Source organism: Pseudomonas sp. Marseille-Q7302 (genome assembly GCF_965111925.1).
Window position 1 is genome coordinate 1849417 of sequence record NZ_CBCOPK010000001.1, and the last position, 448482, is coordinate 2297898.

General features: G+C 64.0%; 416 protein-coding genes, 20 tRNA genes, 3 rRNA genes, 1 other RNA gene and 11 pseudogenes (2 of these 451 cut by a window edge). 243 read left to right on the top strand and 208 right to left on the bottom strand.

Features of this window, described 5'->3' with window-relative positions:
• A protein-coding gene (gene ydiJ / locus ACWPW1_RS08565) for a D-2-hydroxyglutarate dehydrogenase YdiJ (protein WP_454253908.1) crosses the window boundary here: on the bottom strand, window positions 1–2951 show its 5' portion. The gene continues 79 nt to the left of window position 1, outside the view; only the first 2951 of its 3030 coding nucleotides appear in the window; the start codon lies at window positions 2949–2951; its stop codon lies beyond the left edge, outside the window.
• Between the two features lie 151 nt (window positions 2952–3102).
• Here ydiJ and ACWPW1_RS08570 point away from each other — a divergent pair, with 151 nt between their 5' ends.
• Both ACWPW1_RS08570 and ACWPW1_RS08575 read left to right on the top strand, forming a co-directional pair.
• Window positions 3103–4008 carry a LysR substrate-binding domain-containing protein gene (locus ACWPW1_RS08570; protein ID WP_184291129.1) on the top strand — a complete coding sequence of 302 codons (906 nt, stop codon included), beginning with the start codon at window positions 3103–3105 and terminating at the stop codon, window positions 4006–4008.
• Window positions 4005–4712 (top strand): GntR family transcriptional regulator, encoded by a 708-nt coding sequence (locus ACWPW1_RS08575; RefSeq protein ID WP_184291127.1) that lies wholly within the window; start codon window positions 4005–4007, stop codon window positions 4710–4712. Before ACWPW1_RS08570 ends, ACWPW1_RS08575 begins: the two co-directional genes overlap by 4 nt.
• Before the next feature lie 64 nt (window positions 4713–4776).
• Here the strand turns inward: ACWPW1_RS08575 and ACWPW1_RS08580 are convergent, their stop codons facing one another.
• Window positions 4777–5730: a PDR/VanB family oxidoreductase gene (locus ACWPW1_RS08580; RefSeq protein WP_454252781.1), complete on the bottom strand. Its 954-nt coding sequence runs from the start codon at window positions 5728–5730 to the stop codon at window positions 4777–4779.
• A 9-nt stretch (window positions 5731–5739) separates the two neighbouring features.
• Window positions 5740–6798, bottom strand: a complete 1059-nt coding sequence (locus ACWPW1_RS08585) for an aromatic ring-hydroxylating dioxygenase subunit alpha (protein ID WP_059314320.1) — start codon at window positions 6796–6798, stop codon at window positions 5740–5742.
• A gap of 389 nt (window positions 6799–7187) precedes the next feature.
• Here ACWPW1_RS08585 and ACWPW1_RS08590 point away from each other — a divergent pair, with 389 nt between their 5' ends.
• From ACWPW1_RS08590 to ACWPW1_RS08615, 6 genes are all read left to right on the top strand, one after another.
• The gene (locus tag ACWPW1_RS08590) at window positions 7188–8531 is read left to right on the top strand and encodes an MFS transporter (protein ID WP_059314321.1); all 1344 of its coding nucleotides are present in this window, start codon (window positions 7188–7190) and stop codon (window positions 8529–8531) included.
• A gap of 106 nt (window positions 8532–8637) precedes the next feature.
• Window positions 8638–9468 (top strand): p-hydroxycinnamoyl CoA hydratase/lyase, encoded by an 831-nt coding sequence (locus ACWPW1_RS08595; protein ID WP_017638769.1) that lies wholly within the window; start codon window positions 8638–8640, stop codon window positions 9466–9468.
• A 40-nt stretch (window positions 9469–9508) separates the two neighbouring features.
• Window positions 9509–10957 carry an aldehyde dehydrogenase gene (locus tag ACWPW1_RS08600; protein WP_454252782.1) on the top strand — a complete coding sequence of 483 codons (1449 nt, stop codon included), beginning with the start codon at window positions 9509–9511 and terminating at the stop codon, window positions 10955–10957.
• 79 nt (window positions 10958–11036) lie between these two features.
• A complete protein-coding gene (locus ACWPW1_RS08605; protein WP_454252783.1) occupies window positions 11037–12905 on the top strand; it encodes a feruloyl-CoA synthase in 1869 nt (622 codons plus the stop codon).
• A 450-nt stretch (window positions 12906–13355) separates the two neighbouring features.
• Window positions 13356–14276: an SMP-30/gluconolactonase/LRE family protein gene (locus ACWPW1_RS08610; RefSeq protein ID WP_454252784.1), complete on the top strand. Its 921-nt coding sequence runs from the start codon at window positions 13356–13358 to the stop codon at window positions 14274–14276.
• A 48-nt stretch (window positions 14277–14324) separates the two neighbouring features.
• A complete protein-coding gene (locus ACWPW1_RS08615; RefSeq protein WP_454252785.1) occupies window positions 14325–15680 on the top strand; it encodes an MFS transporter in 1356 nt (451 codons plus the stop codon).
• A 181-nt stretch (window positions 15681–15861) separates the two neighbouring features.
• Here ACWPW1_RS08615 and ACWPW1_RS08620 read toward each other — a convergent pair whose 3' ends face one another.
• Window positions 15862–16536 carry an RraA family protein gene (locus tag ACWPW1_RS08620; RefSeq protein ID WP_313649221.1) on the bottom strand — a complete coding sequence of 225 codons (675 nt, stop codon included), beginning with the start codon at window positions 16534–16536 and terminating at the stop codon, window positions 15862–15864.
• Window positions 16537–16748: 212 nt separating this feature from the next.
• Here ACWPW1_RS08620 and ACWPW1_RS08625 point away from each other — a divergent pair, with 212 nt between their 5' ends.
• The 3 genes from ACWPW1_RS08625 to ACWPW1_RS08635 all read left to right on the top strand — a co-directional run bounded on the left by ACWPW1_RS08625 (window position 16749) and on the right by ACWPW1_RS08635 (window position 20115).
• Entirely contained in the window at window positions 16749–17726 is a 978-nt protein-coding gene (locus ACWPW1_RS08625) for a hydroxyacid dehydrogenase (protein WP_454252786.1), read from the top strand.
• 73 nt (window positions 17727–17799) lie between these two features.
• Window positions 17800–19131, top strand: a complete 1332-nt coding sequence (locus ACWPW1_RS08630; RefSeq protein ID WP_454252787.1) for an MFS transporter — start codon at window positions 17800–17802, stop codon at window positions 19129–19131.
• A 51-nt stretch (window positions 19132–19182) separates the two neighbouring features.
• The gene (locus ACWPW1_RS08635; RefSeq protein ID WP_454252788.1) at window positions 19183–20115 is read left to right on the top strand and encodes an amidohydrolase family protein; all 933 of its coding nucleotides are present in this window, start codon (window positions 19183–19185) and stop codon (window positions 20113–20115) included.
• Here ACWPW1_RS08635 and ACWPW1_RS08640 read toward each other — a convergent pair.
• From ACWPW1_RS08640 to ACWPW1_RS08655, 4 genes are all read right to left on the bottom strand, one after another.
• Window positions 20096–20818 carry an IclR family transcriptional regulator gene (locus ACWPW1_RS08640; protein WP_454252789.1) on the bottom strand — a complete coding sequence of 241 codons (723 nt, stop codon included), beginning with the start codon at window positions 20816–20818 and terminating at the stop codon, window positions 20096–20098. The genes ACWPW1_RS08635 and ACWPW1_RS08640 overlap by 20 nt on opposite strands.
• Window positions 20819–21009: 191 nt before the next feature.
• On the bottom strand, window positions 21010–21474 hold the full coding sequence (locus ACWPW1_RS08645) for a MarR family winged helix-turn-helix transcriptional regulator (protein WP_454252790.1): 465 nt from the start codon (window positions 21472–21474) through the stop codon (window positions 21010–21012).
• A gap of 54 nt (window positions 21475–21528) precedes the next feature.
• Window positions 21529–21693, bottom strand: coding sequence for a helix-turn-helix domain-containing protein (locus tag ACWPW1_RS08650; protein ID WP_082696301.1), 165 nt, complete (start codon window positions 21691–21693; stop codon window positions 21529–21531).
• Window positions 21694–21940: 247 nt separating this feature from the next.
• Window positions 21941–22426: a DUF4124 domain-containing protein gene (locus ACWPW1_RS08655; protein ID WP_434776252.1), complete on the bottom strand. Its 486-nt coding sequence runs from the start codon at window positions 22424–22426 to the stop codon at window positions 21941–21943.
• 167 nt (window positions 22427–22593) lie between these two features.
• On the opposite strand from ACWPW1_RS08655, the gene lpxO reads away from it, so the two are divergent.
• The 4 genes from lpxO to ACWPW1_RS08675 all read left to right on the top strand — a co-directional run bounded on the left by lpxO (window position 22594) and on the right by ACWPW1_RS08675 (window position 28718).
• On the top strand, window positions 22594–23493 hold the full coding sequence (gene lpxO / locus ACWPW1_RS08660) for a lipid A hydroxylase LpxO (protein WP_059314334.1): 900 nt from the start codon (window positions 22594–22596) through the stop codon (window positions 23491–23493).
• Window positions 23494–23615: 122 nt separating this feature from the next.
• Entirely contained in the window at window positions 23616–24230 is a 615-nt protein-coding gene (imuA, locus tag ACWPW1_RS08665; protein ID WP_454252791.1) for a translesion DNA synthesis-associated protein ImuA, read from the top strand.
• A gap of 7 nt (window positions 24231–24237) precedes the next feature.
• Window positions 24238–25647, top strand: coding sequence for a Y-family DNA polymerase (locus ACWPW1_RS08670; protein ID WP_271654425.1), 1410 nt, complete (start codon window positions 24238–24240; stop codon window positions 25645–25647).
• Window positions 25644–28718: an error-prone DNA polymerase gene (locus tag ACWPW1_RS08675; RefSeq protein WP_454253909.1), complete on the top strand. Its 3075-nt coding sequence runs from the start codon at window positions 25644–25646 to the stop codon at window positions 28716–28718. Before ACWPW1_RS08670 ends, ACWPW1_RS08675 begins: the two co-directional genes overlap by 4 nt.
• 94 nt (window positions 28719–28812) lie before the next feature.
• Here the strand turns inward: ACWPW1_RS08675 and ACWPW1_RS08680 are convergent, their stop codons facing one another.
• The 3 genes from ACWPW1_RS08680 to ACWPW1_RS08690 all read right to left on the bottom strand — a co-directional run bounded on the left by ACWPW1_RS08680 (window position 28813) and on the right by ACWPW1_RS08690 (window position 30896).
• Window positions 28813–29085 (bottom strand): HU family DNA-binding protein, encoded by a 273-nt coding sequence (locus ACWPW1_RS08680; protein ID WP_007159052.1) that lies wholly within the window; start codon window positions 29083–29085, stop codon window positions 28813–28815.
• 424 nt (window positions 29086–29509) lie between these two features.
• On the bottom strand, window positions 29510–29881 hold the full coding sequence (locus ACWPW1_RS08685; RefSeq protein ID WP_454252792.1) for a YkgJ family cysteine cluster protein: 372 nt from the start codon (window positions 29879–29881) through the stop codon (window positions 29510–29512).
• 106 nt (window positions 29882–29987) lie between these two features.
• On the bottom strand, window positions 29988–30896 hold the full coding sequence (locus ACWPW1_RS08690; RefSeq protein WP_323148646.1) for a LysR family transcriptional regulator: 909 nt from the start codon (window positions 30894–30896) through the stop codon (window positions 29988–29990).
• Window positions 30897–30995: 99 nt separating this feature from the next.
• Here ACWPW1_RS08690 and ACWPW1_RS08695 point away from each other — a divergent pair, with 99 nt between their 5' ends.
• Window positions 30996–31394: a DoxX family protein gene (locus ACWPW1_RS08695; RefSeq protein WP_454252793.1), complete on the top strand. Its 399-nt coding sequence runs from the start codon at window positions 30996–30998 to the stop codon at window positions 31392–31394.
• Between the two features lie 21 nt (window positions 31395–31415).
• Entirely contained in the window at window positions 31416–32192 is a 777-nt protein-coding gene (locus ACWPW1_RS08700) for a DODA-type extradiol aromatic ring-opening family dioxygenase (RefSeq protein ID WP_454252794.1), read from the top strand.
• An 82-nt stretch (window positions 32193–32274) separates the two neighbouring features.
• Here ACWPW1_RS08700 and ACWPW1_RS08705 read toward each other — a convergent pair whose 3' ends face one another.
• The gene (locus ACWPW1_RS08705) at window positions 32275–32868 is read right to left on the bottom strand and encodes a Yip1 family protein (RefSeq protein ID WP_007159047.1); all 594 of its coding nucleotides are present in this window, start codon (window positions 32866–32868) and stop codon (window positions 32275–32277) included.
• Window positions 32869–33160: 292 nt separating this feature from the next.
• Here ACWPW1_RS08705 and hpxO point away from each other — a divergent pair, with 292 nt between their 5' ends.
• The 3 genes from hpxO to ACWPW1_RS08720 all read left to right on the top strand — a co-directional run bounded on the left by hpxO (window position 33161) and on the right by ACWPW1_RS08720 (window position 36236).
• Window positions 33161–34318, top strand: a complete 1158-nt coding sequence (gene hpxO / locus ACWPW1_RS08710; RefSeq protein ID WP_454252795.1) for an FAD-dependent urate hydroxylase HpxO — start codon at window positions 33161–33163, stop codon at window positions 34316–34318.
• Window positions 34319–34393: 75 nt separating this feature from the next.
• Window positions 34394–35407, top strand: a complete 1014-nt coding sequence (locus ACWPW1_RS08715) for an ABC transporter substrate-binding protein (protein ID WP_454252796.1) — start codon at window positions 34394–34396, stop codon at window positions 35405–35407.
• Between the two features lie 46 nt (window positions 35408–35453).
• Window positions 35454–36236 (top strand): phosphate/phosphite/phosphonate ABC transporter substrate-binding protein, encoded by a 783-nt coding sequence (locus tag ACWPW1_RS08720; protein WP_454252797.1) that lies wholly within the window; start codon window positions 35454–35456, stop codon window positions 36234–36236.
• A 540-nt stretch (window positions 36237–36776) separates the two neighbouring features.
• On the opposite strand, the gene ACWPW1_RS08725 is transcribed toward ACWPW1_RS08720, so the two are convergent.
• Entirely contained in the window at window positions 36777–37613 is an 837-nt protein-coding gene (locus ACWPW1_RS08725; protein WP_454252798.1) for an MBL fold metallo-hydrolase, read from the bottom strand.
• 158 nt (window positions 37614–37771) lie between these two features.
• Between ACWPW1_RS08725 and ACWPW1_RS08730 the strand changes: the two genes are divergently transcribed.
• The 6 genes from ACWPW1_RS08730 (at window position 37772) to ACWPW1_RS08755 (ending at window position 42380) form a co-directional block, all read left to right on the top strand.
• Entirely contained in the window at window positions 37772–38449 is a 678-nt protein-coding gene (locus ACWPW1_RS08730; protein ID WP_454252799.1) for a class I SAM-dependent methyltransferase, read from the top strand.
• An 87-nt stretch (window positions 38450–38536) separates the two neighbouring features.
• Entirely contained in the window at window positions 38537–39496 is a 960-nt protein-coding gene (locus tag ACWPW1_RS08735; RefSeq protein ID WP_059314346.1) for an ABC transporter substrate-binding protein, read from the top strand.
• Between the two features lies 1 nt (window position 39497).
• Window positions 39498–40349 (top strand): ABC transporter permease, encoded by an 852-nt coding sequence (locus ACWPW1_RS08740; protein WP_059314347.1) that lies wholly within the window; start codon window positions 39498–39500, stop codon window positions 40347–40349.
• On the top strand, window positions 40346–41161 hold the full coding sequence (locus tag ACWPW1_RS08745) for a quaternary amine ABC transporter ATP-binding protein (protein WP_454252800.1): 816 nt from the start codon (window positions 40346–40348) through the stop codon (window positions 41159–41161). Before ACWPW1_RS08740 ends, ACWPW1_RS08745 begins: the two co-directional genes overlap by 4 nt.
• A 111-nt stretch (window positions 41162–41272) precedes the next feature.
• Window positions 41273–42025 (top strand): TerC family protein, encoded by a 753-nt coding sequence (locus tag ACWPW1_RS08750; RefSeq protein ID WP_059314349.1) that lies wholly within the window; start codon window positions 41273–41275, stop codon window positions 42023–42025.
• Between the two features lie 130 nt (window positions 42026–42155).
• Complete coding sequence (locus tag ACWPW1_RS08755) at window positions 42156–42380, top strand: hypothetical protein (RefSeq protein ID WP_059314350.1); 225 nt, start codon at window positions 42156–42158, stop codon at window positions 42378–42380.
• A gap of 56 nt (window positions 42381–42436) precedes the next feature.
• Here the strand turns inward: ACWPW1_RS08755 and ACWPW1_RS08760 are convergent, their stop codons facing one another.
• The 8 genes from ACWPW1_RS08760 to ACWPW1_RS08795 form a co-directional block, all read right to left on the bottom strand.
• Window positions 42437–43858: a short-chain fatty acid transporter gene (locus tag ACWPW1_RS08760; RefSeq protein WP_271654435.1), complete on the bottom strand. Its 1422-nt coding sequence runs from the start codon at window positions 43856–43858 to the stop codon at window positions 42437–42439.
• A 155-nt stretch (window positions 43859–44013) separates the two neighbouring features.
• Window positions 44014–45195, bottom strand: a complete 1182-nt coding sequence (locus ACWPW1_RS08765; RefSeq protein WP_454252801.1) for an acetyl-CoA C-acetyltransferase — start codon at window positions 45193–45195, stop codon at window positions 44014–44016.
• Window positions 45196–45208: 13 nt separating this feature from the next.
• Window positions 45209–45835, bottom strand: coding sequence for a CoA transferase subunit B (locus tag ACWPW1_RS08770; RefSeq protein ID WP_271654437.1), 627 nt, complete (start codon window positions 45833–45835; stop codon window positions 45209–45211).
• Between the two features lies 1 nt (window position 45836).
• Window positions 45837–46538: a CoA transferase subunit A gene (locus ACWPW1_RS08775; RefSeq protein WP_271654438.1), complete on the bottom strand. Its 702-nt coding sequence runs from the start codon at window positions 46536–46538 to the stop codon at window positions 45837–45839.
• A 19-nt stretch (window positions 46539–46557) separates the two neighbouring features.
• On the bottom strand, window positions 46558–47310 hold the full coding sequence (locus ACWPW1_RS08780; protein WP_454252802.1) for a 3-hydroxybutyrate dehydrogenase: 753 nt from the start codon (window positions 47308–47310) through the stop codon (window positions 46558–46560).
• Window positions 47311–47321: 11 nt separating this feature from the next.
• Window positions 47322–48716: a GntP family permease gene (locus ACWPW1_RS08785; protein WP_454252803.1), complete on the bottom strand. Its 1395-nt coding sequence runs from the start codon at window positions 48714–48716 to the stop codon at window positions 47322–47324.
• Window positions 48717–49079: 363 nt separating this feature from the next.
• Entirely contained in the window at window positions 49080–50522 is a 1443-nt protein-coding gene (locus ACWPW1_RS08790; protein WP_454252804.1) for a sigma-54 interaction domain-containing protein, read from the bottom strand.
• Complete coding sequence (locus ACWPW1_RS08795) at window positions 50519–51436, bottom strand: 3-hydroxyacyl-CoA dehydrogenase family protein (protein ID WP_454252805.1); 918 nt, start codon at window positions 51434–51436, stop codon at window positions 50519–50521. Before ACWPW1_RS08795 ends, ACWPW1_RS08790 begins: the two co-directional genes overlap by 4 nt.
• Window positions 51437–51662: 226 nt before the next feature.
• On the opposite strand from ACWPW1_RS08795, the gene codA reads away from it, so the two are divergent.
• The gene (gene codA / locus ACWPW1_RS08800; RefSeq protein WP_454252806.1) at window positions 51663–52904 is read left to right on the top strand and encodes a cytosine deaminase; all 1242 of its coding nucleotides are present in this window, start codon (window positions 51663–51665) and stop codon (window positions 52902–52904) included.
• Between the two features lie 659 nt (window positions 52905–53563).
• Here the strand turns inward: codA and ACWPW1_RS08805 are convergent.
• The 4 genes from ACWPW1_RS08805 to ACWPW1_RS08820 all read right to left on the bottom strand — a co-directional run bounded on the left by ACWPW1_RS08805 (window position 53564) and on the right by ACWPW1_RS08820 (window position 59545).
• Window positions 53564–54049, bottom strand: a complete 486-nt coding sequence (locus ACWPW1_RS08805) for a GNAT family N-acetyltransferase (protein ID WP_059314360.1) — start codon at window positions 54047–54049, stop codon at window positions 53564–53566.
• Window positions 54050–54085: 36 nt separating this feature from the next.
• The gene (locus ACWPW1_RS08810) at window positions 54086–56188 is read right to left on the bottom strand and encodes an ATP-binding protein (RefSeq protein ID WP_454252807.1); all 2103 of its coding nucleotides are present in this window, start codon (window positions 56186–56188) and stop codon (window positions 54086–54088) included.
• Window positions 56185–57678 carry an ATPase domain-containing protein gene (locus tag ACWPW1_RS08815; RefSeq protein ID WP_454252808.1) on the bottom strand — a complete coding sequence of 498 codons (1494 nt, stop codon included), beginning with the start codon at window positions 57676–57678 and terminating at the stop codon, window positions 56185–56187. The genes ACWPW1_RS08810 and ACWPW1_RS08815 overlap by 4 nt, the downstream gene beginning before the upstream one ends.
• A gap of 262 nt (window positions 57679–57940) precedes the next feature.
• Complete coding sequence (locus ACWPW1_RS08820) at window positions 57941–59545, bottom strand: histidine kinase famiy protein (RefSeq protein WP_271654444.1); 1605 nt, start codon at window positions 59543–59545, stop codon at window positions 57941–57943.
• A 241-nt stretch (window positions 59546–59786) separates the two neighbouring features.
• On the opposite strand from ACWPW1_RS08820, the gene ACWPW1_RS08825 reads away from it, so the two are divergent.
• The 3 genes and pseudogenes from ACWPW1_RS08825 (at window position 59787) to ACWPW1_RS08835 (ending at window position 63078) form a co-directional block, all read left to right on the top strand.
• Window positions 59787–60173 (top strand): response regulator, encoded by a 387-nt coding sequence (locus ACWPW1_RS08825; RefSeq protein WP_059314364.1) that lies wholly within the window; start codon window positions 59787–59789, stop codon window positions 60171–60173.
• Between the two features lie 216 nt (window positions 60174–60389).
• The gene (locus ACWPW1_RS08830) at window positions 60390–60878 is read left to right on the top strand and encodes a hypothetical protein (protein ID WP_271654445.1); all 489 of its coding nucleotides are present in this window, start codon (window positions 60390–60392) and stop codon (window positions 60876–60878) included.
• Between the two features lie 1106 nt (window positions 60879–61984).
• A pseudogene (locus tag ACWPW1_RS08835) lies at window positions 61985–63078 on the top strand (type I restriction endonuclease).
• A 331-nt stretch (window positions 63079–63409) separates the two neighbouring features.
• Here the strand turns inward: ACWPW1_RS08835 and ACWPW1_RS08840 are convergent.
• Together ACWPW1_RS08840 and ACWPW1_RS08845 are read right to left on the bottom strand one after the other, a co-directional pair.
• Window positions 63410–64240 (bottom strand): annotated as a pseudogene (locus ACWPW1_RS08840) (GTP pyrophosphokinase); the annotation flags it as partial.
• A 30-nt stretch (window positions 64241–64270) separates the two neighbouring features.
• Window positions 64271–64438, bottom strand: a complete 168-nt coding sequence (locus ACWPW1_RS08845) for a hypothetical protein (RefSeq protein WP_454252809.1) — start codon at window positions 64436–64438, stop codon at window positions 64271–64273.
• A gap of 325 nt (window positions 64439–64763) precedes the next feature.
• Here ACWPW1_RS08845 and ACWPW1_RS08850 point away from each other — a divergent pair, with 325 nt between their 5' ends.
• On the top strand, window positions 64764–65222 hold the full coding sequence (locus ACWPW1_RS08850) for a hypothetical protein (RefSeq protein WP_454252810.1): 459 nt from the start codon (window positions 64764–64766) through the stop codon (window positions 65220–65222).
• A gap of 197 nt (window positions 65223–65419) precedes the next feature.
• Here ACWPW1_RS08850 and ACWPW1_RS08855 read toward each other — a convergent pair.
• The 3 genes from ACWPW1_RS08855 to mobA all read right to left on the bottom strand — a co-directional run bounded on the left by ACWPW1_RS08855 (window position 65420) and on the right by mobA (window position 66479).
• Window positions 65420–65496, bottom strand: a tRNA-Pro gene (locus ACWPW1_RS08855).
• A 76-nt stretch (window positions 65497–65572) separates the two neighbouring features.
• A complete protein-coding gene (locus ACWPW1_RS08860; protein WP_059314378.1) occupies window positions 65573–65794 on the bottom strand; it encodes a YgdI/YgdR family lipoprotein in 222 nt (73 codons plus the stop codon).
• A gap of 109 nt (window positions 65795–65903) precedes the next feature.
• Window positions 65904–66479 (bottom strand): molybdenum cofactor guanylyltransferase MobA, encoded by a 576-nt coding sequence (gene mobA / locus ACWPW1_RS08865; RefSeq protein ID WP_434776274.1) that lies wholly within the window; start codon window positions 66477–66479, stop codon window positions 65904–65906.
• A gap of 215 nt (window positions 66480–66694) precedes the next feature.
• Between mobA and ACWPW1_RS08870 the strand changes: the two genes are divergently transcribed.
• The 5 genes from ACWPW1_RS08870 to ACWPW1_RS08890 all read left to right on the top strand — a co-directional run bounded on the left by ACWPW1_RS08870 (window position 66695) and on the right by ACWPW1_RS08890 (window position 70938).
• Window positions 66695–67186, top strand: a complete 492-nt coding sequence (locus ACWPW1_RS08870; RefSeq protein ID WP_454252811.1) for a hypothetical protein — start codon at window positions 66695–66697, stop codon at window positions 67184–67186.
• Window positions 67187–67425: 239 nt separating this feature from the next.
• Complete coding sequence (moaB, locus tag ACWPW1_RS08875) at window positions 67426–67965, top strand: molybdenum cofactor biosynthesis protein B (protein ID WP_059314381.1); 540 nt, start codon at window positions 67426–67428, stop codon at window positions 67963–67965.
• Window positions 67962–69158: a molybdopterin molybdotransferase MoeA gene (locus ACWPW1_RS08880; RefSeq protein WP_454252812.1), complete on the top strand. Its 1197-nt coding sequence runs from the start codon at window positions 67962–67964 to the stop codon at window positions 69156–69158. The genes moaB and ACWPW1_RS08880 overlap by 4 nt, the downstream gene beginning before the upstream one ends.
• 126 nt (window positions 69159–69284) lie before the next feature.
• Window positions 69285–70229 (top strand): lipid kinase YegS, encoded by a 945-nt coding sequence (gene yegS, locus ACWPW1_RS08885; protein WP_059314383.1) that lies wholly within the window; start codon window positions 69285–69287, stop codon window positions 70227–70229.
• Between the two features lie 181 nt (window positions 70230–70410).
• Window positions 70411–70938, top strand: coding sequence for a sterol desaturase family protein (locus ACWPW1_RS08890; RefSeq protein ID WP_082696304.1), 528 nt, complete (start codon window positions 70411–70413; stop codon window positions 70936–70938).
• A gap of 37 nt (window positions 70939–70975) precedes the next feature.
• Here ACWPW1_RS08890 and ACWPW1_RS08895 read toward each other — a convergent pair whose 3' ends face one another.
• The 6 genes from ACWPW1_RS08895 to fni form a co-directional block, all read right to left on the bottom strand.
• Window positions 70976–71506 (bottom strand): gluconate 2-dehydrogenase subunit 3 family protein, encoded by a 531-nt coding sequence (locus ACWPW1_RS08895; protein WP_271654449.1) that lies wholly within the window; start codon window positions 71504–71506, stop codon window positions 70976–70978.
• Window positions 71507–71678: 172 nt separating this feature from the next.
• Complete coding sequence (locus ACWPW1_RS08900) at window positions 71679–72614, bottom strand: phytoene/squalene synthase family protein (RefSeq protein WP_454252813.1); 936 nt, start codon at window positions 72612–72614, stop codon at window positions 71679–71681.
• A 2-nt stretch (window positions 72615–72616) separates the two neighbouring features.
• Window positions 72617–74113 carry a phytoene desaturase gene (locus tag ACWPW1_RS08905; protein ID WP_454252814.1) on the bottom strand — a complete coding sequence of 499 codons (1497 nt, stop codon included), beginning with the start codon at window positions 74111–74113 and terminating at the stop codon, window positions 72617–72619.
• Window positions 74110–75276, bottom strand: a complete 1167-nt coding sequence (gene crtY / locus ACWPW1_RS08910; RefSeq protein WP_454252815.1) for a lycopene beta-cyclase CrtY — start codon at window positions 75274–75276, stop codon at window positions 74110–74112. Before crtY ends, ACWPW1_RS08905 begins: the two co-directional genes overlap by 4 nt.
• Complete coding sequence (locus ACWPW1_RS08915) at window positions 75266–76534, bottom strand: nucleotide disphospho-sugar-binding domain-containing protein (protein WP_454252816.1); 1269 nt, start codon at window positions 76532–76534, stop codon at window positions 75266–75268. The genes crtY and ACWPW1_RS08915 overlap by 11 nt, the downstream gene beginning before the upstream one ends.
• A 26-nt stretch (window positions 76535–76560) precedes the next feature.
• On the bottom strand, window positions 76561–77610 hold the full coding sequence (gene fni / locus ACWPW1_RS08920) for a type 2 isopentenyl-diphosphate Delta-isomerase (RefSeq protein WP_454252817.1): 1050 nt from the start codon (window positions 77608–77610) through the stop codon (window positions 76561–76563).
• Between the two features lie 135 nt (window positions 77611–77745).
• Between fni and ACWPW1_RS08925 the strand changes: the two genes are divergently transcribed.
• Both ACWPW1_RS08925 and ACWPW1_RS08930 read left to right on the top strand, forming a co-directional pair.
• Complete coding sequence (locus ACWPW1_RS08925) at window positions 77746–78627, top strand: polyprenyl synthetase family protein (RefSeq protein ID WP_059314388.1); 882 nt, start codon at window positions 77746–77748, stop codon at window positions 78625–78627.
• Window positions 78628–78694: 67 nt separating this feature from the next.
• A complete protein-coding gene (locus ACWPW1_RS08930; protein WP_454252818.1) occupies window positions 78695–78919 on the top strand; it encodes a hypothetical protein in 225 nt (74 codons plus the stop codon).
• 18 nt (window positions 78920–78937) lie between these two features.
• On the opposite strand, the gene pdeM is transcribed toward ACWPW1_RS08930, so the two are convergent.
• Window positions 78938–79597: a ligase-associated DNA damage response endonuclease PdeM gene (gene pdeM / locus ACWPW1_RS08935; RefSeq protein WP_160923015.1), complete on the bottom strand. Its 660-nt coding sequence runs from the start codon at window positions 79595–79597 to the stop codon at window positions 78938–78940.
• Between the two features lie 296 nt (window positions 79598–79893).
• Between pdeM and ACWPW1_RS08940 the strand changes: the two genes are divergently transcribed.
• From ACWPW1_RS08940 to ACWPW1_RS08965, 6 genes are all read left to right on the top strand, one after another.
• Window positions 79894–80157, top strand: a complete 264-nt coding sequence (locus ACWPW1_RS08940) for a YeaC family protein (RefSeq protein ID WP_059314391.1) — start codon at window positions 79894–79896, stop codon at window positions 80155–80157.
• 226 nt (window positions 80158–80383) lie between these two features.
• Window positions 80384–81217, top strand: coding sequence for a DUF2797 domain-containing protein (locus ACWPW1_RS08945; RefSeq protein WP_184291842.1), 834 nt, complete (start codon window positions 80384–80386; stop codon window positions 81215–81217).
• A gap of 12 nt (window positions 81218–81229) precedes the next feature.
• Window positions 81230–83869, top strand: a complete 2640-nt coding sequence (gene pepN, locus ACWPW1_RS08950) for an aminopeptidase N (RefSeq protein WP_454252819.1) — start codon at window positions 81230–81232, stop codon at window positions 83867–83869.
• A 344-nt stretch (window positions 83870–84213) separates the two neighbouring features.
• On the top strand, window positions 84214–84822 hold the full coding sequence (locus ACWPW1_RS08955) for a hypothetical protein (protein WP_454252820.1): 609 nt from the start codon (window positions 84214–84216) through the stop codon (window positions 84820–84822).
• Between the two features lie 548 nt (window positions 84823–85370).
• Window positions 85371–86273, top strand: a complete 903-nt coding sequence (locus tag ACWPW1_RS08960) for a response regulator (protein ID WP_454252821.1) — start codon at window positions 85371–85373, stop codon at window positions 86271–86273.
• Between the two features lie 3 nt (window positions 86274–86276).
• Window positions 86277–87110, top strand: coding sequence for a hypothetical protein (locus ACWPW1_RS08965; RefSeq protein WP_454252822.1), 834 nt, complete (start codon window positions 86277–86279; stop codon window positions 87108–87110).
• On the opposite strand, the gene ACWPW1_RS08970 is transcribed toward ACWPW1_RS08965, so the two are convergent.
• Entirely contained in the window at window positions 87101–88291 is a 1191-nt protein-coding gene (locus tag ACWPW1_RS08970) for a serine hydrolase domain-containing protein (RefSeq protein ID WP_454252823.1), read from the bottom strand. The two genes, ACWPW1_RS08965 and ACWPW1_RS08970, sit on opposite strands and share 10 nt — an antisense overlap.
• Before the next feature lie 58 nt (window positions 88292–88349).
• Between ACWPW1_RS08970 and def the strand changes: the two genes are divergently transcribed.
• The gene (def, locus tag ACWPW1_RS08975) at window positions 88350–88889 is read left to right on the top strand and encodes a peptide deformylase (RefSeq protein WP_434776291.1); all 540 of its coding nucleotides are present in this window, start codon (window positions 88350–88352) and stop codon (window positions 88887–88889) included.
• A gap of 4 nt (window positions 88890–88893) precedes the next feature.
• On the opposite strand, the gene ACWPW1_RS08980 is transcribed toward def, so the two are convergent.
• Complete coding sequence (locus ACWPW1_RS08980; protein ID WP_454252824.1) at window positions 88894–89523, bottom strand: DsbA family oxidoreductase; 630 nt, start codon at window positions 89521–89523, stop codon at window positions 88894–88896.
• A gap of 259 nt (window positions 89524–89782) precedes the next feature.
• Here ACWPW1_RS08980 and ACWPW1_RS08985 point away from each other — a divergent pair, with 259 nt between their 5' ends.
• A complete protein-coding gene (locus ACWPW1_RS08985; RefSeq protein WP_313648727.1) occupies window positions 89783–90721 on the top strand; it encodes a bestrophin family protein in 939 nt (312 codons plus the stop codon).
• Between the two features lie 52 nt (window positions 90722–90773).
• Here the strand turns inward: ACWPW1_RS08985 and cprA are convergent, their stop codons facing one another.
• A complete protein-coding gene (gene cprA / locus ACWPW1_RS08990; protein WP_454252825.1) occupies window positions 90774–91925 on the bottom strand; it encodes a cationic peptide resistance protein CprA in 1152 nt (383 codons plus the stop codon).
• A 141-nt stretch (window positions 91926–92066) separates the two neighbouring features.
• Here cprA and ACWPW1_RS08995 point away from each other — a divergent pair, with 141 nt between their 5' ends.
• The 13 genes from ACWPW1_RS08995 (at window position 92067) to ACWPW1_RS09055 (ending at window position 98162) form a co-directional block, all read left to right on the top strand.
• The gene (locus ACWPW1_RS08995) at window positions 92067–92306 is read left to right on the top strand and encodes a DUF2789 domain-containing protein (RefSeq protein ID WP_017641794.1); all 240 of its coding nucleotides are present in this window, start codon (window positions 92067–92069) and stop codon (window positions 92304–92306) included.
• A 61-nt stretch (window positions 92307–92367) separates the two neighbouring features.
• Complete coding sequence (locus tag ACWPW1_RS09000; RefSeq protein ID WP_257721112.1) at window positions 92368–92499, top strand: hypothetical protein; 132 nt, start codon at window positions 92368–92370, stop codon at window positions 92497–92499.
• Between the two features lie 185 nt (window positions 92500–92684).
• On the top strand, window positions 92685–93674 hold the full coding sequence (locus ACWPW1_RS09005; protein ID WP_454252826.1) for a DctP family TRAP transporter solute-binding subunit: 990 nt from the start codon (window positions 92685–92687) through the stop codon (window positions 93672–93674).
• A gap of 72 nt (window positions 93675–93746) precedes the next feature.
• Window positions 93747–94868: a beta-ketoacyl-ACP synthase III gene (locus tag ACWPW1_RS09010; RefSeq protein WP_454252827.1), complete on the top strand. Its 1122-nt coding sequence runs from the start codon at window positions 93747–93749 to the stop codon at window positions 94866–94868.
• Window positions 94869–94938: 70 nt separating this feature from the next.
• Entirely contained in the window at window positions 94939–95817 is an 879-nt protein-coding gene (locus tag ACWPW1_RS09015; protein ID WP_082696307.1) for a ParB/Srx family N-terminal domain-containing protein, read from the top strand.
• Window positions 95818–95916: 99 nt separating this feature from the next.
• Window positions 95917–95992 (top strand) — tRNA-Ala (locus ACWPW1_RS09020).
• A 42-nt stretch (window positions 95993–96034) separates the two neighbouring features.
• Window positions 96035–96110 (top strand) — tRNA-Glu (locus ACWPW1_RS09025).
• A 40-nt stretch (window positions 96111–96150) separates the two neighbouring features.
• Window positions 96151–96226 (top strand) — tRNA-Ala (locus tag ACWPW1_RS09030).
• 34 nt (window positions 96227–96260) lie between these two features.
• Window positions 96261–96336 (top strand) — tRNA-Glu (locus tag ACWPW1_RS09035).
• Window positions 96337–96376: 40 nt separating this feature from the next.
• Window positions 96377–96452, top strand: a tRNA-Ala gene (locus ACWPW1_RS09040).
• Window positions 96453–96486: 34 nt separating this feature from the next.
• Window positions 96487–96562: transfer RNA gene (locus ACWPW1_RS09045), tRNA-Glu, on the top strand.
• 134 nt (window positions 96563–96696) lie between these two features.
• A complete protein-coding gene (locus ACWPW1_RS09050) occupies window positions 96697–97839 on the top strand; it encodes a GNAT family N-acetyltransferase (RefSeq protein ID WP_454252828.1) in 1143 nt (380 codons plus the stop codon).
• Window positions 97833–98162, top strand: coding sequence for a YnfA family protein (locus ACWPW1_RS09055; RefSeq protein WP_059314405.1), 330 nt, complete (start codon window positions 97833–97835; stop codon window positions 98160–98162). Before ACWPW1_RS09050 ends, ACWPW1_RS09055 begins: the two co-directional genes overlap by 7 nt.
• 15 nt (window positions 98163–98177) lie before the next feature.
• Here the strand turns inward: ACWPW1_RS09055 and ACWPW1_RS09060 are convergent, their stop codons facing one another.
• The 4 genes from ACWPW1_RS09060 to ACWPW1_RS09075 are packed head-to-tail and all read right to left on the bottom strand — an operon-like array spanning window position 98178 to window position 103172.
• Window positions 98178–98408, bottom strand: coding sequence for a YheU family protein (locus tag ACWPW1_RS09060; RefSeq protein WP_454252829.1), 231 nt, complete (start codon window positions 98406–98408; stop codon window positions 98178–98180).
• A gap of 54 nt (window positions 98409–98462) precedes the next feature.
• Window positions 98463–99650, bottom strand: coding sequence for an osmoprotectant NAGGN system M42 family peptidase (locus ACWPW1_RS09065; protein WP_059314406.1), 1188 nt, complete (start codon window positions 99648–99650; stop codon window positions 98463–98465).
• The gene (gene ngg, locus ACWPW1_RS09070; RefSeq protein WP_313648885.1) at window positions 99647–101386 is read right to left on the bottom strand and encodes an N-acetylglutaminylglutamine synthetase; all 1740 of its coding nucleotides are present in this window, start codon (window positions 101384–101386) and stop codon (window positions 99647–99649) included. The genes ACWPW1_RS09065 and ngg overlap by 4 nt, the downstream gene beginning before the upstream one ends.
• Window positions 101387–101399: 13 nt before the next feature.
• A complete protein-coding gene (locus ACWPW1_RS09075) occupies window positions 101400–103172 on the bottom strand; it encodes an N-acetylglutaminylglutamine amidotransferase (protein ID WP_454252830.1) in 1773 nt (590 codons plus the stop codon).
• Between the two features lie 393 nt (window positions 103173–103565).
• Between ACWPW1_RS09075 and ACWPW1_RS09080 the strand changes: the two genes are divergently transcribed.
• A complete protein-coding gene (locus ACWPW1_RS09080) occupies window positions 103566–103826 on the top strand; it encodes a type B 50S ribosomal protein L31 (protein WP_059314409.1) in 261 nt (86 codons plus the stop codon).
• A gap of 24 nt (window positions 103827–103850) precedes the next feature.
• On the opposite strand, the gene metR is transcribed toward ACWPW1_RS09080, so the two are convergent.
• The 5 genes from metR to ACWPW1_RS09105 all read right to left on the bottom strand — a co-directional run bounded on the left by metR (window position 103851) and on the right by ACWPW1_RS09105 (window position 109893).
• Window positions 103851–104768, bottom strand: coding sequence for a transcriptional regulator MetR (gene metR, locus ACWPW1_RS09085; RefSeq protein WP_323148952.1), 918 nt, complete (start codon window positions 104766–104768; stop codon window positions 103851–103853).
• A 148-nt stretch (window positions 104769–104916) separates the two neighbouring features.
• Window positions 104917–106446: a glycerol-3-phosphate dehydrogenase gene (gene glpD / locus ACWPW1_RS09090; RefSeq protein WP_454252831.1), complete on the bottom strand. Its 1530-nt coding sequence runs from the start codon at window positions 106444–106446 to the stop codon at window positions 104917–104919.
• Window positions 106447–106599: 153 nt separating this feature from the next.
• A complete protein-coding gene (locus ACWPW1_RS09095) occupies window positions 106600–107364 on the bottom strand; it encodes a DeoR/GlpR family DNA-binding transcription regulator (RefSeq protein ID WP_454252832.1) in 765 nt (254 codons plus the stop codon).
• Between the two features lie 117 nt (window positions 107365–107481).
• Window positions 107482–108990, bottom strand: coding sequence for a glycerol kinase GlpK (glpK, locus tag ACWPW1_RS09100; protein WP_059314412.1), 1509 nt, complete (start codon window positions 108988–108990; stop codon window positions 107482–107484).
• Between the two features lie 30 nt (window positions 108991–109020).
• Window positions 109021–109893, bottom strand: coding sequence for an MIP/aquaporin family protein (locus ACWPW1_RS09105; protein WP_059314413.1), 873 nt, complete (start codon window positions 109891–109893; stop codon window positions 109021–109023).
• 293 nt (window positions 109894–110186) lie between these two features.
• On the opposite strand from ACWPW1_RS09105, the gene ACWPW1_RS09110 reads away from it, so the two are divergent.
• Window positions 110187–110969 carry a PhzF family phenazine biosynthesis protein gene (locus ACWPW1_RS09110; protein ID WP_059314414.1) on the top strand — a complete coding sequence of 261 codons (783 nt, stop codon included), beginning with the start codon at window positions 110187–110189 and terminating at the stop codon, window positions 110967–110969.
• A 45-nt stretch (window positions 110970–111014) separates the two neighbouring features.
• On the opposite strand, the gene argF is transcribed toward ACWPW1_RS09110, so the two are convergent.
• Together argF and ACWPW1_RS09120 are read right to left on the bottom strand one after the other, a co-directional pair.
• Window positions 111015–111932 carry an ornithine carbamoyltransferase gene (gene argF, locus ACWPW1_RS09115; RefSeq protein ID WP_059314415.1) on the bottom strand — a complete coding sequence of 306 codons (918 nt, stop codon included), beginning with the start codon at window positions 111930–111932 and terminating at the stop codon, window positions 111015–111017.
• A gap of 215 nt (window positions 111933–112147) precedes the next feature.
• Window positions 112148–112552, bottom strand: a complete 405-nt coding sequence (locus ACWPW1_RS09120) for a DUF3597 domain-containing protein (protein ID WP_059314416.1) — start codon at window positions 112550–112552, stop codon at window positions 112148–112150.
• A gap of 244 nt (window positions 112553–112796) precedes the next feature.
• On the opposite strand from ACWPW1_RS09120, the gene grxD reads away from it, so the two are divergent.
• On the top strand, window positions 112797–113123 hold the full coding sequence (gene grxD, locus ACWPW1_RS09125; RefSeq protein WP_059314417.1) for a Grx4 family monothiol glutaredoxin: 327 nt from the start codon (window positions 112797–112799) through the stop codon (window positions 113121–113123).
• A gap of 58 nt (window positions 113124–113181) precedes the next feature.
• Here grxD and bfr read toward each other — a convergent pair whose 3' ends face one another.
• The 4 genes from bfr to pyrC all read right to left on the bottom strand — a co-directional run bounded on the left by bfr (window position 113182) and on the right by pyrC (window position 115902).
• Complete coding sequence (bfr, locus tag ACWPW1_RS09130) at window positions 113182–113658, bottom strand: bacterioferritin (protein ID WP_017640309.1); 477 nt, start codon at window positions 113656–113658, stop codon at window positions 113182–113184.
• A 192-nt stretch (window positions 113659–113850) separates the two neighbouring features.
• Window positions 113851–114066 carry a bacterioferritin-associated ferredoxin gene (locus ACWPW1_RS09135; RefSeq protein ID WP_026083759.1) on the bottom strand — a complete coding sequence of 72 codons (216 nt, stop codon included), beginning with the start codon at window positions 114064–114066 and terminating at the stop codon, window positions 113851–113853.
• Between the two features lie 118 nt (window positions 114067–114184).
• Entirely contained in the window at window positions 114185–114856 is a 672-nt protein-coding gene (rnt, locus tag ACWPW1_RS09140; RefSeq protein ID WP_420480510.1) for a ribonuclease T, read from the bottom strand.
• Between the two features lie 2 nt (window positions 114857–114858).
• Window positions 114859–115902 carry a dihydroorotase gene (gene pyrC / locus ACWPW1_RS09145; RefSeq protein ID WP_434776301.1) on the bottom strand — a complete coding sequence of 348 codons (1044 nt, stop codon included), beginning with the start codon at window positions 115900–115902 and terminating at the stop codon, window positions 114859–114861.
• Window positions 115903–116044: 142 nt separating this feature from the next.
• Here pyrC and ACWPW1_RS09150 point away from each other — a divergent pair, with 142 nt between their 5' ends.
• Both ACWPW1_RS09150 and ACWPW1_RS09155 read left to right on the top strand, forming a co-directional pair.
• Complete coding sequence (locus tag ACWPW1_RS09150; RefSeq protein WP_454252833.1) at window positions 116045–116995, top strand: flagellar protein MotY; 951 nt, start codon at window positions 116045–116047, stop codon at window positions 116993–116995.
• 117 nt (window positions 116996–117112) lie between these two features.
• Complete coding sequence (locus tag ACWPW1_RS09155) at window positions 117113–118330, top strand: argininosuccinate synthase (RefSeq protein ID WP_454252834.1); 1218 nt, start codon at window positions 117113–117115, stop codon at window positions 118328–118330.
• Between the two features lie 51 nt (window positions 118331–118381).
• On the opposite strand, the gene ACWPW1_RS09160 is transcribed toward ACWPW1_RS09155, so the two are convergent.
• The 5 genes from ACWPW1_RS09160 to ACWPW1_RS09180 all read right to left on the bottom strand — a co-directional run bounded on the left by ACWPW1_RS09160 (window position 118382) and on the right by ACWPW1_RS09180 (window position 123778).
• Window positions 118382–118561 (bottom strand): PA3496 family putative envelope integrity protein, encoded by a 180-nt coding sequence (locus ACWPW1_RS09160; RefSeq protein ID WP_059314422.1) that lies wholly within the window; start codon window positions 118559–118561, stop codon window positions 118382–118384.
• Window positions 118562–118703: 142 nt separating this feature from the next.
• Complete coding sequence (nth, locus tag ACWPW1_RS09165) at window positions 118704–119342, bottom strand: endonuclease III (RefSeq protein ID WP_313648901.1); 639 nt, start codon at window positions 119340–119342, stop codon at window positions 118704–118706.
• Window positions 119339–120313: an RnfABCDGE type electron transport complex subunit B gene (locus ACWPW1_RS09170; protein WP_434776304.1), complete on the bottom strand. Its 975-nt coding sequence runs from the start codon at window positions 120311–120313 to the stop codon at window positions 119339–119341. Before ACWPW1_RS09170 ends, nth begins: the two co-directional genes overlap by 4 nt.
• A 49-nt stretch (window positions 120314–120362) precedes the next feature.
• Window positions 120363–122402, bottom strand: a complete 2040-nt coding sequence (metG, locus tag ACWPW1_RS09175) for a methionine--tRNA ligase (RefSeq protein ID WP_434776305.1) — start codon at window positions 122400–122402, stop codon at window positions 120363–120365.
• Window positions 122403–122623: 221 nt separating this feature from the next.
• Entirely contained in the window at window positions 122624–123778 is a 1155-nt protein-coding gene (locus ACWPW1_RS09180) for a M14 family metallopeptidase (protein WP_454252835.1), read from the bottom strand.
• 122 nt (window positions 123779–123900) lie between these two features.
• Here ACWPW1_RS09180 and apbC point away from each other — a divergent pair, with 122 nt between their 5' ends.
• The 5 genes from apbC to ACWPW1_RS09205 all read left to right on the top strand — a co-directional run bounded on the left by apbC (window position 123901) and on the right by ACWPW1_RS09205 (window position 128452).
• Window positions 123901–124995, top strand: coding sequence for an iron-sulfur cluster carrier protein ApbC (apbC, locus tag ACWPW1_RS09185; RefSeq protein WP_454252836.1), 1095 nt, complete (start codon window positions 123901–123903; stop codon window positions 124993–124995).
• Between the two features lie 82 nt (window positions 124996–125077).
• Window positions 125078–125644 (top strand): dCTP deaminase, encoded by a 567-nt coding sequence (dcd, locus tag ACWPW1_RS09190; protein WP_007162761.1) that lies wholly within the window; start codon window positions 125078–125080, stop codon window positions 125642–125644.
• A gap of 115 nt (window positions 125645–125759) precedes the next feature.
• Window positions 125760–126689: a chemotaxis protein CheV gene (locus ACWPW1_RS09195; RefSeq protein WP_017640322.1), complete on the top strand. Its 930-nt coding sequence runs from the start codon at window positions 125760–125762 to the stop codon at window positions 126687–126689.
• A gap of 72 nt (window positions 126690–126761) precedes the next feature.
• Window positions 126762–127565, top strand: coding sequence for an MOSC domain-containing protein (locus tag ACWPW1_RS09200; protein ID WP_059314427.1), 804 nt, complete (start codon window positions 126762–126764; stop codon window positions 127563–127565).
• Window positions 127562–128452, top strand: a complete 891-nt coding sequence (locus ACWPW1_RS09205) for a S66 peptidase family protein (protein WP_454252837.1) — start codon at window positions 127562–127564, stop codon at window positions 128450–128452. Before ACWPW1_RS09200 ends, ACWPW1_RS09205 begins: the two co-directional genes overlap by 4 nt.
• 21 nt (window positions 128453–128473) lie before the next feature.
• On the opposite strand, the gene ACWPW1_RS09210 is transcribed toward ACWPW1_RS09205, so the two are convergent.
• The gene (locus ACWPW1_RS09210; RefSeq protein WP_454252838.1) at window positions 128474–130327 is read right to left on the bottom strand and encodes a pyruvate kinase; all 1854 of its coding nucleotides are present in this window, start codon (window positions 130325–130327) and stop codon (window positions 128474–128476) included.
• 213 nt (window positions 130328–130540) lie between these two features.
• Between ACWPW1_RS09210 and nadA the strand changes: the two genes are divergently transcribed.
• Window positions 130541–131599 (top strand): quinolinate synthase NadA, encoded by a 1059-nt coding sequence (gene nadA / locus ACWPW1_RS09215; protein WP_059316854.1) that lies wholly within the window; start codon window positions 130541–130543, stop codon window positions 131597–131599.
• Here nadA and ACWPW1_RS09220 read toward each other — a convergent pair.
• Window positions 131596–133035, bottom strand: a complete 1440-nt coding sequence (locus ACWPW1_RS09220; protein WP_059314430.1) for a M48 family metalloprotease — start codon at window positions 133033–133035, stop codon at window positions 131596–131598. The genes nadA and ACWPW1_RS09220 overlap by 4 nt on opposite strands.
• Window positions 133036–133131: 96 nt before the next feature.
• Between ACWPW1_RS09220 and ACWPW1_RS09225 the strand changes: the two genes are divergently transcribed.
• Complete coding sequence (locus ACWPW1_RS09225; protein ID WP_059314431.1) at window positions 133132–133386, top strand: sulfurtransferase TusA family protein; 255 nt, start codon at window positions 133132–133134, stop codon at window positions 133384–133386.
• Here ACWPW1_RS09225 and ACWPW1_RS09230 read toward each other — a convergent pair whose 3' ends face one another.
• Window positions 133387–133860 carry a peroxiredoxin gene (locus ACWPW1_RS09230; protein ID WP_059314432.1) on the bottom strand — a complete coding sequence of 158 codons (474 nt, stop codon included), beginning with the start codon at window positions 133858–133860 and terminating at the stop codon, window positions 133387–133389. It lies immediately after the preceding gene.
• Between the two features lie 24 nt (window positions 133861–133884).
• The gene (locus ACWPW1_RS09235) at window positions 133885–134445 is read right to left on the bottom strand and encodes a glycine cleavage system protein R (protein WP_059314433.1); all 561 of its coding nucleotides are present in this window, start codon (window positions 134443–134445) and stop codon (window positions 133885–133887) included.
• Window positions 134446–134738: 293 nt separating this feature from the next.
• Here ACWPW1_RS09235 and dapA point away from each other — a divergent pair, with 293 nt between their 5' ends.
• The 5 genes from dapA (at window position 134739) to ACWPW1_RS09260 (ending at window position 138551) form a co-directional block, all read left to right on the top strand.
• Complete coding sequence (gene dapA / locus ACWPW1_RS09240) at window positions 134739–135617, top strand: 4-hydroxy-tetrahydrodipicolinate synthase (protein WP_271654486.1); 879 nt, start codon at window positions 134739–134741, stop codon at window positions 135615–135617.
• 14 nt (window positions 135618–135631) lie between these two features.
• Window positions 135632–136816, top strand: coding sequence for an outer membrane protein assembly factor BamC (gene bamC / locus ACWPW1_RS09245; protein ID WP_434776310.1), 1185 nt, complete (start codon window positions 135632–135634; stop codon window positions 136814–136816).
• Complete coding sequence (locus tag ACWPW1_RS09250; protein ID WP_059314436.1) at window positions 136755–137513, top strand: MBL fold metallo-hydrolase; 759 nt, start codon at window positions 136755–136757, stop codon at window positions 137511–137513. Before bamC ends, ACWPW1_RS09250 begins: the two co-directional genes overlap by 62 nt.
• A gap of 157 nt (window positions 137514–137670) precedes the next feature.
• Complete coding sequence (gene purC / locus ACWPW1_RS09255) at window positions 137671–138381, top strand: phosphoribosylaminoimidazolesuccinocarboxamide synthase (RefSeq protein ID WP_007162774.1); 711 nt, start codon at window positions 137671–137673, stop codon at window positions 138379–138381.
• A gap of 80 nt (window positions 138382–138461) precedes the next feature.
• Window positions 138462–138551, top strand: a tRNA-Ser gene (locus tag ACWPW1_RS09260).
• Window positions 138552–138864: 313 nt separating this feature from the next.
• On the opposite strand, the gene ACWPW1_RS09265 is transcribed toward ACWPW1_RS09260, so the two are convergent.
• Together ACWPW1_RS09265 and ACWPW1_RS09270 are read right to left on the bottom strand one after the other, a co-directional pair.
• Window positions 138865–139065, bottom strand: coding sequence for a hypothetical protein (locus ACWPW1_RS09265; RefSeq protein WP_132833030.1), 201 nt, complete (start codon window positions 139063–139065; stop codon window positions 138865–138867).
• Window positions 139066–140049: 984 nt separating this feature from the next.
• The gene (locus ACWPW1_RS09270) at window positions 140050–140262 is read right to left on the bottom strand and encodes a hypothetical protein (RefSeq protein WP_454252839.1); all 213 of its coding nucleotides are present in this window, start codon (window positions 140260–140262) and stop codon (window positions 140050–140052) included.
• 132 nt (window positions 140263–140394) lie between these two features.
• Between ACWPW1_RS09270 and ACWPW1_RS09275 the strand changes: the two genes are divergently transcribed.
• The 9 genes from ACWPW1_RS09275 to ACWPW1_RS09315 all read left to right on the top strand — a co-directional run bounded on the left by ACWPW1_RS09275 (window position 140395) and on the right by ACWPW1_RS09315 (window position 146059).
• Complete coding sequence (locus tag ACWPW1_RS09275) at window positions 140395–141477, top strand: hypothetical protein (protein WP_454252840.1); 1083 nt, start codon at window positions 140395–140397, stop codon at window positions 141475–141477.
• A 12-nt stretch (window positions 141478–141489) separates the two neighbouring features.
• Window positions 141490–142020: a hypothetical protein gene (locus tag ACWPW1_RS09280; RefSeq protein ID WP_454252841.1), complete on the top strand. Its 531-nt coding sequence runs from the start codon at window positions 141490–141492 to the stop codon at window positions 142018–142020.
• A gap of 44 nt (window positions 142021–142064) precedes the next feature.
• On the top strand, window positions 142065–142475 hold the full coding sequence (locus tag ACWPW1_RS09285) for a hypothetical protein (RefSeq protein WP_454252842.1): 411 nt from the start codon (window positions 142065–142067) through the stop codon (window positions 142473–142475).
• Between the two features lie 147 nt (window positions 142476–142622).
• Window positions 142623–143024, top strand: a complete 402-nt coding sequence (locus tag ACWPW1_RS09290; RefSeq protein ID WP_454252843.1) for a hypothetical protein — start codon at window positions 142623–142625, stop codon at window positions 143022–143024.
• Between the two features lie 72 nt (window positions 143025–143096).
• A complete protein-coding gene (locus ACWPW1_RS09295; RefSeq protein WP_454252844.1) occupies window positions 143097–143585 on the top strand; it encodes a hypothetical protein in 489 nt (162 codons plus the stop codon).
• A 49-nt stretch (window positions 143586–143634) separates the two neighbouring features.
• The gene (locus ACWPW1_RS09300; RefSeq protein ID WP_454252845.1) at window positions 143635–144156 is read left to right on the top strand and encodes a hypothetical protein; all 522 of its coding nucleotides are present in this window, start codon (window positions 143635–143637) and stop codon (window positions 144154–144156) included.
• Between the two features lie 154 nt (window positions 144157–144310).
• On the top strand, window positions 144311–144451 hold the full coding sequence (locus ACWPW1_RS09305; RefSeq protein WP_454252846.1) for a hypothetical protein: 141 nt from the start codon (window positions 144311–144313) through the stop codon (window positions 144449–144451).
• Window positions 144452–144828: 377 nt separating this feature from the next.
• Window positions 144829–145371 (top strand): hypothetical protein, encoded by a 543-nt coding sequence (locus tag ACWPW1_RS09310; protein WP_454252847.1) that lies wholly within the window; start codon window positions 144829–144831, stop codon window positions 145369–145371.
• Window positions 145372–145375: 4 nt separating this feature from the next.
• A complete protein-coding gene (locus ACWPW1_RS09315; RefSeq protein ID WP_454252848.1) occupies window positions 145376–146059 on the top strand; it encodes a hypothetical protein in 684 nt (227 codons plus the stop codon).
• Window positions 146060–147019: 960 nt separating this feature from the next.
• Here the strand turns inward: ACWPW1_RS09315 and ACWPW1_RS09320 are convergent.
• The 20 genes from ACWPW1_RS09320 to ACWPW1_RS09415 all read right to left on the bottom strand — a co-directional run bounded on the left by ACWPW1_RS09320 (window position 147020) and on the right by ACWPW1_RS09415 (window position 162409).
• A complete protein-coding gene (locus ACWPW1_RS09320) occupies window positions 147020–147259 on the bottom strand; it encodes a hypothetical protein (RefSeq protein WP_454252849.1) in 240 nt (79 codons plus the stop codon).
• A gap of 12 nt (window positions 147260–147271) precedes the next feature.
• Window positions 147272–147976: a recombinase family protein gene (locus ACWPW1_RS09325; RefSeq protein ID WP_454252850.1), complete on the bottom strand. Its 705-nt coding sequence runs from the start codon at window positions 147974–147976 to the stop codon at window positions 147272–147274.
• A 962-nt stretch (window positions 147977–148938) separates the two neighbouring features.
• Window positions 148939–149388: a hypothetical protein gene (locus ACWPW1_RS09330; RefSeq protein ID WP_173146898.1), complete on the bottom strand. Its 450-nt coding sequence runs from the start codon at window positions 149386–149388 to the stop codon at window positions 148939–148941.
• Window positions 149385–150110, bottom strand: a complete 726-nt coding sequence (locus ACWPW1_RS09335; protein WP_454252851.1) for a Gp138 family membrane-puncturing spike protein — start codon at window positions 150108–150110, stop codon at window positions 149385–149387. Before ACWPW1_RS09335 ends, ACWPW1_RS09330 begins: the two co-directional genes overlap by 4 nt.
• 2 nt (window positions 150111–150112) lie before the next feature.
• Window positions 150113–150463 carry a hypothetical protein gene (locus ACWPW1_RS09340; RefSeq protein WP_173146902.1) on the bottom strand — a complete coding sequence of 117 codons (351 nt, stop codon included), beginning with the start codon at window positions 150461–150463 and terminating at the stop codon, window positions 150113–150115.
• 41 nt (window positions 150464–150504) lie between these two features.
• Complete coding sequence (locus ACWPW1_RS09345) at window positions 150505–151419, bottom strand: baseplate hub protein (protein WP_173146904.1); 915 nt, start codon at window positions 151417–151419, stop codon at window positions 150505–150507.
• A complete protein-coding gene (locus ACWPW1_RS09350) occupies window positions 151419–151775 on the bottom strand; it encodes a phage baseplate plug family protein (protein WP_173146906.1) in 357 nt (118 codons plus the stop codon). The genes ACWPW1_RS09345 and ACWPW1_RS09350 overlap by 1 nt, the downstream gene beginning before the upstream one ends.
• Window positions 151772–152575, bottom strand: a complete 804-nt coding sequence (locus ACWPW1_RS09355; protein ID WP_173146908.1) for a phage baseplate protein — start codon at window positions 152573–152575, stop codon at window positions 151772–151774. Before ACWPW1_RS09355 ends, ACWPW1_RS09350 begins: the two co-directional genes overlap by 4 nt.
• A gap of 148 nt (window positions 152576–152723) precedes the next feature.
• The gene (locus ACWPW1_RS09360; RefSeq protein ID WP_454252852.1) at window positions 152724–154961 is read right to left on the bottom strand and encodes a tape measure protein; all 2238 of its coding nucleotides are present in this window, start codon (window positions 154959–154961) and stop codon (window positions 152724–152726) included.
• Window positions 154962–154983: 22 nt separating this feature from the next.
• Window positions 154984–155406, bottom strand: a complete 423-nt coding sequence (locus ACWPW1_RS09365) for a hypothetical protein (protein ID WP_173146912.1) — start codon at window positions 155404–155406, stop codon at window positions 154984–154986.
• Between the two features lie 39 nt (window positions 155407–155445).
• Window positions 155446–155607 (bottom strand): hypothetical protein, encoded by a 162-nt coding sequence (locus ACWPW1_RS09370; RefSeq protein ID WP_173146914.1) that lies wholly within the window; start codon window positions 155605–155607, stop codon window positions 155446–155448.
• Window positions 155604–156098 carry a hypothetical protein gene (locus ACWPW1_RS09375; protein ID WP_173146916.1) on the bottom strand — a complete coding sequence of 165 codons (495 nt, stop codon included), beginning with the start codon at window positions 156096–156098 and terminating at the stop codon, window positions 155604–155606. Before ACWPW1_RS09375 ends, ACWPW1_RS09370 begins: the two co-directional genes overlap by 4 nt.
• Window positions 156088–156447 (bottom strand): hypothetical protein, encoded by a 360-nt coding sequence (locus ACWPW1_RS09380; protein ID WP_173146918.1) that lies wholly within the window; start codon window positions 156445–156447, stop codon window positions 156088–156090. Before ACWPW1_RS09380 ends, ACWPW1_RS09375 begins: the two co-directional genes overlap by 11 nt.
• 37 nt (window positions 156448–156484) lie before the next feature.
• On the bottom strand, window positions 156485–156787 hold the full coding sequence (locus tag ACWPW1_RS09385) for a hypothetical protein (RefSeq protein ID WP_173146919.1): 303 nt from the start codon (window positions 156785–156787) through the stop codon (window positions 156485–156487).
• Window positions 156784–156981, bottom strand: a complete 198-nt coding sequence (locus ACWPW1_RS09390) for a hypothetical protein (RefSeq protein WP_173146921.1) — start codon at window positions 156979–156981, stop codon at window positions 156784–156786. The genes ACWPW1_RS09385 and ACWPW1_RS09390 overlap by 4 nt, the downstream gene beginning before the upstream one ends.
• A complete protein-coding gene (locus ACWPW1_RS09395; protein ID WP_173146923.1) occupies window positions 156978–157343 on the bottom strand; it encodes a hypothetical protein in 366 nt (121 codons plus the stop codon). Before ACWPW1_RS09395 ends, ACWPW1_RS09390 begins: the two co-directional genes overlap by 4 nt.
• A gap of 12 nt (window positions 157344–157355) precedes the next feature.
• The gene (locus tag ACWPW1_RS09400) at window positions 157356–158012 is read right to left on the bottom strand and encodes a hypothetical protein (protein WP_454252853.1); all 657 of its coding nucleotides are present in this window, start codon (window positions 158010–158012) and stop codon (window positions 157356–157358) included.
• Window positions 158013–158512: 500 nt separating this feature from the next.
• A complete protein-coding gene (locus tag ACWPW1_RS09405; protein WP_173146927.1) occupies window positions 158513–158803 on the bottom strand; it encodes a hypothetical protein in 291 nt (96 codons plus the stop codon).
• A 748-nt stretch (window positions 158804–159551) separates the two neighbouring features.
• Entirely contained in the window at window positions 159552–161033 is a 1482-nt protein-coding gene (locus tag ACWPW1_RS09410; protein WP_454252854.1) for a tyrosine-type recombinase/integrase, read from the bottom strand.
• Window positions 161034–162118: 1085 nt separating this feature from the next.
• Window positions 162119–162409, bottom strand: a complete 291-nt coding sequence (locus ACWPW1_RS09415) for a hypothetical protein (RefSeq protein ID WP_454252855.1) — start codon at window positions 162407–162409, stop codon at window positions 162119–162121.
• Between the two features lie 583 nt (window positions 162410–162992).
• Between ACWPW1_RS09415 and ACWPW1_RS09420 the strand changes: the two genes are divergently transcribed.
• Window positions 162993–163454: a hypothetical protein gene (locus ACWPW1_RS09420; protein ID WP_434776313.1), complete on the top strand. Its 462-nt coding sequence runs from the start codon at window positions 162993–162995 to the stop codon at window positions 163452–163454.
• 27 nt (window positions 163455–163481) lie between these two features.
• On the opposite strand, the gene ACWPW1_RS09425 is transcribed toward ACWPW1_RS09420, so the two are convergent.
• The 4 genes from ACWPW1_RS09425 to ACWPW1_RS09440 form a co-directional block, all read right to left on the bottom strand.
• Window positions 163482–163688, bottom strand: coding sequence for a carbon storage regulator (locus ACWPW1_RS09425; RefSeq protein WP_434776314.1), 207 nt, complete (start codon window positions 163686–163688; stop codon window positions 163482–163484).
• Window positions 163689–163769: 81 nt separating this feature from the next.
• Window positions 163770–164036 (bottom strand): hypothetical protein, encoded by a 267-nt coding sequence (locus ACWPW1_RS09430; protein WP_434776315.1) that lies wholly within the window; start codon window positions 164034–164036, stop codon window positions 163770–163772.
• Window positions 164037–164321: 285 nt separating this feature from the next.
• Window positions 164322–165206, bottom strand: coding sequence for a dTDP-4-dehydrorhamnose reductase (rfbD, locus tag ACWPW1_RS09435; RefSeq protein ID WP_313649562.1), 885 nt, complete (start codon window positions 165204–165206; stop codon window positions 164322–164324).
• Between the two features lie 250 nt (window positions 165207–165456).
• On the bottom strand, window positions 165457–166281 hold the full coding sequence (locus tag ACWPW1_RS09440; RefSeq protein ID WP_434776316.1) for a sigma 54-interacting transcriptional regulator: 825 nt from the start codon (window positions 166279–166281) through the stop codon (window positions 165457–165459).
• Between the two features lie 293 nt (window positions 166282–166574).
• On the opposite strand from ACWPW1_RS09440, the gene ACWPW1_RS09445 reads away from it, so the two are divergent.
• Complete coding sequence (locus ACWPW1_RS09445) at window positions 166575–166967, top strand: hypothetical protein (protein WP_434776317.1); 393 nt, start codon at window positions 166575–166577, stop codon at window positions 166965–166967.
• Between the two features lie 6 nt (window positions 166968–166973).
• On the opposite strand, the gene xth is transcribed toward ACWPW1_RS09445, so the two are convergent.
• A complete protein-coding gene (gene xth / locus ACWPW1_RS09450) occupies window positions 166974–167762 on the bottom strand; it encodes an exodeoxyribonuclease III (protein WP_454252856.1) in 789 nt (262 codons plus the stop codon).
• 448 nt (window positions 167763–168210) lie between these two features.
• On the opposite strand from xth, the gene ACWPW1_RS09455 reads away from it, so the two are divergent.
• Entirely contained in the window at window positions 168211–170895 is a 2685-nt protein-coding gene (locus ACWPW1_RS09455) for a glycoside hydrolase family 5 protein (RefSeq protein ID WP_454252857.1), read from the top strand.
• 227 nt (window positions 170896–171122) lie between these two features.
• On the top strand, window positions 171123–171311 hold the full coding sequence (locus ACWPW1_RS09460) for a hypothetical protein (RefSeq protein WP_059314448.1): 189 nt from the start codon (window positions 171123–171125) through the stop codon (window positions 171309–171311).
• A 23-nt stretch (window positions 171312–171334) separates the two neighbouring features.
• Here ACWPW1_RS09460 and ACWPW1_RS09465 read toward each other — a convergent pair whose 3' ends face one another.
• From ACWPW1_RS09465 to ACWPW1_RS09480, 4 genes are all read right to left on the bottom strand, one after another.
• Window positions 171335–171676, bottom strand: a complete 342-nt coding sequence (locus tag ACWPW1_RS09465) for an FKBP-type peptidyl-prolyl cis-trans isomerase (protein WP_454252858.1) — start codon at window positions 171674–171676, stop codon at window positions 171335–171337.
• 59 nt (window positions 171677–171735) lie between these two features.
• A complete protein-coding gene (locus tag ACWPW1_RS09470; RefSeq protein WP_434776321.1) occupies window positions 171736–172596 on the bottom strand; it encodes a pirin family protein in 861 nt (286 codons plus the stop codon).
• A gap of 76 nt (window positions 172597–172672) precedes the next feature.
• Window positions 172673–173758, bottom strand: coding sequence for a sigma-54 interaction domain-containing protein (locus ACWPW1_RS09475; protein ID WP_454252859.1), 1086 nt, complete (start codon window positions 173756–173758; stop codon window positions 172673–172675).
• Between the two features lie 10 nt (window positions 173759–173768).
• The gene (locus tag ACWPW1_RS09480; protein ID WP_454252860.1) at window positions 173769–174935 is read right to left on the bottom strand and encodes an acyl-CoA dehydrogenase family protein; all 1167 of its coding nucleotides are present in this window, start codon (window positions 174933–174935) and stop codon (window positions 173769–173771) included.
• 299 nt (window positions 174936–175234) lie between these two features.
• Here ACWPW1_RS09480 and ACWPW1_RS09485 point away from each other — a divergent pair.
• Window positions 175235–175921, top strand: a pseudogene (locus ACWPW1_RS09485) (PAS domain-containing protein); the annotation flags it as partial.
• A 129-nt stretch (window positions 175922–176050) separates the two neighbouring features.
• Window positions 176051–176461, top strand: a complete 411-nt coding sequence (locus tag ACWPW1_RS09490) for a methyl-accepting chemotaxis protein (RefSeq protein ID WP_423815135.1) — start codon at window positions 176051–176053, stop codon at window positions 176459–176461.
• Window positions 176462–176519: 58 nt separating this feature from the next.
• Here the strand turns inward: ACWPW1_RS09490 and ACWPW1_RS09495 are convergent, their stop codons facing one another.
• A complete protein-coding gene (locus ACWPW1_RS09495; protein WP_454252861.1) occupies window positions 176520–177764 on the bottom strand; it encodes an acyl-CoA dehydrogenase family protein in 1245 nt (414 codons plus the stop codon).
• Window positions 177765–177950: 186 nt separating this feature from the next.
• Between ACWPW1_RS09495 and ACWPW1_RS09500 the strand changes: the two genes are divergently transcribed.
• From ACWPW1_RS09500 to ACWPW1_RS09510, 3 genes are all read left to right on the top strand, one after another.
• Window positions 177951–178943, top strand: a complete 993-nt coding sequence (locus tag ACWPW1_RS09500; protein WP_454252862.1) for an MBL fold metallo-hydrolase — start codon at window positions 177951–177953, stop codon at window positions 178941–178943.
• A 114-nt stretch (window positions 178944–179057) separates the two neighbouring features.
• The gene (locus tag ACWPW1_RS09505) at window positions 179058–180179 is read left to right on the top strand and encodes a YncE family protein (RefSeq protein WP_059314456.1); all 1122 of its coding nucleotides are present in this window, start codon (window positions 179058–179060) and stop codon (window positions 180177–180179) included.
• A 105-nt stretch (window positions 180180–180284) separates the two neighbouring features.
• On the top strand, window positions 180285–180755 hold the full coding sequence (locus ACWPW1_RS09510; RefSeq protein ID WP_434776325.1) for an MEKHLA domain-containing protein: 471 nt from the start codon (window positions 180285–180287) through the stop codon (window positions 180753–180755).
• Between the two features lie 180 nt (window positions 180756–180935).
• Here the strand turns inward: ACWPW1_RS09510 and ACWPW1_RS09515 are convergent, their stop codons facing one another.
• From ACWPW1_RS09515 to ACWPW1_RS09530, 4 genes are all read right to left on the bottom strand, one after another.
• Complete coding sequence (locus tag ACWPW1_RS09515; protein ID WP_434776326.1) at window positions 180936–181604, bottom strand: LUD domain-containing protein; 669 nt, start codon at window positions 181602–181604, stop codon at window positions 180936–180938.
• Complete coding sequence (locus ACWPW1_RS09520; RefSeq protein WP_434776327.1) at window positions 181601–183055, bottom strand: LutB/LldF family L-lactate oxidation iron-sulfur protein; 1455 nt, start codon at window positions 183053–183055, stop codon at window positions 181601–181603. The genes ACWPW1_RS09515 and ACWPW1_RS09520 overlap by 4 nt, the downstream gene beginning before the upstream one ends.
• Window positions 183052–183876, bottom strand: a complete 825-nt coding sequence (locus ACWPW1_RS09525; RefSeq protein ID WP_434776328.1) for a heterodisulfide reductase-related iron-sulfur binding cluster — start codon at window positions 183874–183876, stop codon at window positions 183052–183054. Before ACWPW1_RS09525 ends, ACWPW1_RS09520 begins: the two co-directional genes overlap by 4 nt.
• A 72-nt stretch (window positions 183877–183948) precedes the next feature.
• A complete protein-coding gene (locus ACWPW1_RS09530) occupies window positions 183949–185646 on the bottom strand; it encodes a lactate permease LctP family transporter (protein WP_434776329.1) in 1698 nt (565 codons plus the stop codon).
• A gap of 218 nt (window positions 185647–185864) precedes the next feature.
• On the opposite strand from ACWPW1_RS09530, the gene ACWPW1_RS09535 reads away from it, so the two are divergent.
• The 15 genes and pseudogenes from ACWPW1_RS09535 (at window position 185865) to ACWPW1_RS09605 (ending at window position 201246) form a co-directional block, all read left to right on the top strand.
• Window positions 185865–186632: an FCD domain-containing protein gene (locus tag ACWPW1_RS09535; RefSeq protein WP_434776330.1), complete on the top strand. Its 768-nt coding sequence runs from the start codon at window positions 185865–185867 to the stop codon at window positions 186630–186632.
• Window positions 186633–187197: 565 nt separating this feature from the next.
• On the top strand, window positions 187198–187944 hold the full coding sequence (locus ACWPW1_RS09540; protein ID WP_434776610.1) for a methyl-accepting chemotaxis protein: 747 nt from the start codon (window positions 187198–187200) through the stop codon (window positions 187942–187944).
• 10 nt (window positions 187945–187954) lie between these two features.
• Window positions 187955–188326, top strand: coding sequence for a response regulator (locus ACWPW1_RS09545; RefSeq protein ID WP_007162125.1), 372 nt, complete (start codon window positions 187955–187957; stop codon window positions 188324–188326).
• A 19-nt stretch (window positions 188327–188345) separates the two neighbouring features.
• Complete coding sequence (locus ACWPW1_RS09550; protein ID WP_059314464.1) at window positions 188346–188648, top strand: STAS domain-containing protein; 303 nt, start codon at window positions 188346–188348, stop codon at window positions 188646–188648.
• The gene (locus ACWPW1_RS09555; RefSeq protein WP_434776331.1) at window positions 188645–190810 is read left to right on the top strand and encodes a chemotaxis protein CheW; all 2166 of its coding nucleotides are present in this window, start codon (window positions 188645–188647) and stop codon (window positions 190808–190810) included. The genes ACWPW1_RS09550 and ACWPW1_RS09555 overlap by 4 nt, the downstream gene beginning before the upstream one ends.
• Before the next feature lie 21 nt (window positions 190811–190831).
• A pseudogene (locus ACWPW1_RS09560) lies at window positions 190832–191329 on the top strand (MCP four helix bundle domain-containing protein); the annotation flags it as partial.
• Window positions 191330–191566: 237 nt separating this feature from the next.
• On the top strand, window positions 191567–193270 hold the full coding sequence (locus ACWPW1_RS09565; RefSeq protein ID WP_454253910.1) for a methyl-accepting chemotaxis protein: 1704 nt from the start codon (window positions 191567–191569) through the stop codon (window positions 193268–193270).
• A 48-nt stretch (window positions 193271–193318) separates the two neighbouring features.
• Entirely contained in the window at window positions 193319–195493 is a 2175-nt protein-coding gene (locus ACWPW1_RS09570) for a HAMP domain-containing methyl-accepting chemotaxis protein (RefSeq protein ID WP_454252863.1), read from the top strand.
• Window positions 195494–195499: 6 nt separating this feature from the next.
• The gene (locus tag ACWPW1_RS09575; RefSeq protein ID WP_271654562.1) at window positions 195500–196003 is read left to right on the top strand and encodes a chemotaxis protein CheW; all 504 of its coding nucleotides are present in this window, start codon (window positions 195500–195502) and stop codon (window positions 196001–196003) included.
• A gap of 89 nt (window positions 196004–196092) precedes the next feature.
• Window positions 196093–197748, top strand: a complete 1656-nt coding sequence (locus ACWPW1_RS09580; protein WP_434776334.1) for a methyl-accepting chemotaxis protein — start codon at window positions 196093–196095, stop codon at window positions 197746–197748.
• Window positions 197748–198218 carry a chemotaxis protein CheW gene (locus ACWPW1_RS09585; protein WP_059314469.1) on the top strand — a complete coding sequence of 157 codons (471 nt, stop codon included), beginning with the start codon at window positions 197748–197750 and terminating at the stop codon, window positions 198216–198218. The genes ACWPW1_RS09580 and ACWPW1_RS09585 overlap by 1 nt, the downstream gene beginning before the upstream one ends.
• Before the next feature lie 10 nt (window positions 198219–198228).
• The gene (locus ACWPW1_RS09590) at window positions 198229–199032 is read left to right on the top strand and encodes a CheR family methyltransferase (RefSeq protein ID WP_454252864.1); all 804 of its coding nucleotides are present in this window, start codon (window positions 198229–198231) and stop codon (window positions 199030–199032) included.
• Window positions 199033–199034: 2 nt separating this feature from the next.
• The gene (locus ACWPW1_RS09595; protein ID WP_434776336.1) at window positions 199035–199550 is read left to right on the top strand and encodes a chemotaxis protein CheD; all 516 of its coding nucleotides are present in this window, start codon (window positions 199035–199037) and stop codon (window positions 199548–199550) included.
• Complete coding sequence (locus tag ACWPW1_RS09600) at window positions 199547–200617, top strand: protein-glutamate methylesterase/protein-glutamine glutaminase (protein ID WP_059314472.1); 1071 nt, start codon at window positions 199547–199549, stop codon at window positions 200615–200617. The genes ACWPW1_RS09595 and ACWPW1_RS09600 overlap by 4 nt, the downstream gene beginning before the upstream one ends.
• Before the next feature lie 53 nt (window positions 200618–200670).
• Window positions 200671–201246: a DUF1349 domain-containing protein gene (locus ACWPW1_RS09605; RefSeq protein ID WP_434776337.1), complete on the top strand. Its 576-nt coding sequence runs from the start codon at window positions 200671–200673 to the stop codon at window positions 201244–201246.
• 15 nt (window positions 201247–201261) lie between these two features.
• Here the strand turns inward: ACWPW1_RS09605 and ACWPW1_RS09610 are convergent, their stop codons facing one another.
• On the bottom strand, window positions 201262–201732 hold the full coding sequence (locus tag ACWPW1_RS09610; protein WP_059314474.1) for a MaoC family dehydratase: 471 nt from the start codon (window positions 201730–201732) through the stop codon (window positions 201262–201264).
• Between the two features lie 259 nt (window positions 201733–201991).
• On the opposite strand from ACWPW1_RS09610, the gene ACWPW1_RS09615 reads away from it, so the two are divergent.
• The 4 genes from ACWPW1_RS09615 (at window position 201992) to ACWPW1_RS09630 (ending at window position 209561) form a co-directional block, all read left to right on the top strand.
• The gene (locus ACWPW1_RS09615) at window positions 201992–203671 is read left to right on the top strand and encodes an AMP-binding protein (protein ID WP_454252865.1); all 1680 of its coding nucleotides are present in this window, start codon (window positions 201992–201994) and stop codon (window positions 203669–203671) included.
• Between the two features lie 152 nt (window positions 203672–203823).
• Window positions 203824–204603 carry an SGNH/GDSL hydrolase family protein gene (locus ACWPW1_RS09620; RefSeq protein ID WP_323148617.1) on the top strand — a complete coding sequence of 260 codons (780 nt, stop codon included), beginning with the start codon at window positions 203824–203826 and terminating at the stop codon, window positions 204601–204603.
• A 143-nt stretch (window positions 204604–204746) separates the two neighbouring features.
• Window positions 204747–208772 carry an ATP-dependent RNA helicase HrpA gene (gene hrpA, locus ACWPW1_RS09625; protein ID WP_434776339.1) on the top strand — a complete coding sequence of 1342 codons (4026 nt, stop codon included), beginning with the start codon at window positions 204747–204749 and terminating at the stop codon, window positions 208770–208772.
• 57 nt (window positions 208773–208829) lie between these two features.
• The gene (locus ACWPW1_RS09630) at window positions 208830–209561 is read left to right on the top strand and encodes a Mut7-C RNAse domain-containing protein (protein ID WP_434776340.1); all 732 of its coding nucleotides are present in this window, start codon (window positions 208830–208832) and stop codon (window positions 209559–209561) included.
• Between the two features lies 1 nt (window position 209562).
• On the opposite strand, the gene ACWPW1_RS09635 is transcribed toward ACWPW1_RS09630, so the two are convergent.
• On the bottom strand, window positions 209563–210396 hold the full coding sequence (locus ACWPW1_RS09635) for a DUF1206 domain-containing protein (protein WP_434776341.1): 834 nt from the start codon (window positions 210394–210396) through the stop codon (window positions 209563–209565).
• Window positions 210397–210537: 141 nt separating this feature from the next.
• Here ACWPW1_RS09635 and ACWPW1_RS09640 point away from each other — a divergent pair, with 141 nt between their 5' ends.
• Window positions 210538–211011 (top strand): GreA/GreB family elongation factor, encoded by a 474-nt coding sequence (locus ACWPW1_RS09640; RefSeq protein ID WP_313648771.1) that lies wholly within the window; start codon window positions 210538–210540, stop codon window positions 211009–211011.
• A gap of 180 nt (window positions 211012–211191) precedes the next feature.
• On the opposite strand, the gene ACWPW1_RS09645 is transcribed toward ACWPW1_RS09640, so the two are convergent.
• The 6 genes from ACWPW1_RS09645 to ACWPW1_RS09670 all read right to left on the bottom strand — a co-directional run bounded on the left by ACWPW1_RS09645 (window position 211192) and on the right by ACWPW1_RS09670 (window position 215947).
• Window positions 211192–212172, bottom strand: a complete 981-nt coding sequence (locus tag ACWPW1_RS09645) for an IS110 family transposase (RefSeq protein WP_454252866.1) — start codon at window positions 212170–212172, stop codon at window positions 211192–211194.
• Between the two features lie 416 nt (window positions 212173–212588).
• On the bottom strand, window positions 212589–212876 hold the full coding sequence (locus ACWPW1_RS09650; protein WP_323148620.1) for a hypothetical protein: 288 nt from the start codon (window positions 212874–212876) through the stop codon (window positions 212589–212591).
• A gap of 13 nt (window positions 212877–212889) precedes the next feature.
• Window positions 212890–213915 carry a TerC family protein gene (locus tag ACWPW1_RS09655; RefSeq protein ID WP_454252867.1) on the bottom strand — a complete coding sequence of 342 codons (1026 nt, stop codon included), beginning with the start codon at window positions 213913–213915 and terminating at the stop codon, window positions 212890–212892.
• Between the two features lie 143 nt (window positions 213916–214058).
• A complete protein-coding gene (locus tag ACWPW1_RS09660) occupies window positions 214059–214481 on the bottom strand; it encodes a DUF4440 domain-containing protein (RefSeq protein ID WP_323148622.1) in 423 nt (140 codons plus the stop codon).
• A gap of 163 nt (window positions 214482–214644) precedes the next feature.
• Window positions 214645–214956: a DUF6482 family protein gene (locus tag ACWPW1_RS09665; protein WP_059314484.1), complete on the bottom strand. Its 312-nt coding sequence runs from the start codon at window positions 214954–214956 to the stop codon at window positions 214645–214647.
• Between the two features lie 88 nt (window positions 214957–215044).
• Window positions 215045–215947 (bottom strand): LysR substrate-binding domain-containing protein, encoded by a 903-nt coding sequence (locus ACWPW1_RS09670; RefSeq protein WP_434776343.1) that lies wholly within the window; start codon window positions 215945–215947, stop codon window positions 215045–215047.
• A gap of 196 nt (window positions 215948–216143) precedes the next feature.
• Between ACWPW1_RS09670 and ACWPW1_RS09675 the strand changes: the two genes are divergently transcribed.
• From ACWPW1_RS09675 to ACWPW1_RS09695, 5 genes are read left to right on the top strand one after another with little or no spacing between them, the layout of a single operon-like run.
• Window positions 216144–216971 carry a transporter substrate-binding domain-containing protein gene (locus ACWPW1_RS09675; RefSeq protein WP_434776344.1) on the top strand — a complete coding sequence of 276 codons (828 nt, stop codon included), beginning with the start codon at window positions 216144–216146 and terminating at the stop codon, window positions 216969–216971.
• A gap of 10 nt (window positions 216972–216981) precedes the next feature.
• On the top strand, window positions 216982–217644 hold the full coding sequence (locus ACWPW1_RS09680) for an ABC transporter permease subunit (protein WP_434776345.1): 663 nt from the start codon (window positions 216982–216984) through the stop codon (window positions 217642–217644).
• Window positions 217645–217651: 7 nt separating this feature from the next.
• Window positions 217652–218329: an ABC transporter permease subunit gene (locus tag ACWPW1_RS09685; RefSeq protein WP_313648757.1), complete on the top strand. Its 678-nt coding sequence runs from the start codon at window positions 217652–217654 to the stop codon at window positions 218327–218329.
• An 11-nt stretch (window positions 218330–218340) separates the two neighbouring features.
• Window positions 218341–219840: an argininosuccinate lyase gene (gene argH / locus ACWPW1_RS09690; RefSeq protein WP_434776346.1), complete on the top strand. Its 1500-nt coding sequence runs from the start codon at window positions 218341–218343 to the stop codon at window positions 219838–219840.
• A 5-nt stretch (window positions 219841–219845) separates the two neighbouring features.
• Complete coding sequence (locus ACWPW1_RS09695; RefSeq protein ID WP_434776611.1) at window positions 219846–220574, top strand: ATP-binding cassette domain-containing protein; 729 nt, start codon at window positions 219846–219848, stop codon at window positions 220572–220574.
• Here ACWPW1_RS09695 and ACWPW1_RS09700 read toward each other — a convergent pair.
• The 4 genes from ACWPW1_RS09700 to ACWPW1_RS09715 form a co-directional block, all read right to left on the bottom strand.
• Complete coding sequence (locus ACWPW1_RS09700; RefSeq protein ID WP_454252868.1) at window positions 220571–221623, bottom strand: lipocalin-like domain-containing protein; 1053 nt, start codon at window positions 221621–221623, stop codon at window positions 220571–220573. The genes ACWPW1_RS09695 and ACWPW1_RS09700 overlap by 4 nt on opposite strands.
• Window positions 221613–224072 carry an FtsX-like permease family protein gene (locus ACWPW1_RS09705; protein ID WP_434776348.1) on the bottom strand — a complete coding sequence of 820 codons (2460 nt, stop codon included), beginning with the start codon at window positions 224070–224072 and terminating at the stop codon, window positions 221613–221615. Before ACWPW1_RS09705 ends, ACWPW1_RS09700 begins: the two co-directional genes overlap by 11 nt.
• Entirely contained in the window at window positions 224069–224743 is a 675-nt protein-coding gene (locus ACWPW1_RS09710) for an ATP-binding cassette domain-containing protein (protein ID WP_434776349.1), read from the bottom strand. Before ACWPW1_RS09710 ends, ACWPW1_RS09705 begins: the two co-directional genes overlap by 4 nt.
• A 63-nt stretch (window positions 224744–224806) precedes the next feature.
• Window positions 224807–225097 carry a hypothetical protein gene (locus tag ACWPW1_RS09715; RefSeq protein WP_271654576.1) on the bottom strand — a complete coding sequence of 97 codons (291 nt, stop codon included), beginning with the start codon at window positions 225095–225097 and terminating at the stop codon, window positions 224807–224809.
• Window positions 225098–225353: 256 nt separating this feature from the next.
• Here ACWPW1_RS09715 and ACWPW1_RS09720 point away from each other — a divergent pair, with 256 nt between their 5' ends.
• From ACWPW1_RS09720 to ACWPW1_RS09730, 3 genes are all read left to right on the top strand, one after another.
• Window positions 225354–226127 (top strand): FKBP-type peptidyl-prolyl cis-trans isomerase, encoded by a 774-nt coding sequence (locus ACWPW1_RS09720; protein ID WP_313648743.1) that lies wholly within the window; start codon window positions 225354–225356, stop codon window positions 226125–226127.
• 149 nt (window positions 226128–226276) lie between these two features.
• Window positions 226277–226741 (top strand): YkvA family protein, encoded by a 465-nt coding sequence (locus ACWPW1_RS09725; protein WP_059314495.1) that lies wholly within the window; start codon window positions 226277–226279, stop codon window positions 226739–226741.
• A 6-nt stretch (window positions 226742–226747) separates the two neighbouring features.
• Window positions 226748–227119 (top strand): hypothetical protein, encoded by a 372-nt coding sequence (locus tag ACWPW1_RS09730; RefSeq protein ID WP_434776351.1) that lies wholly within the window; start codon window positions 226748–226750, stop codon window positions 227117–227119.
• A 3-nt stretch (window positions 227120–227122) separates the two neighbouring features.
• Here ACWPW1_RS09730 and ACWPW1_RS09735 read toward each other — a convergent pair whose 3' ends face one another.
• Both ACWPW1_RS09735 and ACWPW1_RS09740 read right to left on the bottom strand, forming a co-directional pair.
• A complete protein-coding gene (locus ACWPW1_RS09735) occupies window positions 227123–228868 on the bottom strand; it encodes a bifunctional diguanylate cyclase/phosphodiesterase (protein ID WP_059314497.1) in 1746 nt (581 codons plus the stop codon).
• A gap of 92 nt (window positions 228869–228960) precedes the next feature.
• Window positions 228961–231042, bottom strand: a complete 2082-nt coding sequence (locus ACWPW1_RS09740) for a carboxy terminal-processing peptidase (RefSeq protein ID WP_059314498.1) — start codon at window positions 231040–231042, stop codon at window positions 228961–228963.
• A 241-nt stretch (window positions 231043–231283) separates the two neighbouring features.
• On the opposite strand from ACWPW1_RS09740, the gene ACWPW1_RS09745 reads away from it, so the two are divergent.
• Together ACWPW1_RS09745 and ACWPW1_RS09750 are read left to right on the top strand one after the other, a co-directional pair.
• Window positions 231284–232246, top strand: coding sequence for an NAD(P)H-quinone oxidoreductase (locus ACWPW1_RS09745; protein WP_454252869.1), 963 nt, complete (start codon window positions 231284–231286; stop codon window positions 232244–232246).
• Between the two features lie 400 nt (window positions 232247–232646).
• The gene (locus ACWPW1_RS09750) at window positions 232647–233618 is read left to right on the top strand and encodes an IS110 family transposase (protein ID WP_454252870.1); all 972 of its coding nucleotides are present in this window, start codon (window positions 232647–232649) and stop codon (window positions 233616–233618) included.
• Between the two features lie 28 nt (window positions 233619–233646).
• Here the strand turns inward: ACWPW1_RS09750 and ACWPW1_RS09755 are convergent, their stop codons facing one another.
• The 6 genes from ACWPW1_RS09755 to ACWPW1_RS09780 are packed head-to-tail and all read right to left on the bottom strand — an operon-like array spanning window position 233647 to window position 238748.
• A complete protein-coding gene (locus ACWPW1_RS09755) occupies window positions 233647–234300 on the bottom strand; it encodes an HAD family hydrolase (RefSeq protein WP_059314500.1) in 654 nt (217 codons plus the stop codon).
• The gene (locus ACWPW1_RS09760; protein WP_454252871.1) at window positions 234297–235286 is read right to left on the bottom strand and encodes an ABC transporter ATP-binding protein; all 990 of its coding nucleotides are present in this window, start codon (window positions 235284–235286) and stop codon (window positions 234297–234299) included. Before ACWPW1_RS09760 ends, ACWPW1_RS09755 begins: the two co-directional genes overlap by 4 nt.
• Window positions 235283–236068: an ABC transporter permease gene (locus ACWPW1_RS09765; RefSeq protein WP_454252872.1), complete on the bottom strand. Its 786-nt coding sequence runs from the start codon at window positions 236066–236068 to the stop codon at window positions 235283–235285. The genes ACWPW1_RS09760 and ACWPW1_RS09765 overlap by 4 nt, the downstream gene beginning before the upstream one ends.
• Window positions 236055–236888, bottom strand: coding sequence for an ABC transporter permease (locus tag ACWPW1_RS09770; RefSeq protein ID WP_454252873.1), 834 nt, complete (start codon window positions 236886–236888; stop codon window positions 236055–236057). Before ACWPW1_RS09770 ends, ACWPW1_RS09765 begins: the two co-directional genes overlap by 14 nt.
• On the bottom strand, window positions 236885–237682 hold the full coding sequence (locus ACWPW1_RS09775) for an alkaline phosphatase family protein (RefSeq protein ID WP_454252874.1): 798 nt from the start codon (window positions 237680–237682) through the stop codon (window positions 236885–236887). Before ACWPW1_RS09775 ends, ACWPW1_RS09770 begins: the two co-directional genes overlap by 4 nt.
• Before the next feature lie 4 nt (window positions 237683–237686).
• Complete coding sequence (locus ACWPW1_RS09780; protein WP_454252875.1) at window positions 237687–238748, bottom strand: ABC transporter substrate-binding protein; 1062 nt, start codon at window positions 238746–238748, stop codon at window positions 237687–237689.
• A 181-nt stretch (window positions 238749–238929) separates the two neighbouring features.
• Here ACWPW1_RS09780 and ACWPW1_RS09785 point away from each other — a divergent pair, with 181 nt between their 5' ends.
• Window positions 238930–239667, top strand: a complete 738-nt coding sequence (locus ACWPW1_RS09785) for a UTRA domain-containing protein (protein WP_454252876.1) — start codon at window positions 238930–238932, stop codon at window positions 239665–239667.
• 7 nt (window positions 239668–239674) lie between these two features.
• Here the strand turns inward: ACWPW1_RS09785 and ACWPW1_RS09790 are convergent, their stop codons facing one another.
• From ACWPW1_RS09790 to minC, 7 genes are all read right to left on the bottom strand, one after another.
• On the bottom strand, window positions 239675–240964 hold the full coding sequence (locus tag ACWPW1_RS09790) for a M18 family aminopeptidase (RefSeq protein ID WP_059314507.1): 1290 nt from the start codon (window positions 240962–240964) through the stop codon (window positions 239675–239677).
• 86 nt (window positions 240965–241050) lie between these two features.
• Complete coding sequence (locus ACWPW1_RS09795) at window positions 241051–241197, bottom strand: hypothetical protein (RefSeq protein ID WP_454252877.1); 147 nt, start codon at window positions 241195–241197, stop codon at window positions 241051–241053.
• 273 nt (window positions 241198–241470) lie between these two features.
• Window positions 241471–241629, bottom strand: coding sequence for a hypothetical protein (locus ACWPW1_RS09800; RefSeq protein ID WP_454252878.1), 159 nt, complete (start codon window positions 241627–241629; stop codon window positions 241471–241473).
• A gap of 46 nt (window positions 241630–241675) precedes the next feature.
• Window positions 241676–242311, bottom strand: coding sequence for an RluA family pseudouridine synthase (locus ACWPW1_RS09805; RefSeq protein ID WP_323148779.1), 636 nt, complete (start codon window positions 242309–242311; stop codon window positions 241676–241678).
• 117 nt (window positions 242312–242428) lie between these two features.
• Window positions 242429–242683 (bottom strand): cell division topological specificity factor MinE, encoded by a 255-nt coding sequence (minE, locus tag ACWPW1_RS09810; protein ID WP_017642793.1) that lies wholly within the window; start codon window positions 242681–242683, stop codon window positions 242429–242431.
• A complete protein-coding gene (gene minD / locus ACWPW1_RS09815; RefSeq protein ID WP_017642794.1) occupies window positions 242680–243498 on the bottom strand; it encodes a septum site-determining protein MinD in 819 nt (272 codons plus the stop codon). The genes minE and minD overlap by 4 nt, the downstream gene beginning before the upstream one ends.
• 134 nt (window positions 243499–243632) lie before the next feature.
• On the bottom strand, window positions 243633–244379 hold the full coding sequence (minC, locus tag ACWPW1_RS09820) for a septum site-determining protein MinC (protein ID WP_059314510.1): 747 nt from the start codon (window positions 244377–244379) through the stop codon (window positions 243633–243635).
• Window positions 244380–244530: 151 nt separating this feature from the next.
• On the opposite strand from minC, the gene ACWPW1_RS09825 reads away from it, so the two are divergent.
• Window positions 244531–245466, top strand: coding sequence for a lipid A biosynthesis lauroyl acyltransferase (locus ACWPW1_RS09825; RefSeq protein WP_313647916.1), 936 nt, complete (start codon window positions 244531–244533; stop codon window positions 245464–245466).
• Window positions 245467–246603 (top strand): patatin-like phospholipase family protein, encoded by a 1137-nt coding sequence (locus tag ACWPW1_RS09830; RefSeq protein ID WP_434776363.1) that lies wholly within the window; start codon window positions 245467–245469, stop codon window positions 246601–246603.
• Window positions 246604–246606: 3 nt separating this feature from the next.
• On the opposite strand, the gene ACWPW1_RS09835 is transcribed toward ACWPW1_RS09830, so the two are convergent.
• Together ACWPW1_RS09835 and ACWPW1_RS09840 are read right to left on the bottom strand one after the other, a co-directional pair.
• The gene (locus ACWPW1_RS09835) at window positions 246607–247323 is read right to left on the bottom strand and encodes an MlaA family lipoprotein (protein ID WP_420480512.1); all 717 of its coding nucleotides are present in this window, start codon (window positions 247321–247323) and stop codon (window positions 246607–246609) included.
• Window positions 247324–247420: 97 nt separating this feature from the next.
• Window positions 247421–248731 (bottom strand): alpha/beta fold hydrolase family protein, encoded by a 1311-nt coding sequence (locus ACWPW1_RS09840; RefSeq protein WP_059314514.1) that lies wholly within the window; start codon window positions 248729–248731, stop codon window positions 247421–247423.
• Between the two features lie 262 nt (window positions 248732–248993).
• Between ACWPW1_RS09840 and ACWPW1_RS09845 the strand changes: the two genes are divergently transcribed.
• Entirely contained in the window at window positions 248994–249845 is an 852-nt protein-coding gene (locus tag ACWPW1_RS09845) for a glycine betaine ABC transporter substrate-binding protein (protein ID WP_313647921.1), read from the top strand.
• A gap of 42 nt (window positions 249846–249887) precedes the next feature.
• On the opposite strand, the gene folD is transcribed toward ACWPW1_RS09845, so the two are convergent.
• Complete coding sequence (folD, locus tag ACWPW1_RS09850; protein WP_059314516.1) at window positions 249888–250742, bottom strand: bifunctional methylenetetrahydrofolate dehydrogenase/methenyltetrahydrofolate cyclohydrolase FolD; 855 nt, start codon at window positions 250740–250742, stop codon at window positions 249888–249890.
• 249 nt (window positions 250743–250991) lie between these two features.
• On the opposite strand from folD, the gene ACWPW1_RS09855 reads away from it, so the two are divergent.
• The 3 genes from ACWPW1_RS09855 (at window position 250992) to ACWPW1_RS09865 (ending at window position 251315) form a co-directional block, all read left to right on the top strand.
• Window positions 250992–251068: transfer RNA gene (locus tag ACWPW1_RS09855), tRNA-Arg, on the top strand.
• A gap of 35 nt (window positions 251069–251103) precedes the next feature.
• A tRNA-His gene (locus tag ACWPW1_RS09860) sits at window positions 251104–251179 on the top strand.
• Between the two features lie 51 nt (window positions 251180–251230).
• Window positions 251231–251315, top strand: a tRNA-Leu gene (locus ACWPW1_RS09865).
• Between the two features lie 118 nt (window positions 251316–251433).
• Here ACWPW1_RS09865 and ACWPW1_RS09870 read toward each other — a convergent pair.
• From ACWPW1_RS09870 to ACWPW1_RS09880, 3 genes are all read right to left on the bottom strand, one after another.
• Window positions 251434–251628 (bottom strand): hypothetical protein, encoded by a 195-nt coding sequence (locus tag ACWPW1_RS09870; protein ID WP_454252879.1) that lies wholly within the window; start codon window positions 251626–251628, stop codon window positions 251434–251436.
• 179 nt (window positions 251629–251807) lie between these two features.
• Window positions 251808–251936 (bottom strand): hypothetical protein, encoded by a 129-nt coding sequence (locus ACWPW1_RS09875; RefSeq protein ID WP_257721113.1) that lies wholly within the window; start codon window positions 251934–251936, stop codon window positions 251808–251810.
• Window positions 251937–252025: 89 nt separating this feature from the next.
• On the bottom strand, window positions 252026–252229 hold the full coding sequence (locus ACWPW1_RS09880; RefSeq protein WP_059314518.1) for a hypothetical protein: 204 nt from the start codon (window positions 252227–252229) through the stop codon (window positions 252026–252028).
• Window positions 252230–252395: 166 nt separating this feature from the next.
• Between ACWPW1_RS09880 and ACWPW1_RS09885 the strand changes: the two genes are divergently transcribed.
• The 7 genes and pseudogenes from ACWPW1_RS09885 to ACWPW1_RS09915 form a co-directional block, all read left to right on the top strand.
• Complete coding sequence (locus ACWPW1_RS09885; protein ID WP_271654595.1) at window positions 252396–252758, top strand: hypothetical protein; 363 nt, start codon at window positions 252396–252398, stop codon at window positions 252756–252758.
• Window positions 252759–252876: 118 nt separating this feature from the next.
• Complete coding sequence (locus tag ACWPW1_RS09890) at window positions 252877–253662, top strand: sulfite exporter TauE/SafE family protein (protein ID WP_059314520.1); 786 nt, start codon at window positions 252877–252879, stop codon at window positions 253660–253662.
• Window positions 253663–253806: 144 nt separating this feature from the next.
• Window positions 253807–255669, top strand: a pseudogene (locus ACWPW1_RS09895) (PAS domain-containing protein); the annotation flags it as partial.
• 165 nt (window positions 255670–255834) lie between these two features.
• A pseudogene (locus ACWPW1_RS09900) lies at window positions 255835–256281 on the top strand (methyl-accepting chemotaxis protein); the annotation flags it as partial.
• Entirely contained in the window at window positions 256278–257744 is a 1467-nt protein-coding gene (locus ACWPW1_RS09905) for a chemotaxis protein CheW (RefSeq protein ID WP_454252880.1), read from the top strand. The pseudogene ACWPW1_RS09900 and the gene ACWPW1_RS09905, both read left to right, overlap by 4 nt.
• A gap of 249 nt (window positions 257745–257993) precedes the next feature.
• Window positions 257994–258764, top strand: a pseudogene (locus tag ACWPW1_RS09910) (PAS domain-containing protein); the annotation flags it as partial.
• A 105-nt stretch (window positions 258765–258869) separates the two neighbouring features.
• Window positions 258870–259307: pseudogene (locus ACWPW1_RS09915) on the top strand (methyl-accepting chemotaxis protein); the annotation flags it as partial.
• Here ACWPW1_RS09915 and ACWPW1_RS09920 read toward each other — a convergent pair.
• Both ACWPW1_RS09920 and ACWPW1_RS09925 read right to left on the bottom strand, forming a co-directional pair.
• A complete protein-coding gene (locus ACWPW1_RS09920) occupies window positions 259304–259921 on the bottom strand; it encodes a histidine phosphatase family protein (protein WP_454252881.1) in 618 nt (205 codons plus the stop codon). The pseudogene ACWPW1_RS09915 and the gene ACWPW1_RS09920 overlap by 4 nt on opposite strands.
• 5 nt (window positions 259922–259926) lie before the next feature.
• Window positions 259927–261084, bottom strand: a complete 1158-nt coding sequence (locus ACWPW1_RS09925; protein ID WP_434776366.1) for a GAF domain-containing protein — start codon at window positions 261082–261084, stop codon at window positions 259927–259929.
• Between the two features lie 595 nt (window positions 261085–261679).
• Here ACWPW1_RS09925 and tyrS point away from each other — a divergent pair.
• From tyrS to ACWPW1_RS09955, 6 genes are all read left to right on the top strand, one after another.
• Window positions 261680–262924, top strand: coding sequence for a tyrosine--tRNA ligase (gene tyrS / locus ACWPW1_RS09930; protein WP_454252882.1), 1245 nt, complete (start codon window positions 261680–261682; stop codon window positions 262922–262924).
• A gap of 10 nt (window positions 262925–262934) precedes the next feature.
• Window positions 262935–263612 carry an SDR family oxidoreductase gene (locus ACWPW1_RS09935; RefSeq protein ID WP_454252883.1) on the top strand — a complete coding sequence of 226 codons (678 nt, stop codon included), beginning with the start codon at window positions 262935–262937 and terminating at the stop codon, window positions 263610–263612.
• A 99-nt stretch (window positions 263613–263711) separates the two neighbouring features.
• Entirely contained in the window at window positions 263712–264479 is a 768-nt protein-coding gene (locus ACWPW1_RS09940) for an SDR family NAD(P)-dependent oxidoreductase (protein ID WP_434776369.1), read from the top strand.
• 10 nt (window positions 264480–264489) lie between these two features.
• Window positions 264490–265674 carry an acetyl-CoA C-acyltransferase gene (locus ACWPW1_RS09945; protein WP_434776370.1) on the top strand — a complete coding sequence of 395 codons (1185 nt, stop codon included), beginning with the start codon at window positions 264490–264492 and terminating at the stop codon, window positions 265672–265674.
• Window positions 265675–265688: 14 nt separating this feature from the next.
• Window positions 265689–266474, top strand: coding sequence for an enoyl-CoA hydratase (locus tag ACWPW1_RS09950; protein WP_434776371.1), 786 nt, complete (start codon window positions 265689–265691; stop codon window positions 266472–266474).
• Window positions 266475–266496: 22 nt separating this feature from the next.
• Window positions 266497–266892: an ester cyclase gene (locus tag ACWPW1_RS09955; RefSeq protein WP_434776372.1), complete on the top strand. Its 396-nt coding sequence runs from the start codon at window positions 266497–266499 to the stop codon at window positions 266890–266892.
• On the opposite strand, the gene ACWPW1_RS09960 is transcribed toward ACWPW1_RS09955, so the two are convergent.
• Genes ACWPW1_RS09960 through ACWPW1_RS09980 form a run of 5 tightly spaced genes read right to left on the bottom strand, consistent with a single transcriptional unit; the run spans window position 266889 to window position 272873 of the window.
• Window positions 266889–267914: an AraC family transcriptional regulator ligand-binding domain-containing protein gene (locus ACWPW1_RS09960; protein ID WP_434776373.1), complete on the bottom strand. Its 1026-nt coding sequence runs from the start codon at window positions 267912–267914 to the stop codon at window positions 266889–266891. The genes ACWPW1_RS09955 and ACWPW1_RS09960 overlap by 4 nt on opposite strands.
• Window positions 267911–269293 (bottom strand): dihydrolipoyl dehydrogenase, encoded by a 1383-nt coding sequence (gene lpdA / locus ACWPW1_RS09965; RefSeq protein ID WP_434776374.1) that lies wholly within the window; start codon window positions 269291–269293, stop codon window positions 267911–267913. The genes ACWPW1_RS09960 and lpdA overlap by 4 nt, the downstream gene beginning before the upstream one ends.
• 2 nt (window positions 269294–269295) lie before the next feature.
• Entirely contained in the window at window positions 269296–270576 is a 1281-nt protein-coding gene (locus tag ACWPW1_RS09970; RefSeq protein WP_454252884.1) for a dihydrolipoamide acetyltransferase family protein, read from the bottom strand.
• 1 nt (window position 270577) lies between these two features.
• The gene (locus tag ACWPW1_RS09975) at window positions 270578–271636 is read right to left on the bottom strand and encodes a transketolase C-terminal domain-containing protein (RefSeq protein ID WP_434776376.1); all 1059 of its coding nucleotides are present in this window, start codon (window positions 271634–271636) and stop codon (window positions 270578–270580) included.
• Between the two features lie 4 nt (window positions 271637–271640).
• Window positions 271641–272873, bottom strand: coding sequence for a thiamine pyrophosphate-dependent enzyme (locus ACWPW1_RS09980; RefSeq protein WP_434776377.1), 1233 nt, complete (start codon window positions 272871–272873; stop codon window positions 271641–271643).
• A gap of 223 nt (window positions 272874–273096) precedes the next feature.
• Between ACWPW1_RS09980 and ACWPW1_RS09985 the strand changes: the two genes are divergently transcribed.
• Window positions 273097–273558, top strand: coding sequence for an Lrp/AsnC family transcriptional regulator (locus ACWPW1_RS09985; RefSeq protein ID WP_059314535.1), 462 nt, complete (start codon window positions 273097–273099; stop codon window positions 273556–273558).
• 14 nt (window positions 273559–273572) lie between these two features.
• Here ACWPW1_RS09985 and ACWPW1_RS09990 read toward each other — a convergent pair whose 3' ends face one another.
• Together ACWPW1_RS09990 and ACWPW1_RS09995 are read right to left on the bottom strand one after the other, a co-directional pair.
• A complete protein-coding gene (locus ACWPW1_RS09990; protein WP_059314536.1) occupies window positions 273573–273782 on the bottom strand; it encodes a hypothetical protein in 210 nt (69 codons plus the stop codon).
• Between the two features lie 64 nt (window positions 273783–273846).
• On the bottom strand, window positions 273847–274254 hold the full coding sequence (locus ACWPW1_RS09995; RefSeq protein WP_059314537.1) for a response regulator: 408 nt from the start codon (window positions 274252–274254) through the stop codon (window positions 273847–273849).
• A 395-nt stretch (window positions 274255–274649) separates the two neighbouring features.
• Here ACWPW1_RS09995 and ACWPW1_RS10000 point away from each other — a divergent pair, with 395 nt between their 5' ends.
• Entirely contained in the window at window positions 274650–276416 is a 1767-nt protein-coding gene (locus ACWPW1_RS10000; RefSeq protein WP_454252885.1) for a glycoside hydrolase family 5 protein, read from the top strand.
• A 64-nt stretch (window positions 276417–276480) separates the two neighbouring features.
• Here the strand turns inward: ACWPW1_RS10000 and ACWPW1_RS10005 are convergent, their stop codons facing one another.
• From ACWPW1_RS10005 to ACWPW1_RS10035, 7 genes are all read right to left on the bottom strand, one after another.
• Window positions 276481–277032 (bottom strand): ATP-dependent Clp protease proteolytic subunit, encoded by a 552-nt coding sequence (locus tag ACWPW1_RS10005; protein ID WP_271654611.1) that lies wholly within the window; start codon window positions 277030–277032, stop codon window positions 276481–276483.
• A 133-nt stretch (window positions 277033–277165) separates the two neighbouring features.
• Window positions 277166–277966, bottom strand: coding sequence for a universal stress protein (locus ACWPW1_RS10010; protein ID WP_059314540.1), 801 nt, complete (start codon window positions 277964–277966; stop codon window positions 277166–277168).
• A 136-nt stretch (window positions 277967–278102) separates the two neighbouring features.
• Window positions 278103–279254, bottom strand: a complete 1152-nt coding sequence (locus ACWPW1_RS10015) for an acyl-CoA dehydrogenase family protein (protein ID WP_313647962.1) — start codon at window positions 279252–279254, stop codon at window positions 278103–278105.
• 11 nt (window positions 279255–279265) lie between these two features.
• On the bottom strand, window positions 279266–280318 hold the full coding sequence (locus ACWPW1_RS10020) for an enoyl-CoA hydratase/isomerase family protein (RefSeq protein ID WP_454252886.1): 1053 nt from the start codon (window positions 280316–280318) through the stop codon (window positions 279266–279268).
• A complete protein-coding gene (gene mmsB / locus ACWPW1_RS10025) occupies window positions 280315–281211 on the bottom strand; it encodes a 3-hydroxyisobutyrate dehydrogenase (protein WP_434776380.1) in 897 nt (298 codons plus the stop codon). Before mmsB ends, ACWPW1_RS10020 begins: the two co-directional genes overlap by 4 nt.
• A gap of 14 nt (window positions 281212–281225) precedes the next feature.
• Entirely contained in the window at window positions 281226–282740 is a 1515-nt protein-coding gene (locus tag ACWPW1_RS10030) for a CoA-acylating methylmalonate-semialdehyde dehydrogenase (protein ID WP_434776381.1), read from the bottom strand.
• Complete coding sequence (locus ACWPW1_RS10035) at window positions 282737–284470, bottom strand: AMP-binding protein (RefSeq protein ID WP_434776382.1); 1734 nt, start codon at window positions 284468–284470, stop codon at window positions 282737–282739. Before ACWPW1_RS10035 ends, ACWPW1_RS10030 begins: the two co-directional genes overlap by 4 nt.
• 208 nt (window positions 284471–284678) lie before the next feature.
• On the opposite strand from ACWPW1_RS10035, the gene ACWPW1_RS10040 reads away from it, so the two are divergent.
• The gene (locus ACWPW1_RS10040; RefSeq protein WP_271654618.1) at window positions 284679–285635 is read left to right on the top strand and encodes a LysR family transcriptional regulator; all 957 of its coding nucleotides are present in this window, start codon (window positions 284679–284681) and stop codon (window positions 285633–285635) included.
• 98 nt (window positions 285636–285733) lie between these two features.
• Window positions 285734–286180, top strand: a complete 447-nt coding sequence (locus ACWPW1_RS10045) for a hypothetical protein (RefSeq protein ID WP_174523133.1) — start codon at window positions 285734–285736, stop codon at window positions 286178–286180.
• Between the two features lie 29 nt (window positions 286181–286209).
• Here the strand turns inward: ACWPW1_RS10045 and ACWPW1_RS10050 are convergent, their stop codons facing one another.
• Both ACWPW1_RS10050 and ACWPW1_RS10055 read right to left on the bottom strand, forming a co-directional pair.
• A complete protein-coding gene (locus tag ACWPW1_RS10050; protein ID WP_434776383.1) occupies window positions 286210–287160 on the bottom strand; it encodes a 2-hydroxyacid dehydrogenase in 951 nt (316 codons plus the stop codon).
• Between the two features lie 56 nt (window positions 287161–287216).
• Window positions 287217–288524 carry an Nramp family divalent metal transporter gene (locus ACWPW1_RS10055; RefSeq protein WP_271654621.1) on the bottom strand — a complete coding sequence of 436 codons (1308 nt, stop codon included), beginning with the start codon at window positions 288522–288524 and terminating at the stop codon, window positions 287217–287219.
• 281 nt (window positions 288525–288805) lie between these two features.
• Here ACWPW1_RS10055 and tig point away from each other — a divergent pair, with 281 nt between their 5' ends.
• The 5 genes from tig to ACWPW1_RS10080 all read left to right on the top strand — a co-directional run bounded on the left by tig (window position 288806) and on the right by ACWPW1_RS10080 (window position 296793).
• A complete protein-coding gene (tig, locus tag ACWPW1_RS10060) occupies window positions 288806–290116 on the top strand; it encodes a trigger factor (protein WP_059314550.1) in 1311 nt (436 codons plus the stop codon).
• Window positions 290117–290206: 90 nt separating this feature from the next.
• Window positions 290207–290848, top strand: a complete 642-nt coding sequence (gene clpP, locus ACWPW1_RS10065) for an ATP-dependent Clp endopeptidase proteolytic subunit ClpP (protein WP_007162222.1) — start codon at window positions 290207–290209, stop codon at window positions 290846–290848.
• A 110-nt stretch (window positions 290849–290958) separates the two neighbouring features.
• A complete protein-coding gene (clpX, locus tag ACWPW1_RS10070) occupies window positions 290959–292239 on the top strand; it encodes an ATP-dependent Clp protease ATP-binding subunit ClpX (protein WP_059314551.1) in 1281 nt (426 codons plus the stop codon).
• Window positions 292240–292365: 126 nt separating this feature from the next.
• Window positions 292366–294762 carry an endopeptidase La gene (lon, locus tag ACWPW1_RS10075; protein WP_059314552.1) on the top strand — a complete coding sequence of 799 codons (2397 nt, stop codon included), beginning with the start codon at window positions 292366–292368 and terminating at the stop codon, window positions 294760–294762.
• A gap of 174 nt (window positions 294763–294936) precedes the next feature.
• Entirely contained in the window at window positions 294937–296793 is a 1857-nt protein-coding gene (locus ACWPW1_RS10080) for a SurA N-terminal domain-containing protein (RefSeq protein ID WP_434776384.1), read from the top strand.
• A gap of 116 nt (window positions 296794–296909) precedes the next feature.
• On the opposite strand, the gene cysK is transcribed toward ACWPW1_RS10080, so the two are convergent.
• Window positions 296910–297884, bottom strand: a complete 975-nt coding sequence (gene cysK, locus ACWPW1_RS10085) for a cysteine synthase A (protein WP_313647982.1) — start codon at window positions 297882–297884, stop codon at window positions 296910–296912.
• Between the two features lie 111 nt (window positions 297885–297995).
• Here cysK and ACWPW1_RS10090 point away from each other — a divergent pair, with 111 nt between their 5' ends.
• Both ACWPW1_RS10090 and ACWPW1_RS10095 read left to right on the top strand, forming a co-directional pair.
• Window positions 297996–298829: an AAA family ATPase gene (locus ACWPW1_RS10090; protein WP_434776612.1), complete on the top strand. Its 834-nt coding sequence runs from the start codon at window positions 297996–297998 to the stop codon at window positions 298827–298829.
• An 8-nt stretch (window positions 298830–298837) separates the two neighbouring features.
• Window positions 298838–300013 carry a VWA domain-containing protein gene (locus ACWPW1_RS10095; protein WP_434776385.1) on the top strand — a complete coding sequence of 392 codons (1176 nt, stop codon included), beginning with the start codon at window positions 298838–298840 and terminating at the stop codon, window positions 300011–300013.
• Window positions 300014–300052: 39 nt separating this feature from the next.
• Here the strand turns inward: ACWPW1_RS10095 and htpX are convergent, their stop codons facing one another.
• Both htpX and ACWPW1_RS10105 read right to left on the bottom strand, forming a co-directional pair.
• The gene (htpX, locus tag ACWPW1_RS10100; protein WP_059314556.1) at window positions 300053–300931 is read right to left on the bottom strand and encodes a protease HtpX; all 879 of its coding nucleotides are present in this window, start codon (window positions 300929–300931) and stop codon (window positions 300053–300055) included.
• A 181-nt stretch (window positions 300932–301112) separates the two neighbouring features.
• Window positions 301113–302324, bottom strand: coding sequence for a pyridoxal phosphate-dependent aminotransferase (locus tag ACWPW1_RS10105; protein ID WP_313647987.1), 1212 nt, complete (start codon window positions 302322–302324; stop codon window positions 301113–301115).
• A 155-nt stretch (window positions 302325–302479) separates the two neighbouring features.
• On the opposite strand from ACWPW1_RS10105, the gene msrB reads away from it, so the two are divergent.
• From msrB to ACWPW1_RS10125, 4 genes are all read left to right on the top strand, one after another.
• Window positions 302480–302881, top strand: coding sequence for a peptide-methionine (R)-S-oxide reductase MsrB (msrB, locus tag ACWPW1_RS10110; protein ID WP_059314558.1), 402 nt, complete (start codon window positions 302480–302482; stop codon window positions 302879–302881).
• The gene (locus ACWPW1_RS10115) at window positions 302878–303363 is read left to right on the top strand and encodes a glutathione peroxidase (RefSeq protein ID WP_271654626.1); all 486 of its coding nucleotides are present in this window, start codon (window positions 302878–302880) and stop codon (window positions 303361–303363) included. Before msrB ends, ACWPW1_RS10115 begins: the two co-directional genes overlap by 4 nt.
• 102 nt (window positions 303364–303465) lie before the next feature.
• On the top strand, window positions 303466–304362 hold the full coding sequence (locus ACWPW1_RS10120) for an ATP-binding protein (RefSeq protein ID WP_434776386.1): 897 nt from the start codon (window positions 303466–303468) through the stop codon (window positions 304360–304362).
• The gene (locus ACWPW1_RS10125) at window positions 304359–304847 is read left to right on the top strand and encodes a GAF domain-containing protein (RefSeq protein WP_059314561.1); all 489 of its coding nucleotides are present in this window, start codon (window positions 304359–304361) and stop codon (window positions 304845–304847) included. Before ACWPW1_RS10120 ends, ACWPW1_RS10125 begins: the two co-directional genes overlap by 4 nt.
• A gap of 24 nt (window positions 304848–304871) precedes the next feature.
• Here ACWPW1_RS10125 and ACWPW1_RS10130 read toward each other — a convergent pair whose 3' ends face one another.
• Window positions 304872–305639: a hypothetical protein gene (locus ACWPW1_RS10130; protein ID WP_434776387.1), complete on the bottom strand. Its 768-nt coding sequence runs from the start codon at window positions 305637–305639 to the stop codon at window positions 304872–304874.
• Window positions 305640–305810: 171 nt separating this feature from the next.
• Between ACWPW1_RS10130 and ACWPW1_RS10135 the strand changes: the two genes are divergently transcribed.
• The 6 genes from ACWPW1_RS10135 (at window position 305811) to ACWPW1_RS10160 (ending at window position 306407) form a co-directional block, all read left to right on the top strand.
• Window positions 305811–305886: transfer RNA gene (locus ACWPW1_RS10135), tRNA-Glu, on the top strand.
• Between the two features lie 5 nt (window positions 305887–305891).
• A tRNA-Gly gene (locus ACWPW1_RS10140) sits at window positions 305892–305967 on the top strand.
• 64 nt (window positions 305968–306031) lie between these two features.
• A tRNA-Glu gene (locus ACWPW1_RS10145) sits at window positions 306032–306107 on the top strand.
• A 4-nt stretch (window positions 306108–306111) separates the two neighbouring features.
• Window positions 306112–306187: transfer RNA gene (locus tag ACWPW1_RS10150), tRNA-Gly, on the top strand.
• A gap of 64 nt (window positions 306188–306251) precedes the next feature.
• Window positions 306252–306327 (top strand) — tRNA-Glu (locus ACWPW1_RS10155).
• Between the two features lie 4 nt (window positions 306328–306331).
• Window positions 306332–306407 (top strand) — tRNA-Gly (locus tag ACWPW1_RS10160).
• A gap of 91 nt (window positions 306408–306498) precedes the next feature.
• Here ACWPW1_RS10160 and ACWPW1_RS10165 read toward each other — a convergent pair.
• Window positions 306499–307491: a sulfate ABC transporter substrate-binding protein gene (locus ACWPW1_RS10165; RefSeq protein ID WP_271654630.1), complete on the bottom strand. Its 993-nt coding sequence runs from the start codon at window positions 307489–307491 to the stop codon at window positions 306499–306501.
• A gap of 166 nt (window positions 307492–307657) precedes the next feature.
• On the opposite strand from ACWPW1_RS10165, the gene smc reads away from it, so the two are divergent.
• From smc to ACWPW1_RS10220, 11 genes are all read left to right on the top strand, one after another.
• Window positions 307658–311143, top strand: coding sequence for a chromosome segregation protein SMC (gene smc / locus ACWPW1_RS10170; RefSeq protein ID WP_454252887.1), 3486 nt, complete (start codon window positions 307658–307660; stop codon window positions 311141–311143).
• A gap of 204 nt (window positions 311144–311347) precedes the next feature.
• A complete protein-coding gene (zipA, locus tag ACWPW1_RS10175; RefSeq protein ID WP_313649755.1) occupies window positions 311348–312247 on the top strand; it encodes a cell division protein ZipA in 900 nt (299 codons plus the stop codon).
• Window positions 312248–312361: 114 nt separating this feature from the next.
• Window positions 312362–314743, top strand: a complete 2382-nt coding sequence (gene ligA / locus ACWPW1_RS10180) for an NAD-dependent DNA ligase LigA (protein ID WP_434776390.1) — start codon at window positions 312362–312364, stop codon at window positions 314741–314743.
• A gap of 146 nt (window positions 314744–314889) precedes the next feature.
• Window positions 314890–314986, top strand: an RNA gene (gene ffs / locus ACWPW1_RS10185) — signal recognition particle sRNA small type.
• 191 nt (window positions 314987–315177) lie between these two features.
• Complete coding sequence (locus ACWPW1_RS10190) at window positions 315178–315459, top strand: hypothetical protein (protein ID WP_434776391.1); 282 nt, start codon at window positions 315178–315180, stop codon at window positions 315457–315459.
• 178 nt (window positions 315460–315637) lie between these two features.
• On the top strand, window positions 315638–317623 hold the full coding sequence (gene dnaX, locus ACWPW1_RS10195; RefSeq protein ID WP_434776392.1) for a DNA polymerase III subunit gamma/tau: 1986 nt from the start codon (window positions 315638–315640) through the stop codon (window positions 317621–317623).
• A gap of 33 nt (window positions 317624–317656) precedes the next feature.
• Window positions 317657–317983, top strand: a complete 327-nt coding sequence (locus tag ACWPW1_RS10200; protein ID WP_007162246.1) for a YbaB/EbfC family nucleoid-associated protein — start codon at window positions 317657–317659, stop codon at window positions 317981–317983.
• Window positions 317984–318045: 62 nt separating this feature from the next.
• On the top strand, window positions 318046–318645 hold the full coding sequence (recR, locus tag ACWPW1_RS10205) for a recombination mediator RecR (RefSeq protein WP_271654636.1): 600 nt from the start codon (window positions 318046–318048) through the stop codon (window positions 318643–318645).
• Window positions 318646–318743: 98 nt separating this feature from the next.
• A complete protein-coding gene (locus tag ACWPW1_RS10210) occupies window positions 318744–319253 on the top strand; it encodes a sigma-70 family RNA polymerase sigma factor (protein ID WP_271654637.1) in 510 nt (169 codons plus the stop codon).
• Entirely contained in the window at window positions 319250–320179 is a 930-nt protein-coding gene (locus ACWPW1_RS10215; protein ID WP_434776393.1) for a DUF4880 domain-containing protein, read from the top strand. Before ACWPW1_RS10210 ends, ACWPW1_RS10215 begins: the two co-directional genes overlap by 4 nt.
• Before the next feature lie 75 nt (window positions 320180–320254).
• Window positions 320255–322672: a TonB-dependent siderophore receptor gene (locus tag ACWPW1_RS10220; RefSeq protein ID WP_454252888.1), complete on the top strand. Its 2418-nt coding sequence runs from the start codon at window positions 320255–320257 to the stop codon at window positions 322670–322672.
• A 44-nt stretch (window positions 322673–322716) separates the two neighbouring features.
• Here ACWPW1_RS10220 and fnr read toward each other — a convergent pair whose 3' ends face one another.
• A complete protein-coding gene (fnr, locus tag ACWPW1_RS10225; protein ID WP_017639628.1) occupies window positions 322717–323448 on the bottom strand; it encodes a fumarate/nitrate reduction transcriptional regulator Fnr in 732 nt (243 codons plus the stop codon).
• 63 nt (window positions 323449–323511) lie between these two features.
• A complete protein-coding gene (gene hemN / locus ACWPW1_RS10230) occupies window positions 323512–324894 on the bottom strand; it encodes an oxygen-independent coproporphyrinogen III oxidase (RefSeq protein ID WP_434776395.1) in 1383 nt (460 codons plus the stop codon).
• A 111-nt stretch (window positions 324895–325005) separates the two neighbouring features.
• On the opposite strand from hemN, the gene ACWPW1_RS10235 reads away from it, so the two are divergent.
• From ACWPW1_RS10235 to ACWPW1_RS10255, 5 genes are all read left to right on the top strand, one after another.
• Entirely contained in the window at window positions 325006–325671 is a 666-nt protein-coding gene (locus tag ACWPW1_RS10235; protein ID WP_454252889.1) for an alpha/beta family hydrolase, read from the top strand.
• A 145-nt stretch (window positions 325672–325816) separates the two neighbouring features.
• The gene (locus ACWPW1_RS10240) at window positions 325817–326068 is read left to right on the top strand and encodes a hypothetical protein (RefSeq protein ID WP_454252890.1); all 252 of its coding nucleotides are present in this window, start codon (window positions 325817–325819) and stop codon (window positions 326066–326068) included.
• Window positions 326069–326128: 60 nt separating this feature from the next.
• Window positions 326129–326971, top strand: coding sequence for a MetQ/NlpA family ABC transporter substrate-binding protein (locus ACWPW1_RS10245; protein ID WP_434776397.1), 843 nt, complete (start codon window positions 326129–326131; stop codon window positions 326969–326971).
• Window positions 326968–328062, top strand: coding sequence for a methionine ABC transporter ATP-binding protein (locus ACWPW1_RS10250; protein WP_454252891.1), 1095 nt, complete (start codon window positions 326968–326970; stop codon window positions 328060–328062). The genes ACWPW1_RS10245 and ACWPW1_RS10250 overlap by 4 nt, the downstream gene beginning before the upstream one ends.
• Window positions 328055–328708, top strand: a complete 654-nt coding sequence (locus ACWPW1_RS10255) for an ABC transporter permease subunit (protein WP_434776399.1) — start codon at window positions 328055–328057, stop codon at window positions 328706–328708. The genes ACWPW1_RS10250 and ACWPW1_RS10255 overlap by 8 nt, the downstream gene beginning before the upstream one ends.
• On the opposite strand, the gene ACWPW1_RS10260 is transcribed toward ACWPW1_RS10255, so the two are convergent.
• Window positions 328705–329718 (bottom strand): GntR family transcriptional regulator, encoded by a 1014-nt coding sequence (locus ACWPW1_RS10260; RefSeq protein ID WP_271654645.1) that lies wholly within the window; start codon window positions 329716–329718, stop codon window positions 328705–328707. The genes ACWPW1_RS10255 and ACWPW1_RS10260 overlap by 4 nt on opposite strands.
• A 282-nt stretch (window positions 329719–330000) precedes the next feature.
• Between ACWPW1_RS10260 and ACWPW1_RS10265 the strand changes: the two genes are divergently transcribed.
• The 10 genes from ACWPW1_RS10265 to ACWPW1_RS10310 all read left to right on the top strand — a co-directional run bounded on the left by ACWPW1_RS10265 (window position 330001) and on the right by ACWPW1_RS10310 (window position 339811).
• Window positions 330001–331359, top strand: coding sequence for an amidase (locus ACWPW1_RS10265; protein WP_454252892.1), 1359 nt, complete (start codon window positions 330001–330003; stop codon window positions 331357–331359).
• A 72-nt stretch (window positions 331360–331431) separates the two neighbouring features.
• The gene (locus ACWPW1_RS10270; RefSeq protein WP_059314588.1) at window positions 331432–332313 is read left to right on the top strand and encodes a polysaccharide deacetylase family protein; all 882 of its coding nucleotides are present in this window, start codon (window positions 331432–331434) and stop codon (window positions 332311–332313) included.
• 25 nt (window positions 332314–332338) lie between these two features.
• Window positions 332339–333694 (top strand): MFS transporter, encoded by a 1356-nt coding sequence (locus ACWPW1_RS10275; protein ID WP_434776402.1) that lies wholly within the window; start codon window positions 332339–332341, stop codon window positions 333692–333694.
• Window positions 333695–333705: 11 nt separating this feature from the next.
• Window positions 333706–334476, top strand: coding sequence for an SDR family oxidoreductase (locus ACWPW1_RS10280; protein WP_434776403.1), 771 nt, complete (start codon window positions 333706–333708; stop codon window positions 334474–334476).
• A gap of 10 nt (window positions 334477–334486) precedes the next feature.
• A complete protein-coding gene (locus ACWPW1_RS10285) occupies window positions 334487–335236 on the top strand; it encodes an SDR family NAD(P)-dependent oxidoreductase (protein WP_434776404.1) in 750 nt (249 codons plus the stop codon).
• A gap of 9 nt (window positions 335237–335245) precedes the next feature.
• On the top strand, window positions 335246–335545 hold the full coding sequence (locus ACWPW1_RS10290) for a hypothetical protein (RefSeq protein ID WP_059314592.1): 300 nt from the start codon (window positions 335246–335248) through the stop codon (window positions 335543–335545).
• Window positions 335542–336531, top strand: coding sequence for a GTP-binding protein (locus tag ACWPW1_RS10295; protein WP_434776405.1), 990 nt, complete (start codon window positions 335542–335544; stop codon window positions 336529–336531). The genes ACWPW1_RS10290 and ACWPW1_RS10295 overlap by 4 nt, the downstream gene beginning before the upstream one ends.
• Complete coding sequence (locus tag ACWPW1_RS10300) at window positions 336528–337712, top strand: ABC transporter substrate-binding protein (protein WP_434776406.1); 1185 nt, start codon at window positions 336528–336530, stop codon at window positions 337710–337712. The genes ACWPW1_RS10295 and ACWPW1_RS10300 overlap by 4 nt, the downstream gene beginning before the upstream one ends.
• Before the next feature lie 223 nt (window positions 337713–337935).
• The gene (sfnG, locus tag ACWPW1_RS10305; protein WP_434776407.1) at window positions 337936–339027 is read left to right on the top strand and encodes a dimethylsulfone monooxygenase SfnG; all 1092 of its coding nucleotides are present in this window, start codon (window positions 337936–337938) and stop codon (window positions 339025–339027) included.
• 181 nt (window positions 339028–339208) lie between these two features.
• Window positions 339209–339811 (top strand): class I SAM-dependent methyltransferase, encoded by a 603-nt coding sequence (locus ACWPW1_RS10310; RefSeq protein ID WP_271654653.1) that lies wholly within the window; start codon window positions 339209–339211, stop codon window positions 339809–339811.
• Between the two features lie 15 nt (window positions 339812–339826).
• Here ACWPW1_RS10310 and ACWPW1_RS10315 read toward each other — a convergent pair whose 3' ends face one another.
• Both ACWPW1_RS10315 and ACWPW1_RS10320 read right to left on the bottom strand, forming a co-directional pair.
• Window positions 339827–340612, bottom strand: coding sequence for a MetQ/NlpA family ABC transporter substrate-binding protein (locus ACWPW1_RS10315; protein WP_454252893.1), 786 nt, complete (start codon window positions 340610–340612; stop codon window positions 339827–339829).
• 17 nt (window positions 340613–340629) lie between these two features.
• Window positions 340630–341997 (bottom strand): LLM class flavin-dependent oxidoreductase, encoded by a 1368-nt coding sequence (locus tag ACWPW1_RS10320; protein ID WP_454252894.1) that lies wholly within the window; start codon window positions 341995–341997, stop codon window positions 340630–340632.
• A gap of 269 nt (window positions 341998–342266) precedes the next feature.
• Between ACWPW1_RS10320 and ACWPW1_RS10325 the strand changes: the two genes are divergently transcribed.
• The 7 genes from ACWPW1_RS10325 (at window position 342267) to ACWPW1_RS10355 (ending at window position 348752) form a co-directional block, all read left to right on the top strand.
• Window positions 342267–342938 carry an ABC transporter substrate-binding protein gene (locus tag ACWPW1_RS10325; RefSeq protein WP_454253911.1) on the top strand — a complete coding sequence of 224 codons (672 nt, stop codon included), beginning with the start codon at window positions 342267–342269 and terminating at the stop codon, window positions 342936–342938.
• Between the two features lie 481 nt (window positions 342939–343419).
• Window positions 343420–344790, top strand: a complete 1371-nt coding sequence (locus ACWPW1_RS10330; protein ID WP_454252895.1) for an NAD-dependent succinate-semialdehyde dehydrogenase — start codon at window positions 343420–343422, stop codon at window positions 344788–344790.
• 15 nt (window positions 344791–344805) lie between these two features.
• Complete coding sequence (locus tag ACWPW1_RS10335; protein ID WP_059314599.1) at window positions 344806–345219, top strand: cupin domain-containing protein; 414 nt, start codon at window positions 344806–344808, stop codon at window positions 345217–345219.
• 15 nt (window positions 345220–345234) lie between these two features.
• On the top strand, window positions 345235–345420 hold the full coding sequence (locus ACWPW1_RS10340; RefSeq protein ID WP_059314600.1) for a tautomerase family protein: 186 nt from the start codon (window positions 345235–345237) through the stop codon (window positions 345418–345420).
• A 155-nt stretch (window positions 345421–345575) separates the two neighbouring features.
• Entirely contained in the window at window positions 345576–346619 is a 1044-nt protein-coding gene (locus ACWPW1_RS10345) for a beta-propeller fold lactonase family protein (protein WP_434776411.1), read from the top strand.
• Window positions 346620–346682: 63 nt separating this feature from the next.
• Entirely contained in the window at window positions 346683–347999 is a 1317-nt protein-coding gene (locus tag ACWPW1_RS10350; protein ID WP_434776412.1) for an MFS transporter, read from the top strand.
• 18 nt (window positions 348000–348017) lie between these two features.
• Entirely contained in the window at window positions 348018–348752 is a 735-nt protein-coding gene (locus tag ACWPW1_RS10355; RefSeq protein ID WP_434776413.1) for a transporter substrate-binding domain-containing protein, read from the top strand.
• A 90-nt stretch (window positions 348753–348842) separates the two neighbouring features.
• Here ACWPW1_RS10355 and ACWPW1_RS10360 read toward each other — a convergent pair whose 3' ends face one another.
• From ACWPW1_RS10360 to acnA (ACWPW1_RS10395), 8 genes are all read right to left on the bottom strand, one after another.
• Window positions 348843–349904 (bottom strand): AbrB family transcriptional regulator, encoded by a 1062-nt coding sequence (locus ACWPW1_RS10360; RefSeq protein WP_434776414.1) that lies wholly within the window; start codon window positions 349902–349904, stop codon window positions 348843–348845.
• Between the two features lie 29 nt (window positions 349905–349933).
• Window positions 349934–350830, bottom strand: a complete 897-nt coding sequence (locus ACWPW1_RS10365) for a LysR family transcriptional regulator (RefSeq protein WP_059314605.1) — start codon at window positions 350828–350830, stop codon at window positions 349934–349936.
• Between the two features lie 18 nt (window positions 350831–350848).
• Window positions 350849–352120: a 3-oxo-tetronate kinase gene (gene otnK / locus ACWPW1_RS10370; RefSeq protein ID WP_434776415.1), complete on the bottom strand. Its 1272-nt coding sequence runs from the start codon at window positions 352118–352120 to the stop codon at window positions 350849–350851.
• A 67-nt stretch (window positions 352121–352187) separates the two neighbouring features.
• Window positions 352188–353258, bottom strand: coding sequence for an isocitrate/isopropylmalate dehydrogenase family protein (locus ACWPW1_RS10375; RefSeq protein WP_059232449.1), 1071 nt, complete (start codon window positions 353256–353258; stop codon window positions 352188–352190).
• Between the two features lie 225 nt (window positions 353259–353483).
• On the bottom strand, window positions 353484–354404 hold the full coding sequence (locus tag ACWPW1_RS10380) for a GntR family transcriptional regulator (protein WP_059314608.1): 921 nt from the start codon (window positions 354402–354404) through the stop codon (window positions 353484–353486).
• 140 nt (window positions 354405–354544) lie between these two features.
• Entirely contained in the window at window positions 354545–355882 is a 1338-nt protein-coding gene (locus ACWPW1_RS10385; RefSeq protein WP_434776416.1) for a citrate:proton symporter, read from the bottom strand.
• A gap of 69 nt (window positions 355883–355951) precedes the next feature.
• Window positions 355952–356695, bottom strand: a complete 744-nt coding sequence (phbB, locus tag ACWPW1_RS10390) for an acetoacetyl-CoA reductase (protein ID WP_454252896.1) — start codon at window positions 356693–356695, stop codon at window positions 355952–355954.
• A gap of 152 nt (window positions 356696–356847) precedes the next feature.
• Window positions 356848–359538: an aconitate hydratase AcnA gene (gene acnA / locus ACWPW1_RS10395; protein ID WP_434776417.1), complete on the bottom strand. Its 2691-nt coding sequence runs from the start codon at window positions 359536–359538 to the stop codon at window positions 356848–356850.
• Window positions 359539–359768: 230 nt separating this feature from the next.
• On the opposite strand from acnA (ACWPW1_RS10395), the gene ACWPW1_RS10400 reads away from it, so the two are divergent.
• The 8 genes and pseudogenes from ACWPW1_RS10400 to ACWPW1_RS10435 all read left to right on the top strand — a co-directional run.
• The gene (locus tag ACWPW1_RS10400; protein WP_434776418.1) at window positions 359769–360452 is read left to right on the top strand and encodes a YjbE family putative metal transport protein; all 684 of its coding nucleotides are present in this window, start codon (window positions 359769–359771) and stop codon (window positions 360450–360452) included.
• A 30-nt stretch (window positions 360453–360482) separates the two neighbouring features.
• The gene (gene rraA / locus ACWPW1_RS10405) at window positions 360483–360956 is read left to right on the top strand and encodes a ribonuclease E activity regulator RraA (RefSeq protein ID WP_059314613.1); all 474 of its coding nucleotides are present in this window, start codon (window positions 360483–360485) and stop codon (window positions 360954–360956) included.
• 57 nt (window positions 360957–361013) lie between these two features.
• A complete protein-coding gene (locus ACWPW1_RS10410) occupies window positions 361014–361679 on the top strand; it encodes an aspartate/glutamate racemase family protein (RefSeq protein ID WP_434776419.1) in 666 nt (221 codons plus the stop codon).
• 140 nt (window positions 361680–361819) lie between these two features.
• On the top strand, window positions 361820–362827 hold the full coding sequence (locus tag ACWPW1_RS10415; protein WP_434776420.1) for an ABC transporter substrate-binding protein: 1008 nt from the start codon (window positions 361820–361822) through the stop codon (window positions 362825–362827).
• Window positions 362828–362853: 26 nt separating this feature from the next.
• On the top strand, window positions 362854–363735 hold the full coding sequence (locus ACWPW1_RS10420; RefSeq protein ID WP_434776421.1) for a TauD/TfdA family dioxygenase: 882 nt from the start codon (window positions 362854–362856) through the stop codon (window positions 363733–363735).
• Between the two features lie 158 nt (window positions 363736–363893).
• Window positions 363894–364775, top strand: coding sequence for an ATP-binding cassette domain-containing protein (locus ACWPW1_RS10425; RefSeq protein WP_434776422.1), 882 nt, complete (start codon window positions 363894–363896; stop codon window positions 364773–364775).
• A gap of 14 nt (window positions 364776–364789) precedes the next feature.
• Window positions 364790–365656, top strand: a complete 867-nt coding sequence (locus tag ACWPW1_RS10430) for an ABC transporter permease subunit (RefSeq protein ID WP_434776423.1) — start codon at window positions 364790–364792, stop codon at window positions 365654–365656.
• A gap of 132 nt (window positions 365657–365788) precedes the next feature.
• Window positions 365789–366568: pseudogene (locus tag ACWPW1_RS10435) on the top strand (LysR family transcriptional regulator); the annotation flags it as partial.
• A gap of 48 nt (window positions 366569–366616) precedes the next feature.
• Here ACWPW1_RS10435 and acnA (ACWPW1_RS10440) read toward each other — a convergent pair.
• Complete coding sequence (acnA, locus tag ACWPW1_RS10440; protein WP_434776424.1) at window positions 366617–369316, bottom strand: aconitate hydratase AcnA; 2700 nt, start codon at window positions 369314–369316, stop codon at window positions 366617–366619.
• Between the two features lie 197 nt (window positions 369317–369513).
• Between acnA (ACWPW1_RS10440) and rlmM the strand changes: the two genes are divergently transcribed.
• The 3 genes from rlmM (at window position 369514) to ACWPW1_RS10455 (ending at window position 371727) form a co-directional block, all read left to right on the top strand.
• Complete coding sequence (gene rlmM, locus ACWPW1_RS10445) at window positions 369514–370575, top strand: 23S rRNA (cytidine(2498)-2'-O)-methyltransferase RlmM (RefSeq protein WP_454252897.1); 1062 nt, start codon at window positions 369514–369516, stop codon at window positions 370573–370575.
• A 256-nt stretch (window positions 370576–370831) separates the two neighbouring features.
• Complete coding sequence (gene tusA, locus ACWPW1_RS10450) at window positions 370832–371071, top strand: sulfurtransferase TusA (RefSeq protein ID WP_027597771.1); 240 nt, start codon at window positions 370832–370834, stop codon at window positions 371069–371071.
• 74 nt (window positions 371072–371145) lie between these two features.
• Entirely contained in the window at window positions 371146–371727 is a 582-nt protein-coding gene (locus ACWPW1_RS10455) for an Sbal_3080 family lipoprotein (protein WP_434776426.1), read from the top strand.
• Between the two features lie 464 nt (window positions 371728–372191).
• Here the strand turns inward: ACWPW1_RS10455 and ACWPW1_RS10460 are convergent, their stop codons facing one another.
• The 3 genes from ACWPW1_RS10460 to ACWPW1_RS10470 form a co-directional block, all read right to left on the bottom strand.
• Entirely contained in the window at window positions 372192–372848 is a 657-nt protein-coding gene (locus tag ACWPW1_RS10460) for an SGNH/GDSL hydrolase family protein (RefSeq protein WP_434776427.1), read from the bottom strand.
• Between the two features lie 84 nt (window positions 372849–372932).
• A complete protein-coding gene (locus ACWPW1_RS10465; RefSeq protein ID WP_434776428.1) occupies window positions 372933–375086 on the bottom strand; it encodes a mechanosensitive ion channel domain-containing protein in 2154 nt (717 codons plus the stop codon).
• Window positions 375087–375154: 68 nt separating this feature from the next.
• The gene (locus ACWPW1_RS10470; RefSeq protein WP_059314627.1) at window positions 375155–376531 is read right to left on the bottom strand and encodes an MATE family efflux transporter; all 1377 of its coding nucleotides are present in this window, start codon (window positions 376529–376531) and stop codon (window positions 375155–375157) included.
• Window positions 376532–376661: 130 nt separating this feature from the next.
• Here ACWPW1_RS10470 and pdxB point away from each other — a divergent pair, with 130 nt between their 5' ends.
• A complete protein-coding gene (gene pdxB, locus ACWPW1_RS10475; RefSeq protein WP_434776429.1) occupies window positions 376662–377825 on the top strand; it encodes a 4-phosphoerythronate dehydrogenase PdxB in 1164 nt (387 codons plus the stop codon).
• 83 nt (window positions 377826–377908) lie between these two features.
• Here the strand turns inward: pdxB and ppnP are convergent, their stop codons facing one another.
• Window positions 377909–378190, bottom strand: coding sequence for a pyrimidine/purine nucleoside phosphorylase (ppnP, locus tag ACWPW1_RS10480; protein WP_027597776.1), 282 nt, complete (start codon window positions 378188–378190; stop codon window positions 377909–377911).
• Window positions 378191–378273: 83 nt separating this feature from the next.
• Window positions 378274–378825, bottom strand: a complete 552-nt coding sequence (locus ACWPW1_RS10485; RefSeq protein ID WP_059314629.1) for an exonuclease domain-containing protein — start codon at window positions 378823–378825, stop codon at window positions 378274–378276.
• Window positions 378826–379009: 184 nt separating this feature from the next.
• Here ACWPW1_RS10485 and ACWPW1_RS10490 point away from each other — a divergent pair, with 184 nt between their 5' ends.
• Both ACWPW1_RS10490 and ACWPW1_RS10495 read left to right on the top strand, forming a co-directional pair.
• A complete protein-coding gene (locus ACWPW1_RS10490) occupies window positions 379010–379264 on the top strand; it encodes a YkgJ family cysteine cluster protein (protein WP_434776430.1) in 255 nt (84 codons plus the stop codon).
• Between the two features lie 51 nt (window positions 379265–379315).
• On the top strand, window positions 379316–379915 hold the full coding sequence (locus tag ACWPW1_RS10495) for an START domain-containing protein (protein ID WP_434776431.1): 600 nt from the start codon (window positions 379316–379318) through the stop codon (window positions 379913–379915).
• A gap of 107 nt (window positions 379916–380022) precedes the next feature.
• Here ACWPW1_RS10495 and msrQ read toward each other — a convergent pair whose 3' ends face one another.
• From msrQ to ACWPW1_RS10510, 3 genes are all read right to left on the bottom strand, one after another.
• Window positions 380023–380634, bottom strand: a complete 612-nt coding sequence (msrQ, locus tag ACWPW1_RS10500) for a protein-methionine-sulfoxide reductase heme-binding subunit MsrQ (protein WP_434776432.1) — start codon at window positions 380632–380634, stop codon at window positions 380023–380025.
• Window positions 380634–381644 carry a protein-methionine-sulfoxide reductase catalytic subunit MsrP gene (msrP, locus tag ACWPW1_RS10505; RefSeq protein ID WP_434776433.1) on the bottom strand — a complete coding sequence of 337 codons (1011 nt, stop codon included), beginning with the start codon at window positions 381642–381644 and terminating at the stop codon, window positions 380634–380636. The genes msrQ and msrP overlap by 1 nt, the downstream gene beginning before the upstream one ends.
• A 125-nt stretch (window positions 381645–381769) precedes the next feature.
• Entirely contained in the window at window positions 381770–384019 is a 2250-nt protein-coding gene (locus tag ACWPW1_RS10510; protein WP_434776434.1) for a molybdopterin cofactor-binding domain-containing protein, read from the bottom strand.
• Between the two features lie 109 nt (window positions 384020–384128).
• Between ACWPW1_RS10510 and ACWPW1_RS10515 the strand changes: the two genes are divergently transcribed.
• Window positions 384129–385826 carry a dihydroxyacetone kinase family protein gene (locus ACWPW1_RS10515; RefSeq protein WP_454252898.1) on the top strand — a complete coding sequence of 566 codons (1698 nt, stop codon included), beginning with the start codon at window positions 384129–384131 and terminating at the stop codon, window positions 385824–385826.
• Here ACWPW1_RS10515 and ACWPW1_RS10520 read toward each other — a convergent pair.
• The 5 genes from ACWPW1_RS10520 to speB form a co-directional block, all read right to left on the bottom strand.
• Window positions 385823–386536: a DUF2238 domain-containing protein gene (locus tag ACWPW1_RS10520; protein ID WP_454252899.1), complete on the bottom strand. Its 714-nt coding sequence runs from the start codon at window positions 386534–386536 to the stop codon at window positions 385823–385825. The genes ACWPW1_RS10515 and ACWPW1_RS10520 overlap by 4 nt on opposite strands.
• A gap of 282 nt (window positions 386537–386818) precedes the next feature.
• Window positions 386819–388423, bottom strand: coding sequence for a 5-guanidino-2-oxopentanoate decarboxylase (locus tag ACWPW1_RS10525; RefSeq protein WP_434776437.1), 1605 nt, complete (start codon window positions 388421–388423; stop codon window positions 386819–386821).
• Window positions 388424–388445: 22 nt separating this feature from the next.
• Window positions 388446–389825 (bottom strand): sodium:solute symporter, encoded by a 1380-nt coding sequence (locus ACWPW1_RS10530; protein ID WP_323150085.1) that lies wholly within the window; start codon window positions 389823–389825, stop codon window positions 388446–388448.
• A 62-nt stretch (window positions 389826–389887) separates the two neighbouring features.
• Window positions 389888–391393 (bottom strand): cytosine permease, encoded by a 1506-nt coding sequence (locus tag ACWPW1_RS10535; RefSeq protein ID WP_434776438.1) that lies wholly within the window; start codon window positions 391391–391393, stop codon window positions 389888–389890.
• 135 nt (window positions 391394–391528) lie between these two features.
• Entirely contained in the window at window positions 391529–392479 is a 951-nt protein-coding gene (gene speB, locus ACWPW1_RS10540) for an agmatinase (protein ID WP_434776439.1), read from the bottom strand.
• A 136-nt stretch (window positions 392480–392615) separates the two neighbouring features.
• Between speB and ACWPW1_RS10545 the strand changes: the two genes are divergently transcribed.
• The 5 genes and pseudogenes from ACWPW1_RS10545 (at window position 392616) to ACWPW1_RS10565 (ending at window position 396096) form a co-directional block, all read left to right on the top strand.
• On the top strand, window positions 392616–393518 hold the full coding sequence (locus tag ACWPW1_RS10545) for a LysR family transcriptional regulator (RefSeq protein ID WP_017641749.1): 903 nt from the start codon (window positions 392616–392618) through the stop codon (window positions 393516–393518).
• 104 nt (window positions 393519–393622) lie between these two features.
• Window positions 393623–393904 (top strand): annotated as a pseudogene (locus ACWPW1_RS10550) (PAS domain-containing protein); the annotation flags it as partial.
• 153 nt (window positions 393905–394057) lie between these two features.
• Window positions 394058–395188: a methyl-accepting chemotaxis protein gene (locus ACWPW1_RS10555; RefSeq protein WP_434776613.1), complete on the top strand. Its 1131-nt coding sequence runs from the start codon at window positions 394058–394060 to the stop codon at window positions 395186–395188.
• A gap of 62 nt (window positions 395189–395250) precedes the next feature.
• Entirely contained in the window at window positions 395251–395862 is a 612-nt protein-coding gene (locus ACWPW1_RS10560) for a DTW domain-containing protein (RefSeq protein ID WP_434776440.1), read from the top strand.
• 57 nt (window positions 395863–395919) lie between these two features.
• On the top strand, window positions 395920–396096 hold the full coding sequence (locus tag ACWPW1_RS10565) for a hypothetical protein (RefSeq protein WP_271654676.1): 177 nt from the start codon (window positions 395920–395922) through the stop codon (window positions 396094–396096).
• A 67-nt stretch (window positions 396097–396163) separates the two neighbouring features.
• Here the strand turns inward: ACWPW1_RS10565 and ACWPW1_RS10570 are convergent, their stop codons facing one another.
• Complete coding sequence (locus tag ACWPW1_RS10570; RefSeq protein WP_323148712.1) at window positions 396164–396562, bottom strand: YbaN family protein; 399 nt, start codon at window positions 396560–396562, stop codon at window positions 396164–396166.
• A gap of 3 nt (window positions 396563–396565) precedes the next feature.
• Window positions 396566–397150 (bottom strand): UPF0149 family protein, encoded by a 585-nt coding sequence (locus ACWPW1_RS10575; RefSeq protein ID WP_059314643.1) that lies wholly within the window; start codon window positions 397148–397150, stop codon window positions 396566–396568.
• 162 nt (window positions 397151–397312) lie between these two features.
• Between ACWPW1_RS10575 and recQ the strand changes: the two genes are divergently transcribed.
• The 3 genes from recQ to ACWPW1_RS10590 all read left to right on the top strand — a co-directional run bounded on the left by recQ (window position 397313) and on the right by ACWPW1_RS10590 (window position 402401).
• Window positions 397313–399451: a DNA helicase RecQ gene (recQ, locus tag ACWPW1_RS10580; RefSeq protein WP_434776441.1), complete on the top strand. Its 2139-nt coding sequence runs from the start codon at window positions 397313–397315 to the stop codon at window positions 399449–399451.
• 73 nt (window positions 399452–399524) lie between these two features.
• A complete protein-coding gene (locus ACWPW1_RS10585) occupies window positions 399525–399962 on the top strand; it encodes a MarR family transcriptional regulator (protein WP_059314645.1) in 438 nt (145 codons plus the stop codon).
• A 240-nt stretch (window positions 399963–400202) separates the two neighbouring features.
• Window positions 400203–402401 (top strand): FimV/HubP family polar landmark protein, encoded by a 2199-nt coding sequence (locus tag ACWPW1_RS10590; protein WP_454252900.1) that lies wholly within the window; start codon window positions 400203–400205, stop codon window positions 402399–402401.
• On the opposite strand, the gene ACWPW1_RS10595 is transcribed toward ACWPW1_RS10590, so the two are convergent.
• On the bottom strand, window positions 402402–404600 hold the full coding sequence (locus ACWPW1_RS10595) for a patatin-like phospholipase family protein (protein ID WP_434776443.1): 2199 nt from the start codon (window positions 404598–404600) through the stop codon (window positions 402402–402404).
• A 71-nt stretch (window positions 404601–404671) separates the two neighbouring features.
• Here ACWPW1_RS10595 and ACWPW1_RS10600 point away from each other — a divergent pair, with 71 nt between their 5' ends.
• On the top strand, window positions 404672–404992 hold the full coding sequence (locus tag ACWPW1_RS10600) for a SelT/SelW/SelH family protein (protein WP_271654680.1): 321 nt from the start codon (window positions 404672–404674) through the stop codon (window positions 404990–404992).
• A 2-nt stretch (window positions 404993–404994) separates the two neighbouring features.
• Here ACWPW1_RS10600 and cspD read toward each other — a convergent pair whose 3' ends face one another.
• The gene (gene cspD, locus ACWPW1_RS10605) at window positions 404995–405270 is read right to left on the bottom strand and encodes a cold shock domain-containing protein CspD (RefSeq protein WP_271654681.1); all 276 of its coding nucleotides are present in this window, start codon (window positions 405268–405270) and stop codon (window positions 404995–404997) included.
• A gap of 221 nt (window positions 405271–405491) precedes the next feature.
• On the opposite strand from cspD, the gene clpS reads away from it, so the two are divergent.
• Both clpS and clpA read left to right on the top strand, forming a co-directional pair.
• Window positions 405492–405848, top strand: a complete 357-nt coding sequence (gene clpS / locus ACWPW1_RS10610) for an ATP-dependent Clp protease adapter ClpS (protein ID WP_059314650.1) — start codon at window positions 405492–405494, stop codon at window positions 405846–405848.
• A gap of 48 nt (window positions 405849–405896) precedes the next feature.
• A complete protein-coding gene (gene clpA, locus ACWPW1_RS10615) occupies window positions 405897–408167 on the top strand; it encodes an ATP-dependent Clp protease ATP-binding subunit ClpA (protein ID WP_059314651.1) in 2271 nt (756 codons plus the stop codon).
• A 72-nt stretch (window positions 408168–408239) separates the two neighbouring features.
• Here clpA and infA read toward each other — a convergent pair whose 3' ends face one another.
• The 3 genes from infA to aat form a co-directional block, all read right to left on the bottom strand.
• On the bottom strand, window positions 408240–408458 hold the full coding sequence (gene infA / locus ACWPW1_RS10620) for a translation initiation factor IF-1 (RefSeq protein ID WP_002553999.1): 219 nt from the start codon (window positions 408456–408458) through the stop codon (window positions 408240–408242).
• A 95-nt stretch (window positions 408459–408553) separates the two neighbouring features.
• A complete protein-coding gene (locus ACWPW1_RS10625) occupies window positions 408554–409261 on the bottom strand; it encodes an arginyltransferase (RefSeq protein WP_059314652.1) in 708 nt (235 codons plus the stop codon).
• Between the two features lie 35 nt (window positions 409262–409296).
• Window positions 409297–409986 carry a leucyl/phenylalanyl-tRNA--protein transferase gene (gene aat / locus ACWPW1_RS10630; RefSeq protein ID WP_434776444.1) on the bottom strand — a complete coding sequence of 230 codons (690 nt, stop codon included), beginning with the start codon at window positions 409984–409986 and terminating at the stop codon, window positions 409297–409299.
• 256 nt (window positions 409987–410242) lie between these two features.
• Between aat and ACWPW1_RS10635 the strand changes: the two genes are divergently transcribed.
• The 5 genes from ACWPW1_RS10635 to cysG are packed head-to-tail and all read left to right on the top strand — an operon-like array spanning window position 410243 to window position 417425.
• Entirely contained in the window at window positions 410243–412726 is a 2484-nt protein-coding gene (locus tag ACWPW1_RS10635) for a DNA translocase FtsK 4TM domain-containing protein (RefSeq protein ID WP_434776445.1), read from the top strand.
• Window positions 412727–412743: 17 nt separating this feature from the next.
• Entirely contained in the window at window positions 412744–413367 is a 624-nt protein-coding gene (gene lolA / locus ACWPW1_RS10640; protein WP_271654685.1) for an outer membrane lipoprotein chaperone LolA, read from the top strand.
• 10 nt (window positions 413368–413377) lie between these two features.
• Window positions 413378–414706: an AAA family ATPase gene (locus ACWPW1_RS10645; protein WP_434776446.1), complete on the top strand. Its 1329-nt coding sequence runs from the start codon at window positions 413378–413380 to the stop codon at window positions 414704–414706.
• A 47-nt stretch (window positions 414707–414753) separates the two neighbouring features.
• Window positions 414754–416031: a serine--tRNA ligase gene (serS, locus tag ACWPW1_RS10650; RefSeq protein WP_434776447.1), complete on the top strand. Its 1278-nt coding sequence runs from the start codon at window positions 414754–414756 to the stop codon at window positions 416029–416031.
• Window positions 416031–417425, top strand: a complete 1395-nt coding sequence (gene cysG / locus ACWPW1_RS10655; RefSeq protein ID WP_059314658.1) for a siroheme synthase CysG — start codon at window positions 416031–416033, stop codon at window positions 417423–417425. Before serS ends, cysG begins: the two co-directional genes overlap by 1 nt.
• Before the next feature lie 3 nt (window positions 417426–417428).
• Here cysG and ACWPW1_RS10660 read toward each other — a convergent pair whose 3' ends face one another.
• The 7 genes from ACWPW1_RS10660 to ACWPW1_RS10690 all read right to left on the bottom strand — a co-directional run bounded on the left by ACWPW1_RS10660 (window position 417429) and on the right by ACWPW1_RS10690 (window position 421559).
• Window positions 417429–418430 carry a glutathione S-transferase C-terminal domain-containing protein gene (locus ACWPW1_RS10660; protein ID WP_434776448.1) on the bottom strand — a complete coding sequence of 334 codons (1002 nt, stop codon included), beginning with the start codon at window positions 418428–418430 and terminating at the stop codon, window positions 417429–417431.
• 65 nt (window positions 418431–418495) lie between these two features.
• Window positions 418496–419479: a glycosyl transferase family protein gene (locus tag ACWPW1_RS10665; protein WP_434776449.1), complete on the bottom strand. Its 984-nt coding sequence runs from the start codon at window positions 419477–419479 to the stop codon at window positions 418496–418498.
• Window positions 419476–419790, bottom strand: a complete 315-nt coding sequence (locus ACWPW1_RS10670; protein WP_271654691.1) for a TusE/DsrC/DsvC family sulfur relay protein — start codon at window positions 419788–419790, stop codon at window positions 419476–419478. Before ACWPW1_RS10670 ends, ACWPW1_RS10665 begins: the two co-directional genes overlap by 4 nt.
• 1 nt (window position 419791) lies before the next feature.
• Window positions 419792–420091: a sulfurtransferase complex subunit TusB gene (gene tusB, locus ACWPW1_RS10675; RefSeq protein WP_434776450.1), complete on the bottom strand. Its 300-nt coding sequence runs from the start codon at window positions 420089–420091 to the stop codon at window positions 419792–419794.
• Complete coding sequence (gene tusC, locus ACWPW1_RS10680) at window positions 420088–420444, bottom strand: sulfurtransferase complex subunit TusC (RefSeq protein WP_434776451.1); 357 nt, start codon at window positions 420442–420444, stop codon at window positions 420088–420090. Before tusC ends, tusB begins: the two co-directional genes overlap by 4 nt.
• Before the next feature lies 1 nt (window position 420445).
• Window positions 420446–420841, bottom strand: a complete 396-nt coding sequence (tusD, locus tag ACWPW1_RS10685) for a sulfurtransferase complex subunit TusD (RefSeq protein ID WP_434776452.1) — start codon at window positions 420839–420841, stop codon at window positions 420446–420448.
• A 49-nt stretch (window positions 420842–420890) separates the two neighbouring features.
• A complete protein-coding gene (locus ACWPW1_RS10690; protein WP_271654694.1) occupies window positions 420891–421559 on the bottom strand; it encodes a Bax inhibitor-1/YccA family protein in 669 nt (222 codons plus the stop codon).
• Window positions 421560–421686: 127 nt separating this feature from the next.
• Between ACWPW1_RS10690 and ACWPW1_RS10695 the strand changes: the two genes are divergently transcribed.
• A tRNA-Ser gene (locus ACWPW1_RS10695) sits at window positions 421687–421774 on the top strand.
• A gap of 1034 nt (window positions 421775–422808) precedes the next feature.
• On the opposite strand, the gene ACWPW1_RS10700 is transcribed toward ACWPW1_RS10695, so the two are convergent.
• The 8 genes from ACWPW1_RS10700 to ACWPW1_RS10735 all read right to left on the bottom strand — a co-directional run bounded on the left by ACWPW1_RS10700 (window position 422809) and on the right by ACWPW1_RS10735 (window position 430544).
• Entirely contained in the window at window positions 422809–423072 is a 264-nt protein-coding gene (locus tag ACWPW1_RS10700) for a hypothetical protein (protein WP_434776453.1), read from the bottom strand.
• Between the two features lie 143 nt (window positions 423073–423215).
• Entirely contained in the window at window positions 423216–424118 is a 903-nt protein-coding gene (gene folE2 / locus ACWPW1_RS10705) for a GTP cyclohydrolase FolE2 (RefSeq protein ID WP_434776454.1), read from the bottom strand.
• 14 nt (window positions 424119–424132) lie between these two features.
• Window positions 424133–425368 carry a zinc metallochaperone GTPase ZigA gene (zigA, locus tag ACWPW1_RS10710; RefSeq protein ID WP_434776455.1) on the bottom strand — a complete coding sequence of 412 codons (1236 nt, stop codon included), beginning with the start codon at window positions 425366–425368 and terminating at the stop codon, window positions 424133–424135.
• A 198-nt stretch (window positions 425369–425566) separates the two neighbouring features.
• The gene (locus ACWPW1_RS10715) at window positions 425567–426301 is read right to left on the bottom strand and encodes an SDR family oxidoreductase (protein ID WP_434776456.1); all 735 of its coding nucleotides are present in this window, start codon (window positions 426299–426301) and stop codon (window positions 425567–425569) included.
• A 134-nt stretch (window positions 426302–426435) separates the two neighbouring features.
• Window positions 426436–427389, bottom strand: a complete 954-nt coding sequence (locus tag ACWPW1_RS10720) for a LysR family transcriptional regulator (protein ID WP_059314726.1) — start codon at window positions 427387–427389, stop codon at window positions 426436–426438.
• Window positions 427390–427481: 92 nt separating this feature from the next.
• Complete coding sequence (locus ACWPW1_RS10725; protein ID WP_059314727.1) at window positions 427482–429002, bottom strand: tripartite tricarboxylate transporter permease; 1521 nt, start codon at window positions 429000–429002, stop codon at window positions 427482–427484.
• Window positions 428999–429517: a tripartite tricarboxylate transporter TctB family protein gene (locus tag ACWPW1_RS10730; RefSeq protein ID WP_434776457.1), complete on the bottom strand. Its 519-nt coding sequence runs from the start codon at window positions 429515–429517 to the stop codon at window positions 428999–429001. Before ACWPW1_RS10730 ends, ACWPW1_RS10725 begins: the two co-directional genes overlap by 4 nt.
• Window positions 429518–429545: 28 nt before the next feature.
• A complete protein-coding gene (locus ACWPW1_RS10735) occupies window positions 429546–430544 on the bottom strand; it encodes a tripartite tricarboxylate transporter substrate-binding protein (RefSeq protein ID WP_434776458.1) in 999 nt (332 codons plus the stop codon).
• Window positions 430545–430835: 291 nt separating this feature from the next.
• Here ACWPW1_RS10735 and ACWPW1_RS10740 point away from each other — a divergent pair, with 291 nt between their 5' ends.
• The 4 genes from ACWPW1_RS10740 (at window position 430836) to ACWPW1_RS10755 (ending at window position 435381) form a co-directional block, all read left to right on the top strand.
• Window positions 430836–432158 carry an MFS transporter gene (locus ACWPW1_RS10740; RefSeq protein ID WP_434776459.1) on the top strand — a complete coding sequence of 441 codons (1323 nt, stop codon included), beginning with the start codon at window positions 430836–430838 and terminating at the stop codon, window positions 432156–432158.
• A complete protein-coding gene (locus ACWPW1_RS10745) occupies window positions 432151–433101 on the top strand; it encodes an amidohydrolase family protein (protein ID WP_434776460.1) in 951 nt (316 codons plus the stop codon). The genes ACWPW1_RS10740 and ACWPW1_RS10745 overlap by 8 nt, the downstream gene beginning before the upstream one ends.
• Window positions 433098–434111 (top strand): 4-hydroxythreonine-4-phosphate dehydrogenase PdxA, encoded by a 1014-nt coding sequence (locus ACWPW1_RS10750; RefSeq protein WP_434776461.1) that lies wholly within the window; start codon window positions 433098–433100, stop codon window positions 434109–434111. The genes ACWPW1_RS10745 and ACWPW1_RS10750 overlap by 4 nt, the downstream gene beginning before the upstream one ends.
• 94 nt (window positions 434112–434205) lie before the next feature.
• A complete protein-coding gene (locus tag ACWPW1_RS10755) occupies window positions 434206–435381 on the top strand; it encodes an L-rhamnonate dehydratase (protein ID WP_434776462.1) in 1176 nt (391 codons plus the stop codon).
• 48 nt (window positions 435382–435429) lie between these two features.
• Here the strand turns inward: ACWPW1_RS10755 and ACWPW1_RS10760 are convergent, their stop codons facing one another.
• Complete coding sequence (locus ACWPW1_RS10760; protein ID WP_059314734.1) at window positions 435430–435828, bottom strand: tautomerase family protein; 399 nt, start codon at window positions 435826–435828, stop codon at window positions 435430–435432.
• Window positions 435829–435929: 101 nt separating this feature from the next.
• Between ACWPW1_RS10760 and ACWPW1_RS10765 the strand changes: the two genes are divergently transcribed.
• Complete coding sequence (locus tag ACWPW1_RS10765; RefSeq protein ID WP_434776463.1) at window positions 435930–436820, top strand: LysR substrate-binding domain-containing protein; 891 nt, start codon at window positions 435930–435932, stop codon at window positions 436818–436820.
• A 99-nt stretch (window positions 436821–436919) separates the two neighbouring features.
• Here the strand turns inward: ACWPW1_RS10765 and ACWPW1_RS10770 are convergent, their stop codons facing one another.
• Window positions 436920–438842 (bottom strand): UvrD-helicase domain-containing protein, encoded by a 1923-nt coding sequence (locus ACWPW1_RS10770; RefSeq protein WP_454252901.1) that lies wholly within the window; start codon window positions 438840–438842, stop codon window positions 436920–436922.
• A 593-nt stretch (window positions 438843–439435) separates the two neighbouring features.
• On the opposite strand from ACWPW1_RS10770, the gene ACWPW1_RS10775 reads away from it, so the two are divergent.
• The 5 genes from ACWPW1_RS10775 (at window position 439436) to rrf (ending at window position 444689) form a co-directional block, all read left to right on the top strand.
• Window positions 439436–440972: ribosomal RNA gene (locus ACWPW1_RS10775) — 16S ribosomal RNA — on the top strand.
• A 97-nt stretch (window positions 440973–441069) separates the two neighbouring features.
• A tRNA-Ile gene (locus ACWPW1_RS10780) sits at window positions 441070–441146 on the top strand.
• 6 nt (window positions 441147–441152) lie between these two features.
• Window positions 441153–441228, top strand: a tRNA-Ala gene (locus tag ACWPW1_RS10785).
• Window positions 441229–441521: 293 nt separating this feature from the next.
• A 23S ribosomal RNA gene (locus ACWPW1_RS10790) occupies window positions 441522–444414 on the top strand.
• 159 nt (window positions 444415–444573) lie between these two features.
• Window positions 444574–444689, top strand: a 5S ribosomal RNA gene (rrf, locus tag ACWPW1_RS10795).
• Together the 16S, 23S and 5S rRNA genes with 2 tRNA genes alongside form the textbook arrangement of a ribosomal RNA operon.
• A gap of 363 nt (window positions 444690–445052) precedes the next feature.
• Here the strand turns inward: rrf and ACWPW1_RS10800 are convergent.
• A pseudogene (locus ACWPW1_RS10800) lies at window positions 445053–445208 on the bottom strand (DUF1698 domain-containing protein); the annotation flags it as partial.
• Window positions 445209–445563: 355 nt separating this feature from the next.
• Between ACWPW1_RS10800 and gacA the strand changes: the two are divergent.
• The 3 genes in view from gacA to pgsA are tightly spaced (at most 31 nt apart) and all read left to right on the top strand, a layout consistent with a single transcriptional unit that may run on beyond the window.
• Window positions 445564–446208: a response regulator transcription factor GacA gene (gene gacA / locus ACWPW1_RS10805; protein WP_059316865.1), complete on the top strand. Its 645-nt coding sequence runs from the start codon at window positions 445564–445566 to the stop codon at window positions 446206–446208.
• A gap of 1 nt (window position 446209) precedes the next feature.
• On the top strand, window positions 446210–448036 hold the full coding sequence (gene uvrC / locus ACWPW1_RS10810) for an excinuclease ABC subunit UvrC (RefSeq protein ID WP_434776465.1): 1827 nt from the start codon (window positions 446210–446212) through the stop codon (window positions 448034–448036).
• Between the two features lie 31 nt (window positions 448037–448067).
• Window positions 448068–448482: the 5' portion of a CDP-diacylglycerol--glycerol-3-phosphate 3-phosphatidyltransferase gene (gene pgsA, locus ACWPW1_RS10815; RefSeq protein ID WP_434776466.1), read on the top strand. 146 nt of this gene lie beyond the right edge of the window; the window shows 415 of its 561 coding nt (coding positions 1–415); its start codon is at window positions 448068–448070; the stop codon falls past the right edge of the window.

Below are 448482 nucleotides of genomic sequence, written 5' to 3' on the forward strand. Positions count from 1 at the left end.
CAGGAGTAGCCGGTGGCCAGGGCTTCGCCCTGTTCGGCCGGTACCGCCAGGGCGCGGGCCCAGGACTGGTCGTAGATCACCTTGGAGGTCGCCAGATTGCGCGCCTCGTGGCCGTAGGTGCCGGACATGCCGCAGCATCCGGTGCTTTCCGGCTTGAGGCCCAGGCCCAGGCGCTCGAACACCTGCTGCCATTGGCTGACGCTGGCCGGGGCGTTGGTCTTTTCGGTGCAATGGCCGAGCAGGCGATAGACCTTGTCACCGACCACCTGCTTCTCTTTCGGCAACACCTGCAGCAGCCACTCCTGGGGCAGGAGCACCTCGGGCATCCGGGCGATGCCGGGGACCTTGGGGTATTCCTGGCGATAGACCAGGGTCATGGCCGGATCCAGGCCCACCAGCTTGACGCCGAAGCCGGCCAGGCTGGCGAGCCCCGCCGCGTTGCGCCGCGCCGTGCGTTCGAAGGCGCCGAGGAAGCCCTGCACCTGCAACGGCTTGCCGTTGGCGCGATAGGGCGCGAGAAAGACGCGTTGGCCGAGCCGCGCGGCTAGTTCGAGGAAAGCGGCGGTGAGCGGGGTCTCGAAATAGCGGGTGAAGGCGTCCTGCACCACCACGATGGTCTTGGCGCGCTCTTCCTCGCTCAGGGCCAGCAGCCGCTCGGGGGTGGCAATCTGTACCTGCCATTGATGCATGACCGGCACCAGGTCGAAACGGCTGAGCAGGGGGCTGTCGACCATGCCGATGCGCTCGGCGAATAGCCGCTGAATGGGCGTGGCGCCCATGGCGGCGTTGTAGAGGCCGGGTGCACGGGCGAACGCCGGCAGGCTGAATTCCAGCGAACCGATCAGGTAGTCGCGCAGCGGGCGCAGGTAGCGACGGTGATAGAGCTCGAGAAAGCGCGAGCGGAATTCCGGCACATTGACCTTGATCGGGCACAGGCCCGCGCAGGACTTGCAGGCCAAACAGCCAGCCATGGCGTCATAGACCTCATGGGAGAAGTCCGCCTCGGCCTGACGGCCATTGCGCCAGCGCTGCGGCAGGGCCTTGAGCCAGTTCAGGACGCCACGCGGGGCCGGAGCCAGGACGTCGATGCCGGCCTGGCCCTGCAGGCGCAGCCATTCGCGGATCAGCGAGGCACGGCCCTTGGGGGAGTGGATGCGCTGGCGGGTGGCCTTCCAGGACGGGCACATGGCGTCGTCGGGATCATAGTTGTAGCAGGCGCCGTTACCGTTGCAGTGCATGGCAGTGCCGTAGCTCTGCCAGACGCGCTCGTCGAGGGTGCGGTCCAGTTCGCCTCTCAGGGTCACGCCATCGACCTTGAGCAGTTCGGCGCCGCTGGCGAGCGGGGTGGCGATCTTGCCGGGATTGAGCTGGTTGTGCGGGTCGAAGGCGCCCTTGAGCGCCTGCAGGGCGGGATAGAGATCGCCAAAGAAGGCCGGCGCATATTCCGAGCGCACGCCCTTGCCGTGTTCACCCCAGAGCAGGCCGCCGTATTTCTGCGTCAAGGCGGCCACCTGGTCGGAGATCGGCCGCACCAGCGCCGTCTGGCGCGGGTCCTTGAGGTCCAGCGCCGGACGCACGTGCAGCACCCCGGCGTCGACATGGCCGAACATGCCGTATTGCAGGTTGTGGCCGTCGAGCAGGGCGCGGAATTCGGCGATGAAGTCGGCCAGGCGCTCCGGCGGCACCGCGGTGTCCTCGACGAAGGGCTGCGGGCGGATCTCGCCCTGGACATTGCCCAGGAGGCCCACGGCGCGCTTGCGCATGGTGTAGACGCGGGTCACGGCATTGCGCCCGATGGCCAGGGTGTGGCCCAGGCGCTCGACGGTGGGGTCCTGGCGCAGGTGCTCCAGGAAGCCCTGGACGCGGGCGTCCACTGCCTCGGGATCGTCGCCGCTGAATTCCACCAGGTTGATGCCCAGGGTGGGACGCTCCACGTCCTCGGGAAAGTATTCCGCCACGCTGTGCCAGACGATGTCCTGCATGGCCAGCAGCAGTACTTTGGAATCCACCGTCTCGATGGACAGCGGTTTCAATTCGATCAGGGCGCGGGCGTCGCGCAGGGCGTCCATGAAGCTGCCATAGCGGACGTTGACCAGCACCGAGTACTTGGGAATCGGCAGGACATTGAGCTTGGCTTCGGCGATGAAGGCCAGGGAGCCTTCGGCGCCGCAGAGCACGCTGTTGAGGTTGAACCGGCCATCCGGCTCGACCAGGTGCGCCAGGTCATAGCCGGTCAGGCAGCGGTTGAGCTTGGGAAAGCGCGCCTCGATCAGTTCGGCCTGATTCTCGGCGATGTCCCGGGCGCAGCGGTAAACCGCGCCGGTGCGGTCCTGGCGGGCGCAAAGGGCGTCCAGCTCGGCGCTGTCCACCGGGCGACTCTGCAGGCGTTCCCCACCGATCAGGTAGGCGTCCAGTTCCAGTACGTGGTTACGGGTCTTGCCGTAGGTCACGCTGCCCTGGCCGCTGGCATCGGTGTTGATCATGCCGCCGAGGGTGGCGCGGTTGGAGGTGGACAACTCCGGGGCGAAGAACAGCCCGTGGAGCCTGAGCGCGGCATTGAGCTGGTCCTTGACCACTCCAGCCTGGACCCGAACCCAGCCCTCTGCGGCATTGATTTCCAGGATCCGGTTCAGGTGGCGGGAGAGGTCGACCACGATGCCGTCGGTGAGCGACTGGCCATTGGTGCCGGTGCCGCCGCCGCGCGGGGTGAGGACCACGCCCTGGAAGCGCGACTCGCCCATCAGTTGGGCCAGGCGCTGGACGTCGGCGCTGTCCTTGGGAAACACCGCCGCCTGGGGCAGGCGCTGGTAGATGGAGTTGTCGGTGGCCATGACCGTACGGCTGGCATGGTCCGGTGCGATCTCACCCTGGAAACCGCTGGCGGCGAGGGCGCTGAGGAAGTCGGTGTAGGCGGCGGCGAGGGGTGCCGGGGCCGGCAGGCGGGCGATCATGTTCATCAGGCGGGCTCTCTGGCGGCGGATGGCCGTCTCCTTCAGCGAACGAAGGAATGGCATCGACCTTTTCTGGCTATAGTAGGCATTCTCACCACAGCGCGCCGGGGCCACAACCGAAGATTCCGCCGCCTATGCCGGAAGATCCTGAATGAATCACCGTCGCCTGACGCCCTCCATGTCGCTGCTGCTGGCCTTCGAGGCGGCGGCGCGCCACGAGAGCTATACCCGGGCGGCCGAAGAGCTGTCCTTGACTCAGAGTGCCGTAGGGCGCCAGGTGCAGGCGCTGGAACAGTTGCTGGGTCTGACGCTGTTTCGCCGCGAGGGCCGGCAGATCGTGCTTACCGACGTGGGCCGCGCCTATAGCCGTGAGCTGGGCCTGGCCCTGGGGCAGATCCGCAGCGCCACCCTGCAGGCCATGGCCTTCGCCTCCGGGCAGGGCACGCTGCGCCTGGCGGTGCTGCCGACCTTTGGTTCCAAGTGGCTGTTGCCACGCCTGGGCGACTTCTACGCTGCCCATCCCGGCATGCTGGTGCACTTGCATTCGCGGATCCAGGCGGTGGACTTCGCCGCCAGCGAGATCGATGCGGCTATCAGCGTCGGCAGCGGTAACTGGCCAGGGCTTTGTGCTCATCCGCTGCAGGCCGAGCAGCTTGTGGTGATTGCCAGCCCGACGACGCTGGCCGAGTTGCCGGATGCGACGCCGGCGACCCTGGCTGGCCAGCTGCTCCTGGGCGTGGCCAACAATCCCCAGGCCTGGGGTGAATGGTTCCGCCACCATGAGCTGCCCCATCGGGCCATGCGCCCGGGGCCGAGTTTCGAGCTGACCTCGCACCTGATCCAGGCGGTGCGCGCCGGCATCGGCATCGGGTTGGTGCCGCGGGTACTGGTGGAGGACGAACTGGCCCAGGGCGAGCTGCTGGCCTGCGGTCCGGCGCTGGTCAGTCGGCGCAGCTATTACCTGGTCTATCCACCACGCAACGAAGGGCTGCCGTCGCTGCAGGCCTTTCGCCAGTGGCTGCTGGCCGAGATCAACGAAGGAGAGGGACTGTCATGAGCAAGCCGGGACAGCGGGTACTGGCCGCGCTGCGGCAGATGATTCTGTCCGGCGAACTCACGGCGGGCGAGCGGCTGGCGGAGATTCCCACCGCCGAGCGCTTCGCCGTGTCACGCATGCCGGTGCGCCTGGCCCTGCGCACCCTGGCCCAGGAGGGCTTGCTGGAGCGCAGCGGCGCCCGGGGCTATCAGGTGCGCGCGCTGACGGGCGCCGATCTGGAAGGCGCGGTGGAGGTGCGCGGCGTGCTGGAAGGCCTGGCCGCGCGCCAGGCGGCCGAGCGCGGCCTGGATGCGGCCACGCGCGCCACGCTGGAAGACTGCCTGCGCCGTGGCGATCGGCTGTTCGCCAAAGGGCATGTGCGGTTGGAGGACCTGGAGGACTATCACGATCTCAATCGGGCGTTCCACCAGGCCATCGTCGCGGCCAGTGGCAATCCGGCCATCGCCGTGGCCCTGGGGCGTCACGAGCACCTGCCCTTTGCCTCGGTGAGCGCCCTGGCGGTGGATGCCGAGGATCTCGACCGCGAGTACCGTCGCTTCAATTTCGCCCACCTGCAGCACCACGCGGTGTTCGACGCCCTGGTGCGCGGCCAGGGCGCCCGCGCCGAGGGCATCATGCGCGAGCATGCCCAGGCGACCCTGGGGTATGCGCGGTGGTTTGGTGGGGAAGAGGGCGAGGCGGGGGCGATGAAGGTGCTGGTGTAGAGCGGACCCTCACCCCGGCCCTCTCCCAAGGGGAGAGGGCCGGGGTGAGGGCGGGCTCGGTTTGTCAGAGATCCAGCACCAACCGCTCGCCCTTGGCGCGCGAGCAGCAGGGGGTGAAGCGATCGTTGGCGGCGTGCTCGGCTTCGGAAAGAAAGAGATCGCGGTGCTCGGGTTCACCGGCCAGCACTGGGGTCAGGCAGGTGCCGCAGAGGCCCTGGCCACAGGAGACCGGCAGGACGATTCCGAGGTCGGCCAGTACCTCGACCACGCTGCGCTCGGCCGGTACCTCCACGCGGCGTCCGCTGCGCGCCAGCTCCACCTCGAAGGGCCGTTGCTCGCCCTGGGCGGCGGGGTCGGCGGCGAAGTATTCGCGGTGGATCTGCCCGGGTTGCCAGCCCTGGGCCTGGGCGGCGTCCACCACGGCGGCCATGAAGCCCGCCGGTCCGCAGACATAGAGGTGGTCGTCCGGCGCCGCCGGGCCGAGCAGGTGCTGGAAGTTGGGTCGCAGCGCCGGGTCGTGCTGGTCGAAGTGGACCCTGACCTGGTCGGCATAGGGCCGCGCCTTGAGCCAGGGGATGAAGGCGGCGTGCTCGCGATCCCGCACCAGGTAGCGCAGGTTGAAGCGCGCGCCCTGCTGATGGAGCTGCTCGGCCATGGCCAGGATCGGGGTGATGCCGATACCACCGGCCAGCAGCTGGGTGCGGCGCGCAGTGGGGACCAGCGCGAAGAGGTTGCGCGGCTCGCTCACCTGCAGGCGATCACCTACCTCCAGTTCATGCATGGCCTGGGAGCCGCCGCGGGAGTCGGCGACGAGGAGCACCGCGATGCGATAGCGAGTCGGGGCGGGCTCGGGTGCGGTGCAGAGCGAATAGTGGCGGACCAGGCCGTCGCCCAGAGTGATCTCCAGGTGAGCGCCGGCGCTGAAGCCGGGCAGCGGGCCGCCGTCGGCGCGGGCCAGGTCGAAGGCCAGGATGGTGGGGGCTTCACGTTGCACGGCGGTGACGATCAGATCGAGCATGACTGTCTCCTAGGCGATCTGCCGGACCGGGATGCCGGTGGCGGCCTGTTCGGCGGCCAGCAGGCGGTCGATGATCTGCCGCGACTGCACGCCGCCGGCATCGATATTGAGCTTGAGCAGCCCGCGTTCGGGATAGCGCAAGAGGTTCTGCTGCTGGCGTTCGAGCATCTCCAGGTCTTCGCCGAAAATCTTGCCCTGGCCTTCGCGGATGCTGGCGGTGAGTTCGGCGTCCTCCGCCTTGAAGTTGCGTGCCATCCCCCAGAAGTACCAGATGGAGGTCTCGGTCTCGGGGGTGATGAAGTCCACCACCACGCTGGCGGCCTTGACCGCAGCCGGCGCGTCGTAGCCGCCATGGCCGGCATGGGCCACGCCCACCTCGATCATCACGTGGCTGGGCGGAGTGAAGCGGCAGATCTGCCAGCGATCCACCGGGACGTCGTCGGCCAGGCCATTGCCGCGCAGGGCCATGCGCCAGAAGGGCGGGGCGGAAATGTTTTCCATGTGTCGGCTGGTGATGACCTCGTCCCCCTCGACGCGGGTGGCTGGCGGCGCCTCGTCGATCTCCTTCTGGCCAATGCTGGAGGCGTGGACGTAGGTCTCGTGGGTGAGGTCCATGAGGTTATCGATCATCAGTCGGTAGTCGCACTGGATGTGATACAGGCCGCCGCCATAGGCCCAGTCGGGGCTTTCGGCCCATTCCAGATAGGGAATCAGGGCCGGATCGGCCTTGGCCTGATCACCTGGCCAGACCCAGATGAAGCCGTGCCGCTCCACGGCGGCATAGGGGCGTACCGCGGGAAAGACGCCGACCCTCTGGCCTGGCATGCCCAGGGTCTTGCCGCCGCAGCCCATTTCCAGGCCGTGATAGCCACAGACCAGGGTGCCGTCGCGGACGAAGCCCAGCGACAGCGGCGCACCACGGTGCGGGCAGAAGTCTTCCAGCGCCACCACCTGGCCATTGGCGTCGCGATAGAAGACCAAGGGCTCGCCGCAGATCTGCCGGCCGAGGGGCTTGTCTTGGACTTCATCGGGGGTGCAGGCGACGTACCAGGCGTTCTTCGGGTACATGATTGGAACCTCTTGTTGTTGTCTATTGGATCCAATAATTGATTGGGGTACCCAAGGGTGTCAATGCGGTTAGGCCCGGTAGGGTAGCGGTTGCTGGTCGATAATCGCCCGGTAAATTGCGGCTGTATTCGGTGTAGTGAAGCCCGAATAGCCTTGATTGTCCTGGTATTTCCTCTGGTTGGTACCTGGGTGAAGGTCAGGCGTGAGTTCAGTCTGAGGCAGACACCATCTTGTGAATTGGATCCATTTTTGCCAGCCTTTTCGAGCTGTGATTCCAACAACAAGAATTCAAGGATGCTTGCCATGTCAGAGCGCTTCGCTGTCTTTTCGTCTGGGGCCAGGAGCACCGTGCTCCGTTTCCGTTCTCCTTCCTGCACCGGAGGTGGGCGATGAGCGATCTGCGCGAGATCGTCGACCAGGGCCCCATGCGCGGTTTCCAGTACCTGGCGGTGCTGGTCTGCATCCTGCTCAACATGATCGATGGCTTCGACGTGCTGGTGATGGCCTTTACCGCGGCCTCGGTATCTCGCGAATGGGGCCTCTCCGGATCCCAGATGGGGATGTTGCTCAGCGCCGGTCTGGTGGGGATGGCCGCCGGTTCGCTGTTGCTGGCGCCGTTGGCCGATCACTGGGGGCGCCGGCGCCTGATCCTGTTCTGCCTGCTGCTCTCGGGCGCCGGCATGCTGCTGTCGGCGCTGGCTGGCTCACCTCTGCAACTGGCGTTGCTGCGGGGTCTGACCGGACTGGGCGTAGGCGGGGTGCTAGCCAGCAGCAACGTGATCGCCAGCGAGTATTCGGCGCGCCGCTGGCGCGGCCTGGCGGTCAGCCTGCAGGGCATGGGCTATGCCCTGGGCGCTACCCTGGGAGGACTACTGGCGGTCTGGCTGCTGTCGCACTGGGGCTGGCGCGCGGTCTTCTGCGCCGGCGGCCTCATCACCCTGGGAGCCATTCCCCTGGTGCTCATCGGTCTGCCCGAGTCGCTGGATTTCCTCCTCACGCGACGCCCGGCCGGGGCCCTGGTACGGATCAACCGGTTGGCCCGACGCCTGGGTCAGCCGCCACTGGCAGCGCTGCCACCCCGGACCGAGGCCCGAGCGGCGGGCGGTACCGTCGGCCGGCTGCTGGCGCCCGCGCTACGGCGGACCACGCTGCTGGTGTGGACGCTGTTCTTCCTGGCCATGTTCGGCTTCTACTTCATCATGAGCTGGACGCCCAAGCTGCTGACCACCCTGGGGCTGTCCGAGCAGCAGGGGGTGGCTGGTGGCGTGCTGCTTAGCGTAGGCGGCATCTTTGGCGCCGCCCTGGTCGGCCTGCTGTTCGCCCGCTTGCCCCTGTCACGCGCGCTGGGCGGCTTCATGCTGACCACCGCGCTGCTGCTGGTGGCCTTCGCCCAGATGGGTAGTTCCTACCTGGGTGCCCTGGCCATGGGCCTGCTGATCGGACTGTTCGCCAATGGTTGCGTCGCCGGACTCTATGCGCTGCCAGCGCTGGCCTATGCCGCCGAAGTCAGGGCCACCGGGGTGGGCTGGGGCATCGGCATCGGCCGTCTTGGCGCCATCCTCTCACCGGTGGTGGCCGGGCTGCTGCTCGACAACGGGTGGCCCCCGCTGCGCCTGTATCTGGTCTTTGCCGGGGTGTTCGTGGCGGCAGGTCTGCTGCTCCTGCTGACTCGTCCCGAGCAGCGACCTACGGCCACGGAGGTGAGTCGGCGGCAGGGCGAGGCGCTGGGCTAGCCGCTTTTGGCAAGGTCATCCTTTTGCCTAAAATAGTTAATTGACTTAACTAATTCCCTGGCGTAGCTTCGGCTCCATACCCACCCAACAACAAGAGGCACACGCCATGGGCAGTTACGACGGACGCTGGCAGACAGTCAAAGTGGACATCGAGGACGGTATCGCCTGGGTGACGCTCAATCGTCCCGAGAAACGCAACGCCATGAGTCCCACCCTCAACCGCGAGATGGTCGAGGTGCTGGAGACCCTGGAGCAGGACGCCAGCGCCGGCGTGCTGGTGCTGACCGGTGCCGGCGATGCCTGGACCGCGGGCATGGATCTCAAGGAATACTTCCGCGAGACCGATGCCGGCCCCGAAATCCTGCAGGAAAAGATTCGTCGCGAGGCCTCCCAGTGGCAGTGGAAGCTTTTGCGCATGTACGCCAAGCCGACCATCGCCATGGTCAACGGCTGGTGCTTTGGCGGCGGCTTCAGCCCGCTGGTGGCCTGCGACCTGGCCATCACCGCCGACGAGGCCACCTTCGGCCTGTCCGAGATCAACTGGGGCATTCCTCCGGGCAACCTGGTGAGCAAGGCCCTGGCCGACACCGTGGGCCACCGCACCGCGCTCTACTATGTGATGACCGGCAAGACCTTCAGCGGTCCCGAGGCCGCCGCCATGGGGCTGGTCAACCAGAGCGTGCCACGTGAACAGTTGCGTGAGGTGACCACCGCCCTGGCACGTGAGCTGCTGGACAAGAATCCGGTGGTACTGCGGGCCGCCAAGGTCGGCTTCAAGCGCTGCCGCGAACTGACCTGGGAGCAGAACGAGGACTACCTCTATGCCAAGCTCGACCAGTCGCGTCTGCAAGATCCGGAAGGCGGTCGCGAGCAGGGCATGAAGCAGTTCCTCGACGACAAGAGCATCAAGCCCGGTCTGCAGACCTACAAACGCTAGATCGCCACCGCCCACCCGTACAACAACAAGAGGTAGCGTCATGGTCGAGGTATCCCTGCTTATCGGCGGCGCCAGCCGCCCGGCCGGCAACGGTCGCAGCTATCAGCGTTGCCATCCGGTGACCGGCGCGGTGGTCTCCACGGTGGCCGCCGCCACCCCGGAGGATGCCGACGCCGCCGTCGCCGCGGCCCAGGCCGCCTTTCCCGCCTGGGCCGCGCTACCGCCGGGCGAGCGGCGCCGCCGGCTGCTGGCCGCGGCCGACGGGTTGGCCGCACGCAGTGACGAATTCGTCGCCCTGGCCGGGGAGACCGGCGCCATGGCCAACTGGTACGGCTTCAATGTCCATTTGGCGGCCAACATGCTGCGCGAGGCGGCGGCCATGACCACCCAGATCCAGGGCGAGGTCATTCCTTCCGATGTGCCTGGCAGCTTCGCCATGGCGCTGCGCCAGCCCTGCGGCGTGGTGCTGGGCATCGCCCCCTGGAACGCCCCGGTGATCCTGGGCACCCGCGCCCTGGCCATGCCGCTGGCCTGCGGCAACACCGTGGTGCTCAAGGCCTCGGAGCAGAGCCCGGGCGTGCACCGGTTGATCGGCCAGGTGCTGCAGGATGCCGGCCTGGGCGACGGCGTGGTCAACGTCGTCACCAATGCTCCGGAAGATGCCCCGGCCATCGTCGAGCGGCTGATCGCCAACCCGGCGGTGCGGCGCGTCAACTTCACCGGTTCCACCCGGGTCGGTCGTATCGTCGGTGAGCTGTCGGCGCGCCACCTCAAGCCGGCCGTGCTGGAGCTGGGCGGCAAGGCACCGCTGCTGGTGCTGGAGGACGCCGATCTGGATGCCGCGGTCGCTGCGGCGGCCTTCGGTGCCTACTTCAACCAGGGGCAGATCTGCATGTCCACCGAGCGCCTGCTGGTGGACAGCCGCATCGCCGACGCCTTCGTCGAGCGCCTGGCGGCCAAGGTGTGCACCCTCAAGGCCGGTGATCCGAGTGCACCCGACTCCGTCCTGGGCTCCCTGATCGACGCCAGCGCCGGCACCCGCATCAAGGCCATGATCGACGACGCCGTGGGCAAGGGCGCGCGCCTGGTCTGCGGTGGCGAGCTGGAGGGCAGCATCCTGCAGCCGACGCTGCTGGATGGCGTCACCGCCGAGATGCAGCTCTATGCCGAGGAGTCCTTCGGCCCGGTGGCGGTGGTGATCCGAGCCGAGGGCGACGAGGCTCTGCTGCGCCTGGCCAACGATTCCGAGTTCGGCCTCTCGTCGGCCATCTTCAGCCGCGACACCGCCCGTGCCCTGGCGCTGGCGCAGCGGGTGGAGAGCGGCATCTGCCACATCAACGGCCCCACTGTGCACGACGAGGCGCAGATGCCCTTTGGCGGCGTCAAGTCGAGCGGCTACGGCAGCTTCGGCTCGCGTGCTTCCATCGAGCACTTCACCCAGTTGCGCTGGGTGACGCTGCAGACGGGGCCGCGCCACTACCCGATCTGATCAGCGTCCGCCGTCCCTCGCTCCTGTCGCGACAACAATAAGAGGCGCCTTCGGGCGCCAGCCCAGAGGAGAATTCAAGGTGAGTCACGTCACGCACACCCGCGCGCCCGCCGATCAGCCGCTGCGCTATCGCCCGGTGACCCTGGGACAACCCGGCGTCACCGTGGAAGAGCGGGGTGGACTGCTCTACATGGCCTCCCAGGAAGCCCTGACGCCACCGCCGCCGCGACTGTTGGACCGGCTGCTGCACTGGGCCGAGGTGGCACCGAACCGCACCTTCTTCGCTGCCCGGGACACGGGCGGTGCCTGGCGCGAATTCTCCTATGCCGAGATGCTGCAACGGGTGCGCCAGCTGGCCGCCGCGCTGTTGGAGTTCGGCCTCTCCGCCGAGCGCCCGCTGGCGATCCTCTCCGGCAACGATCCCGAACACCTGCAATTGGCCATGGCGGCACTCTACGCCGGCATTCCCTTCTGCCCGGTGTCGCCCGGCTATGCACTACTGTCCCAGGATCACGCCAAGCTGCGCCATGTCTGCGGCCTGCTGCAGCCGGGACTGGTGTTCGTCAGCGATGGCCCGGCCTTCCAGAAGGCGCTGGAAGCCGTGCTGCCGGCCGACGTACCGGTGATCGCGGCTCGCGGTCAGGTACAGGGCCGTATCACCCTGGCCTTCGCGGCGCTGCTCGCTCGCGGTGAACTGGCCGCGGCCGAACGCGCCTTCGCTGCGACCGGCCCGGACAGCATCGCCAAGTTCCTTTTCACTTCCGGCTCCACCAAGCTGCCCAAGGCGGTGACCACCACCCAGCGCATGCTCTGCGCCAACCAGCAGATGCTGTTGCAGACCTTTCCGGTGTTTGGCGAGGAGCCGCCGGTGCTGGTGGACTGGCTGCCCTGGAACCACACCTTTGGTGGCAGTCACAACCTGGGTATCGTGCTCTACAATGGCGGCACCTTCTATCTCGACGAAGGCAAGCCGACGCCCCAGGGCTTCGGCGAAACCCTGCGCAATCTGCGCGAGGTATCACCCACCGCCTATCTCACGGTTCCGCGCGGCTGGGAAGAGCTGGCCAATGCCCTGGAGCGCGATGCCGAGTTGCGCGAGCGCTTCTTTGCCCGCATGCGGCTGTTCTTCTTTGCCGCGGCGGGGCTGTCGCAAAGTGTCTGGGATCGCCTGGATCGCATCGCCGAGGCCCACTGCGGTGAGCGCATCCGCATGATGGCCGGCCTGGGCATGACCGAGGCCTCGCCCAGCTGCACCTTCACCACCGGCCCGCTGTCGGTGGCCGGCTACGTCGGGGTGCCGGCGCCGGGGTGCGAACTCAAGCTGGTGCCGGTGGATGGCAAGTTGGAAGGGCGCTTCCGCGGGCCGCACATCATGCCCGGCTACTGGCGTGATGCCGGCCAGACCGCCGCCTGCTTCGACGAAGAGGGGTTCTACTGCTCGGGCGATGCCCTCAAGCTCGCCGACCCTGCCAATCCGCAACTGGGCCTGATGTTCGATGGCCGCATCGCCGAGGACTTCAAGCTGTCGTCCGGGGTGTTCGTCAGCGTCGGTCCCTTGCGCAACCGCGCGGTGCTGGAGGGCACGCCGCTGGTGCAGGACGTGGTGGTGGCGGCGCCGGATCGCGAGTGTCTGGGACTGCTGGTCTTTCCACGCCTGGCGGACTGCCGGCAACTGGCCAGGCTGGGCGAGAGCGCCGATGCCGCCACGGTGCTGGCCAGCGCGCCGGTACGGGACTGGTTCGCCGCCTGGCTCAAGCGCCTCAATCGCGAGGCCTCGGGCAACGCCAGCCGCCTGGAATGGATCGCCCTGCAGGAGGAGCCGCCGTCCGCCGACCGTGGCGAGATCACCGACAAGGGCTCGCTCAACCAGCGCAGCGTCCTGACCCATCGCGCGGAACGGTTGGAGGCCTGCTATCGCGGAACGGCGCCGCTGTTGATCCGGGCCTGAGGTGCAATCCAGAGGATCAGGCGACACGGTGCAATGCCGGCTGTTCCTGTCCTCGCGGTCTTGGCCGAAAGGATATCTCGACCCATGCGGTTCCTGTTTGAGAAACGCCTGACACCCTGAGTGGTGTCAGGCGTTTTCATTTCTACCTTCTGCGAATTGGGCTGGCGCCAACAGCGAGGCCCGCCGTATCTGCCGCTTCCGTCTGGTCCGCCGTTCACCTGGGCTTCGTCATCTCATCCGCGCATCGGATCTGGGGGGTGGTTGTTCAATACGGCGATTCCTGTCTCTCATTCTGATTTTTAGACTACTTAATCCATTCTTGGCTGAGATTTTGGATTTTTACTGCTTGCATTTGGCTATTCATCCTTTATTTTGAAATAGCGTTTCATAAATACAAGGGTAAAACCCCTCCGCTAGCCGGCGTAATTCGCCTTCCAAAGGTCTCTGTGCATGAGCTTCTTCGCTGCGCCCCCGACGCTGGAAACCTCCGTCTTCACTCGCCTGCCCGAGCGCTATCGTCAGCCACGACGTACGGCATGGGCCGATGCCAATCGCCAGGGCAGGGCCATCGATTCCTTTCTGGAAGGGCCCTCCTTCGATCGACAGGGCAATCTCTATGTGACCGACATCCCCTATGGGCGCATCTTTCGCATCGACCCCAAGGGCGAGTGGGAGCTGGTCTGCGAATACGACGGCTGGCCCAATGGGCTGAAGATCCACCGCGACGGGCGAATCTTCATCGCCGACTACAAGCGCGGCATCCTGCAACTCGAGCCACGGCGTGGCGAGGTGGAGACGGTGCTGGGCAGCGCCGGCTCGGAAGGCTTCAAGGGCGTCAACGACCTGGTGTTCTCGCCGAGCGGTGATCTCTATTTCACCGACCAGGGACAGACCGGTCTGCAGGATCCCAGTGGGCGCGTCTATCGCCTGGGCGCCGATGGCCAGCTCAGTTGCCTGCTGGGGACGGTGCCCAGTCCCAACGGCATCGTCTTCGATCCACGCCTCAACCATCTGCTGATAGCGGTCACCCGGGCCCAGCAGGTCTGGCGCATTCCGCTGGGCAACGGTCCGCTGATCGGCAAGGTCGGTGTCTTCGCTCAGCTGCATGGCGGCCTGGGTGGCCCCGACGGTCTGGCGCTGGACGAGGAGAGCAATCTCTATATCGCCCACACCGGCTTCGGCTCGGTGTGGCAACTCTCCCCGGTCGCCGAACCCCTGGCGCGCCTGCGCTCCTGCGCCGGCATCAGCAACACCAACCTGGCCTTCGGCGGTCCCGAGGGTCGCAGCCTGTTCATCACCGAATCCGAGACCGGCAGCATCCTGCGCGTCGAGACCCCGGTGCGCGGACTCCCCCTGTATTCCCATCTCTGACCGGCGCGGCCGCGCTTGCCCAGACAACAATTACAAGAGAGGTCATCCATGAACCAGACGAGTACTGGCGCCCAGGCGCCGCTGACCGATGCCGAGGGCGAGCAGCTTCTGCGGCGCGCCCTGTGGCGCATCCTGCCGTTCATCTTTGCCTGCTATGTGGTCAGCTACCTGGATCGCACCAACGTGGGATTCGCCGCCCTGAGCATGAACCAGGACCTGGGGCTTACGGCGACGATGTTCGGCTGGGCAGCGGGTCTGTTCTTCTTCGGCTATTTCCTCTTCGAGGTACCAAGCAATCTGCTGTTGCAGCGCTTTGGCGCGCGGGTGTGGATCGCGCGGATCATGATCAGCTGGGGGCTGATCTCCATGGCCACGGCCTTCGCCACCGGCCCGGTCAGCTTCAGCATCCTGCGCTTCCTGCTGGGGGTAGCCGAGGCCGGCTTTACCCCAGGGGTCTACCTTTACTTCACCTACTGGTTTCCGGGTAAATGGCGCGCCAAGGCCACTGCGGCCTTCCTGCTGGGCATTCCCACCGCCAACATCATCGGCTCGCCGCTGTCGGGGCTGCTGCTGGACGTGCATGACTTCATGGGGCTGAGGAACTGGCAATTCCTGCTGGTGGCGGAAGCCCTGCCGGCGGTGCTGCTCGGCATCCTCTGTCTCTTCGTGCTGGTGGATATGCCGGCCAAGGCGCGCTGGCTGTCGACCCGCGAGCGCACCTGGCTGACCGAGCGCCTGGCACGCGAGCAGCGCGAGATCGGCTCGACCCATGGCTCCACGCTGCGCCACGCCTTCACCAATTCCAAGGTATTCATGCTGGCCGCCATCAACTTCTGTGGCATCGTGGGCTCCGTTGGCATCGGCATCTGGATGCCGCAGATCATCAAGAGCCTGGGCATGCAAAACACCACCGTGGGGCTGGTGGCCACCATTCCCTATGTGCTCGGTGCCGTCGCCATGACGCTCTGGGCACGCCAGGCCAACCGGAGTGCCCAGCGTCTGCCCTATGTGGCGGGCGCCCTGGCGCTGGCTGCCCTTGGCCTGGTGGGCGCCGCACTCTCGGCGGATCCGCTGCTGCGCATGACCTGTATCAGCGTGACGGTAGCCAGCATCCTGTCCTTCCAGGCGACCTTCTGGGCCATTCCCTCCACCTTCCTGACCGGCAGGGCGGCGGCGGGCGGGCTGGCGCTGATCGTCTCCATCGGCAACCTGGGCGGCTTCGTCGGGCCCTTCGCCATCGGCCTGGTGAAGGATGCGACCCAGAGTTTCTCCGGGCCCTTCTATGTGGTGGCCTCGGTGCTGGCGCTGGGCGTCGCCCTGATGCTCTGGCTGGGTGATCCGAGTCGGCGGGCGCCGGTACGGCCAGTGGGCGAGGCTGCATTGCAGGGCGCTGGTCGGACCTGAAGGGGGCGGCAGGGAAGGCGCCCACGCGGCGCCTTCCTTTCTTGGCCAAGGCCTGATGGCTGTGAGAGATGTGGCACCACCAGGCACCCTTCAGGCGAGGTGCGGTTATAGAACAGCCTGGAGGAAGATGCAGACATGAAAAAGGCAGCCCTTGGCTGCCTTTTTCATGTCTGAGCGCGGGCTAGGGTAGGGCACAGCCCTTTTCCTTGAGCGCCGCCAGTACCCAGCTGCGGTCGTTCTTGCCTTCGGCGATCTGCTGCATCTGCTTTTCTTCGGCGGCGTGCTTGGCGGCGGCGCGGTCATAGACCTCGGCGACGTGGTCATAGGGCACGCAGAGCAGACCGTCGTCATCACCGATCACCAGGTCACCCGGCTCGATGACCATGCCATCGATGGCGATGGGCACGTTGATCTCGCCGGGGCCGTCCTTGTACGGACCGCGGTGGGAGACGCCGGCGGCGAACAGCGGGAAGTCACCGGCGCCGATGTTGGCGGCATCGCGGATGGCGCCGTTGATGACGATGCCGGCCACGCCGCGCTTGATCGCGTAGGCCACCATCATCTCGCCGATCAGAGCGTTGCTCAGATCGCCGCCGGCATCCACCACGATGACGTCACCCGGTTCGGCGATGTCCAGGGCGTAATGCAGCATGAGGTTGTCGCCCGGGCGCGCCTTGACGGTCAGCGCCGGGCCGGCTAGCACGCCCTGGCGGTGCATGGGGCGCAGCCGCGAACCGCCGGCGGTCATGCGGTGCATGGAGTCGCTGACGTTGGCGACCGGGATATCGCGGTAACGCGCGACCCAGTCGGCCGCGACCTTGCGTTGGGCATTGAGCACTCTGAAGCCGATGGTCATGGGCATTTCTCTTGTAGGGATTGTCGGATGCCGCCACGTGTTAGCTGGCTAAATTCAGAATTGCATTTCGTTTTAATGGATTCAAGTCCCTTGGTCGACCGATTTAGCGAGCGCTTCAATAAAATTTGCAATGGCGTTTCATTATGATAGGTTCTGAATCAGATCGCTCGCCCTAGGCGCTGTGCCCGTCCATAACAACAAGGGGTACCTCGATGACCCGCAAGATTCTGCTCACCGGTCCGGCATTGGCTCCCGAAGCCATGGCCCTGGCCGCCGCCCACGACGTTCAGGTCATCCCGACCGAGCCCTACATGCCCCATGACGACCTGCTCGCCCTGATCCGCCAGGAGCAGCCGGACGCCATCATCGTGCGCCAGGGCAAGCTGACCCGCGCCCTGATCGAGGCGTCGGCCAGGCTGGCGATCATCGCCAAGCACGGCGTGGGCTACGACACCATCGACCTGCAGGCCGCGGCCGACCGGGGGATTCCGGTCACCATCGCCCTGGGCGCCAATGCCCAGTCGGTGGCCGAACACGCCTTCGCCCTGATGTTCAGCGTGGCGCGACAGACCGCCTGGCTGGATGCGCGGATGCGCGCCGGGCACTGGGACAAGGCCCAGGCCAACGGCACTGAACTCTTCGGCAAGACCCTGGGCCTGGTGGGGCTGGGTGCCATCGGCAGCGTGCTGATGGACCTGGTGGCACCGCTGCGGATGCAGGTCCGCGTTTATGATCCCTATCTCAAGAACCTGCCCGCGCGCGATCATGTGCAGCGTGAAGAGAGCTTCGACAACCTGTTGGCCGAGTGCGACGTCATCAGCCTGCATTGCCCTCTGACCGAAGCCAACCGCCACCTGTTCAGCACCGCTCAGTTCGCCCGCATGCGTCCGGGCAGCCTGCTGATCAACACCGCCCGTGGCGAGCTGATCGATACCCAGGCCCTGGTGACGGCGCTGCGCGAAGGTCAGATCGGTGGCGCCGGCCTGGACACCTTCCATCCCGAACCGCCGCCGGCTGACAGCGACCTGTGGGGACTCGCCAACCTGGTGGCCACGCCCCACGTCGGCGCCAACACCACCGAGGCGCGCGACCGCGTCGGCCTGGTGGCGGTGCAGCAGATTCTCGATTGCTGGCACGGCAAGACGGTGGAGTCACGCGCGGTGGTCAACCGCCACCTGACGGCCGCCTAGACCCGGCTGCGACGCGGCAGCCTGCAGCCCGGCTGCCGCGTCTTTCTCCACAACAATAAGACGGAGAGCTCTCATGACTACCTCAACGCCCCCGATCAGCGAGCTGGAACGCACGACGATGCGTCGCGTCGCCTGGCGCATCCTGCCGTTCCTGATCGTCTGTTACCTGATCGCCATCATCGATCGCGGCAACATCGGCATGGCCTCGCTGCAGATGAACAAGGACCTGGGCCTAACCCCTGCGATCTTCGGCTTTGCCAGCAGCCTGTTCTTCTTTTCCTATTTCCTGGTGGAGGTGCCGAGCAACCTGGCCCTGCAACGCTTCGGCGCGCGGATCTGGATCGCCCGGATCATGATCACCTGGGGTCTGATCTCGGCCGGTACCGCCTTCGTGCAGGGGGCCAACTCGCTGTACGTGATGCGCTTCCTGCTCGGCGCCGCGGAAGCGGGCTTCTTTCCCGGGGTGCTGCTGTACCTCACCTACTGGCTACCCTCCAACTATAGAGCGCGGATGGTCGCTATCTTCATGGTGGCGATACCAGGCGCCAACTTCCTCGGCTCACCGCTTTCCGGACTGCTGCTGAGCATGGACGGCTGGCTGGGCATGCGCGGCTGGCACTGGCTGTTCATCCTCGAAGGTATCCCCGCCGCGCTGCTGGGTATCGCCTGCCTGTTCGTACTGACCGATCGCCCGGAGCAGGCCAGGTGGCTGAGCGATGAGCAACGCAACTGGCTGACGCTCAAGCTGGCCGAGGAGCGCGGGCGCAAGACCAGCATCGGTCATATATCCCTGTGGCAGCTGCTCAAGCACAAGGACATCTGGGTAATGGCGCTGATCTACTCGGGCGCCTCGGCGGCCGGCAGCACCATGAGCGTCTGGGCGCCGCAATTGCTCAAGTCCTTTGGCCTGTCCAATCTGGAGGTCGGCCTCACCAATGCCATTCCCTATGGCCTGGCCTCCGTGGCGATGGTCCTCTGGGGCCGCAGCTCGGATCGGACCGGCGAACGTCGCTGGCACACCTCGCTCACCATGCTGCTGATCGCCGTGGGCCTCCTGCTGGGTATGTTCACCTCGTCCCTGGCGGCCACGGTGATCCTGTTGAGCCTAGTGCTGATCGGTGCCTACTCGATGAAGGGGCCGTTCTGGGCACTCGCGTCGGGCTGGTTGTCGTCTTCCACCGCCGCGGCGGGTCTGGCCGCCATCGGCGCCCTGGCCAACCTGATCGGCGGCGGCGTGATGGTCAACGTCTATGGTGCCATCCACGGCGCTACCCACAGCCATGCGCTGGCCGTGCTGCCGCTGGCCACCCTGTGCGCCATCAGCGGCCTGCTGGTGCTGGTCATGGGGCGTAAGGCCGCCCGCGCCAAGGCCGAAGCCCAGGCCGCAACCGCTAACGCCAGCTAGTGGCGACCGCTGCCGGTCCGCTCGGGCCGGCAGCCTCACGAGGACTCCATCATGACTTTCACGCGTCGGCGCTTCCTGCATGCGAGCGCCCAGGCAAGTGCCGCCCTGTGCCTGTTCAATACCCTCGGCGCCCAGGCCGCCACGCCCTTTTCCGGTATCCAGACAGCACCAACGCTCAAGGCTCCGGCTGGCAGTGTCGACTGCCACATGCACCTCTACGACGACCGCTATCCGGCCGCGCCAGGCGCCAAGTTGCTACCGCCCAATGCCTCCCTGGACGACTACCGCCAGTTGCAGGCGCTGCTGGGGCTGCAACGCCTGGTGATCGTCACGCCGTCCACCTATGGCACCAACAATGGTTGCCTGCTCGATGGCCTGGCGCGCTGCGGAGGGCAGGCCCGGGGTGTGGCGGTCATCGACCGGACCATCACGGATACCGAACTGCAGAAGTTGCATCAGGCCGGGGTGCGCGGTATCCGCTTCAATCTCAGCTATGGCGGCGCCGATCTGGCGGATCTTGAGCACCTGGCCGCACGGGTGAACGAATGGGGCTGGAACGTCCAGGTGGTCGCTCCTGGCAACCAGCTGGTGGAACTCGAAAGCCGCCTGCAACGCCTGCCGGCGCGACTGGTGATCGACCACCTGGGTCATGTGCCCCAGCCGGAAGGGGTGAACTCGGCGGCCTTCGCCGTGCTGGGTCGGCTGTTGGACGGCGGCCGTACCTGGGTGAAGCTGTCGGGGCCCTACATCAGATCGCGCAGTGGTCCGCCGGACTATGCTGACGTCGGCGCCGTGGCGCGGGAGCTGGTGCGGCGCCATCCCGAACGGCTGCTGTGGGGCAGCGACTGGCCGCACCCCACGATGCCGGCCAGCAACAAACCGGACGACGGACACATCTTCGACCTGCTGGCCGAGTGGGCCCCCGATGACCAGACGCGTACCGCCATCCTGCGTGACAACCCGGTCAGTCTGTACGGCTTTTGACCGTTGAGCCGTACAGCGGCTTGCCGCCCAGGCTGCGGGTCAGTTCGTCGGCGGTGGCACCCAGTACCCCATGCAAGGCGCGAGCGCGTTCCTGGGTGAGGCGATTGGCCGGGCCGGAGATGACCAGGGCGCCGAGCAGTTCTTCCTGGGCACCATAGATCGGCAGCGCCAGGGACGCGGCATGGGGATCGGTGACACCACAGGAGTAGTAGGGCGTCAGACCGGCCTTGGCGACCTCATGGGAGGTCTGCAGGGCCTGGGCGCTGGCCGCTTCGTCCATGGGGCGCATGTCGCCGGGCTGCAGGTGCAGGCGCAGGCGATGTGGCGAATTCACCCGGTACTGGCAGAGTCGATAGGCGCCGTGGCGCACATAGAAGGAAGCGGTCTCGCCACTCTCTTCGGTCAGCTGGTGCAGGCGCGGCATGATGTGGCGCTCCACGTCGTGGGCGTCCTGGTAGATGGCATTCAGCCTCACCACTTCGCTGGCCAGCATGTAGCGGCCATCGGCGAGGCGCGTGACCAGGCCAAAGGTCTCCAGCGAGACCAGCAGGCGCATGATGGTGCTCTTGATCAGCTCGGTGCGGGTGGTGAGCTCGGCCAGGCTCAGGGCCGAATCGCCGATACGAAAGGCGGTGAGCACGGTCAGGACGCGGTCGGCGGAGGCGACGCCGGCAACCTCCGGGCGTGGACGAGGGGTGTTCAACCTGGATGTCTCCTGAGCGGGCGGGAAGCGCATTATCCGCGAGCGAGCCAGAAGCGCCTAGGGTTTGCTTGGCCCTCACCCCAGCTCTCTCCCTGAGGGAGAGGGTGTATTCGAGCGTAGGTTGGCTTTCGTAGGTTGCGGCTGAGCGCAGCGAAGCCCAGCACGGAACACCGCTATCAACCGTCAGCCCTTCAGCCCAACTCCCCATTGAGCTTGCGCAGCAGGCGCAACAGCTCGGCCCGTTCGGTATCGTCCAACTGGGCGGTGGCGGCGCGGTCGCTGGCGGCGGCGCGGTCCTTGAGTTCACCGACCAGGGCGCGACCCTGGTCGGTAAGGTGCAGGGCGTAGGCGCGGCGGTCCTGAGTATCGCGCACCCGGGCGGCCAGGCCCTGGCGTTCCAGCTTGTTCAGCAGCAGGACCAGTTGCGGCGGCTCGATGGCCAGGCGCCGGGCCAGGTCGGCCTGCATCAGGCCCGGCTCCTGTTCGAGGATCACCAGGGCGGTGAACTGGGCAGGGCGCAGGTCGTAGCTCGCCAGGCTGTCCACCAGGTGCTGGAACATCTTCATCTGGGCGCGGCGCAGGGCATAGCCTACGGCGGTGTCCAGCCAGGGGGTGGTGGCAGGGTCTAGGGGCGTGGTGTCGTCGAGGGAACTCATCGGCGGGAGGGGCTTCCGTCGGAGATGGCGAGAGGAGGGTATCGAGGGGGCATTCTAGTCCAGATCCCGTCTCGCGCGTCGATGGCGATAGGCGAACTGGGCGCGGCTCAGGCCAAGCAGCCGCGCGGCGGCGGCCACATTGCCGCGGCTGCGCACCAGGGCTTCGTCCAGCAGCTCGGCTTCGAGCTGACCCAGATGCAACGAGCGTTCGTCATCCACGCCGAGGCGCTCCAGCCAAAGTGACGCTCTGCCAACGCTTCCACGAGATCGGTCGGTAGCGGCTCACCGTGAAGCAGGGGGAGGTCGTTAAATTCGTTAGGGGCGCTAACGCCCACCCGTGCTCCATGGGTTCTGCAGTTCGCGTACATCGCCGGGGAAAATGTAGTCGCCGACAATCAATTCGAACAGGCCAGAACCGCACCGAAGGGCGCAAGTTCGTCGTCAACTTCCTGCACAAGCGCTAGCGCTAGCGATCGATCGGGATGCCCCGGTTCGGTGGCGGCGTAGGCGCCGGCGGCTGGGGCTGCTGGGCCTGAGGGTGGGGCACCATATGCCAGCTCTCGTCACGCGGACGGCGGTCGATGTAGACCGGTACCGGCTGATAGAGGATGCCTGATCCGCGTACCTGGGTTTCCTGCCGAAAGCTGGAGGAAGAGGACGAGCCACCAACCACGGTGATGTCATCGACCGGGCGCTGGCGGGTGGAGGTCGGCGCCGGTACCACGGTGACTTCGCGCGGCGCGGCGGCCGGCGGAGGCGTGGCGGGTTTGGGCGGAGGGGTGAAGCCGTTGCTGTCGGGCAGACTCTGCAGCGGAATGGTGGTGATCTGACTATTGGTCGGGCAAGCGCCCTGGGTATAGGTCGTCCGGCCCTGGGCATCCACGCATTTGTAGACATCCTGAGCGGCCACGACGCCACTGGCGAACAGCAGGCCATAGAGCAGCGAACGCATGATGAGGCCCTCCGGGCACTCGAAGTGTCACCTGCAGGATACAAGATGACCGCGACGGCTCCCAGTATCGAGAATAAGCCTGCGGCTAATCGTCAGACCTTAAAGGCTAGGCCTGGTCTGCTGTGAGCGTATAACATCCTGAAACATTCTTTCCAGGACAGCGGCGCGTGAAGTGGTTCGTTATCGGCGGTTTTTTTCTCTGCGTTTTGTATGTGCACTTCCGCGGTCGGGTGCGCCATCGCTTCCTGCGTCAGCTCAGTGATCATTCGACGGTGCTGGCACCGCTGAACACCTTCATGTTCCTGACGTCGCGGGTACCCAATCAGCCCTATCACCCGGTGGAGCGCTTTCCCGAACTCCAGGTGCTGCAGGACAACTGGCAGCTTATCCGCGACGAGGCCCTGGACCTGCTGCGCGCCGGCCAGATCAAGAAAGCCGCCGAGCACAACGATGCCGGCTTCAACTCCTTCTTCAAGAGCGGCTGGAAGCGCTTCTATCTGAAGTGGTACGGCGACAGCCATCCTTCCGCCATGCAGCTGTGCCCGCAGACCACCGAACTGCTGCGGGGCATCGGCACGGTCAAGGCCGCCATGTTCGCCGAGCTGCCGCCCGGTTCGCGGCTGGTGCGCCATCGGGATCCCTACGGTGGCTCCCTGCGCTATCACCTGGGCTTGAACACGCCCAACGATCCGCGCTGCTTCATCGAGGTGGACGGCCAGCGCTATCACTGGCGCGATGGCCAGGCGGTGGTGTTCGACGAAACCTTCATCCACTACGCCGAGAACACCACCGAGCAGGATCGCATCATCCTGTTCTGCGACATCGAGCGGCCCCTGCGCTATCGCTGGGCCGGCGCCTTCAACCGCTGGGTCAGCGGCACCCTGCTGGCCTCCGCGGCCTCGCCCAATGACGCCAGCGACAGAACCGGCGGCCTCAACCGCGCCTTCCGGCATCTCTATCGCATCCGCCAGCGCGGCAAGGCGCTGAAAAAGCGCAACCGCTTCCGCTACTACCTCGAACAGTGGCTGCTGTTGGCGGCGCTGATCGGCGTGGTCATCTGGATCTGACGGTCGCCTTCGTCAGCCAAGACAGCGGTTCGACTTGACCCCGACGCGAATCGCCTCTAATACTGTATAAATATACAGATAGAGGCGATAGCCATGGACAACACCCCTGCAGGTCTGGCGGCATGAGCGGCGGCGCCAGCCTGGCCCGGCTGTTCGAGGAGCGGCGGCTCTGGAAGGGGCAGACCAGTCCCGAGGCCCGGCGTAGCCGGCAGCCCACCGGCGTCGCGGCCCTCGATGCCCATCTGCCCGGGGCAGGGTGGCCCGAAGCGGCCCTTACCGAATTGCTGCTCGCCGGGCCTGGCCACGGTGAGTTGCGCCTGCTCTGGCCGACCCTGGCCCGTCTGAGCCAGGCCGCCGAACGCATCGCCCTGATCGGCCCGCCGCTGTTGCCCTATCCCTTGGCCTGGCAGGCGGCCGGCGTGGTGCTGGAATCCCTGGTGGTGATCCGCGCCCAGGGCGCCGAGGTGCTCTGGGCCGCCGAACAGTGCCTGCGTTCGGGATGCTTCGGCGCGGTGCTCTGCTGGCCCGAGCGGGCCGATGATCGCCAGTTGCGCCGGTTGCAGGTCGCCGCCGAGAGCGGTCGTACCCTGGCCTTTGCCCTGCGCCCGGCCGCCGCCCTGGACAATCCCTCGCCAGCGGCCTTGCGCCTGGAACTCAAGGCGCCTCTCGAACGGGTCCACATCCGCAAATGCCGGGGTGGTCAGCCCGGTTCTCTCAGCCTGGCCGGCGGCGCTTGAGCAGGCCATGCGCTGGGCCTGCATCCTCTTTCCGCAGCTGGCACTGGATGCCGTGCTGCGCCGCCATCCGCAGCCGGAGCAGCCGCTGGTGCTGCTGGCCGGACCGCCACACCGACGCCTGCTGCAAGCCGTCAATCCGGCTGCGCGGGCCCTGGGGCTGCGTCCCGGCCTGACCCTGGCCGCTGCCCAGGCACTGACCCGCGACTTCGAGCAGCAGGAGCACGATCCGGCGCTCATCGAGACGGCCGAAGCGTTGCTGGCGGCCTGGGGTTATGGCTTCAGCTCCCAGGTCAGCCGCCACTATCCCCGGGCGCTGTTGCTGGAGGTGCAGTCCAGCCTGCCGCTGCTGGGACCCTGGCCGCGTCTTGAGCGGCGCCTACGGCAGGAACTCGAGGCCCTGGGCTTTCGTCATCGACTGGCCCTGGCGCCCAACCCGGTGGCGGCGCGGATGCTGACCAATGTCGCCGATGGTCTGGTCGCGTCCCCCGAAGATCTGCCGCACCTGCTCGACCGCCTGCCCGTGGAGCGGGCCGGTTTCGCCCCCCAGCAGGCCCAGGCACTGGTACGCATGGGCATCCGCCGCCTGGAGCAGCTCAAGGCCCTGCCCAGGGCTGCCCTGGCCCGGCGTTTCGCGCCCGAGCTCCTGCAGCAGCTGGATCTGCTGTGCGGCAGTCGCAGCCTGGCGCTGGAGTTCTATCGGCCGCCCGATCGCTTCGTGGCGCGGGTGGAACTCAACTTCGAGGTGGAGTCCCACCAGGCGCTGCTGTTCCCGCTGCGCCGCCTCACCGCCGACCTGGCCGCCTGGCTGGCCAGTCGCGACCGCGGCGTGCAGCGTTTCCTCCTGTGGCTGGAGCATCGCCAGGGCCCGGCCAGCACCCTCACCATCGGCCTGCTGGCGCCCGAGCGGGATGCAGCCCTGCTGTTCGAATTCGCCCGTGGCCGTCTCGAACAACTGCAGGTGGTGGCGCCGGTCCTGGCGCTGCGTCTGGAAAGTGAGGAGTTGCCGCTTTTCGTACCCGAGCGCCACGGGCTGTTCGACGAGCGACCGGATCAGGCCGTGGGGTGGGAGGTACTGCGCGAGCGCCTGCGCGCGCGGCTGGGCGAGGAGGCGGTGCTCGGCCTTGGCATTCAGGCGGATCACCGCCCCGAGCGGGCCCTGGTCTGGCGTCACGAACGGCGCCCGGAAACCGCCTTGCCTGGCCTGCGTCCGGGCTGGCTGCTGCACGAACCGCGCCCTCTCGACGGTCAGCCAAGACGGGTCCTGGCCGGTCCTGAACGCATCGAAAGTGGCTGGTGGGACGGCGGCGACCAGCGCCGTGACTACTACCGCATCGAGGTGGCCGACGGACGCCAGGCCTGGGCCTTCCGACGCTATGGCGAAGAGGCGCCCTGGTGGATCCAGGGCTGGTTCGCATGAGCGGCTATGCCGAGTTGCACTGCCTGTCGAATTTCAGTTTCCAGCGCGGTGCCTCCAGTGCCCTCGAATTGTTCGAGCGGGCCAAGGCGCTGGGCTACGGGGCGCTGGCCATTACCGACGAATGCACCCTGAGCGGCATCGTCCGGGCCTGGCAGGCGGCGCGCCAGGTCGGGCTGCCCCTCGTCGTCGGCAGCGAGATGACCCTGGACGACGGCCTGCGCCTGGTGCTGCTGGTGGAGGATCTCCAGGGCTATGCAAGTCTCTGCGCCCTGATCACCCGGGCGCGCCGCCGTGCCCCCAAGGGGCGCTACCAGCTAGGTCGCGCGGATCTGCAGCAATCCTTGCCCGGCCTGCTGGCCATCTGGTTGCCGGGCAGCGAGCCCCTGGTCGAGGAGGGCGCCTGGCTCAAGCAGGTCTTCGCCAAGCGGCTGTGGATAGGCGTCGAGTTGCTGCGCCAGGCCGACGATGCCGCCCGGCTCGCCCAGCTGCAGGCGCTGGGTACGCAGCTGGATCTGCCTGGGGTGGCCTGCGGTGACGTGCACATGCACACCCGGGGGCGACGCGCTCTGCAGGATGTGCTCACCGCCATCCGCCATCATCTGCCGGTGGCCCAGGCCGGTTACCGGTTGCACCCCAATGGCGAGCGCCATCTGCGGCCGCTGGCGGTGTTGGAAGGCCTCTATCCTGAAGCCCTGCGCGGCGAAACCCTGAAGATCGCCACCCGCTGCCGCTTCGACCTGGGTGAGTTGCGCTACCACTACCCCCATGAGGTGGTACCCGCTGGCGAAACGGCCCATTCCTGGCTCGCCGAACTGACCCGTCGCGGCCTGGCCTGGCGCTGGCCGGAAGGGCCGCCAGACAGGGTCACCCAGCAGGTAGCGCTGGAGCTGGCGCTGATCGCCGAGAAGGGCTACGAGAACTACTTTCTTACCGTGCACGACATCGTCGACTACGCCCGCCGCCAGCACATCCTCTGCCAGGGCCGTGGTTCGGCGGCCAACTCGGTGGTCTGCTACGTGCTGGGGATCACCGAGCTGAATCCGCTCACCGGCCATCTGCTGTTCGAGCGCTTCATCTCCCGCGAGCGCGACGAGCCGCCCGACATCGACGTCGACTTCGAGCACGAGCGACGCGAAGAGGTCATCCAGTACGTCTTTCGCCGCTATAGTCGCGAGCGAGCCGCGCTTACCGCGGTGGTCAGTACCTATCACGCCGCCGGCGCCCTGCGCGATGTCGGCAAGGCCCTGGGCCTGCCGGGTGACCAGCTCGATGCCCTGTCCGGCTGCGCCGGGCGCTGGACCGACGAGATCCCGGGCCCGCAGCGCCTGCGCGAAGCGGGTTTCGACCCGGACAGCCCGCTGCTGCAGCGGGTGCTCATCCTCGCTGGTCAGCTGATCGGGTTTCCCCGGCATCTCTCCCAGCACCCCGGCGGCTTCGTCATCTCCCAGGCTCCCCTGGCGACGCTGGTGCCGGTCGAGAATGCCGTCATGCCCGAGCGCACCCTGATCCAGTGGGACAAGGACGACCTCGATGCCGTGGGCCTGCTCAAGGTCGACATCCTCGCCCTGGGCATGCTCAGCGCCCTGCGCCGCTGCTTTGACCTGGTCGCCGACTGGCGCGACCAGCGCTGGACCCTGGCCAGCCTGCCCCAGGAGGATGGGCCTACCTACGCCATGATCTCCCGTGCCGATACGGTGGGGGTGTTTCAGATCGAATCCCGCGCCCAGATGGCCATGCTGCCGCGCCTCAGGCCTCAGACCCTCTACGACCTGGTGATCGAGGTGGCCATTGTGCGGCCCGGCCCCATCCAGGGCGACATGGTGCATCCCTACCTGCGCCGCCGGAATGGAGAGGAAGAGGCGGACTATCCCCATGACGAGCTACGCCCGGCTCTGGAACGTACCCTGGGGGTGCCGCTGTTCCAGGAGCAGGTGATGCAGATCGCCATGGTCGCCGCCGAATACACCCCAGGCGAGGCCGATCAGCTGCGGCGGTCCATGGCGGCCTGGAAGCGTCATGGTGGCCTCGAACCCCACCGTGAGCGGCTGCACAGGCGCATGGTCGAGCGCGGCTATAGCCCGGCATTCGCCGCGCGGCTCTTCGAACAGATCAAGGGCTTTGGCAGCTACGGTTTTCCCGAATCCCATGCCGCCAGCTTCGCCCTGCTGACCTATGCCAGCTCCTGGCTCAAGTGCCATGAACCGGCGGCCTTCGCCTGTGCCCTGGTCAACAGCTGGCCCATGGGGTTCTACAGCCCCGACCAGGTCCTTCAGGACGCCCGGCGCCATGGTATCGAGGTGCGCGCCGTGACCGTGCAGGCCAGCGACTGGGACTGCCGGCTGGAGGCGGGCGCTGGCCATCAGCCGGCGATCCGCCTGGGCTTGCGACTGGTGCAGGGGCTGGCGGAAGCGGTCGGCCGGCGTCTGGTGGCCGCACGAGGCACGCAGCCTTTCCGCGATGTCGAGGATCTCTGCCGGCGGGCAGAGCTGGATGCCCGGGCGCGCGGGCAACTGGCCGAGGCTGGCGCCCTGGCGGAGCTCGCCGGCGATCGCCATCAGGCGCGCTGGGCCATGGCCGGGGTGGAGCGCCAGCTGCCGCTGTTCGAGGCGGCCGGCAGCGCCGCCGAGGAGCGCCCGGTCTTGCCCGCGCCCAGTGTCGCCGAAGAGGTCCACGCCGACTATCGCATGCTGGGTACCACCCTGGGTCCGCATCCGCTGTCCCTGCTCAGGGGCGAACTCCAGGCGCGGCGTTGCCGGGATTTTCGCCAACTGGCCGAGATCGAGCCAGGCACCCTGGTGCGGGTAGCAGGCCTGGTGCGCGGACGGCAGCGACCTGGCACCGCCAGCGGGGTGATCTTCGTGACCCTGGAAGACGAGCACGGCATGCTCAATGTGGTGGTCTGGCGCGCGGTGGGCGAGCAGCAGCGACGACCGCTGTTGCAGGCTCGGCTGCTACAGGTCGAGGGGCATCTGGAGCGCGAGGCGGGGGTACAGCACCTGATCGCCGGTCGCTTGACCGACCTGAGTCCACTGCTCGACGAACTCATGGTGTCGAGTCGGGATTTTCACTAGGGCGAGGAGAGGGTAGAGCGGGAGGGGTGAAGCGGAGGACTGTCTTCCGAAGCGCTCTTGAGCGCCCGGAAGACAAGAATCGACCAACGCAGTCTTAGCTGACGGCGTCTTTCAGGCCTTTGCCGGGCTTGAAGCCGGGCAGCTTGGCAGCGGCGATCTTGATGGTGGCACCGGTCTGCGGGTTGCGGCCTTCGCGAGCAGCGCGCTCTTTTACTGCGAAAGTTCCGAAACCGACCAGGCTGACGCTGTCGCCTTGCTTCAGGGCGTCGGTCACCGCAGTGGTGAAGGCGTCCAGGGCTTTGGCAGCGGTGGCCTTGGGCAGGTCGGCAGACGCGGCAATGGCGTCGATCAGCTCAGCTTTATTCATGTAAAAACTCCATGTGTGAGTATTGGCCAGGCAGTATAGCGGCAGCTTTGCCTTGCGTAGAGCCTTTGTGAGCCTCTACGTGGCCGGTTGAAGCAGCCTTGTTGTTCGGCGCTACAGGATACGCATAGCGGGCGAAAGAACGATAGGGTATTCGATCTGGCAGGGGCGTGAAAACCTGATCCGCACTGCATTTTCCACGCTTCACAGCCCAGCCGTCGCCTTTTTGGGCAGCGCCGATGGCCGTTTGGTTTCCTCCAGGCGCTGAACGAAAAGTCGCGAGCGAGGGTGAGGCGAGGCGAAAACGCTGCGCAAGCGAGGTTCACGCATGGTGAATGAGCACGGCGACGGGGCCACCCTTACCGCGCTGGCGCCCAGCGGTTTTGCAGCGAAGCATCACCCAGCGCTGCTGGTTTTGGTACAGCGCCTAGGCTACCCGGTCAGGAGAAAGCTGGGGCTGCAGCGGTGGCGTAAGAGGTGGTAGACCATAGGCGGCGCGGGCAGCATCGCAGTGGGGATTGGCTTCGCCGTTCTCCCAGGCGGCGGTGAACTCGCGGCAGGTGCTAGAGCGGTTCTCGTAGACGGTACAGCGGGTACCGCAGCCCACCTCGCCCAGCAGCGCCACGCAGCGTACCGGCTTCTGCTCGGTGCCCTGCATGGCCGCCAGATGGGGGCTGACCGCGACGGTCAGGTAGTCGGGTACCAGGCCGCCTGCCGACTGGCATTCGCCCCAATAGAAAGACACGCGGAAATGGGCGCAGCAAGCGCCACAGCTGAGGCAGGGATTCTCGGTCGACATGGACGAACGCCATCGCAGAAACCGGCAGCGCCGGCGGGACAGACGCGGATTCTAGGCAAGCCCCAGCAAGCTGCGAAGCCCCCCGCAACGACCGTTCGGCGGCGACCTACGGCAGTCTTTTCAGGTGTCCGGGTGTGACCAGATGTCGCTGCAGCCAGGCGATGAACAGCCGTACCTTGGCCGGTACCAGTCGCCGATGAGGATAGAGGGCGTGGATGGCGATGGCCTGGGTATGCCAGGGGGTGAACAAGCGCTCCAGCCGACCTGTCGCCAAGTCGGCACTTACCAGGAAATCCGGCTGGCGAATGATGCCGTGGCCGTCCAGCGCCGCCTGGTGCAGGACACTGCCATTGTTGGCGCGCAGATGCCCGCTGACCTTGACCTGCAGACGCTCTCCCTCCCGCTGGAATTCCCAGTCGTCGCCATCGCTGGCGTAGCTGTAGAGCAGGCAGCGATGCTGGCGCAATTCGGCGGGATGCTCAGGACGCCCATGGCGCTGCAGATAGGCGGGCGCGGCGCAGATGAACAATTCCACCGCCCCCAGCGGCTGTGCCACCAGGCTCGAGTCACTCAACTCGCCGATGCGCACGGCCAGATCGAAACCTTCCTCGACCAGGCGCACCTGCCGATCACTCAGCTCCAGGTCGATGGAGACGTCCGGGTACTCATGCAGGAAGCTGCTCACCAGGGGCGCTAGGTGGCGCACACCGAAGGTGAGGGGGGCACTGACCCTGAGCCGTCCGCGAGGGCGCTCGTGGCCCTCCTGCAGGCGCTGCTCCAGCACGTCCAGATCGCCCAGCAGCGGCACGAGCCCTTCATAGAGTGTACGACCGGCCTCGGTCAGGCTCAGGGTACGGGTGGTACGTTGCAACAGGCGGGTGCCGTAGTGCCGTTCCAGGGCGGCCAGGTGCTTGGTGAGCGCCGAGCGAGACAGCTCCAGACGCTCGGCCGCGGCTGTCAGGCTGCCCAGTTCGACGATCTTGATGAAGGCCTGCAGGGATCTCAACGTATCCAAAGATTGTTTCCAATACGTGCACAGTTCATTCCCAGGGTGCGCCTTTATTCGCTGCTTGGAAACAGGACAATAGGCTCATCTTCCTGTCCGAGAATCATCATGACCGACCGCACCTCGTCCTATGCCGCCCTGTTGCTGCGCCTCGCCCTGGGCGCCATGTTCCTTGCCCATGGCCTGACCAAGTTGCTGGTGTTTACCCTGCCGGGCACGGCGGGCTTCTTCGCCTCGGTGGGTTTTCCTGGCTGGATGGCGTATCCGGTCACCTTCTTCGAACTGGGCGCGGGCGTGCTCTTGATCTTGGGCGCCTGGGTGCGTCCGGTCGCGGCAGTGGCCGCCGTCCAACTGTTCGTTGCCGCGACGGTCCATTTCGGCAACGGCTGGTCCTTCTCCAATCCCAGCGGCGGCTGGGAATATCCGATCTTCCTTGCCGTGACCGCCGCTGCCCTGGCCCTGCTGGGCGCAGGTCGGCTCTCCTGGGATGCCCGCAAGCACGCCTGATCACCCTACGAGGTCGCCACCATGTCGCTTCCCACCTTGTTCGTTTCCCACGGCTCGCCCATGGAGGCGCTCGATGCTGGCGCGGCGGGCGAGGCCTGGCGCGCCTTGGGGCACGCCCTGCCGACCCCGGCGGCCATCGTCATGGTGTCGGCGCACTTCGATACCCGGATACCGGTATTCGGCAACGCCAAGCGGCCGGCCACCGTCCATGACTTCCATGGCTTTCCCGAGGCCCTCTACCGGCTGGATTATCCTGCGCCTGGCGCTCCGGCACTGGCCGACCAGCTGGCTCAGGGGCTACGTGACCAGGGCTGGGAGGCCGAAACCGGTGAGCAGGGACTGGACCATGGCGCCTGGGTGCCTTTGCGCTATCTCTATCCCGACGCTCGGATCCCCGTGGTACCCCTGTCGATGAGCGCCGCTCGCGGACCGGAGTACCATTTCGCCTTGGGTCAGGCGCTGACCCGGGTGCTACCCGCCGATACCCTGCTGATCGGCTCCGGCAGCCTGACCCACAACCTGGGTGATTTCCGCCGTGGCGGTGACGAGTCACCTGGCTATGTGCGGGACTTCCAGCAGTGGATCCAGGGCCGTCTGCGCGAGCGGGACCTGGAGGCCTTGCTCGATTACCGGCGCCAGGCACCGGGTGCCCGCCAGGCGCATCCTACCGACGAGCACCTGTTGCCGCTCTTCGTCGCCCTCGGTGCAGCGGATCCGCAAGGCAGCTTCCAGGTCCATCACGACGGCATCGCCCATCGCATCCTGGCCATGGATCTCTACGGCTTTTCCCGCCACTAGCCGATCAAAAAGAAGGCCCGGGTCAATAGCTGACCCGGGCCCTTGTCTTTCGGACGAAACTGTTCGCTGCAGGCATCGCTCCTCAGCCGAACAGCTCCGGACCGTAGCCCCACATCAGCACCGTGGTAGCCATCAGCACTTCCAGCACCAGCACCCCGATGGCCAGGGTGGAGCCGGACATGATGAAGCCTTCCCGCTGGTCGATGTTGAGGAAGGAGGGGATGCCGGTGTAGAGCAGGTAGGCCGAATAGGCCAGGCCGACGATCCCGGCGATTGCGCACAACCACACCAGTGGATAGAAGCCCACCAGCCCGCTCAGCAACATGGGCGTGGCTACATAGCCGGCGAAGAGAATGCAGCGATTGGCACTGGGCCGATCCGGATAGCGCCGCGCCAGCCAATGGATCACGTGCCCCATGGCCACCACCGCAGCCATGATCAGCGCATAGCTGATGACCGCCAACACCACGGCGGTAGGTAGATCCAGTACATGGGCCTCGCCGCCGCCGAAGCGCCAGCCGAAGGTGGTGGTACCCACCAGCGAGGCGACGACGGGAATGGCGGCCAGGAAGGCGACGTGATGGGCAAAGAAGTGCCCGACCGTTTCCCCTTCGCGACGAATCTGTTGCCACTCGCGATCGGGATGGGCCAGCAGGCCCCAGACATGATTGATCATGATTCTGCTCCTCACCCGCTGTGGTCGCCGCAAGCGGGCCTCTATGGGATGGCGAACGCTGTGTCTCACGCAACTGGCGACTACCTTTGGAGTATAGAAGAGCTCTGCAATGCGTCATGCGAGCCGACGAAGGGCAGTCTGCCTGGAAACGAAGCGACCAATGGTCATGGGGCACCAGTCCGGTGCACTTTTTCATGCGGTATCGCTCGTTGGTGCCCTACGCTCAATACCTGACCACCTGGACAGGATATTGCTTGCTCAAGGCATCTGTTACCGCCATGCGAGGCCCGCCATGCCATCTCTCGACATTATCATCGCCGGTGCCGGCATGGGCGGCCTCACTGCCGCCCTGGCGCTCGGTCAGGCCGGGCATCGGGTCCGCCTGTTCGAGCGGGCGCAGGACCTAGCCCCCATCGGCGCGGCTCTCTCCATCTGGCCAAACGGCGTCAAGGTGCTCGAACGCCTCGGCCTCGGACCGGCTATCGCGGCGGTGAGCGGCGATATGCAGACCATGAGCTATCACGATCGCGAGGGGCGGTTGCTCACCCGCTTCAGCCTGCTGCCTCTCTATAAGGCGGTCGACCGCCCGGCGCGTCCCATCGCCCGCGCCCACCTGCAGCGACTGCTACTGGACGCCGTGGGGGCCGAACGGGTGACCCTGGGCGTCGCTTGCGAGGATTTCGCACAGGACGCGGACGGCGTGACCGTGCGGCTCAGCGACGGTCGTCGCGAGCGAGCCGATCTGCTGATCGCCGCCGATGGCACCCACTCGCGCTTGCGGGATCGGGTGGTGGGGCAGGCGATCACCCGGGAATACTGTGGCTACGTGAATTGGAATGGCCGGGTCGCCATCGCGCCGGAGCTGGCGGACGAGCACGAATGGGCGCAATTCGTCGGGGATCACCAGCGCGTCTCGCTGATGCCCATGGGCGGCGGCGAATTCTATTTCTTCTTCGATGTGCCCCTGCCCAAGGGCACGCCCAACGAGCGCGATCTGTACCACGCGGAGCTGGCCGCGCACTTCGCCGGCTGGGCACCGCCGGTGCAGCGCCTCATCGAGCGCCTGGATCCTCAGGGCGTGGCTCGTGTGGAAATCTACGATACCCGTCCGCTGCCGACGCTGGTACGGGGGCGGGTGGCCTTGCTGGGCGATTCCGCCCATGCCATGGCGCCGGATCTGGGGCAGGGCGGTTGCCAGGCCATGGAAGACGCCTGGGTGCTGGCGCGGTGCCTGGAGGCAGACGCCGATCCGCGCGTGGCACTCCAGGCCTATGAGCAGGCGCGCCTGGAGCGGGTCGCCGGGATCGTCGAGCGAGCACGCAAGCGCTGCGAGATCACCCATGGCCACGAGCCCTTGGCTACCCAGGCCTGGTACGCTGAATTGGCCCGCGAAACCGGGGAGACGGTGATCGCCGGCCTGCGCAAGACCGCCGATGGCGGCCCGCTGTGAATTAGCCCTGGCCCACGGTGACGATTGGCAGTGCCGGGGGTCGAAAAGCCCACGTCCTCGTCGGAGAGTTAGCCCATGCGTCTGCGTCTCGCCCTGACCCTCGCCAGCTTCGCCATCGCTCCGCTGGCCTTCGCCGCCGATGGCGGCTGCCCCTATCCGCAAACGGTGAAATTCGCCGGGCCCAACTGGGAAAGCGGCATGTTCACCACCGAGGTCCTGCGCCTGCTGGTGGAGAAGGGCTACGGTTGCCAGACCGACAGCGTGCCGGGCAATACCGTGACGCTGGAAAACGCCCTGGCACAAAACGACATCCAGGTCACCGGCGAGCAGTGGGCCGGGCGCAGCCCGGCCTGGCGCGCGGCGGAAAAGGCCGGCAAGGTCTTTGCCGTGGGCGAGACGGTCAAGGGCGCCACCGAAGGCTGGTGGGTGCCGGAATACCTGGTCAAGGGCGATCCCGCTCGCGGTATCAAGGCCAAGGCGCCGGATCTGAAGAGCGTGGCCGATCTGCCCCGCTATAAAGAGCTGTTCCGCGATCCGGAAGAGCCGGGCAAGGGCCGCTTCCTCAACTGCCCGACCGGCTGGACCTGCGAGATCGTCAACAGCCAGAAGCTCAAGGCCTACAAGCTCACCGACAGCTACACCAACTTCCGCACCGGCACCGGCCCTGCGCTGGATGCGGCCATCGCCACCGCCATGCGCCGGGGTGAGCCGGTGCTCTTCTACTATTGGTCGCCGACCCCCTTGATGGGCCGCTACAAGCTGGTTCAGCTGGAAGAACCGCCCTTCAGCGAGAAAGCCTGGGCGACGCTGTCGGATCCCAAGAATCCCGATCCGCTGCCATCGCGCTCGCTGCCGGCCAAGATCACCATCGGCGTCTCCCGCGACCTGCATGACAAGGCGCCAGCTTTGGTGGCGCTGTTCGAAAAGGTCGAATTCCCCCTCGACCAGTTCAACGGCATCCTCGCGGGCATGGCGGAGAAGCGTGAAGACGCCCAGATGGTGGCCAAGCGTTTCCTCAAGGAGCATCCGGAGGTCTGGACATCCTGGCTGCCGGCGGAAAACGCCGAGCGGGTGAAGGCGGCGCTCTAAGTGCAGTGATAGAGGATAATGGCGGTTTTCCGTGCTGGAGCCGCCCATGACCGTTGCCGCCCTTACCATGTACGTCGAGCCCGCCGAGGTGCGCGATGCCTATCGCCAGCTCGCCGAGGCTGTGGCACTACGCCTGGGGACGACGCTCGAACCTGCGCCCGAAGAGCTGCCTGCGCTCTGGAGCCATCCCGAGCTGCTGCTGGCCCAGACCTGCGGCTATCCCTGGGCCACCCGACTGCGCGGCCAGGTGCGCCTGGTGGCTGCGCCGCGTTACCGCTTCGATGGCTGCGAAGGTGCCGAGCATTGCGCCTTCATCCTGGTACCCGAAACCCTCGAAGCGAGCAGCCTCGCGGACCTGCGCGGTAAGCGCGTGGCGCTCAACAGCCTGGATTCCAACACCGGCATGAATCTCCTGCGCCAGGCCGTGGCCCCCCTGACCGAGCGCGGGCGCTTTTTTGGCGAAGTGATCGTCAGCGAGAGCCATGCCAACAGCCTGGCGCTGTTGCAGCAGGGGCACGCCGACGTGGCTGCGGTGGACGCCGTGACCTATGGCTACCTGCAGCGCGCTGAACCCGAGCGAGTGGCCGGTCTGCGCCCGCTGCAGCGTACCCGCCGGAGTCCGGCGCTGCCCTTTATCACCGCGGCCAGTCGTTCCGATGCAGAGGTTCAGGCTTTGCGTGAGGCACTAAGCGACAGCCTGGCCGCCGATCCCAAGCTGGCCGAACGCCTCGCCATCGAGGGCTTCACCGCAGTAGACGAGACGACCTATCTGCCCCTGCTGGACTGGCGCCGCGAGGCGGTGGAGCAGGGCTATCCGGTGATTGCGTAGGTGGGGATGAGACAGCGCCATCATCGAAGCCCAAACATGAAGGATCCAGGCCTGGCACCGTTGCTGCCGCGTTCCGACCCATCGCGGCCATGGGCCGCTCCTACAGGACAGCATGCCTTTGTAGGAGCGACCCATGACCGCGATGAACGCCGTAGGTTGGGTTGAGACGGCTCCATCGTCGAAGCCCAAACATGAAGGGGCCAGGCCTGGCACCGTTGGCGCTACGTTCCGACCCATCGCGGCCATGGGCCGCTCCTACGGGACAGCATGCCTTTGTAGGAGCGGCCCATGGCCGCGATGAGCATCGTAGGTTGGTTGAGACGGCTCCATCGTCGAAGCCCAAACGTGAAGGTGCCAGGCCTGGCACCGTTGCTGCTGCGTTCCGACCCATCGCGGCCATGGGCCGCTCCTACGGGACAGCATGCCTTTGTAGGAGCGGCCCATGGCCGCGATGAGCGTCGTAGGTTGGGCTGAGGCAGCTCCACCGTCGAAGCCCAACATGAGGACTCCGCCCTTTGGGCTTCGCTGCCCTCAGCCAACCTACGCCGGCACTCCCTCCTGCAGCCGCCGAAACTCCATCAGGTCATGGCTGCAGAACAGTGTCAGCCCCAGATCCTGGCGCAGGGAGAGTTCGCGCAGGCGGGCCTGGTTGTCCAGGCGGCTGGCGCGGTCGTCTTCCATCAGGCGCTGGTAGAACCTCAGACCCGGCGTGCAGTGACGCTCGGGGCGGCCCATCTCATCGCGGTAGAAGTAGGCGTCACCGGCGTGCAGCAGCCAGCCGCCCTCATGCTGGATGGCGATGCCGGCATGGCCCGGGGTATGGCCGGGCAGCGGGATCATCAGGATCTCCGGTGGCAGCCCAGGTAGGTCACGCACGCTGGCGAAGCCGTTCCACTGCTCGCCCCGGGGTTCATGGAAATTCCAGTTACGGATCCCTTCCCACTGCGCCGGGCTGTAGCGGCGGCGGCCGATGAAGCCGTGGCGCTGGCGCTGGGCGTCCCACTCACGCTGGAGCACATGGACCTGGGCCTGGGGAAAGTCATCCAGGCCGCCGGCGTGATCGAAATCCAGGTGGGTCAGCACGATATGGCGAACATCGCCCGGACGAAAACCCAGGCGGCGAATCTGCGCCAGGGCGCTGAGCTCGGGGTCGTACTGGATGCGATTCATCAGCCGGAAGAAGGGACTCAGCCGCCGACCGCGCTCCTTGAGGTCGGCTTCACCGAAACCGGTATCCACCAGCACCAGACCGGAGTGGTCCGTCTCCACCAGCAGGCAATGGCAGGCGAGGTGCGCGGCGAGGCCACGGCTGAAACCGTCGTACAGCGCCCCACCCAAGGGGCACATGCAGCCACAGTTGAGGTGATGGATACGCATGGTGGGCTCCGTGAGAATGTTCTCCGGTAGAAGAGGCGAGGGCGGACAAAGTTCGAGCGCAACGGCCGTCCGCTCAGGCGACCCTGCTGGCGCTGATGCTTGCCAGCAAGGGCCGGCAGGCCTAGGGTGGCGACGATCAATCGACCGGAGTACGACTCTTGGGTAGCGACAGCCAGGCGGGCGCCGCCGTCTATTCGCCTCTTACCCTGCGCCTCTACGACGCCTGGGTACTGGGGATTTCCAATCGGTACGCCTGGGGCTGTCCCACCGGCGAGGTCCTGTTGCCGTTCTTCCGCCAGCACGTCGGTCGACGTCATCTTGAGGTGGGCGTGGGCACCGGCTACTACCTGGCCAAGGCGGATCTGCCGGCCGACACCGAGGTCACCCTGCTGGATCTCAATCCCGCCAGTCTCACCGCCGCCCGCGCGCGTCTAGGGCGGCCGGCCCGGACCCTGCGCCACGATGTGCTGGAGCCGCTGGACGCTGCGGTTGGCCCCTTCGATTCCATCGCCCTGTTCTATCTGCTGCACTGCCTGCCGGGCAGCCTGGCGCAGAAGGGGCGGGTGCTCGCCCAGCTCGCACCAGTACTGGCACCCGGTGGCGTGGTATTCGGCGCCACCATCCTGGGCGACGCCGCGGGCCACAACGGCTTCGGCCAACGGCTGATGACCCTGTACAACCGCAAGGGCATCTTCGGCAACGCGGGCGATACCCTGGCGGATCTCGAGCGTGAGTTGCGTCGGCATTTCGGCCAGGTCGAGTTGCGCCAAGTGGGTCGGGTGGCGCTGTTCAGCGCCCGTGAGCCCCACGCAGGCAGTGCCAGAGCCTTCGGCTGAACCCTGAGCCTTCGGCGCTGACCAAGGTAGGATCGCCAGCGGAACGGCTCTGCCGTCCTGGCCCTCCCAGTGCAGACGGAGCCTCTCATGCCCACAGCCTTTCCCCGCCGTTCCCTCCTGGCCGCCGGCCTCTCCCTTGGCCTGCTGGCCGCCGGCACTGCCCAGGCCGACAGCTGGTGCGCCAGCAAGCCGGTGAAGTTCGCCGGGGTGAACTGGGAAAGCGGCATGCTGCTCACCGAACTGATGGGCTTCGTCCTGCAGCACGGCTATGACTGCAAGGTGGACAGCATCCCCGGCAACTCCATCACCCTGGAGCAGGCCCTGGGCAACAACGACATTCAGGTATTCGCCGAGGAGTGGATCGGCCGCAGCGAGGTCTGGAACAAGGCCGCCGCAGCCGGCAAGGTGGTTGGCGTAGGCGCCCCCATCGAAGGCGCCACCGAGGGCTGGTACGTACCGCGCTACCTGGTGGAAGGCAAGGGTGCCAAGGCGCCCAACCTGAAGAGCATCGCCGACCTGGGTCAGTACGCCGAGCTGTTCCGCGATCCGGAAGAGCCTGGCAAGGGGCGCTTCTACAATTGCCCGGCCGGCTGGACCTGCGAGCTGGAAAACACCCAGATGCTGCAGAGCTACGGCCTGAGCGACAAGTACACCAACTTCCGCCCCGGTACCGGACCTGCGCTGGACGCCGCCATCGTCTCGGCCACCCGCCGCAAGCAGCCTATCCTCACCTACTATTGGTCGCCGACGCCGCTGCTGGGCCGGGTCGATATGGTGCAGCTCAAGCCGCGCGACGGCGAGGAGAAGCACATCCAGGTGCAGGCCGGACTCTCCAAACCCTTCCACGACGGCGCTCCTGAACTGGTCGCCGTGCTGAGCCGCGTCAATGTGCCCATCGACCTGCTCAACCGCACCCTGGCCGAACAGGCCGAAGCCAAGCAGGACGCGCCTGCCGCCGCCAAGGCGCTGCTCAAGGCCCATCCCGAACTCTGGCAGGCCTGGGTGACCGACGCGGCAGCGCGCAGCAAGATCCAGGCGGCGCTCTAGGATGTTTCCCGAAGGCCTGACCTTTTCCTTCGCCGACGCCGTCAATCGCGGCGTCGACTGGCTGGTGACCCGCTACGGCGATGTCTTCCGCACCGTCTCCGACACCCTGCTGCAGGCCATCGTCTGGCTCGAAGGCCTGCTGCGCAGCACCCCCTGGTGGGCGCTGTTGCTGATCGTCGCGGCCCTGGCCGCCCATGCCACCCGGCGGGTACTGCCGACCCTGCTGATCACCGGTCTGCTGTTCCTGGTCGGCGCCCTGGGGCTCTGGGACAAGCTGATGCAGACCCTGGCCCTGGTGCTGGTGGCCACCGCCATCGCGGTGATCATCGGCATACCCCTGGGTATCCTCTGCGCCCGCAGCGCCCGCCTGCGCCTGGTGTTGATGCCGCTGCTGGACATCATGCAGACCATGCCCAGCTTCGTGTACCTGATCCCGGTGCTGATGCTGTTCGGCCTGGGCAAGGTGCCGGCGATCTTCGCCACGGTGATCTATGCCGCACCACCCTTGATCCGCCTCACCGACCTGGGTATCCGCCAGGTCGATCGCGAGGTCATGGAAGCGGTCAACGCCTTTGGCGCCAGTCGCTGGCAGCAGCTGTTCGGCGTCCAGTTGCCGCTGGCGCTGCCGAGCATCATGGCCGGCATCAACCAGACCACCATGATGGCGCTGTCCATGGTGGTGATCGCCTCCATGATCGGCGCCCGCGGCCTCGGTGAGGAGGTGCTGGTGGGCATCCAGACGTTGGACGTGGGCAAGGGCCTGCAGGCGGGCCTGGCCATCGTCATCCTGGCCGTGGTGATCGACCGCATCACCCAGGCCTACGGTCGCCAGCGCCACGAGGTAGAGCGATGAAAATCGTCGTCGAACGGGTCTCCAAGATCTTCGGCAAGCGCGAACAGGCGGCCCTGGCGCTGCTCCGCGAGGGGCACGACAAGGCCGAGATCCTCGCGCGCACCGGTTGCGTGGTGGGCGTGGACGACCTGTCCCTGGAGATCGCCGAGGGCGAGATCTTCGTCATCATGGGACTGTCTGGGTCCGGCAAGTCGACCCTGGTGCGTCACTTCAACCGGCTGATCGACCCTAGCAGCGGGCGCATCCTCATCGATGGTCAGGACATCCTGCAGCTACCGCTGCCGGCCCTGCGCGAGTTGCGGCGTCAGCGCATCAGCATGGTGTTCCAGAGCTTTGGCCTCTTGCCGCACCGACGGGTGCTGGACAACGTCGCCTACGGCCTCAAGGTCCGCGGCGAGCCCAAGGCGGTCTGCCGGGAACGGGCACTGCACTGGCTGGAGGTAGTCGGCCTGGCCGGCTACGAAGGCAAGTGGCCGCATCAGCTCTCCGGTGGCATGCGCCAGCGGGTCGGCCTGGCTCGCGCCCTGGCCACGGATACCGAGATCATCCTGATGGACGAGGCCTTTTCCGCCCTCGATCCGCTGATCCGTGCCGAGATGCAGGAACAACTGCTGGAATTGCAACAGCGGCTGCACAAGACCATCGTCTTCATCACCCATGACCTGGACGAGGCACTGCGCCTGGGCAATCGCATCGCCATCCTGCGCGACGGTCGCCTGGTGCAGGTGGGTACTCCCGCGGACATCCTCGGCCAGCCGGCCGACGACTACGTGGCCCGCTTCGTCCAGCGGCGTACCGCTGCGACAGTTTGAAACAATTGTGGCAGAGGCCTTCACGAGCATTTCACAGGCGTGACGCTCTGATGGTGAGACCTGCGGCCTGACCCTGTCAGGCCTTTCTCTTCCCACTGGAACCGCGCCGCAATGGACTATCTGCTACAACTCGCCGCTGACCCTACCGTCTGGGCCGCGCTGGCCACCCTGATCGTGATGGAGGTGGTGCTCGGCATCGACAACCTGATCTTCATCTCCATCCTGACCAACAAGCTGCCTGTCCACCAACAGCAGAAGGGCCGTCGCATCGGCATCAGCCTGGCGCTGGTCCTGCGTCTGGGTCTACTCGGTACCGTGGCCTGGATCGTCCAGCTCACCGAGCCGATCATCGAGGTCTTCGGCAAGAGCTTTTCCTGGAAAGACCTGATCCTCATCGCCGGTGGCCTGTTCCTGTTGTGGAAGGCGACCAAGGAGATCCATCACAACGTCGACCCCGAGCCCGACAGCGCCCTGACCAAGGGCGGCGAGACGGCGACCCTGGCGTTCGGCTCCGCCATCGTGCAGATCCTCTTGCTGGACCTGGTGTTCTCGGTGGACAGCATCATCACCGCCGTGGGCATGACCGAGCACCTGCCGGTGATGGTGATCGCGGTGGTGGTGGCGGTGACCGTCATGTTGCTGGCGGCCGACCCCCTGGCCAAGTTCATCGACAGGAACCCCACTGTCGTGATGCTGGCGCTGGGTTTCCTGATCATGATCGGCATGACCCTGATCGCCGAAGGCTTCGGCGCCCATGTACCCAAGGGCTACATCTATGCAGCCATGGCCTTCTCGGCGCTGATCGAAGGTCTGAACATGCTGTCGCGGCGGGCCAAGCGTCGCCAGCAGCCAGCTGGCAAATGAGAAAAAGGCGTGCCGGAAGGCTTTGTTACATTCCGGCACGTCTATTGCTAACTATAACTTGAGAACCTAGGCACTATCGTTCTAGCCCCTTGTCATAGCAGCGTCACACGTGAGGTTTACAACTGAAGTCATGAACATACAAGCCCAAGCCCAGAACGCCATGCATGCCCTCAGCGCCGCCTTCGCGCCGATGAGCTGCGTCATCGACGCCCCCAGCAAGCGTGGTTTTTCCTTCATCGTCGTCAACGAGCATGGCGTGGCCAAGCACACCCGCCGGATCTACCGCGACGAATACAGCACCCCGAGCCGCCTGCAGGCCATCATCGACAGTACCCGTCTGGCCATCGCCGGCTGAGATTCAGCCGGCTTCCGCTTTACCCTTCCCGCCTCATCTTCTGCGCCCCACCCGGGCTACGGGTGTACCGGCGGCAGATACGCCAGCGTTCCCCCCAACAGCCACAGCAGCACCAGCACCAGGGGTGCATGGACCAGCAGCTGCACGAAGGAAAAGCCGACCAGGTCGCGCGCCTTTAGCCCCAGCACGCCCAGCAGCGGCAGCATGTAGAAGGGATTGATCAGATTCGGCAGTGCCTCGGCGGCGTTGTAGATCTGTACCGCCCAGCCCAGGTGATACTGCAGGTCGTTGGCTACCTGCATCACATAGGGCGCCTCGATGATCCACTTGCCCCCGCCCGAGGGGATGAAGAACCCCAGCAGCGCCGAATAGACCCCCATCAACAGGGCGTAGGTGTCGTGGGTGGCGATCTGGGTGAAGAACGCGGCGATATGGTGCGCCAGGGTCTGGCCGTCGGTGCCGTTGACCTTGGTCAGGATGGCGGCGATGGACCCGTACAGCGGGAACTGGATCAGCACCCCGGTGGTGGCGGGCACGGCCCGGGCCACGGCGTCGAGGAAATGCCGCGGCCGCCAGTGCAGTAGGGCCCCCACGCTGATGAACAGCAGGTTGTAGGTGTTCAGCCCGGAGATGGCTTCGATGGCCGGCTTGCTGGCGAATTCCTGTACCAGCCAGCCGGCGGCCAGCAAGACCAGCAGCACAATCAAGATCGGACTGTATTCGAGCCATTCGCCCGGACGGGTCGGCTTGTCGGCGGCCTTGGGCGCCGGGGTGACATCGACGCCACAGGCGCGGGCATCGCGCGCGCTGTCCGGACCCGGTGCGGTGACATAGGCGATCACCGCCGAGACCACCAGCAGCACCAGCAGCAGGGCCCCGGATTGCCAGAGGAACAGCGTCTGGCTGAAGGGGATCACCCCGGTAATGGCCAGGATCGACGGGGGCAGACTGGCCGGGTTGGCCTGCAGCTGCGCCGCCGAAGACGACAGCCCCAGGGCCCAGACCGCGCCCAGGCCGAGGTAGGCGGCGGCACCGGCGGCACGATAGTCCATCTTGAGTTCTTCACGTCGCGCCAAGGCGCGCACCAGCAGGCCGCCGAACACCAGGCTCAGGCCCCAGTTGAGCAGGGAGGCGAGCATGGCGACCAGGGCCACCCAGCACACCGCACCACGCCCGGTCCGGGGCACCCGCGCCAGCCGCTCGATTAGCCGCGCCGCCGGCCCGGAGCTGGCGACCACATAGCCGCCGATGACCACGAAGGCCATCTGCATGGTGAAGGGAATCAGGCTCCAGAAACCGTCGCCGAAGGCCTTGGCGGTCTTGGCCGCCGGCGCCCCCATGCCAAGGGCGGCCAGGGCCACCACGGCCACGGCGAGCACGGCGAACACCCAGGAATCGGGAAACCAGCGTTCGGCCCAGTTGGAACAGGCCAGGGCGAACCGCGCGCTGCGCGAGTCGCGGGAAGGGGTTGAGCTCATGGTGGATCCTTTTGTTGTTGTTTTGGACAGGGACATCAGGCGTAGGGTGGAAAACGGCGCAGCCTTTTCCACGCGTTGAGGTCATATCGCGGCCATGGGCCGCTCCTACAGGAACTTTCGACCTGTAGGAGCGGCCCATGGCCGCGATCAACCCACTACCGCCGCTCCACCGCCAGGGCCACACCCTGGCCACCACCGATGCATAGAGTCGCCAGACCCCTCCGCCCCTCACGGCGACGCAGTTCGTGGAGCAGGGTTACCAGCACCCGGCAACCGGAGGCGCCGATGGGGTGGCCCAGGGCGATGGCGCCGCCGTTGACGTTGACCTTCTCGCCATCCCAGCCCAGCTCCTGACCTACGGCCAGGGCCTGGGCGGCGAAGGCTTCGTTGGCTTCGATCAAATCGACGTCGGCCAGCTGCCAGCCGGCTTTTTCCAGCGTCTTCCGGGTCGCCGACACCGGGCCGATGCCCATGATCGCCGGGTCTACCCCGGCGCTGGCATAGGCGGCGATATGGGCGAGCGGCGTGAGCCCCAGGGCAGTGGCCTTGGCGGCGCTCATCACCAGCACCGCAGCGGCACCGTCGTTGAGACTGGAGGCGTTGCCCGCAGTGACGCTGCCGTCCTTGGTGAAAGCCGGCCGGAGGCGCGCCAGCCCCTCGGCGGTCGTATCGGCGCGGATACCCTCGTCGGTGGCGAACAGCAGCGGCTCGCCCCTGCGCTGGGGAATGGAAATCGGCGTGATCTCCTCCTGGAAACGCCCGGATTCCACCGCTGCCGCCGCGCGCTGCTGGGAGCGGGCGGCAAAGGCGTCCTGGGCCTCGCGGCTGATCTGGTACTGCTGCACCAGATTCTCGGCGGTCTGGCCCATGTGGTAGTCGTTGAAGGCATCCCACAGGCCATCGCTGAGCATGGTGTCGACCAGCTCGGCATGGCCCAGCCGCAAGCCGGTGCGCACCTTGGGCAGCACATAGGGCGCCAGGCTCATGTTCTCCATGCCGCCGGCGACAACGATCTCGGCGTCGCCGCAGCGGATCGCCTGGACGGCCAGTTGCACCGCCTTTAGGCCGGAGCCGCAGACCTTGTTCAGGGTCAGGGCCGGCACCTCATGGGGCAGGCCGGCCTTAACCGCCGCCTGGCGCGCCGGATTCTGGCCCGCACCGGCGGTGAGCACCTGGCCAAGGATCACCTCGTCAACCTGGGCCGGGTCTACGCCGGTCTGCTCCAGTAGAGCCCGGATCACCTGGGCGCCCAGTTCCACCGCGGGCACATTGGCCAGGGAGCCCTGAAAACTGCCGACCGCGGTGCGGGTAGCGGCGACGATGACGACGTCTTGCATGATGGGGGTCTCCTCAAGCCTGGATGGGGGCGCCGGTGGCGGCGCGCAGTTCATCGAGGCTCACGCCGTCGGCTAGTTCCACCAGCCTGAGGCCGCCTTCGGTCACCTCCAGTACGGCCAGGTCGGTGATGATCAGGTCGACCACGCCGACCCCGGTCAGCGGCAGGTCGCAGGCGGGCAGGATCTTGTGGGCGCCCTTGGCGGTGTGCTCCATCAGCACCACCACGCGCTGCACGCCGGCCACCAGGTCCATGGCGCCGCCCATGCCCTTGACCATCTTGCCGGGGATCATCCAGTTGGCCAGATCGCCTTTTTCCGACACCTGCATGGCGCCCAGGATGGCCAGGTTCACATGGCCGCCGCGGATCATGCCGAAGCTGGTGGCGCTGTCGAAATAGCTGCTGCCGGGCAGGGCGGTGACGGTCTGCTTGCCGGCGTTGATCAGGTCCGGATCGACCGTCTCGGCGGTGGGGAAGGGGCCGATGCCGAGCAGGCCGTTTTCCGACTGCAGCCAGACGTCCATGCCGGCAGGGATGTAGTTGGCGACGAGGGTCGGCAAGCCGATGCCGAGGTTGACGTAGAAGCCGTCCTGCAGCTCCCGGGCGGCGCGTTGCGCCATCTGTTCGCGGGTCCAGGCCATCTTACTTCTCCTCGCTCAGGGTGCGTTTCTCGATGCGTTTCTCGGGGCTTGCGTTGACCACCAGGCGCTGCACGAAGATGCCGGGCAGGTGGATCTGGTCGGGATCCAGCTCGCCGACTTCCACCAGCTCTTCCACCTCGGCGATGCAGACGCGACCGGCCATGGCGCACAGCGGGTTGAAGTTGCGCGCGGTCTTGTTGAACACCAGGTTGCCGGCCTTGTCGGCGCGCAGCGCCTTGACCAGGGCTACGTCGGCGGTCAGCGCCAGTTCCATGACATGGGGCTGGCCATTGAAGTCGCGCACCTCCTTGCCCTCGGCCACCAGGGTGCCGTAGCCGGTACGGGTATAGAACGCCGGAATGCCCGCGCCACCGGCGCGCAGCTTCTCGGCCAGGGTCCCCTGGGGCGTGAATTCCAGTTCCAGCTCACCGGCCAGGTACTGGCGCTCGAACTCCTTGTTCTCGCCCACGTAGGAGGAAATCATCTTGCGGATCTGCCGGGTCTCCAGCAGTTGGCCGAGCCCGAAGCCGTCCACCCCGGCGTTGTTGCTGATGGCGGTCAGCTCGCGGGCACCGGTATCGCGCAGGGCGGCGATCAGCGCCTCGGGGATACCGCAGAGGCCGAAGCCGCCCACGGCCAGGGTAATGCCGTCGCTGACCAGCCCGTCGAGGGCAGCCGCGGCGTTGGGGTAGAGCTTGTTCATGGCAGAAATCCTCTTGTCGTTATTGAGCGGTCCAGCCGCCGTCCATGGTCCAGGCGGCGCCGCGCACCTGGGCGGCGGTGTCGCTGCACAGGAAAAGTGCCAGCTCGCCCAGCTGGTCGGTGGTGACGAATTCCTGCGACGGCTGCTTCTCGCTGAGCAGGTCGCGACGGGCCTGGTCCGGGTCGCTGCCCCGGCTGTCCAGCTGCTGCTGGATCAGCGGGGTGAGCACGAAACCCGGACAGAGCGCGTTGCAGGTGATACCGGTGCGGGCGGTCTCCAGGGCGGTGACCTTGGTCAGGCCCACCACCCCGTGCTTGGCGGCGACGTAGGCGGCCTTGCCGGTGGAGGCGACCAGGCCGTGCACCGAGGAGATGTTGACGATGCGGCCCCAGTCGCGCTCGCGCATGCTCGGCAGCGCCAGGCGGGTGGTGTGGAAGACCGCCGAGAGATTGAGGGCGATCACCGCGTCCCAGCGCTCCACCGGAAAGTCTTCCACCGGTGCCACGTGTTGGATGCCGGCGTTGTTGACCAGGATATCCACGCCGCCGAAGTCGCGGCTGGCGTAGGTGAAAAGGTCTGCTATCTCGTCCGGCTTGGACAGGTCGGCGGCGTGGAAGCCAGTACGGCCGGCGATGCTGGCTTGCGCGGGCGCAGGGTCGCCGAAGCCGTTGAGAATGAGCGTGGCGCCCGCGGCAGCCAGGCGCTGGGCGATGCCCAGGCCGATGCCGCTGGTGGAGCCGGTGACCAGGGCGGTCTTGCCGGTAAGGTCCATGAGCTGTCTCCTTAGACGAGGCCGGTCAGGTAGTAGAGGGCGATGACGAAGAACACCGCCACGGTCTTGATCAGAGTGATCTTGAACACGCCGCCATAGGCTTCGCGGTGGGTAAGGCCGGTGACCGCCAGCAGGGTGATGACCGCGCCGTTATGCGGCAGGGTGTCCATGCCGCCACTGGCCATGGCCGCGACCCGGTGTAGGACTTCCAGTGGGATGCCCGCGCCATTGGCGGCGGCGATGAAGGTGTCGCTCATGGCCGCCAGGGCGATGCTCATGCCGCCCGAGGCGGAACCGGTGATGCCGGCCAGCAGGGTCACGCTCACCGCCTCGTTGATCAACGGATTGGGGATGGCCTTGAGACCCTGGGCGAAGAGCACGAAGCCGGGCAGGGCGGCGATCACCGCGCCAAAGCCGTATTCGGACGCCGTGTTCATCCCGGCCAGCAGCGCGCCGGAGACGGCGGTCTTGCTGCCCTCGGCCAACCGGCCGCGGATGGCGCCGAAGCCGGTCGCCAGCACCAGCAGGATGCCCGCCAGCAGCGCGCCTTCCACCGCCCAGATGCCGGTCAGCTTGGCTACCTCCTGGGTCACCGGCTTGGCCATGCCCGGCAGCGCCAAGTTGTGGTTGGCGCCGTACCAGTCGGGAATCCAGCGGGTCAGCAGGAGGTTGAGCACGCCCACCAGCACCAGCGGCGCCAGGGCCAGCCAGGGGTTGGGCAGCGGCAGGTCGGCGGAGGTCTCCGGCTCGTTGCGCAACGGCACGCTGGCATAGCCTTCGCCGCTGTTGCGAGCCTTGCGCCGGGCGCTGCCAAGATAGGTCAGGCCCACGGCGATGACGAACAGCGAACCGGCCAGGCCCAGCCAGGGCGCGGCCCAGGCAGTGGTCTGGAAGAAGCTGGTGGGGATGATGTTCTGGATCTGCGGCGTGCCGGGCAGGGCATCCATGGTGAAGGAAAAGGCGCCCAGGGCGATGGTGGCCGGGATCAGCCGCTTGGGGATGTCGCTCTGGCGAAACATCTCGGCGGCGAAGGGATAGACGGCGAAGACCACCACGAACAGCGAGACACCGCCATAGGTCAGCAGGGCGCAGACCGCGACGATCACCGGGATGGCCCGTTCGCGACCGAGCAGGCGAATGGCTGCGGCGACGATGGCGCGGGAGAAACCCGACAGCTCGATGAGCTTGCCGAACAGGGCGCCCAGCATGAACACCGGGAAGTAGAGCTTGAGGAAGCCCACCATCTTGTCCATGAACACCCCGGTGAAGGCGGGCGCCACGGCGGACGGATCGGTGAGCAACACGGCGCCGAGGGCGGCGAGAGGGGCGAAGAGGATGACACTGAAACCCCGGTAGGCGGCGAACATCAGCAGCGCCAGGGCGGCGAGTGCGATCAGGACACTCATGGCTTCTCCTAGAGCTTCGCCTGAGGCGAAGCGATTCTTGTTGTTATAGGGCGATACCGAGATCGCCTGAACGCAGGAGCCAGAACCGTGCCAAGTTATTAAGTCTTTGTTTTATCTAGTCTTTTATTTCAGCGATAGACAATCGGAAAAATTTTTTCTCAAAAGCTGGATTGGTAGGTTGGGTTGTGTTGGGCGGAGCGAAGCCCAACATCCGCCCGAGGCCAATAATGTCGTACTTCGACGATAGAGCCGTCTCAACCCAAGCTACAGCCCGGACCCTGTAGGAGCGGCTCATGGCCGCGATAGTCCGCCCATCGCGGCCATGGGCCGCTCCTACAGGGTGTCTCTTTTTATAGAAGTGTCTCAATTGGGAGATGTCAGTCCCAGTGCCACCAGTTTCTTGTACAGCGTAGACCGCCCCAATCCTAGGCGGCGGGCGGCTTCATCCACCTTGCCGCCGCAGGCGGCAAGGGTGTCCTGCAACAGCTCGCGATCGAAGCGCTGGCGGGCTTCGGCATAGGTTTCGCCGCTCTGGCCAGGGATGGATCGACCTGCTGTGACAGGTGCGGGGGCCCCATCCAGCGCCGCGGCCAGGGCCCTCGCATCCAGCTGGCTGTCGTCGCCTAGCAGCACCGCGCGTTCCAGCACATTGCGCAACTCGCGCACGTTGCCGGGCCAGGGTTGGCGCTGCAGCAGCGCCATGCCATCGGCGGTGAGGTCGGGCGTTGACTGTCCGCCAACCTGGGGCAGGCTGTCGAGGATGGCCTCCGCCAGCACCGCCAGGTCGTCCAGTCGCTCACGCAGCGGCGGGATGCGGATCGGCAGCACGTTGAGGCGGTAATAGAGATCGGCGCGAAAACGTCCTTCAGCCACGGCCGCCTCCAGGTCACGCGAGGTAGCAGCGATCATCCGCACGTCACAGGCCAGCACCTCGTTGGAGCCCAGCGGCTCGTACTCCTTTTCCTGCAGCACCCTTAGCAACTTGGCCTGCAAGGCCAGGGGCATGTCGCCGATCTCGTCGAGAAAGAGGGTGCCGCCCTGGGCGATCTGCAATTTGCCTGGACGTGCCCGGCGCTCGGCGCCGGTAAAGGCGCCTGGCGCGGTGCCGAAAAATTCCGCTTCCAGCAGGCTTTCCGGAATGGCGGCGGCATTGATGCTGACGAAGGGTCGCCCCGCGCGTGGCGAGGCGCCGTGGATGGCGTGGGCCAGCAGCTCCTTGCCGGTGCCGGTCTCGCCCAGCAACAGCACCGCTGCTTCGCTGGCCGCGGCGCGGCGGGCGCGACGCTTGACCTCCAGGCTGGCCGGTCCGCTACCAACGAAATGGCCGAAGCCATACTTGGCGGTACGCGCGTGCTGCAGCGAACGCCGGGTGGTAGCCAGCTCTTCCTGGATGCGCAGGTAGCGGGTCACCAGGGGCGCCAGCTGCTGCAACTGGTCGAACAGGGCGAAGCCGATGGCGCCGATCAGTTCGCCGTCATCGGTATGGATCGGCAGCCGCATCACCACCAGGGGGCCGCTGCGGGTCTCCAGCATGTCCAGCAGGATCGGCTGACCGTTGCGCGCCACCTCGCGCAGCAGGCTGTGGGGAATGATCTGCTCCACCGGCTGGCCGATGGCGGCGGCGGCATCCGGCAGGCCGAAGTGCTGGGCGTATCTCTGGTTGATCCAGACGATGCGCGCCTCGCGGTCGACGATCACCGTGCCATTGCTGGTCTGCTCGATGATCTCGAACAGCGAGCGGATCGCCCGCTGGCGGATGCCGGCGTAGTCCTCCAGCCCCGGCAGGCCGGCTGGGGTACGGCTCATGGCTTCAGCGCATGGCGCAGCTGGTGCAGCCGCCGCTGGACGATGCGTTCGCGCCGCGCCGCGTCCCAGTCATAGAAGCCCGCGCCACTGCGCACCCCGGTGCGGCCGGCGGCCACCTGGTCTTCCAGCAGCTGCAGTGGCGCCTCGTCTCGCGCCAGGGTCGGCCAGAGGTGGCTGGCGATGTCGCGGAAGGTGTCCAGGCCGCCCATGTCCGCCGCCTCCAGGGGGCCGACCATGGCATAGCGCCGACCCAGGGAGGCGCGCATTACCCGGTCCACCGTCTCGGCATCCGCCGCGCCGCTCTGCACGATGTGCAGGGCCTCGCGCAGCAGGGCGAATTGCAGGCGATTGCCGACGAAGCCGGGAATGGCGCGCTGCAGCACCACGGCTTCCAATTCGGCGGCTTCCAGCAGCTGGCGAACGGACTCCAGGTGCGCGGGCAGGGTGGCTGTGCCGGGTACCAGCTCCACCAGGGGAATGAAGTGTGGCGGATTCCAGAAGTGCGCGATCAGCAGACGCTCGGGATAATGCAGGTGCGCCGCCAGCTCGTCCGGTGGCAGGCCGCTGGTGTTGCTGGCGATCAGGGCGTCGGGGCGCAGCACGGCTTCGAGCTGAGCATAGAGACGATGCTTGAGCTCCAGGCGCTCGGGTACGGCTTCGAACAGCAGGTCGCAGTCGGCGAGATCGGCAAGCTCGGTCGTCGTCGTGAGGCGGCCTATGACTGCCTCGGTGTCCACCGCGATATCCGCTTCTTCCAGCTCGGCGAGCAGGGTGCGCGCGGTGGCCGCGACCTCGGCGAGTCGGCTGGGGTCGACGTCCTGCAGGCGCACGGCATGACCGTGGCGAGCGAGGTGCACGGCGATACCGATGCCCATGAGACCGGAACCCAGGACGGCGAGGCGTGGCGTGGTCATGATCTTTTCCTTGTAAGACGGCCGCGGCAACCGTCTCACACTTGACCGCTCCCGGCCAAGGCACGGGGGCGCTCCCGTGCGCCAAAGCTGGAGGCGCGCCTCTATCATCGTGGCTCTTGCGCACTCCGGGTACGCCTGATGGGCATCGGGGTAGCGGCGCTGGGCTATGGCGTGTTCAATGGCCTGAGTCGTACCGCCGCCCCTGCTTCGCTCTAGGAGATTCACCATGCGCATCCTCAACGCCCGTCTGCGTGACCGCGAAGGCCTGTACGACATCCGCCTCGAAGGCGGACGCATCGCCGCCATCGCCGAGCAGCTGATGCCCCCCGCGGTGGGGCCGGACGACCTCGACGCCGGTGGCAACCTGGTGGTGCCGCCCTTCGTCGAGCCGCACATCCACCTCGATGCCACCCTGACCGCCGGCGAGCCACGCTGGAACATGAGCGGCACCCTGTTCGAAGGCATCGAGTGCTGGGGCGAGCGCAAGGCCACCATCACCCAGGAAGACACCAAGACCCGCGCCAAGCGTACGATCCGCGCCCTGGCGGCCCACGGCATCCAGCACGTGCGCACCCATGTGGATGTCACCGATCCGTCCCTGGCGGCGCTCAAGGCCATGGTGGAGGTGCGCGAGGAAACCGGGCACCTGATCGACCTGCAGATCGTCGCCTTTCCCCAGGAGGGCATCGAGTCCTTCAAGAATGGGCGCGAGCTGATGGAGGAGTCCATCCGCCTGGGCGCCGATGTGGTCGGTGGCATTCCGCATTTCGAATACACCCGCGACCAGGGCGTAAGCTCGGTGAAATTCCTCATGGACCTCGCCGAGCGCACCGGCTGCCTAGTGGACGTCCATTGCGACGAGACCGACGATCCGCATTCCCGCTTTCTCGAGGTGCTGGCCGAAGAGGCGCGTAGCCGCGGCATGGGTTCGCGGGTCACCGCCAGCCACACCACCGCCATGGGCTCCTATGACAACGCCTACTGCGCCAAGCTGTTCCGCCTGCTGACCCACGCCGGCATCAACTTCATCTCCTGCCCGACCGAGAGCATCCACCTGCAGGGCCGCTTCGACAGCTTTCCCAAGCGCCGCGGCGTGACCCGGGTCAACGAGTTGCTGGAGGCCGGCCTCAATGTCTGCTTCGCCCAGGATTCCATCGTCGATCCCTGGTATCCGCTGGGCAACGGCAACATCCTGCGAGTGCTCGAAGCGGGGCTGCACATCTGCCATATGCTCGGCTATCGCAACCTGCAGTCGGCGCTGGATCTGGTCACGGTGAACAGTGCCAAAGCGCTGTGCCTGGGCGACCGTTATGGCCTGGAGGAGGGGCGGCCCGCCAACCTGCTGGTGCTCTCCGCCGATAGCGACTACGAGATGGTCCGCAGCCAGGGCCTGCCGTTGTACTCCATCCGCCACGGCAAGGTGCTGATGCAACGCCGCCCGGCGCAGGTGGAGCTGGCGGATCGGTAGTAGGTGTTGGTCAGGGCGGTCGGGTGGTCCGCCGATGCGGACAGGCTTGTGCCGGTCGCTTGCGATTTTTCAGGACTGGCGAAGATCTGAATCTCACTCGGACAACCCCCTCTCCCTCTGGGAGAGGGCTGGGGTGAGGGCGCGCCCCATACCGAAGTCCCCTGTGGAAAAGGCTGCGCCGTTTTCCACGCTACGGCACTGGGTCTAGGTAGGCGCGGCTGCGACCACGGTAGGTTGGGTTGAGACGGCTCCATCGTCGAAGCCCAACCTTGGCGCTGTTGGACTTCGCTAGCGCTCAACCCAACCTACGAAGACCCATGAGTGATCGGCTGATCGCGGCCATGGGCCGCTCCTACGTGCTGACTCCTGTAGGAGCGGCCCGTGGCCGCGATACCCAATACCATCACCCAAATCGGTGGATCGCCATGGGCGCGCCCAACATTGGCGCTGTTGGGCTTCGCTAGCGCTCAATCCAACCTACGAAGCCCCATGAGTGATCGGCTGATCGCGGCCATGGGCCGCTCCTACGTGCTGACTCCTGTAGGAGCGGCCCATGGCCGCGATACCCAATACCATTACCCAAATCGGCGGATCGCCATGGCCTCGACCAACCTTGGCGCCGTTGGGCTTCGCTGGCGCTCAACCCAACCTATGAAAACCTACCGCCCGCTTTCCGCGAAATCCCGTAGCGCCGCGCCGTCCAGGCGATAGCGCACCCACTCGCCCTGGGCCTTGGCGCCGAGGCTTTCGTAGAAGTCGATGGCCGGGGTGTTCCAGTCCAGCACGCTCCATTCCAGGCGGCCGCAATCATTGGCCACGGCCTCGCGGGCCAGCTCGCGCAGCAGGCCCTTGCCCAGGCCGGTGCCGCGGGCGATCGGGCTCACATAGAGGTCTTCCAGGTAGATGCCGTTGCGGCCCAGCCAGGTGGAATAGCTGTAGAAATACACCGCGTAGCCCACCACCACGCCCTCGTGCTCGGCGACCAGGGCGCGGGTCGGGGTGTCGGGGGCGAAGAGGGTGGCCTCGATCTGCGCCGGGCTGGCCAGCACCTCGTGGACGGCCTTTTCGTAGTCGGCCAGTTCGACGATCAGGGCATGGATACGGGCGGCGTCTTCGCGGCGGGCGGGGCGGATCTGGAGCGTCATGGGGGTCCTTGGCTAGGTCGCGGGGCGACGACGACCTCAGGAGGTAGCCGTCGCCCGGTGGGCTGCCCGGGACAGCATGGCGGCGACCTGCGCGGCCAGCTGGTCCAGGGTGAAGGGCTTGGTCATGAGTTCCATGTTACCACCCAGAAAGGCCGTCCTACTGAGCGCGCCCTCGGCATACCCCGTCAGGAACAGCACCGGCAGCCGTGGTCTGAGCTGCTGGATCACCTCCGCCAGCTGGCGCCCATTCAGGCCCGGCAGGCCGACATCGGTCACCAGCAGGTTCAATTCGGGGATCTGCTCCAGCAGGCGCAGCGCGGTCTTGCCTTCGGCCGCGCTCCAGACGCGATAGCCCAGAGCTTCCAGCGCCTCCTGGTTGACCAGGCGCACGGCGTCGTCGTCTTCCACCAGCAGGATGGTTTCGCCGGCGCCCTGGGCGAATTCCGCCGGCGTTGACCGCTTCGGCTCGGCGTTCTGCTCCGCCGTCGGCAGGTAGACGCAGACCCGGGTGCCGCGCTCGTTGCTGGCGATGGTCAGGCGGCCATTACTCTGCCGGGCGAAGCCATACACCATCGACAGGCCCAGCCCCGTGCCCTGGCCCTGCGGCTTGGTGGTGAAGAAGGGTTCGAGCACCTTGCCCAGCAGCCGCTCCGGGATGCCGGTCCCGGTATCCAGGACCTCGATGCGGACATAGTCTCCCGGCACCAGGGCATCATCCTCGGTCCCCTGTGCGGTAACGGTGACCAGGGAGGTCGCCAGGTTGATGACCCCGCCGTCCGGCATGGCATCGCGGGCGTTGATCACCAGGTTGAGCAGGGCGTTCTCCAGCTGATTGGCGTCGGCCAGGATCCAGGGCAGGTCATCGGCAAGGGCGAGGGTCACCGAGATCTGCTCGCTCACCGTGCGTTGCAGCAGTTCCTGCAACGCCAGGATCAGTTCGTTGGCGCACATGGGCCGGGACTCCAGCGATTGCCGGCGCGAGAACGCCAGCAGCCGCTGGGTGAGCGACGCCGCCCGATGCGCCGAGTGCTGCGCGGCCTCCATGTACCGCTCCAGGCCTTGCAGCTGGTTCTTGCCCTTGATCCGCATCAGATCCAGGGCGCCCAGTACCCCGGTCAGCATGTTGTTGAAGTCATGGGCGATACCGCCAGTGAGCTGGCCGACCGCTTCCATCTTCAACGACTGCCGCAGCTGCTCTTCGGCGCGGCTGCGCTCGGTGGTTTCCCGTTGCAACTCGCTCAGGGTGTGGGCGAGGGTGCGGGTTCGTTCCGCCACCTGGGATTCCAGTTCTTCGTTGAAGCGCCGCAAGGCCAGTTCCGCGCGCTTTTCTTCGCTGATGTCGGCGATCACCGTGGTCGCGCCGATGATCCGCTGAGCCTCGTCGTGCAAGGGCACCGCGCTGACGCGCAGCCAGGATTCCTCGCCCGCATCGTTGGTGTGATAGAAATCCTGCCCCTTCACCCGCTCGCCCCGCAGGGCCCGCGCCCCGGGGAATTGATCGGGCTGCAGCAGCCGCCCGGCGGTATCCAGGGCGGCCCAGCGCAGCGCCTCCTCAGGCTGCCGAGACGGGATCTGCTGGCCGGATACATGCTGCTCATAGAAGGGGTTGCTGACCAGGGTGCGGCCTTCGCTGTCCATGAAGGCCACACCGACCGGCAGGTTCTCCAGCAGCGTCTGCATGCGCTCACGTTCCTGGGCGAGTTCGGTGAGGCGATCGCGCATCTCGAACTGGCGCAGGCGTGAGCGCCATGCGGCCGCGACGCTGCTCAGCAGGGAAGCACCGCTCAGGGGCCGCTCCAGGATCACCAGATTGGTCGCCGCCGCGGGCAGCTGACGGCGCAGGAGATCATTGCCCCGTCCCGAACGCTTGGAGTCCGACGCCAGCAGCACCAGCGGAATGTCCGACCAGGTCGGCTGCCGCTCCAGTGCCCCTGCCAGGGAGGTCATGTCCTGGCGCAGGGCCTCCTCGGTGAAGACGATGATCCCGATGTCGTCGCCGAGCGCTGCCGCCACCTCGTCCAGGGTGGACAGGTAGCGGGTGTGATAGCCCTGGGTGAAGAGCCGCTGCAGGCTGGCTGCGTCACCTCGCAAGGGCGCGCAGATGATGAGTTCGCAGGACGGCGCCGCTGTCTTCGTCAATCGCGCTCTTCCATCAGGGGCTGTTTGGCACCGAAATACTCCGGCGTACCGGTCAGCACGCCACGGAAGTCCACCAGGGGCTTGCCGACCCGGATGCCCTTGGTGTCGATGCGCAATTCCCGAATCGCGTCCTCATGACCGCCACCGCGGTGCTTGAGGATGGAAATGGCCTTGCGCAGGCGCCCCTGTGCTTCGAAGAAGCGGATCAGCACCACGGTGTCGGCGATATAGGAGATGTCGAGACTGGACGTCATCGAGCCGACCAGCCCGTGCTGGGGATTGATGAGAAAGGTCACCACCCCGGATTGGCTCAGGTACGAGAGCAGTTCGTGCATCTGCAGGATCAGCTGCTGTTCCTGCGGCATGGCCGCCAGGTAGCCGTTGAGGCTGTCCAACACCAGCATCCGGCAGTCGTCTTCCTCGACATCCCGCCGCACGCGCCAGGCGAACTCGCCCGGAGACAGCTCGGCGGGATCGATCTGGTGGACCACCAGCAGACCCTCCTCGATATAGCGCAGCAGCGGCATGCCCATGCTGTCCGCGCGCTTGAGCAGGGTGCCGATGCGCTCGTCGAACTCATAGACGGCGCACCTCTCGCCCCGCGCGCAGGCCGCCATCACGAACTGCAGGGCGAGGGTGGTCTTGCCCGTACCGGCCGGGCCGGTGATCAGGGTGCTGGTGCCGCGCAAGGGACCGCCGTGCAACAGGGCGTCCATGTCGTCGATATTGCTGGGTACCGGCTCGCCGGCGAAATCCTGGTAGCGTCCCGCCGCGATCATGCGCGGATAGACCTCCAGGCCACCGCGGCGGATGGTGAAATCGTGATAGCCGGCGATGAAGTCCACGCCGCGCAGTTTCTGGACCTGCAGGCGTCGGCGTGCGGCGCCGAAGTCCAGGGTCAGGCGCTCCAGGGTCAACACCCCGTGGCAGAGGCTGTGCAGATGGTTGTCGCGTGCGCCGCCGCTGGTGGTCAGATCGTCCACCAGCAGGACGGTGAGGCCACGCCCGGCGAAGAACTGCTTGAGCGCCAGCACCTGGCGCCGATAACGCAGCGGGTCCTGCGCCAGCAAGCGCATCTCGGAGAGACTGTCGAACACCAGCCGGCTCGGTTTGAGCTCGTCCACGCGAGCCTGGATCAGCCCGATGGTGTCACCCAGCTCGGATTCCCAGGGATGCAGGATGGTCTGCTCCTGCGCGCCGCCCAGTACCGCATCGGCGGCCGACAGCTCGAACAGATCCACGCCGTCCAGGCTCCAGCCATGGGACTCGGCCACGCTCTGCAGTTCTTCACCGGTCTCCGACAGCGTGATGTACAGCACCGACTCGCCTCGGCGCACACCTTCGAAGAGAAACTGCAAGCCCAGGGTCGTCTTGCCCGACCCCGGGGTGCCTTCGAGCAGGTAGAGCCGATCTTTCGGCAAACCGCCGCGCAAGACCCTGTCCAGGCCGGGATTGCCTGTCGCGATAATTGACGGGCTAGGGGAACTCATGGATGACCGGACCTCGCGGCGACGGGAACGAAAGAGGGCGATAACCCCGCCGCGCAGGCGGCTCCTGAGCAGACTCGGGGGCGCGCGATGGCGTGGGGAACCGATGGAGCCACGCCGGCAGGCGGCAGCGCTGGAGGTCGAAGGCGCGATGCGCGCCGAATTAATCGTCAGTCTAATATCGTCGCCTGCCAGAGGCCACACCGGCGGAGGTCGTCGACGCGCCGTCGGTGCTTCCCGGTGCCTTAACGGCACCTCGGGGCGATCAGGCGATGCCGTTCGGCCCATCCAGCACCCGGCGCACCTTGCGCGCCAAATCATTGGGGATATAGGGCTTGGAGATGACATCGAACTCCGATCCGCCGATGTCGGTACGCTCCAGGGAGTTCTCGGCGTAGCCGGTGGTGAGCAGCACCTTCATCTGCGGTTGCAGGCGCTTCACCTCGCGCGCCAGCATGACCCCGTTCATGCCACCGGGCATGATCAGGTCGGTGAACACCAGATCGAAAGGCTGCTCGTTCTCGCGCAGCACACGCAGGGCTTCACTGGCATTGAAGGCGATCTGTGCCGTGTAGCCATAGTCTTCCAGCACCAGCTTGGCCAGCTCGGCGACGTCCGGGCGATCTTCCACCACCAGGATGCGTTCCGTGCCACTGCGCCGCTCCGAGCGCTGCTCCGTCTGCTGATGGGTGACATGGCTGTCATCCACCGGGAAGTAGAGGCGCAGCGTGGTGCCGACGTCCTCTTCCGAATAGATGCGCACCGTGCCACCGGACTGCTTGGCGAAGCCATAGACCATCGATAGCCCCAGGCCCGAGCCCTTGCCTTCTTCCTTGGTGGTGAAGAAGGGGTCCATCACCCGGTCGCGAATGCTGGCCGGCATGCCATGACCGTTGTCGGTGATCGCCAGGCTGACGTAACGGCCGGGCATGAGCCCGTCGTACGACATATTGGCCAGCTCGCGCACCTCGATGTTGCGCGTCTCTATGCCCACGCTCGGCTGCGGGCAATCCAGCAGGGCGTCTCGGGCATTGATCAGGATGTTGAGCAGCGCCACCTCGGCCTGGGTCGGGTCGATCCGGCAATTCCACAGCTCGGGATCCAACTGAGTGCGGATCTCCACATCGCCCAGGGTACGCTCGGCCAGCTCATGGGCGCCACGAACCAGGTTGTTCAGGTTGAGCACCCGGCCTTCGAGCTTCTGCTTGCGCGAAAAGGCCAGCAGCTGCTGGGTGAGGGTACTGGCGCGTTCGGCCGCCGACTTGGCGTGGGTCGCGCTGCGCACGATGCGTTCCTGATCGAAGCTGGGCTTCTCCGCGGTGCGGTGGATGATGTCGATGTAGCCCATCATCACCTGCAGCAGATTGTTGAAGTCATGGGCGATGCCGCCGGTGAGCTGGCCCAGCGCCTCCATCTTCTGCGCCTGGCGCAGGGCATCCTCGGCATCGCGGCGGCGACTGACATCCAGCTGGGAGGCGAAGAAATAGGTCAGCTCGCCCGCGTCGTTGTACACCGGCGAAACGAACAGCGCGTTCCAGAAGGTCGAGCCGTCCTTGCGATAGTTGATGATCTCCACCGAGATCTCGCGTTCCTGTTCTACCGCCTCGCGAAGGGAGTTGACCACCGAACGATCGGTTTCCGGGCCCTGCAGGAAGCGGCAGTTGCGCCCGAGCAGTTCTTCCACCAGGTAGCCGGTCATGTCAGTGAAGGCGTTGTTGGCGAAGATGATCGGATTGTCCGGCTGGTTGGGATCGGTGATCAGCATCGGCATCCGCGTGGTTTCCACCGCGGCGAAGAAGATGTTCTTGCCCTCGTGCGAAACATCACTCGTCGCGGAGTTGTCGACCCGCGCCTTGCGGGATGGGGGCATTTGGCTCACGGGGGCGGGGTCCTTGGAGAGGCAGAAGGGGCGTCAAGCCCTCAGACAGCCAAGCGGCGCAAAAACTTCATCGGCGTCGCGCTTGAGGCCGTCTGGCGCGGTCGTCAGCCGGGCTGAAACCCAGGCAGGGCGCGGCTTTGGCGGCCATTTGCCAGCGTACCGCTCACCCGCTTCAGGTGACCGTTAAGGAAGTTTGTGGAGAACCTCTCACCCGGACGATGTCTGACCTGCCATGAAGCCAAGAAGCCTTGATATACAAAGACAAATTCTTGTCCTGGAGGATGATCCGAGGCAGCGCGAGCTGCTGACCGAAATCCTCACCGAACAAGGCCTGAACGTCGTGGCTGTGGCTTCCAGCGATGACGCCCTGGCGCACATGGATACCCGCGGCAGCGACACCAAGCTGGTCATCGCCGACGTGAACGTGCCGGGGATGTTGGATGGCCTGGCCTTCGCGCAGTTGGCCGCGGCCAGCTGGCCCACGGTGCCCTTCATCATTATCTCCGGCTACATCGATCAGGACCTCGCCATCCTGCCGCGTCGCGCCGCCTTCCTGCCCAAACCCTGGGGCGTGGACGATCTCTGTCAACTGGTCGAGAACCTGCTGCCGCGCCGCTAGTCCTGAGAGGCGAAAGCACTCTTTCTCGGCCGCCCCGAGATCCATGACCGGGCTCGACGCCTGGTTCTGCAGCCGGTTCGCCTACCTCTCGTCGGCCATCCAGTACCGGGCATGGCGAAATGACATGACATCCGTCGGCTAGCGTTCCCACCTGGGAACCAAATGCCCCGAACGCTATCAATGTGCCATCTATTTTCGACTGGCAAGGAGCGCTTCATGGACGCAGTCATCACCCAGATTTCTCAGATCTCCGATTGGGAATTTCTCATTGCGCTGGAGCGCAGCCTGGAAAGTCGCGGTCGTCTGGATCTCACCGCCAGCAACGCCCTCGAACGCCAGGGTCAGCTGTTGTCGCGCCGCTACCTCTTGCAGAAGGGCAAGCTCGGCAACGGTCCCTTCACCCCGGTCGAAGACGAGATCCTTCAGGTGCTGGCCACCGCCACCGCCGCCCTGCGCCGCAGCCGTCGCATGCCCCACAACATCGTCAAGAGCCTGCGCGCGGGCGGTCTGATCGAGGCCGTCGAACGCAACGTCTGCCACGCCGGTGCCCTGCAGTGCCGCACCGACTTCGAAGCCGACGGCATTCCGCGCGGCACCCTGGAGCGCATCGTCGACCGCTATCCCCAGGCCTTCGAACTGGAAGCCCGCCGCGCCGCCGCCCGTTACATGGCCGAGAACGAGCCCGCCTTCCGCGCCGCCGGTTGAGCCCCTCAGGCCGCCTGCGGGCGGCCGTCTCCTGGTGTGCAAGGTTGATCGCCAAGCGCTGGTCCGGGCTATCGCTTCGTGCCAATGGTGTAATAAGTGTCGTTAGGCTCCCCGCCAACAGCACGCTCGCCTTCACCCTGCGTTCCGCGCCGCTCACCGTCACTCCGCATCTGGATATCCTGCTGGATCCTGCGCACCGTCGTTAACAACCGCGCCTAAGAATGCGTGTTGGCCTCAGGGATAAACGCAAGTTGGCTGCTCTGGGGAGTGGCCGTGGATTCCGGCATGACCACGTTGCTTGCGGCGCCCGAGTTGCCTATAAGCTGCTTAGTTATGGCGGCGCTGCCTATCGCCCTTGGCTAGCCCTCAATTTGCTACTGCGCGCCTGCGCACGGCCCTTGTCCCACGGCAGGCGAGATTGGCAAGGCGTCAACTGGCTCGATAAGGCTTGCGCGGCACAAGGTTGGCATCTCCTACCTGCCCCTTTCTTGTCCCACGCTATTCCCCAGGGCCAATTCCCAACCGCTTGGACGTTCGGTTTGCTACCCATCCACGTCGTGCTGAGCCTGCTTTGGTCCATAACTCGGATCTGTACCACCTACACCCTGAGTGAGATGCTGGGGCTAGCCGTGCTGATCCGCTGGCTGGGTCGGATAAAAAGCAAGATCCCTCTACTGTTTGTGACAAGGGGCATTGGATCAGCAGGTAGAGGAGGCGAGGGTTTCCGCTGAGAAAATAGAAATGTGCTGTCAAAGTCGCCGTGTCTGCGCAGCTGGTTGAATAGGTGCTTGCTGTCGCTTCCCCCATGCTCAGCCTCGTTGCCTATAAGGCATCCATAGCCCACTTTTTTCCAATTCTCTGGCATACCTCGCTCCATGTGCTTTAGTTAAGGGCGAGCGAGATTAAAAGCCGCCTATTGAGGCTAAGCTAATTTCTGCATAAGTAGCATAGGTGAGCGTCGAAGAAGATTTTCTGCTTCTATAGGCGAAGGCTCATTGAAGAGCCGACCAAAGGCTCAGTTTAGGCGTCGGCCGGTATCAATATATAGTGCAGGGAGCGAAAGCTCTGCCGATACTGATTATACCTGTAACTCAAAGGATGGACTCATGGAATTTGAAGAGAAGCTAGCCAGCCTCGCTGCCAAAATTCGACAACAGAAAGCTGCAATTCAAACGGAAGAAGCTACGAAAACAGCGTTCGTTATGCCCTTCATTCAAAACGTTCTCGGTTATGACGTATTTGATCCGTTAGAAGTAGTCCCGGAATTTGTCTGTGACGTTGGGACGAAAAAGGGTGAAAAGATCGACTATGCCATATTTAAGGATGGCCAGGTTCAGATTCTTATCGAAAGTAAGAAGGTTGGTGAGTCACTTAATATAAATTACGCCAGTCAGTTATTTCGCTATTTTCATGTTACGACAGCACGCATATCTATCCTAACTAACGGGCAAGTTTATAGGTTTTTTACCGACTTGGAAGCCTCGAACAAAAGGACGAGAAGCCGTTCCTTGAGTTCGATATGTTGGACATAGACGATCATGTTGTTCCTGAGCTTCAAAAGCTTACCAAATCCGCTTTCGATGTGGAGTCTATAATCAGTGCTGCAGGCGAGCTGAAGTATGTAGGGCAAATCAAGCGCGAGCTTCATTCACAGTTCCAACAGCCTGATGAAGACTTTGTAAGATTTTTCGCATCTCGCGTGTATGAAGGTACCATAACACAAAAGGTAAGAGAGCAATTTGCTCAGCTGACACGTAAGGCGACTGTCCAATTTCTAAGCGATCAGGTGAATGATCGTCTGAAGTCAGCTATTACCGGTAATGCTCAGCCTGTAATAGTTAGCCAGGTTTTGAATGCCAACGCGCCTTCAGGTTTGGAAAGCCAGGTTGATGTGGTAGAAAAAGATCTTGTTGTCACTACTGTGGAAGAGATCGAAGGATTTAATGTCATAAAGGCTATTATAAGATCTGTCGTCGATGTACGAAGGATAACTGCGAGAGATACGCAGAGCTATTTCGGTATATTGTTGGATGATAACAACCGTAAGCCTGTGGCGCGCCTACACTTTAATCGTTCTCAAAAGTACCTAGAGACCTTTGATGATAATAAGAAGGGGACTCGTCATCCTATATCTTCAGTAGACGACATTTTTGAGTTCTCCGAATTATTGAAGACTACTGCCCTAAATTACGGCGGATAGGCGCGAGACACTAGGGCGCTATAGAGTGTTCCTTGCGCAATCTTTGAGCGCTTACTATAAATAAGTTTGGAATCGGGTTTTTGGTTTAATAAAAAATTTTTATCCTGAATAACTCAGCGGTCTAGCCTAGGTCGCTGAGTTAGTTTTTATAGGTTTTCTGTCCCACTCCAAGGCTCCAGTTATAATAACTTCAACCATCTTTACATCTTGCGTTCTGCTCGAGCCAAATCCCTTCGTGATTCACTTTTCTATGGTTTTGAAGGTCTAGCAATTTTTCTTAAGCGGTATGTGCGTTCACGCTTAAATTTTCCTTTAAGTTGTCTGGCTGTATTTAGGATTCTGAGTTATTTATTGTGGTAATTAGCTCTGATAGTTCATTATGATCTAGATAAATAGCAAGCATTTCTGTGTCGCCGTCCTCTGTAGGAAGTCCCCAATTTATTTGGACCTTAGAAGTGAAGCCGCGCCAGTCATGTATAAGTAGCCAGTCTCTTATTAGGCCGTATATGGTTGTACTGTAGTTTATTCCCAAAGCTTTTTCGGCGTAGCCTTCTGGAATTATCGAGGCCAAGTCTTTTAAGTTCTGAATGCCATACGTGACTAATTCAGTTACCAAATCTTCCAAGTAATTAGTGCTTATTTTCTCAAGTGTGAAACCATTTTTATCTACCCACTGGTTTACAAAGCTGTCGAGGCTGAATGAATTTATTTCGACATCAAGGTCGCCGATATTGGTTTTTTGGTTGACTTCTGTTATATATTTATCTATCTCCTGAGAGAGACTGTCGAAGCCTTTATCTGCTAGCTCTAGGAGCCCTGCGTATAAATAGAGACTTCTTTCGAGTTCTCTAGGAAGCTTTGCGGAAAGTTTGTAGTTCCTGTCGTGGGCTAACTCTGCCCATGCATGCTGTAGCACGGTTCTGATTTGAAACTCAAATTTAAGGTTAGCCAGATCTCGAAACTCCGGTAGTGTAGCGCGAGTCTCCCCTAAGTCGCAGACAAAATGGTAAGAGCGATAACCGGTTTGATCAACAGATAACATGGTTTCGCGATTTAGTGATTTGCTTGTATCAACATTGAATGCGTCGTTTATGATTTCTGATGCTCTAGAAAGTTGCGATTCGAAATAAAGAATTACTCTTATTCCAGATGGGTCTGTTAGTTGCGTTCTAGGGGTCTTATATCCTTTTCTTTAAATCTTATCTAGCGCGCTTTGCTTTGTTTTAGTTCGTCCAGTTACGGTGAGAAATTCAATTTTTTCTTGCTTTAAAAGACTTTGAGCTAGCGATGGGACAATCTCAGTAAGGCGTTCGTGTCGCGAGATTGCCTCTTCAAGCCAGTTCTCAAAAGCATCATCCATTCTAGGAGCTCCATCTATCAATGCTTGCAAATTTAGCCTAGTTACAAGAACTCTCAGAAATGTATAGCCAAGATTTTTCCTTGGCGCAGAGTTTTGAAGGGTTTTCTTATCTTGGATATCGTCGCGCCGACCAGTACAGGCGTTGTCTCCAGTAACTGCAGGGGCGCAGAAAAAGCGACACATTTAGCCCGCAGGTGTGGCGGGGGGATAGCGGCGCGCGCTGGGGTAAGGAGGCCTCTAGCAGCTAGGGACGGTCGGTTGGGAACGATCCTGCTCGGTTGCTATCACATCGCCACCAAGGACCGGCTTGCAGGGGATTGCTGCCATGGATCGTATCGTTGCTCAGATTTCTCATGTGCTCGACTGGGAATACCTCATTGCGCTTGAGAGTAGTCTCACTGCCCAGGGCCTCATGAATGAGAAAGTCCGGGCTGAGTTGGATCGGCACGGCTTTACCCTTGCCCGACGCTACCTGATCAAGAAAGCCAGGCTCGGCAATGGTCCTTTCTCTGTCGTCGAGGAGGAAATACTGGATGTCCTAGCCGCAGGTGTTGCCACGCTCCGACGCGCAGGGCAGCTGCCGCACGATGTCATCAAAGGCATACGGGCCGGCGGCTTGGTCGGGATGGTGCAACGCCGCGTCTCCCATCCTGGCGACGCTTCTGGGCGTAGCGACTGGCAGATGTTTGGCACGGCCCGAGGTGATTTTGAGGGGATCGTGAATCGCCACCCAGCAGCCTTTGACGCTGAGACGGTCAAGCTGGCGCGGTTCCACGCGGTGTAGCGGCCAGGCGTTGCTCTACAGCTGGAGTGCAAGGCACAGGAAGGCCGCTCTGCGCGGTCTGTCGCTGACCAGGAAAAGATAGGCGTGCTGCTGGCCTCGCTGCAGGAGGGGCCAGGGTGACCAAAGCGAAAAGCCAAACGCCAGAAACGACAAAGCCCGCACTAGGCGGGCCTTGGGGTGATCCTTGCGGATCAAATTGGTCGGAGCGACTGGATTCGAACCAGCGACCTTCTCGTCCCGAACGAGACGCGCTACCAAGCTGCGCTACGCTCCGTAATGGATGGCGCGCATTCTACCTAAAACTCATGCAAGCACAAGGGGTTAGGTAAAAAAATCGCGCCGGGCAGGAATCAGAGCTCTTTAATGGTGCGAACCTGGTCCTTGTTGATGCGGGTCGGCTTGCCGTCGAGCTGCTTGAAGGTATAGAAGCCCGAGTCGTCGTCATACTTCGGCGTGTCGGTGGCCTGGATCTCGCGGCCATCGTTGAGGGTGATGACACTGGGCGTGGAGCAGCCGGCGAGCAGGGCGCTGGCAACGACCAGCAGGGCGGCGGGGAGCAGGTGCTTGTTCATGGGGCAGTCTCCTTTCTTGGCAACCAAGCGGGCTTAGGACCGCGCGTCTGGGGCCGAGTTCGTCCCAGAACCGTCTGGTCACCTGCGCTGGCGCCACGGTTCGCTGCGTTCACCGTGGCTTTTGCAGCGCCGTGGGATCGTTGAAGTTGGCGAGGCGGGCATCGTCCTCGGCGAACTCCACGCCGGTCAGGCCGAGGGGCAGCAGCGCCCCACGCGGGCTGCGTTCGCCCTGGACCCAGGCCTGGCGCAGCGCGGGCAGCAGGTGTCGGGGGAGGGCGGTGAACAGGGGCTGCCAATAGCCGTCCTGGCGCGCCATGACCGGCCCCTGGGTCGCCTGGGCCGCCGTCAGCAGCTGGTGGGCGAGGGGGGCATCGAGACGTGGCGCATCGCAGGGCAGCAGCAGCACCCAGTCATGGCGCGCCACGGCGAGGCCGGCGAGGATGCCGGCCAGGGGGCCCGGAAAGTCCGGCTCTTCATCGGCCACCACCTGGTCCGCCCACTGGGCATAGCGCGCTGCATTGCGATTGCAGGAGATCACCAGATCGTCGGTGAGCGCGCGCACCGCGGCCTGAACATGGGCCACCAGCGGCTGGCCCTGCCACTCCACCAGACCCTTGTCGCGTCCTCCCATGCGCTGCCCACGGCCGCCGGCGAGGATAAGGATGGAGGCGGGCAGGAGTGACATGCAGGGGACCTCGGGTGGGCGGCGCGCTGGCCGGTAGGGAAATCGGGCGCCCATCCTAGCCGAGTTTCGCCAGGGGCCCCGTCAAGAACGCGGGTTGGCCTGGTTCGGGCGCTGGGCTAGACTCGGGCGCGCCCGCTGGAAAGTGGCGTGCTAGACACCTTTTATCCCATTCGCACAGCGGGCGGGAGTTCCCGCCCAAAAGGAGTTTGGAAACGATGAAGACGATGCTGTTATCCGTCCTGGCTATGGCGGCGCTGCCCGCCTTTGGCGCCGGCGGTGGTGAACCGCCCTCGGTCAAGGTCACCTTTGGCCAGCCGACCATCCGGCAAAAGCTGTTCTACGAAAAGCTCTACGAGAAGAAGCCCTATCCCGACGCCACCCTCTATTACTACGACAACGGCGTCTACAAGATCATCTCCCCGGGCGAGGAGCACTACGGCGTTTACGTGGTGCACGGCAAGCTGACCGATGACCAGTACCAGGTGGATTTCATCTCGCTGCCGTCCGCCGACTGGGGCGGCAAGACGGCCCGGCACTTCCTCAAGTTCGATCGCAAGGCCGGCACCTTCAAGCAGCAGGCGACCTGGGAGGAAGATCCGGACATCGCGCCGCAATACGGCCGCTTCAACCAGGACATCAACGACATCGCCGATCCGCGCCCCATCAAGTGGGACACCCACGCCGAAGGCGAGCAGCGTAAGCGCTAGGCCAGGGCCAGAGACGCTCCCTTCTGGTTGAAGGGGCGTCGGCTTTTCCTCTAGGCTGTGGTGATGCAGCCCTCCCGGACCTTTCCGTTGACCGTGGCCGACAGTGCCCCTTTCTGTGGGCGCGGTCGCCCTCTGGCGGTTGCCAGCCCGCCGCTCACGACCCCCGGGAAACCCGCTGCCCGTCCAGCGGTCTCTCGCTGCACGCCTTCTTCCCTCGCATACTTCGGAAACCCAAGCAGATGAGCCACAAAGCCGAGGCGGTTTTCGTACCGCTGAACATCGCCGTGCTGACGGTCAGTGACACCCGGACCTTCGACAACGACACCTCTGGTCAGCTGTTCGTCGACCGCTTGGAGTCCGCCGGCCATTTCCTCGCCGCCCGCGTGCTGCTCAAGGATGACCTCTACAAGATCCGCGCCCAGGTCGCCCAGTGGATCGCCGAAGACCAGGTGCAGGTGGTGCTCATCACGGGCGGCACCGGTTTCACCGGTCGCGACAGCACCCCGGAGGCCGTGGCCTGCCTGCTGGACAAGCAGGTGGATGGCTTCGGCGAGCTGTTCCGCCAGATCTCCGTGGCCGACATCGGCACCTCCACCGTGCAATCCCGCGCCCTGGCGGGTCTCGCCAACGGCACCCTGGTCTGCTGCCTGCCAGGCTCGACCAATGCCTGCCGCACCGCCTGGGACGGCATCCTCGCCGAGCAGCTGGACAATCGTCATCGCCCCTGCAACTTCGTGCCGCACCTCAAGCAGGCCGAACCCTGCGGGCCACGCGGATGAGCCTGCTGTCGCTGGAAGAAGCCCTGGCCCGTCTGCTGGCCATGGCGGCCGAAGACGGCCCCTTGCCCCAGGAGCGCGTGGCCCTGGGAGACGCTGACAGCCGCATCCTGGCAGCCCCGCTGATCGCCGATCTGGATCTGCCGCCGTGGGACAACAGCGCCATGGACGGCTATGCCCTGCGGCTGGATGACTGGCAGGGCGAGCCGCTACGGGTTTCCCAGCGCATCTTCGCCGGCCAGGCGCCCGCGCCCCTGGAGCCGGGAACCTGCGCACGGATCTTTACCGGCGCGCCGGTGCCCGCCGGTGCCGACTGCGTGGAAATGCAGGAAAACGCCGAGGTACTCGACGACGGTCGGGTGCGCTTCGTGGAGATGCTGCGGCCGGGCCGCAACATCCGCCGCCGCGGCAACGAGGTCCGGGTGGGTGACGAGGTGTTGTCGGCCGGTACCGTCCTGGGTCCGGTGGAACTGGGCGTCGCCGCCTCGCTGGGGCGTGCCCAGCTCGAAGTCCACCGACGGCTCAAGGTCGCGGTGCTGTCCACCGGCGACGAACTGGTCGCGCCTGGCCAGCCACTCGGGCCGGGGCAGATCTACAACAGCAATCGCGCCCTGCTGATCAGTTGGCTGCGCCGGCTGGGGTGCGAGGTGTCGGACCAGGGCATCCTGCCGGATGATTTCGCCGAGACCCGCAAGCGCCTGGGCTCGCTGCAGGCCGACCTGATCCTCTCCACCGGTGGCGTCTCCGTCGGCGAGGCCGATTATCTCGGCCAGGCCCTGCGCGAAGAGGGCGAACTGACCCTGTGGAAGCTGGCGCTCAAACCAGGTAAGCCACTGACCTGCGGACGCTTCCGGGGTATCCCGCTGATCGGGCTGCCGGGCAATCCAGCCTCGACGCTGGTGACCTTCGGTCTGCTGGCGCGGCCCTATCTGCTGCGCCGGGCCGGCAAGATCGACGTGGCGCCCTTGAGTGTCGAGGTGCCGGCTGGTTTCGACTGGCCACGGGCGGGTGCGCGTCGCGAATACCAACGCGCGCGGCTGGAGAATGGCCGGGCGGTACCTCACCGCAACCAGGGCTCCAACGTGCTGCAAACCGCGGCCTGGGCCCATGGCCTGGTAGAGCTCCGCGAGGACCGTACCTTCGCCGAGGGCGATCCGGTGCGCTTCATCCCGCTGGCCGAATTGCTCAAGGCGTAGCAAGCCGGAAGTCGCGACTGAACGTGGCCGTTGGGGCACAGTCCTAGTCTCCAGATTCGCTCGCCGGGCACTGCCCGGCACCTGACGCGGCATCTCGCCGCGCAGAGCCAACCTTGGACGACAGACATGACGACGACAGGCACCCTGGCTGACGCAGCCCTGGTCATTCTCAATGGCAAGGAAACCGGCAACGAGGAGGTCCGGGAGGCGATCCTCGAACGGCGCGCCGCCGGCCATCGCATCGATGTGCGAGTGACCTGGGAAGAAGACGACGCCGCGCGCTTCGTCGAGCAGGCGACCCGCGAGGGCTACGGCACCCTGGTGGCGGCGGGCGGTGACGGCACCCTGCGCGCGGTGGCCGAAGCCATGGCCCAGAACCACAGCCAGGCGCGCCTCGGTCTGCTGCCGCTGGGCACCGCCAATGATTTCGCCCGCGCCGCCGGCGTGCCGGTAGAGCCCGCGGCGGCCCTGGCGCTGCTCGATGGCCCGACCAGCGCCATCGACCTGGTGGCGGCCGATGGTCAGCTGTTCCTCAACATGGCCACCGGCGGCTTCGGCTCCCAGGTCACCGCCAACACCCCAGGTGAACTCAAGCGCCTGCTCGGCGGGGCGGCCTATCTGCTCACCGGCCTGACCCGCTTCGCCGAGGTGCATTCGGCTCACGGCCATTTCCGTGGGCCAGGGTTCGAGTGGGAAGGCGAGTTCCTCGCCCTTGGCATCGGCAACGGCCGCCAGGCGGGCGGTGGTCATGTGCTCTGTCCCACGGCCGTGGTCAACGATGGCCTGCTCGATATCGGCATCCTGCCGGCCTCCCAGGACGTGCTCGGCACCCTTGGCGAATTCCTCAGCAAGGGGTTCAGCACCGAGGAGATGTTCGTCCGTGCGCGCTTGCCGTGGGTGGAGCTGGAGGCCGCCGAAGGCCTGGACATGAACCTCGACGGCGAACCGGTTAAGCGCGACCGGGTGAGATTCGAGGTGCGTCCGGGTATCCTGCAGGTCTGTCTACCGGTGGATTCGCCCCTGCTGGGCGAGACTGCCGGCACGCTAGCCGAACCGGCAGCGACGTCCTAAGAAGGTGTTCACGAGCTCGCGAGCTAGAGACAAACAAGGCGAAAATGCCTGAGGAAGCGGAGTTTACGAATAGTAAATGAGCATTCCGACGGGGCTGGCCCTCCAGGGCATTTTCAACACAGTTTGGCCGACGCCCAGCAGATTGTGAGCAGCTTCCAAGCAGGTGGCTGCGGAGGTAACGTTGGAATTACTGATCAATGCGGGAATCGTGCTGGCGACCGTGGCGGGCATGGAAGCCTTCGCCTGGTGGTCGCACAAGTACATCATGCACGGCTGGGGGTGGGGCTGGCATGAATCCCACCATCGCCCACGCACGGGTTGGTTCGAGAAGAACGACCTCTACGCCATCGTCTTCGCCGGCCTCGCCATCCTGCTGATCGCCCTCGGCAATGCCGGTTACTGGCGCCTGCAGTGGATAGGCGCGGGCATGACGCTCTACGGCCTGCTGTACTTCATTGCCCACGATGGCCTGGTGCATCAGCGCTGGCCATTCCGCTACGTTCCGCGCAATGGCTACCTGAAGCGCCTCTATCAGGCGCATCGCATGCACCATGCGGTGGATGGTCGAGAGGGCTGCGTCTCCTTCGGCTTCCTGCTGGCGCCAACCACGCAAAAACTCAAGCAGCAGCTGCGCGAGATACACGGTGGCGCGCTGGATTCCTCGCGCGAACGCAAGGCGCGGGATCAGGCTGAAGAGGGCGTGGAGTAGGAGAGGGCTGCGCCTCCGAGGGAGGCGCAGTGGGGTATCAGGCGACGGCGGGGGTGTCGTAGGCGGCGAACAGCGAGTGCGCATACTGGCTGCGCTCGCTTTCGTTGCGCAGCAGATCGATGAATTCCTTGGCGGGCGGATTCAGGGTCCCAGCCTCGGCGGCGGTGACCACCTGAGCCTGTTCACCCGCGGCCAGGTCAGCGAAGCCCGCGCCGAGACGCTCGGTGCAGTAGGCATCCACCACGGTCAGGCCATCACGCAGCAGGTCGCGCAGATTGGCGCCCTGTTGCACCTGTGCCTGATCGTCGAAGGGATCGATGATGTTGGGTCTATCGCCATGGGCATAGGGCGTGAGCATGTGGCGGTCGATGAATTCGGGCAGGCGGGTATCGGCCTGTTCGCTGTCGGCCCGCAGATGCGCGCAGAGCGCGACCAGGGTGCGCCATTGGGTGGCGGTGAAGAATTCGGGCTTGTAACCGGACTGCGCGTTAGCGGAAAGGCCAAGGGCAAGTAGTGACGAGGAGGCAGCGAAGCGATCGTGTGAAACAGCCGTTTCCGTCTTGTGCATGTGCAAATCCCATACTCGTAGGCTGACTACCGGATGCAGCGCTCTGGCTCAGGCATCCATCCATCCGCGGCCCGCGAGGGGTCGCTTTAATCCGACCCGTTTATCGCATAAAAGTTTGCCGTTGGTCATCCCCGAGATGCACGCAAATGTGACCGCCGCTCTATGGCGGGCGTCAGCGGCGCGGGCGGGTCCAGAGCGCGGCCGGGCGCGCCTCGTTGCGCTGGTGCCGCGAGAGCATGGCGCGGGCGGCACCGCGGCAGACCAGACGCAGCTTGTCGGCGGTGCTGGTGCTGACGCGCTGATCCCAGGCGTGAGCGCCCAGTTGCAGCACCTGCACGCCGATCTCGCGATAGACGCCCCGCGCGGTGGCGATGGCCCAGGCCGAGCGCAGGGGCAGGGCGGCGATGCCCTGGCGCGCCGAGTCGTAGTAGGGCTCGGCCAGGCGCACCAGGCGCTCGGCCAGTTGCGCCACGGCATCGCGATGCCGGGGTTCGGCCAGTTCGGCGGTGGGGACGCCCAGCTCGTCGAGCCATAGGCGCGGCAGGTAGATGCGCCCGATACGGGCATCCTCGACGATGTCGCGGGCGATGTTGGTGAGCTGGAAGGCCATGCCCAGGTCGCAGGCGCGATCCAGAGTCTCCTCGTCTTCGGCGCCCATGATCCGCGCCATCATCACGCCCACCACGCCAGCGACGTGGTAGCAGTACTCCAGGGTGTCTTCCAGCTCCACATAGACGCGCTCCTCGACATCCATGCGAAAGCCGGCCAGGTGGTCCAGCGGCAGCGCCAGGGGAATGCCGTGGCGCTTGACCACCCGTTGGAAGGCAGCGAAAGCCGGATCTTGCAGCGACTCATCGCCGTAGGCGGCGCGGGTCAGGCGTTCCAGCTCGGCCAGGCGCTCCCGGCCACCCAGGCGCTCGCCCTCGACCTGGCCATGGCCCAGCTCCTGCCCATCGATGACATCGTCGCAATGGCGGCACCAGGCATACAGCAGCACCGCGCTCTCGCGGGTCTCTGGCGCGAACAGCTTGGCGGCGGCGGCAAAGCTCTTGGAGCCGACGGCAATGCTCTGTTCGGCGTGATCGACGACGTCATGGGTGGCAGTCATGGCTAACCGTGCTCCTCGAGGATGACGCTGGCGGTGGCCTTGGCTGAGCCCACCACGCCCGGAACGCCGGCACCGGGATGGGTCCCCGCGCCGACCAGATAGAGGTTGGGAATGACACTATCGCGATTGTGCGGCCGGAACCAGGCGCTCTGGGTGAGGATGGGCTCCAGGGAGAAGGCCGAGCCGTGGTAGGCGTTCAGCTCCTGGTGGAAATCGGCGGGGGTGAAGATGCGCGAGGTGACCAGGTGCTCACGCAGCCCCGGCATGTAGCGCTCTTCCAGGTAGGCGAGGATCTTGTCGCGCAGGCGCGGGCCTTCCACGCTCCAGTCGACGTCGGCATTGCCCAGGTGTGGTACCGGCGCCAGCACGTAGTGGGCACTCTGGCCGGGTGGCGCCAGCGAGGGGTCGGTGACGCAGGGCGAGTGCAGATAGAGCGAGAAGTCGTCCGGTACGCCGGGGCCCTTGAACAGCTCGTCGATGAGGCCGCGATAGCGCTGGCCGAAGCAGACCATGTGGTGTTCGAGGCCCACCGGCGGCCGGCTCAGGCCGAAGTGGATGACGAACAGCGACATGCTGTGTCTCTTGCGCTTGAGGCGGTTGCTCTCGACCACGCCATGGGTGTGGTGACCGAGCAGCTTGCGATAGGTATGCACCACGTCGGCGTTGGAGGCCACCAGGTCGGCCTCGATCTGGCTGCCATCGGCCAGGCAGACGCCGGTGGCGCGATTGCCTTCGGTGAGGATGCGTTCCACCGGTGCGTTCAGCCGTACTTCGCCGCCGAGATCGGTAAAGAGCTTCAGCAGACCCAGAACCAGTTGATGGGTACCGCCCTTGGCGAACCAGACGCCCCACTTGCGCTCCAGCGCGTGGATCAGCGCATAGATCGAGGAGGTGGCGAAGGGATTGCCGCCCACCAGCAGGGTATGGAACGACAGCGCCTGGCGCAGTTTTTCGCTCTTCACGAAACGCGACACCTGGGCGTAGACGCTGCGCCAGGCACTGAGCTGGAGCAGCTTGGGTCCGGCGGCGAGCATGTCACTCACCTTGAGGAAGGGCTTGGCGCCCAGGCGGATATAGCCTTCCTCGAATACCGCCTGGGAATAGGCGAGAAAGCGCTGGTAGCCGGCCACGTCGGCAGGTTCCAGGGCACGGATCTGTTCGTCCAGCCGGGCCTGGTCGTTGACGTAGTCGAAACGGGTGCCGTCTTCCCAGCATAGCTGGTAGAAGGGGCTGACCGGGAGGAGCTCCACATAGTCGCTCATCCGCCGACCACTGAGGGCGAACAGCTCTTCGAGCGCTGAGGGATCGGTGATGACGGTGGGGCCGGCATCGAAGGTGAAGCCCGCGTCCTCATAGACGTAGGCACGGCCACCAGGCTTGTCGCGACCTTCGATGAGGGTGGTGGCGATGCCGGCCGACTGCAGGCGGATCGCCAGGGCGATACCGCCAAAGCCGGCGCCGATGACGATGGCCCGCTTGGGCACGTTACCTTGGGTCATGGTGCTTCCTTGGACTGAGGGGGACGCGCCAGCGCAGCATCCAGTGCCGGTTTCAGCGGTACCGGCGGTTTGCCGGAAAGGATGCGCAGGCGATCGAAGGCGGTAAGGCGGCCGGCGTAGAACCGTTGGATCAGCGGTTCGCCGAGGCCGTAGAACCTTTGCATGACACGCACCCGGTGTTCGGGGCGGCCAGCGAGAAAGAGCATGCGGTTGAGCAGGCGGAAAAAGCCCTGGCCCTGCCAGCGGCCCCGGGCATAGTCCCGCAGGATATCGCGCAGCGTCGCACTGGAGGTGAAGGGCTGGGCCGCCAGGTGCTCCGCCAGGCGCACCGCTTCGGGCAGCGAATAGCCAGTGGTGGGATGGAACAGCCCCGCAGCCAGGCCAATCGGCGCTCCGGCGGTGACGTTGTTCCAATAGCGGTCGAGATCGCCGCCCAGGGTGATGGGCAGCACGCCCTGTTCCTCGCGCAGCACCTCGGCGATTTCCCAGTCCTGCTGGCGGGCGTAGTCGGCCAGGTGCTGGCGTAGACGTTCGACGGGGAGGCTTTCGCCGTCGGCGTAGTAGGTGTCTTCGATCAGCAGGCGATCCGGGGCCAGCGGCAGACTGTAGACGAAGCGATAGCCGTCCAGCTGATCGACGGTGGCGTCCATCACGATGGGTTCGGCGAGGCCATGGGGGTGGGTAAGACGCACCTCCTGGCCGAGAAATTTCTGATAGCCGAGCCAGAGCGCCGGATCGGGTCGCGGCCCCCGGGCGTCGATCACTGCGCCGGCGGCCAGGGTGTAGCCATCGGCGAAGACCACGCCGTCGTCCTGCAGCCGCAAGACCTCGCGGCCCAGCAACAGGCGCTCGGCCGGCAGCCGTGCGCTCAGCACCTCATGGAAGCGATCGGCGCTGATGCTGGCGTAGCCGCTACCGAGCTGCCGCTGCCGCTCGGGGAAGCGCACCTCGTAGCCCGGCCAGCGGTGGGCGACCAGGGGCGCGATCCAGGCATGCTGGGGCGCGGTGAGGTCTGGCTCGTGGAAGGACCAGGTGTGATTGCCACCCAGTCGCGGGCCGGCCTCCACCAGGCGCCAGTCCAGCTCCGGGCGGGTTTCGGCCAGGCGCAGGGCGAGCAGTCCCCCGGCCAGGCCACCCCCGACGATCAGCAGGTCAGGACGCATGATGCAGTCCTCCCCGGGCCAGGCCATCCACCAACCGTGCGGCGGCGGTGGCACCCCCGGCTGTCGTCGCGATGGGCACGAAACGTTCGGCCGCCCGGCGATAGCTGGGATCGGCCAGGACCGCGCCAAGGGCCTGGGCGAGGCGCGCCTTGCTGGCCAGCCGCGGCGCCAGGCAAAGGCCGGCGCCGACCCGTTCCAGGCGCCGGGCGATGCCCGGCTGATCGAAGACCATGGGCAGGGCCAGCATGGGTTTGCCGGCCGCCAGGGCGTCCAGCACGGTATTGAAACCGCCATGGGTAATGACGGCATCGGCGCGGGCAATGGCGGCTTCCTGGGGCGCGAAGTCGGTGACCCAGGTGGCGCCATCGTCGAGCAGGCGGCGCTCGGCGGTGCCATCCAGCCGCCCGCAGTGGGCGATCAGCACCTGAACGTCCAACTGGCGACAGGCCTGGGCGACGCGGCGGAACAGCGGTAGCCGTCCGCCCTGCAGCGTGCCGAAGGAGGCGAAGACGAAGGGTCGGCGCGGATCTATCTCCAGCGCCAGATGCTGTTTGCGAGCCGCCGGCGGACGCAGCGGGCCTACCTCGTGGAAGTGGGGCGGCGGCGCACGGCGGGGAAAGTCGAAGCCCGGCAGACACTGGCTCAGCTGCAGATAGGGCGAGAAGCAGTCATCCAGGGTACGCCGCTCGCCAAGACCGAAAGCCTGGGCCTGGCGCTGGATCACCTTGCCCTGGCCACGCATGATCAGGTCGAACACCTGGGTGGCGCCCTGGACGATCTGCCGCTCCCGCTCGCTGCCGGGATAGGCGAAGGGCAGGGTGGGCAACGGCAGGTGGGGTTCGCGATTCATCGGCACGGCGCACGCCAAGGAGGCATAGGGCAGGCCGAGATGCTCTCCGAGTAGGCCGCCGGCCGGCTCCATCTGATCGGCGATCAGGCAATCGACGCCCAGGTCACGCAGGGCGGTCGGGCCTTCGCGGCAGAACAGTTCGGTGTTGCGTGCCATGTCGGCGATCACTCCGAACACCGACCAGGGCTTGCTGCTGGCGGTACGGGCGAGCAAGGGGCCCAGGCTGCCACGCGGATGGCTGGTCGCGCCTATGGCCTGGAAGTCGATCCCGGCCGGAAGCGGCCGGTCGCCGACCTCCACCTGGTGCAACAGGGTGACCCGATGGCCAAGCGCGACCAGCGCCTCGCCCAGCACCAGATGGGTGGACAGATGGCTCGGCAGCGGCGGCGAGATCAGGGCGACATGCATGGCAGCGTCCGGTCGGGTGTCGGCCACTATGGGCACCGGGCCGAGGTGGCGTCCAGCAGCTCGGCCTGGCGCAACTGCGCCAGATTGGCCGAACCGGTGCAGAAGCAGGCGATGCGCAGCTGCTCGATCACCACCTGGAAATGCGCGATCACCGCCTCGGTCGACTCGGTAGCACCGGGGAGAGCGGCCGCCGCCTGACCCGCGAGGTCTGCGCCGAGGCGAATGGCCTTGGCCACGTCGATGCCGTCGCGGATACCGCCTGAGGCGATCACCGTTGCTTGCGGGCAGGCGGCGCGTACCTGACGCAGGCTTTCGGCGGTGGGGATGCCCCAGTCGGCGAAGGCTCGGGCGATGGCACGCTGCTGCGCGTCACGGGCACGCTCGGCTTCCACGACAGCCCAGCTGGTCCCGCCCGCGCCCGCTACGTCCAGCACGGCTACGCCCACGTCGATCAGCTGCCGAGCAACGCGACCGGAGAGTCCGGCGCCCACTTCCTTGACGACGACCGGTACGGCCAGATGTGTAACCAGGTTTTCCAGCGCGGCCAGAATGCCCCGCCAAGTGCGATCACCACCGGCCTGTACGGCTTCCTGCAGCGGATTGAGATGCACGATCAAGGCGTCTGCCTCGATCATCTCCACCGCCCGCCGCGCCTCGGTGAGGCCATAGCCGGCCACCAGCTGCGCGGCGCCAAAATTGGCCAGCAGCGGTACGTCCGGCGCCAGGCGGCGCAATTCACCGGTCAAACCCTGATCGCCCCCCTGCTGCAGGGCGATGCGCTGGGAGCCGACGGCCAGGGCGATACCCAGGGCCTGGGCCGCTTCGGCCAGATGCCGGTTGATCAGCGCCGCCCGCTCTGGACCGCCGGTCATGGAGCTGATGAGCAGGGGCGCTGCCAGCGGACGGTCGAACAGGCGCGTGCCCAGGTCGACGTCGTCGAGATTCAGTTCGGGCAGGGCGTCATGGGTGAAGCGAAAGGCCTCCAAGCCCGTGGTGACGGCGCTGCGGGCCTTGTGGGGATCCAGCACGATGTCCAGATGATCGTTCTTGCGGCTTGCCAGTTCCCAATCCACCATGTCTTCTAGAGTCCGCCCTGAATGACCTTTCGTCGGTCGTTGTGGTCTGGTAGGGGACGACGGGTTCGCTTTGCGAAGACCGAATCCACCGAGGTGCGACCGTTCGTCGGTTCCACATATGGAGTATCTCGACTCATGGCGACCGTATTAGTGCCGAACGCGACAGACAATTTTGCCGCTACGCTCCAAGGGCAGCGTACCCGTATCGACGAGCGTCTGGCAGTACTGTTACCGGCCGGTGACGATCCGGTCGCCGAGGCCATCCGCAGTGGCGTCATGGCGCCCGGCAAGCGGTTGCGTCCGCTGCTGATGGTGCTGGCGGCCGACGACCTGGGCCAGCCCGACGAGGCCGTGCTCGACTTGGGCTGTGCGGTGGAGATGGTCCACGCGGCTTCGCTGTTCCTCGACGACATGCCCTGCATGGACGATGCCCGGCTACGCCGTGGCCGGCCGACCCTGCATGTACAGTTTGGTGAAGACGTCGCCATGCTGGCGGCAGTGGCCCTGCTCAGCCACGCCCTGCGCCTGGTCGCCGGGCTGGCCGCGGTGCCGGCCGAGACCCGCACCCAGATGGTCTGCCAGTTGGCGGATGCTGTTGGCACGGCTGGTCTGGTCTGCGGCCAGTACCATGATCTGCATGGCGGACGGCAGGCTCGCCCGGCTGATGCCATCGCCCTCACCAACCAGCTCAAGACCGGCGCGCTGTTTTCCGCCGCCATGGGCATGGCCAGCGCGACCCTGGTCACGTCCGCGCAGCAGCGCGAGGCGTTTCAGGTCTTCGCCTGCCAGCTGGGTCTGGCCTTCCAGTTGCTCGACGACCTCGATGATGGCAAGGGCCTGGGTAAGGACGCTGACAAGGATGGTGACAAATCCACCCTGGTCAGCCTGCTGGGTCGCGATCATGCCCAGCGCCAGCTGCAGAGCCATCTCAGGCAGGCACGCGAAGCGCTCGCCCAGGCCGATTGCGCCGACGGCGCCCTGGCCGGGCTACTCGATATCGTCTTTCGTCCGCGTTAGGGCGAATTCTCCCGGATCTGGCCCTCTAAACCCTGGATAGCCTTTTTCCTGTGAGAGGAGCGTGAAGATGTCGAAGTGGAAGATTGCCTACAGCAACAGTGACGGCAACACCTCGGTGGTTTCCACCGAAGCCGATCAGAAGCCGGACATGGAACGCGTCGCCCAGATCGTGCGTGACGATGCCCTGGAGGAGTACGACGACAGTGAAGTACCGCGGGATTACGATGAACCCACGGTAGCCCTGCTGGAGCGCCATGGCATCACCATCACCGGGATCACTGAAGAAGGCTGATTCTCAAGGTATCTGGCTCTAGCGCAAGGGCCAGATACCGCCATCCCCCACCACGAAGATCCGCCGAGCTGGGTCGGGCGCCAGCAGGTGCCCGCCGGTGAAGTCACCAAAGGCCGGCAGGATCAGCACCTCATCATTTTCCAGACAGAAGCAGGGCAGACGCAGTGCCTGTCGCCCTCGGCCGTGCAGCCGAAACGCCGGATGGATGTGCCCGGCCAGCACCGGCAGGTGCGGATGGGGATCGGGTTCGTGCTGCAGCGACAGACCCTCCAGCTCCAACGGCTCACCCACCACCTCGATGCCCAGATTCGCCGGGGGATCCCCGGCGCGCCGGTCATGGTTGCCGCGGATCAGCAGCAGGCGCAGCTCGGCCTGGCGCTCGCGCCAGCGCGCCAGGGTGTCCAGGGTCAGGGGCGCGCGGGATTCCGGAGCATGCAGGAAGTCGCCCAGGAAGATGATCTCGCGACAGTCGTAGCGGGCCAGCAGGGCATCCAGCCGGGCGATGTTGCCCGCCGTGGTGCCATGGGGCACAGGCTGACCCAGCGCCCGAAAGGCGGCGGCCTTGCCGAAGTGGATGTCCGCTACCAGCAGCGCCTGGCGCGCTGGCCAATAGATCGCCTTTTCCGCGAGCAGCCAGAGTTCGACTCCGGCGAGGATGAGGGGGTGATAGGCAGGCATGACGTCTCCAGAAAAGCTCCCTGCTCTGATAGCGGTCATGTGCCAGGGTTCAGCGTGTCGCATGCTGGGCAGCACAGCCAGCCTGTAGCGATGGCGATCCGCCGATGCGACCACGCCTGCAGGTAAAGAGGGAGCTCGGGATCATCGCGGCCATTACCACTCAGGCTAGTTGTAGGAGCGGCCCATGGCCGCGATCCGTTCGCACGGTAGGGCCTATGACCGCCATTGAGCCAGGCCAGGTGCACCGCGGCGGGCAGCCCGGTAAACTGGCGGTTCACTAGAGTCCGGAGCGACCCATGTCGACATCCTTCGCCCAGATGCTGGAAAACATCACCCCCGATATCTACGACGGCCTGAAGCTGGCCGTGGAGATCGGCAAGTGGCCCGACGGCCGCAAACTCAGTCGTGACCAGGTCGAGCTCTGTCTGCAGGCAGTGATCGCCTACGAGGCCAAGCACCTGCCCGAAGACCAGCGGACCGGTTACATGGGCCCCCAGGAATGTGCCTCCAAGTCGGTGCCCATCGAGAACATCCTGTTCAAGTCCGACGCCATTCACTGATCGGCCACGCCCTACCCGACGAGGTGCCCTTCGCCAGAAGAGGCACCTCGCGTCTTTATCAGAGCCCGCCCAACGTCTGCTGCGCGTCGGCCAAACGGCGTTGAAAAGGCCTTCGGAATGCTCATTTACCATTCGTAAACTCCGCTTCCTCAGGCCTTTTCGCCTTGTTTGTCGCTAGCTCGCGAGACGTTGAGCGGGCTCTTAGAAACCGAGAAGCACCACCGTGATGACCGAACTGGGCCGTGGCGCCCTGCGCAAGATGGCCGTGACCCTGGCCGACCCCGTCAACTATGCCTTCCGCCTCGATGAGCGCGAGGTGCCGGTCAACCCGCTGATCGGCCGCCGCGTGCGCCTCGAATACCTGGGCGCCATCCATTGCACCCATTGCGGTCGCAAGACCCGCAAGAGCTTCAGCCAGGGCTATTGCTATCCCTGCTTCATTGCCCTGGCCCAGTGCGACAGCTGCATCGTCAGTCCGGAGAAGTGCCACTACGAGCACGGCACCTGCCGCCAGCCGGAGTGGGGCGAAGCCCACTGCATGGTGCCCCACGTGGTCTACCTGGCCAATTCCTCGGGCCTCAAGGTGGGCATCACCCGCGCCACCCAGCTGCCCACCCGCTGGATCGATCAGGGCGCCTACCAGGCGCTGCCGATCCTGAGGGTCGCCACCCGCCAGCAATCCGGCCTGGTGGAGGACGTGTTGCGTAGCCAGGTGGGCGACCGCACCAACTGGCGCGCCATGCTCAAGGGCGTCGCCGCGCCGGAAGACCTGGTGGCGGTACGCGAGCGCATCTTCGATGCCTGCGCCCAGGGCCTGGACGATCTTCAGGGCCGTTTCGGCCTGCAGGCGATCCAGCCGGTGGTCGACATGGCGCCCATCGAGATCCATTATCCGGTCACGGTCTATCCCACCAAGGTGGTCAGTCATGATCTGGAAAAGACGCCTGTGGTGGAAGGCACGCTGCTGGGCATCAAGGGTCAATACCTGATGTTCGACACCGGCGTGATCAACATTCGCAAGTACACGGCCTATCAGCTGGCCGTGTCCGTTTCCGAGTAAGGATGTAACCCCATGCGCACCGACCAGCCCCAGACCATCTACCTCAAGGACTACCAGGCGCCCGAGTACCTCATCGAGGAAACCCGCCTGCGCTTCGAGCTGCACGACGACCAGACCCTGGTGCACGCCGAGCTGCGCCTGCAGCGTAATCCGGCGCGTGGCGCCGGCTTGCCGCCGCTGGTGCTGCACGGCGAGGAGCTGGAATTGCTGGCGGTCGCGCTGGACGATCAGGCCCTGGCCGCAGGTGATTACCAGGTCGAGGCGGGCAGCCTGACCCTGCAGCCGCAGGGCGAGGCCTTCGTGCTCAAGACCTCGGTGCGCATCCATCCGGAAAGCAACACCGCCCTGGAAGGGCTATACGTCTCCGGCAAGATGTTCTGCACCCAGTGCGAGGCCGAGGGCTTCCGCAAGATCACCTACTACCTGGATCGTCCGGACGTGATGAGCGTCTTCACCACCACGGTGGAGGCCGACAAGGCCAAGTACCCGATCCTGCTCTCCAACGGCAACCCCGTGGCCAGCGGTGACACCGAGGGTGGTCGGCACTGGGCCACCTGGGAAGATCCCTTCCCCAAGCCGGCCTATCTGTTCGCCCTCGTGGCCGGTGACCTCTGGTGCGTGGAAGACAGCTACCGCACCGGCAGCGGCCGCGACGTGGCCCTGCGTATCTATGTCGAGCCGGAAAACATCGGCAAGCTGCAGCACGCCATGGACAGCCTGAAGAAATCCATGCGCTGGGACGAAGAGGCCTATGGCCGCGAATACGATCTGGACATCTTCATGATCGTGGCGGTGAACGACTTCAACATGGGCGCCATGGAAAACAAGGGGCTCAACATCTTCAACTCCAGCGCCGTGCTGGCCAGCCCGCGCACCGCCACCGACGCCGCTCACCAGCGCGTCGAGGCCATCGTCGCCCACGAGTACTTCCACAACTGGTCGGGCAACCGTGTGACCTGCCGCGACTGGTTCCAGCTGTCGCTCAAGGAAGGCTTCACCGTGTTCCGTGATGCCGGCTTCAGCTCCGACATGAATTCGCCGACGGTCAAGCGCATCGAGGACGTGGCCTTCCTGCGCACCAACCAGTTCGCCGAGGACGCCGGTCCCATGGCCCACCCGGTGCGTCCGGATCACTTCATCGAGATCTCCAACTTCTACACCCTGACGGTGTACGAGAAGGGCGCCGAGGTGGTGCGGATGTTGCACACCCTGCTGGGCCCCGAGGGCTTCCGCAAGGGCACCGATCTCTACTTCGAGCGTCACGATGGCCAGGCGGTGACCTGCGATGATTTCGTCAAGGCGCTGGAAGACGCCAATGGCGCCGACTTCAGCCAGTTCAAGCGCTGGTACAGCCAGTCCGGTACCCCGCGCCTGGCGGTCAGCGAGCAGTACGATGCGGCGGCCAAGACCTATCGCCTGACCTTCCGCCAGAGCTGCCCGCCCACCCCGGGCCAGCCGACCAAGGAGCCCTTCGTCATCCCGGTCCAGCTGGGCCTGCTGGATGGCCAGGGCCGCGAGCTGCCCCTGCGCCTGGAAGGCGAAGCCGCTGCCCAGGGCACCGACCGGGTGTTGTCGGTCACCCAGGCCGAGCAGACCTTCACCTTCGTCGACGTGCCCGAGCAGCCGCTGCCTTCGCTGTTGCGTGGCTTCTCCGCGCCGGTCAAGCTCAGCTTCCCCTACAGCCGCGAGCAGCTGACCTTCCTCATGCAGCATGACAGCGACGGCTTCAATCGCTGGGATGCTGGTCAGCAACTGGCGGTGCAGGTGCTGCAGGAGATGATCGCCGGCCAGCCGCTGGACACCCGTCTGGTGGAGGCCCTGCGCACCGTGGCGGCGGACGAGTCCCTCGATCCGGCCATGGTCGCCGAGATGCTGTCGCTGCCGTCCGAGGCCTACCTGGTGGAGCTGTCCGAACAGGCCGATCCGGGGGCCATCCATGGCGCTCGTCGCCAGGCCCGACGTGCCATCGCCGAGGCCCTGCGCGACGTGCTCTGGCAGCGCTACCGCAGCGCTCGTGAGGAATCGAGTGCCACGCCCTACCAGGCCAGCGCCGACCATATCGCGCGTCGCAGCCTGCAGAACGCCGCCCTGGGCTATCTGATGCTGCTGGAAGAGCCGGAAGCCCGCGATGCCGCCCTGGAGCAGTTCGAGCACGCCGACAACATGACCGAGCGCCTGGCCGCGCTGAGTGCCCTGGTCAATTCCGGCTTCGAGCAGGAGAAGGCGGAGGTGCTGGCGCGCTTCCACGAGGAGTTCAAGGCTGATCCGCTGGTCATGGACACCTGGCTCAGCGTCCAGGCTTCCAGTCCGCTGCCGGGCGGCCTGGCCCGCGTCCAGGCGCTAATGGAGAACCCGGTTTTCACCCTGAAGAACCCCAACAAGGTGCGGGCGCTGATCGGGGCCTTCGCCAACGCCAACCTGGTCAACTTCCACGCCGAGGATGGCAGCGGCTACCGCTTCCTGGCCGATCAGATCATCACCCTCAACCGGCTCAATCCGCAGATCGCCTCGCGCCTGCTCACGCCCCTGACCCGCTGGAAGAAGTACGGTCCCGCGCGTCAGGCCCTGATGCGCGCCGAACTGGAGCGCATCCTGGCCAGCGGCGAGCTGTCCAACGATGTCTATGAGGTGGTGAGCAAGAGCCTGGCGTAGATCGGTTCGGCAGCGCGCCCGCTCGGGCTGCGAAATCCATAGGGTGGGCTGAGCGACGCGACGCCCAACCTTGCCAGTCGCCCCCAAGCCCGACGCCCAGCCGTTGGGCTTTTTTTTGCCCGTCATCTTCCTTGCGGCTAGAGTCCAGAGATCGTCTGTCACCCGATCCGGCAAGCGGTCGTGTGCACCTCGTCCCCGCGCAGGCGCCGCCTGGCTGATAGAGATGTTTTCGGCTGACGGCTGTATTCAAATCAGCTGCAGGACGAGGTGTAGCCGCCGACAGGGCAGGCGATAGGTCTCGATGGGCCACCAGGCCCACCCACCGTCAGAGAGGGAAGCGGTAGATGAATCATGCACAGCTGATGGATTGGGGCTTCGTCCTCATAACCCTGTGCAACATCCTGCTGATTGCCCTGGTGGTGTTTCTCCTGTGGCAGCGCTACTTTGCTGGCGACGCCGCGACCAAGAGTGAGGCCGCCAGCGAGGAACAGCCGCCGCCTGTTCCCGTGGCGGTAGAAAACCTGCCTGCCGACACCCCGCCACCACAGCTGCCCACCAGCACCGCCCCGGTTGCGAACCGTAACGTCGACCTCTTCGACGAAGGTCCGGAAGAGGTCTACGACGCCAACTATCCCGAGTGGAAGAAGAGCGACGACCCCTATGTCGAGGAGTTGCTGTCGCACCGCGAAGCCCTGGAGCTCAAGGTGGACAACATGGTCATGAGGCTCACCCGCGCGCACAAGGTGGTGACCGGCCTGCGGGCGCAGAATCGCGAGCTGCGCGCCTCCGAGGCCCAGGCCCAGCGCCTGCAAGAGGAGCTGATCCGGACCCAGACCACCCTCGCCCAGATTCGCCAGGAGCGGGATGCCCTGATGGCCGAGGTAAAGCACAGCCGCAAGGCGGACGCGCCTCCACGCAATCCGACCGATGCGGGCGCGCCATCCGCACCCTGACCGGTGATTTCCCGGGCGGTGCTTCACCAGCCATCTTGCCGCTCAGCGCATCCGTCGCGCTGAGCGGCGGTCCTCATGGCTTGTCTCTACAGCGCCCTATCCACGGTACGTAACGCTTGCCGCAACGCCTCTATCCAGATCGATGTCCAGCTGACGCGCCGTCACGACCTGATCCCAATCTGGTAGAGGCGGTAAAGGCTCTCTACGTCATGAGCGCGAGACGTTGCAGGCGGTGATGCTGGTGTGCCAGCAGGCCCGCTCAGCGTAGCGGCACGCACCCTGGTCCTGGAGGGGTTGCTCTGTCTGGTCGAAGCGGATAATAAGGTTGAAACCCGCGAGCTAGAGATTCTAATGCTGTATCGCGCGATGTTGGAATTGCCATTTCCCGTCATTGGGGATCGCCTTTCCTGCGCCGATGCCGAGCTATCGCAGGAATCCCGCCGTTCGGCTGTTACTGGCCAAATGACATCGGGCGCGTGATTCAAGTCTGCAGCCGAGGCGTATGTCCAAGAAGGGATAGCCGGGTGCCCACAACTCAGGGATGAAGCATGAAGTTCCTCGTAGTAGACGACAGTCGAGCGGTCCAGACCATCATCAAGCGCATTCTGGTCAGTACGGGCTACAAGGATATCGAGTTGCGGGTCGCGTCCACCGGTAGTGAGGCCCTGACCCTGCTGAAGAACTGGACGCCGAATCTGGTGCTCACCGACTGGCACATGCCCGGCATGAGTGGCCTCGAATTGCTCCAGGCGATCCGCCAGCGGGTGGGGGCCGATATCCATGTGGGCTTTGTCACCACCGAGTCCTCGGCGCGCAACATCCAGGAGGCCTACCGCAATGGCGCGGCCTTCGTCGTCACCAAGCCCTTTACCCAGGACACCTTGCAGCAGGCGGTGCTCACGGTGCTACAGGATGGCGCCAGTGCCGAACAGGCTATCGGATCCTCCGGTCGCGAGAGCCTGCCGATGCCGACCCGCTTCAAGCCCGATCCACAAAGTATTCGCCAATTGCTCGGCCGGTCGTCCATCGTTTGCCAGATCGAGCCCATGGCCCCGATTCCGGTCGACCGCCTGGCCTTGCCCTATGTGATCGGCATCTATGGCCATCCGCAGAGCAAGGCGCTGGAAGCGGTGTGTCTGCTGGATCTCAATGCGGCCTGTATTCTCGGCGGGTCCCTCGCGGGCCTTGCTCCCGCCGCCATCCATGCCGCCATCGCCAGCGGGACCCTGAGTCGGGAGATCTACGAGAACGCTACCGCCTTTCTGGCGGACCTCAACGGCATGATCTCCGCCGGCAAGGGTGGCGCACCGCTGGTGCTCAGTACCAGCCACCTGGTGCAGAAGCCTTTCGAGAAGCTCTACAGCCTATGGCGCCAAAACAACGGTCGAGCCGATTTCAGCCTGTCCTTTCCCGAACTCGGCGACGGTTTCATCGCCTTCCTGCTGAGCTAGGGAATGGACGACTCGCGCTTCGTCGAATGGGGTTTCCTGCTGGTCACCCTGTCCAACGTATTGCTCATCGCCCTGGTCATGACGCTGCTCTGGCAACGGCTCTTTCCACCCCCCGTAGCGGTGGCCGAGGACGATGAGGCCGCCGAGCCCGGCGAGTCCCTGGCACTCGGTAGCCAGGCCGAGACCGCGGCCAGCCTGATTGACGATGCGCGGCAAGCGGATGTCGAACCCCTGGGCCAGGCCATGAGCGACAGCCTGGACCTGGTGGGCCGCCTCGACGGGGTCGAGGGCGATGACTACCCGGACTGGAAGAAGACCAACCAGCCCTATATCGACGACCTGCTGTCCCACCGCGAGAATCTGGAGTTCAGGCTGGACGATCTCAAGTCCAAGCTGGATCGAGCACACAAGCTGATCAGCAACCTGCACGTGCAGAATCGCGAAATGCGCGGTGCGGAGGCGAAGTTGCAGCGCCTGAGTCTCGACCACGATCGGGTCCAGGGAGCCCTGCTGGAAATGCGCCGCGAGCGCGATCAGCTCAAGACGAAGGTGCAGCGGCTCGGCGAAGAGCTGCTGCGCCAGCGGCAGCAGCTGGCCCCGGCCGCTGCGCCGGAGGGGGATGGACGATTGCAGGAGGAGCTGGAAACCCTGCGTGAAAGCCTCGAAGAAGAACGCGCGAAGTTGTCGCGGACCTTGGTGGAGAAGGAGTTCATCGAGCAGGTATTCATCGACACCGATGCGGTCACCGACAACTACCAGGCCCTGCAACGCGAGCATGCCGCACTGCAGGAGCAGTTACGCGCGTTACAGGCCAGGCTAGCCGTCAGTCAGTCCTGATAGAGGGCATCGCGGATGGCGTCGGGGAAGGGCCCGCTCATGCCGGCGATCGCCGTATTGGTCAGGATCACCACGCTCAATTCGCGCGCCGGGTCGATGAACCAGGCGTTGCCGTAGACGCCACCCCACTGCAGGGTGCCAGGCGCCTGCGGCGTCTTCGCCAGCCGGGCATCGCGCAGCACTGCCGCGCCCAGGCTGAACCCCCAGCCAGGGGCGTCTTCGCGTTGCAGCCCTGGGATCTGGTCTTCCATGAACAGCCGTTGACTGGCTGGTTGCAGCAGCTTGCCCTGGCGGAGCGCCTCCAGGAAGGCCAGATAGTCGCCTGCGCTTCCTTGCATGCCGCCACCGCCCGAGGCGAAGGCGTTCGCCGAAAGGGCTCGCGCGGGGGAATAGAGGATGCCGCCCTTGGGCAGGGGCAGCAGATAGGGCTCGCTCATGGGTTCAGGGCGCGGATAGCCGTCGCGATAGGCGGTCGCCAGGCGCGCGGGGTCGGTGACGTGGAAGGTCAGATCCTGCAGCGCGAGCGGTGCCGATACCTCGCGCTGGACCACGGCGGGCAGCGGCAGCCCTGTCGCGGCGGCGATCACACCACCCATCACGTCCAGGCCAAGGGAGTAGCGCCAGTGGCTGCCGGGGGCGAAGTCCAGCGGCACGCCCGCCAGGCGCCTTAGATTCTCTTCCAGGGTCAGGGTAGCGCCATCGAGGCCGTCGGATACTCCGGCCTGGTGATAGGGACCATCCCGCTCTTCGCCAAAGCCGTAGTGCAGTCCGGAGGTATGGCTGAGCAGCTGCGCCAGGGTGGGCACGGCCGGCGTGCCGTCGGCCAGGCGCGTGGTGAAGTAGGGCAGGTAGCGACTGACGGGAGCCTGCAGGTCCAGCTGCCCCTGGTCCGCCAGGCGGAGTGCCGTGACGGCCACCACCGGCTTGGTGAGGGAGGCGAAGCGGAACAGCTGGTCTTGCTGCATGGCGCGGCCGGCCTCACGGTCGGCGAAGCCGGCCGCGCGGTGATACACCACCTGTCCCTGGCGAGCGACCATGACCACGGTGCCGACGATGCGTTGCTGGGCGATGGCGCGCTCCAGGATCGGATCCAGGCGGGCGGCGAGCGCGGCGTCCTCGGCCTGGGCGAGGGGAACGCTAAGGCCGAGACCGAGGGCGCTGGCGAGCAGTAGGGAAGACATCTGGTTTAAGCTCCTGACGAATGCCGGCTGCTGGACCGGCCAAAGAAGGAATCCTCGCATGATTCGCGACATTTTGAAGATGGGTGATCCCCGACTGCTACGGGTGGCGCCGCCGGTGGCTGCCGCGCGCCTCGGCTCGGCCGAGCTGCACGGGCTGATCCAGGACATGTTCGACACCATGACCGCCGCCGGGGGCGTTGGTCTGGCCGCGCCGCAGATCGGGGAGGACCTGCAGCTCATGGTCTTCGGCTTCGAACGCAACGCCCGCTACCCCGATGCCCCGCCCGTGCCGCTGCAGGTCTTGATCAATCCGCATATCGAGGTGCTCGATGCCAGCGAAGAGCTGGGCTGGGAGGGGTGCCTGTCGATTCCGGGTCTGCGCGGCGAGGTGCCGCGGCCGCGGCGAATTCGCTATCGCGGCGTGGACGGTGACGGCCGCCCGGTGGAGCGGGAGGCGGAGGGCTTCCATGCGCGGGTGGTGCTGCATGAGTACGACCATCTGATCGGTCGCCTCTACCCCTCGCGCATCCAGGATTTCGCCCGCTTCGGCTTCACCGAGGTGCTCTTTCCCGAGCTGACGCCGGCTGCCCAGCGCTAGGCGCTCAGGCGTCCAGCTGCGCCCGCACGGCCGCCGCAAGCTGGGCGAAGGGCACTGCCCCGTCCAGCGCCTGGGCTTCTTCGATAGGGGCTCGTGCGGATCTGAGCAGCAGGGTCGGCACGGCGGTGATGCCCAGGGCTTCGGCGCGATCCTCGGCGTGCAGCACCACATCGGTATGCTCGCCACGGGCGAGGCTGGCCTTGAGTGCCTCGCTGTCGAGCCCGTTGCGGCGTGCCAGATCGAGCAGGACCTCCAGGTCACCGATATCGCGACCCTCTTCGAAGAAGGCCTGGAAGACCGCGAGGTGGAAGGCGTCAAAGCGGTCGTGGTCGCGCGCGAACTCCGCCGCTTCCAAGGCCAGGCGGCTGCGCGGTTGTACCGGCGGCAGGCGCAGCACCATGCCGTACTCGGCGGCCATGGGGTAGACCGCGCGATCCCAGGTCCGGCGCAGGTAGTCGCCCGTGGGGTCGAGGGTAGGGGTGGGATCGGGGCGTAGTTCGAAGGCATGCCATTCGATGGCAAGGCTGTCGCCGAATTCCTCCTGCAGGCGCGCCAGCTGGGGCAGTTCCAGATAGCAGAAGGGGCAGACGTAGTCGCTCCAGACATCCAGACGAACGCTCGGGGTGGCGGTCATGGCAGTGCTCCGGAAGGGCATGGTGTCCGTCGGACCGCGAGCAGGCGCGGATGTTCGGCGATGATGGATTTTCCGAACCAGACAGGCAGGCGCCGAGCACCGTCCTGTCGGTTGTTCTTCATATCTGGAAACCGAATTCCCGCCGCTCAATTGCGTGAAGTGGGTGGCGCTCCGCGATCCAGAGGCTTGCCTTGAACCAGTCTCGGCGCTCAGGTTCGTATCGCTGCACCTCTTCTTTCACGCGCTAAGGGCTATCACCTTGGGTTTTTTCGACCGCAAACTGACATTCCTTCGGCAGACCTTCTCCTACGTGGGCTGGTCGGTGTTCTGGCTGCTGCTATGGGACATCGCTATCACCGTCGACTACATGATCTTCGTCGACCAGCGGGCGCAACTGCCCAACATCCCGCTGACCCTGATCGGCTCGGCGCTGATCGTGCTGACCAGCTTCCGCAACACCAGTGCCTATCAGCGCTGGTGGGAGGCGCGCACCCTCTGGGGTGGCATGGTCAACAGCTCGCGCAGCTTCACCCGGCAGGCGCTGACGCTCATCGACGACGGCGACGAACACTTCAACGCCATCAAGACGGTCCTCATCGAGCGCCACCTCGCCTATGTCCGCTGCCTGGCCTGCCAGCTCAGCGGGGATCCGCTGCCCAAGGAGGTACGTACCTACCTGGGCAAGGAGGAGTGGGCGATGCGCAAGGAGACCAACAACTTCGCCAACGCCATCCTCAGCGGTTCCTCCAGCCTGATCGCCCTGGAGTACCGCGCCGGTCGGCTGGACAGCATTCGCCTGGAGCGTCTCGAGGCCACCTTCGTCGACATGTCCAACTGGCAGGGCGGCATGGAGCGGATCGCCAATACGCCCTTGCCCTATCCCTATGTGAACTTCCCGCGGCTGTTCATCTTTCTGTTCTGCGTGCTGATGCCCATCGGCCTGGTGGAAAGTCTGGAGTGGTACACGCCGCTGGCCTCCACGGTGGTGGGTTTCATCTTCCTGGCGATGGAAAAGGTCGGCACCGATCTGCAGAACCCCTTCCAGCGCAGTCGGCACCAGATCACCATGGGCACCATCTGCAACACCATCGAAGGCAATCTGCGCACCATGCTGCGCGATGCCCGTGGCGGTTACGCCTCGGTCAGCGAGATCGTGCGGGATTCGCGGCTGAATTCGCCGGAGAGGGATTCCGTCTGACGGCCTGGGCGGCACCCGGCGGCCAGTACGGCCGGGTGCCCGAACCGGCGCTCTACTTGAAGTCCCACTGCATCTGCGCGGGGATGCTGATGTCCCGCGAGGAGTGCACGCAGACGTCCAGGTAGTCGGTGAAGCGCGGCGGGGCAGCGATGCCTTCGTCGAGCAGGCGCTGATTGTCGAACAGGTAGTTCAGGTCGGCGAAGCCGCCGTACAGCTTGAGCGCGCGCAGCACCAGGCGCGGATTGGCCGGGCCGATGCGTTCGTTGAAGTCCGCGGCCAGTTCCTTGAGGTCGGCACTGTCCACCTGCCGATAACGATCACCCACCGGGGCATCACCCATGGCACCGGCATAGGCTTCGTCGATCTCGCCAAAGGTGCAGGCGCCCGCATTACCCGCGGAGATGTGGTACAGGCTGTAGTTCAGCTTGGGCTTCAGTGCCAGTTCCACCAGGGCTTCGGCGCAGTAGTCCACCGGGATGACATCGATCTGTTCATCGAGGCCGCAGGTGAAGCGCTCCAGGGCGAAGCCCATGCGGAATACCCAGAAGATGCTTCCTGAGGCCTTGCAGCCCGAACGGCGGTGACCCACGACGATGGAGGGGCGCGCCACCACCAGCGGCAGCAGCGGCAACTCATTGCGCAACTTCAGTTCGATGGCCGCCTTGGACGCGGTGTAGTCCACCAGTTGCTGCTCCGGCTCGGGAAAGTCCCAGGTCTCGGCGACCGGCGATTCGCGCTGGGGGCCGCAGGCCATGGCGGTGCTGACATGCAGGAAGCGTTTCAAGCGACGGGACTGGGCGCAGGCCTCGGCCAGGGCGAAGGTGCCTTCGACATTGACCGGCCAGATCTTGGGATTGCGCGAGAAGGAGGCCACTGCCGCGCAGTTGATGACCTCGTCCAGCGCCAGCAGCTGGGGCCTGGCGGCCTCGATCCACTGGGTATCGAGCAGATCGCCGCAGAGGATTTGCTCGGGTTGCAGCCGGGCGGCCAGATGTTCGTCGACGTCGTGCATGCGCAGGTTCTGCAGCAGGCGCTCCAGGCCTTCCGCCTGGGTAGCGGCGCGGACGAGGAATCTCAGGCCTTCGATATGTCCCAGCTCCAGCAGGCGCAGGGTGACGGCGCCGCCGAGAAAGCCGGTGGCTCCGGTGACGAGGATACGGCGCTGCGGGGCGGTGAACTGGATGGAGGAGACGGGAAGCGACATTGGGGAGGGCCCTGGTAGGGTGAACGTGGGCCTAACCTTAAGGTACGTCGCTGAAGGATTTATTAAGGCCGGGGAACCCCTCAAGGCTGGCGTCTTTCTAGATGCTTGCCTTTACCGACCGATACCTGTCTGGAGACCCCTATGGAACTTCCCGTTCACGACCTGACGACCCTTTTCGAGCAACTGGGCCTGGATTCCGATCCGGCTGCCATCGATGCTTTCATCGCCAGCCATTCACCGCTGCCTGACGAGGTGAAGGTCTCGGAAGCCGATTTCTGGTCACCGTCGCAAAAGGCGTTCCTGAAGGACGAGATCATGGAAGATGCCGATTGGGCGCCGATCGTCGACGAGCTGAACGTCCGCCTGCATCGCCATGACTAACGTACAGGGCCGAGTCCTTTCGGCTCTGTAGTCCTTCCCTTTCCGCGTCTGGAGATTTGCCATGAACGCCGTCTATGCCCAGCAGCAGCCGAACGATCCGCCCGTCGCCGACGATGAAGACGAGGTAAGTGAAGAGCAGCTCGACGAATCCGTCGAGGAAACCTTTCCCGCAAGTGATCCTATTTCGCCCTGATGGATGCCTGGCGCCGTTTCGACGGCGCTGTTCCTACCCCTGATCCTGCTTTCTTGCACATTCGTCGTGCCACTTCCCTCCGCTGACCAGTCATTCGCCTTGTGACTGCTAAGGTGATCGCGTCGCGTACGCACTGCGACGGGGCACGCAAGCGGCCCAATGGATCGTTCATCGCAGGGAATCCCATGATCAAGACCTTCTTCGCCACCCTGGCCGGGTTGTTGCTCGCGCTAGCCGTGCCGCTGGCCGTCGCCGACCCCATCGTCATCAAGTTCGCCCATGTGGTCACGGACGACACGCCCAAGGGGCGCGGTGCGTTGCAGTTCCAGAAGCTGGTGCAGGAGCGTCTGGCCGGCAAGGTCAAGGTCGAGGTCTATCCCAGCTCCACCCTGGTAGGCGACGCCGACGAACTGGAGGCCTTGCGCAGCAACCGGGTGCAGATGCTGGCCCCTTCGGTCTCCAAGCTGAATGCGTTGTCCAAGGCGCTCAGGGTCTACGATCTCCCCTATCTGTTCGACAACCTGGAGGCGGTCAAACGCTTCCAGCGCCGTGACAAGAGCCGTGAACTGCTAGGCAGCCTGGTCACCCACGGCATCACCGGGTTGGCCTATTGGAACAACGGTGGCCGTCAGCTTTCCGCCACGCGGGAAATCCACGCGCCTGCCGATCTCAAGGGCCTGACCTTCCGCGTCGAATCTTCCGAAGTCCTCGCCGCCTACTACCAGCAGCTGGGCGCCCAGGCGGTCAAGCTACCGTTCGCCCAGGTCTACGACGCCTTGCGGACCGGCAAGGTGCAAGGCGCGGAAAATCCCTGGTCGAACCTGCTGGGCCAGAAGATCAACACCGTGCAGCCCTACATCGTCGAGGACAATCACAGCTTCTTGACCTATATGCTCATTACCAACACCAGCTTCTGGAACGCTCTGCCCTTCGAGATCCGTAGCGAACTGGAGGCGATCCTCGACGAGGTGACCCAGTCCGTGAACCGCGATGCGGAGGGCATCAACGCCAAGGCTCGCGAGCGGGTGGCGGCATCCGGCACCAGCAAGATCCTGGTGCCAACGCCCGCCGAGCGCGAGGCCTGGCGCGCTGCCGTAATGCCCCTGATCAAGAAATACGAGAGCGAGGTGGGCAGCGACGTCCTGCGGGCCGCCGAGGCGGCCAATCGGCGCTGAGATTGCACGGGCGTCCACCCTGGATTTGCGGCAAACTGGCACGGCGTCATCCCGACAACAAGAGGAATAGCCGTGCAGCACGCGGTCATCAGCGGTAGTGGGCTCTATACGCCGCCCGAAAGCATTTCCAACGACGAACTGGTCGCGTCGTTCAACCAGTGGGCCGGCCAGTGGAACGCCGAGCATGCCGACGCCATCGCCCAGGGCAGCCTGGCGCCCCAGCCGGAATCCAGCGCCGCCTTCATCGAGAAGGCCTCCGGCATCCGCAGCCGCCATGTGGTCGACAAGGCGGGCATTCTCGATCCGGCGCGCATGGTGCCGCGCATCCCCGAACGGACCAATGACGAACCCTCGATCCTCTGCGAGATGGGCGTCGCTGCGGCCCGCGAAGCCCTGGAACGAGCGGGACGTACCGCCGCCGACATCGACGGTGTCATCGTCGCCTGCTCCAATCTGCAGCGCCCCTATCCGGCGGTAGCCATCGAGGTCCAGGCCGCCCTGGGTATCCAGGGCTATGGCTTCGACATGAACGTCGCCTGCTCATCGGCGACCTTTGGCCTGCAGACCGCCGCCAACGCCGTGCAACTGGGCCAGGCCCGGGCGGTACTGGTGATCGATCCGGAAATCTGCACGGGCCACCTCAACTTCCGTGACCGCGACAGCCACTTCATCTTTGGCGATGCCGCCACCGCCCTGGTGGTGGAACGCGCCGACCAGGCCACCTCGGCGCATCGTTTCGAGATCCTGGGCACCCGGCTGTTCACCCAGTTCTCCAACAACATCCGCAACAACTTCGGCTTCCTCAACCGCGCGGCGGAAGAGGGCATGACCAATCCGGACAAGCTGTTCGTCCAGGAAGGGCGCAAGGTGTTCAAGGAGGTCTGTCCGCTCGTAGCCGAACTGATCGCCAACCACCTCGCCGAGCTGGACATTCCGGTCGAGCGGGTGTCGCGTTTCTGGTTGCACCAGGCCAACCTGGCGATGAACCACCTCATCGTCAAACGCCTGCTGGGGCGCGAGCCTGCGCCCAACGAGGCGCCGGTCATCCTGGATACCTACGGCAACACCAGCTCGGCAGGCTCGGTCATCGCGCTGCATCTGCATCATGAGGATCTGGCCAGCGGTAGCCTCGGCGTGCTCAGCTCCTTCGGCGCGGGCTACTCCATCGGCAGCGTGATTCTGCGCAAGGTCTGATCGACGGCAGGAGTCTTCACGGGATGACCGTTGTCGGACCTGGGAAGACATCTTGAGTAAGGGAGACCCCGTGCAGCCAGGAAGCCTGCTCCGGGTACAGCTGCGACAGCTGCGCCCCACCCAGCCCGCGATCGGTCATGACCAGGTGCTGTACAAACTTGGCAAGTACGCCTGCGACCGGCGCAAGCTGTTCGACGACTACTGTGAAGCCAATGGCCAGCACCTGAGTGGTGGATTCCAGCCCAGCACCAGCCTGCGTTCCGCAGGCGATACCCTGGGCGCAAGGCCGCCCGGAACCTACCCGGACGAAATGAAGACCGTCGTCATAGGGCCGGAGCAACAGCTCTATCTCACCGACGGCCACCACACCTTTTCCGCCTTCTGGGAACATCCCGGCGGTGGCCCCGAGACCTGGGTATGGGTCAGGGTCACCGACGATTTCAGTGCGTCCGCGACCATGGCGGAGTTCTGGATTCGCCTGCTGGATGAACGCAAGGCCTGGCTCAAGGATCCCCAGGGGCGGCCGATCCTGCCCGAACAGCTCCCAGCATCCCTGGGGCTCACCGCCATGGCGGACGATCCCTATCGCGCCCTGGTGTATTTCACGCGCCAGATCGGCTACGACAAGCCGCGTACTCCAGACGGTCGGGTATTGCCGTCGGAATTCCTGGAGTTCTACTGGGCCGAATGGCTGCGCATGCTGCTGCCCTTGCAGGGCTACGATCTCGACGATCGCAAGCGCTACGCCAAGCTCGTCGAGCAGGCGGCCAAGTTGATGGTGGCGAACCCCGGCATGCTGATCGGCAGCTCGGGGCGTACCGCGTTGGAGATGGGCGGCTACCGAGCGGTGGACAAGAAGGTACTGCGCAAGCTTTCTGCCAGCGATGGCAAGTTCACCTACCTGCTGGCCGCCCGCGCCCAGCGTGCGGCCCTGTCCCGGGCGATCTAACCGATTCAGGGCATAAGTGTCTGTTACTAGCAGCTTTTTTTCTCTTTGGTGTTGACAGGGGAGGCCGGGCCTCTTAACATGCGCACCGTCCTGACCGACGGGGCTATAGCTCAGCTGGGAGAGCGCTTGCATGGCATGCAAGAGGTCGACGGTTCGATCCCGTCTAGCTCCACCAAATTTCGATTTCGCCTGCGGGGGGAAATCGGTAGAAGGTTTCGTCCCCTTCGTCTAGTGGCCTAGGACACCGCCCTTTCACGGCGGTAACAGGGGTTCGAGTCCCCTAGGGGACGCCATATCAGTCACGTATCCCAGACGTGGCAAGATGCTGTACTTGGGGCTATAGCTCAGCTGGGAGAGCGCTTGCATGGCATGCAAGAGGTCGACGGTTCGATCCCGTCTAGCTCCACCAATTTCGTGATCCGCAAGGGTCGCACCAGGGTAACGTCCCCTTCGTCTAGTGGCCTAGGACACCGCCCTTTCACGGCGGTAACAGGGGTTCGAGTCCCCTAGGGGACGCCATATCGGTCACGTATCCCAGACGTGACAAGATGCTGTACTTGGGGCTATAGCTCAGCTGGGAGAGCGCTTGCATGGCATGCAAGAGGTCGACGGTTCGATCCCGTCTAGCTCCACCAATTTCGTGATCCGCAAGGGTCGCACCAGGGTAACGTCCCCTTCGTCTAGTGGCCTAGGACACCGCCCTTTCACGGCGGTAACAGGGGTTCGAGTCCCCTAGGGGACGCCACACTCGAAAGAAACCGCCTCACGGCGGTTTTTTTTCGTCCGCACGAAAGCCATTCACCAGGGTCTTTCCCAGGTGCCCGTCAGGGCATTGAATTGTGTTAGACCTGTACGCCGAGTCCAAGCAAGGGGAGTGGGATGATCGTCGAGTATCTCTACAGCCTGGCCCAGGTGTCTGCCGAGCAGTGGAACGGTTTGCTGGTGGACGACCAGCCCTTTCTGCGGCATGAATTCCTCTCCACCCTGGAAGACAGTGGCAGCCTGGGGCAGGGGACCGGCTGGCAGCCGGCGCACCAGATCCTCAAGGATGCCCAGGGACAGCTGCTCGCCGCGATGCCGGCCTATCTCAAGGCGCACTCCTATGGCGAATACGTCTTCGACTGGGCCTGGGCCGACGCCTGCCGCCGGGCCGGGATCGACTACTATCCCAAGCTGCTGGCCGCCGTGCCCTTCTCGCCGGTACAAGGCGCACGCCTGCTGGGTGAGTCAGCCGCCTGCGCGACCCTGCTCGACGCCACCACGGGCAGCCTGGCCGGTCTGGAGCTCTCCAGCCTGCACGTCAACTTCACCGACCCCAAGGCCGATGCCGTGCTGCAGGATCGCGATGGCTGGCTGGCCCGCCTCGGTTGCCAGTTCCACTGGCATAACCGCGGCTACCGCGACTATGGCGATTTCCTCGCCGCCTTGACCTCGCGCAAGCGCAAGCAGCTGCGCAAGGAGCGCGATCAGGTTGCTGGCCTGGGGGTGAGTTTCGAGTGGCGCAAGGGCGATGAGCTGAGCGAGGCGGACTGGGACTTCGTCTATGCCTGCTATGCCAACACCTATGAGGTGCGCGGCCAGGATCCCTATCTGACGCGCGCCTTCTTCAGCCTGCTGGCGGAACGGCTGCCCGAGGCCATTCGTGTGGTGCTGGTGCACCAGGGCAGCCGGCCGGTAGCCATGGCCTTCTACCTGAGAGACGGCGACACCCTCTATGGTCGCTACTGGGGCTGCTTGCAGGAGTTCGACCAGCTGCATTTCGAGACCTGCTTCTACCAGGGCATCGAGTACGCCATCGCCGAAGGACTGCAGCGCTTCGATGCCGGCGCGCAGGGTGAGCACAAGCTGATTCGCGGCTTCGAACCTACGCTGACCCGTTCCTGGCACTACCTGGTGCATCCGGGGCTCAGAGCGGCCGTGGCCGAGTTTCTCGATCAGGAGCGAGCAGGGGTCCAGGCTTATGCCCGGCAAGCCGCCGAAGCCTTGCCCTACCGCCAGGAGGATGGCGCGGCCTCATGCTGAACTATCTGTGGTTCCTGCTGGCCGCGCTGTTCGAGATCGCGGGCTGCTACGCCTTCTGGCTCTGGCTGCGTCTGGATCGCAGTCCCTGGTGGATAGTCCCGGGTCTCGCCAGCCTGGTGCTCTTCGCCTTGCTGCTGACCCGTATCGAATCGGCCTACGCCGGTCGCGCCTATGCCGCCTATGGCGGCATCTATGTAGTGGCCTCGCTGGGTTGGCTGGCGCTGGTCGAGCGCACTCGCCCGACCTGGACGGACCTGGCGGGTGGCTTGCTCTGCGTAGCGGGGGCGCTGGTGATCCTGCTGGCGCCGCGGGGCAGCGCCTAGTAGACCGGTAGACGCCTAGTCGGCGAGCAACTCCGGTGGGACATCGCGCTTTAGCACCAGCTGGCACAGGGCGCTGTCCGGATCGAACAGGATGACGGCTTCGCCGGTTTCCAGCGCGCGTCGGGCGCGCTGGGTGCGGGTCGCCAAGGGCGTTTCGTCACCGTTGTCGGTGCCGTCGCGGGTAACGAAGTCTTCCAGCAGGTTGTCGAGGGTGGCGGCAGCGAGCTGGTCGTGGGGGATGATCATGGAGAGGTGCCTGGAAAAAGGCGCCCAGGATACCCCAGGCGCGATAGTCGAACGCTATTTGCTGCTGTCGCCGACGACCTCTTCCAGGGGCGGCAGATGCGTCTGGTTGTCCATCTGGGTGTCCTCCGGCAGCAGCTGATGACCAAAGCGGTCCAACGAGCTGTCGGCGGGCTGGGCATCGCTGTCGAACACCGGTGGGCTAAGCATGTAGCCGGTCAGCAGCTGACTGAGCGCCGCCAGGCTGACGATATGGGTGCGCTCGTAGCCGTGGGTGGCATCGCAGCCAAAGGCGAGCAGGGCGACCCGTACGTCCTGGCCGGAGCTGATCGCCGAGTGGGCGTCGCTGTAGTAGTAGCGGAACAGGTCGCGCCGGACTGGGATGTCATTGCGTTGCGCCAGGCGTAACAGGTGCCGCGACAGGTGATAGTCGTAGGGGCCCGCGGAGTCCTGCATGGCGACGCTGACCCGATGCTCGTCGGACCTCTGACCCGGCGCGACCGGGGCGATGTCGATACCGACGAATTCGCTGACGTCCCAGGGCAGGGCACCGGCAGCCCCTGAGCCCACTTCTTCGGTGATGGTGAACAGCGGATGGCAGTCGATGGGTGGGGTCTGGCCGGTTTCCTTGAGCATCTTCAAGGCGGTGAGCAGGGCAGCCACGCCCGCCTTGTCGTCCAGATGGCGCGAGCTGATGTAGCCGCTGTCGGTGAATTCCGGCAGCGGATCGAAGGCGACGAAGTCGCCAACCTGCACGCCCAGCTGCTCGGTCTCGTGGCGGCTCTTGGTCACGGCATCGAGGCGTAGCTCGATGTGATCCCAGGTCACCGGCATCTTGTCGATCTCGGTATTGAAGGCATGCCCGGAGGCCAGGAGCGGCAATACGCTGCCTCTCAGGGTGCCATCGTCAGTGAACAGGCTGACCCGACTGCCTTCAGCGAAGCGGCTGGACCAGTGGCCCACGGCCGCCAGGCCCAGGCGACCGTTGTCCTTGATCTCGCGGACGATGGCACCGATGGTGTCCAGGTGCGCGGAGACCGCCCGGTCCGGACTCTCCTTATGGCCTTTGATGGTGGCACGGATTGTGCCACGCCGTGTGAGCTCGAAGGGGATGTCGAGTTCGTTGAGCCGTTCGGCGACGTACATGACGATGGTGTCGGTGAAACCGGTGGGGCTGGGAATCGCCAGCAGGTCCAGCAGGACCTTGCGCAGGTAATCCAGATCCGGTTCAGGCAATCGATTCATAGCGGAACCTCCCGGGATAGCGGGAACAACAGGTCGATGAAGCGCTCGGCCGTGGGGCGTGGCTCGTGATTGGCCAGGCCCGGACGTTCGTTGGCTTCGATGATGACGTAGTCGGGTGAGTCGGCGGCGGGGACCAGCAGGTCCATGCCGGTGACGGGGATGTCCAATGCGCGCGCGGCCTGGATGGCCGCGTCGGCGAGCACCGGATGCAGGCTATCGGTGACGTCCTCCAGGATGCCGCCAGTGTGCAGATTGGCCGTCTTGCGCACGGCCAGGTGGGTGCCGGCGGGCAGCACGCTGTCCCAGTCGTGACCGGCGCCGCGGATGGCGCGCTCGGTTTCCTCGTCCATCGGGATGCGCGACTCGCCGCCGGTAGCTGCCTGGCGGCGGCGGCTCTGGGCTTCGATCAGGTCCCTGACGCTATGCTGGCCATCGCCGACGATTTCCGCCGGGCGGCGGATGGCGGCAGCCACCACTTCGTGGCCAATGACCACCACGCGCAGATCGAGGCCCTGGTGAAAGCTTTCCAACAGCACGCGATCGTCATGGCGCTGCGCCGCCTGGATGGCGGTGGCAAGGTGCTCGGCGTCGCGGATATCCACGGCCACGCCCTTGCCCTGTTCGCCATTGACCGGCTTGACCACCAGGGCGCCATGCTTTTCCAGAAAGGCAGTGTTGTCTTCCTCGCTACCAGCCAGTTGCTGCTCCGGTACCTTCAGCCCGGCACGGGCCAGGGTGCGACTGGTCAGCACCTTGTCGGCGCAGAGGGTCATGGTCACGGCGGAGGTGAGATCGGTGAGGGATTCGCGGCAACGGATGCGGCGGTTGCCCTGGATCAGGGTGAAAAGACCCCCTTCGGCATCGTCCACCTGCACCTCGATGCCACGCCGCAGGGCTTCGTCGACAATGATCCGTGCATAGGGATTCAGCTCGGCGGCAGGGCCGGGGCCGAGGAACAGCGTCTGATTGATGCCGTTCTTGCACTTGATGGCGAAGGTCTGCAGCTGACGGAAACCCAGCTTGTCGTAGAGTCGCTTGGCTTGCAGGTTGTCATGCAGCACCGACAGGTCCAGGTAGGCCAGGCCGCGGCTGGCATAGTGTTCGATCAGGTGGCGAACCAGCGCCTCGCCGACCCCGGGCCGGCTGCACTCGGGCGAGACCGCCAGGCACCACAGCGAGGAGCCGCCATCGGGATCCCGGAAGGCCTTGACGTGATTGAGGCCCATCACCGAGCCGATGATGGCGCCGCTGTCATCGTCTTCCGCCAGCCAGTAGACCGGACCGCCCTTGTGCCGGGGCGTCAGCCGCTCGGTGTCGACGGGCAGCATGTGTCGCTGCTGATAGAGCCGGTTGATCTCGCTCCAGTCTTGTGCGGAGCAGGCGCGGCGGATACGAAAGCCGCGATAGATCCGGCGCGCCGGGCGATAGTCGCTGAACCAGACCCGCAGGGTATCGCTAGGATCGAGAAACAGCTGCTGTGGCGCCTGGGCCAGCACCTGGTGCGGTGCGGCCACGTAGAGCGCGATGTCGCGCTCGCCCGGCGTTTCGGTGAGCAGCTCCTTGGCCAGACTGGCGGGATCGGGATAGGTGTGACCGACGAGCAGCCGTCCCCAGCCGCAATGGAGGCAGAGCGGCTGGGAGGTCGGATGGTCGCCTTCCGCCAGGCGTGCCTGCAGCCGTTCGTAGGAGGGCGTCTGGGCACGCTGGAGGCGCTGGTTGTAGCTGGTCGCTTTCATGTCTTGTGCACCCTCACAGTCCGTGTTCGCTCATCCAGAGGTTGAGCGCGGCGAGTTGCCAGAGCTTGGAACCACGCAGGGGCGTGATGCGATCGGCCGGATTGGTCAGCAGTCGATCGATCTCGGCGGTGTCGAACAGACCGCGATCCTGGCTGGGGTCCAGCAGCAGCTCGCGTACCCAGGTCAGGGTATTGCCTTCCAGGTGCTTGAGGCCCGGTACCGGGAAATATCCCTTGGGTCGGTCGATCACCTCCTGAGGAATGACCTTGCGCGCAGCGGCCTTGAGTACCTGCTTGCCGCCGTCGCCCAGTTTGAACTCGGCGGGTATGCGTGCCGAGAGTTCGGCCAGGCGATAGTCGAGGAAGGGCACCCGGGCTTCCAGGCCCCAGGCCATGGTCATGTTGTCGACCCGCTTGACCGGGTCATCCACCAGCATCACGGTGCTGTCCAGGCGCAGGGCCTTGTCGACCCCGGCGCTGGCGCCCGGCTTGGCGAAGTGCTGACGGACGAAGGCTTCGGCGGCGTCTTCTTCCAGGCGTACACCCGCCTGCACGGTGGCGGCGTACTGGGCGTAGTCGCGGTCGAAGAAGGCGGCGCGGTAGGCGGCGAAGGGATCGGCGGCGCCATGCACCTGGGGATACCAGTGGTAGCCGGCGAAGAGTTCGTCTGCGCCCTGACCGCTCTGGACCACCTTGCAGTGCTTGGAGACCTCACGGGAGAGCAGGTAGAAAGCGATGCAATCGTGGCTCACCATGGGCTCGCTCATGGCCGAGAAGGCGCGCGGCAGCTGCTGGATGATCTCGTCTTCGGCAATGCGCAACTGGTGGTGGCGAGTGCCATAGTGGTTGGCGATCAGATCCGAATACTGGAATTCGTCGCCGCGCTCGCCACCGGCATCCTCGAAGCCGATGGAGAAAGTCAGCAGGTCCTTGACGCCCGAGTCGTGCAGCAGGCCGACCAGCAGGCTGGAATCCACGCCCCCCGACAGCAACACGCCCACCTCGCGCGCGGCGCGTTGGCGGACCGCGACGGCATCCTTGAGGCCATGCAGGACCCGTTCGGCCCAATCGTCCAGAGTGTAGCGGCGCTCGTCTTCACGGGGGCCGTAGTCCAGGTTCCACCAGGTCTCCTGATGCTGCTGGCCCGAGGCATCCACGGTCATCCAGGTCGCTGGCGGCAGCTTCTGCACGCCCTTCAGGATGGTGCGCGGCGCTGGCACCACGGCATGGAAGTTCAGGTAGTGGTTGAGCGCGACCGGATCGATGCTTGTGTCGACGTCGCCGGCTTCCAGCAGGGCAGGCAGGCTGGAGGCGAATCTCAGGCGCTTGTCGGTGAACGACAGATACAGCGGCTTGATACCCAGGCGATCCCGGGCGATGAATAGCCGACCGCTGTCTCGCTCCCAGATGGCGAAGGCGAACATGCCGTTGAGCTTGGGCAGCATATCCTTGCCCCAGGCGTGATAAGCCTTGAGCAGGATTTCGGTGTCACCACCGGAATAAAAGCTATAACCCTTGGCTTCCAGCTCGGTACGCAGTTCCGGATAGTTGTAGATGGCGCCGTTGAACACCATCGACAGACCCAGTTCCGGCTCGATCATGGGTTGGCCCGAAGCTTCCGCCAGATCCATGATCTTCAGCCGGCGATGGCCCAGGGCAACCGGTCCCTGGCTGTGGAAGCCCCAGGCATCGGGTCCGCGCTGTTCGAGGCGGTGGGTAATGCGCTCCACCACGCTGATGGCTGCGGGTTGTTGATCGAAACGAAGCTCTCCGGCGATGCCGCACATGGTTCTGTGCCTCTTGAATCCTTGGGATGCGGCGCGGTGAGTTCAATCCCGAACCCGGCGTGCGCATCCAATGCGTGTGGACTTCTCGCGATCCTTGAGAAGCCAATGCAAGGGCGCTGTGCGTGTGGGAGGCGTGGAGCGGACAGGTCGTCTGTCTGGCGCTCCAGGTCTGAACGCACGCATCGACCGACAGCAGGTCTCAGAGAGGGTGGGGTGCCGCCGGTCAGGGCCTCAGGTTACGAGCCCCGGGCACGGCGGATGGTTCCATGCGAATGGCCGTGGCTGCCGCCACCGTCACAGGTGGGGCTGTCGGATCGGCTTCAATATGTTATAATGTATCTTTAATGTGCCGAAGACATCCTGTCATCGGTGCTCCAGATCAGGAGAGCCTTCATGAGACCCGGTATCCATCCCAACTACCGTCCCGTGCTGTTCCATGACACCACGTCGGACACCTATTTCCTGATTCGCTCCACCGCCGAGAGCGACCGCACCCAGGAATACGAAGGTCAGACGTATCCCTACATCAGCCTCGACGTGTCCAGCGCCTCCCACCCGATCTACACCGGCGAGCAGCGTCAGATGAAGGTCGAAGGCCGCGTCTCGAGCTTCAACAAGAAGTTCGCCGGCTTCCCGGGTGGCAACAGCAAGTAAGCGTCCCACGAGCAGCGCGCCGACTCAGCGTGCGCTGCTGACCCCTTCGAGGGTGGCGAAGGAGGTGTCCTTGGCGGTCAGCAGGAAATCCTGCATGAAGGGCGCCTCCAGCATGTCTTCGCGGATCGCCGCATAGAGCGTCGCATAGAGTCCCTTCTCTCCCAGTCGGCGCGCCGTGACATAGCCGCGTGAGCTGTATTCGTGGATCGCCCAGTTGGGCAAGCAGCAGACCCCGCGACCCGACGCCACCAGTTGCAGCATCATCACCGTCATTTCCGCCGTGCGAATCGACAGCGGCTCGACATCGGCCGGATCGAGAAAGCGGGTGAAGATATCCAAGCGATCGCGTTCCACCGGATAGGTGATCTGGGTCTCCTGAGCGAGATCCCCGGGCACGATGAAGGGACGCTGTGCCAGTGGGTGTTGGTTGGCCACCGCCAGCAGGGCTTCGTAGGTGAACAGCGGCACGTAGGTGACGCCCGAAAGATCCACCGGATCGGCTGTCACCACTAGATCCAGATCGCCTCGGGCCAGGGCGGGCAAGGGGGCGAAGGAGAAACCGGAGGCCAGGTCCAGCTCCACTTCCGGCCAGGAATCACGAAATTGATCGATGGTGGGCATCAGCCACTGGAAGCAGCTGTGGCATTCGATGGCCATGTGCAGCCGTCCCGCCGTTCCGCCCACCAGTCGTGCCAGGTCCCGCTCGGCACTGCGCAAGTGGGGCAGTACCGCATCGGCGGTCTGCAGCAGCCGCAGGCCGGCACTGGTGAAGCGGATGGGCTTGGTCTTGCGAATGAACAGGGGGGTGCCCAGGCGCTCTTCCAGTTCCTTGAACTGGTGGGAGAGGGCGGATTGGGTCAGGTGCAGACGCTCGGCTGCTTCCACCAGGCTGGAGGATTCGCGGAGAGCATGCAGGGTTTTCAGGTGGCGAAGTTCGAACATGGCGCTGGCACTGGACATAAAGGCGCATCATGAAGACTTTTCATGGTGCTGCCTATGTTCTACCGCGCTTGGCAAGCTGTTGCAGTGTCTGGCGTTGTGGAGAACATGGCGATCCCTGAGCGGATAACCCGCTCAGGAAAAGCTTTCTTCAGGCAGCGTTGCTGTCCTTGGCGGCCTGAGCCGGTTCCGAATGCGCGAGGAAGTCTTCCAGCGCAGCCCGTTCGGCATCGGTGAATACCAGGCCCAGCTTGGTCCGCCGCCAGAGCACGTCATCGGCACTGGTGACCCACTCGTAGCGTTGCAGATATTCCACCTCGCGCACATGGAGATCAGCGCCCAGCACCGCACCCAGGTCCTCAATCGAGCGCGAATCACCCAGCAGGGTCCAGACGCGACTGCCATAGGTGGTCGCCCAGCGCTGCGCCAGGGCAGGCGTCAGGCCACTGACCTTGTCCAGCAATTCACGAGTCAGCGCCTGCGGCGTGGTCATGTTTTCGCCACCGGGCAGCGGTGCGGAGGCTGTCCAGCTGGTGCCGAGCTTGGGGAAGAAGGGCTGCAGCTGCGCCATTGCCGACTCGGCGAGCTTGCGGTAGGTGGTCAGCTTGCCACCGAATACCGACAGTAGTGGCGCGCCCTGTTCTTCAGCCAGCGACAGGGTGTAGTCGCGGGTGATGGCGGAAGGATTGTCCGACTCGTCGTCGCACAGCGGACGGACACCGGAGAAGGTGTGCAGGACATCGTCCCGGCTGAGTTGCTTGCGGAAGTGAGCATTGGCCACGCCCAGCACATAGTCGATTTCCTGATCGGTGATGGTCACCTTGGCCGGGTCGCCCTGGTATTCGCGATCCGTGGTGCCGACCATGGTGTACTGGCCCAGGTAGGGGATGGCGAAGACGATGCGGCGGTCTTCGTTCTGCATGATGTAGGCCTGGTCGCCTTCATACAGCTTGGGCACGATGACATGGCTGCCCTGGATCAGGCGGATGCCATAGGGCGACTTCTGCTGCAGGTCCTGGCGAATGAAGCTGGCGACCCAGGGGCCTGCCGCGTTCACCAGCGCCTTGGCACGAATCTGCCGACGGCCCTGAGGGCCCTCGATCTCGACGTCCCAATGACCGTCAACCCGACGGGCGCTGACGCAACGGGTACGGGTCACGATGTCGGCCCCCTTGTCGCGCGCCTGCATGGCGTTGAGCACTACCAGGCGGGCATCGTCCACCCAGCAATCGGAATATTCGAAGCCGCGCTTGATCTCGGCCTTGAGCGGTCCTTGCGCGTCGAACTTGAGGCCACGGGAGCCCGGCAGCTTTTCCCGCTTGCCCAGGTGGTCATAAAGGAAGAGGCCAGCACGGATCATCCAGGCCGGCCGCAGGTGCGGGCGGTGCGGCAGGACGAAGCGCATGGGCTTGACGATATGCGGCGCCTTGGCCAGCAACACCTCGCGCTCGGCCAGGGCTTCACGCACCAAGCGAAATTCGTGGTGTTCCAGATAGCGGAGGCCACCGTGGATCAGCTTGCTGCTGGCGGAAGAGGTGTGACTCGCCAGATCGTCGCGTTCACAGAGAAACACCGACAGTCCACGACCCGCTGCATCGGCCGCAATGCCTACGCCATTGATGCCACCACCGATGACGGCGAGATCGTAAGTCCGGGGAGTTGCAGTGGATGCCTGGGCCATGATGCCTCCTGTGAAACGAACATAATTATTCGGTTTCGAACATAATAGCCCAGCAAAAACACAGGTTCTAGCCAAGCCTGTGTCTTCAGACCGCCAAAACGAAAAAAAACGAATATTGAGGAGGGCGAGGCGACGAATGGTCGCCCCCTCGGACTAGTGCGAGCGTGCCACTTCCACCTTGACCTGCCACTCGCGCAGGCAGCGAGCGAAGGCGGGCGAGGGTTCCTGCTCGGTGAAGAGCTGGTCGATCTGTTCGAGGCTGCCCAGTCGAATCATGGCGTTGCGGCCGAATTTGCTGGAGTCGGCGGCGAGAAACACCTGGCGGGCGTTATGGATGATGGCCTGGGAGACGCAGACTTCCTGATAGTCGAAATCCAGCAGGGTGCCGTCCTCGTCGATGCCGCTGATGCCAACCAGGGCGTAGTCGACCTTGAACTGCTTGATGAAGTCAGCGGTAGCCTGACCCACCACGCCACCGTCACTGCGTACCTTGCCGCTGGCGATGAGGACGTCGAAATCGTCCTTAGCGCTGAGGATGTTGGCCACATGGAGGTTGTTGGTGATGATTTTGAGGCTGCGATGCCCGAGCAGGGCATGGGCGATGGCCTCGGTGGTGGTACCGATGTTGATGAAGAGCGAGGCGTGGTCGGGTACGGCGGCGGCCACGGCTTCGGCGATCAGGCGCTTTTCCTCGCGCATCTGACCGGCCCTCATGCTGTATTCGGTATTTTCCACGCTGGAATCATGGGCGGCGCCGCCATGGTAGCGTCGCAGCAGGCCGGCTTCGGCGAGCTGATTGATGTCACGACGGATCGTCTGGGGGGTCACGGAGAAATGCTGGGCCAGCTCTTCGATGCTGACGTAGCCACGCTCACGAACCAGTTCGAGAATCTGCTGTTGGCGAGGCGCCAGGCTCATTACGGCTTCCTTGAGGTGATCGAGTAAATTCACAGAGGATGCCGTAGGTCGTTCATAGTGGAAAGCGCTTGTCGCGCAAAGCAACACCGGCGTCGGAAGACGCCGGTCGTTTCGCTGTCAGTCGAGTGCCCAACCGCGGGTCCGCTCGACGGCTTTCTTCCAGCCCTTGTACAGGGTGTCTCTCTTGCTCGGGTCACAGGCCGGTTCGAAGACCCGCTCGATGGTGCTCTTGCTGCGCAACTCGTCCAGGCTGCTCCAGAAGCCGGTAGCGAGGCCGGCGAGATAGGCCGCGCCCAGGGCGGTGGTCTCCTTCATTTCCGGCCGCTCGACGCGAGTGCCGAGCACGTCCGCCTGGAATTGCATGAGGAAGTTGTTGGCGGTAGCGCCACCGTCCACGCGCAGCGACTTCAGGGCTTCACCGGCGTCCTGCTGCATGGCGTCCAGCACGTCGCGGGTCTGGAAGGCGATGGATTCCAGGGTGGCGCGGATGATGTGATCCACCTTGACGCCACGGGTCAGGCCGAACAGGGCGCCCCGGGCATAGGGGTCCCAGTAGGGTGCGCCCAGACCGGTGAAGGCCGGGACCAGGTAGACGCCGTTGCTGTCGGTCACCTTGGTGGCGAAGTACTCGGAGTCCAGGGAATCGTTGATCACCTTGAGTTCGTCGCGCAGCCATTGCACGGTGGAGCCGCCGTTGAAGATGGCGCCTTCCAGGGCATAGTTGACCTCGCCGCGGGGACCGCAGGCGATGGTGGTCAGCAGGCCGTGCTGGGACTGCACGGCCTTCTCGCCGGTGTTCATCAGCAGGAAGCAGCCGGTGCCATAGGTGTTCTTGGCCTGGCCTGGCTCCACGCACATCTGGCCGAACAGCGCCGCCTGCTGGTCACCGGCGATACCGGCGATCGGGATGCCGGTGGTCTGGGTGCTGCCCAGGTGCGCATGCCCATAGACCTCGGAAGACGACTTCACCTCCGGCAGCATCTCGCGCGGGATATCCAGCACCTCGAGCATGGTGGCATCCCACTCACGCTTGTGGATATCGAACAGCAGGGTGCGCGAGGCGTTGGTGTAGTCGGTCACATGGGCCTTGCCCTGGGTCATCTTCCAGATCAGCCAGGTGTCCACGGTGCCGAACAGCAACTCGCCACGGCGGGCGCGCTCGCGGCTGCCTTCCACGTGATCGAGGATCCACTTGATCTTGGTGCCCGAGAAATAGGGGTCGATCACCAGGCCCGTGGTCTTGCGGATATGGTCTTCCATGCCATCACGCTTGAGCTGGTCGCAGATCGCGGTGCTCTGGCGGCTCTGCCAGACGATGGCGTTGTAGATGGGACGGCCGGTGGTCTTGTCCCAGACGATGGCGGTTTCGCGCTGGTTGGTGATGCCGATGGCCGCGATCTGCTCGTTGCTGATGCTGGCCTGGGCCAGGGCCTCGACGAAGACGGCGCTCTGGGTTGCCCAGATTTCCATTGGATCATGTTCTACCCAGCCAGCCTGCGGATAGATCTGCGCGAATTCGCGCTGGGCGATGGTCACCACGTTGGCGTTGCGGTCCAGGACGATGGCGCGGGAGCTGGTAGTGCCCTGGTCGAGCGCGACGATGTACTGCTTGTTCTGGTCGGTCATGGTCGTGTTCCTTATTGTGATTCGCGGCGATCAGGACGCTTTGGAAGCGGAGTTCACTTCGGTACGGGAGCTTGCCTCGGCCTTGGCTGGAACATCGCAGGCACCCGAGGCCAGGCCGGGCAGGTGACGGCAGATCAGCGCCTTGTAACCAGCGGCGCCCAGGCAGGCACCGACGATGGGGCCGAAGATGGGTACCAGGAAGTAGGGGATGTCGCGGCCGCCGGTGAAGGCGATCTCACCCCAACCCGCGAAGAAGGTCATCAGCTTGGGTCCGAAATCCCGAGCCGGGTTCATGGCGAAACCGGTCAGCGGGCCCATGGAGCCGCCGATGACGGCGATCAGCAGACCGATCAGCAGAGGTGCAAGAGGACCGCGGGGCAGGCCGTTGCCGTCGTCGGTGAGGGCCATGATCATGGCCAGCAGAATGGCGGTGATGACGGCCTCGACCAGGAAGGCCTGACCGACCGACAGGGACGGATGGGGATAGGTCGAGAAGACACCGGCCAGCTCCAGGCTTGCCTGGCTGCCGCGGACCATGTGGTGCGCCTGTTCATAATCGAAAAACAGGCTGCTGTAGAGGCCGTAGACCAGCGCCGCGCCGCAGAAGGCACCGGCGACCTGGGCCAGGATGTAGGCCGGAACCTTGCGTCTTTCGAAGCCACCGAACAACCAGAGGGCGATGGTGACCGCCGGGCTCAGGTGCGCACCGGAAACACCGGCGGACAGATAGACCGCCATGCTCACGCCGACGCCCCAGATGATACTGATTTCCCACAGCCCAAGGGTGGCACCGCCGACTTTCGCCGCCGCCACGCAACCGGTACCGAAGAAGATGAGCAGGGCAGTACCGAGGAATTCGGCGATGCATTGACCGCGTAGAGTTGGAGCGAGAAGAGTACTCATGGGGGAGCCTCATGGTTGTTGTATTTATAGGTGGCCCTAGAGCCATTTGTTCGCAACCGAAAATCTAATTTCAAATATGAAAACTGTCAAAGCTCCTGAGCGCAAAAACAGTGACGACGTTCGACAATTCATTGCCAATGCGACGCCGCCTGCTACTTTGGTCATATAGGCCCGAGCGACAACCTGCCCGTTATCAGGTCTGAAGTAATGATGTCGCTGCCAGAGCCTGCCTGAGACCAGGTGCTTACGCGACCTCACGCCTGCTGTTCTTTCTTTCTGCCCAGGTAGCGCGCATGTCCCTAGAATTTCACCAGGTCGATGCCTTCACCGATCAACCCTTTCGTGGCAACCCTGCGGCCGTGTACCGCCTGGACAGCTGGCCTGCCGACGATCTGCTGCAACGGATCGCCACCGAGCACAACCTATCGGAAACCGCCTTCGTGGTGCGTGAGGGCGAGACCTGGCGGATCCGCTGGTTCACCCCGCGCGTTGAGGTGCCGCTGTGTGGCCATGCCACCCTGGCCGCTGCCCATGTGCTGTTCGAAAGCTATGGGGAAGCAGGCGATCGGCTGGAGTTCATCAGTCAGTCCGGTGTGTTGCGGGTGTTTCGCGAGGCCGAGGGGCTGCTGGCGCTCGATTTTCCGGCACTGGTCCCCTCGGAGCTGGGTGTGACCCCTGAGCTGGAGCGAGCCCTGCGAGTCTCGCCCGTGGATGCCCTGGCGGCTGACAAGCTGCTGGTGCTGCTGGAGTCGGAGGAGGCCGTGCGCGAGTGCAAGCCGGACCTGACCGCCATCGCCAGGCTGCCCTGGCAGGGCGTCATCGTCACTGCCCGGGGGCGGGACGTCGACTTCGTCTCGCGCTTCTTCGCGCCGGCAGTTGGTGTGGACGAAGATCCAGTCACCGGCTCGGCCCATTGCAGCCTGATCCCCTATTGGTCGCGACGGCTGGCCAAGCGCATGCTCACCGCACAACAGCTCTCGGCGCGGGGAGGTCAGCTCTGGTGTCGGCTCGACGGAGACCGGGTGAGTATTGCCGGACGCGCGGTCACCGTATTCAGGGGCCAGCTGCTGCTGTGAACCGGCCGCCTCGGATGCCTGGCGCATCCAAGGCGGCTAGCGTCCTCAGGCGTGCAGCGGCGGTGCGATGAGGAATTCGAGCAGCGCCTTCTGGGCGTGGAGGCGATTTTCGGCTTCGTCCCAGACCACGGCTCGGGGATCGTCCAGCAGGGTATGGCTGATCTCCTCGCCACGGTGGGCCGGCAGGCAGTGCATGAACAGCACGTCCTCGGCGGCGCCGTCGAGCAGTTCGGCATTGACCTGATAGGGCTTGAAGGCTGCCAGACGCAGGCGGGTTTCCTCTTCCTGCCCCATGGAGGTCCAGACGTCGGTACTGACGAGGTGCGCCTGGGCCACGGCCTCACGCGGATCCCGGGTCAGCTGAACCCGATCACCGGCGCGTTCGAGAAAGCGCGGATTGGGCTCATAGCCCTCCGGGCAGGCGATGCGCAGGGTGAAGTCGAGTTGCTCGGCCGCCTCGATGTAGCTGTTGCACATGTTGTTACCATCGCCGATCCAGGCCACGGTCTTGCCGCGGATGTCGCCCCGGTGTTCGAAGAAGGTCTGCATGTCCGCCAGCAGCTGGCAGGGATGCAGGTCGTCCGACAGGCCATTGATCACCGGTACCTGGGAGTTGGCCGCGAAGGTGGTCAGCATCTCGTGGGCATAGGTGCGGATCATCACGCCATCGAGCATGCTGGACATGACCCGGGCACTGTCCGGGACTGGCTCGCCGCGGCCGAGTTGGGTATCGCGGGAGGACAGGAAGATCGCCTGGCCGCCGAGCTGGATCATGCCGGCCTCGAAAGAGAGGCGGGTACGAGTCGAGGCCTTCTCGAAGATCATACCCAGGACGCGATTACGCAGGGGCTCGTGGAGCATGCCCTGGTTGCGCAACGCCTTGAGTTCGATGCCGCGTGCGATGAGTTGCCGGAGTTCCTCGGGGGAACAATCCATGAAAGAGAGAAAGTGGCGAACCGTCATTTCGTTACCCTAGCGTCCCGTCCCGGTAACGGCCACCCGTGAAGGGCGCGGCGAACCTGAGAGCATGCCGTTTTACACGGCGGAAAGACCAAAGGCGAAATGGTATAAGTTCATGTCGCATTTTACCACCATCGCACGCTGGCACCTTTTCAGGCCTGCCAACGCGCGGTGGGGTAGAGGTCGGGAGCACTCCGGACAAAGTGCTCCGGCAGGGCTTACAGCAGGTCAGCGGGAACGTTGCCGCCATTGTCGGCGAGTTTCTGCAGGACGGCCTTGTGCAGCCACATGTTCATCTCGGCAGAGTCGCTCATCTTGTCGGCAGGGCAGTTCAGTTCCTTGGCCAGTTCCTGGCGCGCGGTCAGGCTGCTGTCCAGGTCGAGGAGCTTGAGCAGGTCGACGATGGAGGTCTTCCAGTTGAGCTGTTCGCCTTTCTGGGCGGCCAGGCCGTCGAGCTTGGCGGCGACGTCTACCTGGCTCATGGGGGCGGCGCTGCCGGTCGAAGCCGGGTTGCCGGCGGGTGCGGCGGTATCGGTCGCGCCAGCGGTGGGGGCTGCGGCGGGGGTATCCGCGTGGGCTTCACCGATGCCGAGCTTCGAGAGGATCTTGCTGAACAGGCTCATGGAGTTCTCCTGGGGTCTTGGATCAGGCGCATCACGTGGCGCCTACCCTTAACCTGACCACAGCCTCGCCGCCAAAGTTTGCCAAGTGGCCTACCGAATCACCGCCGGCGGAGCGAACGGCCTTGAATGGGCGTGGTCGATTGGCAGGTCGAGCCGCGCCTGTTTCGGGCTGGACGTCGCGGAAATCCCGGCGTTCCACCGGCCTTTCCGTTACAATCGTCCCACCGTATTAGCGAGGTGCATCGTGGAAATCATCGATACCATCAAAGACCAGATTGCCAACAATCCTGTGCTGCTCTACATGAAGGGTTCGCCGAACGCGCCTCAGTGCGGCTTCTCTTCCCGTGCCGCTCAGGTACTGATGGCCTGTGGCGAAAAATTCGCCTATGTCGATATCCTGCAGAATCCGGAAATCCGCGCCAATCTGCCCAAGTACGCCAACTGGCCGACCTTTCCCCAGCTGTGGGTTGGCGGCGAGCTGGTCGGCGGCAGTGATATCCTGGCCGAGCTGTACGAGAAGGGTGAGCTGCAGACCCTGATCAAGCAGGCCGTGGAGCAGAAGGACGCCTGAGTCCTCCGCCACAAAAAAAGCCCGCATCATGCGGGCTTTTTCATGGGCGTCTGCTCGATCAATCGTCGTCGTGCATCTGCGACTGGATGTAGTTCTCGATCCCGACGCTGGCGATGAGGCTCAGCTGGGTTTCCAGCCAATCGATGTGCTCTTCCTCGGATTCGAGGATGCTCTTGAGCATGTCGCGGCTCACGTAGTCCCGCACGCTTTCACAGTAGGTGATGGCTTCACGCAGGTCAGCCACGGCGCTGATCTCCAGGCGCAGGTCGCACTGGATCATCTCCTGGGTGTTCTCGCCGATCATCAGCTTGCCCAGATCCTGCAGGTTGGGCAGGCCTTCCAGGAACAGGATGCGCTCGATCAGGCGATCGGCGTGCTTCATCTCGTCGATGGATTCCTTGTACTCGTGATGACCCAGCTTGCGGATACCCCAGTCGTTGTACATCCGCGAGTGCAGGAAATACTGGTTGATGGCCACCAGTTCGTTGCCGAGGATCTTGTTCAAATGCTGGATGACGGTGATATCGCCTTTCATGGCCGGACCTGCAAATCGGGTGGGATTGCCGGCAGTCTGAGCGTGGAAGGGCCCTTTGTCAAAAGCTTAAGTTGTTGAAAAATCGACGAAAATCGAACGGTAATCGAAAGCTTTTCCATCCTTTCCGTAAGCGTTTGATTAGACAATAAAAAAGCCGGACGCAAGGTCCGGCTTTTTTTGCAGGGATGTCGCTCAGGCGCGCGGGACGTCCAGGGCGTAGGCGAGCTGCTGGGCACCATGCAGCTCACCGAGGGTTTCCTTGACGACCTGCTTGGCGAGGCAGGCGCACTTGCCGCACTGGGTGGCGCAACCCGTGCTTTCCCGGACTTCCCGATAACTGCAGCAGCCTTCATAGATGGCTTCGCGAATATGCTTGTCGGTCACGCCACGGCAAAGACACACGTACATGGATCGCCTGCTGTATGAGTGGAGGTGCCGCCAAAGCTAATGACAATGAGAATGATTGTCAAAGTTGTAGGCGGCAAAATCTCATCAAAGGCCTTCTGGGCGACAGGCGGTTGTCAGATCAGTCCAGGTCGACCCAGCCGCCCATTTCTCGCCACCGATTGACGATGCCGCAAAACAGCTCGGCGGTCTTCTCGGTGTCGTAACGGGCCGAGTGGGCTTCACGATTGTCGAACTCGATGCCGGCCGCCTGGCAGGCCTTGGCCAGTACCGTCTGACCATAGGCCAGACCGGCCAGGGTGGCGGTATCGAAGCTGGAGAACGGGTGGAAGGGGTTGCGCTTCAGGCCGCAGCGCAGCACCGCGGCATTGAGAAAGCCCAGATCGAAGCTGCTGTTATGGCCGACCAGGATGGCTCTCTTGCAGCCGCTGGCCTTGAGCGACTTGCGTACACCCTTGAAGATCTCGCTCAGCGCCTGCTCTTCGCCCACTGCCATGCGCAGCGGATGGTCGAGCTTGATGCCGGTGAACTCCAGCGCCGCAGCTTCGATATTGGCGCCAGCGAAGGGCTCGACGCGGAAGAAATAGGTGTGATCCGGATAGAGCACTCCTTCCTCGTCCATGGCCACGGTGGTGGCGGCGATTTCCAGCAGGGCATCGGTGGCGGCGTTGAAGCCGCCGGTCTCGACGTCGATCACCACCGGCAGATAGCCGCGGAAGCGGCGCGCCATGGGGATGCGCGAGTCGGACATGGGCTGGCTGGCATCCAGTTCGTCGCTGAAGGTCTCATCCATGCTCATACGCTCACCTCCAGACGCCAGCGCAAGGTCTCGCCCGCGCGCAGGGGAACCACCTCGTGATCGCCAAAGGGGAGGGAGGCCGGCGCCTGCCAGTCCTCGCGCACCAGGGTCACGGTCTCGGTGTTGCGCGGCAGGCCATAGAAGTCAGGGCCGAAGTGGCTGGCGAAGCCTTCCAGGCGGTCGAGGGCGTCGCGGCTCTCGAAGGCTTCGGCATAGAGCTCGAGCGCACCGTAGGCGGTATAGCAGCCGGCACAACCGCAGGCCGCTTCCTTGGCGTGACGGGCGTGGGGCGCCGAGTCGGTGCCGAGGAAGAACTTGGGGTTGCCGCTGGTGGCGGCGTCCAGCAAGGCGCTCTGGTGGGTGTTGCGCTTGAGGATCGGCAGGCAATAGAAATGCGGCCGGATGCCGCCCACCAGCATGTGGTTGCGGTTGTACAGCAGGTGATGGACGGTGATGGTGGCACCCACGTTGGCCGGGGCCTCGCGCACGAAGGCAGCGGCGTCGCCCGTGGTGATATGTTCGAACACCACCTTCAGCGTCGGGAAGCGCTGGACGATACGCACCAGGTGCTCGTCGATGAATTTCTTCTCGCGGTCGAAGACGTCCACCTCGGCATGGGTGACCTCGCCATGCACCAGTAGCGGCAGGCCGATCTCAGCCATGGCTTCCAGGGTCGGGAAGAGATTGTCGAGGGAGGTGACCCCGGAATCGGAGTTGGTGGTGGCTCCGGCCGGATAGAGCTTGGCGGCATGCACGAAACCGCTGGCCTTGGCGCTGCGCACGTCTTCCGGGCTGGTGCGATCGGTGAGGTAGAGCACCATCAGCGGCTCGAAGCGGCTGCCCGCCGGACGTGCGGCCAGGATGCGCTCGCGGTAGTCGGCGGCCTGCTCGGCATTGCGCACCGGTGGTACCAGGTTGGGCATGACGATGGCGCGACCGAATTCGCGGGCGGCGTCGGCGACGGTCTGCGGCAGGGCGGCGCCGTCGCGCAGGTGAATGTGCCAGTCATCGGGACGGGCAAGGGTGATCCGGTCGGTCATGCGGGATTCCAGGCTGCGGGAAAGTGGGGAAATGCTACCGGAAAAGGGGGTAGCCGGCACCCGTGCAGCGGGATCGCGCTCAAGTTTTCCGCGCCCTTGACCGATATGAAGCCCAGGTACTTTTTTCTTTCCGGAGCTCGACGTGCGCTCGCGTTACCTCTTCCTTTCCTGTCTGCTGCTCTCCGTTCCGGCCTGGGGGATGACCTTCCAGAGTCGGCTCGAGAGCGTGGAGTGGAAGGTGGAGGGCGACATCTTCGCCTGTCGGCTGCTGCAGCCCATCCCGCGCTTCGGCAGCGGTGGTTTCCTGCGCCGCGCCGGCGAGGCCACGGTATTCGAGCTGCGCCCCAACGGTCAGTGGTTGCCAGTGGGCAGCGCCAGCCTCAAGGCCGCGGCGGTGCCCTGGAAGCCGGGCCTTGGCGACATCAGCCTCGGCTCGGTCAAGGTGGTGGAGGGGGAGCAGGCCCTGACGACCAGCGCGCAGCAGGCTCAGCGCCTGCTGGCGGGATTGATGGAAGGGCGCATGCCGCAGGTCAGTCGGCCGGGTGCCCTGGATGACCGCGTCGTGGTCCGGCTGCTGCCCGTGCACTTCGAGCCGGCCTACCAGCAGTTCCAGGCCTGTACCCAGAAGCTGCTGGCGGTCAACTTCGAGCAGATTCGCCATTCCCAGGTCGGCTTCCCGGGCGGTGGCGATACCCTGGACGACAGCGCCAAGGCCAAGCTCGATCTCATCGACGAGTACCTGAAGGCCGATCCAACGGTCAACCACGTCATCGTCTCGGGCTACAGCGACAACCAGGGCACCCGGCTGGACAATCGCCAGGAATCCCGGCTGCGTGCCATCGCCGTGATGGAGTACCTGAAGACCAAGGGCCTCCCCGCGGAGCAGATCGAGTTGCGCTTCTTTGGCGAGCAGTATCCACTCGCACCCAACAACAGCAAGACCAACCGGGCGCTCAACCGGCGCGTGACCCTGGTGTTCTCGCGAGTGCCGCCAAGCAGCGAGCCAGCGGCCGCGCCGACCACCAGTACCGCGGCCAATCCGAGTGAGCCACCGGCGCCGACCCCCGCCCCGCCAGCCAAGCCCAAGGGCTGATCCGCTGCAACCGCATGTCGCCCAGACATCAGAGTGCGTCGCGCCTCTGTAAAAGCGGCGATACCACCAGTAGAATTACCGCTTTCCGACTCAATGCAACACACGGGAGCGAACGGCATGGCGGATGTGAAGAAGGTAGTCCTGGCGTATTCCGGCGGCCTGGACACCTCGGTGATCCTCAAGTGGCTGCAGGATACCTATAACTGCGAAGTGGTGACCTTCACCGCTGACCTCGGCCAGGGCGAGGAAGTCGAACCGGCACGCGCCAAGGCCCAGGCCATGGGCGTCAAGGAAATCTACATCGACGACCTGCGTGAAGAGTTCGTCCGCGACTTCGTCTACCCGATGTTCCGCGCCAATACCGTCTACGAAGGCGAGTACCTGCTAGGTACGTCCATCGCCCGTCCGCTGATCGCCAAGCGCCTGATCGAGATCGCCAACGAGACCGGCGCCGATGCCATCTCCCACGGCGCCACCGGCAAGGGCAACGACCAGGTGCGCTTCGAGCTGGGCGCCTATGCGCTCAAGCCGGGCGTCAAGGTGATCGCCCCCTGGCGCGAGTGGGACCTGCTCTCCCGCGAGAAGCTGATGGACTACGCCGAAAAGCACCAGATCCCGATCGAGCGTCACGGCAAGAAGAAGTCGCCGTACTCCATGGATGCCAACCTGCTGCACATCTCCTATGAGGGTGGCGTGCTGGAAGACACCTGGACCGAGCACGAAGAAGACATGTGGCGCTGGACCAAGTCCCCGGAAGCCGCGCCGGACACCCCGACCTACATCGAGCTGACCTACCGCAATGGTGACATCGTCGCCATCGACGGCCAGGAGCTGAGCCCGGCCACCGTACTGGCCGAACTGAACCGCATCGGCGGCGAGAACGGCATCGGTCGCCTGGACATCGTCGAGAACCGCTATGTGGGCATGAAGTCCCGTGGCTGCTACGAGACCCCCGGTGGCACCATCATGCTCAAGGCGCACCGCGCCATCGAGTCCATCACCCTCGACCGCGAAGTGGCCCACCTCAAGGACGAGCTGATGCCCAAGTACGCCAGCCTGATCTACACCGGCTACTGGTGGAGTCCGGAGCGGCTGATGCTGCAGAAGATGATCGACGCCTCCCAGGCCAGCGTGAACGGCGTGGTACGCCTGAAGCTGTACAAGGGCAACGTCATCGTCGTCGGTCGCAAATCCGACGAGTCGCTGTTCGACGCCAACATCGCCACCTTCGAAGAAGACGGCGGCGCCTACAACCAGGCCGACGCGGCGGGCTTCATCAAGCTCAACGCCCTGCGCATGCGCATTGCCGCGGGCAAGGGTCGCACCCTGCTGTAAGGGTGGCGACGCCATGCGAAACCCCAGCCTAGGCTGGGGTTTTTTTATGGCTTACAGGTCGAAGTCGTACTCGGAGATCTGCCGCTTGAGTCGGCGTTCTTCGAGCATGTCGTCGATCAGGCGCCGCTTGGTCAGGTTGGTCTTGCTGACGACGGGTTCCACCGTTTCGGGCGCTTCGCCATCGCTCTCGAAATCGTCGTCTACATCGATATCGCTTTTGTCTTCGGCCATTGGTAACTCCTGCAAGGCTGGACAGGGTCACACGCCAGTCATCGACAGGGCTGCGGGACCTTTTCGCGCACCTTATAGCGACAAAGCAGGGGCTGGTAAAAAAGATTTTTTCAATCGCTGAAGGGCTTTGGTGAGCCCTTTTTCAATCGTCCGAGGTTTTTGCCTTGTATTCGCAGAGGTCCTCGATGCGGCAACTGCCACAGCGAGGCTTACGCGCCTGGCAGACGTAGCGGCCATGCAGGATGAGCCAGTGGTGGGCATCCAGCAGGTAATCCTTGGGCACCACCTTGAGCAGCTTGAGCTCGACCTCCACCACGTTCTTGCCAGGGGCCAGGTTGGTCCTGTTGCTGACCCGGAAGATGTGGGTATCCACCGCCATGGCGATCTGCCGGAAGGCCGTGTTGAGCACCACGTTGGCGGTCTTGCGACCGACCCCGGGCAGGGCTTCCAGGGCTTCGCGGGTCTGGGGTACCTCGCCGCCATGGCGCTCCAGCAGCAGCCGGCAGGTTTCGATGACGTTCTTGGCCTTGCCGTTGTAGAGGCCGATGGTCTTGATGTACTCCGACAGCCCTGCCACGCCCAGGTCAAGGATGGCCTGGGGCGTGTTGGCCACCGGATAGAGGCGCGCGGTGGCCTTGTTGACGCTGACGTCGGTGGCCTGGGCGGAAAGGATCACCGCGATCAGCAACTCGAAGGGCGAGGCATAGGCCAACTCCGTCTTGGGGTCGGGATTGTCCTCGTGCAGACGACGAAAGATTTCCAGGCGTTTGGCGGCGTTCATCGGGCGGTTCGCTCTTCGAGGGCGGCGAGATGAGAGGCGGCCTGCTGCGCGGCGCTGCCCAGCGCTTCGAGTTGCTCGCGCTGTTCGGCGGTGGGCGTGGCCCCAAAGGCGCGTTCGGCCCTGGTCAGCTGGGCACGCGCCAGGGTAGCGGCGATCCGCGCCTGCTTGAGGGCGGCGGGATCGGTAGCGGCCGTCGCCAGGGCAGGTGCGCTGGCAGTGACGGGCGCTTGCTGCGCCTTGTCCAGGGCCGCCTGGGCCTGCTGGGCGGCTTCACGCAACTGCTGTACCTGGGTTTCCAGTGCGGGCGTGCCGTATTGGACCAGTTGCCGTTCGGCCTTCTGCAGGGCGACACGCGCCATGGCGGCAGCGATCTTCAGCGGCTTGAGCGAGGATTCCGCCGTGGCGGGGGGCTCTGCAACCGTGGCGGTCGCAGGTGGCACCTGACGGCGCTGGCGCTCGGCGTCCAGCCGTTCGCGGTCCCGCTGCAGGCGTGCCTGGCGGGCGTCAAAGCGGCTGCGGTAGTACTGCGCGCGCTGACGTTCAGCCTGGCGATCGACCGGTGCCGGTACCGCCACCAGATCGATGCAGTCCACCGGACAGGGCGCCAGGCACAGCTCGCAACCACTGCATTCGCTTTGGATGACCGTGTGCATCAGCTTGGCCGCGCCGAGGATGGCGTCGGTGGGGCAGACCTGGATGCACTTGGTACAGCCGATGCACTCGGCTTCGCGAATCACCGCGCGCTGGCTGGGCGTGACCGGATAGGGCGAGTCCAGTGGCAGGGTCGGGCGCTGCAGCAGGGTGGAAAGCTCGACGATGGTGGCTGCACCCCCGGGCGGGCACTTGTTGTGCGCCTCGCCCGCGGCGATGCCGGCGGCATAGGGCTGGCAGCCGGGATGGCCGCACTTGCCGCACTGGGTCTGGGGCAGCAGGGCGTCGATGGCGGTGATGAGGGTAGCGTGGGCGTTCATGATCGAGGTCGGGCTGGGGGAAGAACGGCGCCCTGGGGCGCCGTCTCTGTCACATCACCCGCTGGCCGGGCTTGGCGCCGCTGTCAGGGCTGAGCAGATGGATCTCGCTGCCGCCAGGGCCGGCGGCCAGGACCATGCCTTCGGAGACGCCGAACTTCATCTTGCGCGGCGCCAGGTTGGCGACGTACAGGGTCAGGCGACCTTCGAGCTGACTCGGCTCCGGGTAGGCGCTCTTGATGCCGGAGAAGACGTTGCGCTTGGCATCGCCGATGTCCAGGGTCAGGCGCAGGAGCTTGTCGGCGCCTTCGACGAATTCGGCCTTTTCGATCAGGGCGATGCGCAGGTCGACCTTGGAGAAGGTGTCGAAATCAATGGTCTCGGCCAGCGGGGCCTTGGTCAGTTCGCCATTGCCGGCGGGCTGGGCAGTGGCCTGGGCGGCCAGGTCTTCCTTGGAAGCGTCGATCATGGTCTGCACCTTGGCGGGTTCGATGCGGGTGAGCAGGGGCTGGAAGGCATTGAGCTGATGATTGGCCAGGCGGGTGTCGAGGTCGGCCCAGGTCAGGGGGGCGACGTTGAGGAAGGCCTCGGCGGCGGCGGTCAGGTTGGGCAGTACCGGCTTGAGCAGGATCGCCAGCTGGCGGAACAGCTCGATGCCCTGGGCGCAGATGGCCTGGACTTCGTCGGCCTTGCCGTCCTGCTTGGCCAGGCTCCAGGGCGCCTTGTCGGCGATCCAGGCGTTGGCTCGGTCGGCCAGGGCCATGATCTCGCGCATGGCACGGCCGAAGTCACGGGTCTCGTAGGCCTCGGCGATGCTGGGCGTGGCGGCGCGGAAGGCGGCTTCCAGCTCGGGGGCGGCCTGGGCGTCCACCAGCAGGCCGGCGTTACCCTTGTGGATGAAGCCGGCGCAGCGGCTGGCGATGTTGACCACCTTGCCCACCAGGTCGGAATTGACCTTCTGCACGAAGTCCTCGAGGTTCAGGTCAATGTCCTCGACGTGGCGCGAGAGCTTGGCGGCGAAGTAGTAGCGCAGGTATTCGGGATTCAGATGATCCAGGTAGGTGCGCGCCTTGATGAAGGTGCCGCGGGACTTGGACATCTTCTGGCCGTCGACGGTAAGGAAACCGTGGACGTTCAGCGCCGTCGGCTTGCGGTAGCCGGCGCCTTCGAGCATGGCCGGCCAGAACAGCGCATGGAAGTTGACGATGTCCTTGCCGATGAAGTGGTACAGCTCGGCCGCGCTGTCCTTGGCCCAGTAGGCGTCGAAGTCCAGGTCGTCGCGACGGTCGCAGAGATTCTTGAAGCTGGCCATGTAGCCGATGGGCGCGTCCAGCCAGACATAGAAGTACTTGCCCGGGGCATCGGGAATCTCGAAGCCGAAGTAGGGCGCATCACGGGAGATGTCCCATTCCTGCAGCCCGGCGTCCAGCCATTCGGCGATCTTGTTGGCCACCGATTCCTGCAGGGCACCGCTGCGGGTCCAGCCCTTGAGCATCTCGGCGAAGTCGGGAAGCTTGAAGAAGAAGTGCTCGGATTCGCGCAGCACCGGGGTCGCGCCGGAGATGGCCGACTTGGGATCCTTCAGTTCGGTGGGCGCGTAGGTGGCGCCGCACTTCTCGCAGTTGTCGCCGTACTGGTCGGCGCTGCCACACTTGGGACAGGTGCCCTTGATGAAGCGGTCGGCCAGGAACATCTGCTTGTCCGGGTCGAAATACTGGGTGACCGGACGGGTGGCGATGTGGCCGTTCTCGCGCAGCTTCAGGTAGATGGCACGCGACAGCTCGCGATTCTCTTCCGCATGGGTGGAGTGGAAGTTGTCGAAGGCCACGCCGAAATCGGCGAAGTCGGCGCTGTGCTCGCGCTTGACGTTGTCGATCAGCTGCTCGGGCGTGATGCCCTCGCGCTCGGCGCGCAGCATAATGGCCGAGCCGTGGGCATCGTCGGCGCAGACATAGATGCACTGATTGCCGCGCAGCCGCTGGAAGCGGGCCCAGATGTCGGTCTGGATGTACTCGACCATGTGGCCGAGGTGGATGGAGCCGTTGGCGTAGGGCAGGGCGCTGGTGACGAGAATCTTGCGGGGCTCGGTCATGGTCTTGGCTGGATCGCGGCGCTGATAAGGTGACCGACCATCATAGCGAAATGGCCGGTCGGTTTCATCCGTAGGGATGGGCGTTGAAAAGCGCGAAGTCCTGCGCGCTAGCGCCAGGCAAGGCGGAAATTGCCAAAGAAGCACAGTTTACAACGGGTAAATGAGCATTCTGAGGCAGTTTCCAACGCCGGTCTGGCCGCCGCGCAGCAGACTTCGAGCATTCAGAGATCGGCCAGCTGCCAGTACAGGGCATTGACCATGGCCGCGCCCAGGGCGGCGCTGCGGGCACCGTTCCAGCCCACATCCGGACGGGGATCGTTGGCGTTGTCCTTGAAGGGCAGTTCCAGGGTCAGGGCCAGGCAGCCATGGGTATGGCCGACATACTTGGTGGCGAGCTTGAGGGTCTCGCTGCCGAAGTGACCACGGGGATAGCCGTACCGGGTCTGGAAGTCCGGGCTGGCACGCTGGAAGCGCTGCAGGAAGGCCTGTTGCTCGGCCTCTTCGCGCTCACTGAAGTTGGGCAGGCCATTGCAGCCGTCGACGAAGACATAGGGCAGCGCTTCGTCGCCGTGGATGTCGAGGAAGAGGTCGCAGCCGGTCGCGGCGATGGCGCGGCGCACCGCCAGGATCTCGGGGCTGCGCTCCTCGTCCGGCTCCAGCCATTCGCGGTTGAGGTTGGCACCGGCTGCGTTGGTGCGCAGATTGCCCAGGGCCGAACCGTCGGGATTCATGTTGGGCACCACGTGCAACACGGCGTGTTCCAGCAGCTTGGCGCCGACCGGGTCGCCCTGGTGGTGTTCGCCCAGGCCCAGCAGGCGGCGCAGCAGGCCTTCGACGAACCACTCGGCCATGGGCTCGCCGGGGTGCTGGCGGGCGATGATCCAGATGTTCTTCTTGCCGGCGCCCGGCGTGCCGATGCGCAACAGGTCCAGTGACCGGCCCAACAGCGAGCGACCGACGGTTTCCAGACGGACGGCAGGATGGCGTTGCGTTTCACCGACGAAGGCCAGGTGGCGGCTCTCCGGATAGGGCTCGAAGTAGGCGAAGAACAGACTGTCGTGATCGGGGGTGACGTCCCAGCTCAGGGTCTTGCCGTCGTAGCGGGTGGGAATGCGGAACCACTCCTGGCCACAATAGCTCGCGGCCACGCCATAGTCGCGCCAGCCCTCGGGGTAGGCGCACTCGCCGGCATTGGCGAAGCTCAGCCGGCAGGGCAGGCCGCGGGCGCCCTCCAGGCGGAAGTGGAACCACTGGGTGAAAGGCGAGGCGGTATCGGGACGGATGCGCAGGCGGATGTCGGCGGGGTCGGCCAGGGACAGCACCTCGACGGCACCGCTGTCGAAGGTGGAACTGATGTGCAGGGAAGGCTGGTTCACGCAGGGCTCCACGGGCTGGGGGCAAGCCGGAAGTGTAGCGCCGTGCGGATAGGCTTTACCAAGGACAGTGGGTAGCATAGGCCGCAGCTTCTCTTTCCTATCCGTCGTTTCCGGGAGTCTGCATGACCGCTCCGACTCGCGAGGCCATCGAGGCCGCGCTGCGCCAGTATCACGATCCCTATCTCGAACAGGACCTGCTCAGCGCCGGCGCCCTGCGCGACCTCGCGCTGGACGGTGGCCGCGTACGGGCCCGCTTCGAGCTGGGCTATGCCGCCGGATTGTTCAAGGGCGGCCTGGCCCAGGTGCTCAAGACCGCACTGGAGAACGTGCCCGGGGTCGAGACCGCCGAGGTCCAGATCGATTGCCAGATCGCCCCTCACGCGGCCCAGCCGCAGCTGGACGCCATGGGCAACGTCAAGAACATCATCGCCGTGGCTTCCGGCAAGGGTGGCGTGGGCAAGTCCACCACCGCCGCCAACCTGGCGCTGGCCTTGGCCCGCGAAGGCGCCCGGGTCGGCGTGCTGGACGCCGACATCTATGGCCCCAGCCAGGGGATCATGTTCGGCTTCGCCGAGGGTACCCGTCCCGAAGTGCGCGATGAAAAGTGGTTCATCCCGCTGCAGGCGCATGGGGTCGAGGTCATGTCCATGGCCTTCCTGACCAATGACAAGACCCCGGTGGCCTGGCGTGGCCCGATGGTCTCCGGCGCCCTGATCCAGCTGATCACCCAGACCGCCTGGAACGACCTCGACTACCTGGTGATCGACATGCCGCCCGGCACTGGCGATATCCAGCTGACCCTGGCGCAGAAGGTGCCGGTGGCCGGCGCGGTGATCGTCACCACGCCCCAGGATCTGGCCCTGCTGGATGCCAGGAAGGGCGTAGAAATGTTCCAGAAGGTCAACATCCCGGTGCTCGGGGTGGTGGAGAACATGGCCGTGCACATCTGCTCCAACTGCGGTCATGCCGAACACCTGTTCGGCGAAGGCGGCGGCAGCAAGCTGGCCGAGCAGTACGGCGTGGATCTCCTGGCTTCCCTGCCGCTGGCCATGGCCATCCGCGAGCAGGCCGACGCCGGACGTCCCACCGCCATCGCCGATCCCGACAGCCAGATCGCGCTGATCTACCAGGAACTGGCACGCAAGGTCGGGGCCCGCATCGCCTTGGGCGACCAGGCTGGAGGCGGCATGCCAACCATCACCGTCAGCGACGACTGATTTCGTCCGGTCGTCTTTGAGACCGCGCGGCTATCCACTAGAATGCGCGGTCAATTTTTTCACCCCCGGAGCAAGACCTGCCATGAGCATCAAATCGGACAAGTGGATTCGCCGCATGGCCCAGGAGCACGGCATGATCGAGCCCTTCGTCGAGCGCCAGATGCGCGGCGCGGACGACAGCCGGGTGATTTCCTACGGGGTGTCCAGCTACGGCTACGACGTGCGCTGCGCCAACGAATTCAAGGTCTTCACCAACATCCATTCGGCGGTGGTGGACCCGAAGAATTTCGACGACAAGAGCTTCGTCGACGTGGTCAGCGATGTCTGCATCATCCCGCCGAACTCCTTCGCCCTGGCGCGCACCGTGGAATACTTCCGTATCCCCCGTGACGTCCTGACCATCTGCCTGGGCAAGAGCACCTATGCCCGCTGCGGCATCATCGTCAACGTCACCCCGCTGGAGCCTGAGTGGGAAGGCCACGTCACCCTGGAGTTTTCCAACACCACGACGCTGCCGGCCAAGATCTACGCCAACGAGGGCGTGGCCCAGATGCTGTTCCTGCAATCCGACGAGGCCTGCGAGGTCTCCTACAAGGATCGCGGTGGCAAGTACCAGGGCCAGCGCGGCGTGACCCTGCCGCGCGCCTGATCCGCGCGTCCGTCCTGGAAGCCGCCCTTGGGCGGCTTTCCTGTTTCCGGGACTCAAGAACTGGCGTCAGCCGCCGATAGCCTGTGACCTGACTTATCTTTGGAGTGGACTTTCCATGGCTGGCATTCTCGACACCGTCGATCAACGCACTCAGCTGGTTGGCGAGAACCGTCTGGAAATTCTCATGTTCCAGCTGTCCAGCCGGCAGATGTTCGCCATCAACGTGTTCAAGGTGCAGGAGGTGCTCAAGCTCCCGCGCCTGACCCAGATGCCAAAGCGCCACCCCATGATCTGCGGCGTCGTCCACCTGCGGGGTCAGACCCTGCCCGTGATCGATCTGGCCGCGGCCATCGGCATGCGACCGATCACGCCCGACGAAAACAGCACCATCATCGTCACCGAGTACAACCGCTCGGTGCAGGCCTTCCTGGTGGGTAGCGTCGATCGCATCATCAACCTCAACTGGGACAGCATCCAGGCGCCGCCCGGCGGCGCCGGACGCCAGCACTACCTGACCGCCATCACCCGCATCGAAGACCGGCTGGTGGAAGTGATCGACGTGGAAAAGGTGCTGGCGGAGATCGCCCCCTATAACGTCAAGGTCTCCCAGGAACGCCTCGCCGATCCGCTGCTGGCCAAGGCTCGCGGCCGTGAGGTGCTGCTGGTGGACGACTCCAGCACGGCCATCGGCCAGCTGCGCGACACCCTGGTGCAGCTGGATCTGAAATTCCACGTGGCCACCGATGGCCTGCAGGCCCTGCGCAAGCTCAAGGCCTGGGCCGACGAGGGCGTGGTGCTGACCGAGAAGCTGCTGATGGTGCTCACCGATGCCGAGATGCCGGAAATGGACGGCTACCGCCTGACCACCGAGATCCGCCAGGATCCGCGCCTCGCCGATCTCTATGTGGTGTTGCACACCTCGTTGTCCGGCAGCTTCAACGAAGCCATGGTGAAGAAGGTGGGCTGCAACGCCTTCCTCTCCAAGTTCCAGCCCGATCAACTGGTCGAGGAAGTGCGCCGGCGCCTGGCGCTGGCCGAGGAGTAATCCCCGCGGTTTCGCCGCTCCGGCGCCTCCCTTACACTGGCGGCCTTTGTCCGCCGCCAGGAAGCCGCGCCCATGTCGCACCTCAGTGCCCTCTATCGTTATCCCGTCAAGTCGACGGCCGTGGAATCCCTGGCGCAGGCCGAGGTGGATGCCCTGGGCCTGGTGGGTGATCGCCGCTGGATGGTGGTGGATGCCGACACCGGCCGCTTCCTGACCCTCCGCCAACTGGCGAAGATGAATCACATCGAGGCGCGCTGGCTGGCCGCTGACTGCCTGCGCCTGAGCGCGCCGGGCCAGGAGCCGATCGAGGTGACCGTCCCGGAGGCCACGGGCGAACGCCTGGGTGTCACCATCTGGCGCGACACTCTGCAGGCGCCGGTGGCCGCCGAGGCCGATGCCTGGTTGAGCGATTTCCTTGGGCGTCCTTGCCGCCTGGTGCACATCGCCGAGAGCCATGCTCGCCAGATCAACACCGATTTCGCCGAGCCCGGGCAGAAGGTGCATTTCGCCGACGGCTTTCCCTTGCTGCTGACCAGCGAGGCCTCCCTGGCCGACCTGGTGGCGCGAGTGGGTAAACCGCTGGAAATGCTGCGCTTCCGGCCGAATCTGGTGGTGGAAGGGACGCCGGCCTATGCCGAGGACGGCTGGAAGCGACTGCGCATCGGTGCGGTGGACTTCGCCGTGGCCTGTCCCTGCGCGCGTTGCATCGTCATCACCCAAGACCCAGTTACCGGCGAGAAGGACCCGGATCGGCAACCGCTGACCGCGCTGCGCGAATACCGCTTCAATGACAACCGCATGTTGTTCGGCATGAACGTCATCCCCCTGGGCCGTGGCGTCATCGAAGCCGGCATGCCGGTGGAGGTGCTGGAATGAGCCCTGTGCGGCGTGTGGCGCTGGTCAGTCCGGCAGGTGCGGTCAAGGAAGAGCTGGTCACGGCAGCGGTCGAGCAGTTGCAGGCCGCCGGTATCGAAGCGGTGCTGGGTGAGCAGGCGCTCAAGCGGCATCGCTATCTCGCCGGAACCGCCGAGGAGCGGGCAGCGGATCTGCATTGGGCGTTCAGCCAGGCGGACGTGGATGCAGTCTGGTGCCTGCGCGGCGGCTATGGCTCCGCCCAGCTGCTGCCCTGGCTGGACTGGTCGCGGTTATCCAGCAGCAAGGGGCGGCCGCTGATCGGCTACTCCGATCTGACCGTCCTGCTGGAAGCCTTTCACCGCCGTGGCCTCACCGCCATCCACGGTCCGGGCGCGCTGGACTGGGGCCGTCGTGACGAGGATCCTGAAGCCCAGGCCGCCCGTACCCACTCGCTGGAGTCGGTGCTGGAGCTGTGCGCCGGTGCCCGTCCGGGCTGGCAGCTGGAGCGTCTCGCCGGTCCCGCCCAGGTGCCTGCGGGTGAGCTGATCGGCGGTAACCTCACCACCCTGGCCAGCGTGGTCGGCACGGCGGCGGCGCTGCGTCCCCATGATGGCGCCATCCTCATGCTGGAAGACGTCGGCGAGCCCTACTACCGGCTGGAGCGCAGCCTCTGCCAGCTGCTGGGCAACCTGACCGAACATCGCATCGGCGCCGTCTGCCTGGGCACCTTCACCGACTGCCCGCAGCGCAACGTCGAGCAGTCCCTGGAAGAGATTTTCGCCGAGTGGCTGGCACCGCGTGGCATCGCCCTCTATCGCGGCCTGCCCAGCGGCCATGGCCCGGAAAACCAGGCCTGGCCCTATGGTGCCCGCGTTCGTCTGGAAGCGGGTCGCCTGCAGGTCCTCTAGGGGAAGCGCGCCCTGGGTGGATCAGTCCGCCCAGGGTGAAGCCAGTTCCAGCTTGCGCAGCATCTGGCGTTTCTTGCTGTTGTAGCCCTGCATCCGCACCAGCAGCTCATCCAGGGTGGCCACTGCCTTGAGGATGTGCGGGCCCTTGTTCAGCATCACGCATTCGGCACGGACCCCGGTGGCGGCATCGGTGATCTCGGCACGGGAGGGCGAGCCCTTCTTGGCCAGGTTCTCCAGGACCTGGGTCGCCCAGATCACCGGCACATGGGCCGCCTCGCAGAGGCAGAGGATGTCTTCCTGCAGCGCCGCCAGGCGTTCGAAGCCACCTTCCACCGCCAGATCGCCCCGGGCGATCATGACGCCGAAGCCGCCGCGACGCATGCCTGCCAGCAACAGCGCGGGGAGGTTGTCGAAGCCTCGACGGGTCTCGATCTTCAGCACCACGCCCAGCTGATCGGCCTGCAGCCGCTCCAGTTCCGCGAGCAGCGCCCGGACATCGTCCGCGCTGTTCACGAAGGACATCTCGATGCCGTCGGCATGCTCGGCGGCAAAGGCCAGGGCGGCAAGGTCCTGGTCGCCCAGCGCTGACAGCCGCAGGGTGCTCTGGGGAAAGTTGATGCCCTTGTCGCCTTTGAGCTTGGCCCCACCCGGCGCATGGGTGATGCGGACCTGCAGCGTGTCCAGGTCGACGCGCTCGATCACGCCGCCGATTTTGCCGTCGTCGAACCAGACCGGTTCACCGCCGCGCACGTCGGCGAACACCTGCGGGAGGGTGCAGCCCAGGGTCGCCGGTGTCAGCAGGCGACCCGTGCTGTCATGGCTGGCAGGGCGCCCTGGCGTCTGGTCGGCGGTCAGGATCAACAGATCGTCCTCTTTCAGCCGCAGCACGCCCGGTTGCGGTGCGAAATCACCGATGTGGCTGTGCGTCTTGCGACCGCCACGCTCGACGGTCAGGCGCAGGCCGGGAGCGAGATAGGAGGTCTTGTGCACTTCCGCCCAGCAGCCCTTGGGTGACACCTCGACGACCTCCAGTCGTCGCTGTGCCTGGCGCGCATCCAGCAGGCGGATGCGCTCGCCGACCTGCAGTCCGCGCAACCAGCGCTCGCCGACCTGGATACTGGCCGCGGCGGCGGAGGGCGCCGGGCGGGGGTGGCGCCGGCTCGTCAGCCAGAGGCGCGCCGGATGCCGGACCCGGCCCTGGGTGTCGCGCTCGGGTTTCACCTTCTGCACGGCCATGCCGGGAGCGATGGGGCCGGTGCGCAGCTTGGGCCCCGGCAGGTCCATGAATACCTTGCAGGGCTGGTCCACTTCCGTGCTGGCGCGGCGCACGTGTTCGATCATTCGTGTCCAGCTGGCCGGTTCGTCGTGGGCGCAATTGACGCGCGCGCAATCCATGCCCGCGGCCAGCAGGTCGCGTACCAGCGAATAGTTGTCTGCGGCCTCGCGGGGCAGGGTGACCATGATGCGCACCTCCCGCGTGCGGGACGCGGCGCCGAACAGGGTGCGGGCATGGCGAGCCAGGGGATGCTCCGTCCGGGGCACGGATGGTGCCGACGGAGCCTGCCCTAGCAATCGCTCCACCATGCCGACAAGGGTCGCCACGGCGGGAAGCACCTCGGCTTCGGAGCGGCCGAGGGAAGACAGCCCCAGGGCGGAGAGGCGCAGCTGCAAGGCATGCAGATCCTGGTCGCGCAGCGCCAGGTAGGCCAGCAGGTTGCGGGCGCTGACGCGATAGGCGGGATTGAGGGCCTGCCGGTCCAGGCGCGGGTCGGCGGCGGCTTGCTCCAGGGCGGTATGCAGTCGGCGCAGCTCGTCGAGCAGGCCTGTGAGATCGTGATCGGAAGTCCGGGCGCGTGAGGCGGAGCGGGGCGGCACGAGGATTCTCCAGTAGAGGCAGCCGGCGAGACGCTCGCCGGGCGTTCCTGTCTCGGACCTTTGGCCGCAAGATAAGTGGAACGCCAAGTGTTGCCAGACATTAGCGGCAGATGGCCACTCATCGAGCAGGATCGCTGCGGTCGACCGTAGGGAGTCGGCGAGGATGCTGCTATGATGCGCGGCCTTGACGACCCCCGTTTTCAGGTACCCGCCATGGCGCAGATTTCCGAACGTCTCCTGGTCCAGGCCCATCTGGCCGCCAAGCAGCCCAAGGCGCTCGGGCCGGATGAGATCGCGGCCTACAAGACCGCCATTGCCCGCGAGCTCAAGGCGCAGAACGCGGTGCTCCTGGCCCATTACTACACCGATCCGCTGATCCAGGCCCTGGCCGAGGAAACCGGCGGCTGCGTCGCCGACTCCCTGGAAATGGCGCGCTTCGGCAATCGCCATCCGGCGTCCACCGTGGTGGTGGCTGGCGTGAAGTTCATGGGCGAGACGGCCAAGATCCTCAACCCGGAAAAACGGGTGCTGATGCCGACCCTGGAAGCCACCTGCTCGCTGGACCTGGGCTGTCCGGTGGAGGAGTTTTCGGCTTTCTGCGACCAGCATCCCGAGCGGACCGTGGTGGTCTACGCCAATACCTCCGCGGCCGTGAAGGCACGGGCGGACTGGGTAGTGACGTCCGGCTGCGCGCTGGACATCGTCGAGCACCTGATGGACAACGACGAGACCATCCTCTGGGCCCCGGACAGGCACCTGGGGCGCTATATCCAGCGTGAGACCGGTGCGGACATGCTGCTTTGGGAAGGCTCCTGCATCGTTCACGAGGAGTTCAAGGCCAGCCAGCTGGAGGACCTCAAGCGACTCTACCCGGAGGCAGCCATCCTGGTGCATCCGGAGTCGCCCGAGGCGGTGATCGAGCTGGCCGACCATGTCGGCTCCACCAGCCAGATGATCAAGGCCGCCCAGACGCTGCCCAATCGCCAGTTCATCGTCGCTACCGACCGCGGCATCTTCTACAAGATGCAGCAGGCCTGCCCGGACAAGGTCTTCATCGAGGCGCCCACCGCCGGCAACGGCGCGGCGTGCCGCAGTTGCGCCCACTGCCCCTGGATGGCGATGAACACCCTGGAACGCACGCTCAACTGCCTGCTCGACGGCTCTGGCGAGGTACTGGTTGACCCGGCGCTCATCCCCAGGGCGGTCAAGCCGCTCAAGCGGATGCTCGACTTCACCCAGGCCATGCAGCTAAGGGTCAAGGGCAACGCCTAGCGCAGGATCTCTTCGCTCAGCTTGCGCTGGGCGATCATCTCCTGCTGGCGGGCGTCGATTCGCGCGGCCAGTTGATAGTTGCTGGCCGCGCGTTGTTTGGCGAAGCCCAGCTGCTGGATGGCCTGGTTGTAGTCGCCGGTCAGGGCGAAGTATTCGGCCCGCGCCTGATGCACCCCGACCAGATCGCCGGCCTGGCCCCGTACATCGGCCGCCTGATTCCACAGGTCCGGGTCGATCGGGCGCTGCTTGAGCAGCTTGTCCAGTAGCTGACTGGCGGCCTTGGGCTGCTTGGTGCGAGTGAGCATGTCTACCTGCGCCAGGGTCACGGCCAGATCGTCCGGATAGAGCTCCATCAACCGCTGGACGCGCTTCTGGGCATCAGGCAGGCGATTGGCGGTGATGTCCAGATCGGCCTGGGCAAGGTTGTAGCTGATATCGTCCGGTGCCTTGCGCAGCAAGGGCGCGAGGGTATCGCGGGCCTCGTTGAGCTGGCCCTGGCGCGTCAGGCCCATGGCCAGCCCGTAACGCGCGGGATCGTTGTCCGGTGCTTCCTGCAACTGCGCCCGATAGCGCTTGACCAGCAGGCCGGCGGTTTCCTCGAAATACATCTGGGCGCGGATCTTCATCAGCTGGAAGTGAGTGCTGTCCTCGACGCCACCCTTGGGAAGACGCTCGGCGCGCGCCTGGGTATCGGCGATTCGGCTCTCGGTGACTGGGTGGGTCAGCAGGAATTCCGGCGGGGTGCGATCGTAGCGATACTGGCGGGCGAGGCGGCCGAACATCTCCGGCATGGCACGCGGGTCGTAGCCGGCGCGTTCCAGGTTGACGATGCCGACGCGGTCGGCCTCCTGCTCGTTGAGGCGCGAAAAACGCAGCTGGCTCTGGATCGCCGCCGCCTGGGTCGAGGCGATGGCAGCGATGCCGGCGTCACCTCCGCCGGCCGCGGCCGCCACGATGCCGGCCAGCAGCGCCGCCATCAGCGGCAGCTGCATGCGTTGCTGATTCTCCACCCCACGGGCGAAATGGCGCTGGATCAGGTGGCCCAGTTCGTGAGCCATGACCGCCGCGTATTCCGCCTCGTTCTCGGCCTTGAGAAAGAGACCACCGTTCACCCCGATCACCCCACCGGGCGCGGCGAAGGCGTTGATCTCCGGGTCCTTGATCAGGATGAATGCCAGGCGGTGATCCTGCAGATCGCTGGTTTCCGCCAGGCGGTACACCGACCGCTCGACGAACTGCTTGAGCTGGGGGTCGTTGAGGCTGGGGACCTGGCCACGCAACATGCTCAGCCAGGCGCGGCCCATCTGAAACTCTTGCTCGGGCGAGACGATCGAAGAGCTGGCATCGCCCAGCGAGGGCAGATCGTTCGCACCTTGCGCCAGGATAGGCGCGCAGAGCAGCGCCAGGGACAGCAGGGCGGGGCGCAAGACTTTCATGGCATGACTCGTGGCCGCAAAATGGCTACTTTAGCGGCCCACCGTCTGGGTGCCTAGCAAACGCGGGCCCTGTCGTATCCCGTAACGGAGAATTTCATGGCCGATCTGAGCCAACCCTATACCGGCGCCGTATCCGCCCAGCTCGACGCCAGCGGCCTGAGTTGCCCCATGCCGCTGCTCAAGGCCAAGCTGGAACTCAACCGGCTGTCTTCCGGCGATGTCCTCGCCGTGGTGGCGACGGATGCCGGCTCGCAACGCGACTTCCGGACCTTCGCCAAGCTCTCAGGCCACGCCTTGGTTGGTGAAGAGGTGGCGGGGGAGACCTTCCGCTACTGGCTGCGCAAGGCCTGATCAGGCCTCGTTCAGCGCCTGCGCGGCGGCCAGCACCTCGGCGACGTGGCCGGGGACCTTGACGCCGCGCCAGACCTGCCGCACGACGCCTTCCCGGTCGATGAGGAAGGTACTGCGATCCACGCCGATGTAGTCCTTGCCATAGAGCTTTTTCTGCCGCATCACGTCGAACAGCTGGCAGAGGGTCTCGTCCTTGTCACTGATCAGCTCGAAGGGAAAGCCCTGCTTGGCGCGGAAGTTCTCGTGGGTGCGCAGGCTGTCACGGGAAACGCCCAATACCAGGGTATTGGCCGCCAGGAACTGCTCGTGCAGGTCGCGAAAGCCCTGGCCCTGCGTGGTGCAACCGGGCGTGTTGTCCTTGGGGTAGAAGTACAGCACCGCCTGGCGGCCGCGCAGGCTCTCGGGCGAGACCTCGAGGCCGCTGGTGGCCTGGGCCTGAAACGCCGGAAGCGGTTGGTCAAGTGTCACGCTCATGAACAGCTCCTCTGCTTGCTCCACTTAATTGCTCTGCGGCCGCCAGGGCTCGATCAGGGCGTCGAGGTTCAGGGCATCGGCGAAATCCAGGAACTGGTCACGCAGCCAGCTGATCTGGGTGCCGGCCGGCAGCGTCACGGTGATGGTGGCATTGAGCATGGTGCCGCCGGTCTGGGGCGCCAGGTAGGAGTCGCAGACCAGATTTTCCACTTCGATCTTGTGGTCGGCAAAGAACTGGCACAGTTCGTTGAGGATGTCCGGGCGATAGGCGGCGCTGACATAGACGACGTACGGTAGGGCCTGCGGACGATTCTCCAGCGCGGCGCTGCGGGTGACGCCCACGGTAAAGCCATGGCGCTTGCCGAGGCCGGCGAGTCCGCCTTCGAGGCGCGCCAGACCATCCCAGTTGCCGGAGACCTGCAGGATCAACGCGCTGTATTCCCCATGCCGGCTCAGGCGGCTGCTGACCACCGCGCAACGGTTTTCCATGCAGCTGCGGTAGAGCACGTTGGTCAGCTCCATGGGATTGGCGCCCAGCGCACTGATGACGAGAAATTGTTCGCGAATCGGGGGGGTAGCGGACATTGGGGTTCCTGGCAGGGGAGATACGACTGGGTTTTGCAAGAAAAGCGTCTACGCTCGGTGATGCTTCGTGGAAAAAGGCGTCGGAATGCTCAGCTACCGCTCGTAAGCTCACTTCCTCAGCTTTTCCCGTCTCGGCTGACCTGCGCTCGCCAACTTTTCCTGCAGAACCTGGCAAAGGCGAAAGGGTAGCGAAAAGCGCTCGCCGGGGGAATGCCCGTTGGGGGCACGTTGCTTGTGCTGGCGCAGAGGCGTCAGTACCATTACCGCTCTCTTTTTCCGGCAGGAGCGGTTGCATGATTGCGGGGAGCATGGTGGCGCTGGTCACCCCTATGGACGCCCAGGGGCGTATCGACTGGGACAACCTGACCAAGCTGGTGGACTTCCATCTCGCCGAAGGCACCGACGCCATCGTCGCGGTGGGCACCTCGGGTGAATCCGCCACGGTCGACGTCGACGAGCACGTAGCCGTGATCCGTCATGTGGTCGAGCAGGTCAAGGGCCGCATCCCGGTCATCGCCGGCACCGGTGGCAACTCCACCCGTGAGGCCATCGACCTCACCCGCGCCGCCAAGGACGCGGGTGCCGATGCCTGCCTGCTGGTCGTGCCCTATTACAACAAGCCGACCCAGGAAGGGCTGTATCAGCACTTCCGCATGATCGCCGAAACCGTCGCCATCCCGCAGATTCTCTACAACGTGCCGGGCCGTACCGCCTGCGACATGTTGGCCGAGACCGTCGAGCGGCTGGCCAAGGTGCCGAACATCATCGGCATCAAGGAAGCCACCGGCGATCTGGCCCGGGCCCGTGACATCCTGTCGCGCGTCAGCAAGGACTTCCTGGTCTACTCGGGCGATGACGCTACCGCGGCTGAACTCATGCTGCTGGGCGGCAAGGGCAACATCTCGGTCACGGCCAACGTCGCGCCCAAGGCGATGAGCGAGCTCTGCGCCGCCGCCATGAACGGCGACGCCGATACCGCACGCGCGCTGAACGAAAAGCTCATGCCGCTGCACAAGAATCTGTTCATCGAATCGAATCCGATCCCGGTGAAGTGGGCCCTCCACGAAATGGGCATGATCGACGCCGGTATCCGCCTGCCTCTGACCTGGCTCAGCTCGCGCTGCCACGAAGTGGTACGTCAGGCCCTGCGTCAGGCGGGAGTGCTGGCGTGATTAGGAAGCAGTCGATGAAACGTGTTCTGGGTTTGACGACGCTGGGTCTGGCCGTGGCCACCGCCAGTGGCTGCAGCTGGGTGTGGGGCGAGCACGGTTATTTCCGTGATCGCGGCAATGACTACCTCGAGTCCCGCGAGACCGGCCCCATGCAGGTGCCGACCGATGTCCAGGCCAAGCCGCTCGACCCGCTGCTGCCGATCCCGGCCAACGTGGCCGATACCCAGAACCGTTCCTATGGCTTCGAGGTACCTCGGCCCCAGGCACTGGCCGTTCAAGGCAGCGGCAATGAGCAGTTCAGCGTCCAGCGCAGCGGCAATGCCCGCTGGCTGGCTGCCCAGAAGGTCCCGGCCAACGTCTGGCCAGTGGCCCGTCAGTACCTGACCGACAACGGCTTCCGCATCGCCGAAGAGCGTCCGCAGACCGGTGAGATCATCACCGCCTGGCAGTCGCCCACCGAGCTGTCGACGCCCCTCGCCCGCAGTCTGAGCACCAACGGCCGCCTGCAGCCGGGCAACGAGCTGCGTACCCGCCTGCGCATCGAGCCAGGCGTGCAGTCCGGCAGCAGCGAAATCTTCCTGCAGACCCAGACCCGCAGTCAGGGCAGCTCCAGCGAGCCGTCCTGGTCCAGCAGCCAGAACAGCTCGGCGCTCGATGACGCCCTGCTGAACCAGGTGCTGGCCGGCCTGGATCGCAGCGAGGAGGGCAGTGGCTCGGTCTCGCTGCTGGCGACGGGTAGCTACGATACTCCCGAGCGAGTGACCTACGAGGTCGACGGCAGTGGCGTGCCCATGCTGGTGCTGGAGAGCGATCTGAATCGCGCCTGGTCCAGCATCGGTCGTGCCATCGAAGGCGCCGATATCCGTGTCGACGACATGGATCGCAGCCTGGGCGTGTACTACGTGAACCTCGCCGAAGGCGCGCAGAAACCCGAAGAGCGCAAGCCAGGGTTCTTTGGCCGCCTGTTCGGCAAGGGCGAAAGCAAGGAAGAGGAAGACGCTCGGGCACGACGCTTCCAGGTGCGCCTCACCTCGGTGGGCAACACCGTTCAGGTTACCCTGGACAAGACCATCAACACCGCAGCACCCCAGGACATTGCCGAAGGCGTGCTGAAAAAGCTTCAGACGAGCATGCAGTATGCGCTTCGCAATCCTGGGCAGCGGCAGTCGGGGCAACTCGACCCTGGTGCACAGCCATAACAGCTATGTCCTGATCGACTGCGGCTTTTCCCTGCGGGAAGCCGAGCGTCGCCTGGCCCGGCTGGGCGTGGTACCTGCCCAGCTGGACGCCGTCTTGGTCACCCACGAACACTCCGATCACGTGCAGGGCGTCGAGCTCCTGGCGCGCAAGCACGGGGTGCCGGTCTATTACAGCGCCGGTACCGGGCGCGGCCTGCGCAAGCCGGTGGCGGCCCAGGGGCTGCTGGTGGATGGCGAGCGGCTGGTGCTGGATGCACTGGAGGTGACGGTGGTGCAGGTCTCCCACGATGCCCTGGAGCCGACGCAATTCGTCTTCGACGATGGCCGCAAGCGCCTGGGCGTGCTCACTGATCTCGGTGAGGCGACGCCTGGTGTGCTGACCCATTACCGCGGCCTCGATGCCCTGGTGATCGAGGCCAACCATGACAGCAATATGCTTGCCTCAGGGCCCTATCCCTATCACCTCAAGGCGCGGGTTGGCGGGGTGCGCGGGCATCTCAACAACCGCCAGTCGGCCGATCTGGTGGTGGAGCTGGCCTGCCCAGGCCTGCAGCACCTGGTACTCGCCCATCTGAGCGAAAAGAACAACAACCCCTGGCTCGCTCGCGCCTGCTTCACCAATGTGCTCGGTTGCGATGCGGACTGGCTGCAGATCGCCGATCAGCAGCAGGGGCTGGAATGGCAGGCCATCGCCTAGGGCGCTGGCCGAGCTTTCTTTAACAGCCGGGCGCTGCCGCACGGCCAAAATACCCACGATCCTATGTAAACTGCGCTTCCCGGCTGTACTCGTCCCGAACCGGTCGTCTCACCTGCGTTCGTCCACAGCCTGCAAGCCATTCGAACCGGAGTCCAAGATGGAAAAACGCGCAGAACTCTACCGTGGCAAGGCCAAGTCGGTATTCACCACCGACGATCCCGATCGCCTGGTCCTGTTGTTCCGCAACGACACCTCTGCCTTCGATGGCGAGCGTATCGAGCAACTCGAGCGCAAGGGCATGGTGAACAACAAGTTCAATGCCTTCGTGATGCAGAAGCTCGAAGCCGCCGGTATTCCCACCCAGTTCGAACAGCTGCTGGGCGACAACGAGTGCCTGGTCAAGAAGCTCGAGATGATTCCGGTGGAATGCGTGGTCCGTAACTTCGCTGCTGGCAGTCTGGTCCGCCGCCTAGGTGTGGAAGAGGGCCTGGAGCTGACTCCCCCGACCTTCGAACTCTTCCTGAAAAACGATGCGCTGCATGACCCGATGGTCAACGAAAGCCACGTCCAGGCATTCGGTTGGGCGACCCTCGACCAGTTGGCCGAGATGAAGGCGCTGACCTTCCGCATCAACGACATCCTCAAGCAGCTGTTCGATGACGCCGGCCTGCTGCTGGTGGACTTCAAGCTCGAATTCGGCCTGTTCCACGGCAAGGTCGTGCTGGGCGACGAATTCAGCCCGGACGGCAGCCGTCTGTGGGACAAGGAAACCCGCAAGAAGATGGACAAGGACCGCTTCCGCCAGGGTCTGGGCGGCGTGATCGAGGCCTACGAAGAAGTCGCCCAGCGCCTGGGCGTCCCGCTCTAAACGCAAGCCGCTGATACCAGAGCTTTTTTTGCAATTGCTTGTTCGCTTTTGCCCGCATGGCTGGTATCATGCGCCGCGTTGGAGAGATGCCGGAGTGGTCGAACGGGACGGATTCGAAATCCGTTGAGTCAGCAATGGCTCCTAGGGTTCAAATCCCTATCTCTCCGCCATTAATAGAAAAGCCCCCTAAATCAATGGTTTAGGGGGCTTTTTGCTTTCCGATGTGACCACTCGATGTGACCACTTAAAGAGCCACCGCAGTAGTGATGCCTGGACGAGGAGTGGCCGTTCAGAGGTGTCAGCGCGAGTAAGGGTCGGGCCGGGCTCCTTCGCGGGTCATGAACTGAGGAAAGGCGGGCATCTCAGCAACGGAGGCAATCTTGCCTTCTACGCTTTCCAGTACCACGCCCATTCTCTTGGACGCTGCAATCTATCGAATGCGTGAGGAGTTGGAACACGGCTCCTGGCTATCCCTCCGTACGATCAGTGAACTGTCCCCTTCCGAAGCTGAATCATAGCTTCCAGCGCTGCAACATCGTCTTGCTGTCGAGCTAAGCGATCCAGCTGCTTTCTGAGCCAACGTCGGTTTGACTCCATGGTGCGCTTACGGCGATCAAGCTCGCGTTCCAGCTCGGCCAATGGCATTTGATTCAGGGTGAATAGCTCGGGATTGCGAAAGGGCATGACATGCTTCCTTGCATGGTGGTGGCGATACAGTATCAGACCTTCAGTGATTGGAAGGTTCCAGTAGTATCGCAATAACTACCGTTCATGAGGATTGCCCTTAGCAGGCCGGGGCAGATGTCCATGGGCTACGGTATCGGTAGGGGAAGCCATGACCCAAATCATTTCGGTCGCAATACTAGGAGTGGAACGGATTCACCCACCAACTAAATAAACAGATACAGCACTTGACAACAATCCCAGGGTCGTGTATCATGCTTTTCCCTTCTAATGCGACAGCATTGGAATTGACTACCAACGAAGAGACCATCTCTGATGGGCGACTTGGTGGTCGCTTTGTGATGACAATCTAAAGATGTTAAGACCTCAGCGACGCTGAGGAATTGATTACTCTTACATCTGAGCAATCTTGTGTTGATACCACAAGCGAACCACCAAGGGTCGCCAATCAAAATCTCTTCTTCTGTTTGTGGTAGTTCTCGCCTCCGGCAAGCCGGGCATACTCCGTCCCGCTGGGACAGTTGTATTACTTAGGGGGACGTGAGTGTCCCACTGTCCCTGATGATCGAGTGGGACAACAAACCCCCCGGTGTAGAGCTGTCCCGCATGACAGTGTCCCGGTGTTGTGTCCCAGCAGAGTAGGGGACTGTCCCACTGTCCCACTGTCCCACTGTCCCACTGTCCCACTGTCCCACTGTCCCACTGTCCCACTGTCCCACTGTCCCACTGTCCCACTGTCCCACTGTCCCACCTAACACTGAGACACTAGGAATGTTAGAGCGGTAGTAAATTACCGTTTGTCGGACATGAAGAAAACTGGCATGAAAATAGCATAATAAGTATTGACTTCTAAGCGATCCGTGTTATTCTGCCCTTGAAGACATCCAAAATGTCTGCATCTCGAAAAGCCCTGTGGGTTCTCTACAGGGTTCTTTTTTGTCTCAACGCCTAGTTGAAGACAACATGAAGAAATCCCCAAAACTATCAATCATCAATCCAGCCATGGAGGTAATTCCTATGCTTATTCGTCGTCAATGTCCCGGCTGTCTCAGCAGCTTCGTAGCTCAACGCAGAGATAGCTTCTTCTGTACCAGAGCTTGTAGCCAGCGATTCTACCAATTCGGTAAAGATCATCTTGGAGACATCAGTAGAACAGCTGAGAACTTCGAACTGTTCCGGCAATACACTGTAGAGCAAGCAGCGCTCCTTGAGGAGGGAGCACGGCAAGCAGCGTAAGACTACACACAACGATTCAATCACAAACCAAAATCAAGGCACGTCAACGTGAGGAGGAAAACCACATGACACATTCTTTCGAGGTAATTACTAATGCAAGCTATCGACATCCAAACCCAAGCCCAACAACTTCGTGATCAAGGCTTATCTGTTCGTAAAATTGCTGACCTTCTTGGCAAGTCTAAGAGTTGGGTAGACCGCAACACCAAGGCTTCACTGTCCCACACTGTCCCAGTCAAGGCAGCTTCCGCACCAACCTCTCAGCGTGACATTGCAGTAGCTCAGGTTCTGGCGAAAGCCACCTCCCCAGAAGGCTGCAACACCTCAGAGTTCAACGACACCATTAAGTCTGTGTACGGCACTGTTCGCGATGAAGACGTAGGCCGCTACGTTGTTGACTGCGATGCTGAGGCCCGTAAATCGATCAAGCGTTCTGTGAAGACTGCTGCTGATCGTCAGGGTTTGAACGCTCTGTTCTTCGAAGGCTTCATCGACCGTAGCACACCACTTGCTTCCAACCAGCTGATGCTGACCCTTGCTCAGGACCTTCATGAGCGTGTTGAGCTGTTGGTGGCTGAATACCGTGATGAGTATCCACAAGTTAGCGTCTACGCCATCCAGCAAGCTCTGATTGGGCTGGCCGTTCCAGGCTTCCGCCCTGAGAGTGTTGAAGCATTCGCTGAGCGTAATGCCACATCCGCTCAAGCCCTACAGCAGAACGTCGCCCCTATCGCATTCGAAGAAATCATTGAGACGCCTTTGGACTCACTCCTGGCCGATCTCGCAGACATCGACGCTGAGCTGTCTGGCATTGCCCCGGCTGAACTTCCCGCCATTACGCACGCTGAATACGTTGAAGACATTGCTGAGGTAGTGGCAGACGAGGAGGGCGAAGACTTCGGGCCATCCCTGGATGATTTGGAAGATGATGAATCGATGATCAACTATGACGCGGTTGACTTTGACCACGTTGACCAAGATGACCGCTTCATTCCAGACGCTGCCGTTCAGCAAGGTATCCGCGACCTACTGAAAGGCCGTCAGGCTGAGCGTAAAGCTCGCTTGAACGTCAACACAAAACCCAAGCACATCGCAGCAGTTGAGCAAGAGGCTGAGGACGATTTCTATCGTCACCTTGCGGATGCCGAGGCCACCAACCACGATTTCATTTTCTAAGAGGAGAGCACTGTGGGCAAAGCAGCACGAAGAAAAAATGAGCGGAGGGCTAGGGGTGAAGTCATTTCTCCCCCGGTAGTCACCGCTGAGAAAATCCAACACTTCAATCCAAACTACAACCCTCTGAGATACGCCATCTCATGGGCTGACTTCAGCGAACTTCCCAAGGCAGCTAACGACGATGTTGTTGAGCTTCCTGTTCCTGAGGTTGCTCTAGCAGTTCCACCGCAGCAGCGTAAGAAGTTTGGACCAAAACCCAAGCCACTCCCCAAAGAGGTGCGAGAAGCACAGCTCTGGGGGCTGTATGCCGATCTCTGGGATTCCATGGAAGACGAGTTGAGCCCTAAGGAGCGTAGAGCATTACAGAAGGCCCTTGCCCGTAATTCAGGAACTCTGGAAGAGCTTGTTGAAGATGACACAGAGGATTCCGAGATCGAGCGAACAACTCGTAGATCATCTCTTGTGGATGATGACGAGGAATACGTTGACGAAGAAGAGATTGATTACAACGACTTCTTCGAAGACTTCGATAAAAACTACTGATAACCCCATAGGAGGATTACCCAATGCTTAAAGAGAGACCCCAAGTGAACTACATCGTTATCCACAGGCAATCCAATCTCATCACAGGGATTGTAGCCTCATCCACAATCCCCAGAGACACCGATCAATACCGATTCATTGAGGCCACAGACGCCGCTATTACCAAGTATCGAAGGCTTCAGGAGATGGCAGGGGACAACACAGACATCGACATTGGCGAGTTGATGAAGCTGAGCCCCAACGTCTTCGATGCCCTTGTCGCCGGTAAGTCAGGAGATGCCCGGCCTATCCGACAGCGGCTTCGAGCAGAAGCCACGCCCAAGTATGAGGATCGGGAGAAGGCTGTACGGGAATACATCGCCTCGCATCCTCAGATCACTGTCGACGCTTTGGCCGATCACTTTCTGATGGGTGATGCAGCAGCCCGAGCCTACCTCCAGCGGTACAGACGGTAACGAAAGAATGCGGTTTACAGACGTTGAAAAGTGACAACCCTGACTACCCCTAAGGGTGTCAGTTTTGAGCCTCTACAAGCCGCATAAATACAGGGGTTCCAACCCCGGAATCTGGCAAATGCCAGCCTACATTTGAGGAAGAATGAAGTGAACGAACAAACGAATGAAAAGTTGGTGTGCGGTGTGGGTGTTATGGACGTTCCAGGCGGTACAACAAGCAACGGGAAGACATGCCCGATCTATCGAGCGTGGGGCAACATGCTAAAGCTGTGTTTCACACATGAGCCGGCTAGGGCCACCATCTGCCCTGAGTGGGGGGTGTTCTCTACTTATCGTGATTGGTATCTAGCTAATGTACCCAAAGGCGGCGTCATCAAGCGGAGCCAGAACCACTTCTCACCAGCGACAGTGAAGGTCACTGTTCCAAGGAAGCGGATCACCCTGAAAGACATCAGCATCTCGGTGGATGGTGTGGTGGTGAACATGGCGGATGTGATGGAGGCCCTGCGTGGTAGCCAGCCGCTCACAACGTTGCTACACAGAAATTGACACGAACAGCCGTTGACATTGGTCGTGGTGCTCTCTAGAGTGATCACACATTCACAGAAAGGAGGCTGCACCATGGCAAAATCTTATGAAGACTCGAAGGAACAGGTAAAAGAACTCATTGAGGAGTATGAGCAGTCGGGTCACCCTAGGCCGAGCCGTAACAATTTCTTCGCCGGCTTCCTGAAGGAAAGAGCGGTAAGGAGTTTGTTCCCTGCTGGTCACCAGTCCCGTACAGACTGGCTGGCTAGCATTGACCGTGACTTCGATGGTCTGGCAAGCCGTGCTTTGAATCTGAAAGGCAACGCTGCTAAGGGAGCAGGGCGAAAGGGTCGCCAGCCTTCCACTGCAACCGCGTCAAGCTCCTCTGATACTGGTGCCTTGCTCAAAGCTCTTGGCTTGACCAACGTTGAGAGCGAGTTCGCTGACTCTGACGAAGAGCGGGAAGCAATAGCCAAGCGTGACGAGGCTATCCACGCTGCTGAGCGGGAGTACCAAGACGGACACGCACGCCGCTTCAGACAGTTTGTAGCCCGTAAGCTCAACGAGGCTGACGTTGAATAATCCAATTCAGCGAGCAAAGTGGGCCATCTTGACCTTTCCAGGAACGGCTGTGCCTGTTCTGTCTCAAGAGGCATGGTGTCGGCAGGCGGCAGAGGACAAGCCTCCTGTGATGCCGTCTGTTGAGTCCCTGGATGAGTTGAGAAGGCTTCGAAAGAAGCAGGATGTCACGCAAGTGTGGGTGTCATCAGCCGAATACGTCACCCGTGATGTCTGGAAGTCGATTGACCCTCATTCGCTCAAGGTGGCTTCGCTTCCAGGGCTCGAAGGCGATGAGCTTCGTCAGGCGTGTTCGTGGGTTCTACTTCACACTGAACAGAGCAGGAAGCTGGCTGAGAAGGTGAAGACCTTCAATGCACATCACGCCTATTCAAAGAATCAGGCAGACGCGGAAGTTGCAACGAAGCGACTGGAGAACGTGCTCCGAGAACTGTATGCCCAGCCGGGGCAAAACCTATCAAGCATTGCCCTGGAGCTTCAGAATCGAAAGATCAAGACGCCTAGAGGCGGGGACTCCTGGCACGCCACACAGGTGCGAAGACAGCTCGTTAACCTCGGTCTGATCAAGGGCTGAGGTCGGCATTCCCAAGGGAATGCTTTGTTCGAATTTTGACATAAACAAAGTTTGACAATTGGTCTGTAGACATACAGGGATCAGGGCCTGAGCCGTCGCTCACGCTCAACGGGATAGCTACGTCCACAATTTGACATACACGGAGTTTGACAAGATGCGTGACAAAGAGAGACAGGGCAACAGGCACAACGACCGGGAGCTAGGGGCAGGGCACATCGCGTTAATCGTGGCCATCACTACCAGTCTGGTTGTGGCCATCACAGCAGCCGTCATCGGCTTCGCAATGTTTGCGTGACAGGGAGTCCAGTAGATGAAGCTTGTTAGTTCTAGGCCAGCACGGAGAACAGTACCCGTGGGGAAAATCATCCAGGCAGCACGGCAACGGATCATCGATGCCAAGACGGATCATGCCGCGTCATCCGCACTGGATTCAGGTATCGGGGCGCTGGGATGCCTGCTTGACCTTGGCCTGCTATCTCCTGAAGAGTGGAGGGGCCATGTCGATGACTTCGAGCGAGCAGGGGATGCGCTCTAGCTCCCAAATGGTCAACCAAGCCCGCTTCGGCGGGCTTTTTCTTTGTCAATAAAAAACCCTACTCATTGTTGTATAGATCGGCCGCGCAACTACCCCTATCATCACTCCATCGACAGGCCGTAGTGTGGAAGTGGCTGATGAAAGCGTTGAAGTATCTGATGGGCAAGATCGCCGACAATCTTGTAGGTGTAATTCTCACAGCAGTAGGGGGAGCACTGCTCGTCTTGTTCGCTCCTGTATGGGAGTACCTAAAAGCGATCTGGGAGTGGTTTACAGCTCCAGTGCAGGTGAGCAGGGTCTTTGTCATTCTGCCAGTAAGCATGCTTGTCTTAGTCGCTGTATGGTTGCTTCGCTCCCTCATAATCAAGAGAAGAGCGCCGAAGCCGCCAGCATGGCTGAGTTACCGTGAAGACGAGTTTGAAGGAGCTATTTGGCGCTGGGACTATGATAGTAACGGGCAGATTGAACACCTCATTCCCTACTGCAAATCTTGCGACTGTATTCTTGAATTGAGAACATTCGGCTTGGGAAACCCTGTCGAGATGTACTGTGTAGACTGTAATTACAGCTATTCAGCTTTCAGTATGAATGTCTCACCTGAGTATGCTCACTCTATCATCATCAGGCTGATCGATAGAAACCTGAGAAGGAACTACAATCGCCTGAAGGCTGAGAAGTGAGACTGTGAAGATGTTGAAGTGGACAAGCAGTATCTGGAAATTTGGACTTGTTGCAATTCTTGCCGCATTTGCTGGTGCGTTCGTTACGGCTATGTTCATGCCTGGAATGGCGGCTCCTTCGGGGTGGGCAGACGTGATGACGGCCATGTTCACCTTCTTCGCACTGATCGTCGCTGTATCGGCATTCTTTACGTGGAAGAAGTCAAAAATCAGAGATGACGGTTATGAAGTAGTGAAAGCATACGTCAACGCAGTGGTTGAGCTGCACGAGGCCATGATTGCATCCCTATCGCCGTTGATGAGGGTTATGGCGACTCCAGGGACAGTTGTACCAAGCGCGAAGGAGTGCGGGGCGTTGGTGATTGCTCTCAATCAAGCCTCAGGTGCGATGGAGGCAGCCATTAAGCGTATGGCAATGAGAAAAAGGGAATTGAGCTTCTGGGGCGTCAAGCTCACAGAAGAAGCCGACTTAATCCATCAGGAAATTCATAAGCAGAGCTTTCAGTTTACTCTTGTATTGATCCAATTCTCAGAAGCTTGTAATAACGTCTATGTGCTCGGCAACAAAGAAGAGTTCACGACTATTCAAATGCTGACAAGTAGAGCAGATGCTTTGATAATTTCATTGGCTAAAGAGTTCCAGAGACGTCAGTTGATAGGGATGGCCTCGCTTTATGTTCATGACTGACAAACAAGAACATGAACTGGACGTCGGCCAACTTCAAAACAAGCCGCCCCGCCGCCAGAAATGGTCCCCTTTTCCAAACACGAATAATTCCCGCCCAAATTTCTCAATTTGGATTTCTATCTGAACAATTAAACACCCCGTGCGAATTGTGGGGCGAAAACGCTAGAAATTTAAAAGAAACATTATTTTGAAGGTATGTGGGTGTGTTTTTTTTATGCCTTGGATTTCTTCCCGCACTATTAAACAGCCGCCACACCTGGACCACTCAACACGTGGCATTCGGCGAATAACTTAGCAAGCGTGATTCTAGGACCTCTTAACACCGAGCTATTTCAGTAACACTTAATACGTAGCATTCTCCAGAACACTTAGCGCCAGTATTCCAGCAATAACCTGAGCTGTAGGTTTCTGGAAAACTCTTCGTCACTCCAGCTGCCAAGCAAGCGTTACAGCTGATGTGTTAAGCGCTGTATGATTTTAGAACCCGACAACTGTAGGATTCCCGCGATCCCTCTGTCTGCATTGCGTAGCAAGCCGTTAACCTGCATCACCAAGCAGGTAGCATTCTGGAAGTATCTGACGCTGCATGATTTCAGGACCCGCTCCTGTCCAGAGGTATCAAGCAAGGCGTGAGCTGACCTAACCAGATGCGGAGCTTTTTTGAAATCTCCGTTCTACCGGGACAATCAAGCAGGCGCCTCTATGGGGCTCTCTGAGGCTGTATGATTTCAAAATAACCCCTATGTACAGGGTGCTTAGCAAGCGCCTCATACAGCGCCTTGTAGATGCCTTAAATTTCAAATCCGACATCTACCGGATGTGTCAAGCAACCCCCAACAAGGGCAAGCTTGAAGTCTAGAAATTTTAGGATCTCCATCGCCTCTCTCGAATGACACAGACGCTGAACGTCAACGTTCCACATGGAGAGAGCAAAAGGAAAGCCGCCCGTAGGCGGCTCTCTTATCCTCTTTTGAACTGCTCTACTGTGCAGTAGGCGTAGTATTGCCAATCATCCTTCTCGATGTTGTGACTGAGGTGCTCTTCCTCAACCTTCTTGCGGGCCTGAAGGCAGGCTTCCATCGCTGAAGGTATCTGTCGTTGCGTCACTACTGCTCCGTCCTCCTGCTTATGCATGCAGTACAACCGGTTGTCTCCTATCCCCAGAGAGCAAGACATCACCATCATCTTCACCAGAAACATCTGTACAACTCCTTATAGTACAACGTCCAATTTCTTCAGCAGACGACTCACCGCCATAGGGGTAAACGATGCTCCACGGCTGGTGGTGTGTCCTTTTGCATTCAGGCAATCAGCCATCGCTTGTAGTGTGGTGATCCCCTTCGCCTTGCAAGCCCACAAGGCATCCTCAACCTTGCTGGCATGTTGGCTGGCTTTTTCTTGGCGTACCTTGAGTGAGGCTGGAACACCTGTCTTGTGGCCTTCTAGCAGCTTGCTGTTGCGGCGAGCTACCTTGGCCTGTGCCTCTGCATTCCCTTCGTCAGCTCGCTTCTGGAGAGCTGCTAGAGACACCTTGGTACGGGTGGAGATGAAGTCTCGCTCCTGCTCAGCCAAGGCCGCATAGATGTGGAGCTGAAACTTGTCAGCGTAGGGCATGGTGGCGACTTTGAAGTCTACAAGCTTCATCAGCAGGGCGATGTCAGCTACGTCCCTGGACAGGCGATCCAGCTTGGCTACTACAAGGGTGGCACCCTCCGTTTTGCATAGCTCCAGGGCCTTGCGTAAGCCCTCACGATCCATGGGCGGGAGCGTGCCTGAGAGGTGATCCTCAAAGGAGGCGATCACTTCCCAGCTAGCCTGTTCAGCCGCAATACGAATGTACTCCTGCTGGGACTCCAGGCCGAGGCCGGACTTACCTTGAGCTTCGGTGGATACCCGGTAGTAGGCTACAACTCGCATTGATGTCCCCTTGCCTGTGATGAGCGACGTTTGTTCCTCTGAGGGGCATCTTATCATGAATTAGATGGTCGTCCACTAAATGATAAATCGGGAGCCACTTCATTTGTACGATTGTGAAACAAATGGGTATGTAGATTTAAGCAAGCACCGTGCCAACTGCCTTGACAATTAGCGAGGCGTGTGTTACCCTAGAGCTTAAGTTCCCGAGCGAAGCGAGGGGTAGAAATCTATACATCTGAGTCGTCTACGACTCGTCTGTGCCCCCTAGAGGCAATGCCTCTACATCATCAGCAGTGAGCTGACCAAGGGCCTACCAACCACAGGTGGCCCATCAGAGAGAAGCTTGAAGTGTAGCGACCCCGTTGGTTGTTGGTCGCTTGAGTACGTTCAAGACATCCCCCTCTACAGACAATCTCCAGCATCAGGGCAACTCATTCGGCTCAGCAGTATTAGGTAGCTTGCTGACGCCTTGCGTCGAAGGGACAGCTAACCTCTGCGACAGCAGAGAAGGCTACAGACGTGCTACAAGGGGCCATCTGACGATTTGAGAACAGAAATCACATGCTCACATACATTCGAGCTGGTGTATCTGGATTGCATTTGCAAAAAATGATCGCAGAGTGAGCAAGCTTAACAAAACACCACCTGCATAGCGTCAGTCGAGCAGAATCGCGTAGAACAGTGCTCTCTCCGGGGGTAGCGGTGTTTCTGGTAGGAATTCCCCCTCACAGGCCAGCCTGTGGATAAGTGGGCCACTGACGTGCTACATCTGGCTTCCAGCCATGTCAGCAGCTTCATTTCTTCACCATCTGGCACAGGGTTGAATGCCCACGAACAATCCTGAGGAATGCCTATGTTACATTGTAAAGCCTATTGTTATAATACATAACGATTAACTCACACAGACATTGAAAATCGGAGATGTTGCAGGCATAGAGAAGCCCCGCATAAGCGGGGCTTTGTCATTTCCGTATCTTGTATTTCACGCTGCTGAGCATCTTGCCTGTATAGAGCAGCGGATCATCGAAGCCCTTGATGGCAACCCAAGCTCTGCTGTTGCTGCCTGGATAGTCTTCAATGTTCACCTGAATCACACCCTTCATCTCTTCACCTAGGCGCTTGAGGATGGGCTGTACAGGCTTGCCATGGATAGCAGCTTGCACAGCTTGAGAGATGAAGTTCGCGTACCAGTTGTAGTTCTCCGCATTCAGGAAGGATGGGGCCATGAATTCACGGCGGGGTACTCCGATTCCCCGGTCATTCCAATAGGCCACCTGAGCAACCTGTAGGAAATCGTTCTCTGCTCCATACCGATCCTCAGCGAAGAATCCCGCTTCCACTCTTGTACCGTCCAGCGCTTCCATACGCTTGATCAAAGATTTAAGTTCTCGATAGTCGGCGGTGAACTTCATACGGGGGTTCCAGTTGTGCCGCTTCCAGGCTGAACACCAATGTGTTTGTGGGTGTTCATGTTGATACCTGCAAGGGTCATGATGCCACTGATTTGCACGTTGCCTGTAATGGCCACATTCCCAGTGATGTTGGTCTGTGGTGCTGTGACATTTACTGTCTGAGCATTCACTGCGACATCCTGAGCATTCACTGTCACCCTCGCTCCAGTGTTAATGAACACCTCGCCAGTTTGAGTAAGGCGAACCTCACACTCTTGGCCTGTGCCAGTGTTCATGCTGACAACGAGGTCTTTAGGATTGTGGGGATACTTACGAATGGAGGACCTGTTCAGGCTCCGTTGAGCTGTGTAGATGCCAGGAATAGCGATGGCATCTTGACTATCAAATTGACGTAGCGTAGCAGCTGGAACAGGCTGGGATGTATCACTGATACTCCATGTATCGATGTCTGATTGAGCGAAGATCAGAGTGACGCTGTCACCAGCTGCAACAGGAAGGCTAATCAGAGCCTGCTGACACCCTGGCATCATCAATGGTACGTCCAAGAGAACAGCGTGTTCCTCGTGTTCACCATCCTCATAGGCTCTGTTGATGACAGGGCGAACATCCACCCTCATTCGTTCAAGGTCAACACGCTCCACTACACCAACGGTTGAGGTGTGTAGATTGGAAGCGAATGCATCAACAGCTTGTTGGCTTGCAGTTCTTAGGATGTCCAACATTGTCATTCACCTCCGTGCATGTTGTTGAATTGGATTTGTTGGCGGTCTTTGATGGTTTGTTCGAGCATGGTTATCTGTCGATCAAACTGTGTGCGTTGGTAGCTTTCGGACAGAAGCATGTCTATGGAACCTTCCAGGCGTACAAGGCGTGTTGAGAGGTTGCCTAGGCTGCTGGATGGGCTATCGCGGAGTGATTGGAGTTCGCTGTGTATGCCATCAATCTTGTGGTCAATCTGGTCGAATCCTGAGGATGCGTTGAAGCACGTCCAGAGGCTGACGAGGAGGGCAATGACTGCGATGAGGGGAACTAGGGTGTTGCTGAGCCACTGGCCCAACTTCTGTATCAGGGCCATCTGTGGTCCATTCCTTATGTTTGGGGAAGAGGGCTCTAGCCCTAGTTCCCTGATTTCTTGTTAGTGGCACGAACGTTATCGACGGCCAGCGGATCACGTAGCAGTAGGTCGGCATACCAGCTGTTGCCATCCGTCTCACCGAAGTAGCGGGCCTCTTGCACCCGATACCAGCCGTCATACATCTCCGATTCAAGCTTCACGAGCTGACCGGGGTACACCGAGGCATCGCACAGGATGCGAACCATGATTCCGAACTGGCGGGCACTGTCCTTGGTGGTTTTGCCACTGTCAGCAGCTACGCGGTATGGCGTTGATACCAACCCGGTAGCAGGGCTCAACACCAGAGCTTCAGCCTGAGCGTTGGTAGCTCTACCCCGGTCGGTGAAGGTGATGACGTTGTTGGCAATGGTGTACTCAAGACCGTAGCTCTGGGCCAAGGCGTTCAGCTGATCCCGTACAGGCCCCGGTTTGAGCGTGTATCCACGAATCAGGACGCTGTTGAGGGCGGTCCCAACGTAAGGCCCCTTGGCGATCCCTGGAATCTGCTTGAGGATTTCATCAAACGCTTGAGCCACTGTGCGGCCTGGACCAACTGTGGTTGCCTTGATGCGAGTGTGGTTCAAGGCGACGTAGCCTTCTCCCAGCACCAGCTGAGTGACGAGGTCTGGCCCCTGGCGACGTGTGCCGCTCTCGGTGATGTCGCCCTCTACCAGCAGCTTTAGCCCGGTGTCGTGGTAGCCAACTTCAAGCTTGCAGGCAAGGAAGTTCTGATCAAGGCGACGGCGCTTCTCTTCCGTGAGGTTGTAAATCTCGATGGTGGCACTATTACCGCCACGGCGGTTGTCAGCTGTCCGGCTGACATCGAAGGACATGTTGAGGTCTGTCACTTCGAAGCCCTGGCCTGTGGTTACATCTCCAACGATTAGCCGGTATTCACGATTCTTCAGTTGAGCCATCAGGTGGGTGCTCCATCGTCATACATGTATTGGAGCGTGTAGTAGGTGGCGAGCTGATCAACCTTCGTGGTGGTGTCAGGTAGTCTTTGAAGATCGACGGATGTGATAGGCATCAGGTAGAACGCACCAGACAAACCAAGATGGCCCAAGGCGTAATCTAGGATCATTGGGTACATCGGCACCAGCCGCACACCATCCACAACCTTCACGCCTGTTGAGGTCTTAATGTCCATGTGCCAGGAGCCGTAGTGATCGCTGAACGTGAATGTCAGCGTGAACAAGCTACCTTCCAGCGCAACCAATTGTTCATAGTGGGCCACTGTGTCCAGTGGAATCTGTTGGGTGATAATGCTCATTTCTGTGCTGATCCTCTTTTCACTGCTGCCTCAGCATCGCTCTGGGCTTTCTCTTTAGCAGTTAGTGTCTCGTTCTCTTGTTGCTGGGCAGTGATGAAGCCGTCTGTCTTCGCACTATCCTTGGTGCTCACTTTCCCTTTAGCTTTCTTCTTCGCTACCTTGTTCTTCATCAGCTCTTGAGGAATCTTGGTAGTTGAAACGTCCGCATACCGAACACGCTCGAATGTCATGTCAGGATACATAGCGTCTCCGCTATCTGGATCGATGTTGTCACTGAGCGATGTCATGATGAGGTTCTCATGAACTACATAGCTATTGTCTGGGCGATACTCAATGATCTTCACAAGGTCACGACTCTTGTGCATCGTCTTCAGGGTGGTAGCCACTTGTGTGGCAGGGAAGATCATCTCTCGCGGAGTGAGAGTTACAGTCGGTGTGTTGCTGCCTAGGAACTGAGTGATGCTCGCTGGCAATAGACCAGCTAGGGCAGGAGGCCCCATCGTGATAGTTGGGCTGTCGTACACTGGATTGAAGTTGGAGAAGGCCTTGTAGCGAATCTCTTCGTCTAGCTCTTCATCTGATAGGCTGCCAAACCGCACTTTTGGTCTATCAAGGTTGAAGTCAGCATTGGTGACAACTCCGCGTACACGGAATTTATCGTTTGTCTCAATAACGTGGTCACTGATGTTCACGCCAGTTTCTACAGCGTGAGATGTCACTGTTGATTGGTATTGCTGATCAAACTGAAGGACTGCGTCCATCCAGATCAGATCGTTATTTTTGCTCATGATGGCAAGCATGGTTGTTCCTTATCTTGGCTTAAATAAGGGCGAGACAGACCGTAGGCTTATGCCGAAACATTGCCTGTAAGGCCCCTAGGAGCGTCTATGTGAGGTGATGAGAGTGGAGGCTATACAACCCCACAAGGTGGCAATTTATGCCAGATGATTAGCGAGGAGTTTTATCGGTCGTCAGTCGAGCTAGAATGTCTGCCTCATACTGTCTACGCTGGGCTTCGCCGATGTCCCGAACAGTTTGCTCAACTACACTTTTGTCAAATGTCTCGACATTAGGGAAGGCGAGGTTGAATGTGCTTCCTGCTACAGTGACAGTGTTGTTTGTGCTGCTGGTGATGTTCTGGAGCTGTTTCTCAGCTGTGGTGCTGGCCCCGTTCATACCCTCAACCATCGTCTTTAGCTTCTTCGGATCAAAGCCAAACTTGTAATCACCAGAGTTCGTAGGTGCCAGATAGCTCAAGGCGTTCTGATCAATCGGACTCTTGCCCAGCTGTTGATCTTTCACAGACTGAGGCACGATCCCGAACAGGCGTTGCCAGAATCGATCAACGGGGTCTACCGCTACTTCCCCTGTTTCCTTTGGCTTGTTGAATGCGGCAGGATCAATCCCACCATTTCCACCAAGACCAGCATCAGGAGCATTTGCCATGCCCTCAGGGGTAGATTTCTTGGGGTCCAGGGCATCAGCGATACGCTGAGTCATGGTGGCTGCTACCGATGTCAGGGCCGTATCAAACTCCATCACCCGAGTACGCAGAGGCTCCATCGCTGCTGTGAGGTTGCGGTGGGCTTCGATGTTCGAGTTGACCGACTGAACAAGCTTCTCGTTGTCGTTGATGCTCGCAGCTTGCAGGAACTGATCATTCTGAAGACGCTGAGCGTTCGCCTGGATGGACTTCGCTTGTGTCTCGATGACCTTTTGGTTTTCAGCGAAGTACAGCTCTAGAGCCCGGTTGAAGTCGGCAGCTTTCAGGTTGCCTTTCGTCGTGCTATCGATGACAGCAGCTTGCCGCTTTGCAGGATCACCAGTGAACTTGTTACGTTCTGCCCAAGCTCGCTCGATGTATCCACGAAGGATCGGCGCGGCTTCGGAGAAGGTGTTCAGGTCTTCCCGGTCGGCGTAACCCTTGGTTCTCACCTGAGTGAGCTGGAGGTTGGCGCGGCGTGATTCGTCCTGAGTCATACCGGCACCACGGAAAGCCGCCGCCTGTGTTTCGTACAGCTGCATCGCTTGCTCAAGGCTGCGACCCTGGCCGCGTTGCTTCAGGAGGCCGTTACGATAGTCCTTGGCGGTGTCTAGGCTGATCTCAGTGCCGTACTTCTGGCTGAAATCCACAAAGCGTTGTTGGATGTACCCCTCTTTGCCTTGGTCTTGGCTGGCAGCAGCAGCAAGCACGTTCTTGAACTGCTGGGCATCGTCAGCACCTTGTTGGCGTTGCTCGATCCGTTGGCCTGCCATGGACAGTAACTGTTGGATACCAGCCACCAAACCACCAGCAGCCAATCCAGCCATAGGCAACCCTGAGCGACCCAAGGCCCCGAGCATGGAGAATCCACCGTTACCACCTTCAGCCTTGCGAGCTGCAAGCTCTGCTTGTTTAGCCTGCCAAACCGTATGACGCTCTTGGGCGAAGCGGAAGCGTTCCCGCTGGCGTTCCTGTCCAGACTCAGCACGGGCAGCCCGCTCACGGCGATCCTGCATCTTGTTGGCGTGGTTCACCTCACGGCGGCGCTCTGCCTGTTTCTGTGAGTCCAGGGCCAGCTGAGCACGTTGGAGGAGGGTCTGTTGTTGGTATGTCTTGGCGGCGGCTTGAGCGGCCTTCTGTTGGGCTGCTACAAGCATTTGCTCCAGGCGTGCCTGTATGGTCTTGGCTGCTGTCAGCTGTGCTTGATACTTGGCAGACGCTGCCTGTGTGTTGATCTCCTGGCGACTGGCTAGGGCTAGCTTGGCCTGTAGGACAGCCTGTTGCTGTAGCTGGCGTGTCTTGGCCGTGCTAAGGGCTACATCTTCCCGTTGGTTTGCGAAGCTCAGCTTGCTCTGGGCCAGCTCAGCTTGGAACGTGCTACGGCGTGCCTGCTGCGTCAGCTTCTCCAGACGTAGCTGTTGGGCTACAACGCGATCAAGGGTCTTGGTGTTCTGTGGAGCTGGAGCCCCTGGGGCTGTGATACCAATCGACTTACGAATCTTGGCCTCAAGGTCCCGCATCTGCTTATCGAGCGCTTTGGTGTCCAGCTGGATAGCAATCTTGATCGGCTTCTCAGCGAGTCTGCCGAATTGGCGAAGCTTCAGTTCTGTCTTCTTGAGATGTGCGAATAGTTGTTCTAGCGGAGTGGTGTTTACCCGAAACTCTACGCCACCAATCAAATTGGCTACTTGTTTATCGGCCATTATCTGTCAATTCCTGTATGTGTCATTTCGTTGCCGACAGAAGTAGCCGACTCTTGGGACGGCGTCCCTTGTCAAGACGACGCGTTGCTGTGAGTGGTGCAGCAATCTTGAACATGTAATCAAGATCAGTGAATTCCGTGATCATCTCGGAATCGATAACTTCATGTAGTCGATAGCTAAGATGACGCCGATGACTCTCAGGTATAGTGATGATGAATACTGTCCCGGCTACAACGGAGATTCGTAGTGCATGAACAGGGCAGTCGTTACGTTCGAAATTGCGAAGCAGCTGTGTAACATCGGCATCTGTGTTTGGCTGGATGATGAATCCATAACCGACGCCTTCAGCTGTGATGATTTGCTCAAGGCGTTGTAGAATTTGAGGGTCATACGAATCAAACGGGATGATCTTACCGTTGTAGTTTCGAATCTGTACGGCTTTCATGCTATCGGGGTCTCCGTAGGGAAAAGGGGAGACGCCCAATCAGAGCGTCTTAGGAACTTCGTTCGAAGTTTGTAGGTTGGTAATCTCTGCAACTTCGTGGCGTGTATTGGGATCAGCCAATACTTCACGAATGTACTCTTCAACCTTCTTTTCGCCTTGTGGCTGTTTGAGAAGGTCGCGTAGCTTGTCAGCAAATGTCATTGTGCTTCCTCTGTGAATAGATCGATCAAGGCTTCGAAAGCCTCACGAGTGTTTGTGTGTTTGCTCAGGATGGTGAGACCGCTGTTCTCCACAGCTTCCGTTAGGAACGTATGTGGTAGGCGAGGGCAGGTGGTTACATCGTCAGGGATAGCCCCGTGTGCGATGGCTACCACTGCAACGCCATCACGCTTGAGAACATTGAAGGAAGTGGAGCGGCGTCTGTCAGCTGCGAACAGGACGTTCTCAATCAAGATGTCAGGGTTGTCCCGGCAGATGTAGAAAGCGTCTTGTCCCGAACTGTTCTCTAGAGCTTTCGAAAGGAAGACGATGGTCTTGGACACTTCAGAGCGGAATGGATGTTTCTTCAGGAGGGCGACGGTCCGACTTTTTAGCTGGGCTGGAAGGTTGGGGAGCCAATCGAATTGGAAGTCACGGATGGCGTACAAAACATCTGAGTATTCTGTGTGGTATCCCAGGGCATCAATCGTCATAAATGTTATCTCTGTCCCTTCGCACATCGAAGGCGTGCCATGCTGTTTGAGGCTCAGGGGCTCTGTACCCTTGGGCTACAAGCTCGTTGCTAAACTGGCGGAAATTTTCGGCTGTTGTAGAAACGTAGCCTTTTTCAATCAATCCTTGTACGTCGTCATAGAGGACATAGCTGACAATCAACTTGTCTATCACCAGACTGTAAGGGCGACTGTTGGTGATTGGTGCGAAGTAACGAGCGGGGGAGCCATTAGCCCATCCCCAGCCCATCGCATTGCATGTCTCAATTGCCGAGAGGAAGTCATCCTGTGTACGGCATACGACTACCACTTGTTGTTGTGCGAAATTCATTTGACACTCTCCGCCCTTGTTGCTGGTGATAGGGCCATTAGAGTTGATCCTGCATTGCCTGTAGGAAGTACCGCACTCGATCCCCATTCTTAACTAGGTCCATGGAAGCGAGTGTGGACGCTAGAGCCTGCAAAATCTCGGGATCGGCTCCTGTGATGTCGCCAGGCTCTGTGCTGTGATAAAGGGCCTTTTGTACATCTGTGTCTTTGGCTTTCTCAGCTACTCGACGATCCAATACTTTCTGAGCTTGGTCTAGGTCTGCCTGTAGGCCGGCATACTCAGCGTCGTATTTCAGGCGGATCAGATGGATTGTCATGTCTTTCTCACGTGGAATACTCATGCCGCTTCTCCTTTTTCTGGGAAGTCGATTGCATCGATGATCTTTGCCTCAAGCTGAATGAAGGTTTCCAGCTCCCCGGCAATGCCGGGGCTGTATTGCACACCAAATCCGATAGAATCTTGCAGGGCACGCAGCTCAATGTCTGTTAGCTTGAGAACTACAGTTGTCAGGCCGTCTGCTGTAATGGTAGTCACAGTTGTTGCTCCAGTGCTTTCTTCAGTTGTTGCTTCAGTGCTTCAGCCAGACGCTTCTGTGCGGCTTGAAACCGTAGTTCAGCTATTTCTAAAGATGTTTGACGGAGCTTTTCTTCAAGCTCCCTTTTCTGTTCTGCCAACTCTTGCTTGACTTGCCAGCTCCATAGCTCTTCCTCTATTTCAGCATTCATGGCACGAATCTTAAGGAGTACTTCGCTGTAGTAATCGAACATCTCAGGCCGTGAGCGACGATCTTCACGAAGGGCTCCACTGATCCATAGTAGGTCTTGAGCGCTGAGTTTGATGTCACCTTCATAGATCATGGATTGGGCTTTAGCGATGTAGGCTTCTTGGTTGTGCATTTGTCTTTCTCCTCAAACAGTCTTGGATTTGGTAGTGGTTTTCTTGGCGACTGTAGTTGGAGCGGGCTGTGTGTTAGCAGCTTCCAGTTCAGCGGCAATCTCTCGCAGCAATACATCAGCAAGCTCAGCTTCAGCTTGTTCACGCTCACGGCGGACAGCCTCTTGGTGCTCAGCCACTCGACGGGCCAGCTCGCTTTCCATAAAGGTAGCTTGAGCGGCTGCAACGTCTGCTGCGTATTGTTCGCGGGCTTCAGCCTCGGCAGCGTCAGCCAGCTCGTTCAAACGAGCTTCTGGAACGTTGAGCGTGCAATGACTGCTTGCCTGGACACCGTCACGATGGCGAATAGGGAAGGCGAAGTTGATTGTGTACCCCTCGTCAAGCTTCGCTTTCAGAGCTGGCTCAAACAGGTCGCCAATGTGGACGTTCAGAGGTTCGCGACTGAGATGGCTCATACGTGCTTGAGCACGTGCCATGTCGATACGAGCCTGTAGCACAGCTTCATCAAAGATGTGGCTACCCTTGAGCGGGCTTACCTTCTCTGGCCGTACATAGGGAGGGACTTCTCTTTCAGGGCGTGTCACCGTCTGTGAACTGATGACATGGCCTTGTTCGCTGACTTGCTCGACGCGATCTTGTGGGTAGTAGGTTGTGCGGTTTTGGGTAGTCATGATCTTTTTCCTTATGCGAAAATTTGTTTTTTGTACATCGCGACCATCATTCTTACGTGGTCTGGAGTAATGTGGGCGTCTGTGCTCATAGTGTTTCGGATACGTTGATAAGCTTCGTAGAATTCTCTACTGACTTCGATGATTACCATGTTGGCAAGCTCTTTGGCTTCTTCATTAGCCGTCTCAAGACATCTTCGAAGCCTAAGTCGGTCTTTTTGGATGTCCTCAGAGGGCTGACAGTGGATTACCAATCGAGATTCGAAATGTTCGTCAGCATCTGTGTCGTAGATGTCTAAGCTGTAAATAATAGCAACGTACGTTAGTCGCTTCGTTTCCATTCTCTGTCTCTTCGCTGTTGTCTGAATTGCTTTGTCTGTTTGCGATACTGACGCTGCTGTTGCTCGTATTCAGCGTCTTTGCGATCTCTGTTGTCTGCTTTGGCTACTAAAAGCATTTCAATTCCTTCAACATGCCGATTGCATAGAAAATGCAGAATGCAGTTACCATTGCAGGTCTTCCTCAGCGATGATCTTTGGTTCAACGTAGACATTTCTGATAGCGCCGTAGGGCACTAGCACCAAGCCTGCATCGGCTAGACGCTCGATCTTGTTGAACTCTTGCTCAGTGACTTCTATAACTCGAATCATCAAGCCATCGGCTTTGATGTTCAGCCTCATAGCCTCATCAGGAGAGAGTTTCTTCGGGCTGATGATCCCGCCACCTAGCATGAAGAACTGATCTTCAGGTACAAGCGTGAATACCGTGTGGTAATAGTGTTGTGTTTGTTGCATCGTCTTTTCCTCAAATGATTTATTGGGTAAAGCACGATGTCTTATCCGTTCAAGGTGAACGAATTTACAACCTCAAGGCATAGAAAAACCCCATCCGAGGATGAGGTTATCTACTGTCTTTTTGAGGAAAGAGACATCGCATCCGAACACCGGGGATCAATCCGCTGTTCAAGAATGGGGGAGGCAGATCAAAGTTGGAGTTTACTTTGGAACTGTCACAACCTCGTTGCGAGGTGTGAGGCTCTTTAACGACTTTGCCTGTGTCGGTGCAGATGGCGTCTGCGGAAATAGGGAGCACTTTAGTCTGAAGAATCCACTAATCAGACCCTGGCGGCTCAAACCAGATGCAGCGGGACATGGAAGACCGCTGAATTCGAATAGGGCCAACACAACTAAGGAGGTAGCGTGTTGACTGACACAGCCCAATGAAGGAATGGCATCGTCTGTGTCCTCGTGAGGGTCAGGAATGGCAACAAACCTTTCTCAACTCACAAAGCTAATTCTACATGATGTTTGCCATTTTGTCAATAGATGCATGCGTCAAATGGTAACTATTTTTCCATCTATTAATTTGTTTTATTCACATGGTGTGATCGGGGGCGTGGGATGTCAGAGATGGTCTCGGATTTGCGCTATTCCGAGTTTGAAAGCCGCGTATAATGCGGCTTCCAGGGGTGCGAAAGTGTACTGGTGGTAGGTAGGTATAGGTTGACACTTTTAAGCCCCTGCGAAGCCCTTGTAGGAGCTTCTAGACGAAGTTGTATGCGAGACTCTGGATTGCTTGCATTTTCTGCTGTGGGCTGGCACCTCCGTGGTATACGTCGAATGTGACGAGCCCTGTTTCGTGACCGGCGATGTCAGCGACTGTTGGTCCCGCTACGTCAGCACGAAGCATCCGAGTGATGGCCGACATTCTCAACGAATGGAATACATGTCTACCAGAGAACCCCATACCAGTTTTCAATCTGCCGAATGCCTTCGACAAGCTGTCACTGCGTATCCCGTATTTGTTACCCCCGCTGGAAACTATCAAGTAGCCGTCTGTGGTCTCTTGTGAGAGACGTTCTATCACAGGTAGTAGATTAGGGTGGATTGGCACTTGTCGAATGCCAGCTGCTGTCTTACTGTCTGCAATGTCGAGACAGAGAATACCCTCAACAGTGATCACACTCTCATTGCGTAGTTGGCACGCCTCTTCAATTCGAAGAGCTGTTCTTGCAGCAATCTGAATCAAGTCGGCCAACACATCCAAACCCTCGGAGCGAGCCTGAGCATACACACGTTCCACATCTTCCGTGGAGAAGGGCAGTCTCTTGGATTCAACCTTCGCCTTTCCTCTTAGAACAGGCATCTCATGGTCGACGAATGGATTGGCTACCCCTGCGTAGTCTTTCTGCCACAGCGCGTCATTCTTCATAGCCCACTTCCAGAACGTGGACCCCGCAAGCAGGTATTGAATTTGAGTTTTGCTGCTGAGGCCCAGGCTCTTTAACCACGCTCCGACAACCTCATGTGTCAACGCAGCCCCCTCTGTTTGGAGGTAAGCCGAGAGCTTCCGAAGCTTGGATTGCTGACCATCGATTGTCTTGGCAGGTAATCCAGCTGCCTCACGGAAGGCTTTGAAAGCTTCCAGGCGCTTTGGTGTGAGTGGACTTACTGGTTTGTAGCTGCTCGGATCGAGACGTAGATTGGTTGCCTCCTGCGTCTCTGAGGCTGTCAGATGGTATTGCTTCTGAGCACTCTCAACGGCGAATCGCTGAGTGATGTCATCGGCTACCATCACAGCATCGGCATGGGACGTTGGAATGTAGTCGAAGCTTTCCCGAAGGTGCTTGACCGTGGCAGTCATGCCCAGAGCTTCCAGCTCAGCCAGGAGGGTAGCTTTCTCAGACTCCAGCTCAGCTACCGTCATCGTCGATTCCCTGACGGGATTCCGCATAGCCTTTACCAAAGCAGCATCTACATGTTCCCGATGGGCCCGAGCATCTGCAGCAACCGTTGATTGCCAACCTACTTTCGCAGCACTACTACCTTCCCTGGCGAGTCTGATCTCAGCCTTCCAGCGGGCCAAGACTGGTAGCCGACGCTCCAGAGCTACAGCCCTGTCTGCTGTCCTCAAGGTCTGGATGAGCTTGGTTCGGCCACCGAACGCAGCACGGACATCAGCGGGCACGTTGAGCCTGACGTACCACGTAGATTCGTTAGCCTTCCTAACTAAGTGCGTTGACATACCATCTACCCCTGATGACCACCCAATGTGTCCACTGATTGTGACCACTATTGGCTCTGAAAGCCAGCAATACCAGTGCTTACAGGGTTTCAGAGGCGAAATGAGAGAATCCCTATCTCTCCGCCATCTATAGAGAACCCCTAAACCCATGGTTTAGGGGTTTTTGCTTTCTGGGTTGTACCTACCCCATGGTTTGCCGGTTGAGGCTTGATGTCGCCAAGGTCGGGCATAGGTAGGCCATCTGTCGCTGCTTGGTGGTGACTAGATACGGAAAAGCGGGATGCCACACCACCTCCTTCTGGTGGCCCTTACTGGAAAGCGGCGATGTTAAGAACGACAAGAGTAGTGGCTGCTCTGGTGGCTTCCTTTCACGTACGTACGAGCGGAGAGCAGCGGCTTCTCAACAGCTGACATCTCCACGGGTGCGATTGCGATCGAGATGGGCAGAGAACTAAAGATCATCAAGACACTCAAGTCGGGTGACATGCCTGAGGTTGGCTACACACGGCATGACGGCGACAAGTTCCGCTACCGCTGTAAGGTCGAAGGTAACCGGGTCGTTTGGCAGGCGTATTTTCCTGACCGGTCAGCGTGGGGACGTTGGAGGAACAGCTCTGACGATGCAGTGCTTACCTTTCAGGCAGATGCAGAAAAGCTATCTATTTCCAGTAGCATGACCGGGATCACCGACACCTACCGGAAGAAAGCCTTCGGTAAGCGCTGATCAGTCAAACGAAGCGGATGGTCCCTTGACTCAATGAAGAGTCGTTCGCTTCCGCTCAAGCAGAATTTCCAAGGTTTCAACGTCCTTGATTTGCTGGGCAAGCCGATTGAGTTGGTGCTTCAGCCAGTGACGGCTTGACTCGACATGGCGTCGGCGTCGCTCGATCTCCCGCTCCAACTCAGGCAGTGACTTCTGATCCATCGTTTCTAGGTCGGGACTGCGGTAGGGCATCTCATGCGTCCTTGCATGGTGGAAAACTGGCATCGCGTACCATGCCGAGGTTGGCCTTCGGTTTACAGTCCGCCAAATACCAAAACCCCGAGTGTGCGAGGCACCTCGGGGTTTTTATTGCCTACGCCTTCTAACCTGCCTTGCTTCTGCTCGATTCGACGTCTGGGGCCGTAGGCGCTTCCTCGGCGTCTGCATGGGGCAGGCGCTGGCTGGAAAACTCCTGCAGCCGCTGGTAATGGGTCAGCCAGAAGCCCAGTTCCAGGTTCAGGGTTTTGAGCTCGAGAGCGGTGAGTGTTGAAGGCCCTTTAGAAATTGCCTTTCCCGCAAGGTCGATGGCTGCCAGTTGCCCGGCCGTGCGAGCGGGACAGTTTCTGATGGCGTAACGGAGCGCCTCTCTAAAGTCGCTATCCAGGCCAGGCATAAAAAAGTCCTTGAATGACTAAGGGGTTTAGCGAGTAGCCTTGCATCGAGCGCTATCGAGTAGCGGACATGCCAATTTCTATCCGCAGCTGATCTGGCCTGGACGCAGTGGTTCGGGACTTGAATGGACCGTGGCCACCTGCTTGTCACCGCTGCATTTTCAGCTACCGGTGAATAGCGAAGTTGTTTGCATACTAGATGGCTGGCAAGGCGGTTGCGCGGGCTTTGCTATCTGGGCGGATAGGCGGTGCAAGAACCTGTACGCAGCCTGTACTCGGCTCTAAAACCAGGGTTTGCTTGGCTGGACCGCTAATAATCCGGCGATTCGCAGGCGTTTTTCTTATATAGGATTTGGACGAAGCCGCTGTCATCTGAGCGCTGTTAGATCCCTTAACCTTGGTGTTCATCATCGCCGCACGCCGTCGAGCGGTAGCCTGGAAAGCCCGGGAATGGCTGGACGCTCTGGGCAAATGGGGCGATGCTGAAAACGTACGCCACAGAGCGTGCGATCCCAAGGGCCGAGCGGCAAGCTGCAGGCCTTTGAAGATGGCTTCGGCGTATAAAAATAAAAGAGGAGTCGAGCGATGTTCTACAAGGTCAGCGTGTATTCACGGCCTGAAGATCGTGGGCTGCTGGTGTGGCGATGGAAGAAGCAATTTCTGGGTGAGTGGGTGGAGTCGCGTCAGGAGTTCGAAGATTGCGACCACTGCGTCCATCATGCCTTGCAGGATGCCAAGGGGCAGAGCGTTCATCTTGAGACGGATCGCTGCACCCTGTATCGCTACCGCTTCGAAAGCATGCTGCACCAATACGGCAGTTGCTACTGCCTGAGCGGTGGTCGATCAACCGAGGCGGTGCTGGATCTCATCGCCCAGATCGAAGAGCGCCACAATGTCATAGTGCTGCGCAACGGCCAGCCCTTCTTCGCCCACTACCGGGCGGATCTGCAGGCGGAAGGGACGCTCGCTCCCGAGCTTTGGCAAGGCGTGGAATGGCGCGGATTGGAAGGGCGCTTCGAGTATGCCCGCAATCGCAAGAGGCCCTGATCGTTGTAGTGCGGAACGTAGAAAGGGTCAGAGGGGCAGCAGCTCCTGTCGCATGATGCTGATATCTGCTGGAGCCTGAATGCCTAGCTGGACGCGACTGCCCTGCAACTTGAGAACGCTGATGTTGATGCGGCCATTGAACAGCTGGTCCAGCACCTCTTCTTCATCCGCTCCCGGTCTAAGGGATAGATTGATGATTTTGGCGGTGCGCCGGGTCAGTACCAGATAAGACATGAGCATCCCTGCCATGATTTCAGTGAGCCGATGATTGCCAGTTCCCCACCGGGTGATAGCGAGTAGGCAGCTTGTCAGCCTCTAGTATCGCAGTCTGCGGCGACTCGCAGCCCGGTAGCGACGTTCTAGCTGCCACCTTCTCCCGATAAAGCCCGCTATTCCTGCTAGTACCGTTGCCAGGTTGACGGCATTGGTCGGGCGGCTGCCGTGGTAGCCGGCGATCACCACCACCAGCGTCGCCAGTGCCCAGATGACAATGGTGGCCGCGACGGCTACAGCCATTTCGTTGAGTTCGGGGCGTTGCCCTTGTTGCGGGTGGCAGAAGGGATTTTCGTATTCGTCCGACATGGAGTACTCCGGCAAGCGTTCTTGTTGGAGAGTATTGCCAAGAACCTTATCGGCAGATGATGAAGAGTCTGGATCGAATCGATAGCGCGATCAGCGAAATCTTTGTCGGGCGGATGAAGGGTACTCGTGGAGCCCTGGGTGGTCAGCGTGGACGGTATGGGGGCCATCTCCCTAGCGAGCGACGCGTTCGAAAGGGTAGTCACCAGTACGCACGACGAGGCGTGGGCGTCGTGGTGTGCGGCGAGTGCCGCCCGGCGGTAGTCGTCCGCCGGGATCCTGGCCGGCTCAGCGCGTGGCTTCGTCGCGCTCGAACAGGCTCCAGCAGCGATCAAAGTCCGCCTGCCAATCCGGCAGGGCAGTGGGCAATACCGCCGCGACCTTGCTGCAGTCCAGCCGCGAATAGAGCGGGCGGGTTGCCGGGGTAGGGTAGTGCTCGGTGGTAGTGGGATAGAGGCGGGCACGCAATTCGCCACGCTGCTCCAAGCGCTCGGCGATGGCCGCGGCAAAACCGTACCAGGAGGTTTGCCCTGCATTGGTAAGGTGATAGAGGCCGCCCACATCGCCTCGTTCGAGCAGCCGCTCGACCAGCTGGCGCGTGGCTGTGGCTATCGTTGGCGCCCAGGTCGGGGCACCCTGTTGGTCCTCCACCACATGCAGCTCATCCCGCTCCGCCAGCAGGCGGCGCATGGTGTTGAAAAAGCACTGACCATCATGGGAATAGACCCAGGAGGTGCGCAGGACCAGGGCACGACCACCCGCCGCCAGCACAGCCTGCTCGCCCGCCAGCTTGGAGCGCCCATAAACGCTCAGGGGGGCAGGGGCGCAATCTTCCGTATAGGGACGCCGACGCGTACCGTCGAAGACATAGTCGGACGAGTAGTGAACAAAGGGGATGCCTCTGTCCTTCGCCAGTTCCGCCAGAATCTGCGGGGCTCTCACATTGATCGCCTCGGCGCGCTCGGCTTCCTCTTCGGCTTGATCCACGGCGGTGTAGGCCGCGGCATTGAGGATGAGGTCGGGTGCCAAGCCGTCGAAGGCTTTACGTAGCGTGGCGGTCTGAGCGAGGTCCAGATCCGCTTGGCCCAGGACGGTCAACTGATGGGTGCTACCGAACTCACGCTGGAGGGCGCGCGAAACTTGGCCGGAACGGCCAGTGATTACAATATTCATGAAACCATGCCTGGATGCCTTCGGCTGAAGGCATACGTCCTATAGATCGATTCCTGAAAAGCCTCAGGCTTTTCCCGCACGAAACGAAACCTGCCGCCTTTGGCGACAAATCTGGTTTTCCGGTCATCTTTCCGGGGAAAGATGGCGGCCGCTGGCTATGGCGGAGTGGGCATCGACTGAAGGGACGTAGCGGTCATGGTAAGACTCGATGAGGAAGTACGCGGCTAGGACTGCCGTCTGTCGGCGGAGTTCAGTGCGAACCCAGGGACGATGGCAGCAGCTTGCCAAGCTGGAGACCCGACGTCGAGGCGGTCAGCAGGGCGGTATGGAGAACCTGTTCAAGTTCGCGGATGTTTCCCGGCCAGGCGTAGGCCAGCAGCGCCGCTTCGTCCTGGGCTGTCAGCACCGGGGGTTCGCGACCCAGGCGCTCGGCATGCTGCTTCAGAAAATGCCGAGCGAGGGGTAGCAGATCCGCCGGCCGCTCCCGCAGGGCGGGCACCGGAACCAGGCCGGGTGCGAGCAGCTGCCAGAGGTGCGGATTGAAGTGGCCCGCCACGACCGCCTCGGCCAGCTCCACGCTGGAGCCGGCGATCAGGCGCACCGCTATCGGAGTCCGTTGAGTGCTGCCCACGCGCAGGATGCTGCCTTCCTGCAGAACCTCGACCAGCGCCTCCTGCAACTCAGCTGGCAGATCGGCAATTTCATCGAGATAAAGACTGCCGTCGTTTGCTGTGCCGAACCAGCCCACGCGGCTGCCGGAGGTACCGGCATAGGCCCGGGGGACATAGCCGAACAATTCGGCAGCGCCATGGCGCCTGCTGAGCGCGGCGCAATTCAGGCTGCTGAAGAGGCCGGTTCGCCCACTGCGTTCGTGCAGGCGGCGCGCCAGTAACTCACGACCGGTGCCCCATTCGCCGGACAACACCACGGGCTCTGGCAAAGGGGCGAGTTGGTCCAGCCGTTCGAGCAGTTGCCGGGAGCGCGGATCGGCGAAGGCCAGGGCCTTGGCGCGGATGGTGAGCGCGCTGTGCTGATCGGTTGGGACGATCAGGAGTTCGGGTGAGGCAATAGGCATGGCGACATCGGTAAGCAATCAAATCGCTATGCTATCGACTGAGATTTATAGCTAAAAATACGTTTTAGCTATTCGCTTAGGTTTTTTGGTTATCTAGCGAAAAGGCCAGGGCAGCCTTTTGATGTTCAGGAATTAGAGTTTCCAAGTCGATGTCAGGTAAGCCGATAGGCGGGGTACCTGGACAGCGGCGCGGTATATCGGGGTGTCACGAGTTGCACGTCCGATGCCGACATCGCTAGGGTAGGCCGGCGGGACTGGTTCTACCGCCCTTGAAGAAGAGGAACTGCCGATCGATGCCTTCCCTGCGTGCGCCTTGTCCGCCTGGTGTCTGTACCTGTGATCGCGAAGCCGTGCTGGCTGATCCTCAAGGTGACGCTCGGGCCCTGCTGCTCAATCGCCAGGAAGAGCAGCGGCTGCTGGGCCGCCTGGAGAATATCGCCAGCGTGTCCGAGTTGCAGCGTTTGCAGCAGCGCTTGCAGGAGCAGTTGGGCATCCGCCTGGAGATCCGGCCGGGATCGGGAGAGGTGCGCAGTGCCAGAGGCATGCTGATCGAGCTGCAGCCACGACCGGGGCTGTGTCGCAAACTCCACCAGTCGATACCCGCGGCCATCCGTCGGGGCCTGGCGCAGCACCCTGAAATCCTTTACGGGCTACTCAATGCCAACGACCTGTTGCGCGATGCCTGAGTGTCCTCAGGCAGACCCCTTGAAGCGAATCCAGGTCGGGGCGTGGTCACTGGTCTTTTCCAGATCGCGCACCCAGCGGTGGACGCCCGCTTCCTGAAGTTCAGAACGCAGCCCGGGGCTCAGCAGCAGGTGGTCGATGCGCAGGCCGGCATTGCGTTGCCAGCGTTGGCGGAAATAGTCCCAGTAGGTGTAGATGGCTTCATCGGGGTGGCAGGCGCGTAGCGCGTCCAGCCAGCCCTGGGCGAGCAGACGCTCGAAGCAGGCACGGCTTTCGGGTTGCAACAGGGCGTCCTTGCGCCAGGACTTGGGATCGTAAATGTCCCGATCGGTCGGAACCACATTGTAGTCACCCGCCAACACCACCGGATGCCCGCTTTCGATCAGGCCCTGGGCATGATCAATGAAGCGGTCGAACCAGGCCAGCTTGTAATCGAACTTGGGGCCGGGCCAGGGATTACCGTTGGGCAGATAGAGGCTGGCGACGATTACGCCTTTTACCGCCGCTTCCAGGTAACGACGTTGGGAATCGTCCTCCATCCCGGGCAGGCCCCGCCGAATCTCCAGGGGCTGATCGTCACGCGCCAGGATGGCCACGCCATTCCAGGAGGGCTGCCCATCCCAGAGGGCGCCGTAGCCGGCGCCCTCCAGCTCAGCCTCGGGGAAGTCTACGGCTTTCGCCTTCAGCTCCTGCAGGCAGACGATGTCCGGCTGCTCCCGCTCCAGCCACTGCAACAGAATGGGAAGCCGGGCCCGAATGCCATTGACGTTGTAGGTCGCGAGGGTGAGGGCGGTCATGGGACGTTCCTTGAAAGGTTATAGCCATGACCAAGGCCTGGTGTCGGCAGTTCCTCTTGCGCCTCTTTGTGATTAAGTTCGCATTATTTTGTGACTTACTTTTTTTGGCACCTTCGGGAACTTTTTGGCCATTGCTCGATTGCTATGAAGAGAAATTTGACATCGCGTAGCTGATTTGTAGTCAGTGAACGAATTCTGACCGGCGAAGTTCTCCGGAAAAATGATCAGTTAATTAGAAAAATCTATAAAAATCAGTTACCTAAATTATATCTATATGATGGCTAAGTAATGGCCATAGTTGCAGGGTAATGGAGTTGGCATGCTGCTTGTATAGAGCTAGCTGCCTGGAGGCAATGTCGTGCGGAAACCCCATCCGCACGACTCTTCTCTCACTTCATATCGGCCCGTGTTCAGGGAGCGCGTTCACCCGTCGATTTAGCAGTTGGTGATGATGAATCCATCCTTCCTGAAGTTTTCCCGCAGGACCGCCAAGGTGCTGCCTTTCGTCGCTGCGCTTGCCCTGGCTACCGGTGCCAAGGCCGAGCAGGTCAGCCTGGTCGGTCTGAATCTATCCGGTGCCGGTTTCGCCGGTCAGGTGCTGCCGGGTGTGAACGGTACGAACTACATCTTTCCCGTGGAGGCCTACTTCAAGCAGTGGAGCGCCAAGGGGATCAAACTGATTCGTTTCCCGATCATCTGGGAGCGACTGCAGCCGGTGCTGGGCGGTCCGCTGGATCCGACCTATGCCGCGCTGGTGGACCAGACCTTTGCCAATGCGCAGAAGTACGGCATGCGGATCATCCTCGATCTGCACAACTACACCTTCTATCGCGGCTCGGTGATCGGCAGCACGGCAGTGCCCTATGACCGCTACCAGGAGATCATGACCCGTATCGCCCAGCGCTGGAGCAGTCAGCCTGCGCTCTATGCCTACGACATCATGAACGAGCCGCACGACTCCATGGCCCAGTGGCCGATCGCTGCCCAATACGGTATCAACGGCGTGCGCGCGGTCGACAAGACCAAACCCATCATGATCGAGGGCAACGGCTGGTCGGAGGCGACCCGCTGGCCGCTGTGGAACGACTCCCTGCTGGCGCTCAAGGATCCGTCCGACAACCTGATCTTCCAGGCACATTCCTATTTCGACGAAAGCGCCGGCGGCAACTACACCGGAATCGATGTCGGCAAGTTGAGCCAGGACTACGGCGTGGAGCGCGTGCGGCCCTTCGTCGAGTGGCTCAAGAAGAACAAAAAGAAGGGCATGATCGGGGAGTTCGGCGTGCCGGATAACGATCCGCGCTGGCTGCCGCTGATGGACCGGATGCTGGCCTATCTCAAGCAGAACTGCATTCCTTCGACCTACTGGGCGGCCGGCCCGGGTTGGGGCAACTACTTCCTGTCGGTGGAGCCGATCAATGGCGCCGACCGGCCGCAGTGGCCGACCCTGCGCAAATACCTCGATGACAGTAGCTGCTCCGCCATCGGCCCCATCGCCAGCGGCGCAGGCAGTACGCCGGCGAGCGGCTCAGGCACCACGGGTAGCTCGAGCGGTGGCAGCGGTGGCAGCGGTGGCAGCGGTGGCGCTCCTACCGGCTCCACCAATGGCGGGACTACGGGGCCGGGCACTTCCGCAGGCAATGGTAGTACCGGCAATACCGGTGGCTCGACCACTACTGAGGTCACCACCTCGATCAACGACTTCACCAACGAAGATTGGCTGCATGGCGTGTATCGCAAGTCGGCGGGTTTTTCCATTCCCGCGTCGGCCGCGAACGTGGGGGCCTTCAAGGTAGGCGCCCAGATAACGCCGGCCGATGGCAAGAGCTACAAGGTGACCTATGCCCAGGTCGTCGGCAGCAACATGAGCGTCTTCATCGAGAGCCCGCAGCTCGATGGCAACGCCTATGGCTATCCCAAGACGCTGCGCACCGGGACCACCACCTCCGGCACGCCGGCCACGGTACCGGGCACCACCACGGGCTCGACTGGCAGCACGGGCACCTCCAGCGCGGGCAGCAGCTCAGGCAATGCGGCGTCGGTCGTGACGGTGCCGACGGTCGAGACCAAGCCCGTGACCGGAACCGGCAGCACCGGGGCGACCGGTTCCACCCCGGCGCCGACGGGGGCCTCGTCGACGCCCGTGGCGTCGGCTGGCACGGCATTGAATACCGCCAAGCTCAATCTGGTCGGGCTGAATTTCTCCGGCGCCGCCTTCGCGCCCCAGACGCTGCCGGGGGTGCTCAACGTCAGCTACATCATGCCGGGCGAGGCGCATTTCCAGCAGTGGAGCGCCAAGGGCGTGCGGCTGATTCGCTTCCCGGTGATCTGGGAGCGGTTGCAGACGCGCTTCTTCGGCAGTCTGGAAGGGGCTTACACCCAGCAGGTCACCCAGGTGCTGGAGCTGGCCAAGAAATACAACATGAAGGTGATCCTGGCGCTGGATAACGGGGGGCGCTACAAGGGCACCCTGATCGGCACCGGCAGCGTTACCAACTTCAACTACTGGGATCTGATGTACCGGCTGGCCTACCAGTGGGGCAACCATGCGGCGCTCTATGGCTACGACATCATGGGCAAGCCCAACGGCGCCGACAGCAGCTGGCCGGTCACCGCGCAATCCGGTATCGACGGTGTGCGTACCATGGACCGTACCCATCCGGTGATCGTGCAGGGCAATGCCTGGGGCAGCGCGGCCAACTGGCCGGCGGTCAGCAACGCCTTGCTGGGTCTCAAGGATCCGGCGAACAACCTGATCTATGCGGCCAACGTCTACCTGGACCAGGACGGCAGCGGTAGCTATGCGGCGCAGAACATGAACGGCTTCGATCCGCAGGTAGGGGTCAATCGCGTCAAACCCTTCGTCGAATGGCTCAAGCGCAACGGCAAGCGGGGCATGATCGCCGAATTTGGCGTCCCTTCCGGCGACAGCCGCTGGTTGACGGCGACCGACAACCTGCTCGCCTACCTGCAGCAGAACTGCATGCCGCTGACCTACTGGGCCGCCGGACCGGGCTGGGGCACGTCCGCACTGGCGGTCGAGCCGGTGAACGGGGTGGAGCGACCGCAGTGGCCGACGCTGAAGAAGTACGTCGACGCCAGCAACAGCTGTACGGCGGTAGGGCCCCGCTGAGGCGGATTTCGCTCAGCGCGAAGGCGATGAAATCCTCTGGGGTTCATCGCTTTTTTCTTGGCTGACCGATAGGCGAAAAGACAAGGGTTCCGCGCGCTGGAAGCGTTCCCGTGCGCGGTAAAATGGCTCTGGAACAGTGCTTGGGGGGACGACGAACGGCTCTAGCTCGACTTGTCGCGGCGCGGGTAGAGTCGAAATCGACACCACAAGCACAAGGAGTAGGTGCCATGACTCAAACTACCCAGGAGCGGTTGCAGAATCTCGAAGAGCAGATCCGCAGCCATCGACAGGACCTCGCACGAAGCCGGCAGAGCTTCCAGGAGCAATTCGTCATCTACACCCACAAATTCGCGCGCCTGAGTGTGCTCGAAGCCCAACTCGAACTGGTGCGTAATAACACCAAGGCGCCAAACTGAAGGCGCTACCGGTCGGCCAGTCCTCACTCGTCCCGCGTCAGGACTTCCAGTAATTCGATTTCGAACCTCAGGTTGGCGTGGGGCTTGATCAGCGCGCCAACCTGGCGTTCGCCATAGGCGAGGGCCGCGGGCACTTCCAGGCGCCGCTTGCCCCCCACCCGCATGCCCATCAGCCCCACGTCCCAGCCCTTGATCACGCGCCCCGTGCCGATGACGCACGGGAAGGGCCGACCCTTGGCGCGGGACGAATCGAACAGGGTGCCATCGTCCAACCAGCCCTCGTAATGGGTGGTGATCAGGGCACCCTTGACCACGGCCTTGCCGTCGCCCACCACCAGGTCCTCGATTCGTACCTCGTCGCTCATCGTCGCGCTCCTGCTGAAAAGGCGCAGTCTAGCCTGTTGCTCAGGTTGGGCGACCCGCCTTAGTCCGGCACATCGCCGAACAGCCCTGCCTGGTAGTCGCGGATCGCCTGGCGGATCTCATCGGCGGTGTTCATGACGAAGGGCCCATGGGCGACGATGGGTTCGGCGAAGGGGGCGGCATGGCCATAGAGCAGGACGGCGCCTTCGCGGCTGGCGATGTCGATATGGTCGCCGTCGTCGGCGAATTCGAACAGGTGCCAGGGCGCTTCATCGCGTCCGGCGATCTGCAGGGTGCCACGAACGCCATAGCAGAACACCGTCGCGCCCGCGGGGGCGGGCAGGGATACCTGGCCGCCAGGTGCGATCTCGACCGTCATCAGGGTGATGGACGTCAGGGTCGGTACCGCGCCTTGAACATCCTGGTGGCTGCCGGACGCCAGCTGGATGCGCACCCGACCCTCATCGGCTTCGATCAGCGGCATGTCCGCGGCGGAGATGCCGTGGTAGGCGGGCGGCGTGAACTTCAGGCGGGCGGGGAGGTTGACCCACAGTTGCAGGATCTCCAGGTCGCCGCCGTCACGCTTGAAGGCGGCGGGTGACAGCTCCGCATGGACCAGGCCGCTGCCTGCGGTCATCCACTGGATGCCTCCGGCCTCGATGACACTCTCATGGCCGCCGCTGTCGCGGTGGGCGAGGGCGCCGGCGAGGATGAAGGTCACCGTCTCGAACCCGCGATGGGGGTGGGGACCGAAGGGCAGGCCGGCGTTGTGCGGCGGATAGACCTGGGGGCCGTGGTGGTTGAGGAAGAGGAAGGGGTCCAGGTGGGCCAGTCCGGGGCCTGGTAACGGCCTGCGGGTCTGGAGCTCGCCGATGTCATCGCGCCGGGCGGGATGGCGGTGGAGCAGGGTACGGGCGGTCATGGGGGCCTCGCAGGAGCAAAAGGTCAGTGTAAAGGGCCCCTCGCCGACCGGGTACCCCGCACCGGCCGGCTGCCGCTCAGATGGAGAAGCGGACCTCCCGTTCCGGACGAGACGCTGCCGGCCGCCGGTGATTGACCACTAGCTCGCCGATGCGGATCAGATGGGCGCGGGTGACGTTGCGACTCAAGCCCAGCAAGCGCGCGGTATGCACCTGGTTGCGATGGCAGAAGCGATAAGCGGCCCGCACTAGGGCGTCTTCGACGCGCTCGTGCAAGGCTTCCGGCTGTTCCTCGAAGAGCTGGGCGAAGGCCTCGGTCAGCAGGGTATCGACCGGCGCCGGCTCGCGTGGCCGGGACGCCGGCATAGCGAGGCTGGGACGCTGGACGAAGACCAGGTCCGCGGCATCGATCAGGCCTTGCGGCTTGAGCAGCAGCGCATGCTGCAGGGTATTTTCCAGCTCGCGGATGTTGCCGGGCCAGGGGTGCTCCAGCAGGCGTCGCTCCGCCGCGGGCGTGAGGGAAACCGAGGCCTGGGCGTAGGCGTGCAGGAAATGCCGGGCCAGCGGCAGGATATCGCCCTGCCGCTGGCGTAGGGGCAGCAACGGCAGGCTGACCACATTGAGGCGATACCAGAGGTCTTCACGAAAGGCCCCTTCAGTCACTGCCCGCTCCAGCGGGACGTTGGTCGCGGCGATGATGCGCACGTCCAGGGCGACGCTGCGGCGGGAGCCCAGGCGGACCACCTCGCGCTCCTGCAGGACCCGGAGCAGCTTGACCTGTACCGACAGGGGCAGATCGCCGATCTCGTCGAGAAACAGGGTGCCACCGTTGGCCTCCTCGAACCAGCCGGCGCGTGCGGTCAGAGCGCCGGTGAAGGCGCCCTTTTCATGGCCGAACAGTTCCGCCTCGACCAGGCTTTCGGCGAAGGCGCCGCAGTTCACTGCGACGAAGGGGCCGGCATGGCGATGGCTGAGGGCATGGATATGGCGCGCGATCAGCTCCTTGCCGGTGCCGGTCTCGCCGATCACCAGCACGCTGGCGTCGCTGGGGGCGATCTTTTCCAGGTGGGCGAGCAACTCTCGAGAACGGGGATCGGCGAAGACCTGGGCCGTCGCCCGGTAGCGGGGGACCTCAGGCGTGCGCGTCAGGGTCAGCAGCGTCATCGCGGGCTCCTCAGGAATAGAAGCTGGGGCTGGGCAAGGCATCGTTGAGGGCCCAGTCGCCCAGTTCGTGAAGTTTGTAATCGACCGGATCGTGCAGGGTCTGGGTGCGCAGGTTGCGCCAGTAACGGTCCAGCCGCAGGGCGCCCGCGGTGGCCCGGGCGCCGCCGACCTCGAACAGCCGGCTGGCGAGATCGAGGCCGTGGCGACTGGCCGCCACCTTGGCCGTGGCGATGGCGATGGCCAGTTCACCTCTAGCCTCTGCGGTGAGGGCCGTCCCCTGGTGCCAGGCCTGAGCGAAGGCGCCATTGGCTCGCTCCACCAGCAGGCGGCTGCTTTCCAGGGCGACCCAGAACTCTCCGTAGTGGCGCAGGATGTAGGGGTCTTCGCTGGCACTGGCAGCCGGGGACTTGAACCAGGGACGCGCCTGGGTGGTGGTGTAGCGGCGCGCCTCGTTGAAGGCGCCTTCGGCCAGGCCGAGAAAGATGTTGGCGAAGATCAGCTGGGCCAGCAGCGGGCGCAGGCAGGCGAAGGGGGTGCTCAGGGGGCCGGGGTCGAGCAGCCATTCCTGTTGTTCGACGCGAACGCCGTCGAAGCGCGCGCTGCCGCTGTCGGTCTGCCGCTGACCGTTGTTGTCCCAATCGTCGAACAGCTGGATACCAGCGCGTCCGCTGGGCACCACGGCGATCAGCAGACGGCCGCAGTCATCGTTTTCCAACGCCGACAACAGCAGCAGATCGGAGTCCAGGGCGCCGCTGCAAAAGCTCTTCTGGCCATCCACCTGCCAGGCGTCGCCGCTCCGGCGGGCCAGGGTGCGGCGATCCAGCGGATTGAGGGCGTTACCCCAGAACAGGGCGTCGCGCGCGGTGCGCTCCAGCCAGGGCCGCCACTGCTCAGGCTGGCCGAACAGCTGGGCGGTGGCCAGCAGCAGATGATGGAAGCCAAAGACATGGGCCAGGGAGCTGTCGACCCGGGCGAGCCGGCGTACCGCTTCCAGCGTCTCGTCCCAGGAGGCGCCCAGGCCATCGAGGTCCGTTGGAATGCTCAAGGCGAGCAGGCCGCTGCGACGCAGGGCGTCCCGCTCGGCCTTGGGGGTTCCGCCCTGACGATCACGCTCCGCCGCCGTGGCGGCGAAGTCGGTCAACAATGGGTTAAGGGGTTCTAGCAGCGAGTAGGACATGGTGGGCCCGGGCATAGAGATGGTCGGCACGAGTTAGAACGTAAAGCCGGGATAGCCCTGATCTGAAATATTTTTTTGTTATTAGGTAATGGTCTGGTCCCATCCATCTTCCATTTTGACCGCCCGGTTTCAAGCGCGGTTATCGGACTCAAGACCTGGCCAGTACCTGTCGATATAGCGCTAACTCAATCTCCCGGGTGGGGCGTGTCATGTTCAACAAAGGACTAAAACAAGAACTGCAGCGTCTCCGCGAGCAGGTGGATTCCTTCAAGCGGCTCAAGGCCGAACTCGATGTGGAGATGATAGGCCTGGAGCTGGACGGCAGGGGTTGCATCACCTCCGTGAACGCCAACTTCGAAAAGGAAATGGACCTGCGTGCGGCGGAGCTCCTGGGACGTTCCCTGGTGGATCTCATCCCGGCGCACGTCAAAAACCAGGAGTACAGCCGTCGGCTGCAGCAGTGCCTGAGTCGCGGTGAGCCCTACAGCGGCGCCCTGCACCTGCTGCGCGGCGACGGACGTGAAGCCTGGCTGCGCGGCATCCTGCATCCCTTCCATGACAGCCAGGGTCAGGTCACGCGTTTTCGGCTGTTCTGCAATAACCTGACGCGCACCATCGAGACCTCCCGCGAGCATGAGAGCCTGCTCAAGGCCCTGCGCCGTTCCACGGCGGTCATCGAGTTCAACCTCGACGGCGAGGTGCTTGATGCCAACGACCGTTTCCTGCAGGCCACGGGCTATTCCCTCGCGCAGATCAAGGGCAAGCATCACCGCCTGTTCTGCGAACCGGCCGAAGCCAGTTCCGAGGCGTACCAGCAATTCTGGGCGCGCCTGCGGCGTGGCGAATTCATCGTCGATCGCTTCAAGCGACTGGATGCCCAGGGTCGCGATGTCTGGCTGGAGGCCTCCTACAACCCGGTGATCGATGCCCATGACCGGCTGTACAAGGTGGTCAAGTTCGCCACCGTCATCACCGACCAGGTCCATCAGGAGCAGGCGGTGTCCGAGGCGGCCAGCGTAGCCTTCGAAACCTCCCAGCATACCGACGACACCGCCCGCAAGGGCGCGGTGGTGGCGCAGCAGACGGTTGACGTGATGCGCGCCCTGGCCAGCCAGATGCAGGAGGCGGTCACGGGTATCGAGGCCTTGGACAATCAGTCCCAGGTGATCGGCACCATCATCAAGACCATCAGCGGCATCGCCGAGCAGACCAACCTGCTGGCGCTCAATGCCGCCATCGAGGCCGCACGGGCGGGCGAGCAGGGGCGCGGTTTTGCCGTGGTGGCCGACGAGGTCAGGCAATTGGCCTCGCGGACCAGCAAGGCGACCGAGGAAATCGTCGGCGTGGTGCAGCAGAATCAGCAGCTGGCGAGCCAGGCGGTGACGGTGATCGAAAACGGGCGACGTCAGGCCGAGCAGGGGCTGGAGCTGGCCGGGCAGGCCGGGCAGGTGATCGTGGAGATCCAGGACGGCGCCCAGCGCGTGGTCGGAGCCGTGGGGCGCTTCGCCCGGCAGCTGTCGACCTGATCCCTCGCGCGCCTCATGAAGAAACGGCAACCCCAGGGTTGCCGTTTTGCATCTTGCGTCAGACTTGCTTGCTGCCGCCGCCGATCTGCCAGACGAAGGGCGGTTCGTGACCCTCGATCTCCCAGGCGCCGACGATGCGTTCCTTGTAGATCAGCGGATTGTGGGAGGCAGCCGTGCGGGCATTGCGCCAGTGGCGATCGAGCCCCTTGGTGGTGCTGGTGGCCGAGGCACCCAGGGCATTGAACAGATCGCTGGTAGCGCGCAGCACCAGGTCGGCCACCGCGGACTGCGCCTGGGCGGACGCCAGCTCCGCCGCCACATTGGCCTCATGTTCCGCGGCGGCATCCTCGGCGTAGCGCGCTGCGAAGGCCGCCTGGGCCGCGGCGGCCGCCTGCAGGGTCGCGGCTTCAGCCGCGTAGACGAAGGCCGAGGCCTTGCCCACCACCTGCTGCACCTGGGGGTCGGCGCTCGCCGCGCTGGCGTTGCCGTGGCTGTAGACCCGGGTACGTGCCTTGACCTCCTGGGCAAAGTCGCGCACGGCGGCCTGCCCGCTGCCGGTGATCACGGCGAGCAGCACCAGCTGGTAGAAAGCGGTCTGGTAGGTGAAGCGGGTGTTGAAATCGATGAGGTTGCCCGGCTCCACCAGTACCTCTTCGAACACCGAGGTGCCACTGGCGGTAGTGCGCTGGCCAAAGCCGTCCCAGTCGTCGGACTGGCGCACGCCCGGCTGGTCGGTGCGGATGGCGGCTATGACGTCGCCACCGGTGTCGTCGCGTTGGGCATAGACGTCGATCCAGTCGGCGAACAGGCTGCCGGTGCTGTAGTACTTGGTGCCGTTGAGGCGCCATTCACCGTCTCTCTGGCTGACCCGGGTGATGACCTCGCCGAGCTTGACCGTGCCGATCTCGGTCCAGGCATTGCCCACCAGATCTCCGGCGACGAAACGCTCGAACCAGACCTGCTGGGAGGCGCTGGCATGGGCGTTGAGGCGATCCTCGACAAAGGCGAAGTGGCCACGCAGGGCCTGGGGCAGATTGCTGTCGGCGGCCGCCAGCTCGATCAGCAGGCGCACCAGCTGCGGCAGGCTGGCGCCGCCGCCACCGAATTCCCGCGGCACCCGCACTGCGCCGAAGCCGGCCTCCTTGAGCCAGGCGATAGGCGCATAGGGCAGGGTGCGAGTGCGCTCTCGCTTCAGGGCGCCTTCGGCGATACGGGCGAAGAGGGGGCGGAAGCGGGCCGCCAGTTGTTCGTAGTCCGGAGCCTCGGCGTGGGGCGACGGCAGGTGGCGAGCGGGCAGATTCATGATGGTCCTCGGCGAGTGGGAGTCGACGCCAGGGCCTTTGCAAGACCTTTGCCAGCGTGCAAAAGCCCATTTCAGAGGGGCTCGCGCCTTGTCAGCTGACCTGGTCCCAGCAGCGCTGACCGATCGCTGTTGGCCAGGCGACAGTGGCGTCCGGCGCGCTAGACTGGCCTTTTGCGCGGAGCCTCCATGGATCTTCTCTTTCTCGGTACCTCGGCCGGGGTGCCTACGCGTCGGCGCAATGTCTCGGCCCTTGCCCTGATCGAGGACCAGGGCAAGGGCTGGTTCCTCGTCGACTGCGGCGAGGCCACCCAGCATCAGCTCCTGCGCACCCCGCTGTCGGCCGCGGATCTGCGTGCCATCTGCATCACCCATGTCCACGGCGACCACTGCTATGGCCTGCCGGGACTCCTGGCCAGCGCCGCCATGACCGGACGCAGTCAGCCACTGGTGCTGATCGCACCCCAGGCGGTCCATGACTGGCTCGCTGCCACCCAGGCGCTGACCGCCCTGCACCTGCCTTTCGAGTTGCAGCTCCATGCGCTGGAAGGCTTTGCCGGCGTCTCCCTGGGTGCCTGGGATATCGACGCCGTCGCGCTCTCCCACCGCGTGCCCAGTCACGCCTTTCGCTTCTGCGAGGCCCGTCGGCCGCAGCGACTCGATCCGGCGGCTCTGGCGGCCGCCCAGGTGCCGCGCGGTCCGCTGTGGGGGCGGCTACATGCGGGAGAGGACGTGCTGCACGAGGGGCGACTGCTGCGCAGCGCCGACTACCTGCAGGCAGCCCATGGGGAACGACGATTGGTGGTGGCGGGGGACAACGACGATCCCGCCTTGCTGACGGAGGCCTGCCAAGGCGCTCAGGTGCTGGTCCATGAAGCCACTTACGCCCAGGCGCAGATCGACAAGACCGGCCAGAGCTGGGGTCACAGCAGTGCTGCCGGAATCGCCCGGTTCGCCGAGGCGCAGGGGTTGCCGGCGTTGCTGCTTACCCATTTCAGTCCGCGCTATCAGGCCGATTCGGGACGTTCGCCCTCAATCGAGGAGCTGCGCCGGGAGGCTGCCGCGCATTATGGCGGTGACTTGCACCTCGCCGAGGATTTCTCTCGCTTTCGCCTGGATCGTCAGGGGCGGCTGAAAGCCCTGGAGCAGAGCAGTACGAGAGTGTGCGCTGGTCACTCCTAGGTTAGAGGTGGATACGTTTCGGTCTTGTCTGACCTGTTCTCCTTGGGCATAGTGCGAACGTTTATCATTTCAGGATCAGCCCGATCCTTCGCATTTCGTTCCTAGGAGAAGCAAATGGCGGTGTCTTTCAACAAGGTTTCGACGCTGGGCGCCATGGCGCTACTGTCCCTGGCAGTGGCTGCCTGCTCCAACCGCCAGGAGGCACCGACGCCACCGCCACCCGCGCCGGCTCCCGTCGCCGCGCAACCGGCCGCGCCCCAGGCGCCTGCCGAACTCAAGCGCATCGAGCTCGGTTATGGCGTCTATGAGCTGGCCTACAGCCCGGCCAAGCAGTCGGTCTATGCCGCGACCGCCCAACTGACCAAGGGCGTCACCGGCGGGGTGATCTATCAGCTCGATCCGACCACCTTGGCCGTCACCGGCCAGATCCACACCGATTTGAAGAACTTCGCCCTGACCACCGATGCCAGTGGCGAGACGCTGTTCGTCACCAACTCCCTGGACGGCGGCCTCAGTCGCATCGATTTGCGCACCGGCAAGGTGGAAAAGCGGCTGAAGTTCAACGAGATGGGCCGCGATGGCCATCCGGTCAATCCGCGCCAGGTCATCCTGCATGACGGCATGCTGTATGTCGGTGGCGTCGGTGATCCGGGTGTGATCTGGGTGGTGGACGCCAAGACCCTGACCCTCAAGGCGCGCATTCCCAACGCCGGCAAGTGGGTGACCGGCCTGCTGTACTCCGAAGACACCGGGCGCCTCTACGCCGCCAACGGCAGCGGTGAAGTACTGGTGATCAATCCGCGCACCCGCAAGATCGAGCACCGCTGGACCCCGGGCGACGGTGGCAAGTACCTGCTGCTGAACCTGGCCGAGGACCGGGCGAACCACCAGCTGTTCGTCACCGACAACTCCGAAGCCAAGACCGTACTGGTCTTCGACATCCGCACCGGCAAGGTGATCAAGCGCCTGCCCGTGGGCGACGCCCTGGCGATCAAGCTCAATACCACCCGTAACGAGCTGTACATCACCCAGCGCGAGACCGGTCGGCTGCTGATCCTGGACGCCACTACCTACGCCGAGAAGAAGGCCTACGACCTCAAGCCCAATCCCAACAGCCTGCTGGTGAGCCCGGACGGCCAGACCCTGTATGCGACGGTGAAGACGCCCTTCGACAAGGAATACATGAACACCGCGCCGGAGAGCGTGGTGCGCATCGACCTCTCCGCGGTGAAGTAAACCGCGCCTGCGAGCTGCCGTGGCGTCCTGCCACGGTGGCCCTGGGCTTCCCAAGCCCGCCGGCTTGCTCTTGAATGGGGCTTCCATTCCTGAGGAGCTACCGGTTTGTCAGCTACCGATCTCAGCCTGCTTCCGTTACTGGAAGCCTCCTACCGCCACTGGCTCGGCCAGCCACTCCCCCGTCCCGCCGGGCTGCCCGAGGCTGACGTTTTCGCCTGGCGGCATGAGCGAGCTCCCTATGCCCTGCTGGCCCACGGCAGCGAAAGCGATCCGTTGTTCTGTTACGTCAACCAACAGGCCCTGCGCTGCTTTGGCTATCCTCGCGACGAATTCATCGGCATGCCCTCGCGCTTCAGCGCCTCGCCCAAGGATAGGGACGAGCGTCAGCGACTGATGGAGGCGGTGGGACGCCAGGGTTATGCCAGCGGCTACGAAGGCTGGCGGGTAGACAAGGCGGGGGAGGCCTTCCAGATCCATGCCGGCGTGGTGTGGAACCTGGTCGATGCCGAAGGTATACGGTTGGGTCAGGCGGCGCTTTTCTGGCCGGACCCGCAGCGGATCGGGCAGGTGGATTGAGGCAGGGAGTGTTGGGCTTCGCTGTGCTCGGATGAGCTGCTCATTCGTGGACAAGGCTGCGCCGTTGTCCACCCTACGTATGCCCTGGCGCGGGAGATGCCAGGCTATCCCGACTCACGAAGGCACCCCCTCTCCCTGGGGGAGAGGGCTGGGGTGAGGGCGTCACCCCGGTCGGACGCCTCACTCGTCCTCGATGATCAGCACCACCAAGTCCTTGGGTCCATGGGCGCCATAGGCCAGCACCTGCTCGATGTCGGCGGTCTTGGATGGGCCTGAGATCAGCAGGGCGTTGGTCGGCATGCCGTCCTGCCAGTGGTGCTGTTGCTGCAGCTCGTAGAAGTTGTCGACCACCGTGCTGGCCCTGAGCAGGGCGATGTGCAGCGGTGGGACCAGGCTCATCAGGCGTGGCTCCTGGCGATCCGGCCAGAGCACCAGGCTGCCGGTGGAGGCCAGGGCGCCGAGGGTACCGGTAAGGCTGGCCGGGGTGTCGTTGAACAGTTCGGCCTTCCATTCCTCCACCGGCCGGTCATAGGCCTTCCAGCGGGGCTGCCCCTCCGCCTGCCAGCGCTCGGCCAAGCGGGCGCCGTGGGGCGTGTCGGGAGCGATCAGCAACTGCTCCAGCCCACGCTCGGCGAGGGCGCGTTCGACCAGCGCTGGCCAGTCCGCCGTGGTGGTCAGGTGGGTTTCGGTGTGCACCGTCTCCATCAGGGTGCGCAGGCGGGCGATGCGTTCCTCAGGCGGATAGCGCCAGGGCTCGGTGACCAGGGCTTCGTCGAAGTTGTCGGCCAGCGGCTGCGTGCCCTGGAGGCTGCCGCGCAATTTGGCGAGGATGTTGTCGCGGGCGCTCATGGGCGTTTCTCCAGGTGTTCGCGGGCCAGTTCGTGGAGCGAACGGGTCGCCGGCTTGGGCGCGCTGTGGTGCTCCGTCCAGGGCCCGAGTTGGCCTGGGGTGAAGCGGCCGAAACGGGTGGCCAGATAGCTGAAGCCGCGATAGAGCAGCGGCGAGGTAAAGAGGTTCTGCCAGGCATGCCAGGTCCACCGCTCGCGGGCGGAAAACTTGCTGCCCTGGCCGCGTAGGAGATGCGGTTCTGCTTCGGGCGCCTTGACGTTCTCTTCCCGCAGTCGCCGCAAGATCGCCGGAATCGGGATCTTCACCGGACAGACCTCGCCACAGGCACCGCACAGGGACGAGGCGCTGGGATGATCGGGCGCCTGCTCCAGGCCCACCAGGTGCGGGGTGATGATGGCGCCGATGGGGCCCGGATAGACCTCACCATAGGCGTGGCCACCGATGCGGGTATAGACCGGGCAGTGGTTCATGCAGGCGCCGCAGCGGATGCAGTTGAGGGTCTGGCGCAGTTCGCTGTCGGCGAAGGCCTGGCTGCGGCCGTTGTCGAGCAGCACCAGGTGCACCTCGCGCGGCCCATCCAGTTCCTCGGCCTTGCGCGGTCCGGAGATCATGTTGACGTAGGTGGTGATGGGCTGGCCCAGCGCCGAGCGGGTCAGCAGCGACAGCAAGGGCACCACGTCGCGCAGATTCTCTACCACCTTCTCGATGCCGGTCACGGCGATGTGCACCGGCGGCACCGTGGTCGACATCCGTCCGTTGCCTTCGTTTTCCACCAGCAGCAGGGTGCCGGTCTCGGCCACGGCGAAGTTGACGCCGGAGATGCCGATGTCGGCCTCGAAGAATTTCTGCCGCAGCACGCGTCGGCCGGTCTGGATCAGTTCGTCGACGTCGGTGGTGTAGGGCTCGGCCAGGTGTTCGTGAAAGAGGGTGCCCACCTGCTGCCGATTGAGGTGGATGGCCGGCATGATGATGTGCGAAGGCTTCTCCCCGGCGAGCTGGATGATGTACTCGCCCATGTCCGACTCCAGGCAATCGATGCCTTGGGCGCCGAGGACGTGGTTCATGTCCATCTCCTCGCTGACCATGGACTTGCCCTTGATCAGCAGCCGCGCCTCATGGCGCTCGGCGATCTGCTGGACGATGTCGTTGGCCTCGGCGGTGGTCTCGGCCCAGTGCACCTGGACGCCATTGCGCCTGAGGTTGGCTTCCAGCCGCTCCAGCAGGTCGGGCAGCTTGGACAGCGCCCGGGCGCGGATGCGGTTGCCCAGTTCGCGCAATCGCTCACGCTCGTCGGCATCGCTCATGCTGGCCAGGCGCTTGGTCATCAGCGAATCCATGGCGGTGCGGAAGTTGCGCCTCAACTGGTCGTCGCCCAGCGCCTGGCGCGCGCGAGTCTTGAAGGGTGGCGCCTCACTGACGTCGGTCAGGGGAATCTTGAGCATCTCGTTCATGCTTCACCTCCGATGCGGCGCCAGAGAAAGCTCGCCAGGTGTTCGCCGCGCAGGGCGGCGCGCTGTTTTTCCAGGGCGCCGTTGATGTTCATAAGGCAACCGCAATCGGCGGTGAGTACCTGGGCCGCGCCGCTGTCCTGCAGGGCGCGGGTCTTGTCCGCCACCATGGCACCGGAGATGTCCGGCATGCGTACCGAGAAGGTGCCGCCAAAGCCGCAGCATTCGCTTTCATGGTCATGGTCGACGCGCTCGACGGCCTGTAGTTGGCCGAGCAGGGCGCGGCCGTGCAGGTGGGTCTGCATCTCGCGGCGGGCGCTACAGGAGGTGTGCAGGGCGACCTTCGTCGGGGCGCCGCGATCCTGGTAGTCGACCTGGCAGACGTTGAGCAGGAATTCCGCCAGTTCATAGGTGCGCTCGGCCAGATCCTGTACCTGGCGCAAGGTCTCGGGATCGTCGGCGAACAGCTCGGCATAGTGATGGCGCAGCATGCCGGCGCAGGAGCCGGAGGGCACCACCACGGGCCAGGGTTCGGCGAACAGCGCCAGCTGGGCACGGGCCACGGCACGCGCTTCCTCGGTGTAGCCCGAGGTGTAGGCCGGCTGGCCGCAGCAGCTTTGCGCCTGGGGGAAATTGACGCGGATGCCCTCGCGCTCCAGCAGGCGGATGCTGTCCATGCCGGCTTCAGGATAGAAGAGATCTACCACGCAGGTGCCGAACAGATAGACCTGGCTTGGCTTGTCGCGCGGATAGGTCCGCGGGGGCGCCAGCGGCGGCGCGGTGCGGGTGGCGTTGGGGGCGGCGTTGTGGAAGAGCTCGTTCATCAGGCGTACTCCGGGTTGGCCCGGTTGGGAGAAGACCGGCGGCGAACTGAGCCGCCGCCGGGAAACGCACGATCAGTGCACCAGCATGCCGGTGAACACATAGGCCTGCGCCAGGGTGATCAGCCCGACCAGCACGGCGAAGCCAATGCTGTGACGCACGGTGAAGCGGAACAGGTCGGACTCCTTGCCCACCATGCCGGTGGCGGCGCAGGCCACGGCGATGGATTGCGGCGAGATCATCTTGCCGGTCACGCCGCCGGAGCTGTTGGCAGCGACCAGCAGGGTGTCCGAGACCCCGATCTGGTGCGCGGTGGTGGCCTGCAGCGAGCCGAACAGTGCGTTGGACGAGGTATCCGAACCGGTGAGGAACACCCCCAGCCAGCCCAGCAGCGGCGAAAAGAAGGGGAACAGTGCACCGGTACCCGCCAAGAGCAGGGCCAGGGTGGTGGACATGCCCGAGTAGTTGACGACGAAGGCGAAGGCCAGCACCAGTCCGATCGACAGGATCGGCTTGCGCAGTTCCACCAGGGTCTCCTTGAACACCCCCACGGCGGTCGACGGCTTGATGCGGAAGATGGCCATGGAGATCAGTGCCGAGATCAGGATGGCCGTGCCCGACGCAGACAGCAGGTCGAGCTTGTAGACCGCCGGCATGGGGGTCGGGGTCGCCACGATGGGGGCGGCCTTGAGCACCAGCTTGTCCAGGTAGGGCACCGGCACGCTGATCACCAGCGCATAGAGCGCACCGCCACTGGCGAACAGCGCCTTGAAGGCCTTGGTGGTCCAGATGGTGACGACCACCGTGAGGATCAGGAACGGCGACCAGGCCTTGATCACGGTACCCAGGGAATGCTCCGGCGGCAGGCGACCGCCCTGGCCGAAGCCGGCACCACCGCCCCCCAGCATGGCCGCACCGCCGCTGCCCGTCACGGCCGTGGCACCGGCGGTGGCGTGCTGCGGCTGGCGCAGCTTGAGGTAGGCGGTGAGGGCGATCATGGCGGCCAGGGACGAGGTGATGTCGGGCAGCTCCGGACCGATGAAATTGGAGGTCAGGTACTGGAACACGGCGAAGGTGCCACCGCAGATCAGGGCCGGCTTCCAGGTTTCCCGCAGGCCGCGCATGCCGTCCATCATGAACATCAGCCACAGCGGTACCAGCAGCGACAGCAGCGGCAGCTGGCGACCGGTCATGGCGCCGATCTTGAAGGCGTCGATGCCTGTGACCTGGCCGGCGACGATGGTCGGGATGCCCAGGGCGCCGAAGGCCACCGGTGCGGTGTTGGCGATCAGGCAGAGACCGGCCGCTTTCAGCGGGTTGTGGCCCAGGCCCACCAGCAGCGCGGCGGTAATGGCCACGGGTGCGCCAAAGCCGGCGGCCCCTTCGAGGAAGGCGCCGAAGCAGAAGCCGATCAGCAGCACCTGCAGGCGCTGGTCGTCGGTGATGGACAGGACCGAGCTGCGGATGATGTCGAACTGGCCGCATTTGACCGTCAACTTGTAGAGAAACACCGCCGTCACGATGATCCAGGCGATGGGCCAGAGGCCGTACAGAAAGCCGTAGCCGGCCGAGGCCAACGCCTTGTCCACCGGCATGCGATAGACGAACAGGGCAATGAGCAGGGCGATCGCCAGGGTGATGGCGCCCGCTACGTGCCCCTTGAGCCTGAGGCCGGCGAGGGCGATGAAGAAGAACAGGATCGGTAGGGCGGCGACAAAGGCCGAAAGGCCCAGGCTGCCCAAGGGAAGATAGATTTGTTGCCAGGTTTCCATCGGGTGCTCCTTGATTGTTTTTGTACGGAAGCGGCAGGACGGGGTTGCACAGCATCGCGGCCTGTGGCAAAAATTGGTAAGACCAATTTACAAGAGCGACTTCACGCACGTTAAGCGGGGTCTTTGCTGCTGTCAAATCGCCAGGAGTGCGACTTTAGTCGTCCAGTCGTTTTCTACCCGGCCAAGGCCTTGCCGCCTGCCGGGTTTCGAGGGTTTTCATGGGTTTCGAACCGGTCAAGCAACGTCGTCTGTCCGACGACATCGTCAAGCATCTGGAGGCGCTGATCGCCGAGGGCTCGCTGCGCCCGGGTGAGCGGCTGCCCGCCGAACGCGTCCTGGCCGAGCGCTTCGGGGTATCACGTCCGTCGCTGCGGGAGGCCATCCAGAAGCTGGTGGCGCGAGGTCTGCTGCTCAGCCGCCAGGGCGGCGGCACCTTTGTCACCGAGGCACTAAACAGCGCCTTCACCGATCCGCTGCTGCCGCTGCTGGAAAGCCGCGAGGAAACCCGGCGGGATCTGCTGGAGTTTCGTCATACCCTGGAAAGCGCCTGCGCCTACTATGCGGCGCAACGGGCCACCGAGCCTGACCTGGCACGACTGAAACTGGCCTGGGAGCGATTGGAGGATTGCTACGGGCGGCGCGAGACGCTCACGCGGGAGGAAGAAGGCGAGGCGGATGCGGCCTTTCACCTAGCCATCGCCGAGGCGAGTCATAACGCCGTCTACCTGCACAGCATCCGCAGCCTGTTCGAATTGCTGCGCCATCACATGGTGACCAACATCGGCGGCATGCACGCCCAACGCGGCGAAACCCGCGATCGCCTGTTGGAACAGCACCGAGTGCTCTACCAGGCAATCGTCGCCGGAGAAGCCGAACGCGCCCGCGAGGCGGCAAGTCGTCACCTGGACTATGTGCGCGAGGTTTTGGAGGAGGCTGGCGCCATGGCAGGCCGTCTAGCACGGGCCAAACGGCGCGATGAACTCTGAAAAGAGCTGGCGGAAAAACGTGTAGTGGCACTATGCTATTACGATAAGTTATCCGTCCGTGGCTAAAGTTTAGCGTTCCAGAGCTGATAACCCGGTCACACCTTCCCGCCTTCGCTGGCGTCTAGACCGGTATCTTCCTGTGGATCAAGTCCCTTCCTCGCCCTCGCTCGCCGACCTTACCTTCACGCCTGCATTGCTCGGCGCCTGCGGTACTGCCGCGATTCTGTTCGCAGGTGGCGTGACATCGACCACTCTGGCGCTAGGCGCTGCCCAGACAGGCCTGGCGGTAGGGCTGGGCTTCTGGCAGCTGCGTCGCGCCCAGGCGCGGCAGGATGCCCACGCGAAGAGCCAGGCCTTCAGCCAACCCTTGTCTGGCGGGCGTGACGAAGCGCTCGAAGCCCTGTGCGTGGCGGTGCTGCCGGTCTGGTCCGAACAGATCGAAGCGGCACGTGCCCATACCGAGCAGGAAATCGTCAGCCTGACCAGCCGCTTCGCCGAGCTGGCCGACCGTATCCACAGCGTGGCGGGCAATGACCAGGGCAGCGGTGATCGCCTGGTTAACCTGATGGCCAGCAGCCAGAACCAGCTGGATGGCATCCTGCAGTCGCTGCGCGAGGCGCTGTCGAGCAAGGGCGCGCTGCTGACCGAGGTCAATGGCCTCGCCGGGCTCACCGAGCAACTCAAGAGCATGGCCAAGGACGTCGGCGATGTGGCGCGCCAGACCAACCTGCTGGCGCTCAATGCCGCCATCGAGGCCGCGCGTGCCGGTGAAGCCGGGCGCGGCTTCGCGGTGGTCGCCGACGAAGTCCGCAAGCTTTCCACCCTGTCCGGCGATACCGGGCAGAAGATCGGCGAAACCGTGGAAACGGTGAACGGCGCCATCGCCCGTACCCTGGAACTGTCGCAACTCCACGCCGAGCGCGACACCGGCACCCTGAACCAGTCCGGTGAAACCATCGAGCAGGTCATCGGCGCCTTTGGTGGCACTACCCGCGACGTGGTCGAGCGCAGCGACACCCTGGCCGAGAACGCCACCGCCGTTGGCGGGGCCATCGCCGAAGTGCTGGTCGCCCTGCAGTTCCAGGATCGCGTCAGCCAGATGCTCGGCCATATCCGTGATGACCAGGCTCGCCTCGAGCGCCTGGTCATCGAGCGCCGCGCCCTGGCTGCCAGTGGTCAGCCGCTGCCGCGCCTCGATACCCAAGGCTGGCTCGCCGAGCTGGCCCGTACCTACACCATGGCCGAGCAGGTCGCCGTGCACCAAGGCAAGCGACCGGCCGCCGCCGCCGAATCCGATATCACGTTCTTCTAAGGAAGCTGCAATGAGCAACAAGACCATTCTGATCGTCGATGACTCCATCTCCATTCGCCAGGTGGTGTCCATGACGCTGAAAAGCGCGGGCTACGACGTCATCGAAGGCTGTGATGGCCGGGACGCCCTGACCAAGCTGGATGGCCGCAAGGTACATCTGATCATCAGCGACGTGAACATGCCCAACATGGACGGCATCACCTTCGTCACCGCGGCCAAGAAGTTGCCGGCCTACAAGTTCACCCCGGTGATCATGCTCACCACCGAATCCGACGCTGCCAAGAAGGCCGCTGGCCAGGCCGCCGGTGCCAAGGCCTGGATGGTCAAGCCATTCCAGCCGGCGCAGATGTTGGCGGCGGTTTCCAAGCTGATCATGCCCTGATAGCCCCGGAGGCTGCCCCATGAGCGATGTCGTGCGTACCCGGTTGCCCCTTGTCGGGCCGCTGACCATCTATACCGCGGCGGACAGCAAGCCGCTGCTGATGGAGCCCCTGACTGCCGGGGTCACCGTGGCGCTGGAGCTGGCCGAGGTCGACGAATTCGATTCGGCCGGTCTGCAACTGCTGCTGCTGGCCCACCGGGAGGCCCAGCGCCTGGGCGGTAGCCTCGAACTGGTCGATCCCAGCCCGGCCGTCACCGAGTTGCTGGAGCTGGCTGGCCTCACCGACTTCTTCACGGCTGCTGCCGAAGGAGTAGCCGCATGAATCTGGACGAGATCCTCAAGACTTTCATCGCCGAGAGCGAGGAGTTGCTGCAGCAGATGGAAGCCGCGCTGCTGCAGATCGAGCAGGCGCCGGACGACGTCGAGCTGATCAACGCCATCTTTCGCGCCGCCCACACCATCAAGGGTTCGGCGGGGCTGTTCGGCCTGGACCATGTGGTCGCCTTCACCCATGTCGCGGAAAGCGTGCTCGACCGCATTCGCAGTAACGAGCTGGCTTTCGACGAAACCCTGTCGGCATTGTTTCTGGAGGTCTGCGACCACCTCAACGGCCTGATCGCCCGGGTATCTTCCGGCAGCGAACCCGAGGCGGATTTCCAGGCCGCGGGCGCGGCGCTGGTGCAACGCCTGGAGCACTACCTGCAGCCGAGCGCCAAGGTGACCCAGCCCACCGCCGCTCCTCGGACCCTGACGGCGCCGGTGGACGGCGTGGCCGCCGGCCACTGGCACCTGTCGCTGCGTTTCGGCCCGGACATGCTGCGCAACGGCATGGATCCGCTGGCCTTCGTGCGTTACCTCAACAGCTTCGGCCGTATCGTCAACATCGTGACCCTGACCGATGCCATTCCGCCGGCGGCCGAGATGGATCCGGAGACCTGCTACCTGGGCTTCGAAGTCGCCTTCGACAGCGAGGCCGACAAGGAAACCATCGAGGCGGCCTTCGAGTTCGTTCGCGAAGACAGCCAGATCCGCATCCTGCCGCCCCATAGCCGCAGCAGCGACTATTGCCAGCTGATCGAGGACCTGGCCGAGGAAGATCTGCGCCTGGGTGAGATCCTGGTGCGCTGCGGCACTCTGACCGCCACCGAGCTTGATGAGGTCCTCCGCCGTCAGGCGGATCCGGCGACGCCGCGTCAGCCCATCGGCGAAGCCCTGGTGGAAGCCCAACTGGTCAATCCGCCCGTGGTGGATGCCGCGCTGAACAAGCAGCGCAAGATCAAGGAGCAGCGGGCGCCGGCCGGCGAAGGCCAGCTGATCCGCATCGACGCCACCAAGCTCGACCAGCTGATCGATCTGATCGGCGAGCTCATCATCGCCGGCGCCGGTACCCAGCTCATCGCCCAGCAGAGCGGTCTGGCCGCGCTGGTGGAATCCACCGGGGTGCTGTCGCGCCTGGTGGAAGAGGTGCGCGACACCGCCCTGACGCTGCGCATGGTGCAGATCGGCACCACCTTCAACCGCTTCCAGCGCGTGGTGCGTGACGTTTCCAAGGAAATCGGCAAGGACATCGCCCTGAAGATCAGTGGTGGTGAGACCGAGCTGGACAAGACCGTGGTGGAAAAGATCGGCGATCCGCTGACCCACCTGATCCGCAACGCCATGGACCATGGCATCGAATCCGCCGAGCTGCGCCTGGCGCGCGGCAAGCCGGCCCAGGGTACCGTGGGCCTGAACGCCTATCACGAGTCGAGCAGCATCGTCATCGAAGTCACCGACGACGGTGGCGGTCTGTCGCGCGAGCGCATCCTGCGCAAGGCCACCGAGCGCGGCCTGATCGCCGAAGGCCAGGTGCTGGCCGACAAGGACGTCTTCAACCTGATCTTCGAGCCGGGTTTCTCCACCGCCGAGCAGATCAGCAACCTGTCCGGTCGCGGCGTTGGCATGGACGTGGTGAAAAAGAACATCACCGCCCTGCGCGGCAGCGTCGACCTCACCAGCGAGGAGGGCCGCGGTACTACCGTGACCATCCGCCTGCCGCTGACCCTGGCGATCATCGATGGCTTCCTCATCGGTGTCGGCAAGGCCACCTACGTGGTGCCCCTGGAAGCGGTGGAGGAGTGCATCGAGTTGACCGAGGCGGGCAGCGTCCAGGCCAGCGGCAACGACTATCTCGACCTGCGCGGCGAGGTCCTGCCGGTGCTGCGGCTGCGCCAGCTGTTCGCCATCGAGGAAGCGCCGCCGCGGCGGCAGAACGTGGTGGTGGTGCGCTATGCCGGCCAGCGCGCCGGTCTGGTGGTCGACCAGCTGATGGGCGAGTTCCAGACCGTGATCAAGCCCCTGGGTCCGCTGTTCGGCCACAACCGCAGTCTGGGCGGCTTCACCATCCTGGGTACCGGCGAGGTGGCGCTGATCCTCAACGTACCTGGCCTGATCGGCGAGGCGTCCGCCGCCTCCGTCTCCATCCCTCCGCCCGTCCTGGCCTGATCGACTAGAGAGTTCGACTTCATGACCGTTACCAAACGCATGTCCCTGCTGGTCCTTTCCGCGCTGCTGGGGATCATTCTCCTGGCCGGTATCGCGTACCAGCAACTGAGCCAGGTGTACGAACGCGCCAACTACGGCAACGACAACACCGTGCCCTCGATCCTGGGCATCGATGCCATCGACGCCCATTCCGCCGACGTCATCACCGGCATCTACCGTCATCTGGCAGCCGATGGTGACGCGGCGACGCGCGAGGCCGAGAAGGAATTGACCGAAGCGCAACAGCTGACCGAGAAGGCGCTCAAGGACTATGAGCCGCTGATCTCCGACGATACCGATCGGCAGATGCTGCAGGACGATCGGCAGGCCATCGGGCAATTGAACGATCTGGTGGCCACCGTGCTGCCGCTGTCTCGAGCCAGCCAGGACGAGGACGTCAAGCGCATCCTCGCCGAGCGGCGCAAGGTCATTGACCATGTCGGCGATACCCTGGATGCGCACCGCGGCTACAACCAGAAACTAGGCAGTGAGCAGGCACTGGTCGCCGGCCATACCATGAGTCAGGCCACCGTCCTCTCCATCGGCATCGCCCTGGTGACCTTGCTGGCCGTTGGCCTGCTGGGCTTCTTCATCACCCGCAACCTGCTGCGTCAGCTGGGTGGCGAGCCGGCCGAGGTGGCCAAGGTCGCCAACCGGACCGCCGCGGGCGATCTGCCCGATGATCTGCGCCTGCGCGCAGGCGACGACTCCAGCCTGATGGCTGCCATGCAGCGCATGGTGGTGACCCTGCGCGGTCTGGTGCAGGAGATGACCACCATGGCCAGCGAGCACGATCGCGGCGAGACCGAAGCCCGTATCCCCCTGGAGCGCTTTCAGGGCACCTTCCGCAATGTCGCCGAAGGCGTCAACGCCATGGTCGCCGGCCATCTGAGTGATTCCGCCAAGGCCATGGCCTGCGTCAAGAGCTTTGGCGAAGGCGATCTGGCGGCAACGCTGGAACGCTTCCCTGGCAAGAAGGCGGTGATCAACGACAACCTCGAGCAGGTGCGCGACAACATCCAGTTGCTGGTAGCGGAGATGGTGCAGCTCTCCCAGGCTCATGATCGCGGCGAAACCGATGCGCGCATTCCGGTGGAGCGCTTCCAGGGCACCTTCCGCAGCATGGCCGAAGGCGTCAACGCCATGGTCGCTGGACATCTGAACGATTCCGCCAAGGCCATGGCCTGCGTCAAGAGCTTTGGCGAGGGCGATCTGGCAGCGACGCTGGAGCGCTTCCCTGGCAAGAAGGCGGTGATCAACGACAACCTCGAACAGGTGCGCAGCAACATCCAGCGCCTGGTCGAGGACGCCAACCAGTTGAGCCAGGCCGCCATGGCGGGTCGCCTGGATACGCGCGCCGATGCCAACGCCCACCAGGGTGATTTCCGCCGCATCGTCGCCGGCATTAACGGCACCCTGGACGCCATCGTCGCCCCGGTCAACGAAGCCATGGGCGTGATGGCAGGTCTGGCCCAGGGCGACCTGAGCCGCACCGTGCGCGGTAATTACCAGGGCCAGTTGCTGGAGCTCAAGGAGTCGATCAACGGCACCGTTGGCAAGCTGAACCAGATCATCGGCGATGTGCGTCTGTCGGCTGACTCCCTGGCCAGCGCCTCGGAAGAGATATCAGCTACCGCCCAGAGCATGAGTCAGGCTAGTACCGAGCAGGCCGCCTCGGTGGAGGAGACCAGTGCCAGCGTCGAGCAGATGTCGGCCTCCATCGCCCAGAACACCGAGAACGCCAAGGTCACCGATGGCATGGCCGGCAAGGCGGCCCGAGAAGCCGATGAGGGCGGTCAGGCCGTCGGTGAGACCCTGGTGGCCATGAAGACCATCGCCGAGAAGATCGGCATCGTCGACGACATCGCCTACCAGACCAACCTGCTGGCGCTCAACGCCGCCATCGAGGCTGCCCGCGCCGGTGAACACGGCAAGGGCTTTGCGGTGGTCGCTGCCGAGGTACGCAAGCTGGCCGAGCGCAGCCAGGTCGCGGCCCAGGAAATCGGCACCGTGGCCAAGAGCAGCGTGGCCCTGGCCGAGCGTGCCGGCACCCTGCTGGACCAGATGGTGCCGTCCATCAGCAAGACCTCCGATCTGGTGCAGGAAATCGCCGCGGCCAGCGAAGAGCAGAGCAGTGGGGTGAGCCAGATCAACGGCGCCATGCTGCAACTGAGTCAGATCACTCAGCAGAACGCTTCGGCGTCCGAAGAGCTGGCAGGCACCGCCGAAGAGATGAGCGGTCAGGCCGAGCAGCTGCAACGGCTGATGGGGTTCTTCAATACCGGTGAAGGCCGGGTGGTGCAGGACCTGGATCGGGCACTGGAGGCTTCGCGGCTCAAGGTGACGCGAGCGCCGGGCAAGGTGGTACGCACAGGTACCTCGGGCCCCGCGCCCGAAGGCTACGTTCCTTTCGAAGCCTGATCCCTTAGTCAATGCCACCTTTTAGGTGGCCTTTTTGAGACCATCGACATGACTGTCATCAAGAAAATGCTGCTGCTGGTGCTGTCCGCGCTATTGGGCATCATGGTGCTGGCCGGCACCGGGCAATACGAAATCGACAAGGTGTTCCAGGCGGCCAACTATGGCAACGACAACACCGTGCCCAGTCTGAAGGCCCTCGGTGAGGTCAACGACAGCCGCTCCGACTACGTGGTGGGCATCTATCGTCACGTGCTGTCGACCAGCAGCGAAGCCATGACCACCGTGGAGCAGGACCTGGCCGTGGCCAAGGAGCGCATCGGCCAGAACCTCGACAAGTACCAGGCGCTGGTCTCGGACGAGCGCGATCGCGCTCTGTTGGCGGCCGACCGGGCCGCCTTCACTGCCCTGTTCAGCCTGGGCGACCAGGTCATCGCCCTGTCGCGGCAGAATCGTAACGAGGATGCCCAGACCCTGATGCGCAGCCGCACCGAGGTGCTGGCCGCCATCAACAAGGCCCTCGACGAGCACGTCACCTACAACCAGACCCTGGCGCAGCAGGGCGTGCAGGTCGCTCAGAAGACCAAGGTCGAGGCAACCTGGCTGGCGCTATCCATCGCCCTGGCCACGCTGCTTGCCGTCGCCCTGCTGGGCTTCTTCATCACCCGCAACCTGTTGCGTCAGCTGGGCGGTGAGCCCGCCGCGGTCGCCACCCTGGCCGGCCGCGTGGCCGCCGGTGATTTGCCTGACGACATCAAGCTGCGCGCCGAGGACAAGACCAGCCTGATGGCGGCCATGCAGAACATGGTCACCACCCTGCGTGGCCTGATCACGGAAATGAGCAGCATGTCCTCGGCCCATGACCGCGGTGAAACCGCGGTGCGCATCCCGGCAGAGCAATTCCAAGGTGCCTATCGCAGCATGGCCGAAGGCGTCAATGGCATGGTCGCTGGCCATCTGAGCGATTCCGCCAAGGCCATGGCTTGCGTCAAGAGCTTTGGCGAAGGCGATTTGTCGGTGGCACTGGAGCGCTTCCCCGGCCAGAAGGCGGTGATCAACGACAACCTCGAACAGGTGCGCAGCAACATCCAGCGCCTGGTCGAGGACGCCAACCAGCTGAGCCAGGCCGCCATGGCCGGGCGCCTAGACACCCGCGCCGACGCCAGTGCCCACCAGGGCGATTTCCGCCGCATCGTCGCTGGCATCAACGGCACCCTGGATGCCATCGTCGCCCCGGTCAACGAAGCCATGGGCGTGATGGCCGGGCTGGCCCAGGGTGACCTGAGCCGCACCGTACGCGGTGATTACCAGGGCCAGCTGCTGGAGCTCAAGGAGTCGATCAACGGCACCGTCGGCAAGCTGAACCAGATCATTGGCGACGTGCGTCTGTCAGCCGATGCCCTGGCCAGTGCCTCGGAAGAGATTTCCGCCACCGCCCAGAGCATGAGTCAGGCCAGTACCGAACAGGCCGCCTCGGTGGAGGAAACCAGTGCCAGCGTCGAGCAGATGTCGGCCTCCATCGCCCAGAACACCGAGAACGCCAAGGTCACCGACGGCATGGCCGGCAAGGCTGCGCGTGAGGCGAGCGAAGGCGGTGACGCGGTGGGCGAGACCCTGATCGCCATGAAGACCATCGCCGAGAAGATCGGCATCGTCGACGACATCGCCTACCAGACCAACCTGCTGGCGCTCAACGCCGCCATCGAGGCTGCCCGCGCCGGTGAACACGGCAAGGGCTTCGCCGTGGTGGCCGCCGAGGTACGCAAGCTGGCCGAACGCAGCCAGGTCGCGGCCCAGGAAATCGGCACCGTAGCCAAAAGCAGCGTGGCCCTGGCGGAGCGCGCCGGGTCACTGCTCGACGAAATGGTACCGTCCATCAGCAAGACCTCCGATCTGGTACAGGAAATCGCTGCGGCGTCCGAAGAACAGAGTAGTGGAGTCACTCAGATCAATAGCGCCATGCTGCAACTCAGCCAGATTACCCAACAGAACGCCTCGGCCTCGGAAGAGCTGGCCGCGACCGCTGAAGAAATGAGCGGTCAAGCGGAGCAGTTGCAACAGCTCATGGGCTTCTTCAACACCGGCGAAGGCCGTGCAGTTCAAGACCTCGAGCGCGCCATCGAGCAGGTACGCCCGGTCAAACGAGCAGACGCTCCGGCCTCTGCCCGTAGATCTCAGCAGACTGCAAGCGGCCTGCCTGATGGTTATATCCGTTTCTCGGAGTAAAAGCCCATGAACACCCTGACGCTTCCTGACATCGTCCAGGATTCTCTGGGCCATCAGCACCTGACTTTCATGGTCGGTAGCGAAACCTACGCGGTGGATACCCTCGCCGTGCGCGAGATCATCGAATTCGGCCAGCTGACTCAGGTGCCTCTGATGCCGGCGTGCATCCGTGGCGTCATCAACTTGCGTGGCGCCGTGGTGCCCGTCGTTGATCTGGAGGCGCGCTTCGGTGGCTCGCCAACCCGTGTCGGACCCCGCACCTGCATTGTCATCCTCGAAGTTATCGCTGACGAGGACACTCATGTGCTGGGCGTCGTGGTGGATGCGGTCAGTGAGGTTTTGGAGATCGAACCTGCCGATATCCGGCCCGCGCCGTCGTTTGGCAGTCGTCTGCCAGCGCATTTCATTTCCGGCATGGTCAAGGCCGAGGAAGGCTTCCTGACCCTGCTCGATGTGGCTCAGGTCCTCGACGTGCATGAACTGGCGAGTCTCGCCCAGGCCACCAGATAGTCCCCCGACGTGGTGGCAATGAGCGCTGGCCTACCGGCCGGCGCCTTCTTATCGATACAGTCGTAACAGGCGCCGGAGGCGCTTTCACCATGCTGAACAAACTTCGCGTCTCGACCAAGCTGGCGATCGGTTTCGGGGCCGCCATCCTGATGCTGCTTTTGGTCATGGGAGTCGCCCTGCTGAACATGGGAACGATGAAGGACTCGGCCGACAACATGTCGCAGTTCCGTTTCCCCATGACGGTCCAGGCCAACACCCTGGTGCGCAACACCTTGGACAGTGGTCGCCTGCTGCGCAACCTGCTGCTGCTGACTGACGAAGCGGCTGTGGCCAAGACCAAGGAAGACATCGCCAAGGTCCGCGCGGAAAACAGCGAGATCCTCGCTGACCTGAAAAAGAAGATCACCAGTGATGACGGCAAGCAAAAGCTGGCCGCCGCCGCGGATGCGCGTCAACGGCTGCAGGAAAAGTACGGCGAGTTCTTTCGTCTTTTGGACGGTGACCGCGGTCAGGCCCGGGACTACCTGCTGAACGTTTTTGCCCCCAACAACAACGAGCTGGTCGCGGCCCTGGGCGCGCTCAATGATCTGCAGGCCCAGCGCATGCATGAAGCCGGCGAAGCGGCCACTGCCGCCTATGTGGATGCCCGCAATCTGATGCTGGGGATCGGGGCCTTCGCGGTGCTGGTCTCTATCCTGCTCGGCTACCTGATCACCCGCAGCCTGATCCGTCAGCTGGGCGGCGAGCCGGCCTATGCCGCCGAGGTGGTGCAGCGCGTCGCCCGGGGCGACCTGAGTGTCGAGGTGGCGACCCGCGAGGGCGACACCACCAGCATGCTGGCTTCCGTACGGGCCATGACCACCACCCTGGCGCAGATCATCAGCGATGTGCGCAGTTCGGCCGATGGCCTGGCCAGTGCCTCCGAAGAGGTCTCGGCCACCGCCCAGAGCATGAGCCAGGCCAGCACCGAGCAGGCGGCTTCTGTCGAGGAAACCAGCGCCAGCATCGAAGAGATGTCGGCCTCCATTGCCCAGAACACCGAGAACGCCAAGATCACCGACGGCATGGCCGGCAAGGCCGCGCGGGAGGCGGACGAGGGTGGTCAGGCCGTACGCGAGACGTTGGTGGCCATGAAGACCATCGCCGACAAGATCGGCATCGTCGACGACATCGCCTACCAGACCAACCTGCTGGCGCTCAACGCCGCCATCGAAGCCGCTCGCGCCGGTGAACACGGCAAGGGCTTCGCCGTGGTGGCTGCCGAGGTGCGCAAGCTGGCCGAACGTAGCCAGGTCGCAGCCCAGGAAATCGGCACCGTGGCCAAGAGCAGCGTGGCCCTGGCCGAGCGCGCCGGGTCGCTGCTGGGCGAGATGGTGCCGTCCATCAACAAGACCTCCGACCTGGTGCAAGAGATCACCGCTGCCTCGGAAGAGCAGAGTGCCGGTGTCGAGCAGATCAATGGCGCCATGCTGCAGCTGAGCCAGATCACCCAGCAGAACGCCTCGGCGTCCGAAGAGCTGGCCGCCACGGCGGAAGAGATGAGCGGCCAGGCCGAGCAGCTTCAGCAACTGATGGAATTTTTCACCCTGAGCGGTTCGCCGATCATGCAGCAGATCGCCCGTCCCAGCAGCAATCGTTCGGGATCGAGCTTGGTCGAGCGCACCACCGCGCTGATCGAGCCTTCCCGGCGCGCGCCGCGTGGCAGCGTGCCGGCCGGTTTCGCCCGTTTCGAGGAACAAGCCTGATGCTATCCCGCCAGTTTCTGACCTTTCAGCTCGCCGGTGATCTCTACGGCGTGAACACCGCCTGCGTGCGGGAGATCATCGAGTACGGTGCCGTCACCACGGTGCCCATGCTGCCGCCCGCCATCCGCGGCGTCATCAACCTGCGTGGCGCGGCCGTGCCGGTGATGGACCTTGGCGTGCGCTTTCGCAACCAGGTGAGCGAAACCTCCCGCCGCAGCTGCATCGTGGTGTTGGAGATCCAGGTCGACGGCGGCCCCCAGGTCTTCGGCATCGTGGTGGATGCGGTCTGCGAAGTGCTGGAGATCGCCGCCGACGCCATCGAGGCGGCGCCGCGCTTCGGTGCCTCGATCCGTACCGATTTCATCCTCGGCATGGCCAAGCAGGGTGCAGGTTTCGTCATCCTGCTCGACATGGATCGGGTGCTGGGCGAAGACGATCTCGCTCAGCTCGCTGCCATGACGGCTGCCTGAGGACGAGTGCATGGAGCTTCCCGCGCTGACCGACAGCGAGTTTCGGCAGTTTCGCAGCTTCATCTTCCGGGTCGCCGGCATCAGCATGTCCGATGCCAAGCGCCCGCTGGTGAGCGGCCGCCTCGCCAAGCGTGTGCGCCAGCGTGGCACGCCCAGCTACGACGCCTACTTCCAGCTCATCCAGCGTGATCAGACGGAGTGTCAGATAGCGGTCGATCTGCTGACCACCAACGAGACCTACTTCTTTCGGGAACCCAAGCACTTCGACTTTCTCCGCGAGCAGGTACTGCCGAACTGGGAGCGGCGCCAGTCGCTGCGCCTGTGGAGTGGTGCCTGCTCCTCGGGTGAGGAGCCCTATACCCTGGCCATGACCCTTGCCGAGGGCCTGGGCGAACGACCCTGGGAGATCGTTGCCTCAGACCTCAGCACCCGGGTACTGGCCAAGGCGCGCAGCGCTCAGTATCCCCTGGCGGAGGCCGAGGACATCCCGCCTGCGCTACTGCGGCGCTATTGCTTCAAGGGGGTGGGCGAAAACGAGGGCACCTTTCTGGTGGATCCCCGGCTGACCGCACGAGTCTCCTTCCGGCAGATCAACCTCAACAACGCGCTGCCAGATATGGGGACCTTCGACATCATCTTCCTGCGCAACGTGATGATCTATTTCGACGTGCCCACCAAGCGCCAGGTGGTGGCGCGCCTGATTCGCCATCTGCGACCCGGAGGCTACTTCTTCGTCAGCCATTCCGAGAGTCTCAACGGCGTGACCGACGCCCTGAAAATGGTCAGTCCTTCCATCTATCAACGTCCGCTCTGATCATGGCTGCCGTGCCGGAAGTCTTCCTGCGCCCTGGTGACTGGTATTTCGGCCGGGGAGAACTCCGCGTCCGGACCATCCTCGGTTCCTGCGTGGCTTTCGTGTTCTGGCATCCACAGCGCCGCCTCGGCGGTATGACCCATGCGCTGCTGCCCAAGCGCCAGCGTCCGACCCAGGGCGCCGCCACCGCCATCGATGGCCACTATGTGGACGAATCCCTGCAGTTGATGTTGGATGCGGTCGCGCGCCACGGTGGCGATCTGCCCGGCTATCAGGTGCACCTCTACGGCGGTGGCAACATGTTTCCCCAGATCCTGCGCGGAAGGGTCCGCAACATCGGCGACATCAATGTCGATGCCGCGCTGGCGCAGCTCGCCGAGGCGGGCGTGCGCACGGTGCGGACTCACGTGCGCGGCGCCGGCCATCGCAAACTGTCCCTGGACCTCGTCGACGGCCGGGTGCTCATGCAACAGGTGGAGCTAACCTACGTTCCGCCGCTTACGAGATTTACGCCATGAACAAGATCAAGGTCCTCATCGTCGACGACTCGGCCGTAGTTCGGCAGGTGCTCGCCCAGAGTCTCGCGGAGGATCCGGCCATCGAGGTCATGGGCGTCGCCGCCGACCCGGTGTTCGCCCAGGACAAGATGCGCAAGCAGTGGCCCGACGTCATCGTGCTGGACGTAGAGATGCCGCGCATGGACGGCATCACCTTTCTCAAGAAGATCATGGCCGAGCGGCCGACCCCGGTGGTGATCTGCTCGACCCTGACCGAAAAGGGCGCAGCTACCACCCTGCAGGCCATGGCCGCCGGGGCAGTCAGCATCGTCACCAAGCCCCAGGCCAATCTCAAGCAATTCCTCAAGGATGCTTCGGACGACCTCACCAGTGCGGTGAAGGCCGCGGCCCGGGCCAATCTCAAACGTCTGGTGCCGCGCGGCGTGCCCGTTACACCGACGCCCAAGCTCAGTGCCGACGCCATCCTGCCGGCGGGCGGCAGTCCGGCCATGGCCCGTACCACCGAGCGCATCGTCGCCCTGGGTACCTCCACCGGCGGCACCCAGGCGCTGGAAGCGGTACTGACGACGCTGCCGCGGGTCTGCCCGGGCATCGTGGTGGTGCAGCACATGCCGGAGCGTTTCACCGCAGCCTTCGCCGAGCGGCTGGATCGCCTCTGCGAACTGGAGGTGCGCGAAGCCCGGCACGGCGACCGGGTCCTGCCCGGCCGGGTGCTCATCGCGCCGGGTGGGCGGCACATGCTGCTCAAGCGCAGTGGCGCGCAGTACCAGGTGGACGTCATCGACGGGCCGCCGGTCAGTCGCCACCGGCCTTCGGTGGACGTGCTGTTTCGCTCGGTGGCCCGGGCCGCCGGCAGCAACGCCCTGGGCATCATCATGACCGGCATGGGCGACGACGGCGCGCGCGGCCTCAAGGAATTGCGCGAGGCCGGTGGCCGCACCCTCGGCCAGGACGAGGACAGCTGCGTGGTCTACGGCATGCCCAAGGAAGCCATGAAGCTGGGCGCCGTGGAGCAGGAAATCGGTCTCAACCAGATCGCCGCCGCCATCCTCAAAGGCGGGGTCTAGACGAACTTGCGGGGCAGTCCGGACTCCAAGCGCCAGCACGCGAGGAGAGCCCCATGTTCGACATCTGCCACTGGATCAACGAACCCGAAACCTGGCTGGCCGAGCCCGCTCGGCTGAGGGTCATCACCGACCGCCACAGTGACTTCTGGCGCCTGACCCATGACGGCGGCGAGCGTGACAGCGGCCACTTCTTCGGCGCCCGGGTCCACAGTGGCTTCACTGCCCAACTGCGGGTAGCGGCGCGCTGCAAGAATCAGGGCGATCATGCCGGCATCATGGTGCGAATCGATGAGCACCACTGGCTGCGCGCCGGCATCGGCTATTTCGACGACACCCCGCAACTGCTCAGCGTACTGACCCAGGGCCGCTCCGACCTGGCCTTGGGCGCGCCGCTCGGTGATCACGAAGAACTCTGGCTGAGAGTGACCCTGACCCAGGGCACGCTGCGCGTGCAGGCCTCCCTCGATGGTCAGCGCTGGCCGCTGCTGCGGCTGGCCAGCTTGCCGGTGGCAGCGGAATACCGCGTCGGCCCGGTGTGCGGCACCCCGGAACGGGGCGGCATGGAGGTAGCCTTCAGCGATTTCAGTCTGCAGGCCCCGTTGCAGCGCGGCCTCGCCGATCTGAGCTGAGGCGGGAAGGGGCCGTCAGCCGACGGTGACGGGAGGCAGTTCCACCTGCTGTACCTGCACCGGCTTGCGCGGAGCGACCACCTTGGCAACGCCATCGACGACCTTTTCACCGTGCTGATTGAAGACACGGGTGGCCAGGTTCACGCGAAATTTCGGCAGCTTCTCCAGCACCTCGATCTCCACCGTCAGGGTATCGCCCAGCTTGACCGGCTTCTCGAAGGTCATGGTCTGGTCGACATAGAGGGTGCCCGGGCCTGGCAGGTTGCAGGCCACCGCCGCGCTGATCAGGGCGCCGCTGAGCATGCCGTGGGCGATGGGTTCGCGAAACAGCGTCTTGGCCGCGAAATCGGCATCCAGGTGCAGCGGATTGCAGTCGCCGGAAAGGGCAGCGAACAGCAGCACATCGCGCTGCTCGATGGTGCGGGTCACGGTAGCCTTCTGGCCGATTTCGAGGGCCTCATAAGGGATGTTTTCAGTCAGACTCATGACGCGCTCCGGCAGCTGTGAGAGGGCGGCGGACGCCGCGAAGCCGGGCATTCTACCCAGGCCCAGGGCCCGAGGCGAATCGGCGCCCAGAAAAGCTGCCATGAAGCGTGACTGATAATGACCATATGGTCATTAAGTGACGTAAAGGGCGGATATTGATGCTGTTGCGGCTAGGGCAAAGCTGCTAGGCTCGCAGGGCCGGTTCACTGCTGATCACGGCACTCTCCCATGACAATAACCAAGAGCAGGAGCGGGCTGCATGATGCCGAATTTCTGGAGTGACAAGTATCCTGAGGGCATCCAGACAGACATAGACCTGGACCGTTATCGCAACGTCCTGGCGGTGTTTCGCGAGGCCTGTCAGACCTATGCCGAACGCCCGGTGTTCAGCAACCTGGGGCGGACGCTGAGCTACCGTGAACTCTATGAGCTGTCCGGTCAGTTCGCTGCCTACCTGCAGAAGCACACCGATCTGCAACCGGGCGATCGCATCGCGGTACAGATGCCCAATGTGCTGCAGTATCCGGTGGTGGTCTTTGGCGCCATGCGCGCCGGCCTGGTGGTGGTCAATACCAACCCGCTCTACACCGCCCGCGAGATGCAGCATCAGTTCAAGGATTCCGGCGCCCGGGCGCTGGTCTGCCTGGCCAACATGGCGCACCTGGCCGAACAGGTGCTGCCGCAGACCGACATCCGCCACGTCATTGTCACTGAGGTCGGCGACCTGCTGCCGACCTTCAAGCGACTGCTGGTCAATGCCGTGGTGCGCCACGTCAAGAAGATGGTGCCGGCCTACCGCATTCCTCATTCCATCCGCTTCGTCGATGCCATGACCAAGGGCGAGCACGTCGATTTCGTCGACGCCGACCCGGCGGCGGAAGACGTCGCCGTGCTGCAGTACACCGGCGGCACCACCGGCATCGCCAAGGGCGCCATGCTGACCCATCGCAACCTGGTGGCCAACATGCTGCAGTGCCAGGTGCTGATGACCAAGTACCTGGGCGGCGGTGCTCAGGTCATGATCGCGCCGCTGCCGCTCTACCACATCTATGCCTTCACCATTCACTGCATGGCCATGCTGATCCAGGGCAACCATAACGTCCTGATCACCAATCCGCGCGATTTGCCGGCGCTGGTCAAGGAACTCAAGCAGTGGCGCTTCAACGGCTTCGTCGGCCTCAACACCCTGTTCGCCGCCCTGTGCAACAGCGAGGATTTCCGCCAGCTGGATTTCTCCCAGCTTAAGGTGACCTTTTCCGGTGGCATGGCGCTGCAGCAATCCGTGGCCCTGCGCTGGGAAGAGGTCACCGGCTGCGGCATCTGCGAAGGCTACGGCATGACCGAAACCAGTCCGGTGGTGAGCTTCAATCCGCTGGAGCGTCGTCGGCTGGGTACCATCGGCATGCCGGTGCCGGGTACCGACTGCAAGGTGGTGGATGCCGATGGCGTGGCCCAGGGTTTCGACACCCCCGGCGAACTGTGCGTCAAGGGTCCCCAGGTGATGAAGGGCTACTGGCTGCGGCCCGAGGCCACCGCCGAGGTGCTCGACGCCGAGGGTTGGCTGCGCACCGGCGACATCGCCGTGATCGAGCCGGATGGCTATCTGCGCATCGTCGATCGCAAGAAGGACATGATTCTGGTCTCTGGTTTCAACGTCTATCCGAACGAGCTGGAAGAGGTTCTTTCCCAGCTGCCTGGTGTGCTGCAGTGCGCGGCCATCGGCATTCCCGACGAGGTAGCGGGAGAGAAGATCAAGGTGTTCGTGGTGCCCAGACCGGGTGCCTCCCTGACCACCGAGCAGGTGCTCAGGCACATGCACGATCATCTCACCGGCTACAAGCGACCCAAGCTGGTGGAATTCCGCGACAGTCTGCCGACCACCAACGTCGGCAAGATCCTGCGCCGCGAACTGCGTGACGCCGAACTCAAGAAGACGTAACAGCGGTTCAGTATGCCCCCAAGCCGCTACCTCTCGTCGACTGGTAGCGGCGCGGCACCTCGTCAAGCATGGTTTTCGCAAGAGGTTCGGGTATAAACCGCAGGCGGCATTTTGCCGCCATCACCTCAGACCTCTCTCCTCGGGGACACACCATGCGAATTCGCGTACGCCAGGCCTTGCTGGGCCTTCTGCTGCTGGGCTCGACCGTGCTGGGCCAGGCTCAGGCCGGCGAGCCCATCCGCGTCCTGTTCGTGGGCAATAGCTACACCTTCGTCAACGATCTGCCGGCGATGGTCCGTCAAATGTCCGTCGAGGCCGGTCAGTCGCGCCCCTTGGACGTCAAGCATGTGACCTTCAGTGGTGCGAGCCTCGAACAACACTGGAAGCGCCACGACGTGCAGGACGAGCTGGCCAAGGCCAACTACGATTACGTGGTGATCCAGGACCACAGCATGATGCCGGTGAAGAATCCCGACCTCACCCGTCAGTACGTGCGCCTGATCGCCGACCTGGCGCGCAAGGACGGCGCCCAGCCGATCCTCTACCTGACCTGGGCGCGGCAGAACAATTCGACCATGCAGGCCCAGCTGGACAGCGTCTACACCCCCCTGGCCAAGGAGACCGGCGCGCTGCTGGCACCCGTGGGCCAGGCCTGGCAGAAGGCATTGGCCGATCAGCCGCAACCCGGGCTGTTCCTGCCCGATGGCAGCCATCCGTCCTTCACGGGTACCTACCTGACCGCCTCGGTGTTCTATGCGCTGATCTATGGCACCCGTCCGCCGCTGCCGGCTGCGGGGGAGAAGATCAAGTTCGATCACGCCGATCCGGCGGATCTGCAGCAGGACGCCTGGAAGGCCCTGCAGTCCCTCGACATGGCCCTGCGTACCCCGCCGGCCAAGCTGAACATGGCCAGCGTCCAGGCCAAGCGCTGATCCGGTACTGCCCTTGCGCGACCAGACGTCGCGCAAGGGCGTGCAGCCCCGCTGTTTTCCGCCCGCCGTTCTTGTAAAGCCCCGCCTTACCCCCCAACTCTTTTACACTTAACGGTCCAAGCGACCGCCGTCGAAAGAGTTTCATGACCGATACCCCCTCCGTTGCCCGTCTTGCCGCCAATCTGGATCAGGCCTTCAACGCCGATCGCCATCGCCTGAGGCGCCAGCTCCAGACCCTGCAGAAACAGCCCGATCCGACCCGCGAGGCCCAGTGGCTGGAGCGTTTCCAGGCCTCCTGCGCCAAGGTCGAGGCACGGCGTGCCAGCGTGCCGAGTATCCGCTACGACGACGCCTTGCCCATCGCCGCCAAGCGCGAGGAGATCAAGCGCGCCATCGAAGGCCATCAGGTGGTGGTGATCGCCGGTGAGACCGGCTCGGGCAAGACCACCCAGCTGCCGAAGATCTGTCTGGAGCTGGGCAGGGGCGTGCGCGGCCTGATCGGCCACACCCAGCCCCGCCGGCTGGCGGCGCGCAGCGTGGCCGCCCGGGTGGCCGAGGAAATTGGCTCACCCCTGGGCGAACTGGTGGGCTATCAGGTGCGCTTCGAGGACCAGAGCACCGATGCCAGCCTGATCAAGCTGATGACCGACGGTATCCTGCTGGCCGAGACCCAGCACGACCGCTTTCTCGAACGTTACGACACGATCATCGTCGACGAGGCCCACGAGCGCAGTCTCAACATCGATTTCCTGCTGGGGTTTCTCAAGACCCTGCTGCCGCGCCGGCCCGATCTCAAGCTGATCATCACCTCGGCCACCATCGACCTGGAGCGCTTCTCCCAGCATTTTGACGGCGCGCCCATCGTCGAGGTGTCCGGACGTACCTATCCGGTGGATACCTGGTACCGCCCCCTCAGCGCCGAGGTGGACGAAGACGGCGAGCGGCTGGTGGACGATCTCTCGGTGGATCAGGGCATCCTTCAGGCACTGGACGAGATCGAAGCCCACGAGCACAGCGTCGGCCAGCGCCCGGGCGATGTTCTGGTGTTCCTGCCGGGTGAACGGGAGATCCGTGATTGCGCGGAGGTCCTGCGCAAGGCTCAGCTTCGATTCACCGAGGTCTTGCCGCTCTATGCGCGCCTGACCCCGGCCGAACAGCAGAAGATCTTTCAGCCGCGCCCCGGGCGCAAGATCGTGTTGGCCACTAACGTCGCCGAGACCTCGCTGACCGTGCCGGGCATCCGCTACGTGATCGACAGCGGCACGGCGCGTATCAGCCGCTACAGCTACCGCGCCAAGGTCCAGCGGCTGCCGATCGAAGCCATCTCCCAGGCCAGCGCCAACCAGCGCAAGGGCCGCTGCGGCCGGGTCGAGCCCGGCATCTGCATTCGCCTCTACAGCGAGGAGGACTTCCTCGGTCGCCCGACCTTTACCGATCCGGAGATCCTGCGCACCAACCTGGCAGCGGTGATCCTGCAGATGCTGCACCTGCGTCTGGGTCGCATCGAGGACTTTCCCTTCATCGAGCCGCCGGATGGCAAGGCGATCAAGGACGGCTTCACCCTGTTGCAGGAGCTCTCGGCAGTGGATGCGGAGGGTCGACTGCTGCCCCTGGGTCGGCAACTGGCGCGCCTGCCCGTCGATCCACGTCTGGGCCGCATGCTGCTGGAGGCGACGGAGCAGGGTAGTCTCGCCGAGGTGCTGATCGTTACCAGCGCCCTGTCGGTGCAGGACCCGCGCGAGCGTCCGGCGGATCGCCAGACCCAGGCCGATCAGGCCCACGCTCAATGGAAGGACCCGGATTCGGACTTCGCCGCCCTGGTTAATCTCTGGCACGGGTTCGAAGAGCAGCGCCAGGCGCTGGGTTCCAATGCCCTGCGCAGCTGGTGCCGCAAGCACTTCCTCAACTACCTGCGGCTGCGCGAATGGCGTGATGCCCATCGCCAGCTGACTCTGCTGTGCCGCGAGCTGGGACTCAAGGCGCGCAAGACGGAGAATCCATCGTCGGCGTCCGCGGAGACCGTCGACAAGCCGGTGCTCACCACCGACAAGCGCGTCAACGCCAAGGCCCAGCAACAGGCCGAGGCCAGCGAGGCAGCGGTGCGCGCCCGTGGTTATGCGGCGTTGCACAAGGCCATTCTGGCCGGTCTGCTCAGCCAGATCGGCCAGAAGAGCGAGGACGGTGACTACCTAGGTGCCCGGCAGCGGCGCTTCTGGATCCACCCCAGCAGCGTCATCGGTCGCAAGAAGCCCACCTGGATCATGGCCGCCGAACTGGTGGAAACCACCAAGCTGTTCGCCCGCATGGTGGCCAAGATCGAACCGGACTGGATCGAGCCGGTGGCCGGCCATCTGGTCAAGAAGACCCACCTGGAACCCCATTGGGAGAAGAAGCGCGGTCAGGTAGTGGCCTTTGAGCAGGTTACCCTCTATGGCCTGATCGTGGTGGGTCGCCGTCCGGTGCACTTCGGCCCCATCGATCCGCCTGCTGCCCGCGAGCTGTTCATCCGTGAGGGCCTGGTGCGTGGCGAGATCAATAGCCGCGCCAAGTGCCTGGCCGCCAACCGGGCACTGCTGGAGCGGCTGGACGACCTGGAAGCCAAGGCACGGCGCCGCGACATTCTCGCCGACGAGGAGACGCTGTTCGACTACTATGCCGCGCGGTTGCCGGCGGACGTCTACCAGACCGCCACCTTCGACAGCTGGTACCGCCGCGAGAGCGCCAAGCAGCCCGACCTGCTGCTGATGCGCGAAGAGGACGTCCTTGCCCGCGAAGCCAGTGAGGTTACCGCGGCCCAGTACCCGGATACCCTGCGCCTGGGCGAACTGATCCTGCCGCTGTCCTACGAATTCGATCCGACCCATCCCCGCGACGGCGTCACCCTGCGGGTGCCCGCGCCGCTGCTGCCGCAGCTGCCGCCCCAGCGCCTCGACTGGCTGGTGCCCGGCCTGCTGTACGACCGCTGCGTGGCGCTGGTGCGCAACCTGCCCAAGGCTCTGCGCAAGAACTTCGTGCCGGTGCCGGACTTCGTCCGCGCCGCCCTGGACAAGATCCCCTTCGGTGAGGGGTCGCTCCACGAAGCCCTGGGGCGTGAGCTGCAGCGCATGACCGGCGCGCGCATTCCCGACGAAGCCTGGCCGGAAGCCGAAGCCGGCCTGGACCCTCATCTGCGCATGAATCTCGAAGTCGTCGATGCCCAGGGCAAGCCCCTGGGCGAAGGTCGCGATCTGGCCGAGGTGACGGCGCGCTTCGCCCAGGAAAGCCAGGCGGCACTGGCGTTACCGACACAGAAGCGTCAGGAGCAGCGCCCGGTGGAGGCCAAGGCCTTCGCCGAGGTGGCGGCCAAGACCCAGCAGCAGGTGGCAGGGCTGTCGATGACGGTCTATCCGGCACTGGTGGACGAGCAGGGCACCGTACGCGAAGGCCGCTTTGCCACCCAGGCCGAGGCCAGCTACCAGCACCGGCGGGCGCTGCAGCGACTGCTGCTGCAGCAACTGACCGAGCAGGCCAAGTTCCTGCGCGGCAAGTTGCCCGGCCTCACCGAGCTGGGCCTGCTGCATCGTGAACTGGGGCGTCCGGAAGCCCTGGTGGAAGACATCCTGCTGGCCAGCCTGGATGCCGCTATCCTCGCCGACGAGGCCCAGCTGCCACGGGATGGTGCCGGGCTGGCCTCCCTTGCCGAGAGACGCAAGGCGGGCTTGACCGAACAGGCCGAACGCATCGCGCGCCTGACCCTGGAGATCCTCAAGCTCTGGCATGGCCTGCAGAAGAAATTCAAAGGGCGCATCGACCTGGCCCAGGCGGTGGCCCTGAACGACATCAAGGCGCAATTGGCCAGCCTGGTCTATCCCGGCTTCGTCCGGGACACGCCACTGGAATGGCTCAAGGAATACCCGCGCTACCTCAAGGCCATCGAGCAGCGCTTCGACAAGCTCGGCGGCCAGGTACAGCGCGATCGCGTCTGGAGCGGCGAGCTGGCCGGACTCTGGGAGCAGTACCGCGCCCGCGCTGCCAAGCATGGCCAGGAGGGCAAGCGTGATGCCAATTTGGAGCTCTACCGCTGGATGCTGGAGGAGTATCGCGTATCCCTCTGGGCCCAGCAGCTGGGTACCCGGATGCCGGTGTCGGACAAGCGCCTGAACAAGCAGTGGAGCCAGGTAGAAGCCTAGCGGGTCATCCATCGGAAGGGACGTGTGGAAGGGCCTGGGGCTGGCATAGTCGAGGCCATGACCCAGGCCTGTTTTCGCTTTCATGGCGCCCTCGAACGCTTCCTGGCCCCGGCCCATCGTGGTCGGGCGGTTTGGGTCGAGTGCGCCTCGGTGGCGAGCGCCAAACATCAGATCGAAGCGCTCGGCATACCCCATACCGAAGTAGGGCTGTTGCTGATCAATGGCCAGGCCGCCACCCTGACACAGCGTCTGCGGGAGGGCGATCAGGTGGCCGTCCATCCCGCCATGGCGATCGCGAGGGATGAAAAGCTGCCTGGCGATCTACCGACGGCGCCTCCGCGCTTTGTCGCTGACGCCCACCTGGGTGCCCTGGCGCGGCGGCTGCGCATGGCCGGTTTCGATACCCTATACGACAATGCCTACGCCGACCCGGCGCTGGCCGAGTTGGCCAACCGTGAGGCACGTTTTCTGCTCACCCGGGATCGCGAGTTGCTCAAGCGGCGCCAAGTGGTGCAGGGCTGCTATATCCATGCACTGCGGCCTGAAGCCCAACTGAGTGAGCTGTTCGAGCGACTGGCCTTGCGCCACTGGGCCGCGCCCTTTACCCGTTGCCTGACCTGCAATGCGGAGTTGCAGCCTGTCGCTCTCGAGCAAGTCAGCGAGCGCATCCCTATACGGGTTCGCGCCCGTCACCAGGCCTTTCTCCACTGTCCAGCGTGCGACAAGCTGTTCTGGGAGGGCAGCCACTGGCGCGCCATGCGCGAGCGGCTGGCCCTGCTAGGGGCCTGAGCTAGCGCGGCAATACCTGGCGTAGCGAACCGCCCACATCCGGCAGATCCATCTCGATACGCCGCCACCAGGCTTCGGCAAAGCTGTAGAGGGCGAAGGCGATCAGGCCGAGGCCGACCACCAACAGGATCAGCGCACCGAAGGGCAGGTTCTGCAGACCGTTCAGCGCATCCTTCATGCCTGGCGGGTGCAGCGCCTGGTAGCGCGAACCGCTGACCACCAGCAGGACCGCGATCTCGACGAAGGCCACCCCGCGGGCGATCAGGCCGAAGCGACCGATAGGGCGGATCAGCCGCAGTTGTTCGGGACTGGCCTCAAGGTAGCGCTCGAAGCTGGCCTTCCAGCCCTTCACGAAGTGCGCGACCCCTACACCCAGGGGAATCAGCGCAGCGACGTACACCAGCAGGTTGGAATAGGGCCAGCTGAGCAGCATCTGTAGAAAGTCATTGGCGTCGCCACCCGAGCCGCCACCCTGGCGCAGACCGCTGATCAGCAGGCCCAGGGCGAAGAAGGCGAGGGCACCATAGGTGATACCGCCTACCAGCAGGCCGGCGCGAATCACCAGGCCCTTGGGCTTGTTGCCATGGCCATCGACGTCGCGCAGTGCCTGGAGGATGCGCCAGGCCGCAAAGGCGACCAGGCCGACCACCACCAGCCCGACCAGGAAATGGCCGAAGGGCTGGGCGAGCAGGGCTTCCAGGCTGTCATGGCTGTCCGCCGGCTGGCCGGAACCGCGCGCCGCCAGCAGGGCGAGCACGCCGATGATGAGATAGACGAGGCCACGAGCGGCGTAGCCGCCGCGAGCCAGCAAGGTAAGTCCGGTACGAGTGTGCATCTGTTATGCCCTGTTACATTCTGCCTTGTACTGACCGGTGGCCCGCGTACGGGTTCTAACGGCCGGACGGACGTTCTCCGAGGACTGGCAGCGGGCGGGTTTTGGCCTTAGGCTCGCACCCTTTGCCCCGGCGACCGGTTCATGGACAAAGCGCGACTGCTTCCCCTCATTCTTCAGGCCCTGGAAGGCGACCGTGATGTCATCAGCCAGCAGCTGACAGCCAGCCACGAAGCGGCCACCCATAGCGAAAGCAAGGCCGAGAACAAGTACGACACCCGCGGCCTGGAAGCGGCCTATCTGGCCGACGGCCAGCGCCGGCGTCTGCACGAGATCGAGCTGGCCCTGGCCGCCTACCGGACGCTGACGCCTGTACCCATGAGCGATGGCATCCGGGTCGGCGCCCTGGTCGAGTTGGCCACCGCAACGTCCAGCCGCTGGCTGTTCCTCGGCCCGGACGCGGCAGGGCTCAAGGTCAGGCTCGATGGCCAGGACGTGCTGGTGATCTCGCCGCGCGCGCCCCTGGGGCAGGCGCTGCTGGGTCGCGAGGAGGGGGATGAGGTGGCGGTGACGGTGGAAGGAAAGGTGCACCGGCAGGAGATCGTGGCGGTGTACTGAGCGTCAGGCTGCTCCCAAGGACTGCCGTAGGTTGGGTTGAGCGTTAGCGAAGCCCAACAGGGCCTAGCTTCGGTGCGGGTCCTGTTGGGCTTCGACGATGGAGCCATCTCAGCCCAACCTACGAGCATCGCCGCCAAAGGACCGTAGATACCATCTCTCCTACCAATCACAACAGGTCCGCTAAAGGGCCTGTCGTGGCTGATAAGGTTGTTGTGTCTTGAGCACGCCATAGGCGATCTGCAGCAGTTTACGCATGGCCGCGCCCAGGGCACTCATCCGCGGTTTACCGCGGGCCAACAGACGGTCGTACAGGGCCTTCACATCAGGGTTGGAGCCTTTGGCAACGATGGCTCCCATGTACAGTTTGGCCCTGATACGGGGCGAGCCGGCCTTGCTCAGCACCGCGCGCCCCTGCACCGCCTTACCGGATTGCCAGGGACGGGGCACTAGGCCTACGAAGGCGGTGCATTGTCGTGCGCTGCTGAAGTCGCGACTGTGCAGCAGAGCCAACAGATGGCGCGACAGCACCTCGCCGATCCCGCCAATGCTCTGCAGCAACGCCCGATCACGCTTGAGATCATCATGCCGATCAATGTGGTCGTCGATGTCCTGACGAACCCGCGCCGCCTCCTGTTGCAGGGCCTTTACCAGGTTGTCGATGGACGCCAGGACGCTCAGGCTGCCACTGACCGCGGCCTTTTCGCGACGGTTAAGTTCACGCTGCAGATCCTCTTGCAGCGCTTCATGGCGAGCGATCAACGCCTTGAGTTCGCGGACTTCGCGGCGCTCTGGCGTCCAAGGGCGCACGGGCTGGGTAGCGCCATAGCGCGCCAGGATCAGGCTGTCCTGCTTGTCGGTCTTGCCTTGTACGCCCAGGCTACGGGCATATTCGCGTACCCGCGCAGGATTGAGGACGAAAACCTGGACGCCACGATCGTGGAGATAGAGCGCTAACGGCTCGTGATAGACCCCAGTGGCCTCGAGAAAGACCTGCAACTGCTCCGGTGTCTCCCCCGTCTGGGCGCAACACCAGTCGATCAGTTCGGCGAATCCTGTGGACCGATTGGCGAAGACCTTGGTTTTCACTTTCAGGCTGCAGACGTCACGCAGCCACAGACAGTCGAATTTCTGCTTGCTGATGTCGATACCGATGATCGCCATTTCTCGTTCCTTGCCTTGTGCATACAGCCTCACTCCCGAGGAGGGGCTTGGATACCATTCAGGATGTGGAGAAAGGGAGCCGGCAGGCACGCTCTACGAAACAGCATCGAGTGCTCAGGTTGGGCAGGTGCTTAACCGGCTCCGGGTAATGAGGTAGCTAATCCCATTACCCAGGAGAGATACAAGGTTGGGCTGAGCGTTAGCGAAGCCCAACAGGGCCTAGCTTCGGTGCGGGTCTTGTGGGGCTTCGACGATGGAGCCGTCTCAGCCCAACCTACGAGCATCGCCGCCGGATGAGTCACCGTAGGTTGGGTTGAGCACAGCGAAGCCCAACAGGCTTGGCTTGATTCTAGGACTGTTGGGCTTCGACGATGGAGCCGTTTCAACCCAACCTACGCACCTCTGCGACCAAGGACTCAGGCTTCGACGCCCTCCACCGATCGGGTAGCCCGGGGCGGGGTTGCCTCTTCCTTTTCCTGCTTGGGCCGGTGCTGATCCAGCCAGGCGCGACCCTGGTTCTGGGCCTCGTCGACCTTCTTGTCGAGCTCGTCGAGGGTCCCGCCCAGGGTTTCCCGCACCTGTTCACGAGCGGCTTCTTCCACCTTGGTGGCGAAGCTGTCCGCCGCCTTCTCGGCGCTGTCACAGCCGCCGAGGCCCAGCAGCAGGAGAATGCCGGCGAGGCCGAGCGTGGCTTTGAGGCTCATGGTCGTCTCCCGTTCACGAAGGCTTGTTCAAGGAGTCACGGGTTTCGTGACCGGTCGACGCAGGCTTCGCCTCGCCGCGCGTCTTGTACAGCGAGACGAGTACGCCACCAGCCAGCAGGCCCAGGGTCACGCTCAGGGAGATCGCCGGCGGGATCTTGCCGATGATGCCCACCAGGAAGATCTTGCAGCCGATGAACACCAGCACCAGCGCCAGGGCGTACTTCAGGTAGGCGAAGCGGTGGATCATCGCCGCCAGGGCGAAGTACAGGGCGCGCAGGCCGAGGATGGCGAAGACGTTGGAGGTGTAGACGATGAAGGGATCCTGGGTGATGGCGAAGATCGCCGGCACACTGTCCACCGCGAACACCAGGTCGGCGCATTCGATCACGATCAGCGCGAGGAACATCGGCGTTACCCAGAGCACCGTCTTGCCGCTGGCGTCGGGCTGGCGCACGAAGAAGTGCTCGCCGTGCAGCTCATCGGTCACCCGCAGCTTCTTGCGCAGGAATTTGATGAAGACGTTGTCGTCGAGCTTGGGTTCTTCGTCCACCTTGGCGAACAGCATCTTGACCCCGGTGATCACCAGGAAGGCGCCGAAGACAGAGAGGATCCAGTCGAACTGGTGGAGCAGGGCGGCGCCCAGGCCGATCATGATGGCGCGCAGTACGATCACCCCGAGGATGCCCCAGAACAACACCCGGTGCTGGTACTTACGCGGGATGGCGAAGAAGCCGAAGATCACTGCCATCAGGAAGACGTTGTCCATGGACAGCGACTTCTCGATCAGGAAACCGGTGACGTAGTCGAGGCTGGCATCGGCGCCCTTGAGCTGCCAGACGAAGAGGGCGAACAGCAGGCCTGCGGTTATGTAGCCGGCGGACAGCAGCAGGCTCTCCTTGACCTCGATGGGCTTGTTCTCCTTGTGGAGGACACCCAGGTCGAAGGCCAGAAGGGCGATGACTACGGCGAAGAAGGTGAGCCACATCCAGGTGGCGGTGCCGAGGAAGTCGGCGAAGAAAAATTCATGCAGGGCGTTCATGAGCCCCTCCTTAGTCAAGTTTCAAGACTATGACTCGACATGGCGGCACACGCCGTCAGAGGGGCCCGGGTCACCCAGACAGGATTTCGAACTCGGGTACGTTCGGCAAGGGTTGCAGTTTTACAAAATGCAACCGCTCTAGGTCAGGCCTCCCGGGAGGAGTGATGGCCGGTGATCAGCCAGCGGCCATCGATCTGCTCGAAGGTGAAAAGGAAGCGCGCGGGCACGCTGATCACCTGCTCGCCTTCACGGTAGTGAAAGACGTAGAGACCGCCGACGACCACGGTGCTGAGCTTGCTGCTGACCCTTTTCTTGAAGATCTGCACGTCGCAGACCAGTCCTTCGTTGGCGAGGAAGTTGCGGAAGTACTCCCGCCGGCTGTCCTCGCAGTCCCGCACCTCGTTGGATAGCGTGGGGACCAGGATGGCGTCCGGCGCATAGAGGGCAAGAATGGCTTCCACATCACGGGTGGCGACGGTTGCGGCCCAGGTGTGCAGGGCCGCCTTGGCCCCGGCGAGGCTGGCGATCTCCTCGTTGGAGCGGGCAGGGGAAATGGCTACGGACACAGGGTAATCCTCCGGCGAGCATGGAATTGTTATAATATAACAATCCGCTTCGGACGAGCACGTTGTGGCAGCAGATTGCCTAAAGGCGATGTCGGCAGGAGGCGTTCAGGTCATGGAGGAGGGACGTCGCCGTCGGACGCCGGCGACGGAGGTGTCTGGCGTCTCAGCGATTTTCCACTTTCGAGCGCAGCGGAATTTCCTCACGGGAGTCCGTCTGGGTGACGTCCTGGCCGACCATCTCTTCGTAGACCGCTGGCTGGGCGATGAACAGCCGCACGTCTTTGACGTCATCGAGAATACGGCGGGCTTCTTCCACCGAGGCCACGTGCAGGGTGGCACCCTTGTCATCCGCCACAGGCATCGAGGTACCTTCCACCAGCGCGTGGATGACGTAGGAGCCACCCTCCATGGACACCAGATTGACTTCCTTGACCGCACCGGCCTTGATCTGCTGATTCAGCTCTTTGACATTCATCGAGACACCTCGGTTATCACGCTAACAAGCCCCGCGCAACGGCAGGGAAGATAGGGATTCGAGGCGGGAGCGGGGGCGGGAGTTCCGGTCATTGCCAATGACGTACGGCCTCATGGAGAGTGGCACGCATTTCCGCGGCGAAGGCCAGGGTCAGGGTGCCGGCTGGTCGGTGGTCGGCCAGCAGCAGGTAGCTGGTGAAGCGAATCGCCGGCTGGAAGGGGCGCCATTCCAAGCCGGCGTGGAGATAATCCTGTGCAACTAGCGGACTAACGATGCTGACGCCCAGTCCAAGACCGACCATCGCACAAATGGTTGCCGCATAGGGCGTCTCAAGGCTTAGTCGACGCCGTTCGGCCGGTTCCTGGAAGTGACGATCAATACGGGTACGGGTGCTATCACCTGATACCAGCGAGATGAATTCCTCGTCAGCTAAATCCGCCGGCGTTACGTGCTCCAGCTGACCTAGGCGGTGGCCGCCTGGGAACACGCAGACGCCAGGCACGTCGCTGAGCACTTCCGCCGTTACCCCTGGCAACTGGTCTCCTACATAGGACGCCAACCCCAGGTCGCAGAATTGAGAGGCTGCCCAGTGCGCGACCGTGGGAGAGTCACTCGTGTGGATAGTGATGGCGACCTGCGGATACCGATCACGAAACCGCTGCACAACCCGCGGCAGCAGGGTGAGTGACAGAGAGGGCACCGCGGCGATGCGCAGGCGTCCGGTGCCTCCGTGGGCGATGGCACGTGCCGAAGCCTGCAAGCTATCCAACCCAACGAAGGCGCGTTCCACGTCGCGGAATAGAGCCGTACCTTCTTCGGTAGGCAGCAGGCGTCCGGCAATACGCTCAAAAAGCCGGAAATTGCAGCTGCGTTCCAGTTGAGCGACCAACCGGCTGATATTTGGCTGCGAGGTATGCAGGGCCTCGGCGGCCGCGGTCATGGAGCCAGACAGCATCGTCGCGCGAAAGGCTTCCACCTGTTTCATGTTCATCCGCTAACCCCATATCAGATCCGTATGCCTGCCTAGCGTATTGGCATTTGCCAGCATGACGCCATAAGTCTTACAAGAGAGCCAAGGCGCGACGAACGCCAGCCATAAACGACCGCCTGCTGCATCTTCCGATCTGCCCTCAAAGTTCTGCTTCCGGCTGCTGCCGGTGGTAGTCACTGTTCTTCTAGGAGGCAACATGTCGTATCGCGCGTTTTCCGGGGCCATCCTGGCGCTCGGCCTTATTGGTTTCGTCCAGGCCGCACCTCTGCCTCCCGTACCACCCAGCGTCACCGAAGCCGGCATGTTGCGCGCCGGGGTACGTTGCGATCAGCCACCCTATGGCTACCAGGACAGCAACGGTGATTTCGCCGGCGTAGAAGTAGAGATGTCCCGGCAGATCGCCGAGTGGGCGCTGGGTTCGCGGGACAAGGTGAGCTTCACCTGTGTCACCGCCGAAAACCGGGTGCCCCAGTTGCTCGGGCGCAAGGTAGACATGCTTATCGCCACCCTCGGGGTAACCCCGGAGCGGCAGCGGGTCATTGACTTCACCATCCCCTACCGCTGGGGTGCAAGCGATGTGTTGGTGCGCAAGGACAGCGGTATCGACACCATTGCCGCGCTACGGGGCAAGACCCTTGCCACCCTCAAGGGCTCGGTGCAGGCCAAGTGGTTCGAAGACCATGAGCCGGAGGTAAAGACGCTGCGCATGAACAGCGCCGCTGATGCGCTGCAGACCTTTCGCCAGGGCCGGGCCGACGCCTACACCCATGATGCTGCGACCCTGGTGGTGGTGACCGCCCATGACGACAGCGTCCGTTTGGTGGGTGAGCCCTTCCAGATATCCGATGCCGCCATTGGCGTGCGCAAGAACGAGACGCAGTGGCGTGACTACCTCAGCGCGGCAGTGACGCGGATGCACGACGAACACCTGTTCCGGCCGTGGGTGGAGCGGCTGGTCCCGGAGAATATTCGCAGCTACTACCTGAGTGTATTTGAAGAGCCGCGTCCCGAAGAAAGCCACTAGGAGTACGGTGATGGACTTCGACCTGGATTACCTGGTGGCCCAGTGGCCAGCGCTTCTCGACGGCCTAGTGGTGACGTTGAAGGTCTCCCTGCTAGCCATCGTGCTGTCGTTGGCAATAGGTGTCGTGGGCGGCGCAGTGAGGTTGTTTCGGGTTCCGCTCATGGCGCAGTTGGCCGCCCTCTATGTCGAATTAATTCGCAATACGCCGATCCTGGTGCAGCTGTTCTTCATCTTCTACGGACTACCCGCGGTAGGCCTGGGCCTATCGCTGTTCTGGTCCGGGGTGCTCTGTCTGTCGCTTTGGGCCGGTGCCTATCAGGTCGAGAACTTGCGTGGCGGCCTGGCCACTGTGGAGCGGGGAATGCGTGAGGCGAGTCTGGCCCTCAATCTCAAGCCCTGGCAGTATTTCTGTCTGATCGCCCTGCCCATCGCCGTGCGCACCGCGTTGCCAGCGGTGCTCAATACGGCCATCTCACTATTGAAGAACTCCTCCTATCTGCAGGCCATCGGGTTGGCCGAGTTGACCTTTGTTGCGGTGGATCGCATCGCCACGGATTTCCGCGCGCTGGAGATGTTCAGCGCGATCTGTGTGCTCTACCTGTGCCTGGTGGCAGTGCTGGCGCTAGCCACGCAGCGGTTATCCGCTCATTTGCAACGGCCATTCCGGCAGTGAGGTGCCCATGAGTTTCTTTTTGGAAAACTGGAATTTCGTGGTCAAGGGGCTGCTGATGACTCTGCAGCTGGCGCTGGTCGTTTTGCTCTTCACCACCTTGGTCTCGGTTGTGTTTGGTGTACTGGCCACGCTCCCGCAGCGCTGGTTGGGCTGGCTGATCCACGGTTATGTGGAGCTGTTTCGCTCGATCCCGCTAATCGTCAACGTCTTTTTTATCTTCTTCGGCGCGCCGCTGCTCGGACTGGACCTGTCGCCCTTCGCCGCGGTGACCACCGGCCTGACCCTCTGGGGCAGTGCCAATGGCATCGAGATCGTTCGTGGTGGTTTGGAGGCAGTGCCTCGGCATCAATGGAAGAGTGCCTGGGCGCTAGGTTTGCCACGTTGGCGCATCTACTTGCACATCATAGGTCCGCAATCTCTCAAGGCCATTTTGCCGGCCTATACCGGGCTGCTCACCCTACTGGTCCAGGCTACCTCCCTCGGAGCACTGGTCGGAGTCGGCGAGTTCCTGAAGACCGGTCAGACCCTGATCGAGCGTACCACCATGATGACGGGCGCCAGTCCTGCCTTCACCGTCTACGGCACGGTGCTGCTCGTCTATTTCATCATCTGCTCATTGCTCAGCTGGCTCAGTCGCTACCTTGAGCGCCGTCTGGGTCGTCCGCTGATCCGTAACCCGTCCTAGAGAGGCATCCCATGCAAGAATCCAAGGTTAGTCGTCGTCTCCGGGAGGCCACTGCGCCCGAGGTCTGCGAATTCATCTATGCCCCGCGCCTGGCCGGCTTCGCCGAGGGCTTTCCCTACCTAGGCGACGTCAACAAGGCCCATGTGGTGATGCTAGCCGAGCAAGGGCTGATTGACCGCGCCCAGGCTGCGGCCTTGGCCCGCGGCATTCTGGAGCTGGAGACCGCAGGTCCTGCGGCGGTGCACCTAGATCCATTGCGCGAGGATGCCTACTTCAATTACGAGGCCGCGCTGATCGAGCGCCTTGGGGCGGACATCGGTGGTCGCCTGCACATCGGCCGCAGCCGTAACGACATCCTTGCCACGCTTGACCGATTGCGGGCTCGGGATGTGCTCGCCGAGGTATTGGAAACGTTGCAAGAGGTCCGGACGACCGCCCTCCAGAGAGCCGAGCGCTATGCCAATACGGTGATGCCGGGGCATACCCACCTGCAGCCGGCGCAGCCGATCACCTATGGCTTCTATCTGGCCGGTGTGGCACAGGCGCTGGAGCGGGACAGCCTGCGCCTGGCCGCAACCCTCGACAGCATGAATCAGAGTCCTCTGGGTGCGGCTGCCTTTGCCGGCACCCCTTTCGCTATCGACCGAGCGCGTACGGCTGAGCTGCTGGGCTTCGATGGCTACCTGGACAATGCCCTAGACGCCGTTGCCTCGCGCGACTTCATCCTCGAAGGACTATCGCATCTAAGCCTATTGGCGGTGTTCTGGAGTCGAATAGCTCAGGACTACTTTGTCTGGACTACTCATGAATTCGGCCTGATCGAATTTCCCGACAGCGTCGCCGGTACCTCCAGCATCATGCCGCAGAAGAAGAATCCGGTAGTGCTGGAATACCTCAAGGGCCGCAGCGGGCACATTGCCGGACTGCTGATGGCCGCCACCATGACGGTCAAGGGCACGCACTTTAGCCACAGCGGCGACGCTAATCGCGAAGGCACCCGTGGCTTCTGGGAGGCGGCGGAAGAAACCCTCCGCTGTCTGCGGCTCCTGGATTTGGTGTTGCGTACCGCACAACCCGATGGGGTGCGTGGTTTGGAGCGCAGTGCCTTAGACTTCTCCACTGCCACGGGGTTGGCCGACCTCATCGTACGTGAAGGAGGGCTTTCGTTCCGCGAAGCACACCATGTCGTAGGGGCCGTGGTACGTCAGGCGCTGGATGCGGGGCTACCAGCTCACGCCATCGACAGTGACATGCTCGACCAGGCCGCCCAGGCGGTAATCGGACGTTCGTTGGGACTGGATGCCACCCGAGTCGGCGAGAGTCTGGATCCCACTGCCAACGTCGCCTCGCGCCAATCCCCTGGAGGCCCGGGCGCACCGGCGCTGGCGCGCACTTTGGTAGCCGCTAGGGCGCGTCTGACCCTGGAACAGGAACGTCAGCAGAATCGCCGCGCACGCCAGGCGCAGAGCCAGACGCGCCTCAATGCCAGTCTGCGGGCGCTGACCCAGTGAGGACGCTGCTGAGGGTACGTGGCTTGAGCAAGAGCTTCGGCGCACAGCCGATCGTCCGCGGGGTGGACCTCGATGTTGATGCGGGTGAGGTGGTTGTGGTGATAGGTCCGAGCGGCTCTGGAAAGTCGACATTCATCCGCTGTCTCAACAGCTTGGAACAGCCATCAGCCGGTACCGTGGAGCTTGACGGTGTACCGGTTCATGCCGGCGACCGCCGTGCCTTGGCAACGTTGCGACAGAAAGTAGGGATGGTGTTCCAGGACTACACCTTGTTCCCGCATCTCTCGGTGCTACGCAACCTGACCTTGGCGCCGGTCAAGTTGGGGCGGCTGAGCGCTGCCGAAGCCAATCGTCAGGCCCGAGCATTACTGGAGAGAGTAGGGCTAGCGCACAAGGCTGATGCCTATCCGGCCGAGCTCTCAGGTGGCCAGCAGCAGCGGGTGGCTATCGTTCGAGCATTAGCCCTGCAGCCGCAACTCCTGCTGTTCGACGAGCCGACCTCGGCGCTTGATCCGGAAACGGTCAACGAGGTACTGGCGATCATGAAAGATCTGGCGCGTGAGGGCATGACCATGGTCGTGGTAACCCACGAGATGGGCTTTGCCCGCGAGGTAGCGGACCGCGTGTTGTTTTTTGACGGTGGCCGCATCCTGGAGAGCGGCGCACCGGCGCAGCTATTTGGCGCGCCGCAAGAGCCGCGTACCCAGCAGTTCCTTGCGAATGTGCTGCACTAGTAGCCCGTCATCTCCAGATAGCCCATCCCCTTGGCACTGCCCTCCACGCTCACCGGGCCTTCCCAGTAGGGCGTGCCCAGGGCCATCCAGGCGTCGGGATTGACGGCAACGATGCGCAGGTCGATGTTCTGCCCGGGAAGGACGATGGACCAGCGTACCGGGACCTCGCGTCCGGCAACCGAGTGGGTAGCCTGGGGTGTGAGGCGGATGTCGCCTGGCTGCAGGGGCTGGTTGTGGCCGTTGGCGGCGATCAGGTTGCCGAACAGGTAATGCTGGCCATCAGCCTGGCGCAGGCGATAGAGCATCAGCTGGCGACCGTCGTCCAGGTGCAGGGAAAACCAGTCCCAGCCGAGCTGGTCCGCGGCCAGGTGCTGGCTGCTCCACTCGCGATCGAGCCAGGCCTGGCCCTTGACCGGTATGCGTCGCCCCTCAATCTCCAGTTCGCCCTGTGCCTGGAAGAAGGGCTGGCTGTAATAGTAGGACGCCTGGCCGCTGGCGGATTTGCGACTTACGCCGCCTTCGCCCTGGAGCACCAGCGGGCCGGTCGCCGCGAGATCTAGTCGGTAGGCAAAGCCCGGACCTTGGGCCTGGACCCGCGCCTGTCCGGCCAGGTCCCCTGTCAGACTCCAGTTATCGATCCAGGCAGAGAAGGGCGCGGCGGTGACACCGGCCTGGCCTATGCCACCACGCCCCTGGGTCTGGACGGAGAACTGCCGCGTCTCGGTGGTGAGACCGGCGTGGCCCAGCCAGAGGTTGCCGTTGTACCAGCCGGGCTGACTGGCACCGGGCCTCAGGGCGCTGCGAAACAGCGTCCACTGGGCGCCATAATGACGTCCTTCGGCATCGCTGAGGTTGGCCGTGACGTACCACCATTCGATGCGGAAATCCGGATGAGCACCATGATCGGCCGGAAAGCTGAAGACCTTGCCGGGCACCACGGCTGCGAAGTTTCCGCTGCCCTGACCAAGGCCGGCGAAGCCGTTGGTGGCCTGCTTGTCATCGCAGCCGGTGAGCAGCAGGAGCGCGACCAGCAGGATCCTAGCGTTCATTACCGAGTTCTCGCAGCAGATCCAGGGGTTGACTGCGCTGCAGGCGCAACAGTGGCCAGGCAGCGGCCAGTAGCGTGGCTACCAGGGCGATCGCGGACAGCGCCAGCAGCTGCCCGGGAAAGACCTGCAGCGGCAGGCGCCAGCCAAAGGCCTGGACGTTCACCACGGCGACCAGGCACCAGGCGAGCAGGATGCCCAGGGGGATGGCGAGGGCCAGGGTAAGCAGCGCAAGGCCCAGCAATTGCCCCAGACTGAGCAAAATCAGCCGCGGACGCTGGATGCCCAGCGCCCAGAGCGGCGCGAGTTGGCCGAGGCGCCTTTGCGCCTGGCCGAGCAGGGCGATGAACAGGGCCAGACCGGCCACTGCCAGGGTCAGGGCATTGAGCGCGGCGGTGGCGCTGAAGGTGCGTTCGAAGACCTGATCAGCATAACGGCGCAGCTGGCCCTGGTCGATAGAGCGACTGGCGTCCAGGCCGAAGCGCTGTTGCAGACCTGCTCGCAAGGCCTCCACCTGGTCGGGTGCCATGCGAATGACGATGCGAACCAGGGCGGCGTCTGGCCATAGCGCCCGCAGACGCGCCTGGGACAGCAGCAGATGTCCGCGGGGATTGCCGTAGTCGGCGTAGGTGGCGAGTACGGGGGCGGACCAGCGTCCCTGGCTGCCCAGCAGTTCGACAGGCTGTCCCTTGGCTAGCTGAAGGTGCCGGGCCAGTTGTTCGCTGAGCATCACCCCCTCGCCCGCGAAGAAGGGCGTCCAGGCGCCGCCACCGGCATCGAGCAGTGGCCAGTGCTCGCGATAGACGTCAGCGTCCACTACACCGCTTAGGGTAGTCGGCAGGCCCTGCAGTCTGGTCTCCAGCTCGTACACCGGCAGCACGGCGCGCACGCTGGGCTGGCGGGGCAGCCAGTCGAGCAGGACGGTTGCCTCCTTGGCGTCCGCTGGGCGCAGATAGAGTTCGGCGGCCAGGCGCTGATCGAGCCAGCCGTCGAAGGTGCGACGAAAGCCCTCGGTCATGCTGCCGGCGCCGACGTTTGCCGCCAGGGCCAGGAGCAGCGCCATCAAGGCCTGGGACAGCCCCGGTAGCTGTTGCCGGGCATCGGCCAGGAACCAGCGTGCCAGTGGTCGACGGGCCCGTTTGAGCGACAGGTCCAGCAAGGCGCTTAGCAGGGGTGGCAACGCCAGGGCAGCCGCCAGCAGCAGGCAGCCGAGCAAGGCGAGGCCACTGGCCAGGCTGTTGCCTCCCAGCAGAAGACCCAGCGCCACCAGCCCTACCAGCACAGCGCCTAGGGCCTGGCGTCGGAGCCAGCGGCCGTGGGCCGCGCGCCAGGCTTCGCCCTGGGCGAGAGCTAGCAAGGGCAGGCGTGCCGCACGCCAGAGACCATCGGCGCCCGCCAGCAGGGCACCGCCCAGGCTGAGGCCGAGGCCCGCCAGCCACCAGGCCGGGCTCAGGGTCAGGGTGCCGGCGACTTCGGCGCCATAGAGCCCGCGCAGGCTGGCCGCTACGTCAGGCAGCAGCAGCGCGGCCAGGGCGTAGCCACTGGCCACGCCCAGGGCGCCCGCCACTAGGGCGATGAGCGCAAGTTCCAAGGCCAGTGCCAGGACCAGGGTCGAGGCCGACAGCCCGCAGGCCCGCAGCGTGCGCAGCAGCGAGCGCCGTTGTTCCAGAGCCAGGCCAGTCGCCGCGTGGACGATGAACAAACCTACGGCAAAGGCCAGCAGGCCAAGCGCCAGCAGGTTGAGGTGGAAGCTGTTGGTCAACCGATCCAGTTCGGCGCCCTGGTCGTTTTCCACCCGCTGCAGTGGCTCGCCGTCGAGCCTGGGCAGGTCGCGTTGGAAGGCCTTTGGCAGGATCAGCCGGGATAGCTGCTCGGGAGCCTCCAGCAGGCGCTGGGCCTGACCGATGTCCACTACCAGGGTGCCAGGCGCCAGCCCGGGGCGGGACTGCAGGGGCGGCAGGGCCAGGCCGTCCGCCCGGTGCAATACCTCGTTGGCCTGGAGGTGCCATTCACGCAAGGTTTCCGGTGCGACCCAGGTGACACCCGCCGGACTGAGAAAGTCGAAGAGCGCCTCGGGCGGGGCGCTGGCTGCGACGCCCTGGTCGCTGGGCAGGGTGACAGGTTCTATGCCCAGCAGCGGTACCGGGCGTTCGTGTCCGGCCAGCGCCAGACGACCCTGCAACACGGGAGATACCGGCCAGCCCTGGCGACGTAGTTCGACGAACAGCGATTGGGGAAAGCGCTTGCCGTCGCGGGTCTCCAGGCTGGACTGGTCGGCGCCGAACAGAGCGCTGGCCTGGGCATAGCTCTGCCGGGCCTGGGCGTTGAGTGCCAGCACCCCGATCAATAGGGTGGTCGCAAGCCAGAGTCCTGCAAGCAGTCCGACGAGCTGCAGGGGATGCCGCCGCCAGTGGCTGACCAGGCTGCGCAGACTCCAATAGAGCAGCCTCATGCTGGGGGCACGGTGACGCCGCCGAGGCGACCCCGTTCCAGGTGCAGGGTGCGATCGAGATGACCGGCGATGCGCGCGCTGTGGGTGACCATCAGCAGGCTGCTGCCTGTTTCGCCCACCAGCTCCAGCATCAGCGCCAGGGCCTGGTCGCCGCTCGCCTCGTCCAGGTTGCCGGTGGGTTCATCGGCCAGCAGCAGCGGCGGGCGCGATGCCAGGGCGCGGCCCAGCGCCACGCGTTGCTGCTGTCCACCGGACAGTTGCTCGGGGTAGCGATCCAGCAGGTCGGCCAGACCCAGGCGCTCGGCCAGCTCCGCCTGCCAATGGGCATCATGGCGACCGGCCAGCCTTGCCTGGAAGGCGAGGTTATCGGCCACCGTCAGGCTGGCGATGAGGTTGAATTGTTGGAAGATCAGGCCGATGCCCTCGCGGCGCCAGGCGGCCAGGGCTCTTTCGTTGAGGCTGGAAAGCACCTGGCCATTAGCCTCGATACGACCGCGGTCAGAACGGTCCAGGCCGGCGACCAGGTGCAGCAGGGTGCTCTTGCCACTGCCGGATTCGCCCATCAGCGCCAGGCTGGCACCCCGGGCCAGGCTGAGATCCACGCCACGTAGCACCGGCAATGGGCCCTGGGGGGTTGGATAACTCTTGTGCAGATCGGTGATGGTCAGCATCGCGCCTCCAGCGCCGGTCGTGGTCTGCAATCGACCGGACGTGGGCGGCGACGTTCAGCGTGGCTAGTGACGTTTGGTTTTGACCTTGCCGGCTTTTTCGTCTTCCTCGCGTTGCAGGCGCTCGCACTTGCGCACCATGGTGAGGTAGTACACGGCGCTACCGGCGAACAGAATGATGGGCAGGGCCATGGACATCTCCAGCAGGCTGCCCGGGAAGGCGCCGGGTACCCAGTGGTGATAGAGCAGGATACCGATCGCCAGCAGCACCGAGTACAGCAGGCCGTAGCCCGCCGCCTTGCGCGATTCGCGAGCGAGGTCGAGGGGCGGACGGTTCAGATCGTTGGGCTCGAACATGGAGGTCTCTGGCAGGCACGGAAGAAGGCCCTAGTTTAACGCCTGGACTCGCGCCGGTCGCCACTGCTCGGGCGCCTTGGACAAGACGTCGCAGGGGCTGCCTGCCGCTTGTTCACGCGATGTTCAGGCAGACCTAAGCTTGAAATCTTATCCTTTGCAGCCATTTAGAGGCCTGGCGATGGCAAGCGAGCAGGTCTCCTTGTAAGCTCGATCAGGTTTTTGAAACGCGCACGATGCGCACGGATAAGGAATCAACATGAAACAGTATCGGTTGGCAGCAGCAGTGGCCCTGGTGGGTCTGGTTCTGAGCGGCTGCGACTCCAAGCCCAAGGTCGAGCTGGAAAGCCCGGCCCAGAAGGCGTCCTACGGCATCGGCCTGAACATGGGCAAGAGCCTGGCTCAGGAAGGTATCGATGACCTGGATCCCAAGGCCGTCGCCCTGGGTATCGAAGACGCGGTAGGCAAGAAGGATCAGAAGCTGACCGATCAGCAGCTCACCGAGGCCTTCGCCGCCCTGCAGAAGCGTGCCGAAGAGAAGATGACCAAGGTCAGCGAGGACAACGCCAAGGCCGGTAAGAAATTCCTCGAAGAAAACGGCAAGAAGCCTGGCGTGGTCACCACCGCCTCCGGCCTGCAGTACGAAGTGGTCAAGAAGGGCGATGGTCCGCAACCCAAGCCCACCGACGTGGTCACCGTGCACTACGAGGGCAAGCTGGTCGACGGCACCGTGTTCGACAGCTCCATCAAGCGTGGCACCCCGATCGACCTGCCGGTCAACGGCGTGATCCCGGGCTGGGTGGAGGCGCTGCAACTGATGCATGTCGGTGAGAAGATCAAGCTGTACATCCCCTCCGAGCTGGCCTACGGCGCCCAGAGCCCGAGCCCGGCGATTCCGGCCAACTCCGTGCTGGTATTCGACCTGGAACTGCTGGGCATCAAGGACGCCGCCGCCGCGGACGCCGAAGACGCTCCGGCCGCTCCGGCTGCCGATGCTCCGGCTGCTGCCGAAAAGGCTCCGGCCAAGAAGTAAGCTGCTGCCGCTCCGCCAAACGCCCTGCTTGCAGGGCGTTTTACATTGGGCGCCGGGAAACCCTGAAGCGGCGGCGCGATCAAAGTTGAGGTGCGAAGCCCTGTGCCAAACAGGCCCCTGCCCAACGTTGTCTCCTGCCAGAGGTGTCCATGAAGCCGCCGAAGAATTTTGATCGCTATCTTGGTATCGCCCAACGGCTGCTGGTCCGTGGCCGACTGCCGGCCCTGTTGCTGGGGGTCGCACGCAAGACCAGCAAGCGTGGCCTCAAGCTGGGCGAGGCACGCGATACCCTGAGCCTGTTCCATCAGCTGCTGCTGGCCTGGTGGCGTGGTCAGTATCGCGGGGTCAGTCGCAAGACGCTGCTGACCGTCGCTGGCGGTCTGGTCTACTTCCTGTTGCCCATCGACCTGATTCCCGACTGGGTGCCCATGTTCGGGCTGCTCGACGACCTCGCCGTCCTCGCCTGGATCGGCAAGGCCTGCAGTGATGAGCTGGACGGCTTTCGTGCCTGGCGCGCCAACCGTACCGCGAGCCAGCAGGCTGCCCTGGCGGCGTTGCCTGACAAGCATGAGCGACCGGCGGCAGGTGTCGCTCTCGATCAACTGCGGGACTAGGGACTCTTGAGCGTACGTATCAGCCGCCAGCATTGGTTGGCCTTGTTGGACGAACTGGAAAGCGCCAGGCGTAGCCGTAGCCTGCTGACCTATCGCTCGGTGATCGAGCGGCTGGGCCTACCCCAGCCGGCGATGGTGACCCTTACGACCGCCCTGGAGTACCTGGCCGCCCTGGACCGTCGCGAGGGGCGTCCCTTGCGCAGTGCCCTGGTGGTGAGCCAGAGCGGCACCCGCATCCCTCGTGAAGGCTTCTTCGACTGTGCAATGCGACTAGGCGCCCTGGAAGGCTCGCCACCGGTGAGCGATGCGGTCAGCTGGCACGCGGCGGAAGTAACCCGGGTGTTCGAACACCACTATCCCGATCATCGCCAGGAATAGGCATCAGGCGCGCATCAGGTGCAGGCTGTAGCCGGGAACCAGTTTGGCATTGCGCTTGGCTTCCGAGGCCAGACCCGCCAGCCCGCTGGCGTCCACCCGCTTGCCGGCGTCCTTGTCCAGCTCTACCACGCCAAGCGATAACGACAGCAGCGGATACTCCCGCCGGCGACCGTCCCGGTCGTACGCCAGGAAGCAGCCGGCCTCCAGGTGTTCGCTGCGATAGAAGTGGCGGCAGCGTTCCTGGAAGGCTGCCATCAGGCCATTGAGCCGCTGCCGCCAGTCCGTCGAGCCCAACACCACCAGGAAGTCGTCGCCGCCGATATGGCCGACGAAATCCTGCTGTGGGTCCAGGCGCTCGGAAAGGGTCTGCGCCAGGCATAGCAGCACCTCGTCACCCTTGGCATAGCCATAGAGGTCGTTGAAGGGCTTGAAGCCGTCGATGTCGACGTAGCACACGACGGCTTCACGCTGCTGATCCAGCAGGCGGGTTAGGCATTGCTGGATGGGCACGTTGCCCGGCAGCTGGGTCAAGGGGTTGGCGTGTTTGGCCTGCTGGATACGCTGCTCGGTGATCAGGCGCAAGACATCCATCACCCGGCCGACGCCGACATAGCGACCACCCTCGGTGATGATGAAGTCTTCTTCGATCCGCTGGCGGGCGCGGGTGGTGAGCAGGCGGCTGACCTGTTGCAGCGACTGGGTGCTCTCGCTGGCGAGGAAGTCCTGGCTCATCAGCCGGGCGATGGGTTTGCGGGCGAACACCTCATGGGCGAAGGGTTTGAGCAGCGCCGAGCTCAGTTCGTGGTGATGAACGATGCCCACCGGGCGGTCATCGCTATCCACCACCGCCAGGGTATTGAGGCTGGGTTGCAGGCGAAAGCGCTCCAGCACGTCGGGGATCAGCATGTCTTCACCCACGGCGACCTGTTCCACCCTGAGGCTGGCCACAGTGGTCGATTCCTCGGCGAGGTCCGGGCTGCGGGTGATCATGACCGGTAACAGGGTCTGAATTTCACGGGGTGGCGTCGCGGTTGGGCGACCCAGCAGGTAGCCCTGCACCAGATCGACGCCCATGTTCGCCAGGGTGGACAGCTCTTCGTGGGTTTCGATGCCTTCGGCGATCACCTTGGCCCGGGAGACCTCGGCCATCTTCAGGATGGAGCCGACGAACTCGCGTTTCACCTTGTCGCGATGGATGGACTCGATGAAGTGCCGATCGATCTTGACGAAGTCCGGACGCAATTCCGACCACCGCCTGAGGCTGGAGTAGCCGGCACCCAGGTCGTCGAGGGCAATGGAAAAGCCCATGGCGCGGTAGTGGTGCAGGGCGGTGGCCAGCAGCGCGAAGTCGTCGATGGGCGCCTGTTCGGTCAGTTCGATCACCACCTGGGCGGGGGAGAGTCCGAGGCGCTGCAGCAGCTTGAGGGTCTGGCCGGACTGGTGCGCCGGCTCCAGCAGGGTTTCCGGGCAGACATTGAGAAACAGCAGACCGTCCAGCGCCAGTTCGCGAAAGCTCTGGCAGGACTGGTGACGCGCGGCGATTTCCAGCTCGGAGAGCCGACCGGCCTGGCGGGCGGTGGCATAGAGCGGCAGGGGTGAGTGCAGGGGCGTATTGGAAGCCCCCCGGATGAGGGCTTCATAGCCCAGGATGCGTCGTTCGCTCAAGGACACTATGGGTTGAAAGAGCGAATGCAACTCGCGGTTGGCGAGAATGCGATCCAACACTCCAGCCTGGTCGTTAAGCGTCATGGTAAGCCTGCAAGAACCCGAAAACGAAAATGCCCGGGGGTCGCACTTGGCGACCCCCGGGCATTTCACGACAGAGATATGACGCTTTGATGTCAGCGCTTGGGCGGCGTCTTGCTCAGGTCCAGATAGTCCAGCAGCACGTGACCGGATTCCATCAGGTAGGCGTCATCCTGGGGCTTGGTCTTGTCGTCATCGATCGCCGGATTGTCTTCGTCGATCTTCTTCAGCTCCTTGAGCGGGGCTTCACCCTTGCCCTTGCGTCGCTCGTTCTCCATGGCCAGTTGGCGATTATCCAGCGCGGTCTGTTCGGCGCGACGCTTCTGCTCGTTGAGGCTGACGGTGGTGTCGGCCGCCAGCTCCTGGGCCAGCTTGAGCCGTTCCCGGGCGAAGATGAAATCCGGATCCTTCTGTATCCGCACGTCATGGCGCTTGACCAGGTCCGGCAGGTAGTTGGCGAAGGGGTTGCTCAGGCCGGTTACCGCTGGGGCGATGGTGTCCCAGGGCATCGAATCAGGCAGGGCGCTCTCGCCGATCTGCTTGGTGTCCACCACTGCCGGGTAGTCGATGTCCGGCAGGACGCCCTGGTGCTGGGTGCTCTGGCCGGAAACGCGATAGAACTTGGCAATGGTCAGTTTCAGCTCACCGTGGTTGAGCGGCTGGATGGTCTGCACGGTGCCCTTGCCAAAGGTCTGGCCGCCGACGATCAGGGCGCGGTGATAGTCCTGCATGGCGCCGGCGAAGATCTCCGAGGCCGAAGCGGACAGGCGATTGACCAGCACGGTCAGCGGGCCCTTGTAGAAGGCGCCACCTTCGTCATCGGCCAGCACCTCGACCTTGCCGTCGCCATTGCGTACCAGCACGGTGGGGCCCTGGTCGATGAACAGGCCGGTCAGCTCGGTAGCTTCCTGCAGGGAGCCACCGCCGTTGTTGCGCAGGTCCAGGACGATGCCGTCGACCTTTTCCTTCTGCAGTTCGCCGATGAGCTTCTTCACGTCACGCGTGGTGCTCTTGTAGTTCGGGTCGCCAGCGCGATAGGCCTTGAAGTCCAGGTAGAAGGCGGGCACGTCGATCACGCCGAGCTTGTAGTGCTTGCCCTCGTGGGGGACGTCGATGACGTGCTTCTGGGCGGCCTGCTCTTCGAGCTTGACCGCTTCGCGGGTAATGGCGACCACCTTGGTCTTCTGGTCGTTCGGCGCGTTGCTCGCCGGGATGATCTCCAGCCGCACCTTGGAGCCCTTGGGCCCGCGGATCAGCTTGACCACTTCGTCCAGGCGCCAGCCGACCACGTCGACCATTTCACCATCTCCCTGGGCGACGCCGACGATCTTGTCCGCCGGAGCGATCTGCTTGGACTTGTCCGCCGGGCCCGCCGGCACCAGACGCAGGATCTGCACGTAGTCGTTGTCGTTTTGCAGCACCGCACCGATGCCTTCCAGCGACAGACTCATGTTGATGTCGAAGTTTTCCGCGCTTTCCGGCGAGAGGTACTGGGTATGCGGATCATAGGACTCAGCGAAGGCGTTGATGTAGGTCTGGAAGACGTCTTCGCTACGGGTTTGGTTGAGGCGCGCCAGCTGATTCTTGTACCTCTTGGTCAGCTGCTGCTGGATCTGCTGATCGGTCTTGCCGGACAGACGCAGGCGCAGGACTTCGTCCTTGAGCTTGCGATGCCAGAGATCGTCCAGCGCGGCGGTATCCGCCGGCCAGGCAGCCTTTTCGCGATTGGTGTCGAAGGACTCGTCGGCGGTGAAGTCGAGCTTGCCGATGCCGGCGTTGAGCAGACCCAGACCATAGTTCAGCCGCTCGGTCATGCGTTGGGCATAACGACGGTAGATGGCGAAGCCCGGTTCGAGATTGCCCTGCTTGAGGTAATCATCGAAGCGCGTGCGCGCCGCATCGAATTCGCGAATGTCGGCCGCATTGAAATACAGTCGGCCGGGATCAAGCATCTTCAGATAGCTGTCGTAGATCTTGATCGACTGAGCATCGTTGAGCGGTGGCTTGCTGTAATGATGACGCTTGAGCAGTTCGACGATGTTGAGACTGGCGATCACCTGATCACGGTCAGGTTGCAGCTTCTCGGCGCCAACCGGCGCGTTGGGCTTGGCGAAGAGGGGCGTTGCGCTGACGCCAAGCAGGACAACGAGGGCGGTACGGGACAAGAGCTGCTTCATGTGTATTCGACTAATGCACGGAAAGGAATAGGCTATAGGCCCCACCCGGCCCGGGCGGTTCCGCGGCCAGGGGACATATGACAGGCACTGACGAAAGTCGTCTGGCGGCGGTCAGCGCGAGAGATAGAGGCGATAGGAAGGGATGGCTGTGACAGCCCCGCATCTTCCGGTCCGCTCGACTCACGCAGAACCCGTCGATGCAGGCGCTTTTCGTCAAAGCCTGAGCCACTATGGAGGCACCGTGAACGCATTGCAAGGTATCGAAGGGCAACTGGAATGGCAGTCACTGAGCGCTCGCGCTCTGGCGCCTGGGGAAATTCGCATCAAGGTCGCGGCCGCAGGTCTCAACCGCGCCGACCTGTTGCAGCTGGCCGGTAACTATCCGCCGCCGCCCGGTGCGCCGGCCACCCTGGGTCTCGAATGCGCCGGGGTGGTCAGCGAGACGACCGCGGATTCGCGCTGGCAGGTCGGTGACCGCGTTTGCGCGCTCCTCGCCGGGGGCGGCATGGCCAGCGAAGTAGTGGTTGACGGTCGCCAGGCGGCGTCCGTACCGGAAGGTCTGTCCTTGATCGGGGCGGCGGCACTGCCCGAAGTCTGGGCGACCGCCTGGAGCAATCTGTTCGATCTGGCCGCGCTGCAGCCGGGCGAGAAGGTGCTGCTGCACGCCGGCGCCAGCGGCGTTGGTTCGGCCGCCATCCAGCTGTGCAAGGCCTTCGGCAATCCCTGCTGGGTCAGTGTCGGCTCGCAGGATCGTCTGGCCCATTGCGAGCGTCTTGGCGCCGAGGGCGGGGTGCTGCGCAAGACCGATCTGGAGGGGCTGCGTGATTTCGCGCCCTTCCACGTCATCCTCGATCCGGTCGGGGCCAACTATGCATCGCTCAACCTGGATCTGCTGGGCCAGGATGGGCGCTGGGTGCTGATCGGCCTCATGGGCGGTCGCCAGGCCGAAATGGATCTGGGCAAGGTGCTCGGCAAGCGCATCCGCATCATCGGCTCGACTCTGCGCAACCGATCGGTCGAATTCAAGGCCAAGACCATGAGATCGCTGGAAGCCAAGGTCTGGCCGTTGTTCGCCGAAGGCAAGTTGAACGTCAACCTGGAACGTCGCTTCACCGCCCAGAACGCCGAAGCCGCCTTTGCCGCCCTGGAAAGCAACGAGGTGAACGGCAAGGTGGTGCTGGTGCTGGACGAAGGGTTGGAGTGATGCCCACCTAGGGTGATCGCGGCCATGGCGGCCTGCTGCTTCTAAGGAAGTCTCGTCTCCCTTAGGAGGGATCCATGGCCGCGATAGGCCATAGCCTGGCAAATCGCGCGGCGCTTTCCACTATGTCTTCGGCATGCCGGATTCGTGGATAAGGCTGCGCCGTTATCCACCCTTGTATCTCGACTACGGCCCTTTGCGAGGTCATAGTCCCCGACTGATCATCGGGGGAGGATGGCAAGCCGTATCCACCCTTAAGCCTTTGAGCTTGCAACGTAGATTGGGCTGCCTCCTCCACACTCATCCATTAAGTCCGAACGGTATCTGGAGCCACAAGAGCTCGTATTACGCAAGGTTGGACAGGATGACGTGATCATCAAGACACCTTCGTGGAGGAGATCTCATGGCAGTGGTAGTGGGCATCGATATCGCCAAGCGCACCTTTGATCTGGCGATGCTGCAACCCAACGGCAAGTATCGAACCAAGGGCAAACTGGCTAACGACAAGGCAGGCTTCGCGGTCTTTGCCGACTGGCTGCAGCGGCATGCCGAACCGGACGCCTGGATCGTGATGGAGGCGACCGGCATCTACCACGAAGCCCTTGCCGAGCACTTTCATGCCTTGGGCTATCGGATCGCCATACTCAACCCTGCGCAGGTTGCCCGCTATGCACAAAGTCAGCTGCAGCGCAGCAAGACAGACAAGCTCGATGCCAAGCTGATTGCCACCTATGGCCAGCTGCATCTGGATCGACTACGGGCCTGGCAACCTGAGCCTCTGCCCTTGCGCCAACTCCGCGCGCTGACCCGACGCTTGGAAGATCTTCGATCGCTGCGGCAGATGGAGCTCAACCGACTCGAGGTCAGCCCGGAAAACGTCCAGGACTCGATCCGAGCAGTCCTGCAGCGGCTCGATGAACAGATTGCCTGGACGCTAGAGCAGATCAAACGGCACATCGACGATGATCCGGACCTGCGCGGCAAACGTGATCTGCTGGTGAGCATAGACGGCATCGCCGACAAGACCGCAGCCCTGATCCTAGCTGAGCTGGGCGATATCGGTCGCTTCACTCATGCCCGCGCCGTCACTGCCTTTGCGGGTCTGGATCCACGCTTGCAGGAGTCTGGCACCTATCGTGGCCGTACCTGTATCTCGCGTACGGGATCAGCCCGCTTGCGCACCGCGCTGTACCTGCCTGCCGTCGTGGCGTTGACCCATAACCCCGCGATCAAGGCGCAAGCCGAGCGCCTGAAAGCCAAGGGCAAAAAAGGGAAACAAACCGTCTGCGCCGCCATGCGCAAGCTGCTGAGCATCGCCTATGGCGTGCTCAAATCGGGCAAGCCTTTCGATCCTGCATTGGCAATTGCACACTGAGGTGGAAGACGGTATCTACCCGTTAGATCTACCGCCAGCTAAGGATCGGCCAACCGGCCTGTTCGGCTCTTTCGCGCAACACCGGATCCGGATTCACCACATGCGGTTTGCCAACCGCTTCGAGCAACGGCAGGTCGTTGCGCGAATCGGAATAGAAGCTGGCATTGGTCAGCAGACTGCGGTCACCGTCCAGGGCTTCCAGCAGGCGGGTCAGCTTGCCTTCACGGTAGGTCATGACGCCTTCCACCTGGCCACTGTAGACGCCATGGCTGACCTGCAAGTCGATGGCCAGTACCTCTTCCACCCCCAGCCGCTCGGCGATGGGCTCCACCAGATGCACCCCGGAAGCCGAGACGATCATCACCCGGTCGCCGGCAGCGCGGTGCGCGGCGATGCACTTCATGGCATCGCTGAAGATCAGGGGTTCGATGACGTCCTCGACCCAGGGCCCGACCTCGAAATCCACTTCCTCGGGCGTACGGCCTACCAGGGGTTCGAGGTGGAAGGCCATGTAGTCCTCCATGGCCAGTTCGCCTTGGGCGTAGGCGGTCATCAGCTCGGTGTCGCGTCGTACGAAGGACTCGCGGTCGACCCAACCGAGCACGCCCATCTGCTGGCTCCAGAGGCTCGAGCAGTCACCATCGATAAGGGTTTCGTCGAGATCGAAAATCGCCAGGGTCATGCCACTTCTCTCAGGCTGTCGGATTCGACGGTCAGGGTGACGGCTGTGCCGTTCGGCTGCAAGGCCGTCGGACCGTGGTTGAGCACATCGACATTGAGTTCGCAGGCTTCGGTGGCGACCCGGTAGCGGATCACGTTGCCCAGCAAGCTGTGGCCGACGATACGTCCGGCAAAGCCACCGGGGATGCCCAGGCGAATGGCCTCGGGACGAATGGCGACCTGTCCCTGGAAAGTCTGACCGAACAGCCGGCTGGCCTGATCGGCACTGAGCAGGTTGTAGTTGCCGATGAAGCCGGCGGCGAAGGCATCCACCGGCGCGGTGTAGAGCGTCTCGGCATCGCCGCTCTGGACGATGCGCCCCTCGCGCATCAGCACGATGCGATCGGACAGAGTGAGGGCCTCTTCCTGGTCATGCGTAACGAACACCGTGGTCAGCCCCAGCTCCTGCTGGATGGCGCGGATCTGCTCGCGCAGGTGGCGGCGGATGCGCGCATCCAGCGCCGAGAGCGGTTCGTCCAGGAGCAGCAGGCGCGGTCGCACGATCAGCGAGCGTGCCAGGGCCACCCGTTGGCATTGCCCACCGGAAAGCTGGTGCGGATAACGTGCAGCGAAGCCTTCCAGTTCCACCAGCGTCAGCGCCTCCAGGACCCGCTCGTGGACTTCGTCGCGCGCCAGCCGTTGCATGCGCAGGCCGAAGGCGACGTTCTGCTCCACGGTCATGTTGGGGAACAGGGCGTAGCTCTGGAACACCATGGCGATGCCGCGACGCTGCGGTGGCAGCCTGGTGATGTGCTGGCCGGCCAGCACGATGGCACCGCGGTCGACCTCGGTGAGGCCGGCCAGGCAGCGCAGCAGGGTGGACTTGCCGCAGCCGGAGGGGCCGAGGAGGGTGACGAGTTCGCCCTGTTCGGCGTGGAACTCGATGTCGGTGAACAGGGTGTTGGCGCCGTAGCGCTTGTGCAGTCCCTTGACCGCGAGATAGCTCATGTCCGCTCCCGATTCAGGCGATTGGCGATCCAGGTCATCAGTAGCACCGCGAAGAAGTAGGAGATGACCAGGGCGCTGGTGAGGTGGCCGCTGCCGTTGCGCAGGTTGTAGAGGTAGATCTGCAACGTCTCGTAGCGCGTCCCCACCAGCAGGTTGGCGAAGACGAATTCGCCGATGAGAAAGGAGAACGACAGGAACAGCGCCACCATCAGCCCGGTACGCAGATTGGGCAGTACCACCAGCAGGGCCGCGCGCCAGGAACTGGCGCCAAGCAGGTGGGAGGCGTCCATCAGGTCACGCAGGTTGAGCGCCTGGAGGTTGTTGCTGATGGCCCGGTACATGAAGGGCAGGGCGATGGTGAAATAGCAGAACACCAGAATCCAGGGCGTGCCGGTCAGCGGCAGTGGGCCCCCGGCATAGAGTTGCAGCAGCCCCACCGCCGAGACCACCGGAGGTACCGCGAAGGGCAGCAGGATCAGCACGTTCATCAGCGCATCCAGCCGCGGGAAGTGGTAGGCGATGGCGAACATGGCGGGCAGGATCAGCACGCAGGACAGCGCCAGGGCGCCAAAGCAGATCGCCAGGGAACGGCCGAAGGCGGCGAGAAAGCGCGGATCGCTCCACAGCTGCAGGTACCACTTGAACGTGAAGCCGGCCGGCAGCAGGGTCGCCGACCACTGGGTGGCGAGCGAGTAGACCAGCGTCGCGGCCAGGGGCGCGAACAGGATTAGGAACAGCAGCCAGACCACCAGGCGATGATAGAGGCGCTCAGCTTTGGACATGACGACTCCGCCGCAGTAGCCACTGGTGGACGAGGGTGATCAGGGTCATGAAGGCCACGAGCAGCATGGCCAGCGCTGCAGCCAGGTTGGGTTCCAGATAGATATCGCCGGAGACCAGCGCCGCGATGCGCACCGGCACCACGTTGAAGTTGCCGACGGTGAGGGCGTAGACGGTGGCGTAGGCGCCCAGGGCGTTGGCCAGCAGGATGATGAAGGTGCCCACTAGCGCCGGACTGAGCACCGGCAGGCCGATGTGCCGCCAGTATTGCCAGGTGCCGGCACCGAGTAACGCCGCGGCATCGCGCCAGTCCTGCTTCAGGGCCTCGAAGGCCGGGAACAGCAGCAGCACGCCCAGGGGAATCTGGAAGTAGGTGTAGATGAGGATGAGGCCGCCCTTGGTGTAGAGGTTGAAGCTCTCGATCAGCCCGAGCTGTTTGAGCGCAAGGGTCAGGCAGCCGTTGATGCCCAGCAGGATGATGAAGGCGAAGGCCAGCGGTACCCCGGCGAAGTTGCTGGTCATGTTGGTGAAGGCCACCACGAAGCCACGCAGTCGCGAGTCCACCCGGGTCAGCGAATAGGCGCCGAGCAGCGCGATGAGCAGGCCGCAGACGCTGGACCAGAGCGAGATTTCCAGGGAGAAGCGGATGGCCTGCAGGTAGAAGGGCGAGCTGAGAATCTCGCCGTAGTTGCCCAGGCCCCAGCCGCTTTCGCTGGAGTTGAAGCTGTTGAAGGCAATCCAGGCCAGGGGCGCCAGTTGGAAGGCGCCGAACACCAGCAGGAACGGCAGGATCAACAGCAGGGCGAGCCAGGGCCGCTTCATGCCAGCAGCTCCCGGCACAATGGCTTGTCGTGAGCAAGGCCCAGCGAGCTGCACACCGTTCCGCAGATCTCCACCTGCCGCGGCGTGGCCTCGCCCAGGGAGAAACCTTCGCCGAACACGAACAGCGGAACCTCGCGTTCTTCCGGTAGCGTCCCGCCATGGCTACGGTCATCGTTCATGCCGTGATCGGCAGTCACCAGCACCTGGTAGCCGGCATCGAGCCAGGCCGGCAGATAGTGGGACAACAGGCCATCGGCGCGGCGCGCGGCATTGCGGTATTCGGGGCTGGAGAGACCGTGCTTGTGGCCCGCGTCGTCGATGTTCATCGGATGCACCAGCAGAATGTCCGGGGCATGGGCGAGGCGCAGGTGCTCGGCGTCGTCGAACAGGTGGGAATCCGGGTAGTGGTCGGCGTAGTAAAAGTGGCCGTACTGGATCGGCAGGCTGCTGTCGCTGACGTGCCTGTCCCGGCCCGGCTCAAAGGGGCTGCGATTGTAGAGTTCGCTGACCCAGTGGTAAGCCGCCGCCGCGGTGGTGAGACCGGCAGCCTGCGCCAGATGGAACAGGCTGGTCTCTGTCGAGAGCCGACTGACCCCGTTGTGGACGATGCCGCTGCTCACCGGTGGCACCCCGGTGAGCAGGCATTCGTAGAGCGGCCGGGAAAGCGAAGGCAACTCGCACTCCAGGCGGTAGAGGCGACCCCGGCCGGCCAGGCACAGCGCCTGAAGGAAGCCGAGTCCGTGTTCGGCGACCCTCAGGGCGAGTCCGTCCAGCACGACCAGGATGACCTTCATGACGTCACTGCTGCATGTTGATCAGGACGTGTTCCTGCCAGAGCCTTGGCAGGCGCTTGGAAGTCTCTTCCCAGGCCTTGGCGTCGGTGATGGGGCGCGCCTTGGCGTATTGCGCCTGGGGCAGCAGCTTGGCCTGGACGTCCGCCGGCAGGGTCAGGTGCTCGGCGCGGATCGGTCGGGCATAGCCCTCGGCCAGGTTGATCTGGCCCGCGTCGGAGAAGATGTACTCACGGGCCAGCTTGGCGGCATTGGGGTGCGTGGCGTACTTGTTGATGATGGTGGTGTAGCCGGAGGTCACCGAGCCGTCGGAAGGGATCAGCACCTCGAAGCGCGAGCGGTCGATCTGGTCCCGGTAGTTCAGGGCATTGAAGTCCCAGACCACGCCCACCTCTACCTCGCCCTTCTCGATGTTGGCCACCACCGGGTTGGTGAAGGACAGGCGGCCCTGCTTGGCCAGCTTGGCGAAGAAATCCAGCGCCGGCTTGATGTTCTTCTCGTCGCCACCGTTGGCGTAGGCCGCGGCCAGCACGCCGCTCACCGCCTGGGAGGCGGCACTTACGTCACCGATGGTGACCTTGTAGTTGCCCTTGAGCAGGTCGGCCCAGGAGTGGGGCACGTCCTTGACGGTCTGCTTGTTGACGATGAAGGCGATGGTGCCGGTGTAGGCCAGCGCCCAGTGCCCGTCGCTGTCCTTGGCCCAGCTCGGCACCTGGTCCCAGGTGCTCGGCTTGTAGGGCTGGGTAACGCCCTTCTGCACGGCGATGGGGCCGAAGGAAGCACCAACGTCACCGATGTCGGCGGAGGCGTTCTCGCCTTCGGCGGCGAACTTGGCGATTTCCTGGGCGGAGCTCATGTCGGTGTCCTGATGCTTGAGCCCGTACTTCTGCGCAAGATCCTGCCAGGTCCCTTTCCAGTTCGCCCAGGTATCGGGCATGCCGACGCTGTTCACCTCGCCTTCCTTGCGGGCAGCGGCTTCGAGGGTTTTGAGATCGGCGGTATCGGCGAAGGCGGTACCGGCCTGTACCGCAACGGCTGTGGCCAACAAGGAAGCAAGCAGACGGGTCATACGGGCGCTCCAGGTGTTAGGGCTTGGTCTAGGTCAGCAAGACACAGGCCAATCTAGGACCCCGGTATGACGATTTGATGGCAATACGCCTTGTTCCGGCGCTGGCACGGGGCTGCAGTCGTCACCAAGCGGTCATCTGGCCGTCTTAGTCTCCTGGAAAACCCTAGTCGAGGCGCTGCGGGTGCACCAATCCGAAACTGGTCTAGTCCAAAAAAGCGCGCCCGGTGCGGGCGCCATCCGCCGGGCGCTGCAGGAGCAGATCGCCCATGGCTTGCTGCCGGCCATGGAGCGGTTGCCGTCCGAGCGCCAGCTGAGCGAACTCTTCGCCACCACCCGCATCACCCTGCGCGAGGCTTTGCTACAGCTGGAAGCCCTGGGCCTGATCTACCGCGAGGAGCGCCGTGGCTGGTTCGTCGCGCCGCCGCGCCTGGCCTATAACCCCCTGGCGCGCACCCATTTTCACGCCATGGTCGAAGCCCAGGGTCGCCGACCGGCTACCGAGGTATTGGCGGCGCGACAGCTGCTGGCGTCCGCGGATGTCTGTCGCCTGCTGGAGTTGCCGGCGCTGTCCAGCGTCTATCAGATCCGGCGGGTAAGGCGCATCGATGGCCGGCTGGTGCTCTATGTCGAGCACTACCTCAATGCCGCCTATTTCCCGGGCTTGCTGGAGCACGATCTGCAGCGCTCCCTCACCGAGCTGTACCGCGATCGCTATGACATCCGCTACGGCGAGGTGCGTTTCGAGATCCTGCCCACGGCGCTGCTGCCGGAGGCCGCCCAGGCCCTGCGGGTGGCCCAAGGCAGTCCGGCACTGCACATCACCCGCATCAACCATGACCAGCAGGGAAGGCTGATCGACTGCGACCTGGAATTCTGGCGTCACGACGCCATCCAGGTCAGGGTCGAGGTGCCAGACTAGCCTTGACTCAGAGCGGCAACTCGGAGCTGGCGTAAAAGGCCGTCAGCACCTTGATCAGGTAACCCAGGTCGCGGCTGCCGGCGAGTTCACGGATGGAGTGCATGGCGAAGGTGGGCAGGCCGATGTCCACGGTGCGCACCCCCAGCTGGCCGGCGGTGATGGGGCCGATGGTGGAGCCGCAACCCATGTCGCTGCGCACCACGAAGCTCTGCACCGGTACCTCTTCGCGCTGGCAGAGGTCGCGGAAGAAGGCGGCGGTTTCGCTGCTGGTGGCGTAGCGCTGGTTGGCATTTACCTTGATCACCGGGCCGGCGTTCAGTCGCGGGCCGTGGTTGCCATCGTGCTTGTCGGCATAGTTGGGGTGTACGCCATGGGCATTGTCGGCCGAGATCAGCAGGGAGCGCTGCAGGGTGCGCGTGAAGGCGTCCCCGGCGGGCAGCAGGCGCTGCAGGACCTGCTCCAGGAAGGGACCGTCGGCGCCGCAGCAGGAGGTGGAGCCCACTTCCTCGTGATCGGTGCAGACCAGCACGGCGTTCTCGTCACCTTCGCTCGCCAGCAGGGCCTCGAGGCCGGCATGGCAGGACAGCAGGTTGTCCAGGCGGGCTGCCGCGATGAAGTCGTCGTCCAGGCCGATGAGGGCGGCAGGTTGAACGTCATAGAAGCTCAGCTCGAAATCCAGCACCTCGGCATCGTCGATGCCGTGCTCCTGCTTCAAGCGAGCGGCCAGCAGGGCGCGGAAGTCACGGCGTTCGCCGGCAGGGACCTGCGCCAGGATCGGCGGCAGTTCGTTCTGGGCGTTGATGGCCCAGCCCTGGTTGGCCTCGCGGTTGAGGTGGATGGCCAGGTTGGGAATGATCGCCAGCGGCTTGCGGAAATCGACCAGTCGACTCCGGACCCGGCCCCCGGTGCGGAAGGTCACCCGTCCGGCCAGCGACAGGTCGCGGTCGAACCAGGGCGCCATGAGCATGCCGCCATAGACCTCGACCCCCAGTTGCCAGAAGCCCTGCCGCTGCAACTCCGGCTGCGGCTTGACCTTGAGGCAGGGGCTGTCGGTATGGGCGCCGACCAGGCGCAGACCGCGCTCCAGCGGCTGGCTGCCCAGGCGCACGGCGATCAGGGAGGAGTCGTTGCGGGTGACGTAGTAGCGTCCACCCGGTTGCACGGACCAGCTTTCGCGCTCGTCCAGGCGCTTATAGCCGGCCGCTTCGAGGCGGCTGGCGAGGCTGGCGGTGGCATGGAAGGGGGTAGGAGAGCTGGCGAGGAAATCGATGAGGCCTTGGATCTGATCGGTACGCATGGACGACTCCGGACGACGAGGCGTCCAGTCTAGGTTCTGGACCCGGGGGAGTCGAGCGCAGCGCCCAGGCGCCGAGAGCAGGTCGCTCAGCGTCGCCGCAGGACCAGATGGTGAATGTGCCAGTGCTTGGGCCGCCCGATTGGGGTGTGGCCGTCCTCTTCCTCTTCAAGCTGCAGGAGGACCTCCCAGCCGTGCAGCAGCTGCTGCAGTTCGGCGGCCTTTACGACCGTCACGCCCTTGCTGGCCCAGCTGTCCCGTTCACCGAACAGTTGACCGTAGAAGAGACCGCCCGGGCGCACCGCGGCGCTGATCCGCGCCCAGAGGTCGGGGAAGCGCTCCGGTTCGCAAAAGGGCAGGGCGAAGCTGGCGTTGATGAGGTCGCTGCGTGGGAGCTCGACGGTCTCGAGTCGCGCCTACTGGGTTTCCAGACGTACCTGCCACGCACCCGATATTCGCTGCCGCAGCACGTCCAGGGCTTCGGCCTCGGCATCCACGGCGTGCACCTGTCAGCCCCGTTCCAGCAGGACGAGGGTATCGCGGCCGGTGCCGCAGCCCAGGTCCAGTGCGATCCCGGGTGGGGCGGTCCAGCTGGCCAGCGCCTGCAACAGGGTCTCGCGCGGACCGCCGTTGGCGGTGGCAGTGTAATAGGACGTCCAGGGGGACATGGGGCGCTCCTCAGGTGAGCGCCCAGTATGCCAGTGACAGCGGGTGTCAGAAGGGGGCGGGACTGGTGAAGCTCATGCGCTCGCCCGAGACGGGGTGGGTCAGTGCCAGCAGGCTGGCGTGCAGGCAAAGGCGCGGTTGGGCGGAAAGGGCATCGCCCTGGGCATAGAGCTGATCACCCAGCAGTGGGTGCCCGATGCTCAGCATATGGACCCGCAGCTGATGCGACCGCCCAGTGATAGGGGTGAGCTCCACCCGGCTGTAATGACCGTGGCGCTCCAGCACCTGCCAGAAGGTCAGGGCGTGACGTCCCAGTTCATGATCCACCACGTGGCGCGGCTTGGTCGGCGGGTCGTAGCGCAGCGGTAATTCGATGCGACCGCTGTTGGCGTCCGGCTCGCCCCAGCAGAGGGCGGTGTAGGCTTTTTCCGTCTCGCGATCATGGAACTGCCGCGACAGTTCGCGATGGCTGTCGGCATCCCGCGCCAGCACGATGACACCGGAGGTTTCCCAGTCCAGGCGGTGGACGATGCGTGCCTCGGGATAGCCGTTTTCCTGCAGGCGGGTCACCAGGCAGTCGCGGTTGTCTTCGGCGCGACCAGGGACCGACAGCAGCAGGGTGGGCTTGTCGACCACCAGCAGGGCGTCGTCCTGGTGAATGATGCGGATGTTGGAGAGAGGCATGGAATTCCTAGAGGCCTGGCTTCGAATCCTGGCGTCCGCTTGGCAGGTGCCGGGAATTCGACATGGCTTAAACGCCAGCGGCGGCCCTGGGGCCGCCGCTGTCCTGCCTGGTTCGCGTTAGCGATCGGGCAGGGTGATGTTGAGTTCGAGGATGGAGCAGCTGCCCTGGTTTTCCAGCTCTACCTGGATCTGGTCCTGCTCGATCGGCACGTACTTGCGGATCACTTCCAGCAGGTCCTTCTGCAACTGCGGCAGATAGTCCGGCTGCTCGTGGCGACCACGCTCGTGGGCCACGATGATCTGTAGCCGTTCCTTGGCTATCGAAGCGCTGTTCTGCTTCTTCCGGTCGCGAAAGAAGTCGAAGATGTTCATTCGGCACCACCCCCGAACAGACGTTGCAGGAAGCCTTTCTTCTTCACGTCGAGGAAGCGATAGGCCACTTCCTTGCCGAGCAGTCGCTCCACGGTATCACTGTAAGCCTGACCGGCGTCGCTCTGTTCGTCGAGAATCACCGGAATGCCCTGGTTCGAGGCCTTGAGCACCGCCTGGGATTCGGGGATCACGCCGAGCAGGCGAATGGACAGGATCTCTTCCACGTCCTCGACGCCAAGCATCTCGCCCTTGGTGACGCGCTCGGGGTTGTAGCGGGTCAGCAGCAGGTGCTCCTTGATGGCTTCCTCGCCCTTTTCGGCGCGGCGCGATTTGCTGGCCAGCAGGCCGAGCATGCGGTCGGAGTCACGCACCGAGGAGACCTCGGGGTTGGTGACCACGATGGCCTCGTCGGCGAAGTACATCGCCAGGTGGGCACCCTTCTCGATCCCGGCGGGGGAGTCGCAGACGATGAAGTCGAAGGTCTGCTTGAGTTCGTTGATCACGCGCTCGACGCCGTCCTGGGTCAGGGCGTCCTTGTCGCGGGTCTGGCTGGCAGCCAGCACGAACAGGTTTTCGAGACGCTTGTCCTTGATCAGGGCCTGGCTCAGGGTGGCTTCGTTGTTGATCACGTTGACGAAGTCATACACCACACGGCGCTCGCAACCCATGATCAGGTCGAGGTTACGCAGGCCAACGTCGAAGTCGACGATGACGGTCTTGTGGCCGCGCAGAGCGAGACCGGTACCGATGGCAGCGCTGCTGGTGGTCTTGCCGACGCCGCCCTTGCCGGAGGTGACTACGAGTACTTTGGCCAAACTGATTCACCTTGATCGAAAGTAATAACTGAAGCGACTCGGTGCCCTCGGTGACGAGATTGCAGGCAGTGTCGCGCTTCGTATTGCCCTTGGCGGTTTAGGCGCCAATTGCGAAAAATTCGCGAAATTATCCGTTAAAGGCGGGTGATGTTCAACACATCTCCCACCAAAGCGACCTGTACCGGATTGCCCCATTGCGGATGGCGTCGCAGGTCTTCGGCGACCTTGTACTGGCCGGCGATGGACAGCAGTTCCGCGGTCAGCTGCTGGCAGAAAATCCGCGCTTTTGTATCACCTTTGACGCCAGCCAGGGCACGGCCACGCATGGGGCCGTAGACGTGGATGTTGCCGTCGGCGAGCAATTCCGCGCCGGGGCTGACCGGCGCCAGCACCACCAGATCGCCGGCCGGGGCATAGAGCTGCACCCCGCCGCGCACCGGCGCGGTGATGATCTTGGTCGGATTGATCGCCGGGGCGGGCGGTACGACAGGTTCGGCTGGCTTGACCGGCTCGCGGTCACGCGGATCGACCTGGCGCTCACGACCGCCGGAGCTGGGCGGCAGGATCGGCAGGTCGTAGTCGTTGGCGGCGGCCAGGTCCCCGCTGCGGCTGGCACGCAGGGCCAGGGTGCGCAGGCCATGGCGGCGGCAGAGGTCGAGGAGGGCGCCCAGGTCGAGCGGACCGGCATCGTCGGCGAGCTTGTCCAGGCCGAGCACCAGCGGTGTTTCCTGGAAGAAATTGGGTGCCTGAGCGACTTTCTGGGCCAGTTGCCGGTCCAGGCGCCCCAGGTCGTTGCGGAGAAGCTCCAGCACGGTCACGGCGAGCATGTTGCCCTTGAGCTGGAAGACGGAGTCGCTTTCGGAAGGATCGGCTGCGGTCATAGTGGATACTTGTGCTTGGATGGCGGGACTTATAGCGGGATGCCCTGCGTGTCGCAACCCTCGTCGGGCGACGGGGGCCGTGACTGTGAAGGCTACGGGAAATCTGCGCGAGGCCTGTAGAATGGCGCGACTTTTTCATGCAGGAGTTCCGATGGAGCGGCCGTCTTTCCGCCTCGCCTTTCTCAATCCACGGTATTGGCCGCTCTGGCTGGGGCTTGGCCTGCTCTGGCTGCTGGTCCAATTGCCCTATGCCGCGCTGCTGCGCCTCGCCCAAGGGCTTGGCTGGATCTTCTATCACGTTGCCGGTCAGCGGCGGGCCATTGCCCGTCGAAACCTGGAGCTCTGTTTTCCCCAGCTCGACGAGCGGGCACGCGATCGGCTGCTACGCCGTAACTTCGCCAGCAGTGCCATGGCCCTGCTGGAAATGGCCATGAGCTGGTGGTGGCCGCGTCAGCGCCTGGCCCGGCTGGCCCATATCGAGGGCATCGAGCATCTGCAGGCTGCCCAGCGCGACGGGCAGGGCGTCATCCTCATGGCACTGCATTTCACCACCCTGGAGATCGGCGCGGCGCTCCTCGGGCAGCGGCATACCATCGACGGCATGTACCGCCAGCACAAGAATCCGGTGTTCGACTTCATCCAGCGCCGCGGTCGCGAGCGCCACAACCTGGATGCCACTGCCATCGAGCGTGAAGACGTCCGTGCCATGCTCAAGGTCCTGCGGGCCGGGCGGGCGATCTGGTATGCGCCCGACCAGGACTATGGCGCGAAGCAGAGCCTGTTCGTGCCCCTGTTCGGCATTCCTGCGGCCACCGTCACGGCCACCACCAAGTTCGCGCGGCTAGGACGGGCGCGGGTGCTGCCCTTCACCCAGGAGCGCCTGGCGGATGGCTCGGGCTACCGGCTGGTCGTCCATCCGCCCCTGGCCGACTTTCCTGGCGAGAACGAGGAAGCCGATTGCCTGCGCATCAATCGGTGGGTCGAGCGGTGCGTCAGCCAGCTGCCGGAGCAATACCTCTGGGCCCATCGGCGCTTCAAGACCCGCCCGCCCGGCGAGCCCAAGCTGTATCCCAAGAAGAAGCGCTAGATGAGTGGCGCCGCCGAGCAGCGTACCGGGCTGATCCTGGCCGGCGGCGGTGCCCGCGCGGCTTACCAGGTCGGTGTGCTGCAGGTGGTGGCAGACACCCTGAGCGCCCCGGCGAACAATCCCTTTCCCATCCTCGTCGGTACCTCGGCTGGTGCCCTCAATGCGGCGGTACTGGCCTGCGGCGCTTTGGATTTCGGTCGCGCGGTAGCACGCCTGGCAGCGGTGTGGTCAGGGCTGGAAACCGGGATGATCTATCGCAGCGACTGGGGTGGAGCGACACGCCAGGCCGCGCGTTTCGGCCTGCAGACGGTGTTCGGCGCCTGGCGGCAAGAACCACTGGCCTTGCTCGACAACGCGCCTCTACGGGCGCTGCTCAGCCGCGAACTGGATTTCTCCGGCATCACCGCCGCCCTGCGCCAGCGCGCCTTGCGGGCGGTGGCGGTCACCGCCTTTGGCTATGCCTCGGGTCAGGCCATGACCTTCTACCAGGGCCATGGCACGCTCGATCCCTGGTTCCGCCATCGCCGGGTCGGGGTACCGGCGCGGCTGGCGGTCGATCACCTGCTGGCCAGTACGGCCATTCCGTTGTTCTTTCCGCCGGTCAAGGTGGGTCGCGAATATCTCGGGGACGGTTCGGTCAGGCAGACAGCACCCATCAGTCCGGCGCTGCATCTGGGGGCGGATCGAATCCTGGTGATAGGGCTCGGTGCCCCGGGTGGTAACGAGCTAGGTCTGCAGGGGCGGCCGCCCTCGGTGGCGCAGATCGGTGGGCATCTGCTCAACAGTACCTTCGTCGATGCCCTCGATAGCGATACCGAAACCCTGCGGCGACTCAATCTGCTCAGCAGCGCCTTGCCGGCCGGTGATCCGGTCACCGGGCGCTTCTGCCGCCCGGTGGAAATGCTGGTGATCTCGCCAAGCCAGCCGCTCGCCGACATCGCCACCCACCACCGCAAACGCCTGCCGCCAGCATTGCGGCAGTTGCTGCGGGGCGTCGGCGTGAACCGGCCTTCGGGCAGCGCCTTGCTGAGTTATCTGCTGTTCGAGTCGGCCTACTGCCAGGAGCTCATGGCGCTGGGCCGGGCCGATGCCCAAGCCCGCTTACCGGAACTCCAGAGCTTTCTCGCCGGGGGCTGACGCTTACTCGGCGATCTGCAGCTCACGCGCCTTGGTGTAGAAGTAGCGGATCTTCTCGTACTCGAACGGCGAATTCAGCTGGCCGTATCTCATGTCGGTGACGTATCTCAGGTTGATACCACGCAACACCATGATCTCCGGATGGCGACTGCTCTCGTCGTTGACGTTGAGGAAGTTCACCTGACTCTCCGCGGCGAAATCCACCGCCAGCCCGCCGGTATCGCGCAGGTTGGACGGACCGAGGATCGGCAGCATCAGGTAGGGACCATTGCCGACTCCGTAGAAGCCCAGGGTCTGGCCAAAGTCTTCCGGTTGCTTGATGAGGCCCACCTTGGTGGCCGGATCCCAGAGGCCGAACACCCCGATGGTGGTGTTGAGCAACAGCCGGCCGGTGGTGTCCAGGGCACGACGGCCCTTGAACTGCAGGACGCTGTTGAGCAGGTTGTTGACGTCACCCAGGTTGCTGAAGAAGTTGCTCACGCCGGAGCGGACGAAGCGCGGCGTGATCCAGCGGTAGCCATTGACCACCGGCAGCAGTACCCACTCATCCAGTCGGTAGTTGAAGTGGTAGACGTGACGGTTCCAGGATTCGAGCGGATCGTAGACGTCCAGGGCGACCAGGGAAGCTCGTTCGAATTCGCGTTGGTCCAGTCCCGAGTTGTACTTGAGCGTCGAGAGTGGATTGCTGAAACCGTCGGCCCCGACCGGTGCGGCCGGCATGGTGTCCGAGCCGATGGTCAGTGAGGAGGAGGGCAACGGGCTCGATTCGGCAGCGAAGACCGAGGCACTGGCCAGCAGAAGAAGAGCGAGCAGGGACTTAACCACGGGCGAAGAACTCCAGCATGGCGTTCGCATTGACGCGGTAGTTGAGATTGCCGCAATGGCCGCCATGGGGGTAGACGGTCAAGCGATCGCCAAAGGTCTTGCGCAGGAAACCGAGGTCGCCCGGGCCGAGAATGATGTCGTCGGCATTATGCATGACGCCGATCTTGGGGCTGCTCTTCAAGTAGTCCTCAAGGGCCGTCAGACTGGATTTGCGCGCCAGATCGTCAAGGTTCTGCCCCTTGAAGTTCTTCTGCCAGAACGGCATCACCTGCTCGGTCATGTAGCAGTCGAAATCGCACTGCAGCGAGCGGGCGAAGAAGCGCGTCAGGCTGGTGCCTTCGGTGATGGGGTAGGTCGGCGGGGTGATCAGACCGCGACGATTGATCAGGTCGGAAGTGAAGGCGATGTCTGCTGCCGAGAAGCGGAAGGACGAGCCGATCAGCATGGCCAGTTCTTCGTTGCTCAGGCGCTCTGGCGAACGCTGGAAGTCGCGCACCACGGCGTCATTAAAGTCGACATAACCCTTTTCCTGGAAGTAGCGGGTCAGCTTCGCCAGGATGAGTTCGTAGAAGGTGCGGTTGTTGGTCACGCCCTTCACTTCGGTCTGTACCAGGCGATCGAGGTTGCGCACCGAGGTCAGCAGATTGACCGGCGGATTCACCATCAGCACCTTCTTGAAATTGAAGCTGCGCTGGCTCTCGTCGAGGTAGGAGACGAAGGCCGCATCCAGGCCACCCAGGCTGTAGCCGGTCAGGTAGTAATCGGTGACCGGCAGCTTTGGATGCTGGGCACGTACCGCCTGCATGGCGCGATAGAGATCCTCGGCGTCATGCGGGGTGTAGCCCGGGGTAGCGGTCCGCGAGACCGATACCATGAAGTCCCAGCTGGTGGGGGAGGACAGCTGCACCACGTGGTAGCCGGCGGCGTAATAGAGCCGCTTTAGGTATTCCTGGGTGCTGGAGGAATAGTTGGCGCCAGTGCCGGCGATGAGGAAAATCAGCGGCGCCGGATGGTCCTGGCGAGCGAGGCGGTAGTGGAATTTCTTGACCGGCCAGAAGTTGCCGGGCAGCTGATATTCCCGTTCCGGACGCAGGTTGATGCTGTAGTCGTCCTGGTCGATGGTGCTTTCGGGCGGCAGCTCCGGCCGGAATTTTTCCGGCGTGGTGACGATGGTGGCCTCGAAAGGATTGACCAGGGGATAGCCATAGGTGGCGGCATCCACTTCGGCTGCCGCCTGCGCGGTACCGCAGAGACTGGAAAACAGCGCGCCCAGCAGGGCGGCGACGCGCAACGTAAAACGCATGGACAGAGTCCTTTCAGAGGGCTGAGAGCGTAGGTAAGACAACGGCCCGTCGATAGGTTGCATCGACAGGGGAAGGTTTCTGCGAGGCGTTGATTACAGAGCGGTCCATGGTCCGCGTCAAGCGACAACCGATGTCGTGAAAAGTGCGGCTCTTGTCGCTAACCGGTCTATGTAGGTCGTCCAGGCGGTAGTGGCCATCTTGCATTGCCCGAATGATGGGTATGGGGCAACCGCCCGAATTCCATAGCGAGAGGACTGCTGCATGAGCATGGTGAAGAAACTGTTGGGAATAGGACTCGGTGTTGCGCTCACCACCGCCATGGGCCTGGCCCAGGCGGCCAAGCCCGAAATCACCATCGGCTATGTCGATGGCTGGGCCGACAGCGTGGCAACCACCCACACCGCAGCTGAAGTGATCCGCCAGAATCTGGGCTATGAAGTCAAGCTCATGCCGGTTGCTGCCGGCATCATGTGGCAGGGCGTCGCTCGCGGCAAACTCGACGCCATGCTCTCCGCCTGGTTGCCGGTCACCCACGGCGCCTACTACGAGAAGATGAAAGACCAGGTGGTCGACCTGAACGTCAACACCCCCGACGCCAAGATCGGTTTGATCGTGCCGGAATACGTCAAGGCCAACAGCATCGCCGATCTGCAGGCGCAGAAAGCCGACTTCGGCGGCCGTATCATCGGTATCGACGCCGGTGCCGGGGTCATGATCAAGGCCGATCAGGCGATCAAGGACTACGGCCTGGATTACAAGCTCGTGGCCAGTTCGGGCAGCGGCATGATCGCCGAGCTGACCCGCGCCGAGAAGGACCAGAAGGCCGTCGTGGTGACCGGTTGGGTGCCGCACTGGATGTTCGCCAAGTGGAAACTCAAGTTCCTGGAAGATCCCAAGGGCGTATTCGGCGGCTCCGAGCATGTCGATACCGTGGCCAACCCCGCGCTGGAAGCCAAGGCCAAGCCGGTCTGGGACTTCCTGAAGAAGTTCGCCTGGCAGCCGGGTGAGGTGAACGAGGTGATGCTGGCGGTCGAAGAAGGCCAGAAGCCGGAAGAGGCCGCCAAGGCCTGGCTGGCCAAGCACCCGGATCGCGTGAAGTCCTGGCTGCCCTGAGACGTAGCCGAATGAAGAACGGGCCCCACGGGGCCCGTTTTTTTAGCTGTGCAGCTGTTCGGCAGCGTACAGCGTGTTTTCCAGCAGGCAAGCCCGCGTCATGGGGCCGACTCCGCCCGGTACCGGGGTGATCCAGCTGGCACGTTCGCGCGCGCTTTCGTACTCCACGTCGCCAACCAGACGGCCGTCGGCCTGGCGATTGATGCCGACGTCGATGACGATGGCACCGGGCTTGATCCATTCGCCCTTGACCAACCCCGGCTTGCCCACGGCCACCACTACCAGGTCGGCCTGGCTGACATGATGTTCGAGGGAGCGGGTGAATCTGTGGGTGACCGTGGCGGTGCAGCCGGCCAGCAGCAATTCCAGCGCCATGGGGCGACCAACTATGTTGGAAGCGCCGACCACCACCGCATCCAGACCATAGAGGTCGACACCGGTGCTGTGCAGCAGGGTCATGATGCCCTTGGGCGTGCAGGGTCGCAGCTGGGGGTTGCGCTGCGCCAGACGGCCCAGGTTATAGGGGTGGAAGCCGTCCACGTCCTTGTCGGTGCGGATGCGTTCGAGCAGCGTGGTGGCATCCAGGTGGGCGGGGAGGGGCAGCTGCAGGAGGATGCCATCGACGCTGGTGTCGTCATTGAGACGGTCGATCAGGGCTTCCAGCTCCGCCTGGCTGGTGCTGGCGGGCAGGTCATGGGCATAGGAGTCGAAGCCTACCTCTTCGCAATCCTTGCGTTTGTGCGCCACATAGACGCGCGAGGCGGGATCGTCGCCGACCAGGATGACGGCGAGGCCAGGGGCGCGCAGTCCGGCGCTACGACGTTGAGAGACTCGCTGGGCAATATCCTGGCGCAGGCGGGCGGCAATGGACTTGCCGTCGATCAGTTGGGCGGTCATGGGCGGTTTCTGGTGGTGACGGAAAAGGGTCGGCTATTTTCGCATGGACGGGCCCACTGGCAACAGAGAAGCCTCGGGTGACGGCTAACTCATTCTTTCTGCTTAAAAATTTTTAAAAAATTAGTTGACGGGTTGCCGCGAGCTTTATAACATTCGCCCCGCTTGCCGAGCACAGCCCAAGTCACTGACAAGGGCCAGGCAAGAGGCTTCTCACCAAGGAAGTCTCTGCTAGGGCAGCTGCCGTAACAGGCGCCCGTAGCTCAGCTGGATAGAGCATCCGCCTTCTAAGCGGATGGTCGCAGGTTCGAGTCCTGCCGGGCGCGCCATTGGCGGTTCGGCGACGGCAAGCATGTAAGATATGGTGGGCGTAGCTCAGTTGGTAGAGCACAGGATTGTGGCTCCTGGTGTCGTGGGTTCGATTCCCATCGTCCACCCCATATTCAGCGAACGCCAGACCTCGTGTCTGGCGTTCGTCTTTCAAGCGTCTCGCGGACGTGGTGGAATTGGTAGACACACCAGATTTAGGTTCTGGCGCCGCAAGGTGTGAGAGTTCGAGTCTCTCCGTCCGCACCAATCAAGATGCAAAGCAGAAAGCCGGCCCAGTGCCGGTTTTTTTGTGTCTGGAATTCGAGCGGCGACCGGTGCCTTGAGGTGCGCAACCGCCAGCTTCCCTGTTTCCAGCCTTGGGTGGTTAGTGGAAGTGCCGGAGCAGAGGCGCGCAGAGGGCGAGGCCAAAGGTGGTGCCAAACAGCAGGGCCCCGGTCCATTTCTGGCGGAAGCCGCTGGCTAGGCGTACGCCTGTGGGCGCTGGTGAGCTGTCCCTCACGGCCGCGTACGGGTGCGGGTCGTCGAACAGGGTGATCGAGCGGGTCAGTTGGGTTCGCATGATCCGGCCTCTCGCTGTGTGCACTAATAGTTATTGCCACCTTTCGAGAGTAGCGCGCCGGGCAATCAATGCAAGTTGCAGGCGGATCACTGGCGGACAGGGCGCGTGCGGGCAGGCGAGCGTCGGGTCAACGACGGACTCGCTGTGCCTGGTAGCTGAAGACGCCAGGCGACAGACGGTCAGGCAAGGGTCTCGCTCAGCAGGAAGAGCGTACCGCCGATGGCGCCGCCACTGAGCAGCACCAGGGTCAGCAAGACGCTGCCGACCCACTGAGCGATGTCGTCACTGATTTCGTAGTCCGAGTTCATGCCAGGCTCCAGGTAGAGATACCCGTCCTAGATATCAGTCGTCCGTTACAGTGCGACGACGCCGCAGCGATGACGTCTGGCCGGGCACCTCAGCTGGAGGCCCAACTCAGCCACAGCGTCTGTTCTTCGCTGAGCTGGCCGACCTCACGTAGCGCGCGTTCAAGGTCTTCCCGTACCCGGCGCTTGAGATCGGCATTGAGGTCGATCTGGGCGGTTTCCGCCAACTGATCGGCAAGCGAGAGGTCCGCGCTGAGCTGGCGTAATCGAGGGCCGATGAAATCCTTTTGCTGCATGAGCCGCTCCTGGTTCCTGATGCCCCGGAGTGTGGCATGAGCCGGCTTCCACTGAACATAAGTCGGAAAGATATTGTCTGACTCGATTGGTTAAAAGTTCGACTTGCGTCGTTTTGAGACAAGGCAATGTCCGAAGCGGTAAGAGTTTTATAGGGAAGCAAGGATCATGAGCGGGAATTCGACGCGCAAGCTGCTGGTATTGACGGCAGGTTTCGGTCTGCTGGTAGTGGCCGCCGTGGCGACCACGCACAAGAGCGATTCGACTGGCAGCGAGCCGGCCGTGGTAGCGACGACGGCGCCGCCGGTGGCAGCCCATGCACCGACCACGGGTACCCATCCCGTTGCCGAAGAGCACAAGCAGGATCTGCAGAGCTTTCTCGCTCAAGCCTCGTTGACGCCCTGCGGCGTCTCGATACCGGCGACCATCAGCGATCCTGCCTGTCGTGACGCGGTCGCGACCCATGCTCGCCATGCGGGCTATGACGATGCGGAGATCACCGCCTACCTGGACGCGCATCGCCCAAGATGATCCCTCAGACATAGCGCCACGGGTTATAAGCAAAGATTCTTTCAATATATCTCGGCATAACCTGAGTCGTTATCCTGTGCGGCCGCTAGATGAGCCGACAACGGCAATTGGGGCTGTAATGGAAGTAGGGGCAATAGGCTTCGTGATCGCGGGGCTGGTGGTGGGCTTCATCGTGGGCATGACCGGGGTAGGGGGCGGCTCCCTGATGACACCCATCCTGCTCTGGTTCGGGATCAACCCGGCCGCCGCGGTGGGTACCGATCTGCTCTATGCCGCCATCACCAAGGCCGGTGGCGTCTTCGTCCATCAGCGCAATCGCAACATCGACTGGGCCGTGACCGGCTGGCTGGCCGCAGGCAGCGTACCGGCCGCGCTGCTGACGCTACTCGCCCTGGCGCTGTTGCCGGGCGATCAGCACGCCACCAATGCGCTGATCAAGCAGGCGCTGGGCATCGTGCTGCTGCTGACGGCCCTGGCCATCCTGTTCAAACGGCAGATCTTTGCCTTCGCCAGTCGCCATGCCGGCGACAGACTGCACCTGAGTGCCGGTCGCCTCATTGCCCTGACGGTGCTGACCGGCGCAGTGCTGGGCTTCATGGTGACCCTGACCTCCATCGGTGCCGGGGCCCTGGGAACGGTCGCGCTCTTTCTGCTCTATCCGCTGATGGCGACCCGGCGGCTGGTCGGCACCGAAATCGCCCATGCGGTCCCCCTGACCCTGGTGGCGGGGCTCGGTCATGCCGGCCTGGGCAATCTGGACTGGCACGTGCTGGGCTTTCTGCTGCTGGGTTCGCTACCGGGCATCTTCATGGGCAGTCATCTTTCTGGACGGGTGCCGGACAAGGTACTGCGGCCCTGCCTCGCGATCATGCTGATGCTCATCGGCGCCAAGCTGGTGGCGTGAGACCAGCTGCAAGCGAAACGGGTCATTCGTCAGACGACTACTGGCGCTCCGCCGAGCGAAAACCTCTCTAGGATAGACGGAACTCAAATTGTTATCGCAATTGCCGATAGCCTGATTGCCGAGTCCCTTCCTGGAGTTGTCCCCATGTCTTCCGCTTTCACCGCCTCTGCCACCGTCGATGACGCCAGCGCCTATCACACCCTGCGCCAGGCCCTGGATCGCTCCCTGGCGGTGATCGAGTTCGATCTGCAGGGGACGGTGCTGCATGCCAACGGCAATTTCCTGGAGACCTTTGGTTATCGCCTGGATGAGATCAGCGGACGCCACCATCGTCTGTTCTGCCCGGCGGCAGTGGCCCAGAGCGAGGACTACCAGGCGTTCTGGGAGACGCTGAGTCGTGGCGAGTTCCGCAGTGGCGTCTATCGACGCAAGCGCAAGGACGGCAGCCTGGTGTGGATTCGCGCCACCTATAACCCGCTGCTGGATGCCGAGGGCAAACCCCAGCGCATCATCAAGTTCGCCACCGATATCACTGAAGCCCGGCTGCAGGCGGTGGAGTTCGAGGGCAAGATCGCAGCCATCCATCGCTCCCAGGCGGTGATCGAATTCGATCTGCAGGGCAACGTGCTCTGGGCCAACGACAACTTCCTCGACATGACCGGCTACGCGCTGGATGAGCTGCGCGGGCGGCATCACAGTCTGATGTGCCCGGCCGACTACGCTCGCTCGCCGGAATATGCCCTGCTGTGGAATCGACTGGGCCAGGGCACCTTCGATACCGGCGTCTACAAGCGTATCCGCCGCGATGGCCGACCGATCTGGATCCAGGCCTCCTACAATCCCATCCTCGACAGCGACGGCCGACCCTACAAGGTGGTGAAGTTCGCCACCGACGTGACCGACGCGCAACTCCAGGCCGCCGAATTCGAAGGCAAGATGGCCGCCATCGATCGGGCCCAGGCGGTGATCGAGTTCGATCTGCACGGCACCATCCTCGACGCCAACGAAAATTTCCTCGCCGCACTCGGCTATCGCCTGGAAGAGGTGCGTGGCAAGCATCACCGGATCTTCTGCGAACCGGATGATGCGCGCTCGCCGGGGTATCGGTTGTTCTGGGAAAAGCTCGGCCGCGGCGACTTCGATGCCAGCTTGTACAAGCGCCGCGCCAGCGATGGGCGTCAGGTGTGGATCCAGGCCACCTACAATCCCATCCTCGATGCCGAGGGCAAACCCTACAAGGTCGTCAAATTCGCCAGTGACGTGACCGAAAGTCAGCTGCGCAACAGCGACTACGAAGGCAAGGTAGCGGCCATCGACCGGTCCCAGGCCATCGCCGAATTCTCGCTGGACGGCACGGTGCTGACCGCCAACCGCAACTTCCTGCTGGCCTTGGGTTACCAGGCCGACGAGATAGTGGGCAAGCATCACCGCCTGTTCTGCGCTGACGACTATGCCCGCTCGGCGGAGTATCGGTTGTTCTGGGATAAGCTTGGGCGCGGTGAGTTCGATGCCGGGGTGTACAAGCGGCGCAACAGTCGTGGCGAGGAGATCTGGATCCAGGCCACCTACAACCCGATCTTCGACGCCGACGGCAAGCCGTGCAAGGTGGTGAAGTTCGCCGTGGACATCACCGAGAGTCAGATTCGCAACAGCGACTATGCCGGCAAGGTGGCCGCCATCGATCGCGGCCAGGCGGTGATCGAGTTCGACCTGACCGGCAAGATCCTCGATGCCAATCGCAACTTCCTGGCTACCCTCGGCTATCGCCTGGAAGAGATTCGTGGCCAGCATCATCGGCTCTTCTGCGAAGCCGAGCATGTCGCTTCCAGCGAGTACCGTGAGTTCTGGGCGCGACTGGCTCAGGGCGAGGTGTTCGGCGGGCGCTTCATGCGGCTGAGCAAGTTCGGTCAGCGGATCTGGATCCAGGCGACCTACAACCCGATCTTCGACGCCGAAGGGCAGGTGCACAAGGTGGTGAAGTTCGCCACCGACATCACCCGCCAAGTCGAGATGGAGCAGCACGTGCGGCAGAAGATCGAGCAGATGAATCTCTCGCTGCACGCCCTGACCCGTTCCATCAACCAGATCGCCGAGACCACCGATGACGCCAACCGTATGGCGCGCCGCACCCTGGAGGAAGCCGAGCGCGGCTCCCTGACGCTGACTCGCTCGCTGGATGCCATGGCTGCCATAGGCACCACCGCCGGTGGTATCCAGGACATCGTCCAGGTCATCAGCGACATCGCCAACCAGACCAACATGCTGGCCTTCAACGCCGCCATCGAGGCCGCTCGTGCCGGTGAGCATGGCCTAGGGTTCTCGGTGGTGGCCGACGAGGTACGCAAGCTTGCCGAGAAGTCGTCCCAGGCGACCAAGGAGATCAACAAGCTGATCCTGGAGTCAGTCAAGAGCATCGCCCAGGGCAGTGAGATCTCCCGCAGTGTGGGAGAGGCCTTCGGCATGATCGCCGAAGGAGTGGGCAAGACCCAGCAGTCCATCGAGGCCATCAACGGCTCCACCGCGGCCCAGCTCGACGATGCGGCGCGGGTCAATCAGCTGATCCAGGAACTGGACGCGGCCACCACCCTCCCGCCGATGGTCGGGGGAGGACGGCCGTGACCCAGGGTGTGGTGCGGATCGGCGAACTAGAAGTCGCGCTGTCCGCCCAGGCCCTGGAACGCGTGGTGCCCTGGCCGGAGCGCCTGGCGCCTCATCCGAGTCCGGTGCCCTGGTTGCTGGGCCTCTTCGAGCTGGGCGGCCAGCCGCTGCCGCTGGTGGACGGTCATCGCCTGCTGGGGTTGCCGGCGGTCGAGCACGAGCGCCGGATCGCCGTGATCCGTCATGGGGGTGGGCGCTTCGGCCTGGCCATCGATGGGGTGGTGGACATCCTCAAGCTGGCGGATGACGCCATCGTGCAATTGCAGGGGGCGCCCGGGCGCCTGCTGGGACAGGTGCATCTGCAGCCGGAGACCGGCCGGCTGGTGCATCTGCTGGATCTGCCGGCGCTGGCCGCCTTGCCGGGCTTCGAGGTCAGCGCCGACAGGCCGCCGGCGCTACAGCGGCAGGCAGCCATTGGCACGGAAGAGGAGCGGCTCTATCTGCTGTTCGAGTGCGATGGGCGGTGCCTGTGCCTGGATGCGGCGGTGGTGCAGGAGCTGGTGGATCGACCGCAGCTGACGCCCAGCGAATTCGCCAGCGACAGCTGTCGCTACCAGGTGCAGCTGAGAGGCCAGGCCTTGCCGGTGCTGGAGCTGTCCGAGCTGCTGGGCCTGGCCACGCCCGCCCAGGGTCACCATGAGCAGCTGCTGGTGCTGGCGGCGGGCGATCAGGGTCAGTATCGGGTGGCCTTCGGCTTCCAGCGGCTGCTCGGCATGTGGCGGCGGAATCCGGCGCAGTGCGCGCCGCTGCTTGGCTTCGGGCTGGAGCAGCCCGGACTGTTGCGCGGGGTGTTCAGCGCCGCGGAGGGCGAGGCGGCCATCGTGATCGATCACCTGGCCCTGGGGTGCCAGGAGGCGGCGGTGGCCTACGCGCGGATCTATCGCACCGATCGCGACCTGCTGCGCGAAGAGCGGCGTCAGGTCCGCCGCCAGTCGTGCCTGACCTTTCTCGCCGAATTGCTGTTCGCCGTCCCGCTGGAGCAGGTGGCCGAGGTCTTGCCGCTGCCGGCGCACTACTTGCGCCTCGGCCAGCGGGATCCGCGGTTGCTGGGATTGATGGAGGTCCGCGGCCAGCAGATCACCCTGGTCTGCCTGCGGACCCTGGCCGGTGCAACGGCGGTGGAGTCCGGTCCTGGCGATCAGGTGATCGTGGTGGAAGGGCAACGCCAGCGCCTGGGTTTCGTGGTGCAGCGGGTCGAGGCCATCGAGGCCTTTACCGAGTTGCGCGCCGATGCCCTGGCGCGCAGCTGGCAGTGGTCAGGGGAGGGCGGGGCAGTACCGGCGCAGCGGGCGCAGAGCTGGGTGGGCGTAGGATCCGCGGGCAACAGTCGCCAGGCGACCCTGATCGACCTCGGGGCGCTGGTGAAACGTCTGGAAGGTCAGCCCCGGCAGACCCTTCCGGAGCGCATGGCTGCGACAGTTTGACGATACCGCTCGTCGCTTCGTCGAACGGTCGGGTAACGGATTACCCGTGGCTTTGTCGGGCACCGAAGGCGTCCCTCATCGAAGCGGTACCGGCAGGCTAGAGCGAGTGGTGTTTGCCGGAAGTCGCCAGGTGGGGCGCGCCACCGCGCCGCCGCTGCCGGAGCCGGGTGCAGGCGTTCATCAGGGAGTTGTCAAGAAATCCCGCGGCGCGTCGAAGCAGAGAAAGACACAACTTTCCTGGGTGATCCCATGTTCAACTCCGCACTCAAACGCCGCATTGCCGAACTCGAAGCTGAACTGGCCGATCATCGGCAGTTACGCGCGGCGTTCTGTAACGATGCCCTTTGCCTGCTGCTGGACGCCCAGGGGCGGATCGAGGATTTCAACGAGAACTTCGCGCTCTGCCTGGGCTACGCTCCCGGCAGCCTGACCGGGCGGAATCTGGACGAGATCATTCCGGACTACGTGAAGAAGCTGGTCTGCTACGGCGATCTGAAGCGCAGCTTCAGTGAAGGTCACCAGGCCAGTGGCATCTATCGGCTGCTGCGCGGCACCGGTGGCGTTGCCTGGCTCTACGCAATCTGGACGCCGGTGCGGGATACCGAGGGTCGGGTCAAGCAGATCCGCTGCTACGCCTATGACCGTACCGAGCAGGTGGAAACCTCCACCGAGCACTCGGGCATCATCAATGCGCTGCTGCGCTCCACCGCGGTGATCGAATTCGATCTCTCCGGCGAGGTGCTCACCGCCAACGAGCGCTTCCTGCAGGGCATGGGCTATTCGCTGGCGCAGATCGTCGGCAAGCACCATCGGATGTTCTGCAGCCGCGAAGAGGCCGAATCGGCCGACTATCGCGCCTTCTGGGAACGGCTCAACCGGGGTGACTACGTGGCCAGTCGCTTCAAGCGCATCGACAGCCATGGCCGCACGGTCTGGCTAGAAGCCTCCTACAACCCGGTGCTCAACACCCGCGGCGAGCTGTACAAGGTCATCAAGTTCGCCACCGTCATCACTGAACAGGTAGAGCAGGAGCTGGCGGTGGCCGAAGCCGCGCGGGTCGCCTTCGACATCTCCCAGACCACCGACGAAAGCGCCCGTCAGGGTGCGGCGGTGGTGCAGGACACGGTGGCGGTGATGACCCGCATCGCCGACGAGATTCAGGTCGCTGCCAACGGCATCGAAGACCTCGGTAAGCAGTCGCTGGTGATCAGCGCCATCGTCAAGACCATCAGCGGTATCGCCGAGCAGACCAATCTGCTGGCGCTCAACGCCGCCATCGAAGCCGCCCGGGCAGGCGAACAGGGCCGGGGTTTCGCCGTGGTGGCGGACGAGGTCCGGCAACTGGCCGGGCGCACCAGCAAGGCCACCGAAGAGATCGTCGGGGTGGTGCAGCAGAATCAGCAACTGGCGCAGACCGCGGTCAGCAACATGGCTGCGAGTCGGCAACAGGCGGAGCAGGGCCTGCACCTGGCCAGCAACGCTGGGGTGCGCATCACCGAGATCCAGGACGGCGCCCGCCAGGTGGTGGGCGCGGTCAGCCAGTTCGCCCGGCGGCTGAGTTAAGGCTCCTCGTCCCAGCCAGCGGCGCTGTACCACCGATAGCCCTCGGCCGTGAGCTCCAGCCAACGGCCCTGGTGGATGACCATCCGGGTGGCCACCTCGGGGCTGGCCAGGCCGGTCGCTACCAGCAGGCTGCGGATCAGGGCGCCGTGGGCCACCAGCAGGGTGGGGCCATCGAGCGCCTCCAGCAGCGGGCGAACCCGCTCGGCCGCATCCGCATAGCTTTCGCCACCTGGTACCCGAAAGGTATAGGGCTCGGCAGCGCGGCTGGCATGCTGCTCGGGATAGCGCTGGGCGATGGTGGGCATGTCCAGGCCTTCCCAGTCGCCAAAGGCCTTTTCCGCCAGGCGCGCGTCCCGGCCCAGGCTCCTTGGGGTACCGGGCAGTTGCGCGAGGATCAGTTCGAGGGTTTCGCTGGCGCGCTGCAGCGGGCTGCTCAGGCAGGCGAAGGGACCTATGTCGTAGCGTTCGCGCAGGGCTAGGCCGACGGCCTGTGCCTGGGCGCGACCGCGAGCGTTCAGCGGGATGTCCTGGCGTCCTTGCAGACGGCCGCTGGCGTTCCAGTCGGTTTCGCCGTGACGGATCACCAGCAAGGGAGTGGGCAAAGGCAAAGGCAAAGGCATCAATCCAGGGCAGTGGGTAGAGTTAGGATGAAGCGCTGACGACCGTTCTCCAGGCGGGCGATCAAACTGCCGCCATGGCCGCGGGCGATCTCCTGGGCGAGATAGAGGCCCAGCGCCAGGCCGGGGGGTCGTTGCGCGTCGGCCTGGGTCAGCGCGGGCTGGAACACTTGGGCCAGGGTAGCAGGGTCCACCGTGGCGGCGCTGCTGTTCACCTCGAGTTGGTAGCTGCGCTCTTCGAGCGCACCGCGCAGGACGAGGGTGTCCCCCGCAGGGCTCTGGACGGCGGCGTGCTCGAGCAGGGCGCCCACCGCCTGCAGGAGGCGCGGCAGATCAAGCCGGAGCGCAGCCGGCAGCACGGGCAACTCGCCGTTGAAATGCCGATCAGGAAAACGCGCCTGTAGTGTCGCGAGCAAGCTGGCGAGACGTTCGTTCACGCCATCCTCCAGCGCCAGCTTCAAGGGCAGGCCCAGCCCCAGGCGCGTCCGTACGAAGTCGGCCGCCTCGCCACAGCGCCCGGCCAGCCTGCCGGCCTCGGCTTGCCCGTCGCGGGCCTGGGAATCCTGGGTGGCCAGCGCCTGCAGCGGCCGCTGCAGGTCCTGTTCAAAAAGCACCAGCAACTGCTCGCGCAGCGTTTGGAGATCGCTGTCGCCGCGCGGTCCGGGCATTTCGTCACGGCGTTGCTCTTCGCGTGCGAGCAGCTCGCCCAGCAAGCGGGCGAACCCTTCCAGGGTGGTGATCACCGAGCCCTGTTCCAGTCGCGGAGCGGGTCGAGGATCGAAGGCGCAGAGGGTGCCGAAGAAGGTGCCATTGGGGCGGAATACGGGCACTGACAGATAGCTCTTCCAGCCATAGAGGCTGGGCGCCGGATGGTCGCAGTAGGTGGGGTTCTGTTCCACGTCGCTGATGACCACGGCGTCGTGGGAAGAGCGCACGTGATTGCAGAGGGTGGACTCGAGATCCAGCTCCGCGCCGGGTTGCAGGCCGTAGGCGATCCGATCCTCCACGGCGCAGGCGATCCAGCGCTGGTCGGTGACCTCCGCGATGGTGGCGACACCGAGGCCGCTGACCTCGCACACGACGCGCAGGAGCGCCGCGACGGAATCCAGCGACGCCAGCAGTTCAAGGCTTTCCACGGCGCTGGAGGGGTGACTGGACATGGTGTGGTAACTCTCTGACGGACAAGGCCTGAACGCTAGGCCAAGAGACGCCGGAGGGCAACCATCAGCTAGACGTCGTTGAGGTTGTTCCAGGCTACGACTAGCCGATCAGATCGGTCGCGTAGGCCAGTACGGTAAGGCAGAGCAGTAGCAGCAGCAGGTTGGCCGGGGTGATGCTTTTCATCAATGGGATCCTCTCACGCAAGGGGTTTTCCTTGTCCAGGTACACCTGGAAACGCCACGTCGGCGCGGGGGATCGCTAGGGGTGGAGCGGGTAGGTTCATCTCTGCGTCTCGATACTGCTGGCAAAGGACAGGAGTCGGAACGCCACTGTCGCCGTTCGTTCAGCGCCTGCCAGGGGAGCTGCGACATCTGGTCGAAGCGGCAGTGCGAGCGGTTCGCAGTTGCCAACGGCTGAGCAAGCCGGTAGCGTGACGCCCCATGCGAACCTTCCTCTGTCCTATCAGCGCTTATTACTACTACCTGACCAATATCGGGTGGTAGGTACTGCGCTGCATGACCGAACCGCCTAGGGCGGCTCGGTCAAGGCAACTTCTCCCGGTCTCCCTGGCACCGTCCAGCCACAGGAGACCCCATGGACAGCACCACGCAAGACCTGCTCGCCACCCTCGAAGCCCGCGGTTTCGTCCACCAGACCACCGACCGGGATGGCCTCGCGCGCGCCTTCGCTGCCGGGCCGGTGACCGGCTATCTCGGCTTCGACGCCACCGCCGACAGCCTCCACGTCGGCCATCTGCAAGGCCTGATGCTGATGCGCTGGCTGCAGCGTGCCGGCCATTCCATCCTCTTGCTGATCAGTGGCGCCACCACCCGCATCGGCGACCCCAGTTTCCGCGACAGCAGTCGCCCGGTACTCACCGACGGCCAGGTCGCCCTGAACATGGCCGGCATCGCCAAGGCCTTTCACCGCTATCTCGAAGTGGGCGATGGCCACGGTCGTGCCCAGGTGGTGGACAACGCCGAGTGGCTCGACGGCCTGGGCTACCTGGATTTTCTCGGCGCCGTGGGCCGGCATTTTTCCATCAACCGGCTGCTCACCTTCGATGCCATCAAGAATCGTCTCGACCGCGAGCACTCGCTGTCCTTTGAGGAATTCGGCTACACCCTGCTGCAGGCCTACGACTTCGTCGAGCTGTCGCGGCGCTATGGCTGCACCCTGCAACTAGGCGGCGCGGACCAGTGGGCCAACATCATCAACGGCGTGGAGCTGTCGCGCCGTCAGGGCGGCCCTCAGCTCTATGGTCTGACCATGCCGCTGCTGGCCACCCGTGATGGGCGCAAGATGGGCAAGTCGGCTCAGGGCGCGGTCTGGCTCAACGAGGAGCGGCTGTCGGCCTTCGACTTCTGGCAGTTCTGGCGCAACTGCGACGATGCGGACGTCGAACGTTTCCTGGCCCTGTTCACCGAATTGCCGTTGGACGAGGTCCGCCGACTGGGCGCCCTGGGTGGCGCGGAAATCAACCTGGCCAAGACGGTGCTGGCCAACGAGGCGACGCGGCTCGCCCATGGGGAGGGGGCACAGCGCGAGGCCGAGGCGGCGGCCGCCGAGGTATTCGCCGATCGAGACGGCGCGGGTCAGCTGCCGGAAATCGCCCTGACTCGCAAAGAGCTGGAAGGGGGCGTCAGCCTGGTCGAGTTGTTGGTGGCAGCCGGGCTGCAGCCTTCGCGCAGTGCGGTGCGTCGCCTGGCGGAAGGCGGTGGCCTGCGCCTGGACGAGCAGACGGTGATGGATCCCGATATCCGTCTAACGCTGACGGACGCCGGGCGGCGGGTAAGTCTGGGCAAGAAAAGACATTTGCGCATCACGTTGACGGACTGAGGAGAAGGCTATGAATGTCTGGGTGATCGGTGCCTCGCGGGGCATAGGTTTGGGGCTGGTGGAGCGCTATCTGGCGCAGGGTGCTCAGGTGTTGGCGCTGGTGCGAGCGCCGAACGCCGCGTTGGATGCCCTGATGGCGACTGCCAAGGGCCGGCTGCGGGTGGTGACCGGCGATCTGTGCGATCCCGACCTCGGCACACGACTGCTGGAAGAGTTGCGTCCTGGCTCGCTGGATCGGCTGATCGTCAACGCCGGCATCATGGGGCCGGCAGAAGAGGACGGGCAGTGGGCGACGGTCTCGGAGCTGGGCGAGCTGTTCCTCACCAATGCCGTGGCACCCCTGCGGTTACTGGATGCCCTGGCGCCGCGAATGGCCGCCGAGGGGGTGATGGCCTGTCTGAGTTCGCAGATGGGCAGCGTCAGCCTGGCGCGGTCCGCCGAGATGCCACTCTATGGTGCCAGCAAGGCAGCGCTGAACAGCCTGCTGCAGAGCTGGGTGGCCGGGCGGCAACCGGCCTTCGCGGTGCTGGCGCTGCATCCGGGCTGGGTCCGCACCGAGCTGGGCGGGGCAAGCGCCCCGGTCGAAGTCGCCGATAGTGTGGCTGGTCTGGTCGCGACGATCGAGGCCCGGGTTGGCCAAAGCGGCAGCGCCTTTCTCGACTACCAGGGCCAGGCCTTGCCCTGGTGAGCCGGTGGCCGGATCGCTCAGGCGCGCTGAGCGATCCGGCCCTTGTCCCGCTGCGGGGGAGGGTCGAAGATGCGGGCATTACCCCCTGGGAGTGCCCTCATGCGCATCGATGATCGAACCTTCCTGGTAACCGGCGCCGGCTCCGGCCTCGGCGCGGCCACCGCCGGGCTGCTGGTGGCGGCAGGCGCCCGGGTGGCGCTGTTGGATCTGCAGGCCGATGCCGTGCAGGCCCAGGCCGAACGCCTCGGCGACCAGGCCCTGGCGCTGCCGGTGGATGTGACCGATGCCGGAGCCCTGAGCGCCGCCATCGACAGCCTTATGGAACGTTGGGGCAGTCTGCAGGGCGCGATCAACTGCGCCGGTATCGTCGGTGGCGCCCGCATCCTCGGGCGCAATGGGCCGCACGATCTGGCGGCCTTCGCCCGCATCGTCACCGTCAATCTGGTGGGCAGCTTCAATGTCTTGCGCCTGGCCGCGGCCGCTATGGCCCAAGGTGAGGCCGACGAGGGCGGCGAGCGCGGCGTGATCATCAATACCGCCTCCATTGCCGCCTTCGATGGCCAGATCGGCCAGGCCGCCTATGCTGCCTCCAAGGGTGGGGTCGCCGCGCTCACCCTGCCTGCCGCCCGTGAACTGGCCGGGCAGGGGATCCGGGTCATGACCATCGCGCCCGGGGTGTTCGAGACGCCCATGATGGCCGGCATGACCCCTGAGGTCCGCGATGCCCTGGCCGCCAACGTGCCCTTTCCACCGCGGCTCGGGCGGGGCGAGGAATTCGCCGCCCTGGTCCGCCACATCATCGAGAATCCCATGCTCAACGGCGAGGTGATCCGCCTCGACGGCGCCCTGCGCATGGCCCCGCGCTAGGAGAATCGTCATGAACGACCCCATTGTCATCGTCGCCGCTGCCCGTACGCCCATGGGTGCCCTGGGTGGCGAGCTGGCCGCGCTCTCGGCGCCGCAACTGGGTAGTGCCGTGGTTCGCGCGGTACTGGAGCGGGCCGGCTGGTCGCCCGAGCGAGTCGACGAAGTGCTGCTGGGCTGCGTCCTGCCCGCGGGCCTTGGCCAGGCCCCCGCGCGCCAGGCCGCCCTCGGCGCTGGCCTGGCCCAGACGACGCGCTGCACCACCCTGAACAAGATGTGCGGCTCGGGCATGCAGGCGACCATCCTCGGTCATGACCTGTTGCGTGCCGGCAGTGCCGAGGTAGTGGTGGCAGGTGGCATGGAAAGCATGAGCCGTGCGCCTTATCTGCTGGAAAAGGCCCGCAGTGGTTATCGTCTCGGCCATGGCGCCCTGATCGACAGCATGTTTCTCGACGGCCTGGAAGACGCCTATGAACCCGGGCGCCTGATGGGGACCTTCGCCGAGGATTGCGCCGCACGTCTGGGCATCGGCCGCGAACGCCAGGATGCCTATGCTCAGCAGTCTCTCGCACGGGCACGCCAGGCCCAGGCCAGTGGCGCCTTTGCCTCCGAGATCGTCCCGGTGGAGGTAGTGACGCGCAAGGAGACCCTGCGCCTCGACACCGACGAGCAACCCCGCCGCGCCGATCCTGCACGCATTCCCACGCTCAAGCCGGCCTTCCGCGAAGGCGGCACCGTGACCGCGGCCAATGCCAGCTCTATCTCCGATGGCGCGGCGGCGCTGCTGCTGATGCGCGCCAGCACGGCCGCTCATGAAGGTCTGGCGCCGCTGGCGACCATCCGTGGCCACGCCGCCCATGCCGGGGCGCCGGCCGACTTTCCCACCGCCCCCATCGGCGCCATCCGCACGCTGCTCGAGCGTATCGACTGGCAGTTGGGCGATGTCGACCTCTTCGAGATCAACGAAGCCTTCGCCGTGGTGGCGTTGGCCGCCCAGGATGCCCTGGGGCTGGACCCGGAGCGGCTGAACGTGCACGGTGGTGCCTGTGCCCTGGGCCATCCTATTGGTGCCTCCGGCGCGCGTATTCTGGTGACCCTGATCCAGGCGCTGCGTCACCGCGGCTTGCGTCGGGGCGTGGCCGCCATCTGCATTGGCGGCGGCGAGGCAACCGCCCTGGCGCTGGAACTCAACGACTAGACAAGGACAAGATCATGAGCGAACCCTCTGCCGAATCGACCCTGTTGCTGGACATCCAGGACCGCGTGGCCCTCATCACCCTCAATAGACCCAAGGCGCTCAACGCCCTCAATGCCCAGCTACTCACTGAGTTGGACGCCATGCTGGCGCGCCTGGACGCCGATCCCGAGGTGGGGTGCGTGGTGCTCACCGGCTCGGCCAAGGCCTTCGCCGCCGGGGCGGACATCAAGGAAATGGCCGGGCAGGGCTATCCGCAGATCTATCTGGACGACTACTTTCGCATCGCCGACCGCATCGCCGAGCGGCGCAAGCCCTTGATCGCCGCCGTGGCCGGCTACGCCCTGGGCGGTGGCTGCGAACTGGCGCTGCTGTGCGACTTCATCTATGCCGCCGACACCGCCCGCTTCGGCCTGCCGGAGATCACCCTGGGCGTCATCCCTGGCATCGGCGGCACCCAGCGTCTGACCCGTGCCCTGGGCAAGGCCAAGGCCATGGAGCTGTGCCTGACCGGTCGACAACTGGACGCTACCGAGGCCGAGCGCGCCGGCCTGGTCGCCCAGGTGTTTCCCGCCGACCAGCTCCTGGAGCGCACCCTGGAAGCCGCGCGGGGCATCGCCAGCCGTTCCCTGCCAGCGACCCTGCTGCTCAAGGAAAGCGTCAATCGGGCCTTCGAAACCAGCCTGGCCGAGGGCATCCGGTTCGAGCGCCGGGTCTTCCATTCGCTGTTCGCCAGCGCCGACCAGAAGGAAGGCATGGCAGCCTTCGTCGAGAAGCGTCCGGCGAAGTTCGAGCATCGCTAGGCAATAACGGAGGAATCAGGACGTGTCAGCCGATAGGTTAGGCGAGCGCTATCAGGCCTATCTCGACTGCCTCAATCGCCAGGCCTGGGCGGAGCTTGGCCGTCATGTCGACGAGGCCGTCGAGCACAATGGTCGGCCCTTGGGGCTGGCAGGCTATCAGGCGATGCTCGAAGGCGATCATGCCGCCATTCCTGACTTGCACTTCGCCGCGCAGCTGCTGGTGGTCGAGCCGCCCTGGCTGGCGGCGCAGCTGGACTTCGACTGCACGCCGCATGGTGAATTGTTCGGGTTGGCGGTGAAGGGTCGCCGGGTCCGCTTTGCCGAGCACGTCTTCTATCGCTTCGAGAACGGCCGCATCCGCGAGGTGCGTTCGGTGATAGATACGGCTGCCATCGCGGTTCAGCTGGCGGCGGGCTAACTGGCGCGGGTAGGGCGCTGGCGATAACCCAGGGGGCTCAGCCCCGTCCATCTGCGAAAGGCGCGCTGGAAGGAGCGAGGATCGGCGAAGCCCAGGCGCAGGGCCAGTTCGTCCAGGGGGAGGGCGCCCTGATCCAGCTGGCGGCAGGCCAGGCGGCAACGGCGCTCGTCCTTGAGGCGCTGGTAGGACTGGCCACTAGCCGCCAGCTGACGTCTCAGGGTGGCGGGCGAGAGGCCCAGGTCTGCCGCCAGGCGGACGGCATCCGGCCAGTCCTCGGGCGCACGACTGCGCAGCAGGGCGCGGATGCGGGCGATCAGGCTGGCGTCGTCTCGATAGTGCACCAGCAGATTGCCCGGCGCGGCGGCAATGAAGCGCCGCGCGTCCGTGGCAGTACGCCGGATCGGCAGGGCCAGCAGCGCGGCGTCCAGCACCAGGCAGTCGTCGTCACTGCCAAAGCAGAGCCCTGGACCGAAGCGTTGTTGGTAGTCGGCCAGCAGTTCCGCACCCGGCGCCTGAGCGGTCAGACGGATCTCCTCCAGCGGCAGGCGCCGGCCGACCAGCCAGCAGGCCAGGCCATGCAGGATCAGCCAGAGGGTGAAGCTTGCGAAGCTGCCCGGCAGACTGCCGGATGCCAGTCGCAAGGTCGCCCGCTCACCGTCGCGTTGCAGCCGCAGATCCACGCTCAGGGTCAGCCGCAGGAAGTCGGCGCTGTGCCGCAGGGCATCGCCCAAGGTCGGCTGCAGACGGGCGCTCTGGCAGAGAAAAGCAAAGCTGCCAGCCGGAAGCGGGCGCGGACCCAGGGCGAAGAATTCGTCATCGAAGCGCCGCGCCAGGCGATACCACAGCTGGCCGAACAGCGGCGCCGAGAGGCGGTCGCCGGCACCGCCAAGGAGCAGCGCCGGCAACGGGATGCCTTCGGCGGCGAGCAGCGCGTCCGGCCGCTGGCCACTTTGCCGGCACAGTCTGGCCAGGGCTTCGTCGAGAATGCCCAGGGCCAGGCTGTCGCGCGGCAGGCCGGTCACAGGTGCAGCGCACGGCCCAGGGCCCGCAGCGCCGCTTCCTGCACGGCCTCGCCCAGGGTGGGGTGGGGGTGCAGGGTGGCGGCTACGTCTTCCAGTTGCATGCCCATCTCCAGGCTGTGGGAAAAGGCCGTGGCCAGTTCCGCGACCTGCTGCCCGGTGGCCTGCCAGCCGAGAATGCGGTGGTCGTCCGCGCGGGCCACTACCCGTACGAAGCCCTCAGGAGCTTCCAGTGTCAGGGCACGGCCATTGGCGGCGAAGGGGAAGCTGGCGACCTTGGTCTCCAGGCCCTGGGCCTTGGCCTGCTCGGGGGTAAGGCCTACCACCACGATCTCCGGATCGGTGTAGCAGACCGCCGGAATGGCCACCGGCGCGAAGCGCCGACGCTTGCCGGCGATGAGCTCAGCCACCACTTCGCCCTGAGCCATGGCGCGATGCGCCAGCAGCGGCTCGCCGGTCAGGTCGCCAATGGCCCAGACGTCGGTCATGCTGGTGCGGCAGCCGTCGTCGACGCGGATATAGCGGCCGTCATAGTCCAGCGGCAGGCGGTCCAGGCCTTCGGTGCGCGGTCGGCGGCCGGCCGACACCAGGATGCGCTGCGCCGGCAGGACCTGCTCCTGGCCGTCGCTGATGGTCATTCGCAGGCCAGCGCCATCGGCCGCCAGGCCAGCGACGGTGCAGTTCAGGTGCAGTGCAATGCCCAGGCGTTCCAGCCGCTGGCGCAGCGGCGTCGTCAGCTCGGCGTCATAGCCGGGCAGCAGTCGCGACTGGGCTTCCACCACGGCGACCTGAGCGCCCAGCTTGCGATAGGCGATGCCCAGTTCCAGGCCGATGTAGCCGGCGCCCACCACGACCAGATGCTCGGGAATGTCGGTGGGCGACAGCGCCTCGGTCGCCGAGATCACGGGGCCGCCAAAAGGCAGGTTGGGCAGCTCCACCGAGGTGGAGCCCATGGCCAGTACCAGGTGCTCGGTGCGGATGCGCAGCCGCTCACCACCGGCCCGCTGCACCTCGACGGTCTTGCCGTCGAGAATCTCGGCCCAGCCTTCGACGACGGTTACCCCCTGCTTCTTGAGCAGGGCGGCGACGCCGGTGGTGAGACGGTCGACGATGCCATTCTTCCAGGCCACGGCCTGGCCGAGGTCCAGTTCCGGACGCCCGTGGCGAATGCCCAGGCTGCCCTGTTCCGCACGCCCGCAGGCCCGCTGGTATTCCTCGGCTACGTGGATCATGGCCTTGGAAGGGATGCAGCCGACGTTGAGGCAGGTCCCGCCGAGGGCGGCGCCCTCCACCAGGGTGGTGGCGATGCCCAGTTGGGTGGCGCGCAGGGCGGCGACATAACCGCCGGGGCCGCCGCCGATGATGAGGAGTCGGGTGTCCATGGCTACTCCAGGAAAAGGGTGGCGGGTTGTTCGAGCAGCTGGCGCACGGCCTGGATGAAACTGGCGGCGTCCTGGCCATCGATCAGCCGGTGGTCGAAGGAAGCGGAGAGATTCATCAGCTTGCGTGGCACCACCAGGCCATTGCGGAAGGCCGGGCGTTCGACGATGCGGTTCACGCCGATGATGGCCACCTCGGGATGGTTGATGATGGGCGTGGAGGCGATACCCCCCAACGGACCGAGGCTGCTGATGGTCAGGGTGGAGCCACCCAGCTCATCGCGCCCGGCCTTGCCGCTGCGCACCGCGGTAGCGAGGCGCGCCACCTCCTGGGCACAGCCCCAGAGATCCAGCGCCTCGGCATGGCGCACCACCGGTACCGCCAGGCCCTGTTCGCCCTGGGTGGCGATGCCCAGGTGCACCGCACCATAACGCGTCACGGTGCTGGTCTCTTCGTCGAAGCGGGCATTCATCTGCGGGAAATCCCGCACCGCCACCACCAGCGCCCGCGCCAGGAAGGGCAGCAAGGTGAGGTGTGCGCGGCGTCCCTGCCAGCGCTGATTGAGGGTGGCACGCAAGGCTTCCAGCTCGGTGACGTCCAGCTCTTCCACATAGGTGAAATGGGGGATGTGGCGCTTGGCGGCCTGCATCTTCTCGGCGATCTTGCGTCTCAGGCCGATCAGCGGGATGCGCTCCTCGCCACTGCGCCTGACGAGACCTCCGCCACCCGTGGCCGGCGGCAGACCCGCGTCGCGTTGCTGTACATAGGCTTCCAGATCGCCGTGCAGGATGCGTCCGCCCTGGCCGGTACCGGTGACGAAGCGGAGCTCGATGCCCAGGTCCCAGGCGTGCTGGCGCACTGCCGGTGACGCCAGCGGCGCACTACCCGGTGCCGGGCGGGAAGCCGGTCTATCGTCCTCGCGCTGAGACTCGAGTGCCGGACGCGGCGGAGCGGGTTCCGGCGCGGGCCTGGGCGCTTCCACCTTGGGCGCGGGTGTGGATGCCACGGGAGCGGGGCGAGTGGCCTCCCGCTGGTTGCCGTCACCGGCCACCTCCAGACGGATCAGCTCGGCGCCCACCGCCAGCACCTGGCCAGGCTCGCCACCCAGGGCCAGCACCCGGCCAACCACCGGGGAAGGAATCTCCACCATGGCCTTGTCGGTCATGACATCGGCGAGGGTCTGGTCTTCGCTGACCTCGTCCCCCACTGCCACGTACCACTTGACCAGCTCCACTTCGGCGATGCCTTCGCCGATGTCCGGCATCTTGATGACATGAGTACCCATCTCAGACCTCCATCACACGCTTGAGCGCGGCGCCGACCCGGGACGGACCCGGGAAGTAGTCCCATTCCTGGGCGTGTGGGTAGGGGGTGTCCCAGCCAGTGACCCGCTCGATGGGCGCCTCCAGGCGATGGAAACAGTGCTCCTGCATCAGCGAGACCAGCTCGGCGCCGTAGCCGCAGGTACGGGTGGCTTCATGCACCACCACGCAACGCCCGGTCTTGTTCACCGAGTCGGTGAGGGTCTGCAGGTCCAGGGGCCAGAGACTGCGGATGTCGATCACCTCGGCGTCGATGCCGGTCTCGGCGGCCGCCGCCAGGGCGACCCAGACGGTGGTGCCATAGGTCAGCACCGTGACCTGGTTGCCGGGACGCACCACGGCGGCCCGTTCCAGCTCGACCCGGTAGTAGCCATCCGGCACGGCGCTGGCCGGGTGTCCCGACCAGGGCGTCACCGGACGGTCGTGATGGCCGTCGAAGGGGCCGTTGTAGAGGCGCTTGGGTTCGAGAAAGATCACCGGGTCGTCGCTCTCGATGGAAGCGATCAATAGGCCCTTGGCATCATAGGGATTGGACGGCATCACGGTGCGCAGGCCGCAGACCTGGGTGAACATCGCCTCCGGGCTCTGGCTGTGGGTCTGGCCGCCATAGATGCCGCCGCCGCAGGGCATGCGAAATACCAGCGGTGAGGTGAACTGGCCCACCGAGCGATAGCGCAGCCGCGCCGCCTCGGAGACGATCTGGTCGATGGCCGGATAGACATAGTCGGCGAACTGGATTTCCGCCACCGGCCGCAGGCCATAGGCGCCCATGCCCACCGCGGCGCCGGCGATGCCGTTCTCCGAGATGGGCGCATCGAACACCCGCGAGGCGCCGTACTTGGCCTGCAGGCCCTCGGTGCAGCGAAAGACGCCGCCGAAGTAGCCGACGTCCTCGCCGAACACCACCACGTTGTCGTCGCGTTCGAGCATCACGTCCATCGCCGAGCGAATGGCCTGGATCATGGTAAGGGTGCTGTGGCTGCCGGCCTGGGTCGGCAGGTCGGTTTCCTGTTGTACGGTCATGGCGTCACTTCCCGAGCTGTTGGCGTTGGCGGCGCAGGTGCGGCGGCAGGTCCTGGTAGACCTCCTCGAACATGTCGGCGGCGCTGGGGGCGAGATCGCTGGCAAAGGTGCCATGGGCCTCGGCGGCCTTCTGCGCGGTTGCCACCTCGGCTTCCAGCTCGGCGGTCAGCGCCTGGTGCTGCTCGTCCGACCAGAGGCCACGGCCGATCAGGTGCGCCTTGAGCCGGTCGATGGGGTCGCCCAGGGGGAAGTGCGCCCAGTCATCGGCAGGGCGGTACTTGGCGGGATCGTCCGAGGTGGAATGGGGACCGGCGCGGTAGGTGACCCATTCGATCAGGGTCGGCCCCAGGTTGCGCCGGGCGCGCTCGGCGGCCCAGCGCGAGGCGGCCAGCACGGCGAGGAAGTCGTTGCCATCCACTCGCAGCGCGGCGATGCCGTAGCCGATGCCACGGGTGGCCAGGGTGATGCCCTCGCCGCCAGCGATGGCCTGGAAGGTGGAGATGGCCCACTGGTTGTTGACGACGTTGAGGATCACCGGCGCCCGGTAGACATGGGCGAAGGTGAGGGCGGCGTGGAAGTCTCCTTCGGCGGTGGCGCCGTCGCCGATCCAGCCGGCGGCGATGCGCGTATCGCCCTTGATCGCCGAGGCCATGGCCCAGCCCACCGCCTGGATGTACTGGGTGCCCAGGTTGCCGGAGATGGAGAAGAAACCGAGGTCGCGGTAGGAGTACATGACCGGCAGCTGGCGACCCTTGAGGGGGTCACGAGCGTTGGACAAGAGCTGGCAGATCATCTCGTCCAGCGGTGCCTCGCGGGCGATGAGGATGCCCTGCTGGCGGTAGGTGGGAAAATGCATGTCGTCCGGGCGCAGCGCCAGGGTCTGGCCGACGGCGATGGCTTCCTCGCCCAGGCACTGCATGTAGAAGGACAGCTTCTTCTGCCGCTGGGCCTTGAGCATCCGGGCATCGAACAGCCGCGTCTTGAGCATGGCGCGCAGGCCTTGCAGCAACACTTCGGGCGTTTCTTCCGTCGCCCAGGGCCCGACGGCGCGGCCATCCTCATCAAGGATACGGATCAGTTGGGTCGCCAGCTCGCGGGTATCCACCGGCGCCACGTCGATGGGCGGCTTTTCCGCGCGACCGGCGGGGCAGAGCTGCAGATAGCTGAAGTCGGTAGGGCGTCCCGGTCGGCCGCTGGGCTCGGGAACGTGCAGGCGCAGGGGTGGGTAGTCGCTCATGGCCGCCCCCTCAGGTAGGTAAGGGTGCGGGCGGGTCGCAGGACGGGTTGGCCGTCCGGGTGCGATGCAGGGTGCCACATGGTGGAGGCCTCGGCATTCTTGTTATTGGTCACCTGAGTATAGGCCGGCTCTGCTAGCCGTTTTGCCGCAATTTGGAGGTGTGCAGCAGGGTCGTTTGGTGCTATTGAACTCTCTACAAGAACAACAGTAGAGGTTTTGCACCATGGCTGGTCTGGACCGTATCGACCTGCGCATCCTCAATGCCCTGTCCGCCGATGGCCGTCTGAGCTGGCGAGATCTGGCGCAGAAGATCGGCTTGTCGCTCACCCCCACCCTGCGGCGGGTCAAGCGGCTGGAAGAGGAGCGCTACATCCAGGGGTATCACGCCCAGCTCGACGAAACGCGGCTCGCCGGCAGTGTCAGCGTCTTCGTGTCGGTACGGTTGGAAAAGCAGTCCACCGACTACCTGCGCGCCTTCGAAGGGGAGATCGTCAAGGCACCCCAGGTGATGAGCTGCTTCCAGATGACCGGGGATGCGGACTATGTGCTGCGGGTGGTGGTGCAGGACCTGGCGGCCTACCAGCGCTTCCTGGCGGAGGTACTGACCTGCATCCCGGGGGTCGCCAGCGTGACCTCGGCGTTTTCGCTCAAGGCCGTCCTGCTCAGACCGGCGCCACCCCTGTGAGCGGTTGGTAGCGCTCAGCTACCCAGCGAGCGACGAACCTGCTGCGCCTGAACGGCACAGTAGTTCGAATCCCGAAGGCGGGCGGTATCCAACATCAGCGTCACGCGACGTTGACCGGAGGGACTGCAGAGCTGCGCGGGCAAACCACCGTCCGGCGTGAGCGGGCCGAACAGGCAGGAGACGTTGGGGAGCTGGGAAACGAACTGCTGGGTAAGGGCGAGCATTGTTATTGTCCGGAATACCGAGGTGGCAATGTGACATCGCGCACACTGCCGAGGTTCCCGACCATCAGGCGCTGGGCGTCACCGAATAGGCCACGCCGTTTACCGCATCGATCAGTTGGCCGATCGACCAGGGTTTCGGCAGGAAGCGGACCTTGCACTTGATGCTGGCCGTGGACGGCGTTTCGTAGCCGGACATGACAATAATCGGCATGTCTGGCCACCGCTGGCACACTAGGTTGGCCAGCTGCGCCCCATCCATCGAACCGGGCATGCGGATGTCCGTCAATAAGATGTCGATAGTGGCGTCTTCTTTCTCCAACAGCGACAGGGCGGTGTCGGCGGAGTCAGCGGCGATGACGTTAAAGCCTTCGGGCTCGAGGATCTCGCGGACGAAATCCGCTACCAGTGGCTCGTCGTCCACCACCAGAAGAGTGGGTTGGAAGACAGGGGTTCCCGGCTGTTCTGCGCGCATGACTGGACCTTATATACAAGACATTGCTGAGCCTTGGAGGGCAAGGACCTGGGAAAATTCCCTGGCCATTCGCTAAGGATTTTGGCGTCATTTTTCTGTCTCTGCGTGCGAATTCTTCTGCCAAACGCAGCTATCCGCTCCTGCGACCCTGAGTCGCGCATATTTGGTTACGTTTGACGCAAAGGCTCTAGCGCAAGGCTTTCAGGGTCTTGCTTTCCGCCGTGACTGCCGGATGGCTGAAAGGTTTCATCTGGGTGGCATGTGACTTGTATTGGACAAGGCAACTGCAGGACGCAGAGCGCTTTTTTTGTCACGTCCCAGTGGCCCTACCTAAACCAGGCTTTGCTCGTACACAAAGGATATCGACGCCACGCCTCCCAAAGCAGTACTCGCCCATGACGCCTATCCGCTCCTTTGCTACCGCCCTCCGTCGTCCGCTCGTTGCGGCCGCTACCATTCTCGCGCTGTCCGCTGCCGTAGCCCAGGCCGAGCCTGTCAGCCTGGTCGGTCTGAATCTGTCTGGTGCGGGCTTTGCGCCCCAGGTGCTGCCCGGTATCAATGGCACCAACTACATCTTCCCGGTAGAGGCCTACTTCCAGCAATGGAGCGCGCGGGGCGTCAAGTTGATCCGTTTCCCCATCATCTGGGAGCGCCTGCAGCCGCGCCTGGGCGGACCGCTGGACAGCGCCTATGTCGCCCTGGTGAACCAGAGCTTCGGCTATGCGCAGAAGCACGGCATCAAGATCATCCTCGACCTGCACAACTACGCCCGTTATCGCGGCCAGGTAATAGGGACCAGTAGCGTGCCCTATGCCCGCTATCAGGAGATCATGACGCTCATCGCACGGCAGTGGAGCGGTCAGTCCGCGCTGTACGCCTACGACATCATGAACGAGCCCCACGATGCCATGGCCTACTGGCCGACCGCGGCCCAGTACGGCATCAATGGTGTCCGTGCCGTAGACAGCACTCGTCCGATCATCGTCGAGGGCAACGGCTGGTCGAGCGCGACCCGCTGGGCCGAGTTCAACGATGCCCTGCTAGGATTGAAGGACCCGTCCAATAACATCATCTTCTCGGCGCACTCCTACTTCGACGAGAACGCCGGCGGCAGCTACGACAAGACCGACGTCAACAAGCTGGATGCCAACTATGGCGTGACCCGTGTGAAGCCCTTCGTCGACTGGCTGAAGAAGAACGGCAAGCGTGGCTATATCGGCGAGTTCGGTGTCCCGGACAACAATCCGCGCTGGAACCTGCTGATGGACAACATGCTGGCCTATCTCAAGCAGAACTGCATTCCGGCCTCCTACTGGGCCGCCGGCCCGGGCTGGGGCAGCTACTTCATGTCGGTGGAGCCCATCAACGGCCAGGAGCGCCCGCAGTGGCCGACCCTGCGCAAGTACCTGGACGACAGCAGCTGCACCGCCATCGGTCCGATTGCCGGTGGCAGCACCGGCCCCGCGACCGGGGGCACCGCTCCCGGCAACAGCGGCTCCACGGGCGGCAATGCCGGCGCCGTCGGTAACGCGGGTAGTAGCAACAACGCGGGCAACGCAGGCAATGCAGGCAGCAACGCCGGCGTCCAGATTCCGCCGAGCACCGGGGCGACCGCGGGCACCGTCACCTCGGTGGTCAACGACTTCACCAACCCGGACTGGCACAAGGGGGTGTTCCTCAAAAAGGCCGCTATCTCGGTACCCGGTACCTCGGTCAACCGCGCGGCCTTCAAGGCCGGTGCCTACCTCACCACCGCGGACGGCCAGGTGCGCCGGATCTCCTCGGTCCAAGCCGGTAACAGCCTGGGTGTCTTCACCGAGGGCGCGCCCTTCAACGGCAACGTCGTGGGCTATCCCAAGACGGTGAGCGTGTCGCCCACCGGAGTGACCAGCGCCGCCAGCGTCAGCAGTGCCATCAACGACTTCACCAACACCGACTGGAACCGGGGCGTCTATCGCCGTGCCGCCGCCATCTCGATCCCGGCTACCGCGGCCAATCGCTCGGCTTTCAAGCTGGGTGGCTCGGTGCGGCTCGCCAACGGCCAGATCGTCAAGATCAGCTATGTGCAGGATGGGGCGAAGAATCTGGGCATCTTCCTTGATGCCAGCCGCTTGGATGCCAGCGTCGGCTACCCCAATACCCTGGTGTCCTTCAGCCGCTGACTTCCAGGATCGGGCAATAAAAAAACCCGGTGGCCGTTGGCCACCGGGTTTTTTTATTGCCTGCTCAGAGATGGATGAAGGTGGTGACCTCTTCCGGCTGCACCCGGCATTCATCCACGGCATGGATCACCCCCGTGGTCAGGGCTGCTTCCGGGCTTAGCAACCGGGCATTGGCCTTCAGGCAGCTGTGGATGTCGAGGGCCTCCGCCGCACCGGCGGTGCGCTCGGCGACGATACGGGCATAGAGGTCCAGGTCGTAGTCCAGGCACATGGCGTATTCGGCCATGCGCGCATGGTCCACCGAGTTGTTCAGGTTCCAATAGAAGGAATGGTAGAGAAACTTGCTGTGACGACTGGCGGTGCGGTGCTCGCCGGCCAGAAAGAGGATGTTGCCCATGGATTCGACGGTACCCAGGTTGTGGGTATGGACTGGCACCGGCAGGGACAACAGGAAGTTGTACATCGTGAAGCCATAGCTGCAGTCGCCGCCCATGGTGGCGATCTTGAGCAGGATGCGCGAGGCGTCCTGTTGCACCGCCTGCGAACACTGGGCGATCAGCTGGCCGCAGCTGCCGGAATTGATGGGACCGGTGAAATGGATGACATGGGTGCTCATGGGGCCTACCGACGCGCCGGGGAGCCCGACGGAGGGCAGGGCTCTATGTCCCTTGCTTCGGCCGACGTGCGGGTCGGCTTGAGCCCTGGCCGCGCCGCGCCGACGAAGCGCGCCTGGCGGGGACGGACGTGATCTAGCGCAGCAGCAACATCGGCACTTCGGTCTTGTGCAGCAGCTGGGTGGTGCGACTGCCACGCAGGAAGCGCCATACCGAGGAATGGCTGAAGGCGCCCATGATGAGCAGGTCTGCCCGGCGTTCGTCGAGATGGCGAGGGACGATGCGTTCCACGTCGCCATGGGCAACCGTGGTATCCACTCGGCAACCGGCGCTGCGCAGCAGCAGCGCCAGGTCTTCCAGGCGCTTGCGCAGGATCGGGTCGTCTTCGCCGACCCGCAGCAGGGTGCCACTCATGCCGGTCAGCAACGGACTGCGTGCCAGGGCCAGGATGCCCTGGTGGGTCGCTTCGCGGCCGTCGTAGGCGATGGTGAACTGGCGCGGCGGCTTGAAGGGGCCCGAGCACACCAGGATCGGCCGATGCACGGCGCGCACCACCGCTTCCAGCTGGCCGCCGATACCACTGTCCCCGGAGCGTTCGCCGCGCTTGCCGATCACCAGCAGCCGGGTGTCGGCTTCCAGGGTCTTGAGGGTATCGACCAACCCCTCCGGGCGACGGAGGATCTGCGGCGCCGAGGTCAGGCCCTGCTGCAACAGCCGCTGGCGGGCATTGAGCAGCAGTGCCTTGGCCATCCCGGCACCAGCGTCATCGTCGAGATAGACCGGCGTACCGTTGGCGACCTTCTTGCCACTATTAGCGGATTCCTGCACATGGAGCAGAGTGACGGGTGCATCCAGCCGTCGCGACAACCAGGCGGTGTGGTCGCAGACGCTTTCGGCGTGGGGAGAACCATCGATGCAGGCGAGCAGGGAGGCCATAGCGGTATTCCTTGGGGAGACGGGACCAGACACGATCCCAGTCCGGAGCGTAGCACCCGCCCAGCGCCTGCTGATGACGCTTGGGTGTCATCTTCGGCTTTTGCTGGGCAGGTCACGGCCGTCATCCCGGACGCCCTCACATTTCGTAGCGATCGAGTTCCCGGGTGATCAGCAAGCGCTGGATTTCACTGGAGCCTTCGTAGATCTGGGTGATGCGGATATCGCGGTAGTACTGCTCCACCGGATAGTCCTCCAGGTAGCCATAGCCGCCATGGATCTGGATGGCCTTGGAGCACACCCATTCGCCCGTCTCGGTGGCGAACAGCTTGGCCTGGGAGGCTTCGCTGAGGCAGGGCTCACCGGCCGTGCGCAGGCGCGCGGCATGCAGGATCAGCAGGCGCGCGGCGTTGAGCCGGGTGTGCATGTCGGCCAGCATGTTGGCGATGCTCTGGTGCTGGATGATGGCCTTGTCGAACTGGATGCGCTCGCGGGCATAGCCCAGGGCCGCCTCGAAGGCGGCGCGGGCGATCCCCAGGGCCTGGGCGGCGATGCCGATGCGTCCGCCTTCCAGGTTGGAGAGGGCGATGGCCAGGCCCTTGCCGCGCTCGCCCAGCAGGTTGGCCGCCGGAATACGGCAGTTGTCCAGGGTGACGGCGCAGGTGTCGGAGGCGCGCAGGCCCATCTTGTGCTCGGTGCGCTCGACACGAAAGCCGGGGGTGTCGGTAGGCACCAGGAAGGCCGACAGGCCCTTCTTGCCCAAGTCCGGGTCGGTCACCGCGAAGACGATGGCCAGGCCCGCGCGGCGCCCGTTGCTGACGAACTGCTTGCTGCCGTTCAGCACCCAGGTGTCGCCCTCCAGCACGGCCCGGGTACGCAAGTTGTGGGCCTCGGAGCCGGCCTGGGGTTCGGTCAGGCAAAAGCAGCCGATGACCTTGCCGGCGGCCAGGTCGGGCAGCCAGCGATCCTGCTGTTCGGCGTTGCCGTAGCGCAGCAGGGGACCGCAGCCCACCGAGCTGTGGATGCTCATCAGGGCGCCGAGGCTGCCATCGCCAGCGGAAATCTCCTCGACGGCCAGGGCATAGGCGACATAGTCCATGTAGGTGCCACCCCATTGCTCCGGCACCACCATGCCCAGTAGGCCGAGCTCGCCCAGCTGGGCGACCACGGTGTCGTCGATCCACTCGGCCTTTTCCCAGGCGCGGGCATGGGGCGCCACCTCACGGCGGGCGAAGTCGCGCGCCATGTCGCGGATCATGCGTTGTTCTTCGGTGAGTTCGATATCGTGCATGGAGGCCTTCCTCAGGAATGGCGGAAATCGGTGAAAAAGGCCGCGACGCGACGCGGATCCAGATCCTGCCAGCGGGCCGGATTCCAGTGGGGCGTGCGGTCCTTGTCTACCAGCATGGCGCGCACCCCTTCGACGATCTCGCCCTTTTCGAACCAGCGGCGATCCAGGTGCAGCTCCAGGGCGAAGCATTGCTCCAGCGACAGCCCGCTGCCCTGGCGCAGCAACTCCAGGGCCGTGGCGACCGCCAGCGGCGAGCGCCTATCCAGGGTGGCGAGGGTTTCCTGCGCCCAGTCGCGATACGCGGGACGGCTTTCCGCCTGCAGGCTGCCGCGCAGCTCCTCGACGGTCGCCGCGGCGAAGTGCTCGGCGATGGCCGGACGCAGGTCGGTCAGGCGGGCGGTTTCGGCCGGCGCCCCGGCGAATTCCTGGAGCAGGGCGGCAAGGTCTATCGGTCCTTGGGCCGTGGCCTCTTCCAGGCGCTGTGCCAGGGCCTCGTTACTGGCTTCCGGAACGAAGACATCGGCGAGCCCCGCGGCCAGGGCATCGGCCGGGCCGATCTGCTCGCCGGTCAGGCCCAGGTAGAGGCCGAGGTGATCCGGCAGGCGTGGCAGGAAGTGGCTGGCGCCGACATCGGGAAAATAGCCGATGGCGGTCTCCGGCATGGCCATCCGCGTACGTTCGCTGACGATGCGTAGTCGGGCGGCCTGCACCAGGCCCATGCCGCCGCCCAGCACCAGGCCATTGGCCAGTGCCAGCACCGGCTTGGGATAGCGGTGCAAGGCCAGGTCTAGGGCGTATTCCTCGGTGAAGAAAATCTGGTGCAGGTCGTCGCCACGCTGGTAGCTGTCGTACAGCGCGCGGACATCGCCGCCGGCGCAGAAGGCCTTGGGCCCGTTGCCACGCAGCACCACGACCCGCACCCCGGGGTCACCTTCCCAGTCGCGCAGCGCGCCGTGCAGGCTGCGCACCATCTCCAGGTCCAGGGCATTGAGCCCGGCCGGGCGATCGAGGGTCAGGTAGCCGACCCCGCCGCGTCTTTCCAACAGTACCTTGGCGTCGCTCATGCACCGTCCTCGTCCAGGTAGTCCTGGATGATGGCCGAGAAATCCAGGCCGCCGCCACCGGCGCGGCTGAACCGTTGATAGAGCTGCTGAGCCACCGCGCCGAGGATCACCGGCTGGCGCACGGCGCGGGCGGCCTCGGTGGCCAGGCCCAAATCCTTGAGCATCAGGTCGGCGGCGAAGCCACCCTGGTAGCCGCGCGAGGCCGGCGCCTGGGGCAGAACGTCCGGATAGGGATTGTTCACCTCCGAGCTCCAGCAGCGGCCACTACTGGTATTGATCACCCCGGCCAGGGTCTTGGCGTCCATGCCCAGGCGCGTGCCCAGGGCCATGGCCTCGGCCGCGCCGATCATGGAGATGCCGAGCAGCAGGTTGTTGGCCACCTTGGCTACCTGGCCGTTGCCGGAGGCGCCGCAGTGCACCAGGTTGCGGCCCATGGCGGCCAGCAGCGGCTGGGCGCGCTGGAAGCCGGCCTCGCTGCCCCCGACCATGAAGGTCAGGGTGCCCGCCGCGGCACCGCCGGTACCCCCGGAGACCGGGGCGTCCAGCAGCTCCAGCCCGCGTTCGGCAGCGGCCGTGGCCACCGCCCGGGCGCTGAGCGGATCGATGGTGGAGGAATCGATCAGCAGGGTACCCGGTGTCGCGTGGGCGAGCAGGCCCTCCTCGCCGAGATAGACCGTTTTCACGTGGGCCGCGGCAGGCAGCATGGTGATGATCACCTCGGCGCCGCTCTGCGCCACGGCGACAGGAGAGGCAGCGATTTCGGCACCCTCGTTCCGCAACGCTTCGAGCGCCGCGGCGGAGAGGTCATAGACGGTCAGCTGATGGCCGGCCTTGAGCAGGTTGCGGGCCATGGGCGCGCCCATGTTGCCCAGTCCCAGAAATCCCAGATGCATGCTGGCGTCTCCCGCTACTTGAGGGTGATGGTGGTGTTGACGACACCGGCGCTGCCGACATCCTGCTCGTCGGGCCAGCGTGTGGTGATGGTCTTGGTCTGGGTATAGAAAAGCACCGCCTGCTTGCCATAGGGACCGAGGTCGCCGAGCTTGGAGGCGCGCGAACCGCTGAAGGAAAACAGTGGCACCGGCACCGGGATGGGCACGTTGATGCCGACCTGGCCGACATCGATGTCTTCCTGGAAGCGACGGGCCGCGGCGCCGGAGCGGGTGAAGAGGGCGACGCCGTTGCCGTTGGGATTGGCGTTGATCAGGGCGATGGCTTCGTCGAGGGTGGCGGCGTGCATCACGCAGAGCACCGGGCCGAACAGCTCTTCGCGATACAGGGTCATCTCCGTGGTCACCCCGGAGAACAGGGTTGGACCGACGAAGTTGCCCTTTTCGTAACGGTCCACCTGGATGTTGCGGCCATCCAGCTCCAGGGTCGCGCCCTCGCTCACGCCACGCTCGATCAGGCCGCTGACCCGGTCCAATGCCTGGCAGGAGATCAGTGGGCCGACGTCGGTGCCATTCTCGTGACCCGCACCCACCTTGAGGCTGCGCGCCTTGGCCACCAGATCCGGCACCCAGCTGTTGGCTTCGCCCACCAGCACCACCACGGAAACCGCCATGCAACGCTGACCGGCCGCACCGAAGGCGGCGCCCACCAGGTTGGCCAGGGTCTGTTCGCGGGGCGCGTCGGGCATCACCACCGCATGGTTCTTGGCGCCCATCATGCATTGCACGCGCTTGCCAGCCTCGCTGGCGCGGCGATAGACATGGGTGCCGACGCGGGTCGAACCGACGAAGGACAGCGCCTTGATGTCCGGATGATCGCAGAGGGCATCCACCACCGCCGGTCCGCCATGGACCACGTTGAGCACCCCGGGCGGCACCCCGGCTTCCAGCGCCAGCTCGGCCAGGCGCATGGTCACCAGCGGATCCTGCTCCGAGGGCTTGAGGACGAAGGTGTTGCCGCAGGCGATGGCCATGGGGAACATCCACAGCGGAATCATCGCCGGGAAGTTGAAGGGGGTGATGCCGGCGCAGACGCCCAGGGGTTGCAGCAGCGTATAGGTATCCACCCCGCTGGCGACGTTATTGGCCAATTCGCCCAGTTGCAGGTTGCCGATGGCGGCCGCGTGCTCCACCACCTCAAGGCCGCGAAAGACGTCGCCCTCGGCGTCGGCCAGGGTCTTGCCCTGCTCGGCGGTGAGCAGGGCGGCCAGTTCGCTCATGTGCTCACGGATCAGCTGCTGGTAGCGCAGGAAGATGCGTGCTCGCGCGCCGATGGGCGTCTTGCGCCAGGTGGCGAAGGACGCCTTGGCACTGGCCACGGCGCGTTGCACTTCCTCGGCGGTGGCGAAGGGCACCCGCGCCAGCACCTCCTGCGTCGCCGGATTGATCACCTCGCGGCCTTCGCGGCTGGTGGAGGTGACGAATTGGCCGTCGATCAACAGCGGCACGTCTTGGATGGCGGTCTGGGTCATGACAGGGATTCCTGGGCGGTGGCAACGGAGGCCGGGGCAGGGTGGTTGGCGAAGTCTTCTTCGGCATAGTCGTGGAGCTCGGCTGCGCCAGCCGCGCGGCGCTGTGCCTCGCCCAGGCGCAGCTCGATGCGGCGGATCTTGCCGGACAGCGTCTTGGGCAGTTCGCTGACGAATTGGAGGCGGCGCACCCGCTTGTAGGGCGACAGGCAGTCGCGAGCAAAGCCGAGCAATTCCCGCGCAAGGGCGGCCGAGGGCTGCTGGCCGGCGGCGAGGATGACGAAGGCCTTGGGCACATTGAGACGCAAGGGGTCCGGGCTGGGCACCACGGCCACCTCCATCACCGCAGGGTGCTCGATCAGGGCGCTTTCCAGTTCGAAGGGGCTGATGCGGTAGTCCGCCGACTTGAAGACGTCATCGGCGCGCCCGACAAAGGTGATGTAGCCATCGACATCACGTACCGCGGTATCACCGGTACGGTAGTGGCCGTCGCGCATCACCTCGGCGGTTTTCTCCGGGCTGTCCTCATAGCCCAGCATCAAACCGGCTGGCCGTGGCTGGAGCGACAGGGCCACCTCGCCGTCATCGCCTGGTTGGCCGTCGGCATCCAGCAACTCGACGTGGCACCCGGGCAGCGGACGCCCCATGGAACCGGGCTTGAGCGGTTGGCCCGGGGTGTTGCCGACCAGCGCCGTGGTTTCCGACTGGCCGAAGCCATCTCTCAGGGTCAGGCCCCAGGCATCCTGCAGGCTGTCGATGATCTCCGGATTGAGCGGCTCGCCGGCGCCAACGAGTTCGCGCAGGTTGAGGCGATCGCGATAGGCGGTGAGATCCTCCTGGATCAGCATGCGCCACACGGTCGGCGGCGCGCAGAGGCTGGTGACTGGGTAGCGCGCCAGCACCTCCAGCAGCGCCTGGGGCTTGAACCGCGGCACATCATGGATGAACACGCAGGCACCGGCGTTCCAGGGCGCGAAGACGCAGCTCCAGGCATGTTTGGCCCAGCCGGGGGAAGAGATGTTGAGGTGCACATCGCCCGGTTGCAGGCCGATCCAGTAGAGAGTGGACAGATGCCCCACCGGATAGCTGCTATGGCTGTGCAGGACCAGCTTGGGGCGCGAGGTGGTTCCCGAGGTGAAATAGAGCAGCAGCGGATCCTCGGCCCGGGTCGGCCCATCCGGCAGGAAGTCGCTGGCACAGGCGGCCGGTGCATAGGGTTGCCAGCCGGCCACGGGCGTCCCGACGCAGATGCGGGTAAGGCCGGGGTCCAGACTGGCGCAACGCGCCGTATGAGCACTGCCCACCACCAGGTGGGCGATGCGCCCCCGCGCGACCCGATCCTGCAGATCGGCATCACTGAGCAGGGTGGTGGCGGGTACCACCACTGCCCCCAGTTTGAAGGCGCCCAGCAGGGTTTCCCACAGCGCCACCTCGTTGCCCAGCATCACCAGGATGCGTTCGCCACGACGAACGCCCTGGCTGCGCAGGAAGTTGGCAGTGCGATTCGAGGCCTGGGCCAGCTCGGCGAAGCTGTAGCGTTCTTCACGGCCCTCGGCATCGAGTCGCCACAGTGCCGGACCGGAATGCTCTTCGGCCAGGCGATCGAAATGGTCCAGCGCCCAGTTGAAATGCTCCAGCTGCGGCCACTGGAAGTCCCGGACGGCAGTGGCATAGTCGGTGCGATGGCGCAGCAGAAAGTCGCGGGCCTCACGAAAGGCATCTCCGGTCGTCATGACGGATACCTCGCGATATCGATGACCAAGGGAGGGTGGCGAAGTCCGGCGTGGCCCCCGGACAGGGCGTGATCGTGGGTCATGGATGCCTGCTCTTTATTGTTGTTGGCTAGCAGCGGGTCGCGCCGTCACCACTCGTGACGCGCCCTGGTAAGCAGTATAGTTCCGGCAAAAGTCTCTTGGCTTCCGACAAAAACGCCCGACCGACATGCAAAAATCCAATAACCCGGCAGCGCGTCTCGACTGGGACGATCTCAGATTCTTCCTTGAAGTCGCCCGCACCCAGAAGGCCAGCGCCGCGGCGCGGCGGTTGGGGGTCGACTACACCACCGTCTCGCGGCGTATCTCGGCCCTGGAAAAGGCGCTCGGTGCCCTGCTGTTCGAGAAATCGCGCAGTACCGGCTTCAGCCTCACCATGGAAGGCCAGCGCCTGCTGGTGCACGCCGAAACCCTGGAAAGCACCCTGCAGACCGCCTGCGAGCAGATATCGGATACGCGTCTGGCACCTTCCGGCCAGGTGCGCATCGGCGCGACCGAGGGCTTCGGCAGCTACTTCGTCGCACCCCAGCTGAGCTTTTTCCAGGATCGCTATCCCGGCATCACCCTGGAGGTGCTCCCGGTTCCGCACTTCGTCAACCTCTCGCGTCGCGAGGCCGACATCGCCATCACCCTGGAGCGCCCCGAGCGCGGGCCCTATGTCTGCCGCAAGCTGTGCGACTACCGCCTGCGGCTGTATGCCACCGCCGACTACCTGGCCAGGCACCCGCCCATTACACAGCTCGCGGACCTGCGGCGGCACAGGTTCATTACCTATGTCGACGATCTCGCCTTCAGCCCCGAGCTGCTCTACCTGGAACGCATCCTGCCGGAGGCCAGCAGCAGCCTGCGCAGCACCAGCGTGATCGCCCAGTACCAGGCCGCCCTATGCGGCCACGCCCTGGCGATCCTGCCCTGCTTTGTCGCCGAGCCCGATGCGCGACTGGTGGCGCTGTTGCCGGAGCAGATCCAGATCACCCGGCAATTCTGGCTCTACTACCGCGAAGATTTACGCCGCCTGCGTCGCATCACCCTGGTCACCGACTATTTGCGCGCCTGTACCGATGCCAATCGCGACTTCCTGCTGGGCGAGACCCGCAGCCCTCGCCTGGGTTGGCCAGAGACTTGAAGTCCGTCACCGACCGGCTGGGCACCCCTGACCGGGACTGGGGTCTCAGAGCTGTGGGTCGTCCGTCGACGGCCTCCAGTCAACAGATGGGAACGGCAATGGAACGATATCAGGCATTGAGTCAGGCGCTGAGCAAGGCGGCCGAGCGTGAGGAAGCCTATTGGCAGGAACTGGAGCGGCGCCTGCATGAGTTGCCGGATTGCTTCACCCGCTATCTGGGGCTGAACTCCGCGGATCAGGTGGACGCCGGGCTGGGCCTGGAAAAACGCGTCGATGGCAACATCGTCCGCGAGATGGAGGTCTATGCCCGCTACGACCTCACGGTGATCGTCGATGACCTGGCCGGTACGCCGCAGACTTTCGCCATCGGCCTGTCCTTCTTCTATACCAACGAGCATTTCGTGTTGAAGGAGCGTGATGGGGAATTCTCCGTTGCCCTCGAACCGCAGGACGATCCCGATCGATTCTGGGACGAAGGCTGCCGCGAGATCTACGATTCCCTGGCACGCCGGATCCGCAGCAAGACCCTGCCCGCCATCGAGTAGGAGAGGGCGGCCGCTCGGGCCGCCGCTTTTCAGACGGGAGTGACCAGGGTCCCGTCAGTGAAATAGCCCTCCACATTGGCCAGCACCAGATCGGCCATGGCCTGGCGTGTCTCCCGGGTGCCACTGCCTAGGTGCGGGGTAAGTACCACGTTATCCAGCGTCAGCAAGGCCTCGGGGACTTGGGGCTCGTCGGCAAAGACGTCCAGCCCGGCGCCGCCCAGGGCTCCCGACTGCAACGCCTCCACCAGGGCCTGCTCATCGACCACACTGCCCCGGGCGATATTGATCAGATAGCCACGCGGACCCAGGGCCGCAAGAATGCCGGCGTCGATCAATCCATCGGTGGCAGGGCCGCCAGGCAGCGACAGCACCAGGAAGTCCGCGGCCTTCGCCAGTTCTTCGAGACTGGCATGATACTGGTAGGGCACATCTGTCTGTTGATGACGGCCGTGATAGGCCACGTCCATACCGAAGGCTTGCACCCGGCGGGCGATGCTCTTGCCGATGTTGCCCAGGCCGACGATGCCACAGGTCTTGCCGGCCAGGCGCGAGGTCAGCGGAAACTTGCCCGAGCGCCAGTCGCCTCGGCGCACGAAACGATCCGCGGCGCTGATGCCACGGGCGACGTCGATCAGCAGGGCGAAGGCGGTATCGGCTACGCAATCGTCCAGCACGCCCGGGGTGTTGCTCACCACCACGCCCAGGTCTCGGGCGGCGGCGATGTCGATGCTGTCATAACCCACCCCGAAGCTGAACACGGCTTTCAGGCCGGGAAGGGCGCTCATCAACTCGCGGGTCGCACCGTGTACGCCGGAAGTCACCAGGGCGCCAACCTCCTGGCCCCGCTCGCTTAGCAACTTGGCCTGATCCGGTGCCTCCCAGAGGCGCAGTATCTCGTGGCGTTCAGCCAGGGCGTCTTGTAGCGCAGGCAGCAACGGGCCCACCTGCAGCAGCACGGGGCGATCTTTCTGTTCAGCCATCTCTAGTCTCCTTGAAAAAGAAGGGGCGGCGAACCCGCCCCTCTGATCGATTGGCCTCAGCCCAGCAGCTGGATGCCAAGCTGGATCGCGACCCAGATCGCCAGCAGGGTGGCGAAGCCCAAGGCGAGGTTCTCGAACCAGTTGTTGCGGTATTTATCGCCCAGCAGCGACTTCTGGTTGGACATGATCAACAGGCCCAGGGAGATCACCGGCAGGCCGACGATGTTCAGGGCATTCACGCCGATGGTCAGGGTCACGAAGTCGGGCATGCCTGGCAGCGACCACACCAGCGGCGTCACCAGAATGAAGAGCATGAACCACTTGTGCAGCGGGTCCTTGTGGAAGGTCTTGCCATAGCGCTCGCGGCGCTCCGGACGGATGTGTTGCAGGGCGTCGGTTATCAGCATGGGGAAGGCGGTGGTCTTGCCCACCACGCTGGCGAACAGGGTGGCGAAGACGCCGGTGAAGAAAATCAACCAGCCGCCCGAGCCGAAGAACAGTTCCAGCGCCGAGCCCAGGTCATTCAGGGTGTTCACCTGCAGGCCGTTGGGTCTGAGGATTTCCACGCCAACAACCCAGATGGCCAGGTTGATGATGATGCCAACCACCACGGCGAACAGCAGGTCGTTGCGCTGGATGCGCTTGTGCTCCGGGCCGGTCCAGCCCTTTTCCTTCATTACATAGGGATGCACGAAGTTGGCGATGGAGCCGGCCACGGCGCCAATGACCGACACGGCCACCAGCAGAGCCCCATGCACGCCTTCGTCCGGTGGAATGCTGAAGCCGATGGTGCCGCGCAGGATGCCGCCCAGGTCCGGGCCCGACATCACCGCCAGGGTGATGAAGGCCAGGGTCATGACCGCCAGCAGCACCTTCATCACGCCTTCGATCAGGGCATAGAAGTTGCGCCCCACCAGCAGCCAGACCGCGATCACCACCGCCACCGAGCAGAGCAGCGGATAGTCGACATGGAGGAGGGTAGCCAGGGCCTCGCCAGCGCCCTTGAGCATGTAGGCGTTGGTCAGGTGCCCCATGACGAGCGCGTACCCGAGCATGAACCAGGCGAACACCGGGTGCAGCTGGGCATAGCCTTCGAGGATCGACATGCCCTTGTTATTGCACAGCTGGAAGCGCGCGATGATGTTGACGATGAGAAAGCGCAGCAGCAGGGAAACCGCCAGCACCCACATCATGGCGTAGCCGTAGTTCGCCCCCGCCACCGAGGAGGTGATGAGGTCGCCAGCGCCCAGCCAGGACAATACGGCGATGATGCCGGGGCCGAGCAGTTTCGCCATCCGGCGCAGGCCGGAGCTGTGTTCCTGGGCAACGGGTACGGATTTATCGACGGAACCGGATCGCTCCATGGGGCAACTCTCCTAACGATTGTTGTTGTTCTGGATGAGGCCTCGGGAGGCCTTATCGTTAGCTTGCCCTTTCAGGGTTTAGCACTACATACGATGTCGTACAACTAATGGCGGGCTACAAAATGTTGCCTTTGGTCAGGTAAGGCGTCGCCGGATCGTGGACTGCCTTACGTACCGCTGGATCAAGCCAGGTGACTTCGCTTGAGACTGTCTCTAGAATGGTCGCCCTTGATTCTGGGGGGTCGGAAAGCCGGCCTGTTCTTGTGCCACGAGGAATATCCATGCAAGTTTCCGTTGAAAACACCTCTGCTCTCGAGCGTCGCATGACCATTGGCGTGCCGGCCGAGCGTATTGAAACCGAAGTGAACAAGCGTCTGCAGCAGACTGCCCGACGCGCCAAGGTTCCCGGTTTCCGCCCGGGCAAGGTACCCATGAGCGTCATCCGTCAGCGCTACGAAGCCTCGGCGCGTCAGGAAGCCTTGGGTGATCTCATTCAGGAAACCTTCTACGAAGCCGTCGTCGAGCAAAAGCTCAATCCGGCCGGCGCACCCGCCGTCGAACCCAAGGTGTTCGAAAAGGGCAAGGATCTGGAATACGTCGCGACCTTCGAAGTCTTCCCCGAATTCGAAGTCAAGGGTCTGGACGGCATCGAGATCGAGCGCCAGGACTCCAGCGTCGAAGACGCCGACATCGACAAGATGCTCGACGTGCTGCGCAAGCAGGGCACCCGTTATGAAGTCGTCGACCGCGCTGCCGCTACCGACGACCAGGTCACCATCGACTTCGTCGGCACCCAGGATGGCGAAGCCTTCTCCGGTGGTTCCGCCGAGGGCACCAAGCTGGTCCTGGGCTCCGGCCGCATGATCCCCGGTTTCGAAGACGGTCTGGTCGGCGCCAAGGCTGGTGAGGAGCGCGTGCTCGACCTGACCTTCCCCGAGGACTACCAGAACCTGGACCTGGCCGGCAAAGCTGCCCAGTTCAAGGTCACCGTCAAGGAAGTGGCCGCTCCCGAGCTGCCCGAGCTGAACGAAGCCTTCTTCAAGCAGTTCGGCGTGGAAGAGACCACCGTCGAAGGGTTCCGCGCCGAAGTGCGCAAGAACATGGAGCGCGAACTGCGCCAGGCCCTGAAGACCAAGGTCAAGAACCAGGTCATGGACGGTCTGCTGGCCGCCAACCAGATCGACGTACCGGCTGCCCTGATCAGCAACGAAGTGGATCGTCTGCGCGTGCAGGCCGTCCAGCAATTCGGCGGCAACATCCAGCCCGACCAGCTGCCGGCCGAACTCTTCAGCGAGCAGGCCAAGCGCCGCGTGCTGCTGGGCCTGATCATCGCCGAGATGGTCAAGCAGTTCGAACTCAAGCCCGATGACGCCCGCGTTCGCGAGCTGATCGAGGAGATGGCCGCTGCCTACCAGGAGCCCGAGCAGGTAGTGAAGTGGTACTACCAGAACGAGCAGCAGCTGAACGAAGTGCGTTCGGTTGTACTGGAAGAACAAGTCGTGGATACTGTCCTCAAGCAGGCAAAAGTCACCGACAAGCAGGTCTCCTACGAGGACGCGGTCAAACCGACCGAGGCTCCGCAAGCAGCCTGATCTGCCTCCAGTTGCTAGTTCACCTAAGCCAGCCTCGTGCTGGCTTATGTGTTTTTGACAGGTTATCCAGATAGGGAGCTAGTGCAGGACATGTCCCGCAACTCATACATGCAATCCATGCCCGATATTCAAGCCGCTGGCGGTCTGGTACCCATGGTGGTGGAGCAATCCGCCCGTGGCGAGCGCGCCTATGACATCTACTCCCGGCTGCTCAAGGAGCGGGTCATCTTCCTGGTCGGCCAGGTCGAGGACTACATGGCCAACCTGGTCGTCGCCCAGCTGCTGTTCCTGGAAGCGGAGAATCCTGACAAGGACATCCACCTCTATATCAACAGCCCGGGTGGCTCGGTGACCGCAGGCATGTCGATCTACGACACCATGCAGTTCATCAAGCCCGACGTCTCCACCATCTGCATCGGCCAGGCCTGCAGCATGGGTGCCCTGCTGCTGGCAGGCGGCGCCGCCGAGAAGCGCTTCTGCCTGCCGCACTCGCGGATGATGATTCACCAGCCCCTGGGCGGCTTCCAGGGTCAGGCGTCGGACATCGAGATTCACGCCCGTGAAATTTTGACCATCCGTGAGCGTCTGAACAAGGTGCTGGCGCATCACACCGGTCAGCCCATGGACGTGATCGCCCGCGATACCGACCGTGACAACTTCATGAGTGGCCCCGAAGCCGTTGCCTACGGTCTGATCGACAAGGTCCTCGAGAAGCGCAACATCCCCGCCTGACCCCGCCTCGACCACCTGCCCAGACGCCGGTCGTTTGGGCGGGTAGGCTTGAAAAACCGTGCAATAGGCTCCATCTTGTTGATGTAAGCACATTCCATTGGATCGATCGAATGACAGATACGCGCAATAGCGACGATAACGGCAAGCTGCTTTACTGCTCCTTCTGCGGCAAGAGTCAGCACGAAGTACGTAAATTGATCGCTGGACCCTCCGTCTTCATCTGCGACGAATGCGTCGACCTGTGCAATGACATCATCCGCGAGGAAGTCCAGGAAGCGCAGGCCGAAAGCAATGCGCACAAGCTGCCAGCGCCGAAGGAAATCAGCGCCATCCTCGACCAGTATGTCATTGGTCAGCAGCGTGCCAAGCGGGTCCTCGCCGTTGCCGTCTACAACCACTACAAGCGTCTGAATCAGCGCGAGAAGAAAGACGACGTCGAGCTGGGCAAGAGCAATATTCTGCTCATCGGCCCGACTGGCTCGGGCAAGACGTTGTTGGCGGAAACGCTGGCGCGCCTGCTCAACGTACCTTTCACCATCGCCGATGCCACCACTCTGACCGAAGCCGGTTACGTGGGTGAAGACGTCGAGAACATCATCCAGAAGCTGCTGCAGAAGTGCGACTACGATGTGGAAAAGGCCCAGATGGGCATCGTCTACATCGACGAGATCGACAAGATCTCGCGTAAGTCCGACAACCCCTCCATCACCCGTGATGTCTCGGGCGAGGGTGTGCAGCAGGCGCTGCTGAAGCTGATCGAGGGTACCGTGGCGTCGGTTCCGCCCCAGGGTGGCCGCAAGCATCCCCAGCAGGAATTCCTGCAGGTGGATACGCGCAATATCCTGTTCATCTGCGGCGGTGCCTTCGCTGGCTTGGAAAAGGTCATTCAGAACCGTTCCACCAAGGGCGGCGGTATCGGCTTCAACGCCGAGGTCCGCAGTCAGGAACTGGGCAAGAAGATCGGCGAATCCCTGCGTGATGCCGAGCCCGAGGATCTGGTCAAGTTCGGCCTGATTCCCGAGTTCGTCGGTCGTCTGCCGGTCATCGCGACCCTGGACGAACTGGATGAGCCAGCGCTCATGCAGATCCTGACCGAGCCGAAGAACGCCCTGACCAAGCAGTACGCCAAGCTGTTTGAAATGGAAGACGTCGACCTGGAGTTCCGCCCCGATGCACTGAAGGCGGTCGCTCGCAAGGCACTGGAACGCAAGACCGGTGCCCGCGGCCTGAGGTCCATCCTCGAAGGCATCCTGCTCGAGACCATGTACGAGATTCCTTCACAGAAGGAAGTCAGCAAGGTGGTCATCGACGAGAGCGTCATCGACGGGAGTTCCCAGCCGCTGCTCATCTATGAGAACACCGAGCCCGCCAAGGCGGCGCCAGACGCGTGACAAAAGGGGCTTCGGCCCCTTTTTCATTTCAGCGACGGTTGTATTTTGCGGCGGCCAACCTCATGTTAGGGAAAACCGAGGCCTTAACCGCATCTGCGGCCGATTATTTGCCGAGACCCGTACCCCATGACTACGACGATAGAACTTCCCCTGCTGCCCCTACGAGACGTAGTGGTCTATCCCCACATGGTCATCCCATTGTTCGTCGGAAGGGAAAAGTCCGTCGAGGCCCTCGAGGCCGCCATGGCTGGCGACAAGCAGATCCTGCTGGTCGCACAGAAGAATCCCGGCGATGACGATCCCGCCGCGGATGACATGTATCACATGGGTACAGTCGCGACCGTTCTCCAGCTGCTCAAGCTTCCTGACGGTACCGTCAAGGTCCTGGTCGAAGGCGAGCAGCGCGGCCGCATCGAGTCCTTCGTCGAGAACCAGGCCTATGCCCGTGCCCTGGTGACCCTGATCGACGACAGCGAAGCCCCGGACCGCGAGTCCGAGGTCTTCTCGCGCAGCCTGATGAGCCAGTTCGAGCAATATGTTCAGCTCGGCAAGAAGGTACCGGCTGAGGTCCTGTCTTCGCTCAATAGCATCGAAGATCCCAGCCGCCTGGTCGACACCATGGCTGCCCACATGGCGCTGAAGATCGAGCAGAAGCAGGAAATCCTCGAGATCACCGAGCTCGGCGCGCGCGTCGAGCACGTGCTGGCCCTGCTGGATGCGGAAATCGACCTCTTGCAGGTGGAAAAGCGCATCCGTGGTCGCGTCAAGAAGCAGATGGAGCGTAGTCAGCGCGAGTACTACCTCAACGAGCAGATGAAGGCCATCCAGAAAGAACTGGGTGACATCGACGAAGGCCACAACGAGGTCGAGGATCTCAAGCGCCGCATCGACGCCGCGGGTCTGCCCAAGGATGCCCTGGCCAAGGCCACTGCCGAGCTGAACAAGCTCAAGCAGATGTCGCCCATGTCGGCCGAGGCCACCGTGGTGCGTTCCTACATCGACTGGCTGGTGAACGTGCCGTGGCAGGCCGAGAGCAAGGTCCGTCTGGACCTGGGCCGTGCCGAAGAGGTCCTGGACAAGGACCACTATGGCCTCGAGGAAGTGAAAGAGCGCATCCTGGAATACCTCGCCGTGCAGAAGCGCGTGAAGAAGGTGCGGGGCCCGGTGCTGTGCCTGGTCGGTCCACCCGGTGTGGGCAAGACCTCCCTGGCCGAATCCATCGCCCGCTCCACCGGCCGCAAGTTCGTGCGCATGGCCTTGGGTGGCGTGCGTGACGAAGCCGAAATCCGTGGTCACCGTCGTACCTACATTGGCTCCATGCCGGGTCGTCTCATTCAGAAGATGACCAAGGTCGGCGTGCGCAATCCGCTGTTCCTGCTCGACGAAATCGACAAGATGGGCAACGACATGCGTGGCGATCCCGCCTCCGCGCTGCTCGAGGTCCTGGATCCGGAGCAGAACCACACCTTCAACGACCATTACCTCGAAGTCGACTACGACCTCTCCGACGTGATGTTCGTCTGCACCGCCAACTCCATGAACATTCCGGCGCCACTGCTGGACCGTATGGAAGTCATTCGCCTGCCCGGTTACACCGAGGCGGAAAAGGTCAACATCGCCACTCGCTACCTGATTCCCAAGCAGGTCAAGGCCAATGGCCTGAAGAAGGACGAAGTGGCCTTCGACGAAGACGCCCTACGTGACATCATTCGCTACTACACCCGTGAAGCGGGCGTGCGGAGTCTGGAGCGCCAGGTAGCCAAGGTCTGTCGCAAGGTGGTCAAGCAGCATGCCCTGAGCAAGGAGCGTACTGCCAGCGTCACCGTGGATACCCTGGAGCACTGGCTGGGCGTGCGCAAGTTCCGCTATGGCCTGGCCGAGCAACAGGATCAGATCGGCCAGGTGACCGGCCTGGCCTGGACCCAGGTGGGTGGTGAACTCCTGACCATCGAGTCCGCTGTCGTCCCCGGCAAGGGCCAGATGATCAAGACCGGCTCCCTGGGTGATGTCATGGCCGAGTCCATTACCGCGGCCCTGACCGTGGTGCGCAGTCGTGGTCGCAGCCTGGGCATTCCCAAGGACTTCCACGAGAAGCACGACATCCATATCCACGTTCCCGAAGGCGCCACGCCGAAGGACGGTCCGAGTGCCGGTATCGGGATGTGCACGGCGCTGGTCTCGGCCGCCACCCGCATTCCGGTGCGTGCCGACGTGGCCATGACCGGCGAGATCACCTTGCGCGGTCAGGTACTGGCCATCGGTGGGCTCAAGGAAAAGTTGCTCGCGGCCCATCGTGGCGGCATCCGTACCGTGATCATTCCGGAAGAAAACGTCCGGGATCTGCGGGACATTCCGGACAACATCAAGGCTGACTTGCAGATCAAGCCGGTCAAATGGATTGACGAGGTCTTGGAGGTTGCGCTGCAATACACGCCGGAGCCGCTTCCGGACGATGGTCCGGAGCTCGTCAGCAAGGACGAGAAGCGGGATCAGGAAGGCAAGGAGCGCGTCAGTACCCACTGACGGCGTACCTGGGCTTGATGGGCGGGCCGCCAGACGAGGTTGCTGGTGTTCCGCCGTCCTGCTGGATGCAAGGTCCTTGATCGACGAAAAGGCGCATCTCGAGATGCGCCTTTTCGCTATTTGCTATTCGACGATTTCGCCATGGCCGGTCTGGCCACAGCTCGTGGGGGGAACATGCTACAAAACATCAGGGACCGTTCGCAGGGATGGATTGCCAAAGTCATCATCGGATTCATCATCCTGCTAATGGCATTGACCGGCTTCGAAGCGATCATTCGTGCGACGGGTCACCAGGGCGCCGTTGCCCTGGTCAACGGCGACGAGATCAAGCAGACGGAGCTGGCCCAGGCCGTGGAAATGCAGCGTCGCCAGCTGCAACAGCAACTGGGGCAGGGGTTCGATCCGTCCACCCTGGATGACCGCCTGCTGCGTGAGTCCGCCCTAAAGGCGCTGATCGACAAGCAATTGCTGCTGCAGAGCGCCAAGGCCGATCGCTTCGCTTTCTCCGAACAGGCGCTGGATCAGCTGATCCTCAACACCCCCGAATTCCAGACCGAAGGGCGTTTCGATCCCCAGCGCTTCGATCAGGCCGTTCGCCAGATGAACTACAACCGCCTGCAATTCCGGGATCTGCTGCGTGACGAGATGCTGATCGGTCAGCTGCGCGCCGGCATCGTCGGCAGTAATTTCGTTACCGATGCCGATATCGAGACCTTCGCGGCCCTCGAGCGCCAGACCCGTGACTTCGCCATGCGTACCGTCAAGGCTTCCACCAGCGGTATCGTGCCGACGCAGGAGGAGATTCAGGCGTACTACGACAGCCATAAGAATGACTTCATGACGCCCGAGCAGGTGATCATCGAGTACGTGGAGCTGAAGAAGGACGCCTTCCTGGCCAAGGCCAAGGTGGACGAAAGCCGCCTGCAGGCGGCCTACAAGTCCGAAATCGCCAATCTGTCGGAGCAGCGTGACGCTGCTCATATCCTCATCGAGGTCAACGACAAGCAGAATGACGAGCAGGCCAAGGCCAAGATCAAGCAAATCCAGGAGCGCCTGAGCAAGGGTGAGGACTTCGCCAAGCTCGCCAAGGAGTTCTCCCAGGATCCGGGCTCGGCAGCCAATGGCGGTGACCTGGGCTTTGCCGGTCGCGGTGTCTACGACCCGGCCTTCGAAGAGGCGCTGTATGCCCTCGCGCCGCATCAGGTATCCGCGCCGGTGCGCACCAGCTTCGGCTGGCATCTGATCAAGCTGCAAGGGGTCCAGGCGCCGGATGTGCCCACCCTGGCCAGCGTTCGGCCACGCCTGGAGCAGCAACTGAAGGCGGAAGACGCTGATCGGCTGTTCGTGGAAGCAGGTCGTAAGCTGGAAAGCTCTGCCTATGAGGCCTCCGACCTGAGCCAGCCGGCCCAGGAGCAAGGCCTTCAGGTCAAGACCAGTGCTCCCTTCGGTCGTGAGGGTGGTGAGGGTCTCATTGCCAATCGTCAGGTGATCGAGGCGGCTTTCAGCGAGGACGTGTTGCGCAACGGCGCCAACAGCGCCGCCTTGCAGCTCGATCCGGATACCCTGGTGGTCATTCGCGACAAGGAGCACCGCACGCCGCAGCTGCAGCCCCTGGACGCGGTCAAGAAAGAGATCGTGACCCGCTTGAGCCAGGAAAAGGCCACGGCCGTCGCCAAGCAGACTGGCGAAGAGCAGCTCAAGGCCCTGCGTGACGGCGGTAAGGCGCCGGCAGGCGACTGGCGCACCGTCGAAGCGGCTACCCGCAATCAGGAGGGCGTCGATCCCCAGGTACTGCAAGCGGTGTTCCGCATGGCCCAGCCGGAAGCCGACAAGCCGTCCTATGCCGGTATCAGCCTGCGAAACGGCGACTTCGTGCTGCTGCGCCTGCAGGGCGTCGGGGTACCCAAGGAAGCCCTGAGTGCCGAGGACAAGGCGCTCTATCGTCGCTACCTGGCCTCGCGAGCCGGACAGGTCGACTTCGCGGCCTATCGCCGGGCCCTGGATGCCAAGGCCGAGATCAAGCATCTCTGATACGAAAAAAGCCCGGGAAACCGGGCTTTTTCTTGAGGGGCATCCAGAGCGCCGGATGCCGTGCGGCCTGCCAGGCCAGAGGCCGGGAAGGGAGGAGGGGGCTCGTTGCCGGCGTTCTACTGGACGAGTTCCTGCTCGTCGAACAGGTCGTCGAAGAGCATGGTCGACAGATAGCGCTCGCCGGAATCCGGCAGGATGACCACGATGGTCTTGCCCTGCATCTCCGGCGTCTCGGCCATACGGACCGCCGCAGCCATGGCGGCACCGCAGGAGATGCCGCAGAGGATGCCTTCCTCGCGCATCAGGCGCTGGGCCATCAACTTGGCTTGCTCATCGCTTACCTGCTCGACGCGATCGACCATGGCGAGGTCCAAATTGCCGGGTACGAAGCCGGCCCCGATGCCCTGGATCTTGTGCGGGCTGGGTTTCACTTCCGCACCGGCAAGGGTCTGGCTGATGACCGGCGAGGTTTCCGGCTCCACGGCGACCGAGAGGATCGGCTTGCCCTTGGTGTTCTTGATGAAGCGCGAGATGCCGGTCAGGGTACCACCGGTACCGACGCCGGCTACCAGTACGTCGATGGCACCATCGGTATCGTTCCAGATTTCCGGGCCGGTGGTCTTTTCATGGATGGCCGGATTGGCCGGATTATCGAACTGCTGCGGCATGAAGTAGCGATCGGGCTCGCTTTCGGCGATCTCCCGTGCCTTGTCGATGGCGCCCTTCATGCCCTTGGCCGGTTCGGTCAGGACCAGCTCCGCACCCAGTGCCTTCAGGACCTTGCGTCGCTCCAGACTCATGGAGGCGGGCATGGTCAGCACCAGGCGATAGCCACGGGCGGCGGCGACATAGGCCAGGCCGATACCGGTATTACCCGAGGTCGGCTCCACCAGGCTCATGCCGGGCTTGAGCAGGCCCTTGGCTTCGGCGTCCCAGATCAGGTTGGCACCGATGCGGCATTTGACCGAATAGCCCGGGTTGCGTCCCTCGATCTTGGCGAGCAGGGTGACGCCCTTGGGGCCGAGGCGATTGATGTAGACCAGCGGCGTATTACCGATGGACTGGGCATTGTCAGCGAAGATGCGGCTCATGGCGGATCCTGTACGGCGCGGAAAACTCGCAGCCTAGGCCTTGCGTCCGATGGCGTCCAGCCCAGGCACGGCGTGCTATCGTCAGGCGAAACAGCTGCTAGAGGATCGATGATGGCCTTTCAGGGTACCGAGCGTTATGTGGCCACGGCCGAGCTCAGTCTGGCGGTCAATGCCGCCATTCAACTGGGACGTCCACTCCTGGTGAAGGGTGAGCCCGGCACCGGCAAGACCCTGCTGGCCGAGCAGGTTGCCCAGAGCCAGGGCGCACGTCTTATCACCTGGCACGTCAAGTCCACCACCAAGGCGCAGCAAGGGCTCTACGAATACGACGCCGTGAGTCGCCTGCGCGATTCCCAGCTGGGCGATCCCCGGGTGCAGGAGGTCGCGAACTACATCAAGCCCGGCAAGCTGTGGGATGCCTTCACCGCTGAGGAACCGGTGGTGTTGCTGATCGACGAGATCGACAAGGCCGACATCGAGTTTCCCAACGACCTGCTGCTGGAACTCGACCGCATGGAGTTCCATGTCTACGAGACGGGGGAGACCATTCGCGCCGAGCGGAGGCCGGTCATCATCATCACCTCCAACAATGAGAAGGAGCTGCCGGACGCCTTCCTGCGCAGGTGCTTCTTTCATTTCATTCGTTTTCCGGAGCGCGACACCCTTGAGCGCATCGTCCAGGTCCACTACCCCGACCTCCAGGGGCGGCTGGTCAAGGAAGCCCTGGATCTCTTCTATGATCTGCGCAACGTGCCGGGCCTGAAGAAGAAGCCGTCCACCTCGGAGTTGGTGGACTGGCTGGCGCTGTTGCTGGGTGACGAGCAGGCGCAACAGGGGTTGCATGCGGAGGGCGGCCTGCCACCCCTGGCGGGCGCCCTGCTGAAGAACGAGCAAGACCTGCAGCTGCTCGAGCGCCAGGCGTTCATGCGTCGTCGGCGGAGCTGAGAGCCGGCATGTTCCTCGACTTCTTCACGCGCCTGAGGGCCGCTGGCATTCCAGTGTCCCTGGGCGAATTGCTGGATCTGCATGCCGCACTGGACGCCGGTCTCGCCGTCGCCGATCCCGAGGCCTTCTATCTGCTGGCGCGGGCGGTGCTGGTCAAGGACGAGCGCTTCTTCGACCGTTTCGACCAGGTCTATGCCGGTGAGATGGCCAGGTCGGAGCGTCTGTCGGAGACGCAGGCGATTCCCGCGGACTGGTTGCGGTTGGAACTGCAGCGATTGCTTTCCGACGAGGATCGCCAGCGACTTCAGGCCCTGGGTGGCCTCGACGAATTGCTCGATACCCTGCGGCAGCGGCTCGCCGAACAGCGTGAGCGCCATGCCGGTGGCAACAAGTGGATAGGCACGGGCGGTACCAGTCCCTTCGGCAGCGGTGGCTACAATCCCTTTGGCGTACGCGTTGGTGAGGCCGGTACTCGTCAGGGGCGGGCGGCCAAGGTCTGGGAGCAGCGGGACTACCGCAATCTGGACGACCGCGCGCCCCTGGACAGACGCAACCTGCAACTGGCGCTGCGCCGGTTGCGTCGCTTCGCTCGCCAGGGCGCGGCGGCGGAATTCGACCTGGAGGGCACCGTGGCCGCGACGGCCCGGGAGGGTGGGTTGCTGGACGTGCGTTATCGTCCTGAGCGACACAATGCCACCAAGGTGCTCCTGTTGCTCGATGTCGGGGGTTCCATGGATCTGCACGTACGCCTGTGCACCGAGCTGTTCAGCGCCTGTCGCCTCGAGTTTCGCCACCTGGAGTACTACTACTTCCACAATTGCGTCTACGAGCGGGTCTGGCGCGATAACGCCCGTCGACACGAGGAAGGTCTGGCGACCGCCGAGTTGCTACGCCGCTACGGAGCGGACTATCGCCTGGTGATCGTAGGCGACGCCAGCATGGGGCCCTATGAGATCACCCATCCCGGCGGCAGCGTCGAGCATTGGAACGAAGAACCTGGCGCGCTCTGGATCCAGCGGCTCTGCCAGCATTTCCCCCGGGCGGTCTGGCTCAATCCCTATCCGCAGGATGGCTGGGTCAGCAGCACCTCGATCCAGCTGCTCCGCGACCTCATGGCCCAGCGCATGTTTCCCCTGACCGGCGAGGGGCTGGGGGATGCCATCCGGTCCTTGACCCGCCCATGAAAAAACCCGGCCGAAGCCGGGTTTTTTCATCGCTCGCGCTTAGCGCTGACCGTAGCGGCGCAGGGCTTCGATGCGGTCTTCCAGTGGCGGGTGGCTCATCAGCAGACCGGCCAGGCCGTTCTTCAGCGAGCCATTGATGCCGAAGGCGTTCAGGGTGTCGGGCATCTGCACCGGGATACCCTGCTCGGCACGCAGGCGCTGCAAGGCGCCGATCATGGCGTTGGGACCGGCCAGGCGCGCACCGGCTTCGTCGGCGCGGAATTCGCGTTTGCGCGAGAACCACATGACGATGATGCTGGCCAGGATGCCCAGTACCAGCTCGGCGACGATGGTGGTCACGAAGTAGGCGATCCCATGACCTTCTTCGTTCTTGAAGATGGCCTTGTCGACGAAGTTGCCGAAGATCCGCGCGAAGAACATCACGAAGGTGTTCACCACGCCCTGGATCAAGGCCAGGGTCACCATGTCGCCATTGGCGACGTGGCCGATCTCGTGGGCCAGCACCGCACGCACCTCGTCAGGCGAGAAGCGCTCCAGCAGTCCCTGGCTGACCGCGACCAGGGCGTCGTTGCGGTTCCAGCCGGTGGCAAAGGCGTTGGCCTCGTAGGCCGGGAAGATGCCGACCTCGGGGGTCTTGATGCCGGCCTCGCGAGCCAGCTCTTCCACCGTCTGCAGCAGCCACTGCTCATGACGGGTACGCGGCTGGCTGATGACCTCGGTACGGGTGCTCATCTTCGCCATCCACTTGGAGATGAACAGCGAGACCAGCGAGCCGGCGAAACCGAATACGGCACAGAACACCAGCAGACTGCCATGGTTCTGACCGGTGTAGCGATCCACGCCAAGCACCTTCAAGGTGATGCTGGCAACGATCAGCACCGCCAGGTTGGTAGCCAGAAACAACAGAATGCGCATCATGGTGGGGTACAGCTCCTCACAGGTTTATCTGCCGGCTATATAAGGTTCGGCCCCGATCCATTCAACGTTTCCACTATTGCAAACTGTGTCGTCCGTTGGCCAGGCGGGCGAGGGGCGAGCGCCTGTGCCGGCTGACGCCTTCAGGGGCGGCAACCGGTGAAAGACGCGGAAATGCTTTGCTCTACTGGGAATAGCCACCCAGGAAGTTGCCGATGCGGCCGATGGCCTGCTCCAGATCGTCGACGCGGGGCAGGGTGACGACGCGGAAGTGGTCGGGCCAGGGCCAGTTGAAGGCGGTGCCCTGCACCACCAGCAGCTTCTCCGACAGCAGCAGGTCCAGGACGAACTTCTCGTCATTGTGGATGGGGCAGACCTTGGGGTCGATCCGCGGGAAGGCATAGAGCGCGCCCATCGGCTTGACGCAGCTGACGCCGGGGATGGCGTTGAGCAATTCCCAGGTGCGGTTGCGCTGCTCCAGCAGGCGACCGGCCGGCAGGACCAGGTCGTTGATGCTCTGGTAGCCACCCAGCGCCGTCTGGATGGCGTGCTGGGCCGGGACGTTGGCGCACAGGCGCATGTTGGCGAGGATGTCGAGGCCCTCGATATAGCTGTGGGCGCGGTGCTTGGGGCCCGAGACGATTAGCCAGCCCGAGCGGAAGCCAGCCACGCGATAGGACTTGGACAGGCCGTTGAAGGTCAGGCACAGGACGTCCGGCGCCAGGGAGGCGGTGGAGATGTGCTGGGCTTCGTCGTAGAGGATCTTGTCGTAGATCTCGTCGGAGAACAGCACCAGGTTGTGCCGCCGGGCCAGCTCGACGATGCCTTCCAGTACTTCCTTGGAATAGACCGCGCCGGTGGGGTTATTGGGGTTGATCAGCACCAGCGCCTTGGTGTTGCTGGTGATCTTGGCTTCCATGTCGGCCAGGTCCGGGAACCAGCCAGCCTGTTCGTCGCACAGGTAGTGCACCGGCTTGCCGCCCGCGAGACTGACCGCGGCGGTCCACAGCGGGTAGTCCGGCGCCGGGATCAGCACCTCGTCGTTGTTGTTGAGCAGCGCCTGCATGGCCATGACGATCAGTTCGGAGACGCCATTGCCCAGGTAGATGTCTTCGATGCCGACACCTTCGATGCGCTTCTGCTGGCAATACTGCATGACCGCCTTGCGTGCGCTGAACAGCCCCTTGGAGTCGCTATAGCCCTGGGCGGTCGGCAGGTTGCGGATGACGTCCTGCAGGATTTCCTCCGGCGCCTCGAAGCCGAAGGGCGCCGGGTTGCCGATGTTGAGCTTCAGGATGCGGTGGCCTTCCTCTTCGAGGCGCTTGGCATGCTTGAGGACCGGACCGCGGATGTCGTAGCAGACATTGGCGAGCTTGTTCGACTTGGAGACCTGCATGGGGAAATGAATCCTGGAAAAGGGCGAGAAAGACTCGGTGAAGGCGGACGCCGACCGGCGCTTGGCAGCATCCGGGGGTGGATGCCAGACTGAGCGGGAATCATACGGCTGCATCGCCTGTTACAAAAGATGCGCCGGCATCCAGAGAGGTCACCATGGAAAAAGTACAGCGTAGCCCAGAAGATTGGCGCGAGCGTCTGACCGACGATCAGTTTCGCGTGTGCCGCCTGGCGGCTACCGAGGCGCCCTATACCGGTGCCTACTGCAACACCAAGACGCCTGGCGTCTATCGCTGCGCCTGCTGTGAGCTCGCGTTGTTCGACTCCAGCACCAAGTTCGATTCCGGTTGCGGCTGGCCGAGTTACTACGCGCCCATCGACGCCGAGGCCGTGCGCGAAAAAGAAGACTTCAGCCATGGCATGCACCGGGTCGAGGTACTCTGCGCCCGCTGCGACGCCCATCTGGGGCACGTCTTTCCCGACGGCCCTCCGCCGACCGGCCTGCGCTACTGCATCAATTCCGTCGCCCTTGATCTCCAGCCCAGAGAAACCGCGTGATCTCAGAGATTTTGCAGTTACCCTTCCAGACGGCGGACGGCCAGCAGGCGTGCCTGGCGGACTGGACGGCCCGAGCCTATCTGGTGGTCAATACCGCCAGTCGCTGCGGTTTCACCCGCCAGTACGCCGGGCTCGAGGAATTGCAGCAGCGCTATCTGGCCGACGGCTTGCGCGTGATCGTCTTTCCCTGCAATCAATTCGGCGGCCAGGAGCCGGGAAGCAACGCCGAGATTCAGAATTTCTGCGTGACCCGCTTCGGGGTCAGCTTTCCGGTCATGGCCAAGCTCGACGTCAATGGCGAAGCGGCCCACTCCTTGTTCAACGCCTTAAAGCGCGCGGCGCCAGGGTTGCTCGGAACAGCTATCCGCTGGAACTTCACCAAGTTCCTGATCACTCCGGAGCGAGAGCGGGTGCAGCGCTTTGCCCCCATCACTCGGCCTTCCCAGTTGGACAAGCACATCCGCCGGGCCCTGGCGCGTTAGTTCCGGATCTCGACAAGGGCTTTCAACTGGATTGAAAAGTAATACGATTAAAGCGCCCTCCAAGGAGGGCGCCTTGTCCGCTTCCCTTTTTCGTCGTCAAGGATGTTTCCTGTGAGTGCCTCCCTAGAAGACTTTCTGCTCCAGGCCCGCCAGGTGCTCGAGCGCCTGGAGCCCCTGCTGCCCCATCGCCGCGAATCTCTGGATTGGCAGCACTGCTATGCCGCACGCTGGCGCCGTGAAGGCCATGGCGGCTACCTGCAGCCGCTCGAGGTCAACCTGGAGTTGCGGCTGGCCGATCTGCTGGGTATCGATCGGCAACGCGACCAGCTCGCTCGCAATACCCGCCAATTCGTCGCCGGACTGCCGGCCAACCACACCCTGCTGTGGGGGGCTCGCGGTACCGGCAAGTCGTCGCTGATCCGTGCCCTGCTGGCGGAATACGCGGGGCAGGGCCTGCGCCTGATCGAAATCGAACGCGATGATCTCGCCGATCTGCCGCGTGCGGTAGAGCAGCTCGCCGGGCAAACGCAGCGCTTCGTGGTGTTCTGCGACGACCTGTCCTTCGACGCCGGCAGTGACGATTATCGAGTGCTCAAGAGCGTGCTCGATGGCTCGCTGGAGCAGGCGCCGGACAACGTCCTGCTCTATGCCACCTCCAATCGTCGTCACCTGGTGGCCGAGCGGCAGAGCGACAACGCCAACTGGGAGCACGTCGATGGCGAACTGCACCCGAGCGAGGCGGCCGAGGACAAGATCGCGCTGTCGGACCGTTTCGGTCTGTGGCTGTCCTTCTATCCCTTTACCCAGGATCACTATCTCGCCGTCGTTCGCCACTGGTGCACGACCCTGGCCGGCAAGTCCGGGGTGGAGCTGGAGTGGTCGGAAGACGCCGATCGCGAGGCCATCCGCTGGGCCTCCGGCCGCGGCAACCGCAATGGCCGCTGTGCCTATCAATTCGCCCGGCAATGGGTCGGGCTCAAGCTATTGGAGAAAGCATGACCGTAGAACTGACGGGCGTAGGTGCAGGACTAGAGGGCTACGCCATGTTGGCGGCCCAGGTCGAGGCCCTGCTGGCCGGTGAGCGCAATCTGGTGGCCAATGCCGCCCAGCTGTCGGCCTTCATCTACCAGGAAGTGCCGGACCTGAATTGGGCCGGCTTCTATTTCGTCGAGGGTCAGGACCAGCTGCTGCTCGGACCCTTCCAGGGCAAGGTGGCCTGCATGCGCATTCCCTTCAGCAAGGGTGTATGCGGCGCGGCCGCCCGGGAGCGCCGTACCCAGCGCGTCGAGGACGTCCATGCCTTTCCCGGGCATATCGCCTGTGACGCTGCTTCGCGTAGCGAACTGGTGGTTCCGTTGATCCAGGAAGGTCGCCTGATCGGCGTGCTAGATCTCGACAGCCCGAATCCAGGACGCTTCAGTGCGGCGGATCAAGCGGGCATCGAAAGCCTGGTGGCGGCCTTCATGGCTGCCACCGACTGCTGATCCCAGGGGAGGACAGGGAAGCCCTCACTCGTAGTCGTTCTTCTTGCGCCAGCTGTCGTCCTTGAGGGTATCCACGCTGTCCGACAGCTCGTTGGCGCTGCTGCTGGCCTGCTCGGCCAGTTCGCTCTGCTGACGTTTCACCTGAGCGATCTGTTCTTCCAGATGGGCCAGCAACTCGGTGTAGCGCTCGGGTTGCTGCTGCTTGCGAATCTGCATGATCGCCCGTTCGTACGATTGGCGTGCCTGGATGTAGTGGTCGGTCTTGATCTGCTGTTCGGCCTGATAGCGGAAGAACTCCACATAGGTCACGGTGAGCAGATAGCGCATCTCGCCTACCCAGCGGTGCGCTTCCTGGCCATCGAGAATGCCGATCTGGTTGGCGTGGGCGACGAGTGCATGCAGCATCTCCATATAGCCGCGGACTTCCTTGACCCGAGCCTCGGTATGCACCGGCCGGGCGGCATTGGTGAGTTTGATGTCATCGCCCTTGGCCAGGGCTTCTTCCAGTTCGGTCTTGCGCGCGGTCAGGCTGGCGGAAGGAGTCTGCAAGGCGGCGAGGCGGGCGATCAATCCCAGTTCGATGCGATGAAACAGCTGCTTGAGCGCCGGTGTCATCAGCTGGCCCGGCAGGCTGCCGGACAACTGGGCGCAACGCTTGATCCGGTCGGTGAGATCGGCGACCAGCCGCTGCTTTTCCAGCCGTCCCGCTTCGAGCTTCTGGTTGACGAAGGCGATCATGATCACCAGAAGGATGCCAAGTCCCACTACCGCTGCAATCATCGTTGAGGACATGACCTTCTCCATGGTGCTTGCCCGCCGTTTGTCGTACGAGCGAAGTCGTTGATTTGAAAAGTATTTAATCAGCTATTGACGCCCAGGGTAAGGCTCCCTAGAATGCGCGCACTCCCAACGGCGGCAAGCGTCAGCCGAGTGGTAGGCCAGAGTCCTCAGGGATTCTACCTGGTCCCCTTCGTCTAGTGGCCTAGGACACCGCCCTTTCACGGCGGTAACAGGGGTTCGAGTCCCCTAGGGGACGCCAAAATTGCGGGAATAGCTCAGTTGGTAGAGCACGACCTTGCCAAGGTCGGGGTCGCGAGTTCGAGTCTCGTTTCCCGCTCCAAATACAATCCGGTTGCCCATGGGCAGGCGGATGCAAGGTGAAAGGCCTTGCGGAAAGAGGTTTCGTCCCCTTCGTCTAGTGGCCTAGGACACCGCCCTTTCACGGCGGTAACAGGGGTTCGAGTCCCCTAGGGGACGCCATATTGCGGGAATAGCTCAGTTGGTAGAGCACGACCTTGCCAAGGTCGGGGTCGCGAGTTCGAGTCTCGTTTCCCGCTCCAAACATAATCCAGCCGTTTCGTTACTGTTGGATGCGAGGTGAAAGACCTTGCGGAAAGAGGTTTCGTCCCCTTCGTCTAGTGGCCTAGGACACCGCCCTTTCACGGCGGTAACAGGGGTTCGAGTCCCCTAGGGGACGCCACATTGCGGGAATAGCTCAGTTGGTAGAGCACGACCTTGCCAAGGTCGGGGTCGCGAGTTCGAGTCTCGTTTCCCGCTCCAAATAAACAAGAACACCGCCTCCGGGCGGTGTTTTTGTTTGTGCGTTTTTTGGCTGCTCCAGGCGCCCGGCACTGGGCCGGGCGAGGCAGGCTTACTGGGGCGTATAGATCTGGTCGAAAACACCGCCATCGGCGAAGTGGGTCTTCTGGATGCCGCTCCAGGGGCCGAATTCCTTTTGCGCATCCACCAGCTCGAGCGTGGGAAAGCGGTCGGCGTACTGCGCCAGGATCTGGGTATTGCGAGGGCGCAGGAAGTTTTGCGCGGCGATCTTCTGGCCTTCGTCGGACCAGAGATATTTGAGGTAATCCTCGGCCTCGGCGCGGGTACCTTTCTTGTCGACGACGCTGTCGACCACGCTCACCGGTGGCTCGGCCTGCACCGAGATGCTCGGGTAGACCACTTCGAAGCCGCCACGACCGAATTCCCGGGCGATCATCTCGGCTTCGTTCTCGAAGGTCACCAGGACATCGCCCTGCTGATTCTTCATGAAGGTGGTGGTAGCGGCGCGGCCGCCGGTATCCAGGATGGGCACATGCTTGAACAGGTCGGCGACAAAGGCGCGGGCCTTCTGCTCATCCCCGCCCGGCTGGCGCAAGGCGTAGGTCCAGGCGGAAAGGTAGGTGTAGCGACCGTTTCCGGAGGTCTTGGGATTGGGCACGATCACTTCAACGCCGTCCTTGAGCAGGTCGGACCAGTCGTGGATACCCTTGGGGTTGCCCTGGCGCACGATGAGTACCGTGGCCGAGGTGAAGGGCGCGCTGCGATCGGGTAGGCGGGTTTCCCAGTCCTTGGGCACCAGGCCGCGGTCGGCCAGCGCCTGGATGTCGGTGGCCTGGTTCATGGTGATGACGTCGGCCTGCAAGCCATCGATGACCGCGCGAGCCTGCTTGCTGGAGCCGCCGTGGGACATCTGGATCACCGGAGTGTCGCCGTGCTCGGCTTTCCAATGCGCCTGGAAGGCCGGGTTGTAATCCTTGTAGAAGTCCCGCATCACGTCATAGGAGACGTTGAGCAGCGGTGGGGCGGCGAGGGCCTGGGTGCTGGCAGCCAAAGCCGCGAGCAGGGTCAAGCGAAGGGTCTTCATGGGGGCGTCCTGCGGATAGGGATGCAGGACTATAGCCTGTCACCCCGGCGGCAGGCAGAACGGCTGGAAATAAGCTAATGCGGCGACGGCAGGCAGGGCCGCCGGTGGTAGACTTTCGCCCTTTCGCCTGCGGTTGGGCACGGCGCGGTGAACAAGGGCTCCTGATATGCGGTTGAGGTCGATCAAGCTGGCGGGATTCAAATCCTTCGTCGATCCGACGACGGTGAATTTCCCGAGCAACATGGCAGCGGTGGTCGGCCCCAACGGTTGCGGCAAGTCGAACATCATCGACGCCGTGCGCTGGGTGATGGGCGAGAGCTCGGCCAAGAACCTGCGCGGCGAGTCGATGACGGACGTCATTTTCAACGGTTCCAACAGCCGCAAACCCGTATCCCAGGCTTCCATCGAGCTGATCTTCGACAATTCCGACCATACCCTGGTGGGCGAGTACGCCAGCTATGCGGAGATCTCCATTCGCCGCCGGGTGACCCGCGAAGGCCAGAACACCTATTTCCTCAACGGCACCAAGTGCCGCCGCCGCGATATCACCGACATCTTTCTCGGTACCGGCCTGGGGCCGCGCAGCTATTCGATCATCGAGCAGGGGATGATCTCCAAGCTGATCGAGGCGCGTCCGGAGGATCTGCGGCACTACATCGAAGAGGCGGCGGGTATCTCCAAGTACAAGGAGCGGCGTCGCGAGACCGAGAATCGCATCCGTCGCACCCAGGAGAATCTCGCCCGCCTGACCGACCTGCGCGAAGAGCTGGAGCGTCAGCTGGAGCGGCTGCATCGCCAGGCGCAGTCGGCCGAGCGCTTCCAGGCCTTCAAGCAGGAAGAGCGGCAGCTCAAGGCGCAGTTGCAGGCGGTGCGCTGGCGCGAGCTGGATAACTGCGTCGAGCAGCGCGAAAAGGTGATCCGCGACCAGGAAACCGCCCTCGAAGCCCTGATCGCCGAGCAACGCCAGGCAGACGCTGGCATCGAACGGCTGCGCGATGGCCATCATGAGCTGAGCGAGGCCTTCAACCTGGTGCAGGGCCGCTTCTACTCCCTGGGTGGCGACATCGCCCGCCTGGAGCAGACCATCCAGCACGGTCAGCAGCGCCAGCGCCAGCTGCAGGACGACCTGCGCGAAGCCGAGCAAGCCCGTAGCGAAGCCGAATCCCACCTCGAGCACGACCGGGTGCTGCTCGCCACCTTCGAAGAAGAGCTGGCGATGCTCGAGCCCGAGGAAGAGGCGGCACGTGAGTTGGGCGAGGAGGGCAGCGCCGCGCTGGAAGAGGCGGAGCTGGCCCTGGCGGACTGGCAGCAGCGCTGGGAGGCCCTCAGTGCGGCGAGTGTCGAGCCGCAACGGGAGGCGGACGTGCAGCAGGCGCGCATCCGCTCGCTGGAGCAGGGTCTGGAGCGCGGCATGGACCGGCAGCGCCGGCTACGCGACGAGCGCACCCTGCTGGGTGAGGACGGCCCATCCGAGCGCCTGGTCATGCTGGAAGAGCAGATCGCCGAAGACGAATTGCTGTTGGAGGGCCTGGCTGAACAGGAGTTGCAGGTCGCCGATGGCCTGCAACAGCTGCGAGATGAATTGCTGGTGCTGGCGGGCGAACAGAGTCAGCGCCAGGGCGAATTGCAGCGGCTCGAAGGCCGTATCGCCTCGCTGGAGGCTCTGCAGCAGGCCGCCCTGGCGCCCGATACCGGTGCTGCCCAGTGGCTCGAGGCCGAGGGTCTCACCCAGGCGCCGCAGCTGGCGGACGACGTGCAGGTCACTCCCGGTTGGGAGCTGGCAGTGGAAACCGTGCTGGGCAGCGATCTGCAGGCGGTCTGCCTGGATGACCTCACGCCGCTACGGGTCGACACCTTCGCCAGCGGCTCCCTGAGCCTGGCATCGCCCGGTCCGGTGCCCGCCGCGCTGGGCAGTCTGCTGGAAAAAGTGCAGGCGCCGCGCGACCTGTCGCCCTGGCTGGGGCAGGTGCTGGTTGCGAGCGGCTACGACGAGGCCCTGGCGCGGCGGGCTGCTCTCGCGCCGGGGCAGAGCCTGATCACCCCGGAAGGCTATTGGATCTCCCGGCACTTCCTGCGCGTGCGGCGTGCCCAGGCCGCCGAGGGCAGTGTGCTGGCGCGCGGTCGTGAACTGGAAGAACTGCAGGCCCGTCGCCTGGAGCTCAGCGAAGCGCTCGTGCTGCAGGAGGAGCGCCTGGAGGATCGTCGCGCGGCCCAGCAGCGGCTGGAGGGCGAGCGCGAAGATGCGCGACGGCGCCAGCAGCAGGAGCAGCAGCGTCTGGCCGAGTCTCGCGCCCAGCTGTCTGCCCAGCAGGCACGCGCTGAGCAGCTGAGCATTCGTCGACGGCAGCTGGAAGCCGATCTCAACGATGTCGAGCAGCAACTGGCGCGTGAGCAGGAAGAATTGGGTGAGTGCCGGCTGCGCCTGCAGGACGCTCTCGATGCCATGGCCGTGGATACCGAACAGCGGGCCCAGCTCCAGGAGCAGCGCGACCGCCACCGGCAGGCGGTGGAGTCGGCGCGGCAGCGACAGCGGCAGGCCCAGGAGCAACTGCATCAACTCACGGTGCGCCTGACTACCCTGAGGGCGCAGCGTCAGTCCACGCTTCAGGCGCTGGAGCGTCTGGAGCTGCAGACCGCACGGCTCGGTGAGCGCTGCGAGCAGCTCAGTCTGAATTTGGAGGAGGGCGGTGAGCCCCTCGACGAGTTACGCCTGCGCCTGGAAGAGCTGCTCGAACGACGCCTTCAGGTGGACGATGAGATGCGTACCGCGCGGCTGGCGCTGGAAGATGCCGATCGGGAACTGCGCGATTTCGAGCGGCGGCGTCTGCAGGCGGAGCAACAGGCCACGCTGCTGCGCGGCCAGTTGGAGCAGCACCGCCTGGAGTGGCAGGGATTGGCGACCCGCCGCAGCGGCTTCGCCGAGCAGTTGGCAGCCGATGGCTATGACCTGCCGACGGTGATCGCGAATCTGCCGGAGGAGGCCAGCGAGGCAGCCTGGGAGGAGCACCTGGAAGCCGTCGCGGCGCGGATCGCCCGGCTTGGACCGATCAACCTGGCGGCCATCGACGAATATCAGCAGCAGGCCGAGCGCAAGACCTATCTGGACGCCCAGAACGCCGACCTGGTGGAAGCGTTGGAGACCCTGGAAAGTGTCATCCGCAAGATCGATCGGGAAACTCGAAATCGCTTCAAGGATACCTTCGACCAGATCAATCACGGCCTGCAGGCATTGTTCCCAAAAGTTTTCGGTGGCGGCAGTGCCTACCTGGAACTTACCGGGGAAGATTTACTCGATACCGGGGTTGCGATCATGGCGCGTCCGCCGGGCAAGAAGAACAGCACCATCCATTTGTTGTCGGGTGGCGAGAAGGCGCTGACGGCTCTGGCCCTGGTCTTTGCCATCTTTCAGCTGAATCCGGCGCCGTTCTGCATGCTCGATGAAGTGGATGCCCCTCTGGATGACGCCAACGTCGGTCGTTATGCCCGCTTGGTCAAGAGCATGTCGGAGAAGGTGCAGTTCATTTACATCACGCACAACAAGATCGCCATGGAAATGGCCGATCAGCTATTGGGCGTTACCATGCACGAGCCGGGCTGTTCACGGCTGGTGGCGGTGGACGTGGAAGAGGCGGTGGCCATGGTCGATGCCTAGTGACCCACAGCCTCGCGGCATGGCGGTGTAAAGTTGTCAGTAGTCGTGCTAGCTTATGGCCGCGGTAGCGGTAAGTAGAAAAAGCTAAGAAGAACACTGACTTGGCGTAGGTTTCGGACGTTTTGGAAAGGCCTCGCAGGCGTCGACTTTCCAAAGTTTCCCGACGGATGTCGGTCCATTATTTTACAGGGGTATGTCTTTTTCATGGATATGGGTCTGCGCGAGTGGCTGATCATCATCGGCGTCATCGTCATCGCCGGTATTCTGTTCGATGGTTGGCGTCGCATGAGCGGCAAGGGCAAGCTCAAGTTCAAGCTTGACCAGTCGCTGAGCAATCATCCGGAAAACGAGGACGAGGATCCGGAAATCGTTGGTCCGACGCGGGTGGTAGAGCCCAAGGAGCCGTCGTTGGACGACCCGGGCGAGCCGACGCCGCCACGCTCCACCCAGCGCAAGCGTCGCGAAGAGCGTCGTGAAGAACCCAGTGCCGACAACTTCGACCTGTCCGCCAGCGATGAAAGCCTCGCGGGCCTAGCGGCCGATTCCGATGAAGTGGTGACCCGCGGTCGGGACAAGCCGCGCAAGGAAAGACCGCTGAGCACCAAGGCGCCCGAGCGCGAGCCGGTCAGCGAGCCCGTCAGCAGCGGCAGCAACCAGGCCGCCATGGCACCGGTGGACGAGGTGCTGGTGATCAACGTCATTTCCCGGGACGAGAAGGGCTTCTCCGGTCCGGCCCTGCTGCAGAACATCCTCGAAAGCGGATTGAGATTCGGTGACATGGACATCTTCCATCGTCACGAGAGCATGTCCGGCAATGGCGAGGTGCTGTTCTCCATGGCCAATGCCGTACGTCCAGGTACCTTCGACCTGGACGCCATCGACGACTTCCACACCCCCGCGGTGAGCTTCTTCCTGGGCCTGCCCGGTCCTCGCCATCCCAAGCAGGCCTTCGACCTGATGGTCGCTGCGGCGCGCAAGCTCTCGTCGGAACTCAATGGCGAGTTGAAGGACGAGCAGCGCAGCGTCATGACCGCTCAGACCATCGAGCACTATCGTCAGCGCATCGTCGACTTCGAACGCAAGAGCCTGATGCTCAAGCGTTGATCGCGCCGGAGCGAACCAAGAGCAGCCTCGGCTGCTCTTTTTGTTTGTAATCTTTGTAGCGGCGCCGCTGGTGGCGCCAGGGCCACCCCTGGGTGGCGACAGTGAGAGACCGCCATGACCGACGCCCAAGATGCCGTCACCCGGATCGCCGCCCTGCGCAGCGAGATCGACGCCCACAACTACCGGTATTACGTGCTGGACGAGCCGAGCGTGCCCGATGCCGAGTACGACCGGCTGTTCGGCGAGCTCAAGGCCCTGGAGGCCGAGCATCCCGAACTGGTGACGCCCGACTCGCCCACCCAGAGGGTCAGCGGTTCGGCGCTGGCGGCCTTCGGCACCATCCGTCACGAGGTGCCCATGCTCAGCCTGGGCAATGCCTTCGCCGACGAGAATCTGCAGGACTTCGACCGCAGCGTCGGCAAGCGCCTGCGCGAGGAATTCGGCGAGACCGACTTCGCCGGACCGGATTCTGGGGTGGAATATACCTGTGAACCCAAGCTCGACGGCCTGGCCGTCAGCCTGCTGTACGAAAAGGGCGTACTGACCCGGGGCGCTACCCGTGGCGATGGCACCACCGGCGAAGACATCACCGCCAATGTCCGCACCATCCGCAATATTCCGCTGCGCTTGCAGGGCGAAGGCTGGCCGGCGGTGCTGGAGGTGCGCGGCGAAGTATTCATGTCCCGCACTGGCTTCGAGGCACTCAATGCCCGGGCCATGGAGAGCGGCGGCAAGACCTTCGCCAATCCGCGTAACGCCGCGGCCGGTAGTCTGCGCCAGCTGGATTCGCGCATCACCGCCCAACGTCCGTTGGAGTTCTGCGCCTATGGCTTTGGTCGCGTCGAGGGCGGTGCGCTGCCGGAAACCCAGTACGACATCCTGCAGCGGCTCCGGGAATGGGGTATTCCCATCAGTCGGGAGCTGCGCAAGGTGCAGGGCGCGGAAGGTTGCCGCGCCTACTATCAGGATATCGGCCAGCGGCGGGATGCCCTGGCCTATGAGATCGACGGTGTGGTCTACAAGGTCAACCGTCTCGACTGGCAGGGTGAGTTGGGTTTTCGCGCGCGCGAGCCGCGCTGGGCGCTCGCGCACAAGTTTCCCGCTCGCGAAGAGCTGACCGAGCTGCTCAATGTCGAATTCCAGGTGGGGCGCACCGGGGCCATCACCCCGGTCGCCCGTCTCAAGCCGGTACAGGTGGCGGGCGTCACCGTGACCAACGCCACCCTGCACAACATGGATGAGATCGCCCGCCTCGGGGTGATGATCGGCGATAGCGTGATCGTGCGCCGCGCCGGGGACGTCATCCCGCAGATCATGCAGGTGGTACCGGAGCGGCGGCCAGCGGATGCCCGGCCGGTGGAGATCCCCACCCATTGCCCGGTATGCGGTTCTGCGGTGGAGCGCACCCAGCTGATCAAGCGCGGCAAGGGCAAGGAGTCGGTGAGCGAGGGCGCGGTCTATCGCTGCGTGGGGCGCCTGGCCTGCCAGGCCCAGCTCAAGCAGGCGATCATTCATTTCGCCTCGCGACGGGCCATGGACATCGACGGCCTGGGCGATCGCATCGTCGAGCAACTGGTAGACCGGGAGCTGGTGAAGTCGCCGGCCGACCTGTACACCCTGACCTACGAGCAGGTCGTCGAGCTCGAAGGCTTCGCCGAGCTTTCCAGTCGCAACCTGCTGGCCGCCATCGAAGCCAGTCGCAAACCGGCGCTGGCCCGCTTCATCTTCGCCCTGGGGATTCCCGAGGTGGGTGAGGAGACGGCCAAACGCCTGGCGCGCGCTCTGGGCAGTCTGCAGCGCATTCGCGAGGCGCTGCCCGAGGTGCTGATCTATCTGCCCGATATCGGGCCTGAAGTGGCCTTCGAGATCCACAACTTCTTCCAGTCCACGCACAACCGTGACGTCCTGGAAGCGCTGCTGGCCAATGGTATCGAGCTGGCCGACGAGGCTGAGGTCCACGCCGAGTTCTCCGGCTATGCCAGCTTCGCCGATTTCCTCGACCAATTGCATATTCCCTATCTGGGCAAGACCGGCGCCAAAACCCTCGCCACGGCCTTTCCCAGCCTGGCCACGCTGATCGAGGGCTCCCAGGACTGGCTGACCTTCAAGACGCTCGCGGGACTCAACGAGCGGGCCAAGCAGGGACTGCGCGAATACTTCGCCGAGGCGGACAAGGTGGCCAAGGCACTGGCCATCGAGGCACAGCTCAAGGCCTTCGGCATGCATTGGGAGAGCACGCGCCAGGTTGTGCAGGGATTGCCCTTCGCCGGTCAGACCTGGGTGCTCACCGGGACACTGGAGGCCATGAGTCGCGATGAAGCCAAGGAGCGCCTGGAAGCCCTGGGGGCCAAGGTCTCGGGTTCGGTGTCGGCCAAGACCGCCGTGGTGGTCGCCGGCCCGGGGGCGGGCTCCAAATTGACCAAGGCCACGGAGCTCGGGGTGAAGGTATTGGATGAGGCGGCTTTCCTGCAGATCCTCGCCGCCCACGGGCGGTAGCGTCGCTGCGGGGCAGGGCGGGTAGACGGCCTCGAGCCTTCGATCTCCCGTGTTACCTTGCAGCTAAGTCCTTGTAAGACTTGCAACTTCGCCCCAACCGCGTAGAATGACGCACCTCACCTCAGGGTGAGGCGTTATGGTGGCTCTGTCGGTCCCCCCGCAACGATCAACCGTGAACCCGGTCAGGCCCGGAAGGGAGCAGCCGCAGCGGTGATGTCGTGTGCCGGGGTGTGGCTGGCGGGGCCACCTCCATTTCTGCCCCTCGTTTTTTCCTTCTGCTTTTCCCTCCGCGCTACTCCTCTCCTGTTTCGATCCTTTTCAATGCGCTAACCCCTTCACAGGGTTTAAGTGACGAAATGCACTGTTTTGGATCATGGCTCCGTGCCATCATGAGCGATGAATATCAATACTGGACGAATGTCCAAGGATCCCTCGTGAAGAACGGACTCGAAAGCGCAGGACGCGCCCTTAGCTATGGCTTGCAACCCTATCGTGTCGATTGCCGGCGCGATTCTCCCGCTACCCTGGTGGCGCAGATCTTTCATCCTCAAGAGCCGCTCCTGCTGATCAGGATCAACCTGACCAATGAGGAGGCGAACAACCCCTTCAAGCTGAACGCTACCGTTACCCGGCTACGTGGCCAGCTGGATGCGCTCGCGGCCTATGTCTCCAGTGTGGTCCTCGCAGACGGCGAAGAGCGCTGCCTGCGTGCCTGAGACGATCTTTCCGGCGCCATTTCTCCTCCTGATCGCTTGAAAATCCGCCTGGGTACCTCCATCTAACGAGGTAGCCGAAGTCCTCGTGGCATCGCCTTGGTGCCACGCCACGGGATGCATTCGTGGCCCCTCTTCGTTAGCATGTGCTCCCCCCACGTCTTCTCCTGATCAGGTCTCGATGAGTTACCAGGTTCTTGCGCGCAAATGGCGCCCGCGGTCGTTCCGCGAAATGGTCGGCCAGACCCATGTGCTCAAGGCGCTGATCAACGCGCTGGATAACGAGCGGCTGCACCACGCCTATCTCTTCACCGGAACCCGCGGGGTGGGCAAGACCACCATCGCGCGGATCCTGGCCAAGTGCCTGAATTGCGAGACCGGGATCAGCTCGACGCCCTGTGGTAGCTGCTCGGTATGCCGCGAGATCGACGAAGGCCGTTTCGTCGATCTGATCGAGGTGGATGCCGCCAGCCGTACCAAGGTGGAAGACACCCGCGAGCTGCTGGAGAACGTGCAGTACGCGCCGTCCCGTGGTCGCTACAAGGTGTACCTCATCGACGAGGTGCACATGCTCTCCACCCATAGCTTCAATGCTCTGCTCAAGACGCTGGAAGAGCCGCCGCCCCACGTCAAGTTCCTGCTCGCTACTACCGATCCGCAAAAGCTGCCGGTCACCATCCTCTCGCGCTGCCTGCAGTTCTCGCTGAAGAACATGCCGCCGGAGCGGGTCGTTGCCCATCTTCAGCACGTACTTGCCGCGGAAAGCATTCCCTTCGAGGACGACGCCCTCTGGCTGCTGGGGCGCGCGGCCGATGGCTCCATGCGCGATGCCATGAGCCTGACCGACCAGGCGATCGCCTTTGGCGAGGGCAAGGTATTGGCTGCCGACGTGCGCGCCATGCTCGGCACCCTCGACCATGGCCAGGTCTACGACGTGCTCCAGGCCCTGCTGGAAGGGGATGGGCGCGCCGTGCTGGACGCAGTCCGCCATCTGGCCGAGCAGGGTCCCGACTGGGGCGGTGTTCTGGCCGAGCTGCTCAATGTGCTGCACCGCGTGGCCATCGCCCAGGTGTTGCCCGATGCGGTGGACAATGGCCAGGGCGATCGCGAGCGGGTGTTGACCCTGGCGCAGACGCTGCCGGCGGAAGACGTCCAATATTATTACCAGTTGGGTCTGGTTGGCCGGCGCGATCTGCCGCTGGCGCCGGACCCGCGGCACGGCTTCGAGATGGTCCTGCTGCGCATGCTGGCCTTCCGGCCGGCGGGTGCGGCCATCCCCGAGCGACCGGCCTTAAAGACGACGGGAGCCAGCCCGGCCACGGCTGACTCCAATCCCCGTCCGGTGGCCGCAGCGGTCCCGACGCCGGCAGCGCCTGCAGCCTCGCCTCAAACGGCACCCGCGCTGAAACAGGCATCGCCATCTTCGGGTAATACCACCCCTAAAGAGTCGCCGGTCGATCTTCCCTGGGAGGAACCTGCGCAACCAGTAGTCGAGGCGGCAAAGGCGCCGGCTCCGGTGGCGCGGCCCGTTACGCCAGCGCCCCAGGCGACGCCCAGCGCACCCGCCACGCCCCGGGTCGAGACGACCCCTGCGGCGACGGTGATCGCCGAGTTGCCGGCGGACACCTCCGGTGACGATCTGGACGGTGACGAAGAGCCGCCGCCAGCCGAGGATTACTACGAAGTAGGGCTGGACGACTATCTCGACAGCCTTGGCGAACCGGCGGTCGACGAGGTAGCCGCGGCTCCAGCGCCTGCGGTGCAGCCGGCCACGGGCCTCGCGGCCGATTGGCAGGCGCTGTTCCCCGATCTCAAGCTGGGCGGTCTGACCGCCAGCATCGCGGCCAACTGCACCCTGGTGGCAGTGGACGACGATCGCTGGCATCTGCACCTGGATCCGGCGCAGAGCGCCCTGTTCAACGCCAACCAGCAGCGCCGGCTCAACGATGCGCTGAACCAGCAGCAGGGACGTACAATCACGCTCGAGGTCACCATCCAGACCCCCGAGCAGGAGACGCCCGCCCAGGCCGCCGCCAGGCGCCGGGCGGAGCGGCAGCGGCTGGCGGAGCAGTCAATCCAGGATGACCCGCTCATCCGCCAGATGATGCAACAGTTCGCCGCCACGGTGCGCGCGGGTACCATCGAGCCGGTCGACACCCAAGCCTGACCGGTTTTCCATTCATAGTTCGAGGTAGCAGACATGATGAAAGGTGGCATGGCCGGCCTGATGAAGCAGGCCCAGCAGATGCAGGAAAAGATGCAGAAGATGCAGGAAGAGCTGGCGAACGCCGAAGTGACCGGTCAATCCGGCGCCGGGCTGGTCAGCGTCGTCATGACCGGCCGGCACGACGTCAAGCGCGTCAGCCTGGACGACAGCCTGATGCAGGAAGACAAGGAAATCCTCGAAGACCTGATCGCCGCCGCGGTGAATGACGCGGTGCGCAAGATCGAGCAGAACAGCCAGGACAAGATGTCCGGCATGACCTCCGGGATGCAGCTGCCGCCCGGCTTCAAGATGCCTTTCTAAGACGTTCCAGCTCCGGGTGTCCGCTGGACACCCGTTTCTCCCGCCTTCCAATACGGTAGTCCATGAGCTTCAGTCCCCTGATCCGCCAATTGATCGATGCGCTCCGGGTCCTGCCCGGTGTTGGCCAGAAGTCTGCCCAGCGCATGGCCCTGCAACTGCTCGAACGCGAACGCCAGGGCGGCCTGCGCCTGGCCAGTGCCCTCAGCGCGGCCATGGAAGGGGTAGGCTACTGCCGCCAGTGCCGTACCCTGAGCGAAAGCGAGATCTGCGGCTTTTGCAGCGATACCCGGCGTGACGACAGCCTGCTGTGCGTGGTCGAGGGCCCCATGGACGTCTTCGCCGTGGAGCAGACCGGCTATCGCGGGCGCTACTTCGTGCTCAAGGGGCACCTGTCGCCCATCGACGGTCTGGGTCCGGACGCTATCGGCGTGCCCGAACTCGAACGGCGCGTCAGCGAGGGCGGCTTCCAGGAAATGATCATCGCCACCAACCCCACGGTGGAAGGCGAGGCGACTGCCTACTACATCGCCCAGCTGCTGGCGCCCAAGGGCCTGACCATCTCCCGGATCGCCCATGGCGTGCCCCTGGGCGGCGAGCTGGATCTGGTCGACGGCGGAACCCTGACCCACGCCTTCGCTGGGCGCAAGCCGATCTCGCTCTAGCGCCGTACTATCCCGTCACCCTGAAAGGATGACAGCTCTGTATCTTGTGATCGAGAAGCATTATCATTATCGGAAGTCAGCTGCTTCCGAGGATGGTGATGCAGACGCTCGAGTCCGACCGGCACGGACAAATCCGGACCCTCTACCTGGACCACCACGGCTGGCTGCGCGAGCGCCTGCAGCGGCGGCTGGGTTGCCTGGGGCAGGCGGCCGACCTGGCCCAGGACACCTTCGTCCGGCTGCTGGCGCGAGAAACCGAGCTGGAACGCCTGCGTGAACCACGCGCCTTTCTGGCTACCGTTGCCCAGGGATTGCTGGCCAATCATTGGCGCCGCCAGGCGCTGGAGCGCGCCTATCTGGAGGCCCTGGCCACGCGACCCGAGGAGGTACAGCCTTCGCCGGAAGCCCAGGCGCTGATCCTGGAAACCCTCACCGAGCTCGATGCGCTACTCGATCGCCTGCCCAGTCGCGTGCGCCAGGCCTTTCTGCTGGCGCAGCTCGAAGGCCTAACCTATGCCGTCATCGCCCAGCGTCTGGGCGTGTCGGAGCGGATGGTCAAGAAGTACATGGCGCAGGCCATGCTCCACTGCCTGGAACTGGTCTCTTGAGTGCCCTGAACCCTGGCCGCGGTGAACCGCTGGAAGAGGCGGCGCTCTGGTTTGCCGAGCTGGCTGCCGACGAGGTGGATCCCGCCACCGAGCGCGCCTGGGAGTGTTGGCTCCAGGCGGACACTCGCCACGCCGTCGCTTGGGCACGGGTGGAGGAAATCAGCGCCCGCTTCGCGGGTTTGCCGGTTTCAGGACGCCTGGCACTGGCGCGGCGCGAGACGCTGGGGCGGCGCCGTGCGCTCAAGGTGTTGGGCCTGGCCCTGGGTGGCCTGGCACTGGGCTGGAATCGCCCGGACGACTGGCGGCTAGGGCAGGGTGCCGATCTGAGCACGGCAGTCGGTGAGATCCGTGCCTTCGACCTCGCCACTGGGGTGCGGGGCTGGCTCAACACCGACAGCCAGCTGGCGCGGGAGACTTCAAACCGCTGGAGGCTATTGCGCGGCGAGGTGCTGTTGGAAAGTCGGCGCGGGGCGGCGCTCCTGCAATTGGATACGGCGGTCGGTCAGGTGCGTTTTGGCCCGGGCTGTTGCGCGGTCCGAGCGCGCGAGGACGGGCTGGAGGTCGCAGCCTATAGCGGCATCCTCCAGCTGTTGCCACTACAGGCACCCCCTCAGGTCCTGGCTGAAGGGGCTCGCGCCCTGATGATCGTGAACGGGGTGCGGCCGCTGGGTCACGTCGATCCGGGTCGTCAGCTCTGGCGCCAGGGGCGGCTGGTGGTGGACGACTGGTCTTTGCAGGCCTTGGTAGAGGAACTCGGGCGTTATCGCCCGGGGCTGCTGACCTGCACCGCCACGGTCGCCGGACTGCGCGTGGTAGGCAGCTATCCACTGGGCGACACCGATCGCGCCCTGGCAGCCCTGGCCGATAGCCTCCCGGTGCGGGTGGAGCGGCGCCTGCCCTGGTGGGTGCAGCTCGTGCCCGCCTAAAAAAAATGCGGCGGGTGGTTCCCCTTTTGCGCGCTCGTGGGGCTTAGGGGAAACGATCTGTTATTCGAGGCCTCCATGCATTGCCCACCCTGCTTTACCCTTCACCCTCTGCGTCGTGCGGCACGTGTCCTGGCGCTGGCCGTACCGCTGGGGATTACCGGTCTGGTCGCGCCGTTGGGCCTGGCCCAGGCCGCACCCCCAGCTCAGGAGTACCGTATCGAGGCAGGCAGCCTGGCCACCGTGGTCAGCACCTTCGCCGCCCAGAGTGGCGTACTGCTCTCGGCACCAGCCCAAGGTCTTGAGGGGCGGCGTAGTCCGGGGCTGCAGGGTCGCTACACACCAGGCGAGGGCTTCCAGCAGATCCTCCAGGGCAGCGGCCTGCAGGCGGTGCGCCAGGCCGATGGCAGCTATCGCCTGGAGTCGGTGGCCGCGACCGGCGTGACTTCCCTGAGCGACACCACGGTGACCGGCTTCGCCCTGGGCAATGCCCTGGGCGAGACCGATGGCTACCTGGCGACCCATAGCAACGTGGCCACCAAGACCAGCAAGGGGCTGCTGGAAACCTCCCAGTCGGTCTCGGTGGTGACCCGCGAGCAGATCGATGAGCAGGGCGCCAAGACCGTGCAGCAGGCCATGAGGTACACCCCGGGCATCTTCACCGGCCAGATCGGCGCGTCCAATCGCTATGACTATGTGGTGATGCGCGGCTTCGCCGACAACAGCGTCGACAATGTCTTTCTCGACGGCCTCAAGACCATGGGCGACAGCGGCACCTTCAGCTCGCTGCAGGTCGATCCCTATTTTCTCGAACGCATCGACGTGGTGAAGGGGCCGGCCTCGGTGCTCTATGGCCGTAGCCTGCCAGGCGGGCTGGTGGCGCTCACCAGCAAGAAGCCGCTGTACCAGCCCTATCACCAAGTCCAGGCCATGCTGGGCAATCTCGGCCAGCGCGGCGCCGGCTTCGATTTCGGCGGGCCGCTGGACGAGGAGGGGCGTATCGCCTATCGCCTGGTGGGCCTCGCCCAGCACAGCGATACCCAGTTCAACCACGTGGAAGAAGAGCGCTATGCCCTGGCGCCCAGCCTAGCCATCGACCTGAGCGACGACACCACCCTGACCCTGCAGGCCTATCTGCAAAAGGACCCGGACGGGGGCTACCACAGCGGGGTACCGGCCGAGGGCAGTCTCTATCGGCGCAACGGTCGCTACATCAGCAACCATTTCTTCGACGGCGAGCCGGACCACGACAAGTTCGAGCGCACCCAGCAGATGGTCGGCTATCAATTCGAGCACAGGTTCAATGACGTCTGGAGTGCGCGGCAGAACTTCCGCTATGCCAAGTCGCGGGTTGAGCTGGAGCAGGTCTATGGCTACGGCTATGTTGGCGACAGCAACCTGCTCAATCGCTACTACTCCGGCGGCCGCGAGAACCTGCATGCCTATACCCTGGACAATCTGGTCCAGGCGGACTTCGACTGGGCCGGCAGCCGGCACACCCTGCTCGCCGGGCTGGACTACCAGCGTCGCTGGACCCATGTGGATTGGCCCAGTGGCACGGCGGATCCGCTGGACGCCTTCGAGCCCAGCTACGGCGGTCAGGTGACCATCTCACCCGGCACCGAATACCGCCGCGAGCTGGCGCAGACCGGCGTCTACCTGCAGGATCTCATCGAGCTGGATCGCTGGCGCTTTTCCCTGGGTCTACGCCAGGACTGGGTGGAGATCGGCATCGAGGATCGTCTGGCGGGTACGCGCAGCAGCGCCCGCCGCGGCCAGGCCAGCGGGCGGGCCGGGGCACTCTATCTGTTCGACAACGGGCTGGCGCCCTACCTGAGCTATTCCACGTCCTTCAATCCCAATGCCTACAACGACGCGGCGGGCAATCCCCTGGAGCCCACCGAGGGCAAGCAGTGGGAGCTGGGCCTGAAGTACCAGCCGCCGGGCAGCACCGGCTTCTACACCGCCTCGCTGTTCCATATCACCCAGGAAAACGTGGCGACCAAGCTGCCGCAGGAAGACTTCTATTCCTCGGTCGGCGAGATCCGTTCCCGTGGCCTGGAGCTGGAAGGCCATCTGCAGCTGGCCGAGCGCCTCAAGCTGCTGGGCAGCTACACCTTCACCGACATTGAGTACACCCAGGCGCTGGATGGCAACCAGGGCAACACCCCGAACCAGGCGCCACGCCACCAGGCGTCGCTGTGGGGTGAGTACGAGCTGATCGGACCGCTGGCGGGGTTCAGCGTCGGCGCCGGGGCGCGCTATGTGGGCACCAGCTGGGCGGACAAGGCCAACACCCGCAAGGTACCGGCCTATACCCTGGTGGATGCCATGCTCGCCTATGACTTCACCCGGCTGGGGATGCCAGGGCTCACGGCGCGGGTCAATGCCAACAACCTGATGGGCAAGGACTATGTGGCGTCCTGCTACAGCCTGGACTTCTGCTACTTCGGAGAAGAGCGCAACGTGACCGCGACGGTCAGCTACAGCTTCTAGAGGGGGAGAGCGCCTACCGCTGGCTGAGCGGCAGGCGCAAGTCGTCAGCCTTCCAGCTGGCCGCCCGCGAGTGCGCAGAGGCGGGCGGAGTCGAGGATGCGTACCTCCTTGCCTTCGGCCGCCAGCACGCCGCTCTGCTGGAAGCGGGTGAAGACCCGCGATACGGTCTCCACCGCCAGGCCGAGAAAGTTGCCGATCTCGTTGCGCGACATGCTCAGGCGGAATTGCTGGGCGGAAAAGCCACGGGCATGGAAGCGCGCCGAGAGATTGACCAGGAAGGTGGCGATGCGCTCGTCGGCGCTCTTCTTGGACAGGAGCACCATCATCTGCTGATCGTCGCGGATCTCCCGGCTCATCACCCGCAGCAATTGCCGGCGCAGTTGCGGCAGCTGCTCGGAGAGCTCGTCCAGGCGCTCGAAGGGGATCTCGCAGACGGTCGTGGTCTCCAGCGCCCGGGCCGAGACCGGATAGCGCTCGGTGTCCATGCCCGATAGCCCGACCAGTTCGCTGGGCAGGTGGAAGCCGGTGATCTGCTCCTCCCCGGCATCGCTCAGGCTGCTGGTGCGCAGGGCGCCGGAGCGCACCGCATAGACCGAGCCGAAGGTATCGCCCTGGCGGAACAGGTGGTCGCCCTTGGCCAGCGGCCGGCCGCGCTTGACGATCTGGTCGAGGGCGTCGAGGTCCTTCAGGTCGAGCGAGAGCGGCAGGCACAGCGAGGCGAGGCTGCAATCCTTGCAATGGGCCTGGGCGGTGCGCAGCTTGAGGGGCTCGGTCATGGCGGAGGATCGCTTCTCGTCTGGTTCCAAAAGTCTAACTTTAGCAGTCATGGCAGGCATGGGTCATATCACCCGGGAAAAGCGCTGGTTGTCGTGGCCCGACAGGTAGCGGTCGAACAGCATGCACAGGGCGCGTATCAGCAGGCGGCCAGGGGGCAACACCTGGAGGCCGCGCTCGTCGAGGCGGATCAGGCCGTCGGCGGCCATGGCCAGTAGCTGCGGCCAGGCGTCCGCGAAGTACTGGCGAAAATCCAGTTCGCAACTGCGTTCGATGGCGGCGAAATCCAGCTGGAAGTGGCAGATCAGCTGGCCGATCACCGCGCCGCGAATGCGGTCATCCCGCGACCGTCGCACGCCGCGGGCCACCGCCAGGTCGCCCTGGCCCAGGCGTTCCTGGTAGCGGGCGAGGTCGGGCGTATTCTGGCAGAGGACATCGCCGATCTGGCTGATGGCGGAGACGCCCAGGCCCAGCAGGTCGCAGTGACCGTGGGTGGTGTAACCCTGGAAATTGCGCTGCAGGGTGCCGTCTTCCTGGGCGATGGCCAGGTCATCGTCGGGCAGGGCGAAGTGGTCCATGCCGATGTAGCGATAGCCGGCGGCCAGCAGCTGTTCCACCGTGCGCTGCAGCATCTCCAGCTTGGCCGCGGGGTCCGGCAGCTCGCTGACTTCGATGCGTCGCTGCGGCGGAAAGCGCTGTGGCAGGTGGGCGTAGTTGAACACCGACAGGCGATGCGGTTGCAGCTCCAGCACCCGCTCCACGGTGTGGGCGAAGCTGGCCGGGGTTTGCCGCGGCAGGCCGTAGATGAGGTCCAGGTTGATGGAGCGGTAGTCGAGGGCGCGAGCGGCCTCCACCAGGGTGCGGGTGTCGTCGAAGGGCTGCAGGCGATTGACCGCCAGCTGCACCTGCAGGTCCAGGTCCTGGACGCCAAAGCTGACGCGGTTGAAGCCCAGCTCGCGGAGCAGGCCCATGGTGCTCCAGTCGGCTTCGCGCGGGTCGATCTCGATGGAGTAGTCGCCGCGGTCGTCGTCGGCCAGGGTGAAGTGGCGGCGCAGGTCAGCCATCAGCTCGCGCAGCTGCATGGGATTGAGAAAGGTCGGGGTGCCGCCGCCAAGGTGCAGCTGTTCCACCCGCTGCCCACCGTCCAGGTGCCGACTGGTGAGAATCATCTCCTGGCGCAGGGCCTCCAGGTAGGCGGCGCTGCGGCTGCGGTCCTTGGTGATGACCTTGTTGCAGGCGCAGTAGTAGCAGATGTTGGCGCAGAAGGGCACGTGCAGGTAGAGCGACAGGGGGCGTCCGGCCTGGCGGCTCAGGCGCAGGGCGCCGAGCAGGTCGAAGGGGCCGATGCCGTCGTGGAATTGCACGGCGGTGGGGTAGGAGGTGTAGCGGGGGCCGGCGCGATCGTAGCGGGCGATGAGGTCGGCGTCCCAGACGAGGGCGGCTGTCATGCCGGGCTCCAATGGTTTCGAGGCGCCCAGTGTGAGGGGCAGGCTCCTGGCTTTATTGATCCAGATCAATAAAGGCCGGGTTAAGCTCTGGCGTTTGACGAGGAGTAGCCCATGGCAGACGAGTTGTACCTCGGAGGTTTTCGCGAATGCCGCCCCGCCGGCAGTCCCTTGGCGACCCTGTTGCTGGCCCATGGGGCAGGGGCGGGGATGGACAGCCCCTTCCTGCAACAGCTGGCCGAGAAGCTGGCCCGGCGCGAGATCCGCACCCTGAGATTCGACTTTCCCTACATGGCGCGGGCGCGCGCCGAGGGCAGGCGGCGCCCACCCAATCCGGCGCCGGTCCTGCTGGAGCACTGGCGGGAGATGGTCGCCACCTGGCGCATGGCAGAAAGCGGTCCACTATGGCTGGCGGGCAAGTCCATGGGCGGGCGGATGGCCAGTCTGCTGGCCGACGAGCTGGGCGCGGCGGGCCTCATCTGCCTGGGCTATCCCTTCCACCCGGCGGGCAAGCCCGACCGGTTGCGCACCGAGCACCTGGCGACCCTGGCCACGCCGACACTGATCGTCCAGGGCGAGCGGGATGCCCTGGGGTCGCGGGAGGAAGTGGCGGACTATGCCCTGGCGCCAAGCATCGAGGTGCAGTGGATCGCCACCGCGGACCATGATCTCAAGCCACTCAAGCGCAGTGGCCTGAATCAGGCCCAGGTGCTGGTGGACACGGCGGCGCGGGTGGCGGGCTTCGTGCGCGCTGCGGCTATGCAGACGACGCCCCAATAGATCAGGGACGCGCTGCCAGCGTTGCAGCGCTTGTCGGCGCAGTCGGGGCATCCTGCGGATGCCTCGACCTATGCATATGCCCCATTCTTATTTCAAAAGTGGCTAATCGCCTAGGTAGGCTATAAGCCAACCTCATGGTTGAGCCTTGCATCATGTCTCTTCGCCCATCCATTACTCGCTCGTTCCAGGCTTTCCACGTCACCGTCAGGCAGCCTGCGTTGGTCCGCAGCGAGGCGCAGCAGCGGCGCTGTGCGTCGATCTTGGCGTCGGCCCCCGAGCAATTCCCACCCTGTCATGTAAGGCGCTTTGCGCGACGCGGGTGGAGGTCGGCACGCTGATCGTCGAGCACAAGGCCACCGCCTTCTATGCCAACACGCCCGATCAACAGGGCGATTGATCCTTTCCCTACGGGTTCCACCGGACCACCGGACGAGCCCTCGACATCTCGAGGTCTCCCATGGCTATTCCTTCGATTTTTCAGCGCCTCGGGCTGCTCCTGGCGAGCACGACCCTGGTGCTGTCCGTCCAGGCCGCCGAGCTGCAGAAGATTCGTCTCGGCATCAACGACAGTCCGCAGAACGCTGCCCTGGAGCGCGCCGCCGAGGTGGTGCGGGAAAAGGGCGTGGAGGTGGAGATCGTCGCCTTCAGTGACTGGAACACGCCGAATCTGGCGCTCGCTCACGGCGACATCGACGTCAATTACTTCCAACACCAGCCGTTCCTGGACAACGCCAACGCCCAGAACGGCTATGGCCTGGTGCCCATCGCCTATGGCGTGGAAAACAAGGTCGGCCTCTATTCCAAGCGCGTGAAAAGCTTTGCCGAGGTGCCGGACGGCGCCACCGTGGCGGTGGCCGACGACCCGGTCAACCAGGGGCGCGGGCTGCACCTCTATGCCCGCGCTGGCCTGATCCAGCTTGGGCCAGATGCCGGGCCCAAGGCGAGCCTGCAGGACATCGTCGCCAATCCCCGGCACCTCAAATTCATCGAGTTGCCCGGGCCGCAACTGGCGCGGGTGCTGGACGATGTGACCCTGGCGCAGAGCTATCCCTCGCATATCCTCGCCGCGGGCACCACGGATCCCAACAGTGCCCTGCTGTTCAGTGACGACGAAGCCAGCGGTCACCGCTACGCCCTGAGGTTCGTGACCAGGCCGGACAGGGCCGCCGACCCGGCGATCCGCACCTTCATCCAGGTGTTCCAGAACGATCCGCGGGTGCGCGAGGCCATCGCCAAGGCCTATGGCAATCCGCAGCTCTACAGCCTGGCCTGGCTGAACCGGCAGGAGGCCTCGCGATGACCAGTGCACTGCGTCACTCTCCAGCACCGCAGATTCTTGCCGAACCCGAGCGCCTGGCCGCACAGGAGCATCTGCGTCTGACCGGGGTGCAGAAGGTCTACACCGGCGGCGCGGTGCCCGTCACGGCCCTGGCGGACATCGATCTGTCCATCGCCCGTGGCGAGATCTTCGGCATCATCGGCCGCAGCGGCGCGGGTAAGTCCAGCCTGATCCGCACCCTCAACCGTTTGGAGGATGTCAGCGCCGGCCAGGTGCTGGTCGACGGCGTCGACATAGGCGCCCTGAAGGGCGACCGGCTGGTGGCGCTGCGGCGAAGCATCGGCATGATCTTCCAGCACTTCAATCTGCTGGCCTCGCAGACGGTGCTGGAGAACCTGGCGCTGCCGCTCAAGGCCGCTGGCTTTCGCCGCGACGAGATCGAGGCCCGGGCCCGGGAATTGCTGGAACTGGTGGGCCTGCAAGGCAAGGAGCAGGTCTATCCATCCCGTCTGTCCGGCGGCCAGAAGCAGCGGGTGGGCATCGCCCGTGCCCTGATGCTCAAGCCCGAGCTGCTGCTCTGCGACGAGGCTACCTCGGCGCTGGACCCGGAGACCACCCAGTCGATCCTGGCATTGCTGCAGGACATCAATCGGCGCCTGGGCCTGACCATCGTGCTCATCACCCACGAGATGGCGGTGATCCGCCAGATCTGCGACCGGGTGGTGGTACTGGAGCACGGCCGCATCGTCGAGCAGGGACCGGTGTGGCAACTCTTTGGCGCGCCTCAGGCGGAGGCCACCCGTGCACTGCTGGCGCCGCTCTCCGCACAGTTGCCAGCGGATCTCGCCAATCGGCTGAGTGCCAGCCGCCAACCTGGTGCGCGGACAGTGCTCGAATTGAGCTACGACGGCCAGGGTGAGGAGCCCGATTTCCAGGCGCTGGGCCAGGCGCTTGGCGCGCCGCTGGAATTGCTGCATGGCGGTATCGATCGCATCCAGGGGCGAGCCCTGGGCCGCTTGCTGGTAGCCACGACAGCGCACGAGCGGCGTTTGGCCGCCTTTCTTGGGCAACCTGGGCTGTTCGCCCGCGCGAAGGTACTGGGCTATGTCTGAGTTCATGCTCAAGGCGCTGTGGAAGGCCTTCCTCGATACCCTGACCATGGTCAGCGTGTCCGCGGCCATTGTCTGGTTCGCCGGCATCGCCCTGGCGGTGGTGCTGGTCACCACCGGGCGCGGCGCCATCTTCGCCGCGCCCACCCTCAACCGGATGCTGGGCACGGTGGTCAACGCCTTTCGTGCCACACCCTTCATCATCCTGCTGGTGGCCCTGATCCCGCTGACGCGGCTGATCACCGGTACCACCATTGGTGTCTGGGCGGCGGTGGTGCCGATCACCCTCAGCGCCACGCCGTTCTTCGCCCGTATCGCCGAGGTAAGCCTGCGCGAAGTCGGCGGTGGGGTGATCGAGGCGGCCCAGGCGCTGGGCTGCGAGCGGCGCCACATCGTCTTCAACGTGCTGTTGCCCGAGGCGCTGCCCGGCATCATCGGTGGCTTCACCGTGACCCTGGTAGCCATGATCGGCGCCTCGGCCATGGCCGGCGCCATCGGCGCGGGCGGGTTGGGCGACCTGGCCATCCGCTACGGCTACCAGCGCTACGACACCCAGGTGATGGCCGTGGTGATCGCCATCCTGGTGGTGCTGGTGTGCGGTATCCAGTTCATCGGCGACCGCTACGTGCGGCACCTGCGGGCGCGTTAGCTGAGGCGCTCCAGATAGGACGGCAGTTCTGGGTCGGGCAGCACCGACAGTACCTTGAGCCGCTGCAGGGTGCGGTCGCGGCCGCGCAGGAGGTGGTTGCGCAACTGGCTGGCCGCCGCATCGGGACTGCCCACCAGCAGGGATTCCAGCACCAGGCGATGCTCCACCAGCACCGCCTCGTCCAGCGGGGTGCCGAGCGACTGGTGGAAGATGCGTGACACATTCAGCGGACTCTGGCTGTGAGCGATGAGTTGGGCCAGCTTGCGATTGCGCAGACCGGCCAGGCAGCGCCCATGCAGATCCGCCTCGATGCGCTCCACCGCCGCCCAGGAAGTGGGGGCGGGCTGGTCGGCCAGTTGCTCGAGCCGTTCGAGCATATCCAGCAGTTCGCTGCGCGCCAGCCCCGGCGCGGTCTGCAACAGCGCCTCGGGTTCCAGAAGCGCGCGGATCTCGTAGTCGTCGCGGATGGCCTGGGCGGTGAGGGGGCCGGCCAGCCACTGGCCATAGGGCTCCTTTTCCACCAGGCCGCGATCGCGCAGGCGCATCAGGGCTTCGCGGACCACGGCGCGACTGACGCCCAGGTGGTCGGCAGCCGGCTGCTCGTCCAGCCGGAAATGGCCGAAGAGCATGGCGTGGCTGACGCAGGCGGCGATTTCGTCGCCGACCCGCTCGCCCAGGGAGCGCGTATCGATCAATTCGTCGCTGCTGTCCAGGCCGAGCAACTGCCGCGTCAGCGGCTGACGCTGCGGCTGGCCCGCGGTACCGACCGGATCGATCAGGTAGCCGCGCCCCTCGAAGCGGCGAATCAGGCCTTCCTCCTGCAGCAGCGTTAGCGCCTGGCGCACCGGTACCCGGCTGGTACCGAACAGCTGCGCCAGCGGCGCCTCGACCAGCACCAGCCCCGGCGCCGCACGGCCGGCCAGGATGGCTTCGCGCAGTGCACTGCGGATCATCGCGTAGCGCGCGGCGGTACGACTGTCATCGAGGGGGGCGGGGACTGCTGCCGACATCGGGGACCTTCCGGAAACGAGATGAGAATTGTGGCACAGGCCCACGGCCTTTCGCGCGTTACCGGTGGGTTCAGGTACACGCACGGTAACGGGGCAGGCGTTACGGTTCTGCACAAAAATGGATCTATTTAATTTAAGTACATTTTAATGGCTTGGGGTTTGGGCAGGTTCAGATGGCCTCTATTGCCCCTGTTTGCGAGCGGGCTGCGTTCTATTGCTAAAGCTGGCACAAAGCCTGCTCTATTAAACGTACCAAATTATAAAATGTACGTTTAAGGAGTGATGATGGAATCCGCTCAAGCCCTGGCAATGGATGCGGTCGGCCTCGGTGAAGCCTATGCTGCCGGGACCCTCGATCCGGTCGCGGTATTCGAAGCGGCCCTGGGATGCGCCCAGTCTTCCTCCTCCGTCTTCATCACCCTGACGGTGGCACGCGGTCGCGCCGAAGCCCTGGCTTCCAGGGAGCGCTGGCGCGCTGGACAGCCGCGTTCGCCGTTGGATGGCGTACCCCTGGCCTGGAAGGACCTCTTCGATCTGCAGGGAGAGATCACCACCTGTGGTGCCGAACTTCGCCGCGCAGCGTCGCCTGCCACGATCGATGCCTTCATGGTCCAGCGCCTGAGCCAGGCTGGGCTGGTCAGCCTGGGCAAGGTCAATCTCAGCGAGTTCGCCTATTCCGGCATCGGCTTGAATCCCCATTTCGGTACGCCCGCCAACCCGTGGGCGAGCGGCGAGGTGCGTATCCCGGGAGGCTCCTCTTCCGGTTCGGCGGTGGCCGTCGCCGCGGGGATCGTACCCCTGGCCCTCGGCACCGACACTGCCGGGTCGGTACGCCTGCCGGCCGCCCTCAATGGCCTGGTGGGCTATCGTCCCAGCCTGGGTCGCTATCCGGCGACTGGCATCTTTCCGTTGGCCGCCTCCTATGACGCACCGGGTCCGCTGGCGCGCAGCCTGCGTGACGTGCAGTGCCTGGATCGCCTGCTGGTGGGCGGCGTTGCTCGACCGCTGCCGGCGGCAACGGATTTGCGGGTGGTGCTGGATGTGAGCGTGCTGGACGATGCCCGGATAGAGCCGGCGGTGCGAGCCAATCTGCTGGCCGCCGCCGAGCGGCTGGCGCGTGCCGGGGTGAGTGTGGAGCGCCGCGCCCGCACGGTCTTTGCCGAGGCCCTGGAGTTTCTCGCAGAGGAAGGCTGGCCAGGTGCGGTGGAGGCCTTCGCGCTGCACCGCGCCGTGCTCGACGGTCCCGACGCCGCGCGCCTGGATCCGCGGGTACGGCAGCGCCTGGAGCGTGCGCGGGCGTTGCCGGCCGACCATTTGGCCGTTCTGCATGAACGCCGCGATCAGCTGCGGGCGCGCTTTGCCGCCGAATTCGCCGAGGCCCTGCTGCTGGTGCCGACAGTGAGCCGTGTGGCGCCGCTGCTGGCCCCTCTGGAAGCCGACGCTGATCTGTTCGCCGCCACCAATCTGGAGCTGCTGCGCCTGACCATGGCCGGGAGCCTGCTCGGTGCGCCTGGCGTATCGCTACCGAACGGCCGCGATGCCCAGGGCCTGCCCACCGGCCTGCTGCTGGTGGCCCCGGCGGCGGCGGACGAGCGCCTGCTCGATGCCGCCACGGCCCTGGAAGCTCAGCTCCGCGTCTGATTTCAAGCGGCGGTGGCGGGGGCCCGGCTCCGCCATCGACCTGTGTCTGTCCGGGTACTGGAGGTTGCAACGATGGCCAAAGAAATCTTCGTTTCCATCGGCGTCGACGTCGACGCGGTGGCAGGCTGGCTCGGCTCCTACGGCGGCGAGGATTCGCCCGATGACATCTCCCGCGGGTTGTTCGCCGGCGAGGTGGGGGCGCCGCGGCTGCTCAAGCTGTTCGAGCGCTACGGCCTCAAGACCACCTGGTTCATTCCGGGGCATTCGGTGGAAACCTTTCCCGAACAGATGCAGGCGGTGGCCGCGGCAGGTCACGAGATCGGCATCCACGGCTACAGCCACGAGAATCCCATCGCCATGACCCCCGAGCAGGAGGAGGCGGTGTTGGACCGGTCCATCGAGCTGATCACCACCCTGGCCGGCAAGCGGCCCACCGGCTACGTGGCGCCCTGGTGGGAATTCAGCCGGGTCACCAACGAGCTGCTGCTGAAAAAAGGCATCAAGTACGACCACAGCCTGATGCACAACGACTTCAGTCCCTATTACGTGCGGGTGGGCGACAGCTGGACCAAGATCGACTACAGCCAGCAGCCCGAGAGCTGGATGAAGCCCCTGGTGCGCGGCCAGGAAACCGACCTGGTGGAGATTCCGGCCAACTGGTACCTCGACGACCTGCCGCCGATGATGTTCATCAAGAAGGCACCCAACAGCCACGGCTTCGTCAATCCGCGCCATCTGGAAGAGATGTGGCGCGACCAGTTCGACTGGGTCTATCGCGAGATGGACTATGCCGTCTTCCCCATCACCATCCACCCCGATGTCTCGGGGCGGCCGCAGGTGCTGCTGATGCTCGAACGCCTGATCGAGCACATCCAGGGTCACGCCGGAGTGCATTTCGCCACCATGGACGAGATCGCCGACGACTTCCTGCGGCGCCAGCCGCGCCAGCGCTAAGCGCCCAGCCCACAGGTACAGGACCATGACCCTCCCTGCCGCCAGCCCGCTCCATACGGAAACCACCGCTGCCTGGAAACCGCAGCAACTGTCTTCCGGTGATGTCCGCTATGCCACCTGGATCGCCTTCTTCGCCTGGGTGTTCGCCGTGTACGATTTCATCCTGTTCGGCACCCTGCTGCCGGTGATGGGTGGGCACTTCAACTGGAGCGAGGCTGAGCAGGCCGAACTCGCCACCTGGGTGGCGCTGGGTGGGGCCATCATCGCCTTCGCCATCGGCCCGCTGGTGGACCGGATCGGTCGCCGCGGCGGCATCATCGTCACCATCGGCGGCACCGCCCTGTGCTCGGCGTTGACCGCGCTCTGTGCCGGCATGGGCAAGGTGCCACTGGTGCTGGTTCGCTCGGTCGCTGGCCTGGGCTACGCGGAGGAGGGGGTCAACGCCACCTACCTGACCGAGGTCTATGCCGCCTCCGACGATCCGCGGCTGATCCGGCGCCGGGGCTTCATCTACAGCCTGGTGCAGAGCGGCTGGCCGATCGGCGCCCTGATCGCCGCCGGGCTCACCGCCTTGCTGCTGCCCCACATTGGCTGGCAGGGCTGCTTCGTGTTCGCCGCCGTGCCGGCCTTCGTCATCGCCGTGCTGGCGCGCAAGCTCAAGGAGTCTCCGCAATTCCAGGTGCACGCCCGCATCCAGCGTCTGCGTCGCGAAGGCCAGGAGCAGGACGCCCGCAGCCTGGCCCATGAATACGGCGTGGACTACGAAGAGCACGCCAAGGCCGGCGTGGCCATGGCCTTCAAGGGCCAGGCCCTGCGCCCGACCCTGGTCTTGAGCCTGGCCATCCTGCTCAACTGGTCGGCAATCCAGGTGTTCAGTGTGCTGGGGACGTCGGTGATCGTCAGCGTGCACAAGCTCAGTTTCGAGAACTCGCTGTGGATCCTGGTGCTGTCCAACGCCGTCGGCTTCATCGGCTACCTGTTCCATGGCTGGCTGGGCGATCGTATCGGCCGGCGCAACACCGTGGCCCTGGGCTGGACGTGCGGCGGTGTGGCCTTCTTCGCCATGTTGCAGGCGCCGAGCCAGTTGGTGCCGGTGGTGGCGCTCTACAGCCTGGGGCTGTTCTTTCTCACCGGGCCCTATTCGGCCATGTTGTTCTTCATGGGCGAAAGCTTTCCCACCAGCATCCGTGCCACGGGTGGCGCCATCGTCCACGCCATGGGACCGATCGGCGCCATCCTCGCCGGCCTCGGCATCACCAGCGTGCTCGGCAACGGTGGCCAGTGGCACAGCGCTGCGCTCTGGTTCGGCGCCCTGCCGTGCTTTCTCTCTGGCCTGGTGATGTGGGCCGCGCGCCACGTCGAACCCACCAGCCTCAAATGACAGGAGCCTCGATGAACGCTCACATTTCACCCGTTGCCCTGATCACCGGCGCCGCCAGCGGCATCGGCCAGGCCCTGGCCGTCACCTATGCCCGCCATGGCGTGCGGGTGGTCGGTGGCTACTACCCCGGCGATCCCCATGACCCCGAAGACACCCGGCGGCTGGTGGCCGCCGCGGGTGGCGAGTGTCTGCTCGAACCGCTGGACGTCAGCGACAGCGCCTCGGTGGATGCCCTGGCCGATGCCGCCCAGGCGCACTTCGGACGCCTCGACTATGCCGTGGCCAACGCCGGTCTGCTGCGCGCCGCGCCGCTGCTGGAGATGAGCGACGCGCGTTGGCACGAGATGCTCGACGTCGACCTTACCGGGGTGATGCGAACCTTCCGGGCCGCGGCGCGGCACCTGGGGGAGGGCGGCGCCCTGGTGGCCATCTCCTCCATCGCCGGCGGTGTCTATGGCTGGCAGGACCATGCCCACTATGCCGCCGCCAAGGCCGGGGTACCGGGCCTCTGTCGCTCGCTGGCGGTCGAACTGGCGCCGCGCGGCATTCGCTGCAACGCGGTGATTCCCGGTCTGATCGAGACGCCCCAGTCGCTGGACGCCAAGAACTCCCTGGGTCCGGAGGGCCTGGCCAAGGCCGCCCGCAGCATTCCCCTGGGCCGCGTCGGCAAGCCCGAGGAGGTGGCGGCGCTGGTGCGTTTCCTGACCAGTACCGAAGCCAGCTACATCACCGGCCAGAGTCTGATCGTCGACGGCGGTCTCACCGTGCGCTGGCCCGATTGAGGAGAAGAGCATGTTCGAGCTGACAGACCGTCGCGCCCTGGTGACCGGCGCCGCCAGCGGGATCGGCGCCGCCATCGCGCGAGCCTATGCCGCTGCCGGCGCGCACCTGGTACTGGCCGACCGCGACGCCGAGCGCCTGGCGCGGGTGGCCGAGGAATGCCGTGCCCTGGGCGCGTCGGTGACGGAGACCGTGGCCGACGTTGGCCAGCCGGATGGGGCCAGAGCCGGAGTGGACGCCTGCGTGGCGGCTTACGGCGGCATCGACATCCTGGTCAACAATGCCGGGATGCTGACCCAGGCACCCTGTGCCGACCTGACCCTGGAGCAGTGGAACGACATGCTGCGCGTCGACCTCACCAGCGTCTTTCTCGCCAGCCAGCGCGCCCTGCCGCACATGCAGGCGCAGCGCTGGGGACGCATCATCAATGTCGCTTCCCAGCTCGGCATCAAGGGTGGCGCCGAGCTCTGCCACTATGCGGCGGCCAAGGCCGGGGTGATCGGCTTCACCAAGTCCCTGGCGCTGGAGGTGGGCCGCGACAACGTGCTGGTCAACGCCATCGCCCCCGGGCCCATCGAGACGCCCCTGGTGGACGGCATCAGCGCCGACTGGAAGGCAGCCAAGGCCCGCGAGCTGCCGCTAGGGCGCTTCGGGCGCGCGGAGGAGGTGGCGCCGGTCGCGCTGCTGCTGGCCAGCGATCCGGGTGGCAATCTCTTCGTCGGCCAGACCCTGGGCCCTAATTCCGGCGATGTCATGCCCTAGGAGGTACCCATGTGCGGACTCTGCGGCCTGCTCGGGCCAGATCTCCATTGGAGCGATCCCCTGGGCGACGACCTGCCGCGACGGCGCGAGCGCCTGCGTCGGGTCGCGGCCATCAACCGGGTGGTGGCGCCGTTCCGGCTCACGGTGAGCGACGTCCAGGGCGCCTCCTACCTGGTCCAAGGGCCGACCGGACGCCAGGCGCTGGCCGAGGGGTTGGACGATCTCTGGCGCCAAGCCGAGGGGGTGCTGGGGCGACCGCTCGATCCCTTGGATCCGCGCGTCCTGGCACCGCTGGAGGGGGCGCCATGAGCCTGGCGGTCAATGTCATCACCGGCTTTCTCGGCAGCGGCAAGACCACGCTGCTGCGGCGCCTGCTGGCCCAGGAAGCCCTGGGCGAGACGGCGCTGCTGATCAACGAATTCGGCGAAGTCGGCATCGACCACCTGCTGGTGGAAGAGGTGGCGCCCGATACCGTGCTGCTGCCCAGCGGCTGCGTCTGCTGCTCAGTGCGCGGTGACCTCAAGGAAGCATTGCTGACGTTGCACGGGCGCCGTAGTCGCGGCGAGATCCCGGCCTTTCGCCGGGTCCTGCTGGAGACCACCGGCCTGGCCGATCCCGGCCCCATCCTGGCCACGCTCAACCTCGATCCCCAGCTGCGCGGTCGCTTCCACCTGGGGCTCCTGGTGACGGTGGTGGACGCCGAGCATGCCGCGCTGCAGGAAGGGCTGCACCCGGAGTGGCTCAACCAGGTCACCGCGGCCGACCGGCTGCTGCTGAGCAAGGCCGACCGGGTCGCGCCTGCCGTGCTGGAGCGGCTGGACCGGCAGTTGGCCCAGCTCAATCCCACCGCCACTCGGGCCCTGGCGGCTTCCGTGGTTAGTGGCGATGACCTGCTGCTGGGCGAAGGCCTGCGGGCCGCCGACCCGGCCGCCGAGGTCGGTCGCTGGCGCCTGTTCGCCGCGATCGCCGAAGGCCGCCACGGCAGCGCCGAGGTCTGCTGCCTGGAGTTCGACCGGCCGCTGGACTGGATGGCCTTCGGGGTATGGCTGTCGATGCTGCTAAGATGCCACGGGCAACGCATCCTGCGAGTCAAGGGCATCCTCGACGTGATCGACGCCAGCCAACCCATCGTCATCCACGGCGTGCAGCACAGTCTGCATACACCGGTGCATCTGCCGGCCTGGCCGGCGGGCGAACGTCGCTCGCGCCTGGTATTCATCGTTCGCGACCTGGACACCGCGCTGCTCAGACGCTCCTTCGCCGCCTTCATGGGCGGTCTGGGTCGGGCTGCATGAGCACGCCGCTGACCCTGAGGGTGCTGGGGACCTCGGTGACCCTGCTTGAACCCATCCGCCAGCGGGCGGAAGCAGAGCTGGGCATCCGCCTGGTCTACCAGATCCACGATGTCCAGACCGCCCAGCGCATCGCCGTGCTGGAGCCTGATAGCTACGACCTCTACGACCAGTGGTTCCACAACGTCGACTTCGTCTGGCCGGCACGGGCCATCCAGCCCATCGACATCCGCCGCATCGCGCTCTGGGAGGAGATCAACGACCTGCCCAAGCGCGGGCGGCTGCACGCCACGGATCGCCTGGCGCCGGGCTGCCGGCCGTGCGACCGCCTCTATGTGCAGCACGACGGCAGCCTGGGCGGTCAGCCCAGCGAACGCATCAGCATGCTGCCGTTGACCCACAACGCCGACAGCTTCGCCTACCGACCCGAAAGCCTGCCCGCCGCCCTGGTCGGTCAGGAGGAGAGCTGGGCCTGGCTGATCGACGAGGGCTGGTGCGGCCACAGCGCCCTGCAGAGCGACGCTGCCATCGGTGCCCTGGACGCTGCCCTGGCGATCCAGGCAGCAGGTCTCGCGCGCTTCGACGACATCGGCAACCTGCGCCTGGAGGAGATCGACCGCCTGGCCGAGCTGCTGGTGGAGCGCCAGCGGCATCGGCATTTCGCCGCCTTCTGGTCCGACGACCGCAGCGCCGGCGAGCTGACCCTGGCCGCCGGGGTGGACATCCAGAGTCTCTGGTCGCCGATGCTCATGGCCCTGCACCGGGCCGGGGTCGACTACCGGGTGGCGGTACCACGAGAAGGCTATCGGGCCTGGTTCGGCGGCCTGTCGCTGTCGCGTTGCGCCGAGGGACGGGTGCGTGATGCCGCCTATGCCTACCTCAACTGGTGGCTGGCCGGCTGGCCTGGTGCGGTCATGGCCCGCCAGGGCTTCTACATCGCCAATCCGGTAAGGGCTAGGGATCACCTGAGCGCAGCGGAGTGGGATTTCTGGTACGGCGGTCTGCCAGCGCGGGAGGAGCTGTACGGTAGCGACGGCCTGCCGTTGATCGAGGTGGGTCAGCGTCGCGAGGGCGGTTCCTACGCCGAGCGCATGAGCCATATCGGCGTGTGGAATTCGGTGATGGACGAGCACAACTACCTGGTGCGGCGCTGGAGCGAATTCCTGCGGACCACCGCCACCTGAGGCGGCATCCGTGTGAAACCGGCGTGCCAGACGCCTTTCTACACTGTTGCCCAGGCAACAGCGACCGGACAGCTGTCCGTTCGGAAACACGGGAAATCGTTGTGTTTTATCCGCCAAGTCATTGAATCAAAGGGACATTCAGACTTGGTTCGGTTCTTGATTGGAGGCTCAGGGCCAACGTTTCGCTCGCCTTGTATGGCGAGTCCTACCTGGAGAGCCTAGTATGTCGCAGAACCCCGTCAAATTCGCCTATTGGGTCCCCAATGTCAGTGGTGGCCTGGTCGTCAGCACCATCGAGCAACGCACCCACTGGGGCATCGACTACAACCGCACCCTGGCCCGGCTCGCCGAGCAGGCCGGTTTCGACTATGCCCTGACGCAGATTCGTTTCACCGCCGGCTACGGCGCCGAATACCAGCACGAGTCGGTGGCCTTCAGCCATGCGCTGCTGGCCGCCACCGAGCGTCTCAAGGTGATCGCCGCCATCCTGCCCGGCCCCTGGAATCCGGCGCTGGCGGCCAAGCAGCTGGCGACCATCGACCAGCTCACCAACGGACGCATCGCCATCAACCTGGTATCTGGCTGGTTCAAGGGCGAATTCCATGGCATCGGTGAACCCTGGCTGGAGCACGACGAGCGCTATCGGCGTTCCGAGGAATTCCTCCGCGCCCTCAAGGGCATCTGGACTCAGGACAACTTCAGCTTCGCCGGCGACTTCTATCGGTTCCGCGACTACACCCTGAAACCCAAGCCGCTGCAGCAGCCGCATCCGGAAATCTTCCAGGGCGGTAGTTCCCGGGCGGCACGGGACATGGCGGCGCGGGTCTCGGACTGGTACTTCACCAACGGCGGTACCCGCGAGGAGATTCGTGCCCAGGTGCAGGATCTGCGCGCCAAGGCCGCGGCGGAGGGGCGCGAGGTCAAGGTGGGAGTAAACGCCTTCATCATCGCCCGGGACACCGAGGCCGAGGCGCGCGAGGTCCTGCGCGAGATCGTCGCCAAGGCCAATCCCGAAGCGGTCAAGGCGTTCGGCGATGCGGCGCGCCAGGCCGGCGCCGCTAGCCCGGAAGGCCAGGGCAACTGGGCCAACTCTAGCTTCGAGGACCTGGTGCAGTACAACGATGGCTTCAAACCCAACCTGATCGGCACCCCCGAGCAGATTGCCGAGCGCATCGTGGCGCTCAAGGCGGAGGGCGTGGACTTGGTGCTGGCGGGCTTCCTGCACTTCCAGGAGGAGGTGGAGTATTTCGGCCAGCGGGTGCTGCCGCTCGTGCGTGAGCTGGAGGCTCGGGCCGCCTCCCAGGCCGCGGCCTAGGCCAGAGGGCTCGCCTGGGTCGCGCGGGAGGCACTGGCAGGCCCGTGACCCAGGCAGCTAGCCGGAGAACGCCAAAGCGCGGCCGGAAAAATTGCCAGGTGAAAGGGCCGATGCGAGAAGCAGGGCCCTTTCGCCGGGAGCAGGCTGGGCTAAGCTCCTGGGATAGCCAGGGAGCCCGACCTTGAACAAGACCTCCTACAACGCCATTGCCGACACCTTCCGCCAGGCCAGGATCAGCCTTAGAGACGACGAGCGGCGCTATCTCGCGTTGCTGCTGGAGAATCTGGCACCCGGTGCCACCGTGCTTGATCTGGGCTGCGGCACAGGCACGCCGGTCGCCGCTGCCATCCTGGCCGAGGGACATCGCGTGCTCGGTGTCGATCAGGCCGCCGCCATGCTGGCTCATGCGCGACGGGAATTCCCCAAGCAGCGCTGGATCGAGGCGCGCCTGGAAAACTACGCCTGCGCCGAACCCTACCAGGGCGCGCTGCTCTGGGATTCGCTGTTCCACCTGGAGCGCCGCTGGCACGGGCCCGTCCTGGCGCGAGTGATCGCCGGGCTGCCAGCGGGCGGGCGACTGATGCTGACGGCGGGCGGTTCGGGGAGTGAAGCCTTCGTCGATACCATGTTCGAACAGCCGTTCTTCTACGATTCCCATCCGCCGGAGGTGCTGCGGGGCCTCCTGCTGGAGCAGGGCGTGCGCATCCTCGTCGACGAATTCATGGACCTGCCCGATGGCGGCAGGAACCGCGGACGCTGCGCCTTCGTCGTCGAAAAACCTTGATCGGGCCCGCGAGCGCTACTCCTTCCAGCCTGGCTGGTACAGGGTGCCGTAGGCCTGGTCCAGCGCGGCGCGTACCTTAGGCGAGTGCTGGTAGAGATCGATCAGCTTGGCCAGGCGCGGGTCGTCCTTGTTGTCCGGACGGGCGACGAACTGGATGACGTACTCGGGATGGTCGAGGCCGTCGAACAACAGCGCCTGGTTGGGATCGAGGGTCTTGGCCAGGCGCAGGTAATGCGGATAGCCCTGGGCCAGGTCGACATCGTCCAGCGAGCGGGCCAACTGCACGGCTTCGAGTTCGATGATCTGGATGTCGCGCGGATTGCCGGTGATGTCGGCAAGCGTCGCGTGGTAGCCGACGCCAGGCTTCAAGGTGATGAAGCCAGCCTTCTCCAGCAGCAAAAGGCCACGGCCGCCATTGATGGCATCGTTGGCGATGGCCACCCGCGCGCCCTTGGGGACTTCCGCCAGGGTGCGGTACTTCTTCGAATAGAGCCCGACGTTGTTGATGATCCCCGGCGCCACCGCCACCAGGTCATAGCCGGCACTGCGCTTGGCGTTCTCCAGGAAGGGGATGTGCTGGTAGTAGTTGGCGTCGATGTCATGGTTGGCGAGGCTGGTGTTGGGGGCGATCCAGTCGCTGAATTCGACGAGCTCGACGTCCACGCCGGCGGCCTTGGCTTCCTGCGCCGCCACTTCCAGGGGCGAGGCGAAGGCGGCGGTGGTGCCAATCTTGAGCGGGGCGGCAAAGGCCGTACCGCTGACGAGGCCGAGGGCGAAAAGCAGGGGTTTCAGGCGGGGCATGGGGTGTCCTTGAGCGTTCAGTCCTGACGGAAGCGGGTGCCGAAGTGCCGGGCATCGAGGCGATCACCGCGCCCGAACAGCTTGTGTCTGAAGCTGCCCTCGGCGTAGGCGGTCTTGTAGCGACCCCGGCTCTGCAGCTCCGGGATCACCAGGTCGATGAAGTCGCTGTAGCACTCGGGAGTAACGGTGCGGGCGAGGTTGAAGCCGTCCAGCCCGGTCTCGTCGATCCACCCGAGCAGGGCATCCGCTACCTGCCGAGGATCACCGACCAGGGTGGTGTAGCGTCCGCCCAGGGCGTGCTGCTCCAGCAGCTTGCGACGGGTCCAGCCGGCGTCCTTGGCCACCAGGCGCTTGAGCGCCGATTCGATGGCCTCGGTCCTTTGCGGGCGGATGGGTTCGTCGAGGCCATAGGCGGCCAAGTCGATGCCCACCGAGGCCGCATGGTGGGCGACCCCGGCCTCGGCGCTGGCATGGTTCAGGTACTCGGCGTGCTTGTCCCGTGCCTCGGCGGCGGTAGGGGCGACGATCACCGTGAGGCCCATGAACAGTTTGACGTCCGCGGCATCGCGGCCCGCCGCGACTGCCGCGCCGCGCACTCGCTCGACCTGGGCGCGGGTGGCGGCCTGGTCCTGCCCTGAAATGAAGACGCACTCGGCATGGCGTCCGGCAAAGGCCAGACCGCGATCCGAGGAGCCGGCCTGGAACAGCACCGGGGTGCGCTGTCGCGAAGGCTCGCAGAGGTGGTAGCCCTCGACGTCGAAGAATTCGCCGTGGTGCACGACCTTGCGCACCCGCTCGGGACGGGCATAGATCCGCTGGACGCGGTCACGGACCACGGCATCGTCGGCCCAGCTGCCTTCGAGCAGCTTGTAGAGCACTTCCAGGTATTCGTCCGCCTGGTCGTAGCGGCGGTCGTGGGCGATCTGGCGCGCCAGGCCCATGGCCCGGGCGGCGCTGTCCAGGTAGCCGGTGACGATGTTCCAGCCGACGCGGCCTTCGCTCAGGTGATCCAGGGTCGAAAGGCGGCGGGCGAAGGGGTAGGGCGGCTCATAGGTGAGATTGGCGGTCAGACCGAACCCCAGGTGCCGGGTGCTGGCGGCCATGGCCGAGACCAGCAGGAAGGGATCGTTGACCGGCAACTGGATGGATTCGCGCAGGGTCAGGTCGACATTGCCGCCGTAGACGTCGTAGACGCCCAGGATGTCGGCGATGAACAGGCCATCGAACAGCCCGCGTTCCAGCAATTGGGCCAGCTCGGTCCAGTAGCCCAGCGTGTGGTAGGCGCTGGAGGTGTCGCGCGGATGGGTCCACAAGCCATGATTGATGTGGCCCACGGTGTTCATGTTGAAGGCGTTGAGCAGTATCTGCTTGGCAGGGGCGGTCATGGGGCGGGCGCCCCTGCGGGGAAAAGAGTCCGGAGCTCAGCCATGGGATCCTCGGGTTCAAGGCGAAAGGAGAGATCCGGTGGTCCGGTGGTTATACGTTAGCTTCAAGATATACAGGGCTTTAAATAGCCTTTCGGAATAACGTTAAGGCCTTCGCAAGCGTAGCGCGCTCCTCTAACCAAATTCCAAATCGGTATTAAGCTGACCTTTGCTTATTGCTTATCGTGGCGGCCATCTATTCGCCGCCCGCTGAGGAATTCATGGCCGCTATCCGCTTTCCGTTCAGCGCAGGTCTCCGCCGGGGACTGCTCGCCCTGGGTCTGCTGGGACTCGCCTGCGCCGCCCAGGCCGAGACCAGCCTGCGCATCGGCTACCAGAAATCCTCCACCCTGCTGGTGCTGCTCAAGGAGCAGGGCACCCTGCAACGCGACCTGGCGGCCCAGGGCATCACCCTCAGCTGGCACGAATTCTCCAGCGGCCTGCCGCTGCTGGAAGCGCTCAATGTCGGCAACGTGGATCTCTCAGCCGACGTCGCCGACACCGTGCCGGTGTTCGCCCAGGCGGCGGGTGCCAAACTCACCTATTTCGCCCGGGAAACGCCATCGCCCCATGCCCAGGCCATCCTGGTACCGGAGGGCTCGCCGCTGCAGAGCCTCGCCGATCTCAAGAGTAAGCGCATCGCCGTGACCAAGGCCGCTGGTAGTCACTACCTGCTGATCGCCGCCCTGCAGAAGGCCGGCCTGGGCTTCTCCGACATCCAGCCGGCCTATCTCACCCCGGCGGACGGTCGTGCCGCTGTCCAGCCGGTCAGCCGCGCGGCCCTGGACGAGCAGCAGCGCATCGCCGACGCCTTCCATGCCGCCACGCTGCTGCCTGCCCCCGTGGACGCCGGCGCAGTGGACCTGTGGTGCCCTACCGTGCCCCGACCGAAGGCTAGCTGATTAGGTTGTCATGCGGTACGAGGCCACGCTACGCCACGCCGTGTGACTTGCCCTGCTAAGCCAGGCGCTCCATCCAAGGAACTTCACCCGAACCACGCCCAGGTGCGCCCGCCCGCCTGGCGCCGGGTGGTGAGCGCTTGCGCGTCCGGCGAGGCTTCACCGTCGCCTTACCCCATTCCGCCACGGCCTGCGCGGAGCTGCGACGACTGACGGCGCTGGGCTCGCGCCTGGAGGAGCTGGGCCATGAGTCGAATTGCTGTTCCGATTCATTCGCCGTCCCGTAGAAACCCGGTACCTCTTCCACCAAGGTTTGCTGCCGCTTGCTCGGTTAATCACATTGGTATAACGTAATAACAAAGTACCAATGAGTGATGGGGGTGACGCGGTTTTTGGCGTGCGCCAGACAGTACAGTGACTGCGCTGTTCAGAAGTCGCACCTATCATTGTCTTTTGTTAAAATAAAAAACAAATGGAGTCGCTCATGATTGAAGTCGTCAACCCCGCTACCGGGACCGCCATCGCGACCTACTACACCCATACCCGGGCACAGGTCGAAGAGCGCCTGGTCCAGGCCGATGTGGCGCAGCGGCAGTGGGCGGAGTGTCCGCTGACCGAGCGCTGTGCGGCCCTCGTCCGCCTGGCAGCCGTCTTGCGGGCCGGTCGCGACACCTATGCCCGGCTCATCGTCGGCGAGATGGGCAAGCCGCTGGTGGAAGCCGAGGCGGAAATCGAGAAGTCCGCGCTCACCTGCGAGTTCTACGCTGAGCAGGCACCGTGCTTTCTCGGCGATACCCCCGTGGCGAGCGCCGCAGCTGATAGCCGGGTGGTCTACGATCCGCTCGGCGTAGTGCTCGCAGTGATGCCCTGGAATTACCCCTTCTGGCAGTTCATCCGCTTCGCCGCGCCAGCTCTGGCGGCCGGCAATGGTGCCATCCTCAAGCACGCCAGCAATGTCCCGGGCTGCGCGCTGGCGTTGGAGCAGGCGTTCGCCAAGGCCGACCTGCCCTTGGGCCTGGTGGCCACGCTGCTGATCGAGGCGAGGGAGGTGGCAGGAGTGCTGGCGGATCCGCGCATCGCCGCCGTTACCCTGACCGGTTCCACCGCGGTCGGCCAGCAGGTGGCCAGCCAGGCCGGCTCCCTGATGAAAAAGCAGGTGCTGGAACTGGGCGGCTCGGACCCCTTCATCGTGCTGGCCGATGCCGACGTGGCCCTGGCCGCACAGACCGCGGTCAAGGCGCGCTTTGGCAACGCCGGTCAGAGCTGCATTTCCGCCAAGCGTTTCATCGTCGTCGACGCGGTGGCTGACGCCTTCACCGAGGCCTTCGCGACAGCGGCCGCGGCCCTGCGGCTGGGCGATCCGCTGGATCGTGCCACCCAGATCGGTCCGCTGGCCCGCGCCAGTCTGCGCGAGGACCTGCAGCGCCAGGTGACGCTCAGCCTCGTCGAGGGGGCGCGGCTGGTGCTGGGCGGCACGCCGCTCCCCGGGCCGGGTTTCTTCTATCCGCCCACCGTGCTCGACCGGGTGACCCCGGAGATGACCGTGGCCCGCGAAGAGACCTTCGGGCCGGTGGCCGCGATCATCCGGGTAGCGGACGAAGACGAGGCGATCCGCGTCGCCAATGCCAGCGAGTTCGGTCTGGGTGCGGCCCTCTGGACCCGCGATCTGGCGCGGGCCCAGCGCCTCGCCCGGCGTATCGAGGCGGGCGCGGTGTTCATCAATGCGCTGGTGGCTTCCGATCCACGGGTGCCCTTCGGTGGCATCAAGCAGTCCGGCTATGGCCGAGAGCTGGGCGAATGGGGCATCCGCGAATTCACCAACGTCAAGACCGTCTGGCAGGGCGCCCAGTCCTGACCCAAGGAGACTTTCATGATCAAGACCGATTCCGCCGCCTGGCTGCTCAAGCCCGAGACCATCGCCAAGCACGACCGCGGCGGTGGCGCCGCCACCATGCCGCTGGTGACCGCGGGCCTGGGGGCGCGCAATTTCATCAACGGCTACACCGAATTCCAGGGTGGAGCGCAGATTCCCTTCCATTACCACAATTGCGAAGAGAGCGTGATGCTGGTGGAGGGCCGGGCGATCTTCGATATCGACGGCCAGGAGTTCACCGTCGCGCCTCAGGACGTGACCTACATCCCGGCTGGCGTGCCTCATCGCTTTCGCAATGCCTCGGCCACCGAGCCCATGAAGATCCTCTGGATCTATGGCTCTGCTGAGGCCACACGCACCCTGGTGGAAACGGGCGAAACGCGCCCGATCGCCGCCGAACACCGTACCTAGTTCCAGGAGCTACTCATGCCGGAAGTCGTCGTTCATGCGGTCAAGGGCCGCAGTGCCGAACAGAAGAAACTGCTGATGAAACGCATCACCGAGGCGGTGGTGGATAGCTTCGGCGTACCCGCTGACCGGGTAGTGGTACAGATCGTCGAGGCCGAGCCGGAAGACAAGGCCCGCGGCGGCGTGCCCTACAGCGAGCGCTGAGACGGGCGCTGGCGAGCGTTCGCCAGGCGCGAACGCCTCGTTGGCCAAAGGTCAATTTTCGCTGGGCAGCAGGTTGCCTAAGGTGGCGCAAGCGGGTCGGACGGTCGCCTTGGCGCGGACGTCGGACCCTTCCAGTCGGTGCCAGGAGAGCCCCTATGTACGCCTATGTCGGCAGCCGAACCACCCGTGCCCGCCAGGCCCGCGGGGAGGGCATCAGCGTTTACCGGGTCACGCCCGCAGGCGCGCTGGAACTCGTCCAGGTGGTCGGTGACCTGATCAATCCGTCCTACCTGACCCTCAATCGGGCGGGTGACCGTCTCTATACGGTGCATGGCGACGAGCAGGCGGTCAGCGCCTTCGCCGTCGACCGCCAGACCGGGCATCTGGCCTTCCTCAATCGGCAGGACACCGGCGGCCGCAATCCGGTCCACCTGGCACTGGCCCCGGATGATCGCCATCTGGTGGTGAGCAATCACCTTGGCCGCAGTCTCGCCGTTCTGCCGGTATCGGCGGATGGCCGCCTGGAACCTCTGGTCCAGCTGCTGGAGTTGCAGGGCGAACCCGGGTCGCACCGCCAGGAACAGCCCCATGCCAAGCCGCACTGCAATCCTTTCGATCCCAGTGGCCGCTTCGTACTGGTGCCGGACAAGGGACTGGACCGGATCTTCAGCTTCGCCTTTCACGACGGACGCCTGGTGCCGGTGGCCGAGGTGGCGACCCGCGAGGGCGCGGGGCCGCGGCATCTGATCTGCCATCCGCACCTGCCGCGGGCCTATGTGGTCAACGAGCTGGACTCGACCCTCACCACCTACGACTACGACGCCAGCTCCGGTGCCCTTGATCCCCTTACCATCCACGCTACGCTGCCGGCCAGCTTCACCGGCAATAGCCGGGCGGCGGCCATTGCGGTTGATCGCGCGGGGCGGCTGCTATACACCTCCAACCGTGGTCACGACAGCCTGATGGTCTTCACGCTGGATCCCCAGAGCGGGTTGCCAACGCCGCTCGGCAGCCTGGCGAGCGGGGGCCGCACGCCCCGCGCCTTCGCCCTGGCGCCGGATGGCCGCCAGTTGTTCGCCCTCAACGAAGACAGCGACAGCATCGTCACCTTCCTGGTCGACGAGACCCGGGGAATCCTCGAACCCACCGGCACGGCGGTGCGCTGCGGCAGCCCGGTGTGCCTGGTCTTCAGCCGCTGAAGATCGCCGCCGCATCCTACAACAACAAGATCGGCCGCCTCGTCGCGGCCCTGTGAGGCCATCATGAACACCACCCCCGTGAGCCGGGAGCAGGCCATCATCCGCAAGGTGACCTGGCGCATCATCCCCTTCGTCTTCCTGCTCTACATCGTCTCCTACCTGGATCGGGCCAACATCGGCTACGCGGCGTTGCAGATGAACGCCGAGCTGGCGCTGTCCAGCGAAGTCTTCGGCTTCGTCTCGGGTATCTTCTTCATCGGCTACTTCCTGTTCGAGGTGCCGAGCAACCTCTTGCTCGAACGCTTTGGCGCGCGGGTATGGATCGCGCGCATCCTGGTCACCTGGGGCGTGATCGCCGCGGCCACGGCCTTCGCCCAGACCGCCATGCACCTTTATGTCCTGCGCTTCCTGCTAGGTGTCGCGGAGGCGGGTTTCTTCCCCGGCATCATCGTCTACCTGACCTACTGGTTTCGCTCCCGCGAGCTGGCCACCACGGTGGCGCTCTTCACCGCGGCGATCCCGGTGTCCTACATCATCGGTGCGCCGCTCTCGACCTGGATCATGGACAACGTGCACTGGCTGGGCTGGAGCGGTTGGCGCTGGATGCTGTTTCTCGAAGGCATCCCGGCGGTGTTCCTCGGAGTGCTGTGCTATCTCTACCTCACCGATCGGCCCGAACAGGCACGCTGGCTGGCAGATGAAGAAAAGGTCTGGCTGCTCGCCGAGCTGGAGCGTGATCGCCAGGCGCGCAAGGACGTCAGGCATTTCGGCGCACTCAAGGCCATGAGCAATCCCAAGGTGCTCTACCTGGCCTTCATCTACTTCGTCTACCAGTGCGGCAGCCTAGGTGTGGGTTACTGGATGCCGCAGATCATAAAGGGCTTCTCATCCGCGCTGAGCCATACCCAGATCGGTCTGATCGCCACCATTCCCTATATCGTCGCCACCCTGGTGATGATCGCCTGGTCGCGACGTTCGGATCGCCACGGCGAACGGCGTCTGCACTCGGCCTTACCGCTGGCGGTCGCGGCGGTGGCGCTGGTGGGGGCCGGACTGGTGCGCGATCCCTACCTGGCGATCGGCCTGATCAGCCTGGCGCTGGCCGGTCTGTACAGCTTCAAGTCGCCGTTCTGGGCATTGCCGACGCTGTTTCTCAGCCGCTCCACGGCCGCGGTATCCATCGCCGTGATCAATTCCATTGGCAACCTGGGCGGCTTTGTCGGACCCTTCATGATCGGTATGGTGAAGGGCAATACCCAGAGCGCCTCGGCGGGCCTGCTGTTTCTCAGTGCGCTGCTGGCGATCGCCTTCATCATGACCCTGCTGATCCGTCTCGACCGTGGCGACGACGATACCCGTGCCGCTGCCGCCACCACCTGACCTCCAAGGAGTTCTCCCATGACCCCCAGCTCAGCGGTACTCGCGGACCTCGCCCCCCAGGGCGCGCTACGCACGGCGATCAACTACGGCAATCCGGTGCTGGCGCAGCGCGGCGCCGATGGCCAGCCGGCCGGCGTCTCTGCGGCTCTGGCCCGCGCCCTGGCCGAGCGCCTGGGCATGCCCGTACAGTTCAGCACCTACGACGCCGCCGGCAAGGTCTTCGCCGCCCTCGAAGAAGACGCCTGGGACCTGGCCTTCCTGGCCATCGAACCGGTACGGGCGGCGCAGATCGACTTCAGCCATCCCTACGTCATCATCGAGGGCACCTATCTGCTGCGGGACGCCGATCCCGCCCAGGGCGTCGCCGAGCTGGACCGGGCCGGCCGCCGTATCGCCGTAGGGCAGGGGGCCGCTTACGACCTCTATCTGAGCCGTACCCTGACCCAGGCCGAGCTGGTGCGGGCGCCGACCTCGGCGGCCGCCGTGGACTGGTTCGTCGACCAAGGCCTGGACGCCGCCGCCGGCGTGCGCCAACCGCTGGAGGCCTATGCGCGGGCTCACGCCGGCTACCGGGTGCTGGCCGACAGCTTCACCGAAATCCGTCAGGCCATGGCCGTGCCAAAGGGGCGCAGCGCCGGCGCGGCCTTCGTCCGAGATTTTCTCGACGAGCAGATCCGCAACGGCTTCGTCGCCCGCGAGCTGGCCGCCAGCGGTCAGTCCGAGGCACGAGTGGGACCGGCACTGGGCAGCTGACAGCATCCGGACCGGGCTGCGGGCAAGGCCGCAGCCCCTCTCCTTGGCGCTCGCCACCCGTCCGGCAGCGCTACGCCGTCGCAGCCGGCGCTATGGCGATTCCCTGGTCACCGGCTCAGCCGAGCGTGCGCACCAGCGCCGATACAGCGGCTCGGCCACTGCCATCACCACCACCAGGCGCAGAATCTGCATGGCGGTAACGGTGCCCACACCCAGCCCCAGGGCCTCCGCCGTCAGGTACATCTCGGTGGTGCTGCCCGGTGTCATGCCCAGGCCCAGGGTGGTGAAGGGCAGGGCGAATACCTGGGCCAGCAGCCGGGCGATCAGGAAGGTGGCGGCCAGGCAGAGCAGGGTGTAGAGGGTTGCCAGCAGCAGAAAGCGCGGCGAGCGGCGAAAGAAGGCGCGGTCGAAGTGGCACCCCAGGGTGACGCCGATGAGCATCTGGGCCAGGTGGCTCAGCGTCGGCGGCAGGCTGGTGACCAGGCCGCTGGAGGCGGTGACTAGGCAGCACAGGGCCAGGGGGCCGAACATCCAGGGATTGGGCCAGCCGCGGCGCTTCCAGGCCAGGGCCGCCACCAGGCCCGCCGCCAGTAGCGGTGCCAGCCAGCGCCAGTCCGGCGGCGGTGGGACATGGGCGGCCTGGGCGATACCCGGTACGCCCCAGAGCATGGCGGGCGGCACCACCAGCACGATGATCACCAGCCGTAGGGTATGGGCGGCGGCGACCTTGGGGGCATCGGCGCCATGGCGTTCGGCCAGATTGATCATCTCGGCGAAGTTGGCTGGCATGAAGGCGAAGAAAGCGGTCTTGCGTTCCGTGCCCAGGCGCTGCACGACGGTGATACCCACCAGCGCCAGCAGTAGCGTGGCAACCGCTGCCAAGGCCATCAGCGGCAGGTGCCTGACGACCTCGGTCAGTACCGCCGGGGTGAAGTGCAGGCCAATGGCCGTGGCGATCAGCCATTGGCCCGCGGGGCGGCCGTGGGGAATGGCGGTGATGCGCCAGCCCAGGCAGCGGCAGAGGGTCACGGCGATCAGGGCGCCGGTGATCCAGGGCAACGGCCAGTGCACCAGGCTGGCGAGCCAGCCGCCGAGCAGGCCGACGAAGGGGGTGGGCCACCAGGGGCGAGGGGCGAAGCGGGAAGTCGACATGGCGTTGTACAGGGATCCGGTTGCAGGGTTCAGGAGCGCAGATGACCGACAAAGGCCTTGGCTACCGGTGACAGCGCGCTATAGCGCCGCACCACTACGACGATGGCGCGGCTGGCCCAGGCTTCGTCCAGTTCCAGGGCCACCAGTTTCATCGGCTTGAGATAGGGCCGCACGATGGACTCGGGAAGTACGCACAGGCCCAGGCGAATCGCCGCCAGCCGGCACATGGCCTCGAAGCTGCTGATGCGCACGCGTTGACGGATGCCGCGCTGGAGCAGCGCTGCCTGGCGCGAGAGCAGAGCGTTCATCGAGCTTTCCACATGGGGGCCGATGAATTCGTGGTCCAGGGTCTCGGCGAAGCTTACCCGGTCACGCCCGGCCAGGGGGTGATCCGCAGCGGCGATCACCACCAGTCGCTCGCGGCGATAGGCGAAGGTCTCCAGGTCCAGGGCGGCGGTATCGGCCGCGACGATGCCCACGTCCGCACGGCCTTCCGCCACCGCCTGGACGATGCTGCCGCCCACCCGCTCCTCGATGTCGAAATCAACCCGCGGATAGAGGCCCATGAAGCTGGCGAGATCGGGGGTCAGGTGGTTGGTCAGCGCCGAGGTGATGGCTTGCAGGCGGATATGGCCGGTGGCGCCGCTGCCGTGCTCGTTGAGCTCCAACTGCATGAGTCGCAGATCGCCATGCACCCGCTCCACATAATGCAGCATGGTCTCGCCGGCCGGGGTGAGTCCCATACCACGGGCGTGCCGAATGAACAGTGGCACCCCGACCTGGTCTTCCAGTTCGCTGATTCTTTTGCTCACGGCGGAGACGGCCAGATGGCAGAGCCGCGCGGCGCGAGTGACGTTGCGCTCCTGTGCCACCGCCCGGAAGACGTTCAGGCTGACCAGGTCGTAGCGTGGCGCAGAGCCGCTCATGAGCGATCCTTGCAAGGGTCAGGGGGCGACGGCCAGGGCCCGTTCGAAGAAGTCCGGCGTGCCGAAATTGCCGGATTTGAGCGCCAGGGCGATGTCCCCCCGGGCGCCGCTGCCCAGCGTCCAGGGTACGCCCGGGGCGATGGGCGCACCGATACGCAGACTGTCAATGGCAAGCGCCTTGACCACTGCGCCCGAGGTCTCACCGCCGGCCACTACCAGCCGGGTCACACCGCATTCGTGCAGGCCCTGGGCGATGCGGGCCAGGGCGTCTTCCACCAACTGGCCGGCGCGCTCCACGCCCAGCTGTGCCTGGGCCCTGCGCACCTCCGCGGGATCGGCGCTGCCATAGATGAGTACTGGCTCGGAAGGCAGCCGCGCTGCGGCCCACTCCAGGGCAGCGCTGACCTGATCCTCGCCTGCGGCCAGGGCCAGCGGATCGAGGCGGAAGCCAGGCCGGTGCTCTAGCCAGAGGGCCACCTGGCCACGGGTCGCGGTGGAACAGCTGCCCGACAGCACGGCAGCCAGACCAGGCGCAGCCGGCAGGGCTGACGCTTCGGCATGGGCGGCCAGCAGACCCCGGCGACGGAAGTTGGCCGGCAGCCCCAGAGCCACGCCGGAACCGCCGGTGACGAGAGGATGATCCGCCACGGCTGCGCCTATGGCATGCAGGTCAGCGTTGTCGATGGCGTCGACGATGGCATGGCGGACGCCCTGCGCCTGGAGGTCGGCCAGAGCCGTGGCAATGGCTGCGCTGCCCTGGCGCACCTGGGGCAGGCGCACCAGGCCCACGGAATGGGACGTCTGCGCCTGCAGCACCCGCACCAGGTTGCTGTCGGTCATGGGTGTCAGCGGATGGTGGCGCATGCCCGACTCGGCCAGGGGCTGGTCGCCGACGAACAGCTGGCCGAGGTAGAGGGTCCGACCGTTTTCGGGGAAGGCGGGGCAGGCGATGCTCAGGTGAGCACCGAGGGCCTCGGCCAGGGCATCGGCGACCGGTCCGATGTTGCCGGCCGCGGTGGAATCGAAGGTGGAACAATACTTGAAGAAGAATTGCCGACATCCCAGCTCGCGCAGATAGGCCAGGGCCGCCAGGGACTGGGCGACCGCTTCGGCAGCGGGCAGGGTACGGGTCTTGAGGGCGACCACCACGGCATCGGCGTCGCTGGGCAGCGGACGGTCCGGCACGCCCAGTACCTGAACGGTGCGCATGCCCTGGGCCACCAGGGTACTGGCGAGGTCGGTACCGCCGGTGAAGTCGTCGGCGATGCAGCCCAGGAGCGGCGTGGCCATGGTGGTTCTCCTTGTTGTTATCCGGGATGACCGGGGCGCGCACGCCCCGGGAGACGCGGGTATGGTCTTAGCCGCGCAGGACTTGGGCCACCGCCTGGCCGAAGGCGGCGCAGCCCAGGCTGCCGCCCAGGTCGGCCGTCCGCTTGGCCGGATCTTCCAGCACCTTGTCCACCGCCTGGTCGATCGCCGCGGCCGCTTCCTGCAGCTTGGCGTTGCCGCGGTGCTCGCCCATCCAGTGCAGCATCATGCCGATGGACAGGATCATCGACACCGGATTGGCCTTGTCCTGGCCGGCGATGTCCGGTGCCGAGCCGTGCTGGGCCTGGGCGCAGCAGTGGATGTTGCTGGCCATGATCGAGCCGGCCAGGCCCAGGCTGCCGGAGAGTTCGCTGGCCAGGTCGCTGATGATGTCGCCATAGAAATTGGTGGCTACCAGCACGTCGAAGCGCTCGGGGTTGCGCACCAGGTGCGCGGTGGAGGCGTCCACCAGCAGGTCGTCCAGCTGCACCTCGGGGAATTCCTTGGCCACGTTGCGCACGCATTCCAGGAACAGGCCATCGGTCATGTGGAAGCTGTTGGCCTTGTGGATGGCAGTGACCTTGCGGCGCCGTTTCATGGCCAGCTCGAAGGCCTGGCGGGCGATGCGCTCGCTGCAGTGGCGGGTGATCTTGCGGGTCGACAGCGCCATGTCCGGGGAGGGCATCACCTCGCCCCAACCGCGGCTCATGTTGCGATCCGGATAGAAGCCTTCGGTGGCCTCGCGCATGATCACCAGGTCCATGCTCTTGCCTTCCTTCATGTTGGAGGCGAGGAACGGGCGGGTGCGTGCCGGGCGCACGTTGGCATAGAGATCGAGGCCGATGCGAAAGCCGGCGGAGACGTTGCGACCGCCTTTCTCCGGTGCCGGGTAGTCGGCGTGGGACTGGGTGCCGAGGATCACGCCATCGTAGGTCTTGGCCTTTTCCAGAGTCTCGTCGCGCAGGGTGATGCCGTGCTTCTCCAGACTGGTGAAGCCGACGTCATCGTAATCGAAGGTCAATCCCAGGCCGAACTTCTCGTTGGCGACGTCCAGCACGGACATCGACGCCTGGATGATTTCGGGACCGATACCGTCGCAGGGCAGGACCAGAATACGCATTGTTTTCTCCTTGTAGATTCTGCAGTGAAGTCGGCCTGGCGGGTGAGCAGGAAGGAGTCACGGCATCGCCAGAACGCTTTGTACTTTATGTCATCTAAAAACAATTCGTGCAACGGGCAGCGGACAAAAAAGCGCGCCTTGTCGCTCGTCGCGACCGTGCGGTTCGGTACCCGAGGCGGGCCCGGGCAAGCGAAGGATGAAAGGGGAGTAGCGCGGGAGCGCGGATCAGGCCGGCTGCTTTTCCGCGTCTTCTTCGGCGGCTTCCAGCTGGCGGTCCTGGGCGGCCTTGAGGCGGCTGACCACGTCCAGGTGCTGGTGCAGGAAGACTGCTGCCTCTTCGCGGCTGCCGCCTTCGAGCAGGTCGAGAATGTGCAGGTGCTCCTGGCTCTGGCCGATCTGCCGCGAGCGCTCGACGTTCGATCTGTAGGCCATGAAGCGGCGCAACTGATTCTGTCGGCGGATGGCTTCGAGCAGGAAGACGTTGCCCGAGCAGCGCACGAGCAATTCGTGGAAGCTGGAGCCGATCTCGAACAACTGCGCGCGAGACAGGGTGAACAGCTCACCGTCCAGCAGCCGCTGCTGCCACTGGCGGGCCTGGGCGAAGGCCCGCTTGTCGATGCGATAGCCCGGTTCGCGCAGGGCGAAGGGCTCGATGGCCATGCGGAAGCGATAGCTTTGGATATGGGCTTCGCTGTCATGCAGGAAGGTATTGATCTCCCACCCCTGGCCAGGGCGGCGTTCGATCATGGCCTCGCTGGCCAGGCGGTTGAGCACCTTGAGCAACTGGCCGCGGGGAATCTGGTAGCGACGCAGCAACTCGGCCTCGAAGAAGCTGTTGCGGATGTCCCCGCGCAGCATGTCGTCCACCACCCGCAGATAGAGCTCCTCGTAGGGATCGTCCTCGCTGGGCAGGGCCGCCTGCTCGATGGTGCTGGCATTACGGGTCAGGAAGAAGCCGCGATTGGGCTCCTTGCGCGCCAGGCCCAGTTCTTCGAGAAGGGCAAAACCGCGGCGCACCGGTGAGCGGGAAACGCCCAGTTCCTTGGCGAAGGCCTCTTCACGCAACGGATCACCGGCTTTCATCGAGCGGGCACGGGCAAGATCGATGATGCGCGGGGCGAGTTGTTCGGCGAGGTCTTTTTTCATCGGGATTCTTCTGGACAACGGATACCGGGTGGTGCGTGCCGGGCAGGACGGCTGGCCGGGTCTGGCGGATAGCCCGACGTTACCATAACCGCGGCTACCCGGAGCGGACGACGGCGCGGAAGGCGCCGTCGCCGAGGCCATCAGGTCGCCGAGTACAGTGGGAACAGGCCCAGTACGATGGAGACGGCCATGAGCAGGAAGCTCAGGGCGAACGCCCATTTCATGGTGTAGCGCTGGTGATCGCTGAACTCTACCCCGGCCAGGCCCACCAGCAGGTAGGTGGACGCTACCAGCGGACTGAGCAGGTGCACCGGCTGCCCGATGAGCGAGGCCCGGCCGATCTCCGCCGCGCCTATGCCGTAGGCCTCGGCGGCATGGGCCAGCACTGGCAGCACGCCGTAGTAGAAGGCGTCGTTGGACATGAAGAAGGTGCCGGGGATGCTCAGCAGCGCGGTGATGGGCGCCAGGTAGTTGCCCCAGCTCTCCGGCAAGGCCCAGAGCAGCGAACCGGACATCGCCTTGACCATGCCGGTCCCGGACAGGATGCCGGCGAAGATACCGGCGGCGATGAAGATCGAGATCTGCGTCAGGGCTGCGGGCGCATGGGCCGAGATGCGGCGGCGCTGTTCGTCCATCTGCCGGTAGTTGATGGTCAGCGCGATGCAGAAGGCGACCATGAACAGGATCGGCAGCGGCAGCAGTTCGATCACGAGGCAGGTCATCAGTGCCAAGGTGAGCAGGGCATTGAACCAGAACAGCTTGGGCCGGCGCAGCTCGGCGTTCTCATCGCTCAAGGTCAGCAGATCACCCATGTCTTCGTCCATGCCCGTCGCGCGTAACGGGTTGCTGCCTGGCGCCACCAGCAGGCCCAGGCGGCGCCGCTCCTGCAGCCCCAGCCAGAAGGCCAGCGCCAATACCCCGATGAAGCTGACGATCATCGGCGGGATCAGCGGAATGAACAGCTGACTGGTTTCCACCTGCAGCGCCGCGGCGACCCGCGCCATGGGACCGCTCCAGGGCAGCAGGTTGGTAACGCTGGCAGCGAGGATGACCACGCAGGGCAGGATCAGTGGATTCAGCCGCAGTCGGCGGAACAGCGGCAGCATGGCGGTCAGGGTGATCATGTAGGTGGTGGAACCGTCACCGTCCAGCGACACCATGCCGGCCAGCAGCGTGGCGAAGAGCACGGCCTTCGCGGGATCGCCTTTGATCAGCTTGATGAAGGTGCGGATGATGGGATCGAACAGCCCGGTGTCGAACATCAGGCCGAAGTAGAGGATGGCAAACATCACCATGATGGCAGTGGGCGCGACCTTGCGCAGACCATCGATCATCATCGGGCCCATTTCGGGAGCGAAGCCGCCGATGATGGCGAAGACGATGGGGATGATGGTCAGGGCCACCAGCGGTGGCAGACGCTTGGTCATGATCAGCGCCATGAAGGTCACGATCATTCCAAAGCCAAGTAAAGAGAGCATCTGTATCTCCTGATTCCAAAATACAACTTTTGTTGTGGTTGTTGTTGTGGTCTGGTGACGGAGCAGCGATCAGCTCATGTGCAGCCCGCCGTTGAGGGAGAAGTCCGCGCCAGTGGCGAAGGCCGATTCGTCCGAGGCCAGCCAGGAACAGATCGAGGCGATCTCTTCCGGGGTACCCAGGCGGCGCATGGGAATCTCGTGAACGATGCGATCCATGAGTTCGGTACGGGTCAGGGCCTTGAGTCGTGGCGTGGCGATGTAGCCGGGCGAGACGGTGTTGACGGTCACCCCGCGCGCTGCCAGTTCCCTGGCCAGCGCCCGGGTGAAGCCACGGATCGCCGACTTGGCGGTGGAGTAGTTGACCTGGCCGACCTGACCGAGCTGGGCGTTGACCGAGGAAATGTTGATGATCCGGCCCCAGCCGCGGGACGTCATGCCGTCGATCACCTGGCGGGTGACGTTGAACAGCGAATTGAGATTGGTATCGATGACGGTCTGCCAGTCGCCCGGCTGCATGTCGCGGAACACCACGTTGCAGGCGGTACCGGCGTTGTTGACCAGCACATCGACCGGACCGACCTCGTCGCGAATCTTGGCGAAGGCGGCGCGGGTGGATTCCCAGTCAGCAACGTTCCCTTCGGCCGCGATGAAATCGAAGCCCAGCTTGCGTTGCTGTGCGAGCCAGTCGGTCTTGAGCGATGAGTCCGGGCCGCAGCCGGCGATGACGGTGAAGCCGTCCCGGGCCAGGCGTTGACAGACGGCGGTACCCAGACCGCCCATTCCGGCGGTGACGAAGGCGATGCGCTCGCTCATGTGTTGCTCTCCTGTTGTCGTTCTTGTCGGGCGTGAGCCGTGTTGGAAGCAAGGTACGTTGAACGTTATTGTCCTGTAAACATACAAGATACAATATTGTGGCTAGGATGCTGCTCCTGTGGCGTGGAAGCAGCATGGATCCGGTGGGTCAGCTAGTCGTCGGCCCGCGCCTCGCTCAGTGCCTTGCGGATGACGTAGGGCAGGATTCCGCCCTGGCGCAGGTAGAGAATCTCCTGGCTGGAATCCAATGGCAGTTCCAGAACGATGCTGTCCTGCCGGCCATCCGGGCGGGTGATGCTCAGGGTGATGGGATTGATACCCACCTGCAGTTCGTCGAGGCCGACGAAATCAAGGCGTTCTTCGCCGCTCAGGGCTAGCGCTTCGACGGTCAGGCCGGCCGGGAAACGGACCGGGAAGATGCCCATTCCGATCAGGTTGCTGCGGTGGATGCGCTCGAAGCTCTGCGCCACCACCAGCCGAACCCCCAGGGTGGCCTGGGCCTTGGCCGCCCAGTCGCGACTGGAGCCGGCGCCATAGTTGATGCCGGCGAACACCACCAGCGGCGTGCCTTGGCGGACCCAGCTGAGGGCGGCGTCGTACACCGGCAATATCTCGCCGTCGGCTGCCCCCGCCCAGCCGCCCTGGCCCGGATGCGCCGGCAGCAGGCGATTCTTCACCGCGCGGTTGACGAAGGCACCGCGCATCATCACCTCGTGATTGCTGCGCCGGGTGGAGTACTGGTTGAGGTCTTCCGGCAACTCGCCGTGGGCCACCAGCCACTGGCCGGCGGGGCTGTCCAGGGGAATAGCGCTGGCGGGCGAGATATGGTCGGTGGTGATGTTGTCGCCCAGCACCATCAGGGCCCGGGCACCGCGCACGGCCAGCGATGTTGGCGGCTCCGGCGCGATACCTTCCAGATAGACCGGACGCCGCAGGTAGGTCGAGCTGGGCGACCAGGGAAAGCGCACGCTACCCTCGGCCGACAGCGCCTGCCAGTGATGGGTCCCATCCCAGAGGGTGGCGTTGCGCTGGCGGAACAGCTCCGGGCGCACTGTCTCGCGGACCAGCGCCTGGACCTCGTCGTCGTCCGGCATCAAGTCGCGCAGGTGGACCGGCTGACCGGCCTGATCCAGCCCCAGCACGGCCTGTTCGAGATCGACGTCGATACTGCCCGCCAGGGCGTAGGCGACCACCAGGGCCGGTGAGGCGAGGTAACCGAACTGCGCCTTGGGATTGACCCGCCCCTCGAAGTTGCGGTTACCGGACAGCACCACCACTGTCTTCAAGCCCTGGTCGGCGAAGGCCTCCATGTGGGATTCGAACTTGCCCGAGTTGCCGATGCAAGTCATGCAGCCGAAGCCGGCCAGGTCGAAACCGAGGGCCGCGAAGTCGCTCAGCAGATCGGCATCGCGCAGGTAGTCCGCTACCACCCGGGAGCCAGGGGAGAGCGAGGTCTTCACCCAGGGCTTGCGGGTGAGGCCACGTTCGCGCGCCCTTCGCGCCAGGAGACCTGCCTGGATCATCTGGCTCGGGTTGGCAGTGTTGGTGCAGCTGGTGATGGCGGCGATGGAAATGGCGCCATGGGTCAGCGGCTGGCCGAAGCTCGGCTCGAAGTAGTCCGCCGCCGGGGTGGAACGCGCGATCAGACCGACGTCCGCATCGACTGGCACCTCAGCCCGAAAGGAGTCTGCGGCTCTGGCCAGGGGCTGCCACTGGTGCGGCTGGTGCGGACCGGCCACGCTGGGCTCGATACTCGCGAGGTCCAGGTGGATGACCTCTGTGAACTGGGGTTCAGGGTCGTCGTCGTGACGCCAGAGGGTCTGGGCCTCCAGATAAGCGGCGACTCGCTCACGCAGCTCCGGCGTGCGGCCGGTGAGCTCGAGGTACTCCATGGTCACCGTATCGAAGGGGAAGAACACCACGGTCGCCCCGTATTCCGGTGCCATGTTGGACAGGGTGCCGCGTACGGCCCAACTCAGGCCCGACAGGCCCGGTCCGCAGAACTCGACGAACTTGCCTACCACGCCGCGCTGACGCAGCAACTGGGTGACTTTCAAGGAAAGGTCAGTGGCGGTCACCCCCGGACGCAGCGCGTTGGTCACGCGGATACCGATGACCTCGGGAAAGCTAATCGGTACCGGTTCGCCCAGCATGGCCGCCTGGCCTTCCAGACCGCCCACGCCCCAACCGAGGATGCCGATGGCGTTGATCATCGGCGTATGGCTGTCGGTAGCGACCATATCGTCCGGGTGCAGCAGTGGCTGGCCGTCGCTGGTCTCGCTTTCCCAGACCACGGTGCCGAGTGACTCCATGTTGACCTGGTGGATGATGCCGGTGCCCGGTGGGACCACCTTGAAGTTGTCCAAACTCTTCTGCGCCCATTTGATGAACTGGTAACGCTCGGTGTTGCGGCGATAGTCGATGTCCAGATTGGCTTCCACCGCGTCCGGCTCGGCGAAGCGTTCGACGATCACCGAGTGGTCGATGGTGAGCACCGCCGGGATGCGTGGATTCATCCGACTCGGATCACCGCCCAGTTCGGCCACCATGTCGCGCATGCCGGCGAAGTCGGCCAGGGCGGGCAGGCAGGTGGTGTCGTGGAACATCAGGCGGTTGGGTAGGAAGGGCGCTTCACACGGCGGGCCTTCACCACGGGCGCGCGCCAGCACTGGCGGTAGCGCCTCGGGAAAGCAGCGGGCGACGTTTTCCACCAGTAGGCGCAAGGAGTACGGCATGCGCGCCAGGGTGTTGGCGTCGAACAGACGCTTGAGGTCGACATAGGCGTAATGCCGGTCGCCGAGGGTGAGCTGGCCGGCGTGGGCGGAATCCAGGGCAAACTTCATGGGCTATCCGGTCTGATTGGGGAAGGAAGGGACAGGGGCATCCTAGGAGGGCTCGTCAGCCACCGAAATTGGTATCTGGCCAAGGCAGCGTTCTCCGTACACGAACGCAAGGTCTCAGGGCTTGGCAAATATTGTGCTGTGTTGATATAAAAGACAATATTAGCGACCTGAAATCATTGCGGCCCTCTGCTGCCCAAGGGACGTCAGCCCCTAAATAGACGAGGTCCACCTTGCTTACCACCCTGTCCGATCCGATCTTTCTGACCAGCCTGCTCCAGATCGTCATCATCGATATCCTGCTCGGCGGCGACAATGCCGTAGTGATCGCCCTGGCCTGTCGCCGCCTGCCCGAGGCGCAACGACGCAAGGCCATCCTCGGCGGGGTCGCTGGCGCCGTGGTGCTACGTATCCTGCTGCTGTTCGTCGCCAGCTACGTGCTGGGCTGGCCGCTGCTCAAGGTGGTGGGCGGCGTGCTGCTGCTGTGGATCGGCATCAAGCTGCTAGTGCCCGAGGACGACGAGGCCGACGTCAAGGCCGGTACCAGCCTGGGCCAGGCCATCTGGATCATCATGGTGGCCGATGTGGTGATGAGTCTGGACAACGTCATCGCCGTGGCCGGCGCTGCCCAGGGCCATCTGGGCCTGGCCGTCACCGGCGTGCTCATCAGCATCCCCATCATCATCTTCGGTAGCCAGATCATCCTGCGCCTGATGGAGCGCTTCCGCTGGTTGGTCATGGCCGGGGCAGCCCTGCTTGGCTGGATCGCCGGCAAGCTGATCGCCAGTGACGAACTCCTGCAGGGTTGGCTCGGTACCGCCGACATGCACTGGGTTCCCTATGCGGCCGGCGTTCTCGGCGTCTTCATCGTGCTCGTGACTGGTCAGCTGCTGGCACGGCGAACAGTACCGGCCTGATCGATCTTTCGACCACCAAGGAGCACCACCATGACCTTCAAGACCACCGACCTCTGTGACGACCATGGCGACCGCGCGCGCGTCCTGCAGCCGATCTTCCAGGACCTGGGCGGCCGCCAGGACTTCGCCGGGCCGGCGCTGACGGTCAGGTGCTTCGAGGACAACTCGCGGATCAAGGAACTGAGTCAGCAAGCGGGCGAGGGCCGTGTGCTGGTGGTGGATGGCGGTGGTAGCGACCGCTGTGCGCTGCTAGGCGACATCATCGCCGAGGACCTGGTTAAGAACGGCTGGGCCGGCGCCCTCATCTACGGCCACGTCCGTGACAAGGCGGTGCTCGCCGGGCTGCCCCTGGCGGTCAAGGCTTTGGGCGTCTCGCCACGAAAGTCGGTCAAACGCGACGAAGGCCAGATCGGCGAGGCGGTGACCTTCGCCGGGCAGACGATCCGTAGCGGCGATCAGCTCTACGCCGATGCCGACGGCGTGATCGTCCTCGACGTCCGCTAGGCGCCTCTGCGGGCTACCAGCCGCCTTTCGGGCGGCCCTTCCAGGAGCGCTATCGCCATGACCACTGCCAAACGCATCTTTCTGATTCACGCCACCCGCATCGCCATCGAACCCATCAACACCGCCTTCGCCCAGGGCTGGCCCGAGGCGCAGCGCTTCGATCTCTGGGACGACTCGCTGTCGAAGGACGCCAGCACCGCCGGGGGTAGCACGCCGGTGCTTGACCAGCGCATCCAGGACCTCGCCGACCATGCCTTTCGCGGCGAGGCCGACGCCGTGCTCTTTACCTGCTCGGCCTTCTCCAGCGCCATCGAAGCGTGCCAGCGCCGCTATCGACGACCGGTCCTCAAGCCCAACGAGGCCATGGTGCAGGAGGCCCTTGCCCAAGGCGGGCGCATTGCCGCCCTGACCACCTTCGCCCCGGCGGGCGCGGCCATCGTCAGCGACTTCGAGGTCGAGGCACAGCGGCTCGGCCAGGCCGTGAACATCACGCCGATCCTCTGCGAAGGCGCGCTCGAGGCGCTGCATGGGGGTGACCAGGCCCGCCACGACGCCCTCATCGCCACGGCTGCGGGCCGCCTCCGTGGCGACTATGATGTGCTCTGCTTCGCTCAGTTCTCCATGACCGCCGCGCAGGCGGCCAGTGAGATCGCTTGGGCAGGGCCGGTGCTCACCACCCCGGCCAGCGCCGTACGGCGCCTGCGGCAGCTGCTGGAAGGGTAGTGCCGTCGCGGCGGTCGACCTGGATCTTTGCTCATGTGCCGCCGCGCATATGGTTAGACAAATTCCGTCTTTACCAAAAGTTATAACAGCTCATTAGCCTATAACGCTTTCGGGTAGCCAATCGGCACGGAGCGTGGTGGATGAGCAGGATATACAAGGGATTCACAGCGATCCTCGCAGTGGTTGGCGCCCTGGGTTTTGCCGGCCAAGTCGTGGCCGAGGGCAGGATCAGCATTGCCCAGCAATTCGGCATCGGCTATCTGATCCTCGACGTGGTGCGCGATCAGCAGCTGATCGAGAAGCACGGCAAGGCTGCCGGGCTGGACATCCAGGTGGATTGGAACAGCATCTCCGGCGCCACCGCCATGAACGAGGCGCTGCTGGCCGGCTCGCTGGACGTGGTCTCCGCCGGCGTACCGCCGATGCTGACGGTCTGGGATCGCACCCGCGGCCGGCAGAACGTCAAGGCCATCGCCGCCCTGGGCGCCATGCCCAACTACCTGTTGAGCAATCGCGCCGAGGTCATGTCGATCAGAGACCTGACCGACCAGGACCGCATCGCCGTCCCGGCGGCGGGTGTAGGCTTCCAGTCGCGCACCCTGCAGATCGAGACCGCCAAGCTTTTTGGCGACGCCCAGTTCAAGAAATTCGATGCCATCAGCGTGAGTCTGCCGCATCCCGATGCCAGCGCCGCCCTGCTGGCGGGCGGCTCGGAGATCACCACCCATTTCTCCAGTCCGCCGTTCCAGTACCAGGCGCTGGAGAATCCCCGGGTCCATCGCATCCTCAGCAGCTACGACGTCCTCGGCGGTCCGGGCACCTTCAACGTGCTCTACACCACCGAGAAATTCCACGACGGGAATCCCCAGACCTACCGCGCCTTCTATGACGCCCTGGTAGAAGCCGCCGCCTTCATCCGCGCCAACAAGGCCGCGGCCGCGGAAGCCTATATCCGCGTCGAGCATTCCAAGCTGCCGCTGGCCCTGGTGCAGCGCATCGTCGAAGACCCGGAGATCGACTTCACGGTCGAGCCCCAGCGGACCTTCGTCTACGCCCGGAAGCTGCACGAGCTGGGCGTGCTGAAACACCAGGCTGCCGCCTGGCAGGACTATTTCTTCCCCGAAGCCCACGAGCGTCCCGGCAGCTGAGCTGGACCACCAAGGAGAACACTCCAATGACCCTCGCCTCCCCCCGTCCGGCCGCCGACCAAGCCTTCGAGATCCGTCCCTTCGGTAACCTGGGTGCCGAGATCCTCGGCATCGAGCTGGCCCGGCCGCTCAATGCCGAAGACTTCGCCCGCGTCCATCGCGCCCACCTGGATCATCACGTGGTGGTGTTCCGCGACCAGCGCATCACCCCCGAGGAGCAGATCGCCTTCAGCCGCCGCTTTGGTGAATTGCAGATCCATGTGCTCAAGCAATTCCACCTGGCCGGCCATCCGGAAATCCTCACCGTCTCCAACATCATCGAAGACGGCCAGCCCATCGGTCTCGGCGATGCCGGCAAGTTCTGGCACTCGGATCTCTCCTACAAGGAGCTGCCGAGCCTGGGCTCCATGCTGCACGCCCAGGAGTTGCCGGAGGAGGGCGGCGATACCGTCTTCGCCAACATGCACCTGGCCTACGACACCCTGCCGGCGGCCCTCAAGCGTCAGGTCGAGGGTCTGCAGGCCGAGCATTCCTATACCGCCACCTACGCCAAACCCAAGTTCGAGGGCAACTGGCGGCCGACCCTGACCGCCGCGCAACTGGCCGAGGTCAAGGCGGTGGTGCATCCGGTGGTGCGCACCCATCCGGAAAACGGCCGCGAGGCGCTGTTCGTCAGCGAGGGCTTCACCACCCACATCGTCGGCCTGCCGGAAGACGAGAGTCGCGAGCTGCTGGCCGAGCTGCATGCCCACAGCGTCAAGCCCGAGCACCTCTATCGCCACCAGTGGCAGCCCCACGACCTGGTGTTCTGGGACAACCGCTCGCTGCTGCACCTGGCGGCCGGCTGCCCCAATCATCTGCGGCGCAAGCTGTACCGCACCACCATCCAGGGCGATGCACCTTTTTGAAAGCTTGCTCAAAGTCTGCTGCGCGTCGGCCAAACCGCGTTGAAAAGCCCGTCGGAATACTCATTTACCACACGTAAATTCCGCTTCCTCCGGCCTTTTCGCCTCGTTTGGTTCTAGCTCGCAAAACTTTGAGCAACCTTTAAATACCGGAGACGACCATGAACGCTCCTCTCGCTTCCCGTCCGCACCTGACCCTGGCGCAGACCCAGCCGCTGCTGCAGGTGCAGGATCTCGACCTCGAATACCGCACCCGCGAGCGGCGGGTGCGGGCCACGCACCAGGTGTCCTTCGAGGTGCATGGCGCCGACCGTTTCGTGCTGCTCGGCCCGTCCGGCTGCGGCAAGTCCAGCTTGCTCAAGTCGGTGGCGGGCTTCCTGCCGCCGCTGCACGGCGAGATTCGCTTGGAGGGCCAGCCGATCAAGGACCCGGGACCGGATCGCATCGTGGTGTTCCAGGAATTCGACCAGTTGCCGCCGTGGAAGACGGTGCTGGAAAACACCATGTTCCCGCTGCTCGCCAGTCGCCAGGCCAGTCGTGGCGAGGCGCGTGAGCGGGCGCTGCATTACCTCGACAAGGTCGGCCTGACGCGCTTCGTCGATGCCTATCCGCATCATCTCTCCGGTGGCATGAAGCAGCGGGTGGCCATCGCTCGCGCCCTGGCCATGCAGCCCAAGATCCTGCTGATGGACGAACCCTTCGCTGCGCTGGATGCCCTGACCCGGCGCAAGATGCAGGAAGAACTCCTGACGCTCTGGGATGAGGTGCGCTTCACCCTGCTGTTCGTCACCCACTCCATCGAAGAGGCGCTGGTGGTGGGCAATCGCATCCTGCTCCTGTCGCCCCATCCGGGCCGGGTCCGCGCGGAACTCAACTGCCACCAGTTCGGCCTCGAGGACTTCGGCGGCGCCGAATTCCAGAGTACCGCGCTGCGCATCCACAACCTGCTGTTCCCCGACGACGTTCAGACCCTGCCACCGGAGGTCGCCGACGAGCGCCTGCGCCTGCAGCAGGCCATCGTCCAGGGCCGAATTTCCTACTAGTTTCGAGGTGGACCATGACTCGACAGTCCCCGGTGCGGGCCGAATACCAACGGGACCTCGCGCCCCTCGACGACTTGGCGCTGGCGGTCGAACTACCCCTGGCCACGCGCCTGTGGAGCCAGGCCTGGCTGCGCAAGCTGGTGATCCTGGCGATCCTGATGCTGGCCTGGGAAGTGGCCGCCCGCTGGCAGGGCAACGACCTGCTGCTGCCCAGCTTCCTGCAGACCGCCGCGGCCTTCTGGGATGGCCTGGTGACCGGCGAGTTGCCGGCCAAGGTTGCCATTTCCCTCGGCACCCTGCTCAAGGGCTATCTGCTGGGCGTGGTTTTGGCCCTGGCGTTGAGCGCCCTGGCCGTCTCCACCCAGTTCGGTCGCGACCTGCTCGGCACCCTGACCTCCATGTTCAATCCGCTGCCGGCCATCGCCCTGCTGCCCCTGGCGCTGCTCTGGTTCGGCCTGGGCGAGAACAGCCTGGTGTTCGTGCTGGTGCATTCGGTGCTCTGGCCCATGGCGCTCAACACCTACTCGGGGTTTCTCGGCGTTTCCGACACCTTGCGCATGGCGGGGCGCAACTACGGTCTCAAGGGGCTAAGGTACGTCGGGCTGATCCTCATCCCGGCGGCGCTGCCGGCCATCGTCTCGGGCCTGAAGATCGGCTGGGCCTTCGCCTGGCGCACCCTGATCGCCGCCGAGCTGGTGTTCGGTGCCTCCAGCGGCAAGGGCGGCCTGGGCTGGTACATCTTCCAGAATCGCAACGAGCTCTACACCGACCGCGTCTTCGCCGGCCTTGCCGCGGTGATCATTATCGGCCTGCTGGTGGAAGGCCTGGTGTTCGCCACCCTGGAGCGGCTGACGGTGAAGAAGTGGGGCATGCAGCGGTAGGGTCTTCCCCGGCCTGTTGGGCTGAGACGGCTTTATCGTCGAAGCCCAACATAGCCGGGGCGTTAGCTGGGTTACAGCGGATCTAGACCTTCGCGCGGACTGCCCCCTCTCGCCATGAAAGAGGGCTGTGGTGAGGGCGCCCTTGACAGCGAACTCTTCCAGTTGCTCGACCGTCACACCAAGACACTCAAGCCGACCCGCCTGGGTCAGGAGGTCTACGGCCACTGCCGCGCCATCCTGCGCGAGATGGACGCCCTGCGCGAGCGGGTGGCGGACGATGCCCCGCCGTCCGGGCTGCTGCGCCTGGGCGTGCCCCAGACCCTGGGCGATGCGCTATTGCTGGAGGCCGTGAAGGTCATCCGTACCCGCTACCCGGAACTGCGTACCCAGGTGGCGACCGGTTGGGGCAGCGCGCTGGTCAGCCGTATCGAGCATGGCGAGCTGGAGGGCGCCCTGGTGCTGTTTCCGGCCAACAAGGTGTTTCCCGACAACGTCGAGACCCAGGCTCTGGGCGCCATGCCGCTGTAGGTGGTCTGTGCCCGCGACCAGGCGCCGGCCAAGGCACAGCGGCCGGCCGATATCCAGGGCCAGGGCTGGGTACTCAACCCCGACGGCTGTGGCTTTCGCGCCAGCCTGCAACGGACCCTGGCCGAGCAGGGCCAGGCGCTGCGCATCAACTTGGAAACCTATGGTGCCGAACTCCAGCTCGGCCTGGTGGCGGACGGCCAGGGCCTGGTCCCGGCACCGCTGCTGGCCTTGAGTGTCCACCGCGAACGCCTGGCGGTGATCCCGTTGAAGGACTTCAAGCCGGAAATCCAGCTGTGGCTGATCCATCCGCGCTTTCTCGGACCGCTGCAGGAGGTGGTCGAGGGGTTCGGGCAAGAGGCGAGTCAGCTGTTGGCAACCCCCTGACAGCAGAACGCCCGGCAGCCAGGCTGTCGGGCGTCCGTTGGCGCCAGGTTAGGCCGCAGGCTTCGCCAGGAACTCCCGTAGCACGTAGTGCAGGATGCCGCCGGCCTTGAAGTAGCTCACTTCATTGAGCGTATCGATACGGCAGAGCACCTCGACGCTTTCCAGGCTGCCATCCTCGCGGGTGACTTCCAGGGTCAGCGGCATGCGCGGACGCAACTCGACGCCGTCGATGCCCAGCACGGCGATCTTCTCCTTGCCGGTCAGCCCCAGGGACTTGCGGTCGACGCCGTCCTTGAACTGCAGCGGCAACACGCCCATGCCCACCAGGTTGGAACGGTGGATGCGCTCGAAGCTTTCGGCGACCACGGCTTTGACGCCCAGCAGGTTGGTACCCTTGGCGGCCCAGTCACGGGACGAACCGGTGCCGTATTCCTTACCGGCGATGATCACCAGCGGGGTGTTCTCCAACTCGTACTTCATGGCCGCGTCGTAGATCGACAGCTTTTCGCCAGTGGGGACGTGGTAGGTGTTGCCGCCTTCTTCACCGCCCAACATCTCGTTCTTGATGCGGATGTTGGCGAAGGTGCCTCTCATCATGACTTCGTGGTTGCCCCGGCGCGAGCCGTAGGAGTTGAAGTCGGCATAGGCCACGCCATGCTCGGCCAGATAACGGCCAGCGGGGCTGTCCTTCTTGATGTTGCCGGCCGGGGAGATGTGGTCGGTGGTGACCGAGTCGCCCAGCAGCGCCAGGATGCGGGCATCGTGGACGTCGGCGATGCGCGGCGGATCGCCGGCGATGGTCTCGAAGAAGGGCGGATTCTGGATGTAGGTGGAGTCGGCATCCCAGACATAGGTCTCGGCGTCCGGCACCTGGATCGCCTGCCACTTCTCGTCACCGTCGAACACGGCGCCGTATTGCTTGTGGAACATGGCGGTGTCGAGCTTTTGCACGGCGTCGGCCACTTCCTGCTGGGTGGGCCAGACGTCTTTCAGATAGACCGGCTGACCGTCGTTGCCGGTGCCCAACGGCTCCTGGGTCAGATCGACCTTGACGCTGCCGGCGAGCGCATAGGCCACCACCAGCGGCGGCGAGGCCAGCCAGTTGGTCTTGACCAGCGGATGCACACGGCCTTCGAAGTTGCGGTTGCCGGAGAGCACCGAAGCCACGGTGAGGTCGGCGTCCTGGATCGCCTTCTCGATGGGGTCGAGCAGCGGGCCGGAGTTGCCGATGCAGGTGGTGCAGCCATAGCCGACCAGGTCGAAGCCAAGGTCGTTGAGATAGGGCGTGAGACCGGCGGCATTGTAGTAGTCGGTCACCACCTTGGAGCCGGGGGCGAGAGAAGACTTCACCCAGGGCTTGCGCATCAGGCCCTTCTCGGCCGCCTTCTTGGCCAGCAGACCGGCTGCCATCATGACGCTGGGGTTGGAGGTGTTGGTGCAGGAGGTGATGGCAGCGATCACCACGGCGCCGTCCTCCAGCTGGAAGGTCTGGCCGTCGAGCTGCACTTCGACGCCACTGCCAGCCTTGGGTGCCTCGGCTTTTTTCGGTGCCAGGGCAGCGAAGTCGCCAAAGGTCTTGGCGACTTCGCCAAGCAGTACGCGATCCTGGGGTCGCTTGGGACCGGCCAGGCTGGACTGGACTTCGCCCATGTCCAGTTCCAGCACGTCGGTGAATGCCGGCTCGTCGCCGGGATTACGCCAGAGGCCTTGGGCCTGGGTGTAGGCCTCCACCAACTGCACGGTTTCCTCGGGGCGACCGGACAGGCGCAGGTAATCCAGGGTGATCTGGTCAACCGGGAAGAAGCCACAGGTGGCGCCGTATTCCGGGGCCATGTTGCCGATGGTGGCACGGTCGGCGAGGGGCAGGGTGGCCAGGCCATCACCAAAGAATTCGACGAACTTGCCCACCACGCCCTTCTTGCGCAGCATCTGGGTCACGGTCAGCACCAGGTCGGTGGCGGTGATGCCCTCGCGCAGCTTGCCGGTGAGCTTGAAGCCCACCACCTCGGGGATCAGCATGGACACCGGCTGGCCGAGCATGGCCGCCTCGGCCTCGATACCGCCCACGCCCCAGCCCAGCACGCCCAGGCCATTGATCATGGTGGTGTGGGAGTCGGTGCCGACCAGGGTGTCGGGGAAGGCATAGGTGCGGCCGTCCTCTTCCTTGGTCCAGACGGTGCGGCCCAGGTACTCCAGGTTGACCTGGTGGCAGATACCGGTGCCCGGCGGGACCACGCGGAAGTTGTCGAAGGCGTTCTGGCCCCAGCGCAGGAAGGCGTAGCGCTCGCCATTACGCTCCATCTCGATCTCGACGTTCTCGTGGTAGGCGTTTTCGCTGGCGTAGCGGTCCACCATCACGGAATGGTCGATCACCAGGTCGACGGGGGAAAGCGGATTGATCCGCTGCGGATCGCCACCGGCCTTGGCCACGGCTTCGCGCATGGCGGCCAGGTCGACCACTGCCGGTACGCCGGTGAAGTCCTGCATCAGCACCCGCGCCGGCCGGTACTGGATCTCGCGATTGGCGGAACGGGTCTTGGTCCAGTCGGCCAGGGCCTGGAGGTCCTCGCCGGTAACGGTCTGGTTGTCTTCCCAACGCAGCAGGTTCTCCAGCAGCACCTTGAGCGATTTGGGCAGCTTGTCGAGACTGCCCAAGGTCTTGGCCGCGTCGGGCAGGCTGTAATAGTGGTAGGTGCGCTCACCGACCTGCAGGGTCTTGAGGCTTTTGAGGCTGTCCAGGGCTGGCATCAGGGGTCTCCTTATCGACGCTTCGACGGTTGCCCGCTGGCCGTACGAGCCTCGAAAGGTGAAGGAGACCCGTACCAGCGCTGGGCGGACTGATTTTTCTAGGTGTAGTACTGGACCGACAGCCGCCGCTGGCGTTCCCCAGACGGCGCGCTGGGGTATAGTGCGCGCCCTGCGTGACCCCTTGAGGAAGCCCTGTCGTGAATACCTTGTTGCTGCTGTGCCGTACCGGATTCGAAGGCGAGGTCTGCGCCGAGCTCGGTGAGCGGGCGGCGCTGCTCGGCGTGGCGGGCTACGCCAAAGGCAAGCCGGGCGCGGCCTATGCCGAATTCGTCTGCGGCGATGCGACCGACGCCGCGCGCCTGATGCAGCACCTGAGGTTCGCCGAGCTGGTCTTTCCCCGCCAATGGTCGCGCGGCGCCTTTCTGAGCCTGCCCGAGCAGGATCGCATCGGTCCGTTGCTGGAGCTGCTGGCGGGCTATCCCGTCTGCGGCAGCCTGGCGCTGGAAATGCCTGACACCAACGACGGCAAGGCCCTGTCGACCTTTTGCAAGAAGTTCGAACGCCCCTTGACCCTTGCCCTGCGCAAGGCCGGCCGCCTGGTGGACGATGCCCGGGCGCCGCGTCTGCAGCTGACCTTCCTCAGCGGCCGCGAAGTCTTCGTCGGCCTGGTCGAGCCGGACAACGCCGCGCTCTGGCCCATGGGCATCCCACGGCTGAAGTTTCCTCGCGAGGCCCCCAGTCGCTCGACGCTCAAACTGGAAGAAGCCTGGCACCAGTTCATTCCCCGCGCCGAATGGGAGACTCGCCTGGCGCCGGAGATGCGTGCCGTGGATCTGGGCGCGGCGCCTGGTGGCTGGACCTGGCAACTAGTGGCCCGCGAGATGCTGGTGACAGCGGTGGACAATGGCCCGATGAACGAGGCGCTGATGGACAGCGGCCTGGTGGAGCACCTGCAGGTCGACGGCTATGCCTACGTCCCCAAGCGTCCGGTGGACTGGATGGTCTGCGACATCGTCGAGAAGCCCGCGCGCACCGCGGCGCTGATCGAGCGCTGGATCGGCGAGGGCCACTGCCGCGAGGCGGTGGTCAATCTCAAGCTGCCGATGAAGCAGCGCTATCGCGAATTGGCCGGCATCCTCGAACGCCTGCGCGATCACTTCAAGGATCGTGGCCAGCGCGTGGTCATCGGCTGCAAGCAGCTTTACCACGACCGCGAGGAGGTGACCTGTCATCTGCGCCGGCTGGATCGTAAACCCTGAGAACCTATCCAAAGTTTGCTGCGCGTCGGCCAGGCTGCGTTGAAAACCGCCTGGATCGCCAGCCCTGTCGAAATGCTCATTTACACTCGTAAACTGCGCTTCCTCGACGGCTTTATTCGCTGGCGCTCACCCTTCGGGCCAGCCGTTGGCTGTTACTCTCGCTGGTCGTTGCGCCTTGCCTGTCTCTAGCTCGCGAAACTTTGCACAGGTTCTCGCGCCTACTCGATATCTATTTTTAGCGTTTTCTGGAGTGCCGATGACCCTCGAAGCCGATGCCACCCTCGACGCCAGCGGGCTCAACTGCCCGGAGCCGGTGATGATGCTGCACAACAAGGTGCGCGACATCGCCCCCGGCGCCCTGCTCAAGGTCATCGCCACCGATCCCTCCACCCAGCGTGACATCCCCAAGTTCTGCGTTTTCCTCGGCCATGAGCTGGTGGAGAAGAGCGAAGGGGAAGGGCGCTACCTGTACTGGATTCGCAAGAAGGTGGAATGACCTTCAGCGCAGGGCTCGCTTTGCTACTGTGACTTGGCTCACAATCGTCGGTCTAGCAAGCAGGGATGCCTTTGATGAAAGCCAGGACGCTGTGTGTTGTTTCGTTGGTTCTTGCGGGTTGCACCTCGGTACAGGTCGACCCTGTCGCGGTACGTCCGGAGCTGGTGTGTATCCAGGAAAATCCTGCCGTCTGGGTGAAGGATTTCCTGCCCGTGGTCCGCGCTGGCTTCGCCCGCCATGGCGTCCCTACCGAGACCTATGCGCAGGTGCCGCGTCAGTGCCCTTATGTTCTCGAGTACACCGCCCGGCAGACGTGGGATATGGCCCCCTATCTATCCGTGGCCGAGTTGACGATTCGCGATGCCAGTGGCCGCCGGGTGGGCCAGGCCGATTACCATCTGCGTGGCAAGGGTGGTCTCTCCCTGATGAAGTGGCAGGGAACCGCAGCGAAGCTCAATCCGGTGATAGACGAACTCCTGGGTCAGATGCGTCCCGCGCCCGTCGTCCGGTCCACAGCACCTGTTGCCTCGACCGCCACGCCTGCTGCGCTGACCTTTGAAGACGAGCTGGCTGCACTTCAGGCCAGAAACCTGGGTTATCAGGCTTACAGCGAGCAATACCACGCCCTTCGTCAACGTTACGGCCTGGATCGCTGAAAGCGGCGCTGAGCCGAGGATGTTGGGCTTCGCTGCGCTCAACCCAACCTACGTTGATGCGGTTCTGTAGGTTGGGCTGAGACGGCTCCATCGTCGAAGCCCAACAGGACGATGTCCGTTACCCCGTACAGTGGAAAACCGCGCAGCGTTTTCCACTATGTGGCATTAAGTCCGTGGACAAAGCTGCGCCGTTGTCCAGGCTACGTTCAGCCCTGCAGCCCCTGTAGGAGCGGCCCATGGCCGCGATAAAACCCGCTTACTTCCGGCAATTCAAGTTCAGGCTCAAGCCTCATCGCGGCCATGGGCCGCTCCTACATAGGAGAGTCATGCGTAGGTTGGGCTGAGACGGCTCCATCATCGAAGCCCAAGAGGACGATGTCTGTTACCCCGTAGAGTGGAAAACCGCGCAGCGTTTTCCACTGTATGGCCTCAAGTCCGCGGACAAGGCTCCGCCGTTGTCCACGCTACGCTCCGGCGCTAGCGGCCGCTCTGACCACCCCCACCAGATGCTCCCCCAGCCGCCGATGCTGGTCCGCTTCGAAATGCACGCCGTCCACTGGGCTTACCTGGATGAGCTCCCCGGCATCGACGAAGGTCGCGCCCTGGGCCTCGGCTACCTGTCGATAGCGCTCGGCCAATTGGCGGGACTTGGCCGCGCCGCCGGCGAAGATCTCGCCAAGAAAGCCCACTTCCTCGATGGGGGCCGGTGCCATGACAATCAGCCTGGGCGTGCCGCCGTTCGGGCCGGCATTGCAACGCTTGATCTCTTCCAGCAGCACCTGCAACGCACTGGCGATGTCGGCGGGCGTTACTGACAGCCGTGCCTTGAGATCGTTGGTGCCGAGCATCAGCAGCAGGGCGTCCACGGGCAGCTGGCTTTCCAGGCAGGGTCGGAGATAAGTGAGGCCGTTCTTGTGCTGGCCGTCGATGGGGTCGTCGTGCACCGTGGTCCGCGCCGGCAGGCCTTCTTCGATCACCTGCCAGTCGCTGCCCAGGCCGCGGGCCAGGACGCCGGTCCAGCGTTCGTCCCAGCCGAAGCGTTCGAGCACGCCGGGCTGGGTCAGGGGACGGGTGCCGTGGGTGTTGGAGTCGCCATAACAGAGCAGGGTACGCAGGGGCATGTCAGGACCTCGCCAGGATAGAGTGACGTTCACCCTAGAGGCTTTTCCGCAGTGCCGCGAGGACCGACGGTCGTGCCAGCGGCCTCAGCCTTCGCCTGGCGCTTCGCTGCCCCGCGCCGCCTGATCCAGCGGCGAGCCGCCTACCTCGTAGCGCACGTTCATGCGCGGCGAGGCCAGTTCGATGCCGGCGTCGTCCAGGTAGCGCTTGAGCTTGAGGTTGAAGGCCCGCGAGACCTCCCACTGCTTGATTGGCGCGGTCTTGAAGCGAAATCTCAGGATGGCCATGCCCGAATCGAAGCTCTCTACCCCCTGCAGCTCCAGCGGCGACCAGATGTCCCGGCCCATCAGCGGATCCTGGCGCAGTGAGCGGCCGACTTCCTGGACCATCTCGATGGCCTTGTCCACGGACAATGCCTGCGGGATCGGCAGGCGGAAGATGGCGTAGCCGAACTGCCGCGAGTAGTTCTGGATGCTCTTGATCTCGCTGAAGGGAATGGTGTGGACGATGCCGTCGATGTCCCGCAGCCGCACGGTACGGATGGTCAGGCCCTCGACGGTACCCAGGTGGTTGCCCACGTCGACATAGTCGCCGATGGCCAGGGAATCCTCGATGATGATGAATAGCCCGGTGATGAGGTCGGCTACCAGGCTCTGGGCACCAAAGCCCACCGCCAGGCCGATGACGCCGGCACCCGCCAGCAGCGGGGTGACGTTCACGCCCATGTTGGCCAGGGCGACGATCAGGGCGATGACGAAGATGGTCAGGAACAGCACGTTGCGGATCAGCGGCAACATGGTCTGGGCGCGAGCGTTGTTGGGGCTCACGCGGTGCAGATTGAGGCTGCGATGGATGGCGGTGTCGGCCAGGATCCATACCAGCCAGGCCAGCAACAGGGTGCCGCCCAGGCCAAAGAACTTGCTGGCGACCGCATGGCCGTCACCCTGGCTGAACCCCAGCAGGGAGAGATTCCAGGCCCGTAGGGCCAGTTCGATCCCCACCAGCCAGATGACGATCCCCAGTACCAGCACGAAGAACGCCCGCAGCCGTTCGGCATAGGCTTCCTGGATTCGGCCGTGATGGCGCCGGTGCAGCAGGCGCGCCCTGACCAGGGCATTGAGCCCCATGGCGGCACCCATGGTCACGGCGAACAGCAGTGCCCGGCGCAGGGCGTCGCTGGTGTCCCCGGCGGAAACGAAGGTGGCCACCACCGAGACGGCCACCAGGATCAACAGCGGCAGGTGCCAGAGCCGGGCGATCAGGTGGCGCACGCCCTGCAGGCCGCGCAGCGCCTGACGCTTGGCCAGGGGCTGGTTGCGGATCAGGTGGGCGATGGGGCGGCGGAATCTCAGGGCGAATTGCGCCGTGAGCAGGGCGGCGCAGATATTGGCGCCAATGGCGATGACCGCGGCCAGGTGCGGCCCCAGGGTCTCGGCCAGGTGCGGATCGCTGGCCACGCCGCCCAGGGCCGCCAGGCTGCCGATGATCCACAGCGGGCGAAAGGCGCGCCGGCGCAGGATCAGCAACGCCCGGCTGCGGTGCGCGCCGCTGGGCAGGGAGCAGATCACCACCACCGTTGCCGCGAACAGCGGGCCGATGACGGCGGCATAGGCCAGGGTCACGGCGACGGTCTTGCCCAGGGAATCCGGCATCCACAGGGATACCAGCAGGGTGATGACGAACGCCAGCAGCCAGGGTGCCAGTTTGCGCAGGGCGAAACGCACCAGGTCCAGGGTCCGCGGTCTGAGCGGCAGCTCCTCGGCCAGCCCGAACCTGATGCGCAGCCGATGGCTGATGCTCTTCAGGCCCAGGGCACAACCGGCCCAGAAGGCCAGGGTGATGACGAAACCCGAGAGCAGATTGAGCCGCTGTTCGGGCGCGGGTGCCAACATGGCCAGCTCCGCGCCAGCCTGATCCAGCTGGAATTGCCAGCGCTCGCGCAGGTTGTCGCGCTGCAATTGCTGCTCGACCACCGTCATGGTGTCGGTGATCAGGCCGATCACTCCCTGGGAGGCGCTGGGTTCAGCCTTGGTCTGGGCGGCCTGCAGCTTCTTGAGATCCGCCAGCAGGCGATTGCGCTGCTGATCGCTTTCCAGGGTCTTGATGACCTGGTCCAGGGACTGGCCGAACTGGGGGTCGACCTGATCCTTCTCTGTACCTGGCAGCCCGGGCAGGGCTGCCTGGACCGGACCGATGAGCAGGAAGCAGAGGCAAAACAGCTGTAGCAGGCGAAAGATCATCGAAGCCGCACGCTCGCGAAAGGTGAAAACGCCCGTCCTGAACGGCCCAGGGCCGTCCGACGAGGGGGTCAGTGTAGCAAGGGCTTGGCGCCGTGGATGCGTCGACGGGCACTGCGCGCCAGGCGCACCGAAAGCAGGATGGCCGCGCAGGTCAGACCCAGTACCAGGCCCTGCCAGAGGCCGGCCGGTCCGCGTGGCGCACCGAACCAGTCGCTCAGTCCCAGCGCCCAGCCGACCGGCAGTCCCACGCCCCAGTAGGCCAGCAGGGTGATGACCATGGTCGCGCGAGTATCCTGATAGCCGCGCAGGGCGCCCGCGGCGGTAACCTGGATGGCGTCAGAGAACTGGAAGATGCCGGCGAATACCAGCAGCGAGGCCGCCAGCTGGATCACCGCCAGGTCCTGGGAGTAGAGCCCGGCGATGAAGGTACGCGCGGTCAGCATCAGGGTGCAGGAAACGCAGGCGCAGAGCAGCCCGGCGGCCATGCCGACGCCCGCGGCGAAACGGGCCTCGCGCGGCTCGCCGCGGCCCAATGCCTGACCGACGCGGACGGTTACCGCCATCCCCAGCGCCAGGGGCACCATGAACACCAGACCGGAGAAGTTGAGCGCCACCTGGTGACCGGCCACCACGGTCGGGCCCAGTTCACCGATCAGCAACGCCACCACGGAGAAGATGCTGGACTCGGCGAACACGGCGATGCCGATGGGTACGCCGATGGCCAGCAGGGCGCGCAGCGTGGGTCCGTGCGGCCGCTCGAAGCGGGCGAAGATGGCGCAGGAGCGATAGCGTTCGGTACGGATGATCGCCAGCATGGCCAGCAGCATCGCCCACATCACCGTGCCCGAGGCGAAGCCGCAGCCGGCGCCGCCCAGGGCCGGCAGGCCCAGGTGGCCCTGGATGAAGATCCAGTTCAGCGGCACGTTCAGCGCCAACCCCGCGAGGCCGACCAGCATCGCCGGCCGGGTGCGCCCGAGGCCGTCGCTGAAGCAGCGCAGCACATAGTAGAAGGCGGTGGCTGGCAAACCCATGGCGATGCCCTTGAGATAGAGCAGGGTCGGGCCGATCAGTTGCGGGTCGACGTGCATGGCCACCAGCAGCGGTCGGGCATTGAGCAGCAGCAGGCTGGCGATGAGGCCGCAGCCAAGGGCCAGCCACAGCGCCTGGCGCACCAGCGAGCCGATCTCACCGCTGCGCCCGCCGCCGTGGCGCTCGGCTACCTTGGGCGTGGTCGCCAGCAGGATGCCGGTCATCAGCAGGAACACCGGAATCCACACGGAGTTGCCCAGGGCGACGGCAGCCAGATCCAGCGGGCCGACACGGCCGGCCATCACGGCGTCGACGAAGCCCATGGCCGAATGCGAGAGCTGGGCGATGACGATGGGCGCGGCCAGGGAGAGCAGGGCGCCGAATTCGCGTCTGATACGAGGTAGAGAGGAGGTCACTTGAGCGGTCGGTCAGCTTCGGGGCCAATAGTCTAGACCTCATGGCCGGCGTGGCAAGCCTCGCGGCGACCGTTGCCTGGTGCGAATGGCCTGGTAAAGTGCCGATCCCCGCCCTTACGAGTGCCCAGGCATGCACATCCTTGCCGACGAAAACATACCGCTGCTGGACGCCTTTTTCGGACCCCATGCGACCCTCGAACGCCTTCCTGGCCGCGCCTTCGATCGCGAAGCCGTGGGCCGCGCCGATGCGCTGCTGGTGCGCTCCATCACCTGCATCGACGAGACGCTGCTGGCAGGTTCGAAGGTCGGCTTCGTTGGTACCTGCACCATAGGCACCGACCATCTCGATCTCGGCTATCTGCAGCAGGCGGGCATCCGCTGGAGCAACGCCCCCGGCTGCAATGCCCGTGGGGTGGTGGACTGGGTGCTTGGCGCGCTGCTGGCGCTGGCCGATGGCGCCGGCGCGGAGCTGGCGCAGCGGACCTATGGCATCGTCGGCGCCGGTCAGGTCGGCGGCCGCCTCGCCAAGGTGCTGCGCGGACTGGGCTGGAAGGTACTGGTCTGCGATCCGCCGCGTCAGGCGACGGAGCAGGGCGACTTCCACAGCCTGGATGAGCTGATCGCGCGGTGCGACGTGCTCTGCCTGCATACGCCACTGATCCGCGAGGGTGCGCAGCGCACCCTGCATCTGTTCGATGCCGACCGCCTGACCAGCCTGCGCCCAGGAAGCTGGCTACTCAATGCCTGCCGCGGCGAGGTGATCGACAACGCCGCGCTGCGTACCCATCTGGCCGGTGGCGCCGAGCTGGCGGTGGCACTGGATGTCTGGGAAGGCGAGCCAGGTATCGACCCTGAATTGGCCCGTCTCTGCCACCTGGTGACGCCCCATATCGCCGGGCACAGCCTGGAAGGCAAGTGGCGCGGCACGGCGCAGGTCTATGAGGCGTTTTGCGCCTGGGCGGGAGAAACGCCACGCTTGGGTCTGAGCGACCTGTTGCCGCCGCAGCAGCTGGAACGCCTGGTGTTCAGCGGGGACACGCCGCAGGCGACGGCCTTCAAGCGCGTCTGTCGTGCGGTCTACGATCCGCGTGATGACGATGCGGCGCTACGCGCGACCCTCTGCCTGCCGGCCCTGGCGCGTGCCCAGGCGTTCGACGCCCTGCGCAAGGGCTACCCCATGCGTCGGGAGATTCCGGGGCTGGTGCTCGAAGGGGCGGGCATGACTCGGCTGGCGAGTGCCCTGGGCTGCAGCTGGCGACATGGCGACGACTCCGAAAGCGGCGGTGTCGCTTAGGACAGAGCCGAAGCGGAAGCGTTCAGGCGGGGTAGCGGCCCCCGCCAGTCGGCCTGGATGGCCGAATGACGGGACGCACGGACTCAGTGGTATTCGCAGAGGTAGGCGGTGTCTTCCGCGACCTTGAGCTGGAACTTGGCGTTGGCCGGTACGGTGAACTGGCTGCCCGCGGCGAAGGTTTCCCAGGTCTCGCTGCCCGGCAGCTTCACGGTCAGGGCGCCGGCCACCACGTGCATGACCTCCAGCTGGCTGGTGCCGAATTCGTATTCGCCAGGGGCCATGACGCCCAGGGTGGCAGGCTTGGACTTCAGGCTGAAGGCGATGGATTTGACGGTGCCGTCGAAGTATTCGTTGACCTTGAACATCGGGTTTCCTTGTGCGAGAGCGGTTAGAACCGTCCGCGAGTATGCCCAAGGCCGTCCCCGGCTGTCACCGCTTCCTGCGTCGGTCAGCGCGCGAAGGCCGGCAGACTGGCGGGCAACAGCTTGGCGGTGTTGCGCGCGTCGGTCTCGGCACGATGGAGCACCCCGGTAAAGGCCAGTCCGGCCGACTCCAGCGCGGCGGTGAGACCCAGCGGGCGCGCCAGGCCGCGGGCCTTGGCGAAGGCCTGCTTGAGATTGCGATGCGGCACCCGCGCCAGGTGGGTGTGCAGGTCGTGCTCGCGCCAGGCGCGTTCCAGCAGGCGGCGGTCGAAGTCGCCCCAGCTGCACCAGCCGGCCAGGGTGGTTTCGTAGGCGCCCAGCCAGCGCTCGAAGGTCGGCCAGGTGCCAGCCAGCCGCTCGGCCCCATCGACATCGGCCTGGCTGATATGGGTGAGGTCGCGGCAGAAGGGTGTCAGCAGCGGCAGGCGCTCAGGCTGGACGAAGCTCTGGTAGCGATCCAGCTCCTGGCCCTCGGCGTCCACCATCACCGCGCCGATCTCGATGATCTCCATCAATTCCAGCGGCCAGCCACCTTCGTCGGTGGTCGCTTCCAGGTCCAGCACCAGCCAATGCTTCATTGTCACGCCCTCGGGCCAGCCGCCTCGCTCATCGCAGATAAGACGGCCGAAAAATCTCTGGGTTGCGTAGCATCGTGCGAATGGATGTTACATTCATGACTGTATAGCGACATCTGGTCACGATTCGCTTGTGAGGCCCCAGCCTTGGTTTTAAGCTTCAAGCCTCTTCTCTGCGAGTTTCACCATGAAATGCCGTCCGGGTTGTGGCGCCTGTTGCATCGCGCCGTCGATCTCCTCACCGCTGCCACGCATGCCCCAGGGCAAGCCATCCGGCGTGCGTTGCGCCCATCTGGACAGCACCAATCGCTGCGATCTGTTCGGCTCGCCGCTGCGTCCTGCCGTGTGCGGAGGCTTCCTGGCCGAGCCGGCCTTCTGTGGCACCAGCAGTGCCGAAGCCATGGCCATCCTGTTGCGGCTCGAAGGCGAGACCGCCGCCTGATCCGATCTCTCCACAACGCTCTCCGACAACCACAACAACAAGGGACGTCCCATGCACAAGCCGCTTCGCTCCATCCTTGCCCTGACCTTGCTCGCAGCCACCGGCCTGGCCCAGGCTGAGGACTGGCAGCTCGCCAAGCAGGAAGACGGTATCCAGGTCTATACCCGTGCCGTCGCTGGCTCCAAGTACAAGGCCTACCGCGGCGTGGTCCAGATCAAGGCCGATCCGGCCACCATCGCTCGCCTGCAGGATGATCCGGTGGGCTCGTGCAAGTGGATCTTCCGCTGCCAGTCGCTGCAGGTGCTCAAGCGTCAGGACAACCAGGCCTGGACCTATATGCGCATCGACATGCCCTGGCCGGTGACCGCGCGCGACGTGGTGCTGCACATCACCGAGCAGAAGACCCACGACGGCGGTTTCACCCGTACCCTCGAAGGTCAGCCGGATTACCGTCCCGCGGCCGATGGCTATGTACGGGTGGCGAGCTTCCAGGGCCAGTGGCGGGTGGTGCCGAAGAATGGCGGCTCGGAAGTGACCTACGAGGCCCAGAGCGAGCCGGGTGGCAGCGTGCCGTCCTGGCTGGCCAACAGCTTCGTGGTGGATGCACCGCTCAACACCTTGAAAGGCTTGCGCCAGGCCGCGCAGCGCTGATCGCTCATCTCTACCCTAAGGCCTAGCGCCACTGGCGCCGGCCTTTTAATACCACCCCTTTGATTTTGAGGCGTGGAGAATTTGCCTCCCTGCCTCGAGAGCTGTAATCAACGAGCAGGGAGGGTGGCTGCCTGACTGCGTCTTCTACGACGCCAGCCATCCACCAGGCGGAAGGCCAGCAATGCAGCGCCGATGGCGGCGTAGATCGCCCATTCTTCCAGGTCCGAGCGCACGATCCAGAGATAGTGCAAAAGCCCCAGGCCCAGCACCAGGTAGGCCAGCCGATGCAGCTCCTTCCAGCGTTTGCCCAGCCGGCGCATGGCCGGGCGATTGGAGGTGACGGCCAGGACCAGCAGGATCAGCAGGGCCGCGGCACCCACGATGATGTAGGGGCGGCGCTGCAGCTCCACGCCCAGTTGCGACAGGTCGAAGCCCAGCACGAAGGCCAGGTAGCCCAGGAAGTGCAACAGGGCGTAGGTGAAGGTCCAGAGCCCCAGCTGACGGCGGATCACCGGCCAGAGTTTCCAGCGGGTGAGCCGCGACAGCGGGGTCAGACTCAGCGTCAGCAACAGCAGCACCAGGGCACCGGTGCCCAGCTTGTCCACCAGCGCCTTGCCCGGGTCCGGGCCGAGGGCAAAGATCCATGCCTGGTACAGCCACCACAGCGGCGGACAGAGTGCGGCGATGAACACCGCGACCCGCCAAAGCAGCAATCCCATCAGTAGTTTCTCCGCAGATCCATGCCGGCATAGAGCGAGGCCACTTCCTCGCCATAGCCATTGAACATCAGGGTCGGCCGGACGTTGGGGCTGAAGAGGCCGCTGGGCAGCCGACGTTCGCGGGCCTGGCTCCAGCGCGGGTGATCCACTTCCGGATTGACGTTGGCATAGAAGCCGTACTCGTTGGGCGCCATGCCCTGCCAGGTGGTGCGCGGCTGTTCTTCCACCAGGCTGATCCGCACGATGGACTTGATGCCCTTGAAGCCGTACTTCCAGGGCACAATCAGGCGTAGCGGCGCGCCGTTCTGGTTGGGCAGCACCCGGCCGTACATGCCTACCGTCATCAGGGTCAGCGGATGCATGGCCTCGTCCAGGCGCAGGCCTTCGACATAGGGCCAGTCCAGCAGGGCGAAGCTGGAGTTCATGCCAGGCATGTGCTTCGGGTCCTTGAGCGTCTCGAATCTGACGTAGCGGGCCTTGCCCGTGGGTTCGACCCGCTTGAGCAGGCTGGCCAGCGGAAAGCCCAGCCAGGGAATGACCATCGACCAGGCCTCCACGCACCTCATGCGATAGATGCGCTCTTCCAGGGTGTCGGGCCCGAACAGATCTTCCAGGCCATAGGTGCCGGGTTTGCCCACCTCGCCATCGACCACCACGCTCCAGGGTTGGGTCGGCAGCTGGCCCGCGTGGGCCGCGGGATCGCTCTTGTCCGGACCGAATTCGTAGAAGTTGTTGTAGTGGGTGGCGTCCTTGAAGGGGGTGATGTCTTCGCCCTTGACCGTAGCCGCCTGCCAACGGGTTTCCGGCAGCTTGCGCTCGAACCAGTCTGGGCCCTTGGCGGCGTCGACGTCACCATAGGTAGAGGCGGCGGCCATTGCCCAGCCGGGCAGGGCGGCACCAGCGAGCAGGGCGCCACTGGCACCGAGCAGCTGGCGCCGGGACAAGTAGACGGCTTCGGGGGTGATCTCCGACCCACGACAGGTAGAGCGCGGAACGATCTTGATCGGCATGACGAACCTCGACGGGATGCGCGCAGTAAGGCGCGGCTGGCTATCAGCGTGAGACATCCCGGTCGTGAAAAGCTTCCAGGCCAGACGATAGCCTGCCGCCACGGTCGGGCGGAAGGCCGTTTCGCTCAGCCGAGCAACTTGTCCAGGGTGATCGGCAGCTGCCGCACCCGGATGCCGGTGGCATGGAAGACCGCATTGGCGATGGCCGGGGCAACCCCGACCACGCCGATCTCGCCGAGCCCCTTGATACCCAGCGGATGCCCCAGGCGGTCGTCTTCGTCCAGCAGCAGGGCCTCGAGCACGGGCACGTCGGCCTGGGTGGCCACCAGGGCTTCGGCCAAATCCGCGTTCATCCAGCGCCCTTGCGCCAGGTCCAGTCGACTCTGTTCCAGCAGCGCCTGGCCGAGGCCCCAGATCATGCCGCCCTCCAACTGATTCTGGGCCAGACGGCGATTGACGATACGGCCACCAGCGAAGGCGCCCACCAGGCGGCGGACCCGGACCGTTCCCAGCTGCGGATCCACCGCCACCTCGGCGAACTGGGCGCCAAAGGCGGCACGACCGAGCGCCGGGCGTTGGGCCACCTGGTCGGCGGTGCTGGCTTCAGCGTTCACCTCGGCGAGGCCATGGCGTTGCAGCAACGGGCCCAGCTCATGACGTTGATCTGGGGCACGCTCGCTGGCCAGAGCGCCGTCCGCAAGGCGCCAACCCCCGGCGTCGGACGCATCCGCCCCGGTCAGTGCTACCAGGCGCCGGCGCAGCTGGTCGGCAGCGGCCTGGATGGCCGCGCCGAGACTGAGCGTGGTAGAGGAGCTGGCGGTCAGGGAACTGTAGGGAAGGTCGGTGTCGCCCCCTTGCAGCTGAACACGTTCCAGCGGTAGCCCCAGCGCCTCGGCGGCTAGCTGAGTGAGCGCCGTCCAGCTGCCCTGGCCCAGCTCGTGGGTGGCGCTCTCGACCACCGCCGTGCCATTGGCGCTCAGCCGGATGCGTGCCGAGGCGGCCATCTGGGCGACATGGTAGACCGAGGTGGCCATGCCGTAGCCGATCAGCAGGTCGCCATCGCGCATGGCGCCGATGCCGGGATCACGGTCCGCCCAACCGATAGCGGCGGCACCGGCCGCGTAGCACTGGCGCAGGCTCTTGCTCGACCAGGGATTACCGCTCTGGGGTTCCACGTCGGCATGGTTGCGTAGCCGTACGTCCAGCGGGTCCAGGCGCAGGTGATGGGCCCATTCATCCAGGGCGCTCTCGACCGCGAACTGGCTGACCGCCACGCCCGGGGCGCGCAGCCAGCTGGGTGCATTGAGGTGCAGCCGCGCCGTGGCATGGCCGGTACGTAGGTGAGGGCAGGCATAGAGCTTGGGCGTCATCTCGCCGATGGGTTCTATGAAGTTCGAGGTGTGGGCGTTCTGGATCAGGGCCTCCTGCAGCAGCACGCTCAGCCGGCCGTCGCGAGTGCCGCCCAGGCGCAATCGCTGGCGGGTAGCGCCCCGAAAGGGCATCAGCGAGAAGGTCTGTCGCCGGGTCAACACCAGCTTCACGGGCCGGCCGGCGAGCCGCGCCGCCATGGCCGCGAGCAGGGGATGGGCATTGCCTTTCTTGCCACCAAAGCCGCCGCCGACCAGGGGCGAGCGAAAGCGGATGCGCGAGGAGAAGTCCGCCTCGGCGCGACCGGCGCGCATCACGGCGGGGAAGTCCGGGCTGACGCCGAGGTCGAACGCCCGCGCCAGGGCATAGGCATCGCCATAGGTGAACTGGGTGCCGGCGTCCACCACCAGTCGGCCCTGGTTGTCCCAGGCGGCGAGGGCCGCCCCGGGCTCCAGGGCATTGTGATGCTGGGGCTCCGTGGTGTACTCCAACTCCAGGCGCTCTTCCGCCTGCGTCCAGGCCGCATCGGGCTGGCCGCGCTCGGTGATCGCCGGTTCGCCGGCGCCGACCACCTGCGGATATTCAGCCGGCAGCCGGGTGAAGTCGAAGTATTGCTTCGGTGCTTCTGCGCTGTACTCCACTTCGATCAGCTGTGCGGCGAATTCGGCCTGGTCCGCCCGCTCGGCGACCACTACCGCCAGGGGCTGGCCGCTGTATTGGAGGCGGTCGTCCTGCAAGGGCAGGAAGCGGCCCAGCTCGCCGCCGGGCAGGGTGTTGATCGGCTGCAGCCGCGGGGCGTTCAGGTGCGTCATGACCAGCAGCACACCCGGTGCCCGCTCGGCGGCCGCCACCACCAGCCGCGCCACCTGTCCTTGCGCGTGATCGCTCTGCACCAGGGCGGCATGCAGCGGCATGCCCGGGATGTCGCTATGGGTGAGATCGGCGCTGTAGCGGGCGGCACCCGTGACCTTGGCCAGGCTTTCGAGGCGGTGAGGGGCAGAAGACATGGGCAGGCTCCGGTGGGTGGCCATTCGGCAGACTGCCCCTGGCGGCGTGCCGTTCGTGCCACTGGTCGCATGCCATACTGCGGCGACCTCTCGCCCTCAGGAGTGCCCGATGAAGAAGCTGATCAATAACCCCGTCACCGTGGTTCGCGAGCTGCTCGAAGGTCTCGTGAGCCTGGACCCCGGTCTTGCCCTGCTGGCCGACGAACAGGTGATACTGCGCCAGCCCCTGGCTGACGTCCGCGAACGCCCGGTGGCGGTTATCTCCGGTGGCGGCAGCGGCCATGAACCAGCCCATGCCGGCTACGTCGGCGAGGGGATGCTGACGGCGGCGGTGGCGGGCGACGTCTTCACCTCGCCCAGCGTGGATGCGGTACTGGCGGCCATCCGGGCGGCGGCCGGCCCGGCGGGCGCACTGCTGGTCGTCAAGAACTACACCGGTGACCGCCTCAACTTCGGCCTCGCCGCGGAACTGGCCCGCAGCGAGGGCATTCCCGTCGAAACGGTACTGGTGGCGGACGACGCGGCCCTGCGCCATACCGTGGCGCCGGAGAAGCGTCGTGGCATCGCCGGCACCGTGTTGATCCATAAGCTCGCCGGCGCCGCTGCCGCCGCTGGGCGACCCCTCGCCGAGGTGGCCACCCTGGCGCGCGCGGCCAGTGCCGAACTGCGCAGCATGGGGGTCGCCCTGGGCGCCTGCACGGTGCCGGCGGTGGGGCACCCAGGCTTCGAACTGGCGGACGACGAGGTGGAGTGGGGCCTTGGCATCCACGGCGAGCAGGGCGTCGAGCGCGGGCCCTGGCTAGGCGCCGATGCCACCGTGGCGCGACTGCTGGATACCCTGGTCGAGGATGGCGGTTATTCTGGCGGGACGCGTCTCGCCTTGCTGGTCAATGGCCTGGGTGCCACGCCACCGCTGGAACTCGCCCTGGTGGCCCGGGCGGCGCTGATCGAGTTGCGTCGGCGCGGCCTGAGCGTGGAGCGGGCCTGGACCGGTACCTTCCTCAGTGCCCTGGACATGCCGGGCTGTTCGCTGTCGCTGCTGCCGGTGGACGAGGCGCGCCTGGCATTGCTGGATGCGCCAACCCAGGCGCGGGCCTGGCCCGGTGACGGTCGGGTGCCAGCGGCGCCGCGTCTGCTGTCCGCGCCTGAGGTGACGGCCGAGGCGACGACGTGCACGCCCGGTCCCCTGGCGGAGCGCCTGCATGCCGCAGTGGACGCCGTGATCGCCAGCCTGCTGGCCAACGAAACCCGTCTCACCGACCTGGACAGCCGCGCCGGTGATGGCGATCTGGGTACCAGCCTGGCCCGTGGCGCCAAGGCGATGCGCGCCCTGCCGGCCAGCGCCTGGTACACCCCGACCAGTGCCCTGGCAGCCATGGGACAGGCCCTGCGGCGTGCCATCGGTGGCAGTTCCGGACCCTTCTATGCCTGCGCGCTGGTCCGCGCGGCCCAGGTATTGGATGGGGTCGCGCGACCGACACTGTCCCAGTGGGCCCAGGCCTTCGATCAGGGTGTCCAGGCGCTGGCGGAGCTGGGCGGCGCCCAGCCGGGCCAGCGCACGATGCTCGATGCGCTTCGACCTGCCGCGGATACCTTGCTGGCAGCTGCCCAGGCTGGCTCCAGCCCGGCGCAGGCCTTCGCCGAAGCGGTGGCTGCCGCTCGGAAGGGCGCCGAGGCTACCGCCGAGATGGTTCCGGGCCAGGGCCGTGCCAGTTACCTCGGCGAACGTACCCATGGCATTCCCGATGGCGGCGCCGTGGCCGTGGTCTGTTGGCTGGATGCGTTGGAGCCCGTGATCGCCCGCTAGCGGGAGCCAACGCCATGGCCGGTCCCGCGACGTCCGGGCCAGCCATGGCGGCAGACCAGCGAGAGCAAGGCGCCGAGAAAGGCCAGTACCATGTCTTTCTGTGCGTCCCAGGGATCGCCCTGGGCGCCGACGAAGGCTTCCGCGTCATCGCCCGCCAGCAGGTCAGCGCCCAGCCATTCCATGAGCTCGTAGCCCGCCGAGGAGGCGAGCACGAACTCGAGAGCGACATAGGCACTCTGCCAGCCGCGTAGCCCGGTCAGGCCCTGGACCACTTCACGAAAGGGACGGGCCAGCAGCAGCCCGTAGGCGAAATGCACCAGGCGGTCGTAATGGTTGCGCTGCAGACCCAGGGCCTCGTCCAGGCGGAAACCGGTCAGCGCCTGCCAGGTATCGTCGTAGGGAACCTGGGAATAGGTGTAGTGGGCGCCGATCTGGTGCAGTACGAGAAACGCGAAGAGTTGCAGGCTGGCGCTGGCCGAGAGCGGAAACCGTCGCTGGATAACCACGATGGCTACCACTGCCAGGATCACCAGCAGCTGTTCGATTCCCCAGGTCAGCCGGTCCACGGGTGCCCAGCCGAGTGCCAGGATAAGCGTGACCAGTATCAGCAGCAGGACCAGTTGTAGCCGGGAACACGGGGAAACGTTCAAATGCTTGGGGGCCTTGCGGGGACGGAAGGAGGCGAGTCGCGGTGGCGACCACTGCTGCATGGACAGATCGACACCTGCCAGCGTTCCAGCACCTGCGCGGCTTCGGTGAGAAAACCCTAGGCGCAACGTAGGCACCTGACGCCCGGGTACCCGTCGTCCAGGCGGCGCGGGTACGCGAAACCTTCGTGGACCCCTGTAGGTCCCGGGTGCCGCTGGATCTCAGGTGCCGGCCCAGGATCTAGGCGTCGATCTTGTTCGGATGCCGATGCGCCCCGTCTGCGGTCTGATCCCTAGCGAGATCAGGCGGTGCAGCGCGCCGCCATGGTTCCCTTGCCTGACTGGTCAGGCCGACACGAAGGGTGCTACCTCGCGCAGCTCGATCAGCAGTGGTCGATCGGTTGGCGCGGTGGCGAGCAGGTCCTGGACATGATCCAGATCCCGCGCGCGTTCGGCCAGGCAGCCAAAGGCCCGCGCCAGCGCGAGAAAATCCGGGGTGACCAGGTCGACGCCCAGGGGCGTGATGTCCCGCTGTTCCATATAGCGGCGGATCTCGCCGTAGCCGTGATTGTTCCACAGCAGGATGACGATGCCGATCCTCGCTTCCACGGCGCTCGCCAGCTCGCCGAGGGTAAAGAGCAGACCGCCGTCCCCGACCAGGCAGATCACCGGGCGCGTGGGGTCGGCCAGGCGTGCGCCCAGGGCGGCGGGCAGGCCATAGCCCAGGGTGCCGTAACCGGTGGAAGCATTGAACCAGCGCCGTGGTCCGTCCAATTCCACCAGGTGATTGCCGGCGTAGACGGTCTGGGTGGAATCGCCCACGTAGCGCGCATCCGGCAGCGCTCTTTGCAGCCGCTCGAACAGCTGGCGAAAGTGCGCCCAGCCGGCCAGTTCGCGCGCCAGGCCAGCCTGGGCAATGGCCGTGCGCCGGGCGCCGGGTCCAACTGGGTCGAGTTCGCGGGCGGGCAGGCGTTGCAGTAGACCCTGCAGCGCGGCCTGGGCGTCGCCCACCAGGCCTAGCCAGGGCGGGTGGCCGGTGACCAGCATCCTGGGGTCCAGGTCGATGCGGATCAGGTCGCCGGTCAGCTGGAAACCGCCGTCGAAGACCACATCGTAGTCGGTCTCGCCCAGTTCGGTACCCACCGCCAGGATGACGTCCGCCTCCCGCGCCAGGGCGCGTACCGGTGGTAGCGCCTGGTTGCTGCCCAGTGCCAGGGGATGGCCAGGCGGCAACAGACCCTTGGCATTGATGGTGGTGGCAGTGGGCGCATCCAGCGCGGCGGCCAGGGCGCGTACCTCGGCAGCCGCGTCCTGGCAGCCCCCACCGATCAACAGCAGCGGACGTTCGGCCTCGCGCAGGCGAAGCGCGGCGCGGTCGAGCAGGGCCGCGGCCGGCTCCGGGCGGGCCAGCCTGGGCTTGGGCATCAGTGTCAGGTGGTCGGCCGGTGCCGTGATGATGTCCAGCGGCAGTTCCAGATGGACCGGCCTTGGCCGCTCGCCGTCGAACACGGCGAAGGCACGCGCCAGTACGCCTGGCAGGCCGTCGACCTCCAGCAAGGTATGGCTGAAGGCGGTAACCCCGGCCGTCAGGTTGCGCTGGTTCGGAAGCTCATGCAGATAGCCGGCGCCATGGCCGAGCCGCGCGCGTTCGTTGACGCTGGAAATCACCAGCAGGGGGACCGAATCACCATAGGCCTGGGCCATGGCGGTCAGGCAGTTGGTCAGTCCGGGTCCGCTGATGACGAAGCATACCCCGGGCCGTCCGCTGGCCCGGGCATAGCCGTCCGCCATGAAGCCCGCGCCCTGCTCATGGCGTGGGGTGATGTGGCGAATACCGCTGCCGGGGAGGCCGCGATAGAGCTCCACGGTATGGACCCCAGGGATGCCGAAGACGGTGTCCACGCCCCAGGCGGCCAGTTGGCGGACCAGAAATTCGCCACAGGTGGTCATGCGCATTCTCCTCCAGGGTCGATCAGGCAGGACGGCCGGCAACCTCGGCGCGTGGCGTGAGCAGGCTTACCAGCACGAAGCTGAGCAGGCTCAGTGCCAGGCTGAAGTAAATCGGCGTATTGGCTTCCAGGCCATCCTTGAGCATGAAGACGATGGCCGCGCCGGATCCCAGCAGCATGCTCGCCAGGGCCCCGGGCGTGGTGGCGCGCTTCCAGAAAATGGCCCCGAGCAGCGGCACCAGGATGCCGCCCACCAGCAGGTTGTAGGCCAGCGTCAGGGCGCCGATGACGTCGTTCACCAGCAGCGCGATGACGAGTACGGCAAGGCCGGTGAGCAGAGTGAACAGCCGGGCCATGCCCAGGGTCGAGGCCTTGCCGCCGCGCAGCCGGGGCAGGAGGTCTTCGGTCAGGGTGGTGGACGCGGCCAGCAGGCCGGCGCTGGCGGTGGACATCATGGCGGCCAGGGCGGCGGCGATCACCAGGCCGCGAATGCCGTCCGGCAGGGCGCTGCGGACGATGGCGGCGAAGGCATTGTTGGCATCGCCCAGGTCCGGCAGCAGCACCCGGGCGCACATGCCGATCAAGGCGCCCACCAGGCCATAGATCACGCAGTAGACCCCGGCCAGGCTGCCTGCCACCCGCGCCACGCCTTCGCTGCGGGCGGTGAAGACGCGCTGCCAGATGTCCTGGCCGATGAGGATGCCGAAGAAGTAGATCAGGAAGTAGGTGAGGATGGTGTCATAGCCAATGGTGGTCAGGGCGAAGGCGCTGGCCGGCAGCTTGGCCACCAGGGCGTCCCAGCCGCCTACTCGGGCGAGACAGATGGGCAGCAGCACGAACATCAGGCCGGCCGTCTTGATGATGAACTGGACGATGTCGGTCAGCGTCAGCGACCACATGCCGCCAATGCTGGAATAGATCACTACCACGCTGCCGCCGAGCAGGATGGCGCTCCAGAAGGGCAATTCGAACAGCACCTGGATCACCGTGCCCATGGCCAGCACCGAGACCACGCTGAGCATCAGCGCATAGACGAACATGATGGCGGCACTGGCCTGGCGTGCCAGGGGCGTGTAACGCCGTTCCAGCACCTGGGTCACGGTGAAGATGCGCAACTTGAGCAGTGGTTTGGCGAGAAACAGGTTGAGCACCAGGATGCCGCCGCCGAGCATGGCGCACAGCCAGAAGCCGGAAAGACCATGGACGTAGCCCAGCCGTACCGTGCCGACGGTGGCGGCGCCACCTAGTACCGTGGCGGCCATGGTGCCCAGATAGAAGGCCGGGCCGAGGTTGCGGCCGGCGACGAGGAATTCTTCCTGATTGCGAGCGCGGCGCATGCCGTACCAGCCGAGCAGGAGCATGGCCAGGGCATAGGCCAGGACGACGGAAATATCCAGGATCATTGGCGGGATCTCTTGCAAGACTAGACAGGGCCGGGCGTGCCGGCGTCGTGACAGGTTCGGGGTCAGGCGGCGCGGATGCCTGTAAGCGATGTGCGGTCACGGCGGCGTCTGGGGCGCCGTGCGCCGACCGGGCCATAGACGGCAGCCGGTTCCGGGAACAGCAGAAGCAGCAGCAGATAGAGTAGGGCGGCGCTGCCCAGGGCCAGGGGCAGGCTGAGGTCGATGCCGCCGGCCAGATCGCCCAGGGGGCCCACGAACTGGCCGGGCAGGTTGACGAAAGCCAGCCCGAGCAGGGCGCTGGGAATCCAGGCGCCCATGCCGCGCCAGTTCCAGCCATGGTGGAACCAGTAGCGGCCCCCGCGCTCGCCGCGGGTGAATACCTGGAGGTCGTCCGGGCAATAGAAGCCCCGGCGGACCAGTAGGCCCAGGATCATGATCACCATCCAGGGGCTGGTGCAGGTCACGATCAGCACGGCGAAGGTGGAGACGCTTTGCACCAGATTGAAGCTGAAGCGCCCGATGAAGATGAAGGCGATGGCCGCCAGGCCGATGAGCAGGGTTGCCCGTACCCGCGTCAGCAACCGCGGCAGCACGCTGGAAAGATCCAGGCCGGTGCCATAGAGCGCCGTGGTGCCGGTGGACAGGCCACCGATCACCGCTAGCAGGCACACCGGCAGGAAATACCAGGTAGGGGCGATGGCCAGCAGGCCACCCACATAGTTGTTCTGCGCGATGTAGGTCGGGGCCTGCACCGCCACCAGGGAGGCGGTGACCAGGCCGAACAGAAAGGGAATCAGGGTGGCGGCCTGGGCCGCGATCACCGCCAGCAGGATGCGCAGGCGCGGCGTCCGCCGGGGAATGTAGCGCGACCAGTCGCCGAGAAAGGCGCCAAAGGACACCGGATTACTCATGGCCACCAGCGCTGCGCCGACGAAGGCCGCCCAGAAGTCGGGCTCGCCCAGTCGCAGGGTGCCGGCGTAACCGGCATCGAAGCTGCCGACGAAGGCCGGGATGCCCAGCAGGAACAGCAGGCTGGCACTGACCACGGCGATCTTGTTAACCCACAGCATGAAGCGAAAGCCATAGAGGCAGACCGTCAGCACCAACACGGCGAACAGTCCGTAGGCCAGGCCCAGGGTCAGGGCGTTCTCCGGCAGCCCGACCAAGCGCTGCGCCCCGCCTATCAGCGCATCACCGGAACTCCACACCGACAGCGAGAAGAAGGCGATGGCGGTGAGCAGCGAGAGAAAGGAGCCGACGATACGGCCATGGACGCCGAAGTGAGCGCCGGAGGAGACAGCGTTATTGGTGCCGTTGAGCGCGCCGAACAGGCCCATGGGCGCCAGGATCAGCGCGCCGCACAGGACCCCGGTCACGATGGCCAGTACGCCGGCCGGGAACGACAAGCCGAACAGGATCGGAAAGCTACCCAGGACAGCGGTGGCGAAGGTGTTGGCGCCGCCGAAGATCAGGCGGAAGAGATCGAAGGGGGTGGCATGGCGTTCGTGGTCGGGAATCTGCTCGACCCCGAAGGTTTCGATACGGGTGATGCCGTCATGATGGTCCATGGATGACGCCTCGACACGGTTATACGCAGGGCAGGGCCCACGTTCTTGTTGTCGGCGGGCCAGGAGCCCGCCGGTGTTCGGCAGCGAAAGACAGCGGGTGGGCGACCGTCATGGCGGGTCACCGCACCTAAGGGGTTAGCGGTAGGCCACCCCCGGCAGCACGCAGAGCATCTCGTAGAGCAGGTTGGCGCCGAGCAGGGCGGTGTTGCCGGTGGTGTCGTAGGGCGGCGACACCTCCACCAGGTCACAGCCCACCAGATCGAGGCCGCGACAGCCGCGGATGATTTCTAGCGCCTGGATGGTGGTTAGCCCGCCGATCTCCGGGGTACCGGTGCCTGGCGCCCAGGCCGGGTCGATGCTGTCGATGTCGTAGGACAGGTATACCGGCCCGCCGCCCACCCGCTCGCGCACCTCGGCCATCAGCGGGGTCAGGGACTGATGCCAGCACTCCTCGGCCTGCACCACCCGGAAGCCCTGTTCGCGGCACCAGTCGAAGTCGTCGGCGGCATAGCCCTGGGCCCGCAGGCCGATCTGCACCACCCGGTCGCAGTCCAGCAGACCTTCTTCCACGGCGCGGCGGAAGGTGGTGCCATGGGCGATCTTCTCGCCGAACATGTGCTCGTTGACGTCGGCATGGGCATCCACGTGCACCAGGCCGATCTTGCCGTATTTCTTCTTCATGGCCCGCAGGATGGGCAGCGTCAGGGTGTGGTCGCCGCCCAGGGTGAGGGGGGTGACATCGTGCTCCAGCACCCGATCATAGTGCTCCTCGATCAGCCGCACCGTGTCCAGCAGGTTGAAGGTATTGATGGCGACATCGCCCAGATCGGCGACGCTCAGGGAGTCGAAGGGCGCCGCGCCGGTGGCCATGTTGTAGGGACGGATCATCACCGATTCGCTGCGCAGCTGCCGCGGCCCGAAGCGGGTGCCGGAGCGCAACGAGGTGCCGATGTCCAGGGGGATGCCGATGAAGGCGGCGTCGAGTCCGGCCGGGGAAGCGAGGTGGGGCAGCCGTAGCATGCTGGCGATGCCGCCGAAGCGGGGCATCTCGTTGCCGCCCAGCGGCTGGTGCAGGATCTTTTCCACGGGTCATCCTCGTTGTGCTGATGACCCGATTGTGCAAAGTCGCTGACAGGCGAAGAATCGGCGCGGGCAAAAAATCACTTCAGAGATTTCTGAACTAATGGCTAGACTGCCGGGCCGCGTCCACCGGGAGTCCGCCATGGCCAATGCTCTCCACGACATCCGTCTGCTCAAGCTGTTCGCCTGCGTGGTACGCCACCAGGGCTTCGCCGCGGCGCAGCAGGAACTGAACCTGTCCACCTCGGCCATCAGCACCTACATGAGTCAGCTGGAAGGGCAGCTCGGAGTCACCCTCTGTCATCGCGGCCGTGGCGGCTTCGCCCTCACCAGCAAGGGCGAACTCTTCCACCAGGAGACGCTGCGCATCCTGGGCGAGATCGAAGGCTTCGAACGCTATGCCACGACCCTCAAGGGCGAGTTGAGCGGCACCCTCAACCTGGGCGTACTGGATTCACTGTCCAGCGAGCCGGCGCTGCCGCTGGCCGATGTGATCGGCAGCTATACCCACGACTATCCCGGCGTCCACCTGCATCTGGCGGTGACCAGTCCCTACGAGTTGCAGCTGGGGGTGCTCGAAGGACGACTGGACCTGGCGGTGGGCGCCTTTTCCGCGCGCATGAACGGGGTGGTCTACCAGCCGCTGTATCGCGAGCAGCACTGGCTCTACTGCAGCGATCGTCATCCGCTGTTCCCGGAACGGCGCATTCCCGCCGAGGTGATCACCCGCCAGCGCATGGTGCGGCGCGGCTACTGGAGTCAGGCTGAGTTGGCACGCCATGGCTTCAAGGAAAGCGCCGCCACCGTGGAAAGCATGGAGGCCCAGCTGATCCTTATCCTCTCCGGCGCCTATATCGGCTACCTGCCGGAGCACTATGTCCATGCCTGGGTCGACCAGGGCCGGCTCAAGGCGCTGCAACCGGCAACTTTCGGCTATCAGGCGCCGTTCTCCCTCATCACCCGCCGAGGGCGGGGGCGCGAGCCACTTATCCAAAGTTTTCAGCGCATCCTTAAAGCCCAGATGCAACATGCCGATAGCGACTAGGACGATAACCAAAGGGTTACCGTTTTCACCTGTGCGGGCAATTAGCCACCATTTAAATGGTTGATGTCCCACGGAGTAGATAACCTGCTAGATAAGGCACCCGCATGCGCACGAATTTGCCGGTCACCCAACAGGGCCGTACCTTCAAGGAAGAAGAACGACTCATCTCCACCACCGACCTGCAGGGGAACATCACCTACTGCAACGAAGCGTTCATCGCCATCAGTGGCTATACGCGGGAGGAGCTGATCGGCAGTCCGCACAACCTGGTGCGTCATCCCGACATGCCGCCCCCCGTTTTTGGCCACATGTGGGCGACTCTCAAGGAGGGCAAGCCGTGGATGGGCATCGTCAAGAATCGCTGCAAGAACGGTGACTTCTACTGGGTCAGTGCCTATGTCACCCCGATCCTGGAACAGGGGCGGGTGATCGGCTACGAATCCGTGCGTTCCCTGCCCAGTGCTAACGAGGTGCGTCGCGCCGGCGAGCTCTATGCCCGGATCAATGCCGGCAAGGCTCCCGTGCCCCGGATCCGTCGCCTGACCAGCGCCATCTCCGCCTGCTGGTCGACCGTGGCGGCCGCTGGTGTCATCCTGGGCGGTCACTTCCTCTTGGACGACACCGCTCAGGCAACCCTTATCGTCGCCGCCCTGCTGGGTGTCAGTGCCCACCAGCTGTATCGCCAGCGCGCCAGTATCGAGCGCATTCTCGCGGACCATCCCAAGATGTTCTCCAGCGATGTGGTCGCGCCGACCTACAGCGACCAGATCGGCGCCCCGGCGCGTCTGGACCTCGCGTTGCACAGCGAAGCCGCGCGCCTGCAGACCGCCTTGACGCGTCTGGCCGACGTTGGCGACAGCGTGCGCCAGAAGGCCCGCGAGTCTTCCCAGCTGTCCCAATCCGGGGCCGAGCTGCTGGAACAGCAGCGCCACGAGACCGACCAGTCCGCCGCCGCCATTACCCAGATGACCTCTACCATCCACGAGGTCTCGCAAAACGTCCAGGAGACCGCCCAGGCCGCCGCCAACGCGGAGAACATGGTGCATTCCGGACGCGACAAGGCTGAAGAAAGCCTGATTTCCATGCGCGAACTCGGCACGGCGGTCAGCGACATCGGCCAGGCGGTGGGCGAGCTGGCCAGCTCGACCCAGAGCATCGGCAGCGTCGCCGACGTCATCACCGCCATCGCCGAGCAGACCAACCTGCTGGCGCTGAACGCCGCCATCGAAGCCGCCCGTGCCGGTGAAGCCGGTCGTGGCTTCGCCGTGGTGGCCGACGAGGTCCGCTCCCTGGCCTCCCGCACCCGCGAGTCCACCGAGCAGATCCACCAGATCATCGCCAACCTGCAGGCCAATGCCGAGCGCGCCGTGGCCACCGCCAGTCGCGGTGAAGAGACCTCGCGCCAGAGCGAACGCCATTCGGCGGCGGTGCGCGAGTCCCTGGAAGGCATCAGCGAATCGGTCAGCCTCATCACCGCCATGAGTCAGCAGATGGCCACCGCCGTGGAAGAGCAGAGCCACGTCTCCGAAGACATCAACCGGCAGATCAGCCGGATCGCCGATCTTTCCGACAACAGCTCGGCCCAGGCCCGCCGTGGCTCAGAATTGAGTCGCGAACTGGAAGGCATGGCCGACTACCTGCACGACCTCACCGCGCGCTTCAATCGCTGAGGTGCCGGGGGAGCGGCGGCGATCCGGTATGATCGTCGCCGTCCTCCGCTGCGGAAATCCCGATGTCCCGTCCCGCCTGCGCGCGTTGCCAGCGCCCACTGTCGCTGTGCCTGTGCGCACTGATCCCTTCGCTGTCCAGCCATACGCGGATACTGCTGCTGCAGCATCCCAGCGAACGACGTCATCCGCTCAATACCGCGCGCCTGGCCGCCCTGGGGCTCGCCAATGCACAACTGGAGATCGGCGAGACCTTTGCCGACCTCCCACGCTGGCTCGCCGGCCATGAAGTCTGGCTGCTGTTCCCGGGCCCCGAAGCGGTCACGATCGACCGACTGCCGCCCGCGAGCGCGACCCCGGCGAAACGGCTGCTGGTGATTCCCGATGGCACCTGGCGCAAGGCGCGCCTGCTGCTGCACACCAATCCGGCGCTGGCGGCGCTGCCGAGGGTCTCCTTGCCACCCGGCCCACCGTCGCGCTATCGCGTACGCAAGGCCCCTGCAGCCGAGGCGTTATCCACCGTGGAGGCCGTCGTGGCAGCGCTGAATGCACTGGAGGCACCGGCCCGCTTCGAGGCCTTGCTGGCGCCTTTCGAAGCGCTCATCGATGGCCAGATCGCCGCCATGGGCGCAGAAACCTTTGCACGCAATCATGGCGGGCCGGTGCGGGGTGATTGAGGGAATTCCCATGCTGCAGGACCACTCTACCTAGAGAGTCAGCAGAGGAGTCACGCCATGTCCCGCTTCCCGATCCATTCGCACGACGAATTCGCCACCCTTGCCGCCTATGCCATGCCCCGCGCGGGGGGCGAGCCCGATCAGCCCGATCCCGCCCCCATCCAGCCCAGCGAGCCGGGCGAGCCCACCGTCCCCGACCAAGCACCGCCGACCCCCATGGCCAGAGCGGCCTGATGCCACCGCGTCACCCATGAAAAAAGGGCGATCATCACTGATCGCCCTTTTTTATGCCCATCGCCTGCTAACGCCGGGTCTTCTGCCGGAGCAGGTAGACCGTTACCGCCGCACAACTGGCAAAGGCCGCCACCCGTGCCCACACATAGGGTACCAGCCAGCAGGAAAAGCCCACGCTGATCCACATGGCGACGATGGCGTAGACCTTGCCCTTGAGCGGGATCCCTTCGCCTTCCAGGTAGGGCTTGATCCAGGGCCCCAACCATTTGTGGTTCACGAGCCACAGATAGAAGCGCTCCGAGCTGCGCATGAAGCAGGCGGCCGCCAAGAGCAGGAAAGGCGTGGTGGGCAACAGCGGCAAGAACGCGCCGATAACGCCCAGCGCTACGCTGAGCCAGCCTAGCCCTAGCAGCAGGTAGCGCACCCAGCCCTTCTTTTGCCGGGGTCTGGCGGGAGCTTCGTCCATCGCTCAGTGACGTGGCTTGAGCAGCGCCGGCTTTTCTTCGGGAGAGTGGCAGAGCAGGAACAGCTGGGTCAGCAATTCCGGGATCTGCACCATCATGTCGGCGACCAGGCGGCGATCCTGGGCGATCTCGGAGAACTCGGGCTGTTCGTCGAACAGACCCGAGCCGACCATGATCGGCAGCAGCAGCTCGCTGACTTCGTCTTCGGCATCTTCGAACCATACGGCTTCGCGCAGGAACACCCCTTCCATGAAGCCGATGCACCAGCCGCGCAGCTCGGATTCGTCCGGCTCGGGGCCGAGGTCCAGGTCGCACGGCAGATCCAGCTCTTCGTCACTGCCCAGCACGCGCAGGATATGCGCCTTGAGCTGCACCAGGGCGCGCTCGATCTCTTCCTGCTGGGTGGCATCGCGATACTGCGGTGGCTCGGCGAAGAGAGCGTCGATCCACTCGCGTTCGGGAACCTCTTCCGGGCAGATGGACAGGGCGGTCAGGTAGCCGTGGGCGGCTACGTAGTCGAGCGCTTCTTCGTGCAGATCGTCTGCATCGAGAAAATCGCGCAGACGGGTCAATTGTTCGGCGAAGGACATCGGCTACTTACCTCGGAAAGGAATCGAAAGGGCAGAACGGCCGGAATTGTAGACGAGCGCCCGAGTCACGTCGAACCTGGCGGCCAGTGGCCGGCCGACGGAAAAGCACCGCCGCACCGACCTCGGCATCCGTATAATGGCCTTTCCATTCGAGGAGGCTTCATGTCAGAACCCGCGCTGCGCATCCTTAAAGACGTCTTTGGCTACGACGCGTTCCGTGGCAACCAGGCCCGGATCATCGAGCGCGTGGCCAGCGGTGGCGATGCGCTGGTGCTGATGCCCACGGGCGGCGGTAAATCCCTGTGCTACCAGGTGCCGGCCCTGATGCGCCCCGGCGTGGCCGTGGTGGTCTCGCCGCTGATAGCCCTGATGGACGACCAGGTCGCCACCCTCGAAGAGCTTGGCGTGGCGGCCACTGCCCTCAACTCCACCATGACCGGCGAACAGCAGCGTTCCGTCGCCGCGCGGCTGGAGCGCGGCGAGATCAAGCTGCTCTACCTCGCGCCCGAGCGCCTGGTTCAGCCGCGCATGCTGGATTTCCTCAAGCGCTTGCCGATCGCCCTGTTCGCCATCGATGAAGCCCACTGCGTGTCCCAATGGGGCCATGACTTCCGTCCGGAATACATGCAGCTCGGTCAGCTGGCCGAACACTTCCCTGGCGTGCCGCGCCTGGCGCTCACCGCGACGGCGGATTCCCGCACCCGCGAAGAGATGGCCAGCCGCCTGCACCTTGAGGAGGCCGAACGCTTTCTCTCCAGCTTCGATCGTCCCAACATCTTCTATCGCATCGTGCCCAAGGAAGCGCCGCGCAAGCAGCTGCTGGCCTTTCTTACCGAGCGCCGTGGCGATGCCGGCATCGTCTACTGCATGTCGCGCAAGAAGGTGGAGGAGGTGGCCGAGCAACTCAGCAAACAAGGCTTTCCGGCCTTGCCCTATCACGCCGGTCTGCCCAATGACGTCCGCGCCGCCAACCAGAAGCGTTTCCTCAACGAGGAAGGGCTGATCATGGTCGCCACCATTGCTTTCGGCATGGGCATCGACAAGCCCAACGTGCGCTTCGTCGCCCACCTCGACCTGCCCAAGAGCCTCGAAGCCTACTACCAGGAAACCGGTCGTGCCGGTCGTGATGGCCTGCCGGCCGATGCCTGGATGGCCTACGGCCTGCAGGACGTGCTGCTGCTGCGGCAGATGATGCAGAGCTCCGAAGGCGACGAACGCCACAAGCGCATCGAGCGGCACAAGCTCGAAGCCATGCTGGCGCTGTGCGAGGAAACCCGCTGCCGCCGCCAGGTACTGCTGGCCTATTTCGACGAGCACCTGCCCCAGCCCTGCGGCCATTGCGACAACTGCATCGACACCGTCGAGACCTGGGACGCCACCGAACCGGCGCGCCAGGCGCTGTCGGCCATCTACCGTAGCGGTCAGCGCTATGGGGTAGGGCACCTGGTCGACATCCTGCTCGGTCGCGAGACCGAAAAGATCACCAGCCTTGGTCACCAGCGCCTGGCCGTGTTCGGCCTGGGCAAGGCCCGCGGCGAAGATGAATGGCGCACCCTGTTCCGCCAGCTGGTCGCCCGTGGTCTGGCCGAGGTTGACGTCGATGGCTACGGTGGTCTGCGGCTGACCGAAAGCTGCCGACCCCTGCTGCGCGGCGAGGTACGCATCGAATTGCGCCGCGATCCCAAGCCTCAACGTGGGCGGGGTACGGGTAGCAGCGGGTCGGCCAGTGCCGCCAGCCAGCTGGTGCGTGCCGATGAGCGCGAGCTGTGGGAAGTCCTGCGCACCCTGAGGCGCAAGCTGGCCGAGGAGCACTCGGTGCCCCCCTACGTGATCTTCCCCGATGCCACCCTGCTGGAGATGTTGCGCAGCCAGCCGCGTTCGCTGGACGAGATGAGCCGTGTCAGTGGTGTAGGCGCACGCAAGCTGGAGCGCTATGGTCAGGCCTTCCTCGATGCCTTGACCGATGGCAGCGCCGCCCCGGCCCCGGTCGCCGACGTGCGCCATGAGGTCTTGACCCTGGTGCGTGCCGGCATGACGCCAGAGCAGGCCGCACGGCAGCTGAGTTGCTCGGAAAAGAATGTCTATGCCCTGTTGGCCGAAGCCATCGCCCAGCAGCAGATCGCGCTGGAACAGGCCTTGGACTTGCCCGAGGACCTCTTGGCGGAGATTCAGGACGCCTTCCTCGAAGACGAGGGCGAATTGCCGCCAGTAGCCCAGATCGCCGCGCGTTTCGAGGGACGGGTGGCGAGCGGTGCGCTGTACTGCGTGCGGGCTGCCCTGCAGGCGGAATTGGCCGACTAGCGAGGCACGGCGGTTGCCCCGCCGTGCCTTCAACCAGAATAATGAGAAAATCCAAGTACAAGGTTTAGCCTGAATGACCCCTACCGATCCACATCTGTTCGGCCGCCAGATCTTTCATGTCTCTCGTGCCTGGCGCGCCGAGCTCGACCGTCGCCTGAGTCATCTGGGGCTCTCCCAGGCCCGTTGGCAGGTGTTGCTGAACCTCGCCCGGATGAAGGGCGTGCAGCCTACCCAGCGTGAGCTGGCGCAGAGCATCAGTATCGAGGGGCCGACCCTGGCCCGGCTGTTGGACGGTCTGGAGAAGCAGGGGCTGGTGAAGCGTCTGGCAGTCACCGAAGATCGCCGCGCTAAGCGCATCATGCTGACCCAGGAAGCCGGTCCGCTGATCGAGAAGATCGAGACCATCGCCGAGGCCCTGCGCAAGGAGCTGCTCAGCGGCTTGGATGACGCGGAGATCGCCATCTGTCAGCAGGTGCACCAGCGCGTCCTTGCCAATCTCGAACGCGGTTGAATGCCGTCTGGCGGCTTGACCAGCCCCGAGGCCGGGGCCAGATGCCGGCGCAAGTCCGGGCCGAGACGTCTGGCACCGCAGCTGGCGGCCTAACTCACCCACCGTCGCCTTTTCTGCGCTGACGACCATCGGTTTGCCGTCTGTCGGTATCGATGCTACGTTCCAGCGTAGCGGAGGCGATTTTTGTGAGCCACCACGCTAAAACACCGGTTTCTTCGAATACCTGACGCAGCGGTATCCATGGTCGCGAAACGCCGTCCCCTTGCCTTATTCCTTCTGTCGGCCGCCACGCTGACCACTCTTCCTCAAGCGGCGCTTGCCCTCGGCCTGGGTGGTATCACGCTCCAGTCTTCTCTCAACGAGCCCCTGCGGGCGCGAATCGAGCTGGTCAACATCGGTGCTGCCGAGGCCGGGGACTTCCGCATCCACCTGGCCACGAACGAAGCGTTCGCCCAGGCGGGGGTCGACCGTACCCAGTTCTTGAACGATCTGGTGTTCACCCCGCACCTGCGCACGGCCGCGGGCAGCTACATCGAGGTCACCTCCCGCCGCTCCCTGGTCGAGCCCTATCTCGGCTTCATCGTCCAGCTGGAACAACCAGGCGGCAAGCAGCTGCGTGAGTTCACCCTGCTGGTGGATCCGCCTCGCAGCAGTGGTGCGCCTACCAGTGTTGCCAGTACCGCCCCGATGCCCGCCCCGGTTGCCCCTGCTCGCGCCGGTACTTCGACCGCTAGCCCGGCGGCTCGTGAGTCCGCGCCTCGGCAGCCCGAGCTCGCACCCTCGCCAGGCCTGGCCGCCGGTGACGGCATCTACCAGACGCGGCCCAAGGACACCCTCTGGAGCATCGCCAAGCGTCTTGGTCCGTTGGCCAATCGGTCGGCGGAGCAACTGATGGCGGATCTGTTCGCGCTCAATCCGGCGTCCTTCGCCAACAACGATCCTGGAAGGCTGAAAGCCGGCCAGCGACTGCGTCTGCCGGCGGGTGTCAATGAGCCCGCGCCGCGGCAGCCGGTGGTGGCCAAGGCTGCACCACAGCCCGCAGCCAGCCCGGTCCCTGTCGCGCCCGTTACGCCTGCGCCCGCACCTGCGCCAGCCGCGCCGGGGGCTGCCACAGCGCCGGTTTCCACGGCAGCACCCGCAGCCGATTCTGCAGCACCGCCAGCGACCCCGTCTCAGCCAGCTGGAAGCATCCCGGAAGACGCCAAGCCCTTGCTGGTGACCCAGGATCTCGGGCGGCAGGTCGGCGATCTGGAGGGGCAGCTCACCCAGTTGCAGGAACGTTACGATACGCTGCTGGCGCAGAAGGAAGCCCAGATCACCCAGCTTCAGCAAGACCGGGATGGCTTGCAGCAGCAACTGAATCAGGCGCGGTCGGTAGCCCTGGCCACGCCAACGCCTGCTCCGACACAGGTGTCGGCGACCCCGGTAACGGAAACGGCTCCTCCTCCAGCGGCTGCTGTTGCCAGCAGTCCTGTCTCAGGCGAGGCCGACGAAGGCCTGCTGTCACCGCGTTCGCTCCTGCTGGCCGGTGCTGCGGCCATCCTGGCCCTGGCTGGTGTGCTCTGGTGGCGTCGTCGCCAGGCGGAGCAGGCAGCGGTCTTCAGCGAAGACGAGGAGCTGGACGTGGAGCCGGCCGAGCCCTTGCCCGAGCCGGTGCTGGCGGCTACCCAGCCGGTGCCCGTCCGCGCCAAGACTCCTGCCGCGGCCAGTCCGGCACCGGTCGACGATCATGCCGGTCGAGCGGAAATCTACATCGCCTATGGTCGCTATGGTCAGGCGAGAGAGGTGCTGGAGAGCGGTCTCGCCGAAGACGATCGTCGCCAGGATCTACGTCTGCTGCTGCTCAGGGTGCTGGCCACCCTGGGTGAGGCCCAGGCGTTCAGCCAGCACGAACAGCGCTTTCTGGCCCTGGGCGGGGCGGCGGCCAGTCTTGTCGTCTTGCACGCACAGTTTCCGGGCATTTCGGCCAGTGCGCCAGATGATCTACCCGAAGAGAATCTGGATCTCGATCTGCCGGCGTTCGATGCGCCGGCCAGCGAGTGGTCGGCGGAGCTGCAATTCGCCGAGCCGGCTGCGCCAGCGCCGGTGACCGAAGAACACTACGATCTGGATCTCGCCGATCTGAGCCTCGATGAGGCCATCGCCCTGACCGAAGAGCTGGACGCCGATTCCGGCTGGAAGCAGGCCGATGCCCTGGAGATCACCCTGGAAGACGACTTTCCTGAGGGGCTGGGCGAGTTGCCGGCGGTCTTGGAGCTGGACATGAGTCTCGACGAGCACTTCATGACCGACGACATCGCCCGACGCTTCGCCGAGGCCGAGGCCTGTCTCGACCAAGGCGACCTTCACCATGCCACCTCGCTGCTGCAGGAGATCGTCAGCGAGGGCAGTGACAGCCAGCGCGAGCGAGCGGAAATGCTGCTCTCCCGTATCGCGTGATCAGAAGCTGTTGCCCAGGTTGATGTAGAACGCATGCTCGCCCTGGTCGCTCAGGCCATAGGTGAACTTGAGCGGTCCCAGTGGCGTGTCCAGGCCCAGGAACAGGCTGGCGGCGCTGATGTTGCCGCTGTCATAGTCGTCGTCTCGATTCCAGATGCGCCCCTGTTCCAGGCTGCCGCCTAGGTAGACCGGGGTGTCCAGCGGGAATAGTGAACGCTGGGTGAGCTGGTGGTAATAGATCAGCCGCGCCAGGCCGTAGTTCTGGCCAGACAAGGCGTCCTGGCGATAGCCCGAGAGCTGCCAGGCGCCGCCCAGCAGGAAACTGCTGGTCACCACATTGGTATCGCTGTCGGTCGACAGGGTGCGGCCCAGGCCGCCCCCGATCACGAAGGTGTTGTAGCCATAGCTGAGCGCCTTGTTCAGGTGCAGGTCCAGCTGCCGGTAGCGGGAGTCGGAGCCCAGACTGGGATCGAATTGCTTGAGTGTCAACGCCAAGTCCTGGCCCTCACGTGGGAAGTTCACGTCGTCCAGATCGTCCAGGGAATAGCGCAGCTCATAGAAGCTTTCGGTGAAGGATTCCTCCGGGGTGTCACGCGGTCCGACATGCACCTTGGTACTACCCCAGTCGTGGCCGATGCCCAGCCGCACCTCGGCCTTGTTGCCGATCTGCCGGCCCAGGTTCAGGCCGAAGCCATAGCGTTCACGGCGGTACTCGGCGATGGGGTGATTGCGCTCCAGCTGTTCGATATTGCGTGCCTCGCCACCGACGTAGGGCGCGATGAAGTAACGTGAACCGACATCCAGAGGTTGGTAGAACTCGCTGTAGAGCTCCTGGTGATCGCCGATCTGGGCCCGCGTCAGCCATTCGCCGCCCAGGCGATTGAGGCCGTTGATGCGATAGCTGGCGCCGAAGTTGAAGGCGCTGTCGCCCCGCAGATCGTCCGACAGGTTCAGGCCCAGCCGCAGGAAGTCCGTGCCGCTGCGCTTGCCGCGGGCATAGATCATCAGCACATTGTCACCGGGCCCGTCCCGACGGATGCGGTATTCCACCTGGTCGAAGTAGTCCAGGCCGTAGAGCGTGCTCATGTCGTCCTGGAGGCGTTCGACATTGAGCGGCTCTCCCAGCTGCTGACGGATGTAGTGACGGATGACCTCGTCCTCTACCTTGGAGTCGTTCTCGATGCGGATGGCATCAATGACCGGGGTCCGGCTGCTGGGCGACCGGGCGGCAGCCACCGCCGAGGACGGCTCGCTCGGCGCATTCCTGCGCAGTACCGCCAGTTCGCTGGCCATGGCCATGGTAGCCCGATAGCCCGCATCGATCAGTGCCTTGACCTCGCTGAAGTCGGCGCTGGTATAGCTGGCCAGCGGCGGCTGGATGAGCAGGTCCTGCTTGCCCAGCGTCGCCAGCTGCGCCTGGGAGTTGTTGCGGGTCATCAGGGTGGTGGACTGGTTGAGCACGTCCAGCACCGTGGTCAGGTCCTTGCGCTTGAGCAGCGGGGTGCCGATATCGACCACTATGACGCGTTGCGCCCCCATGTTCCGGGCGACGTCGATGGGAATGTTGTCGACCATGCCGCCATCCACCAGCAGTCGCCCGTCGATTTCCACGGGGGCGAACACCGCCGGAATCGACATGCTGGCGCGAATGGCGCGGGGCAGATGGCCATGATCGAAGACCACCTTCTCGCCGGTGGTGATGTCCGTCGCCACTGCCCGGAAGGGAATGGCCAGCTGGTTGAAGTCTCGGGTATCGCTGGTATGCACGAACAGCTTTTCCAGCATCATCCCCAGGTTCTGGCCCTGGATCACGCCGATGGGGAGGCCCAGGGTGCCGTCATCGCGAAAGCTGAGCTTCTGCTTGACCAGGAAGTCCCGGTCATCCTGCTTGCGGCGAAAGGGGACATCCTTGCGTGGCGGCTGGTCGGACAGCACCTGGCCCCAGTCCATGTCCAGGGCGATGCGCTCCAGTTCCTCGGCGCTGTAGCCGGCGGCATAGAGCCCGCCGATCACCGCGCCCATGCTGGTACCGGCAATGGCGTCGACCTGGATACCTTGCTCTTCCAGTGCCTTCAGCACGCCGATATGGGCAAGTCCTCGCGCGGCGCCGCCGGACAGCACCAGGCCGACGTTAGGCGGTGGCGCGCCCCAGGCCAGGGCGGACAGGAGAAGACAGGCTACCAGCAGCAACGGGCGCATAGGTCGGACCACATGGCGGACAGGATCGAGGGCTGCGTATTATAAGGAGCCCAGGCCTTGCGAGGTGTACCGTGGCTGATGCCAAACCTTTCATCACCATCCACTACTGCACCCAGTGCCAATGGCTGCTGCGCTCGGGCTGGCTGGCCCAGGAGCTGCTCAGTACATTTGGGACCGATCTGGGTGGGGTGACGCTGCTACCGGGTACCGGTGGGGTGTTCGAGATCGCCTGTGGCGGAGAGGTGCTCTGGGAGCGAAAGAAGGACGGCGGTTTTCCCGATGCCAGGGCGCTGAAGAACCGGGTCAGGGACCTGCTGTTTCCGGAGCGCGATCTGGGGCATGGCGAAGGCAGGCGAAGCGGGTCGGGAGATGGCGCCCCCGAAGGGGCGTGAGATCAGGCTTCCGTACTGACCGTATCCCGTACATCGAGGGTGTTGGTGGCAGGCGCGGCAGCGGTCGCGCTCACTTCAGCCGCACGGATCTCCACGGCATGCAGACCCTTGGGGCCCTGAACGATATTGAAGTTGACTGCCTGGCCCGCTTTGAGTGTGCGGTAACCGTCCATCTGAATGGCCGAGTAATGAGCGAATAGGTCTTCATCACTGTTTTCTGCAACGATGAAGCCATATCCTTTGGCGTTATTGAACCATTTGACCTTGCCACTGAGCATACCGGCTCCCTCTGCAAAGGACTCCAAGCCTGGAGTATCATTCGACTACAGTTCCAGTGAATCCACACAGGCGCCACTACTACGGAACCCTTGGTACCTCGTCGGGTACAGGATGTTTGTAACACCCTTTCAGCCTTAGTCAAGGCAAGGCAACGGGTGGCTGAGACGTGGATCAAGCTCTTTTTTCCTGCTATTCATCCCGAAATTCGGAATCGATCAGAATGCGTGCAATCGACCCCATCCGACTGGCGGCGGACGACAACGAACATCAGGACGGCGACAACGGTGGCCTGGCAGTGCAGGAGGCAAAACCTGCGCTAAAACGGCCAGCCAGATATCGTGTTCTGATGTATAACGATGACTACACCCCCATGGAGTTCGTCGTAGAGGTGCTGGAGAGCTATTTCAGCATGAACCGCGAAGCCGCTACCCAGGTGATGCTTACCGTGCATACCCAGGGAAAGGCAGTCTGCGGAACATTTACTCGCGATGTCGCTGAAACCAAGGCCATGCAAGTCAATCAATATGCGAGGGAGTGCAACCACCCGCTATTGTGTGAAATCGAAATCGAAAGTTAGATTTGTGCTGCTTGGGCTACTGTGCTGCTTGGGCTATGAGGTGAAGCTATGTTGAATCGTGAGCTCGAAGTCACCCTGAATCTCGCCTTCAAGGAGGCGAGGACGAAGCGTCATGAATTCATGACCGTTGAGCACCTCCTGCTGGCGCTGCTGGACAATGAAGCGGCCGCCACCGTGTTGAGAGCCTGCGGCGCCAACATCGATCGCCTGCGCCGCGATCTGTTGGAATTCATAGATTCCACCACACCACTCATTCCTCAGCAGGATGATGAGCGCGAGACGCAGCCGACGCTGGGCTTCCAGCGTGTCCTGCAGCGCGCGGTCTTCCACGTGCAGAGTTCGGGTAAGCGTGAGGTAACCGGCGCCAATGTGCTGGTCGCCATCTTCAGCGAGCAGGAAAGCCAGGCGGTCTTCCTGCTTAAGCAACAGAGTGTGGCCCGGATCGATGTCGTCAATTTCATCGCCCACGGCATCTCCAAGGTGCCTGGGGCCGCGCCCGAAGCCGAGCAGGATCAAGACGCCGCCGAGGAAGAGGGCGCCGAGCCCAGTTCCTCCAACAATCCGCTCGAAGCCTATGCCAGCAATCTCAACGAGCAGGCCCGTCAGGGTCGCATCGATCCGCTGGTCGGGCGTGAGCACGAAGTAGAGCGCGTCGCCCAGATCCTGGCCCGGCGCCGCAAGAACAACCCGCTGCTGGTGGGGGAGGCAGGCGTTGGCAAGACGGCTATCGCCGAGGGCCTGGCCAAGCGCATCGTCGATGGTCAGGTGCCTGATCTGCTGGCTGATAGCGTGGTCTATTCCCTGGATCTCGGGGCATTGCTGGCGGGTACCAAGTACCGCGGCGATTTCGAGAAGAGATTCAAGGCGCTGCTGGCCGAATTGAAGAAGCGGCCCCATGCCGTGCTCTTTATCGATGAGATCCATACCATCATCGGTGCCGGCGCTGCTTCAGGCGGGGTGATGGATGCTTCCAACCTGCTCAAGCCGCTGCTGTCCTCCGGTGAGATCCGCTGCATAGGCTCGACTACCTTCCAGGAGTTCCGCGGCATCTTCGAGAAGGATCGGGCGCTGGCCCGACGTTTCCAGAAGGTCGACGTGGTCGAGCCCTCGGTGGATGACACCTATGGCATCCTGCGGGGCCTCAAAGGGCGCTTCGAGCAGCACCACCACATCGAGTACACCGATGAAGCGCTGCGTGCCGCGGCGGAACTCGCCGCCCGCTACATTAACGACAGGCACATGCCCGACAAGGCCATCGACGTCATCGACGAGGCGGGTGCCTACCAGCGTCTGCAGCCCGAAGAGCGTCGCGCCGCGCGCATCGATGTTCAGCAGGTTGAAGACATCGTCGCCAAGATCGCGCGGATTCCCCCCAAAACCGTCAACAGCTCCGACAAGGAACTGCTGCGCAACCTGGAGCGGGACCTCAAGCTGACCGTCTTCGGTCAGGACCTGGCCATCGAATCCCTGTCCACGGCTATCAAACTCTCCCGTGCGGGTCTGAAATCGCCGGACAAGCCCGTTGGTTCCTTCCTCTTCGCCGGTCCTACCGGCGTGGGCAAGACCGAGGCGGCGCGGCAATTGGCCAAGGCCATGGGTGTGGAGCTGGTGCGGTTCGACATGTCCGAGTACATGGAGCGCCACACGGTGTCCCGTCTGATCGGCGCGCCTCCCGGCTACGTCGGCTTCGACCAGGGTGGGTTGCTGACTGAGGCGATTACCAAGACCCCGCACTGCGTGCTGCTGCTCGACGAAATCGAAAAGGCGCATCCCGAGGTATTCAACCTGCTGTTGCAGGTCATGGACCATGGCACCCTGACGGATAACAATGGCCGCAAAGCCGACTTCCGCAACGTGATCCTGATCCTGACTACCAACGCTGGCGCCGAAACCGCCTCTCGTGCTTCCATCGGCTTCACGCTGCAGGACCATACGTCCGATGCCATGGAAGTCATCAAGAAGAGCTTCACGCCGGAATTCCGCAACCGCCTGGACACCATCATCCAGTTCGGTCGCCTGAGCACCGAAGTCATCAAGAGCATCGTCGACAAGTTCCTCACCGAACTCCAGGCGCAACTCGAAGACAAGCGTGTCCAGCTGGAAGTCAGCGATGCGGCCCGTGGCTGGCTGGCGGAGCGTGGCTATGACGTGCAGATGGGCGCTCGTCCCATGGCGCGACTCATCCAGGACAAGATCAAGCGGCCGCTGGCCGAGCAGATCCTGTTCGGGGACCTGGCGGACCATGGCGGTATCGTCCACATCGATGCGGTGAACGACGAACTGGAGTTCGAGTTCGAAACCACGGCCGAACCTGCCTGAGGGCAGGTCGCGGTTTTATTAGCGTCCATGAAAAAGCCCGGCATTGCCGGGCTTTTTCATGAAAGGATCCGCTTAACGCGCGCGGTAGGTGATCCGGCCCTTGCTCAGATCGTAAGGCGTCAGCTCCACGCGAACCTTGTCGCCCGTCAGGATGCGGATGTAGTTCTTACGCATCTTTCCGGAGATGTGCGCGGTGACGACGTGCCCATTTTCCAACTCCACGCGAAACATGGTGTTGGGCAGGGTGTCGACGACAGTACCTTCCATTTCGAAGCTGTCTTCTTTCGACATATATAGAAAAGCCCTCGGTGACAAGAATAGGCCCAGAGCAGTCCGGGCGAAAAAGGCCCATATTCTGACAGAAATTCAGAAAAAGCGCTATTTCGTCAGGCCAGGGCTACCCAGCGTTGATTGACGAAGAGCTCTATGGGGCGATACTCGGTCTTATAGGACATCTTGCGACACCCTTTGATCCAATAGCCGAGATAAACCGCATCCAAGCCCAGTCGGCGGGATTCGGCGATCTGCCACAGGATACCGAAGACACCCAGGCTGCGCTTCTCTTCGTTGGGGTCGTAGAAGGTATAGACCGCCGACATGCCATTGGGCAGCACGTCGGTAACGGCGACACCGACCAGGCGATCCTCTACGCGCATCTCGTAGAAGAAGGCGTAAGGCAGGTGGCTGACCAGGAAAGTGGAGAACTGGCCCCGGCTCGGTGGGAACATATCGCCATCGGCATGGCGCTCACTGATGTAGCGGGCGTACAGCTGATAGCGTTCTTCGGTGAAGCCCGGGTCGCAGCGGGTGACCTTGATGTCGAGGTTACGCTTGAGGACGCGGTTCTGTTTGCGGCTGGGGCGGAAGCGGATCACGGGAATGCGGGCGGGAACGCAGGCTTTGCACAGCTGGCAGTGGGGGCGGTAGAGGTGATCGCCACTGCGCCGAAAACCCAGTTCGGACAGTTCCGCGTAGATCTGGCCGTTCATGGGCTGCGAGGGGTCGAGAAACAACGTGGTCGCCTGCTCGTTGGGCAGGTAACTGCAAGCGTGAGGCTGGGTTGCGTAGAACTTGAGTCTCGCCAGCTCGGTCATGTCGAACCTCTACATAAGCCTAGCCTGAGTGTAAGTCACCCGCATGAGGTAGGCCAGGCGGCCATACTGGCCTGATCCAGGTATTTGGCCAGGTAATCGGCAAAGCGTTCCCGAGGAAGGCTGCTGGCGCCAAGGCTCTGCAGATGCGCCGTCTGCATCTGGCAGTCGATCATCACGAAGCCCCAGGCTGCCAGGTCGCGCACCAGGGTCACGAAGCCGATCTTGGAGGCATTGTCCGCGTGGCTGAACATGGATTCGCCAAAGAACAGCTTGCCCATGGCGATGCCATAGAGTCCGCCCACCAGCTGGTCGCCGTCCCAGACCTCTACCGAGTGGGCCCAGCCTTGGGCGTGGAGCTCGCCATAGGCCTGCTGCATCTCGGTGGTGATCCAGGTGCCGTCGGCGTCGCGCCGTGGTCCGGCACAGGCCTGGATGACCTGGGCGAAGGCCTTGTCGTAGGTCACGCTGAACCGGGTCTTGCGCAAGGTCTTCGCCAGGCTGCGAGAGACGTGCAGATCGGGAGGAAAGAGTACCGTGCGCGGATCGGGCGACCACCAGAGCAGGGGCTGGCCATTCTGGTACCAGGGGAAACAGCCGTGGCGGTAGGCACTGACCAGGCGCGCTGCGCTCAGGTCGCCGCCGATGGCCAGCAGGCCATTGGGTTCGCGTAATGCCTGTTGCAGGGGCGGAAAGTCAGGGCTTTCGCGAGTCAGCCATTTTACCATGGTAGGGGAGGGCGCCTTCTGATGCAGGAAGCTGCAGGTGGGAGCCTAGTGCGTAACCAGCTCAAGAAATCGTCATAACTCTTTGTCAGGACAACGAAAGAATGCTCCAATGTTGCGCCTGAAGGCGGTTCCGGTACTGCCGTCCGCTATCGTGCCATGTTTCGCCTCGGGACTGTAGAACCAGGGCCCGGGCGATCTAGAATGGCGCACTGTTTTTGATTCACGGTCACACGTTCCGTGTGCGGGAAAAGCGCGCTTGAAGCAATCCAGTTCTGTCAGCCACGTCAACCAATGGCGTGAGCATCTGCATTATCGTCTCAAGGAGGTGGTGCTCATCGCACTGGCCGCCTTGTGCCTGTATCTGCTCATGGCTCTGCTGAGCTATGACCCCTCTGATCCGGGTTGGACCCATACCAGTCGCATCGATCAGGTCCACAATGCCGCCGGCCGCGCTGGTGCCTGGCTGGCAGATGTCCTGTTCATGGCGCTCGGCTATTTCGCCTTCGTGTTTCCCGTGTTGCTCGCGGTCAAGACCTGGCAGATCTTCCGCAAGCGGCACCTGCCCTGGGAATGGAGTGGCTGGCTGTTCTCCTGGCGACTGACCGGCCTGGTGCTGCTGATCATCTCGGGGTCGGTACTGGCCTACATCCATTTCCATGCGGTATCGGCACTGCCGGCTTCCGCAGGGGGTGCCCTGGGGGAAAGCCTCGGGCAGCTGTCGGTCGCTGCGCTCAATGTGCAGGGCAGTACGCTGCTGTTTCTGGCGCTGTTCCTGCTAGGACTGACGGTGTTCACCGACCTGTCCTGGTTCAAGGTGATGGATTTCACCGGCAAGGTCGTGCTTGATCTCCTGGATCTGGTGCAGGGCGGTTTCAGTCGTCTCGCGGGTGGCCGTCGCCAGGCGCCGGAGCTGGACGTCTTCGACGAACCGGTATCAGCGCCGGTCGCGCGCAAGGCCAAGGCCCGCGAGGTGCCGATTCCGGTCGCCGACGAAGACCTGGACGATCTGCTCGACATCGCACCACCGCCCCGGATGGAGCGTGCTGCACCGCGCATCGAGATGCCGGCGTCCAGTCGCGTCGTCGCCGAACCGGTTGAGCCTGCACCCAAGGCCGCCGCCCCGGTCGCTGCGGCTGCCACCGTCACCACGCCGACGCCACCGCCGCGCAAGGCCGCTCCCGCAGCGGCGCCGGTCCCTCATTCGACGCCGGCTGCCGCAACCTGGGTCGATGCGGGCCTGGAAGGCACGCTGCCACCGCTGTCGATCCTGGATCGTGCCGAGAAAAAACAGCAGAGCTATTCGCCGGAGTTCCTCGAGAACATGTCGCGCCTGCTGGAGGTCAAGCTCAAGGAGTTTGGCGTCGAGGTGCTTGTGGAGAGCGTGCATCCCGGTCCGGTGATCACCCGTTTCGAGATTCAGCCGGCCGCAGGCGTCAAGGTCAGTCGTATCTCCAACCTGGCCAAGGACCTGGCGCGCTCGCTCGCGGTGTTCAGTGTGCGAGTGGTGGAAGTTATCCCTGGCAAGACCACCGTGGGTATCGAGATTCCCAACGAAGACCGCCAGATGGTGCGTTTCTCCGAGGTGCTCGAATCGCCCGAGTACGCGGCGTTCAAGTCGCCCGTTACCCTTGCCCTGGGCCACGACATCGGTGGCAAGCCCGTCATTACCGACCTGGCCAAGATGCCGCACCTGTTGGTGGCCGGTACCACGGGTTCCGGTAAATCCGTGGGCGTGAACGCCATGCTGCTGTCAATCCTGTTCAAGTCGAGCCCGGAAGACGCACGGCTGATCATGATCGACCCCAAGATGCTGGAACTGTCGATCTACGAGGGCATTCCGCACCTGCTCTGCCCGGTGGTCACCGACATGAAGGAGGCCGCCAACGCCCTGCGCTGGAGCGTGGCGGAGATGGAGCGCCGCTACAAGCTGATGGCGGCCATGGGCGTGCGTAACCTCGCCGGCTTCAACCGCAAGGTGAAGGACGCCGAAGAAGCGGGCACGCCGCTCACCGATCCGCTCTATCGTCGCGAGAGCATGGACGACGAGGCACCGCTGCTGAAGACGCTGCCGACCATCGTGGTGGTGGTCGACGAATTCGCCGACATGATGATGATCGTCGGCAAGAAGGTCGAAGAGCTGATCGCGCGGATCGCGCAAAAGGCGCGCGCCGCCGGTATCCACCTGATCCTGGCCACCCAGCGACCCTCGGTGGATGTCATTACCGGTCTCATCAAGGCCAACATTCCCACCCGGATGGCCTTCCAGGTATCGAGCAAGATCGACTCCCGGACCATTCTCGACCAGGGCGGCGCCGAGCAGCTGCTTGGTCACGGGGACATGCTCTATCTGCCGCCGGGTACCGGTCTGCCGATCCGCGTCCATGGCGCCTTCGTCTCCGACGACGAGGTCCATCGGGTCGTCGAGGCCTGGAAGCAGCGAGGGGCCCCCGACTATATCGAGGACATCCTCAGCGGCCCGGATGAGGGCGCTGGTGCGGGTGGCGAGGGCGGTAGCGGCGAAGGCGGCGATAGCGACGAGGATGATCCGCTCTATGACGAGGCCGTGCGCTTCGTGACCGAGAGCCGGCGTGCCTCCATCTCCGCGGTCCAGCGTAAGCTCAAGATCGGTTACAACCGGGCGGCACGGATGATCGAAACCATGGAAATGGCCGGTGTCGTATCGCCCATGAACACCAACGGCTCGCGCGAAGTCACAGCGCCTGCTCCGGTGAGAGACTGATATCCATGAGGACTTCGATGCACAAGCTGCGTTGCTTTGCCCTGGCGGCTCTGGCTGCCGTAAGCGTTTCCGCCCATGCCGACCAGGCGTCGGTGGGTCGGCTGTCGCAACTGCTGGACAAGGCCCAGACCCTGACCGCACGTTTCTCGCAGCTGACCCTGGATGGCTCCGGGACCCGGCTGCAGGAAACTGCGGGCAACATGAGCCTCAAGCGCCCGGGGCTGTTCCGCTGGCATTCCGATGCGCCCCAGGAGCAGTTGCTGGTCTCCGATGGCAAGCAGGTCTGGCTGTACGATCCGGACCTGGAGCAGGTCACCATTCGCAAGCTGGACCTGCGCCTGACCCAGACGCCGGCGCTGCTGCTGTCGGGTGACATCTCCAAGATCGAAAGCAGCTTCGACGTCACCAGCAAGGACGCGGGCAACGTCGTTGACTTCGTGCTCAAGCCCAAGACCAAGGACACCCTGTTCGACAGCCTGCGGTTGTCCTTCCGCAACGGGGTGATCAACGACATGCAGTTGATCGACGGCGCTGGTCAGAGAACCAACATCCTCTTCTTCAACGTCAAGCTCAACGAGCCGGTGGCCGCATCCCAGTTCACCTTCCAGGTGCCCAAGGGAGCCGACGTCATCCAGGAGTGATCGCACCCCTATGGATCTCTTCAGCACCGCACCCGTCGGGCAGCCCTTGGCTGCCCGCATGCGTCCCGAGACCCTCGATGAATACGCGGGTCAGCAACACCTCCTGGCCAGGGGCAAGCCCCTGCGCGAGGCGCTGGAGCAGGGCGCGCTGCATTCGATGATCTTCTGGGGGCCGCCCGGGGTGGGCAAGACCACCCTGGCGCGGTTATTGGCCCAGGTCTCCGATGCCCACTTCGAAACGCTGTCGGCGGTGCTTTCCGGGGTCAAGGAAATCCGCCATGCGGTGGAAGTGGCCAAGCAGCAGGCCGCACAGTACCGCCGGCGTACCATCCTCTTCGTCGACGAGGTACACCGGTTCAACAAGTCGCAGCAGGATGCCTTCCTGCCCTATGTCGAGGACGGCACCCTGATCTTTATCGGGGCGACCACCGAGAATCCCTCCTTCGAGCTGAACAATGCGCTGCTGTCGCGGGCCCGGGTCTATGTGCTCAAGAGTCTGGATGACGAGGCCCTCGGTGGTCTGGCCCATCGCGCCCTGACCAGTGCCAAGGGGCTGGGCGAGCGCCATCTGAGCCTGCCCGACGATGCCCTGGCGTTGCTGCTGGCCGCCGCCGACGGCGATGGCCGGCGCCTGCTCAATCTGTTGGAGAATGCTGCCGACCTGGCCGAGGATGGCGGCGTCCTGGACGCCGACCTGTTCCAGAGCCTGCTGGGTGACCAGCGTCGCCGCTTCGACAAGAGCGGTGAGGCCTTCTATGACCAGATCTCCGCGCTGCACAAGTCGGTGCGCGGGTCCAACCCCGATGGGGCCCTCTACTGGTTCGCCCGGATGATCGACGGCGGTTGCGATGCGCTGTACATCGCCCGGCGCGTGGTGCGCATGGCCAGCGAGGACATCGGCAATGCCGATCCGCGCGCCCTGAGCCTGTGTCTGGATGCCTGGGACGTCCAGGAGCGCCTGGGCAGTCCCGAAGGCGAACTGGCCATCGCTCAGGCGATCGTCTATCTGGCCTGCGCGCCCAAGAGCAATGCCGTCTACCTGGGCTACAAGGCCGCCCTGGCCGATGTTCGCCAGAACGGCTCGCGCGAGGTGCCGCTGCACCTGCGCAACGCGCCCACCAAGCTGATGAAGAACCTTGGCTACGGCGACGAATACCGCTACGCCCATGATGAGCCGGAAGCCTATGCCGCGGGGGAGGACTACTTTCCCGAGGAACTGGAGCCGCGCCGCTACTATGAGCCGGTTCCCCGTGGGCTGGAGCTGAAGATCCGCGATAAACTGCAGCACCTGGCGGACCTCGACCAGTCCAGCCCGCGCCAGCGCCGGCGGCGTTCCTGACGCTTCGCCCACACTGCTGCCCCCATTCCTAAGTAAGAGACACGGACATGCTTGATTCGAAACTGGTTCGCACCCAAACCGAGGAGGTAGCCGCACGTCTGGCGACCCGTGGCTACGTCCTGGACGTCAGCCTGGTGGAGTCGCTGGAAGCCCGTCGCAAGGCCGTGCAGACCCGCACCGAGACCTTGCAGGCCGAGCGTAACGCCCGCTCCAAGGGGATCGGCCAGGCCAAGGCCCGCGGTGAAGACATCGCGCCGTTGCTGGCCGAAGTCGATCGCATGGGCAGCGAACTGGAAGAGGCCAAGCGCGAGCTGGACAGTGTCCAGGGTGAACTGGATGCCCTGTTGCTGGGCCTGCCCAATCTGCCCGACGCCTCGGTGCCGGTTGGCAAGGACGAGGACGAGAACGTCGAAGTGCGCCGTTGGGGTACGCCGCGCGATTTCGATTTCGAGATCAAGGACCACGTCGCCCTAGGTGAAACCTACGGCTGGCTGGATTTCGAGACCGCTGCACGCTTCTCCGGCGCCCGCTTCGCCGTCATGCGCGGTCCCATCGCGCGTCTGCACCGCGCCCTGGCGCAGTTCATGCTGAACCTGCACACCGGAGAGCATGGCTACGAAGAGACCTACACGCCTTACTTGGTGCAGGCCGAGACGCTGCAGGGCACCGGTCAGCTTCCCAAGTTCGAGGAAGACCTGTTCAAGATCGGCCGGGAAGGCGAGAGCGACCTCTACCTGATCCCTACCGCCGAGGTCACCCTGACCAACCTGGTCGCCGGCCAGATCCTCGATTCCAAGCGTCTGCCACTGAAATTCACCGCCCACACGCCGTGCTTCCGCAGCGAAGCCGGTGCCTCGGGTCGCGATACCCGCGGCATGATCCGCCAGCACCAGTTCGACAAGGTGGAGATGGTCCACATCGTTGAGCCGAGCACCTCCTTCCAGGCCCTGGAAGAACTGACCGGCCACGCCGAGACCGTGCTGCAGCGCCTGGAGCTGCCCTACCGTGTACTGTCGCTGTGCACCGGCGACATGGGCTTCGGCGCCACCAAGACCTACGACCTGGAAGTCTGGGTGCCGAGCCAGGGCAAGTACCGTGAGATTTCGTCCTGCTCCAACTGCGGCGACTTCCAGGCCCGCCGCATGCAGGCTCGCTACCGCAACGCCGAGGGCAAGCCCGAACTGGTGCACACCCTCAATGGTTCCGGCCTGGCCGTGGGTCGCACCCTGGTCGCCGTGCTGGAGAACTACCAGCAGGCCGATGGCAGCATCCGCGTACCCGAGGTGCTCAAGCCCTACATGGGCGGCCTCGAGGTCATCGGCTGATGGATTACCTGCCGCTCTTCCACAAGCTCGATGGCCGTCCGGTGCTGGTGGTCGGCGGGGGCGATATCGCCCTGCGCAAGAGCGTGCTGCTGGCCGAAGCCGGTGCCCGCATCACCCTGGTGGCGCCGGAGATCGAGCCGGAGGTACGCGCCTTCGTCGAGGCGCGGGGCGGTAGTTGTCGGGTCGAGCGCTATGCGGCGGACCAGCTCGCCGGGCACTGCCTGGTGATCGCGGCCACCGATGATGACGGCGTCAACGAGGCGGTATCCCATGACGCCCAGGCCCTCGGTCTGCCGGTCAACGTGGTGGATGCGCCGCGGCTGTGCACCGTGATCTTCCCGGCCATCGTCGATCGCTCGCCGCTGGTGATCGCCATTTCCAGTGGTGGGGATGCCCCGGTGCTGGCCCGCCTGGTGCGGGCCAAGCTGGAGAGCTGGATTCCTGCCACCTATGGTCAACTGGCGCAACTGGCCCAGCGCTTCCGTGCCCGGGTCAAGACGCGCTTCGCCGATCTGCAGGCGCGGCGGATCTTCTGGGAAGAGGTATTCCAGGGCGAGGTCGCGGAAAAAGTCTTTTCCGGCCAGCCTCAGGCCGCCGAGCAACTGCTGGAAGCCAAGCTCACCAGCGAGACGGCCACCTTTCGGGGTGAGGTCTATCTGGTCGGCGCCGGTCCTGGCGATCCGGACCTGCTGACCTTCCGCGCGCTGCGGCTGATGCAGCAGGCCGACGTGGTGCTCTACGATCGCCTGGTGGCGCCTACCATCCTCGACATGTGCCGTCGCGACGCCGATCGCATCTATGTCGGCAAGCGGCGCGCCGAGCACGCAGTACCCCAGGATGATCTCAACCGGCTGCTGGTCAAGCTGGCCCAAGAGGGCAAGCGGGTCTTGCGGCTAAAAGGTGGGGATCCCTTCATCTTCGGTCGGGGTGGCGAGGAGATCGAGGAGCTGGCCGCGGAAGGCATTCCCTTCCAGGTGGTGCCGGGTATCACTGCTGCCAGCGGCTGCGCCGCCTATGCCGGCATTCCTCTGACGCACAGGGACCATGCCCAATCGGTGCGTTTCGTCACTGGCCATCTCAAGGATGGTTCGGCCGATCTGCCCTGGACCGACCTGGTCGCTCCTGGGCAGACCCTGGTGTTCTACATGGGGCTGGTCGGGCTGCCGACCATCTGCCAGCAGCTCATCGCCCATGGCAAGAACCCGTCGACGCCGGCGGCCTTGGTCCAGCAGGGCACCACGAGCAATCAGCGCGTGTTTACCGGCACCTTGCAAGACCTGCCGCAATTGGTCGCCGAGCATGAGGTTCATGCGCCGACCCTGGTGATCGTCGGTGAAGTGGTGGCGCTACGGGAGAAGCTGGCCTGGTTCGAAGGCGCCCAGGCCACGGCTTGAGGTTCAGACCGATCCCTGGATGCCTGCCCCAGTCAGGACCTCTCGGCCATGGGGCAGGTCCAGCTCCAGGGCCGGCCCCTTGGGCACGATGCCGGTCGGATTGATCTGGGCATGGCTGCCGTAGTAGTGATGCTTGATGTGCTGGAGGTCCACGGTCTCGGCGATACCTGACCATTGGTAGAGCTCCCTGAGCCAGCCCTGTAGCGCCGGGTAGTCACGGATTCGTCGCAGGTTGCATTTGAAGTGGCCATGGTAGACGGCGTCGAAGCGGATCAGGGTGGTGAACAGGCGCCAGTCGGCTTCGGTCAGCCATTCCCCAGTGAGATAGCGCTGCTGCTGCAACAGTCGTTCGAGATCGTCGAGGGTGGCGAAGACCTCGTCGAAGGCTTCTTCGTAAGCCTCCTGGGTGGTAGCGAAGCCGGCACGATAGACGCCATTGTTGACCGTCGGATAGATGCGCTCGTTGAGGGTATCGATCTGTCCGCGCAGGGCTTCCGGGTAGAGGTCCAGGTGATTCCCCGTCAGGTCATCGAAAGCGCCATTGAACATGCGGATGATCTCCGCGGATTCGTTGCTGACGATGCGTTCCTGTTGGCGATCCCAGAGCACCGGTACCGTGACCCGACCGGTGTAGTCGGCCTGGTCGCGCTGATAGAGCTGGTACAGGCGGTCGAGCTGATAGAGATCGTCGCCACTGGAGCCGTGCGCGGGATCGAAGGTCCAGCCTTCCTCACGCATCAGCCAGCTGACCACCGAAACGCCGATCAGGTCTTCGAGACCCTTGAGCTTGCGATAGATCAGGGTGCGATGGGCCCAGGGGCAGGCCAGGGAGACATAGAGATGATAGCGGCCGGCCTCAGGCGCGTGGCGCGACGCTTCTTCCGGAATGGCCTGCTCCGGGCGGGCGATCCAGTCACGGCGCTGGGCCTTTTCCCGCTTGAAATGGCCGTCCTTGCCGTTGTCGTACCAACGGTCCTGCCACTGCCCATCGACCAACAAGCCCATATCGTCATCCTCCGCTACGTTGCGGTTAGGAACCCAGGTGACCACCCTGGGTTCCGACTGCGACGTCAGAGCGTGCGATCACGCGCCTCCCAGCGGCGTTCGGCTTCGCTCTGGGCACTCGCCTGGTCGTGGCCGAGGGCGCGCAGGGCCACGGCTAGCGTCGCGATGACCGCCAGACGGCCATAGGGGTCTTCCGCCTCGCCGTGCCAGGTAGCGGCCAGCAGCGCCGGATCGAGGCGCTCCGGTTTGACCTGGCGGCGCTCGGTAAGCGCCGGCCAGCTTTCGTCCCAGACTTCGCCGCCACGGGTGCCATAGAGATGAGCGATGACATCGGGATTGCGCTCGACCTCGCCCCCTTCGCCCTTGATGACGATGCTGTCGTCACGCAGCAGGCGACTGGCCTCGCGATGTACCTCCTGGTACCCCGGATGGAAGATGCTCTGCAGGATGCAGCGCGCGCCACTGGGATTGAGCAGCCGTACCAGGGAGTGGATCGGAGAGCGCAAGCCAAGTTCGGCCTTGAGGTCGATCATCCGCTGCAGCGCTGGCATCCAGGCCGCCAGCGGCAGGAAGGCGGGCTGGCCGCGGTCGAGCAGGGCGCCGACGTCCTGCCAATCCTTGGCCGTCTGCAGACCCAGGTCTCCCAGGCATTGCTCAGTGTAGAGCCGGCCCCCCGTGTGGGTGCCGCCGCCATGCATGACGATCCGCACGCCGCTGCCGGCCAGGCACTTCACCGCGAGCAGGTACCAGGGCAGGTGCCGCTTCTTGCCGGCGTAGGACGGCCAGTCGAGGTCAACGGGGAAGCCGGGAGACTGCAGGCGCGCCCGAACGGCGCGGGTAAAGCCTGCCAGCTCTTCGGGGCTTTCTTCCTTGTGGCGCAGCAGCATGAGGAAGGCGCCGAGCTGGGCATCGGTCACCTGGCCGTCGAGGATCAGGCCCATGGCCATTTCGGCTTCGACTTCGGTCAGGCTGCGGGCACCGCGCTTGCCCTTGCCCAGGGCGCGGACGTAGACGGCGAAGGGATGTTCTTCGGGCGTGGTGAAGGTCATAGGCAATTGTCCGGTTTCGGCAGGCCGGCGAGCTTGGCGCCGAGCTTGGCCGGCGCTCCCTTGAACAGCAGGTTGAGCTGCAGGCTGGTACCCAGTTCGGGGCCCAGTGTCTGGGCGATGTACTTGATCAGCGGCCGATTGGCTGGTGATAGCTGGAATTGCGCATAAAAGTCACGGAGCGCCTGCAGCACCTGCCAATGGCGCTCGGTCAATTCGATGCCTTCCTTGAGTGCGAGTTGCCGGGCTACTTCGGGACTCCATTGGGAGAGATCGCGCAGATAGCCTTCGGGGTCGAGGTCGAGAGAGGGCATGCTAGGTCCAGCTGATGACCTTGGCGTGGCTCACGCTCAGGTCGACGAAGGTGGGGTAATCGATCAGGGTCACGCCATGCTCCGGATGCAGGCGGCGGGCCTGAACGTCTTCCGCGAGCGCGTAGAGGCCTGCTTCCGCAGGCAGCCGTGCCAACGCTTGGTTGGCGGTGCTACCCGGGCGCAGTGCCTCCACGGCGCCACCGGTGAGCAGGATGGCGTCCCCGCCACGGACCCAGGTCAAACCGTCCAGGGCATCGGACTCCGTCAGCGGCGAGCGGGAAAACAGGTGCAGAGTCGTCAAATGGAAATCACCTGGTCATGGTCGTGGATCAACGTGGCCAACGCCTCGGGTTCGAGTGGGGTCACCCAGGCGGGCAACTGCTCGGGCGTGATGCCCAGACGCTGCAGGGCCGAGGCTTCCGCATAGATAGCGTCGACGCCGAACAGCGACAGGGCGGAGAGATTGGCGCTCAGATCCTTCTGCTCGAGGGCAGTGCTGTCGGCTGCCAGCAATTGGGTCACCCCAGGGCCTGCGAACAGCATCGCCAGGGGCAGCTCGAAGGCGCCACCTGCCAGCACGATATCCAGTGCCTCGCGAGGAGCCGGACCGCCCAGCGCCGGCTGACGAGAGATGACGAGGGTACTCTTGGCCATGCTAGTCGCCTCCAAAGCAGAGCAGGCGATCGGCGTCCTGTACCGCTTCATGCAACTGCCCCAGGCCGGACAACTGCCAGGGCGCGTGCACGTTCACTGCGCCACCCCGTTCATAGCGCCGCGCTTCGTTCTCGTCCAGCAGCCCGCGCTTGAGGGCAGCGGCGATGCAGGCCACGGCGTCGATCTGGTGGCGTTCGATCAACTCGCGCCAGCGCGCGGGCAGGTCCAACTCGTCCTGCCCACTGACCGAGGCGTGTGAGGCGTTATGGACGCCGTCGCGGTAGAGGAAGAGTCGCGACAGTTCGTGGCCCCCGGCCAACAGCGCTTCGCAGAAGCGCAGGGCCCGCCGCGCCGAGGGCGCCTGAGGGGGAGAAAGGACAACGATGGCAAATTTCATGGATGTAAAAAGGCCCGCCGAAGCGGGCCTCTTGGGCTACCGCTGATGATCAATCGTTGTTGCTGGCGAATCCGAAGATCTGCAGCAAGCTGAGGAACATATTGTAGATCGAGACGTACAGGGTGATGGTAGCCATGATGTAGTTGTCTTCACCACCGTGCACGATGGCACTGGTCTGGAACAGGATGGCCGCGGCGGCGAACAGCACGAAGCCCGCGCTGATGGCCAGTTGCAGGCCGCTGATCTGGACGAAGAAGGACAGCACCACGGCGCCCAGCAGGATCCAGAAGCCCGCCATCAGGAAGCCACTCAGGAAGCTCATGTCCTTGCGGCTGATCAGGGCGTAGGCCGACAGCCCAAAGAAGGCCAGGGCGGTCATGCCCGCTGCGGAGGCGATCACGCTGCCACCGTTGGGCAAGCCCAGGTACATGTTCAGGATCGGGCCCAGGGTGTAGCCCATGAAGCCGGTCAGGGCGAAGGTGCTGACCAGACCCCAGCCGCTGTCACGCGTCTTCATGGTCAGGAAGAACAGGCCGTAGAAGCCGATCAGGACCACGAAGATGTTGGGGTAGGGCAACCGCATCTGCTGCGAGACGAAGGCGACCAGGCCGCTGAACGCCAGAGTCATGGCCAGCAGGGCGTAGGTGTTGCGCAATACACGGCTGACGTCCCGAGATTGCGCGAGGGCAGGGTTGTAGGCGTATTGACGCTCGTTCATGGTGTACTCCAAAGCTAAATAGACGGTGTGATGTACCGTACGACCCCGAAGATAGCAAATGTTGCTTAAGGATCGCTTGCGAGTGTTTGACAGTGTGTTGCCATCAGGTACTATGCGCCCCTCTTACGGAAGTGTGGCCGAGTGGTTTAAGGCAGCGGTCTTGAAAACCGCCGACTCGCAAGGGTCCCAGAGTTCGAATCTCTGCGCTTCCGCCATCTTCGAAGCCCCGTCCTTACGGGGCTTTTTGCTGTCTGAGGGGTCGGATTTCAAAGGCCGTCGGGCAGGTAGAAAGGAAGGTGTTCCGAAAATATCGCGGAACCGCTTAAACGCCCTGTCATGGATGGAGGCGAGCCCCTGACTCCGATCATCCCGGCAGCCATGGCCCGCAGGGTCCCGTGGTCAGTCTGAAGCGCAGGCGCTGCGCTGGATAGGCGAGCCAAGTGGCGTGGTTGTCCAAGGCTCGAAGGTGCCTGCCTCTTGGGATGAGCAATCAGGGCAACAAGCCTTGACTGCAAGGCGTCGACGACTGACCAGCCACTAGCGGACGCTGCGAGTGGAAGCATTCAGCGCTTGTCACGAAGCGACCATGGCTATCACGAAGATGGTAGCCAGGCCAACGCACATCGCGCTCAAAGTGACTGCCAGCAGGCCCTCATCGCTGGATAGCGGTCCTCGGCGAAGAGCCGCGGACCTCAGCGGGGTGCTACTTATCCGATAGTGGGGCCTGGGCTCGAAGAGCGTCACTGTCCTTGTTAACTGATAGCGCAACTGAAATATCCTTTTCAGTCTGGGTGCTGGCCGGTGGGAGCCAGCTATTAGCGGCGATTGTGGCGTCAGCAAAGCTCAACAGCAAGACAATTGCTGATACGCAGGTCCCTATGGCAATCGCGTCGATCACCTTCTGTTCTTTCACAGGCGCATTCATGGGTGGTTGCCTAGCACGGTGTCGACGTCGATTGAAGTGGTCTGACAATTAGATATGGCAGAAGTGCAGATAGCCATTGATCCCTGGTAACCAACCGCAGCCTTTATCACCGAGCATCATAGGAAAGGCATCGTCTTTCAGCGGGATGACGAGGGCGCGGGCGGCGACCGGGACGTAGCCTGGGTGGCTGCCGGGAAAAGACTCGAAGCTACGTTTTGCGGTAGTGGAAGCCAGGGCAGCTTATCGATCTCTGGATTCGGCCAAGGTAGGTGGGTAGCGCTTGGGGACGGTAGACCTCCCGGGCCTTGCCCTGACCTATACGGACTAAAGGGTTTTCTTGTATTCCTTGTCCGCCTTCTTGTCCTCGCGATGCCGCTCCTTGTCGAGGTGGTTATCGGTCCGATCTGCTTCGTCGGCGGTATGGGCAGCACCTTTGTCGACCTCCCTGGCGTCGTGGTGGGCATCCTTACGGGTATCACGCCCGTCCTGACGCACGCTCTTTTCCAGCGGGCTTTCCGCCAGTGCCACGCTGGTATCGAAGGCTCCAAGTAGGGCCAACAGGGCTGCCGCTTTAACGAATGATCTCATCGGAAAACTCTCTTGAAAGGCGAAAGAGGAGGGGCGCCTCTGGTGGCCGCTTCGTTTTTCATTAAAGCGGCAAATAACCGGCATCGACGGACAAACGACGAGTGGCGGCGCCGGAGGTAGAGCCTTTGCGTCTTGCACAGGGATCAGTTGGTTGTCCCGGCCCAGGCCGCGGCATCGTGGGGATGCAGGCTTTCCAGGTGGCGGACGTGGATGCTGACGTCCTGATAGCTGTCGCGCAGGGCGACGAGTAGTCGGCGCGCGGCGTCTTCGACGAACATCAGGTTACTGCCGTTGAGGGCAGCGAAGGCCTGTTCGTCGGCGCGTTTGACGGCGGTTTGCACCGGGGTGCCCAGCGCCTTTTCACAGCGTTCGATCAGGGGCAGCAGACCAAGATCGGCTGCACCCAACGGTATCCCGACGCGCACCTGTGCCAGGCTTCGCTGGCTGTGGGGTGTGGCCAGGGAGGCATGGCGGCGCAGCCAGCCGGCGACCGTGGCGGGATCCAGTTGGGTAGCAGCCCCATGCTCTTCGAGAAAGGCCCGCTCGATCAGCTGGCGCGACAGTGAGGCCGAGCAGGGGCAGGTGGAGGAGTAGGTGATTTCCACCCGGGCATTGAGCTGAAAGACGCCCGCTACCCAGCTGGCGTCCAGGCGCACGGGGTAGCGTTTCCAGCCGCTGAGCTCCGCGGTCACCAGGGCGGGACGACGAACCAGCAGGGCGAAATCCAGGCGCAACCGGGCGGCACGGGAATCACAGCTGCGATGGCTGCTGACCATTTCGATCAGCAGCAGGCGCAACCGCCCGGGTGTCAAGGGCGCGTCCGTCCCCAGCCGATCCAGCAACTGGTAGAGCCGGGACATATGGATGCCCTTGGCAGTGGCCGCGGGCAGGTCGACCTGGACATCGGCGCTGGCGGGCAGGAGACCGCCGAGATCACCTTCGCCGAGGCGAAGAGGGAGATCTATGTGCTGCATGCCGACCCAATCGAGCGCGGCGGGCAGGGTAGCGGTCTCGCTGAGGGAGACGTCGGGGAGGATGGCATTCATCGACAGGACTCGGATCAGTGGAGGGCGGAGGCCTGGGGCCAGTCGCTGAAGGGGTTGTGCAGCTTTACCCAGGCTTGGGGGCCCGCGGCGAGCTCGATATTGGTCAACAGGCAGGCGTCCAGCTGGGCGCGCAGGGAGGGTTCGTCCATGTTCATACCGATGAGTACCAGTTCCTGGCGGGCATCGCCGACGCCCTCGTGCCATTTTTCCTTGATGAAGGCGACGGTCTCTTCATCCTCCGGCCACTGCTCGGGTGGTATCGCGGCCCACCAGCGCCCCGCCACGCCATGGCGGGCGACGGCGCCGGCCTGGGACCAGGTGCCGGCATGGGCGGGATGGCTGGCCAACCAGAAGTAGCCCTTGGAGCGCACCACGCCGGGCCATTCCTGCTCGACCAGGGTGAAGAAGCGCTCGGGGTGGAAGGGGCGACGGGCCTGGTAGACGAAGCTTGAGATGCCGTACTCCTCGGTCTCGGGCGTGTGTTCGCCACGCAGTTCCTGCAGCCAGCCCGGTGCCTTGGCGGCTTCGTCGAAGTCGAAGAGGCCGGTCTGCAGTACGCGTTCCAGCGGCACGGCGCCAAAGCTCGCCAGTTCCAGGCGCGCGCGGGGATTGAGGCTGCGCAGGATGGCCAGCAGGCGGTCGCGCTCCGCCGGTTCGACCAGATCCAGCTTGTTCACCACCAGGACGTCGCAGAATTCGATCTGCTCGATCAGCAGGTCGACCACGGTGCGCTCGTCTTCCTCGCCGAGTGATTCGCCGCGTGACTCCAGGGAATCACTGGAGGCGTAGTCGCGCAGGAAGTTGAAGGCGTCCACCACGGTGACCAGGGTGTCGAGCTGGGCGACATCGCCCAGGCAGCGACCGTCTTCGCCGGCGAAGGTGAAGGTCTCGGCCACCGGCAGGGGTTCGGAAATGCCGGTGGATTCGATGACCAGCTGATCGAAGCGGCCATCCCGGGCGAGGCGCTCCACTTCCAGCAGCAGGTCTTCGCGCAGTGTGCAGCAGATGCAGCCGTTGCTCATCTCGACCAGCTTTTCCTCGGTCCGTGACAGCTCGGCGCCGCCGTCACGGACCAGGGCGGCGTCGATGTTGACCTCGGACATGTCGTTGACGATGACTGCCACCCGACGGCCCTCGCGGTTGTTGAGAATGTGGTTGAGCAAGGTGGTCTTGCCGGCGCCGAGAAAGCCGGACAGCACGGTGACAGGGAGCTTCTTGCTGGGGAGGTTGGCTTGGATAGTCATGGTCATCACGGATGGAAGAGGCTGTAGGACGGCTGCATCCCTGGGATAGCAAATTCGGGATTTAATTTACGTTATAACATAACATTTATAGTGCGTTAAGCAGGTATTCCTGCCTGGCGTCGAGCCGCTTGCCAAAGAGTCGATAGTGGTTTATTGGCTGCCCGTCACGAGTTTTCGCGGACAGTCTCCAGAACGGGGCGCCGCCTAGACGTGCTGACCGCCGTTGATATGGATCTCGGCGCCGTTGATGTAGCAGGAACGTTCGCTGCAAAGGAAGTAGATGGTCTCGGCGACTTCATCAGGGGTGCCCAGGCGCTTGAGCGGGACCTCGGCCTCTACCAGGCCGTCGGTTCCGGGCGAAAGGATGGAGGTCGCGATCTCGCCGGGGGCGATGGCGTTGGCGCGGACGCCCCGGGGGCCGAATTCATGGGCCAGTTCGCGGGTCAGGGCGGCGAGGCCCGCCTTGGACGCGGCGTAGGCTACCCCGGCGAAGGGATGCACCCGTGAGCCGGCGATGGAGGTGACATTGACGATGCTGCCCTGGGCCGCTTCCAGCTCTGGCAGCAGGGCGCGGGCCAGCAGAGCGGTGGAGACCAGGTTGACGTTGAGTACCTGGGTCCAGGTGTCGGCATCCGATGCCAATACTCCGAGGCGGCTGCCATCGGGCCCCTTGGGTGAGATACCGGCATTGTTGACCAGGGCGTGCAGCTTGCCGCTGGGCAGGCGCTCGCGAACGATGGCGACCAGGCGATCGATCTGGGAAAGGTCGGCAAGATCGGCCTGGATATGGGCCTCGCGCGCCTCGGGCCAGGCGCATTCTTCGGAGAACGGTTGACGCGAGACGGTGAGCAGGCGCCAGCCCAGGTTGCGGAACAGCTTGACGGTGGCGTGGCCGATCCCGCGGCTGGCGCCGGTGAGCAGCATGATGCGCTGGGTCATGGGCGACCCCGGCAGGGAGCAGGGTGGGCGAGAAGCGACAAGGCGAGCATGGTGGTTGGCTCCGGCGTCTGGCAGGCCGGTTCACTATGCCCAAGGTATCTGGGTGGGGCAATCAATGGACCCGCACCACTCGCTCAGCCTTCGTCCTGGCGCAAGCGTCCATGCTCGCTGCGCACCGCCGCCATGAAGGTCTGCATGGCCGAGGATTGCACCCGATGGCGCCGCCGGATCAGCCCATAGGGTGGCAGCCGGGGTTCGAAGGCGATGGGCAGCACGGCCAGGAGATGCCGACCGGGGTAGTCGTTGACCACCGACAGCGGTGTGACGCCCAGCATGTCGGTCTGCTGCAGTAGGGCCAGCAGGGTCATGATGGACGTGGTCTCGACGATGCTGCCGGGGATGTCTACCCGGGCATCGTGGAAAGCCTGGTTGATGATGGCCCTCATGGGGCTGGGATGCTGCTGCAGCACCCAGGTGTGCTCCTGCAACGCGCCCCAAGTGAGGTGCGTGGCCTGGGCCAGGGGATTCTGCGCCCCGGCGATCACGCAGAGCACCTCTTCGCCGAGGCTGTCGAACAGCAGCTCCTCGGCGCGGGCCCCGGTGGGAATGCGACCCAGCACCACGTCCAGCTGATCCTGCAGCAGCGCCTGGACCAGCACATCGCTGGTGTCCACCTGGATCGACATGGACAGCCGCGGATGACTCTGCTTGAGCGTGGCGATGGTACGGGTCAGCAGCCCCGAGGCCAGCGCCGGGATGGCACCTACCGCGACCCGGCCGAGATTGCCCGATTCCAGGGCGACCAGTTCTTCGCGCATGCCCGACAGCTCGGCGAAGACCATCCGCGCGTAGTAGATCACCGTCTCGCCGAACGCGGTGGCGCGCATGCCTCGTGGCAGGCGCTCGAACAGGCCCACCCCCAGCAGGCTCTCGATCTCGTGGAGCATCTTGGTGGCGGCCGGCTGGGTCATGCCGATGTCGTCGGCCGCGCGGCGCAGCGAACCGAATTCGGCCAGCGCCAGCACCAGCCGCAATTGGCGCAGGCGCAGACGGCTATGGATGGTGTGAGCGTCGGGAATGCGGGTCATGCTGGCCAACCGGGGTGCGGGGGAGCCGGCTAGGGTAGCGCATGAGTCGGTGCCTGGCGCGGGCGGTACTCGCCCACGCCAGGCCGGCGCATTCACGAGGGGCGCACCTTGGCCCGTGGCTGGCCCAGGCGCAGTGCCTGGAGTCCTCGCGCCAGCAGGGGCCAGCAGAGCATCAGCAGAGCAGCCGTGGTCAGGCTGCCCACCAGCGGGTTGGACCAGAAGATGCCCAGCTGGCCGTCGGAGAACAGCATCGATTGACGGAAGGCGTCCTCGGCCTTGTCGCCCAGTACCGCGGCCAGTACCAGCGGAGCGATGGGATAGCCGAGCTTCTTGAAGGCATAGCCAAGAATGCCGAAGCCGAGCATCAGCCAGACGTCGAACAGGCTGTTGTGCACCGAATAGGCGCCGATCACGCAGACGGTGAAGATGATGGGCGCGATGATGCAGAAGGGAATGCGCAGGATGGCAGCGAACAGCGGGACCGTCGCCAGCACCACGATCAGGCTGACCACGTTGCCCAGGTACATGCTGGCGATCAGGCTCCAGACGAAGTCGTGCTGTTCGGCGAACAGGGTTGGCCCGGGGTGCAGGCCCCAGATCATCAGGCCGCCCAGCATCACCGCCGCGGTGGCCGAACCGGGAATGCCCAGGGTCAGCATGGGCAGCAGGGCGCTGGTGCCGGCGCTGTGGTCGGCGGTCTCCGGAGCGATCACCCCTTCCAGTTCGCCCTTGCCGAAGCCTTCGGGATTTTTCGAGAAGCGCCGCGCCAGGCTGTAGCTCATGAAAGAGGCGGCGGTCGGGCCACCCGGGGTCACCCCCATCCAGCAGCCGACCAGGGCGCTGCGCAGCCAGGTCAGCCAGTAGCGTGGCAGCTGCTTCCAGGTGCCGAGCACGGTTCGCAGGGTGATCCGTGCCTGCTCGCCGCGAAAGACCAGGCCTTCCTCCACGGTGCAGAGGATCTCGCCGATACCGAACAGCCCGATCACCGCCACCTCGAAGCTGATGCCCGAGAGCAGCGCCGGCTGGTCGAAGGTCAGGCGCAGATTGCCGGACACCGTATCCATGCCCACTGCGGCCATGGCGAAGCCGATCATCATGGCCGCCACCGTCTTCAGCGGCGGATTCTTGCTCATGCCGATGAAGGTGCAGAAGGCCAGCAGGTAGACGGCGAAGAATTCCGGCGAACTGAATTCCATGGCGAAGGCGGCGATACGGCTGGAGAGAAAGGTCAGCAGCAGCACCCCGACCAGGGCGCCCAGCAGTGCCGAGGTGAAGGCCGCCGTGAGAGCCTCCCCGGCGCGCCCCTGGCGGGCCAGGGGGTAGCCGTCGAAGGTAGTGGCCACCGAGGAGGGTTCGCCGGGGATGTTGAACAGGATGGAGGTGATGGAACCACCGAACAGCGCGCCCCAGTACATGCAGGAGAGCAGGATGATGGCCGAGGTGGGGCTCATGGTGAAGGTCAGCGGCAGCAGCAGGGCGACGCCGTTGGGCGCGCCCAGGCCGGGCAGCACGCCCACCAGGATGCCGAGCAGTACTCCGATCACCATCAGGCCAATGTGCTGGAAGGACAGGATCATGCCCATCCCATGCATCAGGGAATCCAATTCGCTCATGACATTGTTCTCAGCAGGCGGGCCAGATCGGCCAGGGGACCGGCGTCCAGCGGTACCTTGAACCAGAGGGCGAAGATCAGATAGCTGGCCAGGCTCACCCCGCCAGCGGTGGCCAGGATCTGCAGCACGCCATAGCGCCGTTGCCGCTGGCGATCCCGCGCCATGAACCAGGCGATGAACAGGAAGGCCGTGACATAGAGGCCCAGCAGGGGCAGGACGACGACGAAGGCCAGCATCGGCAGGAACACCCGCAGCACCTGGCCGAAGGCGGCGCGCTCGACGAAGCCCGTGCGCAGCGCCTGCCAACGCCATAGCGCCTGTAGCGCGGTGGCCAGGCTGGCCAGGGTCAGCAGCAGGCCGATGTAGAAGGGGAAGTAGCCCGGTTCCGGGCCCGCATCGCCCCAGCCGATGCCCTGTTCCAGGCTACCGAACATCACGATACCGCCGAGCCCGGCGGTGAAGGCCGCCAGGCCCAGTTCCACCCAGCGGGTGGTGATCAGGGAATCTCCGGCCATGGCCGTCTCTCCTGTGTCGTTGCGCCGATCAGCGCTTGAGCCAGCCGGCTGCCTCGAATACCGGGGTGACCCGAGCGGTGTCCTGGGCGATGTAGTCCTGCAGCGCCTGGCCTTCGAGGAAGGTCGGCACCAGGGCATTGCGCTCGATGTAGGCCTTGAATTCCGGCGTCTGGCTCACCTTGCGCAGGAGCTCCACATAGAAGGCGCGTTGCTCCTCGCTGACTCCGCCCGGCAGCAGCACGGTGCGCGGGAAACGGTACTGGTCGATGCCCAGGCCTTGCTCCTTGCAGGTGGGCACGTCGGACCAGGCCTGGGTGTCGGTGACCTTGGCGGTGTAGCCCATGCGCGTCTGGCTGAACACGCAGAGTGGTACCACCTGACCGCCACGCCATTGGCTCAGGCTTTCGCTGGGATTGTTGACGTTGGAGGTGATGTGCTTGCCGGCTAGCTGGGTTGCGGCTTCGCTACCGCTCTTGAACGGAATGTAGGTGAGCTTGGTGCCCTCGGTGCGGTTGAGCAGCAGGGTCAGGGTCTGATCCACGTCCTTGGACTGGCTGCCGCCCATGCGCTTGCCGGCCGGGTCCTGCTTGATGGCATCGACATAGCCACGGGCGTCCTTCCACGGCGCATCGGCGTAGGTCCAGAGGATGAAGTCGTCTTCGGCGATGGCCGCCACCGGTGTGAGGTCGTCGAGCTGGTAGCCCAGCTTGGCGGTTAGGGGGAGCAAGTAGACATTGTTGGTGGCGATGACCAGCTTGTCCGCCTCGCCCTTGGCCAGCTTCATTTCCAGAAAGGCTTCAGCGCCATTGCCGCCGCCCTTGTTGAACACCACGGTGCTGGCGTCCAGCAGCTTGTGCTGGGTGATGATCGACTGGATCAACCGACCGAGCTGGTCGGTGCCGCCACCGGGACCACCCGCGACGACGATCTCGATCTTGCCTTCCGGCTGCCAGGCGGCGTGGGCCAGGGGCGCTACCGTAGCGGCGAGATACAGGGGAAGGGTGGCGAGCAGGGAAGGGCTGCGCATGGGACTACCTCTTTCTTGTCGTTGTTGTCGGTGGCCGAGTGTGCGCATCCCAAGGCGTTCGCGACCACTCAAAAATAGGCATGCACCGATAGCCTGGAGTTATGCCAAATGGACAGGTGCGCTGGCTGGTGCGTGGTAGAGCGCCTAGGCCGAGTCCTGTCCCCTGACCTATATCCTGGGGCTATACGCCTATGCACAAATTTGATTAGACGGTTATCGGCCTTCGCCAGATAGTCGATCTCGCCAGCCGGCAGCTGAACACCCATAACAAGAATCCCAGGGGTCCACGCCATGCTCTCGACATCTCGCACCAGCCGCCATGAGGACGCCGCTGTCCTTCCCACGGCCCTGCAGGCCTCCCGGGTCCGCTGGCGCATCTTCGCCATCATCTTTGGCCTTACCGTCATCAATCTGGTGGACCGTGTTTCCCTGTCCATCGCCATGCCTACCATCGCCCGCGAGTTCCAGCTGACGCCCGCCATCCAGGGGCTGATCCTCAGCAGTTTCTTCTGGGCCTATGCGCTCCTGCAGATTCCCGGTGGCTGGCTGATCGACCGCTACGGCCCACGCCGGGTCATCGGCTGGTCCACTGGCCTCTGGGGCGTCTTCCAGACCCTAGCCGCCTTCGCCACCGGCGGGCTGTCGCTGATCTTCGCCCGTGTCGCCCTGGGCGCCGCCGAAGCTCCCCTGTTTCCCGCTGGCGGCAAGCTCAATTCCCTGTGGCTGGCGTCCAGCGAGCGCGGGCGTGGCGCGGTATTGATGGACTGCGGCGGTCCCCTGGGCGTGGCCCTGGGTGGTCTGCTCATCGCCTACCTGATCGCCGTCTTCGGCTCCTGGCGCACCGCCTTCTTCATCGCCGGTATCGCGACCCTGGCCATGGCCTGGCTCGCCTGGCGCTATCTCAGGGACGATCCGGCAATCCACCCGGGGGTGAATGCCGCCGAGCTCGCGCGTATCAACGAAGGCCGCAGCACCTCCGTGGCTCAGGCGGCCAAGGCTGGTGCGCAAGGGCTGGGCATCGCCCGCCGCTCCCTGGCGGGCATCCTGCTCGGTCGCGCCAGCTGGGCCATGGTGTTCTTCGGCCTGCTCACCTGGGGACCGAGCTACCTCGCCCAGGCCCGGGGATTCGATATCAAGGGCATCGGCGCTGCCACCTTCGTCATCTTCCTCTGCGGCGCGGCTGGGTCCCTGGTGGGCGGCTTCCTCTGCGACCTGCTGGTGCGCAAGGGCCTACGTCGCGGGCTGGCGGCCAAGGGTTTGCTGTCCTGCTCCGGGCTGGTAGCGCTGCTGGCTTTTCTGCTGCTGCCGCAGTTGACCGATCCCTACGCTGCCGTGGCGCTGCTGTCGCTCACTGCCTTCTTCCTCATGTGGGGCAGCCTCTACTGGAGTTTCCCGGCGTTACTGGCGGCGCCAGCGCGAGTGGGTCTGATCGGCGGAGTGATGAATCTGGCCGGCAGTCTCGGCGGTATCGCCGTGCCCATTCTGGTCGGCCTCTTGCTGCAACATCTGGGCGGCTATCCGGCGGTGCTGGGCTTCTTCGCCCTCTGCTCGGGCCTGTTCATCCTCGGCACCCTGCTGATCGCCCTGGACGAGCGAGAGGTGCAGCATGGCTGAGCTCTACAGTGGTCCCATCATCGACGCTCACCATCATTTCTGGGAGCCCGAGCGCAACTTCCACCCCTGGCTGTCCGGGGCCGAGACCATTCCCTTTCGTTACGGCGACTACAGCGCCATCAAGGGCGACTACCTGCCGGAACACTATTTCGCCGACGCCGCCGGTCACAATGTGGTCCAGACCGTCTACGTCGAGACCGAATGGGATCCGCGCGATCCCCTGGGCGAAACCCGTTACATCCACGAGCTGGCGCAGCGCCATGGCGTGCCCAATGCCGTGGTCGCCCAGGCCTGGCTGGATGCTGAAGACGCTGCCGACCTGCTGGCTGACCAGGCTGCCTTCGAGCGTGTGCGCAGCGTGAGACACAAGCCAGGCGGTCCGACTTGCCTGGCCGAGATGGGTAGCCAGCGCACCCTGATGAGCGACGACCGCTGGCGCCGTGGCTATGCCGAACTGCAGCGCCACGGCCTGCACTTCGATCTGCAGACGCCCTGGTGGAATCTCGACGAGGCCGGACGCTTGGCCCGGGATTTCCCGGCCATCCAGTTGATCCTCAACCATACGGGGCTGCCGTCCGATCGCAGTCCTCAGGGCCTGGCCGCCTGGCGAGCGGCCCTGGTACGCCTGGCCGAGTGGTCCAACGTGGCGCTGAAGATCTCAGGGCTCGGCCTTGCAGGCCAGCCCTGGCGCGCCGAAGACAATGCCTGGATCGTCCGCGAGGCCATCGCCATCTTTGGCCCGGAGCGCGCCATGTTCGCCAGCAACTTTCCCGTCGACCGCCTGTGCGGCAGCTACGACACCATCATCGGTGGCTTCAAGCGTCTGGTCGCGGACCTTCCCGCACCGGCCCAGCGCCACCTCTTCCACGACACCGCCCAGCGCCTGTATCGCCCAGTGGCCGACGTCATTCGCCTGGACACCTATCTGAGGACCTCCGCATGAGCAATCCCACCCTTCCTCGCCTGGCCATGGTGTTGGGCGATCCCGCCGGCATCGGCCCCGAATTGATCGCCCGGCTGCTAGCTGATCCCGAGGTACGCAGCCGCGCCCGCGTGGTGCTCATCGCCGACGAGGACGAGGCCCGTACGGGCATGCGCATCGCCGGCTGCGAATTTCCTTATCGGCGCATCGACAGCCTCGAGGCCTTGAATTTTCAGGACGACATACCCTTGCTGTATCCCTATCGCGGCACTGCCGAAGGTGCCTTCGCGCGCAGTGACGCCAGCATCGTCGGTGGCCGCTACAGCCTGGATACCCTGGCTGTCGCGCTCGACCTGACCCAGGCCGGTCATACCGACGCCATTCTCTTCGGCCCGCTGAACAAGACCTCCCTGCACCTGGCGGGTATGGGCCACAACGATGAGCTGCACTGGTTCGCTGAGCACCTGAGATACCAGGGACCGTTCTGCGAATTCAATGTGCTGGATGATCTCTGGACCTCGCGCGTGACCTCCCATGTCGCGCTCAAGGAGGTTCCCGGCCTGCTCAGCCAGGAAAGAGTGATCGAGGCCATCCAGCTGATCGACAACGAACTCAAGCGCAGCGGTCTGGCTCGGCCACGCATCGGCGTTTGCGGACTCAATCCGCACAATGGCGACAACGGCAGCTTTGGTCGCGAAGAGCTGGACCTGATCGGCCCGGCGGTGGAACGCGCCAAGGCGCTGGGCATCGCTGCCGATGGTCCCTATCCAGCCGACACCATCTTTCTCAAGGTCCAGGGCGATGCCCGCGCCTTCGACGCCGTGGTGACCATGTACCACGACCAGGGCCAGATCGCGATCAAGCTCATGGGCTTCTCGCGTGGCGTCACGGTGCAGGGTGGCCTGCCCATTCCCATCGCGACCCCCGCCCACGGGACGGCCTTCGACATCGCCGGCCAGGGGCGCGCCAACGTCGGCGCCACGCGCCAGGCCTTCGAGATCGCCTGCCGCCTGGGTAGCTCCCGCTACTGAGTTATACCGAGGCGCCCAAAGGCGCTTCCCAAATCCGCCAAGCCGGCTTGAAGCGTCGGCAGGCCTCGCTCATCCCCTGAAAAGGAACCGCACCATGAAAATCACCAGCGTCCGCACCCGCGTCTTCGAATGGAAAGGCAAGGTCGTCCCGCCCCAGGCGCACTTCTGCACCAATGCCACCGACATCCTTTATGAGCGCGGCGACGCCATGGGCTCTTTCCGCTTCCATGGCTGGTTGGTCGTGGAAATAGAGACCGACAGCGGCCTGGTCGGCCTGGGCAACTGCGCCCTCGCGCCGCGAGTGGCCAAGGAGATCATCGACCTGTACCTGACGCCCATCGTGATGGGGCAGGACCCCTTCGACAACGAATACCTCTGGCAGAAAATGTACCGTCGCACCCACGCCTGGGGCCGCAAGGGCATCGGCATGGCCGCCATTTCCGCCGTCGACCTGGCGCTCTGGGACCTGATGGGCAAGGCCGTCAACAAGCCGGTGTTCAAGCTGCTGGGCGGCCGCACCAAGGAGAAGATTCCCTGCTACGCCTCCAAGCTCTACGCCAACGACAACCTGGATCTGTTCCTAGAGGAAGCCCAGGGCTATCTTAGTCAGGGCTTCGACGCCCTCAAGATGAGATTCGGCTACGGCCCCAAGGATGGCCCTGCCGGCATGCGGCGCAACATCGAGCAGGTGCGTGCCCTGCGCGAACTGGCCGGCCCCGACGTCGACATCATGCTGGAGTGCTACATGGGCTGGACGCTGGAATACGCCCGCCGCATGCTGCCCAAGCTGGTGGAATTCGAACCGCGCTGGCTGGAAGAGCCGGTCATCGCCGATGACATCGAAGGCTATGTCGAACTCAAGAAGATGGGCCTCATGCCCATCTCTGGCGGCGAGCACGAATTCACCTCCTACGGCTTCAAGGACCTGCTCGAACGTCGTGCCGTGGACGTCATCCAGTACGACACCAACCGCGTTGGCGGCATTACCGCCGCCCGCAAGATCAACGCCCTGGCCGAGGCGTGGTCGGTCCCGGTCATTCCTCACGCCGGCCAGATGCACAACTACCACCTGACCATGGCCAGTACCGCCTCGCCCATGGCCGAATTCTTCCCGGTCTTCGACGTGGAAGTGGGCAACGAGCTCTTCTACTACGTGTTCAAGGGCGAACCCCAGCCGGTCGGTGGCTACCTGCAGCTCGACGACGACAAACCCGGCTTGGGCCTCGAGTTGTCGGAGGAACATTTCAAGGACTTCGATGTGATCGAATAAGGTCTGGGCACGCAGCCGCCTCGGGGAAGGCGGCTGTCGTCTGGCAGGCTAGACCCCAGCCTGCTGGTGCCGCCATTCCTGGCTCCGGCCACCATAGCCATAAGCTGTCGCTCGGGCGTCGATTAGATGCACATAGCAGAGGTCATGCAAGTCGGGCCTCAACTTTGCCATGGCCGACTGTACCTCGCGCAGGAAGCGCGCCTTTTCGCCTTTGGTATTGGTCTCGTCGGTGATGCTGATGTCGAGATGGAAGGCACTGCCGCCGAGCGTTGCCAGCGACTGTCCGCCAAGAAACCAATCCGTATCTGGAACGTAATGAACAGTGGTTGCCATGACGTCGGGGCGCTTGCCTAGGTAGTCCGCAACAAGACCATTTATAAGCAGCACCGCACGTTGGGCGGCATCTTCGTCACGGTCGCCAGACAGATGAAGCGTGATATGGGGCATTGAGTATCTCCTCGAGTTGAGGGTTCTACTCTGAACATTATACTTGCAGCGGAAAAGCGGGAAGGTAAAGTGTTATCCATCGGCTTTAGGAATGAATAACCATGCAGGGTTTCGATCTAGAACATCTTCGTACCCTGGTCATGGCAGCTGATGCCGGTAGCCTTTCCGCAGCCGTACCCTTGCGCTGTCTCTCGCAGTCGGCGCTGAGCGAGCAGTTGCGCAAGCTGGAAGAGCGCGCTGGTCAGTCTTTGCTGATTCGTAGCAAAAGTGGAGTAAGGCCTACCGCCGCAGGCGAACGTCTGCTGGCTCATGCCAGGCCGCTATTAGCGCTAGCCGATGCGGCATGGCGCGATCTCCACGAGACTCCTCTTGAAGGCGAAGCTTGCCTGGGGGTGACGGACTATTTCCGTCCGGCCGAACTCACGCGCCTGCTGGCTCGCCTCCATCAGCAACTGCCTCGCCTGCGCTTACGTACGCGGATAGGCAGGAGTGACGAGCTTGAAGCTGCACACCGCGATGGTGAGCTGGATCTGGCTATCGTGATGAGCCTCAAGGCCAAGCAAAAGGCTGCTGCGGCCAGGGTGAGGGTCAGTCTTTTGCATCAGGAAGCACTGGTTTGGGTGACTTCCTTGGGCAAGGAGCTGATAGAAAAAGGGCGGCCGCTACCCCTGGCACTATTGCCGGAAGGTTGCTCCCTGCATCGATTGGCGTGTAGCCGCCTTGAGGCCGAAGGAATTCCCTATACGGTCAGTCATATCGCTTCAGGGGTTACAGGTCTGCAGGCCGCCCTACACGCAGGGCTTGGCATCGCTTGCCTGAACACGTCAGCCGTCGTAGGGCAGGGTCTGCATTTGCTGGAAAAGGGCGTTATGCCTGAGCTGCCTACCGCTCAGTTCCTCATGCTGCAGTCGCGGCAGGAAAACGACGATTCGCCCCGGTCGCGACGACTGCAAGTCTTGGGCGACACTATCGCCTCAAGCATGCTTGGCTAAAGATAGAGATTCGTCGACTTGTGGTCACTAGCGATCAACACGTTCAGATCACGGGTACTATCTTGGCGGCAGACAAAAGTGTCTGCCGCGACATCTGGCTTAGCCTGCCAGGATGGCTGCTGCGCCCCGTGGCTGTCGGGTGTACCACAGTACGCGACTGACACCGCGAGTCACCGCCACATAGCTCAGGCGCAGCGCCTCATCGGTCATGGCTTCGTCATAGCTCTGCTGGAAATGCCCGCTGGCGGCGTAGAGCGCGTTGCGCAACGGATGGGGCTGCTGGGGCTGGCCATCATCCAGGACGATAGCCACCTCAGCCTGCAAGCCCTTGGCCCTATGAATGGTGCAAGTCCGCACGCCGGGCTGGCGACCCAGTTGCTCATTGATGGCTTTCAAGGGTGCGTTCAGTCGGCTCATCACCATGACTGCACAGCGCTCTGGCCGCTCACGTTCCGCTGCATAGCCCCGCTGCGCGTTGATCTCCTCGAGCAGGGAGGTCAATTGGCGACCGATATCGAATTGCCCAACGACCTTCACCCCATGGCCCTGATCATCCGCGGCACGGAAAGCCTGGGTGCTTTTGGGTTGCTTGTGCCTTACCCGTGTCAGGATGCGCTCGCCGTCCGCCACGATGGCAGGTGAGGACCGGTAGTTGGTCCCCAGCATCAAGGTCTGACTGGGTGTCTGGCCAGGGAACCAGCGGTCGAAATGGATGAAAAGCTCCGGTGAGCTGCCGCGCCAGCCATAGATGGATTGCCAATCGTCGCCAATGGCCATCAGCGACGGTGCGGTTTTCTCCTCGGCAAGCCGGTGTTGCACTTGCTGCAGCCAGAGGGCGATCTGTGGCGAGATATCCTGGAATTCGTCGATCAGCAGATGGGTGAAGGGGTTCAGGCGTGCGATCAGCGCGCGGCTGGGCTTCTTTTGCAGGCGATCCTTCAGCACGGCAAAGGCCGTATTGAAGGTCATCAGCCGCTGATCCTTCAGCAGCTTGCCAAAGTGTCGCCAGAATTGCTGCATGGCCTCCAGAAAGATCCGGTCCCGCGTCGAGCATTCAAGCTGGCTGCTCTTTATCGAGCCGACACGCAATCCCAGGGTCTCGGCGAACGAGGCTTGTCCATAGAAGAGGTCAGGTAGCAGTTGTGGTTGGCGTTCACCGTTGAGTACGAAGGGTTGCAAAGGCGCCGCGCTGGGAGGCGCTTCCTCATTGGGTGCTGCCAATTCCAGCAATAGATGAATGCGGCGACGAAATCCGGGGTCTTCTCGATAACAGGTCTCGTAGGCCTGCAGCAGCAGTTGCCGTTGACTGTCGTTCAGGGTTGCGCCTGCCAGCAACCCGTTATCCGGTTCTTCGTCACCTTTCGAGTTGGCCGATAGCTGCTCGAACCACTGCGTCGCTCTGAGCTCGGCGCGAGCCAGTTGCGCCAAGGCAGAGTGAAAGGTTCGCACCAGTTCGCGTGCTGCGTCGTCATCCAGTGGGACGTCCCAGAAGGCCAGGACGCGCCTCAGTTGCGCTCGCAATTCATCGCAAGACGCCTTGGTAAAGGAAATGACGGTCAGCTGCTCCCGTGGGATGTCCAGATGACAAAGCATGAACACGACCCGCAGGACCAGTGTCGTGGTCTTGCCCGAGCCCGCTCCGGCAAAGATTCGCGTCGCGGGAGCGCGAGCAAGGATCATCTGCCATTGCTCTGGCGAAGGTGGCTGGACGATGCCCTGTGCCACTGCCTGCTCAACGCGGGTCTTCATCCGCTGCTCATGCGAACGCTTCACCGAGAACGCCGGGCCATAGATAGCGGCAGGGGAGGGGATGGGTGGGCTAGGTGAAGTGACAACTTTCTCGCTACGGGTTGCCGCGGCCGGCTCCTTAGCCACCCTTTGCACCTTCCGGGTTTTCACCGGCGATGCATTTTTCCGAGCACTTGGCGGCGTCTCTCCTTTAAGAAAGAGGGTCGTGCGGGGAAACCAGTCACCCAAGGTTTTCCTTAGCTGTTGTCGGTAGCGGTCCAGGATGGAAGTCATGCAGTCCTCGAAACATCGTCTCCCGTCATCTTACCCTGCACAGGTGACAGCTCGACCTCAGGCCACCTTCTTGGCCTCTATTGCATGTTTTCTGAAATTAGCTGTTGACGCCCTCTGAAACTCGCCTATAATGCGCCCCACTTCCGGCGCAGATGCTGAAGCGGCTTGAAAATCAAGCACTTAGGTCTGAGTCGGGCGAGGGGTCTACGGAGTCCTCGCCGCTAGGTTAACGCCTCCGGGCGATAACAGAGTGAAGCGGAGGGGTTGACAGCGTCTCAGGATGCTGTAGGATTCGCCTCCCACTGCCGAGATTGGTTGAACCGGTCAGGCAAGCGCAAGTGGTTGAGTTGAAACGAAAAAGTTCAAATCAACGCTTGACAGGGTGTGAGGCTAGCGTAGAATGCGCGCCTCGGTTAGCGACACGGTCGCAACCACTGCTCTTTAACAAGTTGAATCAAGCAATTCGTGTGGGTGCTTGTGAGATAAGTCTGATGTCGCAAGATTATCAGCAACACAAGTAACTCGTGAATTCATGAGTTTTTTGCGATTGCTGAGCCAAGTTTAGGGTTTTCTCAAAACCCGATCAGTCTACTTAACTGAAGAGTTTGATCATGGCTCAGATTGAACGCTGGCGGCAGGCCTAACACATGCAAGTCGAGCGGATGAAGAGAGCTTGCTCTCTGATTCAGCGGCGGACGGGTGAGTAATGCCTAGGAATCTGCCTAGTAGTGGGGGACAACGTTTCGAAAGGAACGCTAATACCGCATACGTCCTACGGGAGAAAGTGGGGGATCTTCGGACCTCACGCTATTAGATGAGCCTAGGTCGGATTAGCTAGTTGGTAGGGTAACGGCCTACCAAGGCGACGATCCGTAACTGGTCTGAGAGGATGATCAGTCACACTGGAACTGAGACACGGTCCAGACTCCTACGGGAGGCAGCAGTGGGGAATATTGGACAATGGGCGAAAGCCTGATCCAGCCATGCCGCGTGTGTGAAGAAGGCCCTCGGGTCGTAAAGCACTTTAAGTTGGGAGGAAGGGCTCATAGCGAATACCTGTGAGTTTTGACGTTACCAACAGAATAAGCACCGGCTAACTTCGTGCCAGCAGCCGCGGTAATACGAAGGGTGCAAGCGTTAATCGGAATTACTGGGCGTAAAGCGCGCGTAGGTGGCTTGATAAGTTGGATGTGAAATCCCCGGGCTCAACCTGGGAACTGCATCCAAAACTGTCTGGCTAGAGTGTGGTAGAGGGTAGTGGAATTTCCAGTGTAGCGGTGAAATGCGTAGATATTGGAAGGAACACCAGTGGCGAAGGCGACTACCTGGACTAACACTGACACTGAGGTGCGAAAGCGTGGGGAGCAAACAGGATTAGATACCCTGGTAGTCCACGCCGTAAACGATGTCAACTAGCCGTTGGGATCCTTGAGATCTTAGTGGCGCAGCTAACGCATTAAGTTGACCGCCTGGGGAGTACGGCCGCAAGGTTAAAACTCAAATGAATTGACGGGGGCCCGCACAAGCGGTGGAGCATGTGGTTTAATTCGAAGCAACGCGAAGAACCTTACCTGGCCTTGACATGCTGAGAACTTTCCAGAGATGGATTGGTGCCTTCGGGAGCTCAGACACAGGTGCTGCATGGCTGTCGTCAGCTCGTGTCGTGAGATGTTGGGTTAAGTCCCGTAACGAGCGCAACCCTTGTCCTTAGTTACCAGCACGTTATGGTGGGCACTCTAAGGAGACTGCCGGTGACAAACCGGAGGAAGGTGGGGATGACGTCAAGTCATCATGGCCCTTACGGCCAGGGCTACACACGTGCTACAATGGTCGGTACAAAGGGTTGCCAAGCCGCGAGGTGGAGCTAATCCCATAAAACCGATCGTAGTCCGGATCGCAGTCTGCAACTCGACTGCGTGAAGTCGGAATCGCTAGTAATCGTGAATCAGAACGTCACGGTGAATACGTTCCCGGGCCTTGTACACACCGCCCGTCACACCATGGGAGTGGGTTGCTCCAGAAGTAGCTAGTCTAACCTTCGGGAGGACGGTTACCACGGAGTGATTCATGACTGGGGTGAAGTCGTAACAAGGTAGCCGTAGGGGAACCTGCGGCTGGATCACCTCCTTAATCGAAAGATGTCAGCTTGCTGGCAAGCACCCACACGAATTGCTTGATTCACTGATAGAAGAGCAATTGAGTTAGTTAGACTCAAGGTAAGACGATTGGGTCTGTAGCTCAGTTGGTTAGAGCGCACCCCTGATAAGGGTGAGGTCGGCAGTTCGAATCTGCCCAGACCCACCAATCGATGGGGCCATAGCTCAGCTGGGAGAGCGCCTGCCTTGCACGCAGGAGGTCAGGAGTTCGATCCTCCTTGGCTCCACCATCTCCACCTAACCGCTAACGCAATTGCTTGAAAAGCTCAGACATGAGCGTTTGATGCACCCTCCGGTGTAGCCCAAACTCTGATGTCTGGTCTTTGATCAGAACTGTTCTTTAAAAAATTGGGAAAGTGATAGAAGTAGACTGCATTAACTGTTTTCACTGGCAGTTAGTGTCGTCAAGGTAAAATCTTGCGAACTCAAGCGCAAGTTTTCGGCGAAATGTCGTCTTCACTCATCTAACGCTTTGCAGATCGGTAGCGTCCTTGGACGCCAGCGAGATTGCTTGGGGTTATATGGTCAAGTGAAGAAGCGCATACGGTGGATGCCTTGGCAGTCAGAGGCGATGAAAGACGTGATAGCCTGCGATAAGCTTCGGTGAGGTGGCAAATGACCTGTGACCCGGAGATCTCTGAATGGGGAAACCCACCTAGCATAAGCTAGGTATCTTAACCTGAATCCATAGGGTTAAGAGGCGAACCAGGGGAACTGAAACATCTAAGTACCCTGAGGAAAAGAAATCAACCGAGATTCCCTTAGTAGTGGCGAGCGAACGGGGACCAGCCCTTAAGTTGATTTGAGAGTAGCGGAACGCTCTGGAAAGTGCGGCCATAGTGGGTGATAGCCCTGTACGCGAAACGCTCTTATCAATGAAATCGAGTAGGACGGGGCACGAGAAACCCTGTCTGAATATGGGGGGACCATCCTCCAAGGCTAAATACTCCTGACTGACCGATAGTGAACCAGTACCGTGAGGGAAAGGCGAAAAGAACCCCGGAGAGGGGAGTGAAATAGAACCTGAAACCGTATGCGTACAAGCAGTGGGAGCCCACTTTGTTGGGTGACTGCGTACCTTTTGTATAATGGGTCAGCGACTTATTTTCAGTGGCGAGCTTAACCGAATAGGGGAGGCGTAGCGAAAGCGAGTCTTAATAGGGCGTCTAGTCGCTGGGAATAGACCCGAAACCGGGCGATCTATCCATGAGCAGGTTGAAGGTTAGGTAACACTGACTGGAGGACCGAACCCACTTCCGTTGAAAAGGCAGGGGATGACTTGTGGATCGGAGTGAAAGGCTAATCAAGCTCGGAGATAGCTGGTTCTCCTCGAAAGCTATTTAGGTAGCGCCTCATGTATCACTCTGGGGGGTAGAGCACTGTTTCGGCTAGGGGGTCATCCCGACTTACCAAACCGATGCAAACTCCGAATACCCAGAAGTGCCGAGCATGGGAGACACACGGCGGGTGCTAACGTCCGTCGTGAAAAGGGAAACAACCCAGACCGTCAGCTAAGGTCCCAAAGTCCTGGTTAAGTGGTAAACGATGTGGGAAGGCTTAGACAGCTAGGAGGTTGGCTTAGAAGCAGCCACCCTTTAAAGAAAGCGTAATAGCTCACTAGTCGAGTCGGCCTGCGCGGAAGATGTAACGGGGCTCAAACCAGGCACCGAAGCTACGGGTATCACCTTTGGTGATGCGGTAGAGGAGCGTTCTGTAAGCCTGTGAAGGTGAGTTGAGAAGCTTGCTGGAGGTATCAGAAGTGCGAATGCTGACATGAGTAACGACAATGCGAGTGAAAAACTCGCACGCCGAAAGACCAAGGGTTCCTGCGCAACGTTAATCGACGCAGGGTGAGTCGGTCCCTAAGGCGAGGCTGAAAGGCGTAGTCGATGGGAAACGGGTTAATATTCCCGTACTTCTAGTTACTGCGATGGGGGGACGGAGAAGGCTAGGCCAGCTTGGCGATGGTTGTCCAAGTTTAAGGTGGTAGGCTGACTGTTTAGGTAAATCCGGACAGTTAAGGCCGAGAACTGATGACGATCCTTCTTTTAGAAGGAGAAGTGGTTGATGCCATGCTTCCAGGAAAAGCCTCTAAGCTTCAGGTAACTAGGAACCGTACCCCAAACCGACACAGGTGGTCGGGTAGAGAATACCAAGGCGCTTGAGAGAACTCGGGTGAAGGAACTAGGCAAAATGGCACCGTAACTTCGGGAGAAGGTGCGCCGGTGAGAGTGAAGGGTTTACCCCGTAAGCTCATGCCGGTCGAAGATACCAGGCCGCTGCGACTGTTTATTAAAAACACAGCACTCTGCAAACACGAAAGTGGACGTATAGGGTGTGACGCCTGCCCGGTGCCGGAAGGTTAATTGATGGGGTTAGCGCAAGCGAAGCTCTTGATCGAAGCCCCGGTAAACGGCGGCCGTAACTATAACGGTCCTAAGGTAGCGAAATTCCTTGTCGGGTAAGTTCCGACCTGCACGAATGGCGTAACGATGGCGGCGCTGTCTCCACCCGAGACTCAGTGAAATTGAAATCGCTGTGAAGATGCAGTGTATCCGCGGCTAGACGGAAAGACCCCGTGAACCTTTACTGTAGCTTTGCACTGGACTTTGAGCTTGCTTGTGTAGGATAGGTGGGAGGCTTTGAAGCGTGGACGCCAGTTTGCGTGGAGCCATCCTTGAAATACCACCCTGGCAATCTTGAGGTTCTAACTCTGGTCCGTTATCCGGATCGAGGACAGTGTATGGTGGGCAGTTTGACTGGGGCGGTCTCCTCCTAAAGAGTAACGGAGGAGTACGAAGGTGCGCTCAGACCGGTCGGAAATCGGTCGTAGAGTATAAAGGCAAAAGCGCGCTTGACTGCGAGACAGACACGTCGAGCAGGTACGAAAGTAGGTCTTAGTGATCCGGTGGTTCTGTATGGAAGGGCCATCGCTCAACGGATAAAAGGTACTCCGGGGATAACAGGCTGATACCGCCCAAGAGTTCATATCGACGGCGGTGTTTGGCACCTCGATGTCGGCTCATCACATCCTGGGGCTGAAGCCGGTCCCAAGGGTATGGCTGTTCGCCATTTAAAGTGGTACGCGAGCTGGGTTTAGAACGTCGTGAGACAGTTCGGTCCCTATCTGCCGTGGACGTTTGAGATTTGAGAGGGGCTGCTCCTAGTACGAGAGGACCGGAGTGGACGAACCTCTGGTGTTCCGGTTGTCACGCCAGTGGCATCGCCGGGTAGCTATGTTCGGAAGAGATAACCGCTGAAAGCATCTAAGCGGGAAACTTGCCTCAAGATGAGATCTCACTGGAGCCTTGAGCTTCCTAAAGGGCCGTCGAAGACTACGACGTTGATAGGTCGGGTGTGTAAGCGCTGTGAGGCGTTGAGCTAACCGATACTAATTGCCCGTGAGGCTTGACCATATAACACCCAAACAATCTGACCGCAGGTCAGAGCGTGAGGAAGACGACGCCGAAAACGGGCGCGTGGGTTCGCAAGACCCAAGACGAATTGTCTACTTCGATCACAGACCCAATTGGGCAGGCCAGGCAGCCTCATCGCCTGGTCAGCCAACCGAATTGCTTGACGAACATAGAGCATTGGAACCACCTGATCCCTTCCCGAACTCAGAAGTGAAACGATGCATCGCCGATGGTAGTGTGGGGTTTCCCCATGTGAGAGTAGGTCATCGTCAAGCGCCTAACACCCAGCACCCCCGCTCAGTTCACTCTGGCGGGGGTGTTGTCTTTGGGGCGGGAAAAGTTTTGGCGAGACGCCAAGGGACTTGGGCGGAGAGGCCTGTCAGCGGAAGCCTGGAAGTCGTGCGGCTTAGATGCGGCTGAGGTCGCCCTCACTCTAATCCCCTCTCCCCGGGGGAGAGGGGATTAGAGTGTGTGGCGGCGGGCTGGGAGTGTGGCCTGCCAGAGGGATGCTGCTGGAAGCGCAGAGTGCAAAAGCCCTAGAGAGCCCGGCTGCGCCGGACTATCGCGGCCATGGGCCGCTCCTACACCAGCTTCAGTGTAGGAGCGGCCGCATCGGCGGACCGTCATGGCCGCGATTAGGCAATCATTGCGATGGATAGCCATGGAACTGTGAACCGTAGGGCAGCCACGGAGGACAGGAACCAGGCGCTACGCATCGGCGCGGAACGGTCCTCGGGCATCAGGACGGTAGTGGCCTCGCCTTCGATGACCAGAATTTCCAGGACCAGTTCGCCATTGCTGTCTCCTGACGTGGATCCCATGTTTTCTTCGCGGTGCTCAGCCCAACTTGCGACGTCTTCCAGATGGACCTGAAGTGGTGCGGCGGGGCTTAGGGTACCGTTGGTAAGAGCATTGGTATTCGGGCCGGAATGAACCGAGATCCGCTTCATTTCACGGGGCTTTTTCGGTATACAATGCCCAGTGGCCTAAGGCCGGTAGGCAAGGGGTGCGCAGCGTCGTACCCCTTTTTCTTTGCATGACCAATCAAATTTATAGTGTAGCCTAGGATCTTATCCCTTGAACGTTAGGGTCCGCGGGCAGTTGCTAGGTGACGCAAGCGATGAAAGCGCAAGCGAAGGGGAGTCGATTTTGATCAAGGTGCTGGTTGTCGACGATCATGATCTTGTTCGGACCGGCATCGTGAGGATGTTGGCGGATGTAGCAGGAATCCAGGTCGTTGGCCAGGCAGACAGTGGTGAAAATGCACTGAAGCTTGCTCGAGAACTTGAGCCGGACGTCGTCCTGATGGATGTCCGAATGCCTGGCATCGGCGGACTTGAAGCCACGCGTAAGCTCTTGCGCACTCGATCCGATCTGAAGGTGGTTGTCGTGACCGCTTGTGAGGAAGATCCCTTTCCGACCCGCCTCCTGCAGGCAGGAGCGGCTGGGTATCTGACCAAAGGGGCCGACATCGAAGAGATGATCACTGCCATCAAGCAGGCCTTCGCAGGTCGCCGTTACATCAGTGCGCAGATTGCTCAACAGCTGGCTTTGAAGCCCTTCCAGTCGAAGGCCGAAGCCTCTCCTTTCGATCAACTGTCCGAACGTGAGATCCAGATTGCGCTGATGATCGCTGGCTGTCAGAAAGTCCAGGTGATATCCGACAAGCTTTGTCTGTCGCCCAAGACCGTGAACACCTATCGCTATCGAATCTTCGAGAAATTATCGATTACCAGCGATGTCGAATTGGCCATGTTGGCCGTTCGCCACGGCATGGTAGATGCAACGAGTTGATATGAGCCAATCTTTCGATGCTGCAGCTTTTTTATCCGGCTGCAGTGGGCGTCCGGGCGTTTATCGGATGTTCGATGAGAGCGGTAAGCTCTTATATGTAGGCAAGGCCAAGAATCTCAAAAACCGCCTTTCGAGCTATTTCAGAAAGACCGGTCTGGCGCCGAAAACGGCGTCCATGGTGTCCAAGATCGCCCAGGTCGAAACCACCATCACTGGCAACGAGACCGAAGCGCTCTTGCTGGAACAAAACCTCATCAAGCAATGGCGTCCGCCGTACAACATTCTGCTAAGGGATGATAAGTCCTACCCCTACGTTTATCTCTCCACCGAGAATCAATATCCTCGGCTGACCATTCATCGTGGAGAGAAGAGGGGGAAGGGACGCTACTTTGGACCCTATCCCAGTGCTGGAGCTATTCGCGAAAGTCTCAATCTGCTGCAGAAAGCCTTTCAAGTACGGCAGTGCGATGACAACTATTTCCGTAATCGCACGCGGCCGTGCCTGCAGTACCAGATCAAGAGGTGCAAGGGCCCCTGTGTCGCCTTGGTAAGCGAGCAGGAGTACGCCGAGGATGTGCGTCACTCGGCAATGTTTCTCGAAGGGCGTAGTAACGCTCTGGCGGAAGAACTGCAAGTCAAGATGGAAAGCGCCTCGGTCAACCTGCAGTTTGAGCGAGCGGCGGAGCTGCGTGACCAGGTAGCGCTGGTCCGTCGTGTGCAGGACCAACAGAGCATCGAGGGCGGTACTGGCGATGTCGATGTCATAGCCGCCCTGGTCAATCCTGGCGGAGCCTGTGTGCATCTGGTCACCGTCCGAGGTGGGCGCGTACTTGGCAGCAAGAACTTCTTTCCTGAGGTGGGTATCGAGGAAGACTCCAGCGAAGTCCTGGCTGCCTTCCTGGAACAGTATTACCTCGCCTACCTGGAGCGTGATCTGCCTGAAGAGATCATCGTGAATTCCGTACATGAGGATTTCGCTACGCTGATCGACGCCTTCGCCGAGGTACATAAGCGCCAATTGGTCATTACCCATCGAGTGCGTGGTACCCGGGCGCGCTGGCAGCAGTTGGCGGTGACCAATGCGGAGCAGGCGCTGAACACGCGCTTGGCCAACCGCCAGCACATGGGGGTTCGCTTCGATGCCCTGGTGCAAGCGCTGGATCTACCCGAGCCGCCGCAGCGGCTGGAATGCTTCGATATCAGTCATTCCAGTGGCGAAGCGACGGTGGCGTCTTGCGTGGTATTTGGGCCAGAGGGGCCGCTGAAGTCGGACTATCGCCGCTACAACATCGAAGGCGTCACCGCAGGTGATGACTATGCCGCCATGCATCAGGCGCTCACCCGACGCTTCAGTAGGCTGAAAGCGGGAGAGGGCAAGCTGCCGGATATTTTGTTGGTGGACGGCGGCAAGGGCCAGTTGGCCATGGCACGGGAGGTGCTCAGAGAGCTGGCGGTACCGGACCTGGTCCTGCTTGGCGTCGCCAAGGGTGTCACCCGCAAGCCAGGCCTTGAGGTGCTTTATCTGGACGATCCTTCGAACGAATTTACCCTGCCAGCTCATTCGCCGGCACTGCATCTCATCCAGCAGATTCGTGATGAGGCGCACCGCTTCGCCATCACCGGGCACCGCGCACGTCGTGGCAAGGCGCGGCGGACGTCGTCGCTGGAAGAGGTCGCGGGTATAGGTCCGAAGCGCAGGCAGGAGCTCCTGAAGCACTTTGGCGGCCTACGCGAGTTGCAGCGTGCCAGTATCGAGGAAATCGCCAAAGCGCCAAGCATTAGCAAAAAGCTGGCCGAGCAGATTTATGCGGCCTTGCACAGCGAGTAGAATCGCCTCACGTTCATCAATAGCCGCGCCAATGAATATTCCAAATCTGCTTACCGTACTGCGCGTCTTGCTCATTCCGCTCTTCGTCATCCTGTTCTATCTGCCGGTCCACTGGAGCTACTGGACGGCCAGCACCGTCTTTGCGGTCGCCTGTGCGACCGACTGGCTGGATGGGTACCTGGCTCGTCGCCTGGGGCAGAGCACGCCCTTTGGTGCCTTTCTGGACCCGGTAGCGGACAAGCTCATCGTGGCCGTGGCCTTGGTGTTGCTCGTCCAAGAGCATGCCAATGCATGGCTGACGCTGCCTGCCGTTATCATCGTCGGACGGGAGATCGTGGTCTCGGCGTTGCGCGAATGGATGGCTGAGCTGGGTGCACGGGCACAGGTCGCGGTATCGAATCTGGGTAAGTGGAAGACGGCGGCGCAAATGCTCGCGCTGGTCATCC

Bases quoted from the DNA above. Each gene is read 5' to 3' on its own strand.
- ACWPW1_RS08760 (WP_271654435.1), bottom strand. From the start codon at position 43,858: ATGAGCTCAACCCCTTCCCGCGACTCGCGCAGCGCGCGGTTCGCCCTG.
- ACWPW1_RS09075 (WP_454252830.1), bottom strand. From the start codon at position 103,172: ATGTGCGGCATCGCCGGAGAGCTTCGTTTCGATCAACAACCCGCAGCC.
- ACWPW1_RS10745 (WP_434776460.1), top strand. From the start codon at position 432,151: ATGGCTGAGCTCTACAGTGGTCCCATCATCGACGCTCACCATCATTTC.
- ACWPW1_RS10300 (WP_434776406.1), top strand. From the start codon at position 336,528: ATGAGCACGCCGCTGACCCTGAGGGTGCTGGGGACCTCGGTGACCCTG.
- ACWPW1_RS09680 (WP_434776345.1), top strand. From the start codon at position 216,982: ATGGACTTCGACCTGGATTACCTGGTGGCCCAGTGGCCAGCGCTTCTC.
- ACWPW1_RS09430 (WP_434776315.1), bottom strand. From the start codon at position 164,036: ATGTCGGACGAATACGAAAATCCCTTCTGCCACCCGCAACAAGGGCAA.
- ACWPW1_RS09790 (WP_059314507.1), bottom strand. From the start codon at position 240,964: ATGCGTACCGATCAGATCCAAGGCCTCATCGATTTCCTCGCCAGCTCT.
- nth (WP_313648901.1), bottom strand. From the start codon at position 119,342: ATGAACGCCGCCAAACGCCTGGAAATCTTTCGTCGTCTGCACGAGGAC.
- ACWPW1_RS10000 (WP_454252885.1), top strand. From the start codon at position 274,650: ATGACGCCTATCCGCTCCTTTGCTACCGCCCTCCGTCGTCCGCTCGTT.
- ACWPW1_RS09805 (WP_323148779.1), bottom strand. From the start codon at position 242,311: ATGCCTCTCTCCAACATCCGCATCATTCACCAGGACGACGCCCTGCTG.
- ACWPW1_RS10055 (WP_271654621.1), bottom strand. From the start codon at position 288,524: ATGGAGCGATCCGGTTCCGTCGATAAATCCGTACCCGTTGCCCAGGAA.
- ngg (WP_313648885.1), bottom strand. From the start codon at position 101,386: ATGAAAGCGACCAGCTACAACCAGCGCCTCCAGCGTGCCCAGACGCCC.
- smc (WP_454252887.1), top strand. From the start codon at position 307,658: ATGCGGTTGAGGTCGATCAAGCTGGCGGGATTCAAATCCTTCGTCGAT.
- tig (WP_059314550.1), top strand. From the start codon at position 288,806: ATGCAAGTTTCCGTTGAAAACACCTCTGCTCTCGAGCGTCGCATGACC.
- aat (WP_434776444.1), bottom strand. From the start codon at position 409,986: ATGGTAAAATGGCTGACTCGCGAAAGCCCTGACTTTCCGCCCCTGCAA.
- ACWPW1_RS09465 (WP_454252858.1), bottom strand. From the start codon at position 171,676: ATGAGCGACGAGGTACGAATCGAGGACCTGGTGGTGGGCGACGGCAAG.
- ACWPW1_RS10465 (WP_434776428.1), bottom strand. From the start codon at position 375,086: ATGATCTTTCGCCTGCTACAGCTGTTTTGCCTCTGCTTCCTGCTCATC.
- ACWPW1_RS09700 (WP_454252868.1), bottom strand. From the start codon at position 221,623: ATGAACGCTAGGATCCTGCTGGTCGCGCTCCTGCTGCTCACCGGCTGC.
- ACWPW1_RS09655 (WP_454252867.1), bottom strand. From the start codon at position 213,915: ATGAACGCCCTGCATGAATTTTTCTTCGCCGACTTCCTCGGCACCGCC.
- ACWPW1_RS09620 (WP_323148617.1), top strand. From the start codon at position 203,824: ATGCGAATTCGCGTACGCCAGGCCTTGCTGGGCCTTCTGCTGCTGGGC.
- ACWPW1_RS09480 (WP_454252860.1), bottom strand. From the start codon at position 174,935: ATGTCCTACTCGCTGCTAGAACCCCTTAACCCATTGTTGACCGACTTC.
- ACWPW1_RS09720 (WP_313648743.1), top strand. From the start codon at position 225,354: ATGAAACAGTATCGGTTGGCAGCAGCAGTGGCCCTGGTGGGTCTGGTT.
- ACWPW1_RS10040 (WP_271654618.1), top strand. From the start codon at position 284,679: ATGCAAAAATCCAATAACCCGGCAGCGCGTCTCGACTGGGACGATCTC.
- glpK (WP_059314412.1), bottom strand. From the start codon at position 108,990: ATGACCGACCAGAACAAGCAGTACATCGTCGCGCTCGACCAGGGCACT.
- ACWPW1_RS09155 (WP_454252834.1), top strand. From the start codon at position 117,113: ATGGCGGATGTGAAGAAGGTAGTCCTGGCGTATTCCGGCGGCCTGGAC.
- ACWPW1_RS09540 (WP_434776610.1), top strand. From the start codon at position 187,198: ATGGCCAGCAGCCAGAACCAGCTGGATGGCATCCTGCAGTCGCTGCGC.
- ACWPW1_RS09945 (WP_434776370.1), top strand. From the start codon at position 264,490: ATGAACGACCCCATTGTCATCGTCGCCGCTGCCCGTACGCCCATGGGT.
- ACWPW1_RS09355 (WP_173146908.1), bottom strand. From the start codon at position 152,575: ATGCTTGCCATCATGAGCAAAAATAACGATCTGATCTGGATGGACGCA.
- dapA (WP_271654486.1), top strand. From the start codon at position 134,739: ATGATTGCGGGGAGCATGGTGGCGCTGGTCACCCCTATGGACGCCCAG.
- ACWPW1_RS10095 (WP_434776385.1), top strand. From the start codon at position 298,838: ATGTTCCTCGACTTCTTCACGCGCCTGAGGGCCGCTGGCATTCCAGTG.
- ACWPW1_RS09475 (WP_454252859.1), bottom strand. From the start codon at position 173,758: ATGACGCTGCTGACCCTGACGCGCACGCCTGAGGTCCCCCGCTACCGG.
- ACWPW1_RS09610 (WP_059314474.1), bottom strand. From the start codon at position 201,732: ATGAGTCTGACTGAAAACATCCCTTATGAGGCCCTCGAAATCGGCCAG.
- argF (WP_059314415.1), bottom strand. From the start codon at position 111,932: ATGACGGTTCGCCACTTTCTCTCTTTCATGGATTGTTCCCCCGAGGAA.
- ACWPW1_RS10645 (WP_434776446.1), top strand. From the start codon at position 413,378: ATGGATCTCTTCAGCACCGCACCCGTCGGGCAGCCCTTGGCTGCCCGC.
- ACWPW1_RS10380 (WP_059314608.1), bottom strand. From the start codon at position 354,404: ATGAAAAAAGACCTCGCCGAACAACTCGCCCCGCGCATCATCGATCTT.
- ACWPW1_RS09635 (WP_434776341.1), bottom strand. From the start codon at position 210,396: ATGCACACTCGTACCGGACTTACCTTGCTGGCTCGCGGCGGCTACGCC.
- ACWPW1_RS09685 (WP_313648757.1), top strand. From the start codon at position 217,652: ATGAGTTTCTTTTTGGAAAACTGGAATTTCGTGGTCAAGGGGCTGCTG.
- hrpA (WP_434776339.1), top strand. From the start codon at position 204,747: ATGACCGATACCCCCTCCGTTGCCCGTCTTGCCGCCAATCTGGATCAG.
- ACWPW1_RS08585 (WP_059314320.1), bottom strand. From the start codon at position 6,798: ATGTACCCGAAGAACGCCTGGTACGTCGCCTGCACCCCCGATGAAGTC.
- ACWPW1_RS10050 (WP_434776383.1), bottom strand. From the start codon at position 287,160: ATGGCTGAACAGAAAGATCGCCCCGTGCTGCTGCAGGTGGGCCCGTTG.
- ACWPW1_RS10345 (WP_434776411.1), top strand. From the start codon at position 345,576: ATGTACGCCTATGTCGGCAGCCGAACCACCCGTGCCCGCCAGGCCCGC.
- ACWPW1_RS09735 (WP_059314497.1), bottom strand. From the start codon at position 228,868: ATGACGCTTAACGACCAGGCTGGAGTGTTGGATCGCATTCTCGCCAAC.
- ACWPW1_RS10045 (WP_174523133.1), top strand. From the start codon at position 285,734: ATGGAACGATATCAGGCATTGAGTCAGGCGCTGAGCAAGGCGGCCGAG.
- ACWPW1_RS10415 (WP_434776420.1), top strand. From the start codon at position 361,820: ATGAGCAGGATATACAAGGGATTCACAGCGATCCTCGCAGTGGTTGGC.
- ACWPW1_RS10385 (WP_434776416.1), bottom strand. From the start codon at position 355,882: ATGCTCTCTTTACTTGGCTTTGGAATGATCGTGACCTTCATGGCGCTG.
- ACWPW1_RS10765 (WP_434776463.1), top strand. From the start codon at position 435,930: ATGCAGGGTTTCGATCTAGAACATCTTCGTACCCTGGTCATGGCAGCT.
- ACWPW1_RS10545 (WP_017641749.1), top strand. From the start codon at position 392,616: ATGGCCAATGCTCTCCACGACATCCGTCTGCTCAAGCTGTTCGCCTGC.
- ACWPW1_RS09940 (WP_434776369.1), top strand. From the start codon at position 263,712: ATGCGCATCGATGATCGAACCTTCCTGGTAACCGGCGCCGGCTCCGGC.
- acnA (WP_434776417.1), bottom strand. From the start codon at position 359,538: ATGAAGTTTGCCCTGGATTCCGCCCACGCCGGCCAGCTCACCCTCGGC.
- ACWPW1_RS10410 (WP_434776419.1), top strand. From the start codon at position 361,014: ATGACCACTGCCAAACGCATCTTTCTGATTCACGCCACCCGCATCGCC.
- ACWPW1_RS10130 (WP_434776387.1), bottom strand. From the start codon at position 305,639: ATGTCCTCAACGATGATTGCAGCGGTAGTGGGACTTGGCATCCTTCTG.
- clpP (WP_007162222.1), top strand. From the start codon at position 290,207: ATGTCCCGCAACTCATACATGCAATCCATGCCCGATATTCAAGCCGCT.
- ACWPW1_RS09080 (WP_059314409.1), top strand. From the start codon at position 103,566: ATGAGACCCGGTATCCATCCCAACTACCGTCCCGTGCTGTTCCATGAC.
- ACWPW1_RS10725 (WP_059314727.1), bottom strand. From the start codon at position 429,002: ATGAGCGAATTGGATTCCCTGATGCATGGGATGGGCATGATCCTGTCC.
- mmsB (WP_434776380.1), bottom strand. From the start codon at position 281,211: ATGCATCTGGGATTTCTGGGACTGGGCAACATGGGCGCGCCCATGGCC.
- nadA (WP_059316854.1), top strand. From the start codon at position 130,541: ATGGCGCAGATTTCCGAACGTCTCCTGGTCCAGGCCCATCTGGCCGCC.
- dcd (WP_007162761.1), top strand. From the start codon at position 125,078: ATGAGCATCAAATCGGACAAGTGGATTCGCCGCATGGCCCAGGAGCAC.
- ACWPW1_RS10375 (WP_059232449.1), bottom strand. From the start codon at position 353,258: ATGCGTATTCTGGTCCTGCCCTGCGACGGTATCGGTCCCGAAATCATC.
- ACWPW1_RS10720 (WP_059314726.1), bottom strand. From the start codon at position 427,389: ATGACCCGCATTCCCGACGCTCACACCATCCATAGCCGTCTGCGCCTG.
- ACWPW1_RS09105 (WP_059314413.1), bottom strand. From the start codon at position 109,893: ATGAGTACTCTTCTCGCTCCAACTCTACGCGGTCAATGCATCGCCGAA.
- ACWPW1_RS09220 (WP_059314430.1), bottom strand. From the start codon at position 133,035: ATGAAAGTCTTGCGCCCCGCCCTGCTGTCCCTGGCGCTGCTCTGCGCG.
- ACWPW1_RS08940 (WP_059314391.1), top strand. From the start codon at position 79,894: ATGTCGACATCCTTCGCCCAGATGCTGGAAAACATCACCCCCGATATC.
- ACWPW1_RS10030 (WP_434776381.1), bottom strand. From the start codon at position 282,740: ATGACCCAGACCGCCATCCAAGACGTGCCGCTGTTGATCGACGGCCAA.
- ACWPW1_RS09530 (WP_434776329.1), bottom strand. From the start codon at position 185,646: ATGGAAACCTGGCAACAAATCTATCTTCCCTTGGGCAGCCTGGGCCTT.
- ACWPW1_RS09650 (WP_323148620.1), bottom strand. From the start codon at position 212,876: ATGAGCCTCAAAGCCACGCTCGGCCTCGCCGGCATTCTCCTGCTGCTG.
- cysK (WP_313647982.1), bottom strand. From the start codon at position 297,884: ATGAGCCGCATCTTCGCTGACAATGCCCAGTCCATCGGTAATACGCCG.
- ACWPW1_RS08780 (WP_454252802.1), bottom strand. From the start codon at position 47,310: ATGGACCTTACCGGCAAGACCGCCCTGGTCACCGGCTCCACCAGCGGC.
- ACWPW1_RS09385 (WP_173146919.1), bottom strand. From the start codon at position 156,787: ATGAGTATTCCACGTGAGAAAGACATGACAATCCATCTGATCCGCCTG.
- ACWPW1_RS09050 (WP_454252828.1), top strand. From the start codon at position 96,697: ATGATCGTCGAGTATCTCTACAGCCTGGCCCAGGTGTCTGCCGAGCAG.
- ACWPW1_RS08895 (WP_271654449.1), bottom strand. From the start codon at position 71,506: ATGCACAAGACGGAAACGGCTGTTTCACACGATCGCTTCGCTGCCTCC.
- ACWPW1_RS09985 (WP_059314535.1), top strand. From the start codon at position 273,097: ATGGCTGGTCTGGACCGTATCGACCTGCGCATCCTCAATGCCCTGTCC.
- ACWPW1_RS09840 (WP_059314514.1), bottom strand. From the start codon at position 248,731: ATGCGTTTTACGTTGCGCGTCGCCGCCCTGCTGGGCGCGCTGTTTTCC.
- ACWPW1_RS09005 (WP_454252826.1), top strand. From the start codon at position 92,685: ATGATCAAGACCTTCTTCGCCACCCTGGCCGGGTTGTTGCTCGCGCTA.
- ACWPW1_RS09330 (WP_173146898.1), bottom strand. From the start codon at position 149,388: ATGAAGTTCACCGCCGACTATCGAGAACTTAAATCTTTGATCAAGCGT.
- folE2 (WP_434776454.1), bottom strand. From the start codon at position 424,118: ATGAATGCCATCCTCCCCGACGTCTCCCTCAGCGAGACCGCTACCCTG.
- ACWPW1_RS10430 (WP_434776423.1), top strand. From the start codon at position 364,790: ATGACTCGACAGTCCCCGGTGCGGGCCGAATACCAACGGGACCTCGCG.
- rraA (WP_059314613.1), top strand. From the start codon at position 360,483: ATGACCTTCAAGACCACCGACCTCTGTGACGACCATGGCGACCGCGCG.
- ACWPW1_RS10455 (WP_434776426.1), top strand. From the start codon at position 371,146: ATGAAAGCCAGGACGCTGTGTGTTGTTTCGTTGGTTCTTGCGGGTTGC.
- phbB (WP_454252896.1), bottom strand. From the start codon at position 356,695: ATGAGCGAGCGCATCGCCTTCGTCACCGCCGGAATGGGCGGTCTGGGT.
- lpdA (WP_434776374.1), bottom strand. From the start codon at position 269,293: ATGGACACCCGACTCCTCATCATCGGCGGCGGCCCCGGCGGTTATGTC.
- ACWPW1_RS10120 (WP_434776386.1), top strand. From the start codon at position 303,466: ATGTTTCCTGTGAGTGCCTCCCTAGAAGACTTTCTGCTCCAGGCCCGC.
- ACWPW1_RS09000 (WP_257721112.1), top strand. From the start codon at position 92,368: ATGAACGCCGTCTATGCCCAGCAGCAGCCGAACGATCCGCCCGTCGCC.
- msrP (WP_434776433.1), bottom strand. From the start codon at position 381,644: ATGCCGATCAAGATCGTTCCGCGCTCTACCTGTCGTGGGTCGGAGATC.
- recR (WP_271654636.1), top strand. From the start codon at position 318,046: ATGAGCTTCAGTCCCCTGATCCGCCAATTGATCGATGCGCTCCGGGTC.
- ACWPW1_RS08635 (WP_454252788.1), top strand. From the start codon at position 19,183: ATGACTTTCACGCGTCGGCGCTTCCTGCATGCGAGCGCCCAGGCAAGT.
- imuA (WP_454252791.1), top strand. From the start codon at position 23,616: ATGAGCGGCGGCGCCAGCCTGGCCCGGCTGTTCGAGGAGCGGCGGCTC.
- ACWPW1_RS09710 (WP_434776349.1), bottom strand. From the start codon at position 224,743: ATGCTGACCATCACCGATCTGCACAAGAGTTATCCAACCCCCCAGGGC.
- ACWPW1_RS09600 (WP_059314472.1), top strand. From the start codon at position 199,547: ATGAACAAGATCAAGGTCCTCATCGTCGACGACTCGGCCGTAGTTCGG.
- ACWPW1_RS09880 (WP_059314518.1), bottom strand. From the start codon at position 252,229: ATGCAGCAAAAGGATTTCATCGGCCCTCGATTACGCCAGCTCAGCGCG.
- rfbD (WP_313649562.1), bottom strand. From the start codon at position 165,206: ATGAATATTGTAATCACTGGCCGTTCCGGCCAAGTTTCGCGCGCCCTC.
- ACWPW1_RS08590 (WP_059314321.1), top strand. From the start codon at position 7,188: ATGAGCGATCTGCGCGAGATCGTCGACCAGGGCCCCATGCGCGGTTTC.
- ACWPW1_RS10355 (WP_434776413.1), top strand. From the start codon at position 348,018: ATGACCCCCAGCTCAGCGGTACTCGCGGACCTCGCCCCCCAGGGCGCG.
- lon (WP_059314552.1), top strand. From the start codon at position 292,366: ATGACTACGACGATAGAACTTCCCCTGCTGCCCCTACGAGACGTAGTG.
- ACWPW1_RS08615 (WP_454252785.1), top strand. From the start codon at position 14,325: ATGAACCAGACGAGTACTGGCGCCCAGGCGCCGCTGACCGATGCCGAG.
- ACWPW1_RS08820 (WP_271654444.1), bottom strand. From the start codon at position 59,545: ATGCCCCCATCCCGCAAGGCGCGGGTCGACAACTCCGCGACGAGTGAT.
- ACWPW1_RS08965 (WP_454252822.1), top strand. From the start codon at position 86,277: ATGGACGACTCGCGCTTCGTCGAATGGGGTTTCCTGCTGGTCACCCTG.
- purC (WP_007162774.1), top strand. From the start codon at position 137,671: ATGGAAAAACGCGCAGAACTCTACCGTGGCAAGGCCAAGTCGGTATTC.
- ACWPW1_RS10255 (WP_434776399.1), top strand. From the start codon at position 328,055: ATGTCTGAGTTCATGCTCAAGGCGCTGTGGAAGGCCTTCCTCGATACC.
- ACWPW1_RS10020 (WP_454252886.1), bottom strand. From the start codon at position 280,318: ATGAGCGACGCCAAGGTACTGTTGGAAAGACGCGGCGGGGTCGGCTAC.
- ACWPW1_RS08805 (WP_059314360.1), bottom strand. From the start codon at position 54,049: ATGACGCTCCAGATCCGCCCCGCCCGCCGCGAAGACGCCGCCCGTATC.
- ACWPW1_RS08905 (WP_454252814.1), bottom strand. From the start codon at position 74,113: ATGACCCAAGGTAACGTGCCCAAGCGGGCCATCGTCATCGGCGCCGGC.
- ACWPW1_RS08825 (WP_059314364.1), top strand. From the start codon at position 59,787: ATGAAGCCAAGAAGCCTTGATATACAAAGACAAATTCTTGTCCTGGAG.
- serS (WP_434776447.1), top strand. From the start codon at position 414,754: ATGCTTGATTCGAAACTGGTTCGCACCCAAACCGAGGAGGTAGCCGCA.
- otnK (WP_434776415.1), bottom strand. From the start codon at position 352,120: ATGGCCACGCCGCTCCTGGGCTGCATCGCCGACGACTTCACCGGCGGT.
- ACWPW1_RS09830 (WP_434776363.1), top strand. From the start codon at position 245,467: ATGAGTGGCGCCGCCGAGCAGCGTACCGGGCTGATCCTGGCCGGCGGC.
- ACWPW1_RS09765 (WP_454252872.1), bottom strand. From the start codon at position 236,068: ATGTCCAAAGCTGAGCGCCTCTATCATCGCCTGGTGGTCTGGCTGCTG.
- minC (WP_059314510.1), bottom strand. From the start codon at position 244,379: ATGACCGCAGCCGATCCTTCCGAAAGCGACTCCGTCTTCCAGCTCAAG.
- lolA (WP_271654685.1), top strand. From the start codon at position 412,744: ATGCACAAGCTGCGTTGCTTTGCCCTGGCGGCTCTGGCTGCCGTAAGC.
- ACWPW1_RS10005 (WP_271654611.1), bottom strand. From the start codon at position 277,032: ATGAGCACCCATGTCATCCATTTCACCGGTCCCATCAATTCCGGCAGC.
- tusA (WP_027597771.1), top strand. From the start codon at position 370,832: ATGACCCTCGAAGCCGATGCCACCCTCGACGCCAGCGGGCTCAACTGC.
- ACWPW1_RS09825 (WP_313647916.1), top strand. From the start codon at position 244,531: ATGGAGCGGCCGTCTTTCCGCCTCGCCTTTCTCAATCCACGGTATTGG.
- ACWPW1_RS08625 (WP_454252786.1), top strand. From the start codon at position 16,749: ATGACCCGCAAGATTCTGCTCACCGGTCCGGCATTGGCTCCCGAAGCC.
- ACWPW1_RS08900 (WP_454252813.1), bottom strand. From the start codon at position 72,614: ATGACTGCCACCCATGACGTCGTCGATCACGCCGAACAGAGCATTGCC.
- yegS (WP_059314383.1), top strand. From the start codon at position 69,285: ATGACGACGACAGGCACCCTGGCTGACGCAGCCCTGGTCATTCTCAAT.
- ACWPW1_RS09665 (WP_059314484.1), bottom strand. From the start codon at position 214,956: ATGAATGTCAAAGAGCTGAATCAGCAGATCAAGGCCGGTGCGGTCAAG.
- ACWPW1_RS10770 (WP_454252901.1), bottom strand. From the start codon at position 438,842: ATGACTTCCATCCTGGACCGCTACCGACAACAGCTAAGGAAAACCTTG.
- metG (WP_434776305.1), bottom strand. From the start codon at position 122,402: ATGACCGAGCCCCGCAAGATTCTCGTCACCAGCGCCCTGCCCTACGCC.
- ACWPW1_RS09550 (WP_059314464.1), top strand. From the start codon at position 188,346: ATGAGCGATGTCGTGCGTACCCGGTTGCCCCTTGTCGGGCCGCTGACC.
- ACWPW1_RS09670 (WP_434776343.1), bottom strand. From the start codon at position 215,947: ATGAACATGAAACAGGTGGAAGCCTTTCGCGCGACGATGCTGTCTGGC.
- mobA (WP_434776274.1), bottom strand. From the start codon at position 66,479: ATGTCACTCCTGCCCGCCTCCATCCTTATCCTCGCCGGCGGCCGTGGG.
- xth (WP_454252856.1), bottom strand. From the start codon at position 167,762: ATGACCGCCCTCACCCTCGCGACCTACAACGTCAATGGCATTCGGGCC.
- ACWPW1_RS08925 (WP_059314388.1), top strand. From the start codon at position 77,746: ATGGCGACCGTATTAGTGCCGAACGCGACAGACAATTTTGCCGCTACG.
- apbC (WP_454252836.1), top strand. From the start codon at position 123,901: ATGACCGCTCCGACTCGCGAGGCCATCGAGGCCGCGCTGCGCCAGTAT.
- ACWPW1_RS09645 (WP_454252866.1), bottom strand. From the start codon at position 212,172: ATGGCGATCATCGGTATCGACATCAGCAAGCAGAAATTCGACTGTCTG.
- ACWPW1_RS09535 (WP_434776330.1), top strand. From the start codon at position 185,865: ATGGGTTTCGAACCGGTCAAGCAACGTCGTCTGTCCGACGACATCGTC.
- ACWPW1_RS10295 (WP_434776405.1), top strand. From the start codon at position 335,542: ATGAGCCTGGCGGTCAATGTCATCACCGGCTTTCTCGGCAGCGGCAAG.
- ACWPW1_RS09570 (WP_454252863.1), top strand. From the start codon at position 193,319: ATGACTGTCATCAAGAAAATGCTGCTGCTGGTGCTGTCCGCGCTATTG.
- ACWPW1_RS08735 (WP_059314346.1), top strand. From the start codon at position 38,537: ATGCCCACAGCCTTTCCCCGCCGTTCCCTCCTGGCCGCCGGCCTCTCC.
- ACWPW1_RS10760 (WP_059314734.1), bottom strand. From the start codon at position 435,828: ATGCCCCATATCACGCTTCATCTGTCTGGCGACCGTGACGAAGATGCC.
- ACWPW1_RS08685 (WP_454252792.1), bottom strand. From the start codon at position 29,881: ATGTCGACCGAGAATCCCTGCCTCAGCTGTGGCGCTTGCTGCGCCCAT.
- ACWPW1_RS09950 (WP_434776371.1), top strand. From the start codon at position 265,689: ATGAGCGAACCCTCTGCCGAATCGACCCTGTTGCTGGACATCCAGGAC.
- ACWPW1_RS10420 (WP_434776421.1), top strand. From the start codon at position 362,854: ATGACCCTCGCCTCCCCCCGTCCGGCCGCCGACCAAGCCTTCGAGATC.
- ACWPW1_RS09455 (WP_454252857.1), top strand. From the start codon at position 168,211: ATGATGAATCCATCCTTCCTGAAGTTTTCCCGCAGGACCGCCAAGGTG.
- ACWPW1_RS09275 (WP_454252840.1), top strand. From the start codon at position 140,395: ATGCAAGCTATCGACATCCAAACCCAAGCCCAACAACTTCGTGATCAA.
- glpD (WP_454252831.1), bottom strand. From the start codon at position 106,446: ATGGCCCAGGCATCCACTGCAACTCCCCGGACTTACGATCTCGCCGTC.
- ACWPW1_RS10715 (WP_434776456.1), bottom strand. From the start codon at position 426,301: ATGACCCAGCGCATCATGCTGCTCACCGGCGCCAGCCGCGGGATCGGC.
- ACWPW1_RS09515 (WP_434776326.1), bottom strand. From the start codon at position 181,604: ATGAGCGCCCGCGACAACATCCTCGCCAAATTGCGCGGCAGCCTCCAG.
- ACWPW1_RS10670 (WP_271654691.1), bottom strand. From the start codon at position 419,790: ATGCCCTCTCTCGACCTCGACCCCGAAGGCTATCTGCGCGATCTCTCC.
- ACWPW1_RS10665 (WP_434776449.1), bottom strand. From the start codon at position 419,479: ATGACCTTCACCACGCCCGAAGAACATCCCTTCGCCGTCTACGTCCGC.
- ACWPW1_RS09925 (WP_434776366.1), bottom strand. From the start codon at position 261,084: ATGTCCAGTCACCCCTCCAGCGCCGTGGAAAGCCTTGAACTGCTGGCG.
- ACWPW1_RS10660 (WP_434776448.1), bottom strand. From the start codon at position 418,430: ATGGGCTTGTTGGTCGATGGGCAGTGGCAGGACCGTTGGTACGACAAC.
- ACWPW1_RS08995 (WP_017641794.1), top strand. From the start codon at position 92,067: ATGGAACTTCCCGTTCACGACCTGACGACCCTTTTCGAGCAACTGGGC.
- ACWPW1_RS08770 (WP_271654437.1), bottom strand. From the start codon at position 45,835: ATGGCCTGGACCCGCGAACAGATGGCGCAACGCGCCGCCCGGGAGCTG.
- ACWPW1_RS10270 (WP_059314588.1), top strand. From the start codon at position 331,432: ATGGCCAAAGAAATCTTCGTTTCCATCGGCGTCGACGTCGACGCGGTG.
- ACWPW1_RS09565 (WP_454253910.1), top strand. From the start codon at position 191,567: ATGGCTGCCATGCAGCGCATGGTGGTGACCCTGCGCGGTCTGGTGCAG.
- ACWPW1_RS10425 (WP_434776422.1), top strand. From the start codon at position 363,894: ATGAACGCTCCTCTCGCTTCCCGTCCGCACCTGACCCTGGCGCAGACC.
- ACWPW1_RS08745 (WP_454252800.1), top strand. From the start codon at position 40,346: ATGAAAATCGTCGTCGAACGGGTCTCCAAGATCTTCGGCAAGCGCGAA.
- ACWPW1_RS08930 (WP_454252818.1), top strand. From the start codon at position 78,695: ATGTCGAAGTGGAAGATTGCCTACAGCAACAGTGACGGCAACACCTCG.
- ACWPW1_RS09970 (WP_454252884.1), bottom strand. From the start codon at position 270,576: ATGGGTACTCATGTCATCAAGATGCCGGACATCGGCGAAGGCATCGCC.
- pyrC (WP_434776301.1), bottom strand. From the start codon at position 115,902: ATGACCGACCGGATCACCCTTGCCCGTCCCGATGACTGGCACATTCAC.
- metR (WP_323148952.1), bottom strand. From the start codon at position 104,768: ATGTTCGAACTTCGCCACCTGAAAACCCTGCATGCTCTCCGCGAATCC.
- ACWPW1_RS08945 (WP_184291842.1), top strand. From the start codon at position 80,384: ATGACCGAACTGGGCCGTGGCGCCCTGCGCAAGATGGCCGTGACCCTG.
- ACWPW1_RS10080 (WP_434776384.1), top strand. From the start codon at position 294,937: ATGCTACAAAACATCAGGGACCGTTCGCAGGGATGGATTGCCAAAGTC.
- ACWPW1_RS08570 (WP_184291129.1), top strand. From the start codon at position 3,103: ATGAATCACCGTCGCCTGACGCCCTCCATGTCGCTGCTGCTGGCCTTC.
- ACWPW1_RS09975 (WP_434776376.1), bottom strand. From the start codon at position 271,636: ATGACCGTACAACAGGAAACCGACCTGCCGACCCAGGCCGGCAGCCAC.
- ACWPW1_RS09065 (WP_059314406.1), bottom strand. From the start codon at position 99,650: ATGAATCGATTGCCTGAACCGGATCTGGATTACCTGCGCAAGGTCCTG.
- ACWPW1_RS09420 (WP_434776313.1), top strand. From the start codon at position 162,993: ATGTTCTACAAGGTCAGCGTGTATTCACGGCCTGAAGATCGTGGGCTG.
- ACWPW1_RS09630 (WP_434776340.1), top strand. From the start codon at position 208,830: ATGACCCAGGCCTGTTTTCGCTTTCATGGCGCCCTCGAACGCTTCCTG.
- hpxO (WP_454252795.1), top strand. From the start codon at position 33,161: ATGCCATCTCTCGACATTATCATCGCCGGTGCCGGCATGGGCGGCCTC.
- ACWPW1_RS09615 (WP_454252865.1), top strand. From the start codon at position 201,992: ATGATGCCGAATTTCTGGAGTGACAAGTATCCTGAGGGCATCCAGACA.
- ACWPW1_RS09470 (WP_434776321.1), bottom strand. From the start codon at position 172,596: ATGACCGCCCGTACCCTGCTCCACCGCCATCCCGCCCGGCGCGATGAC.
- ACWPW1_RS10330 (WP_454252895.1), top strand. From the start codon at position 343,420: ATGATTGAAGTCGTCAACCCCGCTACCGGGACCGCCATCGCGACCTAC.
- ACWPW1_RS10625 (WP_059314652.1), bottom strand. From the start codon at position 409,261: ATGACCGAGCTGGCGAGACTCAAGTTCTACGCAACCCAGCCTCACGCT.
- msrB (WP_059314558.1), top strand. From the start codon at position 302,480: ATGGAAAAAGTACAGCGTAGCCCAGAAGATTGGCGCGAGCGTCTGACC.
- ACWPW1_RS08725 (WP_454252798.1), bottom strand. From the start codon at position 37,613: ATGCGTATCCATCACCTCAACTGTGGCTGCATGTGCCCCTTGGGTGGG.
- clpX (WP_059314551.1), top strand. From the start codon at position 290,959: ATGACAGATACGCGCAATAGCGACGATAACGGCAAGCTGCTTTACTGC.
- ACWPW1_RS10560 (WP_434776440.1), top strand. From the start codon at position 395,251: ATGTCCCGTCCCGCCTGCGCGCGTTGCCAGCGCCCACTGTCGCTGTGC.
- ACWPW1_RS08790 (WP_454252804.1), bottom strand. From the start codon at position 50,522: ATGAGCCGTACCCCAGCCGGCCTGCCGGGGCTGGAGGACTACGCCGGC.
- ACWPW1_RS09845 (WP_313647921.1), top strand. From the start codon at position 248,994: ATGAGCATGGTGAAGAAACTGTTGGGAATAGGACTCGGTGTTGCGCTC.
- cspD (WP_271654681.1), bottom strand. From the start codon at position 405,270: ATGCTCAGTGGCAAGGTCAAATGGTTCAATAACGCCAAAGGATATGGC.
- ACWPW1_RS09370 (WP_173146914.1), bottom strand. From the start codon at position 155,607: ATGACATTTGCTGACAAGCTACGCGACCTTCTCAAACAGCCACAAGGC.
- infA (WP_002553999.1), bottom strand. From the start codon at position 408,458: ATGTCGAAAGAAGACAGCTTCGAAATGGAAGGTACTGTCGTCGACACC.
- ACWPW1_RS08915 (WP_454252816.1), bottom strand. From the start codon at position 76,534: ATGCATGTCGCCCTGATCTCGCCGCCGCTGCCGAGCCATCTGTCCACC.
- ACWPW1_RS10010 (WP_059314540.1), bottom strand. From the start codon at position 277,966: ATGGCCTCCCTGCTCGCCTGCATCGATGGTTCTCCCCACGCCGAAAGC.
- ACWPW1_RS09555 (WP_434776331.1), top strand. From the start codon at position 188,645: ATGAATCTGGACGAGATCCTCAAGACTTTCATCGCCGAGAGCGAGGAG.
- ACWPW1_RS09340 (WP_173146902.1), bottom strand. From the start codon at position 150,463: ATGGCCCTGATACAGAAGTTGGGCCAGTGGCTCAGCAACACCCTAGTT.
- ACWPW1_RS10525 (WP_434776437.1), bottom strand. From the start codon at position 388,423: ATGACCACCTGTGGCGAATTTCTGGTCCGCCAACTGGCCGCCTGGGGC.
- ACWPW1_RS10535 (WP_434776438.1), bottom strand. From the start codon at position 391,393: ATGGACCATCATGACGGCATCACCCGTATCGAAACCTTCGGGGTCGAG.
- ACWPW1_RS08795 (WP_454252805.1), bottom strand. From the start codon at position 51,436: ATGACCACGCCACGCCTCGCCGTCCTGGGTTCCGGTCTCATGGGCATC.
- ACWPW1_RS10250 (WP_454252891.1), top strand. From the start codon at position 326,968: ATGACCAGTGCACTGCGTCACTCTCCAGCACCGCAGATTCTTGCCGAA.
- ACWPW1_RS10165 (WP_271654630.1), bottom strand. From the start codon at position 307,491: ATGAAGACCCTTCGCTTGACCCTGCTCGCGGCTTTGGCTGCCAGCACC.
- ACWPW1_RS09890 (WP_059314520.1), top strand. From the start codon at position 252,877: ATGGAAGTAGGGGCAATAGGCTTCGTGATCGCGGGGCTGGTGGTGGGC.
- ACWPW1_RS08680 (WP_007159052.1), bottom strand. From the start codon at position 29,085: ATGAATAAAGCTGAGCTGATCGACGCCATTGCCGCGTCTGCCGACCTG.
- cprA (WP_454252825.1), bottom strand. From the start codon at position 91,925: ATGTCGCTTCCCGTCTCCTCCATCCAGTTCACCGCCCCGCAGCGCCGT.
- ACWPW1_RS10315 (WP_454252893.1), bottom strand. From the start codon at position 340,612: ATGCCCCGCCTGAAACCCCTGCTTTTCGCCCTCGGCCTCGTCAGCGGT.
- ACWPW1_RS10220 (WP_454252888.1), top strand. From the start codon at position 320,255: ATGCATTGCCCACCCTGCTTTACCCTTCACCCTCTGCGTCGTGCGGCA.
- ACWPW1_RS10520 (WP_454252899.1), bottom strand. From the start codon at position 386,536: ATGCAGCAGTGGTCGCCACCGCGACTCGCCTCCTTCCGTCCCCGCAAG.
- msrQ (WP_434776432.1), bottom strand. From the start codon at position 380,634: ATGGGATTGCTGCTTTGGCGGGTCGCGGTGTTCATCGCCGCACTCTGT.
- ACWPW1_RS10125 (WP_059314561.1), top strand. From the start codon at position 304,359: ATGACCGTAGAACTGACGGGCGTAGGTGCAGGACTAGAGGGCTACGCC.
- ACWPW1_RS10200 (WP_007162246.1), top strand. From the start codon at position 317,657: ATGATGAAAGGTGGCATGGCCGGCCTGATGAAGCAGGCCCAGCAGATG.
- ppnP (WP_027597776.1), bottom strand. From the start codon at position 378,190: ATGTTCAAGGTCAACGAATACTTCGACGGCACCGTCAAATCCATCGCC.
- ACWPW1_RS10515 (WP_454252898.1), top strand. From the start codon at position 384,129: ATGAAGAAGCTGATCAATAACCCCGTCACCGTGGTTCGCGAGCTGCTC.
- crtY (WP_454252815.1), bottom strand. From the start codon at position 75,276: ATGCGTCCTGACCTGCTGATCGTCGGGGGTGGCCTGGCCGGGGGACTG.
- ACWPW1_RS09575 (WP_271654562.1), top strand. From the start codon at position 195,500: ATGAACACCCTGACGCTTCCTGACATCGTCCAGGATTCTCTGGGCCAT.
- ACWPW1_RS09505 (WP_059314456.1), top strand. From the start codon at position 179,058: ATGGCGGTGTCTTTCAACAAGGTTTCGACGCTGGGCGCCATGGCGCTA.
- ligA (WP_434776390.1), top strand. From the start codon at position 312,362: ATGACCGACGCCCAAGATGCCGTCACCCGGATCGCCGCCCTGCGCAGC.
- ACWPW1_RS09135 (WP_026083759.1), bottom strand. From the start codon at position 114,066: ATGTACGTGTGTCTTTGCCGTGGCGTGACCGACAAGCATATTCGCGAA.
- moaB (WP_059314381.1), top strand. From the start codon at position 67,426: ATGAGCCACAAAGCCGAGGCGGTTTTCGTACCGCTGAACATCGCCGTG.
- ACWPW1_RS09460 (WP_059314448.1), top strand. From the start codon at position 171,123: ATGACTCAAACTACCCAGGAGCGGTTGCAGAATCTCGAAGAGCAGATC.
- ACWPW1_RS08755 (WP_059314350.1), top strand. From the start codon at position 42,156: ATGAACATACAAGCCCAAGCCCAGAACGCCATGCATGCCCTCAGCGCC.
- ACWPW1_RS09835 (WP_420480512.1), bottom strand. From the start codon at position 247,323: ATGCCGGCCGCACCGGTCGGGGCCGACGGTTTCAGCAATCCACTCTCG.
- ACWPW1_RS09415 (WP_454252855.1), bottom strand. From the start codon at position 162,409: ATGCCTGGCCTGGATAGCGACTTTAGAGAGGCGCTCCGTTACGCCATC.
- ACWPW1_RS09750 (WP_454252870.1), top strand. From the start codon at position 232,647: ATGGCAGTGGTAGTGGGCATCGATATCGCCAAGCGCACCTTTGATCTG.
- ACWPW1_RS09230 (WP_059314432.1), bottom strand. From the start codon at position 133,860: ATGAGCGTGACACTTGACCAACCGCTTCCGGCGTTTCAGGCCCAGGCC.
- ACWPW1_RS08610 (WP_454252784.1), top strand. From the start codon at position 13,356: ATGAGCTTCTTCGCTGCGCCCCCGACGCTGGAAACCTCCGTCTTCACT.
- ACWPW1_RS08675 (WP_454253909.1), top strand. From the start codon at position 25,644: ATGAGCGGCTATGCCGAGTTGCACTGCCTGTCGAATTTCAGTTTCCAG.
- ACWPW1_RS10360 (WP_434776414.1), bottom strand. From the start codon at position 349,904: ATGTCGACTTCCCGCTTCGCCCCTCGCCCCTGGTGGCCCACCCCCTTC.
- ACWPW1_RS09205 (WP_454252837.1), top strand. From the start codon at position 127,562: ATGAGCCCTGTGCGGCGTGTGGCGCTGGTCAGTCCGGCAGGTGCGGTC.
- ACWPW1_RS09055 (WP_059314405.1), top strand. From the start codon at position 97,833: ATGCTGAACTATCTGTGGTTCCTGCTGGCCGCGCTGTTCGAGATCGCG.
- ACWPW1_RS08595 (WP_017638769.1), top strand. From the start codon at position 8,638: ATGGGCAGTTACGACGGACGCTGGCAGACAGTCAAAGTGGACATCGAG.
- ACWPW1_RS08670 (WP_271654425.1), top strand. From the start codon at position 24,238: ATGCGCTGGGCCTGCATCCTCTTTCCGCAGCTGGCACTGGATGCCGTG.
- ACWPW1_RS09200 (WP_059314427.1), top strand. From the start codon at position 126,762: ATGTCGCACCTCAGTGCCCTCTATCGTTATCCCGTCAAGTCGACGGCC.
- ACWPW1_RS09780 (WP_454252875.1), bottom strand. From the start codon at position 238,748: ATGACCCGTCTGCTTGCTTCCTTGTTGGCCACAGCCGTTGCGGTACAG.
- acnA (WP_434776424.1), bottom strand. From the start codon at position 369,316: ATGCCAGCCCTGGACAGCCTCAAAAGCCTCAAGACCCTGCAGGTCGGT.
- ACWPW1_RS09995 (WP_059314537.1), bottom strand. From the start codon at position 274,254: ATGCGCGCAGAACAGCCGGGAACCCCTGTCTTCCAACCCACTCTTCTG.
- codA (WP_454252806.1), top strand. From the start codon at position 51,663: ATGCGCATCCTCAACGCCCGTCTGCGTGACCGCGAAGGCCTGTACGAC.
- clpS (WP_059314650.1), top strand. From the start codon at position 405,492: ATGCGTGCAATCGACCCCATCCGACTGGCGGCGGACGACAACGAACAT.
- ACWPW1_RS09265 (WP_132833030.1), bottom strand. From the start codon at position 139,065: ATGCCCTTTCGCAATCCCGAGCTATTCACCCTGAATCAAATGCCATTG.
- ACWPW1_RS09715 (WP_271654576.1), bottom strand. From the start codon at position 225,097: ATGTTCGAGCCCAACGATCTGAACCGTCCGCCCCTCGACCTCGCTCGC.
- ACWPW1_RS08695 (WP_454252793.1), top strand. From the start codon at position 30,996: ATGACCGACCGCACCTCGTCCTATGCCGCCCTGTTGCTGCGCCTCGCC.
- ACWPW1_RS10245 (WP_434776397.1), top strand. From the start codon at position 326,129: ATGGCTATTCCTTCGATTTTTCAGCGCCTCGGGCTGCTCCTGGCGAGC.
- pdxB (WP_434776429.1), top strand. From the start codon at position 376,662: ATGCACATCCTTGCCGACGAAAACATACCGCTGCTGGACGCCTTTTTC.
- ACWPW1_RS10565 (WP_271654676.1), top strand. From the start codon at position 395,920: ATGTCCCGCTTCCCGATCCATTCGCACGACGAATTCGCCACCCTTGCC.
- ACWPW1_RS09365 (WP_173146912.1), bottom strand. From the start codon at position 155,406: ATGAAAGCCGTACAGATTCGAAACTACAACGGTAAGATCATCCCGTTT.
- ACWPW1_RS08700 (WP_454252794.1), top strand. From the start codon at position 31,416: ATGTCGCTTCCCACCTTGTTCGTTTCCCACGGCTCGCCCATGGAGGCG.
- ACWPW1_RS08860 (WP_059314378.1), bottom strand. From the start codon at position 65,794: ATGAACAAGCACCTGCTCCCCGCCGCCCTGCTGGTCGTTGCCAGCGCC.
- ACWPW1_RS09295 (WP_454252844.1), top strand. From the start codon at position 143,097: ATGGCAAAATCTTATGAAGACTCGAAGGAACAGGTAAAAGAACTCATT.
- ACWPW1_RS09375 (WP_173146916.1), bottom strand. From the start codon at position 156,098: ATGACGATTGATGCCCTGGGATACCACACAGAATACTCAGATGTTTTG.
- ACWPW1_RS09160 (WP_059314422.1), bottom strand. From the start codon at position 118,561: ATGGCCGAAGACAAAAGCGATATCGATGTAGACGACGATTTCGAGAGC.
- ACWPW1_RS09705 (WP_434776348.1), bottom strand. From the start codon at position 224,072: ATGAGGCTGCTCTATTGGAGTCTGCGCAGCCTGGTCAGCCACTGGCGG.
- ACWPW1_RS09395 (WP_173146923.1), bottom strand. From the start codon at position 157,343: ATGCACAACCAAGAAGCCTACATCGCTAAAGCCCAATCCATGATCTAT.
- ACWPW1_RS10755 (WP_434776462.1), top strand. From the start codon at position 434,206: ATGAAAATCACCAGCGTCCGCACCCGCGTCTTCGAATGGAAAGGCAAG.
- fni (WP_454252817.1), bottom strand. From the start codon at position 77,610: ATGGTGGATTGGGAACTGGCAAGCCGCAAGAACGATCATCTGGACATC.
- ACWPW1_RS08750 (WP_059314349.1), top strand. From the start codon at position 41,273: ATGGACTATCTGCTACAACTCGCCGCTGACCCTACCGTCTGGGCCGCG.
- ACWPW1_RS08830 (WP_271654445.1), top strand. From the start codon at position 60,390: ATGGACGCAGTCATCACCCAGATTTCTCAGATCTCCGATTGGGAATTT.
- ACWPW1_RS10485 (WP_059314629.1), bottom strand. From the start codon at position 378,825: ATGAAGCATTGGCTGGTGCTGGACCTGGAAGCGACCACCGACGAAGGT.
- rnt (WP_420480510.1), bottom strand. From the start codon at position 114,856: ATGGATGAGACCTTCAGCGACGAACTGGATGCCAGCCAGCCCATGTCC.
- ACWPW1_RS09640 (WP_313648771.1), top strand. From the start codon at position 210,538: ATGGACAAAGCGCGACTGCTTCCCCTCATTCTTCAGGCCCTGGAAGGC.
- hemN (WP_434776395.1), bottom strand. From the start codon at position 324,894: ATGACAGCCGCCCTCGTCTGGGACGCCGACCTCATCGCCCGCTACGAT.
- ACWPW1_RS09490 (WP_423815135.1), top strand. From the start codon at position 176,051: ATGCAGGAGGCGGTCACGGGTATCGAGGCCTTGGACAATCAGTCCCAG.
- ACWPW1_RS10460 (WP_434776427.1), bottom strand. From the start codon at position 372,848: ATGCCCCTGCGTACCCTGCTCTGTTATGGCGACTCCAACACCCACGGC.
- ACWPW1_RS10750 (WP_434776461.1), top strand. From the start codon at position 433,098: ATGAGCAATCCCACCCTTCCTCGCCTGGCCATGGTGTTGGGCGATCCC.
- cysG (WP_059314658.1), top strand. From the start codon at position 416,031: ATGGATTACCTGCCGCTCTTCCACAAGCTCGATGGCCGTCCGGTGCTG.
- ACWPW1_RS09060 (WP_454252829.1), bottom strand. From the start codon at position 98,408: ATGATCATCCCCCACGACCAGCTCGCTGCCGCCACCCTCGACAACCTG.
- ACWPW1_RS10490 (WP_434776430.1), top strand. From the start codon at position 379,010: ATGAAATGCCGTCCGGGTTGTGGCGCCTGTTGCATCGCGCCGTCGATC.
- ACWPW1_RS10340 (WP_059314600.1), top strand. From the start codon at position 345,235: ATGCCGGAAGTCGTCGTTCATGCGGTCAAGGGCCGCAGTGCCGAACAG.
- ACWPW1_RS10740 (WP_434776459.1), top strand. From the start codon at position 430,836: ATGCTCTCGACATCTCGCACCAGCCGCCATGAGGACGCCGCTGTCCTT.
- sfnG (WP_434776407.1), top strand. From the start codon at position 337,936: ATGTCGCAGAACCCCGTCAAATTCGCCTATTGGGTCCCCAATGTCAGT.
- ACWPW1_RS09605 (WP_434776337.1), top strand. From the start codon at position 200,671: ATGTTCGACATCTGCCACTGGATCAACGAACCCGAAACCTGGCTGGCC.
- ACWPW1_RS08955 (WP_454252820.1), top strand. From the start codon at position 84,214: ATGAATCATGCACAGCTGATGGATTGGGGCTTCGTCCTCATAACCCTG.
- ACWPW1_RS09875 (WP_257721113.1), bottom strand. From the start codon at position 251,936: ATGAACTCGGACTACGAAATCAGTGACGACATCGCTCAGTGGGTCGGC.
- ACWPW1_RS08600 (WP_454252782.1), top strand. From the start codon at position 9,509: ATGGTCGAGGTATCCCTGCTTATCGGCGGCGCCAGCCGCCCGGCCGGC.
- ACWPW1_RS08655 (WP_434776252.1), bottom strand. From the start codon at position 22,426: ATGCGTTCGCTGCTCTATGGCCTGCTGTTCGCCAGTGGCGTCGTGGCC.
- dnaX (WP_434776392.1), top strand. From the start codon at position 315,638: ATGAGTTACCAGGTTCTTGCGCGCAAATGGCGCCCGCGGTCGTTCCGC.
- zipA (WP_313649755.1), top strand. From the start codon at position 311,348: ATGGATATGGGTCTGCGCGAGTGGCTGATCATCATCGGCGTCATCGTC.
- ACWPW1_RS10210 (WP_271654637.1), top strand. From the start codon at position 318,744: ATGCAGACGCTCGAGTCCGACCGGCACGGACAAATCCGGACCCTCTAC.
- ACWPW1_RS09225 (WP_059314431.1), top strand. From the start codon at position 133,132: ATGGCCGATCTGAGCCAACCCTATACCGGCGCCGTATCCGCCCAGCTC.
- ACWPW1_RS10235 (WP_454252889.1), top strand. From the start codon at position 325,006: ATGGCAGACGAGTTGTACCTCGGAGGTTTTCGCGAATGCCGCCCCGCC.
- ACWPW1_RS09410 (WP_454252854.1), bottom strand. From the start codon at position 161,033: ATGTCAACGCACTTAGTTAGGAAGGCTAACGAATCTACGTGGTACGTC.
- ACWPW1_RS10700 (WP_434776453.1), bottom strand. From the start codon at position 423,072: ATGAGATCATTCGTTAAAGCGGCAGCCCTGTTGGCCCTACTTGGAGCC.
- ACWPW1_RS09740 (WP_059314498.1), bottom strand. From the start codon at position 231,042: ATGAAGCAGCTCTTGTCCCGTACCGCCCTCGTTGTCCTGCTTGGCGTC.
- ACWPW1_RS10285 (WP_434776404.1), top strand. From the start codon at position 334,487: ATGTTCGAGCTGACAGACCGTCGCGCCCTGGTGACCGGCGCCGCCAGC.
- ACWPW1_RS08705 (WP_007159047.1), bottom strand. From the start codon at position 32,868: ATGATCAATCATGTCTGGGGCCTGCTGGCCCATCCCGATCGCGAGTGG.
- ACWPW1_RS09305 (WP_454252846.1), top strand. From the start codon at position 144,311: ATGCGTGACAAAGAGAGACAGGGCAACAGGCACAACGACCGGGAGCTA.
- ACWPW1_RS09725 (WP_059314495.1), top strand. From the start codon at position 226,277: ATGAAGCCGCCGAAGAATTTTGATCGCTATCTTGGTATCGCCCAACGG.
- uvrC (WP_434776465.1), top strand. From the start codon at position 446,210: ATGAGCCAATCTTTCGATGCTGCAGCTTTTTTATCCGGCTGCAGTGGG.
- ACWPW1_RS10260 (WP_271654645.1), bottom strand. From the start codon at position 329,718: ATGTCGGCAGCAGTCCCCGCCCCCCTCGATGACAGTCGTACCGCCGCG.
- ACWPW1_RS10735 (WP_434776458.1), bottom strand. From the start codon at position 430,544: ATGCGCAGCCCTTCCCTGCTCGCCACCCTTCCCCTGTATCTCGCCGCT.
- ACWPW1_RS09120 (WP_059314416.1), bottom strand. From the start codon at position 112,552: ATGAGCCTGTTCAGCAAGATCCTCTCGAAGCTCGGCATCGGTGAAGCC.
- ACWPW1_RS10275 (WP_434776402.1), top strand. From the start codon at position 332,339: ATGACCCTCCCTGCCGCCAGCCCGCTCCATACGGAAACCACCGCTGCC.
- ACWPW1_RS09990 (WP_059314536.1), bottom strand. From the start codon at position 273,782: ATGCTCGCCCTTACCCAGCAGTTCGTTTCCCAGCTCCCCAACGTCTCC.
- ACWPW1_RS10495 (WP_434776431.1), top strand. From the start codon at position 379,316: ATGCACAAGCCGCTTCGCTCCATCCTTGCCCTGACCTTGCTCGCAGCC.
- ACWPW1_RS09580 (WP_434776334.1), top strand. From the start codon at position 196,093: ATGCTGAACAAACTTCGCGTCTCGACCAAGCTGGCGATCGGTTTCGGG.
- tusC (WP_434776451.1), bottom strand. From the start codon at position 420,444: ATGGCCAAGAGTACCCTCGTCATCTCTCGTCAGCCGGCGCTGGGCGGT.
- ACWPW1_RS09445 (WP_434776317.1), top strand. From the start codon at position 166,575: ATGCCTTCCCTGCGTGCGCCTTGTCCGCCTGGTGTCTGTACCTGTGAT.
- pdeM (WP_160923015.1), bottom strand. From the start codon at position 79,597: ATGCCTGCCTATCACCCCCTCATCCTCGCCGGAGTCGAACTCTGGCTG.
- ACWPW1_RS09755 (WP_059314500.1), bottom strand. From the start codon at position 234,300: ATGACCCTGGCGATTTTCGATCTCGACGAAACCCTTATCGATGGTGAC.
- ACWPW1_RS08870 (WP_454252811.1), top strand. From the start codon at position 66,695: ATGAAGACGATGCTGTTATCCGTCCTGGCTATGGCGGCGCTGCCCGCC.
- ACWPW1_RS08815 (WP_454252808.1), bottom strand. From the start codon at position 57,678: ATGAGTTCCCCTAGCCCGTCAATTATCGCGACAGGCAATCCCGGCCTG.
- ACWPW1_RS09595 (WP_434776336.1), top strand. From the start codon at position 199,035: ATGGCTGCCGTGCCGGAAGTCTTCCTGCGCCCTGGTGACTGGTATTTC.
- argH (WP_434776346.1), top strand. From the start codon at position 218,341: ATGCAAGAATCCAAGGTTAGTCGTCGTCTCCGGGAGGCCACTGCGCCC.
- ACWPW1_RS10265 (WP_454252892.1), top strand. From the start codon at position 330,001: ATGATGGAATCCGCTCAAGCCCTGGCAATGGATGCGGTCGGCCTCGGT.
- ACWPW1_RS08740 (WP_059314347.1), top strand. From the start codon at position 39,498: ATGTTTCCCGAAGGCCTGACCTTTTCCTTCGCCGACGCCGTCAATCGC.
- ACWPW1_RS08630 (WP_454252787.1), top strand. From the start codon at position 17,800: ATGACTACCTCAACGCCCCCGATCAGCGAGCTGGAACGCACGACGATG.
- ACWPW1_RS09405 (WP_173146927.1), bottom strand. From the start codon at position 158,803: ATGCAACAAACACAACACTATTACCACACGGTATTCACGCTTGTACCT.
- ACWPW1_RS09500 (WP_454252862.1), top strand. From the start codon at position 177,951: ATGGATCTTCTCTTTCTCGGTACCTCGGCCGGGGTGCCTACGCGTCGG.
- minE (WP_017642793.1), bottom strand. From the start codon at position 242,683: ATGAACATCTTCGACTTCTTTCGCGACCGGAAGAAGCAGAACAGCGCT.
- ACWPW1_RS09775 (WP_454252874.1), bottom strand. From the start codon at position 237,682: ATGAAGGTCATCCTGGTCGTGCTGGACGGACTCGCCCTGAGGGTCGCC.
- ACWPW1_RS09545 (WP_007162125.1), top strand. From the start codon at position 187,955: ATGAGCAACAAGACCATTCTGATCGTCGATGACTCCATCTCCATTCGC.
- ACWPW1_RS09345 (WP_173146904.1), bottom strand. From the start codon at position 151,419: ATGGCTCAACTGAAGAATCGTGAATACCGGCTAATCGTTGGAGATGTA.
- ACWPW1_RS09335 (WP_454252851.1), bottom strand. From the start codon at position 150,110: ATGTTGGACATCCTAAGAACTGCAAGCCAACAAGCTGTTGATGCATTC.
- ACWPW1_RS08645 (WP_454252790.1), bottom strand. From the start codon at position 21,474: ATGAGTTCCCTCGACGACACCACGCCCCTAGACCCTGCCACCACCCCC.
- ACWPW1_RS09195 (WP_017640322.1), top strand. From the start codon at position 125,760: ATGGCTGGCATTCTCGACACCGTCGATCAACGCACTCAGCTGGTTGGC.
- ACWPW1_RS10575 (WP_059314643.1), bottom strand. From the start codon at position 397,150: ATGTCCTTCGCCGAACAATTGACCCGTCTGCGCGATTTTCTCGATGCA.
- ACWPW1_RS09320 (WP_454252849.1), bottom strand. From the start codon at position 147,259: ATGTTTCTGGTGAAGATGATGGTGATGTCTTGCTCTCTGGGGATAGGA.
- ACWPW1_RS08850 (WP_454252810.1), top strand. From the start codon at position 64,764: ATGGATCGTATCGTTGCTCAGATTTCTCATGTGCTCGACTGGGAATAC.
- ACWPW1_RS09325 (WP_454252850.1), bottom strand. From the start codon at position 147,976: ATGCGAGTTGTAGCCTACTACCGGGTATCCACCGAAGCTCAAGGTAAG.
- ACWPW1_RS10690 (WP_271654694.1), bottom strand. From the start codon at position 421,559: ATGAACGAGCGTCAATACGCCTACAACCCTGCCCTCGCGCAATCTCGG.
- ACWPW1_RS08715 (WP_454252796.1), top strand. From the start codon at position 34,394: ATGCGTCTGCGTCTCGCCCTGACCCTCGCCAGCTTCGCCATCGCTCCG.
- ACWPW1_RS09440 (WP_434776316.1), bottom strand. From the start codon at position 166,281: ATGCCTATTGCCTCACCCGAACTCCTGATCGTCCCAACCGATCAGCAC.
- ACWPW1_RS10570 (WP_323148712.1), bottom strand. From the start codon at position 396,562: ATGGACGAAGCTCCCGCCAGACCCCGGCAAAAGAAGGGCTGGGTGCGC.
- ACWPW1_RS09800 (WP_454252878.1), bottom strand. From the start codon at position 241,629: ATGTCCCCCTGGACGTCCTATTACACTGCCACCGCCAACGGCGGTCCG.
- ACWPW1_RS08765 (WP_454252801.1), bottom strand. From the start codon at position 45,195: ATGCAAGACGTCGTCATCGTCGCCGCTACCCGCACCGCGGTCGGCAGT.
- ACWPW1_RS09310 (WP_454252847.1), top strand. From the start codon at position 144,829: ATGAAAGCGTTGAAGTATCTGATGGGCAAGATCGCCGACAATCTTGTA.
- ACWPW1_RS09235 (WP_059314433.1), bottom strand. From the start codon at position 134,445: ATGTCCGCTACCCCCCCGATTCGCGAACAATTTCTCGTCATCAGTGCG.
- ACWPW1_RS09250 (WP_059314436.1), top strand. From the start codon at position 136,755: ATGCGCTTCGCAATCCTGGGCAGCGGCAGTCGGGGCAACTCGACCCTG.
- ACWPW1_RS10090 (WP_434776612.1), top strand. From the start codon at position 297,996: ATGGCCTTTCAGGGTACCGAGCGTTATGTGGCCACGGCCGAGCTCAGT.
- ACWPW1_RS08580 (WP_454252781.1), bottom strand. From the start codon at position 5,730: ATGCTCGATCTGATCGTCACCGCCGTGCAACGTGAAGCCCCCACCATC.
- ACWPW1_RS09675 (WP_434776344.1), top strand. From the start codon at position 216,144: ATGTCGTATCGCGCGTTTTCCGGGGCCATCCTGGCGCTCGGCCTTATT.
- zigA (WP_434776455.1), bottom strand. From the start codon at position 425,368: ATGACCATGACTATCCAAGCCAACCTCCCCAGCAAGAAGCTCCCTGTC.
- ACWPW1_RS09495 (WP_454252861.1), bottom strand. From the start codon at position 177,764: ATGAATCTGCCCGCTCGCCACCTGCCGTCGCCCCACGCCGAGGCTCCG.
- ACWPW1_RS08845 (WP_454252809.1), bottom strand. From the start codon at position 64,438: ATGGATGATGCTTTTGAGAACTGGCTTGAAGAGGCAATCTCGCGACAC.
- ACWPW1_RS09110 (WP_059314414.1), top strand. From the start codon at position 110,187: ATGTCCCTAGAATTTCACCAGGTCGATGCCTTCACCGATCAACCCTTT.
- ACWPW1_RS10365 (WP_059314605.1), bottom strand. From the start codon at position 350,830: ATGAGCGGCTCTGCGCCACGCTACGACCTGGTCAGCCTGAACGTCTTC.
- ACWPW1_RS09525 (WP_434776328.1), bottom strand. From the start codon at position 183,876: ATGAACGAGCTCTTCCACAACGCCGCCCCCAACGCCACCCGCACCGCG.
- ACWPW1_RS08980 (WP_454252824.1), bottom strand. From the start codon at position 89,523: ATGACCGCCACCCCGAGCGTTCGTCTGGATGTCTGGAGCGACTACGTC.
- ACWPW1_RS10335 (WP_059314599.1), top strand. From the start codon at position 344,806: ATGATCAAGACCGATTCCGCCGCCTGGCTGCTCAAGCCCGAGACCATC.
- ACWPW1_RS10280 (WP_434776403.1), top strand. From the start codon at position 333,706: ATGAACGCTCACATTTCACCCGTTGCCCTGATCACCGGCGCCGCCAGC.
- ACWPW1_RS09935 (WP_454252883.1), top strand. From the start codon at position 262,935: ATGAATGTCTGGGTGATCGGTGCCTCGCGGGGCATAGGTTTGGGGCTG.
- htpX (WP_059314556.1), bottom strand. From the start codon at position 300,931: ATGATGCGCATTCTGTTGTTTCTGGCTACCAACCTGGCGGTGCTGATC.
- ACWPW1_RS10350 (WP_434776412.1), top strand. From the start codon at position 346,683: ATGAACACCACCCCCGTGAGCCGGGAGCAGGCCATCATCCGCAAGGTG.
- ACWPW1_RS10035 (WP_434776382.1), bottom strand. From the start codon at position 284,470: ATGACGACCGGAGATGCCTTTCGTGAGGCCCGCGACTTTCTGCTGCGC.
- ACWPW1_RS09095 (WP_454252832.1), bottom strand. From the start codon at position 107,364: ATGAGCCTGGCGCCTCGCCAACAGCAGATTCTCGAACTGGTTCGTGAG.
- ACWPW1_RS08970 (WP_454252823.1), bottom strand. From the start codon at position 88,291: ATGTCTTCCCTACTGCTCGCCAGCGCCCTCGGTCTCGGCCTTAGCGTT.
- pepN (WP_454252819.1), top strand. From the start codon at position 81,230: ATGCGCACCGACCAGCCCCAGACCATCTACCTCAAGGACTACCAGGCG.
- ACWPW1_RS09770 (WP_454252873.1), bottom strand. From the start codon at position 236,888: ATGAAGCGGCCCTGGCTCGCCCTGCTGTTGATCCTGCCGTTCCTGCTG.
- ACWPW1_RS10530 (WP_323150085.1), bottom strand. From the start codon at position 389,825: ATGATCCTGGATATTTCCGTCGTCCTGGCCTATGCCCTGGCCATGCTC.
- ACWPW1_RS09520 (WP_434776327.1), bottom strand. From the start codon at position 183,055: ATGAACGAGATGCTCAAGATTCCCCTGACCGACGTCAGTGAGGCGCCA.
- ACWPW1_RS10510 (WP_434776434.1), bottom strand. From the start codon at position 384,019: ATGTCTTCTGCCCCTCACCGCCTCGAAAGCCTGGCCAAGGTCACGGGT.
- ACWPW1_RS10595 (WP_434776443.1), bottom strand. From the start codon at position 404,600: ATGCGCCCGTTGCTGCTGGTAGCCTGTCTTCTCCTGTCCGCCCTGGCC.
- ACWPW1_RS09980 (WP_434776377.1), bottom strand. From the start codon at position 272,873: ATGAGCGACTACCCACCCCTGCGCCTGCACGTTCCCGAGCCCAGCGGC.
- ACWPW1_RS09590 (WP_454252864.1), top strand. From the start codon at position 198,229: ATGGAGCTTCCCGCGCTGACCGACAGCGAGTTTCGGCAGTTTCGCAGC.
- ACWPW1_RS09400 (WP_454252853.1), bottom strand. From the start codon at position 158,012: ATGACTACCCAAAACCGCACAACCTACTACCCACAAGATCGCGTCGAG.
- ACWPW1_RS08775 (WP_271654438.1), bottom strand. From the start codon at position 46,538: ATGAACAAGCTCTACCCCAACGCCGCGGCTGCCCTCGACGGGCTGGTC.
- fnr (WP_017639628.1), bottom strand. From the start codon at position 323,448: ATGACCGAGCCCCTCAAGCTGCGCACCGCCCAGGCCCATTGCAAGGAT.
- ACWPW1_RS08785 (WP_454252803.1), bottom strand. From the start codon at position 48,716: ATGAGTGTCCTGATCGCACTCGCCGCCCTGGCGCTGCTGATGTTCGCC.
- ACWPW1_RS09380 (WP_173146918.1), bottom strand. From the start codon at position 156,447: ATGAATTTCGCACAACAACAAGTGGTAGTCGTATGCCGTACACAGGAT.
- ACWPW1_RS10105 (WP_313647987.1), bottom strand. From the start codon at position 302,324: ATGCAGGTCTCCAAGTCGAACAAGCTCGCCAATGTCTGCTACGACATC.
- clpA (WP_059314651.1), top strand. From the start codon at position 405,897: ATGTTGAATCGTGAGCTCGAAGTCACCCTGAATCTCGCCTTCAAGGAG.
- ACWPW1_RS10585 (WP_059314645.1), top strand. From the start codon at position 399,525: ATGACCCCTACCGATCCACATCTGTTCGGCCGCCAGATCTTTCATGTC.
- ACWPW1_RS08960 (WP_454252821.1), top strand. From the start codon at position 85,371: ATGAAGTTCCTCGTAGTAGACGACAGTCGAGCGGTCCAGACCATCATC.
- recQ (WP_434776441.1), top strand. From the start codon at position 397,313: ATGTCAGAACCCGCGCTGCGCATCCTTAAAGACGTCTTTGGCTACGAC.
- def (WP_434776291.1), top strand. From the start codon at position 88,350: ATGATTCGCGACATTTTGAAGATGGGTGATCCCCGACTGCTACGGGTG.
- ACWPW1_RS09425 (WP_434776314.1), bottom strand. From the start codon at position 163,688: ATGTCTTATCTGGTACTGACCCGGCGCACCGCCAAAATCATCAATCTA.
- ACWPW1_RS10590 (WP_454252900.1), top strand. From the start codon at position 400,203: ATGGTCGCGAAACGCCGTCCCCTTGCCTTATTCCTTCTGTCGGCCGCC.
- ACWPW1_RS08575 (WP_184291127.1), top strand. From the start codon at position 4,005: ATGAGCAAGCCGGGACAGCGGGTACTGGCCGCGCTGCGGCAGATGATT.
- ACWPW1_RS09870 (WP_454252879.1), bottom strand. From the start codon at position 251,628: ATGCGAACCCAACTGACCCGCTCGATCACCCTGTTCGACGACCCGCAC.
- bfr (WP_017640309.1), bottom strand. From the start codon at position 113,658: ATGAAAGGCGATATCACCGTCATCCAGCATTTGAACAAGATCCTCGGC.
- ACWPW1_RS08720 (WP_454252797.1), top strand. From the start codon at position 35,454: ATGACCGTTGCCGCCCTTACCATGTACGTCGAGCCCGCCGAGGTGCGC.
- tusD (WP_434776452.1), bottom strand. From the start codon at position 420,841: ATGAAATTTGCCATCGTTGTCCTTTCTCCCCCTCAGGCGCCCTCGGCG.
- tyrS (WP_454252882.1), top strand. From the start codon at position 261,680: ATGGACAGCACCACGCAAGACCTGCTCGCCACCCTCGAAGCCCGCGGT.
- ACWPW1_RS10320 (WP_454252894.1), bottom strand. From the start codon at position 341,997: ATGACCGCCCCTGCCAAGCAGATACTGCTCAACGCCTTCAACATGAAC.
- ACWPW1_RS10730 (WP_434776457.1), bottom strand. From the start codon at position 429,517: ATGGCCGGAGATTCCCTGATCACCACCCGCTGGGTGGAACTGGGCCTG.
- ACWPW1_RS09760 (WP_454252871.1), bottom strand. From the start codon at position 235,286: ATGAGCTATCTCGCGGTCAAGGGACTGCACAAGCGCTACGGCGCCAAC.
- ACWPW1_RS09585 (WP_059314469.1), top strand. From the start codon at position 197,748: ATGCTATCCCGCCAGTTTCTGACCTTTCAGCTCGCCGGTGATCTCTAC.
- ACWPW1_RS10290 (WP_059314592.1), top strand. From the start codon at position 335,246: ATGTGCGGACTCTGCGGCCTGCTCGGGCCAGATCTCCATTGGAGCGAT.
- ACWPW1_RS10015 (WP_313647962.1), bottom strand. From the start codon at position 279,254: ATGCACGATATCGAACTCACCGAAGAACAACGCATGATCCGCGACATG.
- ACWPW1_RS09360 (WP_454252852.1), bottom strand. From the start codon at position 154,961: ATGGCCGATAAACAAGTAGCCAATTTGATTGGTGGCGTAGAGTTTCGG.
- ACWPW1_RS08880 (WP_454252812.1), top strand. From the start codon at position 67,962: ATGAGCCTGCTGTCGCTGGAAGAAGCCCTGGCCCGTCTGCTGGCCATG.
- bamC (WP_434776310.1), top strand. From the start codon at position 135,632: ATGAAACGTGTTCTGGGTTTGACGACGCTGGGTCTGGCCGTGGCCACC.
- ACWPW1_RS09885 (WP_271654595.1), top strand. From the start codon at position 252,396: ATGAGCGGGAATTCGACGCGCAAGCTGCTGGTATTGACGGCAGGTTTC.
- ACWPW1_RS09170 (WP_434776304.1), bottom strand. From the start codon at position 120,313: ATGAACGCCCACGCTACCCTCATCACCGCCATCGACGCCCTGCTGCCC.
- folD (WP_059314516.1), bottom strand. From the start codon at position 250,742: ATGACCGCCCAACTGATCGACGGCAAGTCCATTGCCGCCCGCCTGCGC.
- ACWPW1_RS08620 (WP_313649221.1), bottom strand. From the start codon at position 16,536: ATGACCATCGGCTTCAGAGTGCTCAATGCCCAACGCAAGGTCGCGGCC.
- ACWPW1_RS09350 (WP_173146906.1), bottom strand. From the start codon at position 151,775: ATGAGCATTATCACCCAACAGATTCCACTGGACACAGTGGCCCACTAT.